The 455,250-nt window shown below is 66.1% G+C and carries 406 protein-coding genes, 3 tRNA genes, 3 rRNA genes, 1 other RNA gene, 6 pseudogenes and 2 riboswitches (2 of these 421 running past the window's edge); of the genes and pseudogenes, 175 read left to right on the top strand and 244 right to left on the bottom strand.

Annotation, left to right across the window (positions count from 1 at the left end; all coding sequences use genetic code 11):
• Positions 1–219, bottom strand: partial view of a cupin domain-containing protein gene (locus tag WK25_RS03685; RefSeq protein ID WP_040143490.1) — the 5' portion only. Its footprint begins 729 nt before the window's first position; only the first 219 of its 948 coding nucleotides appear in the window; the start codon lies at positions 217–219; the stop codon falls past the left edge of the window.
• A 130-nt stretch (positions 220–349) separates the two neighbouring features.
• On the opposite strand from WK25_RS03685, the gene WK25_RS03680 reads away from it, so the two are divergent.
• The 3 genes from WK25_RS03680 (at position 350) to WK25_RS03670 (ending at position 2,652) form a co-directional block, all read left to right on the top strand.
• Positions 350–679, top strand: a complete 330-nt coding sequence (locus WK25_RS03680) for a carboxymuconolactone decarboxylase family protein (RefSeq protein WP_006484989.1) — start codon at positions 350–352, stop codon at positions 677–679.
• 132 nt (positions 680–811) lie between these two features.
• Positions 812–1,645, top strand: coding sequence for a class II glutamine amidotransferase (locus tag WK25_RS03675; RefSeq protein ID WP_040143489.1), 834 nt, complete (start codon positions 812–814; stop codon positions 1,643–1,645).
• Between the two features lie 194 nt (positions 1,646–1,839).
• A complete protein-coding gene (locus WK25_RS03670; protein WP_069241000.1) occupies positions 1,840–2,652 on the top strand; it encodes a mechanosensitive ion channel family protein in 813 nt (270 codons plus the stop codon).
• Positions 2,653–2,745: 93 nt separating this feature from the next.
• On the opposite strand, the gene WK25_RS03665 is transcribed toward WK25_RS03670, so the two are convergent.
• Positions 2,746–3,429, bottom strand: coding sequence for a DedA family protein (locus tag WK25_RS03665; protein ID WP_040144882.1), 684 nt, complete (start codon positions 3,427–3,429; stop codon positions 2,746–2,748).
• Positions 3,430–3,602: 173 nt separating this feature from the next.
• On the opposite strand from WK25_RS03665, the gene mutL reads away from it, so the two are divergent.
• Both mutL and miaA read left to right on the top strand, forming a co-directional pair.
• The gene (gene mutL / locus WK25_RS03660; RefSeq protein ID WP_069240999.1) at positions 3,603–5,597 is read left to right on the top strand and encodes a DNA mismatch repair endonuclease MutL; all 1,995 of its coding nucleotides are present in this window, start codon (positions 3,603–3,605) and stop codon (positions 5,595–5,597) included.
• Complete coding sequence (miaA, locus tag WK25_RS03655) at positions 5,594–6,568, top strand: tRNA (adenosine(37)-N6)-dimethylallyltransferase MiaA (protein ID WP_040143486.1); 975 nt, start codon at positions 5,594–5,596, stop codon at positions 6,566–6,568. The genes mutL and miaA overlap by 4 nt, the downstream gene beginning before the upstream one ends.
• Positions 6,569–6,881: 313 nt before the next feature.
• On the opposite strand, the gene WK25_RS03650 is transcribed toward miaA, so the two are convergent.
• Positions 6,882–7,280, bottom strand: a complete 399-nt coding sequence (locus WK25_RS03650) for a YybH family protein (RefSeq protein WP_069240998.1) — start codon at positions 7,278–7,280, stop codon at positions 6,882–6,884.
• Between the two features lie 110 nt (positions 7,281–7,390).
• Positions 7,391–8,446: a phosphoribosylformylglycinamidine cyclo-ligase gene (gene purM, locus WK25_RS03645; RefSeq protein ID WP_059547776.1), complete on the bottom strand. Its 1,056-nt coding sequence runs from the start codon at positions 8,444–8,446 to the stop codon at positions 7,391–7,393.
• A gap of 247 nt (positions 8,447–8,693) precedes the next feature.
• Here purM and hda point away from each other — a divergent pair, with 247 nt between their 5' ends.
• Genes hda through panB form a run of 6 tightly spaced genes read left to right on the top strand, consistent with a single transcriptional unit; the run spans position 8,694 to position 13,779 of the window.
• Positions 8,694–9,428, top strand: a complete 735-nt coding sequence (hda, locus tag WK25_RS03640) for a DnaA regulatory inactivator Hda (protein WP_040143483.1) — start codon at positions 8,694–8,696, stop codon at positions 9,426–9,428.
• Positions 9,429–9,439: 11 nt separating this feature from the next.
• Positions 9,440–10,117 (top strand): HAD family hydrolase, encoded by a 678-nt coding sequence (locus tag WK25_RS03635; RefSeq protein WP_040143482.1) that lies wholly within the window; start codon positions 9,440–9,442, stop codon positions 10,115–10,117.
• A 5-nt stretch (positions 10,118–10,122) separates the two neighbouring features.
• Positions 10,123–11,658: a polynucleotide adenylyltransferase PcnB gene (gene pcnB / locus WK25_RS03630; protein ID WP_069240997.1), complete on the top strand. Its 1,536-nt coding sequence runs from the start codon at positions 10,123–10,125 to the stop codon at positions 11,656–11,658.
• Positions 11,659–11,693: 35 nt separating this feature from the next.
• Positions 11,694–12,236 (top strand): 2-amino-4-hydroxy-6-hydroxymethyldihydropteridine diphosphokinase, encoded by a 543-nt coding sequence (gene folK / locus WK25_RS03625; RefSeq protein WP_040143481.1) that lies wholly within the window; start codon positions 11,694–11,696, stop codon positions 12,234–12,236.
• Positions 12,233–12,919 (top strand): deoxynucleoside kinase, encoded by a 687-nt coding sequence (locus WK25_RS03620; RefSeq protein WP_069240996.1) that lies wholly within the window; start codon positions 12,233–12,235, stop codon positions 12,917–12,919. Before folK ends, WK25_RS03620 begins: the two co-directional genes overlap by 4 nt.
• 44 nt (positions 12,920–12,963) lie before the next feature.
• Entirely contained in the window at positions 12,964–13,779 is an 816-nt protein-coding gene (panB, locus tag WK25_RS03615; RefSeq protein ID WP_040143479.1) for a 3-methyl-2-oxobutanoate hydroxymethyltransferase, read from the top strand.
• A 325-nt stretch (positions 13,780–14,104) separates the two neighbouring features.
• Here the strand turns inward: panB and WK25_RS03610 are convergent, their stop codons facing one another.
• From WK25_RS03610 to grpE, 5 genes are all read right to left on the bottom strand, one after another.
• On the bottom strand, positions 14,105–16,063 hold the full coding sequence (locus tag WK25_RS03610) for a chorismate-binding protein (protein WP_069240995.1): 1,959 nt from the start codon (positions 16,061–16,063) through the stop codon (positions 14,105–14,107).
• Between the two features lie 7 nt (positions 16,064–16,070).
• Positions 16,071–17,207 carry a molecular chaperone DnaJ gene (gene dnaJ, locus WK25_RS03605; RefSeq protein WP_040143477.1) on the bottom strand — a complete coding sequence of 379 codons (1,137 nt, stop codon included), beginning with the start codon at positions 17,205–17,207 and terminating at the stop codon, positions 16,071–16,073.
• 253 nt (positions 17,208–17,460) lie between these two features.
• Positions 17,461–19,413, bottom strand: coding sequence for a molecular chaperone DnaK (gene dnaK, locus WK25_RS03600; protein ID WP_069240994.1), 1,953 nt, complete (start codon positions 19,411–19,413; stop codon positions 17,461–17,463).
• A 148-nt stretch (positions 19,414–19,561) separates the two neighbouring features.
• Positions 19,562–19,999, bottom strand: coding sequence for a thioredoxin family protein (locus tag WK25_RS03595; RefSeq protein ID WP_069240993.1), 438 nt, complete (start codon positions 19,997–19,999; stop codon positions 19,562–19,564).
• Positions 20,000–20,009: 10 nt separating this feature from the next.
• Entirely contained in the window at positions 20,010–20,555 is a 546-nt protein-coding gene (gene grpE, locus WK25_RS03590) for a nucleotide exchange factor GrpE (protein WP_040143474.1), read from the bottom strand.
• Positions 20,556–20,906: 351 nt separating this feature from the next.
• On the opposite strand from grpE, the gene WK25_RS31605 reads away from it, so the two are divergent.
• Entirely contained in the window at positions 20,907–21,068 is a 162-nt protein-coding gene (locus tag WK25_RS31605; protein WP_006476841.1) for a hypothetical protein, read from the top strand.
• A 40-nt stretch (positions 21,069–21,108) separates the two neighbouring features.
• Here WK25_RS31605 and WK25_RS03585 read toward each other — a convergent pair.
• The 4 genes from WK25_RS03585 to hrcA all read right to left on the bottom strand — a co-directional run bounded on the left by WK25_RS03585 (position 21,109) and on the right by hrcA (position 25,029).
• A protein-coding gene (locus WK25_RS03585) for an IS3 family transposase (RefSeq protein ID WP_135801118.1) occupies positions 21,109–22,319 on the bottom strand; the annotation gives its coding sequence in 2 pieces (ribosomal slippage) (positions 21,109–22,004 and positions 22,004–22,319; 1,212 coding nt in all).
• Between the two features lie 64 nt (positions 22,320–22,383).
• A complete protein-coding gene (locus tag WK25_RS03575; RefSeq protein ID WP_069240992.1) occupies positions 22,384–22,788 on the bottom strand; it encodes an RNA-binding S4 domain-containing protein in 405 nt (134 codons plus the stop codon).
• A 5-nt stretch (positions 22,789–22,793) separates the two neighbouring features.
• The gene (gene hemH, locus WK25_RS03570; RefSeq protein WP_069240991.1) at positions 22,794–23,858 is read right to left on the bottom strand and encodes a ferrochelatase; all 1,065 of its coding nucleotides are present in this window, start codon (positions 23,856–23,858) and stop codon (positions 22,794–22,796) included.
• A 148-nt stretch (positions 23,859–24,006) separates the two neighbouring features.
• Complete coding sequence (gene hrcA, locus WK25_RS03565; RefSeq protein ID WP_040143471.1) at positions 24,007–25,029, bottom strand: heat-inducible transcriptional repressor HrcA; 1,023 nt, start codon at positions 25,027–25,029, stop codon at positions 24,007–24,009.
• 130 nt (positions 25,030–25,159) lie between these two features.
• Here hrcA and WK25_RS03560 point away from each other — a divergent pair, with 130 nt between their 5' ends.
• Both WK25_RS03560 and recN read left to right on the top strand, forming a co-directional pair.
• Positions 25,160–26,062 (top strand): NAD kinase, encoded by a 903-nt coding sequence (locus tag WK25_RS03560; protein ID WP_040143470.1) that lies wholly within the window; start codon positions 25,160–25,162, stop codon positions 26,060–26,062.
• Between the two features lie 19 nt (positions 26,063–26,081).
• A complete protein-coding gene (recN, locus tag WK25_RS03555; protein WP_040143469.1) occupies positions 26,082–27,731 on the top strand; it encodes a DNA repair protein RecN in 1,650 nt (549 codons plus the stop codon).
• A 128-nt stretch (positions 27,732–27,859) separates the two neighbouring features.
• Here recN and glnE read toward each other — a convergent pair whose 3' ends face one another.
• Positions 27,860–30,661, bottom strand: a complete 2,802-nt coding sequence (gene glnE / locus WK25_RS03550; RefSeq protein ID WP_069240990.1) for a bifunctional [glutamate--ammonia ligase]-adenylyl-L-tyrosine phosphorylase/[glutamate--ammonia-ligase] adenylyltransferase — start codon at positions 30,659–30,661, stop codon at positions 27,860–27,862.
• Between the two features lie 229 nt (positions 30,662–30,890).
• On the opposite strand from glnE, the gene WK25_RS03545 reads away from it, so the two are divergent.
• The 4 genes from WK25_RS03545 to aroG all read left to right on the top strand — a co-directional run bounded on the left by WK25_RS03545 (position 30,891) and on the right by aroG (position 38,996).
• Positions 30,891–35,090 carry a YhdP family protein gene (locus WK25_RS03545; RefSeq protein WP_069240989.1) on the top strand — a complete coding sequence of 1,400 codons (4,200 nt, stop codon included), beginning with the start codon at positions 30,891–30,893 and terminating at the stop codon, positions 35,088–35,090.
• A 49-nt stretch (positions 35,091–35,139) separates the two neighbouring features.
• Positions 35,140–35,967 (top strand): carbon-nitrogen hydrolase family protein, encoded by an 828-nt coding sequence (locus WK25_RS03540; RefSeq protein WP_059547793.1) that lies wholly within the window; start codon positions 35,140–35,142, stop codon positions 35,965–35,967.
• Between the two features lie 90 nt (positions 35,968–36,057).
• Entirely contained in the window at positions 36,058–37,524 is a 1,467-nt protein-coding gene (gene tldD / locus WK25_RS03535; protein WP_069240988.1) for a metalloprotease TldD, read from the top strand.
• 398 nt (positions 37,525–37,922) lie between these two features.
• Positions 37,923–38,996, top strand: a complete 1,074-nt coding sequence (gene aroG / locus WK25_RS03530; RefSeq protein ID WP_059547795.1) for a 3-deoxy-7-phosphoheptulonate synthase AroG — start codon at positions 37,923–37,925, stop codon at positions 38,994–38,996.
• Between the two features lie 157 nt (positions 38,997–39,153).
• Here aroG and hmpA read toward each other — a convergent pair whose 3' ends face one another.
• Together hmpA and WK25_RS03520 are read right to left on the bottom strand one after the other, a co-directional pair.
• Entirely contained in the window at positions 39,154–40,362 is a 1,209-nt protein-coding gene (gene hmpA / locus WK25_RS03525; RefSeq protein WP_069240987.1) for an NO-inducible flavohemoprotein, read from the bottom strand.
• 96 nt (positions 40,363–40,458) lie between these two features.
• Positions 40,459–41,010: a cob(I)yrinic acid a,c-diamide adenosyltransferase gene (locus WK25_RS03520; protein WP_040143462.1), complete on the bottom strand. Its 552-nt coding sequence runs from the start codon at positions 41,008–41,010 to the stop codon at positions 40,459–40,461.
• A 141-nt stretch (positions 41,011–41,151) separates the two neighbouring features.
• Here WK25_RS03520 and WK25_RS03515 point away from each other — a divergent pair, with 141 nt between their 5' ends.
• The 6 genes from WK25_RS03515 (at position 41,152) to proC (ending at position 48,258) form a co-directional block, all read left to right on the top strand.
• Complete coding sequence (locus WK25_RS03515; protein WP_069240986.1) at positions 41,152–42,561, top strand: FAD-binding oxidoreductase; 1,410 nt, start codon at positions 41,152–41,154, stop codon at positions 42,559–42,561.
• A 38-nt stretch (positions 42,562–42,599) separates the two neighbouring features.
• A complete protein-coding gene (locus WK25_RS03510; RefSeq protein ID WP_040143460.1) occupies positions 42,600–44,093 on the top strand; it encodes an FAD-linked oxidase C-terminal domain-containing protein in 1,494 nt (497 codons plus the stop codon).
• Between the two features lie 150 nt (positions 44,094–44,243).
• On the top strand, positions 44,244–45,332 hold the full coding sequence (gene glcE / locus WK25_RS03505) for a glycolate oxidase subunit GlcE (RefSeq protein ID WP_069240985.1): 1,089 nt from the start codon (positions 44,244–44,246) through the stop codon (positions 45,330–45,332).
• Positions 45,333–45,339: 7 nt separating this feature from the next.
• A complete protein-coding gene (glcF, locus tag WK25_RS03500; protein ID WP_059547805.1) occupies positions 45,340–46,566 on the top strand; it encodes a glycolate oxidase subunit GlcF in 1,227 nt (408 codons plus the stop codon).
• 129 nt (positions 46,567–46,695) lie between these two features.
• Complete coding sequence (locus WK25_RS03495; protein ID WP_040143457.1) at positions 46,696–47,394, top strand: YggS family pyridoxal phosphate-dependent enzyme; 699 nt, start codon at positions 46,696–46,698, stop codon at positions 47,392–47,394.
• Between the two features lie 51 nt (positions 47,395–47,445).
• A complete protein-coding gene (proC, locus tag WK25_RS03490; protein WP_069240984.1) occupies positions 47,446–48,258 on the top strand; it encodes a pyrroline-5-carboxylate reductase in 813 nt (270 codons plus the stop codon).
• 99 nt (positions 48,259–48,357) lie between these two features.
• Here proC and ubiA read toward each other — a convergent pair whose 3' ends face one another.
• From ubiA to recG, 6 genes are all read right to left on the bottom strand, one after another.
• The gene (gene ubiA, locus WK25_RS03485) at positions 48,358–49,230 is read right to left on the bottom strand and encodes a 4-hydroxybenzoate octaprenyltransferase (RefSeq protein WP_040143455.1); all 873 of its coding nucleotides are present in this window, start codon (positions 49,228–49,230) and stop codon (positions 48,358–48,360) included.
• Positions 49,231–49,486: 256 nt separating this feature from the next.
• Complete coding sequence (gene dpsA, locus WK25_RS03480) at positions 49,487–49,975, bottom strand: non-specific DNA-binding protein DpsA (RefSeq protein WP_040143454.1); 489 nt, start codon at positions 49,973–49,975, stop codon at positions 49,487–49,489.
• Positions 49,976–50,094: 119 nt separating this feature from the next.
• Positions 50,095–50,244: a hypothetical protein gene (locus WK25_RS31600; RefSeq protein WP_167432634.1), complete on the bottom strand. Its 150-nt coding sequence runs from the start codon at positions 50,242–50,244 to the stop codon at positions 50,095–50,097.
• A gap of 101 nt (positions 50,245–50,345) precedes the next feature.
• Positions 50,346–52,532: a catalase/peroxidase HPI gene (katG, locus tag WK25_RS03475; RefSeq protein WP_040143453.1), complete on the bottom strand. Its 2,187-nt coding sequence runs from the start codon at positions 52,530–52,532 to the stop codon at positions 50,346–50,348.
• A gap of 542 nt (positions 52,533–53,074) precedes the next feature.
• The gene (locus tag WK25_RS03470) at positions 53,075–54,034 is read right to left on the bottom strand and encodes a LysR substrate-binding domain-containing protein (protein ID WP_040143452.1); all 960 of its coding nucleotides are present in this window, start codon (positions 54,032–54,034) and stop codon (positions 53,075–53,077) included.
• A 135-nt stretch (positions 54,035–54,169) separates the two neighbouring features.
• Positions 54,170–56,518 (bottom strand): ATP-dependent DNA helicase RecG, encoded by a 2,349-nt coding sequence (gene recG, locus WK25_RS03465; protein ID WP_069240983.1) that lies wholly within the window; start codon positions 56,516–56,518, stop codon positions 54,170–54,172.
• A gap of 167 nt (positions 56,519–56,685) precedes the next feature.
• On the opposite strand from recG, the gene queA reads away from it, so the two are divergent.
• The 5 genes from queA (at position 56,686) to secF (ending at position 62,799) form a co-directional block, all read left to right on the top strand.
• Positions 56,686–57,762 carry a tRNA preQ1(34) S-adenosylmethionine ribosyltransferase-isomerase QueA gene (queA, locus tag WK25_RS03460; protein WP_069240982.1) on the top strand — a complete coding sequence of 359 codons (1,077 nt, stop codon included), beginning with the start codon at positions 56,686–56,688 and terminating at the stop codon, positions 57,760–57,762.
• Positions 57,763–57,938: 176 nt separating this feature from the next.
• Positions 57,939–59,138, top strand: coding sequence for a tRNA guanosine(34) transglycosylase Tgt (gene tgt / locus WK25_RS03455; protein WP_059547814.1), 1,200 nt, complete (start codon positions 57,939–57,941; stop codon positions 59,136–59,138).
• Positions 59,139–59,369: 231 nt separating this feature from the next.
• Complete coding sequence (gene yajC, locus WK25_RS03450) at positions 59,370–59,693, top strand: preprotein translocase subunit YajC (RefSeq protein WP_006401647.1); 324 nt, start codon at positions 59,370–59,372, stop codon at positions 59,691–59,693.
• Positions 59,694–59,799: 106 nt separating this feature from the next.
• Positions 59,800–61,830, top strand: coding sequence for a protein translocase subunit SecD (gene secD, locus WK25_RS03445; protein WP_059547816.1), 2,031 nt, complete (start codon positions 59,800–59,802; stop codon positions 61,828–61,830).
• Between the two features lie 18 nt (positions 61,831–61,848).
• Positions 61,849–62,799: a protein translocase subunit SecF gene (secF, locus tag WK25_RS03440; RefSeq protein WP_040143447.1), complete on the top strand. Its 951-nt coding sequence runs from the start codon at positions 61,849–61,851 to the stop codon at positions 62,797–62,799.
• 371 nt (positions 62,800–63,170) lie between these two features.
• Here secF and WK25_RS03435 read toward each other — a convergent pair whose 3' ends face one another.
• The 4 genes from WK25_RS03435 to WK25_RS03420 form a co-directional block, all read right to left on the bottom strand.
• On the bottom strand, positions 63,171–64,448 hold the full coding sequence (locus WK25_RS03435) for an MFS transporter (RefSeq protein WP_069240981.1): 1,278 nt from the start codon (positions 64,446–64,448) through the stop codon (positions 63,171–63,173).
• 152 nt (positions 64,449–64,600) lie between these two features.
• Positions 64,601–65,182: a YceI family protein gene (locus WK25_RS03430; RefSeq protein ID WP_040143444.1), complete on the bottom strand. Its 582-nt coding sequence runs from the start codon at positions 65,180–65,182 to the stop codon at positions 64,601–64,603.
• Between the two features lie 64 nt (positions 65,183–65,246).
• Positions 65,247–65,807 (bottom strand): YceI family protein, encoded by a 561-nt coding sequence (locus tag WK25_RS03425; protein WP_040144880.1) that lies wholly within the window; start codon positions 65,805–65,807, stop codon positions 65,247–65,249.
• An 8-nt stretch (positions 65,808–65,815) separates the two neighbouring features.
• On the bottom strand, positions 65,816–66,376 hold the full coding sequence (locus tag WK25_RS03420; RefSeq protein WP_040143443.1) for a cytochrome b: 561 nt from the start codon (positions 66,374–66,376) through the stop codon (positions 65,816–65,818).
• Between the two features lie 258 nt (positions 66,377–66,634).
• On the opposite strand from WK25_RS03420, the gene WK25_RS03415 reads away from it, so the two are divergent.
• From WK25_RS03415 to WK25_RS03375, 8 genes are all read left to right on the top strand, one after another.
• Positions 66,635–67,327: a paraquat-inducible protein A gene (locus WK25_RS03415; protein WP_040143442.1), complete on the top strand. Its 693-nt coding sequence runs from the start codon at positions 66,635–66,637 to the stop codon at positions 67,325–67,327.
• On the top strand, positions 67,324–67,953 hold the full coding sequence (locus WK25_RS03410) for a paraquat-inducible protein A (RefSeq protein ID WP_040143441.1): 630 nt from the start codon (positions 67,324–67,326) through the stop codon (positions 67,951–67,953). The genes WK25_RS03415 and WK25_RS03410 overlap by 4 nt, the downstream gene beginning before the upstream one ends.
• Positions 67,946–69,565 carry an intermembrane transport protein PqiB gene (locus WK25_RS03405; protein ID WP_040143440.1) on the top strand — a complete coding sequence of 540 codons (1,620 nt, stop codon included), beginning with the start codon at positions 67,946–67,948 and terminating at the stop codon, positions 69,563–69,565. Before WK25_RS03410 ends, WK25_RS03405 begins: the two co-directional genes overlap by 8 nt.
• Positions 69,562–70,287, top strand: coding sequence for a PqiC family protein (locus tag WK25_RS03400; RefSeq protein ID WP_069240980.1), 726 nt, complete (start codon positions 69,562–69,564; stop codon positions 70,285–70,287). Before WK25_RS03405 ends, WK25_RS03400 begins: the two co-directional genes overlap by 4 nt.
• A 531-nt stretch (positions 70,288–70,818) precedes the next feature.
• Positions 70,819–72,942, top strand: coding sequence for a site-specific recombinase (locus WK25_RS03390; RefSeq protein WP_069240978.1), 2,124 nt, complete (start codon positions 70,819–70,821; stop codon positions 72,940–72,942).
• A gap of 168 nt (positions 72,943–73,110) precedes the next feature.
• The gene (locus WK25_RS03385; RefSeq protein ID WP_040143436.1) at positions 73,111–74,415 is read left to right on the top strand and encodes a THUMP domain-containing class I SAM-dependent RNA methyltransferase; all 1,305 of its coding nucleotides are present in this window, start codon (positions 73,111–73,113) and stop codon (positions 74,413–74,415) included.
• 371 nt (positions 74,416–74,786) lie between these two features.
• Positions 74,787–75,191, top strand: a complete 405-nt coding sequence (locus WK25_RS03380) for a VOC family protein (RefSeq protein ID WP_006751908.1) — start codon at positions 74,787–74,789, stop codon at positions 75,189–75,191.
• Positions 75,192–75,264: 73 nt separating this feature from the next.
• Positions 75,265–75,951 (top strand): helix-turn-helix transcriptional regulator, encoded by a 687-nt coding sequence (locus tag WK25_RS03375; RefSeq protein WP_040143435.1) that lies wholly within the window; start codon positions 75,265–75,267, stop codon positions 75,949–75,951.
• Positions 75,952–76,024: 73 nt separating this feature from the next.
• Here the strand turns inward: WK25_RS03375 and WK25_RS03370 are convergent, their stop codons facing one another.
• A complete protein-coding gene (locus WK25_RS03370) occupies positions 76,025–76,948 on the bottom strand; it encodes a carbon-nitrogen hydrolase family protein (RefSeq protein WP_040143434.1) in 924 nt (307 codons plus the stop codon).
• An 89-nt stretch (positions 76,949–77,037) separates the two neighbouring features.
• On the opposite strand from WK25_RS03370, the gene WK25_RS03365 reads away from it, so the two are divergent.
• The 4 genes from WK25_RS03365 to WK25_RS03350 all read left to right on the top strand — a co-directional run bounded on the left by WK25_RS03365 (position 77,038) and on the right by WK25_RS03350 (position 81,478).
• Positions 77,038–77,958, top strand: a complete 921-nt coding sequence (locus WK25_RS03365) for a LysR family transcriptional regulator (protein WP_040143433.1) — start codon at positions 77,038–77,040, stop codon at positions 77,956–77,958.
• 90 nt (positions 77,959–78,048) lie between these two features.
• A complete protein-coding gene (locus WK25_RS03360; protein ID WP_069241920.1) occupies positions 78,049–78,558 on the top strand; it encodes an NUDIX hydrolase in 510 nt (169 codons plus the stop codon).
• Positions 78,555–79,739 carry a tRNA 2-thiouridine(34) synthase MnmA gene (mnmA, locus tag WK25_RS03355; protein WP_059547825.1) on the top strand — a complete coding sequence of 395 codons (1,185 nt, stop codon included), beginning with the start codon at positions 78,555–78,557 and terminating at the stop codon, positions 79,737–79,739. Before WK25_RS03360 ends, mnmA begins: the two co-directional genes overlap by 4 nt.
• Before the next feature lie 119 nt (positions 79,740–79,858).
• Positions 79,859–81,478: an FMN-binding glutamate synthase family protein gene (locus WK25_RS03350; protein WP_040143431.1), complete on the top strand. Its 1,620-nt coding sequence runs from the start codon at positions 79,859–79,861 to the stop codon at positions 81,476–81,478.
• A gap of 106 nt (positions 81,479–81,584) precedes the next feature.
• Here WK25_RS03350 and WK25_RS03345 read toward each other — a convergent pair whose 3' ends face one another.
• Positions 81,585–82,199: a glutathione S-transferase family protein gene (locus WK25_RS03345; RefSeq protein ID WP_040143430.1), complete on the bottom strand. Its 615-nt coding sequence runs from the start codon at positions 82,197–82,199 to the stop codon at positions 81,585–81,587.
• A gap of 185 nt (positions 82,200–82,384) precedes the next feature.
• On the opposite strand from WK25_RS03345, the gene WK25_RS03340 reads away from it, so the two are divergent.
• The 9 genes from WK25_RS03340 (at position 82,385) to WK25_RS03300 (ending at position 91,833) form a co-directional block, all read left to right on the top strand.
• On the top strand, positions 82,385–83,779 hold the full coding sequence (locus WK25_RS03340; RefSeq protein ID WP_059547827.1) for an aminopeptidase P N-terminal domain-containing protein: 1,395 nt from the start codon (positions 82,385–82,387) through the stop codon (positions 83,777–83,779).
• 110 nt (positions 83,780–83,889) lie between these two features.
• Entirely contained in the window at positions 83,890–85,068 is a 1,179-nt protein-coding gene (locus WK25_RS03335) for a UbiH/UbiF/VisC/COQ6 family ubiquinone biosynthesis hydroxylase (RefSeq protein ID WP_069240977.1), read from the top strand.
• A gap of 143 nt (positions 85,069–85,211) precedes the next feature.
• Positions 85,212–86,279, top strand: a complete 1,068-nt coding sequence (dusB, locus tag WK25_RS03330; protein ID WP_040144878.1) for a tRNA dihydrouridine synthase DusB — start codon at positions 85,212–85,214, stop codon at positions 86,277–86,279.
• Positions 86,276–86,509: a Fis family transcriptional regulator gene (locus WK25_RS03325; RefSeq protein WP_006476892.1), complete on the top strand. Its 234-nt coding sequence runs from the start codon at positions 86,276–86,278 to the stop codon at positions 86,507–86,509. The genes dusB and WK25_RS03325 overlap by 4 nt, the downstream gene beginning before the upstream one ends.
• A gap of 44 nt (positions 86,510–86,553) precedes the next feature.
• Positions 86,554–88,119, top strand: a complete 1,566-nt coding sequence (purH, locus tag WK25_RS03320) for a bifunctional phosphoribosylaminoimidazolecarboxamide formyltransferase/IMP cyclohydrolase (protein ID WP_040143427.1) — start codon at positions 86,554–86,556, stop codon at positions 88,117–88,119.
• 151 nt (positions 88,120–88,270) lie between these two features.
• On the top strand, positions 88,271–88,813 hold the full coding sequence (ruvC, locus tag WK25_RS03315) for a crossover junction endodeoxyribonuclease RuvC (RefSeq protein WP_069240976.1): 543 nt from the start codon (positions 88,271–88,273) through the stop codon (positions 88,811–88,813).
• Positions 88,814–89,084: 271 nt separating this feature from the next.
• The gene (gene ruvA, locus WK25_RS03310) at positions 89,085–89,666 is read left to right on the top strand and encodes a Holliday junction branch migration protein RuvA (RefSeq protein ID WP_069240975.1); all 582 of its coding nucleotides are present in this window, start codon (positions 89,085–89,087) and stop codon (positions 89,664–89,666) included.
• Positions 89,667–89,787: 121 nt separating this feature from the next.
• Positions 89,788–90,855, top strand: a complete 1,068-nt coding sequence (gene ruvB, locus WK25_RS03305) for a Holliday junction branch migration DNA helicase RuvB (protein WP_040143424.1) — start codon at positions 89,788–89,790, stop codon at positions 90,853–90,855.
• 24 nt (positions 90,856–90,879) lie between these two features.
• Positions 90,880–91,833 carry an oxygenase MpaB family protein gene (locus tag WK25_RS03300; RefSeq protein WP_069240974.1) on the top strand — a complete coding sequence of 318 codons (954 nt, stop codon included), beginning with the start codon at positions 90,880–90,882 and terminating at the stop codon, positions 91,831–91,833.
• 144 nt (positions 91,834–91,977) lie between these two features.
• Here WK25_RS03300 and WK25_RS03295 read toward each other — a convergent pair whose 3' ends face one another.
• Genes WK25_RS03295 through tyrS form a run of 3 tightly spaced genes read right to left on the bottom strand, consistent with a single transcriptional unit; the run spans position 91,978 to position 94,370 of the window.
• On the bottom strand, positions 91,978–92,640 hold the full coding sequence (locus tag WK25_RS03295; RefSeq protein ID WP_069240973.1) for a histidine phosphatase family protein: 663 nt from the start codon (positions 92,638–92,640) through the stop codon (positions 91,978–91,980).
• Between the two features lie 33 nt (positions 92,641–92,673).
• Positions 92,674–93,132, bottom strand: a complete 459-nt coding sequence (gene dtd / locus WK25_RS03290; RefSeq protein ID WP_040143421.1) for a D-aminoacyl-tRNA deacylase — start codon at positions 93,130–93,132, stop codon at positions 92,674–92,676.
• Positions 93,129–94,370: a tyrosine--tRNA ligase gene (gene tyrS / locus WK25_RS03285; RefSeq protein WP_040143420.1), complete on the bottom strand. Its 1,242-nt coding sequence runs from the start codon at positions 94,368–94,370 to the stop codon at positions 93,129–93,131. The genes dtd and tyrS overlap by 4 nt, the downstream gene beginning before the upstream one ends.
• Before the next feature lie 142 nt (positions 94,371–94,512).
• Here tyrS and WK25_RS03280 point away from each other — a divergent pair, with 142 nt between their 5' ends.
• Positions 94,513–95,661: an anhydro-N-acetylmuramic acid kinase gene (locus tag WK25_RS03280; protein ID WP_040144877.1), complete on the top strand. Its 1,149-nt coding sequence runs from the start codon at positions 94,513–94,515 to the stop codon at positions 95,659–95,661.
• A gap of 105 nt (positions 95,662–95,766) precedes the next feature.
• On the opposite strand, the gene erpA is transcribed toward WK25_RS03280, so the two are convergent.
• From erpA to rplM, 3 genes are all read right to left on the bottom strand, one after another.
• Positions 95,767–96,138, bottom strand: a complete 372-nt coding sequence (gene erpA, locus WK25_RS03275) for an iron-sulfur cluster insertion protein ErpA (RefSeq protein ID WP_006751888.1) — start codon at positions 96,136–96,138, stop codon at positions 95,767–95,769.
• A gap of 206 nt (positions 96,139–96,344) precedes the next feature.
• Positions 96,345–96,737 (bottom strand): 30S ribosomal protein S9, encoded by a 393-nt coding sequence (rpsI, locus tag WK25_RS03270; protein WP_011883283.1) that lies wholly within the window; start codon positions 96,735–96,737, stop codon positions 96,345–96,347.
• 11 nt (positions 96,738–96,748) lie between these two features.
• Positions 96,749–97,177, bottom strand: a complete 429-nt coding sequence (gene rplM, locus WK25_RS03265; RefSeq protein WP_009687896.1) for a 50S ribosomal protein L13 — start codon at positions 97,175–97,177, stop codon at positions 96,749–96,751.
• Positions 97,178–97,492: 315 nt separating this feature from the next.
• Between rplM and WK25_RS03260 the strand changes: the two genes are divergently transcribed.
• Positions 97,493–97,813 (top strand): DUF1090 family protein, encoded by a 321-nt coding sequence (locus WK25_RS03260; RefSeq protein ID WP_059547891.1) that lies wholly within the window; start codon positions 97,493–97,495, stop codon positions 97,811–97,813.
• Between the two features lie 434 nt (positions 97,814–98,247).
• Positions 98,248–98,712 (top strand): OsmC family protein, encoded by a 465-nt coding sequence (locus tag WK25_RS03255; protein WP_080294563.1) that lies wholly within the window; start codon positions 98,248–98,250, stop codon positions 98,710–98,712.
• Positions 98,713–98,781: 69 nt separating this feature from the next.
• On the opposite strand, the gene rnpB is transcribed toward WK25_RS03255, so the two are convergent.
• The 3 genes from rnpB to pyrC all read right to left on the bottom strand — a co-directional run bounded on the left by rnpB (position 98,782) and on the right by pyrC (position 101,145).
• Positions 98,782–99,193: RNase P RNA component class A (gene rnpB / locus WK25_RS03250), an RNA gene on the bottom strand.
• Between the two features lie 12 nt (positions 99,194–99,205).
• A complete protein-coding gene (locus tag WK25_RS03245) occupies positions 99,206–100,084 on the bottom strand; it encodes a DUF3025 domain-containing protein (protein WP_069240972.1) in 879 nt (292 codons plus the stop codon).
• Entirely contained in the window at positions 100,081–101,145 is a 1,065-nt protein-coding gene (gene pyrC / locus WK25_RS03240; protein ID WP_040143417.1) for a dihydroorotase, read from the bottom strand. Before pyrC ends, WK25_RS03245 begins: the two co-directional genes overlap by 4 nt.
• 201 nt (positions 101,146–101,346) lie before the next feature.
• On the opposite strand from pyrC, the gene WK25_RS03235 reads away from it, so the two are divergent.
• Positions 101,347–102,264 carry a class II glutamine amidotransferase gene (locus WK25_RS03235; protein WP_040143416.1) on the top strand — a complete coding sequence of 306 codons (918 nt, stop codon included), beginning with the start codon at positions 101,347–101,349 and terminating at the stop codon, positions 102,262–102,264.
• Between the two features lie 671 nt (positions 102,265–102,935).
• Positions 102,936–108,194, top strand: coding sequence for an autotransporter outer membrane beta-barrel domain-containing protein (locus WK25_RS03230; protein WP_069240971.1), 5,259 nt, complete (start codon positions 102,936–102,938; stop codon positions 108,192–108,194).
• Between the two features lie 108 nt (positions 108,195–108,302).
• Here WK25_RS03230 and WK25_RS03225 read toward each other — a convergent pair whose 3' ends face one another.
• From WK25_RS03225 to WK25_RS03200, 6 genes are all read right to left on the bottom strand, one after another.
• Positions 108,303–109,028: an amino acid ABC transporter ATP-binding protein gene (locus tag WK25_RS03225; RefSeq protein ID WP_040143414.1), complete on the bottom strand. Its 726-nt coding sequence runs from the start codon at positions 109,026–109,028 to the stop codon at positions 108,303–108,305.
• Entirely contained in the window at positions 109,025–109,702 is a 678-nt protein-coding gene (gene gltK / locus WK25_RS03220; RefSeq protein WP_040143413.1) for a glutamate/aspartate ABC transporter permease GltK, read from the bottom strand. The genes WK25_RS03225 and gltK overlap by 4 nt, the downstream gene beginning before the upstream one ends.
• On the bottom strand, positions 109,702–110,442 hold the full coding sequence (locus WK25_RS03215) for an amino acid ABC transporter permease (RefSeq protein WP_040143412.1): 741 nt from the start codon (positions 110,440–110,442) through the stop codon (positions 109,702–109,704). Before WK25_RS03215 ends, gltK begins: the two co-directional genes overlap by 1 nt.
• Positions 110,443–110,526: 84 nt before the next feature.
• Complete coding sequence (locus WK25_RS03210) at positions 110,527–111,420, bottom strand: glutamate/aspartate ABC transporter substrate-binding protein (protein ID WP_040143411.1); 894 nt, start codon at positions 111,418–111,420, stop codon at positions 110,527–110,529.
• A gap of 254 nt (positions 111,421–111,674) precedes the next feature.
• Positions 111,675–112,961: a Glu/Leu/Phe/Val family dehydrogenase gene (locus WK25_RS03205; protein WP_040143410.1), complete on the bottom strand. Its 1,287-nt coding sequence runs from the start codon at positions 112,959–112,961 to the stop codon at positions 111,675–111,677.
• A 285-nt stretch (positions 112,962–113,246) separates the two neighbouring features.
• Positions 113,247–114,200 (bottom strand): LysR substrate-binding domain-containing protein, encoded by a 954-nt coding sequence (locus tag WK25_RS03200; RefSeq protein WP_040143409.1) that lies wholly within the window; start codon positions 114,198–114,200, stop codon positions 113,247–113,249.
• A gap of 247 nt (positions 114,201–114,447) precedes the next feature.
• Here WK25_RS03200 and purB point away from each other — a divergent pair, with 247 nt between their 5' ends.
• Positions 114,448–115,836: an adenylosuccinate lyase gene (purB, locus tag WK25_RS03195; RefSeq protein ID WP_059547833.1), complete on the top strand. Its 1,389-nt coding sequence runs from the start codon at positions 114,448–114,450 to the stop codon at positions 115,834–115,836.
• 72 nt (positions 115,837–115,908) lie between these two features.
• On the opposite strand, the gene WK25_RS03190 is transcribed toward purB, so the two are convergent.
• Entirely contained in the window at positions 115,909–117,330 is a 1,422-nt protein-coding gene (locus WK25_RS03190) for an NAD(P)/FAD-dependent oxidoreductase (RefSeq protein WP_069240970.1), read from the bottom strand.
• A gap of 274 nt (positions 117,331–117,604) precedes the next feature.
• Here WK25_RS03190 and WK25_RS03185 point away from each other — a divergent pair, with 274 nt between their 5' ends.
• Positions 117,605–118,252, top strand: a complete 648-nt coding sequence (locus tag WK25_RS03185) for a TetR/AcrR family transcriptional regulator (RefSeq protein ID WP_040143406.1) — start codon at positions 117,605–117,607, stop codon at positions 118,250–118,252.
• 93 nt (positions 118,253–118,345) lie between these two features.
• On the opposite strand, the gene WK25_RS03180 is transcribed toward WK25_RS03185, so the two are convergent.
• The 4 genes from WK25_RS03180 to edd all read right to left on the bottom strand — a co-directional run bounded on the left by WK25_RS03180 (position 118,346) and on the right by edd (position 122,948).
• Complete coding sequence (locus WK25_RS03180; RefSeq protein WP_040143405.1) at positions 118,346–118,849, bottom strand: gluconokinase; 504 nt, start codon at positions 118,847–118,849, stop codon at positions 118,346–118,348.
• Positions 118,850–118,862: 13 nt separating this feature from the next.
• The gene (locus tag WK25_RS03175) at positions 118,863–120,224 is read right to left on the bottom strand and encodes a GntP family permease (protein ID WP_040143404.1); all 1,362 of its coding nucleotides are present in this window, start codon (positions 120,222–120,224) and stop codon (positions 118,863–118,865) included.
• A gap of 221 nt (positions 120,225–120,445) precedes the next feature.
• Positions 120,446–121,072: a bifunctional 4-hydroxy-2-oxoglutarate aldolase/2-dehydro-3-deoxy-phosphogluconate aldolase gene (eda, locus tag WK25_RS03170; protein WP_040143403.1), complete on the bottom strand. Its 627-nt coding sequence runs from the start codon at positions 121,070–121,072 to the stop codon at positions 120,446–120,448.
• A 19-nt stretch (positions 121,073–121,091) separates the two neighbouring features.
• Positions 121,092–122,948 (bottom strand): phosphogluconate dehydratase, encoded by a 1,857-nt coding sequence (gene edd / locus WK25_RS03165; protein ID WP_069240969.1) that lies wholly within the window; start codon positions 122,946–122,948, stop codon positions 121,092–121,094.
• 294 nt (positions 122,949–123,242) lie between these two features.
• Here edd and WK25_RS03160 point away from each other — a divergent pair, with 294 nt between their 5' ends.
• Positions 123,243–124,091, top strand: a complete 849-nt coding sequence (locus tag WK25_RS03160; RefSeq protein WP_040143401.1) for a MurR/RpiR family transcriptional regulator — start codon at positions 123,243–123,245, stop codon at positions 124,089–124,091.
• A gap of 89 nt (positions 124,092–124,180) precedes the next feature.
• Here WK25_RS03160 and WK25_RS03155 read toward each other — a convergent pair whose 3' ends face one another.
• The 9 genes from WK25_RS03155 to WK25_RS03115 form a co-directional block, all read right to left on the bottom strand.
• Positions 124,181–124,603: a CopD family protein gene (locus tag WK25_RS03155; protein ID WP_144245423.1), complete on the bottom strand. Its 423-nt coding sequence runs from the start codon at positions 124,601–124,603 to the stop codon at positions 124,181–124,183.
• A 17-nt stretch (positions 124,604–124,620) separates the two neighbouring features.
• Complete coding sequence (locus WK25_RS03150; protein ID WP_040143399.1) at positions 124,621–125,892, bottom strand: glutamate-5-semialdehyde dehydrogenase; 1,272 nt, start codon at positions 125,890–125,892, stop codon at positions 124,621–124,623.
• 167 nt (positions 125,893–126,059) lie between these two features.
• A complete protein-coding gene (gene holA, locus WK25_RS03145; protein ID WP_069240968.1) occupies positions 126,060–127,154 on the bottom strand; it encodes a DNA polymerase III subunit delta in 1,095 nt (364 codons plus the stop codon).
• Between the two features lie 18 nt (positions 127,155–127,172).
• Positions 127,173–127,727: an LPS assembly lipoprotein LptE gene (gene lptE, locus WK25_RS03140; RefSeq protein WP_040143397.1), complete on the bottom strand. Its 555-nt coding sequence runs from the start codon at positions 127,725–127,727 to the stop codon at positions 127,173–127,175.
• 38 nt (positions 127,728–127,765) lie between these two features.
• Positions 127,766–130,360: a leucine--tRNA ligase gene (leuS, locus tag WK25_RS03135; RefSeq protein WP_040143396.1), complete on the bottom strand. Its 2,595-nt coding sequence runs from the start codon at positions 130,358–130,360 to the stop codon at positions 127,766–127,768.
• A 650-nt stretch (positions 130,361–131,010) separates the two neighbouring features.
• A complete protein-coding gene (locus WK25_RS03130; RefSeq protein ID WP_069240967.1) occupies positions 131,011–131,466 on the bottom strand; it encodes an ExbD/TolR family protein in 456 nt (151 codons plus the stop codon).
• 22 nt (positions 131,467–131,488) lie between these two features.
• Positions 131,489–132,157 carry a MotA/TolQ/ExbB proton channel family protein gene (locus tag WK25_RS03125; RefSeq protein ID WP_040143394.1) on the bottom strand — a complete coding sequence of 223 codons (669 nt, stop codon included), beginning with the start codon at positions 132,155–132,157 and terminating at the stop codon, positions 131,489–131,491.
• Between the two features lie 20 nt (positions 132,158–132,177).
• Positions 132,178–132,975: a 4-hydroxy-tetrahydrodipicolinate reductase gene (gene dapB, locus WK25_RS03120; RefSeq protein WP_040143393.1), complete on the bottom strand. Its 798-nt coding sequence runs from the start codon at positions 132,973–132,975 to the stop codon at positions 132,178–132,180.
• 65 nt (positions 132,976–133,040) lie between these two features.
• On the bottom strand, positions 133,041–133,838 hold the full coding sequence (locus WK25_RS03115; RefSeq protein WP_040143392.1) for an outer membrane protein assembly factor BamE: 798 nt from the start codon (positions 133,836–133,838) through the stop codon (positions 133,041–133,043).
• A 142-nt stretch (positions 133,839–133,980) separates the two neighbouring features.
• On the opposite strand from WK25_RS03115, the gene fur reads away from it, so the two are divergent.
• Positions 133,981–134,409, top strand: coding sequence for a ferric iron uptake transcriptional regulator (gene fur, locus WK25_RS03110; protein WP_006400349.1), 429 nt, complete (start codon positions 133,981–133,983; stop codon positions 134,407–134,409).
• 105 nt (positions 134,410–134,514) lie between these two features.
• On the opposite strand, the gene WK25_RS03105 is transcribed toward fur, so the two are convergent.
• The 3 genes from WK25_RS03105 to WK25_RS03095 all read right to left on the bottom strand — a co-directional run bounded on the left by WK25_RS03105 (position 134,515) and on the right by WK25_RS03095 (position 137,486).
• Complete coding sequence (locus WK25_RS03105; RefSeq protein WP_069241919.1) at positions 134,515–135,039, bottom strand: ureidoglycolate lyase; 525 nt, start codon at positions 135,037–135,039, stop codon at positions 134,515–134,517.
• Positions 135,040–135,053: 14 nt separating this feature from the next.
• Entirely contained in the window at positions 135,054–136,061 is a 1,008-nt protein-coding gene (gene alc / locus WK25_RS03100) for an allantoicase (protein WP_040143391.1), read from the bottom strand.
• Positions 136,062–136,166: 105 nt separating this feature from the next.
• The gene (locus WK25_RS03095) at positions 136,167–137,486 is read right to left on the bottom strand and encodes a C4-dicarboxylate transporter DctA (RefSeq protein WP_059547842.1); all 1,320 of its coding nucleotides are present in this window, start codon (positions 137,484–137,486) and stop codon (positions 136,167–136,169) included.
• 211 nt (positions 137,487–137,697) lie between these two features.
• Here WK25_RS03095 and WK25_RS03090 point away from each other — a divergent pair, with 211 nt between their 5' ends.
• Complete coding sequence (locus tag WK25_RS03090) at positions 137,698–138,420, top strand: FadR/GntR family transcriptional regulator (RefSeq protein ID WP_174554664.1); 723 nt, start codon at positions 137,698–137,700, stop codon at positions 138,418–138,420.
• Between the two features lie 248 nt (positions 138,421–138,668).
• Here WK25_RS03090 and gap read toward each other — a convergent pair whose 3' ends face one another.
• Positions 138,669–139,679: a type I glyceraldehyde-3-phosphate dehydrogenase gene (gene gap, locus WK25_RS03085; RefSeq protein WP_040143388.1), complete on the bottom strand. Its 1,011-nt coding sequence runs from the start codon at positions 139,677–139,679 to the stop codon at positions 138,669–138,671.
• Between the two features lie 87 nt (positions 139,680–139,766).
• Positions 139,767–141,839: a transketolase gene (gene tkt / locus WK25_RS03080; RefSeq protein WP_040143387.1), complete on the bottom strand. Its 2,073-nt coding sequence runs from the start codon at positions 141,837–141,839 to the stop codon at positions 139,767–139,769.
• Positions 141,840–142,057: 218 nt separating this feature from the next.
• Here tkt and speE point away from each other — a divergent pair, with 218 nt between their 5' ends.
• The 4 genes from speE to WK25_RS03060 all read left to right on the top strand — a co-directional run bounded on the left by speE (position 142,058) and on the right by WK25_RS03060 (position 145,875).
• Entirely contained in the window at positions 142,058–142,915 is an 858-nt protein-coding gene (gene speE / locus WK25_RS03075) for a polyamine aminopropyltransferase (protein WP_040143386.1), read from the top strand.
• A 281-nt stretch (positions 142,916–143,196) separates the two neighbouring features.
• Positions 143,197–143,634 (top strand): VOC family protein, encoded by a 438-nt coding sequence (locus tag WK25_RS03070; RefSeq protein ID WP_040143385.1) that lies wholly within the window; start codon positions 143,197–143,199, stop codon positions 143,632–143,634.
• Positions 143,627–144,394 carry a 16S rRNA (uracil(1498)-N(3))-methyltransferase gene (locus WK25_RS03065; protein ID WP_040143384.1) on the top strand — a complete coding sequence of 256 codons (768 nt, stop codon included), beginning with the start codon at positions 143,627–143,629 and terminating at the stop codon, positions 144,392–144,394. The genes WK25_RS03070 and WK25_RS03065 overlap by 8 nt, the downstream gene beginning before the upstream one ends.
• A 275-nt stretch (positions 144,395–144,669) precedes the next feature.
• On the top strand, positions 144,670–145,875 hold the full coding sequence (locus WK25_RS03060) for an IS110-like element ISBma3 family transposase (RefSeq protein ID WP_069240966.1): 1,206 nt from the start codon (positions 144,670–144,672) through the stop codon (positions 145,873–145,875).
• Between the two features lie 125 nt (positions 145,876–146,000).
• On the opposite strand, the gene WK25_RS03055 is transcribed toward WK25_RS03060, so the two are convergent.
• The 3 genes from WK25_RS03055 to WK25_RS03045 all read right to left on the bottom strand — a co-directional run bounded on the left by WK25_RS03055 (position 146,001) and on the right by WK25_RS03045 (position 149,732).
• A complete protein-coding gene (locus WK25_RS03055) occupies positions 146,001–146,564 on the bottom strand; it encodes a barstar family protein (RefSeq protein ID WP_040144874.1) in 564 nt (187 codons plus the stop codon).
• A gap of 16 nt (positions 146,565–146,580) precedes the next feature.
• Positions 146,581–147,012: a ribonuclease gene (locus WK25_RS03050; RefSeq protein WP_069240965.1), complete on the bottom strand. Its 432-nt coding sequence runs from the start codon at positions 147,010–147,012 to the stop codon at positions 146,581–146,583.
• Between the two features lie 377 nt (positions 147,013–147,389).
• Positions 147,390–149,732: an NADP-dependent malic enzyme gene (locus WK25_RS03045; RefSeq protein ID WP_040143382.1), complete on the bottom strand. Its 2,343-nt coding sequence runs from the start codon at positions 149,730–149,732 to the stop codon at positions 147,390–147,392.
• A 100-nt stretch (positions 149,733–149,832) separates the two neighbouring features.
• Here WK25_RS03045 and thiL point away from each other — a divergent pair, with 100 nt between their 5' ends.
• Genes thiL through WK25_RS03030 form a run of 3 tightly spaced genes read left to right on the top strand, consistent with a single transcriptional unit; the run spans position 149,833 to position 151,934 of the window.
• Positions 149,833–150,867 (top strand): thiamine-phosphate kinase, encoded by a 1,035-nt coding sequence (gene thiL, locus WK25_RS03040; protein WP_144245422.1) that lies wholly within the window; start codon positions 149,833–149,835, stop codon positions 150,865–150,867.
• Complete coding sequence (locus WK25_RS03035; protein WP_040143380.1) at positions 150,857–151,402, top strand: phosphatidylglycerophosphatase A; 546 nt, start codon at positions 150,857–150,859, stop codon at positions 151,400–151,402. Before thiL ends, WK25_RS03035 begins: the two co-directional genes overlap by 11 nt.
• 31 nt (positions 151,403–151,433) lie before the next feature.
• Positions 151,434–151,934: a CinA family protein gene (locus WK25_RS03030; protein WP_040143379.1), complete on the top strand. Its 501-nt coding sequence runs from the start codon at positions 151,434–151,436 to the stop codon at positions 151,932–151,934.
• Positions 151,935–151,982: 48 nt separating this feature from the next.
• On the opposite strand, the gene WK25_RS03025 is transcribed toward WK25_RS03030, so the two are convergent.
• From WK25_RS03025 to mpl, 18 genes are all read right to left on the bottom strand, one after another.
• Positions 151,983–153,041, bottom strand: a complete 1,059-nt coding sequence (locus tag WK25_RS03025) for a phosphorylcholine phosphatase (RefSeq protein WP_069240964.1) — start codon at positions 153,039–153,041, stop codon at positions 151,983–151,985.
• A 202-nt stretch (positions 153,042–153,243) separates the two neighbouring features.
• Positions 153,244–154,071 (bottom strand): orotidine-5'-phosphate decarboxylase, encoded by an 828-nt coding sequence (pyrF, locus tag WK25_RS03020; RefSeq protein ID WP_040143377.1) that lies wholly within the window; start codon positions 154,069–154,071, stop codon positions 153,244–153,246.
• Between the two features lie 39 nt (positions 154,072–154,110).
• On the bottom strand, positions 154,111–155,172 hold the full coding sequence (locus WK25_RS03015; protein WP_069240963.1) for an aldose 1-epimerase: 1,062 nt from the start codon (positions 155,170–155,172) through the stop codon (positions 154,111–154,113).
• 64 nt (positions 155,173–155,236) lie between these two features.
• On the bottom strand, positions 155,237–156,055 hold the full coding sequence (locus tag WK25_RS03010; RefSeq protein ID WP_069240962.1) for an SDR family NAD(P)-dependent oxidoreductase: 819 nt from the start codon (positions 156,053–156,055) through the stop codon (positions 155,237–155,239).
• 23 nt (positions 156,056–156,078) lie between these two features.
• The gene (gene araH / locus WK25_RS03005) at positions 156,079–157,095 is read right to left on the bottom strand and encodes an L-arabinose ABC transporter permease AraH (RefSeq protein ID WP_040143374.1); all 1,017 of its coding nucleotides are present in this window, start codon (positions 157,093–157,095) and stop codon (positions 156,079–156,081) included.
• Positions 157,096–157,175: 80 nt separating this feature from the next.
• Positions 157,176–158,696, bottom strand: coding sequence for an L-arabinose ABC transporter ATP-binding protein AraG (gene araG, locus WK25_RS03000; protein WP_069240961.1), 1,521 nt, complete (start codon positions 158,694–158,696; stop codon positions 157,176–157,178).
• 66 nt (positions 158,697–158,762) lie between these two features.
• Positions 158,763–159,758 carry an arabinose ABC transporter substrate-binding protein gene (locus WK25_RS02995; RefSeq protein ID WP_059547855.1) on the bottom strand — a complete coding sequence of 332 codons (996 nt, stop codon included), beginning with the start codon at positions 159,756–159,758 and terminating at the stop codon, positions 158,763–158,765.
• A gap of 102 nt (positions 159,759–159,860) precedes the next feature.
• Entirely contained in the window at positions 159,861–160,640 is a 780-nt protein-coding gene (locus WK25_RS02990; RefSeq protein WP_069241918.1) for an SDR family oxidoreductase, read from the bottom strand.
• Complete coding sequence (locus WK25_RS02985; RefSeq protein ID WP_059547893.1) at positions 160,640–161,317, bottom strand: 2-dehydro-3-deoxy-6-phosphogalactonate aldolase; 678 nt, start codon at positions 161,315–161,317, stop codon at positions 160,640–160,642. The genes WK25_RS02990 and WK25_RS02985 overlap by 1 nt, the downstream gene beginning before the upstream one ends.
• A 22-nt stretch (positions 161,318–161,339) precedes the next feature.
• Entirely contained in the window at positions 161,340–162,365 is a 1,026-nt protein-coding gene (locus WK25_RS02980; RefSeq protein ID WP_069240960.1) for a 2-dehydro-3-deoxygalactonokinase, read from the bottom strand.
• Positions 162,362–163,261 (bottom strand): IclR family transcriptional regulator, encoded by a 900-nt coding sequence (locus tag WK25_RS02975; protein ID WP_040143370.1) that lies wholly within the window; start codon positions 163,259–163,261, stop codon positions 162,362–162,364. Before WK25_RS02975 ends, WK25_RS02980 begins: the two co-directional genes overlap by 4 nt.
• A gap of 349 nt (positions 163,262–163,610) precedes the next feature.
• Entirely contained in the window at positions 163,611–164,015 is a 405-nt protein-coding gene (locus WK25_RS02970) for a hypothetical protein (RefSeq protein ID WP_040143369.1), read from the bottom strand.
• Positions 164,016–164,093: 78 nt separating this feature from the next.
• Positions 164,094–165,704 (bottom strand): S10 family peptidase, encoded by a 1,611-nt coding sequence (locus WK25_RS02965; protein ID WP_069240959.1) that lies wholly within the window; start codon positions 165,702–165,704, stop codon positions 164,094–164,096.
• Positions 165,705–166,131: 427 nt separating this feature from the next.
• Positions 166,132–166,869, bottom strand: a complete 738-nt coding sequence (gene mtgA, locus WK25_RS02960; protein ID WP_069241917.1) for a monofunctional biosynthetic peptidoglycan transglycosylase — start codon at positions 166,867–166,869, stop codon at positions 166,132–166,134.
• A 13-nt stretch (positions 166,870–166,882) separates the two neighbouring features.
• Positions 166,883–167,749, bottom strand: coding sequence for a shikimate dehydrogenase (aroE, locus tag WK25_RS02955; RefSeq protein WP_040143366.1), 867 nt, complete (start codon positions 167,747–167,749; stop codon positions 166,883–166,885).
• Positions 167,746–169,845 carry a ribonuclease catalytic domain-containing protein gene (locus WK25_RS02950; protein ID WP_069240958.1) on the bottom strand — a complete coding sequence of 700 codons (2,100 nt, stop codon included), beginning with the start codon at positions 169,843–169,845 and terminating at the stop codon, positions 167,746–167,748. The genes aroE and WK25_RS02950 overlap by 4 nt, the downstream gene beginning before the upstream one ends.
• A gap of 81 nt (positions 169,846–169,926) precedes the next feature.
• Positions 169,927–170,496, bottom strand: a complete 570-nt coding sequence (locus tag WK25_RS02945) for a YqiA/YcfP family alpha/beta fold hydrolase (protein ID WP_040143364.1) — start codon at positions 170,494–170,496, stop codon at positions 169,927–169,929.
• The gene (mpl, locus tag WK25_RS02940) at positions 170,493–171,878 is read right to left on the bottom strand and encodes a UDP-N-acetylmuramate:L-alanyl-gamma-D-glutamyl-meso-diaminopimelate ligase (protein ID WP_040143363.1); all 1,386 of its coding nucleotides are present in this window, start codon (positions 171,876–171,878) and stop codon (positions 170,493–170,495) included. The genes WK25_RS02945 and mpl overlap by 4 nt, the downstream gene beginning before the upstream one ends.
• A gap of 233 nt (positions 171,879–172,111) precedes the next feature.
• Here mpl and WK25_RS02935 point away from each other — a divergent pair, with 233 nt between their 5' ends.
• From WK25_RS02935 to WK25_RS02890, 10 genes are all read left to right on the top strand, one after another.
• Complete coding sequence (locus WK25_RS02935; RefSeq protein ID WP_059547895.1) at positions 172,112–172,756, top strand: hypothetical protein; 645 nt, start codon at positions 172,112–172,114, stop codon at positions 172,754–172,756.
• Between the two features lie 7 nt (positions 172,757–172,763).
• Positions 172,764–173,318 (top strand): TlpA family protein disulfide reductase, encoded by a 555-nt coding sequence (locus tag WK25_RS02930; protein ID WP_069240957.1) that lies wholly within the window; start codon positions 172,764–172,766, stop codon positions 173,316–173,318.
• Positions 173,319–173,512: 194 nt separating this feature from the next.
• Entirely contained in the window at positions 173,513–173,965 is a 453-nt protein-coding gene (gene aroQ, locus WK25_RS02925; RefSeq protein ID WP_069240956.1) for a type II 3-dehydroquinate dehydratase, read from the top strand.
• A 64-nt stretch (positions 173,966–174,029) separates the two neighbouring features.
• Positions 174,030–174,506: an acetyl-CoA carboxylase biotin carboxyl carrier protein gene (gene accB / locus WK25_RS02920; RefSeq protein WP_040143360.1), complete on the top strand. Its 477-nt coding sequence runs from the start codon at positions 174,030–174,032 to the stop codon at positions 174,504–174,506.
• An 84-nt stretch (positions 174,507–174,590) separates the two neighbouring features.
• On the top strand, positions 174,591–175,958 hold the full coding sequence (gene accC / locus WK25_RS02915; protein WP_069240955.1) for an acetyl-CoA carboxylase biotin carboxylase subunit: 1,368 nt from the start codon (positions 174,591–174,593) through the stop codon (positions 175,956–175,958).
• Positions 175,959–175,960: 2 nt separating this feature from the next.
• Positions 175,961–176,863: a 50S ribosomal protein L11 methyltransferase gene (gene prmA / locus WK25_RS02910; protein WP_069240954.1), complete on the top strand. Its 903-nt coding sequence runs from the start codon at positions 175,961–175,963 to the stop codon at positions 176,861–176,863.
• Positions 176,864–176,908: 45 nt separating this feature from the next.
• Positions 176,909–178,267 carry a DUF3426 domain-containing protein gene (locus WK25_RS02905; protein WP_069240953.1) on the top strand — a complete coding sequence of 453 codons (1,359 nt, stop codon included), beginning with the start codon at positions 176,909–176,911 and terminating at the stop codon, positions 178,265–178,267.
• A 73-nt stretch (positions 178,268–178,340) separates the two neighbouring features.
• Positions 178,341–178,844 carry a thiol peroxidase gene (gene tpx, locus WK25_RS02900; protein WP_040143356.1) on the top strand — a complete coding sequence of 168 codons (504 nt, stop codon included), beginning with the start codon at positions 178,341–178,343 and terminating at the stop codon, positions 178,842–178,844.
• 90 nt (positions 178,845–178,934) lie between these two features.
• Positions 178,935–179,873 (top strand): carbohydrate kinase family protein, encoded by a 939-nt coding sequence (locus tag WK25_RS02895; protein WP_040143355.1) that lies wholly within the window; start codon positions 178,935–178,937, stop codon positions 179,871–179,873.
• A gap of 19 nt (positions 179,874–179,892) precedes the next feature.
• On the top strand, positions 179,893–180,366 hold the full coding sequence (locus tag WK25_RS02890; RefSeq protein ID WP_040143354.1) for a glycine zipper 2TM domain-containing protein: 474 nt from the start codon (positions 179,893–179,895) through the stop codon (positions 180,364–180,366).
• 215 nt (positions 180,367–180,581) lie between these two features.
• On the opposite strand, the gene WK25_RS02885 is transcribed toward WK25_RS02890, so the two are convergent.
• The 7 genes from WK25_RS02885 to WK25_RS02860 all read right to left on the bottom strand — a co-directional run bounded on the left by WK25_RS02885 (position 180,582) and on the right by WK25_RS02860 (position 188,516).
• Positions 180,582–181,232: a histone H1-like DNA-binding protein gene (locus WK25_RS02885; RefSeq protein WP_040143353.1), complete on the bottom strand. Its 651-nt coding sequence runs from the start codon at positions 181,230–181,232 to the stop codon at positions 180,582–180,584.
• Between the two features lie 28 nt (positions 181,233–181,260).
• Complete coding sequence (locus WK25_RS29875; RefSeq protein ID WP_080294561.1) at positions 181,261–181,587, bottom strand: hypothetical protein; 327 nt, start codon at positions 181,585–181,587, stop codon at positions 181,261–181,263.
• An 82-nt stretch (positions 181,588–181,669) separates the two neighbouring features.
• Positions 181,670–182,881 carry a ribonucleotide-diphosphate reductase subunit beta gene (locus tag WK25_RS02880; protein WP_069240952.1) on the bottom strand — a complete coding sequence of 404 codons (1,212 nt, stop codon included), beginning with the start codon at positions 182,879–182,881 and terminating at the stop codon, positions 181,670–181,672.
• A 363-nt stretch (positions 182,882–183,244) separates the two neighbouring features.
• Positions 183,245–186,238 (bottom strand): ribonucleoside-diphosphate reductase subunit alpha, encoded by a 2,994-nt coding sequence (locus WK25_RS02875; protein ID WP_040143351.1) that lies wholly within the window; start codon positions 186,236–186,238, stop codon positions 183,245–183,247.
• 466 nt (positions 186,239–186,704) lie between these two features.
• Positions 186,705–187,295 carry a 1,6-anhydro-N-acetylmuramyl-L-alanine amidase AmpD gene (ampD, locus tag WK25_RS02870; RefSeq protein ID WP_040143350.1) on the bottom strand — a complete coding sequence of 197 codons (591 nt, stop codon included), beginning with the start codon at positions 187,293–187,295 and terminating at the stop codon, positions 186,705–186,707.
• Positions 187,292–187,609 carry a PP0621 family protein gene (locus WK25_RS02865; protein ID WP_069240951.1) on the bottom strand — a complete coding sequence of 106 codons (318 nt, stop codon included), beginning with the start codon at positions 187,607–187,609 and terminating at the stop codon, positions 187,292–187,294. The genes ampD and WK25_RS02865 overlap by 4 nt, the downstream gene beginning before the upstream one ends.
• Before the next feature lie 13 nt (positions 187,610–187,622).
• On the bottom strand, positions 187,623–188,516 hold the full coding sequence (locus tag WK25_RS02860) for a cytochrome C assembly family protein (RefSeq protein ID WP_040143348.1): 894 nt from the start codon (positions 188,514–188,516) through the stop codon (positions 187,623–187,625).
• An 89-nt stretch (positions 188,517–188,605) separates the two neighbouring features.
• Here WK25_RS02860 and ffh point away from each other — a divergent pair, with 89 nt between their 5' ends.
• A complete protein-coding gene (gene ffh, locus WK25_RS02855) occupies positions 188,606–189,973 on the top strand; it encodes a signal recognition particle protein (protein WP_040143347.1) in 1,368 nt (455 codons plus the stop codon).
• 94 nt (positions 189,974–190,067) lie between these two features.
• Positions 190,068–190,619 (top strand): hypoxanthine-guanine phosphoribosyltransferase, encoded by a 552-nt coding sequence (locus WK25_RS02850; protein WP_009688452.1) that lies wholly within the window; start codon positions 190,068–190,070, stop codon positions 190,617–190,619.
• An 84-nt stretch (positions 190,620–190,703) separates the two neighbouring features.
• Here WK25_RS02850 and WK25_RS02845 read toward each other — a convergent pair whose 3' ends face one another.
• Together WK25_RS02845 and WK25_RS02840 are read right to left on the bottom strand one after the other, a co-directional pair.
• Positions 190,704–191,312 carry a MarC family protein gene (locus WK25_RS02845; RefSeq protein ID WP_040143346.1) on the bottom strand — a complete coding sequence of 203 codons (609 nt, stop codon included), beginning with the start codon at positions 191,310–191,312 and terminating at the stop codon, positions 190,704–190,706.
• A gap of 21 nt (positions 191,313–191,333) precedes the next feature.
• A complete protein-coding gene (locus tag WK25_RS02840) occupies positions 191,334–193,070 on the bottom strand; it encodes a proline--tRNA ligase (protein WP_040143345.1) in 1,737 nt (578 codons plus the stop codon).
• A gap of 218 nt (positions 193,071–193,288) precedes the next feature.
• On the opposite strand from WK25_RS02840, the gene WK25_RS02835 reads away from it, so the two are divergent.
• Together WK25_RS02835 and WK25_RS02830 are read left to right on the top strand one after the other, a co-directional pair.
• The gene (locus tag WK25_RS02835; protein WP_040143344.1) at positions 193,289–193,936 is read left to right on the top strand and encodes an RNA pyrophosphohydrolase; all 648 of its coding nucleotides are present in this window, start codon (positions 193,289–193,291) and stop codon (positions 193,934–193,936) included.
• 13 nt (positions 193,937–193,949) lie between these two features.
• On the top strand, positions 193,950–194,558 hold the full coding sequence (locus WK25_RS02830; protein WP_040143343.1) for a CNP1-like family protein: 609 nt from the start codon (positions 193,950–193,952) through the stop codon (positions 194,556–194,558).
• 111 nt (positions 194,559–194,669) lie between these two features.
• Here WK25_RS02830 and proB read toward each other — a convergent pair whose 3' ends face one another.
• The 4 genes from proB to rplU all read right to left on the bottom strand — a co-directional run bounded on the left by proB (position 194,670) and on the right by rplU (position 197,774).
• Entirely contained in the window at positions 194,670–195,788 is a 1,119-nt protein-coding gene (proB, locus tag WK25_RS02825) for a glutamate 5-kinase (RefSeq protein ID WP_040143342.1), read from the bottom strand.
• Positions 195,789–195,876: 88 nt separating this feature from the next.
• A complete protein-coding gene (cgtA, locus tag WK25_RS02820; RefSeq protein WP_040143341.1) occupies positions 195,877–196,989 on the bottom strand; it encodes an Obg family GTPase CgtA in 1,113 nt (370 codons plus the stop codon).
• Positions 196,990–197,174: 185 nt separating this feature from the next.
• On the bottom strand, positions 197,175–197,438 hold the full coding sequence (rpmA, locus tag WK25_RS02815; protein WP_006476999.1) for a 50S ribosomal protein L27: 264 nt from the start codon (positions 197,436–197,438) through the stop codon (positions 197,175–197,177).
• A gap of 24 nt (positions 197,439–197,462) precedes the next feature.
• Positions 197,463–197,774, bottom strand: coding sequence for a 50S ribosomal protein L21 (rplU, locus tag WK25_RS02810; protein ID WP_006025184.1), 312 nt, complete (start codon positions 197,772–197,774; stop codon positions 197,463–197,465).
• A gap of 210 nt (positions 197,775–197,984) precedes the next feature.
• On the opposite strand from rplU, the gene WK25_RS02805 reads away from it, so the two are divergent.
• Positions 197,985–198,980 (top strand): polyprenyl synthetase family protein, encoded by a 996-nt coding sequence (locus WK25_RS02805; protein WP_059547873.1) that lies wholly within the window; start codon positions 197,985–197,987, stop codon positions 198,978–198,980.
• Between the two features lie 149 nt (positions 198,981–199,129).
• A tRNA-Pro gene (locus tag WK25_RS02800) sits at positions 199,130–199,206 on the top strand.
• A 1,009-nt stretch (positions 199,207–200,215) separates the two neighbouring features.
• On the opposite strand, the gene WK25_RS29860 is transcribed toward WK25_RS02800, so the two are convergent.
• The 4 genes and pseudogenes from WK25_RS29860 to WK25_RS29855 all read right to left on the bottom strand — a co-directional run.
• Complete coding sequence (locus WK25_RS29860; RefSeq protein ID WP_083253002.1) at positions 200,216–200,551, bottom strand: helix-turn-helix domain-containing protein; 336 nt, start codon at positions 200,549–200,551, stop codon at positions 200,216–200,218.
• Between the two features lie 428 nt (positions 200,552–200,979).
• Positions 200,980–201,777 carry an IS21-like element helper ATPase IstB gene (istB, locus tag WK25_RS02790; protein ID WP_069240909.1) on the bottom strand — a complete coding sequence of 266 codons (798 nt, stop codon included), beginning with the start codon at positions 201,775–201,777 and terminating at the stop codon, positions 200,980–200,982.
• Positions 201,770–203,248, bottom strand: a complete 1,479-nt coding sequence (gene istA / locus WK25_RS02785; RefSeq protein ID WP_249181359.1) for an IS21 family transposase — start codon at positions 203,246–203,248, stop codon at positions 201,770–201,772. The genes istB (WK25_RS02790) and istA (WK25_RS02785) overlap by 8 nt, the downstream gene beginning before the upstream one ends.
• 142 nt (positions 203,249–203,390) lie before the next feature.
• Positions 203,391–203,965 (bottom strand): annotated as a pseudogene (locus tag WK25_RS29855) (transposase); the annotation flags it as partial.
• Between the two features lie 136 nt (positions 203,966–204,101).
• On the opposite strand from WK25_RS29855, the gene WK25_RS02780 reads away from it, so the two are divergent.
• From WK25_RS02780 to WK25_RS02750, 7 genes are all read left to right on the top strand, one after another.
• A complete protein-coding gene (locus WK25_RS02780) occupies positions 204,102–205,391 on the top strand; it encodes an HlyC/CorC family transporter (RefSeq protein WP_080294558.1) in 1,290 nt (429 codons plus the stop codon).
• An 89-nt stretch (positions 205,392–205,480) separates the two neighbouring features.
• Positions 205,481–206,758, top strand: a complete 1,278-nt coding sequence (locus WK25_RS02775; RefSeq protein ID WP_069240950.1) for a GspE/PulE family protein — start codon at positions 205,481–205,483, stop codon at positions 206,756–206,758.
• A 5-nt stretch (positions 206,759–206,763) separates the two neighbouring features.
• A complete protein-coding gene (locus tag WK25_RS02770) occupies positions 206,764–207,969 on the top strand; it encodes a type II secretion system F family protein (protein WP_069240949.1) in 1,206 nt (401 codons plus the stop codon).
• A gap of 44 nt (positions 207,970–208,013) precedes the next feature.
• Positions 208,014–208,925 (top strand): prepilin peptidase, encoded by a 912-nt coding sequence (locus WK25_RS02765; protein ID WP_069240948.1) that lies wholly within the window; start codon positions 208,014–208,016, stop codon positions 208,923–208,925.
• A gap of 84 nt (positions 208,926–209,009) precedes the next feature.
• Positions 209,010–209,618, top strand: coding sequence for a dephospho-CoA kinase (gene coaE, locus WK25_RS02760; RefSeq protein WP_040143335.1), 609 nt, complete (start codon positions 209,010–209,012; stop codon positions 209,616–209,618).
• 106 nt (positions 209,619–209,724) lie between these two features.
• Positions 209,725–210,480 (top strand): cell division protein ZapD, encoded by a 756-nt coding sequence (gene zapD / locus WK25_RS02755; protein WP_040143334.1) that lies wholly within the window; start codon positions 209,725–209,727, stop codon positions 210,478–210,480.
• Between the two features lie 28 nt (positions 210,481–210,508).
• A complete protein-coding gene (locus WK25_RS02750) occupies positions 210,509–210,709 on the top strand; it encodes a DNA gyrase inhibitor YacG (RefSeq protein ID WP_039317342.1) in 201 nt (66 codons plus the stop codon).
• Positions 210,710–210,769: 60 nt separating this feature from the next.
• Here the strand turns inward: WK25_RS02750 and WK25_RS02745 are convergent, their stop codons facing one another.
• From WK25_RS02745 to secA, 4 genes are all read right to left on the bottom strand, one after another.
• Positions 210,770–211,228 carry an NUDIX domain-containing protein gene (locus WK25_RS02745; protein ID WP_040143331.1) on the bottom strand — a complete coding sequence of 153 codons (459 nt, stop codon included), beginning with the start codon at positions 211,226–211,228 and terminating at the stop codon, positions 210,770–210,772.
• Positions 211,225–212,094, bottom strand: a complete 870-nt coding sequence (locus tag WK25_RS02740; protein WP_040143330.1) for an ATP-binding protein — start codon at positions 212,092–212,094, stop codon at positions 211,225–211,227. Before WK25_RS02740 ends, WK25_RS02745 begins: the two co-directional genes overlap by 4 nt.
• A gap of 19 nt (positions 212,095–212,113) precedes the next feature.
• Entirely contained in the window at positions 212,114–213,355 is a 1,242-nt protein-coding gene (argJ, locus tag WK25_RS02735) for a bifunctional glutamate N-acetyltransferase/amino-acid acetyltransferase ArgJ (protein WP_040143328.1), read from the bottom strand.
• 147 nt (positions 213,356–213,502) lie between these two features.
• Positions 213,503–216,301, bottom strand: coding sequence for a preprotein translocase subunit SecA (secA, locus tag WK25_RS02730; RefSeq protein ID WP_040143327.1), 2,799 nt, complete (start codon positions 216,299–216,301; stop codon positions 213,503–213,505).
• Positions 216,302–216,568: 267 nt separating this feature from the next.
• On the opposite strand from secA, the gene WK25_RS02725 reads away from it, so the two are divergent.
• Entirely contained in the window at positions 216,569–217,048 is a 480-nt protein-coding gene (locus tag WK25_RS02725) for a DUF721 domain-containing protein (RefSeq protein ID WP_040143325.1), read from the top strand.
• Between the two features lie 97 nt (positions 217,049–217,145).
• Here the strand turns inward: WK25_RS02725 and lpxC are convergent, their stop codons facing one another.
• From lpxC to coq7, 18 genes are all read right to left on the bottom strand, one after another.
• Positions 217,146–218,063: a UDP-3-O-acyl-N-acetylglucosamine deacetylase gene (gene lpxC, locus WK25_RS02720; protein WP_069241916.1), complete on the bottom strand. Its 918-nt coding sequence runs from the start codon at positions 218,061–218,063 to the stop codon at positions 217,146–217,148.
• Between the two features lie 239 nt (positions 218,064–218,302).
• Complete coding sequence (locus tag WK25_RS02715) at positions 218,303–218,809, bottom strand: peroxiredoxin (RefSeq protein ID WP_040143324.1); 507 nt, start codon at positions 218,807–218,809, stop codon at positions 218,303–218,305.
• A gap of 188 nt (positions 218,810–218,997) precedes the next feature.
• Positions 218,998–220,194 carry a cell division protein FtsZ gene (gene ftsZ / locus WK25_RS02710; RefSeq protein ID WP_011883181.1) on the bottom strand — a complete coding sequence of 399 codons (1,197 nt, stop codon included), beginning with the start codon at positions 220,192–220,194 and terminating at the stop codon, positions 218,998–219,000.
• A gap of 111 nt (positions 220,195–220,305) precedes the next feature.
• On the bottom strand, positions 220,306–221,538 hold the full coding sequence (gene ftsA / locus WK25_RS02705; protein WP_006752447.1) for a cell division protein FtsA: 1,233 nt from the start codon (positions 221,536–221,538) through the stop codon (positions 220,306–220,308).
• Positions 221,539–221,564: 26 nt separating this feature from the next.
• Positions 221,565–222,317, bottom strand: a complete 753-nt coding sequence (locus WK25_RS02700) for a cell division protein FtsQ/DivIB (RefSeq protein ID WP_069240947.1) — start codon at positions 222,315–222,317, stop codon at positions 221,565–221,567.
• A 19-nt stretch (positions 222,318–222,336) separates the two neighbouring features.
• Complete coding sequence (locus WK25_RS02695) at positions 222,337–223,278, bottom strand: D-alanine--D-alanine ligase (protein ID WP_040143319.1); 942 nt, start codon at positions 223,276–223,278, stop codon at positions 222,337–222,339.
• Position 223,279: 1 nt separating this feature from the next.
• Positions 223,280–224,677 (bottom strand): UDP-N-acetylmuramate--L-alanine ligase, encoded by a 1,398-nt coding sequence (gene murC, locus WK25_RS02690; protein WP_040143317.1) that lies wholly within the window; start codon positions 224,675–224,677, stop codon positions 223,280–223,282.
• On the bottom strand, positions 224,674–225,777 hold the full coding sequence (gene murG, locus WK25_RS02685) for an undecaprenyldiphospho-muramoylpentapeptide beta-N-acetylglucosaminyltransferase (protein WP_069240946.1): 1,104 nt from the start codon (positions 225,775–225,777) through the stop codon (positions 224,674–224,676). Before murG ends, murC begins: the two co-directional genes overlap by 4 nt.
• Complete coding sequence (ftsW, locus tag WK25_RS02680) at positions 225,774–227,057, bottom strand: putative lipid II flippase FtsW (protein ID WP_040143314.1); 1,284 nt, start codon at positions 227,055–227,057, stop codon at positions 225,774–225,776. Before ftsW ends, murG begins: the two co-directional genes overlap by 4 nt.
• Complete coding sequence (gene murD / locus WK25_RS02675; RefSeq protein WP_040143312.1) at positions 227,054–228,565, bottom strand: UDP-N-acetylmuramoyl-L-alanine--D-glutamate ligase; 1,512 nt, start codon at positions 228,563–228,565, stop codon at positions 227,054–227,056. Before murD ends, ftsW begins: the two co-directional genes overlap by 4 nt.
• 28 nt (positions 228,566–228,593) lie before the next feature.
• Positions 228,594–229,763, bottom strand: coding sequence for a phospho-N-acetylmuramoyl-pentapeptide-transferase (mraY, locus tag WK25_RS02670; RefSeq protein WP_040143311.1), 1,170 nt, complete (start codon positions 229,761–229,763; stop codon positions 228,594–228,596).
• A 16-nt stretch (positions 229,764–229,779) separates the two neighbouring features.
• Positions 229,780–231,186 carry a UDP-N-acetylmuramoyl-tripeptide--D-alanyl-D-alanine ligase gene (locus tag WK25_RS02665; RefSeq protein ID WP_040143309.1) on the bottom strand — a complete coding sequence of 469 codons (1,407 nt, stop codon included), beginning with the start codon at positions 231,184–231,186 and terminating at the stop codon, positions 229,780–229,782.
• Positions 231,183–232,721: a UDP-N-acetylmuramoyl-L-alanyl-D-glutamate--2,6-diaminopimelate ligase gene (locus WK25_RS02660; RefSeq protein ID WP_040143308.1), complete on the bottom strand. Its 1,539-nt coding sequence runs from the start codon at positions 232,719–232,721 to the stop codon at positions 231,183–231,185. Before WK25_RS02660 ends, WK25_RS02665 begins: the two co-directional genes overlap by 4 nt.
• Positions 232,718–234,589: a peptidoglycan D,D-transpeptidase FtsI family protein gene (locus tag WK25_RS02655; RefSeq protein WP_040143306.1), complete on the bottom strand. Its 1,872-nt coding sequence runs from the start codon at positions 234,587–234,589 to the stop codon at positions 232,718–232,720. The genes WK25_RS02660 and WK25_RS02655 overlap by 4 nt, the downstream gene beginning before the upstream one ends.
• Positions 234,586–234,927, bottom strand: a complete 342-nt coding sequence (gene ftsL / locus WK25_RS02650) for a cell division protein FtsL (RefSeq protein ID WP_040143305.1) — start codon at positions 234,925–234,927, stop codon at positions 234,586–234,588. Before ftsL ends, WK25_RS02655 begins: the two co-directional genes overlap by 4 nt.
• Positions 234,924–235,865, bottom strand: a complete 942-nt coding sequence (gene rsmH / locus WK25_RS02645; protein ID WP_040143303.1) for a 16S rRNA (cytosine(1402)-N(4))-methyltransferase RsmH — start codon at positions 235,863–235,865, stop codon at positions 234,924–234,926. Before rsmH ends, ftsL begins: the two co-directional genes overlap by 4 nt.
• 23 nt (positions 235,866–235,888) lie before the next feature.
• A complete protein-coding gene (mraZ, locus tag WK25_RS02640; protein ID WP_006487094.1) occupies positions 235,889–236,317 on the bottom strand; it encodes a division/cell wall cluster transcriptional repressor MraZ in 429 nt (142 codons plus the stop codon).
• Positions 236,318–236,705: 388 nt separating this feature from the next.
• Positions 236,706–237,332: a 2-polyprenyl-3-methyl-6-methoxy-1,4-benzoquinone monooxygenase gene (gene coq7, locus WK25_RS02635; protein ID WP_040143301.1), complete on the bottom strand. Its 627-nt coding sequence runs from the start codon at positions 237,330–237,332 to the stop codon at positions 236,706–236,708.
• A gap of 277 nt (positions 237,333–237,609) precedes the next feature.
• Here coq7 and WK25_RS02630 point away from each other — a divergent pair, with 277 nt between their 5' ends.
• Complete coding sequence (locus WK25_RS02630) at positions 237,610–238,767, top strand: porin (protein WP_040143299.1); 1,158 nt, start codon at positions 237,610–237,612, stop codon at positions 238,765–238,767.
• A gap of 592 nt (positions 238,768–239,359) precedes the next feature.
• Here the strand turns inward: WK25_RS02630 and WK25_RS02625 are convergent.
• From WK25_RS02625 to WK25_RS02595, 7 genes are all read right to left on the bottom strand, one after another.
• Positions 239,360–241,033 carry a long-chain fatty acid--CoA ligase gene (locus WK25_RS02625; RefSeq protein WP_069240945.1) on the bottom strand — a complete coding sequence of 558 codons (1,674 nt, stop codon included), beginning with the start codon at positions 241,031–241,033 and terminating at the stop codon, positions 239,360–239,362.
• 136 nt (positions 241,034–241,169) lie between these two features.
• Entirely contained in the window at positions 241,170–243,245 is a 2,076-nt protein-coding gene (locus WK25_RS02620; RefSeq protein ID WP_069240944.1) for a molybdopterin-containing oxidoreductase family protein, read from the bottom strand.
• A gap of 359 nt (positions 243,246–243,604) precedes the next feature.
• Positions 243,605–243,717, bottom strand: a 5S ribosomal RNA gene (gene rrf / locus WK25_RS02615).
• A gap of 130 nt (positions 243,718–243,847) precedes the next feature.
• Positions 243,848–246,728: ribosomal RNA gene (locus WK25_RS02610) — 23S ribosomal RNA — on the bottom strand.
• A gap of 439 nt (positions 246,729–247,167) precedes the next feature.
• Positions 247,168–248,700: ribosomal RNA gene (locus WK25_RS02605) — 16S ribosomal RNA — on the bottom strand.
• The 16S, 23S and 5S rRNA genes sit together here, the layout of an rRNA operon.
• A 558-nt stretch (positions 248,701–249,258) precedes the next feature.
• Entirely contained in the window at positions 249,259–249,789 is a 531-nt protein-coding gene (locus tag WK25_RS02600) for a cytochrome b (protein WP_174554663.1), read from the bottom strand.
• Complete coding sequence (locus tag WK25_RS02595; RefSeq protein ID WP_069240942.1) at positions 249,789–250,880, bottom strand: catalase family peroxidase; 1,092 nt, start codon at positions 250,878–250,880, stop codon at positions 249,789–249,791. Before WK25_RS02595 ends, WK25_RS02600 begins: the two co-directional genes overlap by 1 nt.
• A gap of 157 nt (positions 250,881–251,037) precedes the next feature.
• Between WK25_RS02595 and WK25_RS02590 the strand changes: the two genes are divergently transcribed.
• The 4 genes from WK25_RS02590 (at position 251,038) to WK25_RS02575 (ending at position 254,282) form a co-directional block, all read left to right on the top strand.
• Positions 251,038–251,559: a sigma-70 family RNA polymerase sigma factor gene (locus WK25_RS02590; protein ID WP_040142633.1), complete on the top strand. Its 522-nt coding sequence runs from the start codon at positions 251,038–251,040 to the stop codon at positions 251,557–251,559.
• Positions 251,556–252,314, top strand: coding sequence for an anti-sigma factor family protein (locus WK25_RS02585; RefSeq protein WP_059548166.1), 759 nt, complete (start codon positions 251,556–251,558; stop codon positions 252,312–252,314). Before WK25_RS02590 ends, WK25_RS02585 begins: the two co-directional genes overlap by 4 nt.
• 1,064 nt (positions 252,315–253,378) lie before the next feature.
• A tRNA-Val gene (locus WK25_RS02580) sits at positions 253,379–253,455 on the top strand.
• Between the two features lie 86 nt (positions 253,456–253,541).
• On the top strand, positions 253,542–254,282 hold the full coding sequence (locus tag WK25_RS02575; RefSeq protein WP_236857807.1) for a DUF2628 domain-containing protein: 741 nt from the start codon (positions 253,542–253,544) through the stop codon (positions 254,280–254,282).
• Between the two features lie 93 nt (positions 254,283–254,375).
• Here WK25_RS02575 and WK25_RS02570 read toward each other — a convergent pair whose 3' ends face one another.
• Positions 254,376–255,257, bottom strand: a complete 882-nt coding sequence (locus WK25_RS02570) for a sigma-70 family RNA polymerase sigma factor (protein ID WP_040142637.1) — start codon at positions 255,255–255,257, stop codon at positions 254,376–254,378.
• Entirely contained in the window at positions 255,257–255,733 is a 477-nt protein-coding gene (locus WK25_RS02565) for a carboxymuconolactone decarboxylase family protein (protein ID WP_040142639.1), read from the bottom strand. The genes WK25_RS02570 and WK25_RS02565 overlap by 1 nt, the downstream gene beginning before the upstream one ends.
• Positions 255,734–256,313: 580 nt before the next feature.
• Between WK25_RS02565 and egtB the strand changes: the two genes are divergently transcribed.
• From egtB to WK25_RS02540, 5 genes are all read left to right on the top strand, one after another.
• Positions 256,314–257,537: an ergothioneine biosynthesis protein EgtB gene (gene egtB / locus WK25_RS02560; protein ID WP_069240941.1), complete on the top strand. Its 1,224-nt coding sequence runs from the start codon at positions 256,314–256,316 to the stop codon at positions 257,535–257,537.
• Positions 257,521–258,534 carry an L-histidine N(alpha)-methyltransferase gene (egtD, locus tag WK25_RS02555; RefSeq protein WP_040142644.1) on the top strand — a complete coding sequence of 338 codons (1,014 nt, stop codon included), beginning with the start codon at positions 257,521–257,523 and terminating at the stop codon, positions 258,532–258,534. Before egtB ends, egtD begins: the two co-directional genes overlap by 17 nt.
• Positions 258,535–258,806: 272 nt before the next feature.
• Positions 258,807–259,109 (top strand): hypothetical protein, encoded by a 303-nt coding sequence (locus WK25_RS02550; RefSeq protein ID WP_040142646.1) that lies wholly within the window; start codon positions 258,807–258,809, stop codon positions 259,107–259,109.
• 65 nt (positions 259,110–259,174) lie between these two features.
• Positions 259,175–259,429, top strand: a complete 255-nt coding sequence (locus tag WK25_RS02545; protein ID WP_040142648.1) for a glycine zipper 2TM domain protein — start codon at positions 259,175–259,177, stop codon at positions 259,427–259,429.
• Between the two features lie 217 nt (positions 259,430–259,646).
• Positions 259,647–260,030 (top strand): hypothetical protein, encoded by a 384-nt coding sequence (locus tag WK25_RS02540; protein ID WP_069240940.1) that lies wholly within the window; start codon positions 259,647–259,649, stop codon positions 260,028–260,030.
• 243 nt (positions 260,031–260,273) lie between these two features.
• Here WK25_RS02540 and WK25_RS02535 read toward each other — a convergent pair whose 3' ends face one another.
• The 17 genes from WK25_RS02535 to WK25_RS02455 form a co-directional block, all read right to left on the bottom strand.
• Positions 260,274–263,309, bottom strand: coding sequence for a type III restriction-modification system endonuclease (locus tag WK25_RS02535; protein ID WP_069240939.1), 3,036 nt, complete (start codon positions 263,307–263,309; stop codon positions 260,274–260,276).
• On the bottom strand, positions 263,309–265,327 hold the full coding sequence (locus WK25_RS02530; RefSeq protein ID WP_040144840.1) for a site-specific DNA-methyltransferase: 2,019 nt from the start codon (positions 265,325–265,327) through the stop codon (positions 263,309–263,311). The genes WK25_RS02535 and WK25_RS02530 overlap by 1 nt, the downstream gene beginning before the upstream one ends.
• A gap of 344 nt (positions 265,328–265,671) precedes the next feature.
• The gene (locus tag WK25_RS02525; protein ID WP_040142654.1) at positions 265,672–266,802 is read right to left on the bottom strand and encodes a porin; all 1,131 of its coding nucleotides are present in this window, start codon (positions 266,800–266,802) and stop codon (positions 265,672–265,674) included.
• Positions 266,803–267,092: 290 nt separating this feature from the next.
• On the bottom strand, positions 267,093–267,770 hold the full coding sequence (locus tag WK25_RS02520; RefSeq protein ID WP_040142656.1) for a response regulator: 678 nt from the start codon (positions 267,768–267,770) through the stop codon (positions 267,093–267,095).
• Positions 267,771–267,863: 93 nt separating this feature from the next.
• Positions 267,864–269,231, bottom strand: coding sequence for a sensor histidine kinase (locus WK25_RS02515; protein ID WP_069240938.1), 1,368 nt, complete (start codon positions 269,229–269,231; stop codon positions 267,864–267,866).
• 76 nt (positions 269,232–269,307) lie between these two features.
• Positions 269,308–270,165: an ABC transporter permease gene (locus tag WK25_RS02510; RefSeq protein WP_144245414.1), complete on the bottom strand. Its 858-nt coding sequence runs from the start codon at positions 270,163–270,165 to the stop codon at positions 269,308–269,310.
• A 19-nt stretch (positions 270,166–270,184) separates the two neighbouring features.
• On the bottom strand, positions 270,185–270,982 hold the full coding sequence (locus WK25_RS02505; RefSeq protein ID WP_040142661.1) for an ABC transporter ATP-binding protein: 798 nt from the start codon (positions 270,980–270,982) through the stop codon (positions 270,185–270,187).
• Between the two features lie 121 nt (positions 270,983–271,103).
• Positions 271,104–272,108, bottom strand: coding sequence for an ABC transporter substrate-binding protein (locus tag WK25_RS02500; RefSeq protein WP_069240937.1), 1,005 nt, complete (start codon positions 272,106–272,108; stop codon positions 271,104–271,106).
• A 283-nt stretch (positions 272,109–272,391) separates the two neighbouring features.
• The gene (fliR, locus tag WK25_RS02495; protein WP_040142674.1) at positions 272,392–273,174 is read right to left on the bottom strand and encodes a flagellar biosynthetic protein FliR; all 783 of its coding nucleotides are present in this window, start codon (positions 273,172–273,174) and stop codon (positions 272,392–272,394) included.
• A gap of 29 nt (positions 273,175–273,203) precedes the next feature.
• On the bottom strand, positions 273,204–273,476 hold the full coding sequence (gene fliQ, locus WK25_RS02490) for a flagellar biosynthesis protein FliQ (protein ID WP_006750427.1): 273 nt from the start codon (positions 273,474–273,476) through the stop codon (positions 273,204–273,206).
• 16 nt (positions 273,477–273,492) lie between these two features.
• On the bottom strand, positions 273,493–274,254 hold the full coding sequence (gene fliP, locus WK25_RS02485) for a flagellar type III secretion system pore protein FliP (RefSeq protein WP_069240936.1): 762 nt from the start codon (positions 274,252–274,254) through the stop codon (positions 273,493–273,495).
• Between the two features lie 36 nt (positions 274,255–274,290).
• A complete protein-coding gene (gene fliO, locus WK25_RS02480; RefSeq protein WP_069240935.1) occupies positions 274,291–274,872 on the bottom strand; it encodes a flagellar biosynthetic protein FliO in 582 nt (193 codons plus the stop codon).
• Positions 274,869–275,360, bottom strand: a complete 492-nt coding sequence (gene fliN, locus WK25_RS02475) for a flagellar motor switch protein FliN (RefSeq protein WP_040142682.1) — start codon at positions 275,358–275,360, stop codon at positions 274,869–274,871. The genes fliO and fliN overlap by 4 nt, the downstream gene beginning before the upstream one ends.
• Positions 275,353–276,351: a flagellar motor switch protein FliM gene (gene fliM, locus WK25_RS02470; RefSeq protein ID WP_040142684.1), complete on the bottom strand. Its 999-nt coding sequence runs from the start codon at positions 276,349–276,351 to the stop codon at positions 275,353–275,355. Before fliM ends, fliN begins: the two co-directional genes overlap by 8 nt.
• A gap of 22 nt (positions 276,352–276,373) precedes the next feature.
• Complete coding sequence (gene fliL / locus WK25_RS02465) at positions 276,374–276,910, bottom strand: flagellar basal body-associated protein FliL (protein WP_052111020.1); 537 nt, start codon at positions 276,908–276,910, stop codon at positions 276,374–276,376.
• Between the two features lie 183 nt (positions 276,911–277,093).
• Positions 277,094–277,816 (bottom strand): LrgB family protein, encoded by a 723-nt coding sequence (locus tag WK25_RS02460; protein WP_040142688.1) that lies wholly within the window; start codon positions 277,814–277,816, stop codon positions 277,094–277,096.
• Between the two features lie 13 nt (positions 277,817–277,829).
• The gene (locus WK25_RS02455) at positions 277,830–278,306 is read right to left on the bottom strand and encodes a CidA/LrgA family protein (protein ID WP_040142690.1); all 477 of its coding nucleotides are present in this window, start codon (positions 278,304–278,306) and stop codon (positions 277,830–277,832) included.
• A gap of 141 nt (positions 278,307–278,447) precedes the next feature.
• Between WK25_RS02455 and WK25_RS02450 the strand changes: the two genes are divergently transcribed.
• Entirely contained in the window at positions 278,448–279,374 is a 927-nt protein-coding gene (locus tag WK25_RS02450) for a LysR family transcriptional regulator (RefSeq protein ID WP_040142692.1), read from the top strand.
• A gap of 101 nt (positions 279,375–279,475) precedes the next feature.
• On the opposite strand, the gene WK25_RS02445 is transcribed toward WK25_RS02450, so the two are convergent.
• Positions 279,476–281,038, bottom strand: coding sequence for a DHA2 family efflux MFS transporter permease subunit (locus WK25_RS02445; RefSeq protein ID WP_040142694.1), 1,563 nt, complete (start codon positions 281,036–281,038; stop codon positions 279,476–279,478).
• Positions 281,039–281,213: 175 nt separating this feature from the next.
• Complete coding sequence (locus tag WK25_RS02440) at positions 281,214–281,702, bottom strand: MarR family winged helix-turn-helix transcriptional regulator (RefSeq protein ID WP_059548131.1); 489 nt, start codon at positions 281,700–281,702, stop codon at positions 281,214–281,216.
• 174 nt (positions 281,703–281,876) lie between these two features.
• Here WK25_RS02440 and WK25_RS02435 point away from each other — a divergent pair, with 174 nt between their 5' ends.
• Positions 281,877–282,161 carry a multidrug ABC transporter ATPase gene (locus WK25_RS02435; protein WP_083253000.1) on the top strand — a complete coding sequence of 95 codons (285 nt, stop codon included), beginning with the start codon at positions 281,877–281,879 and terminating at the stop codon, positions 282,159–282,161.
• Between the two features lie 317 nt (positions 282,162–282,478).
• A complete protein-coding gene (locus WK25_RS02430; RefSeq protein WP_040142700.1) occupies positions 282,479–284,005 on the top strand; it encodes an efflux transporter outer membrane subunit in 1,527 nt (508 codons plus the stop codon).
• Between the two features lie 158 nt (positions 284,006–284,163).
• Here WK25_RS02430 and WK25_RS02425 read toward each other — a convergent pair whose 3' ends face one another.
• Genes WK25_RS02425 through gspG form a run of 8 tightly spaced genes read right to left on the bottom strand, consistent with a single transcriptional unit; the run spans position 284,164 to position 290,102 of the window.
• Positions 284,164–284,952, bottom strand: coding sequence for a type II secretion system protein N (locus WK25_RS02425; protein WP_040144842.1), 789 nt, complete (start codon positions 284,950–284,952; stop codon positions 284,164–284,166).
• 31 nt (positions 284,953–284,983) lie between these two features.
• Positions 284,984–285,490 carry a type II secretion system protein GspM gene (gene gspM, locus WK25_RS02420; RefSeq protein WP_040144843.1) on the bottom strand — a complete coding sequence of 169 codons (507 nt, stop codon included), beginning with the start codon at positions 285,488–285,490 and terminating at the stop codon, positions 284,984–284,986.
• Entirely contained in the window at positions 285,487–286,860 is a 1,374-nt protein-coding gene (gene gspL / locus WK25_RS02415; protein ID WP_040142702.1) for a type II secretion system protein GspL, read from the bottom strand. The genes gspM and gspL overlap by 4 nt, the downstream gene beginning before the upstream one ends.
• A 24-nt stretch (positions 286,861–286,884) precedes the next feature.
• Positions 286,885–287,991, bottom strand: coding sequence for a type II secretion system minor pseudopilin GspK (gene gspK, locus WK25_RS02410; protein WP_069241915.1), 1,107 nt, complete (start codon positions 287,989–287,991; stop codon positions 286,885–286,887).
• Positions 287,992–287,993: 2 nt separating this feature from the next.
• Entirely contained in the window at positions 287,994–288,674 is a 681-nt protein-coding gene (locus tag WK25_RS02405) for a PulJ/GspJ family protein (protein ID WP_040142704.1), read from the bottom strand.
• A complete protein-coding gene (gene gspI / locus WK25_RS02400; protein ID WP_080294551.1) occupies positions 288,652–289,059 on the bottom strand; it encodes a type II secretion system minor pseudopilin GspI in 408 nt (135 codons plus the stop codon). Before gspI ends, WK25_RS02405 begins: the two co-directional genes overlap by 23 nt.
• Positions 289,056–289,607 (bottom strand): GspH/FimT family pseudopilin, encoded by a 552-nt coding sequence (locus WK25_RS02395; protein WP_040142706.1) that lies wholly within the window; start codon positions 289,605–289,607, stop codon positions 289,056–289,058. Before WK25_RS02395 ends, gspI begins: the two co-directional genes overlap by 4 nt.
• Before the next feature lie 42 nt (positions 289,608–289,649).
• A complete protein-coding gene (gene gspG / locus WK25_RS02390) occupies positions 289,650–290,102 on the bottom strand; it encodes a type II secretion system major pseudopilin GspG (RefSeq protein ID WP_040142708.1) in 453 nt (150 codons plus the stop codon).
• A gap of 178 nt (positions 290,103–290,280) precedes the next feature.
• On the opposite strand from gspG, the gene WK25_RS02385 reads away from it, so the two are divergent.
• A complete protein-coding gene (locus WK25_RS02385) occupies positions 290,281–290,691 on the top strand; it encodes a type II secretion system protein N (RefSeq protein WP_040142710.1) in 411 nt (136 codons plus the stop codon).
• A 30-nt stretch (positions 290,692–290,721) separates the two neighbouring features.
• On the opposite strand, the gene gspF is transcribed toward WK25_RS02385, so the two are convergent.
• The 3 genes from gspF to gspD are packed head-to-tail and all read right to left on the bottom strand — an operon-like array spanning position 290,722 to position 295,761.
• Positions 290,722–291,939 carry a type II secretion system inner membrane protein GspF gene (gspF, locus tag WK25_RS02380; RefSeq protein WP_059548120.1) on the bottom strand — a complete coding sequence of 406 codons (1,218 nt, stop codon included), beginning with the start codon at positions 291,937–291,939 and terminating at the stop codon, positions 290,722–290,724.
• Positions 291,940–291,943: 4 nt separating this feature from the next.
• Positions 291,944–293,443, bottom strand: coding sequence for a type II secretion system ATPase GspE (gene gspE / locus WK25_RS02375; protein ID WP_040142714.1), 1,500 nt, complete (start codon positions 293,441–293,443; stop codon positions 291,944–291,946).
• On the bottom strand, positions 293,440–295,761 hold the full coding sequence (gene gspD, locus WK25_RS02370) for a type II secretion system secretin GspD (protein ID WP_069240933.1): 2,322 nt from the start codon (positions 295,759–295,761) through the stop codon (positions 293,440–293,442). The genes gspE and gspD overlap by 4 nt, the downstream gene beginning before the upstream one ends.
• Before the next feature lie 369 nt (positions 295,762–296,130).
• Between gspD and WK25_RS02365 the strand changes: the two genes are divergently transcribed.
• The gene (locus WK25_RS02365) at positions 296,131–296,580 is read left to right on the top strand and encodes a lytic transglycosylase domain-containing protein (RefSeq protein ID WP_040142718.1); all 450 of its coding nucleotides are present in this window, start codon (positions 296,131–296,133) and stop codon (positions 296,578–296,580) included.
• Positions 296,581–296,754: 174 nt separating this feature from the next.
• Entirely contained in the window at positions 296,755–298,062 is a 1,308-nt protein-coding gene (locus tag WK25_RS02360) for a GTP-binding protein (RefSeq protein ID WP_069240932.1), read from the top strand.
• A gap of 132 nt (positions 298,063–298,194) precedes the next feature.
• Here WK25_RS02360 and WK25_RS02355 read toward each other — a convergent pair whose 3' ends face one another.
• Both WK25_RS02355 and WK25_RS31060 read right to left on the bottom strand, forming a co-directional pair.
• Positions 298,195–298,473: an HU family DNA-binding protein gene (locus WK25_RS02355; RefSeq protein WP_006401505.1), complete on the bottom strand. Its 279-nt coding sequence runs from the start codon at positions 298,471–298,473 to the stop codon at positions 298,195–298,197.
• 13 nt (positions 298,474–298,486) lie between these two features.
• The gene (locus WK25_RS31060; protein WP_144245415.1) at positions 298,487–298,849 is read right to left on the bottom strand and encodes a hypothetical protein; all 363 of its coding nucleotides are present in this window, start codon (positions 298,847–298,849) and stop codon (positions 298,487–298,489) included.
• A gap of 14 nt (positions 298,850–298,863) precedes the next feature.
• Here WK25_RS31060 and mnmC point away from each other — a divergent pair, with 14 nt between their 5' ends.
• The 7 genes from mnmC (at position 298,864) to WK25_RS02320 (ending at position 307,770) form a co-directional block, all read left to right on the top strand.
• A complete protein-coding gene (mnmC, locus tag WK25_RS02350) occupies positions 298,864–300,825 on the top strand; it encodes a bifunctional tRNA (5-methylaminomethyl-2-thiouridine)(34)-methyltransferase MnmD/FAD-dependent 5-carboxymethylaminomethyl-2-thiouridine(34) oxidoreductase MnmC (protein WP_069240931.1) in 1,962 nt (653 codons plus the stop codon).
• Positions 300,826–301,506: 681 nt separating this feature from the next.
• Positions 301,507–302,721, top strand: coding sequence for a cation:proton antiporter (locus WK25_RS02345; RefSeq protein ID WP_040142724.1), 1,215 nt, complete (start codon positions 301,507–301,509; stop codon positions 302,719–302,721).
• Positions 302,722–302,735: 14 nt separating this feature from the next.
• Positions 302,736–303,851, top strand: coding sequence for a YbdK family carboxylate-amine ligase (locus WK25_RS02340; protein WP_040142726.1), 1,116 nt, complete (start codon positions 302,736–302,738; stop codon positions 303,849–303,851).
• Between the two features lie 505 nt (positions 303,852–304,356).
• Positions 304,357–304,995, top strand: coding sequence for a MarR family winged helix-turn-helix transcriptional regulator (locus WK25_RS02335; RefSeq protein ID WP_040142728.1), 639 nt, complete (start codon positions 304,357–304,359; stop codon positions 304,993–304,995).
• A 28-nt stretch (positions 304,996–305,023) separates the two neighbouring features.
• Complete coding sequence (locus WK25_RS02330; RefSeq protein ID WP_040144846.1) at positions 305,024–305,734, top strand: glutamine amidotransferase; 711 nt, start codon at positions 305,024–305,026, stop codon at positions 305,732–305,734.
• Between the two features lie 206 nt (positions 305,735–305,940).
• Entirely contained in the window at positions 305,941–307,053 is a 1,113-nt protein-coding gene (locus WK25_RS02325) for an NADH:flavin oxidoreductase/NADH oxidase (RefSeq protein ID WP_040142730.1), read from the top strand.
• A gap of 189 nt (positions 307,054–307,242) precedes the next feature.
• The gene (locus WK25_RS02320) at positions 307,243–307,770 is read left to right on the top strand and encodes an SET domain-containing protein (RefSeq protein ID WP_040142732.1); all 528 of its coding nucleotides are present in this window, start codon (positions 307,243–307,245) and stop codon (positions 307,768–307,770) included.
• A gap of 113 nt (positions 307,771–307,883) precedes the next feature.
• Here WK25_RS02320 and WK25_RS02315 read toward each other — a convergent pair whose 3' ends face one another.
• Entirely contained in the window at positions 307,884–309,368 is a 1,485-nt protein-coding gene (locus WK25_RS02315; RefSeq protein WP_040142734.1) for a sensor histidine kinase, read from the bottom strand.
• A gap of 115 nt (positions 309,369–309,483) precedes the next feature.
• The gene (locus WK25_RS02310) at positions 309,484–310,176 is read right to left on the bottom strand and encodes a response regulator transcription factor (RefSeq protein WP_006401494.1); all 693 of its coding nucleotides are present in this window, start codon (positions 310,174–310,176) and stop codon (positions 309,484–309,486) included.
• Positions 310,177–310,299: 123 nt separating this feature from the next.
• Between WK25_RS02310 and WK25_RS02305 the strand changes: the two genes are divergently transcribed.
• Positions 310,300–310,530, top strand: a complete 231-nt coding sequence (locus WK25_RS02305) for a DUF3717 domain-containing protein (RefSeq protein ID WP_040142736.1) — start codon at positions 310,300–310,302, stop codon at positions 310,528–310,530.
• A gap of 94 nt (positions 310,531–310,624) precedes the next feature.
• Here WK25_RS02305 and WK25_RS02300 read toward each other — a convergent pair whose 3' ends face one another.
• A complete protein-coding gene (locus tag WK25_RS02300) occupies positions 310,625–310,933 on the bottom strand; it encodes a 4a-hydroxytetrahydrobiopterin dehydratase (RefSeq protein ID WP_040142738.1) in 309 nt (102 codons plus the stop codon).
• Positions 310,934–311,047: 114 nt separating this feature from the next.
• Entirely contained in the window at positions 311,048–311,941 is an 894-nt protein-coding gene (phhA, locus tag WK25_RS02295) for a phenylalanine 4-monooxygenase (RefSeq protein ID WP_040142741.1), read from the bottom strand.
• 138 nt (positions 311,942–312,079) lie between these two features.
• Between phhA and WK25_RS02290 the strand changes: the two genes are divergently transcribed.
• A complete protein-coding gene (locus tag WK25_RS02290) occupies positions 312,080–312,565 on the top strand; it encodes an Lrp/AsnC family transcriptional regulator (RefSeq protein ID WP_069240930.1) in 486 nt (161 codons plus the stop codon).
• A 51-nt stretch (positions 312,566–312,616) separates the two neighbouring features.
• On the opposite strand, the gene WK25_RS02285 is transcribed toward WK25_RS02290, so the two are convergent.
• Complete coding sequence (locus tag WK25_RS02285; RefSeq protein ID WP_040142745.1) at positions 312,617–313,150, bottom strand: class IV adenylate cyclase; 534 nt, start codon at positions 313,148–313,150, stop codon at positions 312,617–312,619.
• A gap of 295 nt (positions 313,151–313,445) precedes the next feature.
• Positions 313,446–314,345 (bottom strand): LysR family transcriptional regulator, encoded by a 900-nt coding sequence (locus WK25_RS02280; RefSeq protein WP_040142746.1) that lies wholly within the window; start codon positions 314,343–314,345, stop codon positions 313,446–313,448.
• Positions 314,346–314,521: 176 nt separating this feature from the next.
• Here WK25_RS02280 and WK25_RS02275 point away from each other — a divergent pair, with 176 nt between their 5' ends.
• From WK25_RS02275 to WK25_RS02155, 25 genes are all read left to right on the top strand, one after another.
• Positions 314,522–316,207: a GMC family oxidoreductase gene (locus tag WK25_RS02275; protein ID WP_069241914.1), complete on the top strand. Its 1,686-nt coding sequence runs from the start codon at positions 314,522–314,524 to the stop codon at positions 316,205–316,207.
• Between the two features lie 514 nt (positions 316,208–316,721).
• Positions 316,722–317,501, top strand: a complete 780-nt coding sequence (locus WK25_RS02270; protein WP_040142748.1) for an ABC transporter ATP-binding protein — start codon at positions 316,722–316,724, stop codon at positions 317,499–317,501.
• Entirely contained in the window at positions 317,498–318,253 is a 756-nt protein-coding gene (locus WK25_RS02265) for an ABC transporter ATP-binding protein (protein WP_040142750.1), read from the top strand. The genes WK25_RS02270 and WK25_RS02265 overlap by 4 nt, the downstream gene beginning before the upstream one ends.
• Positions 318,254–318,330: 77 nt before the next feature.
• A complete protein-coding gene (locus tag WK25_RS02260) occupies positions 318,331–319,530 on the top strand; it encodes an ABC transporter substrate-binding protein (protein ID WP_040142752.1) in 1,200 nt (399 codons plus the stop codon).
• 115 nt (positions 319,531–319,645) lie between these two features.
• Positions 319,646–320,530, top strand: a complete 885-nt coding sequence (locus WK25_RS02255; RefSeq protein WP_040142754.1) for a branched-chain amino acid ABC transporter permease — start codon at positions 319,646–319,648, stop codon at positions 320,528–320,530.
• Positions 320,530–321,504, top strand: coding sequence for a branched-chain amino acid ABC transporter permease (locus tag WK25_RS02250; RefSeq protein ID WP_040144848.1), 975 nt, complete (start codon positions 320,530–320,532; stop codon positions 321,502–321,504). Before WK25_RS02255 ends, WK25_RS02250 begins: the two co-directional genes overlap by 1 nt.
• 1,146 nt (positions 321,505–322,650) lie before the next feature.
• Complete coding sequence (locus WK25_RS02245) at positions 322,651–323,808, top strand: ABC transporter substrate-binding protein (protein WP_040142757.1); 1,158 nt, start codon at positions 322,651–322,653, stop codon at positions 323,806–323,808.
• A gap of 195 nt (positions 323,809–324,003) precedes the next feature.
• Complete coding sequence (locus WK25_RS02240; RefSeq protein WP_040142758.1) at positions 324,004–325,059, top strand: branched-chain amino acid ABC transporter permease; 1,056 nt, start codon at positions 324,004–324,006, stop codon at positions 325,057–325,059.
• A 4-nt stretch (positions 325,060–325,063) separates the two neighbouring features.
• On the top strand, positions 325,064–326,848 hold the full coding sequence (locus tag WK25_RS02235) for an ABC transporter permease subunit (RefSeq protein WP_069240929.1): 1,785 nt from the start codon (positions 325,064–325,066) through the stop codon (positions 326,846–326,848).
• Positions 326,848–327,603 carry an ABC transporter ATP-binding protein gene (locus WK25_RS02230; RefSeq protein ID WP_040142760.1) on the top strand — a complete coding sequence of 252 codons (756 nt, stop codon included), beginning with the start codon at positions 326,848–326,850 and terminating at the stop codon, positions 327,601–327,603. The genes WK25_RS02235 and WK25_RS02230 overlap by 1 nt, the downstream gene beginning before the upstream one ends.
• 457 nt (positions 327,604–328,060) lie before the next feature.
• Positions 328,061–330,031, top strand: coding sequence for a tRNA uridine-5-carboxymethylaminomethyl(34) synthesis enzyme MnmG (gene mnmG / locus WK25_RS02225; RefSeq protein ID WP_059548105.1), 1,971 nt, complete (start codon positions 328,061–328,063; stop codon positions 330,029–330,031).
• Entirely contained in the window at positions 330,028–330,714 is a 687-nt protein-coding gene (gene rsmG, locus WK25_RS02220) for a 16S rRNA (guanine(527)-N(7))-methyltransferase RsmG (RefSeq protein WP_040142765.1), read from the top strand. Before mnmG ends, rsmG begins: the two co-directional genes overlap by 4 nt.
• Positions 330,715–330,765: 51 nt before the next feature.
• Positions 330,766–331,545 carry a ParA family protein gene (locus WK25_RS02215; protein ID WP_040142767.1) on the top strand — a complete coding sequence of 260 codons (780 nt, stop codon included), beginning with the start codon at positions 330,766–330,768 and terminating at the stop codon, positions 331,543–331,545.
• 31 nt (positions 331,546–331,576) lie between these two features.
• Positions 331,577–332,470 (top strand): ParB/RepB/Spo0J family partition protein, encoded by an 894-nt coding sequence (locus WK25_RS02210; protein WP_034183983.1) that lies wholly within the window; start codon positions 331,577–331,579, stop codon positions 332,468–332,470.
• 13 nt (positions 332,471–332,483) lie between these two features.
• Positions 332,484–333,614: an SLC13 family permease gene (locus WK25_RS02205; protein WP_069240928.1), complete on the top strand. Its 1,131-nt coding sequence runs from the start codon at positions 332,484–332,486 to the stop codon at positions 333,612–333,614.
• Between the two features lie 685 nt (positions 333,615–334,299).
• Positions 334,300–334,827 (top strand): ATP synthase subunit I, encoded by a 528-nt coding sequence (locus tag WK25_RS02200; RefSeq protein WP_069240927.1) that lies wholly within the window; start codon positions 334,300–334,302, stop codon positions 334,825–334,827.
• Positions 334,828–334,935: 108 nt separating this feature from the next.
• Positions 334,936–335,787 (top strand): F0F1 ATP synthase subunit A, encoded by an 852-nt coding sequence (gene atpB, locus WK25_RS02195; protein WP_034209647.1) that lies wholly within the window; start codon positions 334,936–334,938, stop codon positions 335,785–335,787.
• A gap of 74 nt (positions 335,788–335,861) precedes the next feature.
• Positions 335,862–336,131, top strand: a complete 270-nt coding sequence (atpE, locus tag WK25_RS02190) for a F0F1 ATP synthase subunit C (protein WP_006482730.1) — start codon at positions 335,862–335,864, stop codon at positions 336,129–336,131.
• A gap of 129 nt (positions 336,132–336,260) precedes the next feature.
• Entirely contained in the window at positions 336,261–336,731 is a 471-nt protein-coding gene (locus WK25_RS02185) for a F0F1 ATP synthase subunit B (protein ID WP_006401466.1), read from the top strand.
• 2 nt (positions 336,732–336,733) lie between these two features.
• Positions 336,734–337,273 (top strand): F0F1 ATP synthase subunit delta, encoded by a 540-nt coding sequence (locus tag WK25_RS02180; RefSeq protein ID WP_069240926.1) that lies wholly within the window; start codon positions 336,734–336,736, stop codon positions 337,271–337,273.
• Positions 337,274–337,317: 44 nt separating this feature from the next.
• Positions 337,318–338,859 (top strand): F0F1 ATP synthase subunit alpha, encoded by a 1,542-nt coding sequence (gene atpA / locus WK25_RS02175; protein WP_040142775.1) that lies wholly within the window; start codon positions 337,318–337,320, stop codon positions 338,857–338,859.
• Positions 338,860–338,930: 71 nt separating this feature from the next.
• Complete coding sequence (gene atpG, locus WK25_RS02170; RefSeq protein ID WP_040142777.1) at positions 338,931–339,806, top strand: F0F1 ATP synthase subunit gamma; 876 nt, start codon at positions 338,931–338,933, stop codon at positions 339,804–339,806.
• Between the two features lie 66 nt (positions 339,807–339,872).
• Entirely contained in the window at positions 339,873–341,267 is a 1,395-nt protein-coding gene (gene atpD / locus WK25_RS02165) for a F0F1 ATP synthase subunit beta (protein ID WP_031397079.1), read from the top strand.
• A gap of 155 nt (positions 341,268–341,422) precedes the next feature.
• A complete protein-coding gene (locus WK25_RS02160) occupies positions 341,423–341,848 on the top strand; it encodes a F0F1 ATP synthase subunit epsilon (RefSeq protein WP_006477288.1) in 426 nt (141 codons plus the stop codon).
• Between the two features lie 257 nt (positions 341,849–342,105).
• Positions 342,106–343,833 carry an AMP-binding protein gene (locus tag WK25_RS02155; RefSeq protein ID WP_069241913.1) on the top strand — a complete coding sequence of 576 codons (1,728 nt, stop codon included), beginning with the start codon at positions 342,106–342,108 and terminating at the stop codon, positions 343,831–343,833.
• Positions 343,834–344,579: 746 nt separating this feature from the next.
• Here the strand turns inward: WK25_RS02155 and WK25_RS02150 are convergent.
• On the bottom strand, positions 344,580–345,386 hold the full coding sequence (locus tag WK25_RS02150; protein WP_059548100.1) for a transporter substrate-binding domain-containing protein: 807 nt from the start codon (positions 345,384–345,386) through the stop codon (positions 344,580–344,582).
• A gap of 148 nt (positions 345,387–345,534) precedes the next feature.
• Here WK25_RS02150 and hemE point away from each other — a divergent pair, with 148 nt between their 5' ends.
• The 4 genes from hemE to WK25_RS02130 all read left to right on the top strand — a co-directional run bounded on the left by hemE (position 345,535) and on the right by WK25_RS02130 (position 354,930).
• A complete protein-coding gene (gene hemE / locus WK25_RS02145) occupies positions 345,535–346,629 on the top strand; it encodes a uroporphyrinogen decarboxylase (protein ID WP_280902597.1) in 1,095 nt (364 codons plus the stop codon).
• 454 nt (positions 346,630–347,083) lie between these two features.
• Positions 347,084–349,345: a primosomal protein N' gene (locus WK25_RS02140; RefSeq protein WP_069240925.1), complete on the top strand. Its 2,262-nt coding sequence runs from the start codon at positions 347,084–347,086 to the stop codon at positions 349,343–349,345.
• 431 nt (positions 349,346–349,776) lie between these two features.
• Complete coding sequence (gene putA, locus WK25_RS02135; protein WP_069240924.1) at positions 349,777–353,706, top strand: trifunctional transcriptional regulator/proline dehydrogenase/L-glutamate gamma-semialdehyde dehydrogenase; 3,930 nt, start codon at positions 349,777–349,779, stop codon at positions 353,704–353,706.
• Positions 353,707–353,790: 84 nt separating this feature from the next.
• Positions 353,791–354,930, top strand: coding sequence for a branched-chain amino acid ABC transporter substrate-binding protein (locus WK25_RS02130; protein ID WP_040142790.1), 1,140 nt, complete (start codon positions 353,791–353,793; stop codon positions 354,928–354,930).
• Between the two features lie 126 nt (positions 354,931–355,056).
• Here the strand turns inward: WK25_RS02130 and WK25_RS02125 are convergent, their stop codons facing one another.
• Positions 355,057–356,565 carry a class I adenylate-forming enzyme family protein gene (locus WK25_RS02125; protein WP_069240923.1) on the bottom strand — a complete coding sequence of 503 codons (1,509 nt, stop codon included), beginning with the start codon at positions 356,563–356,565 and terminating at the stop codon, positions 355,057–355,059.
• Positions 356,566–356,601: 36 nt separating this feature from the next.
• On the bottom strand, positions 356,602–358,254 hold the full coding sequence (locus tag WK25_RS02120) for an acyl-CoA dehydrogenase family protein (RefSeq protein ID WP_069240922.1): 1,653 nt from the start codon (positions 358,252–358,254) through the stop codon (positions 356,602–356,604).
• Positions 358,255–358,355: 101 nt separating this feature from the next.
• On the opposite strand from WK25_RS02120, the gene WK25_RS02115 reads away from it, so the two are divergent.
• The 4 genes from WK25_RS02115 (at position 358,356) to WK25_RS02100 (ending at position 362,753) form a co-directional block, all read left to right on the top strand.
• Positions 358,356–359,024, top strand: coding sequence for a TetR/AcrR family transcriptional regulator (locus tag WK25_RS02115; RefSeq protein WP_069240921.1), 669 nt, complete (start codon positions 358,356–358,358; stop codon positions 359,022–359,024).
• A gap of 228 nt (positions 359,025–359,252) precedes the next feature.
• Entirely contained in the window at positions 359,253–360,407 is a 1,155-nt protein-coding gene (locus WK25_RS02110; RefSeq protein ID WP_059548092.1) for a pyridoxal phosphate-dependent aminotransferase, read from the top strand.
• A gap of 113 nt (positions 360,408–360,520) precedes the next feature.
• Positions 360,521–361,309, top strand: coding sequence for an ABC transporter substrate-binding protein (locus tag WK25_RS02105; protein ID WP_069240920.1), 789 nt, complete (start codon positions 360,521–360,523; stop codon positions 361,307–361,309).
• Between the two features lie 13 nt (positions 361,310–361,322).
• Positions 361,323–362,753, top strand: coding sequence for an FAD-binding oxidoreductase (locus WK25_RS02100; RefSeq protein WP_069240919.1), 1,431 nt, complete (start codon positions 361,323–361,325; stop codon positions 362,751–362,753).
• Between the two features lie 24 nt (positions 362,754–362,777).
• On the opposite strand, the gene WK25_RS02095 is transcribed toward WK25_RS02100, so the two are convergent.
• The 3 genes from WK25_RS02095 to WK25_RS32020 form a co-directional block, all read right to left on the bottom strand.
• The gene (locus WK25_RS02095; RefSeq protein ID WP_040142802.1) at positions 362,778–363,350 is read right to left on the bottom strand and encodes a PadR family transcriptional regulator; all 573 of its coding nucleotides are present in this window, start codon (positions 363,348–363,350) and stop codon (positions 362,778–362,780) included.
• Positions 363,351–363,418: 68 nt separating this feature from the next.
• The gene (gene cadR, locus WK25_RS02090; RefSeq protein ID WP_040142805.1) at positions 363,419–363,850 is read right to left on the bottom strand and encodes a Cd(II)/Pb(II)-responsive transcriptional regulator; all 432 of its coding nucleotides are present in this window, start codon (positions 363,848–363,850) and stop codon (positions 363,419–363,421) included.
• Positions 363,851–363,902: 52 nt separating this feature from the next.
• Positions 363,903–364,412, bottom strand: coding sequence for a hypothetical protein (locus tag WK25_RS32020; protein WP_226209241.1), 510 nt, complete (start codon positions 364,410–364,412; stop codon positions 363,903–363,905).
• 27 nt (positions 364,413–364,439) lie between these two features.
• Between WK25_RS32020 and WK25_RS02085 the strand changes: the two genes are divergently transcribed.
• Positions 364,440–366,548, top strand: a complete 2,109-nt coding sequence (locus tag WK25_RS02085; protein ID WP_226209243.1) for a heavy metal translocating P-type ATPase — start codon at positions 364,440–364,442, stop codon at positions 366,546–366,548.
• A 10-nt stretch (positions 366,549–366,558) separates the two neighbouring features.
• Positions 366,559–366,951 (top strand): zinc ribbon domain-containing protein, encoded by a 393-nt coding sequence (locus WK25_RS02080; protein WP_069241911.1) that lies wholly within the window; start codon positions 366,559–366,561, stop codon positions 366,949–366,951.
• 133 nt (positions 366,952–367,084) lie between these two features.
• Here the strand turns inward: WK25_RS02080 and WK25_RS02075 are convergent, their stop codons facing one another.
• The gene (locus WK25_RS02075; RefSeq protein ID WP_069240917.1) at positions 367,085–367,963 is read right to left on the bottom strand and encodes an AraC family transcriptional regulator; all 879 of its coding nucleotides are present in this window, start codon (positions 367,961–367,963) and stop codon (positions 367,085–367,087) included.
• 287 nt (positions 367,964–368,250) lie between these two features.
• On the opposite strand from WK25_RS02075, the gene WK25_RS02070 reads away from it, so the two are divergent.
• The 4 genes and pseudogenes from WK25_RS02070 to eutC all read left to right on the top strand — a co-directional run bounded on the left by WK25_RS02070 (position 368,251) and on the right by eutC (position 373,686).
• Positions 368,251–369,714, top strand: coding sequence for a mechanosensitive ion channel (locus tag WK25_RS02070; RefSeq protein WP_069240916.1), 1,464 nt, complete (start codon positions 368,251–368,253; stop codon positions 369,712–369,714).
• A 370-nt stretch (positions 369,715–370,084) separates the two neighbouring features.
• Positions 370,085–371,476: pseudogene (gene eat / locus WK25_RS02065) on the top strand (ethanolamine permease); the annotation flags it as partial.
• A gap of 24 nt (positions 371,477–371,500) precedes the next feature.
• Positions 371,501–372,898 carry an ethanolamine ammonia-lyase subunit EutB gene (locus WK25_RS02060; RefSeq protein WP_040142815.1) on the top strand — a complete coding sequence of 466 codons (1,398 nt, stop codon included), beginning with the start codon at positions 371,501–371,503 and terminating at the stop codon, positions 372,896–372,898.
• Positions 372,895–373,686 carry an ethanolamine ammonia-lyase subunit EutC gene (eutC, locus tag WK25_RS02055; protein WP_040142817.1) on the top strand — a complete coding sequence of 264 codons (792 nt, stop codon included), beginning with the start codon at positions 372,895–372,897 and terminating at the stop codon, positions 373,684–373,686. The genes WK25_RS02060 and eutC overlap by 4 nt, the downstream gene beginning before the upstream one ends.
• A gap of 15 nt (positions 373,687–373,701) precedes the next feature.
• Here the strand turns inward: eutC and WK25_RS02050 are convergent, their stop codons facing one another.
• Entirely contained in the window at positions 373,702–374,586 is an 885-nt protein-coding gene (locus tag WK25_RS02050) for a LysR family transcriptional regulator (RefSeq protein WP_040142818.1), read from the bottom strand.
• Between the two features lie 148 nt (positions 374,587–374,734).
• Between WK25_RS02050 and WK25_RS02045 the strand changes: the two genes are divergently transcribed.
• Positions 374,735–376,351, top strand: coding sequence for an MFS transporter (locus WK25_RS02045; protein WP_069240915.1), 1,617 nt, complete (start codon positions 374,735–374,737; stop codon positions 376,349–376,351).
• Between the two features lie 126 nt (positions 376,352–376,477).
• On the opposite strand, the gene WK25_RS02040 is transcribed toward WK25_RS02045, so the two are convergent.
• On the bottom strand, positions 376,478–376,906 hold the full coding sequence (locus tag WK25_RS02040; RefSeq protein ID WP_059548075.1) for a pyridoxamine 5'-phosphate oxidase family protein: 429 nt from the start codon (positions 376,904–376,906) through the stop codon (positions 376,478–376,480).
• Between the two features lie 317 nt (positions 376,907–377,223).
• Here WK25_RS02040 and WK25_RS02030 point away from each other — a divergent pair, with 317 nt between their 5' ends.
• The 3 genes from WK25_RS02030 (at position 377,224) to WK25_RS02020 (ending at position 381,073) form a co-directional block, all read left to right on the top strand.
• Entirely contained in the window at positions 377,224–378,750 is a 1,527-nt protein-coding gene (locus WK25_RS02030; protein WP_040144852.1) for an aldehyde dehydrogenase family protein, read from the top strand.
• Between the two features lie 558 nt (positions 378,751–379,308).
• Entirely contained in the window at positions 379,309–379,857 is a 549-nt protein-coding gene (locus WK25_RS02025) for a hypothetical protein (RefSeq protein WP_040144853.1), read from the top strand.
• A 181-nt stretch (positions 379,858–380,038) separates the two neighbouring features.
• A complete protein-coding gene (locus WK25_RS02020) occupies positions 380,039–381,073 on the top strand; it encodes a helix-turn-helix domain-containing protein (RefSeq protein WP_040142823.1) in 1,035 nt (344 codons plus the stop codon).
• 66 nt (positions 381,074–381,139) lie between these two features.
• Here WK25_RS02020 and WK25_RS02015 read toward each other — a convergent pair whose 3' ends face one another.
• Both WK25_RS02015 and WK25_RS02010 read right to left on the bottom strand, forming a co-directional pair.
• Complete coding sequence (locus tag WK25_RS02015; protein WP_059548072.1) at positions 381,140–382,234, bottom strand: ADP-heptose--LPS heptosyltransferase; 1,095 nt, start codon at positions 382,232–382,234, stop codon at positions 381,140–381,142.
• Positions 382,231–383,934, bottom strand: a complete 1,704-nt coding sequence (locus WK25_RS02010) for a thiamine pyrophosphate-binding protein (RefSeq protein ID WP_069240914.1) — start codon at positions 383,932–383,934, stop codon at positions 382,231–382,233. The genes WK25_RS02015 and WK25_RS02010 overlap by 4 nt, the downstream gene beginning before the upstream one ends.
• 99 nt (positions 383,935–384,033) lie before the next feature.
• Here WK25_RS02010 and WK25_RS02005 point away from each other — a divergent pair, with 99 nt between their 5' ends.
• A complete protein-coding gene (locus WK25_RS02005) occupies positions 384,034–384,375 on the top strand; it encodes a PIN domain-containing protein (RefSeq protein WP_052111022.1) in 342 nt (113 codons plus the stop codon).
• A gap of 115 nt (positions 384,376–384,490) precedes the next feature.
• Here WK25_RS02005 and WK25_RS02000 read toward each other — a convergent pair whose 3' ends face one another.
• The 7 genes from WK25_RS02000 to WK25_RS01970 all read right to left on the bottom strand — a co-directional run bounded on the left by WK25_RS02000 (position 384,491) and on the right by WK25_RS01970 (position 393,931).
• Complete coding sequence (locus WK25_RS02000; RefSeq protein ID WP_069240913.1) at positions 384,491–385,879, bottom strand: L-serine ammonia-lyase; 1,389 nt, start codon at positions 385,877–385,879, stop codon at positions 384,491–384,493.
• Positions 385,880–385,909: 30 nt separating this feature from the next.
• Positions 385,910–387,046, bottom strand: coding sequence for an alginate lyase family protein (locus WK25_RS01995; protein WP_069241910.1), 1,137 nt, complete (start codon positions 387,044–387,046; stop codon positions 385,910–385,912).
• Between the two features lie 162 nt (positions 387,047–387,208).
• On the bottom strand, positions 387,209–390,136 hold the full coding sequence (gene gcvP / locus WK25_RS01990; protein ID WP_069240912.1) for an aminomethyl-transferring glycine dehydrogenase: 2,928 nt from the start codon (positions 390,134–390,136) through the stop codon (positions 387,209–387,211).
• 61 nt (positions 390,137–390,197) lie between these two features.
• Positions 390,198–390,578: a glycine cleavage system protein GcvH gene (gcvH, locus tag WK25_RS01985; protein ID WP_040142830.1), complete on the bottom strand. Its 381-nt coding sequence runs from the start codon at positions 390,576–390,578 to the stop codon at positions 390,198–390,200.
• 126 nt (positions 390,579–390,704) lie between these two features.
• Complete coding sequence (gene gcvT, locus WK25_RS01980; protein WP_040142832.1) at positions 390,705–391,823, bottom strand: glycine cleavage system aminomethyltransferase GcvT; 1,119 nt, start codon at positions 391,821–391,823, stop codon at positions 390,705–390,707.
• Between the two features lie 84 nt (positions 391,824–391,907).
• Positions 391,908–392,041: riboswitch (glycine riboswitch) on the bottom strand.
• Positions 392,042–392,073: 32 nt separating this feature from the next.
• Positions 392,074–392,179: riboswitch (glycine riboswitch) on the bottom strand.
• Positions 392,180–392,309: 130 nt separating this feature from the next.
• Complete coding sequence (locus WK25_RS01975) at positions 392,310–392,672, bottom strand: hypothetical protein (protein ID WP_040142834.1); 363 nt, start codon at positions 392,670–392,672, stop codon at positions 392,310–392,312.
• Positions 392,673–392,878: 206 nt separating this feature from the next.
• The gene (locus WK25_RS01970; RefSeq protein ID WP_069240911.1) at positions 392,879–393,931 is read right to left on the bottom strand and encodes an oxidoreductase; all 1,053 of its coding nucleotides are present in this window, start codon (positions 393,929–393,931) and stop codon (positions 392,879–392,881) included.
• A 616-nt stretch (positions 393,932–394,547) separates the two neighbouring features.
• Here WK25_RS01970 and WK25_RS01965 point away from each other — a divergent pair.
• Positions 394,548–396,635 carry a UvrD-helicase domain-containing protein gene (locus WK25_RS01965; protein WP_040142840.1) on the top strand — a complete coding sequence of 696 codons (2,088 nt, stop codon included), beginning with the start codon at positions 394,548–394,550 and terminating at the stop codon, positions 396,633–396,635.
• Between the two features lie 111 nt (positions 396,636–396,746).
• Here WK25_RS01965 and WK25_RS01960 read toward each other — a convergent pair whose 3' ends face one another.
• Positions 396,747–397,637 (bottom strand): c-type cytochrome, encoded by an 891-nt coding sequence (locus WK25_RS01960; protein ID WP_040142842.1) that lies wholly within the window; start codon positions 397,635–397,637, stop codon positions 396,747–396,749.
• A gap of 252 nt (positions 397,638–397,889) precedes the next feature.
• Between WK25_RS01960 and WK25_RS01955 the strand changes: the two genes are divergently transcribed.
• Positions 397,890–397,965, top strand: a tRNA-Arg gene (locus WK25_RS01955).
• Between the two features lie 678 nt (positions 397,966–398,643).
• Complete coding sequence (locus WK25_RS31055; protein ID WP_156788994.1) at positions 398,644–399,726, top strand: hypothetical protein; 1,083 nt, start codon at positions 398,644–398,646, stop codon at positions 399,724–399,726.
• A 507-nt stretch (positions 399,727–400,233) separates the two neighbouring features.
• Here the strand turns inward: WK25_RS31055 and istB (WK25_RS01945) are convergent.
• Both istB (WK25_RS01945) and istA (WK25_RS01940) read right to left on the bottom strand, forming a co-directional pair.
• Positions 400,234–401,031 carry an IS21-like element helper ATPase IstB gene (istB, locus tag WK25_RS01945; RefSeq protein ID WP_069240909.1) on the bottom strand — a complete coding sequence of 266 codons (798 nt, stop codon included), beginning with the start codon at positions 401,029–401,031 and terminating at the stop codon, positions 400,234–400,236.
• Positions 401,024–402,502: an IS21 family transposase gene (gene istA, locus WK25_RS01940; protein ID WP_249181359.1), complete on the bottom strand. Its 1,479-nt coding sequence runs from the start codon at positions 402,500–402,502 to the stop codon at positions 401,024–401,026. The genes istB (WK25_RS01945) and istA (WK25_RS01940) overlap by 8 nt, the downstream gene beginning before the upstream one ends.
• A gap of 860 nt (positions 402,503–403,362) precedes the next feature.
• Here istA (WK25_RS01940) and WK25_RS01930 point away from each other — a divergent pair.
• The 3 genes from WK25_RS01930 (at position 403,363) to WK25_RS01920 (ending at position 406,513) form a co-directional block, all read left to right on the top strand.
• Complete coding sequence (locus WK25_RS01930) at positions 403,363–404,601, top strand: hypothetical protein (RefSeq protein WP_069240907.1); 1,239 nt, start codon at positions 403,363–403,365, stop codon at positions 404,599–404,601.
• Positions 404,602–404,698: 97 nt separating this feature from the next.
• Positions 404,699–405,757 (top strand): phage baseplate assembly protein, encoded by a 1,059-nt coding sequence (locus tag WK25_RS01925; protein WP_069240906.1) that lies wholly within the window; start codon positions 404,699–404,701, stop codon positions 405,755–405,757.
• 489 nt (positions 405,758–406,246) lie between these two features.
• On the top strand, positions 406,247–406,513 hold the full coding sequence (locus WK25_RS01920; protein WP_083252946.1) for a pyocin activator PrtN family protein: 267 nt from the start codon (positions 406,247–406,249) through the stop codon (positions 406,511–406,513).
• Positions 406,514–406,527: 14 nt separating this feature from the next.
• Here the strand turns inward: WK25_RS01920 and WK25_RS01915 are convergent, their stop codons facing one another.
• The 13 genes and pseudogenes from WK25_RS01915 to WK25_RS32010 form a co-directional block, all read right to left on the bottom strand.
• Entirely contained in the window at positions 406,528–407,667 is a 1,140-nt protein-coding gene (locus WK25_RS01915) for a tyrosine-type recombinase/integrase (RefSeq protein WP_069240904.1), read from the bottom strand.
• Positions 407,668–407,913: 246 nt separating this feature from the next.
• The gene (locus WK25_RS01910) at positions 407,914–408,990 is read right to left on the bottom strand and encodes a tyrosine-type recombinase/integrase (protein ID WP_069240903.1); all 1,077 of its coding nucleotides are present in this window, start codon (positions 408,988–408,990) and stop codon (positions 407,914–407,916) included.
• Between the two features lie 113 nt (positions 408,991–409,103).
• Positions 409,104–409,193: pseudogene (locus WK25_RS32240) on the bottom strand (DNA-binding protein); the annotation flags it as partial.
• A 4-nt stretch (positions 409,194–409,197) separates the two neighbouring features.
• Positions 409,198–409,560, bottom strand: a complete 363-nt coding sequence (locus WK25_RS31910; RefSeq protein ID WP_174554661.1) for a hypothetical protein — start codon at positions 409,558–409,560, stop codon at positions 409,198–409,200.
• A gap of 320 nt (positions 409,561–409,880) precedes the next feature.
• Positions 409,881–412,676, bottom strand: a complete 2,796-nt coding sequence (locus tag WK25_RS01905; RefSeq protein WP_069240902.1) for a toprim domain-containing protein — start codon at positions 412,674–412,676, stop codon at positions 409,881–409,883.
• Between the two features lie 2 nt (positions 412,677–412,678).
• On the bottom strand, positions 412,679–412,927 hold the full coding sequence (locus WK25_RS01900) for a hypothetical protein (protein ID WP_069240901.1): 249 nt from the start codon (positions 412,925–412,927) through the stop codon (positions 412,679–412,681).
• The gene (locus WK25_RS01895) at positions 412,924–413,286 is read right to left on the bottom strand and encodes a hypothetical protein (RefSeq protein ID WP_069240900.1); all 363 of its coding nucleotides are present in this window, start codon (positions 413,284–413,286) and stop codon (positions 412,924–412,926) included. The genes WK25_RS01900 and WK25_RS01895 overlap by 4 nt, the downstream gene beginning before the upstream one ends.
• A 3-nt stretch (positions 413,287–413,289) precedes the next feature.
• Positions 413,290–413,484 carry a hypothetical protein gene (locus WK25_RS01890; RefSeq protein WP_069241909.1) on the bottom strand — a complete coding sequence of 65 codons (195 nt, stop codon included), beginning with the start codon at positions 413,482–413,484 and terminating at the stop codon, positions 413,290–413,292.
• 43 nt (positions 413,485–413,527) lie between these two features.
• Entirely contained in the window at positions 413,528–413,722 is a 195-nt protein-coding gene (locus tag WK25_RS01885; RefSeq protein ID WP_069240899.1) for a hypothetical protein, read from the bottom strand.
• 4 nt (positions 413,723–413,726) lie between these two features.
• Entirely contained in the window at positions 413,727–413,921 is a 195-nt protein-coding gene (locus WK25_RS01880; protein WP_069240898.1) for a hypothetical protein, read from the bottom strand.
• An 88-nt stretch (positions 413,922–414,009) separates the two neighbouring features.
• Positions 414,010–414,258 carry an ogr/Delta-like zinc finger family protein gene (locus WK25_RS01875; protein ID WP_069240897.1) on the bottom strand — a complete coding sequence of 83 codons (249 nt, stop codon included), beginning with the start codon at positions 414,256–414,258 and terminating at the stop codon, positions 414,010–414,012.
• Between the two features lie 11 nt (positions 414,259–414,269).
• Positions 414,270–414,548 carry a hypothetical protein gene (locus tag WK25_RS29785; RefSeq protein WP_006757082.1) on the bottom strand — a complete coding sequence of 93 codons (279 nt, stop codon included), beginning with the start codon at positions 414,546–414,548 and terminating at the stop codon, positions 414,270–414,272.
• A gap of 3 nt (positions 414,549–414,551) precedes the next feature.
• Positions 414,552–414,788, bottom strand: coding sequence for a hypothetical protein (locus WK25_RS32010; RefSeq protein WP_081472749.1), 237 nt, complete (start codon positions 414,786–414,788; stop codon positions 414,552–414,554).
• 83 nt (positions 414,789–414,871) lie between these two features.
• Between WK25_RS32010 and WK25_RS01870 the strand changes: the two genes are divergently transcribed.
• The 3 genes from WK25_RS01870 to WK25_RS01865 are packed head-to-tail and all read left to right on the top strand — an operon-like array spanning position 414,872 to position 416,714.
• Complete coding sequence (locus tag WK25_RS01870; protein ID WP_069240896.1) at positions 414,872–415,327, top strand: helix-turn-helix domain-containing protein; 456 nt, start codon at positions 414,872–414,874, stop codon at positions 415,325–415,327.
• A gap of 54 nt (positions 415,328–415,381) precedes the next feature.
• A complete protein-coding gene (locus WK25_RS29775; RefSeq protein ID WP_083252945.1) occupies positions 415,382–416,179 on the top strand; it encodes an alpha/beta hydrolase in 798 nt (265 codons plus the stop codon).
• A gap of 52 nt (positions 416,180–416,231) precedes the next feature.
• The gene (locus WK25_RS01865) at positions 416,232–416,714 is read left to right on the top strand and encodes an OB-fold protein (protein ID WP_069240895.1); all 483 of its coding nucleotides are present in this window, start codon (positions 416,232–416,234) and stop codon (positions 416,712–416,714) included.
• Positions 416,715–416,795: 81 nt separating this feature from the next.
• Here WK25_RS01865 and WK25_RS01860 read toward each other — a convergent pair whose 3' ends face one another.
• The 28 genes from WK25_RS01860 to WK25_RS01735 all read right to left on the bottom strand — a co-directional run bounded on the left by WK25_RS01860 (position 416,796) and on the right by WK25_RS01735 (position 437,340).
• Complete coding sequence (locus tag WK25_RS01860; RefSeq protein ID WP_069240894.1) at positions 416,796–417,947, bottom strand: phage late control D family protein; 1,152 nt, start codon at positions 417,945–417,947, stop codon at positions 416,796–416,798.
• A complete protein-coding gene (locus WK25_RS01855) occupies positions 417,944–418,372 on the bottom strand; it encodes a phage tail protein (protein ID WP_006757087.1) in 429 nt (142 codons plus the stop codon). Before WK25_RS01855 ends, WK25_RS01860 begins: the two co-directional genes overlap by 4 nt.
• A 13-nt stretch (positions 418,373–418,385) precedes the next feature.
• Positions 418,386–421,148, bottom strand: coding sequence for a phage tail tape measure protein (locus WK25_RS01850; protein WP_069240893.1), 2,763 nt, complete (start codon positions 421,146–421,148; stop codon positions 418,386–418,388).
• The gene (locus WK25_RS29770; RefSeq protein ID WP_014724666.1) at positions 421,145–421,264 is read right to left on the bottom strand and encodes a GpE family phage tail protein; all 120 of its coding nucleotides are present in this window, start codon (positions 421,262–421,264) and stop codon (positions 421,145–421,147) included. The genes WK25_RS01850 and WK25_RS29770 overlap by 4 nt, the downstream gene beginning before the upstream one ends.
• Positions 421,264–421,575, bottom strand: coding sequence for a phage tail assembly protein (locus tag WK25_RS01845; protein WP_059606529.1), 312 nt, complete (start codon positions 421,573–421,575; stop codon positions 421,264–421,266). The genes WK25_RS29770 and WK25_RS01845 overlap by 1 nt, the downstream gene beginning before the upstream one ends.
• 32 nt (positions 421,576–421,607) lie before the next feature.
• Positions 421,608–422,117, bottom strand: a complete 510-nt coding sequence (locus WK25_RS01840) for a phage major tail tube protein (RefSeq protein WP_014724668.1) — start codon at positions 422,115–422,117, stop codon at positions 421,608–421,610.
• A 29-nt stretch (positions 422,118–422,146) separates the two neighbouring features.
• Positions 422,147–423,319 carry a phage tail sheath protein gene (locus WK25_RS01835; protein WP_069240892.1) on the bottom strand — a complete coding sequence of 391 codons (1,173 nt, stop codon included), beginning with the start codon at positions 423,317–423,319 and terminating at the stop codon, positions 422,147–422,149.
• A gap of 111 nt (positions 423,320–423,430) precedes the next feature.
• On the bottom strand, positions 423,431–424,180 hold the full coding sequence (locus WK25_RS01830; protein ID WP_069240891.1) for a DNA-methyltransferase: 750 nt from the start codon (positions 424,178–424,180) through the stop codon (positions 423,431–423,433).
• Positions 424,158–424,340 carry a Com family DNA-binding transcriptional regulator gene (locus WK25_RS29765; RefSeq protein WP_081052976.1) on the bottom strand — a complete coding sequence of 61 codons (183 nt, stop codon included), beginning with the start codon at positions 424,338–424,340 and terminating at the stop codon, positions 424,158–424,160. The genes WK25_RS01830 and WK25_RS29765 overlap by 23 nt, the downstream gene beginning before the upstream one ends.
• 149 nt (positions 424,341–424,489) lie before the next feature.
• Complete coding sequence (locus WK25_RS01825) at positions 424,490–424,828, bottom strand: hypothetical protein (protein ID WP_014724672.1); 339 nt, start codon at positions 424,826–424,828, stop codon at positions 424,490–424,492.
• Positions 424,829–424,887: 59 nt separating this feature from the next.
• The gene (locus WK25_RS01820; protein WP_069240890.1) at positions 424,888–425,319 is read right to left on the bottom strand and encodes a tail fiber assembly protein; all 432 of its coding nucleotides are present in this window, start codon (positions 425,317–425,319) and stop codon (positions 424,888–424,890) included.
• Positions 425,316–426,875, bottom strand: a complete 1,560-nt coding sequence (locus WK25_RS32315; RefSeq protein WP_069240889.1) for a phage tail protein — start codon at positions 426,873–426,875, stop codon at positions 425,316–425,318. The genes WK25_RS01820 and WK25_RS32315 overlap by 4 nt, the downstream gene beginning before the upstream one ends.
• A gap of 5 nt (positions 426,876–426,880) precedes the next feature.
• The gene (locus WK25_RS01810) at positions 426,881–427,432 is read right to left on the bottom strand and encodes a phage tail protein I (protein WP_069240888.1); all 552 of its coding nucleotides are present in this window, start codon (positions 427,430–427,432) and stop codon (positions 426,881–426,883) included.
• Entirely contained in the window at positions 427,425–428,330 is a 906-nt protein-coding gene (locus WK25_RS01805; protein ID WP_069240887.1) for a baseplate J/gp47 family protein, read from the bottom strand. The genes WK25_RS01810 and WK25_RS01805 overlap by 8 nt, the downstream gene beginning before the upstream one ends.
• Positions 428,327–428,692 carry a GPW/gp25 family protein gene (locus tag WK25_RS01800; RefSeq protein ID WP_069240886.1) on the bottom strand — a complete coding sequence of 122 codons (366 nt, stop codon included), beginning with the start codon at positions 428,690–428,692 and terminating at the stop codon, positions 428,327–428,329. Before WK25_RS01800 ends, WK25_RS01805 begins: the two co-directional genes overlap by 4 nt.
• Entirely contained in the window at positions 428,689–429,396 is a 708-nt protein-coding gene (locus WK25_RS01795; protein WP_069240885.1) for a phage baseplate assembly protein V, read from the bottom strand. Before WK25_RS01795 ends, WK25_RS01800 begins: the two co-directional genes overlap by 4 nt.
• A gap of 221 nt (positions 429,397–429,617) precedes the next feature.
• On the bottom strand, positions 429,618–430,994 hold the full coding sequence (locus tag WK25_RS01790) for an ATP-binding protein (RefSeq protein ID WP_069240884.1): 1,377 nt from the start codon (positions 430,992–430,994) through the stop codon (positions 429,618–429,620).
• Positions 430,995–431,144: 150 nt separating this feature from the next.
• Positions 431,145–431,594, bottom strand: a complete 450-nt coding sequence (locus WK25_RS01785) for a phage virion morphogenesis protein (protein ID WP_069240883.1) — start codon at positions 431,592–431,594, stop codon at positions 431,145–431,147.
• Positions 431,594–432,004 (bottom strand): phage tail protein, encoded by a 411-nt coding sequence (locus tag WK25_RS01780; protein ID WP_069240882.1) that lies wholly within the window; start codon positions 432,002–432,004, stop codon positions 431,594–431,596. Before WK25_RS01780 ends, WK25_RS01785 begins: the two co-directional genes overlap by 1 nt.
• Positions 432,001–432,492, bottom strand: a complete 492-nt coding sequence (locus tag WK25_RS01775; RefSeq protein WP_069240881.1) for a hypothetical protein — start codon at positions 432,490–432,492, stop codon at positions 432,001–432,003. The genes WK25_RS01780 and WK25_RS01775 overlap by 4 nt, the downstream gene beginning before the upstream one ends.
• On the bottom strand, positions 432,489–433,289 hold the full coding sequence (locus WK25_RS01770; RefSeq protein ID WP_069240880.1) for an N-acetylmuramidase domain-containing protein: 801 nt from the start codon (positions 433,287–433,289) through the stop codon (positions 432,489–432,491). Before WK25_RS01770 ends, WK25_RS01775 begins: the two co-directional genes overlap by 4 nt.
• Positions 433,282–433,602 (bottom strand): phage holin family protein, encoded by a 321-nt coding sequence (locus WK25_RS01765; protein ID WP_069240879.1) that lies wholly within the window; start codon positions 433,600–433,602, stop codon positions 433,282–433,284. Before WK25_RS01765 ends, WK25_RS01770 begins: the two co-directional genes overlap by 8 nt.
• The gene (locus WK25_RS01760) at positions 433,602–433,976 is read right to left on the bottom strand and encodes a putative holin (RefSeq protein ID WP_012327676.1); all 375 of its coding nucleotides are present in this window, start codon (positions 433,974–433,976) and stop codon (positions 433,602–433,604) included. Before WK25_RS01760 ends, WK25_RS01765 begins: the two co-directional genes overlap by 1 nt.
• Positions 433,977–433,978: 2 nt before the next feature.
• The gene (locus tag WK25_RS01755) at positions 433,979–434,191 is read right to left on the bottom strand and encodes a tail protein X (protein WP_069240878.1); all 213 of its coding nucleotides are present in this window, start codon (positions 434,189–434,191) and stop codon (positions 433,979–433,981) included.
• Positions 434,191–434,673 carry a head completion/stabilization protein gene (locus WK25_RS01750; protein WP_069240877.1) on the bottom strand — a complete coding sequence of 161 codons (483 nt, stop codon included), beginning with the start codon at positions 434,671–434,673 and terminating at the stop codon, positions 434,191–434,193. Before WK25_RS01750 ends, WK25_RS01755 begins: the two co-directional genes overlap by 1 nt.
• Positions 434,674–434,777: 104 nt before the next feature.
• Positions 434,778–435,464: a terminase endonuclease subunit gene (locus tag WK25_RS01745; protein WP_069240876.1), complete on the bottom strand. Its 687-nt coding sequence runs from the start codon at positions 435,462–435,464 to the stop codon at positions 434,778–434,780.
• Complete coding sequence (locus tag WK25_RS01740; protein ID WP_059459483.1) at positions 435,461–436,480, bottom strand: phage major capsid protein, P2 family; 1,020 nt, start codon at positions 436,478–436,480, stop codon at positions 435,461–435,463. Before WK25_RS01740 ends, WK25_RS01745 begins: the two co-directional genes overlap by 4 nt.
• A 35-nt stretch (positions 436,481–436,515) precedes the next feature.
• Positions 436,516–437,340, bottom strand: coding sequence for a GPO family capsid scaffolding protein (locus tag WK25_RS01735; protein ID WP_059459482.1), 825 nt, complete (start codon positions 437,338–437,340; stop codon positions 436,516–436,518).
• Between the two features lie 144 nt (positions 437,341–437,484).
• Here WK25_RS01735 and WK25_RS01730 point away from each other — a divergent pair, with 144 nt between their 5' ends.
• Complete coding sequence (locus WK25_RS01730) at positions 437,485–439,236, top strand: terminase large subunit domain-containing protein (RefSeq protein ID WP_069240875.1); 1,752 nt, start codon at positions 437,485–437,487, stop codon at positions 439,234–439,236.
• Positions 439,236–439,865 (top strand): annotated as a pseudogene (locus tag WK25_RS01725) (phage portal protein); the annotation flags it as partial. The gene WK25_RS01730 and the pseudogene WK25_RS01725, both read left to right, overlap by 1 nt.
• 34 nt (positions 439,866–439,899) lie before the next feature.
• Here the strand turns inward: WK25_RS01725 and WK25_RS01720 are convergent.
• The 4 genes from WK25_RS01720 to tnpA are packed head-to-tail and all read right to left on the bottom strand — an operon-like array spanning position 439,900 to position 442,880.
• A complete protein-coding gene (locus tag WK25_RS01720) occupies positions 439,900–440,496 on the bottom strand; it encodes a plasmid pRiA4b ORF-3 family protein (RefSeq protein WP_059524049.1) in 597 nt (198 codons plus the stop codon).
• A 40-nt stretch (positions 440,497–440,536) separates the two neighbouring features.
• The gene (gene tnpC / locus WK25_RS01715; protein ID WP_069240874.1) at positions 440,537–442,099 is read right to left on the bottom strand and encodes an IS66 family transposase; all 1,563 of its coding nucleotides are present in this window, start codon (positions 442,097–442,099) and stop codon (positions 440,537–440,539) included.
• A 29-nt stretch (positions 442,100–442,128) separates the two neighbouring features.
• Positions 442,129–442,476: an IS66 family insertion sequence element accessory protein TnpB gene (gene tnpB, locus WK25_RS01710; RefSeq protein ID WP_006764055.1), complete on the bottom strand. Its 348-nt coding sequence runs from the start codon at positions 442,474–442,476 to the stop codon at positions 442,129–442,131.
• Positions 442,473–442,880 (bottom strand): IS66-like element accessory protein TnpA, encoded by a 408-nt coding sequence (gene tnpA / locus WK25_RS01705; protein WP_069240873.1) that lies wholly within the window; start codon positions 442,878–442,880, stop codon positions 442,473–442,475. Before tnpA ends, tnpB begins: the two co-directional genes overlap by 4 nt.
• Before the next feature lie 69 nt (positions 442,881–442,949).
• On the opposite strand from tnpA, the pseudogene WK25_RS01700 reads away from it, so the two are divergent.
• Positions 442,950–443,381, top strand: a pseudogene (locus WK25_RS01700) (Presumed portal vertex protein); the annotation flags it as partial.
• Positions 443,382–443,963: 582 nt separating this feature from the next.
• Here the strand turns inward: WK25_RS01700 and WK25_RS01695 are convergent.
• The 9 genes and pseudogenes from WK25_RS01695 to WK25_RS31580 all read right to left on the bottom strand — a co-directional run bounded on the left by WK25_RS01695 (position 443,964) and on the right by WK25_RS31580 (position 450,200).
• Positions 443,964–444,533: an ATP-binding protein gene (locus WK25_RS01695; RefSeq protein ID WP_226209436.1), complete on the bottom strand. Its 570-nt coding sequence runs from the start codon at positions 444,531–444,533 to the stop codon at positions 443,964–443,966.
• 157 nt (positions 444,534–444,690) lie between these two features.
• Positions 444,691–445,901, bottom strand: a protein-coding gene (locus WK25_RS01690) for an IS3 family transposase (RefSeq protein WP_135801118.1) whose coding sequence is annotated in 2 segments (ribosomal slippage) — positions 444,691–445,586 and positions 445,586–445,901 — 1,212 coding nt in all. Because the reading frame shifts where the segments join, the coding sequence is not laid out codon by codon here.
• 78 nt (positions 445,902–445,979) lie between these two features.
• Complete coding sequence (locus WK25_RS01680) at positions 445,980–446,756, bottom strand: helix-turn-helix domain-containing protein (RefSeq protein WP_226209296.1); 777 nt, start codon at positions 446,754–446,756, stop codon at positions 445,980–445,982.
• Between the two features lie 205 nt (positions 446,757–446,961).
• Complete coding sequence (locus WK25_RS01675; RefSeq protein WP_226209298.1) at positions 446,962–447,636, bottom strand: hypothetical protein; 675 nt, start codon at positions 447,634–447,636, stop codon at positions 446,962–446,964.
• Between the two features lie 391 nt (positions 447,637–448,027).
• Complete coding sequence (locus WK25_RS01670) at positions 448,028–448,264, bottom strand: hypothetical protein (RefSeq protein ID WP_069240871.1); 237 nt, start codon at positions 448,262–448,264, stop codon at positions 448,028–448,030.
• 79 nt (positions 448,265–448,343) lie between these two features.
• Positions 448,344–449,150, bottom strand: coding sequence for a DUF6338 family protein (locus WK25_RS01665; protein WP_069240870.1), 807 nt, complete (start codon positions 449,148–449,150; stop codon positions 448,344–448,346).
• 3 nt (positions 449,151–449,153) lie between these two features.
• On the bottom strand, positions 449,154–449,327 hold the full coding sequence (locus tag WK25_RS31585) for a hypothetical protein (RefSeq protein WP_167432633.1): 174 nt from the start codon (positions 449,325–449,327) through the stop codon (positions 449,154–449,156).
• 444 nt (positions 449,328–449,771) lie between these two features.
• Positions 449,772–449,972, bottom strand: a pseudogene (locus WK25_RS29760) (site-specific integrase); the annotation flags it as partial.
• An 84-nt stretch (positions 449,973–450,056) separates the two neighbouring features.
• Complete coding sequence (locus WK25_RS31580; protein WP_167432629.1) at positions 450,057–450,200, bottom strand: hypothetical protein; 144 nt, start codon at positions 450,198–450,200, stop codon at positions 450,057–450,059.
• Positions 450,201–450,487: 287 nt separating this feature from the next.
• Here WK25_RS31580 and WK25_RS01655 point away from each other — a divergent pair, with 287 nt between their 5' ends.
• The 3 genes in view from WK25_RS01655 to WK25_RS01645 are tightly spaced (at most 20 nt apart) and all read left to right on the top strand, a layout consistent with a single transcriptional unit that may run on beyond the window.
• On the top strand, positions 450,488–453,019 hold the full coding sequence (locus WK25_RS01655) for a type VI secretion system Vgr family protein (RefSeq protein ID WP_069240868.1): 2,532 nt from the start codon (positions 450,488–450,490) through the stop codon (positions 453,017–453,019).
• A 13-nt stretch (positions 453,020–453,032) separates the two neighbouring features.
• The gene (locus WK25_RS01650; RefSeq protein WP_226209300.1) at positions 453,033–454,031 is read left to right on the top strand and encodes a DUF4123 domain-containing protein; all 999 of its coding nucleotides are present in this window, start codon (positions 453,033–453,035) and stop codon (positions 454,029–454,031) included.
• Positions 454,032–454,051: 20 nt separating this feature from the next.
• Positions 454,052–455,250 carry the 5' portion of a T6SS effector BTH_I2691 family protein gene (locus tag WK25_RS01645; RefSeq protein WP_156788993.1) on the top strand. Its footprint extends 1,663 nt past the window's final position, so only the first 1,199 of its 2,862 coding nucleotides appear in the window; its start codon is at positions 454,052–454,054; the stop codon falls past the right edge of the window.

The raw sequence follows: 455,250 nt of genomic DNA, 5'->3' as shown, positions 1-455,250 counted from the left end.
ATCGCCACCCGGAAGCAGCACGAAATCGCCTTCGGTCAGCCGCAGCGTGCGCCCGTCCGCGGTACGCAGCCGGCAGGTGCCTGCCAGCAGCAGATGAAATGCCGCCTCGCCGGGCGGCAATCCACCGTGCGGCATCGCGAACGGGCCGTCGAGCAGGCAGCGCACGTCGAGCTCGACGTGGCTACGGCCCAGCGACAACAGTTGACTCAATGCGTCCATGAGACGTTCGCGCTAAAAATTGACACTCTAGCGTATCGAAACCCTCAGCGCGAGCGCTCAGAATAAGTCCTGCATCGCCGGGGATCGCGGCATCCGCCGCCCGACCCACCTCTTCTCGAAAGGACGCATCATGCTGAACTGGAACGAATACCGAAAGGAACTCTCGACCCGCATCGGCGACATCGCGAAGCTGTCGCCCGACACGCTTGCCGGCTACAAGGCGTTGTCGGGCGCCGGTGCGAAGACGGGTCATCTCGACGCGAAGACACGCGAACTGATCGCGCTCGCAGTCGCCGTCACGACGCGCTGCGACGGCTGTATCGCCGTACACACGGCCGAAGCCGCGAAGCATGGCGCGACCAAGGAGGAAGTGGCCGAAGCGCTGGGCGTCGCGATCGCGTTGAATGCGGGCGCGGCGCTCGTCTACTCCGCGCGCGTGATGGATGCGCTCGGCGACTGACGCGCGCATGAAGGATGCGGCGCCCCGCCGCATCCTTCGCCGTGTCGTCTGTCGCGGCCAATCGCGCGCGGCCGCCGGCCGCGGCGCGAAGTCGGCTACCATGCGCGAAGATTGACCGCGAAGGAGCGCTCCATGTGCCGCTGGCTCGCTTATACGGGTAACCCGATCCAACTCGAGACCGTACTGTTTCGTGCGAAACATTCGCTGATCGACCAGAGTCTGCATTCGGAGCTGGGCGCGACAACGACCAACGGCGACGGCTTCGGTATCGGCTGGTACGGACATCCGGACGAACTGCCGTTTCGCTACCGCTCCGTGCATCCGGCGTGGAACGATCGCAACCTGCGCGAAGCCGCGCGCGCGATCCGTTCGCGGATGTTCATCGCGCACATTCGTGCGGCAACCGACACGCCCGTCCAGGAAACCAACTGCCATCCGTTCCGCCACGGCCGCTGGCTGTTCGCGCACAACGGGCTGATCCGCGATTTCCACAAGCTGCGCCGCGACCTGACGATGAAGGTCGACCCGGCGCTGTTCCCGACGCTCGAGGGCTCGACCGACTCCGAGCTGATGTTCCGTCTCGCGCTCACCTACGGCCTCGAGCAGGCGCCGCTGCCCGCGCTCGAGCGGATGGTCGGCGTGATCGAGGAAGCCGCCGTGCGATATCGCGTCGCCGAGCCGCTCAACATGACGATTTGCGCGACCGACGGCGAGCGCATCATCGCGGTGCGTTACTCGAGTGAGCGGCAATCGCGCTCGCTGTTCCATAGCACGTCGTTCAAGCATCTGCACGCGCTCTATCCGCACAATCCGCGTATTGCGGAAGCGGGCGACGACGCGTTCATGGTCGTGTCGGAACCGCTCGTCGATTTGCGCGGCGCGTGGGCGGAAGTGCCTGAAAGCACGGCCATCGTCGCTCATGGGGCCGATGTGCGGCAGCAGGCGTTCGAACCGCGGCACAAATAGGCTTCGTTGCGCACGCATCGAGTTGCGTACGTCGCCGCCGCATCGCCGACGCACGCGATATCGAATCGGGCACGCCATCGCGATTCGCGCGGCGCGGTTGTCGCTGCGCAGCAGTCGAGTTATAAACGTCCGATCGTTCGGAGCCGAACACCTCCATTTTTCGCGCCACTGCGCTCATCTACCGGGGAGAACGCATGATCGACCTTCACACTGCGCAGCAATTCCTGATGACCCGCGGCCTCGACTTCGGCCTGAACCTCGTTGCCGCAATCGTGTTGTGGTTCGTCGGCCGCTGGGCCATCCGCATCGGCACCGGCGTGCTCGGTAGAGTCGTGCGCCGCAGCGGCAAAGTCGATCCGACGCTCGCCGACTACCTGACCTCCGTCGTCGGCGTGTTGCTGACGGTCCTGTTGATCCTCGCGATCCTGCAGATCTTCGGCGTGCAGACCACGTCGTTCGCCGCACTGCTCGCGGGCCTCGGCCTCGCGATCGGCACCGCGTGGGGCGGCCTGCTCGCGCACTTCGCCGCCGGCGTGTTCATGCAGGTGCTGCGTCCGTTCAAGATCGGCGACGTGATCACCGCGGGCGGCGTGACGGGCACCGTGAAAGAGCTCGGCCTGTTCGGCACGACGATCATCACGGCCGACAACGTCGTGACGATCGTCGGCAACAACAAGATCTTCTCGGACAACATCGCGAACTACAGCGCGACGCCGCATCGCCGCGTCGACCTGACCGCGAAGATCGCGAACAGCGTCGACGCGGCCGACGCGATCAACCGCCTGAAGACGCAAATCCAGCTGATCCCGAACGTGATGAAGGTGCCGGCGCCGGACGTCGGCGTGCTGCAATTTACGCCGGAAGGCCCGCTGTTGTTCGTGCGCCCGTCGACGCAGCCGGAGAACTACTGGCAGGTGTACTGCGATACCAACCGCGTGATTCTCGAGACGTTCCGCGAGGCCGGGTATCCGACGCCCGAAACGCCGATTTCGCATCGCAACGCCTGACGCGCGCGGCAAGCCAGCCGAAACGGCCGAAAAAAAAGCGTGGCAGCCCGGGGCCGCCACGCTCTTTTGCCGAACCGAAGCAAAGACGCCGGCTCAGCGCCCGCTCGTCTTCTGCGTATTGTCCGAATGCCGCCCGCGCACCAGCTTCCACAGCGCGCCGAGCGCGACCGGCACGATCGCCGCGCCGATCCCCACGAGCACGATCACGTTCAGGTACTGGCGAATGAACGGGATATTGCCGAAGAAGTAGCCGAGCAGCACCAGCAGCAGCACCCAGACCAGCGCGCCGATCACGTTGAACAGCTGAAAGCGCGTGAAGCTCATCGACGACGCGCCGGCCACGAACGGTGCGAAGGTGCGCACGACCGGGATGAAGCGCGCGAGGACGATGGTCTTGCCGCCGTGCTTGTCGTAAAACGAGTGGGTCTTCTCCAGTGCCGCGCGATCGAGAAAGCGCTCGAGCACCGGGATATGGGTATTGAAGACCTTCGGCCCGATCCAGCGGCCGATCAGATAGTTCACGGTATTGCCGGCAATCGCTGCAACGAGCAGCAGTGCGATGAGCGCGCCGACGTTCATGTCGCCGGTCGCCGCGAACGCGCCGCCGATGAACAGCAGCGAATCGCCAGGCAGGAACGGCAGCACGACGAGCCCCGTCTCGCAAAACACGATCAGGAACAACACCAGATACACCCATGCGCCGTACTGCCGGATGAAGTCGCCGAGGAACGCGTCGATATGCAGGACCAGGTTGACGAAATGAAGCAGCGTATCCAAATGCGATTCCTCGAAGGCGAAATGGCCGAAACGGCCGAAGAAGGCGGAAGCGCCCGCCGGACAAGGCGGCACGCGAAACGCAGTCATGATACCGAAAGTCCCTTAAGGCTCCGTGAAAAAACGTAACGGGGCACAGCGCCGGCAGCCCGGCGCCGCCTCGCTATAATTCGGCCATGTCCGAAATCACCGAAACGGCCACGGGCGCCGCGTCCGCCCCCGCTCCGCGCCCGCTGCGCGCGATCCAGCCCCTGCCCGACCAGCTGATCAGCCAGATCGCTGCGGGTGAGGTCGTCGAACGCCCGGCATCGGTCGTCAAGGAGTTGCTGGAGAACGCGATGGACGCCGGCGCGACGACGCTGCGCATCGTGCTCGAGGAAGGCGGCGTCAAGCGGATCTCGATCACCGACGACGGTTGCGGGATTCCGCCCGACGAGCTCCCGCTCGCGCTGATGCGCCACGCGACGAGCAAGATCCGCTCGCTCGAGGAGCTCGAGGCAGTCGCGACGCTGGGTTTTCGCGGCGAAGCGCTCGCGTCGATCGCATCGGTCGCCGAGATGTCGATCACGAGCCGCACGGCCGACGCCGCGCACGCGACGAAGATCGACGCGACCACGGGCGCGCTGTCGCCAGCCGCCGGCGCGGTGGGCACGACGATCGAGGTGCGCGAGCTGTACTTCAACACGCCGGCGCGCCGCAAATTCCTCAAGAGCGAGCAGACCGAGTTCGGCCACTGCCTCGAGATGATCCGTCGCGCGGCGCTCGCACGGCCGGACGTCGCGATCTCGGTCCTGCACAACGGCAAGGCCGTCGAGCACTGGAACGCGACCGAACCCGCGCAGCGCGTCGCGAAAATCCTCGGCGACAGCTTCGCGACCGCGCACCTGCCGCTCGACGAGCAGGCCGGGCCGCTCGCCGTCTACGGCTGCGCCGGCTTGCCGACCGCGAGCCGCGGCCGTGCCGACCAGCAATATTTTTTCGTGAACGGCCGCTTCGTGCGCGACAAACTGCTCACGCACGCTGTACGCGCCGCGTATGAGGACGTGCTGCACGGCGACCGTTACCCGTCGTACGTACTGTTCCTCGACCTGCCGCCCGAGGCGGTCGACGTGAACGTGCATCCGTCGAAAATCGAAGTGCGGTTCCGCGATTCGCGCTCGATCCATCAATACGTATTCCATGCGGTGCAGCGCGCGCTCGCACGCCACGCGGGCGCGTCGCCGGAGACCACCGCGGGCGGCCATGCGGCGCACATCGAGGCCGCGCCCGGCGGCCCGGCTTCGTTCCAGACCACGCCGCTCGGTCAGCGCAGCGCGTCTGGCACGGGTGGCAGCGGGTTCTCGCCGGCGGCGTCTTCATCGTCGTCCGGCACCACGTGGATGCGCCAGGCGCGCATGACGCAGGGCACGCTGCCGGTCGCGCAGCCGCTCGCGCTGTACGACGCGCTGTTCGGCCGCAAGGACACGGGTTCGGGCGCGCCGGACGGCACGGCCCGCGTCTCGGGCGATGCAGGCGGTTCGGTCGCCGCGCCGATCGCACCGCTGCCCGGCTTCGGCGGGTCGCCCGTCGTTGCCGCCGCGCACGACGACCAGCCGCTCGGTTTCGCGCTCGGCCAGATTCACGGGATCTACGTGCTCGCGCAGAACGCGCACGGCCTCGTCATCGTCGACATGCACGCGGCGCACGAGCGGATCCTGTACGAACAGTTCAAGAATGCGCTCGCGGACCGAACGGTCGCGGTGCAGTCGCTGCTGCTGCCGGTATCGATGACGGCGACGCCGGTCGAGATCGGTACGGCCGAGGAAGAACGCGAGACGCTCGAATCGCTGGGCTTCGACCTCGCGGTGCTGTCGCCGACGACGCTCGCGATCCGCGCGGTGCCCGCGCTGCTGAAAGATGCGGACTTGCAGTCGCTCGCGCGCGCGGTACTCGCCGATCTCCACGCGTTCGGCGGCTCGCGCGTGCTCACGGAACGGCAGCACGAACTGCTCGGCACGCTCGCGTGCCATCACGCCGTGCGCGCGAACCGGCGCCTGACGCTCGACGAGATGAACGCGCTGCTGCGCCAGATGGAAGCGACCGAACGCGCGGACCAGTGCAATCACGGCCGGCCGACGTGGTATCAGCTCACGCTGAACGACCTCGACCGCCTTTTCATGCGCGGACAATGAGCGCGGCACCGCAGTCTCGTCCGACGACGATCGCCTGTCTGCTCGGCCCCACCGCATCGGGCAAGACGGCAGCCGCGCTCGCGCTGGCCGCGCGCCGTCCGATCGAGATCGTCAGCGTCGATTCGGCGCTCGTCTACCGCGACATGGATATCGGCACCGCGAAGCCGACGCGCGACGAGCGTGCGAGCGCGCCGCACCATCTGATCGACATCATCGACCCGGCCGATGCCTATTCCGCAGCCGAGTTCCGTGCCGATGCGCTGCGCCTGATCGCCGAGATCATCGCGCGCGGCCGCACGCCGTTGCTCGCGGGCGGCACGATGCTGTACTACAAGGCGCTTACGCAGGGCCTCAACGACCTGCCGACCGCCGATCCGGCCGTGCGCGCGGAACTCGACGCCGCCGCCGCACGCGACGGCTGGCCGGCGCTGCATGCACGGCTTGCCGCGGTCGACCCGGCAACGGCCGCGCGGCTCGCGCCGAACGACTCGCAACGGATTCAGCGCGCGCTCGAAGTATTCATGCTGACCGGGCAGCCGATGTCGGCGCTGCTCGCCGCGCCGCGCATCACCGACGATGCGGCTGCCGCATACCGCTTCGTGCCGGTCGCGCTCGAACCGTCGGACCGCTCGGTGCTGCACGCGCGCATCGCGCAACGCTTCGATGCGATGCTCGACGCAGGCTTCATCGACGAAGTCGAACGGCTGCGCCGCCGCGACGATCTGCACATCGGCCTGCCGTCGATGCGCTGCGTCGGCTATCGCCAGGCGTGGGAATATCTCGACGGCGTCACCGATTACCGGACGATGCGGGACAAGGGTATCTTCGCGACACGCCAGCTGTGCAAGCGGCAGATCACGTGGCTGCGTGCGATGCCGGAGCGAGTCGTCGTCGACTGTGTCGCGCCGGATTCGACCGCGCGCACACTGGACGCACTCGAGCGCGTACTCGACGACCGCGCGCCAACCTGACGCACACGACGCAGGCCGGGTGCGCCGCATTTCGGGGCGCGCTGCATCACGCCATTCACTCGGGCCGACGCGCGCCATCGACGGTCAGCGCCACGGGCGTGGGCTTCATCGCGGGCCCGCTGATCGGCGTGGGCGGCCCCGCCCGTCGTCACGACGATCTACGCAACCACCTGCGGCACGTGGCCCGCATTCGTGTGGGCCGCCGCCGCGCTGCTCTATCTGCTGGTGCCGCCGCTGCTCGCCGGCGCGCGCGACCCTGGCGCGGCGCGCGCGTCCGTGCAGGCGGCGCCCGGCGCCCCGCACGCCACCGCACTCACTGCACGGGCGTCACGAGATTCGCATCGCGCGTGAGCCGCCAGCGGCCGTCGGTCTTGCGGAAAATCGTCAGCGTATGGCCCGAACGGCGCAGCGTGTCACCATCGGGCGGCGTGACGTCGATCTCGATGAAATTGCGCATGTAGGCCCAGTCACCGGCCACGCGCAATTCGTCGATCCGGTAACGGCCGTCGACTTTCGGCGCGGCGCCGTCGCGTGCCGCATTCGCGTCGCGCGACGCGGCCGCGAACGCTGCCTTGTCGAACGGCGGCTTGCCGGCCACCATGAAGATCGCGTCGTCGGCGATCAGATCGAGCACGGTCGCCAGGTCACCGCGCCGGCTCGACACGAACCAGGTTTCCACCAGCTCCCGGATCGCGCGTTCGTCTTCCGTCATCGTCGTTACTCCTTCAAGCGGCGCGCTGCGACGCCCGCGGCCACGCCAGAAAAAAAGCCGCCCGGGTCGGCCCCGGGCGGCTTTCGTTACTGCATCCTGCTTGCGGTGCGTCAGACCACGACCGTCTGCGCCTCGCCTTCGCGGCTCGCACGCACGGTGCCGATCTTCCACACCTGTTCGCCGGCGGCCGTCAGGTCGGCGATCGCGGCATCGGCATCGGCCGCCGCGACGATCACGGCCATCCCGATTCCGCAGTTGAACACGCGGTGCATTTCCGCGTCCGCGACGCCGCCGTGCTCCTGCAGCCACTTGAACAGCGGCGGCAGCGGCCATGCGTTCTGGTCGAGCTCGGCGGTCAGGCCTTCGCGCAGCACGCGCGGAATGTTCTCGACGAGGCCGCCGCCGGTGATGTGCGCCATGCCCTTTACGGTCAGCTTTTGCATCAGCGCCAGCAGCGGCTTCACGTAGATGCGCGTCGGGGCCATCAGCGTGTCGGCCAGCGAGCGGCCGTGGAAATCGGCGGACAGATCCGGGTTCGCGCGCTCGATGATCTTGCGCACGAGCGAGAAGCCGTTCGAATGGATGCCGCTCGACGCGAGACCGAGCACCACGTCGCCGGCGGCGATCGTGCTGCCGTCGATGATCTTGCTCTTCTCGACTGCGCCGACCGCGAAGCCGGCCAGGTCGTATTCGCCATCGGGGTACATGCCCGGCATTTCGGCCGTTTCACCGCCGATCAGCGCACAGCCCGACAGTTCGCAGCCATGCGCGATGCCCTTGACGACGGTCGCGGCCGTGTCGACGTCGAGCTTGCCGCACGCGAAGTAGTCGAGGAAGAACAGCGGCTCGGCGCCCTGCACGAGGATGTCGTTCACGCTCATCGCGACCAGGTCCTGGCCGACGGTGTCGTGTTTGTTCAGATGAAACGCCAGCTTGAGCTTGGTGCCGACGCCGTCGGTGCCCGACACGAGCACCGGCTCCTTGTACTTCTTCGGCACTTCGAACAGCGCGCCGAACCCGCCGATGCCGCCGAGCACGCCGTCGCGCAGGGTTTTCTTCGCAAAAGGCTTGATCTTGTCGATGAGCGCGTCGCCCGCGTCGATGTCGACGCCTGCGTCGCGGTAGGACAGACCCTGAGCGTCGGGAGCGGATTTCGGAGGATTCATGGGGGAATGCGAGAAGGTCGGTAAAATGCGATTTTACCCGAAGCCGGCCCGTTGGCCGGAATTCCCAGCACCGAATCGTCAGGGATTGCATCTTGGTCGACACGTCCCCGTTTTCATCGCCCCGCATGCCGCGCCGGAACCCGCGCGCCGCCGTGCGTGCGACCTTGCGTGCAACGACCGGCGCAGTTCCCCGCGCGTGCCCGGCGTACGGCGCGCGTTTCATCAACCGACCCGCATTGTGACTGTTGTGTCCCGTCAACTGACGCTCGATCTCGGCACGCCGCCGCCCGCCACGTTCGACAACTTCATCATGAATGAGGAGAACGACGAGCTGATCTCGCGGCTCCAGAAGCTCGACCTCGCGCTCGCGGCGGGGCCCGTGCCGGACCGGTCGTTCTATATCTGGGGCGAGCCCGGCAGCGGCCGCACCCATCTGCTGCAGGCGCTCGTGAGCGACGCATCGTACGGCTACGCACGCTACCTGACGCCGCAGAGCCCGCTCGGCGCGTTCACGTTCGACCCGCGCATCGGCATCTACGCGATCGACGATTGCGACAAGATGAGCGACGCGCAGCAGGTTGCGCTGTTCAACCTGTTCAACGAGGTGCGCGCGCATCCGTCGAGCGCGTTCGTGGCCGCGGGTCCCGCCGCCCCGCTCGCGCTCGACGTGCGCGAGGATCTGCGCACGCGGCTCGGCTGGGGGCTCGTGTTCCATCTGTCGCCGCCGTCTGACGCCGGCAAGATCGCCGTACTGAAACTGGCGGCCAAGGAGCGCGGGATCGCGCTCACCGACGACATCGCCGCGTATCTGCTGACCCATTTCCGCCGCGACATGCCGAGCCTGATGGCGCTGCTCGACGCGCTCGACCGCTTCTCGCTCGAGCAGAAGCGCGCCGTCACGCTGCCGCTGTTGCGCCGGATGCTGGCCCGCCCCGGCGACGACACCGCACCGCCGGGCACAGGCCCGAACCGCTTCGAGTAAAATGCGCTTCCATGACTAATCTGGCACTCTTTGACCTCGATCACACGCTGATCCCGACCGATAGCGACCACGAATGGGGCCGCTTCATGGTGAAGCTCGGCATCGTCGATGCGGAAAGCTTCTCGCGTCAGAACGATCAGTTCTTCGCCGACTACAAGGCCGGCAAGCTCGACATCCACGCATACCTGTGCGCGATGCTCACACCGCTCGCGAAGTATTCGCGCGCGCAGCTGGCCGAATGGCACGAGCAGTACATGCACGAGGTGATCCGCCCTGCGATGACGCCCGCCGCGCTCGAACTCGTGCGCAAGCACATCGATGCCGGCGACCTGTGCTGCGTCGTGACGGCCACCAACGAATTCATCACGCGTCCGATCGCAACCGCGTTCGGCGTCGACACGCTGATCGCGTGCGAGGTCGAAACGACCGACGGGCATCCCGATTCGCCGTACACGGGCCGGCCGACCGGCACGCCGAGCTACCGCGAAGGCAAGATCGTGCGCACCGAAGCATGGCTCGCCTCGCTCGGCAAGCGCTGGGAAGACTTCGAGCACAGCTACTTCTACAGCGACTCGCACAACGACATCCCGTTGCTCGAGAAAGTCACCGACCCGATCGCGACCAACCCCGACGACACGCTGCGCGCGCATGCAAGCGCCCGCGGCTGGCGCATCCTCGATCTCTTCTGAACGTCGTGATCAAAAAATTCATTCGCAAGCTGCTCGGCCAGGACGGCGCCGAACAAACGTCGCCCGCCGAGGCGCCCGCGGCCGCAGCGTCCGCTGCCTCGCGCCCCGCGAAGGGCAGCCGCGGCGGCGCCGCCGCGAAACCACGCGGCAATCACGAACCGACCGTCGTGCCCGCCAGCGTGCACCGGATCGATCCGTCGCTGATCTCGAAGAACGCGGTGCGCGTGACCGACACGCTGCAGCAGGCGGGCTTCCGTGCGTTCATCGTCGGCGGCGCCGTGCGCGACCTGCTGCTCGGGATCGCGCCGAAGGACTTCGACGTCGCGACCGACGCGACGCCGACCGAAGTGCAGCGCCTGTTCCGCCGCGCGCGCCTGATCGGCCGCCGCTTCCAGATCGTGCACGTGCAGTTCGGCCAGGAATTGATCGAGGTGTCGACGTTCCGCGCACTGGTCGACACGCCGCCCGATGCGGGCGCGGCCGAGCCGCCGAAGCGCCTGAAGCGCGACGAGCTCGACCGCCGCACACACGCGGTGGATGCGAGCGGCCGCGTGCTGCGCGACAACGTGTGGGGCGAGCAGCATGAAGACGCAGCGCGCCGCGACTTCACGATCAACGCGATGTACTACGACCCGTCGACACAAACGGTGCTCGACTACCACGACGGGATGGCCGACGTGCGTGCACGGCTGTTGCGGATGATCGGCGATCCGGCCACCCGCTATCGCGAGGATCCGGTGCGGATGCTGCGCGTCGTGCGCTTCGCGGCGAAGCTCGGCTTCGAGATCGAACCACATACACGCGAGCCGATCAACGCTCTCGCCGACCTGATCAACAACGTGCCGGCCGCGCGCCTGTTCGACGAAATGCTGAAGCTGCTGCTGTCGGGCCACGCACTGGCGTGCCTGCAGCGGCTGCGCAAGGAAGGGCTGCACCACGGGCTGCTGCCGCTGCTCGACGTCGTGCTCGAGCAGCCGCAGGGCGAGAAGTTCATCACGCTCGCGCTGAACAACACCGACGCGCGCGTGCGCGCCGGCAAGCCGGTGTCGCCGGGCTTCCTGTTCGCGACGCTGCTGTGGCACGACATGCGTCAGCGCTTCGAACAGTACACGGCCGAAGGCGAATTCCCGGTACCGGCGCTCCATCGCGCGATGGACGACGTGCTCGACATGCAGACGGAGAAGCTGGCGATCCACAAGCGCTACTCGGCCGACATGCGCGAGATCTGGGGCCTGCAGTTGCGCCTCGAGAAACGCTCGGGCCGCAGCGCGATGCGGCTGCTGGAACACCAAAGATTTAGAGCGGGGTATGATTTCCTCCTGTTACGCTGCGAATCCGGCGAGCTTGAAGCAGCTGTCGGCCAGTGGTGGACGGATTTCATCGAAGGCGACGCAGCCGCGCGCGAGGCACTCCTCACGCAGGGCGGCTCGAAGGAAAAATCGCCCCGCAAGCGGCGCCGCCGCGGCGGCGCGCGAAACCGCAAACCGGGCGACGGCGCCGCCGAGCAGGCGCCGGACACCGTGGACGGTTCCGACGACTGACGCGCTCGCCGGCGAACGACGTAGGAAGTGATGCCATGACGGTTGCATATATCGGACTGGGAGCGAATCTCGGCGATGCGCGCCAGACCCTGAAGGACGCGGTGGTGTGCCTCGCGCAGCAGCGCACCATCTCGATCCTCGGCAAGTCGAGCCTGTATCGCACGGCGCCCTTCGAAGCGGGCGGCGACGATTACTACAACTGCGTCGTCAAGCTCGACACGACGCTGTCGGCCCGCGAGCTGCTCGCGCTCTGCCAGAAGATCGAACATCACTTCGGGCGCGAGCGCCCGTATCGCAATGCACCGCGCACGCTCGACCTCGACATCCTGCTGTTCGGCACGGATTCGATCGACGAACCCGACCTGATCGTCCCGCATCCACGCCTCACCGATCGCGCGTTCGCGCTCGTGCCGCTCGTCGAAATCGAGCCGGCGCTCGACATCCCCGCTCGCGGCCGCGCCGACGCATTCCTCGCGGCCGTCGCCGATCAGCGCGTCGAGAAGGTGCAGACCTGCCAATGCCCGATGCAGAAGGCACTTGCCGCCGGCGCCGACGCCGACAAAAACCGCTGCCGATGAACGCCACCCCGCTGACCGTTACCGCGCCCGACCCGCGCGCCCCGCATCGCTACCTGGTGATCGAAGGACCGATCGGCGTCGGCAAGACGACGCTCGCGCGCCTGCTCGCCGAACGCTGGTCGATGCAGACATTGCTCGAACGCCCGCAGGACAATCCGTTCCTCGAACGCTTCTACCGCGACACTGCACGCTATGCGCTGCCCGCGCAGCTGTCGTTCGCGCTGCAGCGCGCCCAGCAGGCGCGCGAACTGATCGGCGCGCTCGACACCGGGCGGCCCGTCGTTGCGGACTTCATGCCGCAGAAGAACGACATCTTCGCGCGGCTGAACCTGCCGGAAGACGAATGGCAGCTGTACCGGTCGATCGCGGCGCACGTCGACGTGCCGCAGGCGCCCGCGCCCGACCTCGTCGTCTATCTGCAGGCGAGCCCCGAGGTGCTGTTCTCGCGCATCCAGAAACGCGGGCTGCCGATGGAGCTGCAGATCAGCGACACGTATCTGCGCTCGCTCGTCGACGCGTACAACGAATTCTTCTATCACTACGACCGCACGCCGGTGCTGACGGTCGCAGCGGAACACCTGAACCCGCTGGATTCCCCCGAAGATCTTGCGCTGCTGATCGAGCGCATCGACACGATGCGCGGCCGCAAGGAATTCTTCGTCAAGGGCGAGACGACGCGCTGACGCGTCCTCGCCCGTCGTTTTCACCCTCGAACCGGATTTCCCCCATGACCTATCTCCAGGAATCGAGCCGGCCTGCCGTCACGGTGCCGAAGCTGCAGGCAATGCGCGAGGCCGGCGAGAAGATCGCGATGCTCACCTGCTACGACGCGAGCTTTTCCGCGCTGCTCGATCGCGCCGGCACCGACGTGCTGCTGATCGGCGATTCGCTCGGCAACGTGCTGCAGGGCCACACGACCACGCTGCCGGTGTCGCTCGACGACATCGCGTACCACACCGCATGCGTCGCGCGAGTGCAGCCGCGCGCGCTCGTCGTCGCCGACCTGCCGTTCGGCACGTACGGTACGCCGGCCGACGCATTCGCGAACGCGGTGAAGTTGATGCGCGCAGGCGCGCAGATGGTCAAGCTCGAAGGCGGCGAATGGCTCGCCGACACGATCCGCTTCCTCGTCGAACGCTCGGTGCCGGTATGCGCGCACCTCGGCCTCACGCCGCAGTCGGTGCATGCGTTCGGCGGTTTCAAGGTGCAGGGCCGCACGGAGGCCGGCGCCGCGCAATTGCTGCGCGATGCGCGAGCGATCGAGGACGCGGGCGCGCAGCTCGTGGTGCTCGAAGCGGTGCCCACACTCGTCGCGTCGGAAGTCACGCACATGCTGAAGATCCCGACGATCGGCATCGGCGCGGGTCTCGAATGCTCGGGCCAGGTGCTGGTGCTGCACGACATGCTGGGCATCTTCCCCGGCAAGCGTCCGCGTTTCGTGAAGGATTTCATGCAGGGCCAGCCGAACATCCAGGCCGCCGTCGAGGCATACGTGAGCGCAGTGAAAGACGGCTCGTTCCCGGGACCGGAACACTCGTTCTGATTGTCGGACGACGGCGCGGCTCGATGCGAGGGCATGAGTCGCCGCCTGTTCGGCAACTCCCGATTACCGGTCAAGTCGCGCGTATTGCGACACGATCGCTATCGTTGCCCGCCCGCTCGGCACTGCCGCGCGAAACGGCACGGTCCGTTACGACGCGAAGCGGACGCCGCCGAAGACGATCGACCGGAAATGCAAACCGCCGGCGCGCTGGCTCCGCGCACGTGGAAGCGACGCGTCGGTCGGCGCCATAACGCCGATGCGTGCCCGATCGTCAAACGCCGAAGACGCTGGTCAAACGCAGGCCGCAAGCGCGGCGTAGCGGCAACTACGATCCCGCTCTGCCGGATCCGCGAATCAGCTGCGCCGCCATCGGCCCGCGCAACGCGTTGCAGATCATCAGTTCCTGCGCGTTCAGCACTTCATCGAGCGTCAGCACGCGCTCTACCGCGCCCAGTGCCGGATCGTCGAGCAGCACGGCGCGCATCACCCCGGGCAGCACGCCGCACGACAGCGGCGGCGTCGCCCATACACCATCCACTTTCACGAACACGTTCGAGCGTCCGCCTTCGGTTACCTCGCCGCGCTCGTTCACGAACAGCATGTCGAAGCCGCCGAGCGCTTCGGCCGCCTGCCATGCACGGTCGTATTCCGCGCGGCGCGTGGTCTTGTGAAGCAGCAGCGCGTCGTCCGAACGCATCGGCGCGAAGCCGTGCTCCAGCGCGAGCAGCACGCCAACCGGCCCCGCGGGCAGCGGCTTCAGCGGCGCCGCAACGACGTCCATCGTGCCGTCCTTCGCGAGCGACAGCTTCATCCGGTAAGCACCGTCGCCGTCCAGCGCCGCGCAATGCGCGTCGATCGTGCTGCGCAACGCGTCGGCGTCGAAGCGGAAACCGAACGCGTCCGCGCTGCGCTGTAGCCGCGCGAGATGGCGGTCGAGATGGCGGATGCGTTCGGCGCACGTCGCGTACGTGGTCTCGAACAGCTGGAAGCCGGGGTCGGCATCGGTCAGGAATCGCGCCTTCAATTCGCACTCCGCGTATTCGTCAGCGGCGACGCTGTCGAGCACGATGCCCGCACCGACGCCCATCGTGCCGCGCCATTGGACCGCAACAGCCGGTGCCGCGTCGCGCGCGCAGGTCGTTGCGCCCGCATCGACGCCCGCCGCATCGAGCGTCAGCGTCCGGATCGCGACCGACAGGCAGAAATCGCCGCATCCGGCCGACGTGCCGGCCGCCGTCCTCACCGCATCCGTCGGTGAAGGGGACGAAACGTCCGGCGGCGCATCGAGCCAGCCGATCGCGCCCGTATAGAGCCCGCGCGGCGTCGACTCGATCGCGTCGATCAGCTCCATCGTCTTGTGCTTCGGCGCGCCGGTAATCGATCCGCACGGAAACAGCGCGCGCAGCATCTGCGCGAACGTCGTCCCGTCGCGCCAGCCGGCCTCGACCGTCGACGTCATCTGCCACACCGACGCATACGGCTCGACAGAGAACAACGCCGGCACCCTCACCGTGCCGGTCCGCGCGATCCGCGACACGTCGTTGCGCAACAGGTCGACGATCATCACGTTTTCCGCGCGGTTCTTCGGATCGTTCGCGAGGAACGCGGCGGCCGCCGCGTCTTCACCCGGCTCGGCCGACCGCGGCGCGGTCCCTTTCATCGGCCGCGCGCGCAGTACGTCGCCGTGCTTCTCTACGAACAGTTCCGGCGAGCAGGACACGACCCATGCGCCCCCGGGCAGCGCGATCAGCGCGCCATAACGCACGGGCTGACGCGCGCGCAACCGCCGGTACAGCGCGAGCGGCGTGCCGAACATGTCGAAGTTGAGCCGGTACGTGTAATTGATCTGATACGAATCGCCGGCCCGCAGCGCGTCCTGCACCGCGGCGATCGCCGCGTCGAACGCATCGCGCGACACGCTCTTCGCGACGTGCGCGACGCCCGCGATCGACGGCGGGCCGCCGCCGTCCTGCGTTGCGAGCCACGCGTCGACGTCGTCGCGCGACAGGCGCTCGCAACGCGCATACAGCAAAAAGCGCAGCGGGGCATGGCCCGGCTGCGCTCTGTCGAGATTGCGTCCGAATTCGTAATCGCCGACGACGACCGCGTGCAACCCGTCGCGCAGATCCTGCGCCACCGCGGCATCGATTGCGTCGAGCCGTGCCGGATCCGTGCACACGCGTTCGCGCACGAAACCGGAATACAAACGACTCGACCGCGCGGACGCGGTCGAGTCGCAATCGTCCAAGAGCGCGAAGGACGCGCTCTCGTTACCGTCAGTCATGCCGTTGTTACTCGAAGAAGCTCTTCACCCGGTCGAACCAGCTCTTGCTCTGCGGGCTGTGACGCGCGCCGCCTTCGGCCAGCGACTTCTCGAACTGCTTGAGCAGGTCGCGCTGCTGGTCGGTCAGCTTCACGGGCGTCTCGACCTGCACGTGGACGTACAGATCGCCCGCGATGCTCGAACGCAGCCCCTTGATGCCCTTGCCGCGCAGCCGGAACGTCTTGCCCGACTGCGTGCCTTCCGGAACCGGGAACGATGCACGGCCGGCCAGCGTCGGCACCTCGATCTCGCCGCCGAGTGCGGCGGTCGTGAACGGGATCGGCATCTGGCAGTGAAGATCGTCGCCGTCGCGCTCGAACACCGAGTGCGGCTTGATGTGGATCTCGACGTACAGGTCGCCGGGCGGCCCGCCGTTGATACCCGGCTCGCCGTTGCCGGCAGAGCGGATCCGCATCCCGTCGTCGATGCCGGCCGGGATCTTCACTTCGAGCGTCTTGGTTTCCTTCACCTTGCCAGAGCCGTGGCAGTGCGCGCACGGTTCCGGGATGTAGGTGCCGGTGCCGTGACACTTCGGGCAGGTCTGCTGGATGCTGAAGAAGCCCTGCGACATGCGCACCGTGCCCTGGCCATGACAGGTGGGGCAGGTTTCGGGCTTCGTGCCCGGCTTCGCGCCGGATCCGTGACAGACTTCGCACGACACCCAGCTCGGCACGCGGATCTGCGTGTCGTAGCCGTGCGCGGCCTGCTCCAGCGTGATTTCCATGCTGTAGCGCAAGTCGGCGCCGCGATACACCTGCGGGCCGCCGCGGCCGCCGCGAGCGGCACCACCCGCCGCCTGGCCGAAGATGTCGCCGAAAATGTCGCCGAACGCGTCCGCGAAGCCGCCGAAACCTTGTGCGCCCGCACCACCCATGTTCGGATCGACGCCCGCGTGGCCGTACTGGTCGTACGCTGCCCGCTTCTGGCTGTCCGACAGCATTTCATAGGCTTCCTTCGCCTCCTTGAAATGCTCTTCCGCATCCTTGTTGTCCGGATTGCGGTCAGGGTGATACTTCATCGCAAGCTTGCGATATGCCTTCTTGATTTCGTCGTCGCTCGCATTCTTCGCGACGCCCAGAACCTCGTAGTAATCCCGTTTCGCCATATCGATTCACTGTGCCGTCGCGCGTCGAGCACGCGGCGGCTCCTTTCGCCCGCAGTAAAGTCTCTCGACTCGTGTGGCGCTGCGCCGTCCGCGGACGGCTCGCGCAGCACCCGCCAAAAAACAAATGTGCCCGGAGGGCCGCGAAGCCCGCCAGGCGTGGAGTCGATCCGGCCATCCGGAAGGAAAGACAGACCGCTGTTCAGCCGCGCCGCGCGCGATTCGCGCGCGGCGTGCGGTGCCATGGCAACGCGGCTTAGTCCTTCTTCACTTCCTTGAACTCGGCGTCGACGACGTCGTCGGCTGCCTGCTGAGCGCCGCCCGCGTGCGCGGCGCCTTCAGCTGCACCCGCCGCGCCGGCCGCACCGGCCTGCTGCGCCTGCATGTCGGCGTACATCTTTTCGCCGAGCTTCTGCGAAGCCTTGCCGAGCTCCTCGACCTTCGCGTCGATCGCCGCCTTGTCGGCCGACGTATCCTTCAGGACGTCCTCGAGCGACTTCAGCGCCGCTTCGATCTTCTCCTTCTCGCCCGCGTCCAGCTTGTCGCCGTACTCGGTGAGCGCCTTCTTCGTGCTGTGGACCAGCGCGTCGCCCTGGTTGCGCGAATCGGCCAGCTCGCGCAGCTTGTGGTCTTCCGCTGCGTTCGCTTCCGCGTCCTTGATCATCTTGTCGATTTCGGCATCGGACAGGCCCGAGTTCGCCTTGATCGTGATCTTGTTTTCCTTGCCGGTCGCCTTGTCCTTCGCGCCGACGTGCAGGATGCCGTTCGCGTCGATGTCGAAGGTCACTTCGATCTGCGGCACGCCGCGCGGTGCGGGCGGAATGCCTTCGAGGTTGAACTCGCCGAGCAGCTTGTTGCCTGCCGCCATTTCGCGTTCGCCCTGGAACACCTTGATCGTCACGGCCGACTGGTTGTCGTCCGCCGTCGAGTACACCTGCGCGTGCTTCGTCGGGATCGTCGTGTTCTTGCTGATCATCTTCGTCATCACGCCGCCGAGCGTCTCGATGCCCAGCGACAGCGGGGTCACGTCAAGCAGCAGCACGTCCTTGCGGTCGCCCGACAACACCTGGCCCTGGATCGCCGCGCCGACTGCGACGGCTTCGTCCGGGTTCACGTCACGGCGCGGATCCTTGCCGAAGAACTCCTTCACCTTCTCCTGCACCTTCGGCATGCGGGTCTGACCGCCGACCAGGATCACGTCGTCGATGTCCGACACCTTGACGCCGGCATCCTTGATCGCGATGCGGCACGGTTCGATCGTGCGCTCGACGAGGTCTTCGACCAGCGCTTCCAGCTTCGCGCGGGTGATCTTCAGGTTCAAGTGCTTCGGACCCGATGCGTCGGCCGTGATGTAAGGCAGGTTGATTTCGGTCTGCTGGCTCGACGACAGCTCGATCTTCGCCTTTTCAGCGGCTTCCTTCAGGCGTTGCAGCGCGAGCACGTCCTTCGACAGGTCGACGCCCTGCTCCTTCTTGAATTCGCCGATGATGTAATCGATGATGCGCTGGTCGAAGTCCTCGCCGCCGAGGAACGTGTCGCCGTTGGTCGACAGCACTTCGAACTGCATTTCGCCGTCGACGTCCGCGATCTCGATGATCGACACGTCGAACGTGCCGCCGCCGAGGTCGTACACGGCGATCTTGCGGTCGCCCTTCTCGGCCTTGTCGAGGCCGAATGCGAGCGCGGCCGCGGTCGGTTCGTTGATGATCCGCTTGACTTCGAGGCCCGCGATGCGGCCGGCGTCCTTGGTCGCCTGGCGCTGGCTGTCGTTGAAGTACGCCGGCACCGTGATCACGGCTTCCGTGACCGGCTCGCCGAGGTAGTCTTCGGCCGTCTTCTTCATCTTGCGCAGCACTTCAGCCGAAACCTGCGGCGGCGCGAGCTTCTCGCCGTGCGCTTCGACCCATGCGTCGCCGTTGTCGGCCTTGATGATCGCGTACGGCATCAGGCCGATGTCCTTCTGGACTTCCTTCTCTTCGAAGCGGCGGCCGATCAGGCGCTTCACCGCGAACAGCGTGTTCTTCGGGTTGGTCACGGACTGACGCTTGGCCGGCGCGCCGACGAGCACTTCGTTATCGTCCATGTACGCGATGATCGACGGCGTCGTACGCGCACCTTCCGAGTTCTCGATGACCTTGACCTGGTTGCCTTCCATGATGGCGACGCACGAGTTCGTGGTGCCGAGGTCAATACCGATGATCTTTCCCATTTTTTCCTAATCTCCAGAAATGCCTGTTTGCTGCGCGAAACCCCGTGTTTTTGGGCAGTTTCGCGCGCCAGAATTCAACTCTGTTCCCGAAATGCGTCCGGCCGAAGCGTTTTCAAGACCCGCCAGGCGATGCGGATATTAAATTTTTTCAATCGCCGCCGGTAGCCGGATCGTACGGACCGCTATCCGCGGACGCGCCTGGGCCAGCCGCCGCGATCTTCGCGCGCGCCGCCGCCGCTGCCGCCTGGAACTGTTCGAGGCCATGCCAGCCGGTCGCGCGGCCCAGCCGCTTGCCGCGGTGGAAGAAAAACCACGTCGGCACGCCGTGCAGCCCGAAGCGGCGCCCCAGCGTGTGGTGTTCGTATACGTTGCAGTGGAACCACTTCAGGCCCAGCGCGCGGATTGCGTCGGGCCGCGCGAGCATCGCTTTCTTCGCGATCTCGCAATTGAAGCAGTCCACGCCCCAGAAAAACACCACGGCGAGCGCATCGCCGGCGCTGGCGATGCCGGCGTCGAACGTGTCGGTCGCGAGCGCCTGCATGTCGAACGCATCGAACGCGGCCGGATCGACGCCGGCGGGAAGCATCGCGGCGACCTTACTTCGGCTGCGCGACCGTGACGAGCGCCGGGCGCAGCACGCGGTCGGCGATCATGTAGCCCTTTTGCAGCACGGTCACGACGGTATTCGGCTCCTGCTCGGCCGGCACCATCGAAATCGCCTGGTGCTGGTGCGGATCGAACTTCTCGCCCACCGGGTTGATCGCGACGACGCGGCCCTTCTCGAGCGCGCTCGTCAGCTGGCGCAGCGTCAGCTCGACGCCTTCGCGCACCTTCGCGATGTCGCCGGACGTATCGCTTACCGCCGCCTCGAGGCTATCCAGCACGGGCAGCAGGTGCTCTGCGAAGCTCTCGATGGCGAACTTGTGCGCTTTCGACACGTCTTCCTGCGCGCGGCGGCGGACGTTCTCGGTCTCGGCCTTCGCCCGCAGGTAGCTCTCCTGCAGCTCGGCGACCTTGGCTTGAGCCTCCGCGAGCGCCGCGTCGGCGGCTTCGGCGGCGGGAGCGGCGCCCTGCGCCGCCTGTTGCTCGCTGCCGATGTCTTCGGCCGATTGGGTAGCCGGGTTCTCTTGCGTGTTTTCCATGTCGCTGAAAGTCGATTAGAGGTTGAAGCCAAATCGGCAACCGCCCGGCCATATGACCGGCGGCACCGCACATTGTTAGTGCAAATAAGGGCGAAAACTGCGATTTCAAGAGGGTTATTCGCCGGCATTCCGCAATGCCGCGAAACAACCGCACTGCCCGCGGCCCGATTGCGCGCATTTGCCGCCGATCGGGACGAAACGCCCGGTAACAACGCTTACCTGGCAAGTACTAGCTCCGCACAGGGGGCTGCACTACACTCCACTCAAGCGTCGGAAAAGCGTGTTTACCCGTAGCTTTCCGCCGCCCGACATCCACCTGGCGCCGCATTCACCGTCTTCGAGGCGAGTACCGTGAAATTGACCTTTGCCATATCGGTGGTCGCGCTGGTACTGATTGCCGGCACCACCACCATCTGCCTGTCGGGAGCCGTCACCGACCGCACGACCGAATACGGAAGCGCGCGGGCGACGTTCGACCAGATGTTCAGTTCCCACCAGAAAATCTGTCGATGATGCGCCTGTTGGAGTTGACCCTGTAATCCCGGACACAGCGTCACACTAAGGTTGCTGAATCCATTGAGCGCCGGAACTCGCGAGGCGAGCGGTACTTCAGCGCGCTATGGGGATGCTTCTCGTTGTAATGCTCGAACGCGATGGCCAAGTTGCGTGCAGCAGTCGCTGCGTCCGGCTTTGGCATGAAGGCAACGTAGTCGCGCTTCATTGTCTTCACGAAGCTCTCGGCCATCCCGTTACTTTGCGGGCTGCACACCGGCGTGGTCAATGGCTTCAGGCCGATGGCCGCTGCAAACCGGCGTGTATCGTCGGCCGTATAGCCCGAACCGTTGTCACTCAGCCACTCGATTTCGGACGGTGTATGCAGCTCGTTGCCAAACCGATTTTCCACTGCTGCCAGCATGACGTCGCGCACGATGTCGCCGCTGTGACCTGCCGTCGTAGCCGCCCAGCTCATCGCTTCGCGGTCGCAGCAGTCAAGCGCGAATGTCACTCGAAGCGGCTCGCCGTTGTCGCAGCGGAACTCGAAGCCGTCCGAGCACCATCGCTGATTGCTGCGCGCGACGGCCACCTTGCCATCGTGCCGACGTTGCGGCCGAGGCGGGGCTGGACGCCGTTGCATCAGCAGACCGTGAGTGCGCATGATGCGATAGATGCGCTTCGCATTGAACGGCACCTGTCCGGCAGCAATGCGTTCATTGCGCAGCGAGCCCCACACCCGGCGATAGCCATAGCTGGGCAAATCGCCGACGACTCGGCGGATTTCCTCGACCACGCTCGCATCGTCCGTCTGCCGCGATTGACGGCCATCGCGCCACGTCACCGGACGCGACAGTCGTGCCGATACGTTCGAGCGCGACACGCCGAGAACTTCACAAACCAGTTTCACTGGTCGTCCTCCGGCAGCGAGGGCGAGTGCGCTATCCATTTTTTTGCTCGGCCATACTCGACTGCTTCGCGGAGAATCTCGTTCTCCATGGTCTTCTTGCCGAGCATCCGCTGCAGCTCACGAATCTGCTTGAGGGCATCGGCCAGCTCTGATGCAGGGACCACTTCCTCTCCAGCCTTGACCGCCGACAGACTCCCGTCCTGGTACAGCTTGCGCCAGTGGAACAGCTGGTTCGGGTTCACGCCGTGCTGGCGCGCAACCATCGAAACCGACTTCCCCGGTTCGAAACTCTCGCGAACCATCGCCAGCTTCTGCTCCGCCGTCCAGCGCCGCCGACGCTCCGGGCCCGTCAACACTTCCATCACTTCCTGCCTGGTGTTAGTCAAAAACACAGTCTTATGCCTACCCGCTAGTTTAAGTGAGAGGCTATGTCCGGTGTTTCAGGGGGCTGCTCCACCTGTCGCGCTTGGTCGGCCGGCCGTGCAGCCCGGCCGCCGGTTCCCGATAGGTACGGCGCCGCTCCAGTTCGGCGAGCCGCGCGGCGCGTCCCGCTTCCGTTTCCTCGTAAAGCGTCTGCGCGACGCTCGCGGGCCCGCGCACGTCGCAGATGCCCAGCACGGCAATGTGCCAGACGATACCGTCGATCGCAATCTCGACCTCGTCGCCCACGCGCACGTCCTTTGCCGGCTTGACCGCCGCGCCGCCGATCTTCACGTGGCCCTTGTCGACCGCGTCGGACGCGAGCGAACGCGTCTTGAAGAAGCGCGCCGCCCACAACCATTTGTCGATGCGCAGCTTCGCGCCGGGCTCGGTCGAAATCCTGTAGTTCATCGCGTTCAACCCACCGTTTCAGGCTGTGCGGCTTTCACCGGCCAGCCCTGGAGATTCTCCGCGACGATCTCGCCGAGCGCCGCGATCCACGCCGGCGCGCCATTCAGGCACGGAATCCGGTGGAACGACTGGCCGCCGCCGGCGATGAATTCGTCGCGCACCTCCATCCCGATCTCCTCGATCGTCTCCAGACAATCGGCCGTAAAACCGGGACAGAACACATCCGCTCGCCGCACGCCCGCCTCGCCGAGTTCGCGCAGCGTCGGCGCCGTGTACGGCTGCAGCCACTCGGCCTTGCCGAAACGCGACTGGAACGTCACGCGGCATTCGAGCGACGACAGCCCGAGCGCGGCCATCAGCAGCGAGCCCGTCTGCTGGCACTGGTCGTGATATGGGTCGCCGAGGTCGAGGGTGCGTTTCGGCACGCCGTGAAAGCTCAGCACGAGCTTGTCGCCGGCTGCGAAATCGGGCCGGCCATGCTGCGCCCAGTACTGGCGCACCTGTTCGGCGAGCGCGTGGATGTAGGCCGGGTGATCGGCGTAGTGCCGCACCGTGCGCACTTCCGGCTGGTTGCGCATCCGCGCGAGCGCGGCGAACGCGGCATCGAACGCGGTCGCGGTGGTCGACGCCGAGTATTGCGGATACATCGGCATCAACAGCACGCGCTCGACGCCCGCGCGCTTGAACTGCGCGAGCGCGTGCGGGATGTTCGGGCTGCCGTAGCGCATCGCGTAATCGACCTGAACGTGGTAATCGTTCGATGCAAGCAGATGGCGCACGCCTTCGGTCTGGCGCTCGGTGTACACGCGCAGCGGCGAGCCCTCCTGCATCCAGACGGCCGCGTATTTCTTCGCGGACGCGCGGCCGCGCAGCGGCAGGATGAGTGTGCGCAACAGCACCTGCCAGACGACCTGCGGAATCTCGACGACGCGCGGGTCCGACAGAAATTCGGCCAGATAGCGCCGCACCGCGCGCGGTGTCGGGGCGTCGGGCGTGCCGAGGTTGATCAGCAGCACGCCGATACGGTGGGCAGCAGCGACGCTCGAAGGCGGCTCAAGATCGAAACGCATGGGCAGGAACGTGCTCGGAGCACGCAGTCGGACGGCCCTCAATTATAGCGGGCCGTGTCGATGGGGGCGGCTGGCCGTTCGGCCGGCTGGCGGCGCACCCGGCGCCGCGGCACGATGGCGGCACGGTGTCGGCGCCCGGTGCGGCGCGTTACTGCTGGCTCAGCGTGAGCGACAGCAGCCGGGCGGTGATGTCGACGATCGGAATCACGCGGTTGTAAGCCATCCGGGTCGGGCCGATCACGCCGAGCGTGCCGACGATCTTGCCGTTCACCTCGTACGGCGCGGTCACGACGCTCATCTCCTCGATCGGCACGAGCGTCGATTCGCCGCCGATGAAGATCTGCACGCCCTGGGCGTGGCTCGACACGTCGAGCAATTGCAGGAGGCCCGTCTTTTGGTCGAACACGTCGAACAGCTTGCGCAGCCGCGCCATGTCGGACGAGAGGTCCGCCACCTCGAGGAGGTTGCGCTCGCCGGAAATGAGCACCGTATCTTCGGTGTCGGGCACCTCGGTGCTGGCCGTCACGGCCGCATGCATCAGCGTGGTCATGTCGCCGCGCAGCTGGTCGATCTCGTCGCGCAGGCGGCGGCGCACCTCGTCGAACGACAGCCCGGCGAAGTGCGCATTGATGTAGTTCGACGCCTCGGTCAGCTGCGACGGCGAATAGTCGCGCGGCGTCGCGAGCATCCGGTTCTGCACGTCGCCCTCGGGCGTGACGATGATCAACAGGATGCGCTTGTCCGACAAGCGCATGAACTCGATCTGCTTGAACACGTGACTGCGGCGCGGCGTCAGCACGACGCCCGCGAACTGCGACAGGTTCGACAGCACGCTCGCGGCGGCCGCCACCACCCGCTGCTGCGGCTCGCCCGTCTGCAGCGTGCTCTGCACCTGCCGTGCGACGGCCTCGGCGTCGATCGGCGCCTCGACCGTCAGCATCGTGTCGACGAACAGCCGATACCCGCGCGGCGTCGGCACGCGGCCCGCCGAAGTGTGCGGACTCGACACGAGGCCGAGCTCCTCCAGGTCGGACATCACGTTGCGGATCGTCGCCGGGCTCAGTTCCAGCCCGGAGTAACGGGACAACGTGCGCGAGCCGACCGGCTGACCGTCGGCGATATACCGCTCGATCAGGGTTTTCAGGAGGGTTCGTGCGCGAGGATCTAGCATGGTGGAAAATTTTAGCGCAACCGCGCGAGCACGGCGAGTGGCTGCGGCCACAGTCGGGCGGGCCGGCCGATCCGGCCCCGTGCGCGCACAGCCGGTTCTTTTCGTCCACGAGCTATGGTGTAATGCCGGCATGAAAACCGGTAATCAGTTCAATACTGTCGCGCTCGTCGGCCGGAGCAACACGCCTGGCATCGCCGAGCCGCTCGCCACGCTGGCTGGCTGCATCGCGAAGCTGGGCTTCGAGGTCGTATTCGAAGCCGACACCGCGCGCGAAATCGGCATCTCCGGCTATCCGGCACTGACGCCGGCGGAAATCGGCGCGCGCGCGGACGTGGCGGTCGTGCTCGGGGGCGACGGCACAATGCTCGGCATCGGCCGCCAGCTCGCGCCGTACAAGACCCCGCTGATCGGGATCAACCACGGGCGGCTCGGTTTCATCACCGACATCGCGGCGGCCGACATGCAGGCACTGGTGCCGGTGATCCTGTCCGGCAAGTTCGAGCGCGAGGAGCGCTCGCTGCTGGAGGCCCGGATCGTGCGCGACGGCGAACCGATCTACCACGCGCTCGCGTTCAACGACGTCGTCGTGAACCGCAGCGGCTTTTCCGGGATGGTCGAGCTGCGCGCGTCGGTCGACGGCCGCTACATGTACAACCAGCGTTCGGACGGCCTGATCGTCGCGACGCCGACGGGCTCGACCGCGTACGCGCTGTCGTCGGCCGGCCCGATCCTGCATCCGCAGCTCCAGGGCATCGTACTGGTGCCGATCGCGCCGCACGCACTGTCGAACCGGCCGATCGTGCTGCCCGACGATTCGAAGATCGCGATCCAGATCGTCGGCGGCCGCGACGTCAACGTGAATTTCGACATGCAGTCGTTCACCGCGCTCGAGCTGAACGACACGATCGAGGTGCGCCGCTCGAAGCACACGGTGCCCTTCCTGCACCCGGTCGGCTACAGCTACTACGCGACGTTGCGCAACAAGCTGCACTGGAACGAGCACGCATCGAACGAAGACGACAAGGCGTCCTGACGCACTACCGCCCGACACCATGCTCCGCCACCTCTCGATTCGCGACTTCGTCATCGTCGCCGCGCTCGATCTCGAATTCGACAGCGGCTTCACCGTCTTTTCCGGCGAAACCGGCGCCGGCAAATCGATCCTGATCGACGCGCTGGCGCTCGCGCTCGGCGAACGCGCCGACGCGAGCGTCGTGCGCGCCGGCTGCGGTCGCGCCGACATCGCCGCCGAATTCACGCCGCACGACCGCGTCGCACGCTGGCTCGACGACCATGCATTCGACGCCGAGGACACCGTGATGCTGCGCCGCGTGATCGACGCGAACGGCCGCTCGCGCGCGTTCATCAACGGCACCAGCGCAACGCTCGCGCAGCTGCGCGAACTCGGCGAGATGCTCGTCGACATCCACGGCCAGCACGCGCACCAGCTGCTGATGCGGCCCGATGCGCAGCGCGAGCTGTTCGACACGCACGCGGGGCTCGTCGCCGATGCCGCGAACGTCGCGCGCGCGTGGCGCGTGTGGCGCGACGCGACGCAGGCGATCGACGCCGCAAAGGCGCACGAGCGCGAGCTGCAGCTCGAACGGGAGAAGCTCGCGTGGCAACTGGCCGAGCTCGACAAGCTCGCGCCGCAGCCCGGCGAATGGGACGAAATCGGCAGCGAGCACAAGCGGCTGTCGCACTCGGCGAATCTGATCGCCGGCGTGCAGGGTGCGCTCAATGCGCTGTCCGAGGCCGACGATGCGATGCTGCCGCAGTTGGGCGCGATCGTGTCGAAACTGCGCAGCCTCGCCGACTATGACTCCGGGCTCGGCGATGCGCTCGCGTCGCTCGAACCGGCCGAGATCCAGCTGCAGGAAGCCGTCTATTCGCTGTCGCACTACGCGCAGCGCCTCGATCTCGATCCGGCCCGGCTCGCCCAGGTCGAAGCGCGTCTCGACGCCCTGCATTCGACCGCCCGCAAGTTCCGCCTGCCGCCCGACACCCTGCACGAGGAACACGCAGCACGCCGCGCCCAGCTCGCCGCGCTCGACGCGGCCGCCGATCTCGGCGCGCTGGAAGCCGCGCAGGCGAAGGCATGGGAAGCGTATCTCGCCGACGCGAAACACCTGTCGAAGGCGCGCGCGCAGGCCGCGAAAGCGCTCGGCACGGCCGTCACGGCCGGCATGCAAGAGCTGTCGATGGCCGGCGGCAGTTTCGAAGTCGCGCTCGTGCCGCTTGCCGACGGCGGTCCGCACGGGCTCGAACAAGTCGAATTCCGCGTCGCCGGGCACCCGGGCGTGCCGCTGAGGCCGCTCGCGAAAGTCGCGTCGGGCGGCGAACTGGCCCGGATCAGCCTCGCGCTTGCAGTGATCGCGAGCGCGGCCAGCCCGACGCCGACGCTGATTTTCGACGAAGTCGACACGGGTATCGGCGGTGGCGTCGCCGAAGTCGTCGGCCGCCTGCTGCACCAGCTCGGGCGCGACCGCCAGGTGCTGTGCGTGACGCATCTGCCGCAGGTCGCGGCGCGCGGCGACCATCACTTCCAGGTCGCGAAAGGCTCCGACGACCGCGGCGGCACCGTATCGTCGGTCGTCGCGCTCGACAAGGCGAGCCGCGTCGAGGAAGTCGCGCGGATGCTCGGCGGCCTCGAAATCACGGCCACCACCCGCAAGCACGCGAAGGAAATGCTCGCGGCCTGACACGCGCGCAGCGCGGGCCGTATCCAGCGCGACCGGCGCGTGCAGCGGTCTTTTTCGGCCGGCCGGCCGCCGGGGGAGACCACACCCGCCCCGTCCGCCAACGTGGCCGCCGGCGTCGAACGCGCGACTCAAACGCCCGTTTCGCGCGCCCCGAACACGCGTTCCCACAGCGCGGTCACGGCTGCCCGCTCGTCGGCCACCAGCGCCGGATCGACCCGCGCCTTCTCCATCCCGTCGAGTCGCAGCTTGTGCTGCAGTTTCCGGTACGTGCGGTACGCGGCGCCCACCCGCTCGGCCTCGTCCTCCCCCATCAGACCGAACCGTGCGACCTCGCGCAAGAGCGCGATGTTGCCGGTGTTGCGGATCAGCTCGGCATCGCTCGATGCATGCAGGAGCACCCAGTACTGGACGATGAACTCGATGTCGACCATCCCGCCGCGATCGTGCTTCAGGTCGAACAGCTCGGTGTGGTTCGGGTGGCCCGCGAACACCTTGCCGCGCATGTCGACGATTTCGTTCGCGAGCACGGCCGCGTCGCGCGGCGTCGTCAAAACCTGCTGGCGGATCGCCTCGAAGTCCGCGCCGATCTGCGGGTCGCCGGCGCTGTAGCGCGCGCGCGTCAGCGCCTGGTGCTCCCACACCCACGCGGTATTCGCCGCATCGCCCTCGCGCAGCTGGTATCGGCGGAACGCGTCGAGATCGGTCACGAGCAATCCGGCCTCGCCGTTCGGCCGCAGCCGCAGGTCGATGTCGAACAGCGCGCCCGCGCCGGTCGCGGTCGTGAGCCATGTGATCAGCCGGCGCGTAAACGTCGTATAGACGTCCGCGGAGCGCTCGTCGGGATCGTCGTACAGAAAGATCAGGTCCAGATCCGACGCGTAGCCGAGCTCCTTGCCGCCGAGCTTGCCGTACGCGATCACCGCGAATTTCGGCACGTCGCGGTGACGCTTCGCGAGCTGCGACCAGACCACTTCGATCGTCACGTCGAGCACCGCGTCGGCGAGTTCGGACAGGCGGTCGCTCACGTGCTCGACCGACAGTTGCCCCGCCAGGTCGATCAGCAGGATGCGGAACACCTCCGCGTGCTGCGCATGCCGCAGCAAGTCCATCTGCTGCTCGGGGCCGTCGGCGGCGGCCAGGCGCGCACGCAGCGCATCCTTGAATGCGGGCCAGTCGAACGGGCTCGCGATCGCTTCGTCGTCGAGCAGTTCGTCGAGCAGCTGCGGATGGCGGATCAGGTAGCCGCCGCCCCAGCGCGTCGCGCCGAGCACCGACAGTACACGATCGAGCGCGGCCGGATACTCGGTCAGCAGCGCCAGATAGACGCCGCGCCGGCTGACCGTCTCGAGCAGGTCGAACAACCGCACGATCGTTTCGTCGCGGCGCGCCGCGTCGATGCGCGGCGCGGCCTCGAGCGCGCGCTGCGCGACGCTGTCGAAACGCTGCCGGCTCTTTTCGGGCAGCCCCGCGTAGCGCGACGATTGCCAGATCGCGCGCAGCCGCGCGAGCACGGCAGCCGGATCGGCGAAGCCGAGGCCGTCGAGGCGCGCGAGCAGCGCGTCGTCTTCGCCGTCGTCGGCGAGCGCGCCGCTCCAGATCCACGCGGCGGCCGTGTCCTCGCCGGCCGCGCACGAGCCGCCGTTCACCTTGTCCGCGAAGATTTGATCGAACTGCGCCTCCACGAACGTGCGATGGCCATCGAGCACCGCCATCAGCGCCGCGTAGTCGGCATAGCCGAGCGACGCGGCCAGCGCCGCGCGCTCGCCCGGATCGACCGGCATCGCGTGCGTCTGCGCGTCGTCGCGGTACTGCAGCCGGTGCTCGAGCGTGCGCAGGAAGTTGTACGCGTCGGTGAGCCGTTCGCGCACGTCGTCGCCGATCAGCGCGCGCGCCTGCGCGTGGCGCAGCACCGCAAGCGTCGGCCGCACGCGGAATCCCGCATCCTGGCCGCCCCGGATCAGCTGGAACACCTGCGCACTGAACTCGATCTCGCGGATCCCGCCGCGCCCGAGCTTGATGTCGTCGGCCTTGTCGGGCCGCATCGACGCGCGGCGCGCGGCTTCCTGGCGGATCTGCTGGTGCAGCGAACGGATCGCCCCGATTACGCCGAAGTCGAGATAGCGGCGGTAGACGAACGGCTTCACGATTGCCTGGAGCTGCGCTTCGAGCCGCCGCGCGGCGTCGCTGTCGCCCTCCGACACGAGCCGCCCCTTGATCCACGCGTAGCGCTCCCACTCGCGCCCCTGCACGTAGAAATATTCCTCGAGCATCCCGAGGCTGCAGACGAGCGGCCCCGAATCGCCGTTCGGGCGCAGCCGCATGTCGACGCGGAACACGTAACCGTCGGCCGTGACCTCGGACAGCACGCCGATCAGGCGTCGGCCGAGCCGCGTGAAGTATTCCTGGGTGGACAGCGGCGAGCGCGCGCCGCCGGCGGTCTCGCCGTCGTCCTCGTAGACGAAGATCAGGTCAATATCTGACGACACGTTCAGCTCGCGGCCACCAAGCTTGCCCATCCCGACCACGCCGAGCACGACGCGCTGGCCGTCGGCGCCGCGCGGCTCGCCGTACATCGCGTCGAGTTCGGCCGACAGCAGCGCGAGCGAGCGCTGCACGGCCACTTCGGCGAGATCCGTCATCGCGCCCGTCACTTCGGCGACATCCGCGACGCCGCGCAAGTCGCGCTCCGCGACCGCACCGAACACTTCGACCCGCAGCTGCCGCAGCGCGCGCTTGAGCTGCTCGTCGCCCGGTGCGGCCGTGCCGGCCGGCGGCGCGAGCAGTTCGGTCAGGCGCGCGTCGAGCTGCGCGCGGGACAGCGGCGCACCGGCCCACGCGGCGATCCGGTCGGACAGCGCCGGACGCGCGGCGGCCGCGCGGGCGAGGTAGCGGGAGTAGGACAGGCTGAGCAGGGAGGAAGCGTCGGTCATCGAAAAGCGGGCCTGGCGGTAAGGGCCGCCGCCGCGGGACGACGCTGCGCGCGCCCCGCCGCCGGCAGGCCCTTGGACTCGGCACGGCAGCGGGGGGCGCGGGTGCGCCGCCGCGCCAACCGCGCGCCGGAAAGCCCGTGCCGTGCTGCCCAACGGCCGCCGGCACGAACCCCTGTGATACATTTCAACGTCAGTCTGCAAAACTACCATATCGCCGCCCTTCCGCCGCATGTCCGACCGTCAGGAATCCGCCGTAGCTGCGCCCGAAGCGGGACCTCCGAAGCACGATCATCCGGTCCTGCGTCGCGTGTTCAGGGTGACGCTGGCAGTCGGGATCGGCGCGTACTTCGTCGCGTCCGGCGCCTTCCTCGGGCTGCGCTACGTGTTGCTGCCCCGCATCGACGAATACCGCCCGCGCATCGAGCGCGCGGTGTCCGACAAGCTGCACGCGCAGTTGTCGATCGGCAAGCTGTCTCCTCACTGGTCCGGCATGCAGCCGGGCGTCGAAGTCGCCAACCTCACCATTCGCGGCCGCGACGGCCAGATCGCGCTGTCGGTCCCGCACGCGACGGCCGCGCTGTCATGGATGTCGCTGCTGCGGCTGTCGCCCGCGCTGTCGAGCCTGATCGTCGACCGCCCGGACCTCGTCGTCGCGCGTGCGGCCGACGGCTCGCTGAGCATCGCGGGCGTCGGCGTCGCGACGACCCACGGCGGCAACGACACATTCGGCACGTGGCTGCTGAAGCAGGAAGCGATCGTGCTGCGCAACGGCACGCTGCGCTGGCGCGACGCGCAGCACGACGCGCCGGAGCTCGCACTGTCGGGCATCCGCCTCGCGGTGCTCAACCACGGCCGCGAGCACAAGGCTGCGCTGCAGGCACCGGCGAACGGCACGCTGCTGCTCGGGCCGCTCGATTTCCGCGCGCGCTTCAGGCACAAGGCGCTCGCGCCGGTCGGCAAGCCGACGAACTGGACCGGCGACGCGTATCTGTCGACCGGCCCTGTCGATCTGCAGACGCTCGGCCGCTACGTGGACTTGCCGCTCACGGTCCATGCAGGCCGCATCGACAACGCGATCTGGGCGACCTTCGAGGATGGCCATCTGCGCTCCGCGGGCGGCGACCTGCAGGGCGCCGACGTCGTGCTGCGCGTGCGGCCGACCCAGCCGCGCCTCGACGTCCCGACGGTCGGCTTCGGCTGGGACATGGCGCTGAACGCCGGCCGCGACTATACGCTGCATCTGACGCGCTTCAACGCGGAGCTCGGTCAGCCGCCGCTGCCGGATGGCACGCCGCTCGCCCGTTCGCTCGCGCTGTCGACGCTGACGGCCCGCTACCGTGTGCCGGCCGCCGACCAGGGGCAGTTGCTGAGCGTGGTCGGCGACCGCGTCGACCTCGGCATCCTCAGCGAATTCATCCGCGGGCTGCCGCTGCCGGCCCGGCTGCGCAACGAACTGATCAAGCTCGACCCGCGCGGGATGGTGTCGAACTATCACATCGAAGTCGAACGTGCGAAGCCGGCGCGGCCCGAACTCGCCGACGAGGAGCGGCGCATGGGCGCCGCGCCGATCGTCCGCTACCGCTTCCTCGGCGATCTGCAGGGCATCAGCGTCGCCGCGCAGGAGCCGCCGCCGGGGCTGTCGCCGCGCGGTCACCCGCGGGCCGGGTGGCCGGGCGTCGAGAATTTGTGGGGCCGCATCGATGCGACCGAGACCGGCGGCAGCGCGCACTTCGACACGGTCAACGCGGCCGTCACGGTGCCCGGCGAATTCGACGAGCCGCGCCTGACTTTCGACCGGCTTCGCGGCAACGCGAAATGGGCGATCACGCCCGCGCCCGGCGACAAGCACGCGCGCGTCGACGTGACGCTGCCCGACCTGTTCGTCTCGAATCCCGACGCCGAAATCGCGGTGTCGGGCTCGTACACGAACCCGGGCCACGGCCGCGGCTCGCTCGACCTGCGCGCGGATTTCACGCGCGCATCGGTGGCGCGCATTCCGCGCTACCTGCCGACCGGGATGTCCGAGCACCTGCGCGATTATCTGGGCCATGCGCTGCAAGACGGCCAGGTGACCAAAGGCGCGTCGATCGTCGCGCGCGGCCCGCTCGAAAAATTCCCGTTCGAACACGAGCCGGACGCCGGCGTGTTCCATATCGTCGCGCCGTTCACCGGCGGGCGCTTCGAGCCGACGCCCTATCCGCCGCGCAAGCTCGCGAACGGCACGCCGAGCGTGTGGCCGGCGCTCGACGGGATCGACGGCGTGTTCGAGCTCGCGCAGAACAAGCTGCGCTTCGACATCGCGCGTGCGCACTACAAGCGCGTCGCGCTGACGAAGGTCACCGGCCGCATCGACGACCTCGGCAATCCGTCGAAGTCGCCGCTCGTCATCGACGGCCATGCGCAAGGCCCGCTCGCCGATCTGATCGACTACGCGGACAACAGCTCGCTCGGCACGATGAGCCAGCACATCGGCCAGCGGATCGACGCGCAGGGGCCGGCGGCGCTCGCGCTCAAGATCACGATCCCGCAGCACGTTCCGCATCCGCACACGCACGTCGAAGGCGCGCTCGCGTTCGGCGGCAACACGCTGTCGACCGACGGCGTGCCGCCGGTGTCCGCGCTGCGCGGCAGCGTGCGCTTCACCGAAGCCGGCGCGTCGCTGCACGACCTGTCGGCGCGCTTCCTCGGCGGCCCGGTGCGCGCGAGCGGCAGCTTCCAGTCGCACGGCCCGTACGCGGTGAACGTAGACGGCAAGCTCGCGGTCGATGCCGCACGCGGCCTGAATCTGCGCGGCGCGGCCGCGGCACTGCTCGAACACGTGGTCGGCGACGCGCCGTACCAGATCGCCGTGCGCGGCGCGCCGGGCCGCCTGCCACAGGTCACCGCACGCTCGGACCTGACGGGCGTCGCGCTGAACTTCCCCGCCCCGTTCGCGAAACCGGCCGGCACGCCGATGCCGTTCCGCTTCACGCTGGAGCCGGCCGCGCAGGCCGACGGCAAGCGGCTCGAACATGCCGACCTGACGCTCGGCCCCGTATCCGCGACCTACCTGCTCGACGCGACGCGCGGCCAGCCGCTGCGCGCGCTGCGCGGCGCGCTGGGCATCCACAGGATGCCCGACCTGCCGCAGGACGGCGTGAGTGCGGCCGTCGACGTCGACGAACTGGACGCCGACGCGTGGCTCGCGCTGGCCCGCACGCTGCAGCCCAACACGCCGCGCGCGCCGGAGCCGCAGGCCACGCCGCGCATCGACGTCGCAAGCTTCACGCCGAAGCGCTTCGCGCTCCACTTCGGCACGCTGAAGCTGCTCAAGCGCAACTGGGAAAACGTGATCATCGGCGCATCGCACGTCGACGAGCTGTGGCAGGCGAACATCGCGTCGAACCAGGTGTCGGGCTACCTGTCGTGGGCGCCGGGCGGCGGCCACAACGGCGCGGGCGTACTGAACGCACGTCTCGCCAAGCTCGTGATCCCGCAAAGCGCGCAGCACGATCTGGTCGGCCGCGCGATGAACCTGCCGACGCCGACCGACCGCCCGATACCGTCGGTCGACCTGATCGTCGACCAGGTCGTCGCGCGCGATCACGACATCGGCCGGCTCGTCGTCAATGCACGCAACATCGACGAGGACGGCGCACCGGTGTGGCAGCTCGACAAGCTCGAACTCGCGAATCCGGCCGCGAAGCTGACGGCAACCGGCAACTGGCGCACGTCGCGCCGCGCACTCGCGCGCGGCGTCGACGAAAACGACGCGCCGCGCCGCAGCGTGTTCGACTTCAAGCTCGACGTCGGCAACGCGGGCGCGCTGCTCGACCGCGTCGGCCTGCCGCGCACGCTCGCGGACGGCCACGGCACGGTGACCGGCAAGGTCGGCTGGCGGGGCGGTCCGACCGCGGTCGATCTGCCGTCGCTCGCCGGGCAGGTCGCGCTCGACCTCGAGCACGGACAGATCCTGAAGGTCGATCCCGGCGCCGCGAAGCTGCTCGGCGTGCTGAGCCTGCAGAGCCTCGCGCGTTTCCTCACGCTGAATTTCCGCGACGTGGTCGGCAAGGGGCTGCCGTTCGACAAGATCACGGGCACGAGCCGGATCTCGAACGGAATCGCGCGCACCGACGACTTTGCGATGACGACCCCGCCCGCGAACGTGACGGTGCGCGGCGCGGTCGACCTCGGCACCGAGACGCAGGACCTGCACGCGCACGTCGCGCCGAAGATCGGCGCCGGCACCGCGGCGATCGCGGCTGCGATCGTCAACCCGCTGCTCGGCATCGGCGTGCTGGCCGCAAACTACGCGCTGTCGGAGACGCTGTCGCATGCATTCGCGCTCGACTATGCGATCACCGGCTCGTGGGCCCATCCGCACATCGAGCGGGTGCGGGGCGATCAGGGTAAGATGAATCACGGTCCGGCCGATGCGGCGAGCCATTGATGCACACGGCGCCGGGCCGCACCCTATTTATCACGCAACCGATCCTGCGATGACCGATCACACCCGTTCCGCCACGCCTTTTCGGGTGGCCGCGCTGCAGATGGTGAGCACGCCGGACGTCGCGCGCAATCTCGCCGAAGCCGGCCGCCTGATCGCGGAAGCGGCCGGCGACGGCGCCCAGCTCGTGCTGCTGCCCGAGTATTTCTGCTTCATGGGCCACCGGGACACCGACAAGCTCGCGCTTGCCGAACCCTATCGCGACGGCCCGATCCAGCGGTTTCTGGCGGACGCCGCGCAGCGTCACGGCATCTGGGTCATCGGCGGCACGCTGCCGTTGAAGGCGCCGGAACCCGATCGCGTGCTGAACACGACGCTCGTGTTCGACCCGTCCGGCCGCGAGGCCGCTCGCTACGACAAGATCCATCTGTTCAACTTCGAGAAAGGCGACGAATCGTTCGACGAGGCGCGCACGATCCGCGCGGGCAACACCGTCGTTGCATTCGACGCGCCGTTCGGGAAGGTCGGCCTGTCGGTCTGTTACGATCTGCGCTTTCCGGAGCTGTATCGCAGGATGGGCGACTGCGCGCTGATCGTCGTGCCGTCGGCGTTTACGTACACGACCGGCCGCGCGCATTGGGAAATGCTGCTGCGCGCGCGGGCCGTCGAGAACCAGTGTTACGTGCTCGCGGCCGCGCAAGGCGGCAAGCACGAGAACGGCCGGCGCACCTGGGGCCACAGCATGCTGATCGACCCGTGGGGTGAGATCGTCGCGGTTCGCGACGAAGGCGCGAGCGTCGTGATCGGCGCGCTCGATCCGCAGCGCATCGCCGACGTGCGCCAGAGCCTGCCCGCGTGGCGGCATCGCGTGCTGACCTGAGCGCCACCCGCGCGGACGCTTGAAACGCCGCCCGGCCAACCCATCTGCCCAGAACGCACCCGACAACTTTTTGAGACCCTCGATACCCGCATGAACATCATCGAACCCGGCATCCGCAACCTTGCGCTGGCGAAGGACATCCTCCTCACGCCGTACGGCCTCGACGAAAGCCTGCTCACGCGCACGATCGCCGACATCTTCACGCATCGCGTCGACTACGCGGACCTGTACTTCCAGGCGACCCGCAGCGAAGCGTGGAGCCTCGAGGAAGGCATCGTGAAGTCGGGCAGCTTCAGCATCGACCAGGGCGTCGGCGTGCGCGCGGTCGCGGGCGACCGCACCGCATTCGCGTATTCGGACGACCTGTCGCCGGAAGCGATCGCGCAGGCCGCCGCCGCCACGAAGGCGATCGCGGCGGCCGGCGGCGGCCGCCAGAAGATCAAGGCGGCGAAGTCGCTGACGGGCATCTCGGGCCGCGACCTGTACCTGCCGTCCGATCCGCTCGCGTCGCTCGACGCAACCGCGAAGGTCAAGCTGCTCGAGCGCATCGAGCAGATGGCGCGCGGGCGCGACCCGCGCGTCACGCAAGTGATGGCCGGTCTCGCCGGCGAATACGACGTCGTGCTGGTCGCACGCAGCGACGGCGCGCTGGCCGCCGACATCCGCCCGCTCGTGCGCGTGTCGGTCACGGTGATCGCCGAGCAGAACGGCCGCCGCGAGATCGGCTCCGGCGGCGGCGGCGGCCGCTTCGACTACGGTTACTTCACGGACGAAGTGCTGTCGCGCTACGTCGACGATGCAGTGCACGCGGCGCTCGTGAACCTCGACGCGCGGCCCGCGCCAGCCGGCGCGATGACCGTCGTGCTCGGGCCGGGCTGGCCGGGCGTGCTGCTGCACGAGGCGATCGGCCATGGCCTCGAGGGCGACTTCAACCGCAAGGGTTCGTCGGCGTTCGCCGGCCGGATCGGCGAGCAGGTCGCCGCGAAGGGCGTGACGGTCGTCGACGACGGCACGCTGCCGAATCGCCGTGGGTCGCTCAACATCGACGACGAAGGCAATCCGACGCAGTGCACGACGCTGATCGAGGACGGCATCCTGAAGGGCTATATCCAGGACACGCTGAATGCGCGCCTGATGAAGATGCCCGTCACCGGCAACGCGCGGCGCGAGTCGTACGCGGCGCTGCCGATGCCGCGCATGACGAACACGTACATGCTCAACGGCGACAAGGATCCGCAGGAAATCATCTCGTCGGTGAAGAACGGCCTGTACGCGGTGAACTTCGGCGGCGGCCAGGTCGACATCACGAACGGCAAGTTCGTGTTCTCGGCGTCCGAGGCGTACATGATCGAGAACGGCAAGGTCACGTACCCGGTGAAGGGCGCGACGCTGATCGGCAGCGGCCCGGAATCGCTGAAATACGTGAGCATGATCGGCAACGACATGTCGCTCGACTCGGGCGTCGGCGTGTGCGGCAAGGAAGGCCAGAGCGTGCCGGTCGGCGTCGGCCAGCCGACTCTGCGGATCGACAAGATGACCGTCGGCGGTACGGCATAACCGCATCGCTGCGCAGACAATCCGCGTATTTTTCTTAAAACGCGCGGATTGTCCGCATTTTCGGGAGCCACCGGTTGCCAGCCGCGCGGGGACCGGGTATAAATTCCGAATCGACTTTTTTGACGAACCGAATCTCCGTCATGTCCGCCAAGTTTTATTTTTACTTTTTTTGGTATCTCAGACCGCTGGCGGATCGAGAGGGTTGATGGCGCGTGAAGCGCAACCGAAATTCCCGAAAAAACCGCCGGCGAACCCGGCGGTTTTTTTTCGCCCTTCGCCAGACGGTCGTCGCCGCGGCGGTCCCGCGGCCCCGACCGACACCACTGAATTGCCTGAATTGATGAATCTGCCGCACGCGCACTGACCGAACGGCGCCCCGGAAAATTAGGAGAAACAGCATGCCCCCGCACAACACCGACGACGTCCGCATTCGCGAGCTCAAGGAACTGACGCCGCCCGCCCATCTGATTCGCGAATTCGCGTGTTCGGAGGCCGCGTCCGAGCTGATCTACAACTCGCGCCAGGCAATGCACCGGATCCTGCACGGGATGGACGACCGGCTGATCGTCGTGATCGGGCCGTGCTCGATCCACGATACGAAGGCGGCGATCGAATACGCGGGCCGGCTCGTGAAGGAGCGCGAGCGCTTCAAGGGGGAACTGGAAGTCGTGATGCGCGTGTACTTCGAGAAGCCGCGCACCACCGTCGGCTGGAAGGGGCTCATCAACGATCCGCATCTGGACAACAGCTTCAAGATCAACGAAGGCCTGCGCACCGCGCGCGAGCTGCTGCTGCAGATCAACGAAATGGGGCTGCCGGCCGCGACCGAATACCTCGACATGATCAGCCCGCAGTACATCGCCGACCTGATCTCGTGGGGCGCGATCGGCGCGCGCACGACCGAGTCGCAGGTGCATCGCGAACTGGCGTCGGGGCTGTCGTGCCCGGTCGGCTTCAAGAACGGCACCGACGGCAACGTGAAGATCGCGGTCGACGCGATCAAGGCCGCGTCGCAGCCGCACCATTTCCTGTCGGTGACCAAGGGCGGCCACTCGGCGATCGTGTCGACTGCAGGCAACGAGGACTGCCACGTGATCCTGCGCGGCGGCAAGACGCCGAACTATGACGCGGACAGCGTGAACGCCGCGTGCGCGGACATCGGCAAGGCCGGCCTCGCCGCGCGCCTGATGATCGATGCGAGCCACGCGAACAGCTCGAAGAAGCACGAAAACCAGATTCCGGTGTGCGCGGACATCGGCCGCCAGGTCGCGGCCGGCGACGAGCGCATCGTCGGCGTGATGATCGAGTCGCACCTCGTCGAGGGGCGCCAGGACCTGAAGGAAGGCTGCCCGCTGACCTACGGCCAGAGCATCACCGACGCGTGCATCGCGTGGGACGACAGCGTGAAGGTGCTCGAAGGCCTCGCGGAAGCCGTGAAGGCGCGCCGCGTCGCGCGCGGCAGCGGCAACTGAATGACGCCAAAGCGCCGAGCCGAGGGTGTGGCGCTACCCGGCAACGCTGCGGGTGCGCACCAGAAGCCGGCCGCCCGGCCCCGCAAATGAAACGCCCGGCTCGCGCCGGGCGTCTATCACCGCGTGTTTGCGTCGGCCGAAACCGGCCGCCGGATCGTCACTCGAGCGCGCCCGAACCGAAGATCTCGGTGTTCACGCGCTCCGGCGCGACGCCGAGGGCGACGAGCGCGTCGCGTTGCGCCTTCATGAACGCGATCGGTCCGCAGATGTAATAGTCGGCATCCGGCACCAGCGCGTATTGCTTCACGCGCTCCGGCGTCAGGCGCCCTTCGAGATCGTGATCGACACCGGCACGGTCGTTCGGGCCGACCAGCTCGTACAGCACCGTACGCTTCACGTTCGCGTGCTCGCGCGCTGCGTCGTTCAGCCAGTCGCGGAACGCGTGCACCGCGCCCGACCGGCATGCGTGGATGAAGCGAACCTCGCGCTTGCTGCCTTCGGCGATCAGCGTCGACGCCATCGACATCATCGGCGTGATGCCGACGCCGCCGGAAATCAGCACGACCGGCGTATCGGCATCGCGCTTCAGCGAGAAGTCGCCCATCGGCGCGGTCGCCTCGACGATCGCGCCCTCTTCCACCCCGTCGTGCATCAGCGTCGACACCTTGCCGGCCGGGATCGCTTCGGCGTTGCCCGCTTCGCGCTTCACCGAGATACGCAGCCACTTGCCGTGCGGCGCATCGGACAGGCTGTACTGGCGCGGCTGGTCGACGCCGAGATCGCCGACGAAACGCTTCACCGAGATGTACTGGCCCGGCTCGAATTTCGGTGCGTCGCCGCCGTCGGCGGGCGTCAGATAGAACGACGTGATCTCGTCGCTTTCGCGCACCTTGCGGGCGACCCTGAACGGGCGGAAGCCGCTCCATGCGGCGCCCGCGTACAGGTCGGCCTCGACGCCGATCAGGATCTGCGCGAGCTGGCCGTAAGCGACGCGCCATGCTTCGAGCGTATCCGCGTCGACCGCATCGCCGAGCACCTCGACAATCGACGCGAGCAGGTTCTCGCCGACGATCGGGTAATGCTCCGGACGGATGTTGAGGCTCGCATGCTTGTGCGCGATCCGCGATACGGCGCCGCCCAGCGCGCCGAGATTGTCGATGTTCGCCGCGTACGCATAGACGGCCTTCGCGAGCGTTTCCGGCTGGCTGCCGGTCTTCTGGTGCGTCTGGTTGAACAGGTTCTTCAGTTCCGGATGACGCGCGAACATCCGCTGATAGAAATGCTTCGTGATCGTCGTGCCGTGCTCGGCCAGGACGGGGGCGGTGGCCTTCACACGGGCCATCTGGTCAGCGGTGATGTGGGTCATGTTCGTTCTCCGTTAAACATGCGGATACGATACATCTTTAAAAACCGGCAACCCCCCGGACAAATTGTCGCAGCGCGGAAAACGCAACGCCGGGCATCAGCGAACGCGCCCGCGCTCCCACAGCACGTCCGCGCCGCCGTCCGCACGGTTCAGCACGCGCGCCAGCACGAACAGCAGGTCCGACAGCCGGTTCACGTAGCGCCGCGGTGCATCGTTGAGCGTGTCGGTGCGCCCGAGCGCGACGATCGAGCGCTCCGCGCGGCGGCACACCGTCCGGCACACGTGCGCAAGCGACGCCGCCCGTGAGCCGGCCGGCAGGATGAACTCCTTCAGCGGCGGCAACGTCGCGTTGTAGTCGGCGAGCCACCGGTCGAGACGCGCGAGGTGCGTGTCGTCGAGCACGGCGTGGCCGGGGATGCACAGCTCGCCGCCGAGATCGAACAGGTCGTGCTGGATCGTGACGAGCGCGGTGCGCACGTCGTCCGGCAACGACTCGGCGAGCAACACGCCGAGATTCGAGTTCAGCTCGTCGACGTCGCCGATCGCGGCGATACGTGCGTCGTCCTTGCCGATGCGCCGGCCGTCGCCCAGGCCGGTGGTGCCGTCGTCGCCGGTGCGCGTGGCGATCTTGCTCAAGCGGTTGCCCATGCGGATGTCCCTGTCGTGCGCGGCCGCGAAGCGGCCCGGTTGCGTTCGAACGCGATTATCGCAGCCCGCGCGGGGCGCCGCAGCAGGCGTTGCAGCGTAGAATGAGCCGAAAGTTCGACAAGCAGCCGTCAGGAGACATTCGTGAATCACCCCGACACGCCGGCCGCCACACGCCGCCCCCTGCCCCCCGCGATGCTCGATGCGCTGCGCGCCGCCTTCGGCGAGCGCGTGTCGACCGCCGACGCCGTGCGCGCCCATCATGGGCGCGACGAATCGCCGTTCGATCCGCAACTGCCCGACGCCGTCGTGTTCGCACACAGTGCCGACGAAGTCCGCGAAGTCGTGACACTGTGCGCGCTCTACGGCGTACCGCTGATCCCGTACGGCGCCGGCTCGTCGCTCGAAGGCCATCTGCTCGCGGTGCAAGGCGGCGTATCGCTCGACCTGTCCGAAATGAATCGCGTGCTGTCGATCAACGCGGAAGACCTGACCGTTACCGTTGAACCGGGCATCACGCGCAAGGCGCTCAACGAAGCGCTGCGCGACACCGGCCTGTTTTTCCCGATCGATCCGGGCGCCGACGCCAGCATCGGCGGGATGACGGCGACCCGTGCATCCGGCACCAACGCGGTGCGCTACGGAACGATGCGCGAGAACGTGCTTGGCCTGACCGCCGTGCTTGCCGACGGCCGCGTCGTGAAAACGGGTTCGCGCGCTCGCAAGTCGTCGGCCGGCTACGACCTCACGCGGCTGTTCGTCGGCTCCGAGGGCACGCTCGGCGTGATCACCGAAATCACGCTGCGCCTGCATCCGCTTCCCGAAGCCGTGTCGGCTGCGATCTGCACGTTCCCGTCGATGGGCGACGCGGTGCGCACCGTGATCGAGACGATCCAGATCGGCGTGCCGATCGCGCGCGTCGAATTCGTCGACTCGCTCGCCGTGCGTTCGATCAACCGGCACTCGAATCTGACGCTCACCGAAGCGCCGACGCTGTTCTTCGAATTCCACGGCACCGAAGCCGGCGTGAAGGAGCAGGCCGAACTCGTGCAGGCGCTCGCGGGCCAGAACAACGGCCAGGGCTTCGAATGGGCGACCCGTCCCGAGGATCGCACGCGGCTCTGGGCCGCGCGCCACAACGCCTATTTCGCGATGCTGCAGCTGAAACCGGGCTGCCGCGCGGTGACGACCGACGTATGCGTGCCGATCTCGCAACTCGCGGCGTGCGTCGAGGAAACCGAAGTCGATCTGCGCGCGTCGTCGCTGCCCTGCCCGATCGTCGGCCACGTCGGCGACGGCAACTTCCACGTCGCGATCCTGATCGACCCCGACAAACCCGAGGAAATCGCCGAAGCCGAACGCATCAACGACCGGATCGTCGAGCGCGCGCTGCGTCTCGGCGGCACCTGCACCGGCGAACACGGCGTCGGACTGCACAAGATGCGCTTCCTGCCGAAGGAGCACGGCGACAGCGCCATCGACACGATGCGCGCAATCAAGCTCGCGCTCGACCCGCGCAACCTGATGAATCCCGGCAAGATCTTCACGTGCTGACCCGGCGGCGCGATAACGCGCCGCACGCAGGAGACCGAATGAACGCTTCCGTCGAACTGTCGAGCGCGACGCGCGCGCAGCGCCAGCGCGAAGTCGTGCAGGCGCTGATGGCCGTGCTGCCGACGCACTGCCTGTTGTACCGCGACGAAGACACCGCACCGTACGAATGCGACGGCCTGTCCGCGTACCGGCGTCTACCGCTCGCGGTCGCGCTGCCCGAAACCGAGTCCCAGGTGCAGCGGGTCGTGCAGATCTGCCGCCGCATGGAAGTGCCGATCGTGCCGCGCGGCGCAGGCACGAGCCTGTCCGGCGGCGCGCTGCCGATCGCGAACGGCGTCGTGCTGTCGCTCGCGCGCTTCACGCGCATCGTCGAGGTCGACCCGTACGCGCGCACGGCGACCGTACAGCCTGGCGTGCGCAATCTCGCGATTTCGGAAGCTGCCGCGCCTTACGGCCTCTACTACGCGCCCGATCCTTCGTCGCAGATCGCGTGCACGATCGGCGGCAACGTCGCGGAGAATTCAGGCGGCGTCCACTGCCTGAAGTACGGGTTGACCGTGCACAACGTGATGCGCGTGCGCGCGGTCACGATGGACGGCGAGATCGTCGAATTCGGCTCGCTCGGCCTCGATACGCCGGGCCTCGACCTGCTCGCGGTGATGATCGGCAGCGAAGGAATGTTCGCGATCGTCACCGAGGTCACGGTGAAGCTGATCCCGAAACCGCAAACCGCGCAGCTCGTGATGGCGAGCTTCGACGACGTCGTGAAAGGCGGCGAGGCGGTCGCGGCGATCATCGCGTCGGGCATCATCCCGGCCGGGCTCGAGATGATGGACAAGCCGGCCACGCAGGCCGTCGAGGCGTTCACGCACGCCGGCTACGACCTCGACGCGAAGGCGATCCTGCTGTGCGAATCGGACGGCACGCCGGAAGAGGTCGCGGAGGAAATCGTGCGGATGACGGCCGTGCTGCGCGAACATGGCGCAACGCGCATCCAGGTGTCGCGCAACGAAAGCGAGCGCCTGCGCTTCTGGTCCGGCCGCAAGAACGCGTTCCCGGCGGCCGGCCGCATTTCGGCCGACTATTACTGCATGGACGGCACCGTGCCGCGCCGCGCGATCGGTCCGCTGCTCGCGCGCATCGAGCAGCTCGAGACGCGCTACGGGTTGCGCTGCATCAACGTGTTCCATGCCGGCGACGGCAACATGCATCCGCTAATTCTCTACAACGCGAACGATCCGGACGAACTGCACCGCGCCGAGCAGTTCGGCGCGGAAATCCTCGAATGCTGCGTGGAATTCGGCGGCAGCGTGACGGGCGAGCACGGTGTAGGAATCGAAAAACTGAATTCGATGTGCGTGCAGTTCTCGCCGCAGGAGCGCGACGCGTTCTTCGCGGTCAAGCGTGCGTTCGATCCGGCCGGGCTCCTCAATCCGGACAAGGGGATCCCGACCCGCGCACGCTGCGCCGAATACGGCCGCCAGCACGTGCGCGGCGGCTTGCTGCCGCACCCCGAGCTGCCGCGCTTCTGAACGACGCAGGAGGCGCGGACCGCCGCCGCGCGGCGCCGTGCACGCGGCGGCGCGTGCACGCCTTGCGATACGAGGCTTAGGGATAGTCGCGATGTGCAATCGCGCCACCCCGGTACAATCGACCGGACAACAACGAGGCAGCAACAGAACATGGAAGAGGACGACATCGTCGCCGGATGGGCCGAGCGCATCCGCGCCGCCAGTGCCGACGGCCGGCCGCTGCGGATCCGCGGCGGCGGCACGAAGGACTGGTACGGGCAGGCGCTGGACGGCGAAATACTCGACACGCGCGTGTTTCAGGGCGTCGTGTCGTACGACCCGGCCGAACTCGTCGTCACGGTCCGCGCGGGCACGCCGCTCGCGCAGCTCGAAACCGTTCTCGCCGAATGCGGCCAGATGCTGCCGTTCGAGCCGCCGCACTTCGGACGCGCCGCCACCGTCGGCGGCTGCATCGCGGCCGGCCTTGCGGGCCCGCGCCGCGCGACGTGCGGCGCGCCGCGCGACTTCGTGCTGGGCGTCACGCTGATGAACGGGCGCGGCGAAGTGCTGCGCTTCGGCGGCCAGGTCGTGAAGAACGTGGCGGGCTACGACGTATCGCGGCTGATGGCCGGCGCGCTCGGCACGCTCGGGCTGATGCTCGACCTGTCGATCAAGGTGCTGCCGGTGCCCGTCGCCGAAGTCACGCTGAAGTTCGAGATGACCGCGACGGACGCGGTGCGCAAGCTCAACGAATGGGGCGGCCATCCGCTGCCCGTCAGCGCGAGCGGGTGGCGCAACGGCACGCTCGTGCTGCGGCTGTCGGGCGCCGAGGCCGCGGTGAAATCGGCGAAGACGCTGCTCGGCGGCGAAGTCGTCGATGCGGTCGAGGCCGAGCGTTTCTGGGCCGGCCTGCGCGAGCACACCGACCCGTTCTTCAACGGCATCCCGCCCGGCTACGCGCTGTGGCGCCTGTCGCTGCCGTCGATCACCGAACCGATGCACCTGCCCGGCACGCAGCTGATGGAATGGGGCGGCGCGCAGCGCTGGTGGATCACGGACGCCGACGCGCAGACGGTACGGATGAGCGCGAAGCAGGCCGGCGGCCATGCGACGCTGTTCCGCGCGGGCGACACGTACGACCGCAGCGCCGGCGTGTTCACGCCGCTGCCCGCGCCGCTGATGAAGATTCACCGCGGGCTGAAGAGCGCGTTCGATCCCGCGCGCATTTTCAATCGCGGCCGGCTTTACCCCGATATCTGAGGTCTGGATGCAAACGAACCTCGCCGATTTCATCCGCAACACGCCCGACGGCGACGAGGCCGACGCGATCCTGCGCAAGTGCGTGCATTGTGGCTTCTGCACCGCGACGTGCCCGACCTACCAGTTGCTCGGCGACGAACTCGACGGCCCCCGCGGCCGCATCTACCTGATCAAGCAGATGGTCGAAGGCGCGCCCGTCACGCGCAGCACGCAGCAGCACCTCGATCGCTGCCTCACGTGCCGCAGTTGCGAGACGACCTGCCCATCCGGCGTCCAGTACGGCCGGCTCGTCGAGATCGGTCGCAAGCACGTCGAGGCGCAGGTGGAACGCCCCGCGCAGCAGCGGCTCATGCGCCGCGTGCTCGCGAGCGTCGTGCCGAATGCGGCGCTGTTCTCGCCGATGATGCGGCTCGGCCAGCACGTGCGGCCGCTGCTGCCAAAACGGCTGCGCGACAAGGTGCCGCCGCGCACGCGACTGCTCGAATGGCCGCAGCGCACGCATCCGCGCAAGATGCTGATGCTCGGCGGCTGCGTGCAGCCGTCGATGCTGCCGAACATCAATATCGCGACCGCGCGGGTGCTGGACGCGCTCGGCGTCGAGACGATCGTAGCGCCCGATGCGGGCTGCTGCGGCGCGATCCGGCTGCATCTGAACTATCACGACGAAGCGCTCGCCGATGCGCGCCGCAACATCGACGCATGGTGGCCGCACGTCGAACAAGGCGCCGAAGCGATCGTGATGAACGCGTCGGGTTGCGGCGCGACGGTGCTCGAATATGCGCACCTGCTGCGCGACGACCCGGCCTATGCGGAAAAGGCGCAGCGCATCGTCGCGTTGACGCGCGACATCTCCGACGTGCTGCTCGCGTTCGAGGCGGAGATCGCGACGCTCGCGCGGCGGCGTGCGATCCATACCGTCGCGTACCATCCGCCGTGCACGCTGCAGCACGGCCAGCAGTCGCGCGGCAAGGTCGAGCGCCTGCTCGAGACGCTCGGCATCGATGTGCGACTGCCGGCCGACAGCCATCTGTGCTGCGGGTCGGCCGGCACCTATTCGCTGACGCAACCGTCGCTGTCGTACCGGCTGCGCAAGCAGAAGCTGCTGAAGCTGCACGCGCTCGAACCGCAGATGATCGTGTCCGGCAACGTCGGCTGCATCGCGCATCTGCAGAGCGGCACGCAAACCCCGGTCGCGCACTGGGTCCAGCTCGTCGAGCATCTGCTGTACGGCTGATGCGGGCAGGCAGCCCCGCGCGGCGCTCCGTCCGTATAATGAGCGCATCGCGATGCGGGGCGCGCCGTGCCGCGTCTGCCACAGCCTCCGCCGCCGTAGTCGCTTCCCGTGCCTGTTTCCGTGCCCGTCATGTCCGATTTCGTCACCCGTCTCGACTCCGTCCACCGCCGCATCGCCGACGCCGCCCGCGCGGCCGGCCGCGACCCTGCCACCGTCTCGCTGCTCGCCGTATCAAAGACGTTTCCCGCCGACGACGTGCGCGCCGCGCATGCGGCCGGACAACGCGCATTCGGCGAAAACTACGTGCAGGAGTCGGTCGACAAGATCGATGCGCTCGCCGATCTGCGCGCCGAGCTCGAATGGCATTTCATCGGGCCGCTGCAATCGAACAAGACGCGCGCGGTCGCCGAGCGGTTCGACTGGGTCCATTCGGTCGACCGGCTGAAGATCGCGCAGCGCCTGTCGGAACAACGCCCCGCGCACCTGCCGCCGCTGAATGTGTGCGTGCAGGTGAACATCAGCGGCGAGGCCTCGAAGAGCGGGGTCGCGCCGGCCGACGTGGCGGCGGTCGCGCGCGCAGTCGCCGAGCTGCCGGCGCTGCGCCTGCGCGGGCTGATGGCCATTCCCGAACCGGCCGACGGTCTCGACGCGCAGCGCGCGCCGCATCGCGCACTGCGTGCGCTGTTCGACGCATTGCGCGCCGAAGGACTGCCGCTCGACACGTTGTCGATGGGCATGTCCGCCGATCTGGAAGCCGCAGTGCTCGAAGGCGCGACGATCGTGCGCGTCGGCACCGCGATCTTCGGCGCACGCGACTATTCGCACTGAGCGCCACCCGCCTGGCGCGTTCCCGTTCACTCACTTGCTCAATCGGACATCATGAAAATCGCATTCATCGGCGGCGGCAACATGGCCGCAGCCCTCATCGGCGGCCTCGTCAAGCGTGGGGTCGCCGCTGACGGCCTGTACGCGATCGACGTCAACGACGACGTCCGCGCGCGCGCCGCACAACAATTCGGCATTCGCACCGGCGCGGCCGTCGACGCAACGCTCGCCGACTACGACGCAATCGTGCTCGCGGTGAAGCCGCAGGTGCTGAAGGACGTCGCGCAGGCGCTTGCGCCGCATCTGAAATCGCAACTCGTGATCAGCATCGCGGCCGGCATCCGCGGCACCGACCTCGCACGCTGGCTCGGTGACTACGCGCGCGTCGTGCGCACGATGCCGAACACGCCGGCGCTCGTCGGGATGGGCGTGACGGGCCTCGCCGCGCTGCCGGGCGTCGATGCGGCCGGCCGCGAACTCGCATCGAACGTGCTCGGCGCGGTCGGTGAAATCGTCTGGTTCGACGATGAGGCACAGCTCGATGCGGTCACCGCAATTTCGGGCAGCGGCCCCGCATACGTGTTCTATTTCATCGAAGCGCTGCAGGAAGCCGCGCGCCGCCTCGGGATGAACGACGAGCAAGGCCGCGCGCTCGCGGTCGCGACGTTCGCGGGCGCCGCGCAGCTCGCCGCGCAATCCGGCGAACCGGCAAGCGTGCTGCGCGAGCGCGTGACGTCGAAGGGCGGCACGACGGCCGCGGCGCTTGCGTCGTTCGACGCGCAGGGCGTGAAGGAAGCGATCGTGCGCGGCGCGCTCGCGGCCGAAGCGCGGGCGAAGGAAATGGGCGACGAACTCGGCCGCGCGTAAGCGCTCCGAAGACTACGGTGCCGCCCCGCACCGGCGACAAAAAAGCGGCCTCGGCCGCTTTTTGTTTTGCATCGCGCACCGGCGGCGGCGCGTGCGGCTTCAGCTGCCGGCGGCCCCCGCCAGCAGGTAATGCGCCGCAATCCCCGCGAACAGTGCACCGCCGAGCCAGTTGTTGTGCCGGAACGCCGCGAAGCACGGCATCCGCTCGCGGTCCTTGATCAGCGTGTAGTGATACAGCGCGCAGCCAGCCGCCGTCGCCCACCCTGCCCAGTACGCGACGCCAAAGCCGAGCGTCACGCCGATCCATACGTAGATGCCGAGCGTCATCGCGTAGCACAGCATGACGGCCGCCACGTCGAAGCGGCCGAACGTCAGCGCGGACGTGCGAATGCCGATCTTGATGTCGTCGTCGCGATCGACCATCGCATATTCGGTGTCGTACGCAACCGACCAGAAGATGTTCGCGACCAGCATCACCCACGCGAGCACCGGCACCGTGTCCAGCACGGCCGCGAATGCCATTGGAATGCCGAAGCCGAAGGCGATGCCGAGATACGCCTGCGGAATCGCGAAGAAACGCTTCATGAACGGATACGAGCCCGCGACGAACAGCGCGACGACCGACAGCTCCTTCGTCAGCGTATTGAGCGGCAGGATCAGCAGGAACGCGATGAACGACAGCACCACCGCGATCGCGACCGCTTCCCATGCGTGGATCTTCCCAGACGTCAGCGGCCGGTCGGCCGTGCGCTTCACGTGACGGTCGAAATCGCGGTCGGCGTAGTCGTTCATCGCGCAGCCGGCCGAGCGCATCAGCAGCGTGCCCAGCACGAAGATTACGAGTAGCGGCCAGCGCGGATGGCCGTCGGACGCGATCCACAGCGCGTTGAGCGTCGGCCACAACAGCAGCAGGCTGCCGATCGGCTTGTCCATCCGGACGAGCCGCAGATACAGGGGAAAGCGGGCAAGCATGGCAAAGCACCGGGGAGAGAATCCCGGCATTTTAGAGCCGAGCAGCGGTCCGCGTCATGTCGAGCCGTGCCGCGGCCCCGCGCGGCGGCCGCCGAGGCCCGCCACGGGCGGACGGACGGCCGGTGTGCTTCGATCAAGGGACAAATGCCGAGCCCGACGCCGGCCGGCCTGCGGCCGCTCCGGCCTCCAGGGCCCACGCGACGGCGGAGCGCCGGACGATGGCCGGCCGCGCGCGGCGCGACCGGCCGCACCGGATTTACGCGAGCAGCGACCGCAGCATCCATGCGGTCTTTTCGTGCGTCTGCAGGCGCTGCGTCAGCAGGTCGGCGGTCGGCTCGTCGCTCGCCGCATCGGCGATCGGGAAGATTTCGCGCGCGGTGCGCACGACCGTCTCGTGCCCTTCGACGAGCTGGCGGATCATTTCTTCGGCCGCCGGCACGCCGTTGGCCTCCGGCACCGACGACAGCTTCGCGAAATCCGCGAACGTGCCCGGCGCGACGACGCCGAGCGTGCGGATGCGCTCGGCGACCGAGTCGACCGCGAGCCACAGTTCGTTGTACTGCTCTTCGAACATCAGGTGCAGCGTATTGAACATCGGACCCGTGACGTTCCAGTGGAAGTTGTGGGTCTTCAGGTACAGCGAAAACGTATCGGCGAGCAGGCGCGACAGGCCGTCCGCGATCTTCTTGCGGTCCTTGTCGCTAATGCCGATGTTGATCTGCGTGGCGTTGCCTTTCTTGGCCATCTTCGGGACTCCCATTCGAAATGTTGAACCGGCGAAAATGCGTCGAGCAATCCGTATGCCGTTTCACGCGGCATCCGTTCGCGACTTGCAAGTCTAGCGCGACGAGCGAATCCGTGCGCTCAACCGCCCGCGACGAGCGGGGCGAGCGCATGCAGCCCCTGCGCGACCAGCTCTGCCGCGCCGCCGATGACGATCGCAAAGCCGACGATGCGGCGTACCAGCTCGGCGGGCGTATGCGCAGCGCGGATGTTCAGCATCATTTGCGTCATGATCGTGCCTCCTTCGACAACATTCTGAATCGGAAGAAAGACGGCCGGTCGTGCGACCGGCCGTTTCTCGTTGCTACGTGACCGTTATCGCGTCACGGCGTTCACGCGAGGTCGAAGCGGTCGAGGTTCATCACCTTGTTCCAGGCCGCGACGAAATCGCGCACGAACTTCTCGTTCGCATCCGCGCTGCCGTACACCTCGGCCAACGCACGCAGTTGCGAGTGCGAGCCGAAGATCAGGTCGACCCGCGTGCCGGTCCACTTGACCTCGCCCGTCGTGCGGTCGCGCCCTTCGAACACGTCGTTCGCGGCCGACACGGGCTTCCACTCCGTGCGCATGTCGAGCAGGTTCGCGAAGAAGTCGTTCGACAGCGTGCCCGGACGATCGGTGAACACCCCGTGCTTCGAGCCGCCGACGTTCGCGCCGAGCACACGCAGGCCGCCGACCAGTACGGTCATCTCGGGCGCCGTCAGCGTCAGCAACTGAGCCTTGTCGACCAGCAGCGCCTCGGCCGGCGTCTTGTACGCGGCCTTCAGGTAGTTGCGGAAGCCGTCGGCCACCGGCTCGAGCACGGCCATCGCGTCGACGTCGGTCTGCTCCTGCGACGCATCCATCCGGCCCGGCGCGAACGGCACGGTGACCGCGACACCCGCGTTCTTCGCGGCCTGCTCGACGGCTGCCGCGCCGGCCAGCACGATCAGGTCGGCCAGCGATACCTTCTTGCCGCCCGTCTGCGCGTCGTTGAACGCCTTTTGCACGCCTTCGAGCGCCTCGAGTACCGCCGCGAGCGCCGCCGGCTGGTTCACTTCCCAGTCCTTCTGCGGTGCGAGGCGGATACGCGCGCCGTTCGCGCCGCCGCGCTTGTCCGAACCGCGGAACGTCGATGCGGACGCCCATGCGGTCGACACGAGCTGCGACACGCTCAGCCCCGTCGCAAGGATCTTCGCCTTCAGCGCAGCGACATCCGCGTCGTCGATCAACTGGTGGTCGACGGCCGGAATCGGGTCCTGCCACAGCAGTTCTTCAGCCGGCACTTCCGGGCCGAGATAGCGTGCACGCGGCCCCATGTCGCGGTGCGTGAGCTTGAACCATGCGCGCGCGAACGCGTCGGCGAATTCGGCGGGATTCTCGTAGAAGCGGCGCGAGATCTTCTCGTAGGCCGGATCGAAACGCAGCGACAGGTCGGTCGTCAGCATCGTCGGACGGTGCTTCTTCGACGGATCGAACGCATCCGGAATCACCGCATCGGCATCCTTCGCGACCCACTGGTGCGCGCCGGCCGGGCTCTTCGTCAACTCCCACTCGTAGCTGAACAGGTGCTTGAAGAAGTCGTTGCTCCACTTCGTCGGCGTCGACGTCCACGTGACTTCGAGGCCGCTCGTGATCGCGTCGCGGCCCTTGCCCGATGCGTACGTGCTCTTCCAGCCGAGGCCTTGCTGTTCGATGCCCGCTGCTTCCGGCTCCGGACCGACGCTCGACGCAGGGCCCGCGCCGTGCGTCTTGCCGAACGTGTGGCCGCCCGCGATCAGCGCGACCGTCTCTTCGTCGTTCATCGCCATCCGCGCGAACGTCTCGCGGATGTCACGCGCGGCCGCAACCGGGTCGGGGTTGCCGTCCGGACCTTCAGGGTTCACGTAGATCAGGCCCATCTGCACGGCCGCGAGCGGATTCTCGAGCTCGCGGTCGCCCGAATAGCGGCTGTTCGGGCCGCCGCTCAATTCCAGCCAGATCTTTTCCGAGCCCCAGTAGACGTCGTCCGGCTCCCACGTGTCGGCACGGCCGCCCGCGTAGCCGAAGGTCTTGAAGCCCATCGATTCGAGCGCGACGTTGCCGGTCAGGATCATCAGGTCGGCCCACGAAATGCTGCGGCCGTACTTTTGCTTGATCGGCCACAGCAGCCGGCGCGCCTTGTCGAGGTTACCGTTGTCGGGCCAGCTGTTCAGCGGCGCGAAGCGCTGCTGCCCGCCGCCCGCGCCGCCGCGGCCGTCGGCGATCCGGTACGTGCCGGCGCTGTGCCATGCCATCCGCACGAACAGGCCGCCGTAATGGCCGAAATCGGCCGGCCACCAATCCTGCGACGTGGTCATCAACGCGTGCAGGTCGCGCTTCACCGCCGCGAGGTCGAGCTTGTTGAACGCTTCCGCGTAGTCGAAATCCGGATCCATCGGATCGGACAGCGCCGAGTGGCGGTGCAGGATGTTGAGGTCCAGCTGATTCGGCCACCAGTCCTTGTTCGACGTGCCGCCGGCCGCCGTGTGGTGGAACGGACATTTCGCTTCGGTCGACATGCTTTTTCTCCTTTTCTTGCTCGTAGGCCCCCACTTGCCGGGCGCGGTTCGTGGAGCATTGCGGGGGGATGAAACGGAACAGGTTGATCCTGTCGTGTTACGGGGTGCCACGGGCGGCTTGGGTTACGGCCTTGCAGACCTTGGACCTGCAACGCCACCTCATGGCCGGACAACGCGCGAAGCGCCGGACCTCCGGCCCGGCGCGCGGCGGCGCTCATCCGCCATACGCGCGATCCGCCAGGTACGCGAACGCAAGCGGCTGAAGACCGCGAACCGCGGCCTTCGCACGGCGAACGACCTCGTCGCGCGACGGGATGGTCCGTTGCGCTTGCTGCAATACCGACCGCATCATGACATCCTCCTTTGACCGTTGCATTTAGCGTGCAGACCGGGCCCTTCGCGGTGACGCCGATCCATGCGAAAGATAGTATATTCATCTATCGCATATTAGAATTTAATAAATTTCATCTATTCGATAGAGAAAAATAAACGGGGTCGCGAGACCCCGTCGATTCGGACCGTCGGCACGCGACAAGCGCGGCTCAATTCATCGTGGTCGGCATGTCGAGCTTCGTGACGCCGGGCAGCTCGCACGCGGCGATCGCCTCGCTGATCGCGTCGATGGCGGGCATCCGCGTAAAGCTCTTGCGCCATACCAGCACGACGCGGCGGTCGGGCACCGGTTCGTGAAACGGCACGTACGACAGCAGCTCGGCGTCCGGGCCGTTGGCGCGCGGGCCGACCTCGGCGACCGACATGCGCGGCAGCACCGTGATGCCGACACCGCTCGCGACCATATGCCGAATCGTTTCGAGCGACGATCCTTCGAAGGTCTTCTGGATGCCGTCGGCCGTCTGCGAGAAGCGCATCAGTTCCGGGCACACGCCGAGCACGTGATCGCGGAAGCAGTGGCCGTTGCCGAGCAGCAGCATCGTCTCCTGCTTCAGGTCCTCGGCGTCGATCTCGTCGCGCTTCTCCCACGGGTGGCCAGCCGGCAGCGCGACGACGAACGGCTCGTCGTACAGCGGCCGCACCATCAGGCCGGTTTCGGGGAACGGGAGCGCCATGATCGCGGCGTCGATCTCGCCCTGCTTCAGCAGCTCGAGCAGCTTCAGCGTGTAGTTCTCCTGCAGCATCAGCGGCATCTGCGGCACGCGCTGGATCATCTGCTTGACGAGCGTCGGCAGCAGGTAGGGGCCGATCGTGTAGATCACGCCGAGACGGAACGGGCCGACGAGCGGGTCCTTGCCCTGCTTCGCAATCTCCTTGATCGCAAACGTCTGCTCGAGCACACGCTGCGCCTGCGTGACGATCTGGTCGCCGATCGGCGTCACGCTCACTTCGCTCGCGCCGCGCTCGAAAATCTGCACGTTGAGCTCGTCTTCCAGCTTCTTGATCGCCACCGACAACGTCGGCTGGCTCACGAAGCATGCTTCGGCCGCGCGGCCGAAATGCCGCTCGCGCGCCACCGCGACGATGTATTTCAGTTCAGTCAGGGTCATTGTGGGTCAATCAGAGATATACAGGCGATAGGTTTAATTTATACACCCGTTGGCACCGGTTCGCCAAGTTTCTCTGCATCGCGGCACGCCCAATATGCGCGCCACGCTGTTTTAAATCGGGCCCCGAATGCACGATCACGCTTTCAGATACTGCTCGCGCGCGCCGAGCCAGCGCGCCAGATGCTGCGTGACCACGTCAGGATAAGCGGCGATCAGTCGCGCCGCCGCGTCGCGGGCCGGGTCGATCAGCCACCCGTCGGTCTCGAGGTTCGCGAAGCGCAGCATCGCCGCGCCCGACTGGCGCGCGCCCAGGAATTCGCCGGGGCCGCGGATCTCGAGGTCGCGCCGCGCGATCTCGAAGCCGTCGGTGGTTTCGCGCATCGTCTTCAGCCGCTCGCGGCCGGCAACGGACAGCGGCCCGCTGTACAGCAGCAAGCACACCGACGCCGCGGTGCCGCGCCCGACGCGCCCGCGCAGCTGGTGCAGCTGCGCGAGGCCGAAGCGTTCCGCATGCTCGATCACCATCAGCGACGCGTTCGGCACGTCGACACCGACCTCGATCACGGTCGTCGCGACGAGCAGCTGCACTTCGTTGCGCGTGAACGCGTCCATCACGGCCGCCTTGTCGGCCGGCGACAGCCGCCCGTGCACGAGCCCGACCTTCAGCTCGGGCAGCGCCGCGGCCAGCGTCTCGTAGGTTTCGACAGCCGTCTGCAGTTGCAGCGTCTCGCTCTCCTCGATCAGCGGACACACCCAGTACACCTGGCGGCCGGTCAGCGCGGCTTCGCGCACACGGGCGATCACCTCCTCGCGCCGCGCGTCGCCGACGACGCGCGTGAGCACCGGCGTGCGGCCCGGCGGCAGCTCGTCGATCGTCGACACCTCGAGATCCGCGTAATACGTCATCGCCAGCGTGCGCGGAATCGGCGTAGCCGACATCATCAGCTGGTGCGGCTGGAAGTCGCGCGCGCCATTGGCCGCGTTCGCGGCTTTCGCGCGCAGCGCGAGACGCTGCTCGACGCCGAAGCGGTGCTGCTCGTCGACGATCACGAGGCCGAGCCGCGCGAATTCGACCGTGTCCTGGATGATCGCATGCGTGCCGATCACGAGCTGCGCGGTGCCGAGCGCCGCCGCCTCGACCGCCGCGCGCTTCTCCTTCGCCTTCAGGCTGCCGGCGAGCCACGCGACCGACACGCCGAGCGGTTCGAGCCACGCGCGCAGCTTGCGTGCGTGTTGTTCCGCCAGGATTTCGGTCGGCGCCATCAGCGCGGCCTGATAGCCGGCGTCGATCGCCTGCGTCGCGGCCAGCGCCGCGACGACCGTTTTGCCGCTGCCGACGTCGCCCTGCAGCAGTCGCTGCATCGGGTGCGGGAGCGTGAGATCGTGCGCGATCTCGTCGACCACGCGCGCCTGCGCGCCCGTCAGCGTGAACGGCAGCGCCGCGTACAGGCGCGTGGTCAGCGCGTCGGCGTCGGCCGCGCTACGACGCGGCATCGCGGGGGCCGCGCGCGTGCGGCGCTCCTCATGCGCGCGCTTCAGCGACAGCTGCTGCGCGAGCAGTTCCTCGAACTTGATGCGCGTCCACGCGGGGTGCGAGCCGTCCATCAGCGCGGCTTCGTCGGAGTCGACGCCCGGATGGTGCAGGATCCGCACCGCCTGCGCGAGCGTCGGCACGCCGAGCGGCCTCAGGTAGTCGCGTTCGATTTCGGGCGGCAGCAGCTCGGGGAGCGGCGTGCGCTCGACCGCGTTCTCGATCGCCTTGCGCAGATACGCCTGCGACACGCCCGCCGTGCTCGGATAGACGGGCGTGAGCACCTGCGGCAGCGGCGCATCGGCTTCGACGACGCGCACGGCCGGATGCACCATCTCCATCCCGAAGAAGCCGCCGCGCACGTCGCCACGCACGCGCAGCCGCTGACCGACGGCCATCTGCTTGACCTGCGAGCCGTAGAAATTGAGAAAGCGCAGCACCAGCTGGTCGCCGTCGTCGTCGCGGATCTTCACGACGAGCTGGCGGCGCGGCCGGTAGGCCACCTCGTTGTCGAACACGACGCCTTCGGTCTGCGCGATGCCGCCCGGCAGCAGTTCGCCGATCGGCGTGAGCGTGGTTTCGTCCTCGTAGCGCATCGGCAGATGCAGCACGAGATCGATCGAGCGCGTGAGGCCGAGCTTCGCGAGCTTGTCGGCGGTTTTCACGGGCTTGTCCGCGGCCGGCTTCTTCTTGCCTTTCGTGCCCTTCGCGCCGGATGCCCCAGATTCCGCCGCTTCGTTGCCGTCCGTTGCGGGTTCGACGCCGGGCGCGGCCGCGGCCGGCTGCGCGAGCCGCCCGTCGGCGCCGCGTTTCGGCCCCGCGCGACGCGATGCCGTGCGGTGCGGCGCGGCGCCCTCGCCCGCGCTTTCGGCGGGCGGCGCAGCATCGTTCGCGTCGAACGGATCGGCGGAATCGGCAACGGCGGCGGCGGAACGGCGGGGCGACACGGGCATTGGATCGTCTGGGTGCTTCGCAAGGCAAGTACAATAGCGGCTTTCACGTCGTCCGAACGAACGGCGCCGGCCAGGCCGCGCATCCCGCCATCATAGCGGCTCGCGCGCGCCGATTACGCGTTTCCGCCTTGTCGGCGGCACCCGCCGGCCGTTTCGAACCAGCCCGCATGTTCACGCTTTCCGATTTCGATTTCAATCTGCCGCCCGAGCTGATCGCGCAAACCGCGCTGCCCGACCGCACCGCGAGCCGCCTGCTCGAGGTCGACGCCACCGTCGAGCCCGCCCGCCTCGTCGACCGCCGCTTCACCGAACTGCTGTCGTGCATCGCGCCGGGCGACCTGCTCGTGTTCAACGATACCAAGGTGCTGAAGGCGCGGTTCTTCGGCCAGAAGGCCAGCGGCGGCAAGATCGAGGTGCTGATCGAGCGCGTGACCGGCACGCAGACGGCGCTCGCGCAAATCCGTGCGAGCAAGTCGCCGGGCGCCGGCACGACGCTGCGCCTCGCCGACGCGTTCGACGTGACGGTCGGCGAGCGCGTGGAGCCGTTCTTCACGCTGCACTTTCCCGCGCCGTGCCTCGACCTGATCGAGCAGTACGGACGCCTGCCGTTGCCGCCGTATATCGAGCACGACGCCGACGCGAACGACGAGACGCGCTACCAGACCGTCTATGCGAGCAACCCGGGTGCGGTCGCGGCGCCAACCGCCGGCCTCCATTTCGACCAGCCGCTGCTCGACAAGCTCGACGCGATCGGCGTCGAGCGCGCGACGCTGACGCTGCACGTCGGCGCCGGCACGTTCCAGCCGGTGCGCGTCGAGAACATCGCCGAGCACAAGATGCACAGCGAGTGGTACGACCTGCCGCAGACGCTCGTCGACAAGATTGCCGCGACCCGCGCGCGCGGCGGCAGCGTAATCGCGGTCGGCACGACGTCGATGCGCGCGCTCGAAGCCGCGGCGCGCGACGCCGACGAAGCCGGCCGCCCGCTCGCGGCGACGCAGGCCGAAACCGACATCTTCATCACGCCAGGCTATCGTTTCCGCGTCGTCGACCGGCTCGTCACGAACTTCCATCTGCCGAAGTCGACGCTGCTGATGCTGGTGTCCGCGTTCGCGGGCGTCGAGACGATCCGCGCCGCGTACAGGCATGCGATCGAAGCACGCTACCGCTTCTTCAGCTATGGCGACGCGATGCTGCTCACGCGACGCGACACGCCGGAGGCGCCGGAAGCGCCGCGCGCGTAAGCGCGGCTCACGGCATCCGCCTGATTGCGCACGGCGGCCGGCACGTCGCACGGTCGCCGCGCTTTTTTGCGTTGCGCGCGCTACGCGCGCACACCCGCTTTCCCCCCGCCGCCGGTTGCCCGGCGGCGTTTCCAACATGCGCCGGACTGTTTTCCGGTGGCAAGGAGAATGACGCGATGACCGAAGGCTCATCCCACGATACGCACGCTGATACGCACGCCCCCGCGCAGGAACGCCCCGCGAACGGGCTCGAATTCGAACTGCTGACGACCGACGGCCATGCGCGCCGCGGCCGCGTGAAGCTCAACCACGGCGTGGTCGAAACACCGATCTTCATGCCGGTCGGCACGTACGGCACCGTGAAGGCGATCCAGCCGCGCGAGCTGCACGAGATCAAGGCCCAGATCATCCTCGGCAACACGTTCCACCTGTGGCTGCGCCCAGGCCTCGACACGATCGACGCGCACGGCGGCCTGCACGGCTTCATGGGCTGGAACAAGCCGATCCTGACCGACTCGGGCGGCTTCCAGGTGTTCTCGCTCGGCGACCTGCGCAAGATCACCGAGGACGGCGTCACGTTCGCGTCGCCGATCAACGGCGACAAGCTGTTCCTGTCGCCGGAAGTGTCGATGCAGATCCAGAAGGTGCTGAATTCGGACATCGTGATGCAGTTCGACGAATGCACGCCGTATGCGACCAACGGCGTACCGACGACGCACAAGGAAGCGGCCGACTCGATGCGCATGTCGCTGCGCTGGGCGAAGCGCTCGCTCGACGAGTTCGATCGGCTCGGCAACCCGAACGCGCTGTTCGGGATCGTGCAGGGCGGGATGTTCGAAGACTTGCGCGACGAGTCGCTCGCGGGCCTGTCCGAGCTCGGCTTCCATGGCCTCGCGATCGGCGGGCTGTCGGTCGGCGAGCCGAAGGAAGACATGATGCGCGTGCTGCGGCACGTCGGCCCGAAGCTGCCGGCCGACAAGCCGCACTACCTGATGGGTGTCGGCACGCCGGAGGATCTCGTCGAGGGCGTCGCGAACGGCGTCGACATGTTCGACTGCGTGATGCCGACCCGCAACGCGCGCAACGGCTGGCTGTTCACGCGCTTCGGCGACGTGAAGATCCGCAACGCGACGCACAAGAATTCGCTGAAGCCGCTCGACGCGAGCTGCACGTGCTACACGTGCCAGAACTTCTCGCGCGGCTATCTGCATCACCTGCACCGCGTCGGCGAGATCCTCGGCGCGCAGTTGAATACGATCCACAACCTGCATTACTACCTGCAGCTGATGAGCGAGATCCGGGAGGCCATCGAGACTCATACGTTCGACGCATTCCGTCAGCGCTTCGCGGAGGATCGGGCGAGAGGCGTCGACTGACGGGCAGCTGCCACGCCTCCGCCCGTCACATAAGACGAGTACTAAATTCGGCCGCCCCGATACCGGTCGGGACCGCCGAACATTACAATTGCCTTTCCAGATGCGTTGCGACCGTGCCGGTTCGCGCTTTAACAGCTTGATCCGAAAGCGCATTTGCTGCGCGGTTTGCGCATGGGGCCGGTGGTAGAATAACCGGCTTATTTTTCGATCTTCCCCTACGGAGAGACCAACGTGCCGTTCATTTCCAATGCCTTCGCGCAAGGTGCCGGTGGCGCCGAATCGAGCCTGATGAGCTTCCTGCCGCTCATCCTGATGTTCGCGGTGCTGTACTTCATCATGATCCGTCCGCAGATGAAGCGCCAGAAGGAACACCGCAACATGCTCGCGGCCATGGCGAAGGGCGACGAAGTCGTCACGAGCGGCGGCCTCGTCGGCAAGGTGACGAAGGTCAGCGAAGGCTACATCGGCGTCGAGATCGCCGAAGGCACCGAAATCACCGTGCAGAAGGCTGCCGTCACGACCATTCTGCCGAAGGGCACGATCAAGTCGCTGTAAGGCTTTCACCGAGCGTCCGGCTCCCCGCGCCGTGCCCGCCTGAGAGAGCGGGCCGTCGCGGCGCCGGACGCGACGCTTTCACGCCAACCACCCGTTCGGCCCCCTCATGAATCGTTATCCAATCTGGAAATATGTCGTGATGGTCGTGGCGCTCGCCATCGGCCTTCTGTACACATTGCCCAACTTCTTCGGCGAAGCGCCGGCGGTGCAGGTGTCGAGCGGCAAGGCCACGGTCAAGCTCGATTCGACCACGCTGACCCAGGTCGAATCCGCGCTCGCGTCCGCGCAGATCAAGCCGGACGACGTCACGTTCGAGAACACGGCGACCAACGCGAACATCCGCGTGCGCCTGAAGGACACCGATACGCAGCTGCGCGTCAAGGACCTGCTGCAGAAGTCGCTGAACACCGACCCGAACGATCCGCAGTATGTTGTCGCACTGAACCTGCAGAGCGCGTCGCCGCGCTGGCTGACCGCGCTGCACGCACTGCCGATGTATCTCGGCCTCGACCTGCGCGGCGGTGTGCACTTCCTGCTCCAGGTCGACATGACGGGCGCGCTCACGAAGAAGCTCGACTCCGACGCGTCCGACGCGCGCTCGCTGCTGCGCGACAAGAACATCCGCGACGGCGGCGTGAGCCGCGTCGACCAGTCCGTGGTCGTCAACTTCAGCGATGCGCAGACGGCCGAAGACGCCCGCAAGGTGCTCGCAGCGTCGATCACCGAACTGCAATGGGCGACCCAGCCCGGCGGCGGCGGCACGCAGGTCGTCGGCACGTTCACGCCGGCCGTGCAGAAGGCCGTCGAGGACGCAGCGCTCAAGCAGAACCTGACAACCCTGCACAACCGCGTAAACGAGCTCGGCGTGTCCGAGCCGATCCTGCAGCAGCAAGGCAGCGACCGCATCGTCGTCGAACTGCCGGGCGTGCAGGACACCGCGAAGGCGAAAGACATCATTGGCCGCACCGCGACGCTCGAGGCGCGCCTCGCCGATCCGATCAACACGCACCCGAACCCGAACGACCCCGTGCCGCCAGGCGAGGAACTGTTCACACAGGGCAACCAGGTCCCCGTGCTGCTGAAGAAGGACGTGATCTTCACCGGCGATCGCATCATCGATGCATCCGCCGGCTTCGACGAACACCAGCGTCCGTCGGTCAACATCCGGCTCGACTCGGCGGGCGGCCGCTCGGTCCGCACCGTGTCGCGCGACAACATCGGCAAGCCGATGGCGATGGTGCTGTTCGAGAAGGGCAAGGGCGAAGTGCTGACGGTCGCGACGATCCAGTCCGAACTCGGCGACCGCTTCCAGATCACGGGCCAGCCGACGCCGCAGGCCGCGGCCGATCTCGCACTGCTGCTGCGCGCCGGCTCGCTCGCGGCGCCGATGGACATCATCGAGGAGCGCACGATCGGCCCGAGCCTCGGCGCGGACAACATCAAGATGGGCGTGCATTCGGTGATCTGGGGTTTCTGCGCGATCGCCGTGTTCATGATCGCGTACTACATGCTGTTCGGCGTGATCTCGGTGATCGGGCTGTCGGTGAACCTGCTGCTGCTCGTCGCGGTGCTGTCGCTGATGCAGGCGACGCTGACGCTGCCCGGCATCGCAGCAATCGCGCTCGCACTCGGCATGGCGATCGACTCCAACGTGCTGATCAACGAGCGCGTGCGTGAAGAATTGCGCGCGGGCCAGCCGCCGCAGCTCGCGATCCAGGCCGGCTACGCGCACGCATGGGCGACGATTCTCGACTCGAACGTCACGACGCTGATCGCGGGTCTCGCCCTGCTCGCGTTCGGCTCGGGCCCGGTTCGCGCATTCGCGATCGTGCACTGCCTCGGCATCCTGACGTCGATGTTCTCCGCGGTGTTCTTCTCGCGCGGGATCGTCAACCTCTGGTACGGCGGCCGCAAGAAGCTGAAGTCGCTCGCGATCGGCCAGGTGTGGAAGCCGGAAGGCGCGACGGCCGGCGCCGCCGGTGCGGCGTTCGACGCGGCAGACGAATCGACCGACACCGCGCGCGCCGCGAAGCTCGCGGCCCCGGCGAAGAGCAACGCGCCGCGCGCGGGCAAGCCGCAACTGCGCAACCGCGCGCAGCAACGCGTGTCGCCGAAGAAACCGGGCTCGACCCAATAAGGCCCCGGAGACGAAGCCATGGAATTTTTCCGCATCCGTAAAGACATTCCGTTCATGCGGCACGCGCTGGTGTTCAACGTGATCTCGCTGGTCACGTTCCTCGCCGCCGTATTCTTTCTGTTCCACCGCGGGCTGCACCTGTCCGTCGAGTTCACCGGCGGCACGGTGATCGAGGTCCAGTATCAGCAGGCCGCGCAGCTCGAACCCGTGCGCGCGACGCTCGGCAAGCTCGGCTACGCCGACGCGCAGGTGCAGAACTTCGGCACGTCGCGCAACGTGCTGATCCGCCTGCAGTTGAAGCAGGGCCTCACGTCCGCGCAGCAAAGCGACCAGGTGATGAACGCGCTGAAGGCGCAAAGCCCGGACGTGACGCTGCAGCGCGTCGAGTTCGTCGGCCCGCAAGTCGGCCGCGAGCTCGCGACCGACGGCCTGCTCGCGCTGGCGTGCGTCGTGATCGGTATCGTGATCTATCTGTCGTTCCGCTTCGAATGGAAGTACGCGGTGGCCGGCATCATCGCCAACCTGCACGACGTCGTGATCATTCTCGGCTTCTTCGCGTTCTTCCAGTGGGAGTTCTCGCTGGCGGTGCTCGCGGCAATCCTCGCGGTGCTCGGCTACTCGGTCAACGAGTCGGTCGTCATCTTCGACCGGATCCGCGAAACGTTCCGCCGCGAACGGAAGATGAACGTGCAGGAAGTGATCAACCACGCGATCACGACCACGATGTCGCGCACGATCATCACGCACACGTCGACGGAAATGATGGTGCTGTCGATGTTCTTCTTCGGCGGCCCGACGTTGCACTACTTCGCGCTCGCGCTGACGGTCGGCATCATGTTCGGCATCTACTCGTCGGTGTTCGTCGCGGGTTCGCTCGCGATGTGGCTCGGCATCAAACGCGAAGACCTGATCAAGGAAAAGAAGACCGCGCACGATCCGGACGATCCGAACGCCGGCGCGCAGGTTTGAGCGGCGCGGCGTTTTGGCTGATTGACGAAGGCCGGTCCTGTTGGACCGGCCTTTTTCATGCGGGCGCGCCGCCCCCGTCTCGCGGCGCGCCGTCCGGGTGCTGGCTACGGTGTCGGGCCGGCCTCGCGCTTGGCGCCGCGTTGCGATGCGGATGTCGACGACATGCTGCCGTCGTACCGGGAAGTCGATCTCGCACGCGATTTGCGAACGGGCCGGTTTCGACTGCGACACCGTCGCGCAGTGGAGCGTAGCCGCGCTGCTTTTCACTGCGGTCGTCGTCGTGCTTGCAGCAACCGCTCGCTTGGAGCCTGCGGCACCGGCGGGCGTCCCGCGACGCCGGTTAACCGCGCTTCCTGCACCCCGTTACTCGATTACCGAAAACCGAACCGCCGCCGCAGCACAACCAGCGCCCCAAGGCTCAGCACCGCCGCGAACATCAGGTAGAAGCTCGGTGCCGTCTTCATCCCGGTCGCCTTGATCAGCCACGCGATGATGAACGGCCCGAAGCCGCCGAAGATCGTCACCGCGACGTTGTACGCGAGCGACATCCCCGTCGTGCGCGTCTGCACCGGAAATACCTCGGAAAGCAGGCCCGGCAGCGCCGCGAAGTAGCCCGTCATCAGGAATGCGAGCAGCACCTGCAGCGCGATCAGTGTGCCGAAGCCCGGATGCGCGACGAGGTACGCGAATGCCGGATAGATCAGCACGAGAATGCCCAGCGCCGGCGCGACCATCACGCGCACACGGCCGTAGCGATCGGACCAGTGGCCGACGAGCGGCGCGAACGCCATCTGAATCACGCCGACGACGAGGATCGCCGCGAACGCGGCCGAAGGCGCGAGGCCGAGTTGCTTCACGCCGTACGTCGGCATGAACAGCACGAGATACGTCGCGACCGTGCCAAGTACGACCACTCCCATCGCAGCAACGAGTCGCGCCTTGTGCGACGCGAACGTATCGCGCAGCGGGCTCGCGGTGCTTTCGGCAGCGAGGAATTCGGGCGTCTCGTCGACCTTCGCCCGGATGTAGTACGCGACCGGCCCGAGCAGCAGCCCGAAGAAGAACGGCACACGCCAGCCCCATGCGGCCATCTGGTCGGCCGTGAGCTGCGCGTTCAGCACGGTGCCGAAACCGGCCGCGAGCAGCGTCGTGAGACCCTGGCTCGCGACCTGCCAGCTCGCGAAGAAACCGCGCCGGCCGGGTACGTGCTCGGCCAGGAACGCGGTCGCGCTACCGAATTCGCCGCCGGCCGAGAAGCCCTGCATCAGCCGTGCGGCGACGAGAATCAGCGGCGCCGCAACGCCGATCGTCTGGTAGGTCGGCAGCACCGCGATCACCAGCGTGCCGGCCATCATCAGCAGGATCGATAGCGTGAGCGCGGCCTTGCGGCCCGCGCGGTCCGCGTACGCGCCGAGCACGATCGCGCCGAGCGGGCGCATGAAGAACGACACGCCGAAGGTGCCGAGCGTGAGCAGAAGCGACACGGTGTCGTCGCCGGCGGGGAAGAACAGCTTCGAGATCGTCACCGCGAAGAAGCCGTAGGCGACGAGGTCGAACCACTCGAGCGCGTTGCCGATCGACGCGGCGACCACCGCGCGCCATACGCGCGGCGACGATGCTACGGAGCTGGACTGCGTGACGGCATGCATCGGCGATCTCCTTGTCGTTGTACGTTCTGTCAGACGCGTCCGTTGTCGCGCCGCGAGCTGTGCCGACGATTATAGGCGCGCAAAAAAAAGCCGCCGCGCCCCCCCCGGAAAGGGAGCGCGGCGGTGCGTATGCGACGGCCAGGCCGCGCGCGTTACTGCTGCTTGACGGCTTCGGCCGTGATCAGCAGCTTCGTCTTCATCTTGAAGCCGTACTGCTTGCCGTAGTCGAGGCCGAAATCGTCACGGCTGAATTCGCCGACCGCGTCGACGCCGCACACTTCACGCTTGAGCATCGGATGCGGCATGCACTTGAGCGAATCGATCTTCAGCGTCAGCGGCTTCGTGACGCCATGCAGCGTCAGGTTGCCGACGACCGCCACCGGCTTGTCGCCTTCGAACTTGATCGTGCCCTTGTAGTTCGCCTGCGGGAACTTCGCCGCATCGAAGAAATCCGGCGTCTGCAGATGCTCGTCGAGCTTCGCGCTGCCCGTGTGGATCGACGCGATGTCGGTCGTCACGTCGACCGTACCCGTCTTCGCCGCGCGGTCGAGCGTCACGGTGCCGCTCGACTTGTCGAACTTGCCGCGCCAGACCGACAGGCCGCCGAAGTGATCGGCCTCGAAGCTCGGGTACGTGTGGCTCGGATCGAACTGGTACGTCGCGCTGTCGGCGAAAGCCGAGAACGACAGCGAAGCGGCCAGCGCGCCCGCGGCGATGATCAGATGCTTTTTCAACTCTTTCTCCTTGGAACAGCGCCGCGCCCTCGCGCGGCATTCGGGTGATGCGACACCCCGCCGCTTACTTCGTCGCGACGAGATGGAACTTGATCTGCACTTCGTCGGCGACGATCGACGTGTCCTTCCATTCGCCGGTGCCGACGTTGAACGCCGAACGCTTGATCGGCAGCACGCCGTCGAAGGTCTGCGTCGCGCCGCTTTGCGTGACGGTGACGGGCACCGTGACGGTCTCGGACTTGCCCTTGATCGTCAGCTTGCCGGTCACGTTGTACTTGTTGCCGCCGGCCGGCGCGATCGCCGACGACGTGAAGGTTGCCTGCGGGTACGCCTTCGCGTCGAACCAGTCCTTGCCCGCGACCTGGTCGTTGTACATCTTGTCGCCGAGGTCGAAGCTCGCGACGTCGATCGTCATTTGCGCGCTGCCTTGCGCGGCCTTCGCCGGATCGAACTTCACCTGCGCGGAGAACTTCTTGAATGCGCCTTCGGTCGGCACGTTCATCTGCTTCGACACGGCGGACACCTTGCTCTTCGAGAGATCGACGTCGGCGTGCGCCGCGGCCGATGCGGCGAGTGACACCGCGGCGAACGCGGTCAGCATGGAGCGGGAGAAAGACACTTTCATGGGATCCTTCATTTGGCAAAGGGAAGCATGCGCGACAGCAGCCCGTCGCGGTCCAGCACCTGGTGCTTGAGCGCAGCGAGCACGTGCAGTGAAACGAGCGCAAGCAGAATGTAATTCAAAGTCACGTGCAGCGTCTTGAACGTTTCCTTCAGCGCCGGATCCGGGTCGATCAGGCGCGGCAGCGGCACGATGCCGAGGTAGACGACCGGGATGTTCGACGCCGAGCTGTACAGATAGCCGGTCAGCGGAATCGCGAGCATCAACGCGTAGAGCAGGATGTGCACGCCGTGCGATGCCGCGCGCTGCCATGCCGGGGTACTGCCGGGCAGCGCGGGCGCGGCATGGGTTGCGCGCCACAGCACGCGCACGACCGCCAGCGCGAACGCAGTCACGCCGATCCACTTGTGCCACGAAAAGTACTTCAGCTTGGTCGGCGTGAAACCGGGGATGTCGGTCATCACCCAGCCGAGCGCGAAGCCGCAGACGATCAGCAGCGCGATCAGCCAGTGCAATGCGATCGCCGTCTGCGAGTAACGTACCGGGCTGGCCGGCAGCGAATTCGATGCCATCGTGGATCCTCAGTTGAGCGAACGGCTGCGCCGGCAACTTCGACCGACGCATGTCAAGGGCGCCATGCTACCGCAACCTTTTGACGGCCGCCGACTCTGAGAACTGACGCGTCAGCGGGCTGCCATGTCGACGCCATGTTACCGACCGGTCACCGGTCATTTGGACGTTGACACCGCCAAAAGGCCGTTTTGGTAAGATTGGCGCGGGTTCCGGCCCCGTCGACGCGTGCTCCCTGCCGTCGCAACACCGCCTTTTCCATGCAACGATACGATCTGATTGCCTGCCACGAATGCGACGCACTGTTGCATAAACCGCGTCTGAGCGGCCGCGAAATCGCGCGCTGCCCGCGCTGCGACGCGCTGCTCTATCGCAACAGCACCACGCAGATCGAGCGCATCAGCGCGCTCGCGGTCGCCGCGCTCGTCACGTTCATCATCGCGCAGACGTTCCCGATCCTCGAAATGGACCTGAACGGCACGCGCGTGCAGACGACGCTGATCGGCGCGATCGATGCGCTTTGGCATCAGGACATGGCGATCGTCGGCGTGATGGTGTTCTGCTCGACGGTGCTGTTCCCGCTCGTCGAGATGGCCGCGCTGCTGTACGTGCTGCTGCCGATCCGGCGCGGCGTCGTGCCGCCGGGCCTGAACCTGGTGCTGCGCACGATCCAGTTCGTGCGCCCGTGGGGGATGATCGAGGTGTTCATGCTCGGCATCGTCGTCACGATCGTGAAGATGGTGAGCCTCGCGCGCGTCGTGCCCGACGCCGCGCTGTTCGCATTCGGCGCGCTCACGCTGATGACCGCCGTCGTGCTGATGTTCGACCCGCGCACGTTGTGGGACATCGCCGACGACCTGCGCGCCGGCCGCACGCCCGGACGGCCCGAACCCGCTCCCGCCATCCCAGCCACCCCCGCCGCCGCGCCGCGGCCGGACGCGCCGCGCCAATGACGACGCCCATCGCTGCCCGCGAGGGCTATGCCAGCTGCCACGCATGCGGGCTCGTGCAGACGATCGACCATCCGCACGCGCACTGCGCTCGCTGCGGCAGCGCGCTGCACTTCCGCACGCCGAACAGCATCATGCGCACGTGGGCGCTGCTGATCGCCGCGGCGATCCTGTACATTCCGGCGAACCTGCTGCCGATCCTGCACACGTCGTCGATCGTCGGCTCGCAGGATGACACGATCATGAGCGGCGTCATCTATTTCTGGACGTCGGGCGACTGGCCGCTCGCGGTCGTCGTGTTCGTCGCGAGCATTCTCGTGCCGATGCTCAAGCTGGGCGTGCTGACGATCCTCGCGACCAGCGCGCAGCGCCGCGTCGCATGGCGGCCGCTGCAGCGTACGCGGCTGTACCGGATCGTCGAGCGGATCGGCCGCTGGTCGATGCTTGACGTCTTCGTCGTGACGCTGACCGTCGCGCTCGTCCATTTCCGTTCGCTCGCCGTCATCACGGCCGGCCCCGGCGCGCTCGCGTTCGGCTCGGTCGTGATCCTGACGATGCTCGCGTCGATGCAGTTCGATCCCCGCCTGATCTGGGATCCAGTCGAAACCTCAGGGAAACACCATGAATAGTCCGCAAGGCCCGCAGCACGACGCGCCCCGGCCGCCCGATCCGGCCATCTCGACGAAGAGCGGCTGGCTGCCGTCGCTCGTCTGGCTCGTGCCGCTGATCGCCGCGCTGATCGGCATCGGCCTCGTGATCAAGTCCGTGCGCGAGCGCGGCCCGGAAATCTCGATCAGCTTCCACAGCGCGGAAGGGCTCGAGCCGGGCAAAACGCAGGTCAAGTACAAGGACGTCGAGATCGGCATGGTCAAGACGATCAAGCTGTCGAAAGACCTGTCGCGCGTGCTCGTCCAGGTGCAACTGAAGAAGGAGGCCGAGGACTTCGCGGTCAAGGGCTCGCGCTTCTGGATCGTGCGGCCGCGCGTCGGCGCGACCGGCGTGTCGGGGCTGGGCACGCTGCTGTCGGGCGCGTACATCGGCGTCGACGCCGGCCACGGGCAGGACACGCAGACCGACTTCACCGGCCTCGAGACGCCGCCCGCCGTGACCGGCGACCAGAAAGGCACGCAGTACGTGCTGCGCGGCGATTCGCTCGGCTCGGTCGACATCGGCTCGCCGGTCTACTACCGCCGCGTGCAGGTGGGCCAGGTGGTCGGCTTCTCGCTCGACAAGGACGGCACCGGCGTCACGTTCAACGTGTTCGTCAATGCGCCGTACGACCAGTACGTCGGCCTGAATTCGCGCTGGTGGCAGGCGAGCGGCGTCGACCTGCGGCTCGATTCGAGCGGCCTGAAGCTGAACACGCAGTCGCTCGCCACGGTGATCCTCGGCGGCATCGCGTTCCAGACGCCCCCGAACCAGGACACCGGCGCGATCGCGCCGAACAACACGACCTTCCGTCTCGGCTCCGACGAGGGCGATGCAATGCGCGACCCGGACGGCCAGCCGCTGCAGGTCGTGATGAACTTCAACCAGTCGCTGCGCGGGCTCGCCGTCGGCGCGCCGGTCGACTTCCGCGGCATCGTGCTCGGCGAAGTGACGAACATCGGCATCGACTACGACCCGAAGACCAAGAACTTCCTGATGCCGGTCACGATGAACGTGTATCCGGAGCGGCTCGGCCGACGCTTCCGCGAAACGATCGAAAGCAAGGGCGAACCGGCGCGCCGCGAAATCGTCGAGCGCCTCGTCCAGCACGGGCTGCGCGGCCAGCTGCGCACCGGCAACCTGCTGACGAGCCAGCTGTACGTCGCGCTCGACTTCTTCCCGAAGGCGCCGCCGGTGAAGATCGACGCGGCGCGCCAGCCGCTCGAGCTGCCGACCGTACCGAACACGCTCGACGAGCTGCAGCTGCAGGTCGCCGACATCGCGAAGAAGCTCGACAAGGTGCCGTTCGACCAGATCGGCGCGAACCTGAACAGCGCGCTGTCGAACGCCGACAAACTGTTCAAGCAGCTCGACACGCAGATCGCGCCGCAAGCGCGCGACACGCTGGCGGCTGCGAAGCAGACCTTCTCGACCGCCGAAGCGACGCTGCAGCAGGATTCGCCGCTGCAGTCCGACGTGCGCGGCGCGCTGAAGGAGCTCACGCGCACGCTGCAATCGCTGAACGCGCTCGCCGATTATCTCGAGCGCCACCCCGAATCGCTGCTCAAGGGCAAGCCAGGAGATCAACAATGACGACGACACGCGTGAACGGCCTCGCGAGCGGCGCGGCGGCAGTCTTCGCCGCGCTCGCGCTGGCCGCGTGCAGTTCGCCGCCCGCGCGGTTCTATACGCTGAGCCCCGCAGATGCCGCGGCGCCCGTGCGCACCGCACCCGCCAACCCCGCGTTCCTGATCGAGGTGCCGGCCGTCGGCGTGCCCGAGCAGGTCGCGAAGAACCAGCTCGTCGTGCAGAAGAACGCCGCGCAGGTCGACGTGCTCGAGCAGGAGCGGTGGGCCGCGGCGCCCGCCGACGAGATCCGCCGCGCGCTGTCGGACGATCTCGCCGCGCGGCTCGGCACGATCGACGTCGCGAATTCTGCGTATCCGGCCGGCGTGCCCGTCTATCGAATCAGTGTGAACGTGCAGCGCTTCGAGTCGTGGCCGGGCAAACGCGCGGCGATCGACGCGGTGTGGAGCGTGCGTGCGCTCGACACGCAAGCGGTGATGACGTGCCGCACGAGCGTCGCGGAGCCGGTTGGTGACAGTTACGACGCGCTCGTCGCCGGCCACCGGCGTGCGCTCGACGTGATCGCATCGCAAGCCGCAGCCGGCGTGCGCACGATGGCCGCGCGGCGCGCGGCGGCGCCGTCATCGGCTGCGTCCGGCAAGGCGGCCGCCGCCGCGCCCGTCCTGGCCTGCCCGGCCAATCCGGCGGCGCACGATGACGCGGGCGCGACGGGCAAGTCCGGCGTGTAAGCGTCCGGTGCGCGGGCGTACGCCCGTGCAGCCGTGCAGCCGTGCATCCGCGCAGCCGGCAGCCGGCCCGTCTCGCCGATGACGATCACGATCATCTGCGCGAACCGCACGCGCACCCGGCCGCATATGCGACGGCGCCGCCATCGCCGCTGCCGCAGCGGCTGCGCACACTACGCGGCATCCATTGGCCGGACGGCCGCTTTGCATTGTTTGTCAAAATCCTCCGGAACCCGCGCCCGGCAATGCGGTCGGCTTGCGTTTTCGCGTCCGATTGACGATCCTACGCACGTTCCGGCTCGCGCCGCCGTCGTGCGCGCCCGCCGGCGGCGATCCACCCGTCGTCTCGGGGGCGGCCGCCGCGTCTGCCGGGGTGCGCATGCGTGTCCGCATGCTCCGCGTCGGGGCAGCCGCATCGCGAGTCGCCGCGCATCGTCCGGCCACCCGGCCAGCGTCACCGTTCTCTCCGGCGCCGCGCCGCAATCCCGGCCGGCATCCCGTACCCGCCCGTCTCGGGCTTTCGCTATTCCGTTTATGTTTCGTTCCCTGACGACCCTGATCAAGAAGTGGCGCGCGTCGCGCAATGCCGGTCACCAGCTCGATGCGCTGCTCGCGCATGCCGACGCGGACGCGTCGTACGCCGAGCGCAGCGAATGGCTGATCGAACTCGCGCACTGGCTGCGCCGCAACGGCGCGATGCAGGCCGCGCAGGAGGTGCCGGCCGACCGCGACGCCGACGCACGCACGTACCCGGCGCATGCACGCTTGCGCTACCTGTTCCACGTGCTGGACCGCAATCCCGAATGGAAGTCCCACGCGGCGCGCATCCTGCGCGGGATTCTGCGCGAATGCGACGGCATCTCGCTGCTGTGCGATGCGGGGATGCCCGTGCATTCGGGCTTTTTCGGCGCGCTGTTCGAGCGGATCGACTCGTCGCTGATCCCGCCGGCGCCGAACCGCCGCGAGCTGACGGCGCTGTTCACGCTGATGTTCCCCGCGCCGGAAGACGCGCAATGGATCGACGCGCTGCCCGACGACCTGCTCGCACGCATCGCCGAGCTCCTCGCGTTCGACGTTACCGACGAGGAACGCCACGAGCCGGGCTCGTTCTCGCGCGACTTGCTGGCCGCGCTGCACAACCTGACGTGCCAGATCAGCTCGACGGGATTGTCGCAAACGGTGCGCAGCCGCCTGTCCGACGACGACGCGCGCAAGCCGCTCGAAACGCAGCCGTTCTACCGTCTCACGCGCGCGATGCTCGCGGTCGAGACCGCGCACGCGGCCGTCGAGGACGGCGGCGACCCGAGCAAGCTGCTGCACGAGGTGAATTACCTGCGCGTGCTCCTCGACCAATGCCGGATCGCGGTCGACGACGTGTTCGCGCACCTGTACCGCAACGGCGTGTCGGTCGACATCGTGTTCCAGGTCGAGCGGATGCGCATGCGCATCCTGCGCGCGGAAATGCTGCTGAACGCGTGGATGGCGCGCGACGACCTGCACGGGATGGCGCGCCTCACGGCCGAGCTTGTCGACGCGAACCAGAACAGCCAGAGCGTGTCGCACCTCGTGCGCAGCAATTTCTCGCTGTTCGCGCGCAAGCTCGTCGAGACCAACGCGGATACCGGCGAGCACTACATCTCGCGCGGCCGCGCCGAATACCTGAAGATGCTGCGGATGGCGGCGGGCGGCGGCCTCGTCACCGTCGCGACCGTGTGCGTGAAGTTCGCGATCACGGGCGCCCATCTGCAATCGATCCTCGAAGGGCTGCTGGCGGGCATCAACTACGCGGCGAGTTTCATGCTGATGCACTTCCTGCACTTCACGCTCGCAACCAAGCAGCCGGCAATGACCGCGCCGACGCTCGCGCGCGAGCTCGACGACACGAACCACGACGAAGGGGTGAAGGCGTTCGTCGCGTCGGTGATCGCGCTGATCCGCACGCAGGCCGCGGCGATTTCCGGCAACGTGCTCGTCGTGCTGCCCGTGTGCCTGCTCGTGCAGTTGTTCGCGGGCAACCTGCTGCACGCGAACCTGATCTCGCCGCAGAAGGCGCACGCGACGCTGCACTCATTCTCGCTGCTGGGCCCAACGCCGTTCTACGCGGCGCTCACGGGCGTGCTGCTGTGGGCGTCGAGCCTGCTCGCGGGCTGGGCCGACAACTGGTTCGTGCTGCACCGGGTCGGCGACGCGCTCGCGTACAACCGCCGCCTGCGCCTCACGCTCGGCGCGGCCGGGGCCGCGAAGTTCGCACACTTCTGCCGGTCGAACGTCGCGGGCGTCGTCGCCAACGTCGGCCTCGGCCTGATGCTCGGCCTGATCCCCGCGATCGTCACCGTGTTTCTGTTCCCGTTCGAAGTGCGGCACGTAACGCTGTCGGCCGGTTCGATCGGCGTCGCGCTCGGCGTGCTCGGCAAGGACGCGTTGAGTACGCCCGAGCTCTGGTGGGCCTGCGCGGGCGTGCTCAGCATGGCGATCCTCAACGTGCTCGTGAGCTTCGCGCTCGCGTTCACGATGGCCGTGCGCTCGCGCAGCCTGCGCCGCGCCAAGGTACGCTCGCTGGTCGGCGCGATCGTGCGCACGGTGCTGTCGAAGCCGTCCGCGCTGTTCTGGCCGGCCGGCGCCCCGGCAGTGCGGACCGGCCAGACGGGCTCGCACTGAACCTGTCGCAGCCGCGGAGGCACCTCGCCATGCGCGCGGCGGCGGGCGCCGCGCGCCCGGCGAGCACGAGTGCGGACGCATGCGTGGGGTCATGAAACGGACGCAACGCCGGCTCCGGCCGTCCGCGCCGCGTACAATAGTGGACTTTTGCACGCCTTCACCCGCCTTATGTCCTCGCCCACCCTGTACGAATTCTTCGCTCCCTGCCCGCGCGGCCTCGAAGCGGCGCTTGCCGCCGAGCTGGCCGAGATCGCCGGCCGTCATCTGGACGGTGCGCCGTTCACCGCGGGCGCGCAGGTGCCGGGCGGCGTGCATTTCCGCGGCGGCTGGGCCGCCGGCATGGCCGCGAACCTCCATTCGCGCATTGCGAGCCGGATCCTGCTGAAGATCGCGCACCGCCCGTACCGCAACGAACAGGACGTCTACGCGCTCGCGCTCGAGCAGCCGTGGGAACGCTGGTTTGCGTCGACGCAGACGCTGCGTGTCGACATCACCGCGATCAAGTCGCCGCTGAAGAGCCTCGAATTCGCGACGCTGCGCGTGAAGGATGCGATCTGCGACCGGATGCGCGACAAGACCGGCGCGCGGCCGAGCATCGACACCGGCGCGCCGGACGTGCGCGTGTTCGCGTTTCTGACGGCCACCGAATGCACGCTGTACCTCGATACGTCGGGCGAGCCGCTGTTCAAGCGCGGCTGGCGCCTCGACAAGGGTGCGGCGCCGCTGCGCGAGAACCTCGCGGCCGGCATCCTGCGGCTCACCGGCTGGACACCCGGCACGCCGCTGTACGACCCGATGTGCGGCAGCGGCACGTTCCTCGCGGAAGCCGCGCAGATCGCACTCGGCGTCGCGCCGGGCGTCGAGCGTCGTTTCGGCTTCGAAAAGCTCAAGCAATACGACATCACCGCGTGGCAAGGCCTGAAGGTCGCGGCGCTCGACGCGAAGCGCGCGGCACGCGGCAAGCGCGATTCGCTCGGCGTGTACGGCAGCGACATCTCCGGTGACATGCTCGAGAAGGCGCGCGCCAACCTGGAGCGCGCGGGTGTGCCGTCGGTATGGCTCAAGCAGGTCGATGCGCGCGGGATGACGCCGCCTTGCGACGGCCCCGGCATCATCCTCGCGAACCCGCCGTACGGCGAGCGGATCGAAGTGCGCGGCCGCAGCGCGCGGGGCGAGGTGCGGGAGACGGGCCGCAACCGCGGCAACGACGACGCATTCCGCCGCACGCACACCGATGCGCCGGACAGCGAGTTCTTCAACGCGCTCGGCGACGCGCTCAAGCAGCGCTTCACGGGCTGGCAGGCGTTCCTGCTGACGTCCGACCGCTCGCTGCCGGGCCAGCTGCGCCTGCGTGAATCGGCGAAGACGCCGCTGTTCAACGGCGCGCTCGAATGCCGGCTGTTCCGTTTCGACCTGATCGCCGGCAGCGTGAAGGCACGCCCGGCCGCGCACGAAGGCGACGCCGAATCCTGACGCGCGACACCCGCACACACGTCGCTGCGGCCGCCACGGCCGCCTGCTGACACCTCGACGACGCCCGGCATCCGCCGGGCGTCTTGCTTTGCGCGGCCGCGATGCGCGGGCGGCAGTGCCCGCTCTCGCGCCGCGCCGCGTGTGCACGCCGCCCCGCGGGCGACCTCCGCCGTTCCCGGGGCCGCCGCCCTCGCCGCACTCGCCGCCCTCGCCGCGACTGCCCGGCGCCCGCAGACACCGCGACGCGCGCTTTGTCAGCACCGCCATCACTACTGACAGCACGCTGTCAGCAGCCCCCGCTCACACTGCAATCCCGGCGCAATGCAAGGCTGGTTTCCGTGAAGAACAACCCGAACAACAAGGAGCTCGTCATGACGTCCGCAACTGCAACCGCAACACTCGAGCGTGCGATCGCGTGGTTCGACATCCCGTCCCTCGATTTCGACCGCGCGATCCGTTTCTACGAGACCGTGCTGCAAACCACCCTTCAGCGCGAAGTCATCGGCGGCGTGCCGATGGCGATGTTCGATCACGAAGCGTCGAGCACGGGCGGCAGCATCGTGTTCGATCCTCAACAGATGAAGCCGAGCGCGAACGGCGTGCTCGTGTACCTGAACGCCGGCGAATCGGTCGTCGCGGCGCTCGAGCGCGCGAAGCGCGCGGGCGGCGTCGTGCAGGGCTCGGTCGTCGAGTTGCCGAACAACTACGGCTATATCGGCTATCTGATCGACACCGAAGGCAACCGCGTCGGTCTGCACGCGCCGAAATGCCACTGAACGCGTCCACGATCGGGCCGGCACGGCGCTATCATCGCGAAGTCCCCATAGCCGTTGGAGCCGAGGTGCAGCCATGACGCGCCGTGCCGACCGCCTGTTCCAGATCGCCGAGCTGCTGCGCGGGCGCCGCCTCACGACCGCGCAGCAGCTGGCCGACTGGCTGTCGGTGTCGCCGCGCACCGTCTATCGCGACGTGCGCGACCTGCAACTGTCAGGGGTGCCGATCGAAGGCGAAGCCGGCATCGGCTATCGGCTGAACCGCAATGCGAGCCTGCCGCCGCTCACGTTCACGGCCGAGGAACTCGCGGCGCTCGCGGTCGGCGCGCGGATGCTCGAAACCTGGGGCGGCGCGCGCTTCGCAGGCGGTGCGCGTTCGGCGCTCGCGAAGATCGCGTCGGCGATGCCGGCCGACAAGCGCACGGCGCTCGACCGGCTGCCGGTGTTCGCGCCGTCGTTTCATATCGACGAGACGTTCTGCGCGAAGGTCGACGCGATCCACCAGGCGGTCGACACGCGCCACATCGTCAGCTTCGATTACCGCGACCGGCTCGGCGCGCACACGAAGCGCCGCGTGTGGCCGCTCGGGCTCGTCTACTGGGGCGGCCGCTGGACGATCGGTGCGTGGTGCGAGTTGCGCGGCGACTTCCGTACGTTCGACATCGCACGGATGGGCGACATCACCGTGCACGAGCAATTTCCGGACATGGAAGGCCGCCGGATCGCCGACTACATGAGAATCGCCGAAGCGCCGATGCGCTGACGCACGCGGCGGCCCGCCGCACGCCACACGGCGGCCATGCCGCCGTGGCGCAGCGTCGCCCCGCCAACGGCCGTCACGCGTCGAATACCACCGGCCGCTTCGGCCGCTCGTCGACGTGCAGCGAAAACACGTCGGCGCGCGCATAGTGGCCCACGACGTCGAAGTCGTAACGCGCGCGCACGAGTTCGTCGAGATCGATGCGCGCGGTCACGAGCCCCGCCTCGCCGATGAGCGGCTCGGTCAGCAGATCGCCAAGCGGCCCGACGATCACGCTGCCGCCACGGATCAGCGGCCGCTCGGGATCCCAGCCGGGCACGTCGATGCCCAGCGCGCTCGGCGACGGCTGCACCTGACACGCGCTCACGACGAAACAGCGCCCCTCGTGCGCGATGTGCCGCATCGAGCTTAGCCACAGGTCGCGCTCGTCGACGGTCGGCGCGCACCAGATCTGCACACCTTTCGCGTACATCGCGCAGCGCAGCAGCGGCATGTGGTTCTCCCAGCAGATTGCGGCGCCCGCGCGGCCCGCGGCAGTTTCGACGACGGGCAGCGTCGAGCCGTCGCCCTGCCCCCAGATCAGCCGCTCCGTGCCGGTCGGCATCAGCTTGCGGTGCTTCGCGACGAGCCCGTCGCGCGGATCGAAGAACAGTGCCGTGCAGTACAGCGTGCTGCCGCCGCGCTCGATCACGCCGACCACGATGCTTGCACCGGTGCGCTGCGACAGCGCAGCCAGTTCGTCGGTTTCCGGCCCCGGCACGTCGATCGCCTGGGCGGCGTAGCGGGCATACGCGTCGCGTCCCTCGGGCAATCGGTAGCCGAGCCGCGTGCCGAAGATCTCGCCTTTCGGATAACCACCGAGCACGGCCTCGGGGAGTACGACGAGCGAGGCGCCGCTGTCGCGGATCGCAGTTTCGTAGCCGAGGATCGTGTCGAGCGTGGCACGCGTGCCGGCGGGCGATGCGCCGATCTGCAGCGCGGCGATGACCGAGGTGAACATGAGAGCGTCTCCGGCAAGTGCGGTAAATCGGACGACGCCATCTTGGTCGATATCATTTCATCGATCAAATCGATGCAACGATAACTGACATGAACGCAGATGATATCGCCGGGCTCGACCTGAACCTGCTGAAGGTGTTCGAGGCGCTCTACGAGGAAGGCGGCGCGAGCCGCGCGGCGCTGCGGCTCGGCCTTACGCAGTCGGCGGTCAGCGCGGCGCTCGCCCGGCTGCGCGTGATCTACGCCGATCCGCTGTTCGCGCGCACCGGCCGCGGGCTCGCGCCGACGCCGCGCGCGGACGAACTGAAGCCGATCCTGTCCGATGCGCTCGACCGCTGCCGCGAAAGCCTCGCGATCGTGACCGACGGCGGCGAGCGGATCGGCCGCACGATCTCGATCGGGCTGTCGGACGACTTCGAAATCGCGCTCGGCCGCGCGCTGATCGACGCGGTCGCGCGAGAAGCCGCCGGTATTCGGCTGATCTTCAGGCAAACCCACAGCGGGATCGCGGGCGACGCGCTGCTGCGGCACGGCGTCGACGTGGCGATCGCTTCGGGCGGATTCTCGGCAAACGGACTCAGCCGGCGCGCGGTCGCGACGGGCGGTTACGCGTGCCTGATCGATCCTGCCGGCCAGGCCGGTGCGCCGCGCAAGCTCGCGCTGGCCGACTTCCTCGCGCGGGATCACCTGCTGGTGTCGTCCGGAGGCGTGATCGGCATTGTCGACGAGGCGCTCGCCGCGCTCGGCCACAAGCGGCGCGTCGCGGCGTCGACCACGCACTTCGCGGCGCTGCCGTACCTGCTCGCCGGGTCCGGCGCGGTGGCGACGATTCCGGCGCACGCCGCGCGCGCGATCGCGCACGCGACGTCGCTGCGGGCGCTCGCGTGCCCGGTCGAGTTGCCGCGCTATCCGGTCGAGATCGGCTGGCGGACCAGCACGCAGCGCGATCCGGCGATCGTGCGCGTGCGGGACACGATCGCTGCCTGTGTCGCGAGAATCGTCGCGCCATAAAAAGGGGCGGATATGGCGGGTCGATCGGGGCCGGATTCGTCCAACGAGACGGCCGGCAGCGTCGTGGCGCAACCGGTAAAATGCCGAACCATGAAACCCGAAATCTGGACCCCGCATGTGACCGTCGCGGCGCTCGTCGAGCGCGCCGGCCGCTTTCTCGTGATCGAGGAAGAAACCTCGACGGGCCTGCGCATCAATCAGCCGGCCGGCCATCTTGAGGCCGGCGAGACGCTCGCCGACGCCGTGATTCGCGAGACGCTCGAGGAAACCGCGCATCCGTTCACGCCCGACGCGCTCGTCGGCGTCTATCTCGCGCACTACGACCGCCCGGACAGCGCCGGCGCGACCTACCTGCGCTTCACGTTCTGCGGCACGGCCGGCGAGCCGCTGCCGAACCACGCGCTCGACGAAGGCATCGTCCGCACGCTGTGGATGAGCGCCGACGAACTGCGCGCGTGCACCGAGCGCCACCGTTCGCCGGCGGTGATGCGCTGCGTCGACGATTATCTCGCCGGGCGGCGCATTCCGCTCGATTTCGTGCATACGCATTCGGTCGCGCCGCGCCCGGAAGCATTCGACCGTCAGGCGGTAGGCAAATGAGCAAGCGCCGTGTAGTGGTGGGCATGTCGGGCGGCGTCGATTCGTCGGTGACCGCGTGGCTGTTGAAGGAACAGGGCTACGACGTGGTCGGCCTGTTCATGAAGAACTGGGAAGACGACGACGACGGCGAATACTGCTCGACGCGCCAGGACTGGATCGACGTGGTATCCGTCGCCGACCTGATCGGCATCGACGTCGAAGCGGTGAACTTCGCAGCCGAATACAAGGACCGCGTATTCGCAGAATTCCTGCGCGAATACTCTGCCGGCCGCACGCCGAACCCCGACGTGCTGTGCAACGCCGAGATCAAGTTCAAGGCGTTCCTCGACCACGCGATGTCGCTCGACGCCGAAATGATCGCGACCGGCCACTACGCGCGCGTGCGCGAGCGCGACGGCCGCTTCGAGCTGCTGAAGGCGTTCGATCATACGAAAGACCAGTCGTACTTCCTGCACCGGCTGAACCAGGCGCAGTTGTCGAAAACGATGTTCCCGCTCGGCGAGATCCCGAAGACGAAGGTGCGCGAGATCGCTGCGCAGATCGGCCTGCCGAACGCGAAGAAGAAGGATTCGACCGGCATCTGCTTCATCGGCGAGCGGCCGTTTCGCGATTTCCTGAACCGCTATCTGCCGACGAAACCCGGCCCGATGAAGACGCCGGACGGCAAGGTGGTCGGCGAGCACATCGGCCTCGCGTTCTACACGTTCGGCCAGCGCAAGGGCATCGGCCTCGGCGGCAGCAAGGACGGCAACGGCGATCCGTGGTTCGTCGCCGCGAAGGACATCGCGTCGAACACGCTGTACGTCGTGCAAGGCCACGACCATCCATGGCTGCTGTCGCGCGAGCTGGTCGCCGGCAACGTGAGCTGGGTCGCCGGCGAGCCGCCGGGCGAAGGCTTCGCATGTGGCGCGAAGACGCGCTACCGGCAGGCCGACGCGGCGTGCAGGTTCAGTCGGGCCGCGCTCGGTCGGGCCGCGCTCGGCCAGACCGACGACGGACGCTTCTCGCTCGCGTTCGACGACGCGCAATGGGCGGTCACGCCCGGCCAGTCGGCCGTGCTGTACGACGGCGAGATCTGCCTCGGCGGCGGCATCATCGAGTTCGCGGCCACCGGCCAGCCCGGCCAAACCGCACCGGCATCGGCGGCAGGTCACGCAATCGCGCTCGCCGAAGCACGCTGACATTCATTCGGTTTAGACTTGCGGCACGCCGCGCCCGGCGGAACACGATTCCGTCGCGGCCGGCGCGCCGCCTTCGCAGCGCACGCATGGCGGCATTTCAAGATTCTTACGGAGTCCCCATGCTTTCTCGACGCTACCTCGCGATGTGGTGTGCCGTCCTGCTGCTCGTTGCCGCGGCCGCACTCGCGTCGATCCACGTGCTCTCGTGGCTGTGGATCGTCATCCCCGTTGCCCTCGTCGCCGTCGGCCTGTACGACCTGAACCAGGACCGCCACGCGATCCTGCGCAACTACCCGCTCTGGGGCCATTTTCGCTTCCTGTTCGAGTTCATCCGTCCCGAGATCCGCCAGTATTTCGTCGAGGACGACACCGACGAGAAGCCGTTCTCCCGCGCGCAGCGCAGCCTGGTCTACCAGCGCGCGAAGAACGTCGCGGACAACCGCCCGTACGGCACCGAACTCAACGTGAAGGCCGTCGCGCACGAATGGATCAGCCATTCGCTCGCGCCCACGAAGCTGCCCAATCACGACTTCCGCATCCGGGTCGGCGCGAGTCGCGCGCAGCCTTACGACATCTCGATCTTCAACATCTCGGCGATGAGCTTCGGCTCGCTGTCCGCGAATGCGATCCGCTCGCTGAACCTCGGCGCGAAGAAAGGCGGGTTCGCGCACGACACCGGCGAAGGCTCGCTGTCGAAATATCACCGCGAGCACGGCGGCGACATCATCTGGGAAATCGCGTCCGGCTACTTCGGCTGCCGCAACGACGACGGCACGTTCAACCCGGACAAGTTCGCGAAGCAGGCCGCGGAGCCGCAGGTCAAGATGATCGAGATCAAGCTGTCGCAGGGTGCGAAGCCCGGCCACGGCGGCGTGCTGCCGGCCGCGAAGATCACGCCGGAAATCGCCGAGACGCGCGGCGTGCCGATGGGCAAGGATTGCATCTCGCCCGCGACGCACTCCGAGTTCTCGACGCCGCGCGGGCTGCTCGAATTCGTCGAGCGGCTGCGCACGCTGTCGGGCGGCAAGCCGACCGGTTTCAAGCTGTGCATCGGCCATCCGTGGGAATTCTTCGGGATCGCAAAGGCGATGATCGAGACGGGCATCGTGCCGGACTTCATCGTCGTCGACGGTGCGGAAGGCGGCACCGGCGCGGCCCCGCTCGAATTCACCGACCATGTCGGCGTGCCGCTGCAGGAAGGGCTGCTGCTGGTGCACAACACGCTCGTCGGGATCGGCATGCGCGACCGCGTGAAGATCGGCGCGAGCGGCAAGATCATCACCGCGTTCGACATCGCGCGCACGCTCGCGATCGGCGCGGACTGGGTGAACTCGGCGCGCGGCTTCATGTTCGCGGTCGGCTGCATCCAGGCGCAGCACTGCCACACCGACCGCTGCCCGACCGGCGTCGCGACACAGGACCCGGTGCGCCAGCGCGCGCTCGTCGTGCCGGACAAGGCCGAGCGCGTGTACAACTTCCATCGCAATACGCTGCGTGCGCTGCAGGAACTCGTGCAGGCGGCCGGCCTCGGCCATCCGTCCGAGTTGCGCGCGCATCACATCGTGCAGCGCGTCGCGCCGCACGAGGTGCGGCTGATGTCGCAATTGCTGAAGTACCTGAAGCCCGGTGCGCTGCTCGACGGCCAGACCTGCGGCTATACGCTGTACGACAAGTGGTGGCCGATCGCGCGCAGCGATTCGTTCGTCCTCGGCGAGACCGTTTACGCGTCGATCGAATAACGCCCGGCACAGGCGACGCGTGTGGCGCCGGCCGGCGCGACCCGCCAAAAAGAAAAGCGCCCGCGGGCGCTTTTCTTTCGTCTGCTCGATAGGGAGCCGGCGCCGTTCAGTTCTGCGGCACCGTGTCGGCGAACGTCTGCCGCTGCGACAGCTTCACGAAATGCTTGTCGAGATTCGGATGACGGTCGCGCCAGTTCAGTTCCGGCATCCGGAAATCGAGGTAGCCGAGCGCACAGCCGAGCGCGATGTCGGCGAGCGTGTAATGATTACCGACGCACCAGGTCTTGCCGCCGAGGCCCTGCGACATCGCGACGAGCGCGTCGTCGATCTTGCGCTGCTGGCGCGCGATCCAGCTCGCGCTGCGTTGCCCTTCTTCCCGTAGCGTGTGTTCGAGACGAATCGCAACGGCCGCATCGAGCACGCCGTCGCCGAGCGCTTCCCAGCAGCGCACTTCGACGCGCTCGCGCCCCGACGGCGGAATCAGCTTGCCGACCGGCGACAGCGTATCGACGTATTCGCAAATCACGCGGGAATCGAATACCGCGGCACCATCTTCCATCACGAGACACGGGACCTTGCCGAGCGGATTCGATGCATGAATGCTCGTCTCCGGCGCCCATACGTTCTCGAGCTCCAGCTTGTAGTCGATCTTCTTTTCAGCAAGCACGATCCGCGCCTTGCGGACGTACGGGCTGCTGAGCGAACCGATTAATTTCATCATCTGCCTTTTCAAGGGAACTGCCGGGAGTATACGTTGTCGCCGATCATAACCGGCCGGCACTGCCGGGTAGAAAATCGCCCGTCCGGCCTGTGGATGGTTTGCAACAGCTGCCGCACAGGCCCGTCCGGCGTGGCTTGCGGCCATGCCTGTCACGCGCGGCGCCCGGCGGCGCTACAATCGCACGAATGAACGCGCCCCTCGATACCGACATCGCCGTCGACGTCTACCGCCAGCGCCGCGAACGCGTGCTTGCCGCACTGCGCGCCGCCGGCGGCGGCGTCGCCATCGTGCCCACCGCCCCGGAACTGCTGCGCAACCGCGATACGGCCTTCCCGTACCGGCATGACAGCTACTTCCATTACCTGACCGGCTTCACCGAACCCGATGCCGTGCTCGTGCTGAATGCCGCCGGCTCGCACGGCGCGCCGGAATCGATCCTGTTCTGCCGCGCGAAGAATGCCGATCGCGAAATCTGGGAAGGCTTCCATTACGGGCCCGAGGCCGCGCGCGACGCGTTCGGCTTCGACGCGGCGTATGCGGTCGACGTGATCGATACCGAGATGCCGCGCCTGCTTGCCGATGCGGGCACCGTCCACTATCGCTTCGGCGCATCGGCCGAGTTCGATCGCCAACTGGCCGGCTGGCTCGACGCGGTGCGCGCGCAGGCGCGCACCGGCGTTGCCGCGCCGGACGCGATGCTCGACCTCACGCCGCTGCTCGACGACATGCGGCTCGTGAAGGACGAACACGAACTCGCGATCATGATGCGCGCCGCGCACATCTCCGCGCTCGCGCACCGCCGCGCGATGCAGGTATGCCGCCCGGGCATACGCGAATACGAACTCGAGGCCGAGCTGCTGTACACGTTCCGCAAGCACGGTGCGCAGGCGCCCGCGTACGGCTCGATCGTCGCGGCCGGCGCGAACGCGTGCGTGCTGCACTACCCGGCGGGCAACGCGGCCGCGCAGGACGGCGACCTGATCCTGATCGACGCCGCGTGCGAACTCGATGGCTACGCGTCGGACATCACACGCACGTTCCCGGCCAACGGCCGCTTCTCGCCCGCGCAGCGCACGCTGTACGACATCGTGCTTGCCGCGCAGCAGGCCGCGATCGACGCGACGCGCGCGGGCGTGCCGTTCGAAGCGCCGCACGACGCGGCCGTGCGCGTGCTCGCGCAGGGGTTGCTCGACACCGGCATCATTCCGAAGACCCGCTTCTCGAGCGTCGACGACGTGATCGCCGAGCGTGCGTATGCGCGCTTCTACATGCACCGCACCGGCCACTGGCTCGGGATGGACGTGCACGATTGCGGCGACTACCGCGAGCGGCTCGCCGCGCGCGACGCGAACGGCGCGCTGCCGTGGCGCACGCTGAAGCCCGGCATGACGCTCACCGTCGAGCCCGGCTTGTACGTGCGCGCGGCCGACGACGTGCCGGCCGAGTACTGGAACATCGGCATCCGCATCGAGGACGACGCGATCGTGCGCGAGCACGGTTGCGAACTGATCACGCGCGACGTGCCCGTCGCGGCCGCCGAGATCGAGGCGCTGATGCGCGCGGGCGCACCCGGCGCATGAGCGCACCGCAAGCCGCCGCGCCCCATCGGCCTTCGGGCGGCGACGGCGGCCGGCGTATTGCCGCTCGCCACTGATCGGACGTTGACCGTTACCCCGTTTCACGAACACTGATGACGACCGCTTCCTCCCCGGCCACGCCGGACTACGACCTCGCCATCGTCGGCGCGGGCCCCGTCGGGCTCGCGCTCGCCGGCTGGCTCGCGCGACGCAGCGCGACGCAGCACGCATCGATCGCGCTAATCGACGCGCGCGAACCGGCCGCGAGCGCGAACGATCCACGCGCGATCGCCGTATCGCACGGCAGCCGCGTATTGCTCGACACGCTCGCATGGCCCGCCGACGCGACGCCGATCGAACACATCCACGTATCGCAGCGCGGCCATTTCGGCCGCACGCTGATCGACCGCGACGAACACGATGTCGCCGCGCTCGGCTACGTCGTGCGTTACGGTTCGATCGTGCAGGCGCTCGCGACCGCGGTGCGCGGCACGCGCATCGACTGGCTCACGTCGACCACCGCCCGCGCCCCGCAGCAGGACGCCGACGGCGTCACGCTGACGCTCGACGGGCCGCAAGGCGAACGCACACTGCGCGCGCGCATCGTCATCAATGCCGAGGGCGGACTGTTTCACGAGCAGCACGCCGATACGGGCAAGCATCGCCGCGACTACGGGCAGACGGCGATCGTCGGCACGGTCACGGTGTCGGCGCCGCGCCCGAACGTCGCGTGGGAGCGCTTCACGCACGAAGGCCCGCTTGCGCTGCTGCCGCTTGGCGGTGCTGCGTATTCGCTCGTGTGGTGCTGCACGCCCGCCGAGGCCGCACGCCGCGCGGCGCTGCCCGACGATGCGTTCCTGCGCGAACTCGGCGCGGCCTTCGGCGAACGGATGGGCCGGTTCGTCGCGATCGCGGGACGCGCGTCGTTCCCGCTTGGGCTGACCGCCGCGCAAACGCTCGTCAGCGGACGCACCGCGATCGTCGGGAACGCCGCGCAAACACTGCATCCGGTCGCCGGCCAGGGGCTCAATCTCGGGCTGCGCGATGCGCATACGCTCGTCGACGCGCTGTCCACGCACGGCTATGAAGCGGCCGCGCTTGCGACCTTCAACGCGCGCCGCGCGCTGGACCGGCGGTTCACGATCGGCGCGACCGACACGCTCGCGCGCCTGTTCACGATCGACGGTGGGCCGCTTCCGCTGCTGCGCGGCGCGGCGCTCACCGCGCTCGAATTCGTGCCGCCGCTCAAGAAGGCGATCGCGCGCCAGATGATGTTCGGCCAGCGCAACTGACGCTTGGCGTGCCGCGCGTGACGTGCACCCGCGCCGCGCAAACCGGGTCAAATCGGCGGGGCATGGGAATACGGTAAAATGCGCGTTTTCCCTCCGCCCTTTTTTGCCCGCGACGCCCGGTGCCCGCGGGCGGTGCCATTGCGATGCCCGTTATCGGCCCTCACGTTTTGCGTAACAACCTGTTCGTCGCCCCGATGGCCGGCGTGACGGACCGTCCGTTCCGCCAGCTGTGCAAGCGGCTGGGGGCCGGATACGCGGTGTCCGAGATGGTCGCGTCCAATGCGCAGCTGTGGAAAAGCGCGAAGACGATGCGGCGCGCGAACCACGAAGGCGAAGTCGAGCCGATCGCGGTGCAGATCGCCGGCGCCGATCCGGCGATGATGGCCGAAGCGGCCCGCTACAACGTCGACAACGGCGCGCAAATCATCGACATCAACATGGGTTGCCCGGCGAAGAAGGTCTGCAACGTCGCGGCCGGCTCCGCGCTGCTGCAGAACGAGCCGCTCGTGCAGCGGATCGTCGAGGCCGTCGTCGCGGCGGTCGGTACGGGGCCCGATGCGGTGCCGGTCACGCTGAAGATCCGTACCGGCTGGGATCGCGAGCACAAGAACGCGATCACGGTCGCGCGCCTCGCCGAAGCAGCCGGCATCTCGATGCTGACCGTGCACGGCCGCACGCGCGCCGACCTTTACCGCGGCGAAGCGGAATACGACACCATCGCGGCCGTGAAGGCGGCCGTGCGCATCCCGGTCGTCGCGAACGGCGACATCACGTCGCCGGCGAAAGCGAAGGCCGTGCTCGACGCAACCGGCGCCGACGCGCTGATGATCGGTCGCGCCGCGCAAGGCCGGCCGTGGCTGTTCCGTGAAATCGATCATTTCCTGCAAACCGGCGAGCTGATGCCGCCGCCGCGGATCGACGAGATCCAGCACGTGATGAACGAACACCTGGAAGACCACTACGCGTTCTACGGCGAATTCACCGGAGTCCGTACTGCGCGCAAGCACATCGGCTGGTACACTCGCGGCCTTTCCGGTGCCAATGCGTTCCGGCACCGGATGAACACGCTCGATTCCACCCGCGAGCAGCTCGCCGCCGTCAATGCCTTCTTCGAGGCGCAAAAGGCGCTGTCGGACCACCTCGTCTATGTCGATGACGAAGCGGAAAACGGCCAGGGCGAGCCGGACGACCATAACCAGTTAGCAGCATGAGCAAGCACAACATCGAACAATGTGTCCGCGAGAGCCTGGACGTGTATTTCCGGGATCTAGACGGCTCCAATCCGCACGACGTCTATGAAATGGTGATGTCCTGCGTCGAAAAGCCGATGCTCGAGGTCGTGCTCGTACAGGCCGGCGGCAACCAGTCGCTCGCCGCCGAGTACCTCGGCATCAACCGCAACACGCTGCGCAAGAAGCTGCAGCAGCACGGCCTGCTGTAGGCGGCCGTCCCGTCCCCGTTTCCCTGGCTATTGGTGGTTCCATCATGATCAAGCAAGCGCTCATTTCCGTTTCCGACAAGACCGGCATCGTCGACTTCGCGAAGTCGCTGTCCGACCTCGGCGTCAAGCTGCTGTCGACCGGCGGCACCGCGAAACTTCTCGCCGACGCCGGCCTGGCCGTTACCGAAGTGGCCGATTACACGGGCTTTCCGGAAATGCTCGATGGGCGCGTGAAGACGCTGCACCCGAAGGTGCACGGCGGCATCCTCGCCCGCCGCGACCTGCCCGAGCACATGCAGGCCCTGGAGCAGCACAACATCCCGACGATCGATCTGCTTGTCGTGAACCTGTATCCGTTCGTCGCGACGATCGCGAAGGACGACTGCACGCTCGCCGACGCGATCGAGAACATCGACATCGGCGGCCCGACGATGCTGCGTTCGGCCGCGAAGAACCACCGCGACGTGACGGTCGTCGTCGATCCGGCCGACTACGCGGTCGTGCTCGACGAAATGAAGGCGAACGGCAACGCGATCGGCTACGCGACCAACTTCCGCCTCGCGACCAAGGTGTTCGCGCACACCGCGCAATACGACGGCGCGATCACGAACTATCTGACGAGCCTGACCGACGAGCTGCAGCACGCATCGCGCAGCGCATACCCGGCCACGCTGAACATGGCGTTCGACAAGGTGCAGGACCTGCGCTACGGCGAGAACCCGCACCAGAGCGCCGCGTTCTACCGCGACCTCGCGGCGCCGGCCGGCGCGCTGGCCAACTACCGCCAGCTGCAGGGCAAGGAACTGTCGTACAACAACATCGCCGATTCGGACGCGGCGTGGGAATGCGTGAAGACGTTCGACGCGCCGGCCTGCGTGATCATCAAGCACGCGAACCCGTGCGGCGTCGCGGTAGGCAGCGATTCGGCCGACGCGTACGCGAAGGCATTCCAGACCGACCCGACGTCGGCATTCGGCGGCATCATCGCGTTCAATCGCGAAGTCGACGAAGCGGCCGCCCAGGCAGTCGCGAAGCAGTTCGTCGAAGTGCTGATCGCGCCGTCGTTCACGGACGCCGCGAAGCAGGTGTTCGCCGCGAAGCAGAACGTGCGTCTGCTGGAAATCGCGCTCGGCGACGGCCACAACGCATTCGACCTGAAGCGTGTCGGCGGCGGCCTGCTCGTGCAGTCGCTCGACTCGAAGAACGTGCAGCCGAGCGAGCTGCGCGTCGTCACGAAGCGCCAGCCGACCGAGAAGGAGATGGACGACCTGCTGTTCGCATGGCGCGTCGCGAAGTACGTGAAGTCGAACGCGATCGTGTTCTGCGGCAACGGCATGACGCTCGGCGTCGGCGCGGGTCAGATGAGCCGCGTCGATTCCGCACGCATCGCGAGCATCAAGGCACAGAACGCCGGCCTCACGCTCGCCGGTTCGGCGGTTGCGTCCGATGCATTCTTCCCGTTCCGCGACGGCCTTGACGTGGTCGTGGCGGCGGGCGCGACTTGCGTGATCCAGCCGGGCGGCTCGATGCGCGACGACGAAGTGATCGCGGCAGCCGACGAGCACGGCATCGCGATGATCCTGACGGGCGTACGCCACTTCCGTCACTGATCGCACGCGGCCTGCGCGGCCGCTGCACGCAAGCCCGGCGGTATCGCACCCGCCGGGTTTTTTATTGCGCGGCGCGTTCGTGCGCGGCCGTTCGGCCGGCCCGGCGCGCCGTTCGTTGTAGTATCGCTGCATCACGTTTTTCTCCTCACTCATGCGAATTCTCGGCATCGACCCTGGGCTGCGCGTTACCGGCTTCGGCGTCATCGACGTCAGCGGCCACCGCCTCGCGTATGTCGCGAGCGGCGTGATCCGCACGCCTGCGGCCGACCTTGCCACCCGGCTCGGTACGATCTTCCAGGGCGTGTCGACGCTCGTGCGCGAGCATGCGCCGGACCAGGCCGCGATCGAGCAGGTGTTCGTCAACGTGAACCCGCAGTCGACGCTGCTGCTCGGGCAAGCGCGCGGCGCCGCGATTTGCGGACTCGTCGCCGGCGGGTTGCCGGTTGCCGAATACACCGCGCTGCAACTGAAGCAGGCGGTCGTCGGTTACGGCCGCGCGACCAAGTCCCAGATGCAGGAGATGGTCACGCGGCTGCTCAATCTCACCGGCCAGCCCGGCAGCGACGCGGCCGACGCGCTCGGCATGGCGATCTGCCACGCGCACAGCGGCAATACACTCGGCACGATCAGCGGCATCGCGCCGGCGCTCGCGAAGCAGGGGCTGCGCGTGCGGCGTGGTCGGCTTGTCGGCTGACGCCGCTGCCGCACGCGACCGCGTGCCGCAGCGGCGGCCAACCGGGACGGCCGAAACGCGGCTTGCCGGCCCTGGTGGGCTCATCGCCCCATCGCCTGCCATCTCCCGACTTATTGCCCGCCGCCTGCCGGCTACACCGTCACCATCTACCGCCATCCCCGGCCGTCCGCATCCAGGTTGCACGGGGCGCCCCCCGATCTGACAGCCGCCCCGTCGGCATCGCGCCGCAGCTGCGCTACACTCGCGCTTTCTTCCTCGCATCCCGCCATCCATGATCGGTCGCATCGCCGGCATCCTGCTCGAAAAGAATCCGCCTCACCTGCTCGTCGACTGCAATGGCGTCGGCTACGAAATCGACGTACCGATGAGTACCTTCTACAACCTGCCGCAAACGGGCGAACGCGTCGTCCTGCTCACGCAGCAGATCGTGCGCGAAGACGCGCACCTGCTGTACGGCTTCCTGACGCCGCAAGAGCGCACGACCTTCCGCGAACTGCTGAAGATCACCGGCATCGGCGCGCGCATGGCGCTCGCCGTGCTGTCCGGCATGAGCGTGCAGGAACTCGCGCAGGCCGTGACGATGCAGGACGCCGCACGCCTCACGCGCCTGCCCGGCATCGGCAAGAAGACTGCCGAACGCCTGCTGCTCGAGCTGAAGGGCAAGCTCGGCGCAGACCTCGGCGCGCTCGCCGGCGCCGCGTCGCCGTCCGATCACGCGACTGACATCCTCAATGCGCTCGTCGCGCTCGGCTATTCCGAAAAGGAAGGCCTCGCCGCGATCAAGAACGTGCCGGCGGGCACCGGCGTGTCGGAAGGCATCAAGCTCGCGCTGAAGGCGCTGTCGAAGGTGTAACGGCCGCCCGAGCCGGTTGTCGGAACCACCTGTCGGAGCCAGTGTCGCGCCGCCGTGCGGGGCGCGCCAGTCGGCCGTTCGGCCAGTTCGGCCGCGCGACGGTGCGCGGTACAATGGCCGCATGATTGAAACCGACAAACTTGCCGCCGAGCGGATCATCGCCGCCACGCCCGCCTCGTCGCACGAGGAGGTGTTCGAACGCGCGCTGCGGCCGCGCCAGCTCGACGACTACGTCGGCCAGGAAAAGGTGCGCGGCCAGCTCGAGATCTTCATCGAAGCCGCGAAGCGCCGTTCCGAGCCGCTCGACCACGTGCTGCTGTTCGGGCCGCCGGGCCTCGGCAAGACGACCCTCGCGCACATCATCGCGCGTGAAATGGGCGTGAACCTGCGGCAGACGTCGGGCCCCGTGCTCGAACGCGCGGGCGACCTCGCCGCGCTGCTGACCAACCTCGAAGCGAACGACGTGCTGTTCATCGACGAGATCCACCGTCTGTCGCCGGTCGTCGAGGAAATCCTGTATCCGGCGCTCGAGGATTACCAGATCGACATCATGATCGGTGAAGGGCCGGCCGCGCGCAGCGTGAAGCTCGACCTGCAGCCGTTCACGCTCGTGGGTGCGACCACGCGCGCGGGGATGCTGACCAATCCGCTGCGCGACCGCTTCGGTATCGTCGCCCGGCTCGAGTTCTACGATGCCGATCAGCTGTCGCGCATCGTGCGCCGCTCGGCGTCGCTGCTGAACGCGCAGATCGATCCAAATGGCGCGCTGGAGATCGCGAAGCGCTCGCGCGGCACGCCGCGGATTGCGAACCGGCTGCTGCGCCGCGTGCGCGACTATGCGGAAGTGAAGGCCGACGGCCAGATCACCGCGGCCGTCGCCGACGCCGCGCTCGCAATGCTCGACGTCGATCCGGTCGGCTTCGACCTGATGGACCGCAAGCTGCTCGAGGCAATCCTGCACAAGTTCGACGGCGGTCCGGTCGGCATCGACAACCTCGCGGCGGCGATCGGCGAGGAGCGCGACACGATCGAGGACGTGCTCGAACCATATCTGATCCAGCAGGGCTTCCTGCAGCGCACGCCGCGCGGGCGAGTCGCGACGCTGCTCACGTATCGCCACTTCGGGCTTTCCGCGCCCGACGTCCGCAACACCGAACGCGACATGTGGGATACCCCGGACGGGAAGTAACCCGCTGCCAGCACGAAGCCAGCCATGACCACGCCGCCCAGCTCACACCGCTCCGCCCCGGCACCGGGCCCGCGCTGGGCCGAGCCGATCCGCAAACGGCTCGTGGCGGGCGTCACGCACCTGACGGCAGGCGGCGGCGGTCCGTCGATCGATCTGTCGTCCCCGCCCGGCGACCCGGGGCTGTTCGGCCCCGATGCGATCTGCTGGCGCGTGCATGCCGATTTCACGTCGATGATGACGGGCGGCATCGCCGCGCTGCTGCTGCAGGCACTCCACCCGCTCGCGCTTGCGGGCGTCTGGGATCACTCGTCGTTCCGCACCGACATCCTCGGCCGCTTGCGGCGCACCGCGACGTTCATCACGGGCACGACGTTCGGCAGCCGCGCGGACGCCCTGGCGCTGATCGAACGCGTGAAGGCGATCCACGCGCGCGTCTCGGGCACCGCGCCCGACGGCCGTCCATACCGGGCCGACGATCCGGCGTTGCTCACGTGGGTGCATGTCGCGGAAGTATCGAGCTTCCTCGCCGCGCACTTGCGCTATGTGAATCCGTCGCTGCCGGACGAACTGCAGGACGGCTACTACGCCGAAACGGCGTTGATCGCCGAGTTGCTGGGCGCCGTGGACGTCCCGCGTTCACGCGCCGAAGTCGCGACGTATCTCGCGCGAATGCAGTCCGAACTCGCGGCGGGGCCGCGCACGTTCGACGTGATGGATATCCTGATGAACGCGCCGGTCGCCACGCCGGCACTGCGTCCGGCCGCGTCGCTGATGATGCATGCTGGAATCGACCTGCTGCCGCCCTGGGCGCAACGGATGCTGCGCGTAGCGACGTTCGCGCCGCTGCGGCGCGCGGTGGTGCGTCCAGGGGTCCGGGCCGTCGCGCCGGTGCTGCGCTGGGCGCTGGTCAATGGTGCGTCGAAACGCGCACGACGCCGCGCGGCCGCGACACCGCCCGACGGCACGCCACCCGGCTGACGGCTCTGCTGATCGTCTACCCGAAACAGGCTGACGATCCTGCGCCCGCGCGCGGTCGCGTGACCGGGCGTCAATCCTGCCCGCTCCCAGCGCGGCATTCCGCTCAACGGATATATCCGTGACGAGCAGGCGCACACGCCCGGATCAAAGCACCTTGCGATACCCGTCGTCGTCGCTCGCGGTATCGAGATGCGACACGTCGGCCCAATGGACGATCTGCGCGCGACCATCGACGTAATCGACGACATTGATGCTCGTGTTGAGCAGTTGATAGCTGCGCGGCGCTGCCAGGTCGATGCCGTTTGCAAAGCGATAGACGCAGTCGAGCACGCCGCCGTGCGCGACGCATGCGATGCGTCCGCCCGGATGCGACGCGACGATCGGCTCGAGCGCATGCAGCACACGGTGATAGAACTCGCGCTGCGACTCGCCGCCGTCGGGCGCGAAGCCGGGGTCGCGCGTCTGCCATGCGGCATACGCATCCGGGAACAGCGTCTCGATCTCGGTGCTGTCATGCCCCTGGAACACGCCGTACGAGCGTTCGCGCAGCCCTTCGCGCAACTGCAGCGGCAGCCCGAGCGCATCGGCGAAGGGTTGCGCGGTCTGCTGCGCGCGCATCAGGTCGCTCGAATAAATCGCGTCGATGCGCTGGCCGTCGCGCGCTTCGCGCACCAGCCGGGCCGCCAACCGCTGCGCCTGCGCGAGCCCCGTGTCGGCCAGCGGAATGTCGATATGGCCCTGGATCCGCTTGATGCGGTTCCAGGCCGTCTCGCCATGGCGAATGAACAGGATTTGCGTGGTTGCCATCGCGGCGCGTCTCCGGGAAAGTATCAGGGCCGCTCAGGGCCGCACTTGCAGCCAGAACGTCACCGGGCCGTCGTTGACGAGCGACACCTGCATGTCGGCGCCGAACTCGCCGGTCTCGACGACCGAATGACGCGCGCGCGCGGCCGCGACGAAATAGTCGAACAGGCGCGCGCCTTCGTCGGGCGGCGCCGCCGGCGTGAAGCTCGGCCGCAGCCCGCTGTTGGTATCAGCGGCGAGTGTGAACTGCGACACGAGCAGCAGCCCGCCGGCGCGGCCTGCGCCGTCGATGTTCGACACCGGCAGGTTCATCTTGCCGGCCGCGTCACTGAACACGCGGTAGCCCAGCACCTTCGCGAGCAGTTTGTCGGCCACGGCCTCGGTGTCGCCGCGCTCCGCGCAGACGAGCGCGAGCAGGCCCGGGCCGATCTCGCCGGTCGTGCGGTCGCCGACGCGCACGTCGGCGCGCTTCACGCGCTGAATCAGCGCGATCATGCGGTCAGCGTGACGCGCGCGAAGCGGCGCTTGCCGACCTGGACGACGAACTCGCCGGCGTCGACCTTCAGGCCCTTGTCGGACACCGTCGCGCCGTCGATCTTCACACCGCCCTGCTCGATGTTGCGCAGCGCTTCGCTCGTCGACGGCACGAGGCCCGCCTGCTTCAGCAACTGGCCGATCGCGAGCGGTGCGCCCGCGAGCGTGACCGACGGGATATCGTCCGGCACGCCGCCCTTCGCGCGGTGGTTGAAATCCTCCAGCGCCCGCTCGGCATCGGCCTGCGAGTGGAAGCGCGCGACGATTTCCTGCGCGAGCAGCACCTTGAAGTCGCGCGGGTTGCGGCCGCCTTCTGCGTCGCGCTTGAAGCCGGCGATTTCTTCCATGCTGCGGAACGACAGCAGTTCGAAGTAACGCCACATCAGCGTGTCCGAGATGCTCATCAGCTTGCCGAACATGTCGGTCGGCTTCTCGCTGATGCCGACGTAGTTGCCCTTCGACTTCGACATCTTCTCGACGCCGTCCAGGCCTTCGAGGAGCGGCATCGTCAGAATGCACTGCTGTTCCTGGCCGTATTGCTTCTGCAGTTCGCGGCCGACCAGCAGGTTGAACTTCTGATCGGTGCCGCCGAGCTCGAGGTCGGCATTCAGCGCGACCGAGTCGTAGCCCTGCATCAGCGGGTACAGGAATTCGTGGATCGAGATCGGCACGCCGCTCTGGAAGCGCTTCGTGAAGTCCTCGCGCTCGAGAATCCGCGCGACGGTGTAACGCGACGCGAGCTTGATCATGCCGTCGGCGCCGAGCGGCATCGACCATTCGCTGTTGTAGCGGATCTCGGTCTTGTCGCGATCGAGCACGAGCGCGGCCTGCTCGAAATAGGTCTTCGCGTTCGCTTCGATCTGCTCGCGCGTGAGCGGCGGCCGCGTCGCGTTGCGGCCCGACGGATCGCCGATCAGCGACGTGAAATCGCCGATCAGGAAGATTACCGTGTGACCGAGGTCCTGCAGCTGACGCATCTTGTTCAGCACGACCGTATGGCCGATGTGAATGTCGGGCGCGGTCGGATCGAGGCCGAGCTTGATGCGCAGCGGCGTGCCGGTGGCCGCGCTGCGCGCGAGCTTCTGCGCGAATTCTTCCTCGATCAGCAGTTCGTCGACGCCGCGCTTCGTGACGGCGAGCGCATGGCGGACTTCGTCGGTGATCGGGAAAACAGGCTTGGAACTGGGTTCGGTGCTCATCGGTGCCGGGAAGAATGTCGCAAAGACAGGGATTTTCCCATAACTTGCGCGTGGATCGCTTAACGACGCGTCAGGTTGCGCGGATAATCGGGCGCAAGGCGCGCGGCACCGGCCCGCGCCGCATGATCGAGGAGAACCCAACGTGCCGCAACGACATCCGCAACCCGCCCATCCTGCCGACGGCATTTACTTCGGGCTGATGTCGGGAACCAGCATGGACGGCGTCGATGGCGTCGCCGTGCGTTTCGAGACGGGCAAGGCGCCCGTCGTGCTCGCGGAAGCGTTCGTCGGCTTCGCGCAGTCGCTGCGCGACGCGCTGTTCGCGCTGCAGCAGCCCGGCGACAACGAAATCGATCGCGAATCGGTCGCGGCGAACGCGCTCGTCGCACGCTACGCGGTGTGCTGCCACGAGCTGCAGCGCACGGCCGGGCTGGCGCGCGACGACATCCGCGCGATCGGCGTGCACGGCCAGACGGTGCGGCATCGTCCGGAGCGCGGCTACACGCGTCAGCTCAACAATCCGGCGTTGCTCGCGGAGCTCGCGCATATCGACGTCATCGCCGATTTCCGCAGCCGCGACGTCGCGGCAGGCGGCCACGGCGCCCCGCTCGCGCCGGCATTTCATGCGACGGTGTTCGGGGCCGCCGGCGACACGCGGGTCGTCTGCAATCTCGGCGGGATCAGCAATATCACGATCCTGCCCGCCGCAGGCGGCGACGTGCGCGGCTTCGACTGCGGCCCCGCGAATGCGCTGCTCGACGCATGGGCGACACGCCACCTCGGCAAGCCGTACGACGACGGCGGCAAGTTCGCCGCGCGCGGAACCGTGCACGCGCCGCTGCTCGACGCGCTGCTCGCGGAACCGTACTTCACCGCGCCGCCGCCGAAGAGTACCGGCCGCGACCTGTTCAATCCCGCGTGGCTCGACGCGAAGCTGACGGCGTTCCCGCAGGTCGCGCCCGAAGACGTGCAGGCCACGCTGACCGCGCTCACGGCCGTGTCGGTCGCGCGCGAAATCGCGCAGCATGCGGCGGATTGCAGCGCCGTGTTCGTCTGCGGCGGCGGCGCGCGCAATCCTGTGCTGCTGGCCGCGCTGAAGGACGCACTGCGCGACGCCGGCGTGCCGGCGGCGGTCGACACCACTGCCGCGCTCGGCGTGCCGCCGCAGCAGGTCGAGGCGCTCGCGTTCGCGTGGCTCGCGTACCGCTTTACCGCCCGCCAGCCGGGAAATCTTGCAAGCGTGACCGGTGCGGCGGGCGAACGCGTGCTCGGCGCCCTCTACCCACGCTGACGACCCGCCAGCACGACGCACGCGTTCACGCCGCGCACGGGAATAAAAAAACGGGGCATGTAGCCCCGTTTTCATTCTGGCGAACCGGACACGTCCGTCGCGCGCTCAGACCGAGAACGACGAGCCGCACCCGCAGGTGGTCGTGGCATTCGGGTTCTTGATCACGAACTGGGCGCCATTGAGGTCGTCCTTGTAGTCGATCTCGGCGCCGACCAGATACTGGTAGCTCATCGAGTCGATCAGCAGCTGGACGCCATTCTTGTTCATCACGGTGTCGTCCTCGTTGACTTCCTCGTCGAACGTGAAGCCATACTGGAAGCCCGAGCAGCCGCCGCCTTGCACGAACACGCGCAGCTTCAGGTCGGGATTGCCCTCTTCGTCGATCAGTTGCTTGACCTTGTCGGCCGCGGCGTCGGTGAAGACGAACGGTACCGGCATTTCGGCCGTCGTTGCTGCGGATTCGGTAACAGCGTTCATGCGAACTCTCCAAAAAGCTTTAGCCGCTATTGTAGGGCCGATCAGAAGATCGTGCTGATGTCCATGAAATCAATAGGTTCTTGTTGATTTCAGTTCACGAAACGTTCCGCGGGCGCCGCCGCGCGGGCATAAAAAAACCGCCAGCGCGATGACTGGCGGTTTTTCGGGCGGACGCCGCCCGAAGGCGACGCGGCCATGAAGCGAAATTAACGCTTCGAGAACTGCTTTGCGCGGCGTGCCTTGCGCAGACCAACCTTCTTACGCTCGACTTCACGTGCATCGCGCGTGACGAAGCCTGCGTTCGACAGCGACGGCTTCAGCGTCGCATCGTAGTCGATCAGTGCGCGGGTGATGCCGTGACGCACTGCGCCTGCCTGGCCCGTTTCACCGCCGCCATTGACGTTGACCTTGATGTCGAACGTCTGGCCGTGGTTCGTGAGTTCCAGCGGCTGACGCACGATCATCAGCGACGTTTCACGCGAGAAGTAGTCAGCGATGGGCTTGCCGTTGACGATGATGTCGCCCTTGCCAGCCTTGATGAAGACACGTGCGACTGCGCTCTTGCGGCGGCCCGTGCCGTAGTTCCAGTTACCGATCATGTGGGCTCCCCTTAGATCTCGAGCGCCTTCGGCTGTTGAGCCGAGTGCGGATGCGTCGCTTCTGCGTAGACCTTCAGCTTCTTGATCATCGCGTAGCCGAGCGGGCCCTTCGGCAGCATGCCCTTGACCGCCTTCTCGAGCGCACGGCCCGGGAAGCGTTCCTGCATCTTGCCGAACGTCGTTTCATAGATACCGCCCGGGTAGCCCGAGTGACGGTAGTACTTCTTGTCCAGAGTCTTGTTGCCCGTGACCTTCAACTTGCTCGCGTTAATGATGATGATGAAATCACCAGTGTCGACGTGCGGGGTGAACTCAGGCTTGTGCTTGCCGCGCAGACGGCGTGCCACTTCGCTGGCAACACGGCCGAGAACCTTATCCGTCGCGTCAATCACGTACCATTCGCGCGTCACCTCATGGGCTTTTGCGGAAAACGTCTTCATGATCGATCCAAAAAAAATGCTTTGCCCGATGTGTTCTTCCTGCTTGTCTGAGTGCGCTTCGAGGCGCGGTGCAGGCTCTCCCTGTTCTTTTTCCGTGGGCATGAATGCGGAAAAGCCCTGAATTATAAAGGAAATACCGCGCCTCGGTCAAAGAGAATCCGCGTCCCGCGACACCCGGCGTCCGAAATGGGCCAAAATTCGGTCGTGCCCCATCTACGCTTGGCGAACCGACCGCCCGCGCCGGCACCCGTCGACGCGCGACACCTGACCTTGCCGCGCCCGACCGGCCAGATCCGAGAAAACGAACAAACAAGCATGATGAAACAACGACTTACACCCTTTCTCGCGGCTGCGCTGATGGCCGCCGCGGCACCTGCCACCGCAGCCCGGGCCGGTTGCGAGGCCAAGCTCGCAGCGCTCGACGCGCGCATCGCCGACGCGCGAGACGCGCATGCCGAAGATCGCGTCGCCCGCCTGCGCGCGGTGCGCGATCGCGTGCACCACTTCTGCGCCCGCAGCCGCGAGCACGCGTCCGCCGCCCACGCTTCGCCGCCGCCCGCACGTTCCGGCGAGGCGCCGGCCGCCACGGCGCCGGCGGCCGCAGCATCGCAGCCCGCCGCACGACAACCTGCGTAATTCACGTCCACCACGGATATCGGCGCGCGCAGCGTGCGCACCGATGTTTGCATTGGACGAAAAAAAGCCCGAACGGCTGGTTCGGGCTTAATCCACCTTAGGAGGAGGGTGGAGGAGACATTCGGAGGTTGCCGCAGCGCGACAACCAATGACACTTATTATACGAAGCGGTTGCCGACTGCACAAGAAAATTTGCATTACGAAATCGCACACCACAATGCGGGATTGTCGACGAATCGCCGGCATCGGAAATTTTTCTTTTAAAATCATCAAGTTCCGGCACATTTGCGACGAGCGGACACCGCCCCATCTAGAGCAAAACCCCTAAAGGCATCGTGGAATGCGCGCTGCGTCGGCGGGTGCGGCTGCCTGTTCGCCGGTCGGGCGTTTCGCTTCGTGCAGCGCATCAGCCGACCGTTGCGCCACGGGCTACAATGCAAGATCGAATCCGAATCAGGCAACGCTGGAGTGCAAGCATGGAATGCAAAGTAAGCTGGATGGGTCAGGACGGCATGGCGTTTTCGGCCCAGACCGGAAGCGGGCACCTCGTCGCGATGGACGGCGCGCCGGAGGGCGGCGGCCATAACCTCGCGCCGCGCCCGATGGAGATGGTGCTGGTCGGCACCGGCGGCTGCACTGCGTACGACGTCGTGCTGATCCTGAAGAAGAGCCGGCAGGAAGTCACCGGCTGCTCGGTCACGCTGAAGGCAGAACGCGCAAGCGAGGACCCGAAGGTGTTCACGAAGGTGCACTTCCACTTCACCGTCACGGGCCGCAACCTGAATCCGGCCACGGTCGAGCGCGCGATCAACCTGTCGCATGACAAGTACTGCTCCGCATCGATCATGATCGCGAAAACGGCCGAGCTGACGCACTCGTTCGACATCGTCGCGTCCTGAACGCGCGGCGGTCGCGCATGAAAAAAGGGCCGGCGCTCCGTGACGAGCGCCGGCCCTTTCGCATTCGAGCGGCAAAGCTGGCCGATAAGCCGGATTCTGTGCACGCCGCACGCCGAAGCGTGCCGCGCGTGGCAGTCATTCCTCTAGGCGCGCCATTGCTGACGCGCTCAAGCTTCCTACCCGCAGACGAGACGGGGGCCCCGTCCTGCATCCGAAAATGCGCGCCTGCCTACTTGGAATTGCTCCGGGTGGAGGTTACCGTGCCGGCGAACGTCGCCGTCGCCGCGGTGCGCTCTTACCGCACCGTTTCACCCTTACCTGATCCCGGCTTGCGCCGGGCCATCGGCGGTTTGCTTTCTGTTGCCCTGTTCCGCGTGTCGCCACGGATGGCCGTTAGCCATCACCCTGCCCTGTGGAGTCCGGACTTTCCTCGCCCCTGCCTGCCCGAAGGCGGCAAGGCCGCGACTGCCTAGCCTGCTTTGCGATGCGCATTCTAGCACTGCGCGCCGTCGGCGGCAGCCCGACTGCGGCGGCCGCTGCGGAACACGGCCGGATCGTCGTAAAACGACGGCGCCGCATTCGCATCGCACCAGCCCGGCACGCCGAGCACCGGCAGCGGCGCGAAATCGCGGCTCGTCAGCGCGCGCGTCGCGAGTTCGCCGGCGATCTGCGCATCGACATGCGCGGCACGCTGCGCGTCGGGCCACGAAAAATAGTCGTCACTCACTTCGACGATCCACGTGTGTGCGGTGCAGGACTTGTAAGGCGCGACGAGCTTCTCGAGCAGCGCATGGCCGACGAGCCGGGCCTCGCAACGCGCGCCCCACGCGTCGCGCGCGGCAACCAGAAGCTGCTTCCAGTCGAAGCCGCGCAGCGCATCGGCGAGCGTGCGGTCGGCCGTCACGAACAGCGCGGCGTTTTCATCGAACAGCGTCAGCGCATCGCGCAGTGTGCCGCGCACGGGCCCGACACCGCCCGCCGCGTCGATCGCCGCGGCCTGGCGTGCGTTCAGCGCGGCCTTGATACGCGGATATGCGAACCAGACGAGTGCATTGAAGAAGTCGTGCAGATTGTGGCGGGTCGGCACGCGGCCCGTGTCGGCGATATGGGTTTCGTACGCGATGCCCGCCGGGAGCTCGGCCTGCGGCGCGAACCGCAGCGGCTTGCCGCGGCCGCTCGCGCGCGCGCCGCCGCGCAGCGCGTCGTTCAGCGCATCGAGCAACGCGGGCTCGCCGGCGATCGCGGCGGCCTGCAGCGCACGCCCGTGCACGCGATAAGGCGCGAGCCACGGCGCGGACCAGTCGATCCGCGCGAACGCCGCCGCCCCGCTGCCGTCCGTCTGGCCGGCGCCGCGCGGCGGCGAGCCGGTCATGCGAATTTCCAGCCGATCGTTTCGCCGGCGCGCAGCGGCACGACCGGCGTATCTCCGGCGAAAACCTCGCGCGGCAATTCCCACGTCTCGCGACGCAGCGTGATCGTGTCGGTGCTGTGCGGAAGCCCGTAGAAATCGGCGCCGAAGCGGCTCGCGAAATTTTCCAGCTTGTCGAGCGCGCCCGCCTGGTCGAATGCTTCCGCGTACAGCTCGAGCGCGTGCAGGGCCGTGTAGCAGCCCGCGCAGCCGCACGCGGTTTCCTTCGCGCCGCGCGCGTGCGGCGCGCTGTCGGTGCCGAGGAAGAAGCGCGGGTTGCCCGACGTCGCTGCTTCGACGAGCGCGACGCGGTGCGTCTCGCGCTTGAGCACCGGCAGGCAGTAGTAGTGCGGGCGAATCCCGCCGACGAACAACGCGTTGCGGCTGTACAGCATGTGCTGCGGCGTGATCGTCGCGCCGAGCAGGCCCGGCGCCGCGTCGGCGTCGCGCACGTAGTCGGCCGCATCCTTCGTCGTGATGTGCTCGAACACGACCTTCAGGCCCGGAAAATCGCGGCGCAGCGGCGTCATTACACGGTCGATGAACACCTTCTCGCGATCGAACATGTCGACCGCCGGATCGGTCACTTCGCCGTGCACGAGCAGCGGCATGCCGGTTTCCTGCATCACCTCGAGCGTCTTCGCGCACTTCGCGAGATCGCTGACGCCATGGTCGGAATTCGTTGTCGCGCCGGCCGGATACAGCTTCACGCCGTGCACGAAGCCGCTATCGCGCGCGCGGCGGATTTCGTCGGGCGCCGTGTTGTCGGTCAGGTACAGCGTCATCAGCGGCTCGAACGCCATCCCCGCCGGCAGTGCGGCGAGGATCCGCTCGCGATACGCTTGCGCGTGCGCGGTGGTCGTGACGGGCGGCTTCAGGTTCGGCATCACGATCGCACGGGCGAACTGGCGCGCTGTGTGCGGCAGCACCGCGGCCAGCATGTCGCCGTCGCGCAGGTGCAGGTGCAGGTCGTCGGGACGGGCGAGCGTGAGCGTCGCCGGAGAGGAAGCGTTCGAGGCAGTCATAGGAGGCGTCGTGAGGAACGGGCTGGCCATCTGCGGGGCCGGAACGCGTGCGCGGGCCGACTGACGGCAAACCGCAACACGCGGCCTTCGGCCGGCGGAATCCGCTTTTTACCGCTCGAGGCTCGGTGATATGCTAGGAGCCACATTGTACCGGGGTTCACCCGGTTGGTTACCCTGCTTCCGCGCCCCGCCCCAAGTAAAATGTGCCAACTCCTAGGAATGAACTGCGCCGCACCGACGGACGTCACATTCTCCTTCACGGGTTTCGCGGCCCGGGGCGGCCTCACCGATCACCATGCCGACGGCTGGGGAATCGCGTTCTTCGAGGACAAGGCGTGCCGCCTCTTCATCGACCACCAGGCATCGGCCACGTCGCCGATCGCCGAGATGGTGAAGCGCTATCCGATCAAGTCCAAGAACACGATCGCGCACATCCGCAAGGCCACGCAGGGCCACATCCTGCTCGAGAACAGCCATCCTTTCATGCGCGAGCTGTGGGGACGCCACTGGATCTTCGCGCATAACGGCGATCTGCAGGACTACGAACCCGATCTCGACGGCAGCGTCTACCATCCGGTCGGCACCACCGACAGCGAGAAGGCGTTCTGCGTGCTGATGCAGGGGCTGCGCGAAGCGTTTCCCGGCGCCCAGCCGCCGTTGCCGGAGCTGTTCGAGCGCGTTGGCGAGCTGACGCGCGGGATCACCGATCACGGCGTGTTCAATTTCCTGATGTCGAACGGCCAGGCGCTGTTCGCGCACTGCTCGACGCGGCTGCACTACCTCGTGCGTCGCTGGCCGTTCTCGACCGCGCATCTGGTCGACGAAGACCTGTCGATCGACTTCGCGAAATACACGACGCCCGAGGATCGCGTCGCGGTAATCGCCACGCAGCCGCTGACCGACAACGAAGTCTGGACCTCGTTCGAACCGGGCGAGCTGATCATGTTCCAGTGCGGCGACGTCGCCGCGCGCATGCAGATTCCGGTTCCCGAACGCGTGCTCGAGAAACTGCGCAACCCGGCGCTCGACGCATCGGCGTCCGCGCCGTGCGCGGACGCGCGTCTCGAAGCGCTCGCGGCAACCGCCGCGAACGACGCCGACGACGCGATCGACTTCTGAGCGGCGTCGTTTCGGCGTCGCTCCCGCTTCTCGCTTCCCGTCACATCGCGATGCAGTGTCGCAGCGGCCGGCGGCCGCTCGCTCGCTTGTCGCGTCGCATTGTCCGCCGCTGAACCAGCCTCACGATCGGTAGAAAATCGCGCCGCTCAGCCGCCGGCAGTCCCGCTTTCGTTTCATACACGCCACACATTCGCATGCCGCACGGGATTCACACAACATTCGCTTGATTTTATTAATGTTCCCGAGAAAATAACAAATACACGGCACAAATAATCCAGCCAACTCGCACTTATATAATCCGGAAGCCCGATATTATCGCGCCCGCCCTCTGCGAACAGTGCGCCAGATCACCGATTCCCCACGCGACATTCCGCCCCCGAAAAACTACAACAAACCCTTGACCCACAAGGCTTTCAGTTCGATCAATCACACAATTCAAAAAGACACGACAAAATCGTCGCTATCACCACATTTCTCATTTTTTGATTATCTACCTGGCGCACCGATTAGTAGACTGCCTCCGTCCTCGGTGTAACGGATCACGATTGGCGCGATATCGGCAACGCGGCAATGGCTGTCGCGCGCCCTTTTTTCGCCATTTTCCCGCCGTGGAATGCGCTTTCACCGCGCCGCGGTGGATATCACTTCAAAAAAAGAAAGAGGGGCATGTCGTGAATCATTCATTTCGATCGATATGGAGCGAAGCCGCCGGCTGCTGGGTCGCGGTGGCGGAAACGACTCGTGCGCGCGGCAAGCGCTCCGGCCGGGAATCGCGCGCGAGCCGCCGTGCAGGCCGCCCGGCACTGCGCCGCTCCGCGCTGCGGGCCGCCGTGCTCGGCACCGCACTGGCCGTGCTGCCGGCCGGTTACGCGTACGCATCGGCCTGCGGCGACGGTTCACCGGTCGCGAGCGGCGGCAGTTGCACGCCGGGCAGCTTCAGCCCGACGGTCAACGACAACCTCGCGGGCGCGACGCAGGTCGCGGGCGGCGATACGGTCGGCGTGACCGGCGCGTGGACGAGCCAGAACGCCGGCGACGCCGGCTACACGCGCGTTCCGTTCGGCACGACGACGATCGTGTCGGGGAATCCGGACCAGCCGCTCGTCTCGCTCGGCGGCAAGACCCAGAGCGTGAGCACGCCCGATTCGATCACAAGCACGCACACGTCGGTCGCCACGTACAACTCGTCCGCGTTTGCCGCGTCGACGGCCGGCGCGACCAACGTGCCCGTTTATCGCGACGTGAACGGCGACCAGTACGTGAACACGCGCATCGGCACCGTCGACCGTTCCGGCGGCACGCTGAACGTGTCGATCGGCAACCCGGCGAACGCGCCGGACGCAGCCGGCAACGCGATCACGCTCGCCGCGAAGCAAACCGATCTCGCATTCGCCGACGGCACGGGCTCGACGCCGAGCGTCGTCAACTGGAATGGGCGCAACCGCGTCTGGTTCACGACCGGCGACTACCTCGCAAGCGGCGGCCCGGTCGGCAACCTGCAGCTCGACGTACCGGCCTATGCAGGCACCTTCACGGCGTTCGACGGCAGCACGTGGACCGTCAACGACGCCGCATCGCTCGCGGCCTACAACGACTTCCTCGTGCGTTCGGTGAAAAGCGGCGCGCTCGGCTCGCAGGCCGCATACGATACTGCGTTCGGCCAGGCCGTCACGTTCACGCAGCAAAACTTCCAGTACGCGAACAACGTGTCCGCCGGCGACAAGAACACACTGCAGATCGATCATCTGTCGGTGATGCACGGCACAGGCGCGAATGCGACGCTGCACATCGGCCACGACGGGCAGATCGATTTTCGCGGCACCAGCACGATCGAATCGAGCTCGGCCGTCCTCGCGGAAAACGGCGCGCACTTCGTCAACGACGGCCGCCTGTCCGGCGATTTCACGCTGGTGCGCCTGCTCACCGGCGCGAGCGGCGTCAACAACGGTGTGATCTCGTCCGGCTACGCGGCCGGCGACAACGTCGACACGAGCAGCAGCACGCCGCCCGACAATTTCGGGTTCCACGCGTACACCGAAGGCAACGGCGTGTACGCGAGCGGCACCGGCACCACGTTCGTGAACAACGGCGTGATGAACGTCGGCGCATGGACGCTCGACGGCAATCGTCCCGACCTGCAGAACTACGCGGTGGGCGTGACGTCGGGCGCGAGTGCGTCGAATGCCGGCACGATCAACGTCGGCGTGAACGCGACGACGCTCGACAGCCAGGTGATCGGCGGGTTCGCGGCCGGCGGCAGCTTCACGAACGAGGCCGGCGGCACGATCTATCTCGGCCGCGCGGCCCAGTACGGGCCGGGCGCCGCGGCGAACGACGTTGCGCTGTCCGCGCATGCGTACGGAATCCTGCTTGGCGCGTCCGGGACCGCCACCAACGTCGGCTCGATCGTGATCGGCTCGCAGACGCAAAACGGCGCCGCAATGGCAAGCATCGGCTCGGCTTCCGGCACGCTGCACAACGCCGGTTCGATCGTCGTGAACGGGGCGGCGCCCGGCACGCCGCTCGCCAACGTCGGCATGCTCGCCGCCAACACCGCGGCGACCGTGACCAACACCGGCACGATCTCGTTGAACGGCGTAAACGGCATCGGCCTCATGGTGGTCGGCACCGGCTCGACCGCGACGGCCGCGACGTCGACCGGCACGATCGACGTCGCCGGCGGCCTGGATCCGGCATCGGACACGCGCAATTACGGCGTGTGGGCCGAAGGCGCGCGCGCGAAGGCCACGGTCGACGGCGCGCTGAACCTGACGGGCACCGGCGCGATCGGCGTGCATGCACGCTCGGGCGCCACCATCGACGTCGGGCCGAACGCGGTACCGCGCTTCATGTCGGGTACGAACCAGACCGGTTTCTACGCGTATGGCGCAGGGTCGCAGATCAACGTCGCCGCACAGCACCTGAGCGTCGATACCGACGATTCGACGCTGTTCCGCATCGCGGGCGGCGCGGCCTACACGGGCGCGTCGGCTGCCGGCACGCTGACGACGGACGTAAACGGCGAACGCGCGCGCGGCGTGCTGGCGACCGGCGCCGGCACGACGCTGTCGACCGGCAACGCCGTCTACAACGTCAACGGTGCGAATGGCATTGCGGTGACGGTCGAGGGCGGCGCGCAGGGTGCGATCGATCCCGGCGCGACGATCAACCTGAACGCGGCCGGCGCGATCGCGGGCGTCGTCGACGGCCAGGCGCACGACCTCGCCGGCGCGAACGCCGGTGCGCCGGTCGCGACGACGCTGGCCAACGATGCGGCGGTCACGTCGTCGAACGCCGGCGTGACCGGTTTCGTCGCGCAGAACCTCGGCACGCTCGCGAACCGCAACACCGTACTGCTGACCGGCGCCGGCTCGACAGGCGTCGTGGTCGGCGCGCTCGGCACGGTGAACAACGCGTCGACGATCCGCGTATCGAACGGCACCGGCGCGCTCGTGCAGGGCGCATCGGCGACGCTGACGAATGCCGGCACGATCGAAGCCGACGACGGCATCGCAGGCGTGCATCTGACCGGCTCGGGTGCATCGGTCGCGTTGTCGGGCACCGGCGCCGTCGTCGCGAACGGCAGCGCCGATGGCGTGCTGGTCGACTCGACGGTGTCCGACGGCGGGATCGCGGCCGGCGCGACGTCGATCGCGGTGCGCGGCACCGGCAACGGCATCGACAACCGCGGCACGAACACGACGATCGCGCTATCGGGCACGCAGCTCGCCACGACAGGCAACGGCGGCGACGCGGTGTCGTCGACGGGTGCCGGTGCGCGCATCGCCGCGAACGCGGCGAGCGCCGTACGTACCGTCGGCGACAACGCGCGCGGCTTCTTCGTGACGGGCGCGGACGCAACGTTGTCGATCGACGGCTCGACCATCGCAACGACCGGGGCCGGCGCACACGCGGTCGTCGCGGGCAGCGGCGCGACCGCACTGCTGTCGGGCGCGAAGCTCTCCACCGCCGGCGCGGCAGCGGACGGCCTCGTCGCGCAGAACGGCGGCCGCATCGGGGACGCGGGCTCGTCGATCGCGAGCGCGGCGGGCAACGGCGCACGCGTCGACGGTGGCGGCGTGCTCGCGCTGACCGGCACGACGCTCAACGGCGCGACGGCCGGCGTGCTCGGCACCGACACGCTCGCGACCGGCGCGACGAGCACGGTGCTGGTCGACGGCGGCAGTGTCGCGTCCGTCGCCGGGCCGGCATTCGCCGCGCGCGGCGGCGTCATCGACATCGCGGTGCGCAACGGCACCGTCGTGACGGCCGGCAACGGCACGCTGCTGGACCTCTCGAACGGCAGCACCGCGACCTTCAACGCATCTGCCGTGAATCTTGCCGGCGACATCGTGTCGGACGCGTCGAGCAACGGCAACGTGTTCCTGACGAACGGCACGACGCTGACCGGCAAGATCGATCCGGTGGCGCTGAGCATCGACGGTTCGAGCGCCTGGCACATGACCGGCAGTTCGGTATTGAGCAGCCTGAACAATGCCGGCCTGGTCGCGTTCGCCGCACCGTCCGGCGCACCGGCGACAGCGGGCAGCTACACGACGCTGACGACGGGCAGCTATGTCGGCAACGGCGGCACGATCGCGCTGCACACTTACCTCGGCGCCGACGCATCGCCGACCGACAGGCTGATCGTGAACGGCGGCGCCGCAAGTGGCACAACCGGGCTGAAGATCGCGAACACGGCCGGCAGCGGCGCGCAGACGACAGGTGACGGAATTCCGGTCGTGCTGACCGCCAACGGCGGCACGACGGCCGCGTCGGCGTTCCATCTCGCGGGCCCGGTACAGGCCGGCGCGTATGAATACCGGCTCTACCGCGGCGGACAAAGCGATGCGAACGGCTGGTACCTGCGTTCGCAGCTGGACCCGACGTCCCCCGGCGATCCCGTCGGTCCGTCCACGATCGACGGCGGCGGCGCCGGCGCCGGCGCCGGCAACAATCTCGCGTACCGTCCGGGCGTGGCGGGCTACGCGATGACGCCGCTGCTGAACGCCGACTACGGCTTCTCGACGCTCGGCAAGCTGCACGAACGCGTCGGCGACATCTACAACCTCGAGAAGCAGGCACCGGGCAACCGCGACGGCGTGTGGGGCCGCATCGGCGGACAGAGCCTCGACGCAAACGCGGGCCGCTTCGCGGCCGACGAGCGCACGTTCTTCGCGCAGTTCGGCAAGGACTGGACGCTCGACCAGGCGCCCGCAGGCGGCAGCACGCACGCGGGCGTGACGGCGAGCATCGGCGTCGCGAACGCCAGCTTCAGCGACATGGCGCGCGCCGCCGCGCCAGGCTTGTCGACGTCGACGGGCTCGGTCGAGATGCATGCGCAGAGCGTCGGCGGCTACTGGACGCGCTACCTGTCCGACGGCACCTACTTCGACACCGTGGGCCAGGTCACGCACTACGGCAACCGCTATCGCGACAGCTACGGCAACGAGGCGTCGCAGAACGGTTTCGGCATCGCGCTGTCGCAGGAAGTCGGCAAGCCGTTCGCGATCGGCGGCCTGCCGGTCGCGGTCGAGCCGCAGGCGCAGTTGATGTATCAGTATCTGAAGCTGAACGGGTTCAACGACAACGTGTCGGCCGTATCGGGCACGACGTCGAATGCGCTGCGCGGACGCGCCGGCGTGCGGATCTTCCGGCCGAACCTCGATGCGAACGCGGGCGGCGGCGCCGCGACGCCGTACTTCACGGCCGACGTGCTGCACGACTTCCTGTCGCCGGGCCAGACGGTGGTGGGCGGCACGCCGTTCGCGACACAGCTGGACCGCACGTGGTACGAGCTCGGCCTCGGCGTGACCGCAGGCTTCGGCAAGTCCGGCGAGCTGTACGCGAACGTCAAATATGCGCGCAACATCGGCGGCGACTACCGGCGCGGCATCACCGGGCAGGTCGGCTACCGGTACAGCTGGTAGCGCGGCGCGGGCGCCGGGCGCCGGGCGCCGGCGAAAAAAAACCGCCCGGTGTTCGGCCGGGCGGTTTTCACATGGCGCACGCGTGTCGCGTGCGCGATCGACGAGCGCTCAATGCAGGATTTTCGCGAGGAAGTCCTTCGCGCGATCCGACTTCGGATTCGAGAAGAAATCGTCCTTGCGGTCGTCCTCGACGATCGCGCCCTTGTCCATGAAGATCACGCGATGGGCGACCTTCTTCGCGAAGCCCATTTCGTGCGTGACGACCATCATCGTCATCCCTTCCTGCGCGAGCTCGACCATCACGTCGAGCACTTCGTTGATCATCTCCGGATCGAGCGCGGACGTCGGCTCGTCGAACAGCATGGCGATCGGGTCCATCGACAGCGCACGCGCGATCGCGACCCGCTGCTGCTGGCCGCCGGACAGCTGGCCCGGAAACTTGTGCGCATGGGCCTTCAGGCCGACGCGATCGAGCAGCTTCATGCCCTTGTCGGCCGCTTCGTCCTTGCCGCGGCCGAGCACCTTGATCTGCGCGAGCGTCAGGTTCTCGGTGATCGACAGGTGCGGGAACAGCTCGAAATGCTGGAACACCATCCCGACCTTCGAGCGCAGCTTCGACAGGTTCGTCTTCTTGTCGCCGACCGACTGGCCGTTCACGAGGATCTCGCCCTGCTGGAACGGCTCGAGGCCGTTCACGGTCTTGATCAGCGTCGACTTGCCCGAGCCCGACGGACCGCACACCACGACCACTTCGCCCTTCTTGACCTCGGTCGTGCAATCGGTGAGGACCTGAAACTGGCCGTACCACTTCGAAACGTTCTTGATGGAAATCATCTTGTGACCTTTTTCTGGAGACCTTTGACGAGGGCAGACGCCACCGAGCAAATCACGAAATAGCATGCACCCGCGAACAGGACCATCTCGACGGTCGTGCCATCGCGATCGCCGATGTTCGCGGCCGTGCGGAAGAAGTCCGCGAGACTGATCACGTACACGAGCGACGTATCCTGGAACAGAACAATCGCCTGCGTGAGCAGCAGCGGCACCATCGCGCGGAACGCCTGGGGCAGGATCACGAGGCGCATCGCCTGCGCGTAGTTCATGCCGAGCGCGAACGCGGCGTTGACCTGCCCGCGCGGCACCGCCTGGATGCCGGCGCGGATGATCTCGGAATAATACGCGGCTTCGAACAGCGAGAACGCGACCATCGCCGAGGCGAGCCGAATGTCGATCGTCGGCGACAGCCCGAGCACGCCCTGCAACACCTGCGGCACGATCAGGAAGAACCACAGCAACACCATCACGAGCGGAATCGAGCGGAACACCGTCACGTACGCCTTCGCGAACCACGCGAGCGGCTTCACGCCGGACAGCCGCATCAGCGCCAGCAGCGTGCCCCAGACGATGCCGACGACGATCGCGATCAGCGTGATCTTGAACGTGACGATCGCGCCCGACCACAGCGTCGGAACCGCGCCGGGAATACTACTCCAGTCGAACTGATGCATCACTTGCCTCCGATGTAGCCGGGCAGCCGCGTGCGGCCTTCGATCCAGCGCATGAACGCCATCACGACGAGGTTGATCAGCACGTACGCGAGCGTCACCGCGATGAACGACTCGTAGGTCTGCGCGGTGTAGTCGACGAGCTGGCGCGCCTGCGCGGACAGGTCGAGCAGGCCGATCGTCGACGCAACGGCCGAGTTCTTGAAGATGTTCAGGAACTCCGACGTGAGCGGCGGCACGATGATCCGGTAAGCAACGGGCAGCAGCACGTAGCGATACGTCTGCCATTGCGTGAAGCCCATCGCGAGGCCGGCCGCGCGCTGGCCTTTCGGCAGCGCGTTGATCCCCGAGCGCACCTGTTCGCACACGCGGGCGCCCGTGAACAGGCCGAGACAGACGATCGATGCGGTGAAGAACTGCGTGGTCGGCGGCAACTGCTTGATCCACGTGCCGATCGATGCGGGCAGCAGTTCGGGCACGACCAGGTACCAGACGAAGAACTGCACGATCAACGGAATGTTCCGGAAGATCGACACGTAGACAGTGCCGATCGCCGACAGCCATCTGTTCGGCACCGTGCGCAGCACGCCGAACAGCGAGCCGACGATCAGCGCGATGACCCAGGCGACGAGCGATACCTCGATCGTCACCCAGAAGCCGGACAGCAGCCAGCCGAAGTACGTCGTCGGCTCGCCGGTCGACACGGGGCTCAGGAATACGCCCCAGTTCCAGTGGTAAGACATGGGCAAGACTCCAGCAAAAAGAAACGGAAGAAGCGTGGCCTCTTCCGTTTCAGTAGCGTCAATTCTGCGTCAACGGCCGCGTGGTCAGTCGAGCGCCTTGTCGTTCGGGTTCGCGTACAGCTTCTTCATCGACTCGGACAGCGGGAAGTTGAGGTTCAGCCCCTTCGGCGGGATCGGATTCTCGAACCACTTCGCGTAGATCTTCGCGGCTTCGCCGGACTTCTCGACTTGCGAGATCGCATCGTCGACGACCTTCTTGAAGTCTGCATCGCCCTTGCGCATCATGCAGCCGTACGCTTCTTCCGATTGCGGCGTGCCGACGATCACCCACTCGCCCGGCTGCTTCGCCTTCGCGCGCTCGCCCGCGAGCAGTGCGTCGTCCATCATGAACGCGACCGCGCGGCCCGATTCAAGCGTGTTGAACGAGTCGCCGTGGTCCTTCGCGCTGATGATGTTCATGCCCATCTGCTTGTCGTTGTTCATCTTGCGCAGCAAGCGCTCGGACGTCGTGCCGGCGGTCGTCACGACCGTCTTGCCCTTCAGGTCCGCGAAATCCTTGATGCCCGAATCCTTCTTCGTCATCAGGCGCGTGCCGATCACGAAGATCGTGTCGGAGAACGCGGCCTGCTGTTGACGCTCGACGTTGTTGGTGGTCGAGCCGCACTCGATGTCGACCGTGCCGTTCTGCACGAGCGGGATGCGGTTCTGCGACGTGACCGGGATGTTCTTCACCTGCAGGTTCGGCAGGTTCAGCTTCTTTTTCACCGCGTCGACGACCTTCATCTGGAAATCGCGCGAGTAGCCGACCACCTGCTGGTTCTGGTCGTAATAGGAGAACGGAATCGACGATTCGCGGTGGCCCAGCGCGATCACGCCCGTGTCCTTGATCTTCTTCAGCGTGCCGGTCTCCTGTGCTTGCGCGCCGCTTGCGAACGCGCACAGCGCCGCGACCATCAGGACTGCCTTGTGGTATTTCATTTTTGGTCATCTCCTTGGCTTAAACCCGCGCCAGTGTATCAAAGTAATATTTTTGAAAGTACTGGTTGTTTACCGCACTACGAATCGCCCTGTGAGAAGCCGTCCTCCCGGCTTCGGACACCCCGGATGCGCGCGCGGGCGGTGCCGGATTCGGCACCGCCCGCGGGGGTTCATGCACGCAATCGCGTGGATTGCGTCATGGTGCGATCGAAGTCAACCGGCCGTGCCCGTCGAGGCCGGCCGGCGACGCCCGATCAGGGGTACAGGCCGCGCATTTCGCGCGCCATCAGGATGCGCTTGCACGCGACGATGAACGCCGCCGTACGCACCGACACCTTGTGCTCTTCCGCGACCGCCCACACGCCGGCGAACGCTTCGCGCATCACGCGCTCGAGACGGTGGTTGATCTCGTCTTCCGTCCAGAAGAAGCTCGAGAAGTCCTGCACCCACTCGAAGTACGACACGGTTACGCCGCCTGCGTTCGCGATCACGTCGGGGATCACGAGCACGCCGTTCGCGCTCAGGATGTCGTCCGCAGCGGTCGTCGTCGGGCCGTTTGCGCCTTCGACGATGATCTTCGTGCGGATCTTCGATGCGTTCTTCTCGGTGATCTGGTTTTCCAGTGCCGCCGGGATCAGGATGTCGGTTTCGACCGTCCAGAACTCGTCGTTCGGCATCGGCTCCGCGCCTTCGAAGCCCGCGACGCCGCCCGTGCGTGCGACGTGGTCGAGCAGCTTGTTCGAATCGAGGCCGGCCGGCTGGTAGATCGTGCCGGTGTGATCCTGCACCGCGATCACCTTCGCACCCGCTTCCTGGAACAGCTTCGCCGCGATGCCGCCGACGTTGCCGAAGCCCTGCACCGCGATGCGCGCGCCTTCGATCTCGACGCCCTTCTTCTTCGCCGCTTCGCAGCCGACGACGAACACGCCGCGGCCCGTCGCTTCCTTCCGGCCGAGCGAACCGCCGAGCGAGATCGGCTTGCCGGTCACGACGCCGGTCGACGTCTGGCCCTGGTTCATCGAGAACGTGTCCATCATCCACGCCATCACCTGTTCGTTGGTGTTGACGTCCGGCGCCGGAATGTCGGTGTTCGGCCCGATGATGATGCCGATTTCGCTGGTGTAGCGGCGCGTCACGCGCTCGAGCTCGCCACGCGACAGCTTGCGCGGGTCGACGCGGATGCCGCCCTTCGCGCCGCCGTACGGCACGTTCACGGCCGCGTTCTTCACCGACATCCATGCGGACAGTGCCATCACTTCCGACAGCGTCACGTCCTGGTGGTAACGCACGCCGCCCTTGCCCGGACCGCGCGACACGTTGTGCTGCACGCGATAGCCTTCGAAGTGCGCGACGGTGCCGTTGTCGAGCTCGATGGGCACGTCGACGATCAGGATGCGCTTCGGACGCTTCAGCGTTTCCAGCCAGCGCGACAGCGAACCGAGGTACGGCGCGACGCGATCGACCTGCTGAAGGTAGTTGCCCCACGGGCCGAGATCGTCGGCGTGCAGGTAGGACGGGATGGACTGCAGTTGCGAAGACATGGATGCTCCAACGTTCAACGGATTGCGCACATTGTCGAAAAACCCGTTTTTTTTATCCAATGCCGTTTGCTTATTCGATTATGCGTTTCTTGCATGATCGGGATTTTTCGCAAATCCGCGGTCGATTTGCGCAAGAACGGCCGCGATCGCTCGTGCATCGACGACGCGCGGAAACGATGTCGAATGACGCGGAACGTGCGGTGGTCGGCGGTCCGACAGGCGCCGCAAGCGCGTCGTCAGCCGCGCGAGCGCCGCACGCGGTCGCGCCGATCGTGCCGGCGCCGGTCAACCGCCCGTTTCGCGCAGCTCGTCGCGCACGACGTCCCACAGCGCCCGCACGAGCTTCTGGCGCGGATCGTCGCCCTGCAGCGCGAGCTTGTCGCAGTACAGGCGGATTTCCATCGTCAGCGTGAACGGATGCGCGCCGCCGCGCGCGGAACGGTCGAGCCGGATCAGTCGGCCGCTCGCAATCGCGTCCTCGACCGCGCTGTGCGGCAGAAACGCGACGCCGTGGCCCGCGAGCGCCATTGCCTTCAGCCCTTCGGCCATGTCGGTTTCATAAACGCGATCGAGGAACAGCGGCGTCGGCGCATTCGCAACGATGACTTCGGTCATCCGGCCGAGGTACGCGTTCGGCGTGTACGACAGATACGGCACGCGCGCATCGGCCGCGCCGGGCAGCGTGTAGCGCGGCCGGCCCGCGCGGCCCGGCGCCGAAAACGGGCTGATTGGCTCGCTGCCCAACACCAGCATGTCGTAGCGGGCCGGATCGAGCGCGACCGGATGGCTCGGGTGGTGGTAGCCCATCACGAGATCGCAGCCGCCCTCGACGAGCGACAGCACCGCATCGTGCACGTTCAGCGCGCGCAGCCGCGTGTGGACCTGCCCCATCTTCGCCTCGATCCGCTGCAGCCAGCGCGGGAAATACGTGAGCGACAGCGTGTGCGGCACCGCGAACTCGATCGTCGGCACCGGCGCGCCGACGTGGCCACGCAGCAGCGTGCGCGCCTCGTGCGCCTGCGACAGCATCGTCAGCGCCTGCTCATAGAAGATCTGGCCGGCCTGCGTGAGCCGCGTCGGATAGACCGATCGGTCGATCAGCTCGGTCGCAAGCCATGCCTCGAGCGCCTGGATGCGCCGCGAGAACGCGGGCTGCGACACGTGTCGCAGCTCGGCGGACCGGCTGAAGCTGCGCGTTTCCGCGAGCGAGACGAAGTCTTCGAGCCATTTGAGTTCCATGCAGGCGGGCGCGGCGGGCGGCGGTCGGGAAGAAGCCTGCATTCTACCGGCCGGAGAAACAGGCCGCCGGCTGTACGGCAAACCGCCGCGGCGCGCCCGTCGCCCGGCGGGCCCGGCACCCGCGCGGGGCCGCTCGTCCGATGGATCGGCGGCCGGACCGGTTCGGCCGGAATCGACGCGCGCCGATGGTAAAATGCCGGATTCTCCTCCCCTCGTTCGCCCCGGCCGCAAAAGGCCCTGCCCGATCATGTCCGACACCCGTCCCGATACGCTTTTCGCCCTCACCGCGCTCTCGCCCATCGATGGCCGCTACGCCAGCAAAACCGAAGCGCTGCGCGACTGGCTCTCCGAAGCCGCGTTCATGCGCCACCGCGTCACCGTCGAGGTGCACTGGCTGATCGCGCTGTCGCGCGCCGGCTTTGCTGAAGTCCCGCGCTTCTCGGAAGCGTCCGAGCAGTTCCTGCTGCAGCTCGCCGAGCGCTTCACCGCGCACGACGCCGCGCGCATCAAGGAAATCGAGCGCGTGACGAACCACGACGTGAAGGCCGTCGAATACTGGCTGAAGGAATCGGTGAAGGGCCAGGCCGAACTCGAGAAGGCCAGCGAATTCATCCACTTCGCGTGCACGTCCGAAGACATCAACAACACGTCGCACGGGATGATGCTCGCCGGCGCGCGCGCGCACGTGATCGTGCCGGCGCTGCGCACGGTCCACCAGCGCCTCGTCGCGCTCGCGCATGCTCACGCCGAACAACCGATGCTGTCGCGCACGCACGGCCAGCCGGCCAGCCCGACGACGCTCGGCAAGGAACTCGCGAACGTCGCGGCGCGCCTCGACCGCGCGATCGCGCGCATCGAGAAGGTCGAGATCCTCGGCAAAATGAACGGCGCGGTCGGGAACTTCAACGCGCACCTGTCCGCGTATCCGGAATTCGACTGGGAAGCGTTCTCGCGCGACGTGATCGAGAACCGCCTGAAGCTCACGTTCAACCCGTACACGATCCAGATCGAGCCGCACGACTACATGGCCGAGCTGTTCGACGCGGTCGCCCGCGCGAACACGATCCTGCTCGACCTCGACCGCGACGTGTGGGGCTACATCTCGGTCGGCTACTTCAAACAGAAGACGAAGGCCGGCGAAATCGGCTCGTCGACGATGCCGCACAAGGTCAACCCGATCGACTTCGAGAACTCGGAGGGCAACCTCGGCCTCGCGAACGCGACGCTGCGCCATCTCGCCGACAAGCTGCCGGTGTCGCGCTGGCAGCGCGACCTGACCGACTCGACGGTGCTGCGCAACATGGGCGTCGCGCTCGGCTACTCGCTGCTCGCGTACGACTCGCTGATCCGTGGCCTCGACAAGCTCGAAGTGAACCCGCAGCGCCTGAACGAAGATCTCGACAACTGCTGGGAGGTGCTCGCGGAGCCGGTGCAGACGGTGATGCGCCGCTACGGCATCGAGAACCCGTACGAGCAGCTGAAGGAACTGACGCGCGGCAAGGGCATCACCCGCGAAGCGCTGCAGGAATTCGTCGGCACGCTCGCGATCCCGCAGGACGCGAAGGACCGCCTGCTCGCGATGACGCCTGCGTCGTACATCGGCAAGGCCGTCGAACTGGCGAAGCGGATCGCGTAAGCGCCGCCGTCGCCGGACGGAAAAAAGCCCGATGCGAATCGCTTCGAATCGGGCTTTTTGTTTTTTTGCCGGTCAGAACGAGATCATCCGCCCAGGGTTCAGCGCGCTCATCACGCTCATCGCCGCCTTCGCAGCGGGAATCGCGATCGGCGACAGTTGCCGGCCGAGCGGAATCTCGCGATGGTCGATACAGGTCAGCATCGAGAAATCGTCGTTGCGTCCGACGAAGTCGTCGCAGATCGCCTTGCCGATCCGCACCGTCTGCGCAACGCCGTGGCCGCTCCAGCCCTGCACCATGTACATCGGCACGCGACCGTCGGTCTTGCGGCTGTCGGTCGCGCCGTTCAGCGTGAAATCGCTGACGCCGCTCCAGCAGTAGTCGAGCGCGAAGCGGCCGTCGTGCTGCGGAAACACCGTGTTCAGCCGTGTCAGCAGATACGCGTTCACGTCCGGCTGCGCCCAGCACGTGCCGGTGCCCTGCCCGCCGAACAGCAGCCGGTTGCCGCGCACCGGCCGGTAGTAGTCGATCTGGAACTGCGTGTCGTAGACGGGCATGCCGGCCGGCACCAGCGTCGCGACGTCGACGTCGAGCGGCGCCGTCACGCTCACGTACGTGAAGAACGGCACGGTGGTCGCCGCGCCGTCGTCGAGCAGCCGGAACGTCGTGTTGTGCAGCGCGAGCACGACGCCGCGACGCGCCGTGATCGTGCCGCCCGGCGTCACCGCAACGACGCCCGCCGGCGTTTCGTCGAGTTCCAGCACCTCGGTGCGTTCGTACAGCGCGCCGCCGTTCATCCGGAAGCCGTGCACGAGGCCGCGCACCAGCGCGAGCGGATGCAGCTGGCCGCCGATCGCGTCGATCGCCGCGCCGTGATAGAGGCCCGAACGCACGTACTCGTCGTGCAGTTGATGACGCCCGACGAGCGTCACGCCGGCGTCGCCGAGATGGCGGCGCGCGTCTGCGCCGTCGAGCAGCGCACTCATGTGGCCCGGATGGACGGCCGCCGTCACGTGGCCGCGCTTGCGATCGAGGTCGAGCGCGTAACGCGCGCCGATCGCATCGATCAGGTCCATCGATTCGGCGGATGCGAAGCGCCACAGCCGCTTCGCATCGTCGTGCGACAGATGGTCGATCATGTCGGCCGCTTCCCAGCGCGCGAGGCCCGGAGTCAGCTGGCCGCCGTTGCGGCCGGACGCCGCGGAGCCGACGTGATGCTTGTCGACGAGGATCGTGTCGACGCCCGCTTCCGCGAGATGCAGCGCGGCCGATGCGCCGAGCAGCCCCGCGCCGATCACCAGCACGTCGCACACCACATCGTGTGCGAGCGGCGCGCTGCTCTCATGGCGCGACAGCGACGCCTCGTACCAGTTGGCCGGCTGCGGCCCATCGTAGCGTGACGGTTCGCACCAGTTCCAGTTGTCCTTCTCGATGTTCAGTTGCGTCTGCTCGAAACGCGATTCCCCGTGGATCACGGGTTTGTTGTTGGTAGTCATGATTGCACTTGCATGGTCTTGGGCCGCCAGTCGAAGAGCCTTGTTGCTGCTGGGCTTCGCGGGTGGGGCAGCCGGTTCCACTTGGGTGTCAACGAAGATAAGGGGCGCAATGGCCCGTGTTGACGGCGGACGCGCTTGCGTCTGCCTGGATCCCGGACCGTGCGAAAGCACGCATTGAAGGTGCCGGGACACCCAATTTCTACACCGCAGAAATAATTCTACAGCGTAGAATATGCTTTCGTCAAGATTACAGTCCGCCGCCGTACCCGTTCCGATGAATGACAAACCCGCCCAGGGCCCGCGCGGCCTCGACAAGGACGCGATCGTCGCCGCCGCGCTCGCGCTGCTCGAAGAAGTCGGCGAAGCCGCGTTCAGCGTGCGCAAGCTCGCGCAGACGGTCGGCTGCGATCCGATGAGTGTGCTGTATCACTTCAAGTCGAAAGAGGGGCTGAGCCGTGCGATCGCGAACGCGCTGTCGCGCTCGCTGGTGCCGGTCGATCCGTCGCTGCCGTGGCGCGACAGGCTGCGCGATCTCGCGCGCCAGTACCGCGCGCTCGCGCTGCGCCATCCGGCCGCGTTCGCGCTGCTGCAGCGTCACATGAGCACCGGCCCAGCCGATCTCGCGCATATCGAAGCCGTGCATCGGGCGCTGGCCGATGCCGGTATCGCGCCCGCGGCGCTGCCGTCGGTGTGCGTCGGCTGGTATGCAAGCGTGATCGGCCTCGCCGCGGCCGAGGCCGGCGGCCTCACGCGGCCGGCGAACGACGTCGAGCTCGCGGAAATGAACGCGCTGTCCGACACCGAACAGCCGCTCGTCAAGGCTGCCGCGCCGCTTTATGCGCGGCTCGACCCGACCGTCGTGCACGACACGATGCTCGACGTGCTGCTCGACGGGATCGCACGGCGCGCCCGCACCACCTGAGCACTGCGCCCGAGCATTGCGCGCCCGTAAACGACACAGGCGCCCAACCGGGCGCCTGTGTCACTGCTGGATGACGATTGCCGCGAACCGCGCTCAGTGCTGCTGCGCGAGACCGATCTTCACCATCACTTCATCGACGATCTGTTCGGGCGTCAGCTCGATGCTGACCTCGATCGCTTCGTCGGGGCCCGGTTCCTCGAGCGTGTCGAGCTGGCTCTTCAGCAGCGACGGATCGAAGAAATGGCCGGTGCGGGTCTTCAGGCGCTCGCGCAACACGTCGAACGAACCCTTCAGATATACGAACCGCACGTCGGTGTCGGTGCCGCGCAGCACGTCGCGGTACGAGCGCTTCAGCGACGAACACGTGAACACGGCCGTCTCGCCGGCACGCTGCTTTTCCTCGATGGCCGCGCGGATCGCGCGCAGCCACGGCCAACGGTCGTCGTCGGTCAGCGGAATGCCGTGGTGCATCTTTTCCTTGTTCGCCGCGCTGTGAAACGCGTCGCCGTCGGTATAGCTGCACGACAGGCGTTCCGCCAGCATTTCGCCGATTCGCGACTTGCCCGCGCCCGACACGCCCATTGCGATCAGAATCATTGACTACCCCTTGTTACAGAACCATGCTCAGCAGCAGTGTAAAGCCCAGGCCAAGCACGGAGATGATGGTTTCGAGCAACGACCAGGTCTTGAACGTCTGACCGACCGTCATCCCGAAGTATTCCTTGATCAGCCAGAAGCCGCCGTCGTTCACATGCGAGAAGATCAGCGAGCCCGAGCCGGTCGCGAGCACCAGCAGTTCCGGGCTGACCGCCGCGCCCGACGCGGCGGCGATCGGCGCAACGATACCGCAGGCCGTGGTCATCGCGACCGTTGCCGAACCGGTCGCGAGACGCATCAGCGCCGCGACGAACCAGCCGAGCAGCAGCGGCGACAGGTGCGCATGCTTCGCGGTCTCGACGATCTGTTGCGAGATCCCGCTGTCGCGCAGCACGCCGCCGAAGCCGCCGCCCGCGCCGACGATCAGCGTGATGCCGGCGATCGGCGCCAGACATTCGCCGCAGAACTTCTGGATCTGGTCGCGGTTGAAGCCCTGCAGCTTGCCGAACGTGAAGAAGCTCACGAGCACGGCGATCAGCAGCGCGACGTCGGAGTTGCCGGCAAAGCGCAGCAGGTTGTTCGGCAGCGACTTCGGCGCGAACACCAGGTCGGCCCAGCTGCCGACGAGCATCAGCACGACGGGCAGCAGGATCGTAAACAGCGTGATGCCGAAGCTCGGCAGTTGGCGCTTGCCGCCGTCGGTGCGCGTATCGACGAATTGCGATGCGAGCGGATTGTTCTCCGGCAGCTTCACGAACTTCGAGATCGTCAGCGCGAACAGCGGACCGGCGATGATCGCGGTCGGCACGCCGACGATCAGGCCGAACGCGATCGTCTTGCCGATATCGGCGCCGTATTGCTGGACAGCCAGCAGCGCGGCCGGATGCGGCGGGATCAGCCCGTGCACGACGGACAGGCCAGCCACCATCGGCAGGCCGACGACGAGCAGCGACTTGCCGGTGCGCTTCGCGACGTTGAACGCGATCGGGATCAGCAGCACAAAGCCCACTTCGAAGAATACCGGCAGGCCGACGATGATCGCGACGAACATCATCGCCCAGTGGATGTTCTTTTCACCGAACCAGTCGATCAGCGTAGTCGCGATCCGTTCGGCGCCGCCCGACTCGGCCATCATCTTGCCGAGCATCGTGCCGAGGCCGACGACGATCGCAATGTGGCCGAGCGTGCCGCCCGTGCCGGTTTCGAACGACTTGACGATCTTGTCCATCGGCATGCCGACGGCGAGACCCAGGCCCAGCGAGACGATGATCAGTACCAGGAACGGGTAGATCTTGTAGCGCGCGATCATCAGGATCAGCGCGGCGATCGCGATCAGCGTGAATACGAGCAGCATGCTGCCTTGGACAGCCCCCATGTGGCACTCCTCCTAGGAATTGTTCGAAGCCGGGCGGGTTGTAGCGAGTATGCCCGGCTATGCAGGTCTCCGAAACACGGGCGTACACACCCCCGCGAGGACGCTGAATTTTACTTATCTTTACCGCCCGCGGATAGAACCGGTTCCATCAGCAAAAACCCTCGGTAAAACAAGCACTAAGCGCTCGTCTGCCGAGGGTCAAACGGTCATCCGGTACAAGGTCAGCGGGTAAGCTGGCTCGCCGCTTGCGCGAGACGCGTGACTTCCGCCCAGTCCTGCGCGGCGAGCGCAGCTTTCGGCGTCAGCCACGAGCCGCCGACGCACACGACGTTCGGCTGCTTCAGGAAAGTGGGGGCGCTTTCGGCGGTGATGCCGCCCGTCGGGCAGAACTTCAGCGCCGGGAACGGACCGTGGAACGCCTGCAGCATCGGCACGCCGCCGGCCTGCTGCGCGGGGAAGAACTTGACGATGTCGTAACCGAATTCGAGCGCCTGGATGATGTCGCTCGGCGTCATCACGCCCGGCAGCAGCGGCAGGCCCGCGTCGAGCGATGCCAGGTGCAGGTCCTTCGTCAGGCCCGGCGACACGCCGAACGTCGCGCCCGCGCGCTTCGCCTGCGCGCAGTGCTCGGGCTTCGTGATCGTACCGACGCCGACGACGATGTCGTCCGCGAGCTGGCTCGCGCGCTGGATCGCCTCGAGGCCCGCCGGCGTGCGCAGCGTGATCTCGAGCACTTTGACGCCGCCCGCGTGCAACGCGCGCGACACGTTTTCCCCCTGCTCGACCGAGTCGAACGCAAGCACCGGGATCACCGGGCCCAGCTTCACGATTTCAGCAATCGTCTTCATTGATCACACTCCTTGAAATTCATGCAGCGACGCGGACGGCAGTTTCGCCGACCAGCGCCCCGAAAACCGATGCGCCCTGCTCGGCCGGCGCGGCCGCGGCACGGAACACGCCGAACAGTTCGCGCCCGAAGCCGACTTCGTTCTCCGCCTGGTGCAGCGGTTGCGCGACCGGACGCGCTTGCCATTCCGCTTCGTCGACCTCGATGTCGAGGATGCCGGCTTCCGCGTCGATCACGAGCGTGTCACCCGTCTTCACCTTGCCGATCGGGCCGGCGAGCAGCGCTTCCGGCGACACGTGGATCACGGCCGGCACCTTGCCCGACGCGCCGGACATGCGGCCGTCGGTGACGAGCGCGACGCGGAAGCCCTGATCCTGCAGCACGCCGAGCAGCGGCGTCAAACGGTGCAGTTCGGGCATCCCGTTCGCCCGTGCGCCCTGGAACCGCACGACCGCAACGAAATCGCGCTTCAGCTCGCCGCGGTCGAACGCTTCCTGCACGGCTTCCTGCGAATCGAACACGATCGCCGGCGCCTTCACCTTGCGGTGCTCGGGCGCGACCGCGGAGATCTTGATCACGCCGCGGCCGAGCCGGCCCTGCATCAGCCGCAGGCCGCCGTCCGGCTGGAACGGATCGCGGATGCCGCGCAGCACCTTCGTGTCATGGCTCTCGGCGGTGCCGTCCACCCACGTCAGCTTGCCGTCGATCAGCTTCGGCTCCTTCGTGTAGTGAGACAGCCCCTTGCCGGCGATCGTCGTCACGTCTTCGTGCAGCAGTCCGCCTTCGAGCAGGTTGCGCACCAGGAATGCGACACCGCCCGCCGCATGGAAATGGTTCACGTCGGCCTTGCCGTTCGGATAGATCTTCGCGAGCAGCGGCACCGCGGCCGACAGTTCGTCGAAATCGTCCCAGTCGATCAGGATGCCGGCCGCACGCGCGATCGCGACGAGATGCAGCGTGTGATTGGTCGAGCCGCCCGTCGCGAGCAGCGCGACGATCCCGTTGACGATCGCCTTCTCGTCGATCACGTGGCCGATCGGCGTGTACTGGCCGCGCTCGGCGGTGAGGTCGAGCACGCGGCGTGCAGCCTCCGCCGTCAGCGCGTCGCGCAGCGGCGTGTGCGGATGGATGAACGCCGAGCCCGGCAGATGCAGGCCCATCAGTTCCATCAGCATCTGGTTGCTGTTCGCGGTGCCGTAGAACGTGCAGGTGCCATGACCGTGATACGCGGCCGATTCCGCCTCGAGCAGCGCGTCGCGGCCGACCTGACCGGTCGCGAACTGCTGGCGAATCTTTGCCTTGTCGTCGTTGGACAACCCGCTCGTCATCGGGCCGGCCGGCACGAAAATGGTCGGCAGGTGGCCGAACTGCAGTGCGCCGATCAACAGGCCCGGCACGATCTTGTCGCAAATGCCGAGGCAGAGCGCCGCGTCGAACATGTTGTGCGTGAGCGCGATCGCCGTGCCCATCGCGATGGCCTCGCGCGAAAACAGCGACAGCTCCATGCCCGGGTTGCCCTGCGTGACGCCGTCGCACATCGCCGGCACGCCGCCCGCGAACTGCGCGACGCCGCCGTTCTCGCGCGCGGCGGCCTTGATGATGTCGGGGAAATTCTTGTACGGCGCATGCGCGGACAGCATCTCGTTGTACGAGGACACGATGCCGATGTTCGGTTCGCGAATCGCCTTGATCTGGAACTTGTCGCTGCCTTCGAGGCCCGCGAAGCCGTGCGCGAGGTTCGCGCATGACAGCGCGCCGCGCGCCGGGAACTTGCCTTGCGCGCGATCGATGCGCTGCAGATAGGCCGAACGGGTCGATTGGCTGCGGGCGATCACGCGTTCGGTGACCTTCGCCAAGGTGGGATGCAGCGACGTCATGCTGGGCGCTCCTGTATACCGGACGACACCGGCGGTTGGAATCGTGGGGACGATCGAGCTTCGTCGAACGAACGAAGGCAGTCTAGTAGAAAAACTACAAGCATGCAATGCGAACTGGCAAGCTCGCAACCCACACTCCCGCCACCAGCAAGGATTCACCTAGTGAAAACCCTGATTTCCGCGCTCGCCCTCTCCGTAAATTACCGATAACCAGGCTAGTATTTTCCTGTAGATTTTCTACAATTCGATTGCGATACACTCCCGCATCCGAACCCGATTTCCACGTGCCGCCCCATGCTGCCCCGCATTGAAGCGATTCGCCCCGAGCTGCGTCCGTCCGAGCGCAAGCTCGCCGACTACATCCTCGCCGCGCCGCGCGAGGTGCTCGACCTCGCGATGACTGAACTGTCGACTCGCGCCGGCGTCAGCCAGCCGACGATCGCACGCTTCTGCCAGGCGCTCGGCTGCAGCGGCTTTCGCGAATTCAAGATCCGGCTCGCGCAGAGCGTCGCGCCGGGCGTGTCGTCGGTCTACCGCGACGTCGAGCCAGACGAACCGGCGCCCGGCATCATCGGCAAGGTGTTCGACCGCACGATCGGCGCGCTGATCGAGGTCCGCAACAGCTTGTCCGCGGGCAGCGTCGCCGAAGCGATCGCGCTGCTGTCGAATGCGTCGCGCATCGAGTTCTACGGCGCTGGCGGCTCGGGCATCGCTGCGCAGGACATCCAGCACAAGTTCTTTCGGCTCGGCGTGCCGAGCGTCGCGTATTCGGATCCGCACACGTTCTCGATGTCGTCGGCGCTGCTCGGCCCGCACGACGTCGTCGTCGCGATCTCGAACACCGGCCGCACGCGCGACATCGTCGAGGCCGCGCGTTCCGCGCTCGCGTGCGGCGCGAACGTCGTCGCGATCACGCAAAGCCATTCGCCGCTCGCGAAACTCGCGACCGTGAGCCTCGCGTCGAACGTGGCGGAAGAAACCGACGTGTTCTCGCCAATGACGTCGCGGATGTCGCATCTCGCGATCGGCGACATTCTCGCGGTCGGCGTCGCGCTGTCGCGCGGCCCGGCGCTGATGGAGCGCGTCGGCCGTGCGAAGGAAGCGATCACGCGGCGCCGGATCGACGATCCGGCGAAGGAGTGAACCGGGACGGGCGCCGCCGCGCGTAAACGAAAAACGGCGCCCGACGGGCGCCGTTGCGCATCGTTCGCCGGCGGTGCCGGCCAACGGCCTCAGAACGGTTTGATCACGACCAGCGCGACCGCCGCGAGCATCCCGAGCACCGGCAGCTCGTTGAACACGCGATACCACTTGTCGGTGCGGCGGTTCTCGCCACGCTCGAACACCCGCAGCAGATGCCCGCAATACGCGTGGTAAATGATCAGCAGCAGCACGACCGTCACCTTCGCATGGATCCACCCCTGCCCCTGGCCGATGCCGATCGCGAGCCACAACCACAGCCCGCACGCGAGCGCCGGCACTGCGATCATCGTCATGAAGCGGAACAGCTTGCGCGCCATCAGCAGCAGCCGGCGCACCGCGGCCGGATCGGTTTCCATGGCCAGGTTCACGTAGATGCGCGGCAGATAGAACAGGCCCGCGAACCACGCGGCGATCAGAACGATATGGAACGTCTTGACCCAGAGCATTGCCATCGAATGTGCGCCTCGCCTTATTGACGGCCTTCGCCGTGTCCGAGCACCACGTACTTCAGCGACGTGAGCCCTTCCAGGCCGACGGGCCCGCGTGCATGCAGCTTGTCGTTCGAGATGCCGATCTCCGCGCCGAGGCCGAACTCGAAGCCGTCCGCGAAACGCGTCGACGCGTTGACCATCACGCTCGCCGAATCGACTTCGCGCAGGAAGCGCATCGCCCGGTCGTGATCCTCGGTGACGATCGCATCGGTGTGGTGGGAGCCGTAGTGGTTGATGTGCTCGATCGCCGCGTCGAGGCCGTCGACGACCTTGATCGCGAGCACCGGCGCGAGGTATTCGGTATGCCAGTCTTCTTCGGTCGCGTCGACGAGCGGGCCGACGCCGGCGTCGGCCAGCACCGTGCGCGCAGCCGCATCGACGCGCAGTTCGACCTGCTTGTCGCGATACAGCTTGCCGAGCGGCGGCAGCAGCGCGGCCGCGATACCGCGCGACACGAGCAGCGTCTCCATCGTGTTGCAGGTGCCGTAGCGGTGCGTCTTCGCGTTGTCGCAGACAGTCAGCGCCTTCGCGAGATCCGCGCGGTCGTCGACATACACGTGGCAGATGCCGTCGAGGTGCTTGATCATCGGCACGCGGGCCTCGTTGATCAGACGCTCGATCAGGCTCTTGCCGCCGCGCGGCACGATCACGTCGACGTATTCGGTCATCGTGATCAGCTTGCCGACCGCCGCACGATCGGCCGTCGCGACGACCTGCACCGCGTCCTGCGGCAGGCCGGCCGCGGCGAGCCCTTCACCGATCAGCTTCGCGAGCGCCGCGTTCGACTCGAGCGCCTCGGAGCCGCCGCGCAGGATCGTCGCATTGCCCGACTTCAGGCACAGCGCAGCCGCGTCGATCGTCACGTTCGGGCGCGATTCGTAGATGATCCCGATCACGCCGAGCGGCACGCGCATCTGGCCGACCTGGATCCCGCTCGGGCGGTACTTCAGGTTGCCGATCTCGCCGATCGGATCGGCAAGCGACGCGACCTGACGCAGGCCTTCGACCATCGTGTTCAGCGCTTTGTCGGACAACGTCAGGCGATCGACGAACGCCGCGTCGAGCCCCTTTTCGCGCGCACGGGCGACGTCGCGCGCATTCGCATCTTTCAGCGCCTGTGCGTCGCGCTCGATCGCGCGCGCAACGGCATCGAGCGCCGCGTTCTTCGCGGCCGTGCTGGCGCGCGCCATCGCACGGGAAGCGTGCCGGGCGCGGCGGCCCAGGTCCATCATGTACTGATCGATATCCATCGTGTGACTCGGAAACAAGCCGCTTCGTGCGGCGTGAATTCGTGGAGAAGCGTGGGCAGGCCGACCGCGGGACAACCATCCGTGCGACGCGGCGGCAGCAAGGCCGCGCCGGCCATCGAAGCATTGTAAGCGGGTTGCGATGCGTGCGCTGAAGCGCGCGGACGGGCTTAACGCCGCACGCGACCCGCGGTCGGCGGTCGCTCGCCGCGCTCGCCGGCGACCGTCATCGCGAGCTGAAACAGGCCATCCCAGGGATCCGGCGGCGGATCGTCCTGCGTACGACGGCCCGGCGTGACGGCCGACAGCCCCTTCACCTGCCGGTCGAGCTTCGCGGCGAACGCGAGCGCCTTTTCCAGCATGGCTTCCGACACGCGATTCAGCGCGGGACCGATCAGCCGCTCGCGCGGTCCCCATACGCGGTTCTCGCGCAGCAGCGTCGCGAGCGGCTTGCCGGCGTTCGCGCCGCGCTTGATTCGCAGCAGCGTGCGCAATTCCTCGACGACGGCCCACATCACAAGCACGATCGCCTCGCCTTCGCCCTTCAGCCCGTCGATCATCCGCGCGAGCCGCGCGGCATCGCCCGCCAGCATCGCCTCGTTCAGCTTGAACACGTCGTAGCGCGCGACGTTCAGCACCGCGTCGTGCACCTGCTCGAACGACAGCGCGCCCTGCGGATACAGCAGGCCGAGCTTCTGGATTTCCTGGTGCGCGGCGAGCAGGTTGCCCTCGACGCGCTCCGCGATGAACTGCAGCGCACGCCGGCCGTCTTCGCCGGGCGCGACGCGCTGGCCCTGCATCGCCAGCCGCTGGCCGATCCAGTTCGGCAGTTGTGCGCGATCGACCGGATCGATCTTCAGCGCGACGCCGCCGTTCTGCAGCGCGGTGAACCACGCGGATTTCTGCGTCGCCGCGTCGAGGCGCGGCAGCGTGACGAGCATCAGCGCGTCCGGATTGGGCGTGGCCGCAAGCGTTTTCAGCGCGTCGGCGCCTTCCTTGCCGGGCTTGCCCGACGGAATGCGCAGCTCGATCAGCTGGCGCTCGCCGAACAGCGACATCGCCTGCGTCGCGCCGAGCAGCACGCTCCAGTCGAAACCGCGCTCGACCGTATGCACCGAACGCTCGGTGAAGCCCGCTGCGCGCGCGGCCCCGCGAATGCGGTCGCACGCTTCCTGCGCGAGCAGCGGCTCGTCGCCGTACACGGTGTAGAGCCCGGCCACCCCCTTCGCGAGGTGCGGCTCGAGCGCATCAAGTCGCAATTGCATCGGTGCGTGCGCCCGCGATCAGAGCGGCGGCGGCGGCAGCGGCGCGCGCGGCGCGACGCCCGGCACCACGTCCTCGGGCGCCGGCGTCAGCGAGTGGACGATCGCGAGACGCCGCATCAACTGATCGACCGCGTCGTTCTGCATGTCGCCGTACAGGATCTCGGCTTCCTGCGCCTTCGCGTTCGTGTACTGGTCGCTGTACGTCATCGCACGGTTCAGCGCGATCGCGCTCGGCGGAATCAGTACGGTGCCGTCCTTGCTCGTCAGCGTGTAGTTCAGCGTGTAGAACAGCGCATACTCCTGCGCGGAGCCGAATCTGTTGAGCGTCAGCGTGTTCTGCCCGCGCGATTCCCACATGCGCAGCACGGCGTCGGCATCGTCCGCCGACTTGACGATCTTCGTGTCGCTGCCGGCCTCGACGAGGCGCACGAGGCGCGCCTCGACGGGCGCCGGCGCACCGGCGATCAGCAAGTGCTTGAACGCGTAGTCCTGCTGGCCGCGCAACTGGAAACCGCATGCCGACAGCGCGAGCGCGCTGCCGGCGGCGAGCATCAAAAACGATCTGCGGATCACCTTCGCTCCTTCTGTGTGCGCCCGACGGCCTGCGGCCGTCAGACGACGATGTTCACGAGGCGGCCCGGCACGACGACGATCTTCTTCGCCGGCTTGCCTTCGCCGAACTTCGCGAACGCGTCGTCGGCCAGGGCCGCGGCCTCGATGGCCTCGCGGCTCGCGTCCTTCGCGACCTTCAGCGCGCCGCGCACCTTGCCGTTCACCTGCAGCACGAGTTCGATCTCGGACTGCTCGAGCGCAGCCTCGTCGACTTTCGGCCACGGCGCGTCGAGCAGCGGACCGAATTCGTCCGCGTAGCCGAGCGCCTTCCACAGCTCGAATGTAATGTGCGGCACGACCGGGTACAGCACGCGCAGCAGCACGCCGTACGTCTCGCGCAGCACGGCCGGCGTCGCGCCTTTCGCGCCGTCGATCGCGTTCAGCATCTTCATCGCGGCCGACACGACCGTGTTGTACTGCAGACGCTGGTAGTCGAAATCGGCCTGCTTCAGCACGCTGTAGATCTCGCGGCGCAGCGCCTTGTCGGCGTCGCCGAGCGCGGCCGCGTCGAAACCGGTACGCGCGGCAAGCGCTTCGCGATTGCCGGCCCCGAAGCTCCACACGCGGCGCAGGAAGCGGCTCGCGCCTTCGACGCCCGCGCCCGACCATTCAAGCTGCTGCTCGGGCGGCGCGGCGAACATCGTGAACAGGCGCGCGGTATCGGCGCCGTACTGATCGATCAACACCTGCGGGTCGACGCCGTTGTTCTTCGACTTCGACATCTTCTCGATGCCGCCGAGCACGACCGGCTGGCCGTCGGCGTTCAGCGTCGCGCCGACCGGGCGGCCCTTGTCGTCGTGCGTGACCGTCACGTCGGCCGGGTTGTACCAGGTCTTCTTGCCCGCCGCGTCCTCGCGGTAGTACGTCTCGTTCAGCACCATCCCCTGCGTGAGCAGGTTCTTCGCCGGCTCGCCGAACTTCACGAGGCCGAGGTCACGCATCACCTTGGTCCAGAAGCGCGAATACAGCAGGTGCAGGATCGCGTGCTCGATGCCGCCGATGTATTGATCCATCGGCATCCAGTAATCGGTGCGCGCGTCGACCATGGTCTCGGCGTCCGGCGCCGTGTAGCGCGAGAAGTACCACGACGAATCGACGAACGTGTCCATCGTGTCGGTTTCGCGCTTCGCGGCCGCCCCGCACTTCGGGCACGAGCAGTTCAGGAACGCCTCCGACTTCGCGAGCGGGTTGCCCGAGCCGTCCGGCACGAGGTCTTCCGGCAGCACGACCGGCAGGTCGGCTTCCGGCACCGGCACGTCGCCGCACGACGGGCAGTGGATGATCGGGATCGGCGTGCCCCAGTAGCGCTGGCGCGACACGCCCCAGTCACGCAAGCGCCACGTGACCTGCTTGTCGCCGAAGCCGCCGGCCTTCAGGTCGGCCGCGATGGCGTCGACCGCTTCCGCATGGCGCAGCCCGTCGTACTTGCCGCTGTTCACGCAGACCGCGGTTTCCTTGTCGCCGTACCACTCTTGCCACGCGTCGAGCGAGTACGTCTGCCCTTCGCTCGCGATCACTTGCTTGATCGGCAGCCCGTACTTCTTCGCGAACGCGAAATCGCGCTCGTCGTGCCCCGGCACGCCCATCACCGCGCCTTCGCCGTAGCTCATCAGCACGTAGTTGCCGATCCACACGTCGACCGGCTCGCCAGTCAGCGGGTGCGTGACCGAAAAGCCCGTCGCGATGCCCTTCTTCTCCATCGTCGCGACGTCGGCCTCGGCGACGCCGCCGCGCTTGCATTCGTCGATGAACGCCTGCAGCTCCGGCTTGCCCTGCGCGAGGCGGGCGGCGAGCGGGTGCTCGGCCGCGATCGCACAGAACGTGACGCCCATGATCGTGTCCGCACGCGTCGTGAACACGCGCAGCAGCGCCTTCTCGCCGTCGAGTTCGTACGGGAAGCCGAAGTTCACGCCGAAGCTCTTGCCGATCCAGTTCTGCTGCATGATCTTCACGCGCTCGGGCCAGCCGAGGCCGTCGAGGTCGTTCAGCAGCTCATCCGCGTACTGCGTGATCCGCAGGTAGTACATCGGGATCTCGCGCTTCTCCACGAGCGCGCCCGAACGCCAGCCGCGGCCGTCGATCACCTGCTCGTTCGCGAGCACGGTCTGGTCGACCGGGTCCCAGTTCACGGTGCCCGTCTTCTTGTACGCGATGCCCTTCTCGAGCATCTTCAGGAACAACCACTGGTTCCACTTGTAGTAGTCCGGCTTGCACGTCGCGATCTCGCGCGACCAGTCGATCGCGAGCCCCATCGACTGCATCTGGCCCTTCATGTAATCGATGTTGTCGTAGGTCCACTTCGCCGGCGGCACGCCGTTCGCCATCGCGGCGTTCTCCGCAGGCATCCCGAACGCGTCCCAGCCCATCGGCATCAGCGTGTTGTAGCCGTTCATCCGCAGGTAGCGGTACATCACGTCGTTGATCGTGTAGTTGCGCACGTGACCCATGTGCAGCTTGCCGGACGGGTACGGCAGCATCGACACGCAGTAGAACTTCGGCTTCTGCGAGTCTTCCTTCGTCTTGTAGGCATCGGCTGCGCGCCAGTCGCCCTGGGCGGCGGCTTCGACGTCGGCGGGTACGTATCTCTCGTGCATGGTGTGGTTCGGACTAGGCTTTAAGCGGCGCGCCACGCGGCGGGCACGCGGAAGTGGACGAAAATCGGGCAGCCCGGCGGCGGGTGCAGGCTCACGGATCTCGGACCTGCTCATGGTGCGGATATTCGCCGGGTAACCTGGAGGATCTCCAGCTTACCCGGCGAAACCCTGCCGACCGGGCGGAAACGACGATTATACCGTTCGCGGCACCCGGTACGGCCGGTCTCGGCGGCCAGCGTGCATTTCTGCCTGTGCGCCACGCGCGGGCGGCCAGTGACTCGGTGATTCGTTAGCTCGGCGACTCCGTGGCTCGGCGACTTGGCGACTTGGCGACTTGGCGACTTGGCGACTTGGCGACTTGGCGACTTGGCGACTTGGCGACTCGGCGACTCGGCGGCTTGGTGACTCGGCGGCTTGGCGGCTTGGCGGCTTGGCGACTTGGCGACTTGGCGACTTGGCGACTTGGCGACTTGGCGACTCGGCGACTTGGCGACTCGGCGACTCGGCGGCTTGGTGACTTGGCGACTTGGCGACTTGGCGACTTGGCGACTTGGCGACTTGGCGACTTGGCGACTTGGCGACTTGGTGACTTGGTGACTTGGTGACTTGGCGGCTTGGCGACTCGGCGGCTTGGTGGGTAACTCGGCACGTCAGCGTTTCGCGCCCGACGCAGCGGGCGCTGCGGCGCCCGCCGGCGGCACGTCGGTGACGAAGCCGATCCGTGTGAGGCCGGCGGCCTGCGCGGCCCCCATCACCTGCGCGATCACGTCGTAGCGGGTCGCGCGCGACGCGCGCAGCCGCAGCTCCGGCGGTGCCGCGCCCGCGGCGGCGGCCTTGAAGCGCGCGGGCAGCGCGTCGAGCTCGACGGGCGTGTCATCCCAGTACAGCTTGCCGGCGTCGTCAATCGACAGCGTGACCGACTGCGGCGTGTCGCGCGCGACGCTCGCCGCGACCTTCGGCAGATCGAGTCGAATCGCGTGCGTCATCAGCGGCGCGGTGATGATGAAGATCACGAGCAGCACGAGCATCACGTCGATCAGCGGCGTCATGTTGATTTCCGCCATCGGCGCGGACGTCTTGTGGTGCTCCAGTCCGCCGAATGCCATGATCGTTCCTCCTGGCCGCGAATCAGGCGCCCTGCGCGCACACGAACACGTGCAGGTCGCGCGCGAAGCCGTCGAGTTCCTCGGCAAGCTGGCGCACGAGCCGACCGAGGATGTTGTACGCGAGTACCGCCGGAATCGCGACGACGAGCCCGAACGCGGTCATGATCAGCGCCTCGCCAACCGGCCCCGCGACGTTCTCGATCTGCGCCTGCCCGCTCGCGGCAATGCTGCCGAGCGCATGGTAGATGCCCCACACGGTGCCGAGCAATCCGACGAACGGCGCGGTGCTGCCGATCGACGCGAGCAGCACTTGGCCGAATTCGAGGCGTCGCTGCGAACGCAGCATCGCGTGACGCAGCGCGCGCAGCACGCGTTCGCTGCGCTCGACCCGCGCGGCGAGCGCGGCCGGATCGTGCGCGTCGGCCGCGTCGCGGGCGGCTTCGGCGAGCGGCACGAACACGCGCTCGCGGTCGGCGCCGGCGAGCGCGTCGATGCCCGCGTCTAGCGACGCGGCGCGCCAGAACGCGGCGAGCGCGCGCGGCCCCTGCCGCTTCGCGCGGACCAGCAGCCAGGCTTTCGTCAGCAGGAAGCACCAGCTGGCGACGGACATCGCCAGCAGCACGTACGCGACGGCATGCGTGATCGCATCGCCGCTTTCGAGGTAGTGGACAACGCCGGTGGGAATGGCCATCGGAGTTTCCCCCGTGAGGGTCAGCGCAGGCCGAGCACGTCCTGCATGTCGAACAGGCCGGCGCCGCGCGCCGACAGGAAACGGACCGCACGCAGCGCGCCCTGCGCATACGACACGCGGCTCGACGACTTGTGCGTGATCTCGATCCGCTCGCCTATCCCGGCGAACAGCACGGTGTGATCGCCGACGATGTCGCCGCCGCGCACGGCCGCAAAGCCGATCGTCGACGGATCGCGTTCACCGGTCACGCCGTGGCGGCCATACACTGCGCAGTCGTCGAGCGAGCGCCCGAGCGCGCCGGCCACGGCCTCGCCCATCATCAGCGCGGTGCCCGACGGCGCGTCGACCTTGTGACGGTGATGCGCCTCGATGATCTCGATGTCGTAGCCGTGCGAGAAATGCTTCGCCGCGAATTCGAGCAGCTTCAGCGTGACGTTCACGCCGACGCTCATGTTCGCGGCGAACACGATGCCGATCTTGCCTGCCGCGGCCTGCAGCTCGGCCTTCTGCTCGGCGGTGAAGCCGGTCGTGCCGATCACGAGCTTCACGTCGTGGCGCAGCGCGGCCGCGACATGCGCGATCGTGCCTTCCGGCCGCGTGAAGTCGATCAGGTAGTCGGCCTGCGCGAAAACGGCATCGAGGTCGTCGGTCAGCTTGATCCCGGTTTCCTTGCCGAGGAACGCGCCGGCGTCCTGGCCGAGAAACGGCGAACCGGCGCGGTCGAGCGCGCCGACGAGCTGCGCGTCGGAATCGTTGAGAACGGCTTCGATCAGCATCCGGCCCATACGGCCCGATGCACCCGCAATCGCAATCTTCATGGCTTTCTACACGACAGGTCTAAAGGCGGGCGGCGCATGCCGCCCTGTTTCCGCATGCCGGCCGCTTACTGCGCCGGTGCGGTGAGCGGCTGGTTCTGCAGGTTGTCCGAGCCTTGCGGGCCGACCGGCGGCGACGCCTCGTTCGACACGTTCGGCTGCGGCGGACGATGGAACTGGAACTGCGGCTGGATCGCCGGCGCGGCGCCCGGCGGCTGGCCGCCCGGCACCGGCGCGCCGCCCGTGGCCTGCGCGGCCGGCGTGAAACGGCGCGAACCTGAACCCTGCCCGGACACCTGGTTGGTCGCGCGGTTTGCCGCGCGCGCCGCCTGTGCGTTCGCATCCTGATCGACCGCCGCGCCGGACGCCGGCACGGTGGCCGGGCTCGCCGCAGCGGCAGCCTGCGCGGCGCTCGCGGCGGCCGCGGCTTCGGATGCCTTCTTCGCGGCAGCCGCGGCCTTCGCCTTCTTGCCGCCGCGATCGCCGTCGATATCGGCCAGCAGGTCGAGTTCGGACGGCAGGTTTTCGGCGCCCGTCCAGCTCGCGAGGCGATCGCCCGCGAACGTCAGCACGAGGTCGCGCTGCTGGACGACCGACGTCGAGCCGCGCTTGAAGTAGAAGAGGTAATCCCAGCGGTCGGCATGGAACATGTCCGCAAGCAGCGGCGTGCCGAGCAGCGCGCGAACCTGCTCGCGCGTCATCCCGGCCTGCAGCTGCGCGGCCTTTTCCTGCGACACGAAGTTGCCCTGCACGACAGTGATCCGATAGGGCGTGATGCTCTGCGCGATGCGCTGCGTCACGCTGTCGTACGACGAACAACCAGCCAGCGCGGCAACGGCGGCGGCAGCGATGATGGCACTCCGCATGCGACTCCTCTGAAAGTGCGAAAGGGATTCCGGGAACATTTCCTTCACCGTGCTGGCCCGCTGCGCAGGCCGCGCGTGTTTCTGGAACGGCCAAAAGCCGGTAACATTGAAGCCCTGCATTGTACTCTAGGGATGCCTAGCCATGACCAATCCGACGGATCTCAAGAATATCGGGCTAAAGGCCACCCTACCGCGCCTCAAGATTCTCGAGATCTTCCAGCAAAGCCCGGTGCGTCACCTGACGGCCGAAGACGTCTACCGCAATCTGCTCAACGAGCAGCTGGACATCGGGCTCGCCACCGTTTACCGCGTGCTGACGCAGTTCGAGCAGGCTGGCCTGCTGTCGCGCAGCAACTTCGAATCCGGGAAGGCCGTGTTCGAACTGAACGAAGGTTCGCACCACGATCACCTCGTCTGCCTCGATTGCGGCCGCGTCGAGGAATTCTTCGATGCCGAGATCGAAAGCCGCCAGCAGGCAATCGCCAAGGAACGCGGCTTCCGGCTTCAGGAGCACTCGCTCGCGATGTACGGTTCCTGCACCACCGAGAACTGCCCGCACCGCAAACACTGATCCGCGCGCTGCGCGCGTACGCAACGGCCCGGCCGGCATCCCGCCGCCCGGGCCGTGTTGCTTTCGGACAGGAACGAAAAAGTCAGTGGCCGCGTGCGCCGCGCGTCAGGCCGCGCCGGCACAGGCCGGCTCGAACTCGAGCGTCCACGCGTCGTCGAGCGGGATCTCGTCGCAGTTCGGCTGCGGGCCGCCGCGATCGACGATCACGAAGTCGCTGACCGCATCGAGCGCAAGCAGCGGATGGTGCCAGACGCCCTTCGCGTAATTCACGCCCTGCCAGCCTTCGGCGAGGAATGCACGCATCGCCTGGGGCCGAAACTCGCCGGCCGGCGCGACGACGATCGCGTAGCGCGACACCGCCGCGAGCGGGATGAACGCCTGGCTGCCGTGCGGATGGCGCTCCATCAGCGTGATCGCGACCGGCAGCGCGCGCGGCTGAGCACGAAACACGCTGACGAGCGGCCGGCCGCCGTCCGCGCACACGTCGATCGTCGCGAGATCGTGAAAACGCTCGGTCGTGCCGCCGTTGATCGGGAAGTGCCGCGCGCCTTCGAGCGCGATCACGTCGCCGAACGGTGCGAACGCGTCGCGGGTCAGGCGCTCGACGCGCAGGATGTGGGGTCCGCTCATGCCGATGCCCTCCTTCAAGCAGGCTCGCCCCACAGACGCAGCCGCGACACTCCGCCGTCCGGGAAAATGTTGAAGCGCACGTGCGTAACGGGGCCGAGCGCCGCGAGCTCGTCGAACGTGTGCACGCGATCCATTTGCAGCTTCTGCTCGCCGAGCAGTTCGGCCCAGAACATCGCCTGCGTGACGAGCGAATCGTCGGTGCCGCCCGCAACCCGCGCGGCCTGCAACGAACAGCGGTCGGGGAAATTGCCTTTGAAGAATGCGGTATCGACCTCGACGCGCCGGATGATGCCAGGGCGCGCAAGCGCGACGATTGCCCAGTCGTTGCCGGGCTCGCGCCGGCGCCGCGTTTCCCACCCGTCGCCCATGTTCGCGCCGCGCCCCGGCATCAGCATCTGCGACGCCGGACCGAAGTGCTGGTTGTTCGCCGCCACCAGGTAGCCGCCGTTCTCGATCGCCGCAAGATCGACCAGCTCGCCGGCCGGCACGTCGCGCCAGTCGCGCTGCGGCTGTCCGTAAACGCGCAGCCGCGCGAGGCCGCCGTCCGGATACAGGTTCACGCGCAAATGCGTGACCGCCTGCGCATCGTCGACGCTCACGTAGTGATGCGAATTGCCCTGCAGCGTCGTCGCGGGGACGATCGTGCGCCATTCGGCATCGTCCGGCGGCGTATCGCCGTCCACCGCGCACGCATCGATCGACGCGGCCGGCGGGAAATTGCCGGTGAAGTGGCTCGTGTCGAGGTCGACGCCGTGAATCACGCCCGGCCGCGCGAGCCGGACCACGCAGAAGTCATGGCCGGTCGTGCGCTTGCGGCGCGTTTCCCAGCCGTCCATCCACTTGCCGTGATCGTCGTACTTGCCGGGAATGAACACGGCAGGCTCCGGGTTGAGCATGCGCTCCTTCGGCGCGAAGAATTCGTCGCTCGCAAAAAGCGCCTGCGCGCCCAGGCGCGGGTCGGCGAGGTTCATGTAGCGCCGCGTGAAAGCCGGCGCGTTCGGATCGAGGATGGGGGCTGCCATGTCGTCTCCACGTTATTGCAGGAGCGCCGGCGTGCTAGCGCGCCGGTCGCGAGGAATGCGTGTGCGCGGTGCGGCAGGGTGCGCCGCGCCGCGCGAACGTCGCGCTCAGAGCGCGTGGGCCTGGTCGCCGGCGACCGGTGCGGTGCTGCCCGGCGCGTCGGCCACGTAGCGCAGTTCGCGGTTCAGCACGCGGTTCGCGCGGGCGCGGTCGATGTCGTTCTCCCACACCGCGACGACGACCGTCGCGACGCAGTTGCCGATCAGGTTGGTCAGTGCACGGGCGATGCCGACGAACCAGTCGACCGGCAGGATCAGCACGAGGCCGAGCACCGGAATCGCGGGAATCGCCGACAGCGTCGCCGCGAGGATCACGATCGCCGAGCCGGGAATGCCGTGCGCGCCCTTCGACGTGACGAGCGACACGAGCAGCACGACGATCAGGTCATGCGTGGACAGCGGCGTGTTGGTGGCCTGCGCGATGAACAGCACCGCGAGCGTCAGATAGATCGAGAAGCCGTCGAGGTTGAACGAATAGCCGGTCGGGATCACGAGGCCGACCGTCGAATCCTTGATGCCCATGTATTCGAGCTTGCTCATCACCTGCGGCAGCACTGCATCCGAGGACGCCGTGCCGAGCACGATCGACAGTTCCTCGCGCAGGTAGCGGATCAGCTTGAACACCGAAAAGCCCGCGATCCGCATCACGATGCCGAGCACGACCGTAACGAACACGAAGCAGCTCAGGTAGAACACCGCGACGAGGTAACCGAGTTGCTTGAGCGACGCGACGCCGTACTTGCCGGTCGTGAACGCAATCGCGCCAAGCACGCCGAGCGGCGCGAGCTTGATGATGAAGCCGATGATGCGGAAGAACACGTGCGACAGCTCCTCGATCAGGCTGTTCACGCGCTGCGCCTTGTCGCCCAGCAGCGACAGCGCGGAGCCGAACAGCACCGCGAACACGAGGATCTGCAGGATGTCGCCCTTCGCGAACGCGTCGATCGCGGTCTCGGGAATGATCTTCATCAGATAGCCGGCCGTATCCTTCAGGCTTTCTGCATTCTTCGCGTACGTCGACAGCGACGCCGCATCGAGCGAGCGCAGGTCGATGTTCATCCCGACGCCCGGACGCGTGAGCCACGCGAGCACCAGGCCGATGCCGAGCGCGAGCGTCGTCATCACCTCGAAGTAGACGACCGCCTTCAGGCCGACCCGGCCGACCTTCTTCAGGTCGCCCGCATTGGCCATCCCGCTGACCACCACGCAGAACACGATCGGGCCGATCACCATCTTGATGAGCTTCAGGAAGCCGTCGCCGAGCGGTCGCAGCGACTCGGCGAAATGCGGGAAGAACGCGCCTAGCGCGACCCCGAGAATTAATGCGACGACTACCCGGCCAAACAGCGAATTGAGGAATTTCGACACGGCGCTCTCCCGATCCAACGGTTGCAGTTTCGTCTGTTCATACTGGTAAGACCAGTGATGTTATGGTCGATAGTAGGAAGCCGATATAGTCGCGTCAAGGCCAAACAAAATAGGGATTTCCCGCCCTTTGGGGCCGCGCCGCCGCCCCCGCGCGCGGTTCGATCGTGGCTTTCCCGTAGGACGGTCGTGTACCCGGCGCGTGCGGATTACAATGCCGGTCAGACCGGCCATCGCTCACATCATGAAGAACGTTCCGCACACTGTGACCGACGCCGCCATCGCGACGATCCGCGACCGGATCGAGGCAGGCGTATATCCGGTCGGCAGCCTGCTGCCGGCCCAGCGCCAGCTCTCAGAGGAGCTGGAGATCAGCCGCGCGTCGCTGCGCGAAGCGCTGTCCACGCTGGAAGCGCTCGGCATGCTGCGCATCCGCGCGGGCAAAGGCGTGTACGTCGAAAGCGCGCAGGCGACGGCCGCGCATCCGTGGCAGTTCGCCGAGCAATCGTCGCCGCCCGACACGTACCAGATGCGCTACGCGCTCGAAGGGTTCGCCGCGCGGATGGCCGCCCACGTCGTCACCGACGACGACATTGCGTGGTTCGAGGAGAATCTCGCCGGCCTGCACGTCGCGCTGACCGAGAGCGCGCTCGACGAAGCGGCGCGGCTCGACTTCGATTTCCACATGCGGATCATCCATCTCGCCGGTAACGCGGCAATCGAGTCGGTGCTGCGCAGCAGCGCTGACGTCATGAAGGAAAGCCAGCGCATGCCGTTCTACCGGCGCGAGCTGCTGCTGTCGACGTGGCACGAGCACCGTGCGATCGTCGACGCGCTGATCGCACGCGACGCGGCCGCAGCCGGCGCCGCGATCGAGACGCACATCGCGAACGCCGCGCAGCGCGCGGGCGTCTTTTTCCCGACGCCGCGGATCTGACGCAACCCGAGGCCCGTTACGGGCGCGAGCGGTTCACGTCGCGGCGGTCGCGCGCCGGCGTGCGGCCGCCACGCGGTGGCCGGCTGCTGCTTCGCCGATGCGACCTGCGCGACCCGCGAAGGCACGTACGCAAACCGTCGCGTGCGTTTCGCGGCGCAATAAAAAACCCGGCCGGGACAGCCCGGGCCGGGTTCGTTCGCTGCGTCGGCCGCCCCGCGGCGGCCGCGCAACGTGCGCGACGACTGCGATTACTTCGCGTTCGCGAATGCGATCGCCGTATCGAGCATGCGGTTCGAGAAGCCCCACTCGTTGTCGTACCAGCTCGACACCTTCACGAGACGGCCCGACACCTTCGTCAGCGTCGCGTCGAACGTCGACGAAGCCGGGTTGTGGTTGAAGTCGATCGACACCAGCGGTGCGTCGTTGTAGCCGAGGATCCCCTTCAGCGCGCCTTCCGATGCTTCCTTCATGATCGCGTTGACTTCCTCGACCGTCGTGTCGCGCTTCGCGATGAACGACAGATCGACGATCGACACGTTGATGGTCGGGACGCGAATCGCGTAGCCGTCGAGCTTGCCGTTCAGTTCCGGCAGCACGAGGCCGACAGCCGATGCGGCACCCGTCTTCGTCGGGATCTGGCTGTGCGTGGCCGAACGCGCGCGGCGCAGGTCTTCGTGGTAGACGTCCGTCAGCACCTGGTCGTTCGTGTACGCGTGGATCGTCGTCATCAGGCCGGTTTCGAGGCCGATCTTGTCGTTCAGCGGCTTGACGAGCGGTGCGAGGCAGTTCGTCGTGCACGATGCGTTCGAGATCACCGTGTGCTCGGCCTTCAGCACGTTGTGGTTCACGCCGTAGACGATCGTTGCGTCGACGTCCTTGCCGCCCGGCGCCGAGATGATCACCTTCTTCGCGCCGCCCTTCAGGTGGGCGCTCGCCTTTTCCTTCGTCGTGAAGAAGCCCGTGCATTCCATCACGACGTCGACGCCCAGCTCGCCCCACGGCAGCTCGGCCGGGTTACGGTTCGCCAGCACGCGGATCTTGTCGCCGTTCACGACGAGGTAGTCGCCGTCGACCGACACTTCACCCGGGAACTTGCCGTGCGCGGTGTCGTACTGGGTCAGGTGCGCGTTGGTCTTCGCATCGCCCAGGTCGTTGATCGCGACGATCTCGAGATCGTGCTTCTTGCCGTTTTCATAGAACGCGCGCAGCGTGTTGCGGCCGATACGGCCGTAGCCGTTGATTGCGACGCGGATCGTCATGGTCTATCTCCTGATGGCTGAAAAAATTCGTTTCGTGCAGCTTCACGGTGCGACGCGCGCGAGGGGCCGCGCGCGTCGCGAATGCTTTTAGGCCAGCACGGCCTTCGCGGTCTCGACGACGTGCTCGACGGTGAAGCCGAAGTACTTGAACAGCACGCCGGCCGGCGCCGATTCGCCGAACGTGTCGATCCCGACGACGCCGCCTTCGAGGCCGACGTACTTGTGCCAGAACGCGGTCACGCCGGCTTCGATCGCGACGCGGCGCACGCCGTGCGGCAGCACGCGTTCGCGATATTCGGCGTCCTGGCGGTCGAACACGGTGGTCGACGGCATCGACACGACGCGGGCCGCGATGCCCTGCTGCGCGAGCGGCTCGACCGCCTTCATCGCCAGCTCGACTTCCGAGCCCGTCGCGATCAGGATGATCTTGCGCGCGACGATCTCGTCGTCCCAGTCCTTCAGCACGTAACCGCCCTTGTCGATGTTCGCGATCTGCGCATCGGTGCGCGGGTTGAACGCGAGGTTCTGGCGGCTGAAGATCAGGCTCGACGGGCGGTCGGCGGCAACCGCGTGCGTCCAGGCAACGGCCGTCTCGACCGTGTCGGCCGGACGCCATACGTCGTGATTCGGAATCAGGCGCAGGCTCGACACGTGCTCGATCGACTGGTGCGTGGGACCGTCCTCGCCGAGGCCGATCGAATCGTGCGTGAACACGAAGATCGACGGAACCTTCATCAGCGCGGCCACGCGCAGCGCGTTGCGGCTGTAGTCGGAGAACGTCAGGAACGTGCCGCCGAACGGCTTGTGGCCACCGTGCAGCGCGAGGCCGTTGATCGCGGCGCTCATGCCGAATTCGCGCACGCCGTAGTTGATGTGGTTGCCAAGCAGCACGCCCGCACCTTCCGGATTCGCGCGCACTGCCTTCGATGCCTTCCAGTTGGTGAGGTTCGAGCCGGTCAGGTCGGCCGAACCGCCGAGCAGCTCCGGCAGTACGGCGGCAAGCCCTTCGATCGCCTGCTGCGACGCCTTGCGGGTCGCGACCGTTTCGGCGCGCTCGTTCGCCGCGGCGATGATCGCGGCCGCCTTCTCGGCCCAGTCGGCCGGCAGCTTGTTCGCCATCCGGCGTTCGAATTCAGCGGCTTCGGCCGGATACTTCGCGCGGTACTGCGCGAACGTGTCGTTCCATGCCGCTTCGGCGCGCTTGCCGGCTTCCTTCGCGTCCCATGCCGCATAGACTTCCTGCGGAATCACGAACGGCTCCCACGTCCAGCCGAGCGCCGCGCGCGTCTTCGCGATTTCTTCCGCGCCGAGCGCCGCGCCGTGCACGTCGTGGCCGCCCGCCTTCGTGGCCGCGCCCTTGCCGATCACCGTCTTGCAGCAGATCAGCGTCGGCTTGTCAGACAACTTCGCTTTCGCGATCGCCGCGTCGACCGCGTCGACGTCATGGCCGTTCACGTTCGGGATCACGTTCCAGCCGTACGCCTCGAAGCGCTTCGGCGTGTCGTCGTGGAACCAGTTGACGACGTCGCCGTCGATCGAGATGCCGTTGTCGTCGTACAGCGCGATCAGCTTGTTCAGCTTCAGCGTGCCCGCGAGCGAGCAGGCTTCGTGCGAGATGCCCTCCATCAGGCAGCCGTCGCCGAGGAACACGTACGTGTGGTGATCGACGATCTTCGCGCCGTCACGGTTGAACTCGTCCGCCATCAGCGCTTCGCCGAGCGCCATGCCGACCGCGTTCGCGAGACCCTGGCCGAGCGGGCCGGTGGTCGTCTCGACGCCCGGCGTGATCCCGTATTCCGGGTGGCCCGGCGTCTTCGAGTGCAGCTGGCGGAAGTTCTTCAGCTCTTCCATCGGCAGGTCGTAGCCGGTCAGGTGCAGCAGGGAGTACAGCAGCATCGAGCCATGGCCGTTCGACAGCACGAAGCGGTCGCGGTCCGCCCAGTGCGGGTTCGTCGGATTGTGCTTCAGGTGGCGCGACCAGAGCGCCACGCCGATTTCGGCCATGCCCATCGGCATGCCGGGGTGACCGGAGTTCGCTTGCTGGACGGCGTCCATCGCGAGCGCACGGATCGCGTTGGCCATCAGGGTGGTGGAGGCGGGAGACGAAGTCGTCATGTCGAGTCCGGAGAACGAGTCGAGGAAACGGGGGCACGGCGGCATCCGCAAGCTCGAGCGTCGATCGTTCCCGGCGCGCGGTGCGGCGCCTGACGGACGCGAAGCGGACGGAGCCTACGGACGGGGCTGCAAAGCTCGTCATTTTAACAGATGGGCCGACATTTCCCCTGCCGGTGCGCGGTGTTCCGGCACGCATTTCCATCGAACCGCGCGCCTCCTATAATTCAGGCGTCGGAACTGCCCGCCCCGAGCGGCCCCCGCCCTTGAGCACGACCCTTCTATTTCATCCCACACCCGATGTCGCTTACGGCTTCCCGAACGCCCGGCGGCTCGCGCACGTCGCATCGCCGCATCAGCACATCGAGGTCTGGGAGACCGCGCAGCTCGGCCGCCTGTTCACGCTGGACGGCCGGCCGATGACGTCGGTCGGCGACGAGTACGTGTACCACGAGTGCATGACGCATCCTGCCGCGCTCGCGCACCCCTGCCCGCGGAAGGCGCTCGTGCTCGGCGGCGGCGACGGCGGCGCCGCGCGCCAGTTGCTCAAGCACGCGTGCATCGAGCGGATCGTCGTCGCCGAGCTCGACGACGAAGTGGTCGGCATGGCGCGCCGCTATCTCGGCGACGTGCACCAGGGCGCACTCGACGACCCGCGCGTCGAAGTCGTGATCGGCGACGCCGCGCATTTCGTCGCGTCGACCGTCGAGCATTTCGATCTGGTCGTGTTCGACCTCACGCCGCCGGACTCCCCCGCGGCCGGCCTCTATACGCGCGAGTTCTACGCACGACTGAAGCGGATCCTCACGCCGCGCGGCGCGATCTCGATGCACCTCGGCTCGCCGGTGTTCCATGCGGCGCGCGTCGCCGCGCTGCTCGACGACCTGCGCGCGAGCTTCGCGTTCGTCGATCCGTTGTCCGCGCACGTGCCGCTGTACGGTTCGCAATGGCTGATGGCGATCGCAAGCGACACGCTCGATGCGGCCGCGCTGTTCGCGCACGACGTCGACGAGCGGCTCGCCGCGCGCTGCGTCCACGGATTGCGCTACTACGATGCGCGACTTCATGCGGCCCTCTTTGCCCTGCCGCGCACGCTGCGCGATACACTGGGCGTTCGCCGCTGAACTTCCTGGAAAGCGCGTTGTTGTGCGGGCTCGTCGCGCTCATCGCCCTCATCGCGTTTCTCGCGCGAACCGCCTGCGACACGCAATCCCGGAACGACAGAGGCCGCCCGCCGCGATGGCCGCGATGCATCGCGCGCCGTCGACGGGGCCCCGGCGCCGATTGCCGTTGTACCGCACGGCGCAGGACGGGAGCCGCTGCTGGAGCGCCAATACTGTTCGACCGCAAAGCATGGGAACAGAGTAAGCGCTGAAGCGCCCACACTGTTCGACAGGAGATTTTCATGACCGATCCACGTCCGGCCAACGTGCCTTGGTTGACGCCGTATCTGGCCGTCCGCAATACGCAGGCGGCCATCGAGTTCTTCAAGGCCGCATTCGGCTTCGCGGTGCGTGACGTCCACGACGAAGACGGCGCGATCATGCACGTCGAGATGTCCTACCGTGATCAACTGATTGTGATGTTCGCGCCGGAGGGCGCGTTCGGCTCGATCGCGCTCACGCCGAAGAGTGCGCATGCAACCGCTCCGCAGTCGTTTTATCTGTATGTCGACGACGTCGATGCGACCTGGCAGCGCGCGCTCGACGCCGGTGCGAAATCGCTGAGCGCGCCGCAGGACCAGTTCTGGGGCGATCGCTTCGCGCAGGTCGAGGATCTCGACGGCTACCGGTGGGCACTCGCGTGCCGCCTCGACGCACGGAGCCGTACCGAGCATGAGTGAAGCCACCACCACCGCAGCCGTGCCGCGCTTTTTCGTCGAAGCGGCGCTGCGCACCGATGCGACGCTCGCGCTGCCCGCCGACGTCGCCCGCCACGCGCAGGTGCTGCGGCTGCAGCCCGGCGACGCGCTTGCGCTGTTCGACGGCAACGGCGGCCAGTACCGCGCGCGCCTCGTCGAGATCGACAAGCGCAACGCGCTCGCGCAAATCGACGCGTTCGATCCGGCCGAGGCCGAGCCGCCCTATCGCGTGACGCTCGCGCAAGGGATCGCCGGCGGCGACAAGATGGACTGGGTGATCGAGAAGGCCGTCGAACTCGGTGTCGCGGCCGTCGTGCCGCTGTCGACCGCGCGCGGCGTCGTGAAACTGTCCGGGGAGCGAGCGGACAAACGCGTCGCGCACTGGCGCGGCGTTGTGCGCGCATCGTGCGAGCAATGCGGGCGCAACCGCGTGCCGGACGTCGCGGCAATCCGCGGCTTCGGCGCGTGGCTCGATACGCTGCCGGCCGCACCGGCCGACGGCGAGCTGCGGCTGCTGCTGTCGCCGCGCGCGAGCATCCCGTTCACGTCGCTGCCCGATGCGCCGCCTGCATCCCCTGTCACGCTGCTGATCGGGCCGGAAGGCGGATTGTCGCCGGACGAGGAAAACGCGGCCCGTGCGCACGGCTTCACCGCGCTATCGCTCGGGCCGCGCGTGTTGCGTACCGAGACGGCCGGCGCGGCCGTGCTCGCGGCGCTCGCCGCACGTTGGGGCGGCTGGTGAGCGGCGATCGCTGAACGCGCGGGGCCGCGCCAGGTCCGCGCGTACCCCGTTACTATCTTCACGCCTCGATAATCGGGGCTATGGCCAGCCAGGCCCGGCATGGTTCTCGCCCCCAGTCGCAGTCATGATCCGGGGGGTGTTGTCACCGGGCCTGGTGGGTGGCTGGTGATCGCTGATAGGGGTTTGGCCGGGATATCCCGACGCCGTCCGTAACGTGGATGCCGAGACTTGCCACCGTTGTTGCAGGCCAATCCGTTCACTCTGCATAAACTTCGATGCAAGACACTCAACAACGTGACGCCGTCGATGTCTTTGTCGGCGTCGATGTCGGTAAGGGCCACCATCACGCCGTGGCACTCGATCGGAACGGTAAGCGCCTGTACAACAAGGCGCTACCCAACGACGAGGCCAAGCTGCGCGCCCTCATCGCCGAACTCAAGACTCACGGTCGACTGCTGTTCGTCGTCGATCAGCCTTCCACCATCGGCGCGCTTCCTGTAGCCGTCGCCCGCGCTGAAGGCGTACTCGTCGCCTATCTGCCCGGACTGGCCATGCGCCGCATCGCTGATTTGCACGCCGGCGAAGCCAAGACCGATGCCCGCGACGCCGCGATCATCGCCGAAGCCGCTCGATCGATGCCGCATACGCTGCGCTCGCTTCGACTGGCCGACGAGCAACTCGCCGAACTCACCATGCTCTGCGGCTTCGATGACGACCTCGCCGCTCAGGTCACGCAAACCAGCAACCGCATTCGCGGCCTGCTTACCCAGATCCATCCGGCGCTCGAGCGTGTTCTCGGACCGCGCCTTGACCATCCAGCGGTACTCGATCTGCTTGAGCGCTATCCGTCGCCCGCCGCGCTTGCCGGCACCGGCGAGAAGACGCTCGCCAATCGCCTGACCAAGCTCGCTCCGCGCATGGGCAAAGGCCTAGCGGCCGAAATCGTTCAGGCACTGAGCGAACAAGCCGTGACCGTGCCCGGCACGCAAGCCGCCACCATCGTCATGCCCCGTTTAGCCCAGCAGCTTGCAGCCTTGCGTCAGCAGCGCGACGAGGTCGCTGTCGAAGTGGAACGACTGGTGCTTGCTCACCCTCTTTGGCCGGTCCTGACCAGCATGCCGGGAGTCGGCGTCAGGACCGCCGCCAGACTCCTGACCGAGGTCGCCCATAAGGCGTTCGCTTCGGCTGCGCATCTGGCGGCCTACGCCGGCCTCGCGCCGGTTACCCGACGCTCAGGTTCATCGATACGCGGTGAACATCCATCCAGACGCGGCAACAAGGTGCTCAAGCGCGCCTTGTTCCTATCCGCCTTCGCGGCCTTGCGGGACCCAGTCTCACGGGCCTATTACTCGCGCAAGATCCAGCAAGGCAAGCGTCATAACCAAGCGCTCATCGCGCTCGCGCGGCGACGCTGCGACGTTCTGTTCGCCATGCTGCGCGACGGCACCATTTACCAACCCAAGTCAGCCCCTAACGCTTGACGAAACACATAGGGGCACCCCCCCCGAGCGTGCCGCTGCACGCGCCGTGCAAACGCAAAAAAGCCCGCTCGACGCGGGCTTTTTTGGCAATTCGGCTGCGACCGACGCGGTATGCGATGCGCGGGTTACGCGAACGAATAGAACACGCGGAACGCGACCTTGCGCTCGGCCCAGAATTCGGCGGCCTCGCGGAACACGTCGAGCAGCGTTTCGCGCCCTTCCTTGTCGAATTTCTGTGCGATCGGCAGCCCTTCGAGGACGATCACGAAACCGGGCTGCGCGCCGGCCTTCGCAACGAGGTCGGTCAGGCAGTCGTACAGCGCGTCGTAGTTCTTGCCGAAATGCTTCGGAAACAGGAACGAGGTCGCGATCGTTTCCATCACTTCCTGCTTCGACTGCGCGGCGCCGCAATACGCGTACAGGAAATGCTGGCCGAGCCGACCGGCTTCGTCGGCGAGATCCTGCACGCGGAACGCGCGGATCGACTGCACGAGATTGGGTCGCACGGTCGTGAAAAGGCTCATAGGCTCCTCGTTCGATGAAAGCCCGGGCTCGGCCGCCGGCTGCTCCGGCGCGCCGCCGGCCTGTGCCGCCGCGTGTAGTTGCATCACGCGCTGAAACAGATTGCCGTCGCCGGCCGCGAACAGTTCCGCCGCCGCCGTGTCGTGCGCGTAGATGGAGTCGCTCATGCCGTTCATCCCGAAGTCATTCAACAATACGTTTAAAACTGTTGTAGTGGTCGTCCGTGTAATAACAGTTGTCGATCCGGCGCAATGGCCCGCCGCAGACGATCCGGCGCGCGCCGCGATTGCGCGCGCGCGGCGTCGGCACCGTGTACTCGTGGTAGTAGCCGCGCTTCGCCTTCGGCAGAATCCGCTCGCGGTTACCGAAAACGACGCCGTCTTTCTCGTACGGGTAGGGACCACCGGCGCCGATCAGGCCGAGCGTTGTCACGGCTTCGCGAGGCAAGCGGGCGGTCGGGATCGTATCGACCCCGCCGACGGCCATGTCTGCCGACGCGGCCTGCCGTGCGTAAGCGGCGGAAACCAGACTGCCCGTCGGCGTGCCGACGATACCCATCGCGAACATCGCGAAGACGGACGCGAGCGCGCCGTTACGGAGCCACTTGCGTGCCATGAACCAGGGTTCCCGCTGTTAAATCAAGTAGTTGACGACCAACCAAAGGCGTTAGCGTAGCGCTATTGTTCGCGCGAATCAATGTTCGTTTGGGAAACGAAAGCGTCACGCCGCGCCAAACCGCGCATTTTTTACCGAAACTAGACTACATTTATCTTTCATGAGATAAAATATGCGCGGCATCTCTGTCATGGCAAGACTCTGCCTCCTTGCCACGCTCGTTACCCGGAGTGGAGAGATGCTGCTGTTGCTTTATGGGAAGCGCGGTTGCGCCCTGCCCGGCGGCGTGCCCATTGCGGGCACGCCCCTTTTTGCGTTTGTTTACAATTTCGCCCGACGCGCCGCACCGGTTGCCCGGCGCGGCGCGCGTTTCCGGCTCAGCGCGCGGCGTTCACGTCGGCGACCAGCAGGGCCGCCATGTTGACGATGCGGCGAACCGTCGCCGATTCGGTCAGCACGTGCACCGGCTCGGCCGCGCCAAGCAGAATCGGCCCGATCGCGATGTTGTTGCCGGCGGCCGTCTTCAGCAGGTTGTACGCGATGTTCGCGGCATCGATGTTCGGCAGGACCAGGAGGTTCGCGTCGCCTTCGAGCGTCGATTCCGGCAGGATTTCCTTGCGCAGCGCCGCGTCGAGCGCGACATCGCCGTGCATTTCGCCGTCGACCTTCAGCTCCGGCGCGCGCGCCTGCAGGATCGCGAGCGTATCGCGCATCTTCTGCGCCGACGGCGCGTTGCTCGTGCCGAAATTCGAATGCGACAGCAGCGCAACCTTCGGCTCGATGCCGAAGCGCCGCACTTCTTCGGCAGCCATGATCGTGATCTCGGCCAGCTGTTCCGGGGTCGGATCAACGTTCACGTGCGTGTCGACGAGGAAGATCTGGCGGCCCGGCAGCACGAGGCCGTTCATCGCGGCGTACACGCTGCAGCCCGGACGCTTGCCGATCACCTGGTCGATGAAGTGCAGATGGCGGTGCGTGGTGCTGATCGTGCCGCAAATCATCCCGTCCGCTTCGCCCTTCTTCACCAGCATCGAGCCGATCAGCGTCGTGCGGCGGCGCATTTCGACGCGGGCCAGCTGCTCGCTGATGCCCTTGCGCGCCATCATCTTGTAGTACGTCTGCCAGAAGTCGCGGTAACGCTCGTCGTGCTCGGTGTTCACGACGGTGAAATCGGTGCCCGGCGTGAGACGCAGCCCGTAGCGCTGGATACGGTGCTCGATCACCGACGGGCGGCCGATCAGGATCGGCTTCGCGAGCTTCTCGTCGACGATGATCTGGACCGCGCGCAGCACGCGCTCTTCCTCGCCTTCCGCGAACACGACGCGCTTCTTCCCTTCCGGCGCCGCGCGCGCGATCTGGAAGATCGGCTTCATCGTCGTGCCGCTGTGATACACGAATTGCTGCAGATGCTGCTTGTACGCGTCCATGTCCTCGATCGGGCGCGTCGCGACGCCGCCGTCCATCGCGGCCTGTGCGACGGCCGGCGCGATCTTCACGATCAGGCGCGGATCGAACGGCTTCGGAATCAGGTATTCGGGCCCGAAAGACAGATCCTGGATTCCGTACGCGGTCGCGACGATGTCGCTCTGCTCATGCTGCGCGAGTTCGGCGATCGCGTTGACCGCCGCGATCTCCATTTCCCGCGTGATCGTCGTCGCGCCGACGTCGAGCGCGCCGCGGAAGATGAACGGGAAGCACAGCACGTTGTTGACCTGGTTCGGGTAATCGGTGCGGCCGGTGGCCAGCACCGCGTCCGGGCGCACTTCGAGCGCGAGCTCCGGCAGGATTTCCGGCGTCGGGTTCGCGAGCGCGAGAATCAGCGGGCGCTCGGCCATCCCCTTCACCATCTCCTGCTTCAGCACGCCGGCGGCCGACAGGCCAAGGAAGATGTCCGCGCCGTCGATCACCTCGGCCAGCGTGCGTGCGTCGGTTTCGCGCGCGAAACGCTCCTTGTCCGGATCCATCAGCTCGGTGCGGCCCTTGTAGACCACGCCAGCCAGGTCGGTCACCGTGATGTTCTCGAGCGGCAGGCCGATGTCGACGAGCAGGTCCAGGCATGCGAGCGCGGCGGCGCCGGCGCCGGATGCGACGAGCTTGACCTTCTTGATGTCCTTGTTCACGACCTTCAGGCCGTTCGTGACGGCCGCGGCCACGACGATCGCGGTGCCGTGCTGGTCGTCGTGGAACACTGGAATCTTCATCCGCTTGCGCGCTTCGCGCTCGACGATGAAGCAGTCCGGCGCCTTGATGTCCTCGAGGTTGATCCCGCCGAAGGTCGGCTCCAGCGCGGCGATCACGTCGACCAGCTTGTGCGGGTCCGACTCGTTCAGCTCGATGTCGAACACGTCGATGCCGGCGAACTTCTTGAACAGCACGGCCTTGCCTTCCATCACCGGCTTCGACGCGAGCGGGCCGATGTTGCCGAGACCGAGCACCGCGGTGCCGTTGGTGACCACGCCGACCAGGTTGCTGCGCGCGGTGAAGCGCGCGGCGTTCAGAGGGTTCTCGACGATCTCCTCGCACGCGTACGCGACACCCGGCGAATACGCGAGCGCGAGATCGCGCTGGTTGATCATCTGCTTGGTCGGAGCGATCGCGATCTTCCCCGGCGTCGGGAATTCGTGATAGTCGAGCGCGGCTTCGCGGAGCTTGGCTTTGGAGGAGGCTTGAGTGGACATGTGTCTCGTGGCGGGCGGATTAGAATAACTGTTCGACGGCATTGTAGCGCCAATCGAAGGCCGCCAGACCGGCGATTCGGGTGCAACAGCCGCGACAAAAATGTACTGAACGGTGCAAGAACGGCGCCGTTCGCTGCGTACAATGCCGTTCCCCTCACCGCTACCGGGTCCGTCCGCCGTGCCAGCCGCCTTGTCCGAGTTTTCGTTGATCGACCGCTTCTTCGCACGCCGTGCCGCCCGGGGCGCAAGGGCGTCCACGCTCGGCATCGGCGACGATTGCGCGCTGATCGCACCGCGATCCGGCAAGTTGATGGCCATTTCGACCGACATGCTGGTCGAGGGCCGCCATTTCTTTCCCGACGTCGCACCCGACGCGCTCGGCCACAAGACGCTCGCCGTCAACCTGTCGGATCTCGCCGCGATGGGCGCCGAGCCGCGCGCGTTCACGCTCGCGTGCGCGCTGCCGCGCGCCGACGCCGCGTGGCTCGAGGCTTTCAGCGACGGCCTTTTCGCGCTCGCCGAGCGGTTCGGCTGCGAGCTGATCGGCGGCGACACGACGAGCGGGCCGCTGAACCTGTGCGTGACCGTATTCGGCGAAGTCGCGCCCGACGCCGCGTTGCGGCGCGATGCCGCGTGCGACGGCGACGACGTGTGGGTGTCCGGCACGCTCGGCGACGCGCGCGCGGGGCTCGGAATCGCGCGCGGCGAATGGACGGCCGGCACGGACGAAGCCGCCGCGTTCCGGCAAGCGCTCGAGCGCCCGGAGCCGCGCATCGCGCTCGGGCTGGCACTCGCGGGTGTCGCCCACGCGGCGCTCGACATCTCCGACGGCCTCGCCGGCGACCTGCAACACGTCCTCACGCGCTCGAACGTGTGCGCGGACATCGACGCCGACGCGGTGCCGCGCTCGGCCGCGCTCGCGACGCTGCCGCCCGACGTGCAGCGGCGCTGCGCGCTCGCCGGCGGCGACGACTACGAGCTGTGCTTCACCGCGCCGGCGGCGGCCCGCGCGGCAGTCGATGCGGCCGGCACGCGCGCCGGCGTCCGGGTCACGCGAATCGGTACAATACGCGCGTTGTCCTCGCCGGCGGAGCGGCCCGCGATCGCGTGGCGCGACGCCGCCGGCGCGCCGCTGACCCTCACGTTGCACGGTTTCGACCACTTCCATGCAGACTGATCCGACGCCCGCGCAACGCGCGGCCGCGCCCGGCGCCGCCGGCGCCGCGCCGCAGCGCGCCACCGCGCGCCTCATGCTGTCGCATCCGGCGCACCTCGTGTCGCTCGGCTTCGGCAGCGGGCTCGCGCCGTTCATGCCCGGCACGTTCGGCACGCTGTTCGGCTGGCTCGCGTTCGTCGTCCTCAACCGCTATCTGACGGTGCCCGAATGGTGGGCGCTGATCGCGGTCGGGTTCGTCGCCGGTACGTGGATCACCGGTTTCACCGCACGCAGGATGGGCACGGCCGATCCTGGCGCCGTCGTCTGGGACGAAATCGTCGCGATCTGGCTCGTGATGCTGTTCGTCACGCCCGCGACCTTCATCGGCCAGTTGTGGGCGTTCGTCGTGTTCCGCTTCTTCGACATGCTCAAGCCGCCGCCGATCCGCTATTTCGACCGTCGCGTGAAAGGCGGGCTTGGCATCATGGTCGACGACCTGATCGCCGCATTCATGACGCTGCTCGTGATCGCGCTGTGGCGCTCCGCCGCCGGCTGACCGATTTCCCGACTCCCGTTTCCCGACGCGCATGCCAACCGATTCCGTCGTTCATCAGCTTGCGATCCGCGCAGGCAACAAGCTGCGTGACGAGCACCTGTCGCTCGCCACTGCCGAATCCTGCACTGGCGGCATGATCGCCGCCGCGATCACCGACATTTCCGGCAGCAGCCAGTGGTTCGAGCGCGGCTTCGTCACTTATTCGAATCAGGCGAAGAGCGAGATGATCGGCGTGCCGCCCGACCTGATCGACAAGCACGGCGCGGTCAGCGAGCCGGTCGCGCGCGCGATGGCCGAAGGCGCGCTGCGCAACAGCCGCGCGCAGGTCGCGCTGTCCGTTACCGGGATCGCCGGCCCGGGCGGCGGCAGCGAGAAGAAGCCGGTCGGCACCGTATCGTTCGCATGGAGCAACCGGCTGCACACCGACGTCGAGACGCTCGTGTTCAAGGGCGACCGCGAGCAGATCCGCACGCAGGCGGCCGCACATGCGCTGCGCGGGCTGCTGAAGCTGCTCGACGAACACGAGCGCTGATCCGCTCGCGCGACGATCGCGACAAGCGCGGGCGGTGCCCCGCGCTGCTTACTGGATCGCGTCGGGTTTCACGACGATCCAGTTCTTGTCCGCGGTCACCGGCAGGCCGAGCGCCTTCTGTTGCGCGGCCGATTCGTCCGACCACGCGCGGATCTGCGTCATCTGCTTGTCTTTCTTGTTCACCCACACGCGCACGCCGCCGTGCGCGACATCGGTCGCATTCAGCAGCATGTAGCCGTCAGATTTCGGCGTGTCGCCCGCGACCAGCACCGGCTTTTTCCACTGGTCGATCCATCCGACGATCGAGCCGAGCTTGCCTTCGTACCACGTCATCGGGTTCATCAGGAACGGCGTGATCACGAGGTCGCGGTTCGCGGCCTCGTCGTACTTGCCGGCCTTGATCTGCAGCCGCGACGTGGTCAGCGCGCCCGTTGCCGGATTGCGCAGCAGCGTCGTCACGCCGATCACGTTCTGCGGCTTCACATTATAGCCGTACTTCGGATCGGCCAGCACGAGCCGCGCGAGCTCCTCGTGCGCGGCCGTCATCACGTACACGTCGATCCCGTTCTCGCGCAGCGCGTTGTACAGCTGCTGCATCCCCCGGAAGAAACGCGGCGGGTTCGCGGCACCGTCCACAACCTTGTCGCCCTGCCAGTAACGGATCGGCACCGGCTTGCCGTCGGCGAGCATCGCGTCGATGTGGCGTTTCAGCTCGGCGAGCGACAACCCGGAGAATGCCTGCGCGATCCACGGGTAGCAGACCAGGTCGTCGATCTCGCAGAGCCGATAGTAGTAGCTCGTCAGCGATTCCTTGTAGTCGGCCGAATCCTTGAACGGAATCAGCTTCAGCGACGGATCGAGCGAGTCGCGCGTAAGCAAGCCCCGGTTCTCGAGATACGGCAGCAGCGCTTCTTCGAGGTCGTAGCGGTACGTGGTGTTGTCGGCGTCGAACACCGCGTAGTCGCCGCGATGCGCGTGCGCGGCGATCATGTCGTTCAGCGCCTTCGCGCTGTCTGCGGGCCAGTGCGACAAGTCGGCCGCATGAGCGAACGACATGCACAACGACGCGGCAAGCGCGCCCAGAAAACGTCGGGACAGGCGAGGCATGGCGTCACTCCATTCTTGACATTTTTGTTACGGAACGATGACAAGCGGCAGCATCGCGCGTTTGCCGGGCGCGCGTGCGGTGCGAAAGCGACGGGAAATTGTTCGTGCGCGCCAATGCGGCGCAATGCGAAGGCGGGGTATTGCGGCCCGCGAACGCGGGCTCGGCGTTGCACGCGCCGCCCGGAACGGGCGGCGCGGCATTTCAGCGATGCGCGTTGATCGTGTCGCGCGTCTTCTGCGCGGCGAGCGCCGCGGCTTCGGCGAAATCCTCGCCCTTGCTCGCGTAAAGGATCGCGCGCGACGAGTTGATCATCATCCCGGTGCCGTCGGCCGTGCGGCCCGCATTGACGGTCGCCTGCACGTCGCCGCCCTGCGCGCCGATACCGGGAATCAGCAGCGGCATGTCGCCGACGATCCCGCGCACGATCTCGATTTCCTTCGGGAACGTCGCGCCGACCACGAGGCCGAGCTGGCCGTTCTTCGCGTTCCACTTGTTCGCCGCGAGATCGGCGACGACCTGGTACAGCGGCCGGCCGTTCGTCTCGAGAAACTGCAGGTCCGAGCCGCCCGGGTTCGACGTGCGGCACAGCACGATCACGCCCTTGCCTTCATGCTCGAAGTACGGCTCGACCGAGTCGTAGCCCATGTACGGGTTCACGGTGACGGCATCCGCGCGATAGCGCTCGAACGCTTCGCGCGCGTATTGCTCGGCCGTGCTGCCGATGTCGCCGCGTTTCGCGTCGAGGATCACCGGCAGGCCCGGATGCTGCAAGTGAATGTGCGCGATCAGCCGCTCGAGCTGGTCTTCCGCACGATGCGCGGCGAAGTATGCGATCTGCGGCTTGAACGCGCTCGCATACGGTGCGGTCGCGTCGACGATCTGCCGGCAGAATTCGAAGATCGCATCAGGCTGGCCGTCGAACTGCACGGGAAAGCGCGACGGCTCGGGATCGAGGCCGACGCACAGCAGCGAATTCGTGCGCTGCCACGCGGCGCGCAGCGATTCGATGAAAGTAAGCGGGGAAGACATGGCGGGTACTCGCGGCAAACCGTTGGTAGACCGCGTATTTTACCCGCGTCGACGGCGCCCTTCGCGCACGGCCGCATCGACGCGCGCATCGGAGCGCTCGACGGTGAACGTGAAACGGCGCGCAAGCCGCTCGCCCGGCGCGAGCAGCGTCATCCCGTGCGCGGCCGCGCCGCCCGGCAAATTCACCGCATTGATCGGATGATCGACCGGCTCGAAGCAGAAGAACGGCTCGCCCGGCGGTGTATAGAGCACGTAGGCATCGGCGTCGGCCGCGATCGTCAGCGACAGCGCGCGGCGCGGCCAGCTCACCGTCGCGTGGCCGCCCCAGCCGGTGAACGCGTGATTGACGAGCGTCGGCGGCAGCGGATACGCGACACCGAACTGCCAGGCCGGCGGCACGCTCACGTGCCGCACCGGCAAAAAATCGGCGCCCGACAGCCACAGCCCGCCCGCGGCCGCGGCCAGCTCGGTCACGTCGTCGCGCACGAGAAACGGATGCACGCCAAGCCCGAACGGCAGCCGGGCGCGCCCGGCATTCTCGATCGTCAGCGCGATGGACAGCGTCGTGTCGTCGAGCGAGAACGACTGGATCGCGCGAAACGCATACGGCGCACCGCTCGCGCGATCGAGCGACAACTGCAGCGTCGTGTCGGTCGCGTCGTCGACCTGCCAGCGCGCGAGCCAGCCGTCGCCGTGGATCGGCAGCGGCTCGTCGCGGCGATTGCGCGGCACCGCGACGCTGCGCCCGTCGCATTCGAACCGGCCGTTGCCGATCCGGTTCGAGTACGGCAACAGCGGATAGCATGCGAGCTGGTTCGGGTCGGTCGCGGTTTCCGGATGCTCGTAGCGGCGGAACACCGGCACCAGCACGCCATGATCGCCCCGCCAGTCGAAGCGCGCGATGCCGCCGCCGAGGTGCGGCAGCACGTCGAGCCGCAACGATGCGTTCGACAGCGTGACGGCCGCAGCGTGCGCGGCGCCCACGCCCTGCGCGAACGCGGCGGTCTGCGGGCCGGCGCTGACCGGCTGCGCGGCGGCCGCGAGACGCGCGCGGCGCGACTGGCTCGTGGACGACGATGCGCGCGAGGGCGTGGCAGTCATGGTGAGCTCCTTTTCTTCGTCGATGAAACGATACGAGGTGCCGCGCGAGCACGAACCCCGGCAATCAGGCCCAGCCGCCGTCGACCACCACGTCCTGCGCGGTGATCATCCGGCTGTCGTCGGCCGCGAGAAACAGCGCCATCCGTGCGAGATCGTCCGGCAGAAGCTCGGCGTCGATGCACTGGCCGGCCTTGATCGCGGCCCGGCCCGCGTCGTCGAGCCACAGCCTGCGCTGCTTGTCGGTCATCACCCAACCCGGCACCAGCGAATTCACGCGGATCCCGAATGGCCCGAGATCGCGCGCGAGCCCGCGCGTGAGCCCCTGCACGGCTGCCTTTGCGATCACGTACACGGGATATCCGCCGTTCTTCAACATCCAGCTGATCGAGCCGAGATTGATGATCGCGCCGCCGCGGTGCTGCTTCATGTCGGCGATCACCGCCTGCGCGGCAAAGAACTGGTGACGCAGGTTCACCGCGATGCCCGCGTCGAACGATTCGGGCGTCACGTCGCCGATCGCATGGCGCATGTCGTTCGCCGCGTTGTTCACGAGCACCGCGATCGCGCCGACCCGCGCACGGATCGCGTCGATCGTCCGGCGCAGCGCGTCGATGTCGGTCAGGTCGCACGGCAGGAACAGCGGCGCGTGGCGCACGTGCGGCTCATGCGCGAGGCGCTCGGCGAGCGCGCCGCCCGCGTGCGCATCGAGGTCGACGAACGCGACGCGCGCGCCCTGCCGCGCAAAGTGCTCGACGAACGACGCGCCGATGCCGGTCGCGCCGCCCGTGATCAGCACCGCGCGATCCTCGAGGCTCGGGTAGCGTGCATAGCGCGCGTCGGCCGCCGTGGCGTGCGCATCCTGCGCGGATGTTTCGATGGTCATGCGTATCGTCTCCGTGGAATCGGTCAGTCGCGCACGCCGCGGTTCTTCAGCTGGTCGAGCAGCACAGCCGCGAGCAGGATCGCGCCACGCACCAGGTACTGGTAGAACGCGTCGATGTTCAGCAGGTTCATCACGTTCTCGACGGTGCCCATGATCAGCACGCCGATCACGACGCCGGAGATCGTCGCGCGGCCGCCCATCAGCGACACGCCGCCGAGCACGCACGCGGAGATCACGTTCAGCTCGAATCCCTGCGCGGCGTTCGGCTGGCCCGACGTGATGCGCGACGCGAGAATCACGCCGGCGAGCGCCGTCACCGCGCCCTGAATCAGGAAGATGTACACGCGCGTGCGTTCGACGTTGATCCCCGCGAGCCGCGACGCTTCCGGATTGCCGCCGATCGCGAGCGTGTTGCGGCCGTACACCGTCTGGTTCAGCAGCACGCCGAACACGATGAAACACAGCAGCGTGACCCAGATCGGCAGCGATACGCCGAACAGCGTGAGGCCGCCGAGCGCGATGAACGTATCGGACGACACGCCGACCGCCTGCCCCTTCGACACGATAAAGCCGAGCCCGCGCACGATTTCCATCGTCGCGAGCGTCGTGATCAGCGCGTTGATGCGCAGGTACGCGATCACCGCACCGTTCACGAAGCCGATCGCCGCACCGGCCGCAACTGCCGCGACGATCGCGACGAACGTGTTGTCGGTCGCGTTCAGCACCATCGCGCACAGCACGCCGGAGAACGCGACGGTCGAGCCGATCGACAGGTCGAAGTCGCGCGACGCGAGACAGAACATCATCGTGCACGCGACCATCCCGATCTGCGAGATCGACAGCGCGAGGCCGAGCATGTTGTCGATCGAGAAGAAGTGATCGACCGTCAGCGACATCGTGATGAACATCACCGCGAAGATCGCGATCAGGCTGTATTCGGTGAGGTGCTGCCACCACTTCTGGCGATCGCTCTGCTGCGGCACCAGCGCGTCGGCCGACGGCTTCACGGCTGCGCTGGCGAGGTTTTCCCTGACTTGCATGGTTGTGTCTCCTGCTCCTGCATCGCGCGGCCCGCGCCGCGCTTGATCGATTCGAAAGTCCTGCGTCGCACGCGGCGACCTCAAACTGCGTCAGCCGCCTCGACGACGCTCGTCTGCGGCAGCGCGAGGCTCAGCACCGCATGTTCGTTCGCCCGCTCGCGCGGCAGCTCGCCGGCGATTCGCCCTTCGCGCATCACGACGATGCGGTCGGACACGCCGAGCACCTCCGGCAGCTCAGACGACACCATCACGATCGCGCAGCCGCGCTCCGCGAGCCGGTAGATCACGTCGTAGATCTCGTGCTTCGCGCCGACGTCGATGCCGCGCGTCGGCTCGTCGAGGATCACGACCTTCAGGTCGGGCTCCGCGAGCCAGCGCGACAGGATCGCCTTCTGCTGGTTGCCGCCCGACAGGAAACGGATCTTCTGCCGCCGGCTCGGCGTCTTGATCTTCAGCCGCTGGATGAAGCGGTCGGCCGTTTCGGTTTCGGTCTTGCGGTCGATGAAGAGCCCTGCGCGCAACGAATGGCGGCGGCAGCTGATGTTGATGTTCTCCGCGACCGATGCCATCGCGATGATCCCTTCCTCCTTGCGGTCCTCCGGACACAGCACGATCCCGTGGCGGATCGCGTCGCCGGTGCGCTTTACGTCGATGCGCGTGCCGTCGAGCGTCAGCGTGCCCGCGCGCCGGCGGTCCGCGCCGTACACGAGCCGCATCAGCTCGCTGCGGCCGGCGCCGACCAGCCCGAAGAAGCCGACGATCTCGCCCGCGCGTACCGAGAAGCTCGCCGGCTCGCGCAGCGCCGGGCCGTCGATGCCTTCGGCCGAGAAGCGCACGTCGCCGAGCGCGCGCGGCGCGTAATGGTAGATGTCCGAAATCTCGCGCCCGACCATCTCGGCGACCAGCCGTTCGCGCGGCACGTCGGCCAGCGATTCGTGCGACGCGATCTTGCGCCCGTCGCGGAAGATCGTGCACGCATCGCAAAGCCGGTAGATCTCGTCCATCCGGTGCGAGATGTAGATCAGCGCGCGACCCTGCGCGCGCAGGTCGTCGACGAGCTTGAACAGCACCTCGGTCTCCCGATGCGACAACGAGCTCGTCGGTTCGTCGAGCGCGATCACGCGTGCATTGCGCATCAGCGCCTTGCAGATCTCGACCATCTGCCGCTGCGCGATCGACAGCCGCCCGAGCTTCGCGTCCGGATCGAGATCGACGCCCATCGCGGCGAGCCGCTCGCGCACGTGGCGCTTCGCCTCGCCCTTTCTTACCCAGCCGAGCGCATTCGGCAGCCGGCCGAGCAGCAGGTTCTCCGCGACCGTCAGGTCGGGCACGTACTGCAGTTCCTGGTGAATCACCGCGATGCCGGCCGCGATCGATGCGGCCGCACTCGAAAAATGCACGGGCTGGCCGTCGACCAGCACGCTGCCCGCGTCGGGCTGGTATTCGCCGCCGAGAATCTTCAGCAGCGTCGACTTGCCCGCGCCGTTCTCGCCCATCAGGCCATGCACCTCGCCCGCGTGCACGTCGAACGAGATGCCGTCGAGTGCGCGCACGCCGGGAAATACCTTGCCGATATTGTCAAAACGCAGTGCCGCTGACACGTCGTCTCCCCACTTGCAGATCCATCGATTGCCGGCCGCGCGTCGCCGCGGCGGCCGGCAAGCCGCTTACTTCGATGCGAGCCCCATCTCCTCGCGCACCTTCGACACGTTGTCGCGCGTCGCGAGCATGCCCGTCGTCAGCGTCAGCGCCGGCGGGGCCTTGCCTTGCGTGATCCACGCATACATGAGGTCCGAGGTTTCCTCGCCGTGGCGCTTCGGGCTGATGATCACGGTGCCGTAGAAACCCGTCGGCTGCGGCTTCTTGAACTCGTTCAGCGCCGAATCGGAGCCGCCGATGCCGATGCCGATCATGTTGTCCGCCTTGAAGCCGCGCCCTTCGGCCGCGCGCACCGCGCCGAGCACGGCCTCGTCGTTCAGCCCGTACGCGACCCAGTGCTTGAACTGCGGGTTCTTTGTGAGCGCGATGTTGGCCGCGTTGAACGCGTTCTCGGTGTCGGTCTTCGCCTGCGGCGCCGCGATCACGTTCGCCTTCGGGAAACCGGCCGCGACCAGCGCGTCGGTCGCGCCGCTCGTGCGGTCGTGCGCGGTGGGCAGCTGCTCGTACGTGATGTCGATCGCGCCGACGTCCTTCATGTTCCAGCCGCGCTTCTTGATCTCGGCCGCGATGCCGTCACCCACCTGCTTGCCGATGTTGTATGCGGAAATCCCCATGTGCGGCACCGACTCGATCGGCTTGCCCGCGCCGTCGACGAGACGGTCGTCGACCGTCATCATCTTCAGGTTGTGGGACTTCGCCTTCGCGACGATGCCCGGCCCGAGCTTCACGTCGGGCGTGCAGATGATGAAGCCCTGCGCCTTCTGCGCGGACAGGTTGTCGATCGCGCTCATCACCTTCTCGCCGGACGGCGCACCGATCTTCACGAGCGTGAAGCCCTTGTCCTTCGCGGCCATCTCGGCGAATTTCCATTCGTCCTGGAACCACGGCTCTTCCGGCTGCTTCACCAGGAAGCCGATCTTGACCGGATCGGCCGCGTGCGCGATCGGGCTTCCCATCACCACCGCGGCCGCGGCCGCCAGCGTTACGAACGTTCTGCGTTTCATCTCCAGTGTCTCCTTGTCTTCATCGAACGGGATACAGCCGCTTGTTGGTTTCGACGCAGCGTGCGCGCGGCCGTCGCACGTGCGGTCTTTCGAATCGTCGCGTCAGTCGTGGTACAGCGCCGCGCGCCCGCCGTCGACGGTGATGCACGCGGCATTGATGAACGGCGCCTCGTCGGATGCGAGGAACACCGCCGTCATCGCGACCTCCTCCGGCTTGCCGATCCGCTTCATCGGCTGCAGTGCGAGCGTGTGCGCCCGCGCCGCGGCCGGGTCGGCCTGCGCATCCCACCAGTCGCGCGTGAGCTGCGTCTCGATGTAGCCCGGCGCAATCGCATTCACGCGCACGTTGCGCGCCGCATATTCGATGCCGAGGGCGCGCGTGAGGCCCAGCACGCCGTGTTTCGCGACCGGGTAAGGAAAACATCCCGGGATGATCCGGAACGCGTGCGTCGACGCGATGTTCACGATGCTGCCGCGCCCGCGCTCCACCATTCCCGGCAGCGCCGCGCGACAGCCGTGCCACACGCCGTCGAGGTCGACCGCGAAGCACCGGCGCCAGTCGTCGTCCGTCATCGTCAGCGGATCGGCGAATACGTTGATGCCCGCGTTGTTCACCAGCACGTCGAGCGGGCCGAACGCGGCTTCGGTCTGCGCGAGTGCGTCGCGCACCGACTCCTGGCGCGTGACGTCCGCATGCAGCGGCAGCACGCGCGCGCCGTCGACGGCGTCGGCGGTCGCCGCAGCCGTGCGCCGTGCGAGCGGGAAGTCGACGTCGACGAGCGCGACGGCCGCACCCTCGCGCGCAAACGCGAGCGCAATCGCCGCGCCGATTCCGCGGCCCGCGCCGGTCACCACGGCGACCTTGCCTGCGAGGCGATCCATCATGCGGCTCCGCCGCGCGCGGCGCGCAGGCCGGCCTGGAACGCACGCGCATTCGCCGCGGTCGCGTCGGCGGACTGGCCGGGCCGGTACAACGCCGAGCCGAGCCCGAACCCATTCGCTCCAGCAGCGAGGAACGGCTGCATGTTGTCCGGCGCAATGCCGCCGACCGGAATCAGCGGCACCGCGCGATCGATCACCGCGCGCCACGCCTTCACGACCGGCACGCCGAGCTGCTCGGCCGGAAACATCTTCAGCACGTCGGCGCCGTTCGCGAGCGCGGCGAACGCCTCGGTCGGCGTCGCGACGCCGGGCGCACTCGCGAGCCCGCGCTCGCGCGCGCGGCGGATCACCGCCGCATCGCTGTGCGGCATCACGATCAGCGCGCCGCCCGCGTCCTGCACGCGGTCGACGAACTCGGCGCGCAGCACGGTGCCCGCGCCGACGATCATGTCGTCGGGCAAAGCACGGCGCAGCGCCGCGATGCTGTCGAACGGATCGGGCGAATTGAGCGGCACCTCGACGATCCGGAAGCCGGCTTCATGCAGTGCATGACCGTGGTCCGCCGCCTCGGCGGGCGTGATCCCGCGCATGATCGCGATCAGCGGGCACGCGTCGAAGGCGCGCATCAGCGCGGCGTTCGGCATGTACGGCGCGGGCAGCGTTAGGTCGGGCGACATCGGCAGTTCCTCTTCAAGCAGCTCATTGATCGGCGCAAACCGGTGCGCCGTCCGCGCGCACGAGCCCGGCACGCGATGCGATCCACCACAGGCCGCGTTCGGTCGCCTGCGCGGCCACACGCGCGTGCGTGCAACCGAACACGTTCAGCGCGTCGACGTAGCGCGCGCACAATCCGCCGTCGCCGATCAGCAGCAGCGGCTGATTTGCAAGCGCCGCGCCGCGCTCCGCGAGCATCGCGTCGAGCGCATTCAGCTCGTGGCCGATCAGCAGCCCGGACAGGTAGTCGCCCTGCGCATCCGGCGCGAGCCGGTCGGTCAGGCCGAGCGTGCGCGTGCTGAAGATCGTCGCGAGCAGCCCCGTGCGCTGCGCGCCGCGGGCCACCGCGACGCCGCGCTCGAACGCCGCGCGGTCCGGCGACGCGCTCGCGCGCATCGTGCGGCCGAGGATCGTGTGGTCGCGCAGCGCCGCGTACAGCTCGCCGGTCATGAAGGTCTGGAAGCGCTCGATGAGACCGCCCTTCACCCATGCCCATTTCGCATGCGTGCCCGGCAGGCCGATCAGTACCCCTGAACGATCGGCATCAAGCATCGGATCGCTCGCGAGCGCGCCGAATATCTGCGTTTCCTCGCCGCGCATCACGTCGGGCAGTTCGCCCGTTGCGATCACGCCCGGCACGATCGATACCGTCGTGCCGCGTGCGGTCGTTACCGTGACGAGGCCCGCGACGAGCGCATCCGCGCCGGCCGGCACCGCGACGTACGGCGCCTCGCGCCAGCCCTGCGCGCTGCCGACCATCCCGGCCGCCAGCACCGGCATGCCGGGCGCGCGGTCCAGCCAGTCGCCGCACGCTTCCTCGAACACGACGTCGAACGCGCGCGCGCCGCCGGCCGGCACGTGCATCACGCCCGCCGCGCGGGTGCGCGTGTCGATGAGCGCGCCGTGCGCGTCGAACAGATACGCGCGCAGCGACGTCGTGCCCCAGTCGAGCGCAATCAGCGACGGGTCGGCGGAATTGGCGTCCGGAACGGTCCGGGTCGAATTGGTCATCGTTTGATCCTGCGGGTACCCTGCGGCGGGCTCCAGCCCAGCTCCGCGGAAATGGCTCGCGCTTCGCGCTGCACGAGCGGAATCAGTTCGTCCATCCGGTCGTGCGGCATGTACGGAATCGTGCTGGCCACCGACACCGCTGCGACGATCGCGCCCGATGCATCGCGGATCGGCGCGGCCACGCAGCGGATCGACGCTTCGTTTTCCTCGAGATCGAACGTGTAGCCGCCGGCCGCGTAATGCGCCATGCGCTGCAGGAACGCACTCGTCTCGGGCCGGTTGTCCGGCTTGAAATTGACTCCGGCGAGCGCGCGCCGCGCAGCCTCGAACAGCGAGCGCCACAGGTCCGGATCGAGGTCGAGCATCATCGCCTTGCCGATGCCGGTCGACGCGAGCGGCATCCGGTGGCCGACGCGCGAGCGCATCTCGAGCCCGCGCGTGCCCGGAATCTTGTCGATGTACAGCACGTCGTCGCCGTCGCGCACGCCGAGGTGGATCGTGTCGAGCGTCGCTTCCGCGAGCGCTTCGAGATGAGGCCGCGCGACCGCCGTGAGCGGCATCTGCTCGAGCGCGATCGTGCCGAGCTCGATCAGCTTCGGGCCGAGCAGATAGCCGCCCTGCACCTGGCGCAGGTAACGCGCCTGTACGAGGCTGCTGACAAGCCGGTGCGTCGTGCTGCGCGTCGTGCCGAGCGCGGCGCCGATCGCACGCATGTCGCGCGCGCCGTTTGCGATCGCTTCGAGGATCGCCAGGCCGCGCAGCAACGTCTGCGTGCCGGCCTGCTGCGCGGCGAGATCGAGCGGCGTGCTGGTCGCGCCGATGCTGTCGGTGAGCGGCGCATCGTCCGGCGTCGCGCGCCGGGCGTCGAGAGCGAGGGTGTCAGGCATCTTGGTCATGGAACAGGCTTCTTCAGCGGAATCGGGTAAGCCGCAGTCGCAACGCCGTAACGAAGTCTGGCGTCGCGGCAACGCGGCGGTCGATGCACCGAGGAAAGGGCCCGGCGAACGTCATGGAAGGTGTCTCCGTGTGCTCGGGCGCCGCGCGGTGCGTGGGTCCGAAGCTGTCGATGTGCTTCGGATTGTAGGAGCGGACGTACGCGCCACCAATATTTGAGTGCGTTGTCCAGATAATGAGAAACCGGCATGCGCGTGCGTGTGTTACCGGACGGGCAACGGCTGCGCAATGCGCGCGGGGGCGGAACCCGCGCGTCGCAGATTCCGCCCCCGTTGTTCGTGCGCGCCGTGCTTACTGCTGGTTCGCGCTGCGCGCCTGCATGTAGCGCTGCACGTCGGCGAACGACACGCGGCCGCTGCCGTTCGCATCGATCTGCCGGAAGTGATTCGCGACGTAGCCGAGGCCGGCCGCGCGCGCCTGCGCTTCGGTGATCGAACCGGTGTTCTGCGTGTCCGCCGCGCCGAACTGCCGCGCGAGCTTGCGCACCACCTGCGCGTGCAGCGCGGCGCCGGTCGTCTGCGTGCCGGCGGTCGGCTTGCGCGCGGCCAGCGGCACGTACGGGTCGCCGAGTTGCGCCTGGCGCGCGCGCGCCGGAGTGGCGGCGTCGCCCGCCTGCGCGAATGCGGACACCGGTGCGGATGCTGCGACGCCCGCGCACGCGAGCGCGGCGGCTACGACGATGAAACGTTTGGTCATGTCAGGCTCCAGTCTGGAATGAGGTCGTCGATGGCCGGCGCATGCGCCGCGAGGGGCGCGCGGCGCCGGCCCGTCGCGTCAGTGCGCGGCCGCGTTGTAGAAAGTCACGAGGTCGGCTTTCTCCTGCGGACGCGACGTATCGTCGAGATAGACCATGTGTCCACCCTGATAGTCCTTGATCGTCAGGTTCGGTTGCGAGCCGAGCCGCGCGAGGTCGAGCTCGGTCTGGTAGAACGGCGTCGCGATGTCGTGATACCCGTTCAGCGACAGCACCTTCAGCGACGGATTCAGCGTGAGCGCCGCAGCGAGATCGGGGATCGTGTCGGGCATCGCGAGGCCGTCGTGCGTCCAGTCCCAGGTCTGGATCGCATTGCTGCTGACCGAATACGCCGACTGCGCGCTGTACTTCAGCACGTTCGGCAGGTAGCTGCCGATCGTGTCGGTGAACGGCTTCGTGATGAACGTGCTCGACGGGTCGCCGTCGGCCGCGAGCGGGCTCGACGACGGTACGTTCACGCGCGCGTCGTAGCGGCCGATCAGTGTGCCGGGGATCAGCGACACCTGGAAGCTGTTGTCGAAGAACGTCGGGACCACGTTGAAGTCGGCATTCCACAGCGACGCCTTCACGCCGGTCGCGTTCGACATCGTCGTGACGAGGCTCGGCGGCGGCGGCGTATGGCTCGCGAGATACGCGTTCACGGCAGGCGCGTAGCTGCCGGCCGTCAGTTGGCGCAGCTGGTCCGCATACTGCGGCAGAGTCGACGGATTCGGATTGTCGAGCTGGTAGTACGCGCCGACGGTTCCGTACGACGGCACGAAGCCCGCGCAACTGACCGGGCTCGCGCCGTTGTTCGAGTTGCCGACATAGTCGCTCGCCATGTCGCAGTTGGTGTTGTAGTTCAGGATCGACGACTGCAGCACGATGCCGGCCAGTTTTACGCCGGCCGTCTCGAGCAGGTTCGCGAGCACGTCGGTGCGCGGCGTGCCGTACGACTCGCCGAACAGGTACTTCGGCGAATCGTTGCGCTGGTTCACCGCGATGTAGCGCGTGACGAAGTCGCGGAACGCACCGGCGTCCTGGTCGACGCCCCAGAACGTCTGGTTCGTGTTCGGCGCGATCGCTTCCGAGAAGCCGGTGCCGATCGCATCGACGAACACGAGATCGGTGGTGTCGAGCAGGCTTTCCGCGTTGTCGACGAACGGGAACGTCGACGTGTTCGCGTTCGGGTCGCCCGTCTGTATCCGCTTCGGGCCGAACGAGCCCAGATGCAGCCATACCGATGCGGAGCCGGGGCCGCCGTTGTACAGGAACGTGACCGGGCGCTTGGCCGCGCTCTGGTTGTCGGCGGTGTACGCGACGTAGAAGAACGACGCTTCGGGCGCGCCCGTCTGCGGATTGCGCGCGACGAGGTGGCCCGCGGTGGCCGTGTAGCGGATCGTCTTGCCGTTCAGCGTGATCTGGTGATGGGTGACGGCGGCCTTTTCGACGGCGGCGGACGCATCGAGCGACGCGCTTGCGCTCGACGAATAACTGTTGGGATCGTTGTACGGCCTGTCCGCCTGAGCGGCGGGATCGGCTGAATTGTCGGTGCCTGCCGCGGCGGACGACGTCACGTCGTCGTTGCAGGCCGTCAGAATCAGCGAAGAGAACACGACTCCCAACAACAGCTTCGCTTTGCTCGCTGGCATCGTTGCTTTCCTTCTCTCGAATGTTTTTGTGTGTCGAGCAGCCGGGTAAGCCGCCCCCCGCCTCGATTGCGGCCGATGAGCCGAGGCGCCGGCCAATATACGCGAGCAGGTCGGCTTTGAAAAATTTGGAAATATTCGAACGGGAGTCGGTGCGGCGCACACCTTTCAGGAATGCTTCGATTCGCGAACCGTCGTATTTCATGCGCCTTTCAGTGTTGCGCATGTTTAGTTTTACGCACTAAAATCGTGCGGATTTCGCGCCATATCGGCGAACAAAATCGCGTGACCGCGTGCATTGGTCAGCAAACCGAAATAGACGATTTCGTCTAATGAATGGCGCGCGACACGCGCGCGCCGCGAACGCGCTGCAGCGCAGCATCGACGCGCGAATGACGGAACGGACAATGCGACGGGGCGAACGCGCCGCTTACTGCGATTGCGGCAGCTCGGCGGCGCCCATGCGGCGCGCAATCACGGCCGCTCGCTGCGCCTGATACGCCGAGCCGCGGTGTGCATCGAACCAGCGCGGTTTCGGCAGCATCACCGCGAGACGCGCCGACTGCCACGCGCCAAGCCGGCTCGCGGGGATCCGGTAGTAATAGCGTGCGGCGGCCTCGGCACCGTACACGCCGCGGCCCCATTCGACCGAATTCAGGTAGATCTCGAAAATGCGCTCCTTGTCGAGCAACGTCTCGAGCATCCACGTGATGATCAGCTCCTGCCCTTTGCGGATGTAGCTCTTCTCGCGCGACAGGAACAGGTTGCGCGCGAGCTGCTGCGTGATCGTCGAACCGCCCGCGACGATCCGGCCGCGCGCCTGGTTCTTCTCCCACGCCTGCAGGATTGCGTCGACGTCGTACCCGTTGTTGGTGGCGAACGTCGCATCCTCCGATGCGATCAGCGCGCGCTTCAGGTTGCGCGAAATCTGGTCGTACGGCACCCACTGGTGCTGGATCTGGGCGGGCGGCTTGTCGCGCGACAGCCACCATGCGTCGGTACGCATGAACGCGGTCGAGCCGGGGTTGATGAACGACCACGCGGCGATCTGCACGAGATAGAACAGTTGCGTCGCGAGCCACGCGCCCGCGAACACCGAACCCGCGTAGACGAGCCAGCGGGTCAGCCCCACCGTGCGCGTGCGCTGCGTGCCGCTCACCGCCGCCACTTTCGCGCTCCGCTCAGGCCGCCGCGAGCGCCTGGCGCAGCGCGGCCAGCACCGGTGCGCCGTCCGGCCGCACACCGCGCCAGATGAAGAACGATTCGGCCGCCTGCTCGACCAGCATCCCGAGCCCGTCGGCCGTGCGGGCGCCGAGCGACGCCGCGTGCTGCATGAACACGGTCGGCTGCGCGCCGTACATCATGTCGTACGCGAGCGTGCCGGTGCCGAACGCGGCCGCGTCGCACTCCGGAAGCGCCGCGTCGAGGCTGCCGGCCGTCGCGTTGACGATCACGTCGTACGGCTCGGGCCGCACGACGTCCGGGCCGCCGCCCGCCAGCACGCAGCCCGCGTCATGCGCGGCCTGCGTGAACTGGCCGACGAGCGCTTCGGCCTTGCTTGCCGTGCGGTTCACGATCGTGATCGAAAGCGGCGCGCGCTCGAGCATCGGCAGCACGACGCCGCGCGCCGCGCCGCCGGCGCCGAGCAGCAGGATGCGCGCGCCCGCGAGCGACACGCCGAGATTCAGTTCGATGTCGCGCACGAGGCCGACACCGTCGGTGTTGTCGCCATGGATGCGGCCGTCCGCGTCGATCCGCAACGTGTTCACCGCCCCCGCCGCCGCCGCGCGCGGCGACAGCGTATCCGCGAGCGCATGCGCGTCGAGCTTGAACGGCACCGTCACGTTCGCGCCGCGGCCGCCTTCGGCCACGAATGCGCGCACGGCGGCCTCGAAGCCGTCGACCGGCGCGAGCCGGTGCTCGTAGACAATCGCTTCACCCGTCTGCGCGGCGAACTGCGCGTGGATGAACGGCGACTTGCTGTGCGCCACCGGATTGCCGAACACCACGTAGCGGTCGGCGCCGCTCGTCGACTCGGCTGCGTTCATGATGCGCGCCCTTCGTCGCTTGCCGCGCGTTCCTCGCCGCCACCGCTTGCGGCATCGCCGCCTTCGGACGCCGCGTCGCCCGATTCGGCCAGCGCTACGGCCTCGCTTTCCGCCGATTCGTCCTGCGCATCGACCAGCGTGTCGTCGCCGCCTTCGTTGTCGTCTTCATCGTCGGCCGCGTCGCCGCTCGTGACGGTCGGCGCGTCGAGCACGTTCAGCAGTCGCACCGACGCCTCGATCGTCAGCTCGTCCAGCGACATCACGTCGAGCAGCACGCGCGTGCCGCGCGCATGCACGCCGAGCCCCGGCACGTGCAGCAGCAGCGGAATTTCCTCGAGGCGCACGAGATCGCCCTTCACGACGCTCGCGACGACCTGCTTCTTCTGTTCCTGCGCGAGCCAGCGCAGGCACCAGAAGTACTCCATCCGGCGCTGGTAATCGGCGTATGCGGTGTAGGTATCGTCGAAGCCCTGAACCACCGCGTACAGATCGGCGTCCTTCGGCTTGAACGGCGCGGCGAGCTTCGCGGTCACGCCGTGCTGCACGCACGCCAGCAACTGCCACTGGTTCACGAGGTCGACGTAGCGGCGCAGCGGCGACGTGCTCCACGCGTACTGCGCGACGCCCAGGCCTTCGTGCGGCGCGGCCGTGGTCTGCATCCGCGTGCGCTTCGGGCCCGGCGCGCCGAAGCCGCGCTGCGAGCGGTAGATGCCGGGCACCGTGTGGTCGTGCAGGAATGCGCCCCACGTCGAGTTCGCGAGGATCGCGAGCTCCGACACGATCAGGTCGAGCGGCGAGCCGCGACGGCGCGGCGTGATCGTCACGTGCTCGCCTTCGACGTAGAAGTTGTAATCGGTGTTGCGCTGCACCTCGCGCTTGAGGCCATAGCCCGCGCGCGCGACCTGACGCTTCTCGAACAACGCCTGCGCGAGCGGCCACAGCACCGCGATGTCGTCCTTGTGCGGATAATCGCCGGTGCCGGCCGCGAGCGTCTCTTCGGTAACGAGCTCGTCGAGCGTGTTGTGGCGCAGGTTGCTCTTCACGAACACGAGTTCCGCGCGCGTCTCGTTCGCGACGATGTCCTGCGTCTCGCGGTTGACGATGATGTACAGCGACAGCGCGGGACGATAGTCGCCTTCTTTCAGCGTGAATACGTCGACGACGTCGTCCGGCAGCATCGTGATCTTGTCGCCCGGCATATAGACGGTCGACAGCCGGGCGCGCGCGATCGCGTCGACCGGATCGCCGCGCACGATGCCGAGTGCCGGCGCCGCGATGTGCACGCCGATCCGCACGCGGCCGTCGGCCAGGTGCTCGACCGAGAACGCATCGTCGATTTCGGTCGTCGTGATGTCGTCGATCGAGAACGCCGCGACGTCCGCGCGCGGCAGGTCGTCCGGCAGCGGACCGACCGTGACGGGGGGAAAGCCGGTGCCGTGCGGAAAGAATTCGGCGAGGAAACGCGCCTCGTGCAGCGCGCGCGCCGACTCGATGCCGCCGCAGTCGAGCATCAGTCGCGCCGGCGATACGCCGCGCGCGCCGGCCGCCGCCTCGAGCGCCTTGTATTCGATCGAGTTCTTGTCCGGCCGCGTCAGCAGCCCGAGCACCTTGCCCGCGAACGCGTCCGGCAGCTTGCCGGCCTTCAGTTCCTCTTCGTACTGCGCCTGCACGAGCGCCTGCTGGCGCTTGCGCTCGAGCGACGCGAGCGCCATTTTGAGCTGCTCCTCCGGCGCGCGCTGATACTGTCCGCGCCCCTTGCGGCGGAAGTAGACGGGCGAGCCGTGCAGCCTCAGCACCAGCGCCGCGCGCTCGACCGGGCCATAGGTCGCGCCGAAGTACTCGGCGGCGAGCGCTGTATATGCGAATTCCTCGGCCGGGGCGCATTCCCACAGGAAATCGAGGTCGATCTGCTGCGCGGCCGAATCGGCTTCCTGCATCAATTCGCTCGCGGCCGGCTTGTCGAATTCGATCAGCACGTCCTTTGCACGCACCTTGGCCCGCCGCCCGCCGGGCAACTCGACCTGAAACGCGTCGCCCTGGCGCGACAGCACGCTGCCCGCCTTGAAACTGCCCGATTCCTCGAAGAAAACGTTCACTCAGTACTCTCGTTCAGACTGCCGGACGCCGCGTCGGCGGCGCCGCATGATGATGGGAATTCGATCGGCATGACGCCGCGTTCATGACGTTCGGTCGTCGCAAAAGGCGAGAACGTCGTCGACATAGTCGGCAAATTCGCTGATTCCGTGATCGCTGCCTTCGATCACGCGCGTTTTCGCGCCCGGGTAATGCGCGAGCATCTCGCGGTAGTCGAGCACTTCGTCGCCAGTCGCCGCGAACAGATAGTAGCGTTCGGGCCGCGAAATCGCCGGCACGCGCAGCGCGTCCAGTTCCTGCAGATGGTGGCGCTCGACGACGATCGACCCGCCGCCGTGCCACAGCGGCTGTTCGCCCAGATAGTGTTCGAGATCGCGCTGCGGCACGATCGCGGGATTCAGCAGCACGGCCTTCCAGCCGTGCTTTTCGGCCAGCCAGGTCGCGTAGTAACCGCCGAGCGAGCTGCCGATCACGGTCACGTCGCGCGCGCCGGCCACCTCGGCTTCCGCGACGGCGATCGCGTCGAGCGGCGACACCGAAAGCGACGGGCAGCGCCATTCGTGGATCCGGCCGAGTTCGGCCATCCGCGCGGCAAGCAGTTGCGATTTCTGCGACGCCGGCGACGACCGGAACCCGTGCAGGTACAGGATCACGCGCGGCTCCCCAGCGCGTCGAGCAACTTCTGGTGCACGCCGCCGAACCCGCCGTTGCTCATCACCAGCACGTGGTCGCCCGGACGCGCGGCCTCGACCACCGACTTCACGAGCAGATGGAGATCGTCGAACGCACGCGCCTTGTCGCCGAGCGGCGCAAGCGCGTCGCCAAGGTTCCAGCCGAGCGCGTCGCGTCCGGTCGGCGCGCCGTAGCCGAACACGAGATCGGCGTCGGCGAGGCTTGCCGGCAACTGCGCCTTCATCACACCGAGCTTCATCGTGTTCGAGCGCGGCTCCAGAACCGCGAGAATGCGGGTGTTTTGCCGGCCGATGCGCGTGCGAAGGCCGGCGATCGTGGTTTCGATCGCAGTCGGGTGATGAGCAAAGTCGTCATAGACGGTCACACCGTCCACGCTTCCGCGCACTTCCATCCGGCGCTTCACGTTGCGGAACGATGTCAGGGATGCGGCGGCTTGCGCGGGCGGCACGCCGACGTGACGCGCCGCGGCGATTGCCGCAAGCGCGTTCATGCGGTTGTGCTCCCCCTGCACCTGCCATGCCACTTCACTGACGCGCTCGGCCTGCGAATACACCGCGAAGCGCTCATCGACGGTCACGCCATCCTCGGCGGGTAGCGCTTGCCAGCCGCCATCGACACCGAACCGCTCGACTTCGCTCCAGCAGCCGCGCGCAAGCACGCGCTCGAGCGCGTCGGAACGACCATTCGTGACGATGCGGCCGACGCCCGGCACGGTGCGCACCAGATGATGGAATTGCGTTTCGATCGCAGCGAGATCCGGGAAGATGTCAGCATGATCGAATTCGAGATTGTTGAGCACGGCGGTGCGCGGCCGGTAGTGGACGAATTTCGAGCGCTTGTCGAAGAACGCCGTGTCGTATTCGTCCGCTTCGATCACGAAGAAACTCGAATCCGTCAGGCGCGCCGACACGCCGAAGTTCAGCGGCACGCCGCCGATCAGGAAGCCCGGGTTCAGGCCGGCGTCTTCCAGCAGCCAGGCGAGCATCGACGACGTGGTCGTCTTGCCGTGCGTGCCGGCGACCGCGAGCACCCACTTGCCGGCCAGCACGTGCTCGCCGAGCCATTGCGGGCCGGACACGTATGGCAGCCCCCGATCGAGGATCGCCTCCATCAGCGGATTGCCGCGCGTGACGACGTTGCCGATCACGAACAGGTCGGGCTTAAGGTCGATCTGCTCGGCGCCGTAGCCTTCGATCAGCGTGATGCCCTGGGCCTCGAGCTGCGTGCTCATCGGCGGATAGACGCCCGCGTCGCAACCCGTCACCGTGTGACCCGCCTCGCGCGCGAGCACGGCGAGACCGCCCATGAAGGTGCCGCAGATGCCAAGAATGTGGATGTGCATAGATGAATGCTTTCGCGCCGCCGGGCGCCGTCGATTCGGAAAGGAAGGTCCGCGGCGCACCGGACGGGCCGCCCGGCCAACGACTTTCGCCGCGACACAAAGACCGTCATTGTAACTGACGGCCTGCCGTGGCCGGCGCCTCGAACGACGGTCGGGATACCGGGCGGCGCGGCGGGTGGCGCGCGGCCGCAGCGCGTTCGGGCGCGGCGGCGATCGAGTATGATTGCCGGATCATGTCTCGCAAACCCCTTGTCGACCCGCGGCGCGCCCGCGAGGAAATCGCCCAGTCCGCCGCACGCCTCATCGCGGAGGACGGCCTTGATTACGCCGGCGCGAAGCGCAAGGCCGCGCGCCAGTTGTTCGGCGATTCGCGCATTGCCGGCGAATGGCTGCCGGATAACGACCTGATCGAGGAGGAACTGCGCGAATACCTCGCACTGTTCCAGAGCGACACTCAGCCGGACGAGCTGCGCCGCCTGCGCGCGATCGCGCTCGACTGGATGCGCCGGCTCGCCGATTTCAATCCTTATGTGACGGGCGCGGTACTGAACGGCACCGCGAACGCGCATTCGGACATCCATTTGCAGATATTCACCGACAACCCGAAGGACGTCGCGATCTACCTGCTGAACCAGAACGTCCAGTACGACGTGTCCGAGACGCGGCATTTCGCCGGACGAGCCGACGTCGAAACGCTCAGCTTCCTGTGGCGCCCGCGGCGCGACGTGGACGCGATCGGCATCCACGTCGCACTGTATGCGAGCGACGACCTGCGCGGCGCGGTGAAGGCCGACGCACGAGGCCGGGTCGCACGCGCCGACACCGCCGCATTGCGCGCGCTCGTCGAAGCAGGCGACGCTCCTTCCGAACCGGAATGATTCAACGATGACGATGAAACGCATATTGGCAGTCGCGGCGGTCGCGGCCGCCGCCGTCGCGGGCGGCCTCGCCGCCGGTCACTGGTTCCGCAGCAGCAACGCTGACGACGGCACCGCGGTCGCCGCGCCTGCCGCACAGGGCACCCCGGTCGAGCAGCTGTGGGCCGCATCGCTCACGGGCGTCGATGGCAAGCCGGCGTCGCTCGCATCCTTCAAGGGCCAGAAGGTGGTGGTCAATTTCTGGGCGTCGTGGTGCGGGCCGTGCGTCGAGGAGATGCCGGAACTCGTCGCGCTGTCGCATCAATACAAGCAAAAAGGCATCCGTTTTATCGGGATCGGCGTGGATTCGGACCAGAACGTGAAAAACTTCCTGCAGAAAGTAAAGGTCGACTACCCGGTATTTGTCAGCGGTTATGCCGGCGCCGATCTGTCCCGAAATTTCGGAAATACGGCTGGCGCGCTGCCATTCACCGTCGTGATCGACGAAAACGGCAAGATTCGCGAGACAAAATTGGGGCAAATCCATCCGGCCGAGCTGAAAAAGACCCTCGACGCATTGTGATCGCTCCGAACGGCCGGCCGCACGTTGGCGGCGATTTATGCGTGGATCGCCGCAATTTCGCGTGAATTCGTGGATACTTCGGGCTCACACCGGTAATTCTTGCAGGTCCCGCGCCCTTGGCCGTTCGGCAAAACTAGACAAAATTCTCTAAATAGCGCTAAAGTTCGCGCAATTCCGCAGAAATCGAAGCGACCATGACACGATTGCTGGTGTTGCACGGCCCCAACCTGAACCTTCTCGGCACCCGGGAACCGGAGGTGTATGGCCGCGTCACGCTGGCGCAGATCGATCAGGCGCTTGCCGCGCGAGCACAAGAAGCCGGCGCCGAACTGTCGTCGTTCCAGAGCAACCACGAAGGCGCGCTCGTCGACCGCATCCAGGCCGCGCGGGAGGAACAGACCGATTTCCTCCTGATCAATCCCGCCGCGTATACGCACACGAGCGTCGCGATCCGGGACGCGATCGCCGGCGTCGGCATCCCGTTCGTCGAAGTTCATTTGTCGAACGTGCACCGCCGCGAAGCGTTCAGGCACCACTCCTACTTTTCCGACCAGGCCGAAGGCGTGATCTGCGGGCTGGGCTGGAAAGGCTATCTGTACGCGCTCGAGTACGCGCTCGACAAGCTGCAAGGCGCGTCGCGCGGCTGATTTCGCGATCTAGATTCAGCGCCGGTCCCACCGGCGCTTTCACGTATTGAAAGGGGAATTCCCGATGGATCTTCGTAAGCTGAAAACTCTGATCGACCTCGTCTCCGAATCCGGCATCTCCGAGCTGGAAGTGACGGAAGGCGAAGGCAAGGTGCGCATCGTCAAGAACGCGCCGCCGGTCTACGTGCAGCCGACGGGCGGATTTGCCCCGCAGGTCAGCGCACCGGCTCCGTCGGTCGCACTGCCCGCCGAAGGCGCGGCAGCCGCGCCGGCCGCAGGTGCGGCGGCTGCGCCCGCCGCGCCGCAAGGCCATGTCGTGACGTCGCCGATGGTCGGCACGTTTTACCGCGCGCCATCGCCGGGCGCGGACCCGTTCGTCCAGGTCGGCGATTCGGTCAAGGAAGGCCAGACCATCTGCATCATCGAAGCGATGAAGCTGCTCAACGAGATCGAGTCGGACAAGGCCGGCGTGATCAAGGAAATCCTCGTAGAGAACGGCCAGGCCGTCGAATACGGCCAGCCGCTTTTCGTGATCGGCTAAGTCCGCCGCGCGGCCCCCAGGCCGCGCGCCGCCGATGCTCGCCAGGCGCCGTTCGCGCGCCCCTCGAAGAGACGAATACTCGCTATGTTTGAAAAAATCCTCATTGCCAACCGCGGTGAAATCGCGCTGCGCATCCAGCGCGCGTGCCGCGAGCTGGGCGTCAAGACGGTGGTCGTCTACTCGGAAGCCGACAAGGAAGCCAAGTACGTGCGCCTCGCGGACGAAGCCGTCTGTATCGGCCCGGCCCCGTCGAATCTGAGCTACCTGAACATGCCGGCGCTGATCAGCGCGGCGGAAGTCACCGATGCCGAAGCGATCCACCCCGGCTACGGCTTCCTGTCGGAGAACGCCGACTTCGCGGAGCGCGTCGAGCAGTCGGGCTTCACGTTCATCGGCCCGCGCCCGGAAACGATCCGCATGATGGGTGACAAGGTCACCGCAAAGCAGACGATGATCAAGACCGGTGTGCCGTGCGTACCGGGCTCGGAAGGCGCGTTGCCGGAAGATCCGAAGGAGATCGTGAAGATTGCCCCCGCGATCGGCTATCCGGTCATCATCAAGGCGGCGGGCGGCGGCGGCGGACGCGGGATGCGCGTCGTGCATACCGAAGCGGCGCTCGTCAACGCGGTCAACATGACCCGCGAGGAAGCCGGCCGCGCGTTCGGCAACCCGCAGGTGTACATGGAGAAGTTCCTCGAGAACCCGCGCCACATCGAAATCCAGGTGCTGTCGGATGCGCACAAGAACGCGATCTGGCTCGGCGAGCGCGACTGCTCGATGCAGCGCCGCCACCAGAAAGTGATCGAAGAAGCGCCGGCGCCCGGCATTCCGCGCCGCCTGATCGAGCGCATCGGCGACCGCTGCGCGGACGCGTGCAAGAAAATGGGCTATCTCGGCGCCGGCACGTTCGAATTCCTGTACGAGAACAACGAGTTCTACTTCATCGAAATGAACACGCGCGTGCAGGTCGAGCACCCGGTGTCGGAGATGATCACGGGCGTCGACATCGTGCAGGAACAGATCCGCATCGCGGCCGGCGAAAAGCTCGCGATGCGCCAGCGCGACATCCAGTTCCGCGGACATGCGATCGAATGCCGGATTAACGCTGAAGATCCGTTCAAGTTCACGCCGTCGCCGGGCCGGATCACGTCGTGGCATACGCCTGGCGGCCCCGGCGTGCGCGTTGACTCGCATGCATACAATGGCTATTTCGTGCCGCCGAACTATGATTCGATGATCGGCAAGCTGATCACCTACGGTGCGACGCGCGACCAGGCAATCCGCCGGATGCGCATCGCGCTGTCGGAAATGGTCGTCGAGGGCATTCAGACCAACATCCCGCTGCACCGCGAGCTGATGATCGACTCGAAGTTCGTCGAAGGCGGCACCAGCATCCACTACCTCGAACACCGGCTGGCCCAGAAGCAGCAGGTTGCACCGGAAGAAGCGTAAGCATGAGCTATCGCGAACTCGTCGTCGAACTGGCCCGTGAGCATGCGGAGGCGCTGTCCGACGCGCTGCTCGATCTCGGCGCGTTGTCGGTGTCGGTCGAAGATGCCGACGCCGACACGCCCGACGAACAGCCGCTCTTCGGCGAGCCCGGCCTCGTTCCCGAACGCACCGCGTGGCAGCACTCGCGAGTGATCGCGCTGCTGTCTCCCGATCACGAGCCGGCCGTGCTGCTCGCGGCCGCCGCGAACGAGATCGGCATCGCCGACACGCCGAAGTTCGACGTCCGCGAAGTCGAGGAACAGGACTGGGTGCGGCTCACGCAGTCGCAGTTCGAGCCGATCCCGATCGGCGAACGGATCTGGGTCGTGCCGTCATGGCACGATGCGCCCGACCCCGACGCGCTGATCCTCGAGCTCGACCCGGGTCTCGCGTTCGGCACCGGCAGCCACCCGACCACGCGCCTTTGCATGGAGTGGCTCGAGCAGTCGGTGAAGCCCGGGCAGTCGGTGCTCGACTACGGCTGCGGCTCGGGCATTCTCGCAATTCTCGCGCACAAATGCGGGGCGAACCCCGTAGTCGGCATCGACATCGACCCGCAGGCCGTCGAATCGGCGCGGCAAAACAGCGAACGCAACCACGCGGAAGTCACTTACGGCCTGCCCGACGCGTGCCCGGCGGGCGAGTTCGACATCGTCGTCGCGAACATCCTGTCGAATCCGCTGAAGCTGATGGCGTCGATGCTCGCGTCGAAGGTGAAACCGGGCGGGCGCATCGCGCTGTCGGGCGTGCTCGCGCGCCAGGCAGACGAAGTCGCGGCAGTCTATGCGCGCTACGTCGACATCTCCGTCTGGCGCGAACACGAAGGTTGGGTATGCCTCGCCGGAACCCGGCGCGAAAGCCATTAGAATAGCGCTGTCCTTCACTCTGGCCAGCAGGCCGCCCGGCTCGACATGCTTCTTGCGACGCGCTGCCCTCATTGCGAAACCGTCTTCCGGCTGCAGCAGGAGCAGCTGTCGCTGCATGACGGGCTCGTGCGCTGCGGACACTGCCAGCAGGTCTTCAACGCATCGCAGTCGCTCGTGCCCGAACCGGCGCGGCAGCCCGAGCCGGCGCTGACCGAAACGGCGGCCGCCGAGCCGCCGCACGACGCCGCGCCCGCGCGGCTCTTCACCACCGACGCACCGGCCGAGCCGGCCGCCATCGCCAACTACGAACCCGACGACTGGGACATGTGGGCGCCGTGGCTCGATGCCGGCGTCGATCCGGCACTGCAGCACAACGTCCGGACGGTGCGCACCGAGCCGCTGATACCGGTCGCGCTGCCGTCGATGGAAGCAGGCGTCGTTCATCTGTCCGGCACGCCGGCGCCGATCGTCTCCGGCCCGGCGGAACTGCATGCGGACACCGCGCGATCGCGCGAACCGGATGCGGCGCGGCCCCCCTTCGACGAACCGCTTGCGCCGCCGGTCGAACCCGACCCGCGCGAACCTCGCTTCGCCGCCCCCGGCGCATCCGTCGAACGCACACCGGCGGAACCTGCCGAACCGTTCCGCAACGCACACTTTGCGGTGCCTGACGACGAACACGCGCCACGCGAGCCGCGCTTCGCATTCCGGCCCGCGCAAGCCGAAACCGAAGCAGCCGCGCAAGCCGCACCCGACACGCCCGCCCGCGAACGCGCGGACGCACACGCGGCAACTGCCGGCGAACCGGCCGCGCCACCGCCCCAACCGGCGATCCAGCCGGCCGCCCCCTTCCCCGCCGCGCCGACGAACGACGATCGCCCGCCCTTCGCCGTCACGCGCGAGACGCGCACGCCGCCGCGCCGCGGGATGCTCGGCGGCTTTTTCGGCGGCCTGGTCGCGGCCGCGCTCGCGGTGCTGCTGGTCGCGCAGCTCGCGTGGTGGCAGCGCGAATCCGTGATGATCTACTGGCCGGCCTCGCAGGGCTGGTTCCGGCAGGCGTGCGCACCGCTCGGCTGCAAGGTGACGCCGCCGCGCGCGATCGACGGCCTGCGGCTCGACGCGACCGACCTGCGCCAGATCGACGGCCCGCGCGTGCTGGAGCTGAAGGTGCCGCTGACGAACCGCTACCGCGTCGCGCTCGCATATCCGTCGCTCGAGCTGACGCTGCTCGACGACACGAATCACGTGACCGTGCGCCGCGTGCTCGCGCCGCGCGATTACGTGCGCCCGGGCACGCCGATCGACGCCGGGCTGCCGCCCGGCACGACGCAGACGATGGTCGTGCGTGTCGACACGAACGGCGCGCCTGCGTCGAATTTCCGCGTCCAGATTTTCTATCCGTGACGCCCCGCGGCGCGCGCATGCGCGCCCGTCTCAACCCGCGCGCCGCAGCGGCGCGCTATTTCGGAGCACGAACATGAGCAAAGTTACGCTGGGTGGCAACCCGATCGATCTCGCCGGCACGTTCCCGGCCGTCGGCTCGCAAGCCCCCGACTTCAAGCTGGTCGGCAAGGACCTCGCCGATCTGACGCTCGCCAGCTTCGCCGGCAAGCGCAAGGTGCTGAACATCGTCCCGAGCCTCGACACGCCGACCTGCGCGACGTCGACCCGCAAGTTCAACGAAGCCGCGTCGTCGCTCGACAACACCGTCGTGATCGTCGTGTCCGGCGACCTGCCGTTCGCTGCCACGCGTTTCTGCACGACCGAAGGCCTCGCCAACGTCGTGACGGCTTCGACGTTCCGCGGCGGCCGCGCATTCGCGAATGCATACGGCGTCGACGTGACGAGCGGCCCGCTGAACGGTCTGACGGCCCGCGCGGTCGTCGTGCTCGACGCGCAGGACAAGGTGATCCACGCGCAACTCGTCAGCGAAATCAAGGACGAGCCGAACTACGACGCAGCGCTCGCCGCGCTGAAGTAACCTGCTGCCGCCCGGCTCTGCCGCGCGAGGCCAGACGCCGCGCGCCGGCCGGGCGGCCGCCTCCCTTTGCTCTCTACAGGAACGCACGCCTTGACTACGCTGATTTGCGGCTCGCTCGCCTACGACAACATCATGACCTTCGAAGGCCGGTTTCGCGAGCACATCCTGCCCGACCAGGTTCACCTTCTGAACGTGAGCTTCCTCGTGCCGACGATGCGTCGCGAATTCGGCGGTTGCGCGGGGAACATCGCTTACGCGCTGCACATGCTCGGCGGCGACGCGCGCATCATGGCGACGGTCGGTGCAAACGACGCCGACCGCTATCTGGAGCGCCTCGACAGCCTCGGCATTTCTAAGGCCAGCGTGCGCGTGGTGCCCGACGCGCACACCGCGCAGGCGATGATCACGACCGATCTCGAGAACAACCAGATCACCGCATTCCATCCGGGCGCGATGATGCAGTCGCACCTGAACCGCGCAGACGAAGTGCCGGGCGTGAAGCTCGGCATCGTCGCACCGGACGGCTTCGACGGGATGGTCCAGCACGCCGAGCAATTCGCGAAGGCCGGCATCCCTTTCATCTTCGACCCGGGCCAGGGCCTGCCGCTGTTCGACGGCGCGACGCTGCGCCGCATCATTGAACTCGCGACGTTCGTCGCGGTCAACGACTACGAGGCCAAGCTCGTGAGCGACAAGACGGGCTGGTCCGAGAAGGAAATCGCCAGCCGGGTTCAGGCGTTGATCATCACGCGCGGCGAGCACGGCGCTACCATTCTTCACAAAAACGGCGAAGAACAGATTCCGGTCGTGCAAGCAGAGCGCGTCGTCGATCCCACCGGTTGCGGCGACGCGTTCCGGGGCGGCCTGCTGTACGGCATCGAGAACGGCCTCGACTGGGCAACCACGGGCCGCCTCGCGAGCCTGATGGGCTCGATCAAGATCGCCCACCAGGGGCCTCAAACTTACGCACTGACGCGCGCCGATATCGACGCGCGCTTCGAGGCTGCCTTCGGGTACAGTCTCAAATGAATATTGTGGGAGAGCAAAGATGTTGACCAAACAAACCCTCACGCTCGCGGCCATGCTGACGGCCACGTTCACGCTCGCCGGCTGCTTCACCCCGCCGGGTTCGGCGGACGTCTATAGCGTCGGTCAGGCGCAGCGCGAACAGACTGTACGCATGGGCACGGTCGAAAGCGTCCGCGCGGTGCGCATTCAGTCCGACGGCGGCGGCAGCGCGATCGGCACGCTCGGCGGCGGCGCGCTCGGCGCGGTCGCCGGCAGCGCGATCGGCGGCGGCAAGGGGTCGATCCTGACGGCCATCGCGGGCGGCCTCGTCGGCGCGGTCGCCGGGAACGCGGTTGGCGAAAACCTCAGCACCGCGAACGGCGTCGAAATCACCGTGCGCCTCGACAACGGCGATCTGCGTTCGATCACGCAGGCCGCGAGCGGCGAGATGTTCCGCGCCGGCGAGCGTGTGCGACTGCTGTCGAGCGGTGGCGTCACGCGCGTCACGCACTAACGAGCATCCTCAGCGCGCGGTGCAAACCGCGGTCGAACGCATGTGCGCAGCCGCACATGCGTTTTTTTTCGTCCACACTCGGCCACCGGCCCGTGTGTGGACGAATCCGGACGAAAAAAATCCCGCCACCTGAGCCAGATGGCGGGATCGATTGAGTAGCGCTACTCAACCCGCGGACACCACGTGAGTGTCCGGGTAGTACGGGTCAGCCGCGATTACGGACGGCTGCCGGTCGGGAACGGCCATGCCGCTGCCGGGTTGAGCGCGGTCTTCACGCCCGATGCCGGCGCAACCGACGCAGTCGACGCGGTGGTTGCCGGTGCAGCCTTCTTCACGACGGCCTTCTTCGGAGCAGCAGCCTTCTTCGCCGGAGCAGCAGCCTTCGGTGCAGCAGCCTTCTTCGCAGGGGCGGCCTTCTTCGCAGGCGCAGCCTTCTTCGCAGCGGCCTTCTTCGCAGGCGCAGCCTTCTTCGCTGCAGCCTTCTTCGCAGGCGCGGCCTTCTTCGCTGCAGCCTTCTTCGCCGGTGCGGCCTTCTTCGCTGCAGCCTTCTTCGCCGGTGCGGCCTTCTTCGCTGCAACCTTCTTCGTTGCGACCTTCTTGGCTGCAACCTTCTTCGCTGCGGCCTTCTTCGCCGGTGCTGCCTTCTTGGCTGCAACCTTCTTCGTTGCGACCTTCTTTGCCGCGACCTTCTTAGCAGCAGCCTTCTTCGCCGGTGCTGCCTTCTTCGCGGCGACCTTCTTCACCGCGACTTTCTTCGCAGCAACCTTCTTCACTGCAGCGGCCTTCTTCGCCGGAGCAGCCTTCTTCGCAACGGTCTTCTTGGCAGCGGCCTTCTTAGCAGCCGGTTTTTTCTTGGCAGTAGCCATGTTGTTCTCCTTCAGGTTCAGATGAGAGTCAGTTCAAACTACACCCTTCGTCAAAACCCGCTTCCCGCGGACGCTGTTCAGCACGTGCGCTTCGAAGCGGGCTATTCATCGGCGTACGCGGATACAGCGCGCTTACGCTAATGAATACGGTATGGCGCGCGTGACCCCATGGCCTCGCGCGCCAAATCAAGTCGGCAGCCGGCGCACCTCGCGCCGCTACCCCTAATCGCTTGATCAAGCGGATCGCCACATGGCTGTCCGCTTTTTCCGGAGGGAAGTTTGCCCATCCCACTGAAGGGTTCGCAAAGTGCCGATCATGTCGTTGGGCCGTTAAGGCACCGGGCATGCTTTGCATCAGGCGTTCTTGCTCCTAAACCTTGGACCGGGGCCGAGAGGCCACCGGCTGCTCCATCATGTGACGGGTTCGCTGCTGCGGGTTATTCCCAGGACAGCGCGCCGCCCGTCTGATACTCGATCACTCGCGTCTCGAAGAAGTTGCGTTCCTTCTTCAGGTCGATCATCTCGCTCATCCACGGGAACGGGTTTTCCTTGTTCGGGAACAGCGGATCGAGGCCGATCTGCTGGCAACGGCGGTTGCTGATGAAGCGCAGATAGCTCTTGAACATCGACGCGTTCAGACCCAGCACGCCGCGCGGCATCGTGTCCTCGGCGTAGCGGTATTCGAGTTCGACAGCCTGCTTGAACAGCTCGCGGATCTCCGTGCGGAATTCCGCGGTCCAGAGATGCGGGTTTTCGAGCTTGATCTGGTTGATCAGGTCGATGCCGAAATTGCAGTGCATCGACTCGTCGCGCAGGATGTACTGATATTGCTCTGCAGCACCCGTCATCTTGTTCTGGCGGCCGAGCGCGAGAATCTGCGTGAAGCCGACATAGAAGAACAGGCCTTCCATGATGCAGGCGAACACGATCAGCGACTTCAGCAGCTTCTGATCCGCTTCGAGCGTGCCGGTCTTGAAGGCCGGATCCGTCAGCGTATGGATGAACGGGATCAGGAATTCGTCCTTCGCACGGATCGACGGTACCTCGTGGTACGCGTTGAAGATCTCGCCTTCATCGAGACCGAGCGATTCGACAATGTATTGATACGCGTGCGTGTGGATCGCCTCTTCGAACGCCTGGCGCAGCAGGAACTGCCGGCACTCGGGCGCCGTGATGTGGCGGTACGTGCCCAGCACGATGTTGTTCGCGGCGAGCGAGTCGGCCGTCACGAAGAAGCCGAGGTTGCGCTTGACGATGCGGCGCTCGTCCTCGGTCAGACCGTTCGGGTCCTTCCAGAGAGCGATGTCGCGGGACATGTTGATTTCCTGCGGCATCCAGTGGTTCGCGCAACCGGCCAGATACTTTTCCCACGCCCACTTGTATTTGAACGGCACCAGCTGATTGACGTCAGTCTGGCCGTTGATGATGCGCTTGTCCGCAACGTTGACCCGCGCTTCCGAACTGCCTGCGGGAACAGCCGATGCTTGCGGCGGCACCGCGAGATCGCCTTCGAAGATGTCACGGACCTGATGGGCGGCGGGCGTTGCAGCCTGCATTCCGACAGCCATCCCTGCGGAGGTGCGCAACGCATTTTGCTGCGCTCCGCTCGCGGGGGTTACGGCAGTCTTCTCGTCATCCCAGTTGAGCATAAATTCTCACCATCAATTTAGAACGGTTTGTACCATCTTTTCCTGAGCGATAAAAGGGTTCGCTCACGAAAAATCCTTTTTTCGATTCGCGTTGCGACCTCGATACAACACTTTGAGCAACGCATCGTCGTTCATGCAGAGCGCGACGCGTGTCGCGCATGTATCGCGAGGTGCGCTCGACGCATCGAACGCTGATCGAAACGCGACGTCGTCGGGGATGTTTCGATCGCTTGTCACTGCTTGCAACGCAGATGTCGCGTTACAGATTCCTTATCATTTTTTTAGTAGAGAGCGGCGCACACTTCAACCTCGATCGGTTGCCGTGCGCGCCGCCCGAACCTTCTTCAGGTCATGCGCGCTGCGTTACTGGCACGCTTCGCACTCGTCGAAGCCCGGATCGCCCGGACGCATCGTGCACACCGGACCATCCGCTTCGACCGGCGCAAGTGCTGCAGCCGCGCCGAGCGCGCCCGACGACGCATCACCGCCCGCCGCACCGAAGCCGCCTGCTGCGCCTTGCGCGCCGCCGCTGCCCGAACCACCACTCGTCGGCACTGCGTTCAGCGCGCCGTGCGCGACCGTCGACTTCTCGACGTGCGTCGCCGCCATCGTGCGCAGGTAGTACGTCGTCTTCAGGCCGCGCAGCCATGCGAGCTTGTAGACCTCGTCGAGCTTCTTGCCCGACGCGCCGCCCATGTAGATGTTCAGCGACTGCGCCTGGTCGATCCACTTCTGGCGACGCGATGCAGCTTCGACCAGCCACGTCGGGTCGACTTCGAACGCGGTCGCATAGATCGCGCGCAGATCGGCCGGGATGCGGTCGATGCGCGACAGCATGCCGTCGAAGTACTTCAGGTCGGCGACCATCACCTCGTCCCACAGGCCGCGCTCCTTCAGGTCGCGCACGAGGTATTCGTTGACCACCGTGAACTCGCCCGACAGGTTGGACTTCACGTACAGGTTCTGGAAGGTCGGCTCGATGCACGCCGACACGCCGATGATGTTCGAGATCGTCGCCGTCGGCGCGATCGCGACGCAGTTCGAGTTGCGCATGCCGTGCGTCGCGATCCGCGAACGCAGCGCCGTCCAGTCGAGCGACTCCGACGTGTCGACCTCGACGTAGCCGCCGCGCGCTTCCGCCAGCAGCTTCAGCGTGTCCTGCGGGAGGATGCCGCGATCCCACAGCGAGCCGCGGTAGCTCGAGTAGCGGCCGCGTTCCTCGGCCAGCTCGGTCGACGCGTAGTAAGCGTAGTAGCAAACCGCTTCCATCGAACGATCGGCGAACTCGACAGCCGCCTGCGACGCGTACGGCGTGCGCAGCAGGTGCAGGCAGTCCTGGAAGCCCATGATGCCCATGCCGACCGGACGGTGCTTCAGGTTCGAGTTACGCGCCTTCGGCACCGCGTAGTAGTTGATGTCGATCACGTTGTCGAGCATGCGCATCGCGACGCTGATCGTGCGCTTCAGCTTGTCGTGGTCGAGCGCGTAGCTGCCGTCGGCCTGCTTCACCAGGTGGGCGACGAGGTTGACCGAACCCAGGTTGCACACCGCGATTTCGGTGTCGCTCGTGTTCAGCGTGATTTCCGTGCACAGGTTCGACGAGTGGACGACGCCGACGTGCTGCTGCGGCGAGCGCACGTTGCACGGATCCTTGAACGTGATCCACGGGTGGCCCGTCTCGAACAGCATCCCGAGCATCTTGCGCCAGAGCTGCTGCGCCGGGATCTTCTTGAACAGCTTGATCTCGCCGCGCGCGACCTTGTCTTCGTAAGCCGTGTAAGCTGCCTCGAACTCCGCGCCGAACTTGTCGTGCAGGTCCGGGCACGTCGACGGCGAGAACAGCGTCCATTCGCCGCCCTCCATCACACGCTTCATGAACAGGTCGGGAATCCAGTTCGCCGTGTTCATGTCGTGCGTGCGGCGGCGATCGTCGCCGGTGTTCTTGCGCAGCTCCAGGAATTCCTCGATGTCGAGGTGCCACGATTCGAGGTACGCGCACACCGCGCCCTTGCGCTTGCCGCCCTGGTTGACCGCGACCGCCGTATCGTTGACGACCTTCAGGAACGGCACCACGCCCTGCGACTTGCCGTTCGTGCCCTTGATATGCGAGCCGAGCGCACGCACGCGCGTCCAGTCATTGCCGAGACCGCCGGCGAACTTCGACAGCAGCGCGTTTTCCTTCAGCGCTTCATAGATGCCGTCGAGGTCGTCCGCGACCGTCGTCAGGTAGCACGACGACAGCTGCGAGCGGTGCGTGCCCGAGTTGAACAGCGTCGGCGTCGAGCTCATGAAGTCGAAGCTCGACAGCACGTTGTAGAACTCGATCGCGCGCGTTTCGCGGTCGATCTCGTTCAGCGACAGGCCCATCGCGACGCGCATGAAGAACGCCTGCGGCATTTCGATGCGCGTGCCGTCGACGTGCAGGAAGTAGCGGTCGTACAGCGTCTGCAAGCCGAGGTAGCCGAACTGCAGGTCGCGGTTCGCGTCGAGCGCTTCGCCGAGACGCTTCAGATCGAACTGCAGCAGCTTGTCGTCGAGCAGGCCGGCGTCGACGCCGCGCTTCAGGAACTGCGGGAAATATTCCGCGTAGCGGGCCGACATCTCGGCCTGGACGACTTCCTCGCCGAGGATCTCGCGGCGGATCGTGTGCAACAGGATGCGGGCCGTGACCTGGCTGTACGCCGGATCCTTCTCGATCATCGTGCGCGCAGCGAGGATCGCCGAGTCGTAGACCTGGCTCATCGGCACGCCGTCGTACAGGTTCTTCACCGTTTCCGCGACGATCGGGTCAGGGTTAACCGCGGTGCCGAGACCGTCGCATGCCGACACGATCAGCGCGCGCAGCGCGTTCATGTCGAGCGGGCGCGTGACGCCGTTGTCGACGACGTTGATGCCGGTGCTCGACTCGCCGCCCGCTGCCGCCGCTTCCTCGCCCGCATGCTGGCGCTCGAGATGGCGCTTCTCTCGATACAGCACGTACGCGCGCGCGACGTTGTGCTCGCCGCCGCGCATCAGCGCGAGTTCGACCTGGTCCTGGATGTCTTCGATATGGAACGTACCGCCGTTAGGACGGCTGCGCACGAGCGCGCGCACGACGTTGTGCGTGAGCTGCTCGACGAGTTCGCGTACGCGCGCCGATGCCGCGCCCTGCCCGCCGTTGACGGCCAGGAAAGCCTTGGTCACCGCAATCGCGATCTTCGAAGGCTCGAACGACACCACGCTGCCGTTGCGGCGGATCACCTTGTAGTCGGCGAACGTGGCCTGCGGCGCGAGCGCCTGCGCGCCCTGTTCGGTCCCGCCGAGCGGACGGCTCGAGGCGCTCTCGTACTGGGACGTCGCGTTGTCGGTGGTTTGCATGTGCAAAGCTCCTGGTGTTGGATGGTGCGGAGAGAACCGCGGATTAAAACGAACGCTGCGCGATGCGGTGCGCGAGCGGTAAGAGGCGAGCGATGCGTCGGGGAGGCCGGGCCGGCCGATGCGCGACAACAACCGGTCCGGTCGTGTGCTTCGTCATGTATACCCCGCCCCGTCGAAGTTCGCTGCGCTTGATCGCGACGCCCGGACCGCCCGGCCTGGCGCGTCGCCCTGAGAACCCTGTCCGCCGGCGTTGGCCGCCGGCCGGTGCCGCTCGGGTTTTCCCTGCGACACACACTATATCTAGTACAGAACTGCTCAATCGGCACCAAGTATAGTGGACATTCGGACGAGGTCAAAACGGAGAATTTGCGCTGGAGGCCTTGACATCACCCCTGCCCCGCGCAGGCGCAGACGTGACAAGGCATTGGTCGGAAAAAAAAATTTCTCCGGCTCAAAAACCCTGCGCTCAGTGCTGACGGAAAGGAAAGTATTCGGCCGAAAAGCCGGCATCGCGTGCAAAGCGTTGCCAATCGAAGTGCGGGCCGGGATCGGTCTTGCGGCCCGGCGCGACGTCGGAATGACCGGCCACCGCATCGATCGGGTAGCGCGCGGCGAGCGTGCGTGCGAGCACGCCAAGCGTCGCGTACTGCGCGGCGTCGAACGGCACGTCGTCAGCGCCTTCGAGCTCGATGCCGATCGAGAAGTCGTTGCAGCGCGGCCGGCCGAAGAACTCGGACGCGCCGGCGTGCCATGCGCGCTCGTCGCACGACACGAACTGCACGAGCTCGCCGTCGCGGCGGATCAGGAAATGCGCGGACACGCGCACGCCGCGCAGGTGGCTCTGGTAATAGGGGTGCGCATCGCAGTCGAGACGATTCAGGAACAGCGCCTCGATCGCATCGCCGCCGAACTCGCCGGGCGGCAGGCTGATGTTGTGGATGACGACGAGGGTCGGCACCGCGCCCGCGGGCCGCGCCTCGAAATTCGGCGACGGCGCGTGGCGCGCGTCGCGCACCCAGCCGTTCGCATCGACCGACAGCAGCGCCGCGTCGCTCATCGGGCGTCGTGGCCGTTCGCGCGGGCGCCGTGGCGCTGCGCGTGCTCGGTGCTGCAGAAATACTCGCCGCCCATGGCGACGGCGTCGCCCTTCGGCGCATGCACGCCGCATTCCGCACAGCGCACCATCGGTTCGGGCAGCGAGCGAGCGTCGCCGTTCGCCCCCGACGCGCCGGCCCCGCCGTGGCCACGGGCGCCGTCGTAACCGTCCGCGCGGCCCGTGCGCGCCTGCGCGTGCTCCTGGGCCTGGCGCAGCTTGCGCGCAAGCCACGAGCCCGCAAAGAAGAGAAGTATCAGGAGAAGAATCTGTCGCATCGGAAACCTGCGTTCAAACCACGGAGCGGTGCAGCAGCACCTCGAAAACGAATCGGCTGCCGACATACGCGAGCAGCAGCGCGGCAAACGACACGAGCACCCAGCGTGCGGCGCCGCGCCCGCGCCAGCCCGACGTCTTGCGCGCGACCAGCAGGCCGCCGAACATCAGCCACGACAGCACCGCGAACACGGTCTTGTGGTCGAGCCGCAGTGCGCGTGCATCGACCTGCTCGCTGAACAGGATCCCCGATGCGAGCGTGAGCGTCAGCAGCACGAAGCCGGCGCCGATCAGGCGAAACAGCAGTTTTTCCAGCGTGAGCAGCGGCGGCAGCGTTTCGAGCCAGCTCGCGATCCAGCCGGTCGAGCCGTCGCGCCCGCCGCTTCTGAGCGACTGCAGGCGCCGCTCGACCATCAGCATCAGCACCGCGTGCAGCGCGGCGATTGCGAAGAGGCCGTACGCGATGTTCGCGATCAGGAAGTGCAGCTTGAACAGCGGCGCTGCGGCATAAGGCAGCACCCGCACGCCGCCGAACACCAGCGGCAGCAGCGACGCGCCGCACGCGAGCGGCAGCACGAGCAGCCGCAGGCTGTCGAGCGGGAAGAAGAAACTCTCGATCCAGTAGATGCCGGCGCCGAGCCAGAACATCGCCGACAGCGCAAACGCGAAGCCGAAGACCATCGCGTCGTGCGGGAAGATCGTCATGTGCAGCAGCACGCCGTGCGCGACGAGCGCTGCGAACAGCAGCGCGCGGCCGGCTCCGCTCATCCCCGACGCGGCGGAGGCCGGCATCGGCACCGCCGGCACGCTCGCAACGAGCGGCGCCGCGCCCTGACGGTGCGTGCGCCAGCCTGCGACGGCGAGGCCGCCGTACAGGAATGCGGTGAGGGCATACAGTACAATATCCATGTTCGAAGTTTACACTAGGCCCCCTTCCCGCGACGGCTCCCTTTGTTCGGTTCCGTTGCGCCTTCGGGCCCCACTGTCCATCGCTCCCCATGCTCGACAATCTCACTCAACGGATGGCGCGCGTCGTCAAGACGCTGCGCGGCGAGGCCCGGCTCACCGAGGCGAACACGCAGGAGATGCTTCGCGAGGTGCGTCTCGCATTGCTGGAGGCCGACGTCGCGCTGCCCGTCGTCCGCGAATTCATCGCCAAGGTCAAGGAAAAGGCGCTCGGCGAGGAAGTGATCAGCAGCCTGTCGCCGGGCCAGGCGCTCGTCGGCGTGGTGCAGAAGGAACTGACCGCCGTGATCGGCGGCGACTACGAGGGCAAGGCCGCCGAGCTGAATCTCGCGGTCACGCCGCCGGCCGTGATCCTGATGGCCGGCCTCCAGGGCGCCGGCAAGACGACGACCGCCGGCAAACTCGCGAAACTGCTGCGCGAGAAATACAAGAAGAAGGTGCTGACGGTGTCGTGCGACGTCTATCGCCCGGCCGCGATCATGCAGCTGAAAACGGTGAGCGAACAGGTCGGCGCCGACTTCTTCCCGTCGACGCCAGACCAGAAGCCCGTCGACATCGCGCTCGCGGCCGTCGACTGGGCGAAGCGCCATTACCACGACGTGCTGATCGTCGACACGGCAGGCCGCCTCGGCATCGACGAAGCGATGATGCAGGAAATCGCCGCGCTGCACGGCGCGCTGAAGCCGGCCGAAACGCTGTTCGTCGTCGACGCGATGCTTGGCCAGGACGCGGTCAATACGGCGAAGGCGTTCAACGACACGCTGCCGCTCACCGGCGTCGTGCTGACCAAGCTCGACGGCGACTCGCGCGGCGGGGCGGCGCTGTCGGTGCGCCACATCACCGGCAAGCCAATCAAGTTCGTCGGCGTCGCCGAAAAGCTCGACGGCCTCGAGGTGTTCCACCCGGACCGGATGGCAAACCGGATCCTCGGCATGGGCGACATCCTCGCGCTCGTCGAGGAAGCGCAGCGCGGCGTCGATGTGCAGGCCGCGCAGAAGCTCGCCGACAAGGTCAAGAAAGGCGGCGACTTCGACCTGAACGATTTCCGCGCGCAGATCTCGCAGATGAAGAACATGGGCGGCCTGTCGTCGCTGATGGACAAGCTGCCCGCGCAATTCCAGCAGGCGGCGGCCGGCGCCGACATGAGCCAGGCCGAGAAGTCGATCCGCCGGATGGAAGGGATCATCAGCTCGATGACGCCCGCGGAGCGCGCGAAACCCGAGATCATCAAGGCGACGCGCAAGCGCCGCATTGCGGCCGGTGCGGGCGTGCCGGTGCAGGAAGTCAACCGGATGCTGAACCAGTACGACCAGATGCGTACGATGATGAAGAAGCTGAAGGGCGGCAACATGCAGAAGATGATGCGCGGCCTGAAGGGCATGATGCCCGGCATGCGCTGATTCCGCCCGCCGGCCGGCGCGCGGGTTTTTGCCGTAGCGCGCGCCGCCCGTTCTGCCTCATCCTTATTCGTATACCGACCGCTCGCCAGAACACATGAACCGCGAAGAAGCCCTCCACATTTTCGACCACTCCGAAGAGATCGTCTCGGCCGACGCCGTCAACGCCTCGATCGCCCGGATGGCCGACGCGATCCGCGCCGAGATCGGCGACGCGTTCCCGCTCGTGCTCTCGGTGATGGGCGGCGCCGCGGTGTTTACCGGGATGCTGCTGCCGCATCTCGATTTCCCGCTCGAATTCGACTACATCCACCTGACCCGCTACCGCAATACGACGCAGGGCAGCCCGGAAATGCACTGGCGCGTCGCGCCGCGCGAATCGGTGAAGGACCGCATCGTGCTCGTGCTCGACGACATCCTCGACGAAGGCGAAACGATGGCCGCGATCCGCGACCGCATCCTCGACATGGGTGCGAAGCGCTTCATGTCGGCGGTGCTGTGCGAGAAAACGCTCGCGAAAGCAAAACCGCTGCACCCGGACTTCTGCGGCTTCTCGGTGCCGGACCGCTACGTGTTCGGGTGCGGGATGGACGCCAAGGGCTACTGGCGCAACCTGCCGACGATCCGCGCGCTGACCGCGAACGTCTGACCGCCCTGCCCGCTCCATAACGAAAAGCGGCGCCCCGGTTTCCCGGGGCGCCGCTTTTTTTGTCGGCCGGCCGCGCCGCCCGCGCTACGGCTGCAACTGGTGGACGAACGCGCGAATGCCCGCCAGCAGCATCTCGACCGAGATCGCGACGAGCACGAGACCCATCAGCCGCTCGAACGCCGCGACGGTCCGCTCGCCGAGCCACGCCTGGATCCTTTCGGCCAGCACCAGCGTGATCGCGCACACGATCATCGTGACCGTCAGCGCACCGACCCACTCGAACATCTTGCCGGGCGCCTGCGAGGTCAGCAGCATCACCGTCGCAAGCGCGGACGGCCCGGCGAGCGCCGGAATCGCGAGCGGCACGATGAACGGTTCGCCGCCGGCGCGCGGATCGCTGCCGAGCGCGCCGTCCGGATGCGGGAAGATCATTCGCAGCGCGATCAGGAACAGCACGATCCCGCCGCCGAGCCGCAGCGACAGGTCGGTAAGGCTCATCATTCGCAGGAATCGGTCGCCGACCACCATGAAGAACAGCAGGATCACGAACGCGATCCCCACTTCGCGCAAAATCAGCTTCACGCGCCGCTCGCGCGGCACATCCCGCATCGCCGTGATGAACAGCGGGATGTTGCCGAGCGGATCCGTGATCAGCACGAGGAGCACGGTGGCCGACAGGAAGGTGTATTCCACCGTGTCTCCCGATTGCAGTGCTTAGCGCGCGAGCGCGGCGCGGATCTTCTCCGTCACCGTCGCCGCGGCCGCGTCGGCCGGCAGCAGCGTCGCTTCCGCGTCGCGGCGGCCCTGATACTCGATCTTGCCTTCCTTCAGGCCGCGCTCGCCGATCACCAGACGGTGCGGCACGCCGATCAGTTCCCAGTCGGCGAACATCACGCCCGGGCGCTCGCCGCGATCGTCGAGGATGACATCGATGCCGGCAGCGCTCAGTTCCGCGTAAAGCTTGTCGGCCGCCTCGCGAACCATGTCGCTGCGGTCGTAGCCCATCGGACACAGCACGACCTCGAACGGCGCGATGGACTCGGGCCAGATGATGCCCTTGTCGTCGAAGTTCTGTTCGATCGCCGCGCCGAGAATGCGCGTGACGCCGACGCCGTAGCAGCCCATCAGCATCGGCTGCGGCTTGCCCGACTCGTCGAGGAACGTCGCGCCCATCGCTTCCGAGTACTTCGTGCCGAGCTGGAACACGTGGCCAACCTCGATGCCGCGGCAGATGTCGATCACGCCCTTGCCGTCCGGCGAAGGATCGCCCTTCTTCACGTTGCGCACGTCGGCGACTTCCGGCTCCGGCAGGTCGCGGCCCCAGTTCACGCCCGCGATGTGATAGTCGACCTCGTTCGCGCCGACGACGAAGTCGCTCATGTTCGCGACCGTGCGATCGGCGATCACCTTGACCGGCTTCTTCGTGCCGACCGGGCCGAGATAGCCCGGCGGCGTGCCGAACCATTCGACGATTTCCTGCTCGGTCGCGAAGCGGTGGTTCTTCAGCCCCGGCAGCTTCGACACCTTGATCTCGTTCAGGTCGTGGTCGCCGCGCAGCATCACGAGCCAGATGGTCGGCTCGGCGCCTTCGTTGTCGGTCGCGAGCACGATCGACTTGATCGTGCGCTCGAGCGGAATCCCGAGCAGTTCGGCAACGGCTTCGCACTTCGCCTTGCCGGGCGTCGCGACCTTCTCCATTGCTTCGGCAGGCGCCGCCCGTTCGGCGATCAGCGGCAGCGCTTCGGCCGCTTCGATGTTCGCCGCGAAGTCGGACGTCGGGCAATAGGCGATCGCGTCCTCGCCGGTATCGGCGATCACGTGGAATTCATGCGAGAAGTTGCCGCCGATCGAGCCGCTGTCGGCCGCGACCGCGCGGAACTCGAGACCGAGGCGCGTGAAGATGCGCACATACGCGTCGTACATCTTGCGATACGACTCGTTCAGGCCCGCCGCATCCTTGTCGAACGAATACGCGTCCTTCATGATGAATTCGCGGCCGCGCATCACGCCGAAACGCGGACGGATCTCGTCGCGGAACTTCGTCTGGATCTGGTAGAAGTTCACCGGCATCTGCCGGTAGCTCTTGATCTGGTTGCGCGCGATGTCGGTGACGACCTCCTCGTGCGTCGGCCCGATCACGAAGTCGTTGTCCTTGCGATCCTTGAAGCGCAGCAATTCGGGGCCGTACTGCTCCCAGCGGCCCGATTCCTGCCACAGCTCGGCCGGTTGCACGGCCGGCATCAGCAGCTCGATGGCGCCTGCCCGGTTCATTTCCTCGCGCACGATCGCCTCGACCTTGCGAATCGAACGCAGGCCGATCGGCAGATAGTTGTAGATGCCGCCGGCGACACGACGGATCATGCCGGCGCGCACCATCAGCTTGTGGCTGACGATCTCTGCGTCGGCGGGTGCCTCTTTGAGGGTGCCGATAAAGAAACGGGAAGCTTTCATGCGGACGGTTCCAAATGCGGCGCCCCAACGCGGAGCGCCCGAAAAAGTTTCAAGGTGAAAAAGCTGCGCGCGACGGACGACGATGGCGCAGATGACGTAGCAGACAAATCAGGGACAATTCAGCCGATGCACCCCGCGCGGATTCGCTCCGTCACGGTGCGCAGCGCCCGTTATCTGTTTATAATCAAAGCAATTTTAAAGGATTCGAAGGTGGTTGTATGCTGGATCGTGAAGGCTTTCGCCCGAACGTCGGCATCATCCTCTTGAACGCGCGCAACGAGGTGTTTTGGGGCAAGCGGCTCCGCGAGCATTCCTGGCAGTTTCCTCAAGGTGGGATCAAGTACGGCGAGACCCCCATGCAGGCGATGTACCGGGAATTGCACGAGGAAACGGGCCTGCATCCGGAACACGTCAAGATAATCGGCCGCACTCGCGACTGGTTGCGTTACGAGGTGCCTGACAAGTTCATCAAACGCGAAGTACGCGGTCATTACCGCGGCCAGAAGCAGATCTGGTTCCTTCTGCGGATGGTCGGACGCGACTGCGACATTTGCTTGCGCGCGACCGACCACCCGGAGTTCGATGCGTGGCGCTGGAACGAGTATTGGGTGCCGCTCGATGCGGTGATCGAGTTCAAGCGGGATGTCTATCAGTTGGCGCTGACGGAACTGTCGCGCTTCCTGCGCCGCCCGGCGCAGCGAGCCGAAAAGCCGCGTGGGCCGCGTCCGTCGCGCTATCCGCGCGTGATCGGTTCGCAGGCCCAGCAGACGCTGACGATTGTCGACACATCGGTGGTCTGTTCCGAGATCGAAGTGGAGGCGAGCACGCTCGACGAGATGCCGCCCCGCGAGATCGTCGGCAAATGACGAGTCACACTGCATGACCGGGCGCGACCTTGGTGTCGCGCCCTTTTTTTACGAGGAATGCATATTGAAAGCGATTGCTCTCGCGCTCGCATCGGTCGTCGCGGTGGCCACGCTGGCCGGTTGCGCGAATTCGAAGACGCCGACCAACAAGGATGACAGCGAGTTCGTGTACCTGCTGGACCGCCAGGGCAACTGGAAGGAAAACCCGGTCGACACGCTGCCGCCGCTGCCGCAAGCAGCCGACCTGCTGCCGTTCAACGTATCGCAGAACACGCCGCTCAAGTTCTTCGTCGATGCGAAGTCGCTCGCGGTCGGCACCGATGGCGTCGTGCGCTATGCAGTGGTCGTCACGAGCCCGGCGGGCGCGCGCAACGTGAACTACGAAGGCATCCGTTGCGACACCTATGAATGGCGCCAGTATGCGGGCCTGAATGCCGATCATGACGGCTGGGACCGCACAGTCGAGAACGACTGGCGGCGCATCGAGAACGGCGAGCTGAACGCGTACCACTCGGCGCTGTATCAGGACTACTTCTGCGCGAACAAGATGCCGCAGGGCACGACCGCGCAGATTCTGGAAAACATCAAGTTCCATCGCACCGCGATGAGTCAGCTGCGCTGAGCACCGCAACGCGGGGTCAGCTCCGTCGCCGCAACGAAAAGCCCGCGTAACGCGGGCTTTTTTGTCGCTTCGGGACGTCTGGCGTCAGCGGTCGTGCACGACGCCGGACGGTCACACCAGCACGAGGTTGTCGCGGTGAATCAGCTCCGGCTCCAGCATGTAGCCGAGCACCGTCTCGATCTCGCCGCTCGGCTTGCGGTGGATCAGCTTCGTCTCCGCGCTGCTGTAGTTGGTGAGACCGCGCGCCACCTCGCGCCCGTCCGGACCGACGCACGCGATCACTTCGCCGCGTGCGAACGCGCCCTGCACGCCCGTCACACCGATCGGCAGCAGGCTCTTGCCGCCCGCAGTCAGCTTTTCGACCGCACCCGCGTCGATCACGACGTGCCCCCGCACTTGCAGGTGGTCGGCCATCCACTGCTTGCGCGCCGCCATCCGCGCGGTGCGCGCGACGAGCTGCGTGCCGATCGCCTCGCCTGCCGCGAGCCGCACCAGCACGTCGGCCTCTCGGCCGCTCGCGATCACGGTATTCGCGCCGCTATGCGCCGCACGCTTTGCCGCGAGGATCTTCGTCAGCATCCCGCCGCGGCCGAGGCTCGAGCCGGCGCCGCCCGCCATCGCCTCGAGTTCCGGCGCGCCCGCGCTGGCTTCCGCGACGAGCGTCGCATTCGGATCCTTGCGCGGATCGGCAGTGAACAGCCCTGACTGGTCCGTCAGGATGATCAGCGCGTCGCCTTCGATCAGGTTCGCGACCAGCGCACCGAGCGTGTCGTTGTCCCCGAACTTGATTTCGTCGGTGACGACCGTGTCGTTCTCGTTGATGATCGGCACGACACCGAGCCGCAGCAGCGTGAGCAGTGTCGAGCGCGCATTCAGATACCGCTCGCGATCGGCCAGATCGGCGTGCGTGAGCAGAATCTGCGCAGTACGGATGTCATGCTCGGTGAAGCGGCTTTCGTATACTTGCGCGAGCCCCATCTGCCCGACGGCGGCAGCGGCTTGAAGCTCGTCGATTTCGCGCGGACGCTTGCTCCAGCCGAGGCGCTGCATCCCTTCCGCAATCGCTCCCGAACTGACGAGCACCACTTCCTTGCCTTGTGCACGCAGTGCTGCGATCTGGGCCGCCCAGCGGCCGATCGCAGCATGATCGAGCCCCTTGCCGTCGTTGGTCACGAGGCTGGAGCCCACCTTCACCACCAATCGCTTCGAATCCGCGATGATCGAACGCATCGTGCGCCGTCTCCTATCTGATGCCTGCCCGACCGGGCGCGATTAAATGAGCGCACCGGGCGCCGCGCCCGGTGCGTTTGCGGCCCGCTCAGGCGTCGTCGTCAGCCTTCGCACCGCCGTCTGCAGGCGGCGCATCGCGGAACCGCACGTCGGCGGCCAGGTCTTCCTCTTCCGCGGCGCGATGCGCATCCGAGTGCTCGGACAGGTAGTCGTAGATCGCGTAGCAGAGCGCTTCGCAGCCTTGGCCGGTGAGTGCCGAAATCTCGAACACCGGGCCATCCCAGCCGAAACGGTCGAGGAAATCGGCGACGCGCGCTTCGCGCTCGTCTTCCGGGACCATGTCGAGCTTGTTCAGCACCAGCCAGCGCGGCTTCTCGTAGAGCGCCTCGTCATACTTGCGCAATTCGCCAACGATCGCCTTCGCCTCTTGGACCGGATCGACGTTTTCGTCGAACGGCGCCAGATCGACGAGATGCAGCAGCACGCCGGTGCGCTGGAGATGCCGCAGGAACTGGTGGCCAAGGCCCGCGCCTTCGGCGGCGCCCTCGATCAGCCCCGGGATGTCCGCGATCACGAAGCTCTTGCTCGGGCCAACGCGCACGACGCCGAGGTTCGGCGCGAGCGTCGTGAACGGATAATCGGCAATCTTCGGTTTCGCATTCGACACCGACGAGATGAACGTCGACTTGCCGGCGTTCGGCATGCCGAGCAGCCCGACGTCGGCAAGCACCTTCAGTTCGAGCCGCAGCATGCGGCGCTCCCCGGGCTTGCCGTCCGTCTTCTGGCGAGGCGCGCGGTTGGTACTCGACTTGAAATGCAGGTTGCCGAGACCGCCTGCGCCGCCTTTCGCGAGCATCACCTGCTGCCCGTGCTCGGTCAGATCGGCGATGAGTTCGCCGGTGTCCATGTCGGTGACGACCGTGCCGACCGGCATGCGCAGCGTGATATCGTCGCCGCCCTTGCCATAGCAATCCGAGCCGCGACCGTTTTCGCCGTTGCGCGCGAGATGCTTCTTCGCGTAACGGTAGTCGATCAGCGTATTGATGTTGCGGTCGGCGACCGCGTAGACGTTGCCGCCCCGGCCGCCGTCGCCGCCGTCCGGCCCGCCGAACGGAACGAATTTCTCGCGGCGCATCGACGCGCTGCCATCGCCTCCGTCGCCGGCGATGACTTCGATTCGTGCTTCGTCAATGAACTTCATTCGTCACTCCGACAGTATTTCCGCTATTGTGCCGCGCCCCGGCATGCTTGAACAATCAGCCATTCGGCCAATGTCCCGCTATTGCGCGACAGCCGCCCGCGCGCACCTGCGCGCGGCGGCCAAATAAAAAAAGGCCCCGCGAAGACTGCGGGGCCTTTCGGCTACGAAGCCCGTGGGTGCCTGACTTAGGCAGCCGCCGGGACGACGATGACCAGATGCTTCTTGTCCGCGCCCTTGGTCGCGAACTTGACGTGACCGTCGACCAGCGCGAACAGGGTGTGATCCTTGCCCATGCCGACGTTCTCGCCAGCGTGCATGCGCGTACCGCGCTGACGCACGATGATGCCGCCGGCGTTGATCGCCTGGCCGCCGTACACTTTCACGCCGAGACGTTTCGACTCGGAGTCGCGGCCGTTCCGGGAAGAGCCGCCTGCCTTTTTGTGTGCCATCTGATTGCTCCTTTACCGAGGCGCTTACGCGTTGATCGCGTCGATGCGCAGCTCAGTGTAGTTCTGGCGGTGGCCGCCGTGCTTTTGGTAGTGCTTCCGGCGACGCATCTTGAAGATGGTGACCTTGGCATGACGACCGTGCGACACAACGGTGGCCTTGACGGAAGCCCCACTGACCAGCGGCGTACCGAACTTAATCGATTCGCCTTCGCCCACTGCGAGAACCTGGTCGAGCGTGATTTCAGCGTCAATGTCAGCCGGTATCTGTTCTACTTTGAGTTTTTCGCCAACGGCAACCTTGTACTGCTTGCCGCCGGTTTTTATGACCGCGTACATTGAGAACCTCACTCTGGATCCAATTTTTCCGCACACCACGCGCGGAAAACACGTGATTATACATGGGCTTAGCACCCAAGTCAAAGCCGATCCACGATTGCCGCGCGCGAGCCCTGCCCGGATGGCCAAAATCGACGTGCCCGCGCGTCCCGCAGACCGGGATATGGCGGATTCGACTTATAATCCGCGGCATCACCCATTTCGATCATCATGTCGTCGTCCACCGCCTCCCCCACCCTCAGCGCCGCCCACCTGCTCGCTCCGATCGCCAGCGACATGGAGCAGGTGAATCGCGTTATCCGGCAAAGTCTCGCGTCCGACGTGCTGCTGATCAACCAGATCGCCGAGTACATCATCGGCGCGGGCGGCAAGCGATTGCGTCCGGCGCTGCTGCTGCTCGTCGCCGGCGCGCTCGGCGAGACGTCGCACCAGCGGCACGTGCTGGCCGCCGTCGTCGAGTTCATCCATACGGCCACGCTGCTGCATGACGACGTCGTCGACGAATCCGAATTGCGGCGCGGCCGCCAGACGGCCAACGCGCTGTTCGGCAACGCGGCGAGCGTGCTGGTGGGCGACTATCTCTACTCGCGCTCGTTCGAGATGATGGTCGGCGTCGGCAAGATGCGCGTGATGGAGATCCTGTCGGAAGCGACGACGATCATTTCAGAAGGCGAAGTGCTGCAGCTTCTGAACATGCACGACGCGGACGTCGACGAAACGCGCTACATGCAGGTGATCCGCTACAAGACGGCGAAGCTGTTCGAGGCCTCCGCACGTCTCGGCGCAGTGCTCGCGGGTGCCGACGCCCCGACCGAGGCCGCCGCTGCCGAATATGGCCGCCGGATCGGCACCGCGTTTCAGATCATGGACGACTGGCTCGACTACGCTGGCACGGCCGAAGCGATGGGCAAGAATGCCGGCGACGACCTGCGCGAAGGCAAGCCGACGCTGCCGCTCATCTATCTGATCGAACGCGGCACGCCCGAACAGTCCGCGCTCGCGCGCGAGGCAATCGAACAAGGCGGCACCGACCGCTTCGACACGATCTTCGACGCAATCACGCGTTCGGGCGCGCTCGACCATACGCTCGAATGCGCACGACAGGAAGCGCAGGCCGCCGCCGAGGCGATCGCCGCGTTCCCCGACTCGATCTACAAGGAAAGCCTGCTCGGTTTGTGCTCATACTCGACGTCGCGTCAGTCGTAAACGCGCGGCAAACAGCAAGCGATACCTGGTCTCGAAAAATTTCTTCACCAAGGTATTCCCTTTTAGAAAAAACATCGTTATAGTTACGTTCTTGCTTGTGACGACGCAGCGATTCTTAACGAAGACAGCGGAGTCGAAAAAGCAAAAATCGGGGTGTAGCTTAGCCTGGTAGAGCGCTACGTTCGGGACGTAGAGGCCGGAGGTTCGAATCCTCTCACCCCGACCAGGTTTCCCTTCAAAAACAGCGGACTAGATGTCAGCTGTTTTTGTTTTCAGGGTCCGCAGTGGCAACTCAGTGGCAATCTCCGCCACTTCGCTGCAAATCGCGAATCATCCCCCTGCCTTACGCCTATACGTTGCTCCCAACCTTGGAGCATCGCTGCCATGGCGTCCATCGAGAACCGCTCGCGCATCCGCGTCACCGTCCGCAACCGCGACGACCTGACCCGCACCTTTTCCCACAACGCCGACGAAGCTATCCAGCGCTACGTCCAGACGCTGCAGTTGCAGGGACTCAAGCCGAAGCTGGCCAGCCTCGACGACCACTATGTCGTCCGAACACGCAGCGTCGCGCACAAGAACCAGTTCCTCACCGCGCACAGCGAAGCGGAAGCCATCGCCATCAAGCAGCGCATCGAGAGCGAGCAGCGCCAAGGGCTTTTCATCGACTATGCGAAGGGGCACAAGACAACCCTCGCCGACCTGCTGATTCGCTACCTGCGCGATGAGGCGCCGCGCGATAAGAGCTTCGAGGTCCTCGGCTACAAAATCAATGCGTGGCTGGAGGATGCCGGATTGCCCCGGCAGGACCTTGCCGACATTCGCGACGCGCATCCCAATCCCTGCCCCACGGTCGCGGCCATGAAAATCCGCAAGTCCACGGGCACTCGCGTCGGGCAGCCGTCGGAGACCAGCAAGTTCATCCGGAAGCCCTTCGCCGCCATCGTCCCGGACGACTTCGCCGACTACATCGAGGAGCGGTGCCAGGTCGTCGAGCCGAGCACGGTGGACCGCGAAATCGACATCTTCTCGGCGGTCTGCCACATCGCCATCGATACCTGGCGCATTCACGTCGCCAAGAACCCGATGGACGGCGTGCGCCGGCCCCGCTACTACAACGAGCGGGACCGCCGCCTGAAGGACAAACAGACGAGCCGGTCTCATCACCGACGTCAACCAGCTCGACCGGGAACGTCATCCGTGTCGACTTTGCCCGCCGGGTCGCGTGACGGCCACTACTTGCCGCGCTTGCCTGCCAGGATGGCGTCAATCATGGCCTTGATATGCTTGCGCTCGGTCTTGGGCAGGCGCACCCACGCCAGCACGAGGTCAGCAAGCTCATCGTCTTCGCAATAGAAGTAGGCGGCGGGAAGATGGAGCGCCTGCGCCAATTTGACGGCGATGCCAAACGGAGGCGTGTGTGTGCCCGTTTCATAGCGGCTCATTCGGGCACTCGCCGTGCTCTCGTCGAGCCCAATCTGGACGCCCAGCCGGTCTTGCGGGATATCGGCTCGCTGCCGCGCTGCCCGTAGGCGGCGGCCGAATAGGGTGGCGGGCTCCTTTATCCTCATGCTGCGAATATCGTAGGAATCCCTTGCCGTTTCTCTACGTAATTCGTAGAATCCGACGTCCCCCTCGGCGCCGCCACCCGCGTGGCAACAAGCCAGCGCCGCCTTGGTGAGCTTTTGGCTGCGCATTTAATGCCACACCCGATTCCCGGCTCCCGATTCGCCGCAGGGCACGTACGACCCGAAACAAAAATCCGGAAGGAGGTCCATCTGTGGACGGTCATCGGGCACCCCGGCCAGCAGCGATTGAAGCTACCGAGCCGACCAACAATGAGCCGCGTGCGCGAATGCCGATGGAACAGCAGCAGCGCCTGGCCTCGGCGTATCCGCTGTTCTTCCGCGCCATGAATTGGCCGGAGTGTTGATTTCCACCGAATCTTGACCCACCGTTTTCATCTAAATCTGACCCACCCCGAGACAGCGTAGTACATCTATTCCGGTGTGGATAACTCCTCACTGCCTGCTGCTTTTGCTGCTCTCTTTCTGGTTGTCTTCGCCTTGGCAGAACTGGACTTGAAGCGCCAGGATTCATTGCCCGTTTCGACGATGTGGCAGTGATGGGTGACGCGGTCCAGCAGCGCCGTCGTCATCTTTGCGTCCCCGAACACGGTCGCCCACTCGCCGAAGCTGAGGTTGGTGGTGATCACGACACTCGTGTGTTCATACAGCTTCGAGAGCAAGTGGAACAGCAATGCGCCACCGGTCTGGCTGAACGGCAGGTAGCCCAGTTCGTCGAGGATCACCAGGTCGACGTACATCAGCTTATGGGCGATCTGGCCTTGTTTTCCGATGGACTTCTCCTGCTCCAGTGCGTTGGTCAGCTCGACGGTCGAGAAGTAACGCACGCGCTTGCCGTGGCGCTGCACGGCCTCAATTCCGATCGCTGAGGCGAGGTGCGTTTTGCCGGTGCCGGGGCCACCGATGAACACGACGTTGTGTGCGCTTGCGAGGAACGACAGGTCACTGAGTTCTCGAACCAGCGCTTCGTCGACGTGTGCCTGCGCGAAGTCGAAGCCCTTCAGGTCGCGGTGAGCCGGGAAGCGAGCGGCGGTCATCTGGTAGGCGATCGAGCGCACCTGTCGCTCCGCCGTCTCAGCCATCAGCAGTTGCTTCATGAAGCGCTCCGGGGCGAACTCCGTGTGACGCGACTGCGCCAGCAGCTCTGGCCAGGTGCTCGCCATACCATGCAGTTTGAGCCCCTTGAGTTGGGCGGCGATGTCGTTAGACATGACGGTCCTCCGGTGGGTTGGCGCGCAGGGTTTCGTAGCGGCTCACGTCGGCGGCCGGCTCTTCGGTAAGCTGGAGTTTCGTCGTCGCGAGGTTGGTGCTCGTGGTGGGTGCCTTCAACCGGCTCAGCACGTTCAGAACGTGCTCCCCACTGGGGCGTCCCGAGTCCAGCGCTGCCTGCACGGCAAGCAGCACGGCATCGAGTCCGTGTTCGCGCACCGCGGCGAGCACCTGCGTCATGATGCGATCGCCTCCCGGGTGCTTCAGTAGGTGCCGCTGCAACTGCTGCAGCGGCTGTGGCATCGTGACGAACGGAGCGCCGTTGCGCAACGCGCCGGGTTTGCGCTCAACCAGCGTGATGTAATGGCGCCAGTCGTAGAAGGTCATGTGCCGCTCGAAGCTGCGTTCGTGGCGTGCGATCTCCTGGGCGTCGGCGACGACGCTGAGATATGCCGGATAGCAGCGCACGCTCACCAGCTGGTTCGTGTACTCGGTGGGCACGCTGTAGCGGTTGCGCTGGAAGTGGATGAGGCTGGTCGACGACACCCGCAGCGTCTGCTCGACATAGCCGTCGAACGGGCGTGGATTGGGCATCAGCCTGGTGCGCTCGTCCTGCAGCACGTCCTCGACCGTCAGCTCGGGCCACTGCGGGTGCCGCATCTGCCAGGCCTGACGACACTGGCCCGCGACCCATTCGTTCAGAAGCTCCAGCGTTTCCCAGCGTCGTAGCGCAGCCTCGTGCCAGATCTGGCGGCGCCGGTCCTGCACGTTCTTCTCAACGATGCCCTTCTCCCAGCCGGCGGCACGGTTGCAGAATTCCGGCTCGAACAGGTAATGGCCGCACATTGCCTCGAAGCGGGCGTTGACCGCGCGCTCCTTGCCGCGGCCGACCTTGTCCACGGCGGTCTTCATGTTGTCGTAGATGCCGCGGCGCGGCACGCCGCCGAACGCGGCGAATGCGCGGGCGTGCGCATCGAACAGCATCTCGTGACTCTGGGTCGGATAGGCGACCAGCCAGAACGCCCGGCTGGCATTGAGCTTGACGTGGGCGACCTCCAGGCGTCGCCGCAACCCGCCGATGAAGGCGTATTCGCAGCTCCAGTCAAACTGGAAGGCTTCGCCGGGTTCGAAGGCCAGCGGTACATAGGCCTTCCTGCGCGGTGCTGCAGCCTGCTCCTCGTGCCAGCGTCTCACGAAGGCGCTGACGCGGCCGTAGCTGCCGGCATAGCCCTCGCCGCGGATGGCCTCGAACATGAACCGGGCCGTGCGCCGGTCACGCTTCGGGCGATGACTGTCTGCCCGCAGCCAGCCCGTCAGTTGCGCGGCCCACTCGTCGACGACGCTCGGGCTGACGCGCTTCGGGTACTTCGGCTCAACGGCATCCGTCTGCCGAAGCCAGCTGCGCACCGTGTTCCGGGACAGGCCCGTGCGCCTCGCAATCTCGCGCAGCGGGACCTTCTCGCGGAAATACATCCGCCTGATCTTGGCCAATATGCCCACCGTGATCACCTCTGTATCCCCTGCTCAAAGATTGAGCAGGGCATTCAATCACGTGGGTCAAAATTCGATGAAAACTACAGCCTCAGGTGGGTCAGTTCTGCGTGGACATCAACAGTACGCGCTTAGACCGCACCAGCCGAGCCTTACGCATCAACGATCGTGCTCGATAACGTCCTACGTTGTGTCCGAGCAAGCGCAACGCTTGCGACATCCTCCTGCTGCCGTAGCTTCGACGAGTCTCCTCATGAATACGGCGCACCGCTTCCAGTACCGTCGCATCGCGATTTGATCTGCCTTGGCGCGCCCTCCATGCGTAATAGCTGCTGCGTGCTACACCAGCCAGTCGACAAATCAGCGCTACCGGGTAGGCCTTCTCCATCGCCTGGATCACTTCCAGGAGCGTTCGAGCTCCTTGACGAAGAAGGCCGTGGATTTTTTTAAAACTTCACGCTCCCGTTCGAGTTCGGCTACGCGCGCCTCCAGTTCCTTGATCCGACGCGCGTCTGCACTGAGTTGTGCCGGACTCGGCGCATCTAAACTGTGTGCCGCTCGCCACTGTGCGACCCAGCGACGCAGTGCGGTCTCCCCAACTCCTACAGCCTCACACGCCTTGGAAAAGGGGTAACCCTGCTCTACGACGAGTCGTATCGCTTCTTCTTTGAATTCCTCGGAAAACGCACGCCTGACCATGCTTTGGCCCTCCAGACGACACGTTACCTCCTTTTCGAACTGTCCAAGGGCATTGAACCACTACACGCGACACATCGCGGCCGCCGGCCTCTGCTATATTCCCCCCATCCCTGTCCTTCACTGCCCTTTCCGACGCGTGGACCAAATTCCCTTATGGGCGCAAATCGGCGCCGTCTTCCTGCTTCTCCTCTGTTCCAGCTTCTTTTCCATTTCCGAGACCGCGATGATGGCGCTCAACCGACACCGGTTGAAACATCTCGCCGGCAAGGGCGTGCTCGGCGCGAAAACCACGCAGGGCCTGCTCACGCGCACCGACCTGCTGCTCAGCGTGATTCTGATCGGCAACAATCTGTTCAACACGATCATCCCGGTTCTGACGACTTCGCTCGCGCTGCACACGTTCGGCCGTAACAATCTCGCGCTGTCGATCGCGACCGGCATCGTCGCGTTCCTGATCATCGTGTTCGCGGAAATCGCGCCGAAGATCGTCGGCGCGACCTTTCCCGAGCGCATCGCGCTGCCCGCGAGTCTCGTGATCGCGCCGCTGATGCGCGTGTTCAAGCCAGTGGTGTGGTTCGTCAATGCGCTCGCGAACGGCGTGCTCTGGGTGCTGCGCATCAATACGAAGAAGGGCCGCGACCAGCGGATGTCGCCCGACGAACTGCGCGCGATCGTGCTCGAGTCGAGCAGCTTCATGCCGACCAAGCACCGCAGCATCCTGCTCAACCTGTTCGACCTCGAGAACATCACGGTCGACGACGTGATGGTGCCGCGCCGCCAGATCGAATCGCTGAACTTCTACGCGCCGCTCGACGAGATCCTGCATCAGCTCGAGACCTGCTATCACAACCGCCTCGTCGTCTACGAAGGCGACATCGACAAGGTGCTCGGCGTGCTGCACGTGCGCAAGACGCTTACCGCCCTGCACAACCAGGATTTCGATCGCGAAACGCTGCGCACACTGCTCGCGGAGCCGTACTATGTGCCGTCGGGCACGCCGGTCGTTCAGCAGTTGCAGTATTTCCAGGAAAGCCGCCAGCGCACCGCGCTCGTCGTCAACGAGTACGGCGAACTCGAGGGGCTGGTCACGCCCGAGGATATCATCGAAGAACTGATCGGCGAATTCACCACGTCGATGCCGCGCGGCGAACGCGCGCGCGGCTGGAACGAGAACGGCGAATGCATCGTCGCGGCGAGCATGCCGCTGCGCGAACTGAACCGCTGGCTGCACCTGCACCTGCCCACCGACGGGCCGAAGACGCTCAACGGCCTGATCCTCGAAGTGCTCGAGGAAATTCCGGAAGGCGACGTTTGCGTGAAGATCGGCGACGTGATGCTCGAGGTCATGCGCAGCGACGATCAGGCCGTGCGCACGGTCAAACTCTTCAAGCCGCGCGGCGCCCGCACGCGCGCCGCCGCCCGCTAGCCGCTAGCCGAACGGCAGACTGTCGGCGGCGCCCGCGATACGCGACCATTTACCGGTCACGATCAACAGGCGGCCGAGCGCCGGCTCACATGCATATCCCTCCTTCCGGGGCGCCGCCGCGCACGCAGCCGTCGCCCATCTCCTCCCACCGCCCGACGGCCGAGCGAGTCCGTTCGCTCGATGCAACGCAGCTCGACGACTCGCCGGCGGTACGGCTGCTGACCGACACACTGCACGCCGCGCGCGTGCGCAACGCGTCCGACATCCACATTGAACCGTTCGAAGCCGGCTGGCGGATCCGCCTGCGCATCGACGGCGTCCTGCACGTACACGCGCAACCGCCCGCTCATCTGCGCGACGCGCTCGTCACGCGGACCAAGGTGCTCGCGCGCATGGACATCGCGGAACGGCGGCTGCCGCAGGACGGCCGGTTGCGCATCGCGATCGACGGCGGCGTGCGGGCCGACTACCGCGTCAGTTCGCTGCCGACACTGTTCGGCGAGAAACTCGTGCTGCGCCGCCTCGACACGCTGCCGCCCGATCTCACGCTCGCGCGCCTCGGCTTCAACGCACGGCAGGCTGCGGCAATGGAGGCCGCGATTCGCGCGCCGCACGGTCTCGTGCTCGTCACCGGTCCGACCGGCAGCGGCAAAACGCTGTCGCTCTACTGCGCGCTGCAGATGCTCGATCGCGACACGCACAACGTATGCACGGTCGAAGATCCGGCCGAGATTCAGCTGGACGGGATCAATCAGGTCGGCGTCGCGGAAAAGGCCGGCCTCACGTTCGCGACGGCGCTGCGCGCGCTACTGCGGCAGGACCCGGACGTCATCATGGTCGGGGAAATTCGCGACGCGGAAACCGCCGACGTCGCGATCAAGGCCGCGCAGACGGGGCACCTCGTGCTGTCGACGCTGCATACGAACGATGCGCCAGCAGCCGTCGCGCGACTGCTCGACATCGGCGTCGCACCGTACAACCTCGCGGCCGCGTTGCGGCTCGTTACCGCGCAGCGCCTCGTTCGGCGTCTGTGCACCACGTGCCGCGTGCGCTCGGATGCACCGGTGCGCGCACTGCGCGACGCGGGTTGCGAGCCGGCGGCGCTGGAGGCCGGATGGCGCCCGTTCGTCGCGCGCGGCTGTGCCGCCTGCCACGGCATCGGTTATCGAGGCCGGATCGGTCTGCACCAGACGATGCCGGTGTCCGCTGCGTTGGCCGAGCGCATCGTCGCGCGCGCAAGCGTCGGCGCCCTCGCGCAATGCGCGGCGGCCGAGGGTGTACGCAGTCTGCGCGACGCCGCGCTCGCACACGTTCGCGACGGCACGACGAGCGTCGCGGAAGCGCTGGCCGCGACGTCCGAAGCGTAGTCGCGATGCCGGTGCCGCCGCACGAAACCCGCTTCGCGTGGCGCGGCCGCCGTCGCGACGGCTCGCCATGCCGCGGAAACGTGATCGCATTCGACGCCGCCGCTGCACGCGCGGCGCTCGCACGCGACGGCATCGCCGTGCTGGCGCTCGACGCGCGCGGCAAGGCGCGGCCGCCCGCAGCCGGCGCGCGTGACGTCACCCGCTTCACGCGTCAGCTCGCAAGCTTGCTGCAGGCCGGGCTGCCGCTCGCACCGTCGCTCGAGATGCTCGCCCGCACCCGCACGCACGACGGGTTTCCGCGCATCGCCGCCGGCCTCGCACGCGAGATCATTGGCGGACAACGTTTCGCCGCCGCGCTCGCGCGCTATCCGGCGCAGTTCGGTACGCTGTACCGCCAGTTGATCGAAGTGGGCGAAGCGTCGGGCGCGCTCGGCTCCGTGCTGACACGCGTCGCGGAGCACCGCGAACGCGCGGACGCGCAATGGCGCAAGCTCTGTGCCGCGCTCGCATATCCGGTCGCCGTCATCGCGTTCGCGCTCGCGATCTCGGCCGCACTGATGATTTGGGTCGTACCGACGTTCCGGCAGATTTTCGACGGCTTCGGCGCGACGCTGCCGGCGCCAACCCGCGCGCTGCTGGCGATCTCGTCTGCGACGTCGGCCTGGGGCGGCACGTTCGCCGCAGCGGCCGCGGTGGCCGGACTCGCCGCACGTCATGCGCTGCGGCGCTCGCCAACGTTGCGCCATGCGGTCGCCCGACAGGCGCTGAATGCACCGCTCGTCGGCGGCGCGCTCACGCGGTTCGCGACCGCGCGGTGGTGCCGCTCGCTTGCGACGCTGCTCGGCGCGGGCGTCCCGCTTGCCGATGCATTCTCGACGCTCGAGCACACGGCCGGCCATCCGGTGTTCGAACAGGCCACCGCGCAGATCGCGGCACGCGTGCTGCGTGGTGCGCGCCTTGCCGACGCGATGCACGCGGCCGGCTGCTTCCCGGACGACGTCGTCCAGCCGATCGCCGTCGCGGAGGAAATAGGCGCGCTCGACACGATGCTCGCGGACATCGCCGCGCTCTGCGAGCGTCAGCTCGATGCACGCCTCGATGCACTCGCCGCGCTCGGCGAGCCGCTGATCGTGGTCGTGCTGGGCGCCCTCGTCGGCGGCCTCGTGATCGCGATGTATCTGCCCATCCTTCAGCTGGGCAACGTGGTGTAGCATCGCAACCGATTCTGTCGCCTTTAAAGCCCCAACCCGAGCCCATGACGCCCGCGCCCCTGACCACCGTATTCGATTCGCCCGCCGGCACGTTGCTCGCGCTGGCGATGCTGCCGCCTGCGGTGCAGTATGCATTCGCCGTCGTCCTCGGCCTGTGCGTCGGAAGCTTCGTGAATGTCGTCGTGCACCGGGTACCGGTGATGATGCAGCGCGCATGGCAGGCCGAAATCGCCGAGGCGACGGGCGCGGCGAGCGCGGCGCCGGACGACGGCTATCCGCCGCACTACGATCTGTGGCGCCCGCGCAGCGCCTGCCCGCATTGCGGCCACGTGCTGCGCGCATGGGAAAACATCCCGCTCGTCAGCTACTTGCTGTTGCGTGGCCGCTGCCGTCAGTGCGGCCATGCGATCGGCGTGCGCTATCCGCTCGTCGAGCTCGCCGGTGCGCTTCTCGCCGCCGCCTCGCTCGCCGCCTTCGGCCCCACCGTCGTGGCTCTCGCAGCGTTCGGGCTCTGCGCCGCACTGCTCGCGATGAGCGCGATCGATATCCGTACCGGCTACCTGCCCGATTCGATGACGCTGCCGCTGCTGTGGGCAGGCCTCGCACTGAATCTCGGCGGCACGTTCACGTCGCTGCGTTCGGCCGTGATCGGTGCGATGGCCGGCTACCTGTTCCTTTGCTCCATCTACTGGCTGTTCAAATGGCTGCGCGGGATCGAGGGCATCGGCTTCGGCGATCTGAAGCTGCTCGCCGCGCTCGGCGCATGGATGGGCTGGGCCGCGCTGCCGCAGGTCGTGCTGTTCGCCGCGGTGACGGGCGCGATCGTCGGCCTCGTCGCGACCTGGCGCGGCCGCATGCGCTTCGAGGAGCCGATTCCGTTCGGCCCGTTCCTGGCCGCGGGCGGTGTGGCGACGCTATTTTTCGGCACCCCTTTCTATTCGGCGCTCGGCGGTTGACGTGATGCGCTGCGCGCCTTCGCTTCGTTGTCAGCGTCGCAGCCTCGCACGCCACTTGCGTGCAGCGGTCCGGCGGAGGTTCACATGTTTGCAATAGGACTCACCGGCGGCATCGGCAGCGGCAAGACGACCGTCGCCGACATGTTCGCCGCGCGCGGCGCATCGGTCGTCGATACCGATCTGATCGCGCACCGTATCACCGCCCCCGGTGGGCTCGCGATGCCGGCGATCGAGCACGCGTTCGGGCCGGACTTCGTCGCCGCCGACGGCTCTCTCGATCGCGCCAGGATGCGCGCACTGATTTTCAGCGACGACGACGCACGACGCCGGCTCGAAGCGATCACGCATCCGCTGATCCGCGCGCAGACGGATCGCGAAGCCCGCGCCGCGCAGGGCCCTTACGTGATGTTCGTGGTGCCGTTGCTCGTCGAGTCAGGCAATTGGAAGACTCGCAGCAACCGCGTGCTGGTGGTCGACTGTCCGGTCGAAACGCAGATCGCGCGCGTGATGCGGCGCAACGGTTTCACGCGCGAACAGGTCGAGGCGATCATCGCGAGACAGGCAACGCGCGACGCGCGTCTCGCGGCCGCCGACGACGTGATCGTCAACGACGCGGCGACGCCAGCCATGCTCGCCGCGCAGGTCGATGCACTGCACCAACGCTATCTCGAATTCGCAGCCGCCGCGCAGTGACGCCGCGCGATCGTGATGGTGTACGAAATTGGCGCGTTGCTAGGGTAGTGAGTGAGCATTAGAATGTCCTGCATTGTTTCAATTCCTACCCGAGAGGCGAGCGCGCTTGATTCTTTACGAGTATCCGTTCAACGAGCGAATTCGCACGCTGTTGCGCCTCGAGGACTTATTCGAGCGCTTCGCGTTCTTTTTGGCTCAGGAGGACGCGCGCGAACATCACGTCGCGCTGACGACGCTGTTCGAAATCGCCGAGGTCACGGGCCGCGCCGACCTGAAATCGGATCTGATGAAGGAGCTCGAACGTCAGCGCCAGACGCTCGCTCCGTTTCGCGGCAATCCGGGCATCGAACAGAATGCGCTGGAAGCCGTGCTCGGCGAAATCGAGCAGACGCTCGCGAATCTCGCGCAGATGCAGGGCAAGACAGGCCAGCATCTGGTCGACAACGAGTGGCTCGCGAGCATCCGCAGCCGAGCGGTGATTCCCGGCGGCACGTGCAAGTTCGACCTGCCGTCGTATTACGCGTGGCAACAATGGCCGGCCGAACAGCGGCGCCATGACATCACGAAATGGATCATGCCGCTGCTGCCGCTGCGCGACGCCGCGGCGATCGTGCTGCGTCTCGCGCGCGAATCGGGCCAGGCTTCGAAGGTGATGGCGATGCAAGGCAGCTACCAGCAGATGCTGTCGGGGCGCAGCTACCAATTGATGCAGGTGCGCGTGTCGCCGGAGCTGCGCGTGATTCCCGAGGCGAGCGCCAACAAATACATGCTGTGGGTACGGTTCACCATGCAGGACGGCGACGTGCGGCCGCGTGCGGTGGACATCGACGTGCCGTTCCATCTGACACTCTGCAATCTGTAACGGCCGCGTGCCGGCTCGACGCTTTCGTATGACTACCGTTGTGAAATGTCCTTCGTGCGGCGCGGAAGTGCGCTGGACGCCGGAAAACAAGTTCCGCCCGTTCTGTTCGGCCCGCTGCAAGCAGCTCGATCTCGGCGCATGGGCGGCGGAAAAGTATCGGATCGGCGGCTCGTCCGACGAAGGTCCGTCGTCGGAAGAAGACGGCACCGACGGCCGCCGCGACAGCTAAGCAGCACAGGGCTACCTCGTCCGTCGATATGGCCCGCGTTTCACGCGGGCCGCAACGGCGTCATTGCGACGCCGCTTCCTTCTCGAGCAGTTCCAGCACCGGCAACGCGGCCGGCAACAGAGGCGCGACGTCGACCGGCAGTTCCTGCCACACGAACGCCTGCCCTTCCTTGCTGTGCGGCTCGCCCGTCCAGCCCGTCACCTTGCAGAAATAGAGCCGCACGTATGCATGCGGATAGTCGTGCTCGAGCGTATGCCAGCGATGGCTGGCCGTGACGACGATGCCCAGCTCCTCATGGAGTTCGCGGGCGAGCGCGTCCTCGACGCTTTCGCCCGCTTCGAGCTTGCCGCCCGGAAACTCCCAGTAACCTTCATACGGCTTGCCCTGCAGGCGCTGCGCGAGCAGATAACGGCAGCGGCCGACCGGGCCGTCCGGCCGCACCATTACACCGACAGCGACTTCCGTCACCTTGCGGCCGTCGGGCGCGCGCGCCGCGCCTACTGCGGAATCCACACTCATGCCTGCTCCTTGCGGCCCGACCAGTCGCGCGCGAACTGCCACGCGACGCGCCCCGAGCGCGAACCGCGCTCGAGCGCCCAGACCAGCGCATCGCCGCGTGCCGCGTCGATCTCGGTATCCGCGCAGCCGAAATGGCGCAGCCAGTGCCCGACGATGTCGAGGTAGTCGTCCTGCTTGAACGGGTAGAAGCTGACCCACAGGCCGAAGCGCTCCGACAGCGAGATCTTTTCCTCGACGACTTCGCCCGGGTGGATCTCGCCGTCCGGCAGATGCTTGTACGACTCGTTGTCGCTCATGTACTCGGGCAGCAGATGGCGGCGGTTCGACGTCGCGTAGATCAGCACGTTGTCCGACTGCGCAGCGATCGAGCCGTCGAGCGCGACCTTCAGCGCCTTGTAGCCGGACTCGCCTTCCTCGAACGACAGGTCGTCGCAAAACACGATGAACCGCTCCGGACGCTGCGAGATCAGCTCGACGATGTCGCCGAGATCGTGCAGGTCGTCCTTGTCGACTTCGATGAGGCGCAGGCCTTCCTTCGCATACGCGTTCAGGCACGCCTTGATCAGCGACGACTTGCCGGTGCCGCGCGCGCCCGTCAGCAGCACGTTGTTCGCCGGCTTGCGCTGCACGAACTGTCGCGTGTTCTGTTCGATCAGCCCCTTCTGACGATCGATGTTGTGCAGGTCGCCGAGCGTGATCGACGACGCTGCCGGCACCGGCTGCAGATAGCCGCGCCCCTGACGCTTGCGCCAGCGGAAGGCCGTGGCTGCATTCCAGTCGACAGCGGCCGGCGCCGGCGGCAGCATCCCTTCGAGGCGGCCGAGCAGCGCTTCGGCTCGCGTCAGAAACTGTTCGAGCTTGTCCATGTCGTTCGAGCGCCCCCGATCAGGAGCGATAGTCCGCGTTGATGCTCACGTAGTCGTGCGACAGATCGCACGTCCAGATCGTAGCCTGCGCGTCGCCGCGGCCAAGCAGCACGCGAATCGTGATTTCGCTCTGCTTCATCACGCGCTGGCCGTCCTCTTCCTGGTACGCGGGATTGCGGCCGCCGGCCTTCGCGACGAGCACGTCGTCCAGATAGAGATCGATCTTGCCGACGTCGAGATCGGTGACGCCCGCATAGCCGATCGCAGCGAGAATCCGGCCGAGGTTGGGGTCGGATGCGTAGAAGGCCGTCTTCACGAGCGGCGAATGGCCGATCGCATAAGCGATCTGACGGCATTCGGCAACACTCTTGCCGCCTTCCACCTGCACCGTCATGAATTTCGTCGCACCTTCGCCGTCGCGCACGATCAGCTGCGACAACTCCTGCGCGACCTGCGTGACCGCGTCGCGCAGCGCCGCATAGGCCGGCGAGTCGGTCGACGCGATCGCGGGCAGCGTGCTCTTGCCCGACGCGATCAGAATGAACGAGTCGTTCGTCGACGTATCGCCGTCGATCGTGATGCAGTTGAACGAGCGATCGGCCACTTCCTTCACGAGTGTGTCGAGCACCGGCTGCGCGACGTTCGCGTCGAAGGCGAGGAAGCCGAGCATCGTCGCCATGTTCGGCTTGATCATCCCGGCGCCCTTGCTGATGCCGGTCAGCGTGACCGTATGGCCGTCGATCGTCACCTGGCGCGACGCAGCCTTCGGCAGCGTATCGGTCGTCATGATCGCCTGCGCGGCGTCGTACCAGTTCGCGGCCTTGCGGTTTGCGAGCGCAGCCGGCAGCCCGGCCTTCAGGCGGTCAATCGGCAGCGGCTCGAGAATCACGCCGGTCGAGAACGGCAGCACCTGAGCGGCGTCGAGGCCCGCGAGGCGCGCGAGTTCCGCGCACGTTTCGCGGGTGTTCGCGAGGCCGGGCTCGCCGGTGCCCGCATTCGCATTGCCGGTGTTCACCACGAGTGCACGGATGCCAGCCCCGCCCGCGCGCACCTTGGCCAGATGTTCGCGGCACACGATCACCGGCGCGGCGCAAAAACGGTTCTCGGTGAATACGCCTGCGACCGTCGCCCCTTCGTCGACGGAAATGACCAGCACGTCCTTGCGATTCGGCTTGCGGATGTTCGCTTCCGCCCAGCCGAGCGTGACGCCGGCGACGGGATGCAATTGGGCGGGATCGATCGACGGAAAATTGACAGCCATGGGGCACACCTGCCGGATGGAAAATGCCGGCACACGCCGGCATCGATTGGAAGAACCGGCGGCCGCGGAACCGGGCCGCCGCAACTCACATCACTGATTCGAAGCTGCGAACGAACGACGCGGCGCACGCATGCGCGCCGCCGCCGATCATGACAGCTTACCGTGACATTGCTTGTACTTCTTGCCGCTGCCGCACGGGCACGGGTCGTTGCGGCCGACCTTCGGCATCTCGCCGGCGGGCCCGCCGTGGGTCATCGCGCTGCCGACCATGTCGGCGGTCGCCGTGGCCGCGGCGGCAGCCGCGACGTTCGCGACCGGCGCGCCGGCGTCCGCATAATCGGCGTGCTGATACTCGACGTTCTCCAGATGACCGCCGCGCTCTTCGATTTGCTCGGCGGCCTCCTCGAGCTGCTCCGGCGACTGGATCTGCACGTTCATCACGATGCGCGTGACTTCCTGCTTGATCGCATCGAGCATCGCGGCGAACAGCTCGAACGCTTCGCGCTTGTATTCCTGCTTCGGGTTCTTCTGCGCATAGCCGCGCAGGTGGATGCCCTGACGCAGATGGTCGAGCGCGGCCAGGTGTTCGCGCCACAGGCGGTCCACCGTCTGCAGCATCACCGAGCGCTCGAACGCGCTGAACGATTCGCGGCCGACCAGCGCGACCTTTGCCTCGTACTGCTCGTCGGCGGCGGTCGTCACGGCTTCGAGGATCTCGTCGGCGGTAATCGACGACGACTCGTTCACCATTTCCTGGATCGCGAGGTCGAGCTGCCAGTCGTTGCGCAGCGCTTCCTCGAGTTCGGGCACGTCCCACTGTTCCTCGATGCTGCCTTCCGGCACGAACTGGCGGACGACCTCGGCAATCACGCCGTGGCGCATCGCGGAAATCGTCTCGGTGATGTCGTGCGCTTCGAGCAATTCGTTACGCTGCTGGTAGATCACCTTGCGCTGGTCGTTCGACACGTCGTCGTATTCGAGCAGCTGCTTGCGGATGTCGAAGTTGCGTGCCTCGACCTTGCGCTGCGCGGATTCGATCGAACGCGTGACGATGCCGGCCTCGATCGCCTCGCCTTCCGGCATCTTCAGGCGATCCATGATCGAGCGCACGCGGTCGCCCGCGAAGATACGCAACAGCGGATCGTCGAGCGACAGGTAGAAGCGCGACGAGCCCGGATCGCCCTGGCGGCCCGCACGGCCGCGCAGCTGGTTGTCGATCCGGCGCGATTCGTGGCGCTCGGTGCCGATGATGTGCAGGCCGCCGGCGGCCTTCACCTGTTCGTGCAGCGTTTCCCACTCGTCGTGCAGTTGCTTGATACGGCGCGCTTTCTCGTCGGCCGGAATCGAGTCGTCGGCCTCGATGAACGCGGCCTGCTTCTCCGCGTTGCCGCCGAGCACGATGTCGGTACCGCGGCCGGCCATGTTCGTCGCGATCGTGATGCGCTTCGGACGGCCGGCTTCCGCGACGATTGCCGCTTCGCGCTCGTGCTGCTTCGCGTTCAGCACTTCGTGCGGCAGCCCGGCCTGCTTCAGCAGATGCGACAGCAGCTCCGAGTTTTCGATCGACGTCGTGCCGACCAGTACCGGCTGACCGCGCTCGTAGCACTCGCGAATGTCGCGGATCACCGCGTCGTAGCGCTCCTTGGCCGTCTTGTAGATCTGATCCTGCTTGTCGATCCGCTTCGGCGGACGATTGGTCGGGATCACGACCGTCTCGAGGCCGTAGATCTCGTTGAATTCGTACGCTTCGGTGTCCGCCGTGCCGGTCATGCCCGCGAGCTTCGCGTACATCCGGAAGTAATTCTGGAACGTGATCGATGCGAGCGTCTGGTTCTCGCTCTGGATCTTCACGTGCTCCTTCGCTTCGACCGCCTGGTGCAGGCCGTCCGACCAACGCCGGCCGGCCATCAGGCGGCCCGTGAATTCGTCGACGATCACCACTTCGCCGTTCTGCACGACATAGTGCTGATCCTTGTGGAACAGCGTGTGCGCGCGCAGCGCCGCATACACGTGGTGCATCAGCGTGATGTTCTGCGGCGCGTACAGGCTCTCGCCCTCGCCGATCAGGCCCCACTCGGCGAGCAGCCGCTCGGCCTTCTCGTGGCCCGACTCCGTCAGAAACACCTGGCGCGACTTCTCGTCGAGCGTGTAGTCGCCCGGTTTTTCGACGCCCGTGCCGTCGGCCTTCTCCTCGCCGATCTGGCGCTCGAGCAGCGGCGGCAGCGCGTTCATCCGGACGTACAGTTCGGTGTGGTCTTCCGCCTGACCCGAAATGATCAGCGGCGTACGCGCCTCGTCGATGAGGATCGAGTCGACTTCGTCGACGACGGCAAAATTCAGCGCCCGCTGCACACGCGCGTCGGTCTCGTAGACCATGTTGTCGCGCAGGTAGTCGAAGCCGAACTCGTTGTTCGTGCCGTACGTGATGTCCGCGGCGTAGGCCTGCTGCTTCTGCTCGTGCTCCATGCCGGACAGGTTGATGCCGACCGACAGACCGAGGAAGTTGTAGAGACGCGCCATCCATTCGGCGTCGCGCTGTGCGAGATAGTCGTTGACCGTCACGACGTGCACGCCGCGGCCGGCGAGCGCGTTCAGGTACACGGGCAGCGTCGCGACGAGCGTCTTGCCCTCGCCGGTGCGCATTTCGGCGATCTTGCCGTAGTGGAGCACCATGCCGCCGATCAGCTGCACGTCGAAGTGGCGCATTTTCAGCACGCGGCGGCTCGCTTCGCGGCAGACCGCGAACGCCTCCGGCAGCACCTTGTCGAGCGATTCGCCACCTGCGATCCGCTGGCGGAACTCGTCCGTTTTGCCGCGCAACTGGTCGTCCGTCAGCTTCTCGATCTGCGGTTCGAGCGCATTGATCGTCGCGACGGTCTTTTGGTATTGCTTGACGAGCCGCTGGTTGCGGCTGCCAAAAATTTTCTGGAGAAAACCGGTTGTCATCGGATCGGATCCTGCGTCGCAGCACCGGCGCCCGGCGCGTGTTGCGCGCCCCGACGCCCGAGCCTCGGCGGCTTAGCGAATTAGTGGAATCAAACGGGGAATTTTAGCACGCGGGGACGCATGCGCCGGTGTCCCGGCCGGACTCGCACCGCGCACTCGGGCCGCACAGGCGACCGGCGCCCCGGCCCGAAAGCCGCGCGTGCTTGAACCGGCGCAGGTACAATCGGCGACAACGTCCGCGCGCGTGCGCGCTCGAAGAATGCCTCGATGAACCGATTTTCCAAGCGTTTCGGCCCGCTCCCCGCGTATCGCCCGCAACCCGTGTCCGAAGTGCTCAACCGCACCGACGCGTTCGCGGCGCTGCGCGCAGGCGTCGAGCAGGTCGCATCGCTGCAGCGCGACCTCTCCGCGCTCCTCCCCGACTATCTCGCGAATCATGTCGAACCGGGCTCCATCAAGGACGGCACCCTGACCCTCTTTGCCGCTCACAATGCGCTCGCCGCCCGGCTGCGGCAGGTGGAGCCGCGCCTGCTCGCCGATCTGCAAAAACGCGGCTGGCCGGTTGCGGCGCTGCGCGTGCGTGTGCGGCCGAAGGATGCGCCGCAGCCGCCGCACGTGAAGCAGGCGCGCATGACGACCGTCGGCGCCGCCGCGTTGCGCGAGCTCGCCGATCACCTGGAGCCGTCGCCGCTGCAGGCCGCGCTGGCGCGAATGGCTGCCCGGCACGGCGCGAAGTCGTCGCGCTGAGTTTGCGCCTCGGTCATTCGCGTAATCGCACGCGACGGCCGCCCAACGAAAAAAGCGACCCCAGGGTCGCTTTTTTATTGCTCGTGCGGAGCGCCGATCAGGCGAATGCCGTCTGCGTGTCGAACGCGAAGCCGCCCGGTGCGGCCTGCGGATCGTCGAACGTGACGATCTCGTACGAGTCTTCGTGCGCGAGCAGTTCGCGCAGCAGCGCGTTGTTCAGCCCGTGGCCCGACTTGTACGCCGTGTATGACGCGAGCAGCGGATGGCCGACCACGTACAGGTCGCCGATCGCGTCGAGCATCTTGTGCTTCACGAATTCGTCGTCGTAACGCAGCCCGTCGTTGTTCAGGATCCGGTACTCGTCGAGCACGATCGCATTGTCCATGCTGCCGCCGCGAGCCAGGCCCAGCTCGCGCATCATCTCGACTTCGTGCGCGAAGCCGAACGTGCGCGCACGTGCGATCTCGCGCACGTACGACGTGTTCGCGAAGTCGACCTCGAGTTCCTGGCCGGTCTTGTCGACGGCCGGGTGACGGAAATCGATCGTGAACTTCAGCTTGAAGCCGAAATACGGATCGAGACGCGCGAACTTGTCGCCGTCGCGGATTTCAACCGGCTTCGTGACCTTGATGAAGCGCTTCGGCGCGTTCTGCTCCTCGATCCCTGCGGACTGGATCAGGAACACGAAGGACGCAGCGCTGCCGTCCATGATCGGGATTTCCTCGGCCGTCACGTCGACATAGAGATTGTCGATGCCGAGGCCGGCGCATGCCGACATCAGGTGTTCGACGGTCGACACGCGCGCGCCATCCTTCTGCAGCACCGACGCGAGCCGCGTGTCGCCAATCGACATCGCGGATGCCGGAATGTCGACGGGCGTGGGCAGGTCGACGCGCGCGAAAACGATCCCCGTGCCCGGCGCGGCCGGACGGAGCGTCAGTTCGACCTTGCGGCCCGAGTGGAGACCAATGCCCACGGTCTTCACGATCGATTTGATGGTGCGCTGCTTCAGCATGGTGTTCTTCAACTTGATTGAGATTTTCAATCAGGCGTTATATTCGATAGGTGGGATTATAGCGTAATTCCCTATTCGCCGCTGTTGGAAACTGCGTATATCTGTTTCGACTGTTTACCCGTGCCGATACGGAACGGGCCGACGCCCGGAACGGAGGCGTTTCCGGTCATCGACCCGTGTTACAACTGTCCCGAGGTCCGGTGAGCGGCGTTGCCGGCAAGCAACGACGCACCGCACGATCAGGACGTCAACGTCGCGAGCACGCTCGCCGCATCGCTCACTTCGAACTTGCCCGGCGCTTCGACGGCCAGCGTCTTGACCACACCGTCGTCGATCACCATCGCGTAGCGCAGGGAACGGATTCCCATGCCACGCGCGGACAAATCCTGCGTCAGCCCCAGCGCATGAGTGAAAGCAGCGCTGCCGTCCGCCATCATGCGCACCTTGCCCGCGGTGTGCAGATCACGTCCCCATGCGCCCATCACGAATGCGTCGTTGACGGACACGCACCAGATCTCGTCGATGCCGGCCGAGCGCAATTGCTCGGCATGCTCGACATAGCCCGGCACATGCTGCGCCGAACAGGTCGGCGTGAAAGCGCCCGGCAATCCGAAGATCACCACCCGCTTCCCCGCAACCTGATCGCGCACGCTGAAGGCGTTCGGCCCCAGCGTGCAGCCTGCGCGCGCGTCGTCGATGAACTCGAACAGTTGCGCGTCGGGCAGCGCGTCGCCCACTTGAATCATGGCTGGTCCCTCATAGCGATACGGTTTTCAGCGTATTGCGGACAGCACGGCCCATCCCGCTCCGCTCATGCGAAGAGGGCACGTCTCCCGGCCCGGCGTCGCATCCGACGCGGCCTGTCGTGGTCCGTGGCATCCGTCACGCCGGCGTTACCGCGGCAACCGTGCCGCGGCTTCGCCTGTGTGCGTCGTCAGTCAGCCTGCTTGCGCAGGAAAGCCGGAATGTCGTACGTGTCGACACCCTTCTCCTGCAGCGCCTGCACGTGCGATGCCGCGGTTTCGCGCGAATTGCGCCACACCGCCGGCGTATCGAGCGCGCCGTAGTCGGCCGTGCTGACGTGCTGCGGCTGTGCATAACCGTGCGAGACCGCACTGACCGGCTGATTGTCGGTACCCGTGCGCAGCAGCGTCATCGGAGCCGATTGCTGCTTCTTCGCCGCACGGCCCAGACCCGTCGCCACGACCGTCACACGCAATGCATCGCCCATCGCGTCGTCGTACACCGCACCGAAGATCACCGTCGCATCTTCCGCGGCGTAGCTCTTGATCGTGTTCATCACTTCGCGCGTTTCCGACAGGCGCAGCGAACGGCTCGACGTGATGTTGACCAGCACGCCGCGCGCGCCCGACAGATCGACGCCTTCCAGCAGCGGGCTTGCGACCGCCTGTTCCGCCGCGAGGCGTGCGCGATCGACGCCGGCGACCGTCGCCGTGCCCATCATCGCTTTGCCCTGCTCGCCCATCACCGTCTTCACGTCTTCGAAGTCGACGTTCACGAGGCCGTCGACGTTGATGATTTCGGCGATGCCCGCGACTGCGTTGTTCAACACGTCATCCGCGCACTGGAAGCACTTGTCCATTTCGGCGTCATCGCCCATCACGTCGAACAGCTTGTCGTTCAGGACGACGATCAGCGAGTCGACGTGATCCTCCAGTTGCTGCGAGCCTGCTTCCGCGACGCGCATGCGCTTGCCGCCTTCGAACTCGAACGGCTTGCTGACGACGCCGACCGTCAGGATGCCCATCTCTTTCGCGATCTGCGCGACCACCGGCGCGGCGCCCGTGCCCGTGCCGCCGCCCATGCCGGCCGTGATGAACACCATGTGCGCGCCGCGCAGTGCGTCGGCGATGCGCTCGCGCGCCTCTTCCGCCGCCGCCTTGCCCATTTCCGGCTTCGCGCCGGCGCCGAGGCCCGTGTTGCCCAGCTGGATCACGGACGGTGCGCGCGCACGCGACAGCGCCTGCGCGTCGGTGTTCATCACGATGAAATCGACGCCCTGCACGCCACGGTTGATCATGTGCTGAACGGCATTGCCGCCAGCGCCGCCAACGCCGACCACCTTGATGATGGTGCCGTTGGTTTCGGTTTCCAGCATTTCGAATTCCATTGTTGCCTCCGTCAAGAAAATAGAACTACTCGGCCGTTATTCGGCAGGAGATCGGGCAACCCCCTGTCGCGCGCCAGCCGCCGGCACCAGCGCGAATTTCGATTCGGTTCGTCAGAAGTTGCTCAGGAACCATTCCTTCATCCGCGAGAAAATCTGCCCCGCGTTGCCGGACTGCACGGCGACCTTGCGGCCGCGCATGCGCTGAGCGCTTCCTTCGACGAGCAGGCCCATCGCCGTCGAGTAGCGCGGATTGCGCACCACGTCGGCAAGGCCGCCTGCGTATTCCGGCGCGCCGATGCGCACCGGTTTCAGGAAAATGTCTTCGCCGAGCTCGACCATGCCCGGCATCATCGATGCGCCGCCGGTAATGACCACGCCGGAGCTCAGCAGTTCTTCGTAACCGGACTCGCGCACGACCTGCTGCACGAGCGAGAACAGCTCCTCGACGCGCGGCTCGATCACCGCCGCGAGCGCCTGGCGCGACAGCGTGCGCGGACCGCGTTCGCCGAGGCCCGGCACTTCGACCATCTCGTCCGGATCGGCGAGCGCCTGCTTCGCGATTCCGTAGCCGACCTTGATGTCTTCCGCGTCCGGCGTCGGCGTGCGCAGCGCCATCGCGATGTCGCTCGTGATCTGGTCGCCGGCGATCGGAATCACCGCCGTGTGACGGATCGCGCCTTCGGCGAAGATCGCGATGTCCGTCGTGCCGCCGCCGATGTCGACCAGCACCACGCCGAGATCCTTCTCGTCTTCCGTCAGCACCGCCAGCGACGACGCCAGCGGCTGCAGGATCAGGTCGTTCACTTCGAGCCCGCAGCGGCGCACGCACTTGACGATGTTCTGCGCGGCGCTGACCGCACCCGTCACGATGTGCACCTTCACCTCGAGACGGATGCCGCTCATCCCGATCGGCTCGCGCACGTCTTCCTGGCCGTCGATGATGAATTCCTGCGTGAGGATGTGCAGCACCTGCTGGTCGGTCGGGATGTTGATCGCCTTCGCGGTCTCGATCACGCGCGCGACGTCCGTCTGCGTGACTTCCTTGTCCTTGATCGCGACCATCCCGCTCGAGTTGAAGCTGCGGATATGGCTGCCCGCGATCCCCGTGAACACGTTGGTGATCTTGCAGTCGGCCATCAGCTCGGCTTCTTCGAGCGCGCGCTGGATCGACTGCACGGTGGCCTCGATGTTGACCACCACGCCCTTCTTCAGACCTTTCGATTCGCTCTGGCCGAGGCCGATCACCTCGTAATGGCCCTCGCCCTTCAGCTCGGCGACGATGGCCACCACCTTCGACGTGCCGATGTCGAGGGAAACCAGCAGATCCTTGTAGTCTTTGCTCATAAAGTGCTCTTGCGTGTGATCTCTCGTTACTTCTTGGGCTTGTCGGTATCGGTCAGGAACCGCATGCCTGCCGCACGAATCGCGAATCCGTTCGGATAACGCAGGTCCGCGTACTCGATGTCGTTGCCCCAACGCTCCGTGACTGCCGGCCATGCGGCGACGAGGCGCTGGCTCCGGTCGTGCAGCGTCTCGCTCGTGCGTTCCTTGCCGAGTTCGATCTGCATGCCGTTCGACAGCTTCACCGTCCACGCGTAGCGCGCCGACAGCGTCACTTCTTCCGGCGCCGCCTTAAGCGGCGCAAACCAGTTCGTGAAGTCGCGGTACCGCGTGACGACTTCCTTCGCACTGCCCTCCGGGCCGTCGAACGCGGGCAGTTCTTCATCCAGTTCGCCCTGGTTCGCGGTGAACAGCTCGCCGTCGACGCTCACGAGCTGCGCGCTGCCCCAGGTCCCGAGCGGTTTGTACTCCTCGAGCGTGACAGCGAGCGCATTCGGCCACACCCGCCGTACGCTCGCATGGCGCACCCACGGCATCTGCTCGAACGCGGCCCGCGCGGTGTCGAGGTCGACCGTGAAGAAATTCCCCTTCAGCCGTCCGACCACGCCCGCCCGCACCGTCGGCGTGTTGATGTGCTCGGTGTCGCCGTCGATCCGGATTTCGCGCAACGCGAACGTCGGACGCTGGATCAGCCAGTAGCAGCCGGCCGCCGCCAACACGAGCAGCAGCAGCGCGTATAGCGCGCTGGCGGCAAGGTTGAGTTGGCGAACGTTGTTCCACATACGTCGTTCCGTTCCTGCGTCAGTCGTTGAGCGTAAGCGACAGCACCTTCACGACCAGCTCCGAATAGCTGATGCCGATCGAGCGCGCGGCCTTCGGCGGCAGCGAATGGTCGGTCATTCCCGGGGCCGTGTTCACTTCGAGGAAATACGCGTTGCCCGCCGCATCCAGCATGAAATCCGCGCGACCCCAGTCGGTGCAGCCCAGCACGTCGAACGCGCGGCGCGCGATGCGCTTCAGTTCCGCTTCCTGTTCGGCAGGCAGCCCGCACGGAATCAGATACTGCGTATCGTCGGCCACGTACTTCGCGTGGTAGTCGTAGAACTCGCCGGCCGGCACGATCTTGATCAGCGGCAGGTCGAGGTCGCCGGCGATGCACGCGGTATATTCGCCGCCGCCTTCGATGCTCTTCTCGACAATGACGATCTTGTCGTGGGTCGCCGCTTCGGACAGTGCGGCGGGCAACGCGTCGGCCGTCTTCACCTTCAACACCGCAACGCTCGAGCCTTCGCTCGCCGGCTTCACGAACAGCGGGAGGCCGAGCTTCGCGACGATATCCGTCGCGCGCGCCGCATAATCGTCGCCGCGCATCACCGTTTCGAACGGCGGCGTCGGCACGCCCGTCTGCTGCCACACGAGCTTCGTGCGGAACTTGTCGAGGCCCAGTGCCGAGCCCAGGACGCCGCTGCCCGTGTAGCGGATTCCGTAGAAGTCGAGCGCGCCCTGGATCTGGCCGTTTTCGCCGTAGCCGCCGTGCAGCGCGTTGAACGCACGCACGAAGCCTTCGTCCTTCAGCGCCGACAGCGGCCGCTCGGCCGGGTCGAACGGATGCGCGTCGACGCCCGCATCGCGCAGGCCCTGCAGCACGAGACGGCCCGAGGTGAGCGACACCTCGCGCTCGGCGGATTCGCCGCCGAACAACACCGCCACCTTGCCGAAACGTTTCGGATCGATCCCGCTCATGTCATCCCTTCTGTTGCGTGTTCTGCACGATCTTCGCCGGCACGCCGCCGATCGAACCCGCGCCCATCGTGATCACCACGTCGCCGTTGCGGGCGACCGCGGCCAATGCATCCGGCACGTCGTCGACCGTCGCGACGAACACCGGGTCGACCTTCCCCACCGCGCGCAGCGCGCGCGACAGCGCGTCGCCGTTGGCCGTCGCGATCGCCGCCTCGCCGGCTGCGTAGACTTCCGTCAGTACCAGCGCGTCGACCGTCGACAGTACGTTGACGAAGTCGTCGAAGCAGTCGCGCGTACGCGTGTAGCGGTGCGGCTGGAACGCCAGCACGAGGCGGCGGCCCGGAAACGCGCCGCGCGCGGCCGCGATCGTCGCGGCCATCTCGACCGGGTGGTGGCCGTAGTCGTCGATCAGCGTGTACTGCCCGCCGTCCGCGCTCGGCACCTCGCCGTAGCGCTGGAAGCGCCGGCCGACGCCGTTGAATTCCGCCAGCGCGAGCTGGATCGCGTCGTCCGACACGCCGAGATCGGTTGCGATCGCGATCGCCGCGAGCGCGTTTTGCACGTTGTGCAGGCCCGGCAGGTTCAGCACGACCGCGAGCGGCGCGCGGCCTTCGCGGATCACCGTGAAGTGCATGCGGCCGTCGCGCGCGTCGATGTCTTCCGCGCGCACCTGCGCGTCCGGCGACATCCCGTAGCGCACGACGGGCTTCGAAATGAACGGGATGATTTGCCGCACGTTGGGATCGTCCACGCACACGACCGCGCTGCCGTAGAACGGCAGACGCTGCGTGAATTCGATGAACGCCTGCTTGAGCCGCGCGAAATCGTGGCCGTAGGTATCCATGTGGTCGGCGTCGATGTTCGTGATGACTTCGATCACCGGATACAGATTCAGGAAGGACGCGTCCGACTCGTCGGCTTCGGCGACGATGAAATCGCCCGTGCCGAGCCGCGCGTTCGCGCCAGCACTGATCAGCCGGCCGCCGATCACGAAGGTCGGGTCCAGCCCGCCCGCCGCGAGCACGCTCGCGACGAGGCTCGTCGTCGTGGTCTTGCCGTGCGTGCCGGCAATCGCGATCCCCTGCTTCAGGCGCATCAGCTCCGCGAGCATCACCGCGCGCTGCACGATCGGCACGCGCTGATGGCGCGCGGCCAGCACTTCCGGATTGTCCGAACGCACGGCAGTCGATACGACGACCGCGTTCGCGCCGGCGATGTTCGCCGCGTCGTGGCCGATCGCGATGCGTGCGCCGAGCGCCTGCAGACGATCGGTCACCGCGTTGCGCGCCAAATCCGAGCCGCTGACCTCGTAGCCGAGATTGACGAGCACTTCGGCAATGCCGCTCATGCCCGCGCCGCCGATTCCGACGAAATGAATGTGTTTGACGATGTGTTTCATTGCAGTATTTCCAGGTTCGCGCCGGCCACCGTCGCGCAAATGCGCGCGACTTCGTCGGTGGCCTCGGGCTTCGCCAATGAGCGCGAACGCTCCGCCATGTCCGCGAGCGACGCCCGCGACTGGCCGCGCAGCCAGTCGGCGAGCAGTTCGGCCGACAGGTCGCGCTGTTGCACCAGCACCGCCGCTCCCGCATCGGCGAGGAAGGCGGCGTTGGTCGTCTGGTGATCGTCGACCGCGTACGGGAATGGCACGAACAGCGCCGCGACGCCAACCGCCGCGATCTCCGACACCGTCATCGCGCCGGAGCGGCAGATCACCAGATCCGCGGCTGCATACGCGCTCGCCATATCGTCGATGAACGGCACGAGGCGCACGTCGTCGCCTGCCGCGAAACCGGCCGCTTCGTAGTTCGCCTTCAGCGCGTCGATATGCTTCGCACCGGCCTGATGCACGACGCGCGGACGCTCGCCCGGCGCCAGCAGCGCCAGGGCGCGCGGCACGACTTCGTTCAGCGCCGCGGCGCCGAGGCTGCCGCCGACCACCAGCACGTTCAGCGGGCCGCTGCGCGACGCATAGCGTGCTTTGGGCGCTTCCGTGCGCGCAAGTTCCGCGCGAATCGGGTTGCCGGTCCATTCCGCGTGCGGCAGTGCATCGGGGAACGCGACCAGCACACGCTTCGCGAACTTCGCGAGCACCTTGTTCGCGAGCCCGGCGATCGAATTCTGTTCGTGCAGCACGAGCGGGCGGCCCGACAACGCGCTCATCACGCCCGCCGGGAACGTGATGTACCCGCCCATCCCGAGCACGACGTCCGGCCGCACGCGGCGCAACGCACCGAGGCTTTGCCAGCATGCGCGCAGCAGGTTCAACGGCAGCGTCAGCTTGGTCTTCAGGCCCTTGCCGCGCAGCCCGCCGAAGCGGACGTATTCCATCGGAATGCCGTGCTTCGGCACGAGCGTCGCTTCCATCCCGGCCGGATTGCCGAGCCACACGACGCGCCAGCCCGCCGCCTCCATCCGGTGCGCGACCGCGAGCCCCGGGAACACGTGGCCCCCGGTGCCGCCTGCCATCACCATCAGCGTGCGTCGCGACGCGGTCATACTTTTCCTCCGCGCATCAGCACCCGGTTCTCATAGTCCACCCGCAGCAGCACCGCGAGCGCGACGCAGTTCAGCAAGATGCCGGAGCCGCCGTAGCTCACGAGCGGCAGCGTCAGTCCCTTGGTCGGCAGCAGGCCGAGGTTCACGCCCATGTTGATGAAGGTCTGCGCACCGAACCAGATGCCGATACCCTTCGCCATCAGGCCCGCGAACGTGCGATCGAGCGCGAGCGCCTGGCGGCCGATCTCGAACGCGCGGCGCACGATCCAGTAGAACAGCAGGATCACGACCAGCACGCCGACGAAGCCGAGTTCCTCGCCGATCACTGCGAGGATGAAGTCGGTATGCGCTTCGGGCAGGTAGTTCAGCTTCTCGACGCTGCCGCCGAGGCCGACGCCGAACCATTCGCCGCGGCCGAACGCGATCAGCGAGTGCGTGAGCTGGTATGCCTTGCCCTGCGCGTAGCGTTCGTCCCACGGATCGAGATACGCGAAAATCCGCTCGCGGCGCCACGGCGACAGCCACACAAGCATCGTGAACGTGCCGACCGCCGTCGCGACCAGGCCGCCGAACAGCTTGCCGTTCACGCCGCCGAGGAACAGCACGCCCATTGCGATCGCCGCGACCACCATGAACGCGCCCATGTCCGGCTCGAGCAGCAGCAGCGCGCCGACGAGGCCCACCGCAAACGCCATCGGCAGAAAGCCCTTCGCGAAGCTCTGCATGTACTCCTGCTTGCGCACCGTGTAGTTCGCCGCGTAGATCGTCACCGCGAGCTTCATGATTTCCGACGGCTGCATGTTGGTAATGCCGAGCGGAATCCAGCGGCGTGCGCCGTTCACGCCCTTGCCGACGTGCGGGATCAGCACGATCACGAGGCCGACGAGTGCGATCAGGAACAGGTGCGGCGCGTACTTGTCCCACGTCGACACCGGCACGCGGAACGCGATCACCGCCGCGACGAACGCAACGACGAGCGATACGCAATGGCGCATCAGGAACGCGTAATCGTGATACGCGGCGTATTTCGGCGAATCGGGCATCGCGATCGACGCCGAATACACCATCACGACGCCGAGCCCGAGCAGCGCGATCGCGACCCACAGTAGCGAGTAATCGAAGTCGAGCATCCGCGAACGGCTCGGCCGCACGCCGTTGACGACGCTAGCGAGGCCGCCGGTCGCGGCGCGCGTGGCCGATGCGACGCGGCCGCCCGCGGCATTGCCGCCGGTGTCGCGCCGGTCGTTGAAACGGGAGACGAGGCGATCGGACCAGCTCATGGCGTCGCTCCTTTGTCGATGGCGACTTCATCCACCGCCGCCCGGAATACATCCGCGCGGTGGGCGTAATTCCTGAACATGTCGAGGCTCGCGCACGCTGGCGACAGCAACACCGCATCGCCCGGTTCGGCGAGCCCCGCTGCCGCGTGCACCGCCGCCTCGAGCGTCGGGTGATCCGCGAGCGGCACGCCGGTTTCCGCGAGCGTGTCGCGAATCGCGGGCGCGTCCCGGCCGATCAGCATCACCGCGCGGCACCAGCGCGCGACCGGCGCGACGAGCGGCCCGAAATCCTGACCCTTGCCGTCGCCGCCGGCGATCAGCACGGTCTTCTGCGCGAGCCCGTCGAGCGCGGCAACCGTCGCGCCGACGTTCGTTCCCTTGCTGTCGTCGACATAGTCGACGTCGTCGATTGTCGCGATCACTTCGACACGATGCGCTTCGCCGCGGTATTCGCGTAGCGCATGCAGCAGCGGCGCGGCCGGCAGGTCGATCGCTCGCGCAAGCGCGAACGCGGCCAGCGCATTCGCCGCGTTGTGCAACCCGCGGATGCGCAGCGCGTCGGCCGGCATCAGGCGCTTTTGAGCGATGTCGGGCGTATGCGCGCCGTCGCGCTTGCGCCGACGGGGCGTCGTCGTTTCGTCCGGCGCGTCGCGGTCGACCGCTTCGACGAGCCATGCGATGCCGTTGTCGCGCGACAGCCCGTAATCGCCGTCCTGCACCGGTTCGTTCAGGCCGAACGTGATCGTGCGCGCCGCGTCGGCGGCGCCGGCGGCCGGCGCGAACCTCATCACGGCCGCATCATCGCGGTTCAGCACGCGCGTCGTCGTCGCGCCGAAGATCCGACCCTTCGCTGCCGCATACGCGTCGAAGCTGCCGTGCCAGTCGAGGTGATCCTGCGTGATGTTCAGAATCGCGGCCGCATCGGGCGCGAACGTGCGCGCGGTCTCGAGCTGGAAACTCGACAGTTCGAGCACCCAGACATCGGGCAGCGCCGTATCGTCGATCGCGCTCGCGAGCCGGTCGAGCATCGCGGGGCTGATGTTGCCTGCGACAGCGACCTTCTTGCCCGCGCGCTGGCACAGCAGGCCAGTAAGGCTCGTCGTCGTCGTCTTGCCGTTGGTGCCGGTAATCGCGAGCACCTTCGGCTGATAGCCGCTCGTGCCGAGCGCGCGCAGCGCCTGCGCGAAGAATTCCAGTTCGCCCCACACCGCGATGCCGCGCTCGTTCGCGGCCGCGATCAGCGCGGCCAGCGCCGGCTCGAGCGGCGACAGGCCGGGGCTCAGCCCGACGATCTCGATGCCCCCATCGAGCAGCGCCGGCGTGAACGGCCCGCCGACGAATTCCGCATCGATGCCTTCGGCCTGCAGCGCGGCAAGGTTCGGCGGCGCCTCGCGGGTATCGGCGATACGCAGCCGGCACCCGTGCCTCGCGCACCACCGCGCGATCGCGAGGCCCGATTCCCCGAGCCCCAGTACGAGCACCATCGGCCGCTGCCGATCTCCAAACATCTCGCCAGACATCCTTGTTACCTTTCCTTTACCGCAACTTGAGGGTGGACAGACCGAACAGGCAGAGCATCAGCGTAATGATCCAGAAACGCACCACCACCTGCGTTTCCTTCCAGCCGGACAATTCGAAATGGTGATGCAGCGGCGCCATCTTCAGCAGACGCCGCCCTTCGCCGTAACGCTTCTTCGTGTATTTGAACCACGACACCTGCAGCATCACCGACAGCGTTTCCGCGACGAAGATGCCGCCCATGATGAACAGCACGATTTCCTGGCGCACGATCACCGCGACCGTGCCGAGCGCGCCGCCGAGCGCGAGCGCACCGACGTCGCCCATGAACACCTGCGCCGGGTGCGTGTTGTACCAGAGGAACGCGAGCCCCGCGCCGCCCATCGCCGAGCAGAAGATCAGCAATTCGCCCGCACCGGGGATGTGCGGGAACAGCAGGTATTTCGAATAGACCGAGCTGCCCATCACGTACGCAAACACGCCGAGCGACGCGCCGACCAGCACGACCGGCATGATCACGAGCCCGTCGAGGCCGTCGGTCAGGTTCACCGCGTTGCTCGCGCCGACGATCACGAAGTAGGTCAGCACGATGAAGCCCCAGACGCCGAGCGGGTAGCTGATCGACTTCAGGAACGGCAGCATCAGGTCGGCCCGCGCGGGCAGGCCCATCGACAGGCCGCTCCTCACCCAAGCCATGAACAGGTCGAACACGCGCACGTTGTTCGCCTCGGACACGCTGAACGCGAGGTAGACGGCCGCGAACAGGCCAATCACCGACTGCCAGAAATATTTCTCGCGCGACGACATCCCGCGCGGATCCTTGTAGACGACCTTCCGGTAATCGTCGACCCAGCCGATCACGCCGAAGCCGAACGTGACGAGCATCACGATCCAGATGAAACGGTTCGTCAGATCGCCCCACAGCAGCGTCGCGACCGCGATGCCGATCAGGATCAGCACGCCGCCCATCGTCGGCGTGCCGGACTTCACGAGGTGGGTCTGCGGACCGTCCTTGCGCACGGCCTGGCCAACCTTCATTTGCGTCAGCTTGCGGATCACCCATGGTCCGCACACGAGCCCGATCCCGAGCGCCGTGATGGTGGCCCCGACCGCACGAAACGTCAGGTACGTGAACAAGCGCAAAAAGCTTGCGTCTCCTTGCAGCCATTGCGCCAGCGCCAGCAGCATGCTTCCTTCCTTCTACTCAATGGGCGGCGGGCGCCATGCCCGTCGCGGGTTGGTTCGTCAGCGCGTCGACCACGCGCTCCATCTTCATGTAACGCGAGCCCTTCACGAGCACCGTCGCGTGCGCGTCGTGACCCGCCGCCAGCAACGCGGTTACGAGCGCACCGACATCGTCGAAATGACGCGCCCTGTCGCCGTAAGCCGTGCACGCATCGCGCGACGCGTCGCCGAGTGCGAACAGCGCATCGATGCCGCGCTCGCGCGCATACGCGCCGATTTCCCGGTGGAATGCCGGCCCTTCGTCTCCGACCTCGCCCATGTCGCCGATCACCAGCACGCGCGGCGCCGGTTGCGCGGCCAGCACGTCGATCGCGGCTCGCATCGAGTCGGGATTCGCGTTGTACGTGTCGTCGACGACCGTCGCGCCTGCGAGGCTGCCGACGTTCGCCTGCTTCACCTGCAGACGACCCTTCACCGGTTCGAACGATTCGAGGCCCTGCTTGATCGCTGCCAGCTCGATGCCGGCCGCGAGCGCCGCGGCCGTCGCCGCCAATGCGTTGCGGGCGTTGTGCTCGCCGAGCGCGCGCAGCCGCACCGTCAACGCACCGGACGGCGTGTCGATCGCAAGCTCGCCGCCGTGCAGGCGGCCCGTGACCTGCGCGTCGGCCTGCCGGTCGGCGTCGTGCAGCGCGAAATCGAGAATCCGGTTGCCGGTCGCGGCGACGCGCCAGATGCCCGCGTAGGCATCGTCGGCCGGAAACACCGCGACACCGTCCGGCGTCAGCGCGTGGATCACGGCCGCATGTTCGAGCGCGACCGCCTCGACCGTCGCCATGAACTCCTGGTGCTCGCGCTGCGCATTGTTGACGAGCGCGACGGTCGGCGCGGCGATGCGCGCGAGCACTTCGGTCTCGCCCGGATGGTTCATCCCGAGCTCGATCACCGCGACGCGATGCGCGCCCGACAGGCGCAGCAGCGTCAGCGGCACGCCGATGTCGTTGTTCAGGTTGCCGGCCGTCGCGAGCCGCGCATCGGCGCCGACTGCAGCGGCGAGAATCGACGCGATCATTTCCTTGACGGTCGTCTTGCCGTTGCTGCCCGTCACCGCGATGAGCGGCAGCGCGAAGCGCTTGCGCCACCCGTGTGCGAGCGCGCCGAGCGCGGCACGCGTTTCGCCGCCCTCGATCGCCGGTATCGCAAGACCCGTCGGCACGTGCGCGACGAGCGCTGCGGCCGCGCCGCGCGCGGCCACGTCGCCGAGGAAATCGTGCGCATCGAAGCGCTCCCCCTTCAGCGCGACGAACAGATCGCCCGGGCCGACCGTGCGGCTGTCCGTGGACACACGCTCGAACGTGGCGGCCGGATCGCCGTGGACGGTCGCACCGGGAATCAGCCGAGCGGCTTCGCCGAGACTGAGCATCGTCATTCGCCGCCTCCCTTGCCGTGCGTCGCGCGCGCCGCGAGCGCGAGCCGTGCGTGATCCTGATCGGAGAATGCGCGTTTCTTTCCCATGATTTCCTGCGTGGCCTCGTGCCCCTTGCCGGCCAACACGACGACATCTTCGCGGGCCGCGCCGCGCACGGCCTGCAGGATCGCGCTTGCGCGATCCTCGATGCGGCGTGCGCGCTCGGGCGCGGCCATGCCTGCGATGACCTGATCGATGATGCGCTGCGGATCTTCGCTGCGCGGGTTGTCGCTCGTCACGACGACTTCGTCGGCGAGCCGCTCGGCGATCGCGCCCATCAACGGGCGCTTCGTCGCGTCGCGATCCCCGCCGCAGCCGAACATGCAGACGAGCCGGCCGCCGCGCGCGGCCGCGATCGGGCGCAGCGCGTCGAGCGTCTTGTCGAGCGCGTCCGGGGTGTGCGCATAGTCGATCACGACGAGCGGTTCGTCGTTCTGCAGGCGGCCGCCGAGCCGCTGCATGCGCCCGTTCACGGACTCGAGCCGCGCGATCTCGGCAATCGCCGCGTCGAACGGCACGTCGGCCGCGAGCAGCGAGCCGAGCACCGCGAGCAGGTTGCTGACGTTGAACGTGCCGAGCGTGCCGACCTCGACGTCCGCGTCGCCCCACGACGAGCGCAGGCGGAATGCCGTGCCCGTCGGGGTCGCGCGCACATCGTGGGCGACCAGTTCGCGATCGGCGTCGGCCGCGTGCGCGTCGCCGATTCCGTATGCGATCGTGCGAACGCGCCCGGCCAGCTTCTCGAGCAGGCGCCGGCCGGCTGCGTCGTCGCGATTGACGACCGCCGCGCGCAGCCCGCGCCACGCGAACAGCTTCGCCTTCGCGGCTTCGTATGCGTCGAACGTGCCGTGGTAGTCGAGGTGATCCTGCGTGAGGTTCGTGAAGACGGCGATATCGAACGCCGTGCCGTTCACCCGGCCCTGATGCAGCGCGTGCGACGACACCTCCATCGCGACAGCCCGCGCGCCCGCGGCGTGCAGTTGCGCGAGGCTGCGCTGCAGCTGCGGCGCATCCGGCGTCGTGAAACCGGTGGGCACAAGCTGCCCCGGCATCCCGGTGCCCAGCGTGCCGATCACCGCGCACGGCTGGTGCAGCGCCGTCAGCGCCGCGGCGATCCATTGCGTGCACGACGTCTTGCCGTTCGTGCCGGTCACGCCAACGACGAGCAACTCGTCGCTCGGGTCGCCGTACCAGCCGCTGGCGATCTCGCCGGCCAGTTCGTCGAGGGCCGGCACTGCAAGCGCGGCGGGCGCCGCCGGCGCGGCCGCGAGGCCTTCCGGCTGATACAGCACGGCGGCCGCGCCGCGCGCGACGGCGTCGGAAATGAATGCGCGATTGTCCGCGCCGTCGACCGCATAGCCGAGAAACACGTCGCCGGCCTGCAGGCTGCGCGTGTCGGCGTGCAGTTGCGCCGCGGGGGTCACATGCTCGCGCAGCCACGCGAGCGCGGCTGCGATCTGCTGATGCGCCGGATGTGAACTGCGGGCGGCGCTCATCGAACAACTCCTGGTGAATTACGTGTCGTGCTGGATACGATCATATGCTTCGCACCGGCGCCTGCGGCGAGCTTCTGCGGGCCAGGCTTCGCGCCGCCCGGCTTGGCAGGGGCCGCCGCCGCGCCCGGCGCGTCGTCGGACACGACGAGCTGCTTGACCGGCATGTTCGGCGGTACGTTGAGTGCGCGAAGCGTGTCGCCGGCGATCGCCGAGAATACGGGGCCGGACACCTGGCCGCCGAAGTGGCTGCCGGCCGTCGGTTCGTCGACGGACACCGCGACGACGATCCGCGGATTGGGCATTGGCGCCATCCCGACAAACGACGCGCGGTACTTGCGCGTGTAACCGTGGCCTTCATGCTTGTACGCCGTACCGCTCTTGCCCCCGACGCGATAGCCGGCCACGGCCGCGTCCGGCGACGTGCCGCCCGGCGCGACCACCGTCTCGAGCATCGCGCGCACTTCGCGCGCGGTGGTCGGGTTGAATACCTGCGTGCCCGCAATCTGCTGGTTGGGGTCGGTCTTGAAAATGGTGACGGGCATCAGTTCGCCGTCATGCGCGATCGCGGTATAGGCGCGCGCGAGCTGGAACAGCGACGCGGACAACCCATAGCCGTACGACATCGTCGCCTGCTCGATGCGGCGCCAGCTCTTCCACGGACGCAGGCGGCCGGCCGCGGCGCCCGGGAAGCCGACCTTCGGCGCCTGGCCGAGGCCGATGCTCGTATACATATTCCACATTTCCTCGGGCCGCATCGTCATCGCGATCTTCGTCGCGCCGATGTTGCTCGACTTCTGAATCACGCCGCCGACCGTCAACGTGCCGAAACCCGCGTCGTCGGTGATCGGCGCGCCGTCCAGCACGAAGTGACCGTTGCCGGTTTCGACGAGCGTGTTCGGCGTCACGCGCCGCAGATCGAGCGCGAGCGACACCGTGAACGGCTTCATGATCGAGCCCGGCTCGAACACGTCGGTCAGGATCCGGTTGCGCAGTTGCTCGCCGGTCAGGCGCGTACGGTCGTTCGGGTTGTAGGTCGGATAGTTGACCAGCGCAAGCACCTCGCCGGTGCGCACGTCGACGACCATCGCCGCGCCAGCCTTCGCCTTGAACTTCTCGACGGCCGCCTTGAGGTTCGCATACGCGATGTACTGGATCTTGCTGTCGATCGACAGGTCGACGTCCGTACCGTTGTGCGGCGGGATCTGTTCGGCCACGTCCTCCACGATGTGCCCGAGGCGGTCCTTGATCACGCGACGCACACCCGACGTGCCGGACAGCATCTTCTGGTCGCCGAGCTCGACGCCTTCCTGCCCTTCGTCCTCGACGTTCGTGAAACCGATCAGGTGCGCGGTGATCTCGCCTTCCGGATAGAAGCGCTTGTATTCGTTGCGCTGATAGACGCCGGGGATGTCGAGCGCGGCGACCTTGTCGGCGATGTCGATCGGCACCTGGCGCTTCACGTAGACGAAGCCCTTGTCTTCCGACAGCTTCACGCGCAGCTCCTTCGGCGTCATGCCGAGGAGCTTGCCGAGCTGGGCGATCTTGTTCGCGTCGAGATCGTCCGGCACCGCGTCGGGAATCGCCCAGATCGCACGCACCGGCAGGCTCGTCGCGAGCACGAGCCCGTTACGGTCGAGAATCTTGCCGCGCGTGGCCGGCAGCTCGATCGTGCGCTGATAGCGGCTTTCGCCCTGCTTCTGATAAAACGCGTTGCCCGGCCCCTGGATCCAGAACGCGCGCGCGGCGAGCGCGACGAACGCCATGAACAGCAGGAACACGACGAGTTTCGAGCGCCACATCGGCAGGTGCACGCCGAGCACCGGGCTCGACGAGAATTTGACGTCCTGGCGCTTTTGCGACGGTTTCATCGCGCGCCCCCGTTGCGCTTGGCGGCCGCGTCGGCCGATGCGGGAATCGGCGCGTCGATCGCCTTCGCGGCGCCCGGCGGCAGCGTCAGGTATTGCGTACGGCCCGTCGTGATCGGCTGCATCTTCAGCGAATCGTTCGCGAGCTGCTCGATCCGCGACGTCTTCGACAGCGCGCTCTGCTGATATTGAAGCTGCGCATAGTCCTGCTGAAGCTGACGCTCCTGCGACTGCGCACGCTGCAGCTGAATGAAGATCTGGCGTTGCTGGTTCGTCGAGTTGACGACCGACAGCGCGCAGCCCATCACGATGATCAGCAGGAAGATATTGAAGCGGCTCATGGCGTGACGCGCTCCGCAATGCGCATCACGGCGGAGCGGGCGCGCGGATTTGCGGCGACCTCGGCTTCGCTCGGGAACTGACGGCTGATGATCTTGAGCGGCGGGCTCGGGAGGTCGACGGCACGGAGCGGCAGGCGGCGATCGACCGCAGGCGCACTGGCGTGCGCCTGCATGAATCGCTTGACGATCCGGTCCTCGAGTGAATGAAAGCTGATGACCACCAGCCGCCCCCCTTGCTCCAGCAACGACAATGCCGCGTCTAGTACGACTTGCAGGTCCGCAAGCTCTTGATTGACGTGAATCCGTATAGCCTGAAAGGTGCGGGTTGCCGGATCCTTGCCCTTCTCACGGGTTTTGACGACGTGACCCACGATTTGGGCAAGCTCGCCCGTGGTGTCGAGAGGCCCAAGACGGTCGGACTCTGCCCGGCGAGCAACAAGCGCCTTTGCAATCTGAAAAGCAAACCGTTCTTCCCCATAATCCCGTATCACCTCCGTCAATTCCTGCACCGAAGCCCGTGCAAGCCACTCGGCCGCCGACTCGCCACGCGTCGGATCCATCCGCATGTCCAGCGGACCATCCGCGCGAAAGCTGAAACCGCGCGCCGGATCGTCCACCTGTGGCGAGGACACGCCCAGGTCCAGCAACACCCCCGACACCTTTTCGATACCGCGCGCCGCCAGCGCGTCGCGCATCGACGCAAAGCTGTCATGCACGATCGAGAAGCGCGCATCCTCGATGCGCTGCGCCGTCTCGATCGCCCTCGGATCCTTGTCGAACGCGATGAGCCGTCCGGCCGGCGCAAGCCGCGCGAGCACCGCGCGACTATGACCGCCGCGCCCGAACGTGCCGTCGACATACGTGCCGTCCGGCCGCGTCACGAGCGACTCGACCGCCTCGTCCAGCAATACGGTCCGATGCTGCAATTCGTTTCCCATCGCGGGCGTCTCCGTCACCGCAATCAGAACGTGAAGTTCTTCAGCGCGTCGGGCATGCCCTGCGCCATCGCTGCCTGCTCCTTCGCGTTGTAGGTCTGCGAATCCCACAGCTCGAAGTGACTACCCATTCCCAACAACATGACTTCCTTTTCCAGTCCGGCCGCCATCCGCAGCTCGGGCGATACGAGAATCCGGCCTGCGCTGTCGAGATCGACGTCCATCGCGTTGCCGAGGAAAATGCGCCGCCACCAATGGGCATCCATCGGCAGCGCGGCAATCTTGGCGCGGAATACTTCCCATTCGGGGCGCGGAAACAGCAACAGGCAGCCGTCCGGGTGCTTGGTCACAGTCACCCGTCCTTCTGCCTGTCCTTGCAGCGCTTCGCGATAGCGAGCCGGCACCGACATCCGCCCTTTCGCATCGAGCGTCAGCGCCGACGCCCCTTGGAACACTTTCCGCTCTCCCGTTCAGGGCACCGAAGCACCCGCTCAACGCTCAAGAATTTAGCCCGAACAGCCCGCCAAATCACACAAAAATACACTTTCTCACACTGTCTCCCACTTTAGAGGAAGGGTTTGGGACGGTCAAGGGAGCGGCCCGGTTTTTTGACGAATTTTGTTAGTCAGAACAAGGACTTACGCGCACATGCTCATGCGGCCCCTCATACCAAAAACCGTTATAAATGAATGAGCTAGTGCAACTTGTGAAGGTGATACGTGAGAAAGGCGGGCCAGACTGGCGTGTGGGCGGGGCTTTCGGGGGCGGGAAAACGCGGAAAAAACGGGCAATACCGAGGCGGCGAGCGGTGGGCGGCGTCCCGCGCCGCCCACCGCTCGAATGTCACAGATAGTATGCAGTGCTGGTCATGACCTTCGACGCGGCGCGCATCAACATCCGCGCCGGCAGCGGCAGTTCGATCCCGCCGGCGTCGGTCGCTGCCTTGCCGTGCTTCACCTCATCGAGCCGCATCTGCTCGACGATCGCGCGCGACGCGGTATCCGTCGCCGGCAATTCGGACAGGTGCCCGTCGAGGTGGCTCTCGACCTGACGTTCCGTCTCCGCCATGAAGCCGAGGCTGACCTTGTCGCCCAGCGCGCCGGCCGCCACTCCGATCGCGAGCGCGCCAGCGTACCACAGCGGGTTGAGCAGGCTCGGACGCGAATCGAGTTCCTTCAGCCGGTGCGCGGTCCAGGCGAGATGATCCTCCTCCTCGCGCGCGGCTTCCTCGAACATCGCCTTCGACGTCGCCGAACGCGCGGTCAGCTTCTGCGCCTGGTACAGCGCCTGCGCACAGACTTCGCCGACGTGGTTCACGCGCATCAGGCCCGCGGCATGCGTACGCTCTGCGGGCGTCAATTCGCCGGCGGGCGGCTCCGCCGGCACGGGCACGGGGCGGCTCATCCGGCTAATGCCGGTCAGCGATCGCAGGCCGCGATCGAATTCGCTGATCAGTTCATCCAACACCATCCTGTTCTCCTGGCTGCGTGTGCTGCCGCGGGCGGCAAAGGCACGTGCTCCGCTGCGTAACCGACTTGATTATTCAGCGGAAATTGCGGTTAACCCGTGATTTTAACCATTGTTGCATAAAGGAAACATGGCGGCCTTGCGCCACGGCATTTCGCTTTGTCGGAAAAAACGGCTTTGCTACATTACGAGCGACTTCTTGCGAAGTTGATGGGGCCCGTCAACACACCATAACTATCCGCCCCGCCAAAATAATTCAGTGATTCTTGGAGATCCGTTAATGAAAAAGTCGCTTCTCGCGCTCGTCGCGCTGGGCGCGTTTGCTGGCGCAGCTCATGCGCAAAGCAGCGTGACGCTTTACGGCATCATCGATGAAGGCTTCATCTTCAACAACAACGCCAAGGGCGGCCACCTGTACGGCCTATCGAGCGGCGTGATGCAAGGCAGCCGCTTCGGCCTGCGCGGCACGGAAGATCTGGGCGCCGGCCTGAAGGCGATCTTCGTGCTCGAGAACGGTTTCGACGTCAACTCCGGCAAGCTGGGCCAGGGCGGTCTGATGTTCGGCCGTCAGGCTTACGTCGGCCTGTCGAGCCAGTACGGCACGGTCACGCTGGGTCGGCAGTACGACTCGGTCGTCGACTTCGTCGGCCCGCTCGAGGCAGGCGACCAGTGGGGCGGCTACATCGCCGCTCACCCGGGCGACCTCGACAACTTCAACAACGCTTATCGCGTGAACAACGCGGTCAAGTACACGAGCCCGACCTACGGCGGCTTCTCGTTCGGTGGCTTGTACAGCTTCGGCGGTCAAGCCGGCCAGTTCGCGAAGAACCAGGTCTGGTCGCTCGGCGCCGGCTACAACAACGGTCCGCTGGTGTTGGGCGTCGGCTACTTGAACGCACGCACGCCGGCGAACTTCGGCGGCATGTTCAACACGGGCGCATCGGCTGCCGCGACGGCCGTGTCGTCGCCGGTTTACGGCGCGTATGCGAACAGCGCGAACACGTATCAGGTCATCGGTGCAGGCGGTGCGTATACGTTCGGCGCAGCGACGATCGGCGCGACGTACTCGAACACGAAGTTCAAGGGCTTCTCGGTCGGTCCGTTCGTGAACCAGACCGCGACGTTCAACAACGGCGAAATCAACTTCAAGTATCAGCTGACCCCGGCGCTGATCGTCGGCGCCGCGTACGACTACACGCAAGGCAGCAAGATCGATGGCAATTCGGCGGCCAAGTACCACCAGGGCTCGCTGGGTGTCGACTACTTCCTGTCGAAGCGCACGGACGTCTACGTGATCGGCGTGTACCAGCATGCTTCGGGCAATGCGCTCGACTCGGCAGGCAACGTCGTTCAGGCACATGCTTCGATCAACGGTCTCGACCCGTCGACGACCACCAACCAGGTCGCAGCACGCGTCGGCATCCGTCACAAGTTCTAATCAGCTTGTCTGACAAGCCGCAGCATCTTGAAGGCGCCTCCGGGCGCCTTTTTCCTTTTGGCGCCCGGAAGTGGGGCTGGGACCGGCGGGTGGCGGGTGGCGGGCGACGGGCGACGGGTGGCGGGTGGCGGGTGGCGGGTGGCGGGTGGCGGGTGGCGGGTGGCGGGTGGCGGGTGGCGGGTGACGGGTGACGGGTGACGGGTGACGGGTGACGGGTGACGGGTGACGGGTGACGGGTGACGGGTGACGGGTGACGGGTGACGGGTGACGGGTGACGGGTGACGGGTGACGGGTGACGGGTGACGGGTGGCATGATCGGCTCTCGACGCGCTCACCGCGATGAACAACAGTTCGTTCCGCTGAACCGGCGCCAACGCAAACGCCAGCCTACGAACGACACACACCGGGATAAACGCACGTGCGACCGGATCGCTCGCGTCCTGCCCATCAGCGCGTTACAGGAGCCCGCAGCATTCCGGTCGAACGTGCATCGTTGCGGCGACGGTCGCACAAAGGCACCACAACGCCGCATCCCCCACCAAGCACGAAAAGCCCGGCTCGGAAGCCGGGCACGATCGCTCGATGTCGCGAGTCATGCGCGTCCGTCGCGCAATTCCCGCCGCAGGATCTTGCCGACGTTCGTCTTCGGCAGCTCCGTGCGAAACTCGACTAGCTTCGGCCGCTTGTAGCCGGTGAGCCGCTCCTTGCAGTACGCGAGGATGTCCTGGTCGGTAAGCGTCGGATCCTTCTTCACGACGAACAGCTTCACCGCTTCGCCCGAATGCTCGTCCGGCACGCCGACCGCAGCGACCTCGAACACGCCCGGATGCGACGCCACGACGTCCTCGACCTCGTTCGGATACACATTGAAACCCGATACGAGGATCATGTCCTTCTTCCGATCGACGATCTTCACGTAACCGCGCGCGTCCATCACTCCGACGTCGCCCGTCTTGAAGAAGCCGTCCGGGCACATGACTTTCGCGGTTTCGTCCGGACGGTTCCAGTAGCCGGCCATCACCTGCGGGCCACGGATACAGATCTCGCCCGGCTCGCCGAGCGCGACGTCATTGCCGGCGTCGTCGCGGATCGCCACTTCCGTCGATGGCAGCGGCAGGCCGATCGTTCCGCTGTATTCGGTCGCCGTCACGGGATTGCAGGTCGCAACCGGCGAGGTTTCCGACAAGCCATACCCTTCGACAATCGCCGTATGAGTCCGCTCGTACCAGCGTTTCGCGACCCCTTCCTGGATCGCCATGCCGCCGCCGTTCGCGATCGCCAGCTTCGACAGGTCGAGCTGGTCGAAATCGGGATGGTTCAGCAGCGCGTTGTACAGCGTGTTGACGGCCGGAATCGTCGAGATCTGATAGCCCTTCAGCTCCTTGATCATTCCGCCGATGTCGCGCGGGTTCGGGATCAGGACGCCCATGCCGCCCGTGCGCATCGTCAGGAAGCCGCAGACCGTCAGCGCAAACACGTGGTAGAGCGGCAACGCGACGACCGTCACGAATTGCTTCACGTCGGGATACTTCTCGTGTGCAGGATGGTGCCACGCGCCGGCCTGCAACACGTTCGACACGATGTTTCGGTGCAGCAGCGTCGCGCCCTTCGCGACGCCGGTCGTGCCGCCGGTGTACTGCAGGAAAGCGATGTCGTCGGGGCCGAGCTTTTGCGGCTTGAACGTCTGCCGCGCACCTTCCGACAGCGCGGCCTTGAAGCGTGTGAAGGACGCCAACTGCCACGCCGGCACCATCTTCTTCACATTGCGCACGACATAGTTGACGAGCCAGCCCTTGATGCCGAGCAGGTCGCCCATCGAGGCGACCACGACATGCTTGACCGCGGTATTCGCGATGACGGCCTGCAGCGTCGATGCAAAATTCTCGAGGATGACGATTGCCTCTGCCCCGCTGTCCTTCAGCTGATGTTCGAGTTCGCGCGGCGTATAGAGCGGATTGACGTTGACGACCGTATAGCCCGCGCGCAGCACGGCGACGATCGCGACCGGGTACTGCAGCACGTTCGGCATCATCAGCGCGACGCGCGCGCCGCGCTTCAGGCCGCGCGATTGCAGCCACGCGCCGAACTGGCGCGACAACACGTCTAGCTCGCCGTACGTGATGCGCTTGCCCATGCAGACAAACGCGTCGCGGTCGCGATACTGTCTGAAGCTTTCGTCGAGAAGATCCGGAATGGAAGGATACGGAGACGCGTCAATTTCGGCTGGAACGCCGGGTGGATACGATTTCAGCCAAATTTTGTCCATGCCGCGCGTCTCCTCACAAATTTTCGAATGGTCGTGCTAAAACGCATCGTAGCGGCTCGCCGGTGCCGAGACAACAGGGTTAGATGCCCACTTCGAACTTTCGAATGAATTCGTACGATCATATCGCGAAGTTCGGTCAAATCCGCTCAACCTCCACGAGACAGTCGTAAAACGTCGCCGAGTTGCCGAGATCGGTCAAAGCCTGGCTCGTCACTTCGTTTGCGTTCCGCCCGTCCGGCGCCAACTTTTTCCACCAGATCGACAGGCCGACGACGAGTCCCGGCCGCGCGCGATCGGTGATTCGCGCAACGGCCTGCATCGATCCGCGGTCGTTGAAGATGCGCACGACGTCCCCATTCTCGATCCCGCGCGCATCAGCGTCTGTGGGGTGCATGTCGAGATGCGGCTCGCCTTCGGTGCTGCGCAGGCTATCCACGTTTACGAACGTGCTGTTCAGGAAGTTTCGGGCCGGCGGCGAAATCATGGCGAGCGGATAACGCGCGGCGAGCTCGGGCGCGGATTCCGCCGATTCGAACGGCGGCAGGTAATCGGGCACCGGGTCCAGCCCCATCTGCTCGAGGCGCGCGCTGTAGAACTCGCACTTGCCGGACGGGGTGCGAAAGCCGCCATTCGCAAACGGGGCGTCCGCAATCTTGAGCTTCAACCAACCTGCTCGCTTCAGCGAGTCCCAGTCGCTGCCCAGCACCGGATCATTCCAGCGCAACGCCGCCCGCGCGACCTCTTCGTCGCTGAGATAAAGCGCAGGCTCGTCGAGCCCCATGCTGCGCGCGATACCGCGAAAGATTTCGGTGTTTGGCCGCGCTTCGCCGACCGGCGCAATCACGGGGAGATTTGCCATCACGTACGTGTGGCCGTACGACTTGTGGACATCGAGATGCTCGAGCTGCGTCGTCGCCGGCAGCACAATGTCGGCGAAATCGACCGTATCTGTCTTGAAGTGCTCAAGAACCACTGTAAATAGATCGTCGCGCGCGAAACCCGCTGCCACTTTCGACGAGTCGGGCGCAACCGCAACCGGGTTCGAGTTGTAGACGATCATCGCTTCGATCTTTGGCCCGAAGGTCGTATCGCCGGGATGCAGCAACGCGTCGCCGATCGCGTTCATGTTGATGCTGCGCGGCAGATGGCGCGGCCAGCCGGGCATCAGATCCGGGCGCAGCAGCGCCGCATGATCGACCGGGGCGGATTCCGATGACGAAAGCAGCAATCCGCCGGCGCGGTCCCGCCACGCGCCCGTCAGCGCAGGCAGGCTGGCAATTGCGCGCACGGCGTTGCCGCCGCCGCGTACGCGCTGCATGCCGTAATTCAGGCGGATCGACGCCTTGCGCGTCGTGCCATAGCGGCGCGCCAGATCAATCAGTTCCGACGCTTCGATGCCGCAGATCTGCGCGACACGCTCGGGCGGAAACGATAGCGCTCGCGCCTTCAGCGCGTCGAAACCGAGCGTATGCCGGACGATGTAGTCATGATCGAGCAGATCTTCAGTGATCAGCACGTGCATCATCCCGAGCGCGAATGCCCCGTCGGTGCCAGGCTTCAATGCGATGTGCTGATGACATTTCTCTGCGGTCAGCGAGCGATATGGATCGATTGCGATCAGACGGGCGCCTCGGCGCTTGGCCTCCTGCGCGCGGGTCCAGAAGTGCAGGCTCGATGCGATCGGGTTGGCGCCCCAGATCAGGATCAGCTGGCTTTCCTCGAAATGCTCGAGGTGCATGCCGACGTTTCCACCGTACGTATAGCGCAGTCCCGCCGTACCGGCTGCGGCGCAAATTGTCCGTTCCAGCCTCGATGCGCCGATTTTGTGGAAAAACCGCTGCGCCAGGCCTTCACCCTGCACGAGGCCCATCGTGCCCGCATAGCTGTACGGGACGATCGCCTCCGGCGCGCGCGCGGCGATTTCAACCAGACGACGACCGATCTCATCGAGCGCTTCGCCCCAGCTAATCGGCACGAAGCGCCCTTCTCCCTTTGCTCCCACGCGCTTGAGCGGCACGGTCAAACGGTCGGGATGGTGAACGCGTTCCGCATATCGGCTGACTTTCGTACATAACACGCCTTGCGTGGGTGGATGATCAGGGTCGCCGGTGACCTTGATCGCCCTGCCGTTTTCGACAGTCACGCGCATTGCACACGTGTCCGGGCAGTCATGCGGGCAGACGGCCCGGACTGTCTGTGTAAGGGCGTTCATCGTTGTGGTTGCAGACTGGTGGAGGTCCGCAAATTCTACGTGGAAGGGCGAAATAACGCGTCGTTTTGCGGGAATTTCCGCTAAGTTTGGCGACAAGGCGGCACCGGCGGACAGCGTATATCGGCGCTGCGCACGGCTTTACCATGCCGATACAACGATGCGGCGACGGAGGATTGAAGTTGGGTTCACCTGCCCTGCCCTCGGGACGGTAAAGCGATCCGCACTGATGATGGATCTTGCGGTGGCGCGGCCCGCAGGCGCCCGCAGGCTGCGAACGCTTCTCACGCTGCCATCCATTTCCGCCGCCGCAAATGCAAAAACCCCCGCCGGTTCGGGCGGGGGTTTCTGGCTTGAGGGGAGCCTGACGATTACCTACTTTCACACGGGAATCCGCACTATCATCGGCGTAGAGTCGTTTCACGGTCCTGTTCGGGATGGGAAGGGGTGGGACCGACTCGCTATGGTCATCAGGCAAAGAGGGTTGTCCTGCTGGCATGGCCAACAGAACCAATCTGGGAAGAAGCAGTAATTTTAGGTTGTGTGTATCACACACGAGAATCCAACCGTCCGACGCGCTCTGTAGCGCGAAACAGACTTGTTATAGGATCAAGCCTTACGGGCAATTAGTATCGGTTAGCTGAACGCATTACTGCGCTTACACACCCGACCTATCAACGTCCTGGTCTCGAACGACCCTTCAAGGGGATCTAGTCCCCAGGGATATCTCATCTTAAGGCGAGTTTCCCGCTTAGATGCTTTCAGCGGTTATCTCTTCCGAACATAGCTACCCGGCGATGCCACTGGCGTGACAACCGGTACACCAGAGGTTCGTCCACTCCGGTCCTCTCGTACTAGGAGCAGCCCCCTTCAAATATCCAACGCCCACGGCAGATAGGGACCAAACTGTCTCACGACGTTTTAAACCCAGCTCACGTACCTCTTTAAATGGCGAACAGCCATACCCTTGGGACCGGCTACAGCCCCAGGATGAGATGAGCCGACATCGAGGTGCCAAACACCGCCGTCGATATGAACTCTTGGGCGGTATCAGCCTGTTATCCCCAGAGTACCTTTTATCCGTTGAGCGATGGCCCTTCCATACAGAACCACCGGATCACTATGACCTGCTTTCGCACCTGCTCGACTTGTCGGTCTCGCAGTTAAGCACGCTTATGCCATTGCACTATCAGCACGATTTCCGACCGTACCTAGCGTACCTTCGTACTCCTCCGTTACGCTTTGGGAGGAGACCGCCCCAGTCAAACTGCCTACCATGCACTGTCCCCGACCCGGATCACGGGCCAAGGTTAGAACCTCAAACAAACCAGGGTGGTATTTCAAGGACGGCTCCACCGAAACTAGCGTTCCGGTTTCATAGCCTCCCACCTATCCTACACAGATCGGTTCAAAGTCCAATGCAAAGCTACAGTAAAGGTTCATGGGGTCTTTCCGTCTAGCCGCGGGTAGATTGCATCATCACAAACACTTCAACTTCGCTGAGTCTCGGGAGGAGACAGTGTGGCCATCGTTACGCCATTCGTGCAGGTCGGAACTTACCCGACAAGGAATTTCGCTACCTTAGGACCGTTATAGTTACGGCCGCCGTTTACCGGGACTTCAATCAAGAGCTTGCACCCCATCATTTAATCTTCCGGCACCGGGCAGGCGTCACACCCTATACGTCCACTTTCGTGTTTGCAGAGTGCTGTGTTTTTATTAAACAGTCGCAGCCACCAGTTTATTGCAACCCCTTCACCCTCCTGGCGCAGGCCAGTCAAGCTACAAGGGCGTACCTTATCCCGAAGTTACGGTACCAATTTGCCGAGTTCCTTCTCCCGAGTTCTCTCAAGCGCCTTAGAATACTCATCTCGCCCACCTGTGTCGGTTTGCGGTACGGTCATCGTTAGACTGAAGCTTAGAGGCTTTTCTTGGAACCACTTCCAATTGCTTCGCTCCCGAAGGAGCTCGCGCCACACCCTTGAATTACGCGCCCGGATTTGCCTAAGCGCCTTCTCCAATGCAGCGACCGGGACTTCCAACACCCGGACAACCTTCCGCGATCCGTCCCCCCATCGCATCTAACGACGGTGCAGGAATATTGACCTGCTTCCCATCAGCTACGCATTTCTGCCTCGCCTTAGGGGCCGACTCACCCTACGCCGATGAACGTTGCGTAGGAAACCTTGGGCTTACGGCGAGGGGGCCTTTCACCCCCTTTATCGCTACTCATGTCAGCATTCGCACTTCCGATACCTCCAGCACGCTTTTCAACGCACCTTCGCAGGCTTACGGAACGCTCTCCTACCATGCGTGCAAGCACGCATCCGCAGCTTCGGTATATAGCTTAGCCCCGTTACATCTTCCGCGCAGGACGACTCGATCAGTGAGCTATTACGCTTTCTTTAAAGGGTGGCTGCTTCTAAGCCAACCTCCTGACTGTTTTAGCCTTCCCACTTCGTTTCCCACTTAGCTATATTTGGGGACCTTAGCTGGCGGTCTGGGTTGTTTCCCTCTTGACACCGGACGTTAGCACCCGATGTCTGTCTCCCGTGATTGCACTCTTCGGTATTCGGAGTTTGCTATGGCGGGGTAATCTGCAATAGACCCCCCAACCATGACAGTGCTCTACCCCCGAAGGTGAGACACGAGGCACTACCTAAATAGTTTTCGGAGAGAACCAGCTATTTCCAGGTTTGTTTAGCCTTTCACCCCTATCCACAGCTCATCCCCTAACTTTTCAACGTTAGTGGGTTCGGACCTCCAGTACGTGTTACCGCACCTTCATCCTGGCCATGGATAGATCACCTGGTTTCGGGTCTACGCCCAGCAACTGAACGCCCTATTCGGACTCGCTTTCGCTACGCCTGCCCTATACGGTTAAGCTTGCTACTGAACGTAAGTCGCTGACCCATTATACAAAAGGTACGCCGTCACCCCTTACGAGGCTCCGACTGTTTGTATGCATGCGGTTTCAGGATCTATTTCACTCCCCTCCCGGGGTTCTTTTCGCCTTTCCCTCACGGTACTGGTTCACTATCGGTCGATCACGAGTATTTAGCCTTGGAGGATGGTCCCCCCATCTTCAGACAGGATTTCACGTGTCCCGCCCTACTTGTCGCACACCTAGTTCTTTCATACTGTTTTCGCCTACAGGGCTATCACCTGCTATGGCCGCACTTTCCAGAGCGTTCGGCTAACAATACAAATAAAGAGTGCAAGGCTCATCCCATTTCGCTCGCCACTACTTTGGGAATCTCGGTTGATTTCTTTTCCTGCGGTTACTTAGATGTTTCAGTTCACCGCGTTCGCTTCGCATGGCCTATGTATTCAGCCATGGATACTCCATAAGGAGTGGGTTTCCCCATTCGGACATCTACGGATCAAAGCTCGTTTGCCAGCTCCCCGTAGCTTTTCGCAGGCTACCGCGTCCTTCATCGCCTGTGATCGCCAAGGCATCCACCACATGCACTTGTTCGCTTGACCCTATAACGAGTCTGTCTCGTTACAGGTTGAGTTCTCGCGTTGTGCCGTATTCCAAGTTGATGTCGACCAGAGTTGGCGCTTTAGCGCTTACTCTGGCCCCACTCCCGTAGGGAGCCGAACATGAAGTTCGAATCATCTTGAGATACATCGATACAATCACAACCCGGATAGTTTTCACGTCCATCTCAAAGACGCTTCCGCTATCCAAATTACTTACTTCTTCCAGATTGTTAAAGAACGACAGCCGATATGGTGTTACTCATATCACTCTGACTGGCTCAATCGCCAATGACAAAGACTCGAACCAAGTCGAATGCTTGTCATTGAAGATTATCGAAAGCGGCCGGCATTACACCTGACAAAACCGCTAGCAGACAGTCTTTCTGCCCTTGTCAACAGCCGATAAGCGTGAGCGCTCAATTTTGCGAGATAGCTCTGGAAAGGAGGTGATCCAGCCGCACCTTCCGATACGGCTACCTTGTTACGACTTCACCCCAGTCATGAATCCTACCGTGGTGACCGTCCTCCTTGCGGTTAGACTAGCCACTTCTGGTAAAACCCACTCCCATGGTGTGACGGGCGGTGTGTACAAGACCCGGGAACGTATTCACCGCGGCATGCTGATCCGCGATTACTAGCGATTCCAGCTTCATGCACTCGAGTTGCAGAGTGCAATCCGGACTACGATCGGTTTTCTGGGATTAGCTCCCCCTCGCGGGTTGGCAACCCTCTGTTCCGACCATTGTATGACGTGTGAAGCCCTACCCATAAGGGCCATGAGGACTTGACGTCATCCCCACCTTCCTCCGGTTTGTCACCGGCAGTCTCCTTAGAGTGCTCTTGCGTAGCAACTAAGGACAAGGGTTGCGCTCGTTGCGGGACTTAACCCAACATCTCACGACACGAGCTGACGACAGCCATGCAGCACCTGTGCGCCGGTTCTCTTTCGAGCACTCCCGAATCTCTTCAGGATTCCGACCATGTCAAGGGTAGGTAAGGTTTTTCGCGTTGCATCGAATTAATCCACATCATCCACCGCTTGTGCGGGTCCCCGTCAATTCCTTTGAGTTTTAATCTTGCGACCGTACTCCCCAGGCGGTCAACTTCACGCGTTAGCTACGTTACTAAGGAAATGAATCCCCAACAACTAGTTGACATCGTTTAGGGCGTGGACTACCAGGGTATCTAATCCTGTTTGCTCCCCACGCTTTCGTGCATGAGCGTCAGTATTGGCCCAGGGGGCTGCCTTCGCCATCGGTATTCCTCCACATCTCTACGCATTTCACTGCTACACGTGGAATTCTACCCCCCTCTGCCATACTCTAGCCTGCCAGTCACCAATGCAGTTCCCAGGTTGAGCCCGGGGATTTCACATCGGTCTTAGCAAACCGCCTGCGCACGCTTTACGCCCAGTAATTCCGATTAACGCTTGCACCCTACGTATTACCGCGGCTGCTGGCACGTAGTTAGCCGGTGCTTATTCTTCCGGTACCGTCATCCCCCGGCTGTATTAGAGCCAAGGATTTCTTTCCGGACAAAAGTGCTTTACAACCCGAAGGCCTTCTTCACACACGCGGCATTGCTGGATCAGGCTTTCGCCCATTGTCCAAAATTCCCCACTGCTGCCTCCCGTAGGAGTCTGGGCCGTGTCTCAGTCCCAGTGTGGCTGGTCGTCCTCTCAGACCAGCTACTGATCGTCGCCTTGGTAGGCCTTTACCCCACCAACTAGCTAATCAGCCATCGGCCAACCCTATAGCGCGAGGCCCGAAGGTCCCCCGCTTTCATCCGTAGATCGTATGCGGTATTAATCCGGCTTTCGCCGGGCTATCCCCCACTACAGGACATGTTCCGATGTATTACTCACCCGTTCGCCACTCGCCACCAGGTGCAAGCACCCGTGCTGCCGTTCGACTTGCATGTGTAAGGCATGCCGCCAGCGTTCAATCTGAGCCAGGATCAAACTCTTCAGTTCAAACCTGTTACTGTTTTCGGTTCCGTTAAGAACCGGTCGCTCACTCAAAGCTGACAGGTATATGAATCACTTCATAAACCTGACTTACTTTAGTGTGAGACTCTTGATACTTTTGCTATCTGATCCGAAGATCAGCTCGCTGCCATCAAGCGCCCACACTTATCGGCTGTTAATTTTTAAAGAGCATTTCTGCGAGAAACTTCGTGTTTCCCGGCAGCGCTGCGTTTTCAGCAGCGAAGAAGCGGAAGTATGAGCTGTTTTTTTAAACACGTCAACAACTTTTTAACTACTTCGTTGCGACGGCTTCGTTTCAACTCTTCGTGCGCCGGGCTCTACAACCTGCCATCCACCGCACCGCTTCCCTTCTTCCTCCGCGCCGCGTTTCCGTTAGCGCGAAAGAGGCGTGATTCTAGGCACCCGTTGCCAACTCCGCAAGCCCTTTTTTGAAATTATTTTGACGCGCGCTACCAAGGGGCCGTTGAGCCGCTCCATTGATCATATGCAAGCAAAGCGGCGGAATCCGTGTCGGTCACCCGTGAACAGTCCCGCCGCCCTTGCTCACCGCCCGACCATTGCCCTCACCACACCATCCCGCCGGATCAACCCGTGATACAGCGCAGCCGCAAAGTGCGCGATGAACGTCAGGAAGAACAGGTAAGCCAACACACGGTGCGCGACCCGAAGCCACGCAAACGTCACTGGATCAGCGGAGACTAGTGCCGGCAATTGCACGCCGCCGCCCAACGTCACCGGATAGCCGCCAGCCGACAGCATCGCCCACCCGATCAGCGGCATCGCGACCATCAGCGCATACAGCACCAGGTGCGACCCATGCGCGGCCACCTTCTGCCACCAGGGCAAATCGTCAGGCAGCCCCGGTGGCTTCGATGAAAGCCGCACCGCGATCCGGACGCAAACCATCACCAGCACCGCGATTCCCAATGGTTTGTGCAAAGCCACCAAAAAGTCATGCCGCCGGGAAACCGACGCCACCATCCCCACGCCGACGAACAGCATCGTGAGAACCATCGCGGCCATCACCCAATGCAGCACCCTCGCCGGCAAACTAAACGTCGTAGCAGACTTCATCACCGTCCCTCCGCACTCAACCGTGCCACACCGGCTACGCCGGCCTCTTCACTCGTCCTGCGCAGATACGAATCCGCATACGCGGCCGACCGCGCCGCCAGCAACGGATCGCCCGACGCCTGAATCCCCTGCGGCAGCACCGTCGGATCGTAATTCACGTCCCGGCACGGCCCGCTGTCCTGCGGTTCCACGCGATCGAGCACGAACGTGCCCGCGTCGATCGTCGTCCGCTGCGCGGGCCACGTCTTGGTCGCGTCGTCCACCGGGTCGCCGGGCTCGGCCAACGTGACCAGCAACTTCCATTTCTGCGCACCTTCCGCGATGCGCCGCGTCAGGTCCTGCTGAAGCACGTTCGGATCCGCGGCCGTCGCGACATCGCCGGCACCCGCCGTCTGCTCCGGCACGACCCGCCACCGCACCGCCTGACGCTTGCCGGCCGCGTCGACAAAGTAGAACGCGTTCAGCCCGTAATAGCTTTCGGTGACGTAGCTCGCGCTCGGTTTCGCACCCTTCACCCATGCGCGGAACGCGGCCGTCTCCGGATGTGCGCCGAAAAACGCCTTCACCTTCGCCGGATCGGGCTTGCCCGTCGCCGGATCCGGCTGCGTCGCGCGCAATTGCGCGTAGAACGCCTGCGGCGTTGCCACCGGAAACACCGGCATCGCGTTCATCCCGGTCCGCCATTGCTGGCCGTCCGGCGCGGTGAGCTTCAGCGCCAGGCTGCGGATCGGCACGCTGCTGTCCGGCGCATACGGATTGCCGCCAGGCAGCGCGAACCGGCCGACCACCGGCGTACGCACCGCCTTGAAAAACGGCGCCACCGAATACGCGCTCGCGGCGCCGTTGCCTTCGAAGTAGCCGGTCACGCATACGCCCTTCGCGTGATTGCGCCGAAAGCCCGGATGCTCGCCGCCGCCGGCCGTCTGCAGCGCGTCGACGAGCCGGTGCGGCGTCAGGCGCGCCGGCGCGAGCCAACCGCCGACATACCCGAACGCGACGGCCACGCCGGCCACCGCGCCGCCGATCGCTGCCCAGCGCCACCATCCGCGCGCCGGCTCGCGCGGCGGCGAGGAAGAGGAAGATTGCTTCATGGATGCACTCCCGATCGTCTGATCATTGTCGAACGCACGTAGGACGCCGCCCGCACCGCTTTATTCCATCAACACATTTTTCGTATGCTGACGGAATAAGCGGCGCCGACCGGCGTCCTACGCGGTATCTCCACGCTTATCGGCTCGCGCCCCGGCCATGCCCTCAAACGCCCCCGACGACGACGCATTGCGCGAACTCATTCCCCGGCTGCGACGCTTCGCGCTCTGGCTGGCGCGCGACGTCCATGCAGCCGACGATCTCGTCCAGTCGACGCTCGAGCGCGCGCTGTCGCGCTGGACGAGCCGCCGCGACGACGCGTCGCTGCGCAGCTGGCTGTTCACGATCCTTTACCGGCAGTTTCTCGACGGCAAACGCAGCGCGAAGCGCTATGCGTGGCTGCTGGGCCGCATCGGCTCCGACGACGAGCCGCACTGGCCGTCCGCCGAACGCGAAGTGGCCGCGCGCGCAACGCTGGAGGCGTTCGGGCGCCTGTCCGACGAGCAGCGCAGCCTGCTGCTGCTGGTCGCGGTCGAAGGCTTCACGTATCAGGAAGTCGCCGACCTGCTCGACGTGCCGATCGGCACGGTGATGTCGCGGCTATCGCGCGCGCGGCAGGCGCTGCGCCAGCTCAGCGACGGCGAACTTCCTGCCCCTTCCTTGCGGTTGATGAAGAAATGAACATTCCTCCCGACGAACACGATCTTCAAGCCTATGTCGACGGGCAACTCGACAACGACGCACGCGCCGCGGTCGAGCGGTATCTCGCGCTGCATCCCGAGCGCGCCGAACAGGTGAAGCAATGGCGCCAGGATGCGCAGCGACTGCGCGCGGCGCTGGAGCGCGCGCGGATGCCCGACGACAATCCGGCGCTCGATCCGGCAGCGATTCGCGCGCGGCGAGCCGAGCGCACGCGGATGCGGTTCGCGATGGCCGCCTCGTTCGTGTTCTGCATCGGGCTCGGCACGTTCGGTGGATGGCAGGCGCGTGGCCTGGACGCGCAGCCGGCTGTCGCGCCGATGAGCGACGCGGTCAGCGCTTACCGGATGATGGCGGTCGACCGGACGGCAAAGGCCGATTACCGGCCGACCGGTGCGAACGATCTGCAACGATGGTTCACCGCGCGCGTCGGCGCGTCGGCGAAGCTGCCGGATTTGAGTGCGGCCGGGTTCATGCCGGTTGGCGGCCGGTTGTTTACAACGGATCGTGGAGCCACGGCGGTAATGGTGCTCTACGAGGACGATGCCGGGCGGACGCTGAGTTTTTATGTACGGCCCGCGGAATCGTCTCACCGGTTGCTGCCGCCCGGGCAACGCGTGGACGGCGCGCTGCTGGCGCGGTATGGATCGGTGAACGGGCTCAACTTCGCGGTGGTCGGGCCGGCCGGTAATCTGGGGGAACAGGCCGTTCAGCGGGCGCTCGATCAGCAGATTTGAGTGCGGCTATGCGCGGCCCGTTGGTGGCCGACATGTACTGCTACGGCTCGGCGATGCGGTTGCGCCCGACGAACCGATACACAGCGTTCCGATTCGTTTGCGCGGTGATTGTCCACAACGGTCGCAACCGCGCCGCCTGTTGAACCGCTCGCCTTGTGAGCTGCACAGCATTCGCAGTGATTCCGAGTGTCAATGCCCGCCACGCCTCTGTCGGTTCGGTGCACAGGATTTGGATTCGTTTGGTCTCGGATTATCCATAGGTTCGCGTCAGCCCTCGGTGGATGCCAACGACGAGCTGCACAACGTTTCCGTTCGTTTTTTGTCCGGCATTTCTGCGCGTCCCGACTTGCCGAACGACGCATACGGGGCAACCTCTTTGCCACAAGCGTTACACAGATGACGTCGAGGCGCTCGAACCCGATGTCACCCGAGCGTTTCTGCATCCGGTGTACGACGGTGTCGGTATCGAGGGTATCGATTCGCGTCGATGAGGAATCAGCCGACGGTCCGGCGTTCGAGGTCCAGGCTCTACGGAGCAATCGGTCCCCCGACTGACCGCTGGTCTCACAGACCGCCGATCCGTTTGTCGATCCGTCCAGCAGTGCACATCTTGCGCCGAGCACAGTCGTCTCACTGCGCTTATCCAAAGGTGTTAACAGAGAACGTATACATACGTAGTGATAGTTAACAAGTGCGCGGCAGCACAGTGGATAAGCTCCGTAACAGCTTGAATTCTCAGGCCGACCCGGAATGCATAACCGCCGGCAATGCACAGGCAAATCTCTGTGGAGCGCAGAACAACTTTCCGTCGATTCACGGCTGCCTCGACATATCCTCAATCGTTCCACTGTGAATCCAGAGGCTTGCCGGATGGTTATCCAGAGGCGAATGTGGATAACGTCACAGTGCATCGACGCGTTTTGCTGTGACGAGAGCGCGTGAAGCCGGCGCACTTGCATCGAGGACGCACATCGATCTGCAGCGTCGTCACGCGTACGATTCAAAAAATTTTCACGAAGGGGCTTGTGCTCAGTACGAAGCGTCTCTATAATTCGCGGCTTCTTAGGCTCGTAGCTCAGTTGGTTAGAGCACCACCTTGACATGGTGGGGGTCGTTGGTTCGAATCCAATCGAGCCTACCAACGAACAAATCGAAGGGGTCGGCAGCACGCATTGCCTTAAGGCAATCCGGCTCGCCAAACATACGAACGCCACGCGGCAACATCGCGTGGCGTTTTTCTTTTTCGACACGAAAACGCACGTGCACCGTCCGCGCACGATGCAATCCGCGGGCGCTCCCTTCGTCGCCGATCCCGACTTCATCGCGCCACTCAGCGGCCACTGCCGGCCGAGTAGAATCACGTTCGCATCGCCGAGGCCGCGTCGAACGACGCACGATGCACGACCCATCAAAACGACAACGCGCGTCGCGCGCGACCGAGAGCACGCCATCATGTCCGAGATCACGACAACCGCATCGCCCGCGAACAACGAAGAAATCGCCGCCTATGTCGGCAAGAAAGCGGCGTGGTACGAGAACAAATGGGCAATCGCCGCATCGCGCAAGAACCGCCTGTCGTGGAACTGGGCTGCGTGCTTTCTGGGTCCGGTGTGGATCGCGTATCGCTGCATGTACTGGCAAGCGGCCGCCGTGCTCGGCGCGACGATGGCGGTCCTGTTCGTCGAGTTGCTGTTCTTCCCGAAATACGTCGAATCCACGTCACTCGATCCGGTCACGATCGCGATCGCCGTTACGCTCGGCTGGTGTGCGAACGGCATCTACAAGGCGCACGTCGAGCGTCGGATCGAGAAGCTGCGGCCCAGCGCGACATCGCGCGAATCGTTTCTTGCGCTGTTGAGTGCAGAGGGCGGCACGAACTGGCTCGCGGCGATCGGCTTCGCGATCGCGACGCCCGCGCTCGGCTATCTGATCCTGATCCTTTGCAATGCCGCCGGCGGTATCGAATAAGCGCCAAAGGCACTGGCGCAAAAAACGAGGAGGGCGACGACGCGGAGCGCAGCCGCCGCCTCGAACGCCCGTGCCGCGATGCGCGGCCATGCATCAATGCAGATGCTTCAGCTTGTCCGGATTGCGCACCACGTAGATCGCGACGATCTTGCCGCCCTCGATCTCGAGCGCAGTGGTCTGCAGCTCGCCATCGGCTTCCAGCGTGACGAATCCCGGCAGCCCATTGACGAATCCGGCACGCACGAGCTTCGACGCGTGCGTCGCGAACAGCCCGGCCAGATACTCGTGCACCTTCATCACACGCTCGAAGCCGAACACCGGCTTGCCGGCGGCCACGCGCTTACCGCCGCCGTCCGAATGCAGGCTCACGTCGTCGGCAAGCATCGCGCCGAGCGTGCGCATGTCGCCGCTGCGTGACGCCGCGAAGAACGCCTCGGCCAGCTCGATCCCGCGCTGTTTTTCGACGTGGAACCGCGGCCGCGCGTCGCGCACGTGCGTGCGCGCCCGCGCGGCGAGCTGCCGGCACGCGGCCGGATCGCGTTGGATCGTCGTCGCGATCTCGTCGAATTCGACGCCGAACACGTCATGCAGCAAAAACGCCGCGCGCTCCAGCGGCGACAACCGCTCGAGTGCGAGCATCAGCGGCAGCGTGACGTCTTCCTGCTCGTCTTCGTCGACGACCGGTTCTGGCAGCCACGGGCCGATATACGTTTCACGCTGGCGCCGCGCGGACTTCAATTGATCGAGACACATGCGCATCACCATGCGGCGCAGGAACGCTTCGGGCACGCGCACTTCGGTGCGATCGACGCCCATCCAGCGAATGAACGCGTCCTGCACGATGTCCTCGGCGTCCGCGACGGAACCGAGCATCCGGTACGCGACGCGGATCAGCGTGCGACGCAGCGGGTCGAAGCTCGCCGCCGCATCGGCATGGTGTGCGGCGCTGCCGGGCGCCGGATCGACGCTCGTCATCAAGCGACCATCTTCGCGGCAGCAGCCTTCGCGTCGGCCGGATCGATCCACAGCCCGAAGCCGACGGCGAGCCGGTTCCAGCCGTTGATCACGTTGATCATCAGCGTGAGTTTCACTTGTTCCTCCTGGCTGAAGTGGTCGTTGAGCGCCGCGTACGCGGCTTCGCACCCGCCGTGGCCTTCCGACAGCCGTGTCAGCGCATCGGTCCAGCCGAGCGCCGCGCGTTCGCGGTCGGTATAGCAGGGCGCTTCGCGCCACGCGGCCAGCAGGTTGATGCGCTGCTCGGTCTCGCCTTGCTCACGCGCCTCGGTCGTGTGCATGTTAAGGCAGTTCGCGCAGGCGTTGATCTGCGACGCGCGGATCTTGACCAGCTCGATCAGCGTCGGCTCGAGGCTCCCGGCAGCGGCGACCGATACGGCCATCCAGTTCTTCATCAGCGCGGGCGCAGCGGCAAACGGATTGAGTTTCGCAGCCATGGTTCCTTCTCCTTTCATGTGGGTTCCGTCGGTATGACGAGCGGGCACCCCGCGCGTGTGACATGGGCGCAAAAAATTTTCAAAAGCAGGGAAGAACAGGGCGGCAAGCGAGGTTGTCCGGCACACCGAAGGTCGCGGCGTGCGGCGCTTCGCGCAGCACCCCGGCCGACACGAAGCCGCGTTGCCGGGGTACCGACGCGACCGGACCTTTCGTGCATACCGCGCGGCTGTCACGAGGCGTCGGCAGGCTGGCGTGCAGGCACGACGCTTGCGGACCCCGGCCCGGCGCCGCGCCGACGGGGGCACGCGATCGATCACGTCGCCAGATCCCGCAACGCGATTCCTTTCATTTTCATTTCTGTTTTGTTTCAGCCGAAATCCGATTCGCGACGTTCACATTTCTGGCCCATACTGTTCTGCACGGGCAGATGGAGTGGTGCCGCATCGGCGGCCCGGCGCGCGCGCCGGTTGCCCGACGACGCAGCAACGAAGGACGCACGTCAGCCGCGCGCATTCAAGCGCAAGGCTTTCCTTTTTCCGGCAACGCAACGCAGCGAATCGCGACGTGGACGGTAAACCGATGAGCCTCCCAGCATCCGAGCTTCAGCGCCGTTACCAGGACGTGCGCAACCATAGCGTCGAATTGACGGCGACGTTGTCCGCCGAAGACCAGGCCGTGCAGTCGATGCCCGACGCGAGCCCGACGAAGTGGCACCTCGCGCATACGACCTGGTTCTTCGAAACAGTCGTGCTGATGCGTCGCGTGCCCGGCTACGCGCCGTTCAACGACGCATTCCAGTTCCTGTTCAACTCGTATTACGAAGCGCTGGGTCCGCGTCACCCGCGGCCGCAGCGCGGGCTGCTCACGCGTCCGTCGCTCGCCGAAGTGCATGCATATCGACAGCACGTCGACGAAGCGATGTTGAATGCGCTCGCCGGTGCCGATTCGACGCTCTTCGACACGATCGCGCCGGAGGTCGAGCTCGGGCTGCATCACGAGCAGCAGCACCAGGAGCTAATCACGACCGACATGCTCCATGCGTTCTCGTGCAATCCGCTGAAGCCGGCGTTCCGGCCGCGCCGCGAAGCGGACCCGCACGCACTCGCCGCCGGCGACGCCGGCCCGCTGCGCTGGCTGCGCCAGCCGGGCGGCCTCGTCGAAATCGGCCACGACGGCGACGCGTTTTCGTTCGACAACGAGCGGCCGCGCCATACGGCACTCGTGCGGCCGTACGAGATCGCGAACCGGCTCGTGACGAACGCGGAGTTCGCGGCGTTCATCGCCGACGGCGGCTACGCGCGCCCGGAGTTCTGGCTGTCGGACGGCTGGGCGACCGTGCAGCGGGAAGGGTGGCAAGCGCCCGCATACTGGCTGTCCTCCGACGACGGCGCGACGGCGCCGCACGAATGGCGCACGTTCGGGCTGCACGGCGTCGAGCCGTTTGCACCCGATGCGCCGGTGTGCCACGTGAGCTTTTACGAAGCCGCCGCGTATGCGGAATGGGCGGGCGCGCGGCTGCCGACCGAGTTCGAATGGGAAGCGGCGTTCGGCGCGGACGGCATTCGCGAAATGCTCGGCCACGTGTGGCAGTGGACACGTTCGTCGTACGAACCGTATCCAGGCTTTCGGCCGCTTGCCGGGGTAGCGGCCGAATACAACGGCAAGTTCATGGTCGGTCAGCAAGTGCTGCGCGGCAGCAGCATCGCGACGCCGCCCGGGCACGAACGGCCGACGTACCGCAATTTCTTTCCGCCGGCCGCGCGCTGGCAATTCACGGGAGTGCGACTTGCGCGAGACGTCTGACCTGACGGCCACGAGCGGTGGCCTGCAACCCGCCCGCGATTCGCGGCCCAGCGCGTTCGAGCGCGACCTGATCGACGGGCTGTCGCGCACGCCGCGCAGCATACCGCCGAAATATTTCTACGATGCGACGGGTTCCGTGCTGTTCGATCGCATCTGCGAACTGCCCGAGTATTACCCGACGCGCACCGAGCTCGCGATTCTGCGCGATCGCGCAGCCGAGATCGTGCAGCGCGTCGGCCCGCACGCGGATATCGTCGAATTCGGCGCGGGTTCGCTCGAGAAGATCCGCATCCTGCTCGACGCGTTCGCCGGCAACTACGCGAATGCACCCGCGCGCTACGTGCCGATCGACATCTCGGCGGACTATCTGCATGGCGCGGCCGCCCGGCTGCGCGCAGCGTATCCGTGGCTCGACGTCGCGCCGATCGCGGCCGACTACACGAGGGCCGAGCAACTGGCCGAGCTGACGGAGACGCCGCGGCGGCGCATCGGCTTTTTCCCGGGATCGACGATCGGCAACTTCTCGCCGGAAGAAGCCGATGCGTTCCTGCGCGATGCGGCGCGACTGTTGCGCGGCGGCGGCCTGCTCGTCGGCGCGGATCTCGTCAAGGACGAACGCACGCTGCATCACGCGTACAACGACGCGCAGGGCGTGACCGCGCAGTTCAACCTGAACTTGCTCGCGCGCGCGAACGCGGAGCTCGGCGCGGACTTCGACCTCGACGCGTTCTCGCATTGTGCGTTCTACGATCGCGAGCGGCAGCGCATCGAAATGCATCTCGTCAGCGATATCGCGCAGACAGTGCACGTTCGCGGCCACGTGTTCCGCTTCGAGGCCGGCGAGCGCATTCACACGGAGAATTCGCACAAGTTCACGATCGACGGTTTCCACGTGATCGCGCGGCGCGCGGGATTCGAGCCGGACACCGTATGGACCGATGCGGACAATCTGTTCAGCGTGCACTGGCTGCGCAGCGTCGACGACATCCGCGCGTAGCGCCGTTGCGAGGCGCAATCGTGCGGGCGAAAGGTTCGCATGCCGGCTGCGTCCCCACGCTCGATTTCCGGGAAATATTCCCGCTTTTACCGATTCGACGCGCCGTCGCAACGGCGTGTCGAATCGCGGCTCTCCCTTTCTCCGCAACGCGTTGCGCCGCCTCGTAAACGGCCGTTACCGGTCTCGCAGACCGGTTTCACCTGTGTCTGCCCGCGATGCCTAGACTCCAAACCGTAGTCACATCAAGCACGACACGTGCAGGGAGTCGCGAAATGAGCAAGAAACTTATTCTCGGTGCAGTTCTCGGTGTAGCCGCGCTCGCAGCGTCGGGCGTGGCATCGGCCCATGTCGACCTGTCGGTGGGAATCGGTGTGCCGGGCGTCTACGCCGCGCCGGCGCCCGTGTACGTCGCGCCGCCTCCGCCGGTGATGTACGCACCGGTCGGCTATCGCGACGACGATTGGCGTGCGCGTCAGTGGCGTGAACACGAGTGGCGTCGCCGCGAATGGCGCGAACACGAGTGGCGCGAGCGCGGCTGGCGTGACGGCGGCGGCTGGCGCGGCCGCTGGGACTGACGGCCGGCGACTGACCGGCGACGGCAGCATCGACCCGACCTCACGACGACAAGGAGTGTGAGCGCATGAAACCCATTCGACACATCAGGTTGTACGCCACGGCAGCAGTCGTTGCGTTCGCAACGATCGGCAGTGCGCACGCAGCGGGCTGCATGAAGGGTGCGGTGGTCGGCGGCGTCGCCGGCCACTACGCGGGACATCACGCCGTGGCCGGCGCGGTTGGCGGTTGCGTCGTCGGCCACCACATGGCGAAGAAACACGAGAAGGAGCAGGCCGCGCAGCGCAAGGCCGCCGCGCACGACGATCAGGCGTCGCAGTAAGCGCGTTCACCGCCGCAGCGGTGAACGCCGCTGCCGACTTTCAAGTTCCTTGTTCGAGGGCGCGCGGCCGCGCAGTCCGCGCACGCGGCAGCCACCCCGGAATTGATCGGACGAATGAGCTGCGGCGCATGCCGTTACGATCATTTACAACGCCGCGTAGCGCGGAAACGGCGCGTTCCTAGAATGCAATCATTCCAATGCGCTCCAGGGAGCAACAATGAAAACGCAACGATATCTGTCCGTCCTCGCAGCCGCGCTGCTCGCACTCGGCGCCGTCTCCGCGAATGCGGCGGGCGGGGGCAACGGCGGTGGTGGCGGTGGCGGCAACGGCGGTGGTCATGGCGCCGGCGGCATGGGCGGGATGAGCGGCAACGCGGGCGGCATGTCCGCGGGCCATATGAGCGGCCAGGCGCTGAGCAATTCGAACAGCTTCAGCGCAGGCGACCGCGACAAGGGCCTCGCGCGTGCAGCCGACCGCTCCGACACGATCGCAGACCGCGCGGGTACGCAGCCAGGCCATGGGCATACGCACGGCCATACCGGGCATACGAAGACGTCGACGCATCACGGCCATCGCAACGCGTTCGGCCGCACGCTGTAAACCGGCGCACCACACATCGGGACGGGCGCTCGATTTGGCTACTTTTCTCGGCGCGGCGGTCAATATGCGTGTCGCGGTGAAACATCGAACCGACCCGATTTGCAACCAGCCGTAACCGCTCGGCTGCGCCGCCGACAATACGAATCACTTTCTGCGGGATGACAACCGGATTGGCGTATCGAAACGGAGCAGCGGGCGACACATGAAGAAAGGGCGGCTCGTCGCCGCCCTCCGCCCGTCGTTTCAGCGCGCCGCGCCCGCGCGCGGCGACCCGACCGATGCCGGCTCGAACAGCGCATCGACCCGCGTCACGCGGACGAAGCGCGCCGCGTCTTCACCATCCACCAGCGCACGGAAATGCGCTTCGCCGCAAGCGAGCTTCGCGCGTTCGTGCTCGGTCGCGACATCGCCATCCGCGTTCGGCGTATCGACGACGAAGTACAGCCGCTCGCCGCCTTCGTGCTCCGCGAGCACGGCCCAGTCGGGATGATAGCTGCCGAGCGGCGTCGGCACGCGGAACCACGCAGGCAGCTTCGCATACAGCTTCACGCCGTCGTGCGCTTCGAGCGCATCGGCGAACGCGCGCTCCGCATCCGTATCGCACACCACCGCCTCGTGGATCGACTTGCGCGCATCGAGCCGCAGGCTGCGCAGATAACCGGTCAGTGCTTCGCTTTCGAACGACTCGAGCGCATGCACATGGCGATCGCCGAGCTTCCGGTAGGCGATGCCCGCGACCAGCGCGAGCCGCTTGCAGCGGTTGATCGCCTCGGCGGCCAGCGCGATGAACTGCTGCGGATTCACGCGGAAGTCGTCGAGCCTGCCGCTGTCGGCCAGGATCGTCGCGAGCGAACGGCGCGTGAGCTGCGTGCGGTCCTGCAGCTCGGTGAGCAGGTCGGGGAGCGGGAGCTCGCCTTCGTCGATCAACACCGTGCCGGCACCGGCGACTTCGATTGCTTCGATGCCGGCCTTGCCGATATCGATCTCGGCCTTGCGCCATTGCAGCCGGGCACGTGCGATGTCCGGCGCGTCGCGCAGCGCGGCCGTGCAGTCGCGCACGAGCTTCGCGTTGTCGAACTCGACCCTGTACACGGTGCGATGGCGGATGCGGTCCCACAGCGCGCGGAAGTCGTCGCCGAACACGACGGCCTTGCCAGCAGCATCGCGCCGCAACGCGATCGCGCGACGTTCGTCCGCATTGCGCACCGCGAAGCGGCCCGACAGCTTGCGCAGCGTTGCGACGATCGGCGCGCGCAGCGTCTCGAACGCTTGCGGCAGCACGAGCGCGCTCTGGCGCAGCGCGTCCTTCAGCCGGTCGAGCACCTTGCCCTGCGCGTCCACGTAGCCCCGCTCGTGCAGATGCGTCCACAGCACGCGCGACAGCTCGACGCCGAGTGCATGCGCGGGCCCGTCGCCTTCCTGCACCGGCAACGCCGCGAACTGGTGTTGCTCGACGATGCCGAAACGGATGCCCGTATCGGCCTCGATTTCCTTCTGCAGATTCTCCGCGAACGACTCGTAGCGCTCGGTCGCGATCACGGTGAGCGTATTCACTCCCGGGTCGCGCACGCGTTCGCCGTCCTGGTCGACCGCGAGGCGCAGCCCGCGGCCCAGCGTCTGACGGCGCTCGCGTTCGGTCTGGATGTCGCGCAGCGTGCAGATCTGGAACACGTTCGGGTTGTCCCAGCCTTCCTTCAGCGCCGAGTGCGAGAAGATGAACTTCAGCGGCGTGTCGAACGACAGCAGCGCTTCCTTCTCGCGCATGATCAGGCCGTACGCGCGCTCCGCGTTCTCGCGGGCCGCGGCACTGCTTTCGCTCGTGTCGGTCCAGCCGCCCTTGCGGTCGATCGAGAAGTAGCCGTTGTGCGCACGCTCGACTTCGCGCGCGATGTCGACGCCGTCGAACAGCGCACGGTAGGCCGGCACGCGGGCCGCACGCGCGTATTCCTCTTCGAAGATCAGCGCGTAGTCGCCCTTCACGGGCATCCCGTTCTCGTCGTAGCGGCGATAGCGCTCGACCGAATCGACGAAGAACAGCGACAGCACCTTCACGCCGCGCTCGGCCAGCCGCAACTCCTTGTCGAGATGCTCGCGGATCGTGCGGCGGATCATCTCGCGCTGCACGGCGAGCGTGTCGATGTCGCCGAAGGCCTCGCCGAGCGACAGAAACGCCTCGCCTTCCGGATGGCGCAGCTCGACGTACTCGGCGCCCTTCGCCGCATGCACTTCGCCGATCCGAAGCCCCGCATACAGCGCGCGCTTCGTCAGGCGCTCGAGATCGTCGCCGTCGGTCGCCGACACGATCTGGCGCTTCACGCCGGCCGCGGTCGCGACGTCGAGCTCGATGCGCGCGCTGATCGCGCCGCGCCGGTTCGATACACCGACGAGCCGCACGTAAGGCTTGTTGTGCGCGTCCTCGACGATCGCCGATGCGATCTCGATCTGCTTCACGAGCTTGCGCTCGTACGCGTCGACCGCATCGAGCCGATACACCATGTGGTGACGATCGACGTGCGTGGCCGAATAGCGCAGCGTGCAGAGCGGCGCCATCGCGGCCAGCGCTTCACGCCCGCGCCCTTCGAGCCCGCCGTCGACACTCTGGGGCTCGTCGACGATCACGATCGGCCGCGTCGCGCGGATCAGGTCGATCGGCTTCTCGCCGCCGGTCTTCTCGCTGTCCTTGTAGAGGTTGTTGATCTCTTTCTTGTTGATCGCCGCGACCGTCATCACCATGATCTGGATCGCCGCGCTCGCCGCGAAGTGGCGCACCTGGCCGAGCTTCGCGGAGTCGTACAGGAAATAGTCGTACGGCACGCCCGCGTACAGCGCGCGGAAGTGATCCTCGGTGATCGAGAGCGTCTTGTGCACGCCTTCCTTGATCGCGATCGACGGCACGACGATCACGAACTTCGTGAAGCCGTAGCGGCGGTTCAACTCGAAGATCGTGCGCAGGTACACGTAGGTCTTGCCGGTGCCGGTCTCCATCTCGACGGTGAAGTCGCGCGAGCCTGGCTGGCCGGACGGCGGCAGGCCGCCGCGCAATTGCACGTCGGCGAGATTGCGTGCGAGCGCGTCGTCGGTCAGCGACAGCCGGTTGCCGACGCCTTGCTCCGATACCGCGAAGCCGAGCGAGCCTTGCGCGGCGGCCGTCGTGCCAGGTGCGGCGTTCGCGAGCACGCTGAAGTCGCCGCGATACGACTCCTGGCCGCGGAACAGGTCGCAGACGGCGTCGATCGCCTCGCGCTGGTAGTCGAGATCCGCTTCGAAATGCAGCCGCATCACAGGCTCCGCACGCGCTTCACGCCGTGCTGTTCGAGCAGCGCGGCGAGATTGAGCTTCGCGACGTCGTCGACGAAACCGCTGTCGCGGAACAGGCACGTGACGTCGCGCGTCGCGCCGGTCGCATCGAGCAGGTCGACGATGCCGTCGGCGAGCGGGCCCGCGTCGTCGCGCGACAGCCGCGCGTCGAAGCACGCGACGATCGCACGGCCGATCAGGTGCACGGTCTTGCCGGCCACCTGATGATGCTCGACCGGTGTGCACAGATCCAGGCCGAGCTTCAGCGTCAGCTCGGCGAGCAGGTCGTCTTCGGTGCGGCCCGTCTTCACGTGCTCGACAGACGCGAACAGCGCGTGATCGAAATCGTCGCGGCGCGGATCCCATTCGATCACGTTGGTCGTGTCGAGCCGGTATACGCGAAAACCGAGGTCGCCATAGCTTTCCGGATAGTCGCGCGCGACCTGTTGCGCAGCGCGGCGCAGGCGCTCCTTCGTGATTTCCGCGAGCGTCAGCGGCTTCTTCAGCTTCGCGCAAAAATCGGCGGCGGCGGCTTGCGTCTTGTCGCGGCGATCCAGCGCTTCCGGCAGCTGCACGAGGATGTAGCGGCGCGCGCCGCCGTCGGTCGCGTTCACCTGCATCACCGCGTGGCCAGTGGACCCGGAGCCCGCGAAGCAGTCGAGCACGATGTCGTCGCCGCGCGTGCACCAGCCGATCACGGCCGCAGCGAAGTCGACCGGCTTCGGCTGGTCGAACGGAATCCCGAGCGCCTTCAGCAGCGCGTCGTCGGAGCCGGCGAACGGCAGCACCGACGGCACGTTCTCGTACATGTTCTCGTCGAGGTAGTAGATGCGTTGCGGCTGCGTGGTTTCATCCGGGCCGAATTCGATCTGGCCGCGCTCGATCAGCGCCTGCATCGTCGCGGGCGGATTGCGCCAGCCCCGCGCCGGCATCGCGCACGGCTTGCCCGTGACGGGATGGATCAGCGGCGTGAAATATTCGTCCGGCGCCTTCTTCTTGTTCGGCCATGCCATCGACACAAGCCGGTACACGCGCCCGTCGGCCGACAGCCGGTCGTACATCGCTTCGCCGCCGGACAGGTTGGTCTGCGCCTTCATCCACGCGCGGTACGCCTTTTGCGCGTCTTTCGCGTTGCCGCTGCGGTACACCGCGTCGTGTGCGGCATCGAGCATGCGCTGCGCGTTGCGCTTCGGGCGCTTCAGCGGCGCCTGTTCGAGCAGCGTCTCGGCGTTGCGCGCGAACAGCACCAGCGATTCGTGCTGGTACGCAATGCCGCGCGCGTCGCCCTTCGGGTTGCGCTTGTCCCACACGGCCACGCCGAGCTCGTTTTCCTCGCCGAAGATTTCGCGCAGCATCAGCACGAGCGCATGCACCTCGTGCTCGTCGATGTGGACGGCGATCAGCCCTTCATCGGACAGCAGCGCATGCGCAAGCTTCAGGCGCGGGTACATCATGTTCAGCCAGTCGGTGTGGAACCGGCCGTTCGCCTCGGTATTGGTGCTGCGCTTCACGCCGCCTTCGGTCTGGCCCGTCATCGACAGGTAGTGACGAATGCTGTCGCTGAAGTCGTCCGGATAGACGAAATCGCTGCCGGTGTTGTACGGCGGGTCGATGTAGACGAGCTTCACCTTGCCCGCGTAGCTCTTGTGCAGCAGCTTCATCACGTCGAGGTTGTCGCCCTCGATCACCAGATGGCGCGTGTCGTCCCACGCGACGCTGTCGTCGGGACACGGGCGCAGCGTGCCGGTCGAAGGCGTGAGCGCGGCCTGGCGCGCGCTGCGCTTGCCGTGCCAGTGGAAGCCGTAGCGCTCGTCGGCATCGCCGACGGCGCGCTCGCCGACCAGCGCCTTCAGCACGTCGACGTCGACCGATGCGCCGTGCGGGCCTTCGGTCACGAGTTCGGGGAACAGCGCCTTCAGGCGCGCGACGTTGTCGGCGATGAAATCCGTCGACATCGCCTGCGGGCTCTCCGCATCGAGTTTCTGCATCGTTTTTTCCATCGAAGCCCGGCCGCGGCGCCACGACATCGGGCGCACACGCGGCAGCGGCGGCAATGGCCACCCGGGCAAACCCGAAACGCTAGCGAGTCGGTCGGCGCAGGTCAAGCACCGATGTGACGCGATCGTGCGCGCATCGGCCGCGAAACCCCGCCACACGGGCCGCCAGCGGCTTCCGGCGGCTTCCCGTGGGGGCAGGCCGGCGCTCGGGTGCAGGGCGCCCGGGAACCGCGCGACGCAGGTGAAACGTCGACGAAAAAAGGGCACGGTCGGCGCAGTGCGCCGGCGTGCCCGCATGGAAAATCCCGGATGGAGGATGCGGCGGGGCCGACGGGCCCCGCCTGGTGTCAGAACCGCGTACGAATGCCCGACGTCAGTTCGAGCTGGTTCTTTGCGCCGAACGTCGACGACACCGTGTAGCCGCCGTGCAGCTTCATGTAGTCGCCGGCCAGGTACAGTTCCGTGCGCTTGCTCAGGTGATAGAACACCGACCCGTAGATCGTCTCCTTGAAGCCGTTGCCGACGCCGTTCGTCAGGCTGAACGCGCCGAGGTTCGCGTTCGGCGTGAAGCCGTCGGCGTTGTACGCGGCATTCTTCACGCGCATCTGCTGGTAGCCGAGCTCGTAGTCGAGCGGGCCCGTCGGCGCGATTTTCATCGACACCGTCCACGAGTCGTCGTGACGCTGGCCGAGCGAGCCCTGGTCGCCGTTGTAGCGGAAGTAGCCGGCATTCAGGCGCACGATGCTGAACGAGTAGTTGCCACCGACCGAAAACGTCTGGTTGCGGAAGCCGTTGTGATTCACGTGGTTGTAGAAGCCCGACACGGCGAATGGCCCGCCGTTGTAGCCGAGCGCGACCTGGTATGCGGAGCCGGTTGCGAACGAGGTCGAGTTGCTGAACTGGTAACCGGCGCTCGCGAAGATGCCGTTGCTGAACAGTTTCTTCCACGCGATGCCGTTGTTGTAGCGCGTGCCGGTCGGGCCGGCGGCGTAGAAGATCATCTGCTTGAAGTTGTTCGAGTTGGTCCAGCCGCCTTCCTCCGTCGTCAGCTTCGCGGAGCCGTACGCATCGCCGTAGATCGCCGATGCGTCGCGCGCGATCGTATTCTGGAAGCCGGCCGTCAGCTTGCCGAAGCGCTCGTCCTCGACGCCGACCCACGCGTCGCGATCGAAGATCTGGCCTTCGTCTTCCATCTGGCCGTTCGCAACCACGTATTCGCTTTCGAGGCGGAAGATGACCTTCGTGCCGCCGCCGATGTCTTCCGCGCCTTTAAGGCCCCAGCGGCTGCCGCTGAACCACGGCTCGCCTTCGTTGCCCATCCCGATTACGTGATTGCCGTTCGCGTCGGCGTGGGTCCGGTATGTCGGAAAGCTCAGGTCCATCAGCCCGTACAGCTGTACGCTCGACTGCGCGTACGCGTGGGTGGCGCCGCACAGGCCGGCCGCCGCGATGGAAAGGGCAAGGGTTTTTCGTTTCAAGATCGTCTCCTCCGAGCTGCCGCATTGAAATCTGTTCGGTGGCAGTACGTAATGTATGCCGAGTATTGCCGACCACAGCGAGAGGCCGACGCATGGCATCGTAGAGGGTGCAATCCTTCACCACGCTTTCCCGGAGGAAAGAATCGGATCGGTGAAAACACCGAATCCGCAATAATCGTGAATCGGGCACGCGTAATCGAGCCCGAATCCGACGACAGTATCCACCGGGTACGCACCGCACCACGTTTCGTGCTACGAATCGGTTTTCGACCTGCGGTGCGACGCGCAGATCAGTCCTGCGCGCTCTTCGCGCGCAGGATATAGCCGAGCCCGCGCAGCGTAATGATCTCGGCCGTACTGCCCGCAAGATGCTTGCGCAACCGATGAATGTAGATGTCGATCGCGTCGGCGCTCGGCTCGTCGTCCAGTGCGAACACGCTGTCCATCAGCCGCGCCTTCGACACCGTCTTGTTCTGCTGCAGCATCAGCGTTTCGAGAATCGCGTGCTCGCGGCGGCGCAGCGCGAGCACCGCGTCGCCGCAGCGGAACTCGCGCGTGCCGAACGCGTAGACGAGATCGCCGCATACGAGCTGCGTCGTGCCGACGCCGGCCTGCCGGCGAATCAGCGCGCGGATCCGCGCGACCAGCTCGCGCGATTCGAACGGTTTCACCACGTAGTCGTCGGCGCCCGCACCGAAGCAGTCGACCTTGTCGTCGACCGAGCCGTGCGCGGTCAGCATCAGCACCGGCACGTTGTCGTTGCGGCGGCGCAACCGCGCGAGCACTTCCTTGCCGCTGATCCCCGGCAGCCGCATGTCGAGCAGCACTGCGTCGTAGCGTTCGGTCTTCAGCACCGCGTCCGCGCGTTCGCCGTCGCCGACGCAGTCGACCGCGAAATCCTCGCCGCGCAGCAGATTCACGATCCAGTGCGCGAGCTCGGCGTTGTCTTCGACCAGCAGGAGTTTCATGGCGACTTCATCTCTCAAGGAACGCCGGGCGCCCCGAGTTTCGTTAATCCCGTTGGAGGGCCGGGCGCTCAGCGACGGCGTTGGGTCGACTTTTCAATCGTACGCGGGCAACCGCACGGTCACGACGATACCGCGATTGCCGGCCCCCGGCGCAAGCGTCGCGGTGCCGCCGTGCGCCTGCGCGATTTCGCGGACGATCGCGAGGCCGAGGCCGGAGCCTTCGGTATCCGCCGACACCCGGTAGAACCGTTTGAACACGTGCGGCCGCGCCTCGGCCGGAATGCCCGGGCCGTTGTCGATCACGTCGAGCACGACCGCGTCGCCGTCGCGGCGCGCGGCCACCGTCACGCAGCCGCCTGCCTGCGTGTAGCGCACCGCATTGTCGACGAGATTCATGACCAGTGCGGTCAACAGGCTGTCGCTGCCCGCGACGTCGAGCCGCTCGCCGAGATCGGCGCCGAGATCGATGTTGCGGCGCTGCGCGAGCACGATCGTTTCCTCGAGCACGCTCGATATCACGGCCGCGAGATCGACGCGATGCGTGAGCAGCGTCGACGGCGTCGCCTCCGCATGCGCGAGCAACAGCAGTTTGTCGGTCACGTCGGCCATCTTGCGGCTGCTGCGCTGCATGCTGTCGAGCACCGCAGCGAGATCCGCATCGTCGTTGCCGCGCTGCTGCGCGTACTGGATCTGCGTGTCGAGCACCGCGATCGGCGTGCGCAGCTGGTGCGCGGCATCGGCGATGAAGCGGCGCTGCGTGGCCGTGTGCGTGTTGAGCCGCGCGATGCACTGGTTGATCGCGTCGACGATTGGCCGCAGTTCATGCTGTAACCGCTCCGGGCGGATCGGCTCGAGCTCCATCGGTCCGCGGTCGGCGACGTCGTCTTTGAGCTTCATCAGCGGTCGCAGCTCGAACGTGAGGCCGAGATAGACCAGCACGATCGCGAGCACCAGCATCAGCGACAGCCGCACAAGCTGCGGCCGCCAGATTGTCGCGACCATCGCGTCGTACGAGCGAGTCGTCTTCGCGACGACCACCGTGACCGTCTCCACCTGCCCCTCGTCGTACAGCTGGCGGTCGTAGGCAGCCGCGCGCAGCCGCTCGCCGTCGAGCGACGTGTCGTACAGCGTCGGCTCGACGCCGTGCCGCGCCGGCACGTTGAGCGTCGGATTGCCTGCGAGCAGCCGGCCGTGGCTGTCGATCACCTTGTAGAAGACCGAATCGCGCGACGGCGATTCGAAGATCTCGAGCGCGGCGGGCGGCACGTCGGCCGCCGGCATCCCGTTGCGCCATTCGACGTCCTCGCCGATCGTGCGCGCCGACGCGACGAGCGCGCTGTCCTGCACGAGCGCGGCCGTGCGCCGCGCGGTGTCGTACGACATCGCGCCCGCGATCAGCACGAAGGCCGCGAGCGGCAGCAGCAGCCACCACAAGAGCCGCCCGCGCAGGCTGTGCGCCATTCCGTCTCCTCAATGCCGAACCGCGCCGGGAGCGCCGGCGCGGTTCGGGCGTGTCATCCGATATCGCGTGCGTTGCTCAGAAAGCGGCGGGCCGCCACTTCAGCAAGCGCTTCTCGAGCCAGGTCAGCAGATAGTCGGCGGCCAGCGCGACGACGGCCAGCACGATCATCGCCGCGAACACGCCGCTCGCATTGAACGCGCCCTGGGCGGTGGAGATTAGCAGGCCGATCCCTTGCTTGGAACCCAGGAATTCGCCGACCACCGCACCGACGAGCGCGAAGCCGAAGCTCACGTGCAGGCTCGCGAGAATCCAGCTGAGCGCGGACGGAATCACGACGGATGTGGTGATCTGCCGACGCGACGCGCCGAGGATTTGCGCGTTCGCGATCAGGTAGCGATCGGCTTCGCGCACGCCCTGGAATGCGTTGCCGAACACGACGAAGAACACCATCACGACGGCCAGCGCGATCTTCGACGCCATCCCGAGGCCGAGCGCGATCACGAACACCGAGCCCAGCACGACGCGCGGAATCGAGTTCGCGATCTGGATGTACAGGCCGAACACGTCGGCCATCAGCTTGTTGCGGCCGAGCACGATCCCGCAGATCACGCCGGCGACCGAGCCGATCAAAAAGCCGATCGCGGTTTCCTCGAGCGTCACCCATACCTGCGTGAGCAGCGGGCCCTGCGACGTGCCGTTTACGAACCAGTCCTGAATCTGCTCGAAGATCAGCGACGGCATCGAGAAGAAGAACGGATCGATCCACTTGAGCCGCGCGGCGAGTTCCCAGCCGCCCAGCACGACGACGAGCACGGCAATCCGCAGGCCGATGATCAGTTGCCGGCGGCGGCGCAGCCGGGTTTGCGCGGCGCGCGACTCGTCCTCGAGCGACGTCGCCGCAATGGCGGTGGGGGGAAGCGTCATGTCGGTCATGCTCCTGTCCTTGCTGCTGTCAGCCGATCTGCACTTCTTCGCGCAGGTCGTGCCAGATGTCCTTGGAAATCTCGATGAAGCGCGCGTCGTAGCGAATCTCGGATGTGACGCGCGGACGCGGCAGGTCGATCTCGTACACGCGCTTGAGCGTCGCGGGGCGTGCGGTCAGCACGAACACGCGGTCGGCGAGTGCGATCGCTTCCTCGAGATCGTGCGTGACGAATACGACGGAGCCCTTGTTCGCGGACCACAGCTGCAGCAGCTCGTCCTGCATCAGCGTGCGGGTCTGCATGTCGAGCGCCGAGAACGGCTCGTCCATCAGCAGGATTTCCGGCTGGTTGATGAAGGTCTGCGCGAGCGCGACGCGCTTTCTCATTCCGCCGGAGAGCTGATGCGGGTAATGCTTCGTGAACTTGTCGAGGCCGACCTTGCGGATCCATTCCTCGGCCTGTGCGTACGCGACGTCCTTCGAGCGGCCGCGGAACAGCGGGCCCGCCGCGACGTTGTCGATCACGTTGCGCCACGGGAACACGGCGTCCGCCTGGAACACGAAGCCGATGCGCGGGTCGATCCCGTCGACCGGGCGGCCCATCACGCGCACCTCGCCAGACACGGGCTTCAGCAGCCCGGTGATCAGGTTCAGCGTGGTCGACTTGCCGCAGCCGGTCGGCCCGACGATCGCGATGAACTCGCCGCGCGCCACGCTCATGCTGAAATCGCGCAGCGCGACGGTGGCCTTGCCTTCCGGCGAAATGAAGCGGCACGACACGTTGCGAAACTCGATCGCCGGTGTGCTCGGGGAAACTGCCTGGTTCATTGCATTCGTCCTGCGGGTGAGGAGGGCGTCGCATCGTGGCGCCGCCGGGCCGGCCAGCCGGGCCGGAACGGGGCGCGCGCGGCGGCGGGATCGCCGCGGCCGGCGCGTCTGCGACGGTCGATTACTTTGCGTTCACGAAATCGTTGGTATAGGTGCGAGCCAGGTCGATATGCTTGCCCTTCACCGAAGGGTTGAACGCCGACAGCACCTTCAGCACGGTTGCCGGGCCGTCGGCCGGCATCTTCGCGTCGGCGGTGTACATCGGCAGCGACGCCTTCAGCGCGGCCACGTACAGGCCCTTGTCCTTCTGATAGTCGGCCGGCATCTTCGCGGCGATTTCCTCGGCGCTGTGCGTGTGGATGAACTGCATCGTCTTCGCGAACGCGTGCGCCAGCTTGGTCGCTTCCGCCTTGTGCGAATCGGCCCATGCGGACTGCACGTACAGGCTCGCGGCCGGATAGACGCCGCCGAGCGCGGCACGCGTGCCGTCGACGGTGCGCAAGTCGACGAGCACCTTCGCGTCGCCCATCTTCTCGAGCGCGGACACCGTCGGCTCGGTCGTCATCCCGGCGTCGATGCGGCCCTGCTTGATCGCGGCGATGAAGCTCGCGTCGGCGCCGACCGGCAGCATCGTGTACTGCGTCGACGGCACGCCGTGCTGCAGCGCGAGATATTGCGTGAGGAAGCTCGTCGACGAGCCGAGGCCCGTCACGCCGAGCGTCTTGCCTTTCGCGTCGGCCATCGACTTGAACGTCGGGGCCGCCTTCGTCGATACCATCTCGACCTCGCCCGGCACCTGGCCGAACACGGCGATCGCCTTCACGTCCTTGCCCTTGCTCTGCAGGTCGATCGTATGGTCGTAGAAGCCGACGACGCCCTGCACGGCGCCCGCGAGCAGTTCGTTCTCCGCGTCGACGCCGGCCGGCTGCGACAGCAACTCGACGTCGAGCCCTTCGGCCTTGAAATAGCCGAGCTCCTGCGTGAGCCGCGCGGGCAGGTAGATCAGCTTCGCGATCCCGCCGACCATGATCGTGATCTTGCCGCCGTCGTCGGCGAAAGCGGGATGAGCGGCAAGCGTGCAGCTCAGGCTGGCTGCAACGGCGAGGGTGCGCAGGGCGGGTCGCATCGGGTCGTCTCCTTCGTTGTATTCGTATGGCGCGATGCTTGCTGCATCGTCACGACGAGTATAGGGACGCGAAACCTTCCGCAACCTTTCGCGGGCCGGCGATTCCGTTAGGGGTTTTCCACGAAGCCGGCGCGGATGCTCGAAGAGCGCTGCGCGAGGCGGTTTGGGCGGCGGGGGGGTGGGAGCGGGCCAAACCCCCCGGCTGAAAAGCCCCCGACTCCCCACTAAACCCTGGCCGCCCGGCCGAAGCAGCGCCCATCGCTCGGGATGAACGTCCCGCTCGTCACCGCCACCCCGACAACACCCGCCCCATCGCATCCAGCCCCATGTCGAAGAGGTGCGACACGAACGGCACGAGGTTCGGGATCATCAGTTGCACGAGCAACAGCCCGACCAGCATCGTGACCGGGAAGCCGATCTGGAAGATGCCGATCTGCGGCGCCGCGCGATTCAGGATCCCGAGCGCGAGGTTCGCGATCAGCAGCGCGGCCACCACCGGCAACGCGAGCAACAACCCCATCTCGAACACGGTGGCGCCGAACGCCGCGAGCGTGCGCCAGCCGGGCGCATGCAGCAGGTCGGCAGACACCGGCAGCGTCTGGAACGACGCGGCCAGCGCCGCGAACACCTGCAGGTGCCCGTCCACCGCGAGGAACGCGAGCATCGCGATTGCGTTCAGGAAACGGCCCATTACCGGCGTCGCGCCGTTCGAATGCGGGTCGAAGAACGTCGCGAAGCCGAGCCCCATCGACAGCCCGATGAAGTCGCCGGCCGCCTCGACGGCCGCGAACACGAGCTGCATCGTGAAGCCCATCGCGATGCCGACCAGGAACTGGGTGACGACGATCCAGACGCCCTGCGCGGAGAACACGGTGACGCCCGGCATCGCGCCGAGCGTCGGCGCGACGACCAGCGCCATGAACGCGGCAACGCCGATCTTCACGCGCACCGGCACCGCCGCGTGGCCGATCACGGGCGCCGTCGCGACAAGCGCGAGCATTCGCACGAACGGCCACAGGAACGCGGTCAGCCAGCCGTTGAGCTGCGCGTAGGTAACCGAGAACATCGTCGGATAACGAAAGCCGGGCGCGCGGCTCAGCCGGCGCCGAGCGTCGCGACGTGCAGCAGCGTTTGCCGCAGGTAGTCGAGCATCGTCGTCAGCATCCACGGGCCGGCGATCACGAGCGTCGCAGCCACCGCGAGCAACTTCGGGATGAACGACAGCGTCGATTCGTTGATTTGCGTCGCGGCCTGGAACAGGCTCACGACGAGGCCGACCGCGAGCGCGACCAGCAGCAGCGGGGCGGCCAGCAACAGGCCGACCATCATCGCCTGGTGCGCCAGCGTCATCACCTGTTCGGGCGTCATCGCGCGTTTCCTCCGCTTACGTGAAGCTCTGCGCGAGCGAGCCGATCAACAGTTGCCAGCCGTCGACGAGCACGAACAGCATCAGCTTGAACGGCAGCGACACCGTCGACGGCGACACCATCATCATCCCCATCGACATCAGCACGCTCGCGACGACCATGTCGATGATCAGGAACGGAATGAAGATCGTGAAGCCGATCTGGAAACCGGTCTTCAGCTCGCTCGTGGCGAACGCGGGCACCAGCAGCGACAACGGCACGTCTTCCGGCCCTTGCATCGGCGCGGCCTTCGAGATCTTCGCGAACAGTGCGAGATCGGTCTCGCGCGTCTGCTTCAGCATGAACGCCTTGAACGGCGCAACGCCGCGCTGCACGGCCTGCTCCATCGGCAGCGAACCCTCGGAGAACGGCTTGTAGCCGTCGGTGTACGCGCGGTCGAGCACCGGCGACATCACGAAGAACGTGACGAACATCGCGAGGCCGACCAGCACCTGGTTCGGCGGCGTCGTCGCGGTGCCGAGCGCCTGGCGCAGCAACGACAGCACGATGATGATGCGCGTGAAGCTCGTCATCATCAGCAGCATCGCCGGCAGGAACGACAGCATCGTGAGCAGCAGCATCGTCTGCACGCTCAGCGAATAGGTCGTGCCGCCGTTCGGGCCCGGGCTCGTGTTGAAGGCGGGCAGGCCGGCCGCTTGCGCGCACGCGAGCGCCGGGGCAAAGCCGAGGATCAGCACGGGCGCGACGCGCGCCGCGCGACGCAGGAATTCGTGTTTCATCGGAATGCGGAGACGAAAATGGGGCGCGACGGCATGTCAGCGGTCCTTGCCGCGCCCGAAGCGCTTTGCGGCTTCGCCGGCGAGCGCGTCGCGAAACCGCGCGCCGAACGTGCCGGGCTGCGCGGGCTGGCCGGGGGCGGCCGATGCGGCATCGGCGGGGGCGGCCGCCGCGGGTGCAAGCGTCGCAGGCACCGAACCGGCGGGCAGCGAATGCAGCAGCCGCACGTTGCCCGGCGCGACGCCGAGCACGAGCCACGTATCGCCGATCTCGACGATCGTCGCGCTTTCCTTCGCGCCAAGCCCGACGCTCGACACGACCTTCAGCGGGCCGCCGCGCCGCGCGGGCTGGAACCCGAAGCGGCGGGCGAGCCACGCGCAGCCGAACACGAGGCCGATCACGACCGCAAGCCCGACGAGCGTCTGAAGCACCGCGCCGACACCGAGCGACGGCGCGGCCGAGCCGACCATCACGCTCGACGCGATCGAACCGGGATGGTTGACCGCGTTCATGTCGGCCGCGCCGGCCGATGCGCATGCGAGCAATAAGCCGACGGCTACTGCCGACGCTGCAGCGCTCGCCGGAACGCGTACACCGCGGCCGGCCTTCGCAACGTTCATCGATTGAGCTTCCGGATACGTTCGGCCGGCGTGATGATGTCGGTCAGCCGGATGCCGAACTTGTCGTTGACGACCACGACTTCGCCCTGCGCGATCAGGCACCCGTTCACGAGCACGTCCATCGGTTCGCCGGCGAGACCGTCGAGTTCGACGACCGATCCCTGCGCGAGCTGCAGCAGGTTGCGGATCGCGATCTTCGTGCGGCCGAGCTCCACGGTCATCTTCACCGGGATGTCGAGAATCATCTCGATGTCGTTGTGCGTCGAGCTGGGCGCGGCCTTCGACAGCGGCTGGAACACGCCGGCGCCCGTCGCGCCGGCCTGCACCGGCTGATGGTTCTGTTCGGCGAGCGCGGCGGCCCAGTCGTCCATGCTCAGCTCCTCGTCCGCAGCGGCGGGCGCCTTCTCGGCGGCCGCCGGCGATGCCGCCAGCGCCGCGTCGGCGAGTGCCTGCGGGTCGAGTTCGGGCGTCGGGTTCAGCTCACTCATATCCACCTTCCTTCATCGTGTCGCTCGCGCTGATCATCTTCTGCACGCGCAACGCATATTGACCATTGAAAATGCCGTAGCCGCATTCCATCACCGGCACGCCGTCGACCTTCGCGGTGATCGTGTCTTCGATCTCCAGCGGCAGCACGTCGCCCGCGCGCAGGTTCAGGATCTTCTCGAACGTCACCGGGATCTCCGCGAGATCGGCGGTCAGCTCGACCTCGGCCGACTGCACCTGCTGCGACAGCACGCGCACCCAACGGCGATCGACTTCGAGCGCCTCGCCCTGGATCGGCGACGCGAGCACGTCCCGAATCGGCTCGACCATCGAATACGGCATGCAGATGTGCAGCGTGCCGCCGGTCGGGCCGAACTCGATCGAGAACTGCGTGACGATCACGATCTCGTTCGGGGTAGCCACGTTCGCGAACTGCGTATGCATCTCCGAGCGCACGAACTCGAACTGCAGCGGCCGCACGCTCTTCCACGCGGTCGTGTAATGCTCGAACACGAGGTTCAGCAGCTTGCCGATGATCCGCTGCTCGGTGGCCGTGAAGTCGCGGCCCTCGACGCGCGTATGGAAGCGCCCGTCGCCGCCGAACAGGTTGTCGACGACGAAGAACACGAGGTTCGGGTCGAACACGAACAGCGACGTGCCGCGCAGCGGCTTCACGTGCACGAGGTTCAGGTTCGTCGGGATCGGCAGATTGCGGGTGAACTCGCTGTACTTCTGCACCTTCACCTGGCTCACGGAGATTTCCGCCGTGCGCCGCATGAAGTTGAAGATGCCGATCCGCAAAAGGCGCGCGAAGCGGTCGTTGATGATCTCGAGGCCGGGCATCCGGCCGCGGACGATCCGCTCCTGCGTCGCGATGTTGTAGGGGCGGACGCCCGACGTGTCGCGCTGCTCGTCGACTGAGTCGGATTCGCCGGTGACGCCCTTGAGGAGGGCATCGACCTCCTCCTGGGACATGAACTCCTGGTGGCCCATGCGCGCTCCTTGTCCGGCCGCGTTACTGGACGACGAATTCGGTAAACAGCACGTCGTCGATCTTCGCGCGCTGGTTGCCGGGCTGCGTCGGCTGCTCGATCAGCGTCCGCAGTTCCGTCGCGAGCGAACGCTTGCCGTCCGGCGTCGCGAGATCCTCGGGATGCTTGTTCGACAGCGCGAGCAGGATCCGGCTGCGGATCTCCGGCATCCGCGCGGTCAGCTGTTCCTGCGCTTTCGGGTCGGTGAGCTTCAGCGACAGGCCGACGCGTAGGTAATGCTGCATGCCGTCGTCCGACTGCAGGTTCACGGTCAGCGGGTCGAGCGGAAAGAACACCGGCGCGGCGAGCGGTGCCGGCTCGGCGGGCGCGCTCGCGTGGCCGACGCCCGCCTTGCTCAGGAACACGTACATGCCGCCGGCAGCGGCGGCAGCCGCGCCCAGCGCGATGACGGCGATGAGCGCGATGCGCTTGAACTTGCCGGACGAAGCCGGCTTGTCGGCGGTCGGGTTTGCGGTCGTGGAGGCCATGTGAATGCGTGCGTGATGTCTCGTAGCATGCATTGTTCGGCATCCGGGCCGACGCCGATGGGCGGAAAAGAGGGGGGAATTGCGGCTATCTCAGCCGATTGTCGGTTGGCCGCCGGCCCGGTGCAGGGCCGCAGCGACGGGGAAAACGGCCCGCCGGGGCGCGGGCCCCGAAGGCGGGGAGGCGGGGAGGCGGGCGGCAGCGCCGCCCGCGTCGCATCAGATCGGCAGCAGCGACAGCAGGGGCGCGATCAGTACCATCGCAACGCCCGCGATCATCATCGTGAGGCTCGACACGACGCCTTCCTCGCTGCCGATCTCGCGCGCCTTCGCGGTGCCCACGCCGTGCGCCGCCGCGCCGAACAGCGCGCCACGCGCGAGCCGCGTGCGCATCGGCACCAGCGCGAGCACGATCTCGCCGAGCAGCATCCCGCAGATGCCGGTCGCGATCACGAACAGCGCGGTGAGATCCTTCGGCGCATGGATCTTGTCGGACACGGCGAGCGCGAACGGGGTGGACACCGACCGTGTCATCAGCGAGCGCTGCAGTTCCGGGGACAGGTGGAGCAGCTTCGCGAGCAGCAGCGACCCGCACACGCCGGCGCCGATCCCGACCGCGACGCCCACCGACAGCGACAGCCAGTGCCGGCGAATCAGGTCGCGATATTCGTAGATCGGCACCGCGAACGCGATCGTTGCCGGGCCCAGCAGCCACATCAGCCAGCGCGTGTCGCGGAAGTAGACGGAATACGGGATGCCGGTCAGCAGCACCAGCAGCACCAGCACGGCCGGCACGAACACGAGCGGCGAGAACAGCAGTGTCTTCTTGTACGCGTAGAGCCGCTTCGACGCGAAATACAGCGCGACCGTCAGCACGAAACAACCGACGGAGATCGCGGTGTTTACGTGATCGGCGGACAGGTTCGACAGCAGCGCATGCATCGCAGGCTCCCGCTCAGTGCGCGGACACCGTCGCGATGCGCGCGCGACGGCGCTCGGCGAACACGCGCTGCGCGGCGAGCCGGCGCTCGAGCCTGGCGGCGAGATCGACCGCGACGGCCACGGCGACCATCACGAACGCGGTGCCGGCAAGCATGACCAGCGCGATGCGCCAGCCGTCCTCGCGGAACAGCCCGCCGTACTGGACGGCCGCGACGGCGGCCGGCACGAAGAACAGCAGCATGTCGGACAGCAGCCAGTTCGCGCCGTCCTTGATCCACGCCGGCGCGACGCGGCCCGAGAACAGCAGCGCAAGCAGCACCGCAAGGCCGATCACGCCGGACGGCACCGGCAGCCGGACCGCGCGCACCGCCCAGTCGACGCCCATCCACAGCACGCCGAGCGCGGCGGCCTGCAGCACGATCCGGCCCGTGCGCGCGACGTTGCCGGAAGCGGCGGGGCGAGCGGCGGAGGCGGTGGTCGGCGTGGTCATGGCGGGCTCCATACGGATAGTGCTGTCAATGGCCCAAGTATAGGGTTTCCCCTAACCATAAATAAAATGACTTGTCTCTATCATTATCATTCCAATTCGGAATTCCGGTGCGCGTTGGCGCACCAAACTGGGGAGTGATCGATGGAATTGCGCGCGCTGCGGTACTTCGTCGAGGTCGTGCGTCAGCAGAGCTTCACTGCGGCGGCCGACCGGCTGTTCGTCACGCAGCCGACCATCAGCAAGATGGTGAAGGCGCTGGAGGACGAGATAGGCTCCCCGCTGCTGTTGCGCGACGGCCGGCAGATGGTGCTCACCGACGCGGGACGGATCGTGTTCCAGCGCGGCCAGGACGTGCTCGCCGCGCAGGCGCAGCTGCAGTCGGAGTTGAAGGATCTCGGCACGCTCGGCCGCGGGGAGTTGACGATCGGGATTCCGCCGCTCGGCGGCTCGCTGTTCACGCCGATCATCGCCGCGTACAAGCAGCGCTATCCGAACATCGAGCTGAAGCTGTTCGAGCAGGGCGCGCGGATGATCGAGGCGGCGCTGGTGTCGGGCGAGCTCGAACTCGGCGGACTGCTGGAGCCCGTCGATCCCGGCACGTTCGACCGCCTGCCGATGGTGCGCGCGCCGCTGTGGCTGGTCGCGCCGCGCGAGTCGCGCTGGGAGGATCACGCGGCCGTGCCGCTCGCGGACCTCGCGCGCGAGTCGTTCGTGTTCTACGCGGAAAGCCTGGCGCTGCACGACGCGGTGCTCGATGCGTGCCGGCAGGTCGGCTTCACACCGTCGATCGTGAGCCGCAGCGGCCACTGGGATTTCATGGCGGCGCTCGTGCATGCGGGCGTCGGCATCGCGCTGTTGCCGGAACCGTATTGCCGTCGGCTCGACACGCGGCAGTTCACGTGCCGGCCGATCGTGGAGCCGGAGATCACGTGGGCGATCGCGCTCGGCTGGCTGAAGAAAGGCTATCTGTCACACGCGGCGCGCGCGTGGCTCGATGTCGCGCGGGCGACGCTGCCGATCGCGTCGGGCGACGATCTTGCGTTCGGCGGATTGCGGGCGCGGGAGTGAGGTCGCGCGCCGCATGCGCTCAGCCGGGCGGCGCCGGGGGCCGGATCTCGGGCAACGGTATGAGGGGCGACCGTCCCGAGAACACCGGACACGCCAAGTGATCAATGCCCCATCGCCGGCCCCGCGCCCTTCTTCGGCTTCGTGATCCACACGAGAGCCGCGAGCGCGATGAACACGCCCGCCGACAGGTGGAAGAAGTCGTTGGTCGCCATCATGAAGCCCTGCTGCGTGACGAGCTGGTTAAGCTGCGCATTCGCCGTCTGCCCGACGATGCCGAGTTGCGCGAGCGCGCCCTGGTAGTCGGTGGTGTTCTGCGCGTAGATGCTCACCGATTCCGACAGCCGCGCATGGTGGTAGATCGCATCGTTCTCCCAGAACGTCGAGCTGGCCGCGGTGCCGATCGCGCCGGACAGCGTGCGCAGGAAGTTGGACAATCCCGACGCGCTCGCGAGCCGTTCGTCGGAGATGCTCGACAGCGTGATCGTCGTCATCGGCACGAAGAAGCAGGCGACGCCGATCCCCTGCACGAGCCGCGGCAGAATCACGTGATTGAACGGCACGTCGAGCGTGAACGTCGAATTCCACACCGACACGATCGCGAACACGATGAATGCGAAGCTGGCGACCATCCGCAGGTCGAGCCGATGCATGTTGCGCCCGATCAGCGGCGACAGCACGAGCGCGAGCAGCCCGACCGGCGCGGTCGCGAGGCCCGCCTTGCCGGCCGTGTAGCCCATCACCGTCTGCAGCCACAGCGGAAAGATCACGACCGAGCCGAAGAACGCCATGAAGCCGAACGAGATGATGAGCGCACCGAGCGCGAAGTTGCGGTCCTTGAAGAGCGACAGGTCGACCACCGGCTCCTTCTCGGTTGCTTCCCACACGAGCATGAACGCGAGCGACACGACCGCGATCAGCGCGAGCGCGACGATGAACGTCGAGTTGAACCAGTCGCGGTCCTTGCCGAGGTCGAGCATCATCTGCAGGCACGACACGCCGATCACGAGCAGCGCGAGGCCGACGGCGTCGATCCGCTGTTTCGTCGTCTTCGTCTCGCGGCCGCGCAGCAGGAAGAACGCGCAGGTCGCGGAGAACACGCCGATCGGCAGGTTGATGTAGAAGATCCACGGCCACGTGTAGTTGTCGCTGATCCACCCGCCCAGCAACGGCCCGAAAATCGGCGCGACGATCACCGTCATCGCCCATAGCCCGAGCGCGAGCCCGCGCTTCGCAGGCGGATAGCTGCGCATCAGGATCGTCTGCGACAGCGGCACCATCGGGCCGGATACCAGACCCTGCAGCAGCCGGAACGCGATCAGCGTCTCGAAGTTCGACGCGAGGCCGCACATCGCCGACGCAATCGTGAACGCGAGCACCGACAGCGTGAACAGGCGCACCTCGCCGACCCGCCGCGCAAGCCAGCCGGTCAGCGGCACCGCGATGGCCGACGCGACCGAATACGACGAGATCACCCACGTGCCTTCGCTCGTCGCGACGCCGAGGCTGCCCGAGATGGTGGGCACCGCGACGTTCGCGATCGACGTGTCGAGCACTTCCATGAAGGTGCCGAGCGCGAGCCCGACGGTGAGCAGCGCGAGCGCCCCGCCGGAAAGCGGCGCGGGTTCGGCGGCGGGGGAGGCGGCGGATGCCGTGGTGGCGGACATCGGAATTCTCCTAGATGCGGCGCGCACAACGCGCCGGCGCAACGCACGGGTGCGCGATACCGCGCGGCCCGGCCGGGTGGAACGGGGAAACGGATGAACGAAGCGCGTGTCTCGTCATCTTCTGCCCAGACAGACAAATAAGCGAACGCTTAACCTAGACATCGTGCCCCCGCGTTCAGCAGTCGGATTCGTCGGGCTTCGGGCAGCCGAGGTCGTCTGGCCCGTTCGCGATAAAGCGCTGCAGCAGCGCGGTGAGCGTCGTCAGTTCGTCGGCCGAGAAGCCGGCGAGCTGCGCGTTCAGCGCGGTAGCAATCAGCGACGGCAGCGCGCGCGCCGCATCGGCGCCGCGTTCGGTCAGCGTCAGCTCGATCACACGTCGATCCTGTTCGCTGCGCGAGCGCGCCACGAGGCCTTTGCGTTCGAGGCGATCGAGCATGCGCGTCATCGAACCGCTGTCGTACGACATCTTGCGGGACAGCTCGAACGGCGTGCGCGCATAGCCGCGCGACAGCAACAGGATCACGCCGATCTGCTGCGCGGTGAGATCGAGCGGCTCGAGCGCGCGATCCATCCTCTCGACGAGCGCCTGCCGGGCCTTGGTCAGGTAGTAACCCAGGCTCGTTTCCAGCTCGATGGTGTCGGGATCGTAGAGGCCGCCGTTCATGCGATTGCACACGCAGCAACAGTGCGTTTCAGGTCAAAACGCGCCCAGTATCTTGAAAAATGATTGCTTAGTCAATATTATTTCAGGCAACCAGTTACGACGTGCATGTTGCACTGCCGGAGACTATGTTCTGACCGCTTAGCCCGCGCTGCCGGGCCCCCGAGGATGTTCGCGATGCTGTTCCTGAAAAATGCCGCCGGCGCGCTGCGCCGCAACCTGACCGATACCGCTCATCACGTGTTCTCCGGGCCGCACCGCGGCTGGAAGATTGCGCTGTACGTGACGATGCTGGTGGTACCCGGCGGCTCGCTCGCGGCGCTCGGGTTTGCGTGGCTCGATCATCGGCGGCAGCGCCGCGCGGACGGCGCCGGCCGCCGCGCGAGTCAGCCGGCGGCCACGGACGCGTCGTCATGGCGGTCCGCCGCCAAACCTGTTCCCGTTCCGGTGCGCTGCCATTGAAGCCGCGCGGCCCACGCCATTCCGATTGAACGGCTGACGGCTTCACGCCCGCTGGCGGTTGCTCGTCGCGTTTTCGTCGCACGTTTGTCGCATATGCCGCGCGTCATTCCCGTCGCGCCCGCACACGCGCGGTAACGACCGGTAAACCGCGCGGCCGTGCCGGTAACACATGCGCGCCAGCGCGCACCGTACCCTTACGACTGCGCAGCTTTCCCGCCGTCAGTTACCATTTCTCCGCCAGCGGCCAACGACCGCACCGCAGGATCGCACCGTGCGACGCCGCTCGCCGGCCGTCGCGCCCAGACAGGAACATCACGATGCCGTACGCCCCCCTCCCGCGCGCCTTTCGCCCGCTGAGCGCCGCCGTCGCCGTTGCGACGGCCGTGCTGCTCGCCGGCTGCGCCGTCGGGCCCGACTATCACCGGCCCGACACGTCGATCCCCGCCGCGTTCAAGGAAGCGCCGGCCGGCTGGAAGGTTGCGCAGCCCGCCGACCGTGCCGACCGCGGCCCCTGGTGGACCGTCTACAACGATCCGCAGCTCGACGCGCTGATCGGCAAGCTCAATGCATCGAACCAGACCATTGCGCAATCGGCGGCCGCGTACCGGCAGGCACGCGCGCTCGTCACCGAGGCGCGCGCCGCGTACTTCCCGACGGTCGGTCTGACCGCGTCGGGCTCGCGCTCGCGCACGGGCCGCACGTCCACGTCGTCGAATTTTGGCGGCAGTTCGTCGATCAGCAACAGCTACAGCGTCGGCCTCGATGCGAGCTGGGAGCCCGACCTGTGGGGCAAGGTGAGCCGCAGCGTCAGCGCGCAGCGCGCCGGCGAAGCGGCTGCCGCGGCCGATCTCGCGAATGCGCGGCTGTCGCAGCAGGCGTTGCTCGCGCAGACCTACTTCCAGCTGCGCACGTCGGACGCGCTGCAGAAGCTGCTCGACGATACCGTGAAGTCGTACGGCGAATCGCTGAAGCTCACGCAAAACCAGTACGCGCAGGGCGTGGCCGCACGCGCGGACGTAATCCAGGCGCAGACGCAACTCCAGAGCGCGCAGGCCGCGGCGATCGACAACGGCGTCGCGCGCGCGCAGTACGAACATGCGATCGCGACGCTGATCGGCGAGCCGGCGTCGACGTTCTCGCTGCCGCCGAACCCGCTGACGGCGGAACCGCCGATCACGCCGGTGGACGTGCCGTCCGCGCTGCTCGAACGCCGCCCCGACATCGCGGCCGCCGAACGTCGGGCCGCCGCCGCTAACGAGCAGATCGGCGTCGCGATCGCGGCGTTCTTCCCGACGCTGACGCTGTCGGCAAGCGGCGGCTTCCAGAGTTCGGTGTGGTCGCAACTGTTCACGCTGCCCGCGCGATTCTGGACGGTCGGCCCGCAACTGGCGGCAACGCTGTTCGATGCCGGCCTGCGTGCCGCGCAGACCGATGCCGCGCGCGCGACGTACGACCAGGACGTCGCCGCGTACCGCCTCGCGGTGCTGACCGCGTTTCAGGACGTCGAGGACAACCTGGCGTCGCAGCGCATCCTCGCGCAGGAAATCGACGTGCAGCGTCAGGCCGTCGACAGCGCCGAGCATTCGCTCGCGATCGTGACAAACCAGTACAAGGCCGGCACGGTTGCGTATCTGAACGTGTTGACCGCCCAGACCACCGCGTTCACCGCGCAGCAAAAGCTCGCGACGATCGCCGGCCAGCGGATGGTGTCGTCGGTCGGGCTTGTGAAGGCGCTCGGCGGCGGCTGGAATGTCACGGACATCGCGCGCGAGACGGGCGACGTGGCGGCGCCGGCGCCCGCGCCCGCGAGCGGTGCGGGGGCCACGCCGGTCGCCCAGCAATGAATGTCACGCGCGGTTGAACGACTGCGCGCCAGATCGATGGGCAATCGACACATAAATGCCGAAAGCGCGTCGCCGTATTGCATCGCTGCCGGCGACGCTTTCAGTAAACGCCATTCCGCCCGAGCGCACGTTGACGCGTGCGCGAAACCCGCGCGCGCTCAGCGCATCGCATCGCCGAAGATCAGCGAAACCTGATTGTTGCCGATCGGATGGCCCAGCAGGTTCAGCAGCCCGGCGAGGTTCGCCTGCTGCTCCGGCGCCGCATGTGCGGTGCCGCGAAACGAGCCGCGGCCAGGGCCGAAGCTGCCGTGCCCGTCGAGGAACAGCGGGCCTTGCGTGGTCGACAGGTCGAGATCGGCGTCGGTGCCCTTCGCCTGCAGCACCGCCCGGTACGAGCCGAGCGGCTTCACGCGCGACACGCGCGAACTCATCGAATCGATCGTCACCGTCAGCTGGCCGAACGCGTTACGGCCGATCATCCGCCAGTCGGTCCAGCCGACCCGCACGTCGCCCTGCAGGTCGAGCGTGTTGAACGGCGTGCCGAGCCCCGCGAGCAGCGACGCGGGCACGGCCATCGAGCCCGCCGACAGCGTCGCGCCGCGCCACGTCGCGTCGAGCGTGACCGCGTCGGGCATCGCCTCGGTCTGCCGCATGCGCATCTGCACGCGCCCTGTCAGCAACGGCCAGAAGCGCGTCGCCCATTCGACGCGGCCCGGCAGCAGCGTCGCCGCGCTCTGGTCAGCGCCCGGCGCGAGCATCAGCGTGCCCGAACCGCGCCACAACGAGCCCTCCGGATCGACGAGATTCACGTGGCCGCCGGTCGCGCGCGCAAACTGCGGCGCGATCCACGCGGCCGGCGCAAGCGCGACGAGCGTCGCCGCCGTCGCGAGGCCGCCGGCGAGCAACCACGGCAACACGGCGACGAGCCGCCTGATGCCCGGCCTCATCGGCCGACCGCCGCTGGTTTCGTCCACTGCGTCATTTCTGCGTCGACGGTTGCATCACGGCCGTCAGGTCGACCTGGCCGTCTTCCTTCAGTGCGGTTACGTGCGCTTCGCCGACCTGCACCTTGAACTGCCGGCGCGCGTCGTCGAGCCACTGCGTCCACACCGGGAACGGCACGTTCTTCATCTGGATCTGCACGCCGTTGCCGACGACCTGCAACTGCGCGCCCTGCAGCCCGTGGTCGGACAACGATGCGGTGAGCGCATCCTTCAGCGCGAGGCCGGTCGGCGCAACGCCCTGCGCGGCCGCCGTCAGCGACTTCGCCTCGTTGGCCTGCGCGGTCATCTGCGCGAGCTCGCGGCGCATCGTCGGCAATTCGCTGCGAATGCGCGCGCGGCCTTCCTGCGCAGGCGCCCACAGCACCGAATACGCGATGGCGACGGCCAGCACGGCGCCGCCCCAGCCGAGCAGCATGCGTTCGCGCGGCGTGCGCTCGCCCCAGAACTGCGCGAGCGTCTGATTCAGTTGTGCGGTGTTCATGAGCGGCTCCGGATCGTCCATTTGCCGGTACTGCTGTCGACTTCGCCGGCCAGCCCGTTGCGCGCGAGACGCTGCGGGAAATCGGGGTCGACCTTGACCTCCGGCTTGAAGCCGACGTCGAGCCGCCGGTCGTGATAATCGAGCGACGCGATGCCGTTCAGCGGCAGCGCGCCCATCGAACGCGACAGTCCGCTCGACAGCGCGAGGAAATCGTTCGGCGACAGCTCGCCCGCCGCAAGCCGCAACTGGTCGAGCTGGCGCTGCATCTGCGCGGGCGGATCGAGCACCGTCGTCGTCTTCGGAAACGCGGACAGCAGCGTCTCGGTGATCTGCGCGGACAGCGCATCGCGTTCGCGCGACAGCTTCCACCAATGCAGATTCATCCCGATCACCGCGACGCCGAGCGTTGCGGCAGCGAGCGCAATCGGCACGCGCAGCCGCTTCACCGTCGCGCGATCGAAGCGCCACGGCTGCGACTCGAATTCGAACTGGCACAGATCGAAGCGCTCGGTCAGCGCGCGACGCGCGAACGCGTCGAACGACAGCGGCTGCGCGCCCGGCAGCAACGGGCCGTCCGCGCGTCCGGCCGACGCGAGACGCGGCTCCGCACCCGGTTCGCCGAGTTCGTACAGTTCGACGTCGGCGCCCCCCGCAAGCGCGGCCAATGTACCGGCGGCCCGCGACGCGGGCGCGGCGAAGCCTTCGCCGAGCGCGCCGCGCGCGATCGCGAGCTCGAGACGCGGCGCACCGGCCGCGGCCGGCTGCGCGCCCGCTTCGACGAGCGCCGGTTCGACCGACGTCGCAATGCCGAGCACCGCGGCCACCGCCGGCGCGCGCGCGGGCGGCTCGCTCGCCACGGTGACCGGATCGGGCTGCGGGAGCTCACCATCGACGGGCGCGGGCGGCACGGCGCCCGCCGCCTGCGCACGCGGTGCGGGCAGGCAGCGCGTCGCGGGCACCGCGCTCACGTGGCGGTGGCCGGCCGCGGCGAACGCGTCGCAGATTGCGCGGAACCACGCGCGGTCGACAACGGCCAGCACGCGGCGGCCGTCGGGCAGCGCAACCGGGTCGAGCGCGATATGGCAGCCGAGCGGATCCTGAATCAGCTGATCCTCGACGATGTTCGGCAGCGCCTGGCGCAGCTTCGGCCCCTTGAGCGGCGGCACGGTCGCGGCGAGCAGCAGCACGTCGCGCGCGGCGACGATCAGCAGCGTCGCGTTCGCGCGCGGCAGCAGCGCGAGCGCGGCACGGCCCGCGCGCTGCACCTGGCCGGCCTTGTCCACGAGCGTAAACGGCAGCTCCGGCCACTGCCACTCCTGCAATGGCACGGCCGGCTCGCGCGGCGGCAAAGAAACAATCAGCGTGCTCAAGAGCTCCTCTCCCGAATGGCGTCGTTATAGCTGGTCGCGGATGCGCACGACCCGCGTCGAATGCGTGGTCGGATCACGATACACGAGCGAAGTCCGATCGACCTCCGCGCGATCGTGCTGGATCCTGCCATGCACGATGAAATAACTGGAATTCACGTCGACGAGGCTCGAGTCGATCGTCGCGTTCGGCGCGCCGGCGCCGCGCAATGCGAGCTGTACGTCGCCGACGTTGCGGAAAAACACGGTTTCCCGGCGCGACACGAGCGCCTGCGCGGACGACACGCTCATCCCCGGCACCAGCGCCGCGATCACCTCGGCCGGCGCGGTGTTCATGTTCACCGGCGTCGTGGTCGGCAGCACGGTGACGAACGGCCGCAGCCGCGCGACCATTTCAGGTGTGACGCCATCGACGTCGAGCAGGCTGTCGACGCTCGTCATCACGAGCGGTGCGGGCCCGCGGTCGCTGTCGGACATGCCGGGCTCGTCGGTGAAGTTGCCGGTCATGTCGCCGCCGGGCACCGGCGCGGTCGCGGCCGTCGCGGCGCCCGGCAGCGTCGGCGTCTGGAAGCGCGTGGCCGAATGCATCAGCCCCGCCCGCATCTGCAGCGCGATCCGCTTCGCGAACGCGCCGTCGTAGCCGAGCGTCGCGAGCAGCCGCTGGAAGGCCTGCAGCTGCATCGCGTTGAGCTGCAGCACGCCGGGCGCCGGCGACGACACGAGATTGCGCAGGTTGTACTTCGCCTGCGCGTCCTCGATCGATCCGGAAATGTAGGTGTCTTCGCCGCCGCTGTCGTTCGGCGCACCGATGCGGCCGAGGAAGTCCGACAGCTTGGTCTTCGCGATCGGCACGGCCCAGATTCCGCCCAGATACGTGATGCCGGGCGCCGTATCGCCTTCGGAGCGCAGGATCATGCGCGTCCAGTCGAGCGCGCCGCGCGCGACCCACTGCGCCTGCGCGATCACGCGCTGGTTCTCGATGCGGCGGATCTGCACCTGCTGGCGCCACAGCATCCCGGACACGAGAATCGCCGACAGCGCGACGACGAGCAGGGCGGTGATGATCGCCGCGCCGCGCTCGCGGCGCGCGCGCGCACGAGCGGGGCGGCGGGACCGATGAAGACGCGCGCGCATCGTCATTCCCCGACGAGGAAGATGCGCGTGACGGGGACGCGCAGCGACGTCGCGCCAATGCTTACCTGCAACCCCGTGACCGCGCGCGCCGGCGGCGCGTTGCCGATCTGCGGCACCTTCAGCGCGTCGTTGTTCTGCGACAGCGCGTCGTTGGCCGCCTGCAGGTTCGTGGTCCAGCCGACGCGCGGCACGTACAGCTTCGCATCGATCGCGCCGACGCCGCCCATCAGCGCGACCCAGCTCCAGCCGTCGACGCCGCTGTCCTTGAGCACGTCGCGCAGACGGTTCGCGTCGTCGAGCGGCGGCGATGCATAGCGCACGACGCGTCCGCCGGCGATCCGGTAGCGAATCACCTGCAGCCGCGGCGCGGCGCCCGGCACGTCGAGGTTGCGGACGATCTGCAGCGTATTGCCGGCAACCCCGATCGCCGGCTGGCCGGCTTCGTCGTCGGTCGCGGCGAGCCGCGCGTCGATGCGCATCTGGTCGAACATCTGCGCGAACACGCGCTCGTCTTCCATCGCGGACGCGACCTTGTCGCGGCCGCGCATGATCTGGTCGAGCCCGCGCCACGACAGGATCGCGACCACCGCGAGGATCGCGATCGCGATCATCAGCTCGATCAACGTGAAGCCCCGCGCGCGGCGGCGCCGCGGCGGCACATCAGAGCGGACGGCTGGTTTCATTCGCGACCACCGTCACCATTTGCGCGAGCACGCCGGCGTGCCCCGGCATGCTCACCGATACCTGCACGCGCCGGAACACCGGGTTCGGCGTCGTGCTCACACGCTGCGTGCACACGAGCTGCACGTTGCCCTGCGAACAATCGAAACTCTGCTCGCCGACTTCCGGCCACGCATGCGTGAGGCGCAGTTGCGCGAGCGCGTTGTCGGCGCTCCAGCCGGCGAGCAGCCGGCGATGGAGATCGGAGGCGTTGGTCGCCATCGTGCCGACCGCGCGGATCGACGCGGCGAGCGCGACCGCGATGATCGCCAGCGCGACCAGCACCTCGATCATCGTGAAGCCTTGGGAACAGGAAGCGGGGAGGGGCAGGCGACGACGCATCGTCATTGCACCTCATAGCGGCCGTTGCCGGTACCGACGATCGTCGCGCTGCCGACCGCCGAATGCAGCGTCACGCGCACCGGCGTGTCGACGCTTTCCGTACCGAACACGACGCGGCTCGCGCGCGTGTCCGACCCGGGATAGTCGATGTCGGCGCCGGTGACGCCGCCGTCCCAGTCCCGCGCGCGCAGCACGTCGTCGCGCAGCATGCGCCAGCCATCGGGCGAGCTCACCTCGAAACGGAAACCGTGCGCAGTCGGTTGCCACGCGATCGGACGCGCGCGCACCTGCGCTTCGTCGCCAGCCGTCTCGAACAGCAGCGCGATGCGCTGCGCTTCCTCGCGCAGGTCCGTGCGTGGATTGCGCGTCAGCGACAGCGACGCGAGCGACACAAGCAAGCCCGCGATCACGAGCACGACCAGCATCTCGAGCAGCGTGAATCCGCGCGCACGTGCCGCGGTCACGGTCGCGCCGCGCTCCACGCAACGCACGCGGCGGTCGCGGGCGGCGCGGCGAGCGCGAGCGGAGCGCAGGGGCGTGCGAAGGGCGGGCATGAAACTCGGAGCGGGGAGAACGCGGGGCCGGTCAGCGCGTGCTTACTGCCACGACCCGATGTCGGTGTCGTTCCCTTCGCCGCCTTCCTTGCCGTCGGCGCCGTAGCTGAACACGTCGATCTCGCCGTGCACGCCCGGATTCAGGTACTTGTACCCGTTGCCCCACGGATCGTTCGGCAGGCGCTCGAGATAGCCGCCGTCCTTCCAGTTGTTCGGGATCGGGTCGGTGGTCGGCTTCTGGATCAGCGCGTTCAGGCCCTGTTCCTGCGTCGGATAGCGGCCGTTGTCGAGACGGTACAGCTTGAGCGCCTGCATGATCGTGCCGATGTCCTGCTTCGCGGCGATGCGGCGCGCCTCGTCGGGACGGCTCATGATCTTCGGCACGATCAGTGCCGCCAGGATCCCGAGGATCGCGACCACCACCATGATCTCGATCAGCGTGAAACCGCGCTGACGGCGCACGGCCGCATTGCGGCGAGTGATCCACGTTTGCATGACTGACTACCTCTTTCCAAAAAATGTCGTCGATTGAGTGACGCACCCTGCGGATCGCGGCATGCGTGCCTGACGGCAAGCTTCCGATACCCGGGGCGCGGAGCACGCATTGTAAGGCGCGCTTTGCCGAGGGCTTTCACCCAACGCAAATTTCATATTGATCCGTACAATAGCGCGCATGAACGCGCTCTCGATCCGGATCCTCTCCCTTGCCCTCTTCGCGGGTTTGTGCGCGACGGCCACTTACTGGGTCGTCACGCTGTCCGCACGCGAAGCGCCGCTGCCCGCTGCCGCCGCGCGGCTGCCGATCCGCACCGAGGACGCCGCCGCGCTCTTCGGCGGACAGCTCGACAAGAATCCCGTCCAGGACATCCACCTGTTCGGCATTCTCGCGCTCGATCATGGCGGCGCCGCGATCGTCGGCATCGGCGGCGAACCGCCGCGCGCCGTGTCGCTCGGCGCGGAGCTCACGCCCGGCGCGAAGCTCGCCGAAGTCCGCAGCCGCTCGATCGTCATCGACCGCAACGGCGCCCGCGCCGAAGTCCAGCTCCCCGCCAACACGCCGTCCCCGGCGATCTACATGCGTTGAACGGCGGCGGCCTGACAGGCGGTCGGGCCGTTACTGCACCATGTTGTTCAGCTCGATGATCGGCAGCATCACGGCCAGCACGATCACGAGCACGATCCCGCCCATCGCCAGGATCAGCAGCGGCTCGAGCAGGCTCGTGAGGAACATCGTGCGCCGCTCGAGCTCGCGCGCCTCGCCTTCGGCCGCGCGATCGAGCATCGTCGTCACGTCGCCCGTCGCTTCGCCGGAACGGATCAGGTGCACGAGCACCGGCGGAAACGTCTTCACGTTGTTCAGCGCGCGCGACAGCGCGGAGCCTTCGCGCACGCGCACGATCGCATCGTCGATGTTCGCGCGCATCGCGCGGTTCGACAGCGTCTCGCCGGCCGCCTGCAACGCGCGCAGGATCGGCACGCCGGCCGCGGTGAGAATGCCGAGCGTGCTCGCGAAACGCACCGTGTTGTAGCCGCGCACGAGCTTGCCCGCGAGCGGCGCGGTCAGCACCCAGCGGTCGAACGCGAGCCTGGGCCCGGCGCGCGACAGCGTCGCCTTCACGAACCACACGACGAGCGCGACCGCGATCAGGATCGCCCACCACCAATGCCGCACGAAGTCCGAAAGCGCCATCATCAGGATCGTCAGCAGCGGCAGCTGCTGCTTCGTGCTCGCGAACACGTTGACGACCTGCGGTACCACGTAGCTCAGCAGAAACGTGACGATGCCGAACGCGATCAGCGTGACGATGCCCGGATACGTGAACGCGAGCAGGATTTTCTGCTTCAGCGCGTTGCTCTGTTCGATGTAGTCGGCCAGGCGCGACAGCACGATGCCGAGCTTGCCCGTATGCTCGCCCGCCGCGACGAGCGCGCGGTAGATTTCCGGAAAGTCGCGCGGATGCTGGCCGAGCGCATTCGCGAGCGAATGGCCGCCGAGCACTTCGGCGCGGATCGCGGCCATCAGTTCGCGGATGTAGTCGCGCTCGGCCTGCTCGGTGAGCACGCCGAGCGCTTCGTCGAGCGGCAGCCCCGCGATCAGCAGGCTCGCGAGCTGGCGCGTGAGAATCGCCTGCTCGCGCTGCGACAGCTTGCGGCCGAACGCAAGACGCTGCGAACGCGCGCCGCGGCCCGCGCTCGCGGCCGGCTCGACGACGAGCGGCGTGAGCCCCTGCGTGCGCAGCTGCCCGCGCGCGGCGCGCGCGCTGTCGGCATCGACCACGCCTTTCTGCGCGCGCCCCGCCGAATCGATGGCTTCGAAACGGAATGCCGGCATCGCGCTATGCGCCTCCCGTCACGCGCAGCACTTCCTCGAGCGACGTCGCACCGGCCGCGAGCCAGCGCTCGGCGTCGTCGCGCAGCGTGCGCATTCCTTGCGCGCGGCCCGCGGCGAGAATTTCAGCATCGGCCGCGTTGCGGTGGATCAGCGAGCGGATCGAATCGTCGATCACCAGCAGCTCGTACACGCCGCGCCGGCCCGCGTAACCCGAGTGTCCGCACTTCGCGCAGCCAACCGGATGCCATACGGCGCGGCCGTCCTCGTGCCGCTCCTCCTTGCACACCGGGCAGAGCTGGCGCACCAGGCGCTGCGCGAGCACGCCGAGCAGCGACGACGCGAGCAGGTACGGCTCGACGCCCATGTCGGTCAGGCGCGTGACGGCCGACGCGGCGTCGTTCGTGTGCAGCGTCGCGAGCACGAGGTGGCCGGTCAGCGACGCCTGCACCGCGATCTGCGCGGTTTCGAGGTCGCGGATCTCGCCGATCATGATCACGTCCGGATCCTGACGCAGGATCGAGCGCAACGCCCGCGCGAACGTCATCCCGATCCGCTCGTTCACCTGCGTCTGGCCGATGCCGGACAGGTCGTATTCGATCGGATCCTCGACGGTCATGATGTTCGTCGTCGCCGTTTCGAGGCGCGACATCGACGCATACAGCGTCGTCGTCTTGCCCGAGCCGGTCGGGCCCGTCACCAGTACGATCCCGTGCGGGCGGCCGATCAGCTTGTCGAATTGCACGAGCGTGTCGCGGCCCATCCCGAGCGCTTCGAGGTTCAGCCGCTGCGCGTCCTTCTCCAGCAAACGCAGCACCGCGCGTTCGCCGTGCCCGGTCGGCAGCGTCGACACGCGCACGTCGACCGGCCGGCCGCCGACGCGCAGCGTGATGCGACCGTCCTGCGGCAGGCGCTTCTCGGCGATGTCGAGCTGCGCCATGATCTTGATCCGCGAGATCAGCGCGCCGTGCAGCGCCTTTTTCGGGCGCACGACGTCGCGCAGCGTGCCGTCGACGCGAAAGCGCACGACCGACGCGTTCTCGAATGGCTCGATGTGAATGTCCGACGCCTGCTCGCGCGCCGCCTGCGTGAGCAGTGCGTTGATCATCCGGATGATCGGCGCGTCGTCTTCCGACTCGAGCAGATCCTCGACCTCGGGGATGTCCTGCATCAGCCGCGACAGGTCGACTTCGCCCTCGACTTCGCCGACGATCTGCGCGGCGCTGCCGTCCTGGCGCGCATACGCGTGGTTGATCGCCTGCGCGAGCTCGTCGGCCGGCACACGGTGCACGGAGATCGAGCCGAAGTTGCGCGCGATTTCGGCGAGCGCCGCATCGTTCGTGCGTTCGCTGATCCACACCTCGAGCGTGTCGTCGAGCTGGTGCGCAATCAGTACCTGGCCACTTTTCGCGAAGCCGTACGGCAGCAGGCGAGCGGCGAGCGGCGACGGCGGCTGCCGTTCGCCCGGCGCACCGTCTGCGGCTGAAGACGCGAGCACGTCGCTCACTGCGTGGCTCCCGGCGTGGCGGTCAGCGGTTGCTGCGGCACCGACTGCTGCGGCACGCTTTGCGGCTGCACGGGCGTCTGCTCCGGCAGCGGCTGCGCAGGGACGGGCGCCACCTGGCGCTGCGCCTGCTGGCGGCGCATCTTGTCGAGGTCGAACAGGTTGCCCGCGGGCGTGCCGCCCTGGCTCGGTCCGATCGGCATCGGCGGGACGACCGGGTCGTCCTTGTCGCGCATCACGTTGTTGTCGGACTTGTACGCGCCCGTCACGCCCTGGATGTAGTCGTAGCGATTCGCCGTGACTTCCTGCGCGACGTTGCGATCGGTAATGATCACCGGGCGCAGGAACACCATCAGGTTGGTTTTCGCGCGCTGCTTCGTTTCCGAGCGGAACAGCTGGCCGATCCACGGGATGTCGCCGAGCAGCGGCACCTTGCTGTTCGACACCTGGTAGTTGTCCTGCATCAAGCCGCCGAGCACGATGATCTCGCCGTTGTCCGCGAGGATCGTCGACTGGATCGAACGCTTCGTGAAGGTCGGCCCCGTCTGCGCGCTCGTCGTGCCGGCGACGACCGCCGAATCCTCGGTATAGAGCTGCAGCTTCAGGATCCCGCCGTCGGTGATCTGCGGCTTCACGTGCAACGTCAGGCCGACGTCGCGGCGATCGTACGTGTTGAACGCATTGCTCGTCGTGCCGCTCGTCAGGTTCGAATAGGAGCCGGTCGCGATCGGCACGTTCTGGCCGACGACGATCTTCGCTTCCTCGTTGTCGAGCGTGATCAGGTTCGGCGTCGACAGCACGTTTGCGTCGCTCACGCCGGAGAAATACTGCAGTAGCGCGCCCAGCCCCTGCACCCCGAACATGTTGTGCAGCCAGCCGATGTTGAGGCCCTGGCTCAGCGTCCCGAGATTGGCGGCCAGCCCGGGCGTCGTGGCGCCCGCGGTGCCCGCCGTCAGATTGATGATGCTGTTGCCGAGGCCGGACGTCGGGTTCAGGTTCGTGCCGCCGAGAAACTGGCCGCTCGCCACCTGCCACTGGATGCCGAGGTTGCCCTGCGTCGTCGAGTTCAGCTCGACGATCAGCGCTTCGATGTAGACCTGCGCGCGCCGCGCGTCGAGCTGGTCGATCACCGAGCGCAGATTCCGGTAGACCGGATCCGGCGCGGTGATGATCAGCGAGTTGGTCGCCGCATCGGCCTGGATCATCCCGCCCGGCTGGTTGTCGTCGCCCTTGTCCTTGTCGCCGCCAAGCAGGCCGCCGCTGCCCAGGCCGCCTGCGGACGACGAGCCGTTGCCGTACGACGACGACGAGCCGCCGAGGCCGCCCGACGGCAGCGGCGGGGTGCCCGACGTGCCGGTCGAGAAGTTGCCGCTCGATGACGAGCCGCCGTTCTGGTTGAAGCTGTTCGCATCGTTGGACGACGCCGACGAGCCGCTGTCGTTGCCGCCCTTGCCGAGCATCCCGCGCAGCGTCTTCGCGAGCTTGACCGCGTCGGCGTTGCGCAGCGGCACGACGTGCATGTTGCCGGGCACCGCGCTCGGCGCGTCGAGCTGCTGCGCGAGGCGTTTCGCAGCGGCCAGGCGCGCGCCGCTCGACGCGCGCAGCATCAGCGAGTTCGTGCGCGGATCGGCCGTGACCGACACTTTCAGCGTCGCGTCGCTGTTGCCGATCGCGCCCGGGTCGAGCATCTTTTGCATTTGCGCGGCGAGATCGATCGCGTTCGCGTTGCGCAGCGGCACGACCTGCACCTGCGCGCCCGCGGCGCTGTCGACGCCCGCGATAATTTGCGCGATGCGGCGCACGTTGTCCGCGTAGTCGGTGACGACGATCGTGTTGTTCGCCGGGTACGCGGTAACCGTGTTGTTCGGCGAGATCAGCGGCCGCAGCACCGGCAGCAGGTTGTTCGCCGATTCATTGTGCAGTTCGAACACCTGCGTGATGACCTGGTCGCCGCGCGCCTGCGGCGCATTGCCGACGTAGGTCGGCACGCCCTGCAGCTTCGCATCGGCTTCGGGCACGACCTTCAGCACGCCGTGGTCCTGCACGAGCGCGAAGCCCTGCATCCGCAGCGCCGACTGAAGCGTCTTCAGCGCCTGGCCCTCCGGCACCGGCCGTTCGGCCACAAGATTGAGCTGCCCCTTCACGCGGGGGTCGACGATGATGGTCTTGCCGGTTGCGGCGCCGATCGCCTTGGCGACCTGGTCGATGTCCGCATTCACGAAATTGAGCGTCACCTGGGCGTAGGCGGCCTGCGAAACGATGATGCCCGCGACGATCAGAGTCGTGACGACGCGCCGCATAACGAAGCGATTTCTTGTCATGGATGAATGGGTCGATGCCGGCTCGGGCCACTTCCGGCGGTAGTGCTGGGATCCAAGTCCTAAAGAGGCGACATTAGCAGTTTTTCATGTCCGGAATATCACATTGATCCGAGGACTGTCTCACATACGACATCCATTCGGCACGGCGTATGCAATATGTAAGCTTGTGGCGCCGTATCGACATTCCGGCCATCGCCGCCCCTTTTGCGATGAATCGACCCGGAAATGCGCTATAAACGGGCTGCCGTCTGGCCCACTGTCGCAACGCGACGGACTGTCGGTATGATACGGGCGGCGGGTTGCCAGTCGTACGAATCACGGGCACGGGTTTTCCCGACCCGTGCGTCATTCCCTTATCGTTTTCGCACCATGAAGAGACGGTTCGCTTCGATTGCGTTGATTGCCGCCGGCGTGTGGTTCGCCTGCGGAAACGCCCGCGCGGATTGTTTCGACGAGGCGGCGCGATATCAGAAGGTCAATCCGCTGATCCTGCGCGCGATCGCGTGGCAGGAATCGCGCAATCGCCCCGATGCGCTGAACAAGAATACGAACGGCTCCGTCGATTACGGGCTGATGCAGATCAACTCGATCCATCTGCCAACGCTGTCGCGCTACGGCATCGGCCGCGACACGCTGATGGAGCCGTGCAAGAACGTCTATATCGCCGCGTGGCATCTGCGCCAGAAGATGAATCGCTACGGCAACACGTGGCAGGCCGTCGGCGCCTATCATTCTGAAACGCCGTCGCTGCGCGACAAGTATGCGCGGCAGATCGCCGGAATCCTGTCGCAATGGAAGCTGCTGCCGCCCGAGCAATGACGCCGCGGCGACCCGCGGGCTGACGCCGGGCCGCTCGAGCGCCGCGCGTTTGATGCACAATGCGGGTCTCACGCGGCGATTTCGATGCGCTCCGGGGCGACCGGCTCCGGGCCGATCGCGCCCCGCCAGGGCGCCGCGGCCGCTTTTTCATCCTTTCCGTTGGTGCAAATCGTTATGAATCCGGCAATGAACCAGCCGTTGCCCGTCACCGTGCTGTCCGGTTTCCTCGGCGCCGGCAAGACCACGCTGCTCAATCACATCCTCGCGAACCGTGCAGGGCTGAAGGTCGCCGTGATCGTCAACGATCTCGCGGCCGTCAACATCGACGCGTCGGTCGTGCGCGATGCGCAGGCGCTGTCGCACGTCGAGGAGCGTCTCGTCGAGATGTCGAACGGCTGCATCTGCTGCACGCTGCGCGACGATCTGCTCGTCGAGATCCGCAATCTCGCGGCGGACGGCCGCTTCGATGCGATCGTGATCGAGTCGACCGGCATCGCGGAGCCGATGCCGATCGCCGAAACGTTCACGTTCGTCGACGACGACGGTGCATCGCTGTCGAGCATTGCGCGGCTCGACACGCTCGTCACCGTGGTCGATGCGTACAACTTCCTGCGCGATTACGGTTCCGACGATGCACTCGCGGCGCGCGGCATTGCCGCGTCGGACGAAGACGACCGTACGCTCGTCGAATTGCTGATCGAGCAGATCGAATTCTGCGACGTGCTGGTGATCAACAAGGCCGATCTCGTCGCACCCGACGATCTCGCGCGGTTGCAGCACATCCTCGCGCGCCTCAACCCGCGCGCGCATCAGATCGTGTCGACGTTCGGCAACGTGCCGCTCGACGAAGTGCTGAATACCGGCCGCTTCGATTTCGACGAAGCCGCGAACGCACCGGGCTGGCTCGCGTCGCTCGATCACGATCACACGCATTGCGACGACCCCGAGTGCCACGATCCGCATCATGCGCACGTGCACGGCGAAGCCGACGAATTCGGCATCGGCAATTTTGTTTACCGCGCGCGCCGGCCGTTTCACCCGGCGCGGCTCTGGGCGCTGCTGCATCAGGAGTGGCCGGGCGTGCTGCGCAGCAAAGGCTTCTTCTGGCTCGCCACGCGAAACGACATCGCGGGTTCGCTGTCGCAAGCGGGCGGTGTGTGCCGGCACGGCCCAGCAGGCCTCTGGTGGGCCGCGCAGGATCGCGCGGAATGGCCGGACGACGACGAACTGCTCGCCGAAATTCGCACGGAGTGGCAGGGTGACCTCGACGATCGCTCGATCGGCGATCGCCGTCAGGAACTCGTGCTGATCGGCATCGGGCTCGATGTCGACGCCTGGCGCGCGAAACTCGACGCATGCCTGCTCACCGATGCGGAGTTTGCGCTCGGTGCCGCACACTGGGCTGCGTTCGACGATCCGTTCCCGGTGTGGGACGTGGACGCGCATGACGACGATCCCGACGCGCAGATCGTTCACGCGTAATGCGCGGTAAAAACCGCTCGCAAAACGAAACCGTTAAATCTTGAAAGAGTGGCGCGAACTGTGGCGAAAATGCCGCGCGCGCCAACAAAAAACCCGCCGAAGGCGGGTTTTTTTCCTGGAACAGGCGCTGGATTAACGCTTGTTGACGGCGTCCTTGAACGCCTTGCCAGCCGTGAACTTGACCGTCTTGGCTGCCGGGATCTTGATGGTTTCGCCGGTCTTCGGGTTGCGGCCCGTACGTGCTGCGCGCTTGCCCGAACCGAAGCTGCCGAAGCCGATCAGCTGAACCGCATCACCCTTCGACACGGCTTTCTTGATTACTTCGAGCAGCGTGTCCAGCGTTTCGCCGGTTTGAGCCTTGCTGGCGCCCGTTTGGGCGGCGACGGCGTCGATCAGTTCCTGTTTGTTCATTAAGGTTCCTTTTTCAGGTTAGGTTTGACACGAACAGCGCGAACGCGCCGATTATACGTGCGCGAACCGTGCCGTCGAGAGTCGGACTCCGATGGCACAGCGCCGAATCCTGGCCCGCGCGACGCGCCGTCCGGCTTGGCCGGCGGCCACCCCGCGGTACGGCGTTGCTATGATAGCGCAGCGCAAACCCAATAACGACAAGGGTTTCAAAGATTTTCATCGGTATTTCGCCGAATGAATCGTCGATTGCCCGTTTTTTGACCTGCGCCAACCGGACAGGATACGCAGCCGGATCCGCCTGCGCGCCGCGTCGTTGGTTTTTGCCAACGCGGCGCCCGATGCCTCCGCGCAAACCCTTGCCAGGCTTGGCTGCCACGTTTTTTGTTTCGCATGCCCGACCGACTTGTACCCGCCACGCTCGCGTTTCGCGACGACGGCACCCTCATCTCGCCCGCATACGGCGACATCTATCACAACGTCGCGGGCGCGCTCGCCCAGGCAAACTACGTGTTCATCGCCGGCAACGCGCTGCCGGCGCGCTGGCAGGGCCGCCGCACGTTCACGGTCGTCGAGACCGGCTTCGGCACGGGTACCAACTTCCTCGCGACGTGGGCCGCGTGGCGCGACGACCCGGCACGCTGCGAACGGCTGCATTTCGTGTCGTTCGAGAAGCATCCGTTTACGCGCGACGACCTGCGCACGGCACTTTCCCATATCGTTGCGAACACAACCATATCGGCGCAAGCCGCGATGCTGGCCGATGCGTGGCCCACACCGGTGCCCGGTTTCCATCGCATCGAATTCGACGGCGGCCGCGTCGTGCTCACGCTCGCGCTCGGCGAAGCGTGCGAGATGCTGCCGAAACTCGTCGCACGCGCCGATGCGTTTTATCTGGACGGCTTCGCGCCGGCGAAGAACCCCGACCTCTGGTCGGCCGACGTGTTCCGCGCGCTCGCACGCGTCGCTGCCGAAGACGCGACCTTCGCGACGTATTCAAGCGCAGGCGTCGTGAAGCAGGCGCTTGTCGAAGCCGGTTTCACGTATCGCAAGGTCCCTGGCCTGGGCGGAAAGTTCGCAATGCTCGTCGGCGAATATGCGCCGCGCTGGCGCATGCGCCGGCACGAACCGCCGCGCGCGTTGCCCGTCGCCGCGCGCGACGCGATCGTGATCGGCGCCGGCCTGGCCGGCTGCGCGGTCGTCGAACGGCTCGCCGCGCGCGGCTGGAACGTCACGCTGATCGAACGGCACGAGGGGATCGCGCAAGATGCATCGGGCAATCCGGCCGGTGTATTCCATCCGCTGATGACGCGCGACGACAACGTCGCGAGCCGGCTCACGCGCAGCGGCTTCCTGCATGCGCTCGCACGGTGGCGTGCGCTCGAACACGCCGGTCATGCATTCGCGCGCAGCACGCACGGGATGATCCACCTGGCGGAATCGGCGGACGATTTCGAGCGGATGCACGACGCGTTCGATGCGCTTGGCGCACCGGCCGACTATGTCACGCTGCTCGACGCCGCGGCGGCCCGCGCACATCTGAACCTCCCGGTCGCGCACGGCGGCCTGCTGTTCCCGCACGGCGGCGCGGTTTGGCCGGCTGGCGTTTGCGCCGCGCATCTCGCGGCAGCGGGCGACCGCCTGAAACTGCTGACCGGTGCCGCCGTCGAGCGGCTCGAACGCGATGGCGACACGTGGCGCGCAATCGATGCGGCCGGCGCGACACTCGCGCAAGCGCCGGTCGTCGTGCTCGCGAACGCGGGCGACGCGGTGCGTCTTGCCGGGCTGCGGCATGTCGCGCTGCAACCGGTGCGCGGTCAGCTCACGCTGCTGCCGGCCGGCAGGACGGCGCCGCTACCGTGCCCGGCGATCGGCGACGGCTACGCGGTACCGCTCGACGACGGCACGCTGCTGATCGGTGCGACGTTCGAGCCGGACGACACCGATTCGGCAATGCGCCCCGCCGGACATATCGAAAATATCGAGCGCGTGCGCGATCTGTTGCCAGGCCTGATCGGCGCGCTGCCTGACATCGAGACGCTGCGCGGGCGGGTCGCATTCCGGTGGGTCGTCGCCGACCGCGTGCCGGTGATCGGCGCACTCGCCGACGAAGCGCAAGCCGTCGCCAATGCGCGCGCGCTGAGCGGCGCGAAGGCGCGCGACCTGCCGCGCACCACGGGCCTTTATGGCGCATTCGGCTATGGCTCCCGCGGCCTCGTGTGGGCGGCTCTCGGCGCGGAGTTGATCGCGTCGCAACTCGAAGGCGAACCGCTGCCGCTCGAGCGCGACCTCGTCGATGCCGTCGATCCGGCCCGGTTCCTGATCCGCGCGCTGCGTGGCCGCCGCCTCGGCTGATCGGCTGATCCCGTCGAGCGCCTCCTCACAGCTCTTCGATTTTTTCACGCGATGTTATCCACGGGATGCTGTGGATAACTGCGCGAAATGCGTGCGTACTCCGTGTGCAATCACAGTGGACGTAAACTGGGCAACTCGGCACAGCTGTGAAGCGGCCCAAAAGTTGCTCAACTCGAACCGCTGTGAGCGAACAGTCTGTGCAACGGGTTATGGTTACGCCAACGCATTGATCTTGTTGCGTAAACTCGAGTTATCCACAGAACTGTGCGCGCCTTGTTAACTTCTACTACGTATATATACAGATAAACCTTTGAAACCAAAGACCTGTGGTGCCTCACAGCGCCACGAGTCGATTCGGTCGGTTCCGGAGCGAAAAAGCTGTGGCACAATCGGTTTCCTTCGCGTTCGTTCGGCCATGCGCCGGACATGCTTCAATGGAACGGTCGGCACGATTTCGAATCTGAACCTTCGAGACTGCGCAGTCCGTTCACACACCAGGCCGACAATCCAGATCGGCAGCCTGAACGACAACCCGCCGGATGGCGGAAAAGGCGGATCCCATGTCCCGCCGTCGTCGAACACAACAATCACATTCGGGGCGATACCCAGTCGGCGCGCATCTCATTTCTGACGCTTGAATCCGCGCCGCTGGCGATTGCTTCCAAAGGAGAAGTCACCACGATGAAGTCGGCGTTCTCATTCCTGCCCAACTGGCCGCTTGCGCCGGATGCCGTGTTCTGGGCCGGGCTCGCGTTGTTCGCGGCCGGGCTTTGCGGCGAGCTGTGCTATCGCGCGTGGCGGTTGCCTCGCATTACCGGTTATGCGGTGATCGGTTTGATCGCCGGGTCGTTCGGATTCGGCGTGATCGACGCGAGCACCGACGAAACTTCGCGGCTCCTGATCGACGTCGCGCTCGGGCTGCTGCTGTTCGAGCTCGGCAGCCGTCTCGACCTGAAGTGGATTCGGCGCAATCCATGGCTGATCGCATCGAGCCTCGCGGAGGCGACGCTCACGTTCGTGCTCGTGCTGTTCGTGATGCTCGCGCTCGGCGTGTCGGGCATGGTCGCGCTGGTGCTGTCGGCGATCGCGATCGCGACGTCGCCGTCGATGGTGATCCAGCTGAAGACGGAACTGCGCGCGGAAGGGCAGGTGTCGCAGCGTCTGATCACGCTGACCGCGCTGAACAGCGTGTATGCGATCGTGCTGACCAAGCTCGTCACCAGCTGGCTCCACCAGGAAGCGTACGGCAACGTTTTCGCGACGATCCTGCAGCCGGTCTACCTGATCGCCGGCTCGTTCATCGTCGCGTATCTGGTCGCGCGGGCCTGCAATTACCTGTTCCGCCACATGACCGCGACGATGCGCGACGAGCATTCGTTCGTCGCGCTGTTCGGGCTCGTGATGCTCGCGATCGCGGTCGCGCAGGCGCTGAAGCTGTCGACGCTGCTCACGCTGCTGCTCGCCGGCATCATCGTGAAGAACCTCGAAGCGCGTCCGCAGCTGTGGCCCGAGCATTTCGGCACGGCCGGCTGGCTGCTGACGGTGACGCTGTTCGTGCTCACGCTCACGTCGTTCACGTGGGGCGACATCGCGCTCGGCGGGCTGCTCGCAATCGCGCTGATCGTCACGCGGCTCGCCGCGAAGCTGGCCGGCGTCGTCGTGTTCGCGAAGCCGAGCGGGCTCGGGATGAAGCAAGGCGTCGCGCTCGGCATCGCGCTCACGCCGATGTCCGCGCTGTCGTACCTGCTCGTCGACGACACCTACCAGCTCTATCCGAATTTCGACCCGCATCTGCGCGCGATCGTGATGTGCACGATCGTGATCCTGCAGCTCGTCAGCCCGTTCGTGGTCTACCGCTGCCTGTCGGCGGTCAGCGAACGCAGCGACAGAAACTGATTCCGGAACCTGCCATGGCACTCGAAACTTTCGTTAATTCCGAGCCGTTCACGTTCGGCGTCGAACTGGAGATCCAGGTCGTCAACACGCACAACTACGACCTCACCAAAGCGGCGTCCGACTTGATGCGCCTGATCCAGGGCGAGACTTTCCCCGGCAACATCACGCCGGAAATCACCGAGAGCATGATCGAGCTGTCGACCGGCATCTGCCATTCGCACGAGCAGGCGCTGACGGAGCTGCATGCGATCCGCGACGTGCTCGTGAAGGCGGCCGACCAGCTCAACGTCGGGCTCGGCGGCGGCGGCACGCACGCATTCCAGCAGTGGAGCGACCGGCAGATCTACGACGCACCGCGCTTCCAGTACATTTCCGAGCTGTACGGCTATCTCGCGAAGCAGTTCACCGTGTTCGGCCAGCACGTGCACATCGGCTGTCCCGATCCGGACAGCGCGCTGTTCCTGCTGCACTCGATGTCGCGCTTCATTCCGCATTTCATCGCGCTATCCGCATCGTCGCCGTTCGTGCAAAACGTCGATACGGGCTTCCATTCGGCGCGCCTGAACTCGGTGTTCGCGTTCCCGCTGTCGGGTCGCGCGCCGTTCGTGCTGACCTGGGACAGCTTCGAGGAATACTTCACGAAGATGGTCAACACGGGCGTCGTCAACTCGATGAAGGACTTCTACTGGGACATCCGGCCGAAGCCCGGCTACGGGACGATCGAGGTGCGCGTGATGGATACGCCGCTGTCGGTCGACCGCGCCGCCGCGATCGCGTGCTACATCCAGACGCTCGCGCGCTACCTGCTGACCGACCGGCCGCTGAAGCTGTCGGAAGACGACTATCTCGTCTACACATTCAACCGTTTCGAGGCGTGCCGCTTCGGGCTCGAGGGTACCTGCGTCAATCCTCAGACAGGCGAGCGCCGCACAATCGCGGAAGACATCCTCGACACGCTCGACCGCATCGCCCCGCATGCGGCCGCGCTCGGTTCGCGCGCGGCGCTCGACGAGATCGGCGCGCTCGCGAAAGCGCGCGTGAACGACGCATCGTGGTTGAGAACCGTTTTCAAACAGGAGAAATCGCTGAACGAGACGGTTCGCCAGCAGTGCCTGCGCTGGCGCGAATGAAAAAATGTTTTGCAGATTACGGGCTCGACCGCGCTGCAATTCGCTGAACCGCGGTCGGCGCCGATCCGCGCACGCCACGTCGCCAGTCCTCCTGAAAATCTGTGGATAACCGCACATTCCGCTGCAAAGTCAACGCTCTGCAGGCCGGATAACCCGGTGGACACGCGCGCTCGAAGCGCTTGCCGATCCGGACGGGAAAATGTTTTCGCGTGCGGTGAAGGCGCCGGTCGAGATGGGCGGCACAACGAAAAAATGCGGTTATCCAGCGATTTTCCACAGAACGAAGGGGATAACTTAGCTGTGCGATTTTCCGCTCTCGCTTAGAATGTCGGCTTTGCGGACACCGGGACGACCTGTGTCTCACCGGTCGCCGCGAACGCGACCGCCGCGTGTGCCTCGCGACGGCCGTGTCGACGCTCTTCAACGAGCGTCTGTTTTGAGATAGACATTCGATCTCCACACTACGGCCGCTCGGCAGTCCGGGCGGCGGCAAAGCGAAAAGACTATGAGCGAAGGCGTTTACGGGAATCAGGCTTCGGGACGTGTGACCCACAGCTTGCTGCGGTTGAGTACGGCCATGCGAAGCCAGGCATGGGATTGGGCGGAGGGCGCAGGCCTGACGCCGACGCAGGGCGAGATCCTCGTGCTGCTGCTGCAACGCAAGGGTCCGATGCGGCTCGGCGAGATCGCGCGCGAGACGCAGCTCACCGCTGCGACCACCAGCGACGCGGTCAGCACGCTCGAGACGAAGGGGCTCGTCGAGAAGCGCCGTGCACTGGACGACGGCCGCGCGCTCGCGGTGCGCCTGTCGGCCCGCGGCCGTACCGCGGCGAAGAAGGCGCTGCAATGGCCGGAATTCCTGACGAAGGCCGTCGGCAAGCTCGGCGCGGACGAGCAGAGCACGTTGTATCGCGCACTGCTGAAGACGCTGCGCGAACTGCAGGTGGCGGGTGCGACGCCGCCGCAGCGCATGTGCGTCACGTGCACCTCCTTCGAGCCGGGCAAGCCGTCGAAGAAGACGGTTCACCACTGCGCGACGCTCGACCTCGGCATGTCCGACAGCGATCTGCGTCTCGACTGTTCGGTGCACGAAGAAGCCGACGCGGCGACGCAAAAGAAGACCTGGAAGATTTTCGCCGGCTGACGTCCGTCGATCGACCGGGAGGCCGATGATGAACGCTGAAGTCGTGGCGATCCGCCACGTGCATTTCGAGGATCTCGGCAGCTTCGAGCAGGTGCTCGGTGAGCGCGGCCGGCGCGTGCGCTATGTCGACGTCGGCTCGTCGCGCGTCGAGGTGCTCGACGCGCTGCAGCCGTCGCTGCTCGTCGTGCTCGGCGGCCCGCTCAGCGTATACGACGATGCGCAGTATCCGTCGATCGCGCCGCTCGAGGCGCTCGTGCGCCAGCGCATCGACGCGGGGTTGCCGATCTTCGGTATCTGCCTCGGTGCGCAGTTCATTGCCCGCGCGCTCGGTGCGCGCGTGTATCCGGCGGCGCGCAAGGAACTCGGCTGGGCGCCGCTGACGCTCACCGACGCGGGCCGCGCATCGCCGATGCGCCATCTCGACGGCGCCGCGACGTCGATGCTGCATTGGCACGGCGATACGTTCGACCTGCCCGGCGGCGCGATTCATCTCGCATCGACGCCCGCATGCCGTCACCAGGCATTCGCGTGGGGCCAGCACGTGCTCGCGCTGCAATGCCATCCGGAAATCCGCACCGACCGCTTCGAACCCTGGCTGATCGGCAACGCCGGTGAAATCGCGGCGACGCCCGGCATCGACGCGTGCCAGCTGCGCGCCGATACCATGCAGCACGGCCCCACGCTCGAGGCGGCCGCGCGCCGCATGTTCGCGGAGTGGCTCGACAGCGTCGGGCTTTGAAGTCACGGCGTGACACCACGCGAGCGTGCGCCGAGGCCGGCCGGTGCGGCCCGGTTGCGGCGTGCCGCGCGCGCCGCATCGCCAGCGCGTCCGCGGTCATGCCGGCCCCAACCTGACCAACCGCTTACTGCCGATCCGGCCGCCTGCACGCTTCGAGCCCGCGTGCTACGCTCGTTCGCTCTTTCGTTTCCTCGCGAGCGGCTGCCATGACTGCGCTGTTTTCTCCGTTCACGCTGCGCGGCGTGACCCTTCCGAACCGGATCGTGATTTCCCCGATGTGCCAGTACTCGGCCGAGCGCGGCGAGGCGACCGACTGGCACATGATTCACCTCGGCCATCTCGCACTGTCCGGCGCGGGCCTGCTCTGTATCGAAGCGACCGCGGTCGAGCCAGACGGCCGCATCACCGCAGGCGACCTCGGCTTGTGGGACGACGTGACCGAAGCGGCACTGAAGCCGGTGCTCGCGGCGATCCGCAAGCACTCGCCGGTCCGCATCGCGATGCAGTTGTCGCATGCAGGGCGCAAGGCGTCGAGCGAGGTGCCGTGGAAGGGCGGTCAGCTCGTGTCGGTGGCCGATGGCGGCTGGCTCCCGCACGCGCCGTCCGCCGTACCGCACAAGGAAGGCGAGACGCCGCCGCTCGCACTCGACGCAGCCGGCCTGAACCGGATCCGCGAAGCGTTTGCGGCTTCCGCGAAACGGGCCGCGCGCATCGGCATCGACGCGATCGAAGTGCATGCGGCGCACGGTTACCTGCTGCATCAGTTCCTGTCGCCGCTTGCGAACCAGCGCACCGACGAATACGGCGGCTCGCGCGAAAACCGGATGCGTTTTCCGCTCGAGATCTTCGACATCGTGCGCGCGGCGTTTCCGCAGGATCGGCCGGTGGGCGTGCGGGTGTCGGCGACAGACTGGGTCGAAGGCGGCTGGGAGCTCGACGATACGATCGCGTTCGCGCACGAACTGAAGCAGCGCGGCTGCGACTGGATCGACGTGTCGTCGGGCGGCGTGTCGCCGTTGCAGAAAATTCCGCTGTCGCCGGGCTACCAGGTGCCGTTCGCGCAGGCAGTGAAGCGGGCGGTCGGGATGCCGACGATCGCGGTCGGCCTGATCAACGAACCCGCGCATGCGAACCGGCTGATCGAGGCCGGCGACGCCGATTTCGTCGCAATGGCGCGGGCGATGCTGTACGACCCGCGCTGGCCGTGGCATGCGGCCGCGGAGCTCGGCGCGCAGGTGTCGGCGCCGCCGCAGTACTGGCGTTCGCAGCCGCGCGAGCACAAGGCGCTGTTCGGCGACATTGCATTCGGCCAGCGCTGAGCATCGTGCGCACGTGAGTACGGAATAGTGCGCGCGATGTTGAACGAAGCAATCTCGAACGTGTAGGATGCGGGTGATTCGCCGCATGGTCCGACGCGGCACCGCCCGGTGCCGCGTTTTCGTTTTGCGCGACACCCGGCCGTGACGCGGCCGTCTTCCATTCAAGTCGTCTTCACAAGGATTCGTTCGATGAGTTCACGCAGGATCGCGGTGCGCCGCTCGGGAGTACACGGCAAGGGCGTATTCGCCGTGGAACCGATCAAGGCCGGCGAGCGCGTCGTGGAATACAAGGGCGAGCGGATTTCGTGGAAGGAAGCGCTGCGCCGCCATCCGCACGATCCGAACGAACCGAACCATACGTTCTACTTCGCGCTGGAAGAGGGCGGGGTGATCGACGGCAAGGTCAACGGCAACAGCGCGCGCTGGATCAACCATTCGTGCGCGCCGAACTGCGAAGCCGAGGAGATCAAGGGCCGCGTGTTCATTCACGCGCTGCGCGACATCGGACCGGAAGAGGAGCTGTTCTACGACTACGGCCTCGTGATCGACGAGAAGCTGACGAAGAAGCTCAAGCGCGAATACGCGTGCCATTGCGGTGCGCCAACGTGCCGCGGCACGCTGCTCGCGACGCCGGACGAAGACAAGAAGAAAAAGAAGAAGGACAAGAAGGACGGCAAGTCCGAGTCCGGCGCGAAGGACAAGAAAAAGAAGAAGTGACCGCAGTCGGCCGCGCAGCACGCGGCGGCGCACCAGACGGCCCCGCGCGCCGCGTTGCATTGCCGCGCGGCCGTTCGTTCCTCTACCACTGCCGACGCGCGGGCCGGCGCGATTCAGTGTGTCGGCGCGGCGGCCGGCGTTTCGGTCGCAGGCTTCCCGGTGCGCTTCGCGATCGGCACCTTCACCACGAAGCGCGAACCGCCTTCCGGCGCATCTTCGTACGACACCGTGCCGCCGTGCATCGCGATGATGTCGTGCACGATCGCAAGACCGAGCCCCGCGCCTGTCTCGACTCCGTTGCCGCTTTGCGCATCGCCGCGGAAGAAGCGCTTGAACAGGTCGGCCTGCTGGTTGGCCGGTACGCCCGGGCCATTGTCCTCGACGACGATTTCCGCCGCCGGCTGGCCGTCTTCGAGCGCGCCGCGTGCGACGTTCACGGTAATTCGCGCGCCGTCCGGACGCGCGAGCGGCACGTATTTCAGTGCGTTGTCGAGCAGGTTCGCGATCACCTCGCGCAGCAGCACCGGGTTGCCGCGCACGTTCAGCGTTTCGTCTTCGCCGGGATCGTCACTGCGCTGAAAACCGAGGTCGACATGCGACGCGAGCGCGCGCGGCACCCATTCGGCGCCCGTCTCGAATGCCATCGCGGCGAGGTCGACGTCGACGAAGCGCGCGGCCTGTTCGCCCGGCTCTGCGCGCGCGAGCGACAGCAACTGGTTGGACAGGCGCACCGCGCGGTCGGCGGCCGCGCGCAGTTCGCGCACCGCCGCATAGGTTTGCTGCGGATCGCGGGCGACGGCGGCCTGCTCGGCATGCAGCTTCACGGCAGTGAGCGGCGTGCGCAACTGATGCGCGGCGTCGGCAATGAATTTGCGCTGCGCGTCGAGCGCGGTCTTCAGGCGGCCGAGCAGTGCGTTCATCGCGCTCGTCAGCGGGCGAATCTCGAGCGGCACGTCGGTTTCGTCGACGGGTTCGAGCGACGTGTGGGTCTGCCGGTTCAGCGAATCGGCAAGATGCGTGAGCGGGCCCAGCTGCTGGTTCACGACGCGCCACACGATGCCCCAGCCCGCGAGCAGCAGCAGCAGCAGCGGCATCATGATCGCGACGAGGAATTCGGCCGCGATCCGGTAGCGGTGCCGCACCGGCTGCGCGACCTCGACCACCATCGGCTTGCCGCCTTCGACGTTGTCGACGCGCACCTGCGCGACCCGCACTGCGCGGTTGTCGTACTCCGCTTCGAATACGTACGCATGGTGCATGCGGCGCACGTTGATGCCGCGCAGCGGCAGCTTCGGGTCGCCCGCGAGTTCCTGTTCGCCGTCGCTGATCCGGTAGATGAGCGCTTCAGCGGGATCGGAGAACATCGCCTGCGCGAGCGGCGGCACCGTGAACGGTGCGTCGGGGCCTGCGATCTGGATCTGCTTCGAGATGGCGGTTGCGAGATCGGCGAGCGAGCGGTCGATCACGTGTTGCGTGTATTGCCACGCGAGCCAGTACGCAATCAGGCCGCTCATCAGCGCGAGCATCGACAGCGGCGCGGCGAGGCGCCGCAGCAGCGATCGGCGCAGGCTGGTGGTCACAGCCGGATCAGAAGACATTTCGACGGGCAAATGGATAAGCGCCGCTCACGGGGAGCGGCGCGGTCGTGCGTCGGAACGCGACACGGAGGGGGCGGTGCGCCTGCGGCACCGGTCCGCCCGGCGCGCGCAACGTTCAGACGCTCGCGGTCTGGCGGATTTCCTGCAGCAGGTAGCCGAAGCCGCGCACCGTGACGATTTCGACACGGCACTGCTCGAGCTTCTTGCGCACGCGGTGCACGTAGACCTCGATCGCGGTGTCGCCGAGATCGCCGCCGAAGTGCGTGAGGTGATCCTGCAACTGGGCCTTGCTGACGACGCGGCCGTGGCGCAGCAGCAGCATTTCGAGCACCGCGAATTCGCGCGGCGACAGTTCCAGCGGCTTGTCGTCGTTGAAGATGCGACGATCGACGCCCGACAGGCGAACGCCGCCGAGCGACACTTCCGGACGCGGCATGTCGCTGTGCGGGCCGCTGCGGCGCATCACCGCGCGGATGCGCGCTTCAAGCTCCGCCGGCTCGAACGGCTTGAGCATGTAGTCGTCGGCGCCGGAGTTCAGGCCCTGGATCCGGTCGTTCAACTCGTCGCGCGCGGTCAGCACGATGACGGGCGTATGGCGGTTGGTCTGGCGGAAGCGCGTGAGCAGCGTCATCCCGTCGATGCCCGGCAGGCCGAGATCGAGGATCACGAGTTCGTGGCGGTTTTGTGCCAGCGCCTGTTCGGCAAAGATGCCGTCATGCACCATGTCGACGGTGAAGCCAGCCTGTTCGAGGCTGCTCTGGATACCGCGTGCGATGGGGCGGTCGTCTTCGATCAGAAGGAGTCGCATGAAGTTCGCTCAAGTACAATGGGTTGGCGGTTCAGGCACGCGGACAGCACGACGCCGTTTCCACAGGGGGCGCCGCATCGCCTGACATCAAGCATGGCGGCCAGCGAACGATTAAATCCAATCATGTCCGATATTTCGATCCACGACCTCGAAGCCGCGATCAATTTCTGGCGCGCACGCTCGCCGTCGAGCGGCGACGAACTCAAACTCTGCGAAGAGGCTAGCGCGCTCTCCAAGCCGTATGCGCTGCTGATTGTACAGCGCGAAAGCGCGCTGCAACTGGAAGGTTTAGACCCCAAGGCGCGGAAAGCGTACGACACTTACGTGCGCCTTAAGGATGGCTTGGAAAGCTGAAGGCTTTCGCTCAGTACATCCTAGAAAACGTTTAGCGAAATGAAAAGTTGACGCGCCGCGCCTCTCTTTCGACGCGCGGCGGTGGAGGCGTGCCTCAGGCGGCCGGGCGCGTGTGTGCGCACACCTGGTCGATGAACTGCGCGAGTTCGATGTCGCGCTCGGTCAGCCCGTCGGCATCGTGAGTCGACAGCGTCACGTCGACGCGGTTGTACACGTTGAACCATTCGGGATGGTGGTTCATTTCCTGCGCCTTGATCGCGACGCGCGTCATGAAGCCGAACGCCTCGTTGAAATCGGCGAAGCGCAGGGTGCGCTGGATCGCGTCGCGGCCCGGCACGGCCGTCCAGTGCGGCAGGCCTTCCAGCCGGGTCTTGCGTTCTTCTGATGTGAGCTTGTGGATCATGTTGCACCTCGTTCGGTTGCGGCGCTTGCGCGCGGGCCAGGCCGCGCGGCCTGGCCGATACCGGTCATTGTTTCATAGTTGCGCGCCGGGCAGCGGGAGGCGAGCCCCCCGGCTTCAGGCATCCGCGTCGTCCGGCCAGCCTTCGCCCGTGCCGCGCTGCAGCACGACGTCGGTATCGAGCACCGCGCCCGCCGGGAATTCCGGCAGCGCGGCCAGCCGGTCGGCCAACGCGCGGCCGTCGACGTCGGCAAGCGCGAACAGCTGCGCGAAATCGTCGATCACGAAGTAGGTCTTCTGGAACGTGTCGATCCGGTACTTCGTGCGCATCACCCGTTCCAGGTCGAAGCCGAGCCGGTTCGGTGCCGCGCTTTCGAGGCTGTACAAGCTCTCGCCCTTGCTCGAAACGATTCCGGCGCCGTAGATCGACAGCCCGTTCGTGCCGTTCGGGTCGCGGATCAACCCGAATTCCACCGTATACCAATAGAGGCGCGCGAGACGCGCGAGCGCCGCCTCGTCATCGGCAACGGCGCGCGCGGTGCGGCCGTATGCCTGCATGTAGTCGGCGAATACCGGTTCGATCAGCAGCGGGACGTGACCGAACAGGTCGTGGAAGCAGTCGGGTTCCTGCAGATAGTCGAGCTGATCCGGGCGGCGCATCCACCATGTGACGGGGAAACGCCGGTTCGCGAGGTGCTCGAAGAACACGCGATCGGGCACGAGGCCCGGCACTGCGACGATTTCCCAGCCGGTCGCAGGCTTCAGCTGGCGGTTCACGTCCGCGAACGACGGCACGCGGTCGGCCGGCAGGTCGATCTTGCCGAGCCCGGCAACGAACGCGTCGCACGCGCGCCCGCGCAGCAGCTCGGACTGGCGCGCATAGAGCTGATGCCATACCGCGTGGTCGACCTGCCCGTAGCGTTCGAGCGGCTGGTCGATGGTGAAATCGGCGCGGGTTTCGAGGCCCGCTTCGAATTGCTCCTGCAATTTCGCGGTGACGACGGTGGACATGGTGACGCTCTGCCTGCAGTGACGGGAACCGTGCAAGTGTAGAGCGGGGCACGCGCGGAATGGGCGCAAAGGTGGCGTAGATTCGTTCGCCAATGCGATAATCTCGCATCAAAACCAAAATTGATGCGGAGAATACTCATGCTGGAATTCGATCACTTCGACCTCGCGCTTCTCGACGTGCTGCAGCGCTTCGGGCGCGCGACGCATCAGCAACTGGGCGAAGAGGTGCCGCTGTCGCCGTCGCAGATCGGCCGGCGCCTGCAGCGGCTTGAAGCGTCCGGCGTGATCGAAGGCTACCGCGTGATGCTGCGTCCCGAAAAGCTCGGCCTCGGCGTCACCGCTTTCACGAGCCTGAAGCTCAAGCACCACGGCGATTCGATCATCGAGCAGTTCCAGCAGCAGATCGACGTGCTGCCCGAGGTGCTCGAATGCCACGCGGTGGTGGGCGATGCCGATTATCTGCTGCGGATCGTCGCGCCGGATCTGAACGCGCTGTCGCAGTTCGTGATGAAGAAGCTGATGCGGGTGCCGGGAGTCGACAGCGTGCGCTCGAACATCGTGCTGACGACTTTCAAGCGCAACGGCGCGCTGCCGCTTGCGCATCTGGCACCCGGCGCCGCCTGACGGGCAGCCGCGGCTGGCCGGGCGCGCGGCCCGGCAACGCGTAGGGCCAGATCAGGCCGCTTCGGACTGGGCGTCGGCGTTCAGCAGGTCGACGTATGCGACCGCGACGAGATCCTCCTGCGCGACGCCGAGCTTCGCGAACACGTCATGTGCTTCGGCTTCGCCGCCGGCTTCGTCGTCGTCCGGGCCGAGCACCACTTCCAGTTCGATGAAATCCCCGAGGCCGTCGACGCGGTCCAGGTGGATGCGCGTGCGGCCGGCGAGATACACGTGCCGTTCCTTCGTCACGATCCCGCGCGTGGTGAGCGCGGTCGCGAGCAGCGCATGCATCGCGTCCGGGTTCGTCACCGGGCTGCGCGTGTAGTACGACGCTTTCGGGCCGTCACGGTCATCGCGCTGGTAGAAGATCAGTTCGGCCGGCGTGCCGTCCTCGAAGCGGCGCAGCTTCAGCCGGCCGCGCGGCACGTCGTAGAAGAAATCCTGCTGGCGGTAGAAGAGCGGCGCTTCGGTCGCGAGCTGCGCCGCCTGTTCGCGCAGCCGGTCGAATTCGCGGGCGCGGGCTTTGATCTCGATGTTGCGGGCCATGCGGGTCTCCTTCAATCAGGGGTCTCGCGGTGTGCGAACGCACAATCTAGCAAAAACCCTGCGATGGTGGCGTGACGCTCGGCAGGCGTTCGGGCGGAAAACGGCCGGGCGGACGCGCTGAATATGGCTGCGTGACAGAGAATGACGAAAAGCAGCTACGGCGTGCTCGACGCCGGCGTTTCGATAAGCGGCCACGCGTTCAACGACGCGGCGCCGAACGAAAGTTGCAATGCCGGTCGATGAATCCGCGCGGTCTTTTCGCCAGGCGATCCCGGTCACGCACGATGAGCGCCGCTCATATCGCCCACTGCGCTTCGACCAATCGCAGCGCGGCCGCGATCGCCGGTTCGTCGCGCCGCTCGGCGAGCGTCACGAACGTCAGTTCGGTCGGCACCGTCACCTGTTCGACGATCGTCAGCGCATGCGCATGCGCCTCGGCCAGCGCGATCGAATCGCGCGCAAGCGTCAACCCGATCCCCGATTTGACGAGATCGAGCATCGACTGCTCCTGATCGACCTCGGCGACCTTCACCGGCTGCGCGCCGGCCGCCGCGAACAGCCGCGACAGCAGCCGGTGGTGGGCGGACGCGGGCGGCGTCCAGATCCACGGCAGCAGGGCGAGCGCACGCCAGTCGTGCGCGCGCTGCACCCGCTCCTTCCAGCCGGCCGGCGCCAGCACGCGGTATTCGAAGCGCGTGAGCGTGACGGTGTGGAACCGCGCGTCGTCGCGCGGCGAGTCCTCGTCAGGGCAGCCGATGTAGTAGCCGACGTCGAGCGCGTGCGCTCGCACCTGTTCGAGCACCCAGCCCGACATCCCGTGCCGCAGCGCGGTTTCGATCTGCGGATGGGTCTCGACCAGCGCGCGCAGGAAGCCGCCGAGCCGCAGGAAACCGGGATCGAGGATCGTGCCGATGCGCAGCCGGCCGCGCACCTCGTGCCGCAGCGCGGCTGCGGCGCGCTCCACGTCGGCCGCCGCGGCCAGCGCGCGCTCCGCGTGCGGCAGCAGCGTCTGGCCGTCGCGGGTGAGCGCGAGCCCGCGCGACGTGCGCGTGAACAGGACGACGCCGAGCGCCTCCTGCAAATGCTTGATTTGCAGGCTGACGGCCGGTTGCGTCAAATGCAGCTGCACGGCCGCGCGCGTGAGGTTGCCTTCGCGGGCGACCGTCGTGAACGCGCGAAGCAGGGTGAGATCCATTGTCGTGATATGAGCGCGGCTTATAACGCAGTTCAGCATAACTCATTGGATCGGCGGCCGGCAGCGGGAGTACGCTGCTTCGATCGCACCGCCCGCGACGCACTATGCTGAAAGCGGCGCGCCGAATCGATGCGCGATACACAGCGCGCGGTACAAAACAAATCAGGAGACACGTCGTGACGACTCAACGCACGCTCGAGGGCGAATTCGATTACGTGATCGTCGGCGCGGGCACTGCGGGCTGCGTGCTCGCGAACCGCCTGACCGAGGATCCCGAGATCCGCGTGCTGCTGCTCGAAGCGGGCGGCAAGGACGACTATCACTGGATCCACATCCCGGTCGGCTATCTGTACTGCATCGGCAATCCGCGGACCGACTGGCTTTACAAGACGCAGCCCGAGGCGGCGCTCAACGGTCGCGCGCTGTCGTATCCGCGCGGGCGCGTGCTCGGCGGCTGCTCGTCGATCAACGGGATGATCTACATGCGCGGCCAGCGCGAGGATTACGACGGCTGGGCGCAGGTAACCGGCGACGCCGGCTGGTCGTGGGACAGCGTGCTGCCGATCTTCAAGCGCAGCGAGGACCACCACGCGGGCGCGAGCGACGCGCACGGCGCCGGCGGCTACTGGCGCGTAGAGAAGCAGCGCCTGCGTTGGGAGATTCTCGAATCGTTCGCGCAGGCCGCGCAGCAAACGGGTATCCCTGCCACCGACGATTTCAATCGCGGCGACAACACCGGCGTCGGTTATTTCGAGGTGAACCAGAAGCGCGGCGTGCGCTGGAATACGTCGAAGGCATTCCTGAAGCCCGCGATGACGCGCCCGAACCTGACCGTGATCACGGGCGCGCATGCGCAGCGCGTGGTCTTCGACGGGCGGCGCGCGATCGGTGTCGAGTATCACGGCGGAGGCACCGACTACGTCGCGCGGGCACGCGCCGAAGTGCTGCTCACGTCCGGCGCGGTAAATTCTCCGCAGCTGCTCGAATTGTCGGGTGTCGGTGATGGCGCGCGGCTGCACGCGCTCGGCATCGACGTCGTGCACGATCTGCCGGGCGTAGGCGAGAACCTGCAGGACCACCTGCAGCTGCGCATGGCATTTCGCGTCGACGGCGTGCGCACACTCAATACGCTGTCCGCGCACTGGTGGGGCAAGCTGATGATCGGCGCCGAATATGCGCTGCTGCAGCGCGGGCCGATGTCGATGGCGCCGTCGCAGCTTGGCGCATTCGCGAAGTCCGATCTCGACGATCCGGCGCTCACGCGTCCCGATCTCGAATACCACGTGCAGCCGCTGTCGCTCGACCGGTTCGGCGAGCCGCTGCACAGCTTCAACGCGTTCACGGCGTCCGTCTGCAATCTGCGGCCGAGTTCGCGCGGCAGCGTGCATATCGCGAGCCCCGACGCGGGCGTGGCGCCGACGATCGCGCCGAACTACCTGTCGACGGACCACGATCGTCATGTCGCCGCGAACGCGCTGCGCCTCACGCGCCGGATCGCGTCCGCGCCGGCGCTCGCGCGCTATCGTCCGCAGGAGATCCTGCCGGGCGCGCAGTACCAGAGCGAAGCGGAACTTGTCGCCGCGGCCGGTGCGGTCGGCACGACGATCTTCCATCCGGTGGGCACATGCCGAATGGGCCGCGCGGACGACGAACGTGCGGTCGTCGACAGCAGGCTGCGCGTGCGCGGCATCGCCGGGCTGCGGGTCGTCGATGCATCGGTGATGCCGTCGATCACGTCAGGCAACACGAATTCGCCGACGCTGATGATCGCGGAGCGCGCGAGCGACATGATTCGCGCCGATCGCCGCGCAGCGCAAGAAGCGACGCAGGTTCGAACGGAAGCGGCGATGACGGCCGCGTGACACGACGCCGGCGCGCACGACAGTAGCCGGCAATCCGTGCGTTCGCCGGTTCTCCTTCGCGATGCGAAGCAAGCGTGCGCGTACGCGACGTGCCGCGCGGCAGCGACGACCTGAAATGAGCCGTCCTTTCGCAGCGCGCCGTGCCCGCACGCGGCACTGTGCTGCGCGACGACATGACGAGCGGCGCCCCGCATACGTGCGCGCCGTGCACACGCTGCACACAGGCACGCACCGTGCGCACGCGCGTGCACCGGTACTGCGCGCATCAAAAAAACATCGACGATTCATGCGCGTCCGCGTCCTATATGGTGGCCAGCCCTATAAGTGCAAATCCCGATGATTGCACTGCACCAACGGGGCGACAATGGCCAGCAGTGTGCATACGCGTCGGCGCGGGAGACCACCCTCGATGCGTACTACGGCGTCCGGGGACAGCCCGCTCATCCGCTGAACTGCTCGCGGCCGCTTGCGCGAATCTCCCCGGTGCTTCGCCTGACTTCGTACGGAAGGGAACATGATTCTCGGCGACACGATTCTGGAAACACGCGGCCTGACGAAGGAATTCAGGGGCTTCACCGCCGTCAACGGTGTGAACCTGCGTGTGCGCCGCGGCGCGATCCATGCGTTGATCGGACCGAACGGCGCGGGCAAGACCACCTGCTTCAACCTGCTGACCAAGTTCCTGACACCGACGGCCGGCCAGATCGTCTTCAACGGCATCGACATCACCGACGAGCGGCCCGCGCAGGTCGCGCGCCGCGGCATCATCCGCTCGTTCCAGATCTCCGCGGTATTCCCGCACCTGACCGCATTGCAGAACGTGCGCATCGGCCTGCAGCGCGCGCTCGGAACCGAATTCCATTTCTGGCGCAGCGAGCGCACGTTGCGGCGTCTCGACGATCGCGCGATGGACCTGCTCACGCAGGTCGGCCTCACCGATTTCGCGCACGTGCCGACCGTGGAGCTCGCGTATGGCCGCAAGCGCGCGCTCGAGATCGCGACGACGCTCGCGATGGAACCCGAACTGATGCTGCTCGACGAGCCCACGCAGGGGATGGGACACGAGGACGTCGATCGCGTGACCGCGCTGATCAAGAAAGTCGCGAGCGGCCGCACGATCCTGATGGTCGAGCACAACATGAACGTGATCGCGGGCATTTCCGACACGATCACCGTCCTGCAGCGCGGCGAGGTGCTGGCCGAGGGCTCGTATGCGGAAGTGTCGAAGAATCCGCTCGTGATCGAAGCGTACATGGGCAGCGCCGACGCGGCGCTCGCGGGGGCGCACGCATGAAGCACAGCGAACGGGAGGAGCGCGAATTGAGCGGCGTCGAAAGCGGCACGCCCGCGCTGGAGATCGCGGGGCTCGAGGCCTGGTACGGGGAATCGCACATACTGCACGGCGTCGACCTGACCGTTCATCGAGGCGAGGTCGTCACGCTGCTCGGCCGCAACGGCGCGGGCCGCACCACGACGCTGCGCGCGATCATGGGCCTCACCGGCCGCCGCAGCGGCTCGATCAAGGTCGCAGGCAACGAGACGATCGGCCTGCCCACGCATCGCATTGCGCATTTCGGCGTCGGCTACTGCCCGGAGGAACGCGGGATCTTCTCGAGCCTGTCCTGCGAGGAGAACCTGATGCTGCCGCCGCCGATCGGCCCGCGCGAACACGCGATGTCGCTCGACGAGATCTACGCGATGTTTCCGAATCTCGCGTCGCGCCGGCAGAGCCAGGGCACGCGGCTTTCCGGCGGCGAGCAGCAAATGCTCGCGGTCGCGCGGATCCTGCGCACCGGCGCGAACCTGCTGCTGCTCGACGAAATTTCCGAAGGCCTCGCACCGGTGATCGTGCAGGCGCTCGCGCGGATGATCGTCGCGCTGAAGGCACGCGGCTATACGGTGGTGATGGTCGAACAGAATTTCCGTTTCGCCGCGCCGCTCGCCGATCGCTTCTACGTGATGGAGCACGGCCGCATCGTCGAGCATTTCCGTTCGTCCGAACTGGAAGGCAAGATGCCGATTCTTCACGACCTGCTTGGGGTGTGACGCCGCCCCGTTTCCCTTGCCGCTAGCCGTGGCGGCCCTCGAACAACCACAACGCAACAGAACAACAGGAGACGTCAATGAAAATGAAGACCCTCGCACACGCGTGTCTGGCGGTCGCGACCGCAGCGTTCACCGCCGGCGCCGCACACGCCGCTGATAGCGTGAAGATCGGTTTCATCACCGACATGTCGGGGCTTTACGCGGACATCGACGGACAGGGCGGCCTCGAGGCGATCCGGATGGCCGTCGCCGATTTCGGCGGCAAGGTGCTCGGCAAGCCGATCGAAGTCGTTTATGCCGACCACCAGAACAAGGCGGACATCGCCGCGTCGAAGGCGCGCGAATGGATGGACCGCGGCGGCCTCGACCTGCTGGTCGGCGGCACGAACTCCGCGACCGCGCTGTCGATGAACCAGGTCGCGGCCGAGAAGAAGAAGGTCTACATCAACATCGGGGCGGGCGCCGACACGCTGACCAACGAGCAGTGCACGCCGTACACGGTTCACTACGCGTACGACACGATGGCGCTCGCGAAGGGAACCGGCTCGGCAGTCGTGAAGCAGGGCGGCAAGAGCTGGTTCTTCCTGACCGCCGACTACGCGTTCGGCAAGGCGCTCGAGAAGAACACGTCCGACGTCGTGAAGGCGAACGGCGGCCAGGTGCTCGGCGCGGTGCGCCACCCGCTGTCCGCGTCGGACTTCTCGTCGTTCCTGTTGCAGGCGCAATCGTCGAAGGCGCAGATTCTCGGCCTCGCGAACGCGGGCGGCGACACCATCAACTCGATCAAGGCCGCGAAGGAGTTCGGCATCACGAAGACGATGAAGATCGCCGCGCTGCTGATGTTCATCGACGACGTGCACAGCCTCGGCCTCGACACGACGCAGGGCCTCGTGCTGACCGACAGCTGGTACTGGAACCGCGATGCGGCGTCGCGCCAGTGGGCGCAGCGCTACTTCGGCAAGATGAAGAAGATGCCGTCGAGCCTGCAGGCGGCCGATTACTCGTCGGTGACGACCTACCTGAAAGCCGTGCAGGCGGCCGGCACGACCGACTCCGACAAGGTGATGGCCGAGCTGAAGAAGATGAAGATCAGCGACTTCTACGCGAAGGGCTACATCCGCCAGGACGGCAGCATGATTCACGACATGTATCTGATGGAAGTGAAGAAGCCGTCGGAATCGAAGGAGCCGTGGGACTACTACAAGGTGCTTGCGACGATTCCTGGCGAGCAGGCGTTCGGTACGAAGCAGGAGACGCGCTGCGCGCTGTGGAAGTGAAGCGGGGCGTCGCGCGGCGCGGCGGCGGGCGTAGCGATGCGCGCGCCGCACCGCCCGCGTGCGCGACCGCCTGACGGTTGCGCACGCAACGAAACTCACACTGACGGCTAAGTCGATGGAAATCTTTGGCATTCCGTTGCCGGCGATGCTGAGCCAGCTGCTGCTCGGGCTCGTCAACGGCTCGTTCTACGCGATCCTGAGCCTCGGGCTCGCGGTGATCTTCGGGCTGCTCAACGTGATCAACTTCGCGCACGGCGCGCTGTTCATGCTCGGCGCGATGCTCGCGTGGATGGGGCTGTCGTACTTCGGGCTGCCGTACTGGGCGATGCTCGTGCTCGCGCCGGTGCTCGTCGGCGTGTTCGGGATCCTGATCGAGCGCTCGATGCTGCGCTGGCTGTACAAGCTCGATCACCTGTACGGGCTGCTGCTCACGTTCGGGCTCACGCTCGTCGTCGAAGGCGTGTTCCGGTCGATCTACGGATCGTCGGGCCAGCCGTACGACGTGCCGTCGCAGCTGTCCGGCGCGACGAATCTCGGCTTCATGTTCCTGCCGAACTACCGCGCGTGGGTGGTCGTCGCGTCGCTTGCGGTGTGTCTCGCGACCTGGTTCGTGATCGAGAAGACGCGCCTGGGCGCGTATCTGCGCGCCGGCACCGAGAACCCGAAGCTCGTCGAGGCATTCGGGGTGAACGTGCCGATGATGATCACGCTCACCTACGGCTTCGGCGTAGCGCTCGCGGCGTTCGCGGGCGTGCTCGCCGCGCCGGTCATTCAGGTGTCGCCGCTGATGGGGCAGCCGATGATCATCACCGTGTTCGCGGTGGTCGTGATCGGCGGGATGGGATCGATCCTCGGTTCGATCATCACCGGGCTGCTGCTCGGCGTGATCGAAGGCTTCACGCGCGTGTTCTATCCGGAAGCGTCGGCCACGGTCGTGTTCGTGATCATGGCGATCGTGCTGCTGATCCGCCCGGCGGGCCTGTTCGGCAAGGAAAAATGATGCAGAGAAAAGTGCTCTACGGCGTGCTGCTCGCCGCACTGCTCGCGGCGCCGTTCGTCGGCGCGTATCCGGTATTCGTGATGAAGGTGCTCGCGTTCGCGCTGTTTGCGGCCGCGTTCAACCTGCTGATCGGCTATACGGGGCTGCTGTCGTTCGGCCATGCAATGTTCCTCGCGACCGCCGGCTACACGACGGGCTATGCAATCCAGACGCTCGGTTTCACGCCCGAACTCGGCGTGCTCGTCGGCACAGCCGCGGCGACGATGCTCGGCCTCGTCGTCGGGCTGTTCGCGATCCGCCGCCAGGGGATCTATTTCGCGATGATTACGCTCGCATTCGCGCAGATGGTGTACTTTATCTATCTGCAGGCGCCGTTCACGCACGGCGAGGACGGGCTGCAGGGCGTGCCGCGCGGCCGCCTGTTCGGCGTGCTCGACCTGTCGAACGACATCGCGCTGTACTACGTCGTGCTCGCGGTGATCGTCGCCGCGTGCGCGTTCATCGTGCGGATCGTGCATTCGCCGTTCGGCCAGGTGCTCGTCGCGATCAAGGAGAACGAGGCGCGCGCGATCTCGCTCGGCTACGACACCGATCGCTTCAAGCTGCTCGCGTTCATTCTGTCGGCGGCGCTCGCAGGGCTTGCCGGTTCGCTGAAGGTGCTGGTGCTTGGCTTCGAGACACTGTCGGACGCGTACTGGACGATGTCCGGGCTCGTCGTGCTGATGACGCTCGTGGGCGGGATGGGCACGCTGTTTGGGCCGCTGCTCGGCGCGGCGCTGATCGTCGCGCTCGAGGACCGGCTCGGCGACATCGGCGAATGGCTTGCGTCGATCACCGGGATCGGCTGGTTTCATTCGCTCGGCGAATCGGCGACGATCGTCACCGGGCTGATTTTCATCGCATGCGTGCTTGCGTTTCGGCGCGGGATCGTCGGCGAGATGGTTGCGCGAGTCAAGACGCTCCGGCCGTCGTGAGCGCGTCGCGCGTGTAGTCGGGCCGTGTTGGTGCGAGGCACCATCGCGTGCGGTCGGAAACGGTGCCGCGACGCGCATCGGCCGGCGCCGTGCAGTGGCACTGGTGCCCCATTTTCGTGCGGCGATGCACCATAGGGGTAAATGCTAAGTTGTCGCACCGTGAAAGCTCCTTTAATCTTCGTTTCAGTTCTGATGCACCGCGAAACGAATTTGCAGGTGGAGAACGAGGAGACAATCGAGGCACAAAGTGCCCGGACCCCAAAGCGCTGTTGGACGGAATCCAACAGCGCTTTTTCATTTGCGTGCGCGAATTTCCGTCGATGGTGCAGACGAGGGCCGCCGCGTTCTCCGCGCCCCAGCCGCGTCTTGCCGCGCCGGCACTTAATCCGTCCCCCGTTTTCTTTTTGTCCGATGCTGCCCGTCGCTCGCGCCCGTGGCGCCGATCGTCGTTCGGGCTTACCCGGTTAGCGTGCGCAAAACGGGTCCGTTACACTCAGCTTTCGCCGACCGCGCGGTCGGGAAAATCGGTCGGCAGTTCTCCTACAAGCACAATGCAGAAGAGGGAGTACGGTTGGATGACAAGCGCAGCACGATGGATCGGGGCACGAGCGGGCGTGGGCGCCTGTCGTTCGGTGTCGGGCAAGCATCGGCATGCCCGGGCTGTCGCCGGCCGTCCTGCGGGTGGCATACGCGTCTCGGCGCGAGCCGCGACGGTGTCGGCAGCCGCGCCGGTCATTGCGTGCGCATCCACTGCGCCGTGCGCGCCGTCGTTCGCCGTTGCGTGCGCATGAACTGCCGGTTCTTCGACGTTACGCCATTCTTGCATGTGGCCCCGCCGGCCACGGCCGCCCGGCCTTCGCGCGGTCGTTGCATTCCCATCGGTCGCGTGTCGCGCACCACGGCCTTTCGACGCTTGCTTCATCCGGACGACACTGCCGGCGTGCATCGTGGCCGCCGGACGGCCGTTTCGACGGATACGGTCGCGCACGTGCGCGGTGCCCGCGCGGTTCATCGCGGCGCCGCCGGTTCACGGGAAAACGAGCGTAGACGCGGTATGACGAGATAGTTAATGTATTAACTTGTTTGGGGACCGGGAGCCGCCGAGCGACCCGCGGATTTTTCGAGCAGCGTTTGGAGACAACGTAAATGAAGATGAATCGATGGATGGAGGTTCTGCTTGCCGCGGGCCTCGTGTGTGCGGCGGCCACGGCGTCGGCGCAGGTGAAGATCGGCGTCACGCTGTCGGCCACGGGGCCGGCCGCGTCGCTCGGAATTCCGGAAAAGAACACGATCGCGTTGCTGCCGAAAGAAATCGCGGGCAAGAGCGTCCAGTACATCGTGCTCGACGATGCGTCCGACACCAGCCGCGCGGTGCAGAACGTGCGCAAGCTGATCGACGAGGATCACGTCGACGCGATCATCGGTTCCTCGGTGACACCGAACTCGCTGGCGATGCTCGACCCCGTGTCGCAGGGCAAGACGCCGACGATCTCGCTCGCCGCGAGTGCGCAGATCATCGCGCCGATGGACGCGAAACGCGCATGGATGTTCAAGGTGCCGCAGAACGATCAGCTGATGGCCGACGCGATCGCCGGGTACATGGCGAAGCACGGCGTGAAGACAGTCGGCTTCATCGGCTTTGCCGATGCGTATGGCGACAGCTGGTACAAGACGTTCGATGCGGCCGCTGCGAAGAACGGCCTGAAGGTCGTGTCGAGCGAGCGCTACAACCGAACCGACGCGTCGGTGATGGGGCAGGTGCTGAAGCTGATGGGCTCGAATCCGGACGCGGTGCTGATCGCCGGCTCCGGCACGCCAGCCGCGCTGCCGGCGAAGACGCTGAAGGAGCGCGGCTACAAAGGCAAGGTCTACCAGACGCACGGCGTCGCGAACAACGACTTCCTGCGCGTATGCGGCAAGGACTGCGAAGGCGAGATCCTGCCGGCGGGCCCGGTGCTGGTGACTGACCAGCTGCCGGATTCGAACCCGGTGAAGAAGCCGGCGCTCGGCTACAAGGCGGCGTACGAGAAGGCGTACGGCGCGGGCTCGCTGTCGACCTTCGGCGGGCATGCATGGGATGCGGGGCTGCTGCTGCAGCGGGCGATTCCGGACGCGCTGAAGAAGGGCCAGCCGGGAACCGAAGCATTTCGCGAGGCGCTGCGCGCGTCGCTCGAGAGCGTAAAGGATCTGCCGGTGTCGCACGGCGTGATCAACATGACGCCGACCGACCACAACGGTTTCGATACGCGTGCGCGCGTGATGGTGCAGATCGTCGACGGCAAGTGGAAGCTGCAGGCCGAGTGAGCATCACGTGAAACGGTGGGCGCGGCGCGCATGGCGCCGTGCATGCCGTCGGCGGCGCGGCGGGCCTCGCGGCCCGTCTTCGCGCCGCATGGAATCTCCGGGGAGCCGCCGCGCGACGCCTGACGCCTGGTCTTGCCGTCCGCGCGCGCCGTTCCCGTCGCCGTTTCTCCGCAGCATTTTCGATACACGAAACGTATGGATCTCTCGATTGCGGCGATCCTCGCGCAAGACGGCATCACGACCGGCGCCATTTATGCATTGCTGTCGCTGGCGCTCGTGCTGGTGTTTTCCGTCACGCGGGTGATCTTCATTCCCCAGGGCGAATTCGTCGCCTATGGCGCGCTCACGCTCGCGGCGTTGCAGGCGCAGAAATTCCCCGCCACCTGCTGGCTGCTGTTCGTGATGGGTATCGCATGCTTCCTGCTGGAAGTCGGCGCGCTGGTTCGTCATCGCGAGCGCCGTCATCAGCTCGGCCGCACGCTTGCGACGCTCGCGAGCCGCTACGTGCTGCTGCCGCTCGCGGTGTTCGCGCTGACGCGCAGCTTTGCGGCGCAGCCGCTGCCGATGCTCGCGCAGATCGCGCTGACGCTCGCGATCGTCGTGCCGATGGGGCCGTTCGTCTACCGGCTCGTGTATCAGCCGATCGCCGAGGGCACGACGCTGCTGCTGCTGATCGTGTCGGTTGCCGTCCATTTCGCGATGGTCGGCCTCGGGCTCGTGATGTTCGGTGCGGAGGGCTCGCGCACCAACGGATTCTCGGACGCATCGCTGGCGATCGGCGGCATGACGGTGTCGGTGCAGAGCATCCTCGTGGTCGCGACGGCGCTGGTGTTGATCGGTGCGCTTTACGTGTATTTCGGCCGCACGATCGCCGGGAAGGCGTTGCGCGCGACGTCGGTGAACCGGCTCGGCGCGCGGCTCGTCGGCATCGGCACGACCGAAGCAGGACGGCTCGCATTCACGTTCGCCGCAGGGCTGGGCGTGCTGTCGGGCATCCTCGTTGGCCCGCTGACAACAATCTATTACGACTCCGGCTTCCTGATCGGGCTGAAGGGTTTCGTCGGCGCGATCATCGGCGGGCTCGTCAGCTATCCGCTCGCGGCCGCCGGCTCGCTGCTCGTCGGCGTGCTCGAATCGTATTCGTCGTTCTGGGCGAGTGCGTACAAGGAAGTGATCGTGTTCACGCTGATCATCCCGGTGCTGCTGTGGCGCAGCTTCGCAACGCCGCACGCGGAAGAGGAAGAGGAGTGACACGATGAAGACGATCGTACGCAACAAGACCTTCTGGCTGTTTCTCGTGGTGCTGTTCGCGCTGCCCGTGTTGCCCGGCGCGCTGCAGGTGCCCGAATACTGGATCACGCTGCTCAACTACATCGGCCTCTACGCGATCGTCGCGATCGGGCTCGTGCTGCTGACGGGCGTCGGCGGGATGACGAGCTTCGGACAGGCTGCGTTCGTCGGCGTCGGCGCGTACGCGACCGCGTTCCTGACGACGCGCTACGGCGTGTCGCCGTGGCTCGCGCTTGTCGTCGGCGTCGTGTTGACGGCGCTGGTCGCGCTTGTGCTCGGCGCGGTGACGATGCGCCTGTCGGGGCACTTCCTGCCACTCGGCACGATCGCGTGGGGCCTTGCGCTGTTCTATCTGTTCGGGAATCTCGAACTGCTCGGCAAGTACGACGGGATCAACGGGATTCCGGCGCTGAACCTGTTCGGTATCGAGCTCGGAAGCGGTCGCAGCTTGTATTTCCTGATCTGGGCCGTCGTGCTCGCCGCGATCGTGTCGGTGCAGAACCTGCTCAACAGCCGGCCTGGCCGCGCAATCCGTGCGCTGCGCGGCGGCGGCGTGATGGCCGAAGCAATGGGCGTGAACACCGCGTGGATGCGCGTCGTGATCTTCGTCTATGCGGCGGTCCTCGCGGCGGTGTCGGGCTTCCTGTATGCGCACCTGCAGCGCGCGGTGAACCCGACCCCGTTCGGTCTGAACCACGGGATCGAATTCCTGTTCATGGCCGTGGTCGGCGGGGTGTCCCACGTATGGGGCGCGGTGCTCGGCGCGGCGATCCTCACGGTGCTGCAGGACTACCTGCAGACGCTGCTGCCGAAACTGCTCGGCTCCGAAGGCAACTTCGAGATCATCGTGTTCGGCGTGCTGATGGTACTGCTGCTGCAGTATGCGCGGCAGGGCGTGTGGCCGTTCGTCGCGAAGCTGTTTCCGCGCGGGCCGCGCGCACATGTGCCCGATCGTGCGGATCCGCTGCCGCAACGGCCGAAGCCGGTCGCAGGTGAACCGCTGCTCGTCGTCGATAACGCACGCAAGCAGTTTGGGGGCCTGGTGGCCGTCAACGATGTCAGCTTCGACGTGAAAGCGGGGCAGATCATCGGGCTGATCGGTCCGAACGGTGCCGGCAAGTCCACGACGTTCAACCTCGTGACCGGCGTGCTGCGGCCGACGGGCGGCACCATCACGTTTCGCGGTGAGCGAATTGACGGGCTCACGTCGCGGCAGATCGTCCGGCGCGGAATCGGCCGCACGTTCCAGCACGTGAAACTGCTGCCGACGATGACGGTGCTCGAGAACGTCGCGATCGGCGCGCATCTGCGCGGCCGTACCGGCGTGTGGCGCAGCGTCGCACGACTCAATGCGCGCGAGGAAGCGCAGTTGCTGGCCGAAGCGGCGCGGCAGATCCGCCGTGTCGGGCTGGAAAAACACATGTACGACGAAGCGGGCAGCCTCGCGCTCGGCCAACAGCGGATCGTCGAAATCGCGCGCGCACTGTGTTGCGACCCGACGCTGCTGTTGCTCGACGAGCCGGCCGCCGGCCTGCGCTACCAGGAAAAACAACAGCTCGCTGACCTGCTGCGGCGGCTCAAAGGCGAAGGAATGAGCGTGTTGCTCGTGGAACATGACATGGATTTCGTGATGAATCTCACCGACCGGCTGGTCGTGATGGAGTTCGGCACGCGCATTGCCGAGGGGTTGCCGCACGACGTGCAGCAGGATCCGGCCGTGCTCGAGGCGTACCTGGGCGGGGTGGAGTAATGGCGGACACAACGATGCCGATTCTCGAGGTGCGCGGACTGGCGGTCCGATACGGGAAAGTGGAGGCGTTGCACGGCGCTGCGATCAAGGTCGGCGCGGGTCAGATCGTCAGCGTGATTGGCCCGAACGGAGCCGGCAAGTCGACGCTGCTGAACGCGATCATGGGTGCGCTGCCGGTGACCGGGCACGCGTCCGGCGCCGTGGTGTACCGTGGCCACGACGTGAGCCCGCTGCCGATCGAGCAGCGCGTTGCACGCGGAATGTGCCTCGTCCCGGAAAAGCGGGAGTTGTTCAGCACGATGACGGTCGAAGACAACCTCGTGCTCGGCGCATATCGGCGCAAAGTCGCCGGAGAATCGAACTTTCTCGATCAACTCGATCACGTGTTTGCGCTGTTTCCGCGGCTGAAGGAGCGGCGCAAGCAGGCGGCCGGCACGCTGTCGGGCGGCGAACGGCAAATGCTTGCGGTCGGTCGCGCGCTGATGGGCAAGCCGGACTTGCTGATGCTCGACGAGCCAAGCCTGGGGCTTGCACCGCTGATCGTGAAGGAGATCTTTCATATCATTAGCGCGCTGCGCGGCACGGGCGTCGCGACGCTGCTGATCGAGCAGAACGCGCGGGCCGCATTGCAGATCTCGGACTACGGCTATGTGCTGGAAACCGGCGAATTCGCGCTCGAGGGGCCCGCGGCCGAACTGGCACAGAATCCACAGGTGATCGAGACGTACCTCGGACTCGCTAAGAAAACGGCTTGATTGCCGCGTAGTCGGTGGCAACGGACGGCGTGTTTCACGTGAAACACGCCGTTTTTGTTTCCGGCAGCATGCCGATGTTTGGTGAGCGCCCGGGGATAAATGCCGGATTGCACAGCGCGAGCACTGTGAGTGAAGGGGCCGCGTTGCGGGGCGGAATCATCCTATCGCCCGGCCGAAGGCGGGTCACAGGGGATAAGTGCCGGGATACCCATCGAAAAGACTGTGATTATGCAAACCCGTTGCGCTCGGCAACACGGATCGCGATATCGGGAGCGGTGGTAGACGGTGCCGGCTCAGCTGGTTGGTAGGGGCCGAACTCGGCCATTCGGCCGAAAAAACGTCTGAACGTACGCACCCTACCAATCGGACGGTCTTCGAGTGAAAAGCGAACCCGCTATAATTCGGCCCATACATTTCTCTGATAGGTTCGTGCGCACCCCTGCGCGCGGAATCCACCATGCTTTTTCCCACAGAATTTGACGTCATCGTCGTCGGTGGCGGGCACGCCGGCACGGAGGCTGCGCTGGCCTCCGCGCGTATGGGCGCGAAGACACTGCTGCTGACCCATAACATCGAAACGCTCGGGCAGATGAGCTGCAATCCGTCGATCGGCGGCATTGGCAAGGGCCATCTGGTCAAGGAAGTCGACGCGCTTGGCGGTGCGATGGCTGCCGCGACCGATGAGAGCGGTATTCAGTTCCGGATCCTGAACTCGTCGAAGGGCCCGGCCGTGCGTGCGACGCGCGCGCAGGCGGACCGCATCCTGTACAAAGCTGCGATCCGCCACCGGCTCGAAAATCAACCGAATCTCTGGCTGTTCCAGCAGGCAGTCGATGATCTGATGGTTGAGGGCGACCGTGTGGTCGGTGCTGTCACGCAGATCGGCATCCGCTTCCGCGCGCGCGCGGTGGTGCTGACGGCCGGTACGTTCCTCGATGGCAAGATCCACGTTGGCTTGAACAATTACACGGGCGGCCGCGCGGGCGATCCGGCGGCCGTGTCGCTGTCGTCGCGCCTGAAGGAGCTGAAGCTGCCGCAGGGCCGCTTGAAGACGGGGACGCCGCCGCGTATCGACGGCCGCACGATCGACTTCTCAAAGCTCGACGAGCAGCCGGGCGACCTCGATCCGATTCCCGTGTTCTCTTTCCTGGGCCGCGCGGAGCAGCATCCGCAGCAGCTGCCATGCTGGGTCACGCATACGAACGAGCGTACGCACGACATCATTCGCGGCGGTCTCGACCGTTCGCCGATGTATACGGGCGTAATCGAAGGCGTCGGCCCCCGTTACTGTCCATCGATCGAGGACAAGATCCACCGGTTCGCATCGAAAGAATCGCACCAGATCTTCCTCGAGCCGGAAGGGCTGACGACCAACGAGTTCTACCCGAATGGGATCTCGACGAGCCTGCCGTTCGACGTGCAACTCGAGCTCGTGCATTCGATGCGCGGCCTCGAGAACGCGCACATCTTGCGTCCGGGCTATGCGATTGAATACGACTACTTCGATCCGCGCGCGCTGAAGGCGTCGCTTGAAACGAAGGCGATCAACGGCCTGTTCTTTGCGGGCCAGATCAACGGCACGACGGGCTACGAGGAAGCGGCTGCGCAAGGGCTGCTGGCCGGCCTGAACGCCGGCCGTTACGTGCAGGAGAAGGAAGCGTGGTGCCCGCGCCGTGACCAAGCGTACCTGGGCGTGCTGGTCGACGACCTCGTCACCCGCGGTGTGGCCGAGCCTTACCGGATGTTCACGAGCCGCGCCGAATACCGGCTGAGCCTGCGGGAGGACAATGCGGACATGCGCCTGACGGAGATCGGCCGAGAACTCGGGCTGGTCGACGACGCGCGTTGGGACGCATTCAGCCGGAAGCGTGACGCTGTTTCACGTGAAACCGAACGGCTGAAGTCCACGTGGGTCACGCCAAAGACACTGCCGCCGGAAGAGGCGACCGCGCTGCTCGGCAAGGCGATCGACCACGAATACAGTCTCGCCGAATTGCTGCGCCGTCCGGGCATCAGTTACGACGGCGTATGCGGGTTGAAGGGCGGCGAGTGCGGCCCCGTCGAGCCGCTGGCGGACGATCCGGTCCTGCTTGAGCAGATCAAGGAGCAGGTCGAGATCGGCATCAAGTATCAGGGCTATATCGAGCGCCAGGCGAACGAGATCGAGCGCAATGATGCGAACGAGAACACACGTCTGCCTGACGGGATCGATTACCGTGAGGTGCGTGGATTGTCTTTCGAGGTGAGCCAGAAGCTCAACGAGTTCCGGCCGGAAACGATCGGGCAGGCATCGCGGATCTCGGGTGTTACGCCGGCCGCGATCTCGCTGCTGATGGTGCATCTGAAGCGCCGCGGGCTGGGCCGTCGCAACGGCAATGCCGCAGAGGCCACCGCGCAGGGGGACGGCGCCGTCCCGACGCAACAATGACGGCGCGTCGCGCGCCGGCGGTTAATCGGGACGTACTTGAACAGATGCTCGTCGACGGCACGGCCGCCCTCGACGTTGCATTGACGGAAGCACAACGCGGCCAATTGCTCGACTATGTGGCGCTCCTCGGTAAGTGGAACGCGGTCTACAACCTGACCGCGATCCGCGACCCGAAGCAGATGCTGATCCAGCACATTCTCGATTCGCTGTCGATCGTTCCGCATCTGCGCGGCCGGGCGTCGGCTCGCGTGCTCGACGTCGGCTCGGGCGGCGGATTGCCCGGCATCGTACTGGCGATCGTACAGCCGGACTGGCAGGTGACGCTGAACGATATCGTGCAGAAAAAATCTGCATTCCAGACACAAATGCGCGCGGAGTTGAAGCTCGCGAACCTGTCGATCGTCACCGGGCGTGTCGAATCGCTGCAGCCGGGTGTCGAAGTGCCGGAAAAATTCGACATGATCGTATCCCGCGCTTTCGCGGATCTATCCGACTTCGTTAAACTTGCTCGACATCTCGTCGCGCCCGGTGGATCGATCTGGGCGATGAAGGGTGTCCACCCGGACGATGAAATTGCGCGCCTGCCAGAAGGCAGCCACGTGAAGCAGACGATCCGGCTGGCGGTACCGATGCTCGATGCCGAACGGCATCTGATCGAGGTTATCGTCGACGACGCGAATTGAAGGCGCGCGATGGCGCGTCGTTTGTTTGAAGGTAAAGGGAACACACCAACGATGGCAAAGATCTTCTGCGTTGCGAACCAGAAGGGGGGCGTCGGCAAGACGACGACATCGGTCAATCTCGCCGCGAGCCTTGCAGCGCAGGAGCAACGAGTCCTGCTGATCGATCTCGACCCGCAGGGCAACGCGACGATGGGCAGCGGGATCGACAAAGCCGCTTGCGAGTCAACCGTGTACGAAGTGCTGGTCGACGGCGTATCGATCTCGGACGCGCGAGTGCGCCCGGACGGCGTCACGTACGACGTGCTGCCGGCCAACCGCGAGTTGTCCGGTGCCGAGATCGAGCTGATCAGCATCGACAACCGCGAACGGCGGCTGAAAGCCGCACTGGAGCGTGTGGCCGACGATTACGACTTCGTGCTGATCGACTGCCCGCCGACGCTGTCGCTGCTGACGCTGAACGGCCTGTGCGCGGCGCACGGGGTCGTGATTCCGATGCAGTGCGAGTACTTCGCGCTCGAAGGGCTGTCGGATCTCGTCAACACGATCAAGCAGGTTCACGCGAACATGAACCGCGATCTGAAGATCATCGGCTTGCTGCGCGTGATGTTCGATCCGCGCATTACGCTCCAGCAGCAAGTCTCCGATCAATTGAAAGCGCACTTCGGCGACAAGGTGTTCGACGCGGTGATTCCGCGCAACGTGCGCCTCGCGGAAGCGCCGAGTTACGGGTTGCCGGGCGTCGTGTTCGACCGTAACTCGCGTGGTGCGCAGGCCTATCTGCAGTTCGGCGCCGAGATGATCGATCGCGTGCGCGCGTTCGAGGTGTCGTGATCCGGACATGAGCGAAGCGAGGAAGAAAGACATGAACGCGGTACCAAAGAAGAAGGGCTTGGGACGTGGCCTCGAGGCGCTGCTCGGCGGCAGTGCGGACATCACCGAAGCGGTGAAGATCGAAGGCGCGCCGAACACGCTCGCGCTCGGCAAGCTGCAGGCCGGCAAATATCAGCCGCGTACCCGAATGGACGAGGGCAGCCTGCAGGAACTGGCGGCCAGCATCCGCGCACAAGGTGTGATGCAGCCGATCCTGGTGCGGCCCATTTCGTCTGACAAATACGAGATCATCGCGGGCGAGCGGCGCTTCCGCGCAGCGCGCCTAGCGGGGCTCGACGAAGTGCCGGTGCTGGTGAAGGACGTGTCCGATCAGGCCGCCGCCGCCATGGCGCTGATCGAGAACATCCAGCGCGAGGACCTGAACCCGCTGGAAGAGGCGCACGGCATCCAGCGTCTGCTCGACGAATTCGGTTTCACGCACGAACAGGCCGCGGAGTCGGTCGGCCGCTCGCGCAGCGCGGTGTCGAACCTGCTGCGCCTGCTGAATCTCGCATCGCCGGTGCAGACGATGCTGCTCGCCGGCGATCTCGACATGGGGCATGCGCGTGCGCTGCTCGCGGTCGATGCGGCGACGCAGATCACGCTCGCGCACCAGGTCGTCAACAAGCGCATGTCGGTCCGCGAGACCGAGAAGCTGGTCGCGCACACGACGAAGGAAGCGCCGGCCGTGAAGGCGCGCGCGAAGGATGACGGCGGCCGCGATACGCGCCGTCTCGAGGAAGAACTGTCCGACCTCCTCGCATCGACGGTGAAAATCAAACTCGGCCGTCGTGGGCGAGGGCAGGTGATGATCGACTTCGGCAACCTCGACGCGCTCGAGGGCATTCTCGCGCGCCTGCGCGGCAACGTCGCGACTGAAGAGTAAAGAGGCGCAATCGATGGAACGTACGGGCGCGCCGGCGCCGCGCCGGTGGCTCGGTTGGCTTGCGAAGGAGCCGGTGCTCACGGTGCTCGCAGTTGCGCTGATTCTTCTTCAATGGTTGCGTCCGCAACCAATCGCCGCATTGACCGCGCTCGTGGACTGGCAGACGGTTGCGACACTCGCGGGTCTGTTGATGCTGACGAAGGCGCTGGAGCTGTCTGGTTGCCTGATGTGGCTCGCGCATCGCATCGTGCATCACGTGCATTCGGAGCGCGGGCTCGCGATGTTGCTCGTCGTGTTCTCGGCGGTACTCTCGATGTGGCTCACCAACGACGTTGCGCTGTTCGTCGTGGTGCCGCTGATGGTGTCGCTGCGCGCGTTGACGCCGCTGCCGTTCCGGCGGCTCGTCATCGTCGTCGCGCTCGCGGTCAACGCGGGCTCCGTCGCGACGCCCCTCGGCAATCCGCAGAACCTGTTCCTGTGGCAATTGAGCGGCGTGTCGTTCGGCCGCTTCGTGGTCACGCTCGGGCCGCTCGCGCTGGCGCTGATGGCGCTGCTGCTTGTGCTGACGGCCTGTGCGTTTCGCGCGAAGCCGCTCGATCTTTCGGGCGACGTCGAGATCGTACGCGTGCAACGCATGCACGCGCTGCTTGCGGCGGTGCTGTTCGCCGCATTCGTGCTGCTCGCGGACGCCCACCATCCGGGGCCGGGCCTGATCGCCGTCGGGATCGCGCTGCTCCTGGCGAAACGTGATGCAGTGCTGAAGATCGACTGGCTGCTCCTGTTGATCTTCGTGCTGATGTTCGTCGTGTTGCGCAGCGCGGCCGCATTGCCGGTCGTGCACGACACGATTGCACACGCGCAACTCGACTCGCCGCTACGCGTCTATGCCGCCGGCGCGGTGCTGTCACAGGGCATCAGCAACGTCCCGGCAGCGATCCTGCTGTCGGAATTCACGCACGACTGGCGCGCGCTCGCATTCGGTGTATCGGTTGGCGGCTTCGGTTTCGCGATCGGCTCGCTCGCGAACCTGATCGCGGTGCGTCTCGCGAAGGAGCCGCGGATGTGGCTGCCGTTTCACGCGGTGTCGATTCCATTCGCGCTCGCGAGTGCGGCACTGGGCGCGTGGTTGCTCGCTCACGCTTGAGCGGCACTCGGCACTCGGCACTCGGCACTCAGCACTCAGCACTCAGCACTCAGCACTCAGCACTCAGCACTCAGCACTCAGCACTCAGCACTCAGCACTCAGCACTCAGCACTCAGCACTCAGCACTCAGCTGCGGCTGCGGCTGCGGCTACGGCTACGGCTACGGCTACGGCGAGCGGGGCGGGCCGTGCGCGGCAATCGCGATCGTCACAATGCAGCGGCTGTTGATAAGTGCCGCGCATCACAGTCGATCTTCTGTGGCGGCACAACAACTGATTCGCGACGTCGGCGCGTCGCGTTCGCGCGATGACCACAGCGCAGCCTCCGTTTCGCATCGTCGTGCCGGCCTCTTTTCCGTCACTGCGTCACAGCAGCTTTCCTGTCGCAATTGCGTCGCGAACGGTGCGCCCGCACCAGGCATCGATGTCACGCGATTTCGTTGCCGACGCACTTTTCCGTGCCGGAAATGGCGGAGCAAAACCTCGACCTTACAACTGTCATCGTACGTCGTTGATTCGCGCGTTTTTCACATGATGAGGCGTCGTTTTACACAGGTTTTTGTCGCGTCTAAAGCCTTGAATCACTTGCAACTATCGCTTACAATCGCCCGGATTTGTTAGCTAGGCACCCCTGAAAGCTTTCGGAAAGCTTGGGGCCGGGTTCAAGGATTTTGCGGAAGATTGCGATGGCGGGTCAGGCGCCGAACGACAGGCACGATGATCACCGAACGCAACGCACCGCTTCAGCGGCCGGCGAGCGGCGCGAATCCGATGGCGACGACTGGGATGCCGAGCAGCAAGATAACAACATCGTTCCGCTCACGCGGACGGAAGCCGAGAGGCTGTTCGGTCCGAACGTGAGCAAGCCGTCGCGCGTGACGCCGTACAAAGTGGTGATCGCGCAGGTGGTCTTGTCCCTGGTTGCAACGCTGGCGTGGTGGCTGTTTTCAAAGTCGCCGGGTGCCGCTGCGCAGTCCGCGTTTCTGGGCGGGGCGATCGGCTGGGTGCCAAGCGCGTTGTTCGTGGCACGACTGAAGGCAGGTGGTTCGGCCACCGTGATGAGCTGGGTGATGGGCGAAGCCCTGAAGCTCGGCGTGACGATCGGGATGTTCGCCGCGGTGGCGTACGGCTATGCCGGCGTGCACTGGCCGGCGCTCCTCGTCACCTACCTCGTCGTGCTGAAGACGTACTGGATCGCGCTGGCCTGGCGGTAAAACAAGCAGCGTGCGGTTTCGACAACGAACCGCGCCGGCCCGTTCCCGCAATAGCGTATTGCGGAACGGGGCAAAACGATTTTCGACAATTTGGGTGGCATTAACGATATGGCAGCTAGCGAAGGCACGCGCGGTCCGGATCCGTCCGAGTACATTGCGCACCACTTGCAGAACTTCTCCACCTCGCATCAGACGTCGATTTTCGACATTCACGTCTGGAACCTCGACACGCTGTTCTGGTCGATCGTGTGCGGCATCGTAACGATCATCCTGCTGCGTCTGGCCGCCCGCAAGGCGACGTCCGGCGTGCCGGGCCGCTTCCAGTGCGCGATCGAGATGCTCGTCGAGATGGTCGAAGACCAGTCGAAGGCCATCGTCCACGGCAACCGTACCTTCATCGCACCGCTCGCCCTCACGGTCTTCGTGTGGGTCGCGCTGATGAACTCCCTCGACTTCCTGCCGGTCGACCTGCCGGGCCGCGTGATCGGCCTGCTCGGTCTGTCGGACGTGATTTCCCACCATCGCATCGTCCCGACGGCCGACCTGAACGGCACGCTCGGCATCGCGCTCGGCGTGTTCGTCCTGATGATCTACTACAGCATCAAGATCAAGGGCGCAGGCGGTTTCGCGCATGAACTGCTGTCGGCGCCGTTCGGCGGCCACCCGCTGCTGTGGATCCCGAACCTCGCGCTGAACATCGTCGAATACGTCGCGAAGACCGTCTCCCTCGGCATGCGGCTGTTCGGCAACATGTACGCAGGTGAGCTGTTGTTCCTGTTGATCGCCCTGCTCGGCAGCATGTGGAGCTTCGGTGGCGACGCAACGTTCCTCGGCTTCGTTGGTCATGTGATCGCGGGCAGCGTCTGGGCAATCTTCCACATCCTGATTGTTCTGTTGCAGGCATTCATTTTCATGATGCTGACGCTGGTGTATCTCGGCCAGGCGCACGACAAGCACTAAGCGCGGCGTGCAAAAAGAGTTTCCGTTTTAGTTTTTTAAATCTCAGTTCCAAGTCTTTTCACAAAGGAGTGATCATGCAAGCTTACATCGCCAACATCCAGGGTCTGACCGCCATCGGTATCGGCATCATCATCGGCCTGGGTGCAATCGGCGCCTGTATCGGTATCGCGCTGATGGGTGGCAAGTACATCGAAGCCTGCGCGCGTCAGCCGGAACTCATCAACCCGCTGCAAACGAAGATGTTCCTGCTGGCCGGCCTGATCGACGCTGCATTCCTGATCGGCGTTGGTGTCGCAATGCTGTTCGCGTTCGCGAACCCGCTCCTGTCGAAGCTCGCAGGCTAAGGTTCCTCGGAAATATGCGCCCGGCGTGAGCCGGCGCAGGGCGGAACGGAGACTTGGGGCGCTGATCGAATGCAACTCGATGAGCGCCTTACCGTTTCATTTTTCCGGAATAGCAGATAAGGAAACACCGTGAATCTCAACGCAACTCTGTTTGCGCAAATGGTCGTGTTCCTGGTCCTCGCGTGGTTCACGATGAAATTCGTGTGGCCGCCGTTGATCAACGCCCTCGACGAACGTTCGAAGAAGATCGCCGACGGCCTCGCCGCCGCGGAGAAGGGCAAGGCGGAACTCGAAGCAGCGCACAAGCGCGTGGACCAGGAACTCGCGCAGGCCCGCAATGACGGCCAGCAGCGCATCGCCGACGCTGAAAAGCGTGCACAGGCGGTCGCCGAGGAAATCAAGGCCAACGCCCAGGCTGAAGCCGCCCGCATCGTCGCCCAGGCGAAAGCGGAAGCAGAACAGCAAATCGTGAAGGCGCGCGAAGCGCTGCGTGGCGAAGTCGCCGCGCTGGCCGTGAAGGGCGCCGAGCAGATCCTGAAGCGCGAAGTCGATCAAACGGCCCACGCCCAACTGCTGAATCAACTGAAAGCCGAGCTCTGATCATGGCCGAACTTGCAACCATCGCCCGCCCTTACGCAGAAGCGCTGTTCCGCGTGGCCGACGGAGGTGACATCGCCGCCTGGTCCACGCTCGTGCAAGAGCTGGCCCAGGTTGCGCGTCTGCCGGAAGTACTGTCGGTCGCGTCGAGCCCGAAGGTGACGCGCACGCAAGTGGCCGAGCTGCTGCTTGCTGCGGTGAAGTCGCCGCTCGCGGCTGGCGCCGAAGCGAAGAACTTCGTGCAGATGCTGGTCGACAATCATCGCATCGCGCTGCTGTCGGAAATCGCCGAGCAGTTCGAGGCGCTCAAGAACGAACGTGAAGGTGCAGCCGACGCCGAGATCGTGAGCGCGTTCCCGCTGAACGGCGCGGATCTCGAAAGCCTCGTCTCGGGCCTCGAACGCAAGTTCAAGCGCAAGCTGAAGCCGACGGTCGAAGTCGATTCGTCGCTGATCGGCGGCGTGCGCGTGACGGTCGGCGACGAAGTGCTCGACACCTCGGTTCGCGCGCGCCTCGCATCGATGCAGGCTGCGTTGACCGCCTGAGCGCCACGCCGGCACGCAACAGAATTGACTATCAGGAGCGAATAATGCAACTCAATCCCTCTGAGATCAGCGAGCTGATCAAGAGCCGGATCCAGGGCCTTGAAGCGAGCGCAGACGTTCGCAACCAGGGCACCGTGATCTCCGTGACCGACGGTATCGTGCGCATCCACGGCCTGTCGGACGTGATGCAGGGCGAAATGCTCGAGTTTCCGGGCAACACGTTCGGCCTCGCGCTGAACCTCGAGCGCGACTCGGTCGGCGCGGTGATTCTCGGCGAATACGAACACATTTCGGAAGGCGACATCGTCAAGACGACGGGCCGCATTCTCGAAGTCCCGGTCGGTCCGGAACTCGTCGGCCGCGTGGTCGATGCGCTCGGCAACCCGATCGACGGCAAGGGCCCGGTCAACGCGAAGCTGACCGACGCGATCGAAAAGATCGCCCCGGGCGTGATCTGGCGCAAGTCGGTGTCGCAGCCGGTGCAGACGGGCATCAAGTCGATCGACGCGATGGTGCCGATCGGCCGCGGCCAGCGTGAGCTGATCATCGGCGACCGTCAGTGCGGCAAGACCGCGGTGGCGCTCGACGCGATCATCAACCAGAAGGGCAAGGACCTGATCTGTATCTACGTCGCGATCGGCCAGAAGGCTTCGTCGATCATGAACGTGGTGCGCAAGCTCGAAGAAACGGGCGCGCTCGAATACACGATCGTCGTCGCCGCTTCGGCGTCGGATTCGGCTGCGATGCAGTACCTGGCACCGTACGCCGGCTGCACGATGGGCGAATACTTCCGCGATCGCGGCCAGGACGCGCTGATCATCTATGACGACTTGACCAAGCAGGCTTGGGCATACCGTCAGATCTCGCTGCTGCTGCGCCGCCCGCCGGGCCGTGAAGCATATCCGGGCGACGTGTTCTATCTGCACTCGCGTCTGCTCGAGCGTGCGGCTCGCGTGTCGGAAGAGTACGTCGAGAAGTTCACGAACGGCGAAGTGAAGGGCAAGAGCGGCTCGCTGACGGCACTGCCGGTCATCGAAACGCAGGCTGGCGACGTGACCGCGTTCGTTCCGACGAACGTGATCTCGATTACCGACGGCCAGATCTTCCTGGAAACCGACCTGTTCAACGCAGGCATCCGCCCGGCAATCAACGCCGGCGTGTCGGTGTCGCGCGTCGGTGGCGCGGCTCAGACGAAGGTCGTGAAGAAGCTGTCGGGCGGTATCCGTACCGACCTCGCGCAGTACCGTGAACTGGCCGCATTCGCGCAGTTCGCGTCGGACCTCGACGAAGCGACCCGCAAGCAGCTCGAGCGCGGCCGCCGCGTGACGGAACTGCTGAAGCAGCCGCAGTACCAGCCGCTGCAGGTGTGGGAACTGGCCGTGTCGCTGTACGCCGCGAACAACGGCTACCTCGACGATCTCGACGTCAAGCAAGTGCTGTCGTTCGAGAAGGGCCTGCGCGACAACCTGAAGACCAGCCACGCTGACCTCATCAAGCGCATCGAAGACACCAAGGATCTCTCGAAGGACGACGAAGGCGCGCTGCGCGCGGCGATCGAATCCTTCAAGAAGTCGGGTGCCTATTGATCCGCGAGTGACACACTGAGGCCGCGCGGGCCGCGTGATGCGCCCGCGCCGCTTCGGTCAAGGAGCAAGCTATGGCTGGAATGAAGGAAATTCGCGGCAAGATCAAGAGCGTGCAGAACACGCGCAAGATCACGAAGGCGATGGAGATGGTGGCCGCATCGAAGATGCGCCGCGCGCAGGAACGCATGCGCGCCGCTCGTCCGTATGCGGACAAGGTCCGTGCCATCGCCGCGCACATGAGCCGTGCGAACCCGGAGTACCGCCACCCGTTCATGGTGGCGAACGACGGCGCGCAGACGGCCGGCATCATCCTCGTCACGACGGACAAGGGTCTTTGCGGCGGTCTGAACACCAACGTGCTGCGCGCGACGGTGCAGAAGTTCAAGGAGCTGGAAGAGAAGGGCCAGAAGGTCGAAGCCACCGCAATCGGCGGCAAGGGTCTCGGGTTCCTGAACCGCTTCGGCGCGAAGGTGATGTCGCAGGTCGTGCACCTCGGCGACACCCCGCATCTGGACAAGCTGATCGGCGCCGTGAAGACGCAGCTCGATTTGTACTCGGAAGGCAAGCTGTCGGCGGTCTATATCGCTTACACGCGCTTCATCAACACGATGAAGCAGGAAGCCGTGATCGAGCAGCTGCTGCCGCTGTCGTCGGACCACTTCGACGCCAATGACGGTACGCCGGCCACGTCGTGGGACTACATCTACGAGCCGGACGCGCAGGCAGTCGTCGACGAACTGCTCGTGCGTTACGTCGAGGCGCTGGTGTACCAGGCCGTCGCGGAAAACATGGCGTCCGAGCAATCGGCGCGCATGGTCGCGATGAAGGCCGCGTCCGACAACGCGAAGACGGTGATCAGCGAACTGCAGCTCGTGTACAACAAGAGCCGCCAGGCCGCGATTACGAAAGAACTGTCGGAGATCGTCGGCGGCGCAGCCGCTGTTTAAGCGCGCGCCCGGGACGACAACTGCGCCTTTGCGCGAGTAAAGAATCAGGTATTTAAAGGAAAAGCGATGAGTACTGCTGCTTTGGTAGAAGGCAAGATCGTACAGTGCATCGGCGCCGTTATCGACGTGGAATTCCCGCGCGACAGCATGCCGAAGATCTACGACGCGCTCATTCTCGATGGCTCGGAACTGACGCTCGAAGTCCAGCAGCAGCTGGGCGACGGCGTGGTCCGTACCATCTGTCTGGGTGCATCCGACGGCCTGCGCCGCGGCCTGACCGTGAAGAACACGGCAAAGCCGATTTCGGTGCCGGTCGGCAAGCCGACCCTCGGTCGTATCATGGACGTGCTCGGCCGTCCGATCGACGAAGCCGGCCCGATCGAGAGCGAAACGACGCGTTCGATCCACCAGAAGGCTCCGGCGTTCGACGAACTGTCGCCGTCGACCGAACTGCTCGAAACGGGTATCAAGGTTATCGACCTGATCTGCCCGTTCGCAAAGGGCGGCAAGGTCGGCCTGTTCGGCGGTGCCGGCGTGGGCAAGACCGTCAACATGATGGAGCTCATCAACAACATCGCGAAGGAGCACGGCGGTTACTCCGTGTTCGCGGGCGTGGGCGAGCGTACCCGTGAAGGGAACGACTTCTACCACGAAATGAAGGACTCGAACGTTCTCGACAAGGTCGCGCTGGTGTACGGCCAGATGAACGAGCCGCCGGGCAACCGTCTGCGCGTCGCGCTGACCGGCCTGACGATGGCCGAGCACTTCCGTGACGAAGGCCTCGACGTGCTGTTCTTCGTCGACAACATCTACCGTTTCACGCTGGCCGGTACCGAAGTGTCGGCACTGCTCGGCCGTATGCCGTCGGCAGTGGGCTATCAGCCGACGCTGGCTGAAGAAATGGGCAAGCTGCAGGAACGCATCACGTCGACGAAGAAGGGCTCGATTACGTCGGTTCAGGCCGTGTACGTCCCTGCGGACGACTTGACCGACCCGTCGCCGGCTACGACCTTCGGCCACCTGGACGCAACCGTCGTTCTGTCGCGTGACATCGCGTCGCTGGGTATCTACCCGGCGGTCGACCCGCTCGACTCGACGTCGCGCCAGATCGACCCGAACGTGATCGGTGAAGAGCACTACTCGATCACCCGTCGCGTTCAGCAGACGCTGCAGCGCTACAAGGAACTGCGCGACATCATCGCGATTCTGGGCATGGACGAACTGTCGCCGGAAGACAAGCTGTCGGTCGCACGTGCGCGTAAGATCCAGCGTTTCCTGTCGCAGCCGTTCCACGTCGCTGAAGTGTTCACGGGTTCGCCGGGCAAGTACGTGCCGCTGAAGGAAACGATCCGTGGCTTCAAGATGATCGTCGACGGCGAGTGCGACCACCTGCCGGAACAGGCGTTCTACATGGTCGGCACGATCGACGAAGCCTTCGAAAAGGCCAAGAAGATCCAGTAAGGGCTTGAGTGAGTAGCACGCCGGCGTGGCCGGGTCGGGATCGACAGTCGAACTGCTGATTCCGGCTCCCGCGCCGATCGCAATACGCTCAACCCGCCGTGCATGGGACGAGGACAGGCGCCGCACGGCGTTCGTACTCGTCGACAGGAGTCGATATGGCAACCATCAAAGTAGACGTCGTCAGCGCGGAAGAGCAGATCTTCTCGGGCGAGGCGAAATTCGTCGCGCTGCCGGGCGAAACGGGTGAGCTGGGTATTCTGCCGGGTCACACGCCGCTGATCACGCGGATTCGTCCGGGTGCGGTGCGCATCGAAGTCGAGGGCGGCAACGACGAATTCGTGTTCGTCGCAGGCGGCATTCTCGAAGTGCAGCCGGGTGCCGTGACGGTGCTCGCCGATACCGCGATCCGCGGCAAGGACCTCGACGCGGCGAAAGCCGAGGAAGCACGCAAGCGTGCCGAGGAAACGCTGCAGAACGCGAAGTCGGACCTCGACCTCGCAAAGGCGCAATCCGAGCTCGCGACCGCGATGGCGCAGCTCGAGGCGATCCAGCGTCTCGCGAAGATTCGCAGCCGGCACTGAGCCGCGCGCGCGTATCCCGCGAAAGAAAGCAGCCTTCGGGCTGCTTTTTTTTCGCCCGTCGATTTCGTCCGTTTGTTGCGCGGCATCGTATCGTCCGGTCGTGCTATTTCTCCCGTCGGCCGCGATTCGATGTCAGAGTGTCGTCAGCCGAGCGCGGCATCATCGGCTCAACTGGGCGCCGACGCGATCGCGGCGGCGCGAATGCACGCGCGAGCCGCGTGTCGCAGCCGATCAGACAAAAACGGACGGAGACATCGATGGCAGCAGACCTTGGCAAGGGGGCGCTGATCGCGCCCGAAAACGGACTGTCGTATGTGCGCGGCGCGACCGACGTGCCGCTATCCGAAGCGACGATCAGCCGGTTCCTGCTCGACACGGCCGACCGCTTTCCGCAGCGACCGGCCGTCGTATTCCGCGAACAGCGGGTGCGTTGGACCTGGCGCGAGTTCGCGCACGAGATCGACGTGCTGGCCGCCGGCCTCGCCGCGCTCGGGATCGGGCGGGGCGATCGCGTCGGCATCTGGTCGCCGAACCGCAGCGAATGGCTGCTCACGCAGTTCGCGACCGCACGCATCGGCGCCATTCTCGTCAACATCAACCCGGCGTACCGGCTTGCGGAACTCGAATACGCGCTGAACAAGGTCGGGTGCAAGGCCGTGATCGCGGCCGAGCGCTTCAAGAGCTCCGCGTACGTCGAGATGCTGCAGACGATCGCGCCGGAGCTCGCGAGCGCGGCGCCGGGCGACCTGCACGCGGCGCGCGTGCCGAGCCTGCGCACGATCGTGTCGATGGGCGATGTGGCGCCAGCGGGGATGTTCCGGTTCGCGGACGTAATGGCGCGCGGTCGCGACACGCTGGACGCTGCACGGCTCGACGCAATCGGTGCAACGCTCGCATCGACCGATCCGATCAACATCCAGTTCACGAGCGGCACGACCGGCAATCCGAAGGGCGCGACGCTCACGCACCGCAACGTCGTCAATAACGCGCGCTCGATCGCGATGGCGATGTGCTTCACCGAACAGGACGCGCTGTGCATTCCCGTGCCGCTGTATCACTGCTTCGGGATGGTGCTAGCCGTGCTCGCGTGCGTGTCGACGGGCGCGGCGATGGTGTTTCCCGGCGAAGCGTTCGACCCGGTCGCGACACTCGCGTCCGTCGCCGAAGAACGCTGCACCGCGCTGCACGGCGTGCCGACGATGTTCATCGCCGAACTCGATCATCCGGACTTCGCGAAGTTCGATCTGTCGACGCTGCGCACCGGGATCATGGCAGGCTCGCCGTGTCCGATCGAGACGATGAAGCGCGTGGTGTCGCAGATGCATTTGTCCGAGATCACGATCGCCTACGGAATGACGGAGACGAGCCCCGTGTCGTTCCAGAGTTCGACCGACGATCCGCTCGAGAAGCGCACGACGACGGTTGGCCGCATCCAGCCGCATCTGGAGGTGAAGATCGTCGGGCCGGACGGCGACATCGTGCCGGTCGGCGCGACCGGCGAGCTGTGCACGAAGGGTTATTCGGTGATGCTCGGCTATTGGGACGACGACGCGAAGACGCGCGAAGTGCTGATCGACGGCTGGATGCACACGGGCGATCTGGCGACGCTCGACGCGGATGGCTACTGCAACATCGTCGGCCGGCTGAAGGACATGGTGATCCGCGGCGGCGAGAACGTGTATCCGCGCGAGATCGAGGAATTCCTGTTCCGCCATCCCAAGATTCAGAGCGCACAGGTATTCGGCGTGCCCGATCCCAAATATGGCGAGGAGCTGTGCGCGTGGATCGTGCTGCGCGCGGACGAGCAGATGACCGAGGACGACGTGCGCGCGTTCTGCCAAGGGCAGATCGCGCACTACAAGATTCCGCGCTATATCCGGTTCGTCGACGAGCTGCCGATGACGGTGACGGGCAAAGTGCAGAAGTTCGTAATGCGCGAGCGGATGATCGACGAACTGAAGCTCGACGTGCAGAAGACCGCGTAAACGGTTCGGCGGGCGGGAAAATGCGGCGGCCTGCGGGCCGTCGCATGTCGACGGCGCGGCGGTTGCGTTTTCGATGGACGAAAAAAAGCGGGCTTATTAGCCCGCTAAAAACCACACGCTACGGGGTTAGCGCGAGGAGACCAAAGATGAAACCGGATCCGGCGGGGGGCCGGAAACGACTCCAACAGGGATGCCCCTCGGAAGGGCTTCGGTACGTGACCGACTGGCTCGCAGCGCTTCGCGTCCGCTCACACTTGGCACACGAGACCGCATCCGTGTTGAAACCGTTGAGGCCATTGTGGGCGAATTGACGTGCCATCGCGGTAACAAAGTGTTTCAGGTTGTAACGCCCGCCAGATAAGGCTTTGCGGGATTTTTTGCTGTTTTCGGGGTACTGAGAAAGGTCATATTTACCCATTTATTCCGCAGAGTTTTCATCATATGCGTATCACGCGTTTTTTATGCGTTTTCACGCCGGTGAATGGCGCATTTACACGCCCGAACGTGCATCGCGTGATAGCGACCGTGTATGACGATTCATTCGTCAGAAAGATTTTGAAACGCGATCGGTGTAAGCGGTAGTCGGCCATTCGGCCGGTTTTTTCGATTTCGCGCCGGTCGGCGCTCCGGAAGCTGTAACGGCAGTGCACCGATCGGGGCGCCGGACACGCCGCATCCCGTGTCCGCCGCCGGCACTGGCGAGCTCGATACCCGCTGCCGGCGGCCCAGGCCGCGCACGCGCGTGATTACTTCAGCCACCGGTCCGACGTTGCCTGGTATTCGCCGGCCGATAGTGCGAGATGCAGCCACTGATCGACGTACTGCTGGAACACGACGTCGCCGCGCGGCACCATGTACGCCTTTTCGCCGAACTGGAACGGCTTGTCCGGATGCACCGAACACAGGCCCGGATTCAGCTTCTGCTGCAGCAGCGTCTCGGACGCGTCGGTCACCATCACATCGGCGTTGCCGGCGAGGATCTGCTTGAAGATCGTCACGTTGTCCGGATAGACGCTCAGCTTCGCGTGCGTGAAGAATTGCTTCGCGAAGCGCTCGTTGGTGCCGCCGGGGTTGACGATCACGCGCGTGTCGGGCCGGTCGATCTGTGCGACGGTCTGGTACTTGTCGACGTCCGCGCAACGCACGATCGGCGTCTTGCCGTCGACGACATACGGCTGCGTGAAGAACGCGCGCTTCTGCCGCTCGAGCGTCGTCGATACGCCGCCCACCGCGATGTCGCACTTCGCGACGAAGTCGTTCGTCAGGTTCGACCAGCTCGTCTTCACGAATTCGGCCTTCACGCCGAGCGATTTCGCGAGCGATTCCGCCATGTCGATGTCGATGCCCTCGAAGCGGCCGTCCGTTCGGTAGTACGAATACGGTTTGTAATCGCCCGTCGTGCAGACGCGCAGCGTGCCGCGCGCGAGCACGTCGTCGAGCCGCGAGCCGGTCGACGCGGCGGCCGGCGCAGCGGAAGTCGCGCTCTGCGCGTGCGCGGCAGCACAGAAAAGGGTGACGGCGGCGAGCGCGGCCAGCGTGGCGAATGTCTTCATTGGTCTCCTCCTGGTTCGGTTTGATATCAGCGTCCGATCATAACGGACGCATCGCGCGCGTCATATGGCCGCCATCGCATCGGCATACGCGGCCGCGCGACGCTGCTCCGGTAAAATGCCGGTTTGCTCTCGCTTCGTCGCTCCTACCGTGGCCCATACCCTGCTCAACGACACCTTCCTGCGTGCGCTTCTGCGCGAGCCGACCGACTACACGCCGATCTGGCTGATGCGTCAGGCGGGCCGCTATCTGCCCGAGTACAACGCGACGCGCGCGCGCGCCGGCAGTTTCCTCGGGCTCGCGAAGAATCCCGACTACGCGACCGAGGTGACGCTGCAGCCGCTCGAGCGCTTTCCGCTCGATGCCGCGATCCTGTTCTCGGACATCCTGACGATTCCCGACGCAATGGGGCTCGGCCTCGACTTCCAGGTGGGCGAAGGGCCGAAGTTCGCACACCCGGTGCGCACGGAGGCCGACGTCGCGAAGCTCGCGGTGCCCGACATCGACGCGACGCTCGGCTACGTAACGGGCGCCGTGCGCGAAATCCGCCGCGCACTGACCGACGGCCAGGGGCGGCAGCGCGTGCCGCTGATCGGCTTCTCGGGCAGCCCGTGGACACTCGCGTGTTACATGGTCGAAGGCGGCGGGTCGGACGATTTCCGCACCGTGAAGTCGATGGCGTACTCGCGGCCCGACCTGATGCACCGGATCCTCGACGTGAACGCGCAGGCGGTGGCCGCCTACCTGAACGCGCAGATCGAAGCCGGCGCGCAAGCCGTGATGATCTTCGATACGTGGGGCGGCGCGCTGGCGGACGGTGCGTACCAGCGCTTCTCGCTCGACTACATTCGTCGCGTAGTCGCGCAGCTCAAGCGCGAGCATGACGGCGAGCGCGTGCCGGTGATCACGTTCACCAAGGGCGGCGGGCTGTGGCTGGAGGAAATTGCAGCGACCGGCGTCGACGCGGTCGGGCTCGACTGGACGGTCAATCTCGGTGCCGCGCGCGAACGCGTCGCGGGGCGCGTTGCGCTGCAGGGCAACCTCGACCCGACGATCCTGTTTGCGCCGCCGGCGGCGGTGCGCGAACAGGCGCGGGCGGTCCTCGACAGCTACGGCAACCATCCGGGCCACGTGTTCAACCTCGGCCACGGCATCTCGCAGTTCACGTCGCCGGATCACGTCGCCGAGCTGGTCGACGAAGTCCATAGCCACAGCCGGAAGATCCGTAGCCGAGCCGCGGGCTGAGCGCAAGCGCCGTCATGCTGCGGTGCGGGGTGACGGCGTTTCGTTGCGCGCACTAAACAGGGCGCAACCCCGCACCGGTTGCCGATTCCCGGCTTGTCAAGACTTGACTTATGCACATTTCCCACGTTGCAGCGCGGTAGAGCCCCGCATCGGTCGAATTGTCTCGCTATGGTTTGGGAATTTGAATAGCAGCCTTATGGAATAAGGCTTCGCGGGGCATCACCGGCAGCGGGCCAAAGCAGCGGAAAGCACGGCCCCGCGCGCTTCGCGGCCGTCGAGCGCCGAGTTCTCAACAAAGTTATCCACAGGCTGGCCAGGGTATACGGCGATTCCTAATGCGAATCCAAAACTTAGCGCCGAATCTGAAGTTTTACTTTAAGTTCGCGCCCGTGACGAGGACGCGGGTTCAGGCCGTCTGCGTCGTGCTGGCCCTTATGCGGGACGGAGCATCACGATGAGCGATACCTATCTGCGCGTCGCCCTCGACCATCCGCTCGCGACACTGTTCGACTACCGTTGCGATGCGCAGCCCGCGCCCGAACCCGGCACACTGGTGCAGGTGCCGTTCGGCAAACGCCAAGTGGTCGGGCTCGTTTGCGAAGTAACGACTCACACCGATGTACCGCCGTCGCGGCTGCGGGCGATCGACGCGATCTGCACTGAACTGCCGCCGCTGGCGCCGGATTGGCTCGCGCTCGTGTCGTTCGCGGCCGATTATTACCAGCGCGGTCGAGGCGAAGTCGCGCTGCCGGCGCTGCCGCAGGCGCTGCGCGACGCCGACCGCTGGGGGCGGTTGCTCGCGCCGGAAGTGCGCTACCGGCTGACCGACGCCGGCCGTGCCGCGCTTCCCGACGCACTGCCCGCTCGCGGCGCCGCGTTGCGCCGACTCGCGCAGGCGCTTGCGGACACCGATTCGTTGACGTTGCCCGATGCGCGCGCATTGCATCCCAAGGCAGTTGCGACGCTCGACGACTGGGCGACGCGCGGCTGGATCGCAATCGACGAGATCGGCTGGGCCGATACGCCTGTGCCCAAAGCTGTGGATAACCTGTCGACAACCAGTGGACGGGCTGTGCCGCCGGCGCTCACCGACCAGCAAGCCGAGGCGCTCGACGCGATCCGCGCGGCGCAGGGTTTCGCGCCTTTCCTGCTGCATGGCGTGACGGGCAGCGGCAAGACCGAGGTCTATTTGCATGCGCTTGCGGCGCTGCTCGATGCGCGCGCGGACGCACAGGCGCTCGTGCTCGTGCCCGAAATCAATCTGACGCCGCAGTTCGAGGCCGCGTTTCGCGCACGCTTCGCGGGTACGCTCGCCGACGATGCGATCGTCACGTTGCACAGCGGGCTCGCCGAGGGTGAGCGTGCGCGCAATTGGCTCGCCGCGCACACCGGCCGCGCGCGGATCGTGCTCGGCACACGACTCGCGGTGCTTGCGTCGCTGCCGACGCTCGCGCTGATCGTCGTCGACGAGGAACACGAACCCGCGTACAAGCAGCAGGAAGGGCTGCGCTATTCGGCGCGCGATCTCGCGGTGTGGCGCGCGAAGCATCTCGGGATACCTGTCGTGCTCGGCTCGGCGACGCCGTCGCTGGAGAGCTGGTGGCAGGCCGAACAAGGCCGTTACACGCGGCTCACGCTGTCGCGCCGCGCGGTGGCCGACGCGACGCTGCCGACCGTGCGGCTGATCGATCTCGAGGAGGAGCGGCGGCGCGGCCGTGCGTCGATGGGCGGGCTGTCGGGGCCGCTGGTCGCGGCGCTGAAGGCGCGGCTCGAGCGCGGCGAACAGAGTCTCGTTTTCCTGAATCGGCGCGGCTACGCACCGCAGCTCGCATGCGACGCATGCGGCTGGGTCGCCGGCTGTCCGCGCTGCAGCGCATACGTGGTGTTGCACAAGCCCGAGCACGCGTTGCGCTGCCATCACTGCGGGTGGGAAGCGCGCATTCCGCGCTCGTGCCCCGAATGCGGAAACATCGATATCGCGCCGCTCGGGCGCGGCACGCAGCGTATCGAGGAGGCGCTTGCCGACGCTGTGCCGGGCGCGCGGATCCTGCGAATCGACGCGGACAGCACGCGGCGCAAGGGTAGCGCGCAGGCGCTGTTCTCGGACGTGCACGCCGGCGAGGTCGACATTCTGGTCGGCACGCAGATGATCGCGAAAGGGCACGACTTCCAGCGCGTGTCGCTCGTCGGCGTGCTCAATGCCGACACCGCGCTGTTTTCGCACGACTTCCGCGCGAGCGAGCGGCTGTTCGCGCAGCTGATGCAGGTGAGCGGCCGCGCGGGGCGCGCAGGCCTGCCGGGCGAGGTGCTCGTGCAGACGCGCTATCCGCGTCACGCGCTGTACCACGCGCTCGGCCGACAGGATTACATCGGCTTTGCGAATTCGACGCTCGGCGAGCGCCGCGACGCGCATCTGCCGCCGTTCGTCTACCAGGCGCTGCTGCGTGCCGAAGGACGCACGCTCGATGCGGCGCTCGCGTTCCTGCTGCAGGCCGCGGCCGCGTTGCCGGGGTTGCCGGGCGCCGATCGCGTGACCGTCTACGATGCGGTGCCGATGACGATCGTGAAGGTCGCGAATGTGCATCGCGCGCAGTTGCTGCTCGAAAGTGCGTCGCGCAGCGCGCTGCAGCATGCGCTGCGTGCATGGCAGCCGGAGCTGCGCGCCCTGAAGGGCGTGCTGCGGTGGAGCGTCGAGGTCGATCCGCTGGATATCTGACCAAAGCGTCGCGGTGGCGGACGCGGGTGTTTAGGCGCCCGGACGAGCTCGCCGAGCGCTGCGACCGCACCCGCCCACTCGCCCACTCGCTCACTCGCCCGACGGCCCACCACGCGCCCGCGCCGCGCGATTCTCGCTCCCGCTTCGGCCGCCGGATTCAACTGGCGTCCACAGTGCAACCCACCTTTTCGCGCAAGCGCGCCCCCAAAAGGTTGCTCCGCGCCCGGCAAACCCGCCCGCTCAGGGAAAACACCGATCCGCCGACCACGGGCAACCCCTAGGTTGCAACCCGCTAAGTGGCTGATTATATTGGCTAACTTGTGGGTGCAACCGATCGTGCAATTTGGTTGCACCTTTTTATTGCGTGCCGTAGGATTTCGCGCATCCTCTCACACCATTTCGCCGGCCCTGCACCGGCGCACGAACCCACCATGGCAAGCACGACCCTCGGCGTCAAAGTCGACGACCTCCTCCGCTCGCGCCTGAAAGACGCGGCGACGCGTCTCGAGCGTACTCCCCACTGGCTGATCAAGCAGGCGATCTTCGCGTATCTGGAGCGGATCGAGCACGGTCAACTCCCGCCCGAGCTGTCGGGCAGCAGTGGCGTGACGGAGCTCGCTGACGGCCACGCGACGGACGACGACGACAACTCGCCGCATCCGTTCCTCGAGTTCGCGCAGAACGTGCAGCCGCAATCGGTGCTGCGTGCGGCGATCACGGCCGCGTATCGCCGCCCCGAGCCGGAATGCGTGCCGTTCCTGTTGGGTCAGGCACGCCTGCCCGCGAACCTGCAGGCGGACGTGCAGGCGCTCGCGACGCAGCTCGTCGAAGCGCTGCGCGAGAAGAGCTCGGGGGGCGGCGTCGAAGGCCTGATCCACGAGTTCTCGCTGTCGAGCCAGGAAGGCGTCGCGCTGATGTGCCTCGCCGAAGCGCTGCTCCGCATTCCCGATCGCGCGACGCGCGACGCGCTGATCCGCGACAAGATCAGCAAGGGCGACTGGCGCTCGCACGTCGGTCACGCGCCGTCGCTGTTCGTGAACGCGGCGACCTGGGGCCTGATGATCACCGGCAAGCTCGTGACCACCAATAGCGAAGCCGGGCTGTCGTCGGCGCTCACGCGCCTGATCGGCCGCGGCGGCGAGCCGCTGATCCGCAAGGGCGTCGACATGGCGATGCGGCTGATGGGCGAGCAGTTCGTCACCGGCGAGACGATTTCCGAAGCGCTGGCGAACAGCCGCAAGTACGAAGCGCGCGGCTTCCGCTACTCGTACGACATGCTCGGCGAAGCGGCGACGACCGAAGAGGACGCGCAACGCTACTACGCGTCGTACGAGCAGGCGATCCACGCGATCGGCAAGGCGGCCGGCGGGCGCGGCATCTACGAAGGCCCGGGCATCTCGATCAAGCTGTCGGCGCTGCACGCGCGCTACTCGCGCTCGCAGCAGGACCGCACGATGAGCGAGCTGTTGCCGCGCGTGCGTGCGCTCGCGCTGCTGGCGCGCCGCTACGACATCGGCCTGAACATCGACGCGGAAGAAGCCGACCGTCTCGAACTGTCGCTCGACCTGCTGGAAGCGCTGTGCTTCGACCCGGAACTCGCCGGCTGGAACGGCATCGGCTTCGTCGTGCAGGGCTATCAGAAGCGCTGTCCGTTCGTGATCGACTACCTGATCGACCTCGCGCGCCGCAGCCGTCATCGCCTGATGATCCGTCTCGTCAAGGGCGCGTACTGGGACACCGAAATCAAGCGGGCGCAGGTCGACGGCCTCGAAGGCTATCCGGTCTACACGCGCAAGATCTACACGGACGTGTCGTACCTCGCGTGCGCGAAGAAGCTGCTCGCGGCGCCCGACGCCGTCTATCCGCAGTTCGCCACGCACAACGCGTACACGCTGGCCGCGATCTATCACCTGGCCGGCCAGAACTACTACCCGGGCCAGTACGAATTCCAGTGCCTGCACGGGATGGGCGAGCCGCTGTACGAGGAAGTCACGGGCCGCGACAAGCTGAACCGTCCGTGCCGCGTGTACGCACCGGTCGGCACGCATGAAACGCTGCTCGCGTACCTCGTGCGCCGTCTGCTCGAGAACGGCGCGAACACGTCGTTCGTGAACCGCATCGCGGACAAGACGGTGTCGGTGAAGGAGCTGGTCGCCGATCCGGTCGACGAGGCATCGAAGGTCGTGCCGCTCGGCGCGCCGCACGCGAAGATCCCGCTGCCGCGCAACCTGTACGGCGACGAGCGCCCCAACTCGATGGGCCTCGACCTGTCGAACGAACACCGTCTCGCGTCGCTGTCGTCGGCGCTGCTGGCAAGCGCGCACCATCCGTGGCGCGCGGCGCCGATGCTCGCCGACGACGCGCTCGCCGACGCACCGGCGCGCGACGTGCGCAACCCGGCCGACCTGCGCGACGTGGTCGGCACGGTCAGCGAAGCCACGGCCGAGCACGTGAGCGCAGCGCTTGCGCACGCGGTGGCTGCGGCGCCGATCTGGCAGGCGACGCCGGTCGACGCGCGCGCCGACTGCCTGGTGCGCGCGGCCGACCTGCTCGAAGCGCAGATGCACACGCTGATGGGCCTGATCGTGCGCGAAGCCGGCAAGTCGCTGCCGAACGCGATCGCCGAAATCCGCGAAGCCGTCGACTTCCTGCGCTATTACGCCGCGCAGATTCGCGACGAGTTTTCGAACGACACGCACCGTCCGCTCGGCCCCGTGGTCTGCATCAGTCCGTGGAATTTCCCGCTCGCGATCTTCATGGGCCAGGTCGCCGCTGCGCTCGCGGCCGGCAACACGGTGCTCGCGAAGCCGGCCGAACAAACGCCGCTGATCGCCGCACAAGCGGTGCGGCTGCTGCGCGAGGCCGGCGTGCCGGCCGGTGCGGTGCAGCTGCTGCCGGGCACCGGCGAGACCGTCGGCGCGGCGCTGGTCGCCGATCCGCGCACGCGTGCGGTGATGTTTACCGGCTCGACCGAAGTCGCGCGCCTGATCAACAAGACGCTGTCCGCACGCCTCGACCCGGACGGCAAGCCGATTCCGCTGATCGCGGAAACGGGCGGCCAGAACGCGATGATCGTCGACTCGTCGGCACTGGCGGAGCAGGTCGTCGCGGACGTGCTGCAGTCGTCGTTCGACTCGGCCGGTCAACGGTGCTCGGCGCTGCGCGTTCTGTGTCTGCAGGACGACGTGGCGGACCGCACGTTGACGATGTTGAAGGGTGCAATGCACGAGCTGGCGCTCGGCAACCCGGACCGGCTGTCGACCGACGTCGGCCCGGTGATCGACGCCGAAGCGAAACAGACGATCGACACGCACGTCGCCGCGATGAAGGAAAAGGGCCACGCGGTCACGCAGCTGCCGATGCCCGATGCGTGCGCGCACGGCACGTTCGTGCCGCCGACGCTGATCGAAATCGGCAGCATCGACGAGCTGAAGCGTGAAGTGTTCGGCCCGGTGCTGCACGTCGTGCGCTACCGCCGCAGCCAGCTCGACAAGCTGCTCGACCAGATCCGCGCGACCGGCTACGGCCTGACGCTCGGGATCCATACGCGGATCGACGAGACGATCGCACACGTGATCTCGAACGCGCACGTCGGCAACATCTACGTGAACCGCAACGTGATCGGCGCGGTGGTCGGCGTGCAGCCGTTCGGCGGCGAAGGGCTGTCGGGTACCGGCCCGAAGGCCGGCGGCGCGCTGTATCTGCAGCGCCTGCTTGCGACGCGTCCGTCGGGGCTGCCGCGTTCGCTCGCGGCGTCGCTGGTCGCGGACGGCGCGGCCGGCGGCGACGCGCGCGGCAATCCGGCGGCGGCGCTCACCGCGCTGCGCGACTGGCTGATCGAGCAGCGCGAGCCGGCGCTGGCCGCACGCTGCGACGGCTACCTCGCGCAGGTGCCGGCCGGCGCAACCGCGGTGCTGACGGGCCCGACGGGCGAACGAAACACGTATACACTCGGCCCGCGCGGCACGGTGTTGTGTGTCGCGGCGACGCCGGGCGGCGCGCGCGCGCAGTTCGCGGCGGTGCTCGCGACGGGCAACCGCGCGTTGTTCGCAGGTGCTGCGGGCGAGGCGCTGGTCGCCGCGCTGCCGGCTGCGCTGAAGGCGCACGCGGCCGTGCGCAAGCAGGCGGACGCGCCGTTCGATGCGGTGCTGTTCGAAGGCGACAGCGACGAACTGCAGACGCTCGTGAAGGACGTCGCGCAGCGCCCGGGCCCGATCGTGTCGGTGCAGGGCGTGTCGGCGGGCGCGTTCGAGAACGGCGATGCGGAAGACTACGCGCTCGAGCGCCTGCTGACGGAGCGCTCGGTGAGCGTCAACACGGCGGCGGCGGGCGGCAATGCGAATTTGATGACGATCGGCTGACCATCCTTGCCGTTCGGATCAAACAAAGGAAGCGGCTAGGCGATCCCGAAGCCGCTCCATTTACCCTGGTACCAAGGAGATGCTATGCAACACACGATGAAAAAGCTGGCAGGCGCGACGTTCGTCGCTGTCATGTCGCTGGCGGGGACGGCTCACGCGGACGACGTGAAAATCGGTTACGCAGGGCCGATGACGGGCGCGCAGGCGCACTACGGCAAGGATATGCAGAACGGGATCGCGCTCGCGCTGGAAGACTTCAACGCGACCAGCCCGAAGATCGGCGGCAAGCCGGTGAAGTTCGTGCTCGAGACGCAAGACGACCAGGCTGACCCGCGCACCGGCACGACGGTCGCGCAGAAGCTCGTCGACGACGGCATCAAGGGCATGCTCGGCCACTTCAACTCGGGCACGACGATTCCCGCATCGCGCATCTACGCGAACGCGGGCATCCCGCAAATCGCGATGGCGACGGCGCCGGAATACACGCAGCAGGGTTACAAGACGACCTTCCGCATGATGACGTCCGACACGCAGCAGGGCTCGGTGGCGGGCACGTTCGCGTCGAAGGACCTCGGCATGAAGAAGATCGCGATCGTCGACGACCGCACGGCCTACGGCCAGGGTCTCGCCGACCAGTTCGAGAAGGCCGCGAAGGCCGGCGGCGCGACGATTGTCGACCGCGAATTCACGAACGACAAGGCCGTCGACTTCAAGGCGATTCTGACGAAGCTGAAGGCAGCGAAGCCGGACCTCGTCTACTACGGCGGTGCGGATTCGCAGGCCGCGCCGATGGTCAAGCAGATGAAGGCGCTCGGCATCACCGCCCCGCTGATGAGCGGCGAAATGGTGAAGACGCCGACGTTCCTGAAGATCGCGGGCAACGCGGCCGAAGGCACGATCGCATCGCTGGCCGGTCTCCCGCTCGACGAAATGCCGGGCGGCAAGGCGTACGCCGACAAGTACAAGAAGCGCTTCGGCGAAGACGTGCAGACGTACTCGCCGTACGCGTACGACGGCGCGATGGCGATGCTGAACGCGATGAAGAAGGCCGATTCGACCGATCCGGCGAAGTACCTGCCGGTGCTCGCGAAGACCGACATGGCCGGTGTCACGTCGACGCACGTCGCGTACGACGCGAAGGGCGACCTGAAGAACGGCGGCATCACGATGTACAAGGTCGAGAAGGGCGAGTGGAAGCCGCTGAAGAGCATCGGCGGCAAGTAAGCTCGACGTGAGCTGCGGGCGGCGTCGAACGGCGCCGCGTCGCCGATCATGCGACAAAGCCACCGGGCCGTCGGCTCCGGTGGCTTTTTTCTTTGGGCGGCCGCGCGAGGCGATCGTGCGTCGCCGCTATTCGCGACGCGTGCGCAGCAGCAACTTCTGCAGCTTGCCCGTTGGCGTACGCGGCAGCGTTTCCGCGAACACGAATTCGCGCGGGATCTTGTACGCGGCGAGCCGCTCGCCGCAGAACGCGCGCAACGCGTCCGCGTCCGGCGCGGCACCGGCGCGCGGTACGACGTGTGCGACGACCGTCTCGCCCCAGTCCGGATGCGGGACGCCGACCACCGCGGCTTCCGCGAGGCCCGGATGCGCGCCGAGCACATCCTCGACCTCCTTCGAATAGACGTTCTCGCCGCCTGTCACGATCATGTCCTTCAGCCGGTCGACGATGAACAGATAGCCATCCTGATCGATCCGTGCGATGTCGCCCGTGCGGTACCAGCCGTCCGGCGTGAACGCGGCGCGCGTCGCGGCCGCGTCGTCGAGATAGCCGAGCATCATGCTGTCGGCCTTCAGCCAGATCTCGCCGGTGTCGCCCGGCAGCGCGTCCGCGCCGTTGCCGCGCACGACCCGCAGGTCGACGCCCGGGCCGCCGTGACGGCCGATCGAGCCGGCCTTCGCGATCTGCTCGTCCGGATACAGCGTGGTGCCGGCCGGCCCCGTTTCCGTCATCCCGTAGACCTGGAAGAACGCGCTGCTGCGATACGCGCGTGCGAGCCGTTCGGCTTGCTCCGCGCCGATCGGGCCGCCGCCGTACAGCCATGCGCGCACGCTCGACAGGTCGAATGCCGCGAAGCGCTCGACCGTGTCGAGCGGCAGCATATACGACACCGGCGCGCCGAAATAAAGCGTCACGCGTTCGCGCTCGATTGCTTCAAGGAAGCGCAATGGATGGTATTCGCGCAGCAGTACGACGGTGCCGCCCGCGTACAGCGTGCCGCCGAACCAGTTGTTCAGCGGCGACGAATGCCAGATCGGCATTGCTATCAGCGTGCGCTCGTTGCGACCGATGCCGATCGCGAGCGCGGCCGACATCGCCGCGAACGTCACCGCGCGGTGGCTGAGCACACAGCCTTTCGGGCGGCCCGTCGTGCCGGACGTGTAGAGAATCTGCGCGACCTCGCCGTCGGCCGGTTCGATGCCCGCGACGCCGTCCATCGCCGCACGCATTGCATCGAAGGCCGGCACGCCGGCCGCATCGCCTTCGGTAACGAGCCGCCGCGCCGGATGCGTCACGCGTGCGAGCACCGGCGCGAGCGCCGCGTCGAACAGGATCACCTTGCTGCGGCTGTGATCGAGCACGTAGTCGACCTCCGGAGCCTGCAGCTTGTGGTTGACCGGCACGAACGCGGCGCCGAGCCGCCATGCGCCGAACATCAGGTCGACGAACGCCGGCGTGTTCAGGCACATCGCGGCGACACGGTCACCGGCCGCGACGCCCAGCGCGCTCAGCACGGCCGCCGAGCGGTGCGAGCGCTCGCGCGCGGCGGCGTAGGAAATCGTCGTGTCGTCGTGGATCAGAAACGGCTTGTCGGGCGTCGCGCGGGCGGCGCGGTCGAGGGCGGCGACGAGGTTCATCGAGCCTCCTGGCGAGGAGAACGAGCGGGCAGGGCGTCAGGCCGGATAGGCCCGTTGCAGCAGTGCGGCGACGTCGACCGCCCGCGGATCGAAGCCGCCGGCGATGCGTCCCCAGTCCGGCGCGGCGAGCCGCGTCGCGATGAACGCGTCGGCGACGGCCGGCGGCGCATCGCGCCGCAGCAGGCACGCCTGCGCGAGCAGCGCGAGCCGCTGCGCGAACACGCGAGCCGACGCCTCCAGCGCATCGGCCGGCGCCGCGAGCATCGCACGCAACGCGTCGAGCGCCGCGCGAATGCGCGGTTCGCCGGCGCCGAGATCGGACAGCTCGGCAACCAGCGCTGCGGCCGCGTCCGGCTCGCGCGACACCGCGCGCAGCACGTCGAGACACATTACGTTGCCGGAGCCTTCCCAGATCGAGTTGACCGGCGCTTCGCGGAACAGTCGTGCGATCGGCCCGTCGTCGACGTAGCCGTTGCCGCCGAACACTTCCATCACCTCTCCGGTCAGCTCGACCGCGCGCTTGCAGACCCAGAATTTCGCGGCGGGCGTGACGATTCGCTTCCATGCGCGTTCGCGCGGCGAGTCGTCGCGCTCGAACGCGTCGGCGAGCCGCATCGCGAGCGCGAGCGCGGCCTCGCTCTCGAGCGCGAGATCGGCAAGCACGGTGCGCATCAGCGGCTGTTCGGCGAGTGCGCGGCCGAATGCGTGGCGCTGCCGCGTGTATGCGATCGCCTGCACGACGCCCTGGCGCAGCATCGCAGCGCTGCCGAGCACGCAGTTCAGCCGCGTGTACGTGGCCATCTCGATGATGGTCGGAATCCCGCGCCCTTCGTCGCCCAGCATGGTGCCCCACGCGTCGTCGAGCTCGATCTCGCTGCTCGAGTTGCTGCGGTTGCCGACCTTGTTCTTCAGCCGCTGGATCTCGACCGCGTTCTTCGCGCCGTCCGGTCGCCAGCGCGGCACGTAGAAGCACGACGGGCCGCCGGCGTCGGTCCGCGCGACGACGAGGTGCGCATCGCACATCGGCGCGGAGAAGAACCACTTGTGGCCGCGCAGCCGGTATTCGCCGCCGCGGCCGCCCGCACCGATGGCGGTCGCGAGTGTCGTGTTCGCGCGCACGTCGGAGCCGCCCTGTTTCTCGGTCATCCCCATCCCGAGCCAGACCGAGCGTTTGTCGGCGATCGGCACGTCGCGCGGATCGTAGTCGTCGCTGTACAACTTGTCGCGCAGCAAGCTCCATAGCGCAGGTTCCTTCTGCAGCACCGGAATCGCGGCCTGCGTCATCGTCGCCGGGCACAGCGTGCCGGCCTCGATCTGGCCGTGCAGGTAGAAGCCGGCGGCCGTTGCGGCCCAGCGCCCCGGGCGCGCGTCTCGGAATGCGAGCGACACGAAGCCTTCGCGGCGGTACATGCCGAGCAGCGTGTGCCACGCCGGATGGAAGTCGACGCGGTCGATGCGCCGGCCGCGCCGGTCGAATGCGTTCAGCTCCGGCGTGTGGCGGTTCGCTTCGTCGGCGAGCCGGGCGGTGTCGGCACTGCCGAGCCGCGCGCCGTACGCGTCGAGCTGCGGCACGGCCCAGTCGGCGCCCGCGCGCACGAGCGCATCGCGCAACGCGACGTCGGTCGCGAAGAGGTTATAGTCGATCAGTTCGTCGAACTGGTTCGTGACTGCATGGGTCGCTTCGGTCATCGGCTTGTCTCCGGTGTCGTGCTTCGCGGTCGGCCGGCCCGCCGGGCGCCGCGCCGGCTCCCCGTTCGACCTGTTCCCCGCTGAATTTCAGAGTAGCAAATATGCCGCCGCGACATGTTCAGGTTCCGGCGCCGCCCGGCCAGCCGGCGGCGCAACCCGCGCCCGCGTTACGCCGCCGGCCGCGGCAGCGGCGCGCGCAGGCCACGTCGGATGCGCTGCAGCAGGCGTTCGTTCAGCTTTTGCTCGAACGCGGCTACGCGAAGGCGACGATCCGCGAGATTGCGGCCGTAGCCGGCGTCAGTATCGGCACCTTCTACGAATACTTCGGCGACAAGCAGAGTCTTGCCGCACTGTGCATCCACAGCCGCGTGCTGGCGCTCGCCCACCGGCTGCGCGTCGCCGCGCACGGGCTGCGTGGCGCGACCCGCGTCGAACTCGCAGCCGCGCTCGTCGATCTGCAGATCGATGCGATTGCCGCCGACGCCGCGCTATGGGCCGCGCTTTTCTCGCTGGAGCGGCAGGTGTCGCCGCTGGCCGCATACCGCCGGCATTACGACGCGTATGTCGCGCTATGGCGCGACGCGCTTGCGCACGCCGCCGATCCGCCGCCGACGGCCCGGCTCGACGGCTGCGCGCGGATGGCCCACTCGGTCTGCTACGGCGGCGTGTCGCAGGCGCTGTTGACGCTCGGGCCGGCGCTCGACTTCGCAATGTTGCGCGGCGAATTGCAGGCCGTACTGCGCGCGTATCTGGCAGCGGCCGGCGCATGACGCGGGCAGCGGCCGCCGCGCGGACCCTGCAAATGCCCAATACGCATGCATTGCGGGAGGTGCGACTTTGACTTCGCGGCTCCGGAATTCACGGTCATGAGAAAAATGCATGGCCGCCATGACGAACTTTCGTTTGTCCGCTGATATTGGCTCAGGCTAAATCGCTGGGCATGAGTCGGGCGGCGTGCATCGCGCGCGCACATCCGACGGACATCAGGAGGAGAAGTCATGCGAAGTGCCACCACGCCCCGTTCGAAACTGCCGGACGTCGGGACGACCATCTTCACGGTGATCGGCCAGCTCGCCGCGCAGCACGATGCGCTGAATCTGTCGCAGGGCGCGCCCAATTTCGCGCCGGATCCGGCGCTTGTCGACGGCGTCGCGCGGGCGATGCGCGACGGCCACAACCAGTACGCGCCGATGGCCGGCATCGCGTCGCTGCGCGAGCGGCTCGCGGAAAAGACGGAGGCGCTGTACGGCACGCGCTACGACCCGGGCTCCGAGATCACGGTGATCGCGAGCGCGAGTGAGGGGCTGTACGCGGCGATCAGCGCGCTCGTGCACCCGGGCGACGAAGTCATCTATTTCGAGCCGTCGTTCGACAGTTACGCGCCGATCGTGCGGATGCAGGGGGCGACGCCGGTTGCGATCAAGCTGTCGCCCGAGCATTTCCGCGTGAACTGGGACGAAGTGGCCGCGGCGATCACGCCGCGCACGCGGATGATCATCGTCAACACGCCGCACAACCCGACCGCGACCGTGTTCTCCGCCGACGACCTCGAGCGGCTCGCGCAGCTTACGCGCAATACGGACGTCGTCGTGTTGTCGGACGAGGTGTACGAGCATGTGGTGTTCGACGGCGCGCAGCACCAGAGCGTCGCACGCCACCGTGAACTTGCCGAGCGCAGCGTGATCGTGTCGTCGTTCGGCAAGTCGTTCCACGTGACGGGCTGGCGTGTCGGTTATTGCATCGCGCCGGCCGCGCTGATGGACGAGATTCGCAAGGTGCACCAGTTCATGGTGTTCTCGGCCGATACGCCGATGCAGGTCGCGTTCGCGGAAATACTCGCGCGGCCGGAACACTATCTCGGCCTGTCGGCGTTCTATCAGGCCAAGCGCGATCTGCTCGCGCGCGAGCTGGCCGGGTCGCGTTTCGAGCTGCTGCCGAGCGAAGGCTCGTTTTTCATGCTCGCGCGTTTCCGCCACTTCTCTGACGAGCGCGACAGCGACTTCGTGCTGCGCCTGATTCGCGATGCGCGCGTCGCGACGATTCCGCTGTCGGCGTTCTATACCGACGGCACCGACGCCGGCGTGATCCGGCTCAGCTTCTCGAAGGACGACGCGACGCTGATCGAGGGCGCGCGGCGGTTGCGTTCGCTGTAACTCGCGGGGTGACCCGCACACAGGCAGGCGGCTCGACGGTCGCCTCGCAAGCCACGGATGGGACGGTCGTACGTGCCGATGCACGGCGCCGGCCGACAAGTCAGGAGATCACGATGAAGCATGCACACACCCTGAAACTCGCGCTCGCATTCGCGTGCGCGCTGGGCTCCGGCGCGGCGCTCGCCGACGGGCAGACGTTGCGTTTCGGCCTCGAAGCGCAATACCCGCCGTTCGAATCCAAGGCGCCGAACGGCGACCTGCAGGGCTTCGACATCGACGTCGGCAACGCCGTCTGCCAGAGCGCGAAGCTGTCGTGCAAGTGGGTCGAGACGTCGTTCGACGGGCTGATTCCGGCGCTGAAGGGCCGCAAGTTCGATGCGATCAATTCGGCGATGAACGCGACCGAACAGCGGCGCCAGGCGATCGATTTCACGACGATCATCTACCGCGTGCCCACGCAACTGATCGCGCGCACCGGCAGCGGCCTGCTGCCGACGGCGGAATCGCTGAAGGGCAAGCGCGTCGGCGTGCTGCAGGCGTCGATCCAGGAAACCTACGCGAAGGCGCACTGGGAGCCGGCGGGGGTGTCGGTCGTCGCGTACCAGGACCAGAACCAGGCATACGCGGACCTCGTCGCGGGCCGCCTCGACGCGACGCTGGTGCTCGCGCCGGCCGGCCAGCGCGGCTTCCTGTCGCGTCCGGACGGCAACGGCTTCTCGTTCGTTGGCCAGCCGGTGCGCGACGACAAGATTCTGGGCAGCGGAATCGCGTTCGGGCTGCGCAAGGGCGACGACGCGCTGAAGACGAAGCTCGATGCGGCGATCGACAAGCTGAAGGCGGACGGCACCGTGAAGGCGCTCGGCCAGAAGTACTTCGGCGACATCGACATCTCTACAAAGTAAGCGGGCCTGCACGATGCAGAGCCTGCACACGGCTGGCGCGCAACACGGCCATGGCACCGCTGCGCCGGCGGACGACGCGCTCGACGCTGCGTTCGCCGCCGAGCTGGGCGACGCGCTCGTCACGCGGTCGGCCGACATCGATCCGCGCTACTTCACCGCGTACAACGAACCGGCCGGCGTGCGTCCGCGCGCGCTGGTGCGGCCGCGCAGCGTCGACGACGTGGCGCGCACGCTTGCGCTGTGCACGCGGCTCGGGCTGCCGGTCGTGCCGCAGGGCGGCCTCACCGGGCTCGCGCGCGGCGCGGTCGCGCTGGGTGGCGAGATCGTGCTGGCGATGGAGCGCTTCGCCGGCGTCGACGCGATCGACGTGGCGGCGGGCACGATGACGGTACGCGCCGGAACGCCGCTGCAGACCGTGCAGGAAGCGGCGGACGCGGCGGGCTTCACGTTCGGCGTCGATCTCGGCGCGCGCGGCTCCTGCCAGATCGGCGGGATGCTCGCGACCAACGCGGGCGGCACGCGCGCGATCCGCTACGGGATGATGCGCGAGCAGGTGCTCGGGCTCGAGGCGGTGCTCGCGGACGGCACGGTTGTGTCGTCGATGAACCGGATGCTGAAGAACAACGCCGGCTATGATCTGAAGCAGCTGTTCATCGGCAGCGAAGGCACGCTCGGCGTCATCACGCGCGCGGTACTGCGGCTGCATCCGAAGCTGGCCGAGCCGGCCACCGCGTTGTGCCGCGTGCACAGCTACGATGCCGTCGTCGCGTTGTGGAATCGCGTGCGCGTGCTGCAGGAACTCGTCAGTTTCGAAGCGATGTGGCCGGCCTTCTACGACTACGTCGCGCGTCACACGCCGGGCGTTGCCGCACCGTTCGCGGGCGAAGGCGGCTTCGCGGTGCTGATCGAGTGCGCGACAAGCGCACCGGGCAGCGATGCGCGCGCCGCGCTCGAAACCGCGCTCGCGGATGCGTTCGACGCGGGCCTCGTCGACGATGCGGCGCTCGCGACGTCGGAGCGTCAGGCACGCGACCTGTGGACGCTGCGCGAAGGTCTCGCGATCGATGCGCTGCCGCATTTGATCAACTTCGACGTGAGCCTGCCGACCGGCGAACTGGGCGCGTTCGCCGCGCGCTGCGAGGCGGCATTGCGCGGACGCTGGCCCGACATTGCGTGCCTGTTCTTCGGGCACGTGGGCGACGGCAACGTGCATATCGGCGTTTCGCTCGCCGGCATGCGCGCGACGGATCCGGAGGAGATTGACGATTGCGTCTACGCGGTCGTGCGCGACATGAGCGGTTCGGTGTCGGCGGAGCACGGGATCGGCGTGCTGAAGCGCCGTTATCTCGCGCACACGCGCAGCGACGCCGAGATCGCGCTGATGCGGCGCCTGAAGGCCGCCCTCGATCCGGCCGGCGTGCTCAATCCCGGCAAGGTGCTCTGATCGGCGCGCGCTCGCGGACGGGCGTCAACCGTCGACCCAGCGCAGCGCGCCAATTTTCAGGTGTTCGACGACGCTGCGCACCCAGTCGAGCTCCGCGTTCAGCAGCACCAGTGCATGCTCGTTCTGCAGCAGGAACAGGCGCGACACCTGATCGTTCTGCGCGGCGTTGCGCAGCGCTTCGAGACGCTCGCGTTCGGCTTCGAGCGCGGCGATACGGCGCTCGAGCTGGTGCCGCGCATCTTCCGCGTCCAGCAGCGGCAGGAACGCGAGGCCGGCGCCGAATGCCGGAAACTCGCGCGCGGGTTCCGCGAGCAGTGCATGCAGCCACGTCTGGCCGGCCGTATGGCCGGCCTCGGTCAGCGTGTACAGCGTGCGCTCGGGAAACGCGCCGTCGCGCTGGGTATCGTGCACGGCGATCAGCCCGTCGCGCAGCAGCCGATCGATCGTCTGGTACAGGCTGGTGCGCTGCCGCACGTTGATGGCCTCGTCGTAACCGCGCGCCTTCAGCTGCTGCAGCATCCCGTACGGATGCATCGGCGTTTCGGTGAGGGTCGCCAGGATCGCGAGCGCGAGCGGAGACGGGCGGGCAGATGACATGAATAGTTTGGATATATCTAGTAATACTATGACTAGTATTGGCTAGACCATCATATTCCGCAAGGGTTTCAGCCGAGGTGCGAGCGCTTCGCGGCCGGCGCGAGCGTTTCCATCGTTGCAAGGCCATGGACGATTCCGCAGTCCTCGACCGAATGCTCGCCGACGCACTGGCGGCGCAATTCGGTGAGCTGGTCGCGCAGATGTGTCAGTTCCGCAAGCCGCGCATCGACGTGCCCGATGTGTTCGTCGAGCAGCGCGTTCACCGAATCGCACGGGTCGGCCGGCGTGTCCGTGAGCTGCAGCAGCGTACGGATTTCGTCGTGCGCCATGTCGAGCGCGCGGCAATTGCGAATGAAGCGCAGCCGTTCGACGTGCACGTCGGTGTAGTTGCGGTAATTCGAATCGGTGCGCTCCGCGTCCGGCATCAGTCCCTCTTTTTCGTAGAAGCGGATCGTTTCCGGCGTGCAGCGGGCGGCCTTGGCCAGTTCGCCGATCTTCATGACCTTTCTCCGTTGTAAGGGTTGACCTTGTAGTGGCTTCAGGGTGTTAACTCTACATCGTCAAGCCATAGAGGATGTTGTCATGACCGACGCCCAGCGTACCCGCGACACACGACACCGCGATGCCGACGGCGCAGATGCCTGTTGCGCCGAGTCGCGCGCGAACCATGCGGCTGCCGTTGCCGATACGGTGCCGGCAGCCGGCGAGCACACGCATTGCGATGCGGCGGCGCGCGGCGCGCCGCGGCACGAATGTGGCCGCGACCATGACGACGGGCTCGGTCATGGAGTCGCGCGCGGAGAAGGGCAGGATGATGACCGCGGCGGCCATTCCGGGCACGCACACGGCGATGCGCATGAGCACGGCGCTGCCTGTTCGCATGCGCGCGCGTCGGACGACCGCGCAGGGCACGCCCACGCCCACGGCCACGGCCACGGCCACGGCCACGCCCACGCCCACGCCCACGCCCACGCTCGCGACCACGCGGCCGGCGCGTGCTGCGCGCCCGCCGCGGTTGCGCTCGCGCCGCTGCCCGCCGCGCGGGCGACCGCGTCGGGTCACGTGCGTTCCGCGTTCCGGATCCTGCAGATGGACTGCCCCACCGAGGAGACGCTGATCCGCAAGAAGCTCGGCGGAATGCAGCAGGTGTCCGCGCTCGAATTCAACCTGATGCAGCGGATGCTGACCGTGGACCACGCGCCGGGCGCGCAACCGGCGATCGAAAGCGCGATCCGCACGCTCGGCATGACGCCGGAGACCGCGTCGGCCGATACGCCCGCAGCGCCCGTCGCGCCGCCGCCCGCGAAGCCATGGTGGCCGCTGGCGCTGGCCGGCGTTGCGGCAGTCGCGTCGGAGGCCGTGAGCTGGGCCGGCTTGCCGGTGTGGCTGTCGGCGGTGCTGGCGCTCGCGGCGGTACTCGCATGCGGGCTGACGACGTACAAGAAAGGCTGGATCGCGATCCGCAACGGCAACCTGAACATCAATGCGCTGATGAGCATCGCGGTGACGGGCGCGATGGCGATCGGCCAGTGGCCTGAAGCCGCGATGGTCATGGTGCTGTTCACGATCGCGGAGCTGATCGAGGCGAAGTCGCTCGATCGCGCGCGCAATGCGATCCAGGGATTGATGCAGCTGGCGCCCGATACGGCGACCGTACAGCAGGCCGACGGCTCGTGGCGCACGATCGAGGCCGCGCAGGTCGTGCCGGGCGCGATCGTGCGCGTGAAGCCGGGCGAGCGGATCGGGCTGGACGGCGAGGTCGTCGCGGGCCGCTCGACAGTCAACCAGGCGCCGATCACCGGCGAGAGCCTGCCCGTCGACAAGACCGCCGGCGACGCCGTGTACGCCGGCACGATCAACGAATCGGGTTCGTTCGACTATCGCGTGACGGCAGCGGCGGCCAACTCGACGCTCGCGCGGATCATCCACGCGGTCGAGGAGGCGCAGGGCGCGAAGGCGCCGACGCAGCGTTTCGTCGACCGGTTCGCGCGCGTGTACACGCCGATCGTGTTCGCGATCGCGCTGCTGGCCGCGGTGGCGCCGCCGCTCGTGACGGGCGGCGCGTGGCACGACTGGATCTACCGTGCGCTGGTGCTGCTCGTGATCGCGTGCCCGTGCGCGCTGGTGATCTCCACGCCGGTGACGATCGTGTCGGGCCTCGCGGCGGCCGCGCGGCGCGGGATTCTCGTGAAGGGCGGCGTGTATCTGGAAGGAGGCCGCAAGCTCGCATGGCTCGCGCTCGACAAGACCGGCACGATCACGCACGGCAAGCCGGTGCAGACCGATTTCGACCTGCATGCGACGGACGTCGACGCCGAGCACGTGCGCCGGCTCGGCGCGAGCCTCGCGGCGCGCTCCGATCATCCGGTGTCGCAGGCGATCGCCATGGCCGCCCGCGAGACGCAGCCGGCACCGTTCGCCGATGTGCAGGCGTTCGAAGCGCTGCTCGGCCGCGGCGTGCGCGGCACCATCGACGGCGCGCGCTACTGGCTCGGCAATCACCGGCTCGTCGAAGAGCTCGGGCGCTGCTCGCCGGCACTGGAGGCGAAGCTCGACGCGCTCGAGCGGCAGGGCAAGAGCGTCGTGATGCTCGTTGACGACGCGCGCGTACTCGGGATCTTCGCGGTGGCCGACACGATCAAGGACACCAGTCGCGCGGCGATCGCCGACCTGCACGCACTCGGCATCCGCACCGCGATGTTGACGGGCGACAACCCGCACACCGCGCAGGCCATTGCGCGGCAGGCTGGCATCGACGATGCGCGCGGCAACCAGCTGCCCGAGGACAAGCTCGCGGCGGTCGACGAATTGGCGGCGGCCGGCGCGGGCGCAGTCGGGATGGTCGGCGACGGGATCAACGACGCGCCGGCGCTCGCGCGCGCCGACATCGGCTTCGCGATGGGCGCGATGGGCACCGATACCGCGATCGAGACGGCCGACGTCGCGCTGATGGACGACGACCTGCGCAAGATTCCCGCGTTCGTGCGGCTGTCGCGCGCGACGCATCGCGTGCTGGTGCAGAACATCGGCTTCGCGCTCGGCGTGAAGGTCGTGTTTCTCGGCCTCACGGTCGCGGGGCTCGGCACGATGTGGATGGCCGTGTTCGCCGACGCCGGCGCGAGCTTGATCGTCGTCGGCAACGGCTTGCGGCTGCTGTCGGCGAGCGGTGTGTTCGACCGCGCGGCGGCGAAGCGGTGACGCGATGGCGATGAGTTTTCTGAGGCGGCTCTTGGGCCGGCACGGTGGCGGCCGTGCAGGCGGGCATCACGGCGGCGTCGGGCGCGACGGCCATGGCGGTCACATCGGTCACGGCGGTCACGGCGGTCACAACAGCCACAGCAGCCACGGACGTCACGGCGCGCGCGGGCGTGATCGTGACGGCTGGGGCTGGCCGTCGTCGGCCGATGCGCCGATCGGTTCCGGCAGCACCGTACCGCTGCGCCAGCTCGGATGCGCGGGCTGCGGCGCGTTGAATGCGGCGGATGCGCGGTTCTGCGCACAGTGCGGCGTATCGCAGCGAGGCAAGGCCTGCGGCAGGTGTCACGCGGCGCTGGCCGCCGACGCGCGCTTTTGTCCCGGTTGCGGGGCGCAGGCCGGCTAACGCCCGATCGTCGCCTTCGTGGGCGCCGCGGCAGCCGATTTCGGCGACGGCGTGGCGTCTGCGGCAGGCCTTGCGTCGCGCGGTGCGCGGCTTTGTGACAAGTGTTGAAGCGGCCAGCCCCGAGCCCCACCGCTCAACGCAGCGGCAAATGAATCTCGGTGCGCAGATCGGCTGGCGCCGCGTCCATCGGCGTATTCAGATACAGCTCAAACGGCGGCGCATCGGCCGCTTCGCGGCCCGAGTGACGAAGCCAGTCTCCGTACAGCCAGTGGTAGGCGGCTTTCAGATCCGCATACGGTCCCGTGTGCAGCAGGACCGCATATTCGCCGGCGGCGATCGCGATGCGCTCGACCGGCGGCGCGGGCTCGACGTCCGGCGCGCCGGCGGCCGGCACGACGCACGCTTTCGCGCGCAACTGCGCTTCGGGCGTCGTATCGGGATCGTCGTAGTAGAGGGCGATCATTTGCGCGCCGGGCCCGAACAGCCCGCGCTGCCCGGCCCACGCGCCGATCTGCGCGAACGCATCGCCGACCTTCAGATACGCGCCCGTATGCGCGACCGCATAACCGCGCAGTTCCGGCACCCGCCGGATCTCGACCTCATGCTCGAACATGTCTTCCTCTCCTCGCTGTAACGGGTAAATCGGCCGGTGGACGCCGGCGCGCCGGTGCTGCGCGGGCGGCACGCCGTAAGCATCGCGAAACGCGCGGCCGAACGCGTGCGTCGACCCGTAGCCGGCGCGCCGCGCAATCGCATCGAGTGGCAGCGCGGTGCACACGAGATCCTCGGACGCGCGCACGATCCGCATCCGCCGCACCGTCAGCACGACCGACTCGCCGTACAGCGCGCGATAGACGCGCTGCCAGTGGTACGGCGACAGACACGCAATGTCGGCGAGCCGGTTCAGGTCGAGCGGGTCGTCGAGGTGCATGCGGATGTAGTCGTGAACCCGCGCGATGCGGGCCGCATAACGCGCCCACGCGGGCGTTGCGGTTTTCGTGTCGACGGTCATGCGCGAGCTCCGCGGCGGAAATCGGCGTCACGGTAGCACGCGGCGGATTGATAAATCTTGCGAAGATGCGGCCCCCGCCACGAAGGCCGGCGAAAGCAGGCCCTTTTTATTTCGGCGAAATTGGGTCTCGTCCCCGTCGATCTATGACTAAAGTTAAAGACGGTGAAATCGGGTGATCGCGTCATTTTTCTCCGGTAAGTTGCCTACGGCGGCAACGCACGTTTCGAAGTACGCAGGTAGTTCGTCGATGTTCAATCGCAACGCCACGTTTTTCGGGAGAAGAAGAAATGGATGCTTCCAGCTTCATCACGTCGCTGCAGACCACGCTGGGCGGATACCTGCCGAAGGTCGCCGGGGCGCTCGGCATCCTGGTGATCGGCTGGCTGATCGCGGTGGGCGTGCGGGCCGGCGCGCTTCGGCTGCTCAACGCGCTGAAGGTCGACGAGCGGATCAGCGCAAGCACCGGGCAGGGCGCGTGCGTCGAGCGCATCATCGCGGGCGGGCTGTTCTGGCTGGTGCTGCTCGTCACCGCGGTGGGCATCTTCAACGTGCTCAACCTCTATGCGGTATCCAATCCGTTCTCGTTGCTCGTCACGCACATCGTCAACTACCTGCCGAACCTCATCGGCGGCGCGGCGCTGACACTGATTGCGTGGCTCATCGCGTCGCTGCTGCGCAGTCTCGCGAACCGTGCGCTCAGAGCGAGCAAGGTCGACACCGCGTTGTCCGAAAGCGCGGGCATGCAGCCGATGAGCGGCTATCTCGGCGACGTGCTGTTCTGGCTCGTGATCCTGATGTTCCTGCCGGCGATCCTGTCGGCGTTCGCGCTGTCCGGCCTGCTGTCGCCGGTGCAGGGAATGGTCGACAAGCTGCTCGCGATCGTGCCGAACATCTTCGCGGCTGCCGTGATCGGCTTCGTCGGCTGGATCGTCGCGCGCGTGCTGCGCGGCCTCGTGACGAATCTGCTCGTGGCCGCCGGCGCCGACCGGCTGACCGCGCGCCTGGACAGCCCGACGCCGGTGCGCGTGTCGAGCCTGGTCGGCACGATCGTCTACGTGTTCGTGTTCGTGCCGACGCTGATCTCCGCACTCGACGCGCTGAAGATCGACGCGATCTCGATTCCCGCAACCAACATGCTGAACCAGTTCCTCGGCGCGGTGCCGGACATCGTCGCGGCGATCGTGATCGTGCTCGTCACGTTCTACTTCGCGCGCTTCGTTGCGTCGCTCGCGCAGCGTCTGCTCGAAGCCGCCGGTGTCGACGGGCTGCCGGCCGTGCTCGGCGTCGAGCGGGTGTTCTCGGGCTTTCTGCAGCCGTCGGTGCTGGTCGCGCGGCTGATCGTGTTCTTCGCGATGCTGTTCGCGTCGGTCGAGGCCGCGAACCGGCTCGGCTTCACGCAGGTGCGCGACGTCGTCACGCTGTTCATCGAGTTCGGCGGCCACGTGCTGATGGGGGGCGTGATCCTCGTGATCGGCGTGTGGCTCGCGGGGCTCGCGCGCCGCGTGATCGAGCAGGCCGACCGCGAGCACAGCGTGCTGTTCGCGCGGATCGCGCAGTTCGCGATCCTCGGCCTCGTGTTCGCGATGGGGCTGCGCGCGATGGGCATCGCAAACGAGATCGTGCAACTCGCGTTCGGCCTCGTGCTCGGTGCGATCGCGGTGGCCGTCGCGTTGTCGTTCGGCCTCGGCGGCCGTGAAGCGGCCGGCAAGCTGCTCGATCGCTGGTTCAATCAGCGCGGCGGCGGGCAGTAACGCAGGCGGCCCGGCCGTCATGGGCGGCCGGGCGGTCATGCAGCGCGGCGCGCATGGCGACTTCGAGCGCTCGCTGCCATCGCGCGGGACGGGCGACGCCTGCGATGTGTGAGGCAATGCCACCCGCGCCAGGCAAGCCGGCCCGCGAGCGTGGTCGCCGGTACGCTGACGAACGAGATTGCCAGCCGGAATGCGTCGTGGACGCGTTCGACATCGCCTGCTCCGGTCGATGGCGCAATTCGGGCGTGTTTCCGCAAGCGAAACGTCAGCTGCGATCTTTGCCGAATTTCGATAACACGTCGTTTAATGACTCTCTAGCATCGATTCTCAGTCGCGCGGCCGGCAGGCCGGCGCCTTTCAGGAGAATCCGATGAAAGCAGAGTCGAATGGCCGGCCCGCCGCCGGCGCCAAGTCGTCCGGCCAGCCTGCGCTGCAGCAGACGCTCGGGACCTGGCAACTGTGGGGCATTGCGGTCGGCCTCGTGATTTCCGGCGAATACTTCGGCTGGAGCTACGGCTGGGCCAGCGCGGGCACGCTCGGTTTCGTCATCACCGCGCTGTTCGTCGCGGCGATGTACACGACCTTCATCTTCAGCTTTACCGAACTGACGACGTCGATCCCGCATGCGGGCGGCCCATTCGCGTATGCGCGCCGCGCGTTCGGTCCGACGGGCGGCTACCTCGCCGGCGCGGCGACGCTTGTCGAGTTCGTGTTCGCGCCGCCCGCGATCGCGCTCGCGATCGGCGCGTACCTGCACGTGCAGTTTCCGGGGCTCGAACCGAAGCATGCGGCGATGGGCGCGTATCTCGTGTTCATGGCGCTGAACATCGTCGGCGTGCAGATCGCCGCGACGTTCGAGTTGGTCGTCACGCTGTTCGCGATCTTCGAGCTGCTGGTGTTCATGGGCGTCGTGTCGCCGGGCTTCTCGTGGAGCAACTTCATGAAGGGCGGCTGGTCGGGCGCCGATCACTTCAGCGTCGGCGCATTCCACGGCATGTTCGCCGCGATCCCGTTCGCGATCTGGTTCTTCCTCGCGATCGAAGGCGTCGCGATGGCCGCCGAGGAAGCGAAGAATCCGAAGCGCTCGATCCCGATCGCGTACGTTGCCGGTATCCTGACCCTCGTCACGCTCGCGATCGGCGTGATGGTGTTCGCCGGCGGCGCGGGCGACTGGACGAAGCTCGCGAACATCAACGATCCGCTGCCGCAGGCGATGAAGTACATCGTCGGCGCAAACAGCGGCTGGATGCACATGCTCGTGTGGCTCGGGCTGTTCGGTCTCGTCGCGTCGTTCCACGGGATCATTCTCGGCTATTCGCGCCAGATCTTCGCGCTGGCTCGCGAGGGCTACCTGCCGGAGTGGCTCGGCAAGGTGCATCCGCGCTTCAAGACGCCGCATCGCGCGATTCTCGCGGGCGGCGTGATCGGGATCGCCGCGATCTACAGCGACGAGCTGATCCAGTTCGGCGGCCAGACGCTCACCGCGAACATCGTGACGATGTCGGTGTTCGGCGCGATCGTGATGTATATCGTAAGCATGGCGGCGCTGTTCAAGCTGCGCCGCTCGCAGCCGAACATGGCGCGGCCGTTCCGCGCGCCGCTGTACCCGTTGTTTCCGGCGTTCGCGATCGTGGCGGCTCTGATCTGCCTCGGGACGATGGTGTACTTCAACGGGTTGGTCGCAATGGTGTTCGTCGCGTTCCTCGCGCTCGGCTACGCGTATTTCCTCGCGACCCGTTCGCAGCGCGCGAGCGCGCCGTCGGCATTTGGCAAGGAGATTCGAACGATGTCCTATACGGAGACGATCGGCCCGCGCACGTACCGTTTCGCGGACCTGAAGACGCTGCTCGCGAAGGCGAGCCCGCTGCGCTCCGGCGACCAGCTCGCCGGCGTCGCGGCTGCGAGCGAGGAGGAGCGCGTCGCCGCGAAGATTGCGCTCGCGGGCGTGCCGCTGAAGGCGTTCCTGAACGAAGCGCTGATTCCGTACGAACACGACGAAGTCACGCGGCTGATCGTCGACGATCACGATGCGGCCGCGTTTGCGGAGATCTCGCACCTCACCGTCGGCGATTTCCGCAACTGGCTGCTGTCGCCCGCGGCCGACGGCGCGGCGCTCGAGCGGATTGCGCCCGGCCTCACGCCCGAGATGGTCGCGGCGGTGTCGAAGCTGATGCGCAACCAGGACCTGATCGCGGCCGCGCGCAAGCGCCGCGTCGTCACGCGGTTTCGCAACACGGTCGGGCTGGCCGGCCGGATGTCGGTGCGGCTGCAGCCGAATCACCCGACCGACGACGTGAAAGGCATCGCCGCGTCGATGCTCGACGGGCTGATGTACGGCTGCGGCGATGCGATGATCGGCATCAATCCGGCGACCGACAGCCTCGCGGCGATCGTGAAGCTGCTCGCGATGATCGACGGATTCCGCGAGCGCTACGGCGTGCCGACGCAGTCGTGCGTGCTCACGCACGTGACCAACACGATCGCGGCGATCGAAAAGGGCGCGCCGGTCGATCTGGTGTTCCAGTCGATCGCCGGCACCGAGAAAGCGAACGCGAGCTTCGGGATCTCGCTCGCGCTGCTCGGCGAGGCGCGCGACGCCGCGTTGTCGCTGAAGCGCGGCACCGTCGGCAACAACCTGATGTATTTCGAGACCGGGCAAGGCAGTGCGCTGTCGGCGAACGCGCATTTCGGCGTCGATCAGCAGACGTGCGAGGTGCGTGCATATGCGGTCGCGCGCAAGTTCGATCCGTTCCTCGTGAACACCGTGGTCGGCTTCATCGGGCCGGAATACCTGTACGACGGCAAGCAGATCATCCGCGCGGGGCTAGAGGATCACTTCTGCGGCAAGCTGCTCGGCGTGCCGATGGGCTGCGACATCTGCTACACGAATCACGCCGAAGCCGATCAGGACGACATGGACACGCTGCTCACGCTGCTCGGTGCGGCCGGCATCAACTTCATCATGGGAATTCCCGGCGCGGACGACGTGATGCTGAACTACCAGAGCACGTCGTTCCACGATCAGCTGTACGTGCGCGAGGTGCTCGGGCTGCGCCGCGCGCCCGAGTTCGAGGAATGGCTGGAGACGATGGAGATCGCCGACGCGCATGGCGCGCTGCGTGCCGCGAGCGCACGCGTGCCGCTGCTCGCGGGCGCGAACGACTGGATGGGGATTTCCGCATGAGCGACGCCGTCGAGAAAAATCCGTGGGCGCAGTTGAAGTCGTTCACGAACGCTCGGATCGCGCTCGGCCGCGCGGGCAGCAGCCTGCCGACCGCGCCGCTGCTCGCGTTCAATCTGTCGCACGCGCAGGCGCGCGATGCGGTGCACCAGCCGCTCGACGCCGATGCGCTGCGCCGCGAGATCGATGCGGCGGGGTTCGCGACGCTCGGCGTGCAGAGCGCGGCGCCCGACCGTCAGCATTACCTGCGCCGGCCGGATCTCGGCCGCAAGCTGTCCGACCACGGGCGCGCGCTGCTGGCCGGCTATGGCGCGGCGCTCGACGAACCGCCGGACGTCGTGTTCGTGGTCGGCGACGGGCTGTCGGCATTCGCGGCCGCGAAGCAGGCGCTGCCGCTGCTGCAGGCCGTATGCCCGCGGCTGCACGCGGACGGCTGGCGGATCGGGCCGGTGGTGGTCGCGACGCAGGCGCGCGTCGCGCTCGGCGACGAGATCGGCGAGTTGCTGCGCGCGCAGGTCGTCGCGATGCTGATCGGCGAGCGGCCGGGCCTCAGTTCGCCGGACAGCCTCGGTGTTTATCTGACGTGGGCGCCGAAGGTCGGCTGTCACGACGCGCAGCGCAACTGCATCTCGAACGTGCGGCCTGAAGGTTTGCCGCATGCCGCCGCCGCGCACAAGCTGCATTACCTGATGACGCATGCGCGCCGCCTCGGGCTCACCGGTGTCGGATTGAAGGACGACAGCGACGCGCTGTTGCCGCAGCAGGAAGCCGAGCGGATCGGCGCGGCGTGAGCGCGCGCCGGCCGGCTACGTGAACAGCCGCTCGCACAGGAAGTCGACGAATACGCGCAGCTTCGGCGACAGCTGCCGGCTCGACGGCCACACGATCGAGAACTGGCCGGGCGCGATCCGGTAATCGTCGAGCACGGTGACGAGCGCGCCGCTTTCCAGCGCATCGCGCGCGAGAAAATCCGGCATGTAGCCGATGCCGAGCCCCGCCATGACCGCGCCGCGCAGCGCTTCCATGTTGTTGCAGGTCATCGCGGTGCGCAGCTTCAGCGGCGTGCCGTCGTCGGCGGCGAGCGCCCAGTCCTGCAGCTTGCCGGTGGTCGGGAAGCAGTAGCGCACGCAGTCGTGCGCTTCGAGATCGCGCGGTGCCTCCGGCGTGCCGGCCTGCGCGAGGTACGCGGGCGTCGCGCACAGCACGAACGCGAACGGGCCTAGCCGCCGCGACATCAGGCTCGAATCCGACAGCGGTCCGCTGCGGATCACCGCGTCGAAGCCGCCTTCGACGACATCGACCATCCGGTCATTGAAATCCAGATCGAGCTCCACGTCCGGGTAGCGCCGCCTGAATTCGGGCAATACCGGCAGCAGGAACCGGTAGCCGATCACCGGCAGGCTCACGCGCAGCTTGCCGCGCGGGCGCTGCGCGGAGGCCGTCACGGTGGCTTCCGCATCGCGCAGATCCTCGAGGATCCGCTGGCAGCGTTCGTAGAAGTGGCGGCCTTCGTCGGTCAGCGTGACGCGCCGCGTCGTGCGGTTGAACAGGCGTACGCCGAGCGATTGTTCGAGCCGCGCGATCGTCTTGCCGACCGCGGACGCCGAGATGCCGAGCGTGCGGCCGGCCGCGACGAAGCTCAACGCTTCGGCGGTGCGGACGAAGGCGGCGATGCCGTTCAGGTTTTCCATCGGTGCAGGCGGAATCGGGTGTGAAGACGCAGATTGCGGAATTTTAGTCCGTTATATGAGGAAGCCAGCACGGTTTTTCGAAGATTGAATCGGAATTATCTTTGATCGCCGTTGACGCGCGTTCGCGCGGGCTTTTCGAGGAGCGATGATGGATCAGCCGTTTTCAACCGTTTCCGCGGCGTCGGCACGCCGACGCGCGTGGGTGCTGGCAGCCGTATGCATGGCGGCCGTCGCGCTGCCGCTGTCGTTTTCGGGCGGGGCGGTCGCGACGCCGGCGATCGGCCGCGACCTGCATGGCGGGCCGGTCGCGATGAACTGGATCACCAACGCGTTCATGCTCGCGTTCGGCAGTTTCCTGATGGCCGCGGGCGCGCTGGCCGACCAGTTCGGGCGCAAGCGCCTGTTTGCGTGCGGCGTCGGCGGTTTCACGCTGATGTCGGCCGCGCTCGCGTTTGCGCCGTCGATGCTCGCGGTCGACCTGCTGCGCGCCGCGCAGGGGCTCGCGGCGGCCGCGGCGCTTGCGGGCGGCACGGCCGCGCTCGCGCAGGAGTTCGACGGCGCGGCGCGTACGCGCGCATTCAGCCTGCTCGGCACGACGTTCGGGATCGGGCTCGCATTCGGGCCCGTGCTCGCCGGATGGCTGATCGCGCAGCACGGCTGGCGCGCGATCTTCGTCACGGGCGCGGCGGCCGGCGTGCTGTCGCTCGCATTGGGGCTGCCGCGCATGCACGAGTCGCGCGATCCGCACGCGACCGGGCTCGACTGGCCGGGCACGACCGCGTTCACTGCCGCGCTCACGCTGTTTACGTTCGGCGTGATCGAGGCGCCCGCGCGCGGCTGGACGCATCCGCTCGTCGTTGCGCTGCTGGCCGGCGCGGCGCTCGGCGCGTGCGCATTCGTCGCGATCGAGACGCGCGTCGCGCGGCCGATGCTCGATCTGTCGCTGTTCCGGATTGCCCGCTTCGTCGGCGTACAGGTGCTGCCGGTGTCGACGTGCTGCTGCTACATCGTGCTGCTCGTCGTGCTGCCGCTGCGCTTCATCGGCATCGACGGCTTCAGCGAAATCGACGCGGGCTGGCTGATGCTCGCGATCTCCGCGCCGATGCTCGTCGTGCCGCTCGTCGCGGCGACGCTTACGCGCCGGCTGTCTGCCGGCGTGATCTCCGGGTTCGGGCTGCTCGTTGCTGCCGCAGGCCTCGTGTGGCTCGGCGTCGCGCTGCGCGGCGGCGCGGGTCCGGCGGCGATCGCGCCGATGCTCGCGATCGGCGTCGGGGCCGGCATGCCGTGGGGGCTGATGGACGGGCTGTCGGTCAGCGTCGTGCCGAAGGAGCGTGCGGGGATGGCGACCGGAATCTTCAGCACGACGCGTGTCGCGGGCGAGGGAATCGCGCTCGCGATCGTCGGCGCGGTGCTCGCGACACTCACCCATGCCGATTTGCGGCACGCGGCGGCGGCCGCGGCCGGTGCGCCCGATGCGACGCTGCGCGCCGCCGCGCGGCTCGCGACCGGCGATCTCGCCGGCGCCGCGGCCGTATTGCCGGGTGTCGATCGCGCGGCGCTGCTCGCGAGCTATACGCATGCGTTCGATCGGTTGCTGATCGGGCTCGCGGTCGTGACGGTGCTGTGCGCGGGCGTGGTGTTCGCGTTTCTCGGCGCGCGGCCGGCGTGCGAGGAAGGGCGCGGCGATGAAGGCGCGCAGATGCGCGGTGAAGCACCGGCGCGGCGCCGCGCGGAACCGGCGTGTGCGGACACGACGGGGCGGTAAGCGTTGCGTTGCGTCGACGGCGAGCTGGCCGGCGCGCGGATAACGCATCCGAACATGTGTCGAGTCATGCCGGACGTCGTAGCGTGCCGACGATCCGGCACGGGCGCCCGTCATCGCGCGCCGCCGTCACGCCAGCACGAGCGCCGGCAGCCCCGCCTCGACTCGCGCGTGCGCGCTTTCCACTTCGACGACCACGTAACGCTGCGCATCGGGCCATAGATGCGCATGGCTTCCCGCCTCTTCGACGATCGTCGCGCGCCCTTGCACGAGCCACGTCGTCTGCCGGACGAAGTCGACGAACAGCAGCGCGATCGCCGGATTCACGAGCAGGTTGCCGATCGTGTTGAACAGGTTGTTGCCCGGGAAATCGGGCAGCACGAGCGTGCGCCGATCGGGCAGGTCGACGAGCGGCTCGAACGAGCCGTCCGCGCGCGGCTGCCGGCCTCGATACGAGCAGTCGCTGTCGCCGGCGGCGTTTGCGGTCGCGACGATCAGGAACGCCTGTTCGCGGATGAAGGCGACGGCATCGTCGCTCAGGGTAGCCGGATCGGTCATGGGTCGGTGGGCGCGTGGCCGGTGCGTGCAGATTCGCGATCGTCACGCAAGCGACATGCCACGCGGCGAGCGCGGCTGCGCATGTGCCGATGCGCAACGGCGCTGTGGAAAATCCGAACACCGGCCGCGCCGCTGCGCCGTCGCGTTGTTCAGAATCGGCACACTCGTTTTCGATGCGCCGGCACCGCCCGCGGCGGGCGCCCGCGCGCACCGCTGCGGTTCGCTTGCCGGCCGGTTTGGCACGCATGTTGCGTAAATCGTGCAGCGCGATCCAACCGGCGCTGTATCCACACAAGCACGATGAACAGGAGACATGTATGAACCCGTTTGACCTGAAGCAACTGGGCCTCGACGTCGAATATCCGTATCGTCAGCAGTACGACAACTACATCGGCGGCAAGTGGGTTCCGCCGGTGAAGGGCGAGTACTTCGAGAACGTGTCGCCGATCAACGGCAAGCCGTTCTGCCGCGTGCCGCGCTCGGGCGCCGACGACATCGAACTCGCGCTCGATGCCGCGCACGCCGCTCGCCGCAAGTGGGGCAAGACTTCCGTCGCCGAGCGCGCGAACCTGCTGCTCGCCGCCGCCGACCGGATGGAAAAGAACCTGAAACTGCTGGCGGTGGCCGAGACGATCGACAACGGCAAGCCGCTGCGCGAGACGATGGCGGCCGACCTGCCGCTCGCGATCGATCACTTCCGCTATTTCGCGGGTTGCATCCGCGCGCAGGAAGGCGGGATTTCGGAGATCGACGACAACACCGTCGCGTATCACTTCCATGAGCCGCTCGGCGTGGTCGGCCAGATCATCCCGTGGAACTTCCCGCTGCTGATGGCTGCGTGGAAACTCGCGCCGGCGCTCGCGGCCGGCTGCTGCATCGTGATGAAGCCGGCCGAGCAGACGCCCGCGTCGGTGATGGTGCTGATGGAGCTGATCGGCGACCTGTTCCCCGCCGGTACGATCAACATCGTCAGCGGCTTCGGCAAGGAAGCGGGCGAGGCGCTCGCGACCAGTACGCGGATCGCGAAGATCGCGTTCACCGGCTCGACGCCGGTCGGCAAGCACATCCTGCGCGCGGCCGCCGACAACCTGATCCCGTCGACGGTCGAGCTGGGCGGCAAGAGCCCGAACATCTTCTTCGCGGACGTGCTCGATCAGGACGACGCGTTCCTCGACAAGGCGCTCGAAGGCCTCGCGATGTTCGCGCTGAACCAGGGCGAGGTGTGCACGTGCCCGTCGCGGATCCTGATCCAGGAGTCGATCTACGATCGCTTCATCGAGAAGGCGGTCGCGCGTGTCGAGCGCATCAAGGCCGGCCATCCGCTCGACCTGCAGACGATGATCGGCGCGCAGGCGTCGCAGCAGCAGCTCGACAAGATCCTGTCGTACATCGACATCGGCCGCGACGAAGGTGCGCAATGCCTGACAGGCGGCGAGCGCACGGCGCCGGCGGCCGAACTCGGCACGGGCTACTACGTGAAGCCGACGATGCTGCTCGGCAACAACAAGATGCGCGTGTTCCAGGAGGAGATCTTCGGGCCGGTCGCGTCGGTGATGACGTTCAAGGACGAGCAGGAAGCGATCGAACTCGCGAACGACACGTTCTACGGGCTCGGCGCGGGCGTGTGGACGCGCAACGGCACGCGTGCCTACCGGATGGGCCGGGAGATCGAGGCCGGCCGCGTGTGGACCAACTGCTATCACCTGTACCCGGCGCACGCGGCATTCGGCGGCTACAAGCAGTCGGGCATCGGCCGCGAGACGCACAAGATGGCGCTGTCGAACTATCAGCAGACGAAATGCCTGCTGGTCAGCTACCAGGCGGAGGCGCTCGGGTTCTTCTGATCGCCGCAGGGGCGAAGGGCCCGCCGTGGGCGGCCGGGCGGCGGTGGAGCGCCGCCCGGTCGTGTGGCGGTGGCGAAGCGCCCGTTGCGAAGGGGCCGATGCCGGAGGGCGTTTCCGGTTGGAGCTGTCCGACGGCGCTTCCGGAGCGTGCTTCGGAGGGTGTTCTCGGACGGTGCTTCCGGACGGTGCTTCCGAATGGAGTTTCGGGGGGCCGCTTTCGGGGCGTTTCCGCAGGACCGCTTCCGAAGGATGGCTTCCGGCGGGCGCTTTGCAGAGGGCCGGCCGCGGAAAGCAGTGAGGCCTGCGCGGGATTGACGCAGCAGGAGAGACGGCGGGGCGATGTCTGCCCGGCCGTTGAACGGCGCCCGTACCGCTGCCCGGTGCCGTGCCGGCGGCCGGTGCTGTCCCGCCGCCGACCCTGGCACTTCGCGTTTTTTTCACCTTTCGACATTGAACAAGCGGCGTGGGCCGCGCGTGATCCCGGCCCGCATCGCGCCGATACCGGCCTTCGCGCGTTCGCAGCCGCATCGTGCGCCCGCAGGCCTGACGGAAACCAGCATGGCAGAACCGCCCCGATCCTTTCCACGCCACCCGGTGTTTCACGCGGGCGAGCTCGACGCGCACCACCGGTTCGGCGTCAGCGACGAAGCCGAGCGGATGAGCGACGTCGTGACGACGCGACTGAGCATCGGCGTGCGCCAGTTCGTCGAATCGCAACCGTTCATGTTCGTCGGCACGATGTGCGGCGAACCGGCGCGCGTGACCTGCGACATCGTGCAGGGCATCCGCGACGCGAACGGCGATCTGTGGCCGGTCGTGCGCGTGATCGACACGAAGACGCTGCGCTTCGCGCTGCCCGTCCATCCGGATGGCGACGGCGCCAGGATCGACCCGCGCACGTGCGACGGCAGCGGTGTCGGTCTGCTGTTCGTCGATTTCATGCGCGGCGTCCGTTACCGAATCAACGGCCGCGCGACGCTGCGCACCGACCTGCCGGCAGCGGATATGGCCCCGTGGCCGCCCGGCAGCCCGATCGTCGAGCTGGCGGTCGCGCAGGCGTACGGCAACTGCGGCACGCGCGTCGTGCGGTTGCGGCCGGGCGCGTAGCCGGTGGCCGCCGGCGGCGCGCATTCCGCACCCGTGCGGTGCGCGGTACGCCGCCTCCGGGTGCGCCCCCATGGCGCGCACGGGCCGGAGCGCGTGGAATGACGGGCTGGTCGCCGGAATCGCGCGATTCGGCACGGGACTTGCGTGATGGAGGCCGTCCCGCGCAGGTGAGGAGAACACGATGGAACAACGAGTGCAGTGCATGGACGAGCCGACGGCCGAGGACACGCGGCGCAGCGCGCAGGGCAACGACGCGCTCGCCGGCCAGGCCGTGGTCAGCGTCGCGCACGACGCCGACGAGCAGGCGCGCAACCTGATCGGCTGGCGGCAGACCTACGACCAGCTCGCGGCCGGCCGCTTCGTCGGCACGCTGACCGAGCTGCCGCTCGACACGATGAAGCTGTTTCGCGAATCGACCAGCCACCTGCTGCGGCAGGCGTGCGAGGTGCGCGGCGACGCTTACTGGTTCGGAATCCCGCTCGCGAGCGACGGCACCGCGCGCGTCGACGCGTGCCGCATCGGCCCCGGCGCGCTCGCGTTCCGGCCCGGCAACGTCGAATTCGAATTGCTGACGCCGGCGCAGTTCTCGATTTACGGGGTGGTCGTACGGGGCGACGTGCTGCGCCGCTATGCGGAAGAAGTCGAACACCGCGCGCTCGACGAGCGGCTGTTCACGCAACGCGTGATCCAGATCGGCGACGCGCGGCTCGCACGCCTGTGCACGCTGCTCGGCCACCGGCTCGACGGCGCGGCGGCCGCGGGGGGGCCGTTGCCCGATGCGCAGCGCGACGACCTGCAGGCCGAGGTGCTGGCCGCGCTGTTCGACGCGTGCGCGCAACCGGCGGACGACGGCGCGGGCGGCGCGCCGTCCACTCGGCGCTGGATCGTCGAGCAGGCGCGCGAATACGTGCTTGCGCACCGCACGCGGCCGGTCGGCGTGCCCGAGCTGTGCGAGCAACTGCACGTGAGCCGCCGCACGCTGCAGTATTGCTTCCAGGATGTGCTCGGCATGGCGCCGGCAACCTATCTGCGCACGCTGCGGCTCAACGGCGCGCGGCGCGATCTGTGCGGGCGGGCGGCCGGTTCGGTGCAGGACGTCGCGGAGGCGTGGGGTTTCTGGCATCTGAGCCAGTTCGCGACCGATTACCGGCGGCTGTTCGGCAAGCGGCCGTCGGAGACGCTGCGCGAGCGGGCGACAATGATCGCCGCCGGGTGAGCCGCGTGGTGGCGGCGCGTGGAAGCTGCCGCACGCGCCGTCTCTCGCGGCGCGACTGCCGCCTCGTTATCCCGCTGTAGCCGCCGCGTCGCGCGGTGCCGGCCACGGCAACGCATCCCAGTCGATCGCCCGGTAGGCGGATTCGACCGCCGCGAGATCGTCCGGCCGTTCGCTGCGATGCAGCCCGTGCAAATCCGCGGGCACGTCGAGCGAGACCGGCACGCAGTGCGGATAGTCGCGCACGCGCAGCGCCGGATCGATCGTCGTGAAACAGCCGAGCGTCGGCACGTCGAAGCCGTCGGCGACATGCAGCGCCGCCGTGTCGGGCGCGAACAGCACGCTCGCCCCCTTTACCCAGGCAAGGAAGCGCGCGGTGTCCGTCGCGTCGCGGCTCACGTCGACATAGGCGGCGTGCGCGACGGCGCCGAAGCCGACCACGGGCAGCCCGTAACGCTGCGCGAGCCGCTCGACGCAGGCGGCATGCAGCGCCCGCGGCACGCTGCGCACCGCGGTGCTTGCGGTCGGGCAGAACAGCACGTACGGCCGCTGCCATTCGGCCGGCAGTGCGGGCAGCGTCAGCCGGGCGAGCCAGCGATTGCGCTTCGCGGCGGCCGGCACCGCGGCCGGATCGGCGCCGAGCGCGTCGACGAAGAAATCGATCATCGGCTGCCGCGCGAACGCGGGCCAGTACAGGTGATTGCCGACATCGATGCACGGCGCGCCGGCAGGCAGCGCATCGGCCGGATACGGCAGCGCGCGCGACGGTGCGACGACGTCGGCCGCGAGCGCATACAGTGCGTCGACGTAGCGCGGCGCGCGGGCCGGCCGGTACAGCGTGAAGCGCAGGCCCGGATGCATCGCGCGCAGTGCGGCGAGCGCGGTTAGCCCGATCACCGAATCGCCGAGCGCGACGCCCATCCCGTTGATCACGTGCACGTCCGTCACGCGCCCGTAGTCGAGCCGGAACGGTCGGGATGCGGCATGCAGCAGGCCAAGCGCGGGCGCGGCCTGTGCGTGACGTTCCGCGCGCTCGCTGCCGTGCTCGATGTCGTACGGTGCGACGAGCGTGCCGTCGGGCGCGAGCAGCGTGCCGGGATGGACGAGCGCGCGATCGTGCGACAGCACGAGGCCGGCCGGTGTGCTGTGCCGCGCCATGGTCATGCGCCGCGGGCGCGGCGGCCCTGCTCTCGGATCTGCTCGAGCGTCGCGGCCGGCGTGCTGGCTTCCTGCGGGATCCGGATCTCGATCACGGCCGGCAGCCCGCAACTCAGTGCGCGCTCCAGTGCGGGCGCGAAATCGGCGGTGCGCTCGACCGTCTCGCCATGCGCGCCGAACGCACGCGCGTACGCGGCGAAATCGGGGTTCGTGAGCCCTGTGCCGTGCACGCGGCCCGGATAGTTGCGTTCCTGATGCATGCGGATCGTGCCGAAATGACCGTTGTTGACGACGATCGCGACGATGTTCAGCCCGTATTGCATCGCGGTCGCGAGTTCGTTGCCTGCCATCATGAAGCAGCCGTCGCCGGCGAGCGCGACGACCGCGCGCGACGGATACAGCGACTTCGCCGCGAGCGCCGCCGGCAGCCCGTAGCCCATCGCGCCGCTGGTCGGGGCGAGTTGCGAGCGGAAGTGGCGGTACGCGAAGTGGCGATGCAGCCAGATCGCGTAGTTGCCGGCGCCGTTGGTGAGGATTGCATCGTGCGGCAGGCGCTCGCGCAGCTGCACCATCACGTCGCCGAGCTGGACGTCGCCGGGCATCGGCAGCGGCGCATGCCATTCGCGATACGCGCGGTGCGCGGCTGCGGCCGCGCCGGCCCACGCGAGCTGCGACGGCGGCTCCAGCGCGGCGAGCGGCGCGGCGATTTCCGGCATCCCGGACACGATCGGCAGGTCGGGCGCATACACGCGGCCGAGCTCGTCCGCGCCCTGATGCACGTGGATCAGCGTCTGGCGCGTTTTCGGAATGTCGAGCAGCGTATAGCCGCCCGTCGTCGCCTCGCCGAGACGCGGGCCGAGCACGAGCAGCAGGTCCGCATCGCGGATCCGCTTGCCGAGCGCCGGATTGATCCCGAGGCCGACGTCGCCGGCGTAGTTCGGGTGCGCGTTGTCGAACGTGTCCTGGAAGCGGAACGCGCATGCGACCGGCAGTTCCCAGCGCTCGACGAAGGTGCGCAGGTTCGCGCATGCGTCCGGCGTCCAGCCGCTGCCGCCGACGATTGCGAACGGCCGCTCCGCACGCGCGAGCCGCTCGCGCAGCTCGTCGAGTTGCGCGGCCGACGGCGACGCCGCGACGCGTTTCGCGGCCGGCACGACCGGTTGCGGCGCGCACGCTTCGGACAGCACGTCCTCCGGCAGCGCGAGCACCACCGGGCCGGGGCGGCCGGATGTGGCGACATGGAATGCATGGCTCAGATATTCGGGAATGCGGCGCGGATCGTCGATCTGCGCGACCCATTTAGCCATCTGGCCGAACATCCGGCGGTAGTCGATTTCCTGGAAGGCTTCGCGGTCGAGGTGCTCGCGCGCGCACTGGCCGACGAACAGGATCATCGGCGTCGAATCCTGGAAGGCGGTGTGCACGCCGATCGACGCGTGCGTCGCGCCGGGGCCGCGCGTCACAAACGCGATGCCGGGACGGCCCGTCAGTTTGCCGACCGCTTCGGCCATGTTCGCGGCCGCCGCTTCGTGGCGGCAAACGACCGTCTGGATGCGCGCGGTGTCGTCCGCGAGCGCATCGAGCACGGCGAGAAAGCTCTCGCCCGGCACGCAGAATACGCGTTCGACGTGATTGGCGAGCAACGCGTCGACGAGCAGTCGCGCGCCAGTGGTGGCGCGCGGCTCGAGATCCTTGGAATGCGACATGGGCTGCCGTCTCCCTGGGTAGCGGGACGTACAGCTTACGCCTGTTGCCGGGGCGCCGGCACACCGGCCGATGAAAAGTGCCGGAACGCGGTTCGCCGCGTGCGTCTTCGCTTCGGGCGGCTGAACCGCGAGTTCGCGCAGCCTGAGCAAGTCGCGAAACGATTGGCGCGGTGTTACACGGAGGATGTGCTGATGTCGGCGATCACGTCCGCCAAGCTGGAGGACGGCGTCGCCGCATGGGCGACGCCTGCGCGGGAGCGTCGCCGTCTCGCCGCGCTGATCGACGATATCCCCGGTGCTCCGTTCGACGTCGCGGCCGCGCCAGCGTACGGTCCGGTTCGCGACGCAACCGGCGAGCGGAAGAAGGATCATCTCGACGAGCGGATCGCCGCGCACGCGGTGTCGCCCGACGTCGCGCTCGTGACCAACGACGAGCGCTAATTCCTCCGCTATCCGGGATTGCGGCCGGAGAACCGGCTGAACGATTGATGGCGATGGGCGCGTCCGGCGGCCATGCGGGATATCGATCCGCTCCGCATGACCGCCGAACCGCGCGTCAGCACTCGACGATGTTCACCGCGAGCCCGCCGCGCGACGTTTCCTTGTACTTGGTCTTCATGTCGGCGCCCGTCTCGCGCATCGTCTTGATCACCGAGTCGAGCGACACGTAGTGCGAGCCGTCGCCGCGCAGCGCCATGCGCGCCGCGTTGACGGCCTTCACCGAAGCCATCGCGTTGCGCTCGATGCACGGGATCTGCACCATCCCGCCGACCGGGTCGCACGTGAGGCCGAGGTTGTGCTCCATCCCGATCTCGGCTGCGTTCTCGACCTGGCGCGGCGTGCCGCCGAGCACGGCCGCGAGCGCGCCGGCCGCCATCGAACATGCGACGCCGACTTCGCCCTGGCAGCCCACTTCCGCGCCGGAAATCGACGCATTGAGCTTGTACAGGATGCCGATCGCGGCGGCCGTCAGCAGGAAGTCGATCACGCCCTGTTCGTTCGCGCCCGGCGTGAAGCGCGTGTAATAGTGCAGCACGGCCGGGATGATGCCGGCCGCGCCATTGGTCGGCGCGGTGACGACGCGGCCGCCGGCCGCGTTTTCTTCGTTGACCGCGATCGCATACAGGTTGATCCAGTCGACCATCGACAGCGGATCCTGCAGCGCACGCTCAGGGTTGCCGGTCAGCGCGCGATACAGCTGCGGCGCGCGGCGCTTGACCTGGAACGGGCCGGGCAGGTTGCCGTCGGCGTCCGGGTTGCCGATCCCGCATCCGCGCGACACGCACGATTGCATCACCGCCCAGATTTTCAGCAGCCCGTCGCGCGTCTCTTGCTCGCTGTGCCACGCACGCTCGTTTTCCCACATCAGCTGCGCGATCGACTTGCCGGTCGACTCGGTCAGCGCGAGCAGCTCGGCGCCGGTGCGGAACGGATGCGTCATCTGCTCGGCCGCGCTCAGCACTTTCGTGTTCGGCGCGCCGGCCGTCACGACGAAGCCGCCGCCGACCGACAGGTACGTGCGCTCGACGAGCACGTTGCCGCTTGCATCGGACGCGCGCAGCTTCATCCCGTTCGGATGCTCGGGGAGCGCCTGCCGGTAGAACGCGATGTTGTCCTTCAGCACGAACGGCACCGGATGCATGCCGAGCAGCGCGAGCTTTTTCGTCGTGCGGACGTCTTCCAGCCGCGCGTCGATCGTGTCGGGATCGACGGTGTCGGGGGCGTCGCCGAGCAGGCCGAGCATCACGCCGCGATCGGTGCCGTGGCCCTTGCCGGTCGCGCCGAGCGAGCCGTACAGTTCGACCTTCACGTTGGCCGTCGCGTCGAGCAGCCCGTCGCGCTCGAGGCCCTGGACGAACATCAGCGCCGCGCGCATCGGTCCGACCGTGTGCGAGCTCGACGGGCCGATGCCGATCTTGAAGAGGTCAAACACGCTGACTGCCATTTCGATTCCTGCCTTGCTTTGAGAGTAGTGCTAGCGCGCCTGCAATGGCAGGCACGCGGCCAGCCATGCGGGCGGCATGACGGATAGCTGGCGCGCGACACGGGCATAGCGCCCGTCGAGCCGCGCGGCCAGGTGAAAGAGTTCGGTGGCGTTTTTCGGGTCCCACTGCCCCGTGTAGCCGGGCAAGCCGGCTTCGCGGCGCTTCGCGTCGAACGGCACCGGCGAATGCACGAATTCCTCGTGCGTCTTTTCGCCGAGCGCGTACGGCACGAGCCAGTCGAGCGCGGCCGCCAGCGTCGCGCCGTTCGCGCCGCGCTCGCGCAGCCAGTTGCGGTTGAAACGGCGCGCGGCGAGTGCGGCCGTCACCAGCGGCTGGAGGTCGTACACCGCGTAGTGCAGCGCGTCGCGTTCGTCGAAGTCCCAGGTCTTGCCGTCCGGGCCGATGTTGTCGGCGAGATGCTCGACGAACAGCCGCTGCGCCGCGTTCATCATCTTGCGATCGCCGAGCGTGAACGCGGACAGCGCGATCAGCTTGATCCGGTGGCTTTGCCAGTTGTTGCGCCACGTGCCGGTGAGCGGCCGCTTCTGCGCGTCGATCTGCGCGACGTAGCCGGCGCCGAGCTTCGCGATGAATGCGGCCGTCGCGTTGCGGGTCTTGACCGGCAGCGCGCTCGCCGTCATGTCGTACGCGATGATCAGGCTGTCGAAGCGCGTCTCGTCGATCGGGTTGAAGCTCGGCTGGTAGGTCGACACCCACGCGGACAGGAAGCGGTCGACGAGCTGCAGATAGCGCGGCGCATTGGTCACGCGCCACGCGAGCGCGGCGTCGCGCATCAGCTCCATGTCCTTCAGCGCTTCGGCGCTCTGGTCGTAGATGCCTTCATGCGGCAGCGTGCCCTCGGTATGCACGCGCGGCATCGCTTTCGGCTGCTCGCCGATGCGCGCGTCGACGCTGTGAATCAGCGCCTGTACGCCCGGTTCGGCCTGCGTCGTCTCGCTCGCCTGCAACGCGGGCGCCGCGCAGAAATTCATTGCCGCGCGTGCGCTGCCGGCCGCGCCGAGGCCGGCGGCGGCAAACGACAGCGTCGCGACGAACAGCGGCACGAAGCGGCGCGTGCGCGGCCGCCCCTGCGTTGCACCATGGCCCGGAAACATCGGACGCACCATGCGGAACTCCTTGATTGGCTGGATCGCGTTGATGTTAGCCGGATTGGCGGGCAAGCGTGAACCGATCGGCCGGGCGGCGAACGCAAACACCGCACGCAACCGGCGGTTGCGTGCGGTGTGATCGCGGCCGGACGCCCCGCTGCGACGCGGGGGTTACGCGCGTTACGCGTATTCCGACATCGGCACGCACGAGCAGAACAGGTTGCGGTCGCCGTACGCGTTGTCCGCACGACCGACCGGCGGCCAGTACTTGTTCGTGCCGAGCGACGCGACCGGGTAGGCGGCCTGCTCGCGCGAGTACGCATGCGGCCATTCGTTCGCGGTGACGACGGCTGCCGTGTGCGGCGCGTGGCGCAGCGGGTTGTCCTCGCGGTCGGCGCGGCCTTCCTCGACCGCGCGGATTTCCTCGCGGATCGCGATCATCGCGGCGATGAAGCGGTCGAGTTCCTCCTGCGATTCCGATTCGGTCGGCTCGACCATCAGCGTGCCCGGCACCGGGAAGCTCATCGTCGGCGCGTGGAAGCCGTAGTCCATCAGGCGCTTCGCGACGTCGTCGACGGTGATGCCGCTCGTTTCCTTGATCGGACGCAGATCGAGAATGCACTCGTGCGCGACCAGCCCGCCCGGGCCCGAATACAGCACCGGATAGTGCGGCGCGAGGCGCTTCGCGATGTAGTTCGCGTTGAGGATTGCGGTTTCGGTGGCGGCGGTCAGATTCTTCGCGCCCATCATCGCGATGTACATCCATGAGATCGGCAGGATCGACGCCGAGCCGTACGGCGCGGCGGACACCGAACCGATGCCTTCTTCGCCGCGCGCGTAGCCGGTCGAACGCTGGTTCGGCAGGAACTTCGCAAGGTGCGCGCCGACCGCGACCGGGCCGACGCCCGGGCCGCCGCCGCCGTGCGGGATGCAGAACGTCTTGTGCAGGTTCAGGTGCGATACGTCGCCGCCGAACTGGCCCGGCGCGGTCAGGCCGACCATCGCGTTCATGTTCGCGCCGTCGACGTACACCTGGCCGCCGTGCGCATGGACGATCTCGCAGATCTCGCGCACGTTCTGCTCGAACACGCCGTGCGTCGACGGATACGTGATCATGATCGCCGCGAGGTCCTTCGAATGCTGCTCGGCCTTCGCCTTCAGATCGGCGATGTCGACGTTGCCCTGCGCGTCGCACGCGACGACCACGACCTTCATGCCGGCCATGTGCGCGGACGCCGGGTTCGTGCCGTGCGCGGACGCCGGGATCAGGCACACGTCGCGATGCGCTTCGCCGCGCGATGCGTGGTACGCGTGGATGATCAGCAGGCCCGCGTACTCGCCCTGCGAGCCGGCGTTCGGCTGCAGCGACACGGCCGCGTAGCCGGTGGCCGCGACGAGCATCTGCTCGAGCTGGTCGATCATTTCGCGGTAGCCGACGGTCTGCTCGGCCGGCGCGAACGGGTGGATTCGGCCGAACTCGGGCCACGTCACCGGCAGCATTTCCGACGTCGCGTTCAGCTTCATCGTGCACGAGCCGAGCGGGATCATCGAGCGATCGAGCGCGAGGTCCTTGTCCGACAGGCTGCGCAGGTAGCGCAGCATTTCGGTTTCGGAATGGTGGCGGTTGAACACGTGATGCGTGAGGTACGCGCTCGTGCGTTCGAGGCCGGCCGGCAGCGCGGCGACGCCGGCGAGGCCCGCGTCCAGCGCGTCGACGGCCGGCGCCGTGCCGCCTGCGGCCTGCGCGAATACGTCGAGCAGATCGGCGAGGTCGTCGCGGGTCGTCGTTTCGTCGACCGATACGCCGACTTGCGTGTCGCTCACGCGGCGCAGGTTGATGCGCTTGGCCTTCGCGAGTTCGTGGATCTGCGCGGTGCGCGCGCCGGTATCGATCGTCAGCGTGTCGAAGAACGTGTCGTTGACGGTCGCGAAGCCGAGCTGCTTCACGCCGGCGGCGAGCAGCGCCGCGATGCGGTTCACGCGCAGCGCGATCGTCTTCAGGCCGTGCGGGCCGTGGTAGACCGCGTACATGCTCGCCATGATCGCGAGCAGCGCCTGCGCGGTACACACGTTCGACGTCGCCTTCTCGCGGCGGATGTGCTGTTCGCGCGTCTGCAGCGCGAGGCGCAGCGCCGGCTTGCCCTGCGCGTCGACGGTCACGCCGACGAGACGGCCCGGCATCTGGCGCTTGAATTCGTCACGCACGGCCATGTAAGCGGCGTGCGGGCCGCCGAAGCCCATCGGCACGCCGAAGCGCTGCGTGTTGCCGACCGCGACGTCCGCGCCCCATTCGCCGGGCGGCGTCAGCACGGTCAGCGCGAGCAGGTCGGCCGCGACGACGACGTGGCCGCCCGCCGCGTGAATCGCGTCGGTGAGCGCGCGGTAGTCGCGCACGTCGCCGTTCACGCCCGGATACTGGAGCAGCACGCCGAATGCGTCGGCCTGCGCGGCGTCGGCCGCCGGACCCGTCTTGACTTCGATGCCGACCGGCAGCGCGCGCGTGCGGATCACTTCAAGCGTTTGCGGCAGCACGTCGTCGGCGACGTAGAACACGTTCGACTTCGGCTTGCCGGTGCGTTGCAGCAGCGTCATCGCTTCGGCGGCGGCCGTCGCTTCGTCCAGCAGCGATGCGTTCGAGATCGCGAGGCCCGTCAGGTCGGCGACCATCTGCTGGAAGTTCAGGAGCGCCTCGAGGCGGCCCTGGGAAATTTCAGGCTGGTACGGCGTGTAAGCCGTGTACCACGCCGGGTTTTCGAGCACGTTGCGCAGGATCACGGCCGGCGTATGCGAGTCGTAATAGCCCTGGCCGATATACGAGCGGAACACCTGGTTCTTGTCCGCGAGCGTGCGCAGCGCGGCGAGCGCTTCCGCCTCGCTCTTCGGTTGCGCGAACGGGCCGAGCGGCAGCGTTTCGGTGCGGCGGATCGAGGCCGGGATCACGGCGTCGATCAGCGCGGCGCGCGACGCGAAGCCGAGCGTGTCGAGCATGGCCTGCTGGCTGGCGGCATCGGGGCCGATGTGGCGTTCTGCGAACGCGTCGTGCGTTTCGAGCGCGGCGAGCGAGAGGGGCGTGCGGTTCATCAGGCGGTCCGGGTGTTCGAGCTTCATGGCGTGACTCTGGTCCCGCGCGGGCCGGTCGCCCGGCCGCACGCGGTTCGGGTAAGGAAAATTAGTCGATCAGCTTGCTGTACGCGTCGGCGTCGATCAGCTTGTCGGTCGATGCACCGTCCGCGAGCTTGATCTTGAACAGCCACACGCCATACGCGTCGCTGTTCACTTCTTCCGGCGAGTTGGCGGCATCTTCGTTGATCGCGACGACTTCGCCGGACACCGGCGAGTAGATGTCGGATGCGGCCTTCACCGATTCGACGACGCCGACGGCGTCGCCCGCCGTCACCGACTTGCCGACTTGCGGCAGTTCGAGGAAGACGATGTCGCCGAGCGTGCTCTGCGCGTGATCGGTGATGCCGACCGTCAGCGTGCCGTCCGCCTCGGTGCGGATCCACTCGTGTTCGTCGGTGTACTTCAGATCGGCCGGGACGTTGCTCATCGGATGCTCCTGGATAAAAAGTGTGTTCGTTATGCTGGCGCGCCGCCGGGGCGCGCCGGGTGGGGTTGCGCCGGGCGCCATTTCCCGGCTTTACCGGGACGCGGCCTGCCGGTCGCTTCCCGGTCGTTACGCAGCGAGGACCTTGCCGTTGCGCACGAACGGCAGTTTTACCACGCGCGCGGGAAGTTGCTTGTCCCGAATCTGCACCTGAACGGTGTCGCCGATCTGGACGGCGGCCGGCACGCGCGCGAACGCGATCGATTCCTGCATCGACGGCGAGAACGTGCCGCTCGTGATCTCGCCTTCACCGTGCGGCGTGACGACCTTCTGATGCGCGCGCAGCACGCCGCCCGCCTTGCCGTTTTCCTTCTGCAGGATCAGGCCGACGAACGCGGCGCGGGAGCCGTCGCGCTCGAGCGCGGCGCGGCCGACAAATTCGCGCGGCGCCGACAGGTCGACCGTCCATGCGAGGCCCGCGTCGAGCGGCGACACGGTTTCGTCCATGTCCTGCCCGTACAGGTTCATGCCGGCCTCGAGGCGCAGCGTGTCGCGCGCGCCGAGCCCGCACGGACGCACGCCGTTTTGCTGCAGCGCCGTCCACAGCGCTTCGACGTGCGCGGCCGGGACGATCACTTCGAAGCCGTCTTCACCGGTATAGCCGGTGCGCGCCACGGTGAGATCGCCGAACGGCGTGCCGGCGACCTGCGCGGCGTTGAACGGCTTCAGTTCGCTGGTCGCGGCGCGCGCGGCGGGCACCGTGGTCCAGACCTTTTCGCGGGCGTTCGGACCCTGCACGGCGACGATCGCGAAATCGCGGCGCGGCGCGATCGTCAGGCCGAAGCCGCCTTGTTCGTTGAGCTGGTTGAACCACGCGATGTCCTTCTCGGCCGTGCCGGCGTTGACGACCACGCGGAAGAAGTCTTCGGTGAAGTAATAGACGATCAGGTCGTCGATGACGCCGCCTTCCGGATTGAGCAGGCAGGAGTAGAGCGCCTTGCCGGGCGTCTTGAGCTTGCCGACGTTGTTCGCGATCGCGTGTTCGAAGAACGCGCGCACGCGGCTGCCGGTGAAATCGACGACGCACATGTGCGATACGTCGAACATGCCGGCGTCGGTGCGCACGGCCTCGTGCTCTTCGATCTGCGAGCCGTAGTTGACGGGCATGTCCCAGCCGCCGAAGTCGACCATGCGGGCATTGAGCGCGCGGTGCGCGGCGTTGAGCGGGGTGTGATTCAGTGCAGTCATCGAGGCCTCAGGCAAGGCGCTTGCGCGCGGGTCAGAACGGCCATGTGCGGACCGTCGCGGCCTGGGCCTGCGACGCGATCCGGTACATGCCCCTCTGTCCTCGATACCTGAGAGATTGCGCTGCGGCTGCAAGCCGGCGAACGCGCGCCCCTTCGGTGGGCAGCCTGCCCGCGCTGCTTGTGCGCAGCGGGCTACTGCCGCTCTCCAGAGTGCGGGGAAGGCGGCCCGCGCAATGCGCGGACGGGAATCCCCGACGCGGTCGGTCCTTTTGCCTGAGAGTTTGCGGGTGTGCCCCTTCGGCGGCGCGACCGGCGTTGCACAAGCGACGCGGTCACGCGCTCTCCCGACGCGTGCGGGCGACTGTACGCGAGCAGGTCGGCATTGTCAATTTGGGCAAAAGAATGTCGCTTCGCGACAAGCGGCGGTAAGCGACAGCAGGCGGCGGCAAGCGGTGCCGCCGCTCTCAAGGCGCCGGCCGAGCCGGGATTACTCGCCGATCGCGCGCGCGGCCGTGTCGAGCTCCTGGTTCAGCACGCGCTGTTCGTCGCCGGACAGGCCGCCGTTGTGCTGCGCGGACATGTCGTTCGCTTCCTGGCGGATCACGTCGAGCCGGTGGTGCAGCTGCGCGCCGTACGGCGGCGGGTAGTAGCCGCCGTTCACGCGCGCGTCGATGCGGCGGTGCAGGTTGTCGATCCGCCCCTGGACCTCCTGCAAACGGTCGTTGGCGACGACCTGAGGGTTCGGCCGGGGCGGGGGCGCCTGTCGGGCCGGCCGCTGCGGCTGCACGACACAGGCCGCGAGCGAGGAAACCAGGACGCAGCATGCCGCTGCGCGAATCAACCGTTGCATCACATTCTCCTGACGGTTTGGTGTCGGATCGACTTTTTGAGAAACGCGTCAGACCCGACGACCGCTGACTTTCGTTCCCGCACTGTTTGTAACGGAATGTTTGGAAGGGGGCGGGGCGACCGCGACGCGCGGCCGCCGCGGCAAGCCCGCCGCGCGGCTGCGGACGGCGGCGACATCGTGCGGGCTGCGCCAGCCGTGCGCGCCGGTCACACCGTGCGGCGCACGAACGGTACCCGGCGGCCTTCGTGCTCGCTTTGCGCGGCGAGCTCGATGATCGTCATCACGTCGACCGCGTCCTGCGGCGCGACCGGGAACGGTGCGCCGTCGTGGACCGACGCGGCGAGCGCGCGATAGAACTCCGCGTACTGGCCGTCGAGCGTCGGCACCGGGCGTTCGACTTCGAGGTCGCCCTCGAGTACGCGCAGCACCCCGGGCGGGTTGCCGCCGCCGAACTCGACGTGGTCCGGCGTGAGGCCGGCTTTCAACTGATCTTCCTGCGTGTCGAGCCCGAACTTCTGATAGCTGCCGCACGTGCCGTGGAGCGTGAAGCGCGGCGGCTCGATCGCCGACAGCGCGCTCGCGTGCAGCGCGACGTCCTTGTCCGGATAGCCGAGCAGCAGATGCACCAGATCGGGCGCGGCGCCGTTGTCGCGGCGCGTTTTCACCGTGGCGCTGACCGTCTGCGGCAGCCCGAACAGCACGAGCGCCTGGTCGATCAGGTGCGGGCCGAGATCGAGCAACAGGCCGCCGCCGCGCGCGGGTTCCTCGCGCCAGCGCGTGCGCGGCGTCGGGCGGAAGCGGTCGAAGTGCGACGCGAACCAGGTCACCCGGCCGAGTTCGCCGGATTCGACGATGCGGCGCACGGTGAGGAAGTCGCCGTCCCAGCGGCGATTGTGAAATGGCGCGAACAGGCGGCTGCGCGCGTTCGCGAGCCGGGCGAGCGCGAGCGCCTCGTCGGCGGTGAGCGTAACGGGCTTGTCGACGACGACGTGGCGGCCGGCTTCGAGCACCCGCCGCGCGAGCGTGAAGTGCGTGTCGTTCGGCGTGGCGATCACCACGCAATCGATGTCGTCGAGGGCGAGCAGCGCATCGAGATCGGGAACGATGCGCGCGCCCGGATACGCGGCGCGCGCGCGATCGGGCTGACCCGTCGCGATCGCGGCGACCTCGGTGCGGCCGCTCGTGGCGATCACGGGCGCGTGGAACGTCGCGCCGGCGAAACCGAAACCCATCAAACCAATCCTGAGCAATGACGACATGGCAATCCTTGGCTGCGTACGAAACGAAAGGACGGTGCGCCGTGAGAGGCGCGGGAACGACCGGCTATTTTGGCATGACGCCGTCGCATACACTGGCGCGTTCGGCAAAACGCGCGACGCCGGCCGGCGACGTGCGCGCGGCGAGCGGCATTTGGCGCGGTGCGGGCGCAACCGCACCCGGCCCAGCGCGTGGGGCGTGTGCCGGCCGTGATCCCGCCGGCCGGGGCGACACGCCGCGGGCCGAACGCCGTCGGCAGTGCAGGCGTGGCGGCGCGTGCGTGAAGAAACGGCAGCCGGCCGAGGGCGGCCGTGGCAAGCCGGTGTCCGATGCAACCGATCCGATCGTGGTTGGCGGTGCGCGCCGACGTGCTGCCATTGTGGCTGATCGAACCGGAAGCGGGGCCGGATTGGCCGTCGGGACAAGAAGCCGACCGGCAGCGGCCGCCGGGCGAAACGCCGGCACTGCCGCGCGGGCGCATTCGCGCGCGCTTCGGAAAAGCGCGTCGCCGACGTGTTAACATGCGCGTCCTGCCCCGCGTGTCCGCCTGCGTTCCAGGCCTGTCGCGCGGGGCATCCTCCCGGCGTTCCGCCGTCAACCGCAACATCATCCGTCATCATGTCCGCAGGCCTCAACCCCGCTCAGAATGAAGCGGTGCGCTACCTCGACGGTCCCTGCCTCGTGCTCGCCGGCGCGGGCAGTGGCAAGACCCGCGTGATCACGCAGAAGATCGCGCACCTGATCGAAGCGAAAGGCTTCGAGCCGCGCCACATCGCGGCGGTCACGTTCACGAACAAGGCCGCCGCCGAAATGCGCGAGCGCGTGTCGAAGCTGCTGGAAGGCAAGACGCTCACCACGCCCGGCAAGGAAGGCCGCAAGGTGCCCGTCAACCAGCTCACCGTGTGCACGTTTCACTCGCTCGGCGTGCAGATTCTGCGTCAGGAGGCCGAGCACGTGGGCCTGAAGCCGCAGTTCTCGATCATGGATGCGGACGACTGCTTCGGGATGATCCAGGAGCAGATCGGCACCACCGACAAGGGCCTGATCCGCAAGATCCAGAGCACCATCTCGCTGTGGAAGAACGGCCTCATCATGCCCGAGGAGGCGATGACGATCGCCGCCAACGAAGACGAGCACCAGGCTGCGCTCGTCTATCGCAACTACGTCGCGACGCTGCACGCGTACCAGGCGGTCGACTTCGACGACCTGATCCGGCTGCCTGCCGAGCTGTTCGCGAAGAACGAGCAGGTGCGCGACCGCTGGCAGAACAAGCTGCGCTATCTGCTGATCGACGAATACCAGGACACCAACGCGTGCCAGTACGAGCTGCTGAAGCTGCTCGCGGGCCCGCGCGCCGCGTTCACCGCGGTGGGCGACGACGACCAGGCGATCTACGGCTGGCGCGGCGCGACGCTCGAGAACCTCGCGCAGCTCGGCAAGGATTTTCCGAAGCTGCACGTGATCAAGCTCGAGCAGAACTACCGGTCGACGGTGCGGATCCTGACCGCCGCGAACAACGTGATCGCGAACAACCCGAAGCTGTTCGAGAAGAAGCTGTGGTCCGAGCACGGGATGGGCGACTCGATCACCGTCACGCCGTGCAACGACGAGGAGCATGAGGCCGAATCGGTCGTGTTCCGGCTGTCCGCGCACAAGTTCGAGCGGCGCGCGCAGTTTCGCGACTACGCGATCCTGTATCGCGGCAACTTCCAGGCGCGGATTTTCGAGCAGGTGCTGCGGCGCGAGCGCATTCCGTACGTGCTGTCGGGCGGCCAGTCGTTTTTCGACAAGGCCGAGATCAAGGACCTGTGCGCATACCTGCGCCTGATCGCGAACGCCGACGACGATCCCGCGTTCATCCGCGCCGTTACGACGCCGCGCCGCGGGATCGGCAACACGACGCTCGAGGCGCTCGGCTCGTTCGCTGGCCAGGCGAAGGTGTCGCTGTTCGAGGCCGTGTACATGGGCGGGATCGAGGCGCGGCTGTCCGCCCGGCAGATCGAGCCGCTCAGGATGTTCTGCGACTTCATCCAGCGGCTGACCGACCGCGCAGACAAGGAGCCCGCGAGCGTCGTGCTCGACGACATGATGGAGGCCATCCATTACGAGGCGTACCTGTACGACGCGTTCGACGAGCGGCAGGCGCAGTCGAAGTGGCAGAACGTGCTCGAATTCCTCGAATGGCTGAAGCGCAAGGGCACCAAGCCGGAGACGGAGGCCGTCGACGGCGAGGCTGACGGCTTCCACAACGCGGACGGGCTCGCGGACACCGGCAAGAACCTGCTCGGCCTGATCCAGACCGTCGCGCTGATGTCGATGCTCGAAGGCAAGGACGAGGATCCGGACGCGGTGCGGCTGTCGACCGTCCATGCGTCGAAGGGGCTCGAGTATCCGCACGTGTTTTTGGTCGGCGTCGAGGAGGGCATCATGCCGCACCGCGGCGGCAGCGACGACGACGGCCCGATCGACAACGAGCGGATCGAGGAGGAGCGCCGGCTGATGTACGTCGCGATCACGCGCGCGCAGCGCAGTTTGCACCTGAACTGGTGCAAGAAGCGCAAGCGGGCGCGCGAGACGGTCGTGTGCGAGCCGTCGCGCTTCATCCCCGAGATGGGCCTAGACGACGCGCCGCCGCCGACGCCGGAAGAGGCGCCGATGTCGCCGAAGGACCGGCTCGCGAGCCTGAAGGCGTTGCTGCAGAAGTAGGCGGCGCGCGGCTTCGGCCGGCATGCCGGATCGAGTTCGGGTTTCGGCAAAACAAAACCCCCGCGATGCGTATGCATTGCGGGGGTTTTTTACGGCAGCGCGGCGGGACGGTTACTTCGCTGCGTTGACCATATAGTCGACAGCCGCCTTCACGTCGGCGTCAGACGCGTTCGACCCGCCTTTCGGCGGCATCGCGCCCTTGCCGTGCAGCGCGTAGTTGTAGACGGTGTCCATCGAATCCTTCAGGCGCGGCGCCCAGTCTTCCTTGCTGCCGAACTTCGGCGCGCCCAGCACGCCGGCTGCGTGACACGCCTGGCACACCTGCGTGTACAGCGCCTTGCCGGCCGATGCGGCGTCGGCGCTCGTTGGCGCGGCAGCGGGTTTCTCGCCCGTCTTCGGAATCGCGGCGATCGCGGCCATTGCGGCGGCGGCCTGCGCGTTCGACGCGTCCGCGCCCGATGCACCGGCCGCGCCGCTTGCTGCCTGCGCCGCGTTGGCGGCCGGTGCGGCGGGTTCGGGGAAGTTCGCACCGTCGTTGTTCGCCATGTAGACGATCGCGCGGGCGATCTCGTAGTCGCTGACGTCGTCGGGGCTCGTGCCGCCGCGCGGCGGCATCGCGCCCTTGCCGGACAGCGCCGTTTTCAGCAGTGTGTCGAAGCCTTGCGCGATGCGCGGCGCCCAGTCGTCCTTGTTGCCGAACTTGGGTGCGCCGGCCGCACCCGTGCCGTGACAGGTCACGCACACGGCCTTGTAGACTTCCTCGCCGGTCTTGTACGTGCGGGGCGCGTTGGCGTCCTTCACCTCGACCTGTGCGATCGGCGCGATCCGCGCGGCGACCTGTGCGTCGGAGAGCGCGTCGGTGCCTGCGCCGGAACGGAATGCATGGTTGGCATAGGTGGCAAACAGGACGATCAGCGCAATCGGAATCGCGAATGATGCAATGACAACGGCAATCAGCTGCCCGGGAGTTTTGACGGGAGATTCGTGGGGTGCTTCGCTCATGCTTGCCTCGTCTCCGTGAATAGGAATTGTGAGCGCGGTGCAACGGCAAAATGGCAGTCCAATGAAGCACGGACGATTATAGACGGAACGTTTACATCACGGCGAGCGGCGCGAAGGCGCGTGTTTACCCGCACGAATGAGGGCCGGACGACGATTCTGCAGCCAAGGTGGACGCGTCATGGGAAACCGGGTATCCTTGCCGTCTTGCCAATGGTGGGCGGCCGGTTTATTGGGGTCGTTTCACTGTCACACGCGCCCGTAGCTCAATGGATAGAGTACTGCCCTCCGAAGGCAGGGGTTGCTGGTTCGATCCCAGCCGGGCGCGCCAATAAAACGAAATAAAATCAAAGGCTTGGTCGTCTGCTCCGAAGGCTTGGCGTGGGGCGTACGGAATCCATACGGAAAAACCTCTCCGAATTTGAGCTCCAAGTCGAGAAATGGTGTGTTTGAGCTACGCTGTGACTTCCCGCCACGGTTCGCGCATTGTCAGAGTAGGTTGGGGATGATATGGTGCGCAGCTAACGAGAATTAACAACGCAATCGGGGCTGTGGTGACGCAATCATTCACGCACAAGTACAAGACCGAGATTGACGCAGCGCTGAATGGGGCATGCGATTGCCCGTCGGCGAATGCTCAGCCTTTGACCAAGGTAGTGACGGTGTACCGGTGGACTCATGATCCATGTACGGGCGCGAGTTTCGTTCCGCAAGCTGTGACCGACCCTAGTATCCTGACTCGCGGAAGGGTCAAGAACGATTGTGACGGGCAATGCGGTTACTTTTCGCTTTCATTTCACGTTACTGAGCAAGAATCTCGGGCAGCGTGGAAGCATATCGTCACGTTCTCCAAGAACTTCGCGTCACTTGTGGGAAGCTCGGTTGCCCGAGGCACTCTGAACCCCGGAGAGGGGCTTGTTACGCCCGTTGATCGAAAGGGACATCTTGAATTCCATCAAGAACAGAGTATCGCTTGGGATCAGCGATTCAGCATAATCGGGAATCTTCCATGAGAGCGCTCAAAGGAACAACCTCTGGCGTTCTTTCTTACGCCAAAGCTGAGTGGTATTGCGACGTGTTGGAATACGAAATTCCAATATTGTCGCTTTACCGACATGGTCGAAAACTCTTGCTATGTCTGTGGGTCGAGCGCGAACACTCGACGGACAGATACTTGCTGTTTACGGTTTCAGATTCTATTCTGAAGGAGTTTCTTGCGAGCGAAATCTCATTGCGAGAGGTGCTTCAAGACGCAGCGCGTATTATCGTATTTGAGCAAGGCGACAGAGGTCGCCGGAATCTTAGATTTGTTGAATTTGAAAATCTGTTCGACGATTACATACCGTCGGAGGATTCATATTTCGATCCGAGATTTGCTACCGATGAGGCCGTAAGGCTTTCTGAGGAAAAATCGGAAAATTATTATCTGAATATTGGTGGTGATTGGTATTTGGAAGATTGGTCCGATGTGACTCGTTTGTACAAGCAAGTCTACGCGTTTAATCACGCAATGCGAAATATTGATGCGCCGAATGTTTCGGGGCGGGTGCAACCTGGCTTGAAAAATATGCCTTTCCGTGGTGGATACAGCATTGTTCATTTGCTAAATTCAATGCAAGAGGCAATTCCCGCGGTAAGCCGGGTTCGGGTCGAGTCGATTCAATATGCTTCGCCGGGTCACATTGGTTTGAAAGTTGATCCTCAGGTCGCTGTTGATGTTGAGAAAATGATGAATTCTCTCGATGATGACGACCATCTGGAGTCTGTGCGAAAGGTATATAGAGAGTGCGAGAAATTCCTCGATGATAATGGATTGAGGACCCTCGACTCTGCAAAATTCAACAAGAACGAATTTTCCCTTTATGATGACGTTGTTCAGCAGCTCCGGCAATTCGCAATAGAAATCCTTGATAGAACCGGGCATGGTGGAGAGCGTGAGAAGTTGATTTCTGATGAAACTGCGCTGCCGCTTGTAAAAGCTCTGCAGGCGTATGTGCGCCGTATCATGAGACTCCAAAAGTACGTCGACGACGGACTCATCACCAAGTTCGGCGGTGCTCCTCTGAGTCAACGACCCCAAGGTGGTGCTTAACCTAGATGCGGTTGGATTCGATTCGGGCAATTTGCTAGGGACCAAGCCCGTCGCATGCCCCACCGGCAGATTTCGCCTGCGGCGGAATTTGCCGCTGGAGACCACCGGCAGAATCTGCCGCAAGCTCCACCGGCGGAATTTGCCGGTGGTGACGCAAATAAAATTCAAAAATGGCGCCTGCGCAGGCGAATCGTTTCGCGTATCCTGGAATTTGAGCAACTAACGCCAAGGTGCGGTGTTGAAAACGCCGCCGCGCCTTCGGTGTAGTCCACCGGCAGATTCTGCCGCACATGAACCAGTCATAGTTAACCAATCAAAGATTGGGGGCGCGTCAAAAATTGAGGGGTTGTAAACCCTCGGTCGATCCGCTATCCTGCAACTGTCCCTGAAACAACAGGGGCCGGGTTTGGCGACCCGCACTGTCAGAGGCGGACATGTTGATTTCCACCGAATCTTGACCCACCGTTTTCATCTAAATCTGACCCACCCCGAGACAGCGTAGTACATCTATTCCGGTGTGGATAACTCCTCACTGCCTGCTGCTTTTGCTGCTCTCTTTCTGGTTGTCTTCGCCTTGGCAGAACTGGACTTGAAGCGCCAGGATTCATTGCCCGTTTCGACGATGTGGCAGTGATGGGTGACGCGGTCCAGCAGCGCCGTCGTCATCTTTGCGTCCCCGAACACGGTCGCCCACTCGCCGAAGCTGAGGTTGGTGGTGATCACGACACTCGTGTGTTCATACAGCTTCGAGAGCAAGTGGAACAGCAATGCGCCACCGGTCTGGCTGAACGGCAGGTAGCCCAGTTCGTCGAGGATCACCAGGTCGACGTACATCAGCTTATGGGCGATCTGGCCTTGTTTTCCGATGGACTTCTCCTGCTCCAGTGCGTTGGTCAGCTCGACGGTCGAGAAGTAACGCACGCGCTTGCCGTGGCGCTGCACGGCCTCAATTCCGATCGCTGAGGCGAGGTGCGTTTTGCCGGTGCCGGGGCCACCGATGAACACGACGTTGTGTGCGCTTGCGAGGAACGACAGGTCACTGAGTTCTCGAACCAGCGCTTCGTCGACGTGTGCCTGCGCGAAGTCGAAGCCCTTCAGGTCGCGGTGAGCCGGGAAGCGAGCGGCGGTCATCTGGTAGGCGATCGAGCGCACCTGTCGCTCCGCCGTCTCAGCCATCAGCAGTTGCTTCATGAAGCGCTCCGGGGCGAACTCCGTGTGACGCGACTGCGCCAGCAGCTCTGGCCAGGTGCTCGCCATACCATGCAGTTTGAGCCCCTTGAGTTGGGCGGCGATGTCGTTAGACATGACGGTCCTCCGGTGGGTTGGCGCGCAGGGTTTCGTAGCGGCTCACGTCGGCGGCCGGCTCTTCGGTAAGCTGGAGTTTCGTCGTCGCGAGGTTGGTGCTCGTGGTGGGTGCCTTCAACCGGCTCAGCACGTTCAGAACGTGCTCCCCACTGGGGCGTCCCGAGTCCAGCGCTGCCTGCACGGCAAGCAGCACGGCATCGAGTCCGTGTTCGCGCACCGCGGCGAGCACCTGCGTCATGATGCGATCGCCTCCCGGGTGCTTCAGTAGGTGCCGCTGCAACTGCTGCAGCGGCTGTGGCATCGTGACGAACGGAGCGCCGTTGCGCAACGCGCCGGGTTTGCGCTCAACCAGCGTGATGTAATGGCGCCAGTCGTAGAAGGTCATGTGCCGCTCGAAGCTGCGTTCGTGGCGTGCGATCTCCTGGGCGTCGGCGACGACGCTGAGATATGCCGGATAGCAGCGCACGCTCACCAGCTGGTTCGTGTACTCGGTGGGCACGCTGTAGCGGTTGCGCTGGAAGTGGATGAGGCTGGTCGACGACACCCGCAGCGTCTGCTCGACATAGCCGTCGAACGGGCGTGGATTGGGCATCAGCCTGGTGCGCTCGTCCTGCAGCACGTCCTCGACCGTCAGCTCGGGCCACTGCGGGTGCCGCATCTGCCAGGCCTGACGACACTGGCCCGCGACCCATTCGTTCAGAAGCTCCAGCGTTTCCCAGCGTCGTAGCGCAGCCTCGTGCCAGATCTGGCGGCGCCGGTCCTGCACGTTCTTCTCAACGATGCCCTTCTCCCAGCCGGCGGCACGGTTGCAGAATTCCGGCTCGAACAGGTAATGGCCGCACATTGCCTCGAAGCGGGCGTTGACCGCGCGCTCCTTGCCGCGGCCGACCTTGTCCACGGCGGTCTTCATGTTGTCGTAGATGCCGCGGCGCGGCACGCCGCCGAACGCGGCGAATGCGCGGGCGTGCGCATCGAACAGCATCTCGTGACTCTGGGTCGGATAGGCGACCAGCCAGAACGCCCGGCTGGCATTGAGCTTGACGTGGGCGACCTCCAGGCGTCGCCGCAACCCGCCGATGAAGGCGTATTCGCAGCTCCAGTCAAACTGGAAGGCTTCGCCGGGTTCGAAGGCCAGCGGTACATAGGCCTTCCTGCGCGGTGCTGCAGCCTGCTCCTCGTGCCAGCGTCTCACGAAGGCGCTGACGCGGCCGTAGCTGCCGGCATAGCCCTCGCCGCGGATGGCCTCGAACATGAACCGGGCCGTGCGCCGGTCACGCTTCGGGCGATGACTGTCTGCCCGCAGCCAGCCCGTCAGTTGCGCGGCCCACTCGTCGACGACGCTCGGGCTGACGCGCTTCGGGTACTTCGGCTCAACGGCATCCGTCTGCCGAAGCCAGCTGCGCACCGTGTTCCGGGACAGGCCCGTGCGCCTCGCAATCTCGCGCAGCGGGACCTTCTCGCGGAAATACATCCGCCTGATCTTGGCCAATATGCCCACCGTGATCACCTCTGTATCCCCTGCTCAAAGATTGAGCAGGGCATTCAATCACGTGGGTCAAAATTCGATGAAAACTACAGCCTCAGGTGGGTCAGTTCTGCGTGGACATCAACAGGCCGAGCATCACGTCCATATCATCCTTCTCCCGCTGCTCGATGGGAGGATGGTCGGAAGCGATCTAGTCGGATACAAACCGCGATACCGCGAGGTCGAGTCCGATTTCAGTCATAAGGTGCTTTCGCCTTTACGGATTGACTCCGGAGCTAGATCGGAGCCTTACGGATACGGCGAGCGACAAGAGGCCGCGAAACAGCTTGTCGAGACGTTGCAGCGCCATCCGCAGCGCATGAGCGAGCCAGCGGTAAAGCAAATTCTCAGAAACGCTCTTGGTCCGCATGTCGACGCTCTAAACAAGGCCCTCGGAGCGCCAAAGGCGCGGGCCGTGAAGAACGACAAGCGCTCTTTTGCCGAGATCATGTGTCAGCCGATGGACGAGCAAGGGAGGCCCCTGAAAAAGCGGCCGAGCGTCCATCGGTCCGTCACGTTGCACTAGCGGGCGTGAAACCTATCGCTACACATCAACAAACCCTTTAAGGGTTTGCGTTCGCTTTGCGTTCGCGTCGGATCAAACCCTTTAAGGGTTCGGGCCGCTGTCGGGCGCTGCGGAGGCAAACCTAATCTTGTGAAGGGTTTGCTTTTCCTCTCCCTTCCTTGCCGTCAATCGCACGGGAATCCTTGATGCCGAGAGCGACGCCGACGAGGGCGACGAGAGATGTGCGATCGAGCCGGTGTGGGCATTGGCATCTAACAATCATTAATCAAAGGAATATCACATGCAAACCATCAATCAACTCAGCAAGCAAATTCAGGATCGACGCGCCAATGTCACCCGCCTCGATGCGGAAATCGAGCGCGTCGAGAAAAGGCTCGGCGAGGCGGGTCGAGATCGCGGTCTTGCTGCGCTAATGGAGCGTCGTGCTGCAATCGTGAAGGCTAACACCGTTCCTCGTTATCGCACGATTGGCATTCGCCGTGATCCGGTCGTCGCGGTGGGGTTCCGCGCAAGCGCTCAGGAGCGAGAACAGAGCGTCGCAGAAATTGACGCGGAAATTGCTCGGATCGAGGAGCAAATCGCAGGGGAGCGTCGTGATTACGGTCTTCCCGTTCTCGTCGAGCGCCGAAAGGCTGTAATTGTCGACGCCTTGCAAAACGGCGTGAAGGCCGATACGACGGCAATCGATAAAGAGATTGCGGCGGCGGAAAAACGTCGCAGCGCGGACGCGGCGGCGATCGAGAGGGATCGGGAGGCCGTGGATATGCTGACATCCGCGCGAGACCGCGCGCGCGCCGCTTGTGCCGAGCTTGAAGCGGAGCGGGCCGAGGCCGTGTCTGCGTATCTCCTCGCCGAGCATCATGAGGCGCAAGCGCGCTACTTTGAGGCGATTGCCGCGCTTGCCGGTCCCGTCGAGAAAATGGTCGCCGTCGAGCGCGCATGGTGTCTGTCGATACCGGGGAAGGCATTCCCGGCGCGCAGCTCCTCCAAGGTTCTTGCTGATGTTCGCGAAACCGGGCTCCGCGTGACGTGGGAGCACTCAGCACTGCGAGACCCGGCCGTAGCGGCGTGCTATACCGACAACTTCCGCGAAGCATGGTATGTGCCAGAGTGGGCGGACGCACGTAACGAGAGCTTCGCGGACGAATCTACTGCGGCACTCGTCGGCGACCTCAAGTCGGCAGGTGTCGATGTAACGATGCCTGTCCGTGAAGTGAAGAAGTCTGAGCCGCAAGTCGAGATTGAGGTCGTGCGCGGAACGATTGGGGGTGGCGATGAGAGCGTGAAGCTGGACCCGGTCAGCGGCGCGCGAGTGAAAGGAAAGCCGGTGTCTCACGGACCTGGCAGCCGATTGATGATGCCTACGTCGGAGGCGGCATTGCTGGTCAATGGCGGGTTTGCGCGCTATACGGCCGAGGTAGACGCAGAGCGCGGACGTCTGGATCGGCAGCGAATGGAGGAAATGGCCAACGGGACTGGTCGGACTACCGTCCATCGGCAAGGGCATTACTTCATATAAGGGCTGCTGATAACCCGCCCGCTTCGGCGGGCGGTGGAGTCCGACATTTCTATTGGCCGAGCTTCCTTATCTGCAGGCCCCGAACGGAGGTATATGAATGAATGATGTAGTTGCGCTTCAAGTCGGCGGAGTTGAAATATCGGGATGGACGTCCGTCAGCGTTACATGCGGTGTCGAGCAGATGCCTAGGACTTTCGAAATTGCGATGACGGAGCGATTTGACGGGGAATTGGCCGAAGTAACGGTGACGCCCGGTGACCCGTGCGTCGTCAACATTGGTCTCGACACGGTGATAACCGGATATGTCGACCGCTATACCCCGTCCTATGACTCGTCCGGGCATAGCGTCCGGATCGTCGGTCGCGGCAAGTGTCAGGATTTGGTCGACTGCTCGGCGGAGTGGGAAAACGGGCAGATTAGCGGAGCCTCGGCGCTCGCGGTTGCCTCGAAGCTTGCGGCGCCGTATGGCATTGCGGCGTCCTGCAATGAAACCGGTCTGCGCGTCATACCGCAATTTAACCTGATGCTCGGTGAAACGCCTTTCGAAATCATCGACCGCGTCGCGCGCTATAGCGCTCTGCTTGCGTATGAGGACGTCGACGGGAATCTCGTCCTCGCGCGCGCCTCGACTGACGAGCATGCGAGCGGCTTTGAGGAGGGGAAAAACGTCGAGTCAGCGAGCGTCGAATATTCGTGCGACCAGCGCTTCCAGACCTATCGCGCGTATCTCCAGGCGATCAACACCTTCAAGGAAGGCGGAGACGGCGGAAACCTGATCGCGACGACGACCGACAGCGGCATATTGCGGAACCGAAAGAAATTCATCATCGCCGAGGCTGTCGCCGGTTACATGGACGTCGCGGCTCAGCGCGCGGCGTGGGAAATGAACCGTCGTAACGGACGGTCGGTCGTCGTGCGGCTCGCGGTGGATAGCTGGCGGGACTCGGCTGGCGACTTGTGGGCGCCTAACAGGTTGGCCCCCGTCCGATTGCCGAAGTTGAATATCGAACATGAGACATGGCTCATCAGTGAGGTGACGTACCGGCTCGACGAGAGCGGCACGCATGCCGAGCTTGTCATCATGAACCCGGACGCTTTCGCGGTCGAGCCGACTGCCTTGCAATACGGCTTCGTCGACGGGAGCCAGCTTCGTTAGAGCGACGGCACGTTGGCCGCTGATGGACGGGGAGCGGGCGCGCTTCGGGGCGCGCTCTCCTTCTCGATAGGAGGTACCCCCTTCGGGTCCTTCCTAGGGGTGGGGAGGGGCACGGGCAATTGCGCACCGCGATCTAGCCCCAGCTACGAATGCTGAAATTTGGTTTCAGGTTTCAGCTTCGGAGGTTTCAAAATTTGACTCACCATCAATACTGACGGGCCTGAGAGCGAAATTTGAAACCAACCGACGCGACGCTTGGTTTCAACAATGGTTTCAGTTTAGGTTTCAATTCTCAGCGCCGGTTTCAATCTCAATTGGGGAGCTCGGAATATGGAGCGACTACCTGATCGGTAGTATGCGCTCGCAGCGTACGGACTTCGGCTACCAATACGGTATCCGATTGATTTAAATATTCTTTTCGGATCGACATAGAGCGCTTGTTATGTCAGATTGGCTGCTATTTCGTCACAACCTGCGGAGCCCACGAAATTGAACACGGCATTTTTGCTTATGGCCCAGTACAATGCGCGAACGGTTATCCCGATCGACGAAGTATGCCGGGACTTCTTCCCGCACCTGTCCCCTGACAAGATGATTCGCAAGGTGTCGCTTGGCGAAATCCGATTGCCGTTGATCCGTATCGAGCCTTCGCAGAAGTGCGCCAAGGGCGTACACCTTCAGGACCTAGCCGACTACCTCGACGAGAGGCGCGCGGCGGCGCAGAAAGAGTGTCAGCAACTCTGCGGCGCTCGATAGTGCGCGGCGAGGTGCTATAGGATCGCGACGGCGTCGAGTTTGGCGCGCGTCCTATCATGCCGAAGGTGGCCGTAGTGCTTGTCGATCATTTCGGTTGACGTACCGGCAAGGCGCGCGACGACGAAACTATCCATACCTCCGGCAATCATCTCTGAAATCGCGGTGTGCCGAAGTGAGTACATGACGATTGTGTCGGGCAGCGCCGCTGCCTTAATGGCTTCCTTGAACGGCTTTTTCCATACGTCCTTGTTCCACGGCTGGCCGTATTCGGTGGCGAGAATCGGGGCGTTCGCAATCTTCCCTTTGGTCTGTTCGGCGAAGAACGCGGCGGCGGACGTCGACAGCGTAACGACACGGCGTCCGGTCTTGCCCTCAAGAGCTAGAACTCCCTGAGACTTGTCGAAGTCTTGCGCGCAGGCGTTTGCCAGTTCTCCGGGTCTCGCACCGGTCAGCAGCATGGCTTTCACAAGCCCGGCAAGATCGTCCCGGCACACCGTGAGTAGCGCCTTGCGTTGCTCGGCCGTTACGAAAGATTCGCGGCGGCGCCCGACGTCCTTGAATTTCTCAACGGTCTTCCACCCTGCGTCGCTGGCGATCAGCCGATCGCGCAGCGCCAGATTAAGAGCGGCCTTCAGTGATGCAAGGTTTCGATTGGCGCTGTCCTTTGAGCGGCGGACGTCGTCCTCGTCCTCGGCGTCGTGTTCTGCCGTGGATACCTGATCCGCCATCCATGCCCGGACGTGAGAGGTTTTTAGCTTGTCCAGGTCGATCCTGCCGATGTCGGCGGAATAGACAAGGCGCTTGAATCGGCCTTCCGCGTCATCGGCGCTCGTCGCGCTTTTGTGAAGTCGCTGATGCTTAACGTAGTGCTCGCAAACTTCCTTGATGGTCATGCCCCGTGAGGAAACGCCCGCGGTGACGGCCGCCGCCCATGCGATCGCCGCTTTCTTGGCTGCGTCGTAATCGGCGAAGGTGCCGAGCGCGCGGTATTCCTGCTTTCCGTGTTCGTTGCGGCGCCGGGCTATCCACGTTCCATCGCCTTGATCGGCTCGGCGATAGCCGACGAATAGCCCGGCCTCGACGCGCGACCAGTATGGTTCACGACGTGGGGCGAGCTTTTCGCGGGCTGACTTGGAGGTGATGTTGGTTGCCATGCTTTTCCGTACGGAAACGGTACGGAAATTCTACATGGAACGGGGTCGGATAACAAGGTACGGATTTGTATTGATTTTCAATGGGTTGTAGTGTGATTTGGACGAGGTTGGATCGAGTGGAGCCTCGTTTCCTGCCCTCCGAAGGCAGGGGTTGCTGGTTCGATCCCAGCCGGGCGCGCCAAGTCTAGTAAGGCTTCCAGCGGTTTCGCTACTTCATCGTTTTCTCCCACTTCAGTGAAATTACAGTCAGCCAGCGGCGACGTGCAGCTCGGCGGCCTGCGTGTGCGACTGCACCCACTGCGTCAGGTGATCCGCTGACAGGTGTGCGTAGCGCTGCACCATTTCCAGCGTTTCCCATCCGCCCAGCTCCTTCAACACCTGCAGCGGCGTGCCGCGCTGCACGTGCCAGCTCGCCCAGGTATGGCGCAGGTCGTGCCAGCGGAAGTCCCGGATGCCGGCGCGCTTCAACGCCTTGCGCCAGGCTTCGGTCACGGTCTGATAGACCGGCCGGCCGTGGTAGACGAATACGCTGTCGATGAACTCGGGCGCGCGCTTCTTCGCGCGCTGGCGCAGCAGCACGGCGATCGCCGTGTCGGACAGCGGCACGGTGATCGCCTTCTTCGCCTTCGCCTGGTCCGGATGGATCCAGGCAACGCGCCGCAGGATGTCGACCTGTGACCACTGCAGCCCGGTCACGTTCGAGCGGCGCAAGCCGGTCTCGAGCGCGAAGCGCGCCATGTCGGCCAGGTGATCCGGCAGCTCGGCGAGCAACCGTTCCGCCTCGGCCGGCGTGAGCCAGCGAATCCGCTTCTGCACGACCTTCGTGCGCTTTGTGACCGGCACGCGGTCCAACCATTCCCACTCGACGGCCGCGTTCAGCACGGCCTTCAGCACGCCGATTACGCGCGTCACGGTGCCGGCGCTGACGCACTCGTCGGTGGCCACGATGCCGTGCTTCGTGCGGATCACCTTCGGTTCCCTCCGTTTGGCGAGGGCGATCGCGTCGATGCGGTTGCGGTCGATGTCGGCCAGCGCGACGCCGGACAGGTGTTGGTCAAGCCAGCGCAGGTGCGTTTTCGACGTTTCCAGGCTCGACAGCCCCTCGCGGTCGCTGATGTAGCGTACGACCGCGTCGTTCCAGGTGTAGCGCGGCTTGTGGCCGAGCCGCGCCTGGTTCCACAGATCGACTTTCAGCCGATCGTGCAGTTCTTTTGCCTGGGCTTTGTTGCTGGTGCCAGTGCTGCCTTGTACGACCGGACCGCCGCCAGGCGGGGTGAGACGGTAATACCAGTTGGGACTGTTACTGCGTTTATAGAGCGACATGATTCAAATTTCTCCTGCGGGTCGCCCTGCACAACTCGCGGAATCCATTCTCCGGCGAGGTAACGCTGCAGGGCAACCGTCGAAAACATCCAGCGCTTGCCGACCTTCCGCCCAGGCAGCGCGCCGGCCTTCGCCTTCAGGCGCACCGTTTCGGGGTGCGCGCCGAGCAGCGCGGCGGCTTGTTCGAGGTTCACGGTGTTCATCGGGCTAACTCCCGAGCGCGACGCGGCGGGGGGAGGGGCAAAACAACTCGTGGATTCGTGGCACCCCCGGATTTTCATGGGTAACCATCTGATTTGTAAGGTTTTTGCTTGCCATCATTTGCCACGAAAAACTCGTGGCACCCCCTTCCGACTCGTGGCCTAAAAAATAGGCAGCGTCCGCGACTCGTGGCAAAACTCGCCCGACTCGTGGCATGGCGTTTCGGTCAATTTCCGCCCCTTCTACGTATTCTTTCTTCTTCTTTTTCAATGAATTAGAGAGAAGAGAAAAAGGGACGGCGGCGGCCGGCGCAAAAGCCGGACTAGTGGCAAAAACGCATCGACTAGTGGCAATTTGAATGCGATTCATGGCGGCACTCTTCTCAACAATCAAAGACTTACGAGCGGACAGCCCCGAGAACCACGATTCGCGTGCGCTGCCTGCCCGTTTCCCGTGGCAAAACCGGCCCGCGTGCCCCCTCTCCCTCAAGGCCCGCGTAGTTGCCCGGCCGTTTCGACTCGCGGGGGGGACGGGGGGAAGCGGACAGCACGGCGGCCGCGTGACGACGTGCGCCGATTGCTGCGCGCATCGACGCACGCACCGGAAACCCGAATACAGGGTCGCTACGCGGCCAGAAAGGATGAGGGAAGGGGTACGGCCGCACGGCGGCCGCATCTGCTGAGAGCGGGTCATGCTCGACCCCGCTGCTCGGTCGCGTCGGTGGCCAGGTCTTCGCGGACGGATACGTGCAGACCGAAGCCGGCCAGGCGTTCGAGCGAAATCGGCGTGAGGTACGGCACGCGGCGCGTGTAGATACGACGCTCGACTTCCTTGTCGCCGACGACGACGCCGGCGTGCTTGAGCTGCGCCTTGAACACGCGATCGGATTTCACCGGCAGGCCGTTCCATTTGTCGCGCAGCGCGCTCGTGTGGGCGATATGGTCCATCACGTGGCCCGTGCGCATCAGCAGGCAGAACTCGCCGTCGACCATGTCGAACGTATACGGGTGCTTGTAGTTGCCGCCGTCGATCTCCGACAGCACGGTTTCCATGATCCAGACCCACGGCTCGCGATCGGCGCTCGTCTCGGCGATGTGACCGTTCATTTCGGCGAGCAGGTCGCGCGGGAAGTCGCCTTCGCTCGGGTCCATGCCGGCGAACTCGCACAGGTAGCGCCAGGCGAGTGCGACGGCCGCATAGTTGCCGGCCATCCGCTTCGCGCCGTCGTCCTCGCCGCTGGCGCGGCAGTTGACCAGCGCCTTGTCGCGCAGCGTCGCGTACTGGTCGGCCACGGCGCGCTTGTCGAGGCCGGCGAGGAATTCGAGCCACTGGCGAACCGGGAAACGCGGCAGGTCGTCCGGCATCAGTGGGCCGCGCTTGCCGGTCAGCGTCGTGCGCACGAGCTTGCCGAGCAGGCTGCGCACGGGCACGTCTTCGCCGGCCAGCATCACGGGCGCGCACAACAGGTATTCCGTCATGTCGGTGCCGCGACGTGTCACGGTGTACTGGTAGTTCTCCTGCAACAGCCCGACCGCCTTGTCGATCACGTCCTGCCGGCGCGCGGACAGCTCTTCCCATCCGACCGGGTGGCTCGTGTGGCTGATGCTGGTCAGCAGGCGGAACTCGGTCTGCAGCGACTGCCCGGAGAACATCGTGAACGCGAGCGAGCGTTCAAGCCGCTTGATGAGCGTCGACTTACCCGCGCCCTTGTTCGCCTGGATCGTGATGTGCGGCCAGAAGCCGAGCAACGCCTTCAGGTGGCCGCCGAGCGCCCACACGAGCGGGATCGTCGCCGCGTTCTGCTTGAACGTCGACTGGTACGCGGTAATGACGCGGCGCGCGTCGCTGGCCGGGCCGGTCGGGAAGGTCAGGTTGTGGTACGGGCACTGCTTGTCGGCTTCGGTGAAGTAGCAGTCCGGTCCCTCGTTGACGATCAGACGGCCATCGCGCCAGGCGAGCCCGACGAAGTTTGCCGCCTGGCGTGCGCCGAGGTCGGCGCCGCGCTCCAGGATGTTGACCATGCGCTTGAACGGCGCCGGCGCCCAGATCGGGCCGAACTTGCCCCACTGGTCGACGTTGTGGAGCTGGTCGTCGAGCATCACGCGGCGCACGAGCTGCGCACCGTGGCGCGGTGCCTGCACTGACACGGCGAAGTAGACGGTCGGTGCCTGGTCGGCGTCGCCCGTCATCGTCGACGTCGCGCTCGCCACGGACACGCGGCGGATGCCGGCGATTCGGAAGCCACACAGGTCCGTAAAAACGGGTGTCTCGACGCCGCTTTCCTCGTTCTTGTCCATCTTCGTGATGTAGCTGGTGAAGTCAGGCCGGACACGGAAACGCCAGTACTGCGCGAAGTCGTGTGACGGCAGGAAGATGCGCGGCCGGCCGCGACGCGTGGCGTCGCCGGCCAGGCCCGCGATGAGCCACGGCTCGAGCTGGTCGAGTGCGCGCTGCAGGTCGGCCGGGCCGCGCAGTTGCAGGTAGTCGTTCACGTCGTTGATCGGCTTGACGGCCTTCTCGCCGTCCGCGAGGTCGGCGAACCAATTCGCCTGGTCGACGAGCACGGCGCTGATGTTCAGCGCCGTCAGCCGTTCGTAGAGCGCCCAGGCAGCTTCCGGCCCAGGCCGGCGGCCGGCGCGCGGGTGGCCGTCCGCGAACGGCTCGTCGTTGTCCAGGCAGATCACGACCTGTTTGCCGCGCAGGAACGTGAAGTCGATGCCGTCGACGTTCGCCAGGCCGCGCAGCGCGAGCGCGGCGGCACCAGGCATTGCGCAGGTGTCGATCGACAGCGCGTTGATCGCGCTTTCGACGATGAACACGCGCTTCGCATTGTCGAGCCGGCGAGGATCGGCGGTCCAGCCGTAACCGGCCTTGTCGCCCTGGGTTTGCGTCTTGACGCCGCCGTTGAGCGCCGGATCGACATAGCGCATGTCGACGGCGACGACGCGGCCGTCGCCAGGCGCGCGCACGATGAACGCGGCGGCCGGGCCGGCGTGACCCACTTCGCCGGCCGCGACCTTCGAGCTGGTCCACGTGTTGAAGCCGAGCGAGCGCGCGGCGATCGCCGCGTCGATCGCGGCTGCCGAAATGCCGCGGCCGCCGAGGTATTCGCGCACCTGGTCGCGCTCGGCGAAGCATCGATCGGCGATGTATTCGACGGTCGTTTTCTCGCGGCGCTCGGCCGGCGCTTGGCGATCGAGCGGGATACCGTACGCGTCGTGCAGGTAGCGCACCGCGTCGGCGACCGTGCCGCCGCGCGCGTGAATTACCAGGTCGATACACGAGCCACCGACGTCGGCGCTATGGTCGCGCCAGCCGGTGCCGTGCTTCGGGTGGTTCACGTAGATCGACAGGGACGGGCTCTTGTCGCCGTGCTGCGGCGAGTGGTACAGCGCGCGGTCGCCGCCGCGACCGCGCTTCAAGCCGAGGCGATCGGCGAGGTCGTGCAGGTCGATGCGTTGTTTCAGTTCGTCGATCGAGGCCATCGTTATTGCTGTTGATGTAGGGAGAGGGCGGCAGGATTGCCGGGTGTCGCGGGGCTGTCGACGATCGCCTTGAGCGCGGCGGCCGACGCGGGGAAGCCGAGCGCTAGGCGATCGCCGAGGACGGTGACGAAGAGGGCGAGCATCGCCAGGCGGCGCAGGCTGCCGGGCTCGTTCTCGAAATTCAGATAGCCGGCGGCGGCCGCGATAGAAGCCGCGAGCGCGGCGTCGTGAGGGGTGGTTGAGTGCGTCATGCTGCAGCGCCTCCGAGGATGTCGTGATGGTTCTGCTGCAGGCGTTGAACGGCGTGCTGCAGCTCGTAGCGCGAGGTCATTGCCTGGTCGAGCGTCGCGCGCAGGCGGTCGCGGTTGCGATCGACGTTTGCCGCCGCGTTCGCACGCGCTGCGTCGTGCGTCACGCCGTGGCCGATGCGGATGCCCGACGCGAGGTGGGTGACGATCCACTTCTCAGGGTGGCCGTCGCGCAGGTGCGGCTCGACGTGGATGCCGAACGCGGCACCGGCGTCGTTCGGGATGACGACGTGATCGCCGGCGACGGTCCGCAGGCCGGCCGTGGTCAGCAGCTCGTAACGGATGGTGGGCTCGTGGTTCATGCTTCACCCACGCGGCGGAACGGACCATGCCAGGGCAGCGACCAGGACGACCATCGCGACGACGCCGATCACGAAGGCGATCGCACGGGCGCTTCGAACGTCGAACAGGCGCAGCACGTCGGTGGCTAGGTAGTAGACGCCGGTGAGGGAGAGGGAAAGCATCAGCAGCACGCCGATGCTGAAAACGTAGGGCTTCATGGTGTGGTTCCTCGTGAGTGCGCCGGCGGCCGGCGCGGACAGGTCAGTCGAAGTCGTTTGCGGCACGGCGCTTCCCGTCGATTGGCGAGGGTTCGGGGGCCGCTTTCCGATCCAGCCAAATGCGCGCGGCGTTTTTGAAGACGATGCGGGTGGCCGGGGGCGCCTTGTCGAAGTCGCCGACGATGCGCAAGCCATCCCAGGCTTCGCGAAGCTCGGCGTCGGTGAGGGGCGCGCGCATCGTGTCAGTGCATCCAGTCGAGCACCGGCGTACCGCGTGCGAGGTCCCACGACACGACGAAACCCAGGGCGCGGGCAGAGGCGACGAACACGTCGGCGCGCACGTCGGCGGCGGAGATCTTCGTGAGGTAGGCGACGCGTTCGTCGTAGGACAGCGATTCAGCGAGCGCGGCGATCGGAGCGGGATTCAGCGTTTGCATACGGCCTCCAAGAAATTTCAGGCAAAAGGAGTCCCTCACGCCCGCAGAGCGGGCGCGATGGGTGTTCAGCGAAAAGGTGGGTTAGGGCTTAGGCGTCGAGCAGCGGGAGCTGTCGCGAATCGGTCGGAATTCGATCAACCTTGCCGATCGGCACGTACACGTGCGGATTCGGATTGAGACTCGGCGCGATCGTATGGACGGTCGCGACGTGGATCTTGTAGGTCGTCGCGCATTCGATGTTCGTGCACTGGCAGTACGCCTCGCGAACGAGAGCGGACAGCGTACGGCTGGTTCGAATGACGGCGCGGCTGCCGCAGTGATGGCACTTCAATTTCATTCGGGATGCTCCTACGGGCGGCTGCATTCGCCGCGACCTTGGCGCGCGCATTGGCAGAACATGCCGACTTCACCCAAGGTCGCGACAGCGTCGAGATATTTGCGGGTCACACAAACGAAGCCAACGGCGGCAACTAGCGTGTCAATCTTGTCGATGACGATGCCCTTGCCGCCGCTCAAAAAACGGCTGACTTCGGAGTCGTCCCATCCGAGCGCTGTTTGTACTTCGTGACGTTTAGGACCATGCAACGCATGGCGCAACGCGGGTTCGATTAGGGCGGGTGGTTGCATGACTCAACGCCTGGCAAAAGAGGTTGAGTGCGGTTGAGCCGTGGAGCCGGTAACTTTGGCGCGGTACCGTTCAACGCCCTCGAGGTAGATGAGACGGGCGACGCTTGACGTCGACCGGTTCAGAAACGTGGACAGTTCTTCTAGCGCGCGGCGTTCATCCGGCATAAGCCGCATGTAGACGGGCTTGCTGGATAGGACGCCGCGCGGAGAGCGTGTGATGGGAGCTTTCTTGCGAAGCATGGCGGTATACTTTCCCTTCGTTAACCTTGCACAAGCTAAGTGTAATTGCCGATTTGGCAAATTGCAACGGAAAACTTGCCCGTATGGAAATTTTTGGTGAGCGTTTAAAAGCGGAACGGAAGCGGCTCGGCCTTAAACAGGCCGAGCTTGCCGACCGAGCAGGGACGACCAACGTCGCCCAAAGCCGCTACGAGAGCGGCGATCGTTCGCCTGATTGGGGGTATTTGTCTGCCGTAGCCCAAGCTGGGGTCGACGTGCTCTATGTCCTGACAGGGCAACACAGCACGTTGGAGCTATCGGCGGACGAACATGTTTTGCTGGCGGGGTACCGGTCGCTCGACGCGCAGGGGCGCGCCGGCGTGCTTGGCATGATCGGCGGAATGACGCAGGCACCAGCCGCGCCGAAGGCCACGAAAACCACGACCGTTCAGCAAAATTTCGAGGGCGCAAATGTCGGTCAGCATGTCACGGGCGACGTGACGGCACCCTTCTCCATCAACATGGGCAGTGCAGGACGGAAGAAGAGACGGGAAAGCTGACAACAGCGAAAGAGCACTAAACGGCGGGGCCAGCCGTAGGAGAAAAAGAAGTCAATGAATCAGAAGTTCAGTGGTGATGTCGGGCAAGTCGCCGGCGGGGATGTGAAGAGCAACAGTGCGCAAACGAACGTCAATGTGCACTTCCACGGCAGTGAATCGAAACCGCTCGTGCCGAAATTCATCAGCGACAAGCAGCGCAATGCGATCGCGCGAAAAGCATTCGAGATCGAAGAGAAGACAGGCACCGATAAGTTGATGGTGTACCGCCGGCTCATGACGGTGTTCGACTTCGAGCGAATGGATGAGATGCCGCGCAATGTGTACGAGCGGGCAATCAAGTACCTCGACGGCTGGATACGGAACGGCACGCTAGGTCAGGCACCTGCTGCGCCTGGACACCGGGAAGAAAAAGCGGCGACGGCCGCCTCGTCGCAATCAGTCGTGCCGAGCGAGTCGCGTCAAGAGCATCCGGTGCCGCCGGCTGTCACTGCGTCGGCTCGAGCGCCCGAACCGTCGCGGGTGGATGTGGCGGCGCAGGCTCCGACTTCCGCGCCAGCGCCATCACCCGCACCACGGCCGGCACCGGTACCAACTCAACAACAGCACCGATGGGTTTGGCCTGCAGTGTCGATCGTGGCAACTGCAGCTGCGGTCATTGCGGCCGTGCAGTACGTCGGGGCGCACCAACCTAATACGTCCTCGCAAGCCCAGGCCGCAGAGCCTGCGCATTGCGAGTACGGCGGCGATCGCTATTCACCAGGCAGCGTTGTCATGCAGGCCGGTGTTCGCCGGCAGTGCGTCGCCGTCGAGGGAGGGGCAGCATGGCAGAAAGCCGATGCGGCCCGCCGATGACCTCCTATACCAATTTCCAACAGGCGCAACGCGCTACCTATCCGAGGGACCTATGAAGAAACTGCTCAAAGTGCTTGGCATCGTCGTCGGTGTCGTTTTTGCTATCGGGATCGTGGGAGCCATTTTTGGCGAGAAGCCGACCACGGGAACGTCGACAGCGTCGAACGCACCAACCGGAACTTCGACTGCCTCGAACTCGGTAAGCGAGGCATCCAAGCCGGTTGAGAAAGTCAGTGTGACCGCCGGAGCGCTTTTCACTGCATACGAGAAAAACGAAGTTGCCGCGGACCAAAAATACAAGGGCAAGGCCCTGTCGGTGAGCGGAACGATTCAGAGCATCGATAAGGATGCGTTCGACAATATCGTGGTGAAGCTGCGGTCCAGTAACGAATTCATGCCCGTCAACGCGTACCTGAGCAAAGAGCACGAGGCACTTGCGGCGTCGCTTGAGAAAGGCAAGAAGGTGACGTGGACTTGCGAAGGTGACGGCCGCCTGATCGGTAGCCCGATGTTGCGCGATTGCACGCCTGCGTAACAGTCGATGCACGAGTGAGCTGAAGCCCGCGATCGCGGGCTTTTTTGATGTGACGGGCAAACGGCCCATGCGTCGAGGGTGCTACTCGCTCTCTTCGGATTCGATCTCTGGCACCTCGCTCGCCTTGACCTCGAGATCGAGGTCCGATGTAAATCCGCCGTTACCGTCGATCGTATGTGTAACGCGTGCGATGATCCAGTTGCAATCATCGATGACACGTTTGTAACCGCGCACGGTTACAGGTAATTCGGTCATCAGCTCGGGGCGGCCGAGCGCCAGCACAATGCTGAACTCTGCAACGCCGCGCTGCAACTTCTCCCATTCCGCTTTCGCCGCGCGCGTCGCGTTCGCCTTGTTCGCGTACGTGTGCCGCAACGTCTTCACGTTCTCGGCCGTGCCGAACAACACGTCGCCGCTCTTGTCGATCGGCTTTTTCTTTGTGGTCGTGCGACGCCGGCGCCGCTTCACGGTGGTCGACTGCTTCTTCGCGGTGCGCGTGTTCAGGTAGAACGCCTGCACGCCCGAGTACGTGTCCCGATCCGCGACGCCGAACTCGTGGCGGTCGCCGACATCGCGCGTGATCGCGACGGCTGGCAATGGCTTGCCGCTCGCTGTGGTCGCCTCGCCGGCCTTAATGAAGAGCAGCAGCCCATTCTTCACGGTGGCGATCGCATCGAACATCTTCGCCAGGCGCGACAGCAGATTGGCGTCCGACTCGGCCGTCTGGTCGATGTGGTCGACGAGCTGCCCGTCGAGCGCCTTGCTGATGCGCGCCTCGACCTTGTTCTGACTGGCGATTGCGCGCACGATCGCGCCGACCGTCTGCCGATGCCAGGAGCGCTCCTTCTTGATCGACAGGCCCGCGCGCAGATCGACGCTACGCGCGCGGATCGTCAACATGTCCGGCGTGCCGGTGTGCCGAACCTCGTCGACCATGAATTCGCCCTTGTCGACCAGGCCGTTCGCCGCACCGGCCCAGCCAATCGCCAGCTTCAGCGTGACGCCGCGGCTCGGAATCTCGAGGGCGCCGTCAGAATCGTCGAGGCTGATATCGAGCTGGTCTGCTTCGAAGCCGCGGTTGTCCTGCAGCGTCAGGGAGATCAGCCGACCGTCGAACTTCTTCGTGATGTTCTTCCCGTTGAGCGTGATCGAGTAGATCGCACGCGGCACGCGGTCGTCGGCGATCACGACCTGCTGTACCAGGTCGGCACCAGGGATGTCCGACAGGTTCATAACGAGATCGCCCCCTTGATGGCGTCGGTCACGATGCCGAGCATGTCGAGATCATCATTGCGCGTCAGTGCAATGGAAAACTCGATGCGGCGCGCAGTGCCGTCGTCGAAAAATAGCGTGCGCGTCGTATCGATGTTGTCGATCGTGAACATGCCGTAAATGTGGCCGGTGCCTTCGATCAGCGGCCAAGCGGTGTGCTGGCCCGCCATCGCTTCGATGACGGCGAGTGACATATCGCCGCCCGTCAGCTCGGGCAGCAGCACGCCTGACAGGCTGATGGTTTCGTCGTCCTCGCCGACGTACTGCCGCGCGGGTTTTCTGCCGACGCGGTTGTTGCTGGCGAAGCGCCAGCCGCGCCGACGCTTCAGCTCCTGGTAGGGCAGGGTCGACAGGCTGAACACGAACAACCCGAGCGCCATCATCATGAGAACCTCTCCTTCAATCCCGATCACGCAGACGCGAGCGCTCGCGTGCAGCCTGCGCGGCCTGTTCTTGGCGCAACACCTGGCGAACCTCTTGCGCGAGCGCCTGCACATCCATTCCTGGCGCCGCGTACAAGTTGATCGTGATCGGCGCCGGCGCGACCGGCGCGCGTGCGGCGGCTGACGCGACCGTAAGCGGCGGCCGGTTGTCGACGGTGAGCGGTGCGCCGCCGGCGATCGCCGCGCCGGTGATGCCGATGCCGGCGCCGGCGGCGACGATCCGCTTGCCGACTTCAAGCACGGTCGACAGCGGGCCGTCCTGACCCTCGCGCAGACCTTGGTCGAGACCGGCCATCGTGAAGCCGCCGAGCGTGGCGAACACGCGGCTCGGCGAATGGATACCGAGCCGTTCCTTGAACCAGCCGACCACACTGTCGCCGGCGGACTGGATCGCGGTCTTCACGGCGCCGAGACCGTTCGTGATCCCGTTGACGAGCCCGGACATGAGATTCGAGCCGAACTCGGCGAAGCGCGCGGATGCCTGAGCCAGGCCGACAATGATGTCGGTCAGCCACGTACCGAAGGCTCGGCCGGCGCCGGCTGCGGCGTCGAGGCTCTTCTTGCTGGCGTCGACGGGAGCGAGCAGCCGTGTCAGCCAGTCCCACACCCCCTTCAGCGCACCCGTCAGCCAATCGAACAGGGGTTTGAGCGGCTCGAACGCGGTGCCGAGAATCGCGAACGCTCGGCTCACGAGCGGGGCGAGCGGCTTCAGGCCCTCGGTGAGCCCTTGCCAGAAACCCGCGAAAAACGCCTTGATCGGCTCCCAATACTTGACGATGAGGAAGGCGGCCATCGCAATCGCAGCGATCACAAGGCCGACCGGATTCAACAACGCGACGCGACCAACCAACAGCAGGGTTTGTGCGACGGCTGCGAGCGCACGCACGAGGAGGCCGCCCTGGATGCCGAGAACCGACATGCTGAAGCGCACGATCGCGAGCGGACCAAGAACGCCCGCGAGCGCGATCGTCAACGTGCCGAGCACGGCGAGCAGCACACCGAGGCCGGCCGCGCCGATCGCGACCGCACGCGTGAAATTCGGGTATTGCTTCGCGAAGCCGAGCAGCCGCTCGAGCACGCTCGTGGTCAACTCGAGCGCTCGGTTGTACACGGGCAGCACCTGCTCCCCGATGGCGGTGCGCAGATTGCGCACCTTCTCGAGCGCGATCAGCTCCTTCCCTTCGGTTTGCTTCTGGCCCAGCTCGTGCAGCTTATCAATGCCGTACGCGCCACCGTTCAGCTTTTCGTTCTTGTGGATCTGCTCGCGCTGCATGAACATCGTCGCGAACAGGTTCGCGCCGTTGCCGTTCGTCATGATCGTGGAGAATTCCTCCAGGATCTTCGCGTCCGACGTGATGCCCTTGGCCTTCAGCTTCGGCAGCAGCACCTTCTCCATCCACTCGAACGGCGACGCGTTGAAGAGATCGCCCTGAATCAACGCGCCGGGCTTGATGCGCTTCACATTGCCGATCGTGTTGTACTCGACGTCCTTCTTGTTGACGAGCCCCAGCTCGACCAGGCGCTTCGCGGCACGCACGGTCGTTTTGCCCTGCATCAGGTTGCTGTACGCGGCCTGCACGCCAGTGCCGGCGGCATGCCCGCCCATTTCCTGAATCAGCGGCTCCATCTGGTAATAGAACGCGTCCTGGCGCATCTGCTTCGCGGCGACCTTGCCGGTCTGGATAAAGTTGCGCCACTCGTCGCCGCCGACGCGGCCGCCCGTCGCGGACAGCACCTGCTGGACCATGTTCGCTTCGCTCTTGAACTTCGTTTCGCTTTTCGTGCCGCCGCGCAGCTCGATCACTTTCAGCATGTTCATGAACTTTTCTTCGTTCTCATGCCCCTGACCGGCACCGAACATCGCCTCGTTCGCGAACTTCATCTTCGCGAGCGTCGGCATGACCATCTGTGCATGATGCTCGTCCGCGAAAATGGACATCGCGTCACGCATCAGCGTCATGTTCTCGGACGTCGACACGCCGATCGATTTCATCGAGCGCACGTAGCGCTCAGCGTCCTGCGTCGAGTGGTCGCCCAGGCCGAGCGCCTGAATGCGGCCGCGCTCGTTCTGCACCTTCTTCGCCTCGGCGAGCGGTTCGCGCAGATCGTTGAGGATGTGCGAGCCGGTCGCACGCGCGGCATATCCGCCGACCGCCATTTCTGCCGCTGCACCGCGCATGGCGCCCATTTTTGCGCGCGCGTCCGCGATGCGCTTCTGACGCGTGTTCAGCGCGTCGAGCCGGCGCGATTGGGCGTCGATCGCGCCGGTTGTTGCGGCGATGTCGGTGCGCAGCGTGCGCTCGTGCTGGGAGAGCTTGCCCGTGTCGACGCCGGCGCGGTTCAGCCGCGTGCGCAGCTCGTCGACGCTGGCGGATTGCTTCTTGAACGCGGCGCCGAGCTTCGACGAGGCTTGCCGCGCCTTCGCCAGCTCAGCAACCATCTGTTGAGACGGCGGCCCGTACGCACGCAACGACGTCGCGAGTTCCTTGACCCTCTTCTGCGCGTCGGCGAGCTTCGTCGCGGTGTTGGCGAGCCCGGTGCGCATCTCGCGGAACTCGCCGATGCGCCGCTGCGTATCGTTGAATTCCTTGAGGCGCGCGCGGGAGTCCCGCAACTCCTTCACGAGCGTACGGTTCTTGGTGGCGATCTCGCGGATCGGCCGGCTCGCCTGGTCGAGCGCCTTGAGGACGACCTCAAGGCGCAGGGAACGATCACTCATTCATCGCCCCGTTCGTAGCGGACGCGCGCGTGCTCGCGCCAGGTCATCAGTTCATCCAGCGACATGGCGTTCATCACGTCAGGCGTCCAGTGGAAAACGAGGGCGATGTCGGCCATCACGTCGTCGACGGATCGAGGGAGGCGTCCTGCTTCACGGAGTTCGGTACCAAAAAACCGGCAAGCTCCGTGCCGAGCTTGACCAGGTCGGCCGGGTCCATGCGCAGCACGTCCTGGTCGGTCAGCGTCGGGCTGCTGACGCGCGGCAGCACCTTCGACAGTGCGATCACGTCGAGCTGCAGAACGTCGGTGAGCGTGACGCCGCGCAGCGCGCCGCTGCCCGACATGGCCAGTGTGACGGCTTCGATTTTCTGCTCGCCGCGCACGATCGGGGTGTCGAGACGCAGCGCGTCGGTTCGTTTCAGGGACATGGTCAATCCTTAGAAGGTGAAGTGGATAGGGGTTACAGGCCGAGTGCGCGGCGCTGCTGGGCGAGGCGATCGACGCCGCCGACGATCTCGACGAAGTTCGGGATGTCGATCTCGATCAGGTTTTCGCCGTTGACGACGAGGCGGTAATACGACAGCGACATCGTTCCGGTCTGGTCGGCGTTGTCGCCGGCCTTGGCCTTGCCGGGGTCGATTTCCTTGTAGCGACCGCGCACGTACACCTCGACCGCATCGGTTTCTTCGGTGTCGTCACGTTGATAGGAACCGGCGAAGCGTACGGAGACACCGTCGATCTTCGACGTGCCCCACGTCTTGAACATCTCCTTCATGAAGCCGCCCATCGTGAGGCCCAGCTCGAGCTTCTCCATGCCGAGGTCGATGTCGACCTCGGCATTCATGCCGCCGCCGCGATACGCCTCCATCTTGCGCGTGAGCTTCGGCAACTGGATCTCGGGCACCTCGCCGACGAACGAAACGCCGTCCTCGAACACGTTGAAATTCTTCAGTTTGGATGGCAGAGCCATTGTGTTTTCCTATGGTGAGTGGCGGGTCGTCAGACAGCGATGCTTTCCGCGAACTTGACCAGGTAGCGATCCGTGATGCGCTGCCGGAACGTCAGGTCTTCGAGTGGCGGAACCGGGCAGAAGTCGTAGTCGATGAAGCCATGGCCGGCTTTGAGAGAATCCTTCTCGTTGGCCGCCGGATCGAACCAGCACTGGCCGTCGATCAAGTAGCCGGCCGTTTTCCACGCGCGGAACTTCGCGTTTACGCCGTCGACGATGTCGTGCATCAGCGTGCGGCTCATCGGCTGGTCGACCGCCCACAGGTGCGCCTCGGCCATCGTGTCGGCGATCACCTGTGCGCTGCGCACGTAGTTCTCGAACGCCCACAGCTTGTCCTCGGAACAGGTCCGCGATCCCCACAGACGGTAACCATTCGCGTTCACGAGCGTGGTGACGTCGTGGCTGTTCAGGTAGCCGGCGTCGGTGTTCGGGTCCTGCAGGTCCCAGAACACGTCGCGGCTGATACCTGTGACACCGTTCACGACGACGTTGGAGATCGTCTTGTGCCAGCCGGTTTCTTCGTCGATCTTCGCGCGCATGCCGAGCGCGCGCGCCGTGGCCCAGGTGATGTCCTCGGCGTTGGTCGTGATGTTCCAGTTCACGAAGTCCGGCCAGATCGTCATCAGCTCGCGCTGACCGAAATTCGCGCGGTAGGCGACGGCCTCTTCTTTCGTCTTCGCGCCGAACGCGTTGACGTATGCAAAGCCGCGCAGCCTTTGAGCGACCGTCGCCAGCTCGGTCGCGACAGGCAGGGTGTCCAGACCTGGGCAACCGAGCACGCGCGGTTTGACGCCGAGCCGGGTGTTCGCAGCGAGCAGCGCCTTCATGCCGGTGTACTGGCCGTCCGCGGTCGTCGTGCCGATCACGTTGCTGGTCGTTTCGTCCGCGTCCTTGCCGGTCGGCACGCGCACGCCGACGATCAGCGGCGAGGTCTGCGCAGCGATCGCGTCGAGCGAACGCGCGAGCGTGCCCTTCGTGCCGGCGCGGCCGATTGCGGAGCGCACGTCCGTGATGAGGAAGGGACGGTTCTCGGGAAAGGTGGTGGCATCGGCGTCATCGCCGGTACAGACCATGCCGATCACGGCCGTGCTGACCGTGCGGATGGGGCGCGTACCGTCATTGATTTCAATGACGCGTACGCCGTGGTGGTAATCAGAAGGCAAGCTTTTCTCCCGGAAGTGAGCCTTCCGAAAGATTGCCTTCCGCGCGCGCGGAGATCACGCGCGGGAGGTTGTGCAGCGGCAGGGCACAACCGAAGCCGCTGCAGGGTGTCGCTACGCGGCGACGGGCGGGACGTCCAGCTCGGCCAGGCGCGCGGTCGCGACCTGGTGATAGCTCGGCTCGAGCTCGCAACCGATCCAGTTCAAGCCGGCCTCCTTCGCTGCGGCGAGGAACGTGCCCGACCCTGCGAACGGGTCCAGAACGACGCCGCCGGCCGGCGCCAGGCGCACGACGTCGCGCGCGAGCTGCGCGGGCTTCTCGGTCATATGGCGCTTCGGATGCGCGAGGCGCTCGGAGAACACGCCAGGCAGATACACGTCGGTGCGGCGCACGGCGCCCTTGGTCGCCCAGACCAGGAATTCGGTCTGCTGCGCGAAGCCACCCATGCGCGGCCGCGTGCGGCCGCTGGTCTTGTCCCATACGGCGACGCCGCGCCAGGTGAAGCCGGCGGCCTGGATCGCATCAGTGAGGCTCGGCAACTGGCGCCAGTCGACGAAGCAGGCCAGGTGCGCTTCGTTGCGGCAGACGCGATAGGCTTCCGCAAGCCAGGTCATGCACCAGAACGTCCACGATCGCTGGTCTTTGCTGTCGTGCTGGAATTCGGGATAGACCGTCTTCACGTCGCCGCCGATGTACTTGCTCGACGGCGACTGGCTGCGCGAAGCGCTCGTCGTGCCGCCGGACGAGTAGGGCGGATCGGTGAAGACCAGGTCGACGCAGCCATCGGGCAGCGCGCGCATGACGCTCAGTGCGTCTGCCCGGTGCACGCGGTTGATCAGATCAGCGGAGAGAGTGTGTTGCATGGAGCGAATCCCTTGTATCGGAGGCTCGGTGGCCTGCGGGTAAGGGGCTCGTGGCCCTCAGGATATTCATTGCGCCGCAACGCGGGCATTTGATGGTGAGCCGGACGTATTCGCCGGCACCGAGTTTGCGGTTACAGCTTCCGCATCGGATGTCCTGCATGGTGTGATTCCTGCCTGTGCTAGGATGCCGGCGCCTCTCGAGAGGTGTCGCGGCCCTGGCCAATCCTGCAGGCGTGCTCTGCTGGTGCGGGGCGTGCACGATGTTGCTGCATCGCGCACGTCGCCGCGTCCTTTCCTTCCTATGTCGCGTTACGCGACGTATTCGCCGCCGGCGAGCATGTAGCGGTCGGTCGAGCCGTACATCATCGACCCGTCCGCATTTGGCGCGCTACCTTCGGGCTTCGGTTCCACCAGTCGCCGCTGGATATACGCGAACGCCCCCTCGTCGGCTTCCGGCATGCCCGACACGAAAATCGTGACGCCGCCCTGCAGCGGCAGTTTCCCCGCCTTGAACGTCGCTTCCGATACGTAGCTCTGGATCGTCCCGCTCGTGAACTTCGACGCCGCGTCGATCGCGACGTTGCTGACCACGTGATAGGACGCCTGCGCGCCTGTCGATTCGAGAACGAGTGCTTTCTTGATTGCCATATTCGATTCCTGGAAAAATGAAACGGGACTGCGGTTTGTGGCGACGCGGGTCCGCGCGACTACGCGGGCAACTGCGGCCAGACGACGTCGAGCGGAAAGCCGGCCTGCTGCGGCACGTCGCGCAGCGCAGCGCGATAGCGCCGAAGGGCGGCTTCGCGATCGGCGTCGCCGGCGTCCGCCGCACGTTCGACCAAGCGATCGGCTTCGGCGAGCAGCGCGTCGCGCTCGGTGCGCACGCGCTCTGGCGCGCCGATCATCAGTTCGTATTCCGCTGCGAATTCCGGCCACCAGTTCAACAGGTCTACCGGCGTCGGCTGCGGAATGTTGCGCGGATACCAGATCGGCACCCATGCCGATTTCGTTTGCTTCAGTGTTTTCTCGTCAACTGGGTGCGAGACCCAGTAATCTACGCAGCGCTCGAGCTTCGGAAATTTCCTCGCCAGAATGAACGCCGCTTGCTCGACGTGGAGCATGGTGTTGGTGTTCGTCATTGGTTCCTCAAAACTACGCCGTAGACAGTGATTGCGTTGGCCGTGCCGTTGCCCGGACCGCTCAGGCCGCAGACGACCCACGGCGCGGGTAGTGCACCGTTGAGCCGATCGATCGTGCCGAAATTGTTCACGCCGGAATCCCACTGCACGCGTGCGCCGACGTTGGCCTTCGTGTTGTCGCGGTTGTACAGATCGTCGAGGATGGAACTCATCCACGCGCCGCGATATGCGCACCACAGGTTCCCGTCCGTTTGGAGAATAGTTTGGCCGCGCATATACATCGTGCCCCAGTCGTCTACCGACCATGTGACGGCGTTGTACGCGTTGTTGATGAGTTCCAGGCCGCCAGCGCGCCGCGCGCGCAGATACGTCGATGCGCCATCGGCCGCACGTAAGCCAAGGTCCGCATCCCATCCGTCCCTCGCAAGCGTCAGACGGCCCCACATCGACGCGCCAGCTCGGTTGACGTAGTTGTTTGGCAGGAAATTCGACAGCCATCCGCCCCATTGGCTCCCATACAGGTTTCCGTCGGCCGCGAGCACCGACGTACCGCCACCGGCCTGCAGTTCGCCGCGTGCCGTGACCGTGCCGGCATCGTTGACTGCCAGGTTCGCGGCCGTATTCGCGCCGTTCGTGACCATCCACTTCGCCGCCGACGCCTGCACCTGAATCCGCGGCGTGTAACCGTTCGAGTTGAAGACGAGCTGCGACCCGTAGTCGCCTGCGCCATACAGGGTGAGGTTTCCATTGACCTGGCCGCCGGTGTTCTTGTCAAGTGGCGTGACGTTCGCACTGTCCCACGGCGTCGCACCGGCCCACATCGGGCGCTTCGCGAAGTTGACGACCTGGGAGGCGCGCGCGATTTCCACGACGCGCCGCTGCGTTGCACCGTCGTCGTCGAAAGCGTTGAGCGCGAAATCGTCAGTATCGGATTTGCCGATCCGCCATCGGTTGACGGCACCCCGGCCGGTGATGATGTAGTTTGGAGCGCCAATATCGCCGGTGAAGCGCGCGCCCGTGAGCGCGGCATATCGGCTCGCTACAGTCTTCGGCGTCACGGCGCGCGTGTTGTCCGCACCGTCGTCGACCTCGGTCTGCGTCGCCAGTTCGACGACGCCCTTGCGCTCGGTCGTCGCGGGCGGATTTAGGAACGTCGTCGGCCCGAAAACGAGCTTCGTCACGTCGATCGAGGTGAACACGGTATCGGCGGCCAGCAACAGCATCGAGGCCGCTGCTTTTTCCAGGATCAGATCGTTCTGCACGTAGACGCCGAACAACACGCCGTTGTCCAGGTACAGCCCGAACCCGTACAGCTTGTACTGGTCCGCGCTGTCGTCCTGGATCACGATGTGGATTGTGTCGTTGGCGACGGTATCGCCGCCGAACGTCGTGATTCGCTTCAACTCGCTCGGCAGCGCGGTCATATCCGGTTTGAACACGAAGGCCGCCGTGGCGAGGCCAATCTGCGTGACCTGGTGCGCGTTGGTCCCTGTGTTGCCGGGTGCCACCAGTGCGGCGCGGCCGGCGTCCGTGATGTAGATGAGGTTTCCAGCCATGTTCGTTAGTCCGTGAGAGAGAGGCGGCGATAGACGGCTGCGCGCACGCCACATGCGACGCCGATCGGGCCATGCATGCCGAAGCCTTGCGTGAAGGTGTAGTGGGCGGTGCCTCGCTTCGCGCGATCGACCTCGGCGCGGATGTCGTTGACGTACTGCGCGGTGGCCGGCACGCCGTCACGCGTACCGACCGTCATCACGATCTCGAACGTGCCCGGCACGCCGCGCGGCGTTTTCTCGAACCACTCACGCATCACGACGTTCGCACCGAACGACGCGCACACGTCGCGCACGGCCTCGGCCGTGCCCTTTTTGCGAGCGATCCGGATCGCGGATTTCACACGCGCGCGCTTCACCTGTTCGGGCCATTCATCGCGCCAGGTATCGACGCCCATGTGCCAGGCGAGCCAGGGCAGGAAGCGCAGCGGGATTCGATCGGGGTCCATCAGCGTGTCGATTTCGACCGGGATGTCGAGCACGTCCGCGTTGGCTTCGGCCAGGCGCCGCTCGAGCACGGTCGCGTTCGGCGGCAGCAGGGAGACGGCCGGCTTATTCATCGGCCACCCCACCGTCCGTCAGCTCTATCCCCGTGCAGTACGGCGCCTGGTCGATCGCGATCGGCACGCCTTCGGCCGGCGTGTCGAGCAGCACCTTTTGGACGCCGGCGACGCGCATCGACGCGTACAGACCGTCCAACGTGACCTCGGAACCCGGCCGATGCATTGAGTCAGTGAATTGCTGCGTCTTCTTCCGCGCTTCGGCAAGTGCAACCGCTCGATCCGGGCCGTTGAAGAATCGCAGCGTTGCGCGGATCGCGTACGGGACGATCTTCGCGCTTTGCACGATGACCTCGTCTGCCTGCGGCCGCTTCTTCTCGAGCGCCTTGTCGACGATGTTGATCAGCTCCTGGCTCGCCGTGCCGTCGCCTTCACGCGACAGGATCGTGACGATCATCACGCACGGCGACGGGCTGTAGGCGGTCGCCGCTTTTACGCGTCCGTCAGCGGCGCGCGCATGGAACACGTATGCGTCGTCAGGGCCTGCGACCGAGAAGCCGCGCGGCGCGAGCTGGATGCGCTCGCGCAGGCTGTCGTCGTCCTCGTAGACAGGATCGATTCCCTGATCGGGATCACCCGGCGAGATCAGCAGACGGTCGACGTCGAACAGGGCGCCGATGTGCTCGAGCGTGGTGCGCTTCGCGTACGCGAGCAGGATGCCGCGTGCCTTCTCGTTCATGAGCGCGAGCAGCAGCATTTTTTCGTACGCGCCTTCCTGCAGCAGCTTCACCATCGGCTCCGATTCGAGCTCGAGCGTGGCCGCGATCTCGTCCTGCTGTTCCTTCGGGTACAGGGAGACCAATCGGGCTTTCTTCTCGGCCAGGATCGTTTCGTAGTCGAGTTCGTCGACGATGTCCGGTGCCGGGAGTTGCGACAGGTCTATCGGCGTCGTTCTCATGCAGCACCTCGCCCGTTCGTCGCCGGCAGGCGCATGGAGAACGCGGTGCCCGCGCGCGGGCCGTCCGTGCGCTCGCCTTGCAGCTCGAGCACGGCGCCGCCGTCGATGCCGGTGCTGCCGAAATCCATCTGGTTGACCTGGATGCGCGGCTCCCATCGGGCCAGCGCCATCACGGACGCCGCCATGACGCGCATACGCATCAGGGGATTGACCGGGCCGTCGATCAGCTCGGGCAGCAGCGAGCCGTATTCACGGCGTTCCACGCGCGTGCCGAGCGGCGTGAACAGAATGTCAGCGACGGATTGCTCGATGTGGGCCTGGCCGGCGATCGCGCGGCCGATGCGTGCGTCCATACCGATCATGCGCCACCTGGGATCGGTGTCGAAGTCTTGGCGAATTCGCCCTGGGCCTGGTGCGGATGCTCTACCAGGCTGACGTCCCGCGACTTCACGTCGACGTCAGCAGTCACGGTGCCCGTGAAGTGCGCGCTGCCCTGAATCTCGATCACAGGGCCGCCACCGCCGGCGCCGCCCCCGCCCTTGCCGGTCGCGCCCGATTCGAACGTGAGCGGTCCCTTCACGAGCAGCGAGCCCGTAACGGTCGTGTCGTCGGCGTCGAGCGTGACGGATTGTGCCTTGACGGTCGCGGTATTCGTTTCGACCGTGACGCTGCCGGGCGCGACGACGTGCACGGTGGCGCCGGCCGGAAGCCTGGCGGTGAGCGCGTGCGCGCCGAAGTCGTAGTCGACACGTGCGCCGTCGCGGTACACGCGCACGTGTTGCGTCGGGCTCGAGCTGGGCGCGTCGTGATCGTCGCAATACACGCCGGGGAGAAAGAGGCCCGTGGTCGGTTCGCCGGACGGGCAGAGGAGCAGACCCGGCTCGCCGATCGACGGTGGGTCCCAAACGATGCTGTCCCCGGTGCGTTGCGCGAGCCAGCGAATCCAGTCGGTTTGCAGGCCGCCGGATTCCACACGTACGCGGCGCGCGTCGTGGTCGACTTCGATCACGGCGGCTTCGCGAAGCAGGCTCTCGATGCGGCGGTTCAGGTCAGCAAAATCATCCATGCGGCAAGGATGCCGCGCGCGCGGGAGAGGGTCACTCGAAATGGGTTGTGCAGAGGCGAGTAACAACGCAATCCCGGTCGTGGATCGCGTTATCGTGCGGGAGATTGAGTGGCGGGTCTTGGATGCCGCCGCCTATCGTTGAAAGTCCGAACGAAAGGCGGCGGGCATTTGAGCATCAAGCACGCAGCTAATTGACTGTCGATGTCTTAACCGAAATAAAGCTAGTCGCCAGACTCTTTACGTCGTTGCCTTCCAAGGTGAATGCCGGCAGGGACGGAGGGGCCGTAGTAGCCGCGTCCGGCGCTCGATCTAACGTGCATCGTTGGCTTCTCCGATTGGGGGATCTTTTCGCCAGCCAGTTCGATCCCATGCGCTTCGGCCTGCATACGGACATAACCTCTGAGCATCTTTTCCCGGTAGGTGTACAGGCCGGGCTTCGTCGGATGCGAAACAAGAATTTCCCCGCACGACGGGCTTTTCAACTTGCGAATACGAGCCGCGTATTTTTTGTAGTCAATGGCTTCTTCCTGTGGTCGTTGCCGCATTATGTGCTCGTACGAGGAGAACATCTGGGCAAGATATCGATCAAGGTATTCAGAATCAGCCGTTGACCAAAGGATTTCTTCATAATCCCCGCTTCTTTGGTTGAGCGCCATCATGTATGGACGCTGCAGCTCTGCAGAAATGCCGGCAATCGCACTATGTAACCCGCCGAGATAGTGTCGCTGCTCGATCGCATGTATTACCTGTGAGTCGTTGAATACGTCCCACATCATCTTCTCGGTTATCAGATGAGCGTAGTATGGGTAGCCATCGCTTACGGCGGCGATTCGAATATAGATTTCACGGTCGAGCGTTAGGCCGAATGTTTCAGCAACCTTTCGCGGAATGTCCCATCTCGCGTCCCAGCTCAGTTTCGGAAGTTCTAGCGTGTCCAGTTGCCGAATGGCTGACGGATGTGCGCCGAGCAACTCCTCAATCGAATCGCCAACACCGGTGAAAATAAACTTAAGTGCAACCTTCTTATCGCCAAGTTGCTTCAGAAGATCGCCGAACAAAGCTCGCTCTTCCGGCGACTGGATACGATCGAATTCATCGAGTACTACCACTGGAAGATCAGAGTGGATGGCAGCTACCTCCCGCAGCAACTCAACTGCATCTGCCAACGTCACTATTTCAGATCGCAAGTCGACGGAGCTTGTCTCGACCGTCTTGCCAACTTTGAAGAATCGCCACTCCGCTCCAAGTGATGTCGTCGTCTTTTTCTTTGTAAGCCGGCTAGTTTTCGTAGCTTGGATAGCAATATTGCTGACGATGCTCCGTAGCGTCGCGTCCGGTCCCCCTGAGACGTCGATAAACGCAGCGTCGGCGCTTTGATACAGGTTCGCGGCGGTGGCTGCTAGAGAGGACTTTCCAACGCCTCGATCACCGTAAATGAACGAGTGTCGACCAGGGGCAAAAAGTGCCTGCCGGATGCGCTCCAGTTCGTTCGAACGCCCGAACAGATGCTCTATAGATTGTATTGGCTGAGCAGGGGAAACCACGCTGTTCAGCTTCAGGCCGAATGCAGTTGAATCGTCGTAGCCAAATATAGCCATACCTATCCCCGAGGCGTTGTAGTGAGTTGATTATACGGCTGCGTTTCTACTATCTGGCGCCCGTGTGTTCCATCGGAAACCGTCCGTATTCTAGTCTGCGGCGTTGAAGGGCAGTTTGTGGCCGATAGTGAGTGCCGAAAGCACGTCGCACTACCGCGACAGGAAATCGAGTACGTGGTCGGCAATACGATCGATGTCGGCATCGGCCAGGCCAAGCAGCTCGCGCACCGGATACTGGACGACCGGGCCGTTGCGCTCGACGCGATCGCGCAGACCTTCATGGTGCACGCGCGCGATGCGTTCGACCTGGCGCGTGAAATGCAGCACCGACGCGTCTGCGGTCGCGGCGGTTTTGAGGAAGCGCGCGGTGCGCAGCTTCGCGAACATCGCGCGCCGGATGCGGCCCTTCTTGCGCCGAGCCTGCGGCTTGCGCGGCGCGTACCGGCTGCCGTCCGGGTTGCGGGCTTCGGCGATGCGCCGTGAATGGCGTCGGCGCAGCTCGGCGGCCAGCCCTTTCGCCAGCACCACGCGCTGCGCGGCCGTGAGCTGGCCGAGCAGGCCGGACGCCCAGTCTTCGGCGCGGGACAGTCGATCGGCCATCAGGTCCCCGCGATCGGCGGCTCGCCGAAGTGGCGAATCTCGTAGCCGTCTGGCCGCTCCACCACGCCGACACGCTCGGTTAGCTTCAGCAGGATCTCGACGTCCGATTTGCCGTTGTCGAGCAGCTCGGCCTGGAACTTGAACCCGTCGCGGCAGAGGTCGCGGTTGAGCAGCAGCTCGGGCTGGTGGATCTTCAGCCAGGCGATGATCGGCACCATCAGGTGATCCGCATCGCCGGCGTAGTCCGTCACGACGATGTCGAGCGTGTAGGCGTATTCGAACGACAGCGACTTCGCAGCGGTGACGGCGATCGATCCGTGTTCGATGAAGACGTGCAGCCGGTCGGGAGCGCGCGCGAACTCGGGCAGGGCGGCAGTGAGCGCCGCGCGCAGGCTATCGGGCTTCTTCATGGCGCCGATTCCTCCGTGTCGCGTACTCGGGTCTGCAGCGCGATCAGTTGCTCGGCGTTTTCGTGACAGGTGGTGTAGTTGCCGGCGACGGTTTCGGCGACGGCAGAGAGTGCAATGCCCGAGGGGGCCGCATCAGCGCTTCCGGGATCGCCCACCGGCACGTTGACGGCGGCGCCGTCGTGCACGCGCACAAACCCAACAGGAACAACGCAGGCGCGATCCGCTTCGCGATCCACATAGACGGGAACCTCCTTGATGATGGTGTCGCCCTTCTCGCGGACGACCTGGACACGGTCGACGTACTGCGTGACGACCTTCACGTCGCGGCGTGCCGCGTCGCGCTCGGCCGTCCGATCGCGCACGTCGCGCGCGAGATCGTCGACGCGCTGGCCGGCGTCGACCAGGCGCGCATGCTGGATCGCGATGACGACGGCAGCTACGGCGAGCGCGATCGCGCCGGCGACGAAGATACGGGCGCCGGTCGTCACGCGGCCGCCCGGCTGTAGCGATCGAAGGCCCGTTCGAGCTTCACGTCGTACAGGTGCTCTGCGTAAGCCTTGCCGTTGTACAGCTCGGCGAACTTTGCCCACTTCTTACCGCGCAGCGCGGCGAGCATTACCTTGTCGGCCAGGACGAAGCGGACGAATGCCTCGAGCTGCTCGGCCTCGCTGACCTTCATCGCGTCGACGAACGCGAACACGTCCGGATAGCCGAGCGCCTTCCAGTGGAAGCCCATGATTTGAAACGCGCCCCAGCTCGTCGCTTCGAGGGCGCAGGCGGCCGAAATTTGCGATGCGCTCGCCAGGCGCGCGTATTCCGCCGCGTCGCCGGCGTAGCCGCCGCGCTTCGGGTTGACCAGGGCCGGATACTTCGCCGCGAGCGCATCCGCGTCCAGGCCGGCCGCCGCGAGCTGGCGATACATGATGTGCCGCTCGTACAGGATCACGGGCCGGCCGTCAGGCAGGAACCCGGCGCCTTTCGATTCCACCTCATTGACGGCACGCACGGCCGCGATATCGACCTGCAGCCGATCAGCCGCGCGCTGCAGGTCGGCGTCGGTGAGGTGGCGCGGATCGCGCCGGCCGGCCGAGAGCGTCGACCGGGTCTTCGGGCCGGCGATGCCGTCTGCGACCAGCCCGTGCGTGGCCTGGAACGCCACCACGGCGTTACGGGTTGCGCTGCCGTAGATTGCGTCGGTGTCGAGGCGCGCGCCGGCTGCGATGAGCTGGCGCTGCAGGTAGCTGACATCGGCGCCGCGGTCGCCGAGGCGCAGGGTTTTATACATGGCGCCCCCACACCTTGAATTGCAGCACGCGCGCGATCAGGGAGTCGCGCGGGTTGCCACGATGGAACAGCTCGACGATGTTGCCGCGAACGCCGTACACGGCGAGGCACAGGACGCCGACCAGCACCGTGTCGGCGAGATTCGCCGGCGGCAGCATGCCAAACGTGGCGCGGATCGGCGCGGCACCGGCGGCGACCGCGATCGTGTACGCCAGGCATGCCGCGAGCGGCCGGTGCGTGCTCGTGCCACGGCGGAAGGTCACGAGGCGCAGCGCGAGCGCCGCGCACAGCAGCACATAGACGGTCGTGAGCATCACTTTTCCCTCCCCTTGAACACGTTCAGCAGCCGATCGGGCGCGTCGGCCTGGGCGATCAACCACAGCAGCAGTTTCACGACGAGCGCAGATGCGATCAGCGCGCCGATGCCGGCGTGCACCTCGACGCGGGCCGGCAGCACCGCGTCGAGCGCGGCGGCGAACAGCTCGGCCGTGAGGCACCCGGCGACGAACGAGATCACGAAGAACGCGATGCGCTTTGGGATCGACGGATCGGCGGCCGTCATCACGAACAGCAGCGAGCCGGCGAACGCGCCCATGACGACGTTGGCGTCGACGCCGGGAAACAGCGACAGTGTGGCGACGCCGAGCGCCGCGACCGTCGCGGACGACGTGGAAATAGGTTCAGCCATTCTCAGTCCCATAACTGGAGCCGCTCGGCGCCGGATTGCGCCGCTTGCGGTACTTCGTCGGGCAGCTCGACGAGCAGCCCGTGAGGCAGGATCGGGCCGTACTGCGCCAGGTCCCGGTTGAGGTCGAGCACCGCTTCGACGACGCCGCGCGTGCGGCCGAGCACGCGCCAGCAAAGGGCGTCGATGGTTTCCCCCTGGAGCGCCCGCACGTGCATCAGATCAGCTCCACCGTCACGCGAGGGCGGCTGATGATGTCGCTGATGGCCCAGCGGGCATCACGGCGCAGCTCGTCGCCCTGGGGCTCGAGCTCGTCTGCGCGGCGTGCGCCGTCGCCTGTCGTGTCGTAGTCGCGGTACCGCTCGATGAGCGTCGCCTTCGCCAGGCAATACACCGCGCGCCGGTAGTGCTGCAGCCGTACGCTTTCGCCGTCGAGCTGGTCGGCTGGCGCGTCGGCCAGGCAGGTGATGCCGGAATCGCGCCACGCCGCGCGTGCGCTGCGCAGCTCGTCGTTTACCTCGGCGATCGCGGCGAGCAGCTCGTGCCGCAGACGGGCGTCGGTGATCGACCCGTCGAGGCGCATCGTGTCGCGCGCGTGCTCGAGCGACACATCCGGATAGAACGGGTCGTTCTTGATCGGCTTTGCGGGTTCCGCATCCGCCGGCGCACGCGGCAGCGGCGGGGTCGAGACAAAGGACATGGTCGGGTTCGTCGGATTGATAGGTAGAGGCGGTGGACGGGGCTTTCGCGCGGACAGTGCCGGCTACGGCCCCGTGCCGCCTGGTGCGCGGGGTACGCTCGGTGTCAGCCACCGGGGCCGGACTGGCCCCCGGTGGCGGAATTCTTCAGCTCGCGCTCGAGCCGCTCGATGTCTTTCTTCACACCCACGTTCGCGAAGAGCTGCAACGCGCGGCGTAGGTGGTCGAGGGCACGCGCAGGATCGGGAGCGGAGAGGCCGTAGCCGATCGCCTTGTGCAGCTTCGCGCGTACTTCGTCGGGCATGTCGGCGGTTGCCGTGAGCTGCTCGATCTCGACGAGTGGTTCGACCTGGATGGCATCGCCAGCGCGATGGGCGCGCAGCGCGGCCTCGGCGAATTCCTCGACGAGCAGGCACGGCGTGCTGCGCTTGTACTGGTCGGGTAGCGGAAGAGCGTGCCGCAGCGCGTACGCGCCGATCTCGAGCGCGCCCTGGTAATCGCCGACATCGACGCGCCAGACCATGATCGTCATCAGCACGTCGTCCTGCGCGCCGGCCGCGCCTTGAAGCACACCCGCGACCCACGCGTCGTATGCGGGCAGAAACTGACGCTTCAGATCGGCCTTGCGCTCGAGCGACTCGACAGCCTTCAGCGCGCGGCGGTGTTCGTCGAGCTGCGCGAGCATCAGCGTATAAGCCGAGTCGTCGCGCAGCCCGCCGACACTCGCTGGCGTGCCGCGTGCGGCCGTAGCCGCGACGGTGCGCTGGAAGTGTTGGCGGAACGGGTTCGTCATGCGCCACCTTGCGGAGCGGCCGGGGCAGCGTCGGCGAACTGGATGTCCTCGACCACGCAGCCGGCGCCGTACTGCTCGATCACGTACGCATCGTTCGAGCTTTCATAGTTCTCGATGCGATCGCGCTCGGGCACTTCCTTCAGCGAGCGCCGGCGCGCGCTGGTTTGCCAGTAGATCGACAGGTTGTCCAGGCGCGTGACCATCAGCGCGTGCGGCGGGAAGTACGGCACGCTGACCGCCGGCAGGTTGCCGACGCGCTTCTGCGAGACGACGATGTCGGTTGCGAGCGTTTCGGTCGACGGCTGCGCCTGGTTGATGAGCGGGAAATACTTGTCCTGGAGCAGCTCGCGGCCGCAGATCACGACGAGGTTCGGGTCTTCGGCGTACCACGGGTCGAGGAACTCGTTGCGCGCGAGCGAAACGACAGCGTCGAGATTCTTGAATTCCTCGCCCTTGCCGATCTTCACGCCCGAGAAAACGCGTTGCTTCGCATTGTTGCGGTACTGCTGCAGCCAGCCGATGTTCACGTCCTGCAGCAGCGGGTTCGTGGCGAGATCGGTATCGTCCGCAACCTTCACGCCGTTCCAGCCGATCATGATGCGATCGAGTGCCTGACGCACGATGATGGAATCGCGCAGACGCGCCTGGAAGTCCGGGAACTTCGCCCACGCGTCGAGCTGCTGATAGCGGATGTGCGTGTCGTAGTTCGTCTTCTCGCAACGATATTTCTGGCTGTCGAGTGCGGAGACGTCGCGCGTTTCACGCGCTCGCTTGGTCGTATCGGTGCGGCTCGCGATCGGGCCGGATACGCCGAGGCCGATCTTCTCGCCCTCCATTTCCTCGACGCCGTGGATGTTGATCCGGCCGAGGAATGCGCTCGATTCCTGAATCTTGGTTTCGAGCGTTTGCTGCACGCTCGGCGCGACCGAAAACTTCTTCGTGGCATCGCTGATGCCGTTCAGTTCCTGGATGCGAGCCAGATACCGGTTGTACTGCTCGCGGGTAGTGTTCCGCATGGGTTCTCCGTCTAGGGGAAATGGGATGAGGGCGGTTAGCAGTCGGTCTGCGCCCCGTTGTCGCTGCCCGTCGACGTCGGCCGCTGTTGCGGGCTGCTGTCGGTGCGCGAAAGCTTCTGGACCAGCTCGCTGTGTCGCTTCTCGCCGTCCTTCTGCGCGCGCTTCAGCTCGTCAACGTTCGTGTTGAATTTCTCGAGTTGCTCGAGCACCTGGCTCTGGCTCTCTGCGAGCGCGACGACCGATTGCGAAAGGTCGGAAAAGCGCTGGTCGTCGGTCGCTTCCTTGCGGTTCAGCAGGCCGCGTACCTTCGAGAACAGTGACTTGCCGGCATCACCGGTACGCGGCGGTGCGTCCTCGTCCTCGATCTCGATGTCGGCTTCGATGGCGGCGCTGAAGAGGTTTTCCGGGCGCTGCTTCCGTGCGTCGTACGCTTTGTGCTTCGCACTGAACTGCAACATTTCCGTGCCGAGGCTCGCCGGGTTGTCGGTGACGGCGAGACCGACCAGGTACGCCTCTCCCGTGCCGGCGAAATCGGGATCGACTTCCATCGACGTGTAGACCTTCTGCCGCTGCTCGGTGGTCAGCGCGACCAGATCCTTGGTCGGCGAGAGTTGCGCGAGCAGGCGCATCTTTCCGTCCTGTTCTTCTGCCTTGAGCGCGATCACGTCGCCATACGCGCGGAATGTGCTATCCGGGGTGTAGCCGCGAATGTGTTCCATGTTGATGCGTGCGCCGTACGTTTTCGGGTCGTAGCTGCTCGCCATCTGTTCGAGCATCGCGCGATCGATCGTGCGGCCGTCCGTCGTCGCGCCTTCGGTCGCGATTCGGAAAAACTTCGTCTTCTTTGCGTCCTGTGCCATTTGCGAATCCGCTGAGAGGGGGCTGTGTTCAGGGATTCCAGTTTCGGCAGTTCGAACCGGAGCCGCAACGCATGTTGGTTGTGCGCGCAACCGATACAACCGTGCGCAGTAGGGCCTACGCGCGCGCGTCGGTAGCCTTGCTGCATGACTGCACTTCCCATCGATTCATCCGACGTTGATCCACGTCGACGCGCACGCGACCTGTACTGGCAGGGGTATCGCATCGCACGTATCGCCGAGCTGCTCGGCGTGAAGCCGGCCACGCTCTATAGCTGGAAAAAGCGCGATGGATGGGACGAGACTGAGCCGGTCGATCGCGTCAACATGACGATCGAGGCGCAACTGATAAAGCTCGTCACGAAGGAGGCGAAGGAAGGGCGCGACTTCAAGGAGATCGACCTGCTGACGCGTCAACTCGACCGGTTGCGGTCGCGACCAGCGAACGACGCAAAGGTGAGCGAATCCGGGGGCGGTGGCGGCACGCGCCGATCACGCAGCTCGGACGACCGCAACGCGTTCAGCGAAGAGCAGATCGAGAAGCTGAACGATGCGTTCCTCGAATCGATCTTCGACTATCAGCGCACCTGGTATCGGGCAGGCTTCAAAGAGCGGATTCGCAACATCCTGAAGAGCCGGCAGATCGGCGCAACCTGGTATTTCGCGCGCGAAGCTCTGCTCGACGCGCTGAACACGGGCCGCAATCAGATCTTCCTGTCGGCCAGTAAGGCGCAGGCGCACGTGTTCCGCCAGTACATCGTCCAGTTCGCGAAGGACGCGGTTGGCGTCGAGCTGAAGGGCGATCCGATGGTGCTGCCGAACGGCGCGACGTTGTACTTCCTCGGCACCAATGCGCGCACGGCTCAGAGCTATCACGGCAACCTGTATTTCGACGAGTACTTCTGGGTTCCGCGCTTCCAGGACCTGCGCAAGGTTGCGTCCGGCATGGCGATTCATTCGCAGTGGCGCCAGACGTATTTCTCGACACCGTCGAGCCTCGCGCACGACGCGTACCCCTTCTGGTCCGGGGCACTGTTCAACCGCGGTCGACCGAAGGATCAGCGCGTTTCGATCGACATATCGAACGCTGCGCTCGCGGCGGGCCGCGCGTGCGCGGACGGCCAATATCGGCAGATCGTGACCGTCGAGGACGCCGTGCGCGGCGGCTGCAATCTGTTCGACCTCGAGCGCCTGAAGCTCGAATACAGCGCGGACGAATACGCGAACCTGCTGCTGTGCCAGTTCGTTGACGATTCGCTGTCGGTCTTTCCTCTCGCGACGTTGCAGACGTGCATGGTCGACACGTGGGAGGTGTGGGACGACTTCAAGCCGCTGTACCTGCGCCCGTTCGGCGACGAAGAGGTGTGGATCGGTTGCGACCCGTCGCACACGGGCGACAGTGCGGGCTGCGTGGTCCTAGCGCCGCCGAAGTATCCCGGCGGGAAATTCCGCGTACTCGAGCGGTTCCAGTGGCACGGCCTCGACTTCGAAGCGCAGGCTGCGCAGATCGAGGCGCTGACCAGGCGCTACCGCGTGACCTACATCGGAATCGACACGACCGGGATCGGGCAGGGCGTCTATCAGCTCGTCACGAAGTTTTTCCCGGCCGCGACGCCGTTCCACTACTCGGTCGAGATCAAGACCGCGCTCGTGATGAAGGCGCAGAACGTGATCCGCAAAGGCCGGCTCGAGTTCGACACGGGCTGGAAGGATCTCGCCGCGGCGTTCATGGCGATCAAGAAAACGATCACGCCCAGCGGGCTGCAGGTCACGTACAAGGCGAGCCGCTCCGAAGAGGCGAGCCACGGCGACCTGGCCTGGGCGTGCATGCACGCGCTCGCGAATGAGCCGCTCGAGGGCGCGACGAGCACCAATACCGGATTTATGGAGCTTTTCTGATGTCACGCAAGATTCGACGCGGCGCTGGGCGCCGCACGCATGGCCGTGCCGAGCAGGCCGCCGAATCCACGCCGGCGCCGACGCCACGCACGGAGGTGTTCTCGTTTGGTGATCCGATCGAGGTAATGGATCGGCGCGAGCTGCTCGAGTATGTTGAATGCATGCGGATGGGGAACTGGTACGAGCCGCCGCTACCCCTGGACGGCCTCGCGCGATCGTTTCGGGCCGCGCCACACCACAGCTCGGCCATCTACGTGAAGCGCAATATCCTCGTGCAGTCGTACGTTGAGCATCCGCTGCTGTCGCGCGCGGACTTCAGCCGATTCGTGCTCGAGTACCTGGTCTTCGCGAACAGCTACCTCGAGCTGCGCACGAACCAGCTCGGCGCGCCGATGGCGTTGAAGTCGTCGCTCGCGAAGTACACGCGGGTCGGCGTCGAGCCGGGTCAATACTGGTTCGTCACGAACGTGCGGGAGCCGTACGAGTTCCCGAAGGGCTCGGTCTATCACCTGTACGAGCCGGACCTGAACCAGGAGATTTACGGGCTACCCGAATACCTGTCGGCGCTGAACTCGACCTGGTTGAACGAAAGCGCGACGTTGTTTCGCCGGCGCTACTACAAGAACGGTAAGCGTGGAGCCGATACCGTGTTGACGGCGTGAGTTACCGGTTTCCCCAACGATTGGAAGCCATGCGTAGCAGCGTGGCATTGGCAGCACGCAGATCGAACAGTTCTGCGTCGAAGCCGGGGCCGACCCAGTTTCGGTAATGGTCAGCTTCCTCGCTATTCGGATCGTTGCATAGCGCGCTCAGGAACGCTTCGTAGCCATGCGGGCCGCCAACATCCTCTGGCGGGCACGCGCGAGCACCATCAATGACCTGGGCCGCGCCCCACGGTTCGCTCTCAATGGTTTCCACTTTCTCAACGACGATGGCGTGATCCCAGCCGTCTCCGAAGTCGTACCGGTAGAGGAAGCGCGAGCCAGGTTTCAGGACCTTCTGCAGTCGAACCTTCCGGTCATCGGCGCTCGTGCCCGGGTCGGCGAAGTCCAGCACGTCGTCGACCTCGAACATGGCGTAGGTCATGCCGTCGATCAGGAAGTCGTGCAGGTGGGTGTCTTCCCAGCCGAAGGCCGCCTGCAGGATATGGTGCAGCTTGCGCAGCGACTCGGTTCCTTCAACCTCGATCCTGCGCCAGATGGGCGGCTCGATGTGTTGAAGCTGCACGTGCAGGGTAAAGCGCTGGAACGATTTCGCCATCTGATCTCCGGGTGAACGGGAAGCCAGCGGCATTATCGCCTTACGATGCCAGGGTGGTCATGTTCCATGGCAGCAGGTCTTCGACCCGGTTGCTTGGATGGTCCGCGATGCGCGTGAGTACGGCGCGCAGATACGCCTCGGGATCGAGGCCGTTGAGCTTGGCCGTACCGATCAGACTGTAGATTGCCGCCGCACGCTCGCCACCTGAGTCCGCACCGGCGAACAGGTAGTTCCGGCGCCCGATCGCCACCCCGCGCAACGCGCGCTCAACTGGCAGGTTATCGATTTCCAGATGCCCGTCGTCACAGTAGCGCGTAAGCGCTTCCCACCGGTTCAGCGCATAGAGAATCGCCCGACTCGTGTCGGATTTGCGCGAGAGCGTTTCCAGCGTGGCACTCAGCCACGCATGGAGCTGATCGAGCAAGGGCCTGCTATGTGTTTGCCGGTACGCCTGTCGCTCATCGGGCGGCTTGCCCCGGATCGCTTCCTCGATCTTGTACAACGCGCCGATACGCTCCAGCGCCTCGGTGTTCAAGGCATTCGGGCGTGCGGCGTGCAGTTCGTAGAACTGTCGCCGAGCATGTGCCCAGCAAGCTGCTTCGGCTACCCGCCCGGCTTCGTAAATCGCCTGATATCCGCCGTAGGCATCCGCCTGCAGCGTGCCGTTGAACGATTCGAGATGCTGCTGCGGATGGACGCCCTTGCGGTCGGCCGTATAGGCGAACCAGACGGCCGGCGGCGTCATGTCGCCCGAGTTCCGGTCGTCGCGCACGTAGACCCACAGCCGTCCGGTTTTCGTCTTGCCATTGCCCGGCGCGAGCACAGGCACTGGCGTATCGTCGGCATGCAGTTTGATGGCTGCCATGACGTGCCGGCGTAAGGTGTCGACCAGCGGTTGCATCAGGCTCGCACCATGACCCACCCATTTCGCCAGCAGCGAGCGATCCAGATCGACACCCTCGCGCGCATAGATCGCCGACTGGCGGTACAGCGGCAGATGGTCCGCGAACTTCGAGACCAGCACATGGGCCAGCAAGCCCGGGCCAGCCAGGCCACGCTCGATGGGGCGGCTCGGCGCAGCAGCTTGTGTAATGTGGTCGCAGCACGTGCATGCCAGTTTCGGGCGCATATGGCGGATCACGCGGAAGCTGGCCGGTACATATTCCAGCTGCTCGGAGATGTCCTCGCCGAGTTGCTTCATGGCACCGCCGCACGCCGTGCAGGTTTTGCCCGATTCCGGCCAGTACGTCAGGATCTCGCGTGGCAGATGCTCGGGGAGCGGTTTGCGCGGCGCTTGTTCCGGTGCGATACGCGGCGTCTTCGGAATCTCGATGGGGGCAGCGCCTTCGTCGGCCTCGAGCTCCTCCAGTCGCAACTCGAGCTGCTCGATCTGACGGTCGAGCTTCTCGGAGCTCCGGCCGAACTGCATGCGGCGCAGTTTCGCGATCAGCAGCTTCAGATGCTCGATCTCGGCCTTGGCAGTAGCGTTCGCCGCCTTGTGCGATTCGACAACATCTTCCAGATGTCCAATGCGTGCATCGCGCTCAAGCAGCATAGCCTTGAGCGCTTCGATGTCGTCCGGATAGACGTTTGCCGTGGTCATGCCGGCAGTCTACGCGGCGGCCGGCAGGTTTACAACGCCGATGTCGGCTCCGCCGTGCGTACAGGCTGCCGCCAGTCGATACCTTCGAGCAGCATCGACAGTTGCGCCTGGCTCAGGCACACCACGCCACCATCGGCACGTGGCCACACGAACCGACCGCGCTCCAGGCGTTTCATCAGCAGACACATGCCGTCGCCGCTCCACCACAACACTTTGACCAGATCGCCACGCTTGCCGCGGAACACGAACACGTGGCCGCTGAACGGATCTCGCTCCAGCACGGTCTGGACCTTCGCAGCCAAGCTATTGAAGCCCGAGCGCATGTCGGTCACGCCGGCGGCCAGCCAGATCTTCGTGTGGCTGGGTAGTCCGATCATGCTGTCAGTCCCGACGTGCCGCGCAACATACGGAGCACCAGCAACAGCGTGGCTTCATGCGGCGAGCCTTCGATGCGCACTCGGGTGTTGCCTACACTGATCTCGATGGCGCCCGCCGGAGCGGCACTGGCGACCGGCGCCGGGGCCGGTTGCTCGATCTCTTGCGCCGGTGCCTCCACGGTCACGGGCAGCAAATCCACCGCATCGTATTCGCCGGCACGCAATGCTCGACGCCATTTGAACACCAGGTTCGGATTCACCCCATGCTCCATCGCCAGACGCGCCACCGATACGTCCGGCTCGCAGGCCAGCTTGGCGAGATGCCGTCGAAATTCGATCGGGTGATTCGGGATGCCTTTGCGTGAAGTTCTCTTCGGCGTATCTGTTGCCACTTTGGTCCCCACTACTTTGGTGGGGACTACTCTGGCAACTTCCTTTCACATCGTCGAGACGGTGCTGGGGACACGCTTACCAAGAACGGAAGTCACGCCGGCTTCATCCTGTATATGACCGACGCGGCCGAGAAGCAGGAGGATGTCGATAACCTGCGCTCGGCGTTGAAGAACGCGAAGGGGCCGGGCAATTTCCGGAACCTGTTCATGTACGCGCCGAAAGGGAAGAAGGACGGCATCCAGCTCCTGCCGATCGGCGAGGTCGCGGCGAAGGACGAGTTCTGGAACATCAAAAAGGTGACGGTCGAGGACCAGCTTGCGGCGCACCGCGTGCCGCCGCAGTTGATGGGGATCATCCCGTCGAACGCGGGCGGGTTTGGCAACGTGCATGACGCGGCCGAGGTATTCAACGAGCTCGAAATCGAACCACTGAAGGCACGGCTGCGCGAGGTGAACGACTGGCTCGGCGTCGAGGTCGTGCGCTTCAAGGACTTCGAGACGCCGAAGGGCTGACGCCCGAGCGCATACCTGGCAAAGCAAAGCCGCCGGGCACTTCGGTGCCGGCGGCTTTTTTGCGTCCGTCGCCTGGGTGCGCCCCGGAGCATTAGAGCGCCTCAGGGCGGCCGCCGCCCCGATGCATCCTAAGGGTCGGACGAGCCCGCCGCAGGGCCGTAGCGTGCCGCCTGACGCGTCGGGGGCGCCACCCCAAGGGCCAGACCCTGCTCCTGGGATGACGATTCAGACCCGGCGCGCGCAGTTGTGACCCCGCCCCACCTGCCCGCAAAATCGAGTGGTTTTTATGCAGGCATGCACGGGCCGCCTGAGCCCGGCCGGTGCGGGCCGCGCGGCGATTGGGGGGGCGGATTCTTCTATGCACTTTTATGCGCCTTGGTTATGCAACCTGCCAAGACGCAAGGGGCGCCCAGACCGCCTTCTGGGCAGCGGATCCGGTCGGATCCAAACCGGATCAAGAAATATCGGAGATCCGATATCGCCATAAGTGGTTGATTCTATTAGTTACACTACTAAAAAGGGCCTGATTAGGCCCTCCTAAAGCCCCTGAGAATCAAAACCCGATCAAGAAACGAATTTTCTTCACGCCCAGTGAGGTAGATAGCCCGCTCGGGGGTGTTCTGGATCCGCGACCCGGATGAGGCCAGCCTCCAACGTTTTGGCGATAACTGCTGACGCCTGCGCGGCATTTTTCGTGGCGATTCCGAGGCGCTCGCACAGCGTCGAATTTTTCATCTTGTCGCCGCTCAAGAAGCGGAGAACTGCATGGAAATAGCACGCACGCACTCGCTCGTCGGGCGTCATCTCAGCGAAGCTTCGCGGAGCGTAGAGTGTGACGAGGGTCGTGTTTTGCTCCGAGCGGAAAAGCGGCGGCGGCAATTGCGATACCTCAACGAGCTGCAGCACCTTGTCGAGACCACTACCCTGTTCCTCACACATCCCCATCCGGCGCATAAGCGAGGCGAGGGCTTCGTTTCGCGAGCGCGGGGGCAAATCAATCATGCGCTCTGGCTTCACCAGCGGTTCGCCAGGGTTGCTGATCTCGATTCGATCCTCAAACAATTCGATCAGCGGTCCTGCGCCTGTAAGCGTCATGTCCTGGTGAATTAAAGCATTCGCCACAAGCTCACGTATCGCCAGCTCAGGGAACACGATAGATGCTTCGCGGAGCGCTCCAATATGCTCCTTCCTAGGCAACAGCTCGTTCAGAAAATTGACTAGGCCTTCGAACCCTACGGCATAGCCCCTCTGTCCGTCCAAGCGATGCGTGACTGTTGCTGGAGTTGACCCTGTAATCCCGGACACAGCGTCACACTAAGGTTGCTGAATCCATTGAGCGCCGGAACTCGCGAGGCGAGCGGTACTTCAGCGCGCTATGGGGATGCTTCTCGTTGTAATGCTCGAACGCGATGGCCAAGTTGCGTGCAGCAGTCGCTGCGTCCGGCTTTGGCATGAAGGCAACGTAGTCGCGCTTCATTGTCTTCACGAAGCTCTCGGCCATCCCGTTACTTTGCGGGCTGCACACCGGCGTGGTCAATGGCTTCAGGCCGATGGCCGCTGCAAACCGGCGTGTATCGTCGGCCGTATAGCCCGAACCGTTGTCACTCAGCCACTCGATTTCGGACGGTGTATGCAGCTCGTTGCCAAACCGATTTTCCACTGCTGCCAGCATGACGTCGCGCACGATGTCGCCGCTGTGACCTGCCGTCGTAGCCGCCCAGCTCATCGCTTCGCGGTCGCAGCAGTCAAGCGCGAATGTCACTCGAAGCGGCTCGCCGTTGTCGCAGCGGAACTCGAAGCCGTCCGAGCACCATCGCTGATTGCTGCGCGCGACGGCCACCTTGCCATCGTGCCGACGTTGCGGCCGAGGCGGGGCTGGACGCCGTTGCATCAGCAGACCGTGAGTGCGCATGATGCGATAGATGCGCTTCGCATTGAACGGCACCTGTCCGGCAGCAATGCGTTCATTGCGCAGCGAGCCCCACACCCGGCGATAGCCATAGCTGGGCAAATCGCCGACGACTCGGCGGATTTCCTCGACCACGCTCGCATCGTCCGTCTGCCGCGATTGACGGCCATCGCGCCACGTCACCGGACGCGACAGTCGTGCCGATACGTTCGAGCGCGACACGCCGAGAACTTCACAAACCAGTTTCACTGGTCGTCCTCCGGCAGCGAGGGCGAGTGCGCTATCCATTTTTTTGCTCGGCCATACTCGACTGCTTCGCGGAGAATCTCGTTCTCCATGGTCTTCTTGCCGAGCATCCGCTGCAGCTCACGAATCTGCTTGAGGGCATCGGCCAGCTCTGATGCAGGGACCACTTCCTCTCCAGCCTTGACCGCCGACAGACTCCCGTCCTGGTACAGCTTGCGCCAGTGGAACAGCTGGTTCGGGTTCACGCCGTGCTGGCGCGCAACCATCGAAACCGACTTCCCCGGTTCGAAACTCTCGCGAACCATCGCCAGCTTCTGCTCCGCCGTCCAGCGCCGCCGACGCTCCGGGCCCGTCAACACTTCCATCACTTCCTGCCTGGTGTTAGTCAAAAACACAGTCTTATGCCTACCCGCTAGTTTAAGTGAGAGGCTATGTCCGGTGTTTCAGGGGGCTGCTCCAGTTGCAGCACGGTTCTTGCCGTCATAGGCAACGAAGCGGACAGCCTTCCGCGCCAAGCTGGCATCAAAGTCACTGAGCCGAGCTGCGAACAGCACTGCACCGAGGTGTGTGATGTTCCACCGATCGCCGACGTCGCGAGTTATCAGCCGATCCGCCGCGAGCCTTTCGAAGATCCCAGCTCGATTGTCAGGAAGTGGCTGCTTCGTAAGCCGAAAATAGTGGCTGTAGTCGAGCAATTCCAACACATCGTCACCCTTGATGTACTGCGCTGCGACGCCATGCTCCCATCGGTACGGCTGCATCCGTTCGAGGAGCTTCTGGTAGCGCTCGGGATACTCGGTGAGTTTGGGCGTTGCACTGCCTATGCGCACGTAGGCGATGCCGTTGAAGCTGACAGGGGTTCCCGTGGCCGCCGGAATTTCCAACAGGACCACGCGCCCCTCAGGGTGCTCGATCGTGCGGAAACTGAAAGTAATGCTCGGCTGCAGCGCGTTTGCTAGCCACAATTGGAGCACCGTCCCGCCGACTTTTTGAGACTCCGGATCGAAAGAGGTGCCCACCACCTTGTGGGTTTCATCCTCGATCCCCCAGAGCATATACGCGGTGTCTCTACCTTCAATGCGCGCGGCGTTGGACAACGCCGAGCACCGTTTGCCGATCATCTCGTGGTCGGTGTTGTTTTGCTTGAATTCGAGCCACTGGCACTCGCTAGTATGCGAACGCAGCTCGTCAACAAGTGCAATGTCACGCTCAAGATTCATTTCGGATGACGTGTTGTCTGTAGCGGTGGATTATCATGAACATCGAGCAGCGATCGTAAGTCGCCGCTCGATGTAGTACGGCACTGCCATAGCCCTTGACCGGTTCGGCTCGCAACTTGGCGGTCAAGGGCTTTCTTCAGCACCCGGCGGGCAGTAACACCGGGCGCCGAAACCTAATAATTTCTGCATTCCGCCTCCTCCCGAATCAAAGGTTACCCAGCTCGGTCAACGTGACCTGTTCCGGTTGCGCATCGGCTGCTTGAGCTGATTCTGACTGTTCTGCCGTTGCGGCATCACCGGCCGGCAGCGTCGCGGCGGGTTGTGCTGCTGGGGCGGCCGCTTGCGCCAAACCCGCACGTATCGCTTCAATTTCACCAAAGGCACCAACGTCCACGGCACGCTCAACGAACCGGCTGTACAGATCGTTCTGCACTAGGCCCGTAGATCGCATCCACTCCATGACAGCGTTCGGGTTCAGCAGCAAGACGTAGTGGAAGTCCCCAGACGCGCCGGGTTTTGTCTGGATGAACTTGAGGTCACGCAGCCTTTTCATTCGTCGACGCCATGTATCAACGGCACGCTCACCTACGAAGCCGGCCTCGGCTGCGAAGGTCGAAGTATTGTCGATCGACAAGACGGGATGATCGGGCGATCTCGCCCACAAACAGAAAAGCGTGTGACCCGCTGGTTGACCCTTGGACTGCGCGTCGACAGCTTGCATCACGATCGGCAGCGTGCGGGGAATCGTGATGAACCCGTCGTTTCGCTTCCGGTGCCATAGCCAGATGTCGTCTATACCGGGGAAATGTAGATCCTGCAGTTGCTGCGCCCGCTCTGCCATCTTCAGACGGCGAGCCGATGCCTGTTTTCCGTTTGCCATGATCGGCTCCCGTAGCGTTTGTTGCGATGATTGAAGTATGAGCCAGAGTTGTACGCCAAACCACACGTATAGACGCAGGTTTTGACGCAACTGCGGACACGGAAACGGCCTTCCGGTCACTTGGAAATGCATCGTTGCACGGATCTCAAATAACGGAAATGCGTGAAATCACGCAGGGTTTTGGGTGTAAGTGCTTTGTTTTAAATGGTTTTCCCGAGGAATAGTGTGCTCGCTGTCCTCGTAGTACTCAGCGTACTCGCCTGTGCTCACCGTGCTGCAGGGATGGGAGGAAGGGGAGGGGGCAAATAGAGCCCGCGCAGGTTGCTTGCCTGAATTTCCACGAGTGACGCTGATGGCCGCGCGAACCGACGGCCATCAGCATGCCGCCGGATCAGGTCGCAGCCGCCGCGTCGACGTCCGCCAAGCAGCGAATCATTCGGCCGGTATCGGGGTCCGTATAAGGTCTGATGAAGAGCAGCGTGTCGACGTCGAGCTCAAACTCGGGCACGTTCCGAGAAGCATAAGCGTCTCCGTATGGGCCAGCGTAGCGGATGGGGGCATTGAGTCCGGTGAACTGCTGGCGCTGCGTTGCCGAGGCGTGGGCGAGAACACGATCGAGCAGGGTCATTGATGATCCCGTGGAAGTTAAAGCGTCGATCGTATCTGAGAAAAATTGAGGCGCGCGGCGCCGTTTTCCTAGACGCAGTCTAGGAGTTCTCCGGCTTGAGGTTTTCTTCTTTGCTGGCGTCGTTGAGCGGTTCGAGCACGAGAAATTTAATGTTCAGGGTCGTGATTTCCGAAGAGCGCAGCACTAAGCAGTCACCCTCGATCGGGTAAAACCTTTGCATGTTTGCGGCCGACATGCGCTCCGCACTGTCGCCTGTCGCGTCATCGGTTAGACGGCGACGAGCTGCGTTGGAAATCATAATTCGGTCGAGTTCGCCCTTGTCTGTCAGCTCGTAGTCGACGAGCAGACCGGTATACAGCAGAGTGGCGTCTTTCAGTGTGACGAGCGCTGCGACAACAATGGCATCTGGCGTTGAATCACTTACGTCGATGCCGCGGAACAGATAGTTCCACGGAGCATCGCCTCGGACGTGTCGGAAGAACGGAAACGATGGGTGGTCGAGTTTGAAACAGTGGACAATCGCGCGCCAGAGAAGAGCGCACGCAAGCGCGATTGCGTTCGCCCATAGAAAGAAGCACAGCGGCTCGGCGGGATGGCTGTCCAGGCCAGCGAACAGAGAGGCGAGATCCGGATCACCGTTTGCGAGGCGACCGTCGACAAGCAGGCGAGCCAACAACCCCAGATGGAATTCGTACCCGAGCCAGTGCACCGCAACTGCTATGGTCGCGGAATCGAACAAGACACTCCAGAACACGACATAAATGACAGTCTGTCCGAACGGGGACATATCAGCCGCACGGACTTCGCGCGGCTGATAATGGGAGTGGAAGAGGATGCCGGGCGATAGCAGCAGAAATAGAAGAACCGCCGGGAAAGCGACGTTCAAACGTCAGCCCTGGGGGACGAGCTTTGCCCGGAACTTTAGTTGACGCCCCTTGCTCGTCTTGACCTTGATTTCGGCGGGCTCGTTGAGCTTGGCATTTGCGATGAAGTTCCGCAGTTCCTCTGCACCTTCCCGATCCTTCTGTAGCGCGCGGACTTTCTCAGTCAGTAGAACCTTCATGGCGCTCTCCTTGTTGTTGCACTGCAAGCATAGACGCTACCGCACGGAAGGGAAATAGTATCTCTCCCGTAGGGCGACACTGTTACACATGACCTTATGTGCCGACGAACTTACAAAATGAAACCCCTTGACCGGGTGCCCCATGGGGGTTGTTAATTTACCGCATTGTGAAATTTTCACCATTCAAACCGTGCAGTCACTACAGTGAAATTACAGTTTGGGTGGTCTTGGATGACCCTGATTGACCTTGAGTAGCCTTGGTTTTGCGGTTTGCGAGTCGCGCAAGGTATTGATTTCTAAAGAGTTGTCGCGTGCCGGTAATGCTCCGAAGGCAGGGGTTGCTGGTTCGATCCCAGCCGGGCGCGCCAAGTCTGACAAGCCTCTCAGCGATTTCACCCGTCTCCCTGCCTTACTTGGTGTAGCTAAAGTACACCTACGCTGCCGTTATCCGGTCATCCGCATTGCCTCTCGTTCCGCTGGTACCGGCATCGCGATTACCGCCGCGACGGGCGTGTGCGGCGTCACCCACTGCGCGAGTCGGTCGGCCGAAAGGTGCGCGTATCGTTGAACCATCTCCATCGTTTCCCAGCCGCCGAGTTCCTTCAGCACCTGCAGCGGTGTACCGCGCTGTACATGCCAGCTCGCTCTGCTGAAACCGGGTTGCGTAGGGCGTCCACCGCATGATCGGGATACGGCGCCTGCGCTTCCCGTTCATCGTGTTCGTCGATCCTAGTGGACGACGGCGAGGGTGGGGCAGGGGTCCGAGGGGAGTGGGTTGATCTTGGTCGCGAGCCAATAGCACCCGAACGCGAACATGGCGACGAGGACGAAGGTCAGGCCGACCAGTATGGCGATGTAGAGACTGGAATTCACGAAGTCTCCTGAGCGAAGTGTGCGCCGACGCGGAAGTACTTCGGCGGAGCGGCCCTAGCTGGCCGTGCTCAGGGAGGTGATATGTGATTTAAAAAATCTGGCTTACGAATAAGCGGGAATTTTTTCCTGAAAGATTGTGAGATTGCGGCCATTTCACGCTCGAACGTCAGCTCGCCATTTTTCGAGATAGTTCGGTATGCGAGGCGCACTATCGTCTTGTTCCGAAAGGCATTTATAATCAGCCCTCGGCAGAAACCCCACCTGAATACCAACCAAGGGAAAGCTGCATGGGCCACACCGCACTTTATAAGACGTTGCGTCTGGGCGACGCGCAATACAATCGTCTTGTCAAACTCGACACGCCGCTTGGCGTCGACTGGTTATTGCCACTCTATGTGAAGGGCACCGCTCGACTCGGTCGCGATTACGAATTCGTGATTGATGCCGTTTCACCACGCGGTAGCCAGATTGAATTGAGTGCGTTGCTCGCCAAGCCGGTCACGCTCTGGATTCAGCAGACGGACGGCTCGTACATGCCGATCCATGGCTACGTTCACCGATTCAGCAGGCTGGGCGCGGATGGGCCGCTGACCTTTTACAAATTGGCGTTCTCGTCCTGGCTCTATTTCTTGCGTCTGCGCCGCGACATGCGTGACTGGCAGGAGCAGAATGGCGAACAGATTCTGACCGACGTCTTCAACGAGCATCCTCAAGCGCGTGGCGCGTTTCGCTACGAGCTTCATAAGCCGCTGCCGTCCTATTCCAATCGCGTGCAGTGGGAATACGACCTGAATTTCGTCTATCGCAGCATGGAAGAGGTCGGCGTATTTCCGTACTTCGAGCAAGCCGAAAATGGCCGGTCGCACACGATGGTTTTGACGGACGACGTTTATTTCGTTCCTCAACTGAAACAACCCGTTGTCGAGTTCGGTCGTACGGAAATCAGTGGGGAACTGGACGGGTTCGCGCAGTGGAAGGAGCAGCTTCAGATCGACAGCGCGCAGCTGACGTCGCGCTCGTTCGACTACAAGCGCCCGGATCTTCCTCGGCAGGTGCAGGGTGTGACGGACGTGAACGGCGAGTTGCCGACCGATGGGGAAATCTACGACTACCCTGGCGCGTACATGTGGTCGGACCGCGAGCAAGGTGAGCGTCTTGCCCAGATTCGGCTTGAAGAGCGCAAATCGCGGATGAAACGTTTTCACGGAATAGGCGGCTTGCGCTGCGCGATGCCGGGGCGGCGCTTCGAACTTCGCGGTCATCCGGTGCATGACGCGGGCAGCCAACCGGATCGGGAATTTGTTCTGCTCGGGGTTGACTGGCTGATTTGCAATAACCTGCCCGGTCTGGACGAGGCGGATCAATTTCCCGACGGGCTGGCTGCGGAAGTTGCGCAAGCGAAGGCTGGCGCGACGGTTCGCCACGCAGACGGCAGCGAAGGTTTCTTTCAGGTGGTGGTCGAGGCGCAACCGCGCAACGTCCCGTTCCGTAGCCCGTTCGAACACAAGAAGCCGGTGATGCAGTTGCAGAATGCAATCGTCGCCGGCCCGAGCGGGGAAGAGGTGTACACCGATTCACTGAACCGGGTGAAGGTGTGGTTCCACTGGAACCGCCGCAATGGCCAGGATGAACGTGCATCGTGCTGGGTGCGCCCGACGTTCCTGGATGCAGGCTCGAATCGAGGTGGAATTCAGCCGCTGCGCAAGGGCGACGAAGTGGTCGTCGGTTTCATGGAAGGTGACTGTGACCGGCCCGTCATCATCGCGAGAATGTACGGGGGGGCTACGCAGCCGGTGTGGCATACGAACGGCCTCTTGTCCGGCTATCGTTCTCGCGAGTACAACGGCACTGGGTACAACCAGCTCGTGATGGACGACTCGACGCAGCAAAATCGGGTTCACCTTTACTCGAGCAGCTATCAGTCCCACTTGCACCTGGGGTACCTGATCCAGCACACGGACAACACGCGCGGCGCGTTTCTCGGCAGCGGTTTCGATCTCAAATCGGACGCATACGGCGCCATTCGGGCAGGGCAGGGCCTGTTCGTGTCAACCCACCCGACGGCAACGAACCAGCCATTGAACGTGACCGCTGCTTCTGAGCAGCTGGCCAGCGCGGAAACCGTTGTGGATTTGACGTCGCAGGCGAGCTCGGCGAACCAGGCCGAAAGTTTGCAGGAAGGGCACGACGCACTCAAGAAGTTCACCGACGCGACGCACTATAGCGTGAGCGGCGGCGCTGGCAGCGGCGGTCGGACCGGCGGCGGCGGCACGGGTAACGCAAACGGCTTTTCGACACCGATCATGTTGATGGCGAGTCCTGCGGGCTTGGGGCTGTCGACTCAGGATTCAGCGCAACTGACGGCCAATCAGCAAGTCAATATCGTCAGCGGTAAGAGCACGCATGTGGCGGCCGGTAAATCGCTGATCGCGAGTGTGATGGAGAAGATCAGCCTGTTCGCGCAGAACGCGGGGATCAAGCTCTTTGCCGCGAAAGGCAAGGTCGAGATTCAGGCGAAAAGCGATGCAATGGCCTTGACCTCGCAGCAGGATTTGAGCATCACGAGCGTGGACGGCCGCGTGGTGATTTCAGCGGACAAGGAAATCTGGATTGGAGCAGGCGGTTCGTATATCAAGATCACGCCCGATCTGATCGAGAATGGGACGACCGGGCAGATCCTCGAGAAGGGTGCATCGTGGAGCAAACAGGGGGCATCGTCCATGCGCCTGCCGGCTCAGATTACGAGCGTGACGAAGGGTTGTTCGTGGCAGACGGCATCGGCATCCGCCAATAGCGCGTCAACGGTCGTGCTGGGGTAAGCCGATGTCATCTATGCAAATGCAAGGACATGATCGTGTCGATGCGGACGATCCCGTGGCGGAATCGGTCAAGATCCGCGAGCACGCCAATACGTTGAAGGCTTGGTTCAAGCAGCATCCAGATATGCGTTGCCTGCTGATCGTCGACCCGACCCAGCGAGACCCGATGGCTGGCGACGCCGGCGACAACTCGCCATTCGCCAGTATGCCCAGGTCGGATGTGGCAATCGATCACGAGGCGGTCTCGCCGTCGCATTATCCCTACCTTCTCGAACTGGATCTCAAAACTGATTCAGGTGTCGCCGCGCTGGAAGAAAGTGTACGGCTGGCGTTCGAGGACCGGCGCCCGCAATCGATGGCTGAAGGACTGGGGCAACGGATCGGGGGTTGGCTCGCAAGTTTCGCATCAGCGGCGGAGGTCGCGGCACATTGTGCTCGTCTCGCGCTTCAGAACGACGATCAAAGCCGCCTTTGCTTGCTCAGATTTTACGATTCTCGCTCACAGGCGCTGCTCTGGCCCGTGTTGACCCCGGCGCAGCAGCATGCCTTGCTGGGGCCGATCCAGGCGTGGCATACGCTCGACGCTGGCGCGACCCCCGTCACGCGGATGAACACCACGGGCCGGCGGGAAGACTTTGTACTGGAGGTCGCGCAATGGCAGACCCTCCATCTCCATGGCATCGTCAATCGCGCGCTTGCGCTGCACGCATATGAGCACGATCGCCAGCCTCATCAGCATGAGGTTAATTCGGCTGTCGCAGCAGCGGCGAGGGCGCGAAGCTATGGCTTGATCGACGAGGAGGACCAGGTGGCGTTTGTTGGCCACGCGCTCTCGTGGCATCCGGAGTTCGACCTGCATCCGCAGGTTCTGCAATTACTGGGTAACAGGGCCGACGGGGACCTCTATGCCGAATGTATCGGCGAACTCACGTCGGACGAGATTGCGGAGATTCGTCAAGGCGCGTGGCATGAGCGCCTGCGAGTCTCGGATAGCGCCGGTGGCCGCGCCTGAAATTTATAACGAAACAGATCATGGCAAACACTTCCCTGACTTGTACTGCGACCTGCCCGAACTGCATGAAATCCGGGCTCGCAATCTTGCCAGTCCGGTACGCCGTCGTACCGAAAACCATGCCGAATGCAATTCCGCCCGGCATTAGTGGCCCAGGCACGCTGGATGTCGCATTGAGCGCGCATCATTACAGCCTGAGAACCCTCCGTGAAGGCTGGCTCTATCTCTTCTACGAGAAAGGCGCGCGCGGCAACAATTACTGGGAGGCTTACCGGGTGACCGAGGATGGTCGACTCTGGAAGCAGACGATTCCCCTGCCGTCGGAGCCGAAGACGGACCCGGCGTGCGCGCAGCGCGGCGGTGCTGTACCCATGGATGTCATCGCCATCGAGAAACCGGAGAAGGCGACGCGGGTGTTCATCGCGTTTTCCGAATATCCGTGGATCAAAGAGGTTTTCCAGAAGTACGCGACGTCCCCGAAGCTGCGCACCGAACGCATGCAGGTCATCATGCCGGCGACGTGGATCAAGACCGGAAGCGGCATGTTCGGCATGAACAAGGGCGAGGCCGGGCATGCGACGGTTGCTACCCAAGCTGGAATAGACCAGATCGTCGAGTACCAGCCTGGCCTGAAGGCGGACTTGCTCGCGCCGCCCGCCAAGCCGATCGCGACAGACGAGTATGGGCGTGCGACCGACGATAGCATTTGGGAGCAGGAAGCCACGCGCTATCCGCTGCATATCCGTCAAACGTCGCCGTCGGGCTCGGCCAGCAAAGATCTGGTCAAGCTGATGAACGAAATTGGTGAGAATGCCGGCGGTACGCCGCATAAACCGATGCTGCTGGCGTTGTGGGACGGGATCGGTATCACGCACGAACTCGCCGGGTTTCACAACGATCCGGCTGGCATGCTGATGCGCTACACCAGCATGCAGCCGCTTCGCGTGGACGCCACCCAGTCCATCGAAGCAGCCGAAAGGGCGGTTCGCAGTGGTGCGGCGCTTAGCGAGAGCATGCTCCGCCAGGGGATGATGAGTGCGGCACTTGGCGCAGGCGATGGCGGGATCATGCCGCCCAGCGCGTTAGAGTTGATCGATAACGCGGGCAAGCTCACGCCCGAGGAAAAGCAGGCAGCAGGCGACAAGGCTTGGCGCAAATATCAGGCCAGCCTCAAAGGTGGAAAGTGGCCGAACAACTTCAGCATTTGGTTTGATAAGGT

It is taken from the genome of Burkholderia latens, assembly GCF_001718795.1.
Classification (GTDB): domain Bacteria; phylum Pseudomonadota; class Gammaproteobacteria; order Burkholderiales; family Burkholderiaceae; genus Burkholderia; species Burkholderia latens_A.
Note: the sequence above shows the minus strand (reverse complement) of the source record. Positions and strands in the feature narration are given on the sequence as shown.

What these genes read in the sequence shown, in the direction of transcription:
- WK25_RS03680 (WP_006484989.1), top strand. Translation starts at nt 350, where the DNA reads ATGCTGAACTGGAACGAATACCGAAAGGAACTCTCGACCCGCATCGGC.
- WK25_RS03675 (WP_040143489.1), top strand. Translation starts at nt 812, where the DNA reads ATGTGCCGCTGGCTCGCTTATACGGGTAACCCGATCCAACTCGAGACC.
- WK25_RS03670 (WP_069241000.1), top strand. Translation starts at nt 1,840, where the DNA reads ATGATCGACCTTCACACTGCGCAGCAATTCCTGATGACCCGCGGCCTC.
- mutL (WP_069240999.1), top strand. Translation starts at nt 3,603, where the DNA reads ATGTCCGAAATCACCGAAACGGCCACGGGCGCCGCGTCCGCCCCCGCT.
- miaA (WP_040143486.1), top strand. Translation starts at nt 5,594, where the DNA reads ATGAGCGCGGCACCGCAGTCTCGTCCGACGACGATCGCCTGTCTGCTC.
- WK25_RS03650 (WP_069240998.1), bottom strand. Translation starts at nt 7,280, where the DNA reads ATGACGGAAGACGAACGCGCGATCCGGGAGCTGGTGGAAACCTGGTTC.
- purM (WP_059547776.1), bottom strand. Translation starts at nt 8,446, where the DNA reads ATGAATCCTCCGAAATCCGCTCCCGACGCTCAGGGTCTGTCCTACCGC.
- WK25_RS03635 (WP_040143482.1), top strand. Translation starts at nt 9,440, where the DNA reads ATGACTAATCTGGCACTCTTTGACCTCGATCACACGCTGATCCCGACC.
- folK (WP_040143481.1), top strand. Translation starts at nt 11,694, where the DNA reads ATGACGGTTGCATATATCGGACTGGGAGCGAATCTCGGCGATGCGCGC.
- WK25_RS03620 (WP_069240996.1), top strand. Translation starts at nt 12,233, where the DNA reads ATGAACGCCACCCCGCTGACCGTTACCGCGCCCGACCCGCGCGCCCCG.
- panB (WP_040143479.1), top strand. Translation starts at nt 12,964, where the DNA reads ATGACCTATCTCCAGGAATCGAGCCGGCCTGCCGTCACGGTGCCGAAG.
- WK25_RS03610 (WP_069240995.1), bottom strand. Translation starts at nt 16,063, where the DNA reads ATGACTGACGGTAACGAGAGCGCGTCCTTCGCGCTCTTGGACGATTGC.
- dnaJ (WP_040143477.1), bottom strand. Translation starts at nt 17,207, where the DNA reads ATGGCGAAACGGGATTACTACGAGGTTCTGGGCGTCGCGAAGAATGCG.
- dnaK (WP_069240994.1), bottom strand. Translation starts at nt 19,413, where the DNA reads ATGGGAAAGATCATCGGTATTGACCTCGGCACCACGAACTCGTGCGTC.
- WK25_RS03595 (WP_069240993.1), bottom strand. Translation starts at nt 19,999, where the DNA reads ATGCTTCCCGCCGGCGTCGATCCGGCCGCGTTCGATGCGTTCGACATG.
- grpE (WP_040143474.1), bottom strand. Translation starts at nt 20,555, where the DNA reads ATGGAAAACACGCAAGAGAACCCGGCTACCCAATCGGCCGAAGACATC.
- WK25_RS03575 (WP_069240992.1), bottom strand. Translation starts at nt 22,788, where the DNA reads ATGAACTACAGGATTTCGACCGAGCCCGGCGCGAAGCTGCGCATCGAC.
- hemH (WP_069240991.1), bottom strand. Translation starts at nt 23,858, where the DNA reads ATGCGTTTCGATCTTGAGCCGCCTTCGAGCGTCGCTGCTGCCCACCGT.
- hrcA (WP_040143471.1), bottom strand. Translation starts at nt 25,029, where the DNA reads ATGCTAGATCCTCGCGCACGAACCCTCCTGAAAACCCTGATCGAGCGG.
- WK25_RS03560 (WP_040143470.1), top strand. Translation starts at nt 25,160, where the DNA reads ATGAAAACCGGTAATCAGTTCAATACTGTCGCGCTCGTCGGCCGGAGC.
- recN (WP_040143469.1), top strand. Translation starts at nt 26,082, where the DNA reads ATGCTCCGCCACCTCTCGATTCGCGACTTCGTCATCGTCGCCGCGCTC.
- glnE (WP_069240990.1), bottom strand. Translation starts at nt 30,661, where the DNA reads ATGACCGACGCTTCCTCCCTGCTCAGCCTGTCCTACTCCCGCTACCTC.
- WK25_RS03545 (WP_069240989.1), top strand. Translation starts at nt 30,891, where the DNA reads ATGTCCGACCGTCAGGAATCCGCCGTAGCTGCGCCCGAAGCGGGACCT.
- WK25_RS03540 (WP_059547793.1), top strand. Translation starts at nt 35,140, where the DNA reads ATGACCGATCACACCCGTTCCGCCACGCCTTTTCGGGTGGCCGCGCTG.
- tldD (WP_069240988.1), top strand. Translation starts at nt 36,058, where the DNA reads ATGAACATCATCGAACCCGGCATCCGCAACCTTGCGCTGGCGAAGGAC.
- aroG (WP_059547795.1), top strand. Translation starts at nt 37,923, where the DNA reads ATGCCCCCGCACAACACCGACGACGTCCGCATTCGCGAGCTCAAGGAA.
- hmpA (WP_069240987.1), bottom strand. Translation starts at nt 40,362, where the DNA reads ATGACCCACATCACCGCTGACCAGATGGCCCGTGTGAAGGCCACCGCC.
- WK25_RS03520 (WP_040143462.1), bottom strand. Translation starts at nt 41,010, where the DNA reads ATGGGCAACCGCTTGAGCAAGATCGCCACGCGCACCGGCGACGACGGC.
- WK25_RS03510 (WP_040143460.1), top strand. Translation starts at nt 42,600, where the DNA reads ATGAACGCTTCCGTCGAACTGTCGAGCGCGACGCGCGCGCAGCGCCAG.
- glcE (WP_069240985.1), top strand. Translation starts at nt 44,244, where the DNA reads ATGGAAGAGGACGACATCGTCGCCGGATGGGCCGAGCGCATCCGCGCC.
- glcF (WP_059547805.1), top strand. Translation starts at nt 45,340, where the DNA reads ATGCAAACGAACCTCGCCGATTTCATCCGCAACACGCCCGACGGCGAC.
- WK25_RS03495 (WP_040143457.1), top strand. Translation starts at nt 46,696, where the DNA reads ATGTCCGATTTCGTCACCCGTCTCGACTCCGTCCACCGCCGCATCGCC.
- proC (WP_069240984.1), top strand. Translation starts at nt 47,446, where the DNA reads ATGAAAATCGCATTCATCGGCGGCGGCAACATGGCCGCAGCCCTCATC.
- ubiA (WP_040143455.1), bottom strand. Translation starts at nt 49,230, where the DNA reads ATGCTTGCCCGCTTTCCCCTGTATCTGCGGCTCGTCCGGATGGACAAG.
- dpsA (WP_040143454.1), bottom strand. Translation starts at nt 49,975, where the DNA reads ATGGCCAAGAAAGGCAACGCCACGCAGATCAACATCGGCATTAGCGAC.
- WK25_RS31600 (WP_167432634.1), bottom strand. Translation starts at nt 50,244, where the DNA reads ATGACGCAAATGATGCTGAACATCCGCGCTGCGCATACGCCCGCCGAG.
- katG (WP_040143453.1), bottom strand. Translation starts at nt 52,532, where the DNA reads ATGTCGACCGAAGCGAAATGTCCGTTCCACCACACGGCGGCCGGCGGC.
- WK25_RS03470 (WP_040143452.1), bottom strand. Translation starts at nt 54,034, where the DNA reads ATGACCCTGACTGAACTGAAATACATCGTCGCGGTGGCGCGCGAGCGG.
- recG (WP_069240983.1), bottom strand. Translation starts at nt 56,518, where the DNA reads ATGCCCGTGTCGCCCCGCCGTTCCGCCGCCGCCGTTGCCGATTCCGCC.
- queA (WP_069240982.1), top strand. Translation starts at nt 56,686, where the DNA reads ATGTTCACGCTTTCCGATTTCGATTTCAATCTGCCGCCCGAGCTGATC.
- tgt (WP_059547814.1), top strand. Translation starts at nt 57,939, where the DNA reads ATGACCGAAGGCTCATCCCACGATACGCACGCTGATACGCACGCCCCC.
- secD (WP_059547816.1), top strand. Translation starts at nt 59,800, where the DNA reads ATGAATCGTTATCCAATCTGGAAATATGTCGTGATGGTCGTGGCGCTC.
- secF (WP_040143447.1), top strand. Translation starts at nt 61,849, where the DNA reads ATGGAATTTTTCCGCATCCGTAAAGACATTCCGTTCATGCGGCACGCG.
- WK25_RS03435 (WP_069240981.1), bottom strand. Translation starts at nt 64,448, where the DNA reads ATGCATGCCGTCACGCAGTCCAGCTCCGTAGCATCGTCGCCGCGCGTA.
- WK25_RS03425 (WP_040144880.1), bottom strand. Translation starts at nt 65,807, where the DNA reads ATGAAAGTGTCTTTCTCCCGCTCCATGCTGACCGCGTTCGCCGCGGTG.
- WK25_RS03420 (WP_040143443.1), bottom strand. Translation starts at nt 66,376, where the DNA reads ATGGCATCGAATTCGCTGCCGGCCAGCCCGGTACGTTACTCGCAGACG.
- WK25_RS03415 (WP_040143442.1), top strand. Translation starts at nt 66,635, where the DNA reads ATGCAACGATACGATCTGATTGCCTGCCACGAATGCGACGCACTGTTG.
- WK25_RS03410 (WP_040143441.1), top strand. Translation starts at nt 67,324, where the DNA reads ATGACGACGCCCATCGCTGCCCGCGAGGGCTATGCCAGCTGCCACGCA.
- WK25_RS03405 (WP_040143440.1), top strand. Translation starts at nt 67,946, where the DNA reads ATGAATAGTCCGCAAGGCCCGCAGCACGACGCGCCCCGGCCGCCCGAT.
- WK25_RS03400 (WP_069240980.1), top strand. Translation starts at nt 69,562, where the DNA reads ATGACGACGACACGCGTGAACGGCCTCGCGAGCGGCGCGGCGGCAGTC.
- WK25_RS03390 (WP_069240978.1), top strand. Translation starts at nt 70,819, where the DNA reads ATGTTTCGTTCCCTGACGACCCTGATCAAGAAGTGGCGCGCGTCGCGC.
- WK25_RS03385 (WP_040143436.1), top strand. Translation starts at nt 73,111, where the DNA reads ATGTCCTCGCCCACCCTGTACGAATTCTTCGCTCCCTGCCCGCGCGGC.
- WK25_RS03380 (WP_006751908.1), top strand. Translation starts at nt 74,787, where the DNA reads ATGACGTCCGCAACTGCAACCGCAACACTCGAGCGTGCGATCGCGTGG.
- WK25_RS03375 (WP_040143435.1), top strand. Translation starts at nt 75,265, where the DNA reads ATGACGCGCCGTGCCGACCGCCTGTTCCAGATCGCCGAGCTGCTGCGC.
- WK25_RS03370 (WP_040143434.1), bottom strand. Translation starts at nt 76,948, where the DNA reads ATGTTCACCTCGGTCATCGCCGCGCTGCAGATCGGCGCATCGCCCGCC.
- WK25_RS03365 (WP_040143433.1), top strand. Translation starts at nt 77,038, where the DNA reads ATGAACGCAGATGATATCGCCGGGCTCGACCTGAACCTGCTGAAGGTG.
- WK25_RS03360 (WP_069241920.1), top strand. Translation starts at nt 78,049, where the DNA reads ATGAAACCCGAAATCTGGACCCCGCATGTGACCGTCGCGGCGCTCGTC.
- mnmA (WP_059547825.1), top strand. Translation starts at nt 78,555, where the DNA reads ATGAGCAAGCGCCGTGTAGTGGTGGGCATGTCGGGCGGCGTCGATTCG.
- WK25_RS03350 (WP_040143431.1), top strand. Translation starts at nt 79,859, where the DNA reads ATGCTTTCTCGACGCTACCTCGCGATGTGGTGTGCCGTCCTGCTGCTC.
- WK25_RS03345 (WP_040143430.1), bottom strand. Translation starts at nt 82,199, where the DNA reads ATGATGAAATTAATCGGTTCGCTCAGCAGCCCGTACGTCCGCAAGGCG.
- WK25_RS03340 (WP_059547827.1), top strand. Translation starts at nt 82,385, where the DNA reads ATGAACGCGCCCCTCGATACCGACATCGCCGTCGACGTCTACCGCCAG.
- WK25_RS03335 (WP_069240977.1), top strand. Translation starts at nt 83,890, where the DNA reads ATGACGACCGCTTCCTCCCCGGCCACGCCGGACTACGACCTCGCCATC.
- dusB (WP_040144878.1), top strand. Translation starts at nt 85,212, where the DNA reads ATGCCCGTTATCGGCCCTCACGTTTTGCGTAACAACCTGTTCGTCGCC.
- WK25_RS03325 (WP_006476892.1), top strand. Translation starts at nt 86,276, where the DNA reads ATGAGCAAGCACAACATCGAACAATGTGTCCGCGAGAGCCTGGACGTG.
- purH (WP_040143427.1), top strand. Translation starts at nt 86,554, where the DNA reads ATGATCAAGCAAGCGCTCATTTCCGTTTCCGACAAGACCGGCATCGTC.
- ruvC (WP_069240976.1), top strand. Translation starts at nt 88,271, where the DNA reads ATGCGAATTCTCGGCATCGACCCTGGGCTGCGCGTTACCGGCTTCGGC.
- ruvA (WP_069240975.1), top strand. Translation starts at nt 89,085, where the DNA reads ATGATCGGTCGCATCGCCGGCATCCTGCTCGAAAAGAATCCGCCTCAC.
- ruvB (WP_040143424.1), top strand. Translation starts at nt 89,788, where the DNA reads ATGATTGAAACCGACAAACTTGCCGCCGAGCGGATCATCGCCGCCACG.
- WK25_RS03300 (WP_069240974.1), top strand. Translation starts at nt 90,880, where the DNA reads ATGACCACGCCGCCCAGCTCACACCGCTCCGCCCCGGCACCGGGCCCG.
- WK25_RS03295 (WP_069240973.1), bottom strand. Translation starts at nt 92,640, where the DNA reads ATGGCAACCACGCAAATCCTGTTCATTCGCCATGGCGAGACGGCCTGG.
- dtd (WP_040143421.1), bottom strand. Translation starts at nt 93,132, where the DNA reads ATGATCGCGCTGATTCAGCGCGTGAAGCGCGCCGACGTGCGCGTCGGC.
- tyrS (WP_040143420.1), bottom strand. Translation starts at nt 94,370, where the DNA reads ATGAGCACCGAACCCAGTTCCAAGCCTGTTTTCCCGATCACCGACGAA.
- erpA (WP_006751888.1), bottom strand. Translation starts at nt 96,138, where the DNA reads ATGAACGCTGTTACCGAATCCGCAGCAACGACGGCCGAAATGCCGGTA.
- rpsI (WP_011883283.1), bottom strand. Translation starts at nt 96,737, where the DNA reads ATGATCGGTAACTGGAACTACGGCACGGGCCGCCGCAAGAGCGCAGTC.
- rplM (WP_009687896.1), bottom strand. Translation starts at nt 97,177, where the DNA reads ATGAAGACGTTTTCCGCAAAAGCCCATGAGGTGACGCGCGAATGGTAC.
- WK25_RS03260 (WP_059547891.1), top strand. Translation starts at nt 97,493, where the DNA reads ATGATGAAACAACGACTTACACCCTTTCTCGCGGCTGCGCTGATGGCC.
- WK25_RS03255 (WP_080294563.1), top strand. Translation starts at nt 98,248, where the DNA reads ATGCAAGATCGAATCCGAATCAGGCAACGCTGGAGTGCAAGCATGGAA.
- WK25_RS03245 (WP_069240972.1), bottom strand. Translation starts at nt 100,084, where the DNA reads ATGACCGGCTCGCCGCCGCGCGGCGCCGGCCAGACGGACGGCAGCGGG.
- pyrC (WP_040143417.1), bottom strand. Translation starts at nt 101,145, where the DNA reads ATGACTGCCTCGAACGCTTCCTCTCCGGCGACGCTCACGCTCGCCCGT.
- WK25_RS03235 (WP_040143416.1), top strand. Translation starts at nt 101,347, where the DNA reads ATGTGCCAACTCCTAGGAATGAACTGCGCCGCACCGACGGACGTCACA.
- WK25_RS03225 (WP_040143414.1), bottom strand. Translation starts at nt 109,028, where the DNA reads ATGATTTCCATCAAGAACGTTTCGAAGTGGTACGGCCAGTTTCAGGTC.
- gltK (WP_040143413.1), bottom strand. Translation starts at nt 109,702, where the DNA reads ATGCATCAGTTCGACTGGAGTAGTATTCCCGGCGCGGTTCCGACGCTG.
- WK25_RS03215 (WP_040143412.1), bottom strand. Translation starts at nt 110,442, where the DNA reads ATGTCTTACCACTGGAACTGGGGCGTATTCCTGAGCCCCGTGTCGACC.
- WK25_RS03210 (WP_040143411.1), bottom strand. Translation starts at nt 111,420, where the DNA reads ATGAAATACCACAAGGCAGTCCTGATGGTCGCGGCGCTGTGCGCGTTC.
- WK25_RS03205 (WP_040143410.1), bottom strand. Translation starts at nt 112,961, where the DNA reads ATGTCTTCGCAACTGCAGTCCATCCCGTCCTACCTGCACGCCGACGAT.
- WK25_RS03200 (WP_040143409.1), bottom strand. Translation starts at nt 114,200, where the DNA reads ATGGAACTCAAATGGCTCGAAGACTTCGTCTCGCTCGCGGAAACGCGC.
- purB (WP_059547833.1), top strand. Translation starts at nt 114,448, where the DNA reads ATGTCCGACACCCGTCCCGATACGCTTTTCGCCCTCACCGCGCTCTCG.
- WK25_RS03190 (WP_069240970.1), bottom strand. Translation starts at nt 117,330, where the DNA reads ATGACTACCAACAACAAACCCGTGATCCACGGGGAATCGCGTTTCGAG.
- WK25_RS03185 (WP_040143406.1), top strand. Translation starts at nt 117,605, where the DNA reads ATGAATGACAAACCCGCCCAGGGCCCGCGCGGCCTCGACAAGGACGCG.
- WK25_RS03180 (WP_040143405.1), bottom strand. Translation starts at nt 118,849, where the DNA reads ATGATTCTGATCGCAATGGGCGTGTCGGGCGCGGGCAAGTCGCGAATC.
- WK25_RS03175 (WP_040143404.1), bottom strand. Translation starts at nt 120,224, where the DNA reads ATGGGGGCTGTCCAAGGCAGCATGCTGCTCGTATTCACGCTGATCGCG.
- eda (WP_040143403.1), bottom strand. Translation starts at nt 121,072, where the DNA reads ATGAAGACGATTGCTGAAATCGTGAAGCTGGGCCCGGTGATCCCGGTG.
- edd (WP_069240969.1), bottom strand. Translation starts at nt 122,948, where the DNA reads ATGACGTCGCTGCATCCCACCTTGGCGAAGGTCACCGAACGCGTGATC.
- WK25_RS03160 (WP_040143401.1), top strand. Translation starts at nt 123,243, where the DNA reads ATGCTGCCCCGCATTGAAGCGATTCGCCCCGAGCTGCGTCCGTCCGAG.
- WK25_RS03155 (WP_144245423.1), bottom strand. Translation starts at nt 124,603, where the DNA reads ATGGCAATGCTCTGGGTCAAGACGTTCCATATCGTTCTGATCGCCGCG.
- WK25_RS03150 (WP_040143399.1), bottom strand. Translation starts at nt 125,892, where the DNA reads ATGGATATCGATCAGTACATGATGGACCTGGGCCGCCGCGCCCGGCAC.
- holA (WP_069240968.1), bottom strand. Translation starts at nt 127,154, where the DNA reads ATGCAATTGCGACTTGATGCGCTCGAGCCGCACCTCGCGAAGGGGGTG.
- leuS (WP_040143396.1), bottom strand. Translation starts at nt 130,360, where the DNA reads ATGCACGAGAGATACGTACCCGCCGACGTCGAAGCCGCCGCCCAGGGC.
- WK25_RS03130 (WP_069240967.1), bottom strand. Translation starts at nt 131,466, where the DNA reads ATGGCATTCGGCGGACTGGAGCACCACAAGACGTCCGCGCCGATGGCG.
- WK25_RS03125 (WP_040143394.1), bottom strand. Translation starts at nt 132,157, where the DNA reads ATGGCCATTCCCACCGGCGTTGTCCACTACCTCGAAAGCGGCGATGCG.
- dapB (WP_040143393.1), bottom strand. Translation starts at nt 132,975, where the DNA reads ATGAAGATTGCGATTGCGGGTGCATCGGGCCGTATGGGCCGGATGCTG.
- WK25_RS03115 (WP_040143392.1), bottom strand. Translation starts at nt 133,838, where the DNA reads ATGCGGAGTGCCATCATCGCTGCCGCCGCCGTTGCCGCGCTGGCTGGT.
- fur (WP_006400349.1), top strand. Translation starts at nt 133,981, where the DNA reads ATGACCAATCCGACGGATCTCAAGAATATCGGGCTAAAGGCCACCCTA.
- WK25_RS03105 (WP_069241919.1), bottom strand. Translation starts at nt 135,039, where the DNA reads ATGAGCGGACCCCACATCCTGCGCGTCGAGCGCCTGACCCGCGACGCG.
- alc (WP_040143391.1), bottom strand. Translation starts at nt 136,061, where the DNA reads ATGGCAGCCCCCATCCTCGATCCGAACGCGCCGGCTTTCACGCGGCGC.
- WK25_RS03090 (WP_174554664.1), top strand. Translation starts at nt 137,698, where the DNA reads ATGCCGGTCAGACCGGCCATCGCTCACATCATGAAGAACGTTCCGCAC.
- gap (WP_040143388.1), bottom strand. Translation starts at nt 139,679, where the DNA reads ATGACGATCCGCGTCGCAATCAACGGCTACGGCCGTATCGGCCGCAAC.
- tkt (WP_040143387.1), bottom strand. Translation starts at nt 141,839, where the DNA reads ATGCCGCCGTGCCCCCGTTTCCTCGACTCGTTCTCCGGACTCGACATG.
- WK25_RS03070 (WP_040143385.1), top strand. Translation starts at nt 143,197, where the DNA reads ATGACCGATCCACGTCCGGCCAACGTGCCTTGGTTGACGCCGTATCTG.
- WK25_RS03065 (WP_040143384.1), top strand. Translation starts at nt 143,627, where the DNA reads ATGAGTGAAGCCACCACCACCGCAGCCGTGCCGCGCTTTTTCGTCGAA.
- WK25_RS03060 (WP_069240966.1), top strand. Translation starts at nt 144,670, where the DNA reads ATGCAAGACACTCAACAACGTGACGCCGTCGATGTCTTTGTCGGCGTC.
- WK25_RS03055 (WP_040144874.1), bottom strand. Translation starts at nt 146,564, where the DNA reads ATGAGCGACTCCATCTACGCGCACGACACGGCGGCGGCGGAACTGTTC.
- WK25_RS03050 (WP_069240965.1), bottom strand. Translation starts at nt 147,012, where the DNA reads ATGGCACGCAAGTGGCTCCGTAACGGCGCGCTCGCGTCCGTCTTCGCG.
- WK25_RS03045 (WP_040143382.1), bottom strand. Translation starts at nt 149,732, where the DNA reads ATGCCGTCGAACAGTTATTCTAATCCGCCCGCCACGAGACACATGTCC.
- thiL (WP_144245422.1), top strand. Translation starts at nt 149,833, where the DNA reads ATGCCGTTCCCCTCACCGCTACCGGGTCCGTCCGCCGTGCCAGCCGCC.
- WK25_RS03035 (WP_040143380.1), top strand. Translation starts at nt 150,857, where the DNA reads ATGCAGACTGATCCGACGCCCGCGCAACGCGCGGCCGCGCCCGGCGCC.
- WK25_RS03030 (WP_040143379.1), top strand. Translation starts at nt 151,434, where the DNA reads ATGCCAACCGATTCCGTCGTTCATCAGCTTGCGATCCGCGCAGGCAAC.
- WK25_RS03025 (WP_069240964.1), bottom strand. Translation starts at nt 153,041, where the DNA reads ATGCCTCGCCTGTCCCGACGTTTTCTGGGCGCGCTTGCCGCGTCGTTG.
- pyrF (WP_040143377.1), bottom strand. Translation starts at nt 154,071, where the DNA reads ATGTCTTCCCCGCTTACTTTCATCGAATCGCTGCGCGCCGCGTGGCAG.
- WK25_RS03015 (WP_069240963.1), bottom strand. Translation starts at nt 155,172, where the DNA reads ATGACTGCCACGCCCTCGCGCGCATCGTCGTCCACGAGCCAGTCGCGC.
- WK25_RS03010 (WP_069240962.1), bottom strand. Translation starts at nt 156,055, where the DNA reads ATGACCATCGAAACATCCGCGCAGGATGCGCACGCCACGGCGGCCGAC.
- araH (WP_040143374.1), bottom strand. Translation starts at nt 157,095, where the DNA reads ATGCAAGTCAGGGAAAACCTCGCCAGCGCAGCCGTGAAGCCGTCGGCC.
- WK25_RS02995 (WP_059547855.1), bottom strand. Translation starts at nt 159,758, where the DNA reads ATGAAACGCAGAACGTTCGTAACGCTGGCGGCCGCGGCCGCGGTGGTG.
- WK25_RS02990 (WP_069241918.1), bottom strand. Translation starts at nt 160,640, where the DNA reads ATGGATCGCCTCGCAGGCAAGGTCGCCGTGGTGACCGGCGCGGGCCGC.
- WK25_RS02985 (WP_059547893.1), bottom strand. Translation starts at nt 161,317, where the DNA reads ATGTCGCCCGACCTAACGCTGCCCGCGCCGTACATGCCGAACGCCGCG.
- WK25_RS02980 (WP_069240960.1), bottom strand. Translation starts at nt 162,365, where the DNA reads ATGACCAATTCGACCCGGACCGTTCCGGACGCCAATTCCGCCGACCCG.
- WK25_RS02975 (WP_040143370.1), bottom strand. Translation starts at nt 163,261, where the DNA reads ATGACCAAGATGCCTGACACCCTCGCTCTCGACGCCCGGCGCGCGACG.
- WK25_RS02970 (WP_040143369.1), bottom strand. Translation starts at nt 164,015, where the DNA reads ATGACCAAACGTTTCATCGTCGTAGCCGCCGCGCTCGCGTGCGCGGGC.
- WK25_RS02965 (WP_069240959.1), bottom strand. Translation starts at nt 165,704, where the DNA reads ATGCCAGCGAGCAAAGCGAAGCTGTTGTTGGGAGTCGTGTTCTCTTCG.
- aroE (WP_040143366.1), bottom strand. Translation starts at nt 167,749, where the DNA reads ATGAACGCAGCCGAGTCGACGAGCGGCGCCGACCGCTACGTGGTGTTC.
- mpl (WP_040143363.1), bottom strand. Translation starts at nt 171,878, where the DNA reads ATGCACATCCACATTCTTGGCATCTGCGGCACCTTCATGGGCGGTCTC.
- WK25_RS02935 (WP_059547895.1), top strand. Translation starts at nt 172,112, where the DNA reads ATGTCTCGCAAACCCCTTGTCGACCCGCGGCGCGCCCGCGAGGAAATC.
- WK25_RS02930 (WP_069240957.1), top strand. Translation starts at nt 172,764, where the DNA reads ATGACGATGAAACGCATATTGGCAGTCGCGGCGGTCGCGGCCGCCGCC.
- aroQ (WP_069240956.1), top strand. Translation starts at nt 173,513, where the DNA reads ATGACACGATTGCTGGTGTTGCACGGCCCCAACCTGAACCTTCTCGGC.
- accB (WP_040143360.1), top strand. Translation starts at nt 174,030, where the DNA reads ATGGATCTTCGTAAGCTGAAAACTCTGATCGACCTCGTCTCCGAATCC.
- accC (WP_069240955.1), top strand. Translation starts at nt 174,591, where the DNA reads ATGTTTGAAAAAATCCTCATTGCCAACCGCGGTGAAATCGCGCTGCGC.
- prmA (WP_069240954.1), top strand. Translation starts at nt 175,961, where the DNA reads ATGAGCTATCGCGAACTCGTCGTCGAACTGGCCCGTGAGCATGCGGAG.
- WK25_RS02905 (WP_069240953.1), top strand. Translation starts at nt 176,909, where the DNA reads ATGCTTCTTGCGACGCGCTGCCCTCATTGCGAAACCGTCTTCCGGCTG.
- tpx (WP_040143356.1), top strand. Translation starts at nt 178,341, where the DNA reads ATGAGCAAAGTTACGCTGGGTGGCAACCCGATCGATCTCGCCGGCACG.
- WK25_RS02890 (WP_040143354.1), top strand. Translation starts at nt 179,893, where the DNA reads ATGTTGACCAAACAAACCCTCACGCTCGCGGCCATGCTGACGGCCACG.
- WK25_RS02885 (WP_040143353.1), bottom strand. Translation starts at nt 181,232, where the DNA reads ATGGCTACTGCCAAGAAAAAACCGGCTGCTAAGAAGGCCGCTGCCAAG.
- WK25_RS29875 (WP_080294561.1), bottom strand. Translation starts at nt 181,587, where the DNA reads ATGCAAAGCATGCCCGGTGCCTTAACGGCCCAACGACATGATCGGCAC.
- WK25_RS02880 (WP_069240952.1), bottom strand. Translation starts at nt 182,881, where the DNA reads ATGCTCAACTGGGATGACGAGAAGACTGCCGTAACCCCCGCGAGCGGA.
- WK25_RS02875 (WP_040143351.1), bottom strand. Translation starts at nt 186,238, where the DNA reads ATGCAAACCACCGACAACGCGACGTCCCAGTACGAGAGCGCCTCGAGC.
- ampD (WP_040143350.1), bottom strand. Translation starts at nt 187,295, where the DNA reads ATGAGCGACGCGGCGCTGCTGTCGGTCGATGCGAACGGCTGGGTGCGC.
- WK25_RS02865 (WP_069240951.1), bottom strand. Translation starts at nt 187,609, where the DNA reads ATGCGACAGATTCTTCTCCTGATACTTCTCTTCTTTGCGGGCTCGTGG.
- WK25_RS02860 (WP_040143348.1), bottom strand. Translation starts at nt 188,516, where the DNA reads ATGGATATTGTACTGTATGCCCTCACCGCATTCCTGTACGGCGGCCTC.
- ffh (WP_040143347.1), top strand. Translation starts at nt 188,606, where the DNA reads ATGCTCGACAATCTCACTCAACGGATGGCGCGCGTCGTCAAGACGCTG.
- WK25_RS02850 (WP_009688452.1), top strand. Translation starts at nt 190,068, where the DNA reads ATGAACCGCGAAGAAGCCCTCCACATTTTCGACCACTCCGAAGAGATC.
- WK25_RS02840 (WP_040143345.1), bottom strand. Translation starts at nt 193,070, where the DNA reads ATGAAAGCTTCCCGTTTCTTTATCGGCACCCTCAAAGAGGCACCCGCC.
- WK25_RS02835 (WP_040143344.1), top strand. Translation starts at nt 193,289, where the DNA reads ATGCTGGATCGTGAAGGCTTTCGCCCGAACGTCGGCATCATCCTCTTG.
- WK25_RS02830 (WP_040143343.1), top strand. Translation starts at nt 193,950, where the DNA reads ATGACCGGGCGCGACCTTGGTGTCGCGCCCTTTTTTTACGAGGAATGC.
- proB (WP_040143342.1), bottom strand. Translation starts at nt 195,788, where the DNA reads ATGCGTTCGATCATCGCGGATTCGAAGCGATTGGTGGTGAAGGTGGGC.
- cgtA (WP_040143341.1), bottom strand. Translation starts at nt 196,989, where the DNA reads ATGAAGTTCATTGACGAAGCACGAATCGAAGTCATCGCCGGCGACGGA.
- rpmA (WP_006476999.1), bottom strand. Translation starts at nt 197,438, where the DNA reads ATGGCACACAAAAAGGCAGGCGGCTCTTCCCGGAACGGCCGCGACTCC.
- rplU (WP_006025184.1), bottom strand. Translation starts at nt 197,774, where the DNA reads ATGTACGCGGTCATAAAAACCGGCGGCAAGCAGTACAAGGTTGCCGTT.
- WK25_RS02805 (WP_059547873.1), top strand. Translation starts at nt 197,985, where the DNA reads ATGTCGTCGTCCACCGCCTCCCCCACCCTCAGCGCCGCCCACCTGCTC.
- WK25_RS29860 (WP_083253002.1), bottom strand. Translation starts at nt 200,551, where the DNA reads ATGAGGATAAAGGAGCCCGCCACCCTATTCGGCCGCCGCCTACGGGCA.
- istB (WP_069240909.1), bottom strand. Translation starts at nt 201,777, where the DNA reads ATGTCTAACGACATCGCCGCCCAACTCAAGGGGCTCAAACTGCATGGT.
- istA (WP_249181359.1), bottom strand. Translation starts at nt 203,248, where the DNA reads ATGTATTTCCGCGAGAAGGTCCCGCTGCGCGAGATTGCGAGGCGCACG.
- WK25_RS02775 (WP_069240950.1), top strand. Translation starts at nt 205,481, where the DNA reads ATGCATATCCCTCCTTCCGGGGCGCCGCCGCGCACGCAGCCGTCGCCC.
- WK25_RS02770 (WP_069240949.1), top strand. Translation starts at nt 206,764, where the DNA reads ATGCCGGTGCCGCCGCACGAAACCCGCTTCGCGTGGCGCGGCCGCCGT.
- WK25_RS02765 (WP_069240948.1), top strand. Translation starts at nt 208,014, where the DNA reads ATGACGCCCGCGCCCCTGACCACCGTATTCGATTCGCCCGCCGGCACG.
- coaE (WP_040143335.1), top strand. Translation starts at nt 209,010, where the DNA reads ATGTTTGCAATAGGACTCACCGGCGGCATCGGCAGCGGCAAGACGACC.
- WK25_RS02750 (WP_039317342.1), top strand. Translation starts at nt 210,509, where the DNA reads ATGACTACCGTTGTGAAATGTCCTTCGTGCGGCGCGGAAGTGCGCTGG.
- WK25_RS02745 (WP_040143331.1), bottom strand. Translation starts at nt 211,228, where the DNA reads ATGAGTGTGGATTCCGCAGTAGGCGCGGCGCGCGCGCCCGACGGCCGC.
- WK25_RS02740 (WP_040143330.1), bottom strand. Translation starts at nt 212,094, where the DNA reads ATGGACAAGCTCGAACAGTTTCTGACGCGAGCCGAAGCGCTGCTCGGC.
- argJ (WP_040143328.1), bottom strand. Translation starts at nt 213,355, where the DNA reads ATGGCTGTCAATTTTCCGTCGATCGATCCCGCCCAATTGCATCCCGTC.
- secA (WP_040143327.1), bottom strand. Translation starts at nt 216,301, where the DNA reads ATGACAACCGGTTTTCTCCAGAAAATTTTTGGCAGCCGCAACCAGCGG.
- WK25_RS02725 (WP_040143325.1), top strand. Translation starts at nt 216,569, where the DNA reads ATGAACCGATTTTCCAAGCGTTTCGGCCCGCTCCCCGCGTATCGCCCG.
- lpxC (WP_069241916.1), bottom strand. Translation starts at nt 218,063, where the DNA reads ATGCTGAAGCAGCGCACCATCAAATCGATCGTGAAGACCGTGGGCATT.
- WK25_RS02715 (WP_040143324.1), bottom strand. Translation starts at nt 218,809, where the DNA reads ATGATTCAAGTGGGCGACGCGCTGCCCGACGCGCAACTGTTCGAGTTC.
- ftsZ (WP_011883181.1), bottom strand. Translation starts at nt 220,194, where the DNA reads ATGGAATTCGAAATGCTGGAAACCGAAACCAACGGCACCATCATCAAG.
- ftsA (WP_006752447.1), bottom strand. Translation starts at nt 221,538, where the DNA reads ATGAGCAAAGACTACAAGGATCTGCTGGTTTCCCTCGACATCGGCACG.
- WK25_RS02700 (WP_069240947.1), bottom strand. Translation starts at nt 222,317, where the DNA reads ATGTGGAACAACGTTCGCCAACTCAACCTTGCCGCCAGCGCGCTATAC.
- WK25_RS02695 (WP_040143319.1), bottom strand. Translation starts at nt 223,278, where the DNA reads ATGAGCGGGATCGATCCGAAACGTTTCGGCAAGGTGGCGGTGTTGTTC.
- murC (WP_040143317.1), bottom strand. Translation starts at nt 224,677, where the DNA reads ATGAAACACATCGTCAAACACATTCATTTCGTCGGAATCGGCGGCGCG.
- murG (WP_069240946.1), bottom strand. Translation starts at nt 225,777, where the DNA reads ATGACCGCGTCGCGACGCACGCTGATGGTGATGGCAGGCGGCACCGGG.
- ftsW (WP_040143314.1), bottom strand. Translation starts at nt 227,057, where the DNA reads ATGAGCTGGTCCGATCGCCTCGTCTCCCGTTTCAACGACCGGCGCGAC.
- murD (WP_040143312.1), bottom strand. Translation starts at nt 228,565, where the DNA reads ATGTTTGGAGATCGGCAGCGGCCGATGGTGCTCGTACTGGGGCTCGGG.
- mraY (WP_040143311.1), bottom strand. Translation starts at nt 229,763, where the DNA reads ATGCTGCTGGCGCTGGCGCAATGGCTGCAAGGAGACGCAAGCTTTTTG.
- WK25_RS02665 (WP_040143309.1), bottom strand. Translation starts at nt 231,186, where the DNA reads ATGACGATGCTCAGTCTCGGCGAAGCCGCTCGGCTGATTCCCGGTGCG.
- WK25_RS02660 (WP_040143308.1), bottom strand. Translation starts at nt 232,721, where the DNA reads ATGAGCGCCGCCCGCAGTTCACATCCGGCGCATCAGCAGATCGCAGCC.
- WK25_RS02655 (WP_040143306.1), bottom strand. Translation starts at nt 234,589, where the DNA reads ATGAAACCGTCGCAAAAGCGCCAGGACGTCAAATTCTCGTCGAGCCCG.
- ftsL (WP_040143305.1), bottom strand. Translation starts at nt 234,927, where the DNA reads ATGAGCCGCTTCAATATCTTCCTGCTGATCATCGTGATGGGCTGCGCG.
- rsmH (WP_040143303.1), bottom strand. Translation starts at nt 235,865, where the DNA reads ATGGGAAACGAATTGCAGCATCGGACCGTATTGCTGGACGAGGCGGTC.
- coq7 (WP_040143301.1), bottom strand. Translation starts at nt 237,332, where the DNA reads ATGGTGTTGGATGAACTGATCAGCGAATTCGATCGCGGCCTGCGATCG.
- WK25_RS02630 (WP_040143299.1), top strand. Translation starts at nt 237,610, where the DNA reads ATGAAAAAGTCGCTTCTCGCGCTCGTCGCGCTGGGCGCGTTTGCTGGC.
- WK25_RS02625 (WP_069240945.1), bottom strand. Translation starts at nt 241,033, where the DNA reads ATGGACAAAATTTGGCTGAAATCGTATCCACCCGGCGTTCCAGCCGAA.
- WK25_RS02620 (WP_069240944.1), bottom strand. Translation starts at nt 243,245, where the DNA reads ATGAACGCCCTTACACAGACAGTCCGGGCCGTCTGCCCGCATGACTGC.
- WK25_RS02600 (WP_174554663.1), bottom strand. Translation starts at nt 249,789, where the DNA reads ATGAAGTCTGCTACGACGTTTAGTTTGCCGGCGAGGGTGCTGCATTGG.
- WK25_RS02595 (WP_069240942.1), bottom strand. Translation starts at nt 250,880, where the DNA reads ATGAAGCAATCTTCCTCTTCCTCGCCGCCGCGCGAGCCGGCGCGCGGA.
- WK25_RS02590 (WP_040142633.1), top strand. Translation starts at nt 251,038, where the DNA reads ATGCCCTCAAACGCCCCCGACGACGACGCATTGCGCGAACTCATTCCC.
- WK25_RS02585 (WP_059548166.1), top strand. Translation starts at nt 251,556, where the DNA reads ATGAACATTCCTCCCGACGAACACGATCTTCAAGCCTATGTCGACGGG.
- WK25_RS02570 (WP_040142637.1), bottom strand. Translation starts at nt 255,257, where the DNA reads ATGACGAGCGTCGATCCGGCGCCCGGCAGCGCCGCACACCATGCCGAT.
- WK25_RS02565 (WP_040142639.1), bottom strand. Translation starts at nt 255,733, where the DNA reads ATGGCTGCGAAACTCAATCCGTTTGCCGCTGCGCCCGCGCTGATGAAG.
- egtB (WP_069240941.1), top strand. Translation starts at nt 256,314, where the DNA reads ATGAGCCTCCCAGCATCCGAGCTTCAGCGCCGTTACCAGGACGTGCGC.
- WK25_RS02550 (WP_040142646.1), top strand. Translation starts at nt 258,807, where the DNA reads ATGAGCAAGAAACTTATTCTCGGTGCAGTTCTCGGTGTAGCCGCGCTC.
- WK25_RS02545 (WP_040142648.1), top strand. Translation starts at nt 259,175, where the DNA reads ATGAAACCCATTCGACACATCAGGTTGTACGCCACGGCAGCAGTCGTT.
- WK25_RS02540 (WP_069240940.1), top strand. Translation starts at nt 259,647, where the DNA reads ATGAAAACGCAACGATATCTGTCCGTCCTCGCAGCCGCGCTGCTCGCA.
- WK25_RS02535 (WP_069240939.1), bottom strand. Translation starts at nt 263,309, where the DNA reads ATGCGGCTGCATTTCGAAGCGGATCTCGACTACCAGCGCGAGGCGATC.
- WK25_RS02530 (WP_040144840.1), bottom strand. Translation starts at nt 265,327, where the DNA reads ATGGAAAAAACGATGCAGAAACTCGATGCGGAGAGCCCGCAGGCGATG.
- WK25_RS02520 (WP_040142656.1), bottom strand. Translation starts at nt 267,770, where the DNA reads ATGAAACTCCTGCTGGTCGAAGACAACGCCGAGCTCGCGCACTGGATC.
- WK25_RS02515 (WP_069240938.1), bottom strand. Translation starts at nt 269,231, where the DNA reads ATGGCGCACAGCCTGCGCGGGCGGCTCTTGTGGTGGCTGCTGCTGCCG.
- WK25_RS02510 (WP_144245414.1), bottom strand. Translation starts at nt 270,165, where the DNA reads ATGACCGACATGACGCTTCCCCCCACCGCCATTGCGGCGACGTCGCTC.
- WK25_RS02505 (WP_040142661.1), bottom strand. Translation starts at nt 270,982, where the DNA reads ATGAACCAGGCAGTTTCCCCGAGCACACCGGCGATCGAGTTTCGCAAC.
- WK25_RS02500 (WP_069240937.1), bottom strand. Translation starts at nt 272,108, where the DNA reads ATGCGACCCGCCCTGCGCACCCTCGCCGTTGCAGCCAGCCTGAGCTGC.
- fliR (WP_040142674.1), bottom strand. Translation starts at nt 273,174, where the DNA reads ATGTTCTCGGTTACCTACGCGCAGCTCAACGGCTGGCTGACCGCGTTC.
- fliQ (WP_006750427.1), bottom strand. Translation starts at nt 273,476, where the DNA reads ATGACGCCCGAACAGGTGATGACGCTGGCGCACCAGGCGATGATGGTC.
- fliP (WP_069240936.1), bottom strand. Translation starts at nt 274,254, where the DNA reads ATGAAACACGAATTCCTGCGTCGCGCGGCGCGCGTCGCGCCCGTGCTG.
- fliO (WP_069240935.1), bottom strand. Translation starts at nt 274,872, where the DNA reads ATGAACGTTGCGAAGGCCGGCCGCGGTGTACGCGTTCCGGCGAGCGCT.
- fliN (WP_040142682.1), bottom strand. Translation starts at nt 275,360, where the DNA reads ATGAGTGAGCTGAACCCGACGCCCGAACTCGACCCGCAGGCACTCGCC.
- fliM (WP_040142684.1), bottom strand. Translation starts at nt 276,351, where the DNA reads ATGGGCCACCAGGAGTTCATGTCCCAGGAGGAGGTCGATGCCCTCCTC.
- fliL (WP_052111020.1), bottom strand. Translation starts at nt 276,910, where the DNA reads ATGCATGCTACGAGACATCACGCACGCATTCACATGGCCTCCACGACC.
- WK25_RS02460 (WP_040142688.1), bottom strand. Translation starts at nt 277,816, where the DNA reads ATGCATGCGCTGCTGTCGAACCTGTCCGCCGATCACGTAAACACCGCG.
- WK25_RS02455 (WP_040142690.1), bottom strand. Translation starts at nt 278,306, where the DNA reads ATGACCACGCCGACCACCGCCTCCGCCGCTCGCCCCGCCGCTTCCGGC.
- WK25_RS02450 (WP_040142692.1), top strand. Translation starts at nt 278,448, where the DNA reads ATGGAATTGCGCGCGCTGCGGTACTTCGTCGAGGTCGTGCGTCAGCAG.
- WK25_RS02445 (WP_040142694.1), bottom strand. Translation starts at nt 281,038, where the DNA reads ATGTCCGCCACCACGGCATCCGCCGCCTCCCCCGCCGCCGAACCCGCG.
- WK25_RS02440 (WP_059548131.1), bottom strand. Translation starts at nt 281,702, where the DNA reads ATGAACGGCGGCCTCTACGATCCCGACACCATCGAGCTGGAAACGAGC.
- WK25_RS02435 (WP_083253000.1), top strand. Translation starts at nt 281,877, where the DNA reads ATGCTGTTCCTGAAAAATGCCGCCGGCGCGCTGCGCCGCAACCTGACC.
- WK25_RS02430 (WP_040142700.1), top strand. Translation starts at nt 282,479, where the DNA reads ATGCCGTACGCCCCCCTCCCGCGCGCCTTTCGCCCGCTGAGCGCCGCC.
- WK25_RS02425 (WP_040144842.1), bottom strand. Translation starts at nt 284,952, where the DNA reads ATGAGGCCGGGCATCAGGCGGCTCGTCGCCGTGTTGCCGTGGTTGCTC.
- gspM (WP_040144843.1), bottom strand. Translation starts at nt 285,490, where the DNA reads ATGAACACCGCACAACTGAATCAGACGCTCGCGCAGTTCTGGGGCGAG.
- gspK (WP_069241915.1), bottom strand. Translation starts at nt 287,991, where the DNA reads ATGCGCGCGCGTCTTCATCGGTCCCGCCGCCCCGCTCGTGCGCGCGCG.
- WK25_RS02405 (WP_040142704.1), bottom strand. Translation starts at nt 288,674, where the DNA reads ATGAAACCAGCCGTCCGCTCTGATGTGCCGCCGCGGCGCCGCCGCGCG.
- gspI (WP_080294551.1), bottom strand. Translation starts at nt 289,059, where the DNA reads ATGACGATGCGTCGTCGCCTGCCCCTCCCCGCTTCCTGTTCCCAAGGC.
- WK25_RS02395 (WP_040142706.1), bottom strand. Translation starts at nt 289,607, where the DNA reads ATGCCCGCCCTTCGCACGCCCCTGCGCTCCGCTCGCGCTCGCCGCGCC.
- gspG (WP_040142708.1), bottom strand. Translation starts at nt 290,102, where the DNA reads ATGCAAACGTGGATCACTCGCCGCAATGCGGCCGTGCGCCGTCAGCGC.
- WK25_RS02385 (WP_040142710.1), top strand. Translation starts at nt 290,281, where the DNA reads ATGAACGCGCTCTCGATCCGGATCCTCTCCCTTGCCCTCTTCGCGGGT.
- gspF (WP_059548120.1), bottom strand. Translation starts at nt 291,939, where the DNA reads ATGCCGGCATTCCGTTTCGAAGCCATCGATTCGGCGGGGCGCGCGCAG.
- gspD (WP_069240933.1), bottom strand. Translation starts at nt 295,761, where the DNA reads ATGACAAGAAATCGCTTCGTTATGCGGCGCGTCGTCACGACTCTGATC.
- WK25_RS02365 (WP_040142718.1), top strand. Translation starts at nt 296,131, where the DNA reads ATGAAGAGACGGTTCGCTTCGATTGCGTTGATTGCCGCCGGCGTGTGG.
- WK25_RS02360 (WP_069240932.1), top strand. Translation starts at nt 296,755, where the DNA reads ATGAATCCGGCAATGAACCAGCCGTTGCCCGTCACCGTGCTGTCCGGT.
- WK25_RS02355 (WP_006401505.1), bottom strand. Translation starts at nt 298,473, where the DNA reads ATGAACAAACAGGAACTGATCGACGCCGTCGCCGCCCAAACGGGCGCC.
- mnmC (WP_069240931.1), top strand. Translation starts at nt 298,864, where the DNA reads ATGCCCGACCGACTTGTACCCGCCACGCTCGCGTTTCGCGACGACGGC.
- WK25_RS02345 (WP_040142724.1), top strand. Translation starts at nt 301,507, where the DNA reads ATGAAGTCGGCGTTCTCATTCCTGCCCAACTGGCCGCTTGCGCCGGAT.
- WK25_RS02340 (WP_040142726.1), top strand. Translation starts at nt 302,736, where the DNA reads ATGGCACTCGAAACTTTCGTTAATTCCGAGCCGTTCACGTTCGGCGTC.
- WK25_RS02335 (WP_040142728.1), top strand. Translation starts at nt 304,357, where the DNA reads ATGAGCGAAGGCGTTTACGGGAATCAGGCTTCGGGACGTGTGACCCAC.
- WK25_RS02330 (WP_040144846.1), top strand. Translation starts at nt 305,024, where the DNA reads ATGAACGCTGAAGTCGTGGCGATCCGCCACGTGCATTTCGAGGATCTC.
- WK25_RS02325 (WP_040142730.1), top strand. Translation starts at nt 305,941, where the DNA reads ATGACTGCGCTGTTTTCTCCGTTCACGCTGCGCGGCGTGACCCTTCCG.
- WK25_RS02320 (WP_040142732.1), top strand. Translation starts at nt 307,243, where the DNA reads ATGAGTTCACGCAGGATCGCGGTGCGCCGCTCGGGAGTACACGGCAAG.
- WK25_RS02315 (WP_040142734.1), bottom strand. Translation starts at nt 309,368, where the DNA reads ATGTCTTCTGATCCGGCTGTGACCACCAGCCTGCGCCGATCGCTGCTG.
- WK25_RS02310 (WP_006401494.1), bottom strand. Translation starts at nt 310,176, where the DNA reads ATGCGACTCCTTCTGATCGAAGACGACCGCCCCATCGCACGCGGTATC.
- WK25_RS02305 (WP_040142736.1), top strand. Translation starts at nt 310,300, where the DNA reads ATGTCCGATATTTCGATCCACGACCTCGAAGCCGCGATCAATTTCTGG.
- WK25_RS02300 (WP_040142738.1), bottom strand. Translation starts at nt 310,933, where the DNA reads ATGATCCACAAGCTCACATCAGAAGAACGCAAGACCCGGCTGGAAGGC.
- phhA (WP_040142741.1), bottom strand. Translation starts at nt 311,941, where the DNA reads ATGTCCACCGTCGTCACCGCGAAATTGCAGGAGCAATTCGAAGCGGGC.
- WK25_RS02290 (WP_069240930.1), top strand. Translation starts at nt 312,080, where the DNA reads ATGCTGGAATTCGATCACTTCGACCTCGCGCTTCTCGACGTGCTGCAG.
- WK25_RS02285 (WP_040142745.1), bottom strand. Translation starts at nt 313,150, where the DNA reads ATGGCCCGCAACATCGAGATCAAAGCCCGCGCCCGCGAATTCGACCGG.
- WK25_RS02280 (WP_040142746.1), bottom strand. Translation starts at nt 314,345, where the DNA reads ATGGATCTCACCCTGCTTCGCGCGTTCACGACGGTCGCCCGCGAAGGC.
- WK25_RS02270 (WP_040142748.1), top strand. Translation starts at nt 316,722, where the DNA reads ATGATTCTCGGCGACACGATTCTGGAAACACGCGGCCTGACGAAGGAA.
- WK25_RS02265 (WP_040142750.1), top strand. Translation starts at nt 317,498, where the DNA reads ATGAAGCACAGCGAACGGGAGGAGCGCGAATTGAGCGGCGTCGAAAGC.
- WK25_RS02260 (WP_040142752.1), top strand. Translation starts at nt 318,331, where the DNA reads ATGAAAATGAAGACCCTCGCACACGCGTGTCTGGCGGTCGCGACCGCA.
- WK25_RS02255 (WP_040142754.1), top strand. Translation starts at nt 319,646, where the DNA reads ATGGAAATCTTTGGCATTCCGTTGCCGGCGATGCTGAGCCAGCTGCTG.
- WK25_RS02250 (WP_040144848.1), top strand. Translation starts at nt 320,530, where the DNA reads ATGCAGAGAAAAGTGCTCTACGGCGTGCTGCTCGCCGCACTGCTCGCG.
- WK25_RS02245 (WP_040142757.1), top strand. Translation starts at nt 322,651, where the DNA reads ATGAAGATGAATCGATGGATGGAGGTTCTGCTTGCCGCGGGCCTCGTG.
- WK25_RS02240 (WP_040142758.1), top strand. Translation starts at nt 324,004, where the DNA reads ATGGATCTCTCGATTGCGGCGATCCTCGCGCAAGACGGCATCACGACC.
- WK25_RS02235 (WP_069240929.1), top strand. Translation starts at nt 325,064, where the DNA reads ATGAAGACGATCGTACGCAACAAGACCTTCTGGCTGTTTCTCGTGGTG.
- WK25_RS02230 (WP_040142760.1), top strand. Translation starts at nt 326,848, where the DNA reads ATGGCGGACACAACGATGCCGATTCTCGAGGTGCGCGGACTGGCGGTC.
- mnmG (WP_059548105.1), top strand. Translation starts at nt 328,061, where the DNA reads ATGCTTTTTCCCACAGAATTTGACGTCATCGTCGTCGGTGGCGGGCAC.
- rsmG (WP_040142765.1), top strand. Translation starts at nt 330,028, where the DNA reads ATGACGGCGCGTCGCGCGCCGGCGGTTAATCGGGACGTACTTGAACAG.
- WK25_RS02215 (WP_040142767.1), top strand. Translation starts at nt 330,766, where the DNA reads ATGGCAAAGATCTTCTGCGTTGCGAACCAGAAGGGGGGCGTCGGCAAG.
- WK25_RS02210 (WP_034183983.1), top strand. Translation starts at nt 331,577, where the DNA reads ATGAACGCGGTACCAAAGAAGAAGGGCTTGGGACGTGGCCTCGAGGCG.
- WK25_RS02205 (WP_069240928.1), top strand. Translation starts at nt 332,484, where the DNA reads ATGGAACGTACGGGCGCGCCGGCGCCGCGCCGGTGGCTCGGTTGGCTT.
- WK25_RS02200 (WP_069240927.1), top strand. Translation starts at nt 334,300, where the DNA reads ATGGCGGGTCAGGCGCCGAACGACAGGCACGATGATCACCGAACGCAA.
- atpB (WP_034209647.1), top strand. Translation starts at nt 334,936, where the DNA reads ATGGCAGCTAGCGAAGGCACGCGCGGTCCGGATCCGTCCGAGTACATT.
- atpE (WP_006482730.1), top strand. Translation starts at nt 335,862, where the DNA reads ATGCAAGCTTACATCGCCAACATCCAGGGTCTGACCGCCATCGGTATC.
- WK25_RS02180 (WP_069240926.1), top strand. Translation starts at nt 336,734, where the DNA reads ATGGCCGAACTTGCAACCATCGCCCGCCCTTACGCAGAAGCGCTGTTC.
- atpA (WP_040142775.1), top strand. Translation starts at nt 337,318, where the DNA reads ATGCAACTCAATCCCTCTGAGATCAGCGAGCTGATCAAGAGCCGGATC.
- atpG (WP_040142777.1), top strand. Translation starts at nt 338,931, where the DNA reads ATGGCTGGAATGAAGGAAATTCGCGGCAAGATCAAGAGCGTGCAGAAC.
- atpD (WP_031397079.1), top strand. Translation starts at nt 339,873, where the DNA reads ATGAGTACTGCTGCTTTGGTAGAAGGCAAGATCGTACAGTGCATCGGC.
- WK25_RS02160 (WP_006477288.1), top strand. Translation starts at nt 341,423, where the DNA reads ATGGCAACCATCAAAGTAGACGTCGTCAGCGCGGAAGAGCAGATCTTC.
- WK25_RS02155 (WP_069241913.1), top strand. Translation starts at nt 342,106, where the DNA reads ATGGCAGCAGACCTTGGCAAGGGGGCGCTGATCGCGCCCGAAAACGGA.
- WK25_RS02150 (WP_059548100.1), bottom strand. Translation starts at nt 345,386, where the DNA reads ATGAAGACATTCGCCACGCTGGCCGCGCTCGCCGCCGTCACCCTTTTC.
- WK25_RS02140 (WP_069240925.1), top strand. Translation starts at nt 347,084, where the DNA reads ATGAGCGATACCTATCTGCGCGTCGCCCTCGACCATCCGCTCGCGACA.
- putA (WP_069240924.1), top strand. Translation starts at nt 349,777, where the DNA reads ATGGCAAGCACGACCCTCGGCGTCAAAGTCGACGACCTCCTCCGCTCG.
- WK25_RS02130 (WP_040142790.1), top strand. Translation starts at nt 353,791, where the DNA reads ATGCAACACACGATGAAAAAGCTGGCAGGCGCGACGTTCGTCGCTGTC.
- WK25_RS02125 (WP_069240923.1), bottom strand. Translation starts at nt 356,565, where the DNA reads ATGAACCTCGTCGCCGCCCTCGACCGCGCCGCCCGCGCGACGCCCGAC.
- WK25_RS02120 (WP_069240922.1), bottom strand. Translation starts at nt 358,254, where the DNA reads ATGACCGAAGCGACCCATGCAGTCACGAACCAGTTCGACGAACTGATC.
- WK25_RS02115 (WP_069240921.1), top strand. Translation starts at nt 358,356, where the DNA reads ATGCCGCCGCGACATGTTCAGGTTCCGGCGCCGCCCGGCCAGCCGGCG.
- WK25_RS02110 (WP_059548092.1), top strand. Translation starts at nt 359,253, where the DNA reads ATGCGAAGTGCCACCACGCCCCGTTCGAAACTGCCGGACGTCGGGACG.
- WK25_RS02105 (WP_069240920.1), top strand. Translation starts at nt 360,521, where the DNA reads ATGAAGCATGCACACACCCTGAAACTCGCGCTCGCATTCGCGTGCGCG.
- WK25_RS02100 (WP_069240919.1), top strand. Translation starts at nt 361,323, where the DNA reads ATGCAGAGCCTGCACACGGCTGGCGCGCAACACGGCCATGGCACCGCT.
- WK25_RS02095 (WP_040142802.1), bottom strand. Translation starts at nt 363,350, where the DNA reads ATGTCATCTGCCCGCCCGTCTCCGCTCGCGCTCGCGATCCTGGCGACC.
- cadR (WP_040142805.1), bottom strand. Translation starts at nt 363,850, where the DNA reads ATGAAGATCGGCGAACTGGCCAAGGCCGCCCGCTGCACGCCGGAAACG.
- WK25_RS02085 (WP_226209243.1), top strand. Translation starts at nt 364,440, where the DNA reads ATGGACTGCCCCACCGAGGAGACGCTGATCCGCAAGAAGCTCGGCGGA.
- WK25_RS02080 (WP_069241911.1), top strand. Translation starts at nt 366,559, where the DNA reads ATGAGTTTTCTGAGGCGGCTCTTGGGCCGGCACGGTGGCGGCCGTGCA.
- WK25_RS02075 (WP_069240917.1), bottom strand. Translation starts at nt 367,963, where the DNA reads ATGACCGTCGACACGAAAACCGCAACGCCCGCGTGGGCGCGTTATGCG.
- WK25_RS02070 (WP_069240916.1), top strand. Translation starts at nt 368,251, where the DNA reads ATGGATGCTTCCAGCTTCATCACGTCGCTGCAGACCACGCTGGGCGGA.
- WK25_RS02060 (WP_040142815.1), top strand. Translation starts at nt 371,501, where the DNA reads ATGTCCTATACGGAGACGATCGGCCCGCGCACGTACCGTTTCGCGGAC.
- eutC (WP_040142817.1), top strand. Translation starts at nt 372,895, where the DNA reads ATGAGCGACGCCGTCGAGAAAAATCCGTGGGCGCAGTTGAAGTCGTTC.
- WK25_RS02050 (WP_040142818.1), bottom strand. Translation starts at nt 374,586, where the DNA reads ATGGAAAACCTGAACGGCATCGCCGCCTTCGTCCGCACCGCCGAAGCG.
- WK25_RS02045 (WP_069240915.1), top strand. Translation starts at nt 374,735, where the DNA reads ATGGATCAGCCGTTTTCAACCGTTTCCGCGGCGTCGGCACGCCGACGC.
- WK25_RS02040 (WP_059548075.1), bottom strand. Translation starts at nt 376,906, where the DNA reads ATGACCGATCCGGCTACCCTGAGCGACGATGCCGTCGCCTTCATCCGC.
- WK25_RS02030 (WP_040144852.1), top strand. Translation starts at nt 377,224, where the DNA reads ATGAACCCGTTTGACCTGAAGCAACTGGGCCTCGACGTCGAATATCCG.
- WK25_RS02025 (WP_040144853.1), top strand. Translation starts at nt 379,309, where the DNA reads ATGGCAGAACCGCCCCGATCCTTTCCACGCCACCCGGTGTTTCACGCG.
- WK25_RS02020 (WP_040142823.1), top strand. Translation starts at nt 380,039, where the DNA reads ATGGAACAACGAGTGCAGTGCATGGACGAGCCGACGGCCGAGGACACG.
- WK25_RS02015 (WP_059548072.1), bottom strand. Translation starts at nt 382,234, where the DNA reads ATGACCATGGCGCGGCACAGCACACCGGCCGGCCTCGTGCTGTCGCAC.
- WK25_RS02010 (WP_069240914.1), bottom strand. Translation starts at nt 383,934, where the DNA reads ATGTCGCATTCCAAGGATCTCGAGCCGCGCGCCACCACTGGCGCGCGA.
- WK25_RS02000 (WP_069240913.1), bottom strand. Translation starts at nt 385,879, where the DNA reads ATGGCAGTCAGCGTGTTTGACCTCTTCAAGATCGGCATCGGCCCGTCG.
- WK25_RS01995 (WP_069241910.1), bottom strand. Translation starts at nt 387,046, where the DNA reads ATGGTGCGTCCGATGTTTCCGGGCCATGGTGCAACGCAGGGGCGGCCG.
- gcvP (WP_069240912.1), bottom strand. Translation starts at nt 390,136, where the DNA reads ATGAAGCTCGAACACCCGGACCGCCTGATGAACCGCACGCCCCTCTCG.
- gcvH (WP_040142830.1), bottom strand. Translation starts at nt 390,578, where the DNA reads ATGAGCAACGTCCCGGCCGATCTGAAGTACACCGACGAACACGAGTGG.
- gcvT (WP_040142832.1), bottom strand. Translation starts at nt 391,823, where the DNA reads ATGACTGCACTGAATCACACCCCGCTCAACGCCGCGCACCGCGCGCTC.
- WK25_RS01975 (WP_040142834.1), bottom strand. Translation starts at nt 392,672, where the DNA reads ATGCAACGGTTGATTCGCGCAGCGGCATGCTGCGTCCTGGTTTCCTCG.
- WK25_RS01970 (WP_069240911.1), bottom strand. Translation starts at nt 393,931, where the DNA reads ATGTCGTCATTGCTCAGGATTGGTTTGATGGGTTTCGGTTTCGCCGGC.
- WK25_RS01965 (WP_040142840.1), top strand. Translation starts at nt 394,548, where the DNA reads ATGTCCGCAGGCCTCAACCCCGCTCAGAATGAAGCGGTGCGCTACCTC.
- WK25_RS01960 (WP_040142842.1), bottom strand. Translation starts at nt 397,637, where the DNA reads ATGAGCGAAGCACCCCACGAATCTCCCGTCAAAACTCCCGGGCAGCTG.
- WK25_RS31055 (WP_156788994.1), top strand. Translation starts at nt 398,644, where the DNA reads ATGAGAGCGCTCAAAGGAACAACCTCTGGCGTTCTTTCTTACGCCAAA.
- istB (WP_069240909.1), bottom strand. Translation starts at nt 401,031, where the DNA reads ATGTCTAACGACATCGCCGCCCAACTCAAGGGGCTCAAACTGCATGGT.
- istA (WP_249181359.1), bottom strand. Translation starts at nt 402,502, where the DNA reads ATGTATTTCCGCGAGAAGGTCCCGCTGCGCGAGATTGCGAGGCGCACG.
- WK25_RS01930 (WP_069240907.1), top strand. Translation starts at nt 403,363, where the DNA reads ATGCAAACCATCAATCAACTCAGCAAGCAAATTCAGGATCGACGCGCC.
- WK25_RS01925 (WP_069240906.1), top strand. Translation starts at nt 404,699, where the DNA reads ATGAATGATGTAGTTGCGCTTCAAGTCGGCGGAGTTGAAATATCGGGA.
- WK25_RS01915 (WP_069240904.1), bottom strand. Translation starts at nt 407,667, where the DNA reads ATGGCAACCAACATCACCTCCAAGTCAGCCCGCGAAAAGCTCGCCCCA.
- WK25_RS01910 (WP_069240903.1), bottom strand. Translation starts at nt 408,990, where the DNA reads ATGTCGCTCTATAAACGCAGTAACAGTCCCAACTGGTATTACCGTCTC.
- WK25_RS31910 (WP_174554661.1), bottom strand. Translation starts at nt 409,560, where the DNA reads ATGAATCGCATTCAAATTGCCACTAGTCGATGCGTTTTTGCCACTAGT.
- WK25_RS01905 (WP_069240902.1), bottom strand. Translation starts at nt 412,676, where the DNA reads ATGGCCTCGATCGACGAACTGAAACAACGCATCGACCTGCACGACCTC.
- WK25_RS01900 (WP_069240901.1), bottom strand. Translation starts at nt 412,927, where the DNA reads ATGACGCACTCAACCACCCCTCACGACGCCGCGCTCGCGGCTTCTATC.
- WK25_RS01895 (WP_069240900.1), bottom strand. Translation starts at nt 413,286, where the DNA reads ATGAACCACGAGCCCACCATCCGTTACGAGCTGCTGACCACGGCCGGC.
- WK25_RS01890 (WP_069241909.1), bottom strand. Translation starts at nt 413,484, where the DNA reads ATGAAGCCCTACGTTTTCAGCATCGGCGTGCTGCTGATGCTTTCCCTC.
- WK25_RS01885 (WP_069240899.1), bottom strand. Translation starts at nt 413,722, where the DNA reads ATGCGCGCGCCCCTCACCGACGCCGAGCTTCGCGAAGCCTGGGATGGC.
- WK25_RS01880 (WP_069240898.1), bottom strand. Translation starts at nt 413,921, where the DNA reads ATGCAAACGCTGAATCCCGCTCCGATCGCCGCGCTCGCTGAATCGCTG.
- WK25_RS01875 (WP_069240897.1), bottom strand. Translation starts at nt 414,258, where the DNA reads ATGAAATTGAAGTGCCATCACTGCGGCAGCCGCGCCGTCATTCGAACC.
- WK25_RS29785 (WP_006757082.1), bottom strand. Translation starts at nt 414,548, where the DNA reads ATGCAACCACCCGCCCTAATCGAACCCGCGTTGCGCCATGCGTTGCAT.
- WK25_RS32010 (WP_081472749.1), bottom strand. Translation starts at nt 414,788, where the DNA reads ATGCTTCGCAAGAAAGCTCCCATCACACGCTCTCCGCGCGGCGTCCTA.
- WK25_RS01870 (WP_069240896.1), top strand. Translation starts at nt 414,872, where the DNA reads ATGGAAATTTTTGGTGAGCGTTTAAAAGCGGAACGGAAGCGGCTCGGC.
- WK25_RS29775 (WP_083252945.1), top strand. Translation starts at nt 415,382, where the DNA reads ATGAATCAGAAGTTCAGTGGTGATGTCGGGCAAGTCGCCGGCGGGGAT.
- WK25_RS01865 (WP_069240895.1), top strand. Translation starts at nt 416,232, where the DNA reads ATGAAGAAACTGCTCAAAGTGCTTGGCATCGTCGTCGGTGTCGTTTTT.
- WK25_RS01860 (WP_069240894.1), bottom strand. Translation starts at nt 417,947, where the DNA reads ATGAACCTGTCGGACATCCCTGGTGCCGACCTGGTACAGCAGGTCGTG.
- WK25_RS01855 (WP_006757087.1), bottom strand. Translation starts at nt 418,372, where the DNA reads ATGATGATGGCGCTCGGGTTGTTCGTGTTCAGCCTGTCGACCCTGCCC.
- WK25_RS01850 (WP_069240893.1), bottom strand. Translation starts at nt 421,148, where the DNA reads ATGAGTGATCGTTCCCTGCGCCTTGAGGTCGTCCTCAAGGCGCTCGAC.
- WK25_RS29770 (WP_014724666.1), bottom strand. Translation starts at nt 421,264, where the DNA reads ATGGCCGACATCGCCCTCGTTTTCCACTGGACGCCTGACGTGATGAAC.
- WK25_RS01845 (WP_059606529.1), bottom strand. Translation starts at nt 421,575, where the DNA reads ATGTCCCTGAAACGAACCGACGCGCTGCGTCTCGACACCCCGATCGTG.
- WK25_RS01840 (WP_014724668.1), bottom strand. Translation starts at nt 422,117, where the DNA reads ATGGCTCTGCCATCCAAACTGAAGAATTTCAACGTGTTCGAGGACGGC.
- WK25_RS01830 (WP_069240891.1), bottom strand. Translation starts at nt 424,180, where the DNA reads ATGCAACACACTCTCTCCGCTGATCTGATCAACCGCGTGCACCGGGCA.
- WK25_RS29765 (WP_081052976.1), bottom strand. Translation starts at nt 424,340, where the DNA reads ATGCAGGACATCCGATGCGGAAGCTGTAACCGCAAACTCGGTGCCGGC.
- WK25_RS01825 (WP_014724672.1), bottom strand. Translation starts at nt 424,828, where the DNA reads ATGGCAATCAAGAAAGCACTCGTTCTCGAATCGACAGGCGCGCAGGCG.
- WK25_RS01820 (WP_069240890.1), bottom strand. Translation starts at nt 425,319, where the DNA reads ATGACGAACACCAACACCATGCTCCACGTCGAGCAAGCGGCGTTCATT.
- WK25_RS32315 (WP_069240889.1), bottom strand. Translation starts at nt 426,875, where the DNA reads ATGGCTGGAAACCTCATCTACATCACGGACGCCGGCCGCGCCGCACTG.
- WK25_RS01810 (WP_069240888.1), bottom strand. Translation starts at nt 427,432, where the DNA reads ATGAATAAGCCGGCCGTCTCCCTGCTGCCGCCGAACGCGACCGTGCTC.
- WK25_RS01805 (WP_069240887.1), bottom strand. Translation starts at nt 428,330, where the DNA reads ATGAGAACGACGCCGATAGACCTGTCGCAACTCCCGGCACCGGACATC.
- WK25_RS01800 (WP_069240886.1), bottom strand. Translation starts at nt 428,692, where the DNA reads ATGATCGGTATGGACGCACGCATCGGCCGCGCGATCGCCGGCCAGGCC.
- WK25_RS01795 (WP_069240885.1), bottom strand. Translation starts at nt 429,396, where the DNA reads ATGGATGATTTTGCTGACCTGAACCGCCGCATCGAGAGCCTGCTTCGC.
- WK25_RS01790 (WP_069240884.1), bottom strand. Translation starts at nt 430,994, where the DNA reads ATGGCTATATTTGGCTACGACGATTCAACTGCATTCGGCCTGAAGCTG.
- WK25_RS01785 (WP_069240883.1), bottom strand. Translation starts at nt 431,594, where the DNA reads ATGGCCGATCGACTGTCCCGCGCCGAAGACTGGGCGTCCGGCCTGCTC.
- WK25_RS01780 (WP_069240882.1), bottom strand. Translation starts at nt 432,004, where the DNA reads ATGAAGAAGCCCGATAGCCTGCGCGCGGCGCTCACTGCCGCCCTGCCC.
- WK25_RS01770 (WP_069240880.1), bottom strand. Translation starts at nt 433,289, where the DNA reads ATGTATAAAACCCTGCGCCTCGGCGACCGCGGCGCCGATGTCAGCTAC.
- WK25_RS01765 (WP_069240879.1), bottom strand. Translation starts at nt 433,602, where the DNA reads ATGCTCACGACCGTCTATGTGCTGCTGTGCGCGGCGCTCGCGCTGCGC.
- WK25_RS01760 (WP_012327676.1), bottom strand. Translation starts at nt 433,976, where the DNA reads ATGGCTGAACCTATTTCCACGTCGTCCGCGACGGTCGCGGCGCTCGGC.
- WK25_RS01755 (WP_069240878.1), bottom strand. Translation starts at nt 434,191, where the DNA reads ATGCACGTGCGGGCGCTCCAGGGGGAAACCATCGACGCCCTTTGCTGG.
- WK25_RS01750 (WP_069240877.1), bottom strand. Translation starts at nt 434,673, where the DNA reads ATGTCCTTTGTCTCGACCCCGCCGCTGCCGCGTGCGCCGGCGGATGCG.
- WK25_RS01745 (WP_069240876.1), bottom strand. Translation starts at nt 435,464, where the DNA reads ATGACGAACCCGTTCCGCCAACACTTCCAGCGCACCGTCGCGGCTACG.
- WK25_RS01740 (WP_059459483.1), bottom strand. Translation starts at nt 436,480, where the DNA reads ATGCGGAACACTACCCGCGAGCAGTACAACCGGTATCTGGCTCGCATC.
- WK25_RS01735 (WP_059459482.1), bottom strand. Translation starts at nt 437,340, where the DNA reads ATGGCACAGGACGCAAAGAAGACGAAGTTTTTCCGAATCGCGACCGAA.
- WK25_RS01730 (WP_069240875.1), top strand. Translation starts at nt 437,485, where the DNA reads ATGACTGCACTTCCCATCGATTCATCCGACGTTGATCCACGTCGACGC.
- WK25_RS01720 (WP_059524049.1), bottom strand. Translation starts at nt 440,496, where the DNA reads ATGGCGAAATCGTTCCAGCGCTTTACCCTGCACGTGCAGCTTCAACAC.
- tnpC (WP_069240874.1), bottom strand. Translation starts at nt 442,099, where the DNA reads ATGACCACGGCAAACGTCTATCCGGACGACATCGAAGCGCTCAAGGCT.
- tnpB (WP_006764055.1), bottom strand. Translation starts at nt 442,476, where the DNA reads ATGATCGGACTACCCAGCCACACGAAGATCTGGCTGGCCGCCGGCGTG.
- WK25_RS01680 (WP_226209296.1), bottom strand. Translation starts at nt 446,756, where the DNA reads ATGAATCTTGAGCGTGACATTGCACTTGTTGACGAGCTGCGTTCGCAT.
- WK25_RS01675 (WP_226209298.1), bottom strand. Translation starts at nt 447,636, where the DNA reads ATGGCAAACGGAAAACAGGCATCGGCTCGCCGTCTGAAGATGGCAGAG.
- WK25_RS01670 (WP_069240871.1), bottom strand. Translation starts at nt 448,264, where the DNA reads ATGACCCTGCTCGATCGTGTTCTCGCCCACGCCTCGGCAACGCAGCGC.
- WK25_RS31585 (WP_167432633.1), bottom strand. Translation starts at nt 449,327, where the DNA reads ATGAAGGTTCTACTGACTGAGAAAGTCCGCGCGCTACAGAAGGATCGG.
- WK25_RS01655 (WP_069240868.1), top strand. Translation starts at nt 450,488, where the DNA reads ATGGGCCACACCGCACTTTATAAGACGTTGCGTCTGGGCGACGCGCAA.
- WK25_RS01650 (WP_226209300.1), top strand. Translation starts at nt 453,033, where the DNA reads ATGCAAATGCAAGGACATGATCGTGTCGATGCGGACGATCCCGTGGCG.